This is a genomic window from Pectobacterium sp. PL64, assembly GCF_022477975.1.
Lineage (GTDB): Bacteria > Pseudomonadota > Gammaproteobacteria > Enterobacterales > Enterobacteriaceae > Pectobacterium > Pectobacterium jejuense.
This window is the reverse complement of the sequence record NZ_CP092070.1, coordinates 4,262,575-4,723,947: the sequence shown is the minus strand read 5'-3', so window position 1 is coordinate 4,723,947 and position 461,373 is coordinate 4,262,575. Positions and strand designations below refer to the sequence as shown.

Sequence of the window (461,373 nt, the reverse complement as noted above, 5' to 3'; positions counted from 1 at the left end):
TGCTGACAGTCAGCGCCAGTTAACGCTGACGCAAGGAGAAAAGCGTTGAAGCAGAATAAAGGCGTCACCACGGCGACGATGAAAGACGTGGCGGATGAAGCGGGCGTTTCCACCGCGACCGTATCCCGAACGTTAATGAACCCAGAGAAAGTCTCTGCGACCACCCGCAGGAAGGTCGAGCAGGCTGTCATCGCCGTTGGCTATTCGCCTCACGCACTCAACAGGAATCTCAAGCGTAACGAATCGCGCACGATCCTGACGATCGTCCCGGATATCTGCGATCCCTATTTCTCCGAAATATTTCGCGGGATCGAGGAAACGGCAGCCGAACACGGCTATCTGGTGTTGATTGGCGATTGCGCTCACCAGCATCAGAAAGAAAAAACCTTCGTCGACCTGATTATTACCAAGCAGATCGATGGCATGCTGTTACTTGGCTCTAATCTGCCGTTTGACGCAGGCCAGGAAGAGCAGCGTAATCTGCCACCGATGGTGATGGCGAATGAGTTCTCGCCGGATCTGGCGCTGCCCACCGTGCATATCGATAACCTGACCGCCGCCTTTGAAGCCGTACACTATCTGCATCAGGCGGGTCACCAGCGCATCGCCTGCATTGCCGGCCCAGAGCACATGCACCTGAGCCAATATCGCCTCCAGGGATATATTCAGGCCCTGCGCCGCAACGGGATTCTCATCGATAACCAGTATATCTTTCGGGGCGATTTCACCTACGAAACTGGGATTAACGGCCTGATTGCACTGATGCAACATCCTCAGCCCCCCAGCGCGGTCTTCTGTCATAGCGACCTCATGGCGCTGGGCGTGCTGGCGCAGGCCAGAAAGATGGGGTTAGATATCCCGCGCGATCTCTCCGTTATCGGTTTCGATGATATCGAACAGGCGCGGTACAGCTGGCCGCCTCTGACTTCTGTCGCCCAGCCTCGTTATCAGATCGGACGCGAAGCAATGCTGCTACTCTTAGAGCAGTTGCAAGGTAACACGGTACAAAGCGGTTCCCGTCTGTTGTCCAGTGAGCTGGTCATACGCGACAGCGTCGCCGCACCGAATTACGCCCGTAACAGGCTTTAAGACTTCAGGTGCTGGTCAAATATTTGAGGGTTCAGTAACATGACCCCCTAATTATATTATTTACCTATCAATTCACAGCGAAACGACAGTGGCACAAAGAGACTACGTGAGCCGGGGACGTTCATCAGGGACGCGTCGGAAAACGACAAATAGCCGGAAAAAAGGCAAGGCTTCAGGTGCGTCCAAGACGATGATCGCACTCGCTGTTGCCGTTTTGGTCACCTTCGCGGGCGGTCTGTACTTTATCGCCCATAATAAACCGGACGATTCACCCGTCCTGCCGCATCAGAATGCGGGCAAAGGTAACGGGCTGCCACCCAAACCGGAAGAACGCTGGCGTTACATCAAAGAACTGGAAAACCGTCAGTTGGGCGTCACGACGCCAACGGAGCCTTCTGCGGGTGGCGAGATTCAGTCTCCGGTACAGTTGACGGATGAACAGCGCCAGCTGTTGGAACAGATGCAGTCAGATATGCGTCGTCAGCCAACGCAGCTTTCCGAGGTGCCGTATAACGACCAGACGCAGGTTCCGCGTTCTCAGGTGACGATCAAGCCGCCGACCCAATCGATGCAGCAGCCGCCTGTCGTGACAACGCAGCCCACCACGCGGGCGCCTGCGATCACGCAAACGACGCCTGTTGTTCCAAGACAAGAAGCACCAAAACAGGAAGCGCCGAAGCAGCAGCCGGTCAAACAGCCTGAAGCACCAAAAGCCGAGAAAACCCAGCGCTGGGCGATCCAATGTGGTTCCTTCAAAACCATGGATCCTGCCGAATCGGTCAGAGCACAGCTGGCGTTTGCCGGTATCGAAAGCCGCATCACCTCTAACGGCGGCTGGAACCGTATTATGCTTGGGCCTTATAACAACCGTGCTGCCGCAGATAGCATGATTCAACGTCTTAAGGGCGCGGGCGCATCAAACTGTATTCCTCTTGCCAGCGGGGGTTGAAAAACCCCACGCCTTCCCCCATCTATAACATCAATGTGCCCCGAATCATGCGGGGATCTTTTTCTTCAAACGGGGACTGACTCGTGACAACAATTGTAAGCGTACGCCGCAACGGCCAGGTGGTCATTGGCGGTGATGGACAAGCCACTCTGGGCAACACCGTGATGAAAGGCAATGTGCGTAAAGTACGTCGCCTCTACCATGACCGCGTCATCGCCGGTTTCGCAGGCGGCACGGCGGATGCCTTCACCCTTTTTGAGCTTTTTGAGCGCAAGCTGGAATTACACCAGGGTCATCTGGTGAAAGCTGCCGTCGAGCTGGCGAAAGACTGGCGTACCGACCGTATGCTACGCAAGCTGGAAGCCCTGTTAGCCGTTGCGGACGAAAATGCCTCGCTGATCATTACCGGTAATGGTGATGTCGTGCAGCCCGAAAACGATCTGATCGCGATTGGTTCTGGCGGTCCTTATGCACAGGCTGCCGCACGTGCTTTACTGGAAAACACCGAGCTGGGTGCGCGTGATATCGTCGAGAAATCTCTGGGGATTGCTGGCGACATCTGTATCTACACCAACCAGTTCCACACGATAGAAGAATTAGCCTCCAAGGCGTAAGGATCAACTATGTCTGAAATGACCCCGCGCGAGATAGTCAGCGAACTCGACAGCTATATCATCGGCCAGCATAAAGCGAAACGCGCCGTTTCCATCGCGCTGCGTAACCGCTGGCGTCGCATGCAGTTGGACGAAGCACTTCGTCATGAAGTGACGCCTAAAAATATTCTCATGATCGGCCCGACCGGCGTCGGTAAAACCGAAATCGCTCGTCGTCTGGCGAAGCTCGCCAATGCGCCGTTCATCAAAGTGGAAGCAACCAAATTCACCGAAGTGGGCTACGTAGGTAAAGAAGTTGACTCCATCATCCGCGATCTGACGGATTCCGCGATCAAAATGGTGCGCCTTCAGTCCATCGAAAAAAATCGCTTCCGTGCGGAAGAGATGGCGGAAGACCGCATTCTGGATGTACTGATTCCTCCAGCGAAAAACAACTGGGGACAGGCAGAAAGCACGCAGGAGCCTTCCGCTGCACGCCAGGCATTCCGTAAGAAACTGCGTGAAGGCCAGTTGGACGACAAAGAGATCGAGATCGATCTGGCTGCCGCTCCCGTTGGCGTAGAGATCATGGCGCCTCCGGGCATGGAAGAAATGACCAACCAGCTCCAGTCTATGTTCCAGAACCTGGCAGGACAGAAGCAGAAAGCCCGTAAGGTCAAAATCAAAGACGCCTTCAAGCTGCTGATAGAAGAAGAAGCCGCCAAGCTGGTGAACCCGGAAGAGCTGAAACAGCAGGCAATTGAAGCTGTTGAGCAGCACGGTATCGTGTTCATCGATGAGATCGACAAAATCTGTAAGCGTGGCGAAAGCTCTGGCCCAGATGTTTCCCGTGAAGGCGTTCAGCGCGACCTGCTGCCGCTGGTCGAAGGCTGCACCGTGTCCACCAAGCACGGTATGGTCAAAACCGACCACATCCTGTTTATCGCCTCCGGTGCGTTCCAGGTTGCCAGCCCGTCCGATCTGATTCCAGAATTGCAGGGGCGTCTGCCGATTCGCGTAGAGTTGCAGGCGCTGACCACGGAAGATTTCGAGCGTATCCTGACTGAACCGAGCGCCTCGCTGACCGAGCAGTACAAAGCGCTGATGGCGACGGAAGGCGTGAATATTTCGTTCACCGCCGATGGTATCCGCCGTATTGCCGAAGCCGCCTGGCAGGTCAACGAAAGCACCGAGAATATCGGCGCACGCCGTTTGCATACCGTGATGGAGCGTCTGATCGAGGACGTGTCATACGATGCCAGCGAAATGAACGGTCAAAGCGTTACCATTGACGCAGATTACGTACGTAATCATCTGGATGAATTAGTAGCAGATGAAGATCTGAGTCGATTTATCTTATAATCCGTTTTCGCGGATCGCACGATTAACGATAAAGTGGGAGGCGTTGGCCTCCCACTTTTGTTTCTGACGCCGCCATCACTGACTTTTCTTGTTTATAAACGGATGATTCACGCAATTGAATCGTCAATAAAAATTGAAGCACACCATGACCTTATCGACCCATAGCAGCAAAACCAAAGCCTGGCTGGATAGCCTGCGTCCAAAGACATTGCCATTAGCTTTTGCGTCCATCGTCACCGGCTCGGCGATCGCGAGCTGGCATAGCAGCTTTAAACCGGGCGTAGCATTACTGGCGTTGTTAACCGCCGGACTGCTGCAAATCCTTTCCAATCTGGCGAACGACTATGGGGATGCGATAAAAGGCAGCGATACCGAGGAACGCATCGGGCCGTTGCGCGGCATCCAGACCGGGGCAATTACGCTGTCGCAGTTGCGCAATGCGCTAATCGTGACCGTGGCGCTCACCATCATTTCCGGCGTAAGCCTGGTGATTCTGGCGTGTGAAAAGCCAGCGGATATCTTTGGTTTCCTGATTCTGGGGCTGCTGGCGATTTTCGCCGCCATTACCTATACCGTCGGTAACAAGCCCTACGGTTATATCGGACTCGGCGATATCTCAGTACTGATCTTTTTCGGCTGGCTCAGCGTCGCGGGATCGTATTACCTGCAAACCGGCCATTTCGACAGCATCGTGATGCTGCCAGCGACGGCCTGCGGTCTGTTGGCGACGGCGGTTCTGAACATCAACAACCTGCGCGATATCGACAACGATCGCATTAGCGGAAAGAACACGCTGGCAGTACGTCTTGGTGCGGAAAAAGCGCGCTTCTACCACACGATGCTGCTGTTGCTGGCACCGGTTTGTCTCGGTCTGTTTGCCACGTTTTATCTGCACAGTCTGGCGGGCTGGCTGTTTATTCTGGCGCTCCCGTTGCTGATTCAGCAGGCGCGCTATGTGCTGCGTGAAACCAGCGCATTCAGTATGCGGCCGATGCTGGAAAAAACGGTGAAAGGCGCACTGCTGACCAACATTCTGTTCGCCGTTGGCGTGATATTGAGTTAGTGCGGGTAAAGTGAGCGCGGGCGAAAAGTGGTGCGTATTTACTGATACGCATCAAGTTAACATTTGATGATTTTGCCAACAGCCGCCAGAAAGGGATATACTCATGATTCCGGCGGCAAACAGACGTTAATCCTATGAAATACGATACTTCCGAACTGTGCGATATCTACCACGAAGAGGTGAATGTTGTTGAGCCTCTGTTCTCTAATTTTGGCGGGCGTACTTCATTTGGTGGCAAAATCACCACGGTGAAATGTTTTGAGGATAATGGCCTGCTGTTCGATCTCCTTGAAGAGAACGGCCTTGGGCGCGTGCTTCTGGTTGATGGCGGCGGCTCCGTGCGTCGCGCGTTGATCAACGCGGAAATCGCCCGGCTGGCGACGCAAAACGAGTGGGAAGGCATTGTCGTTTATGGCGCGGTGCGTCAGGTTGACGATTTGGCTGAGCTGGATATTGGTATTCAGGCGATGGCAGCGATCCCGGTTGGTGCGGGTAGCGAAGGCATCGGCGAGAGCGATATCCGCGTCAACTTCGGTGGCGTCACGTTCTTCTCCGGTGACCATCTGTATGCCGATAACACCGGTATTATTTTGGCGGAAGACCCGCTGGATATTGAATAATATCGTTGAATTCCCGCGTTTTTATTGTGGTGACATCAGCACAAAAAAGGGCGATAGACGCCCTTTTTTATTTGGCTCAATCGATAAGCCGTTCCTTCGTCTGAGCCAGCAAGTCCTATTAGACTTCTTCCATTTTGCCTAACAGCGCGCGCAGGCGCTCTTGCCATACCACTTGCTCTTCTTTCAACTGCTCGTTCTCGCGCACCAGCGCTTCACGTGAACCAGCTGCCGCCTGCACATCCTGCGACAGCGCGTTGTTCTGCTCTTTCAGCTCTTCAATTTCCATTTGCAACAGCGTGATGGTATCAATCGCCTGCTGAACTTTCGCTTCCAGCTTTTCAAACACTTCAAATGACATTCTTCAAACCCCTTTTAATCGCAACAAGGCAAAGATCGGTTAACGCTGGCTTTCGGACTCTGTAACCAACACCCAACGGTGTCGCCATCCGCCCGTAAACATAATCCTGACCGCGGGACGGCTGGCAAGACAGACCATAGCGAAATTGTATGTAGCCAACCGCCACCTGTCTAGCGCACATCCCCCACTACGCGAGTGTGGCAGCTTTTCTTACGTAACACTATCAGTACAAACTGAAAAACAGGCAGTACAAACTGAAAAATGGGCAGCCGAAATGGAAAAATGAGCGGCGTAAACGGAAAACTACTCCTGTTCGCTTCCCCATTACTCCTATTGTGTTAATAAATTTAACCTGAGCGTTACTATCAACCGTGGACGAAAAACCACGGCGAGTCATTTTATAAGCGAATACGCTCATTTTCTTGACGCGCAACACACATTTCAATTTCGATATTTCTCGTTTTCGCGCATTAACGATAAATTCACATCATAAATACATTTAAAACAGAGGATGCCCCAACGGTATCCTTAGACCTACCACTCTGTACGTTACCCAGCAGGTAAAAAAATATGAGCCAAGCAGAACGTTCAACGCTAAAAGGCCAGTGTATCGCCGAATTCCTCGGCACTGGCCTGCTGATTTTCTTCGGTGTCGGCTGTGTCGCCGCCTTGAAACTGGCGGGAGCCAGCTTCGGACAGTGGGAAATCAGTATCATTTGGGGTCTGGGGGTTGCGATGGCAATCTACCTCACCGCCGCGATTTCCGGCGCTCACCTCAACCCGGCCGTTACTATCGCCCTGTGGCTGTTTGCCTGTTTCGATGGACGCAAGGTAGTGCCTTACATTCTGGCGCAGATTGCTGGGGCATTTTGTGCCGCCGCACTGGTCTACGGTCTGTATCACAGTCTGTTCGTGGATTTTGAACAAGCCAACAATATGGTGCGCGGCAGCACGGAAAGCCTGAGTTTAGCGGGCATTTTCTCAACCTATCCGAACCCACACATTTCCGTTATGCAGGCGCTGCTGGTTGAAACCGTCATCACCGCCATCCTGATGTGTCTGATTCTGGCGCTGACCGATGATGGCAACGGTATCCCACGCGGACCACTCGCTCCCCTGTTGATCGGTATTTTGATTGCCGTTATCGGTGCATCCATGGGGCCGCTGACTGGCTTCGCCCTTAACCCAGCGCGTGACTTTGGTCCTAAGTTGTTCGCTTTCCTAGCGGGCTGGGGCAACGTGGCCTTCACCGGCGCACGCGAAATTCCTTACTTCCTGGTTCCCATCTTCGGCCCGATTATCGGTGCCTGTCTGGGTGCCTTCGGCTATCGCGCACTGATTGGCCGCAATCTGCCATGTGATGTATGCGAACCCGAGGCAGAAACTACCACGCGTCGTGAAAGCCGTTAAACTTAACGCCACGACCATCCTATTTCACGGTTAATCATTACAGGATTGGATTTATGAACCCGGAAAAAAAATATATTGTCGCGCTCGACCAGGGCACAACCAGCTCCCGCGCCATCGTGCTGGATCACGATGCCAACATCGTTAGCGTTTCACAGCGTGAATTCACCCAGATCTATCCAAAAGCAGGCTGGGTAGAGCATGACCCGATGGAGATTTGGGCATCACAAAGCTCAACGCTGAACGAAGTGTTGGCGAAAGCCGACATCAGCGCGGATGAAGTCGCGGGCATTGGTATCACCAACCAGCGTGAAACCACCGTCGTATGGGAAAAAGAGAGCGGCAAGCCGATTTATAACGCCATCGTCTGGCAGTGTCGTCGTACCGCTGAAATTTGCGAAAAGCTGAAGAAAGACGGTCTGGAAGAGTACGTTCGCAACACCACCGGTCTGGTGGTCGATCCCTATTTCTCTGGCACCAAGGTGAAATGGATTCTGGATCACGTTGAAGGCTCTCGTGAACGCGCCAAACGCGGCGAACTGCTGTTTGGTACCATCGATACCTGGCTGATTTGGAAAATGACGCAAGGGCGTGTTCACGTCACGGATTACACTAACGCCTCCCGTACCATGCTGTTTAACATTCATACGTTGGAATGGGATGCCCGTATGCTGGAAGCGCTGGATATCCCACGCGAGATGCTGCCGGAAGTACGCGCGTCTTCAGAAGTCTACGGCCAGACCAACATTGGTGGTAAAGGTGGTACGCGTATTCCTATCGCTGGTATCGCAGGTGACCAGCAGGCAGCGCTGTACGGCCAGCTCTGCGTCCACCCTGGACAGGCGAAAAACACCTACGGCACGGGCTGCTTCCTGCTGATGAACACCGGTAAAGAAGCGGTGGCTGTCCAAACACGGCCTGCTGACCACCATCGCCTGCGGCCCACGCGGCGAAGTTAACTACGCGCTGGAAGGCTCGGTGTTCGTTGGCGGTGCCTCCATCCAATGGCTGCGTGACGAGCTGAAGCTGATCGGCGACTCAATGGACTCCGAGTACTTCGCGACGAAAGTAAAGGATTCTAACGGCGTTTATGTCGTCCCCGCCTTCACCGGTTTGGGCGCGCCTTACTGGGACCCATATGCCCGCGGCGCGATCTTCGGTCTGACCCGTGGCGTGAACGCTAACCACATCATTCGTGCAACGCTGGAATCCATTGCCTTCCAGACCCGCGATGTACTGGATGCCATGCAGGCAGACGCCGACACGCGCCTGAAAGCACTGCGTGTCGACGGCGGTGCGGTCGCCAACAACTTCCTGATGCAGTTTCAGTCCGATATTCTCGGTACGCGCGTGGAACGTCCGGAAGTGCGTGAATCCACCGCACTGGGTGCGGCTTTCCTGGCGGGCTTAGCGACGGGCTTCTGGAACGATCTGGATGAAGTGAAGAGTAAAGCCACGATAGAGCGTGAATTCCGCCCTAGCATCGAAACCGTAGAGCGTAACGTGCGCTACAGCGGCTGGCAGAAAGCCGTAGCTCGTGCTCGTAACTGGGAAGATCACGACGCGTAATCCGCCAACACATCTATCCACATCGGGCGCGCCTGTCGCGCCCGTTTTTTCCCTATCGCTCAACCGCCACTCTCCCCCGTTGTGATAAAATCCTCACCCACATCCTAATGTTGCTCGTTTAAGAACCGAGATACCGGGGCGACCACAGTGCGAGGTGTCCCTGCGGGAACCTCATCACCGTGTTTCCCCTAAATCCATGCTTAAGTGGCTAACATGAGGCCGCCCCTTTTCCCGATCGACAATAGACAGGTATTTATGAAACGTGAATTAGCCATTGAGTTCTCACGCGTCACCGAAGCAGCCGCGCTGGCAGGCTATAAGTGGTTAGGTCGTGGCGACAAGAATGCCGCCGACAATGCTGCCGTACAGGCGATGCGCATCATGCTGAATCAGGTCAATATCAACGGTCAAATTGTCATCGGCGAAGGGGAAATCGATGAAGCACCTATGTTGTTCATCGGCGAGCAGGTCGGTACAGGTCAGGGCGATGCCGTAGACATCGCTGTCGATCCGATTGAAGGCACGCGGATGACGGCAATGGGTCAGGCGAACGCGCTGGCCGTGCTGGCCGTTGGCGAAAAAGGCACGTTTTTGCACGCGCCAGACATGTACATGGAAAAGCTGATTGTTGGCCCCGAAGCAAAAGGCGCGATTGACCTCAACCTGCCGCTAGCGGACAACCTGCGTAATGTCGCACTGAAGCTGGGTAAACCGCTGAGCCAGTTAACGGTGACTATACTCGCTAAACCGCGCCACGATGCCTGTATCGCGGACATGCAGCAGTTGGGTGTGAAAGTGTTCGCGATTCCAGACGGTGACGTAGCAGCATCCATCCTCACCTGCATGCCAGACAGTGAAGTTGACGTGCTGTACGGCATCGGCGGCGCGCCAGAAGGCGTGATCTCAGCAGCCGTTATCCGCGCGCTTGATGGAGACATGCAAGGGCGTTTACTGGCACGTCATCAGGTCAAAGGTGATAGCGCTGAAAACCGCCGCATCGGTGAAGACGAGCTGGCACGCTGCCAACAAATGGGCATCGAAGCCGGTGGCGTCCTCAAGCTTGATGACATGGCGCGCAACGATAACGTGATTTTCTCTGCAACTGGCATCACCAAAGGTGATTTGCTGGACGGGATCGCGCGTAAAGGCAATATGGCAACGACCGAAACGCTGCTGATCCGCGGCAAATCCCGCACGATCCGCCGGATTAAATCGACGCACTATCTGGATCGTAAGGATCGTACGCTGCACGAGTTCCTGCTGTAGCTGACCACTGCACGACTGACTGATTGTTTCACAGTTGTTAATAAATGGCGTATCGTAGATGCCCGACTTACATGCAAAAATAGCAGCGTCTAATGCAAGCAACAGGAGCAGAAAAATATGGCTGAATGGGTGACAGGCAAGGTAGTTCAGGTAGAAAACTGGACAGAAAGTCTGTTTAGCATTCGAGTTCACGCGCCCACCGATGCATTCACTGCCGGGCAGTATGGCAAACTGGCGCTGGAGATTGATGGTGAGAAAGTGCAGCGCGCTTATTCCTACGTGAATGCGCCCAGCGATCCCACGCTTGAGTTCTATCTGGTGACGGTACCAGAAGGTAAGCTCAGCCCGCATCTGCATGCGTTGCAGCCCGGTTCAGACGTCCTGATCGTCAAAGAGGCTGCCGGCTTTTTCGTGCTGGAAGAAGTGCCTGATTGTGAAACGCTGTGGATGCTGGCAACAGGGACGGGCATCGGCCCTTATCTGTCGATTCTTCAGGAAGGTAAAGGGCTGGAGCGTTTTAAGAATATCGTGCTGGTTCACGCCGCCCGCTTCTCACGCGATCTGAGCTATCTGCCGCTGATGCAACAATTACAACAGCGCTATCACGGTCAACTACGTATTCAAACGGTTGTCAGTCGGGAAGAAGAAACAGGCTCGCTGACGGGCCGCATTCCCCAGCTGATCAGCAGCGGTACGCTGGAAGCCGCCGTAGGCCTGCCGATGGATGCAGCGACAAGCCACGTCATGCTGTGCGGCAACCCGCAGATGGTACGCGACACCCAGCTGTTGCTGAAAGAAGAGCGCCAAATGACCAAGCACCTGCGTCGCAGGCCCGGTCATATGACTGCCGAAAACTATTGGTAAACGGCAGTTCGTTGTTAATCAGCGGCGGAAACGAAACGGCTCCGCCGCTGCGCCAAAGCGGTTTTCCCCTTTTGTCCCCAGAAAAACGCCGCAGTCGAGCAGCGTCATCACGACAATCAGAATCGGCAAGAAGCGGCCAATGCCCCACTGCCAGATGGACGAGAACATTGTCCAATTACCCGAAGCCAACATCCACGCCACCACGAGCAGCAGCGCCCACCAGCCGCTCTTATTACGGTCGTGCAGCCGCTTCACCATGATCGCCGCCGTCGGCCACAGCAATACCACCAAACCAAATGCCGTCGATTGCGTATCCAGCCAGTTTTGGCCGGATAGCGTAAATAGCACCGCCATCAGCGCGACCCAAATAGCTATCCAAAGCCAGAAATCACGACGACCGACTCGGCCTTTAAACGAGAAGCACCATTGCTGTAATGTCATTAACGATAACGCCCTGAATTGTCGGCCTGCCTGGCCGAATTAATCTGTATTTTACGCTGGCTGATTTTACCTCAACCGAGACAGTTGCCCGCAATCTTTACGCGATTTTTGTCAGCCACGTGCGATTTCTCACAACGACGTACTATTTTTGACAACGACGTACAAATGCCGCTTTAATCAAACGTATTCTGCCGTTATCGGCCTGGACATCTTCTGAAGTGGCTGACCCGAATCCCTATGACACGAAAACGCATCGCTTCACTATTTGGTTTTATCATCGCTGGTGCTGTACCAGACTCACGCGGGTGCCGATCCGACGTTCCCGCCTAAACCCTCAGCCAATGCGCCGTATCTGTTGGCTGGTGCCCCTACTTTCGATCAAACCATCACGCAGTTCCGTTCTCGCTATAACCTGAGCAATCCGGCGCTGCCGATTGGTGAATTTCGGGTTGTCGACACCGGTAATATCACCAGCATATTGACCCGCGCCGCCAGCCGGATCAACGACCATCTCTATGCCTCAACCGCGCTGGAGAAAGGCACCGGGAAAATCAAAACGCTGCAAATTACCTGGCTGCCGCAACCGCAGAGCGAACAAGAAACCGCGGCGCGCCGTAAGCAGGCTATCGACTATATGGCTGCACTGGCACGCACGTTCGCACCGTCACTGACGGAAGAGCAGAGCGTGAAAAAAGTCACCGGACTGCTGGAAAAAGGCAAAGGACAGCGCTTTTATCAGCAAACGGAAGGGGCCTTACGTTATGTTGTTGCAGATGATGGTGAAAAAGGGCTAACTTTTGCTGTTGAACCGATTAAGCTAACGCTATCTGAACCGTGATCAACCCGGTAATTAATGACGAAAAACAGAGCCACGGTCACATTTCGTCTCTATACTGTGGGCAGGTCATATTGCCTGACGGCAGTAAAATTTATGCATTGGTTCATTAACACCTTGATTTATTAACATATTGATTCATTCGCGATTCCGGCTGGAGGAAAAAAGATGCGACATCCATTAGTTATGGGTAACTGGAAGCTGAACGGCAGCACTCACATGGTCAACGAACTGATCGCGGGCCTGCGTAAAGAGCTCAGCACCGTTGACGGCTGTGGCGTAGCGATTGCACCACCTGCTATCTACCTCGATCAAGCTAATCACCAACTGGCCGGCAGCCGCATTGCTCTGGGCGCACAGAATGTTGACGTGAATCTTTCTGGCGCTTTCACCGGTGAAACCTCTGCCGAAATGCTGAAAGATATCGGTGCGAAATACATCATCATCGGCCACTCTGAGCGCCGCACCTACCACAAAGAAAGCGATGAATTCATTGCGAAGAAATTTGGCGTGCTGAAAGACGCGGGCCTGATTCCGGTACTGTGCATTGGCGAAACTGAAGCAGAAAACGAAGCAGGCCAGACGGAAGCCGTCTGTGCGCGCCAACTGGACGCCGTGCTGAACACGCTGGGCGCGAAAGCGTTTGAGAACACCGTTATCGCTTACGAACCTGTATGGGCTATCGGTACCGGCAAATCTGCAACCCCAGCACAGGCTCAGGCTGTTCACAAATTCATCCGTGACCACATCGCCAAGCAAGATGCCGCTGTTGCTGAACAAGTGATCATCCAATACGGCGGTTCTGTGAATGCGGCGAATGCTGCAGAGCTGTTCACCCAGCCGGACATCGATGGCGCGCTGGTTGGCGGTGCATCACTGAAAGCTGATGCCTTTGCTGTCATCGTGAAAGCCGCAGCCGACGCTAAACGCGGCTAAGCTTTATCGAAAATGGGCGGACAACGGTCTGTCTAATCAAAAAGCCGGTTCACGCTATCGCGCCAACCGGCTTTTTTTATGACGGATATCCCTATCCGTCACCCTTCTTTTAAACCGTCAGTTAACGGCTCAACCGTTACTTCGCCGTAGGGATTTGCTGCGTAATGCAGTGAATATTTCCCCCGCCCAGCAGGATTTCCCGCGCAGGCACGCCGCTAATCAAGTAGCCAGGGAACATCTGTTGTAGCAGATCGCGTGCAACGTCATCCGTCTTCTCATCCAGCAGCGGGAAAATGATCTGCTGGTTGCTGATCAGGAAATTCACGTAAGACCCCGCCAGACGCGAGCCGGCAAGGCGTTCAACCGCATCGCCGCTGTCCACGCCCTGTGCTTCCTCTTTGGTTGCATACAGCGGGCCGGGGGCCGGCAGCTTCCAGATTTTCAGCTCACGCCCTTGCGCATCGCGCGCCGCCGACAGCACCTCATAGGCCGCGACGGAGCGTGCATACTGCGGATCGTTTTCATCATCCGTCCAGTGCAGTGCCACTTCACCGGGACGCACGAAACAGCACATGTTATCGATATGCCCGTCGGTTTCGTCGTTGTACACGCCCTCTTCCAGCCAGATAATCGTCGAGATGCTGAGGTAATCACGCATCAGCTGTTCGATTTCTGCCTTACTCAGGTACGGGTTACGGTTCGGATTGAGCAAGCATTCCGCCGTGGTCAGCAATGTGCCTTCACCATCGACATGGATCGAGCCACCTTCCAGAATCAGCGGCGCGGCATAACGTGCAGCCTGATGATAGTCCAGCACCTGTGCCGCGACTTTCTCATCCTGACGCCAGTCTTCATACAGACCGCCCAGCTCGCCGCCCCAGGCGTTGAACTGCCAGTCGATACCCCGACGCTCACCGGCCTGATTCAGCACGATGGTTGGACCGGTGTCGCGCATCCAGGCGTCATCGCTTTCCATTTCCACCAGCGTGACGTTCACCGGCATCACTTGTTGCGCATCCGCCATGTAGCGTGCAGGCACACCCATGATCACCGGCGTGTTCTGCGCGATAGCTTCCGCCACGCGCGCGAAGGTTTTCTGCGCCGGAACGCCCTGTTCGCGCCAGTTGTCGGTACGATACGGCCAAATCATCCACACGGCATCATGCGGTGCCCATTCGGCGGGCATCGCAAAACCATCCTGATGCGGCGTGGTGAGATGAGGAGTAGCTAGCTGTGACATCACTTATCTCCGAGTCTTGCCGTCAGAGGTAGCAATCGTGCCGTACATTTCCGGGCGACGGTCGCGGAACAAGCCCCATGACGCACGCTGTGCAGCAATGGCTTCTAAATCGAATTCATGCACCAGAATCGCTTCATCTGTCTTGTTGGCCTGTGCCAGCAACGCACCCGTCTGGTCAGCAATGAAGGATGAACCGTAGAACGTCATTTCCAGACCGTCGATGTATTTGCTGGCTTCCTTACCAATACGGTTAGAAGCGATTACTGGCACCAGATTCGCGGCAGCGTGACCTTGCTGAACGCGAGTCCAGTGCGGCTGGCTGTCGATGTCTGGGTAAGCCGGCTCGGAACCAATCGCGGTCGGATAGAAAATCAGCTCAGCACCCTGCAACGCCAGGCTGCGGGCGGTTTCCGGGAACCACTGATCCCAGCAAATGCCCACGCCGATTTTTGCGTAGCGCGTCTGCCAGACTTTAAAGCCGGTATCGCCCGGAATGAAGAATTGCTTCTCCTGATACGCCGGACCATTCGGAATATGCGTTTTGCGATAAACGTCCAGCACAGCGCCGTCCGCGTCAATCATCACCAGCGAGTTGTAATAGGCGTTATTGGCACGCTCAAAGAAGCTCAACGGCAACACCACGTTCAGCTCCGCCGCCAGTGCGGAAAAATGCTTAATCAGCGGGCTGGTTTCCAGCTCCTGCGCCAGCGCATAGTGCTCCGGGCTTTGATCGATACAGAAATACGGTGCGGCAAACAGTTCCTGAATCAGGATAACCTGTGCGCCTTTTGCATGCGCTTGTCGCACCAGTTTTTCGGCGTTTTCAATGTTCTTAGGCAGATCCCAGGAACACGCCATTTGTGTTGCGGCAACGGTAACTTTTTTCATGCGAAAACCTCAATAATAACGATATATACCCGCCCTTTCTCACCGGCAAGTATCGGCAATAAGTGTTTCTCTCGGTCACGATTATGCATCGGCGCTAACCAGCGCGGCCTTAACGAGTGTAGGCCAACACACCTGCGCATGCCCAATAGGAATATCCTGTTAAGGTATTGACCGAAAATGACATGCGCATTATGCCAGTTAATCACAGCACTTCACTATGCTGAAAATGCATGGATCTCGCGTGACGGGCAGAAAAGAAAAACCGCCGTTCCACGGCGGTTTCTATCGATGATTAAGATTGAGAGAAAGCGGTAGGCAGCAGCATCAGGCCGCAACGGTATCCGCCTGATGTAGCGCCTGACTGACCGCTTGCCGCTGTTCCAATAGCGTTGGGCTGGTGCGGTCGCGAGGATAGGGCAACGTCACAGGCAAAATTGCGCTAATCCGGCCGGGTCGGGGCGACATCACCACCACGCTATCCGCCAGAAAAACCGCCTCTTCCACATCGTGCGTCACCAGCAGAATCGTCAAATCCGTTTGCTGGCGTATCTCCGCCAGACGCACCTGCAACTGCTGCTTGGTCAACGCATCCAGCGCCCCAAAGGGTTCATCCAGCAAGAGAATACGCGGCGTCGACACCAGCCCACGGGCAATCGCCACGCGCTGTGCCATTCCGCCAGACAGCTGGTGCGGCCATGCGTCGGCAAAGCCTTCCAACCCCATCATTTGGAGATAGTGTGCAATACGGCGCGTCACTTCCGCAGGAGAAAGATCGAGGTTGAGCATACCGAGGCGAATGTTGTCCGTCACGGTGAGCCAAGGAAACAGGCGCGGCTCCTGAAACACCAAACTGACATCATCGGGAATACCGCGCACAGGCCGTTCACCAATCAGAATGCGCCCACGTTCCGTGGTATCAATCCCGGCCGCCAAACGCAACAGCGTCGATTTACCACAGCCGCTGGCACCAATGACCGCCACCAGTTCGCCAGCCTGCAACGACAGATCGATATCCTGTAACACCGTCAGCGACGCACCGTTGACGATAAAATGTTTAGTAATGTGCTGAAAATGCAGGGACATAGATTCTCCGTTAACGGTCACGCAAAGCGCCAGCGGGTCAGCCGCCGTTCAGATAAGGTAATCAATCGGGAAAACAGCGCGGCCACCGCGGCAATCAGCACCACGCCCGCCATGATGCGATCGGATTCAAGCAGCTGCTGTGCGCGAATCATCATGCCGCCCAATCCCTCTCCCGACGGCATGAAATACTCTGCGCCAATCGCGCCCGTCCACGCATGCATCAGCGCCAGCCGCAGGCCGGAAAACAGCGGCGGCAACACGCTGGGCAGTATCAGCGTGCGAAGCGTCTGCACCGGCGTCAGACGCAGAACCTGCGCCACTTCCAATAGCGCAGGCGGAAGCTGGGCGATCCCCTGACGGGTTGCCAGCATCACAGGAAAGAACGCAGCTACGGCGATAAACACAATTTTGGCGCTCTCCCCTAAACCAAACCAGGCGGTGATCAGCGGCAGCCAGGCAAATAGCGCCACGCAGCGCAGCGCGGACAACGCCGGATTAAACAGCCTGTCGGCGATGCGCCAGCCGCCGAGTAACGCACCGACCAGCACGCCGATCGCACTGCCCAGCACAAAGCCCTGTAGCGCACGCAGCAGGCTGGCATGGAGATCGGCCGACAGCCCGCCCTGAACCAGCCCCGTCCACAGCGCGTCGATCACGCTGCTCGGTGCGGGAAGAAAGGCCACGTTCACCCACTCGTGCACGCTACTCACCTGCCACAGCGCAACCAGTACCAATGGCGCTAACCAAGGCGTCAGCGACAGGGTTGGCAACGCAGTGCTCAGGCTATCGCGCCCCAGCACGGGCGCGGGCCAGTGAATCCAACGACGCTCCAGCTTCAGCAGCACGCGCTCCCCGGCAAACCCCAGTACTCCAATAATCAGAATGCAGACGAACACCAAATCCAGCATGAACAGTTGGCGACTCTGTACCAGCAGATAGCCCAGCCCTTCGCTGGATGCCAACAGCTCGACCGCGATCAAGGCAACCCATCCGGTAGAAAACGCCAGCCGAATGCCCGTCATCACATACGGCAGCATCGCAGGCAGAATCAGGTAACGCAGGAAGGCGGCAGGCGGTAAACGCAGGCTGCGCGCCATTTCATGCAGCTTTTGTGGCGTCTGTTGGATACCTGCGCAGGTATAAAGCGTCACTGGCACCGTTACCGATTTCACCAGCACCACCAGTTTCAGCGCCTCACCGATACCCAATGACAGCATCAAAAGCGGAATCCAGGCCAGCGTCGGGATCTGCGCGATAACAGTGAAGAGCGGCATAAACAGCGCATTCAGTCGGCGATTCAGGCCAAACAGACTGCCCAACACCAGACCCAGCACGATCCCGCCGCTAAAGCCAATCACCAGCCGTATCAGGCTGATGGGCAATTGATGAATCAGCTCTTCGGGGATAAAAGCCCGAGCGCTATCGATGACCGCCAGCGGCGAAGGCAGGATCTGTTCAGACATCCATCCGTGACGACTGGCAAGCCACCAGCCAGCGAGGACCAGCAGCGGCACGACTAATGAGATAACCAACGCGGAATATCCCGCCGACAGCGTGGCGATCAGCGAAACGTCAGGGGCGGAGCGTATCCGCAACGGGTATTTAGGCATCATGATCGTCGGTATCCGGCTACGTTATTTCTGCGTTAGCAGGGATAGACGCGTAACCCCCGCCTGCTCGACATCGGCCAGCAGCGCGGCGACAGCCCCGTAATTCACCTCTTTGTCCGCCTGCACCTGCACCACCAAGTCCGCATTACCCGCTTTAGCCTGTTGCAGGCGCGGCACCAGCTGTTCACGTGCCAGACTTTCTTTATTGATAAAGACGCGCTGCTCACCATCAATGCTAATCACCACCGGATCGGCGCGATCGGCCGGTGCCACCGCCGACGTTTTCGGCAGTTGAATCGGAATGGCATTGGTCAGCATCGGCGCGGTAACAATAAACACCACCAGCAGTACCAGCATGACATCCACGAGCGGCGTGATATTCATTTCACTCATGACGTCTTCATCATTACGCGAGGTAAACGCCATATCAGACCACCTCTCTCAGGTTCTTCACGGAGAAAGCAGCGGCCGATGGCTCCGCACTGGTAGGAAACGTGCTGACATGAAAATCGTGTGCCTGCATCACGCTGTAAACGTCATGGGCGAAGTCATCCATGTCCGCGACAGCCAGCTTGAGGCGACGTAAAAAGTAGTTGTAGATCAGCACCGCAGGAACTGCGACGGCAATCCCGATTCCGGTCGCAATCAGCGCGTTGCCAATCGGCCCTGCAACGGTGTCGAGACTGGCAGAACCAGAAAGCCCGATCTCCTGCAACGCCGCCATAATGCCCCAAACGGTGCCAAACAGGCCGATAAACGGCGACGTGCTGCCGATACTGGCCAGAACCGCCAGCCAGCTTTCCAGCGAACGGCGTTCACGCTGAATCTGCTGTTGCAGCGCACGCTCAACCCGATCGGGCAAATGAATATTCAGAGCAAGTTGCCCGCTGATCCGCTCTGGCGCTTTAACGGCGGCCAGCGCCAGATTGGCGAGGGAACCGGGCTGTTTTGCACTGGTTTCTGGCGTCTGGCTGACGTCATCCTGCTGCCAGAAGGCGGCACGAAAGCGTCGATCGCGCCGCTGCGCCCGCCCGTATTGGACGAATTTCAGTAGCCCCAGCCCCCAGGTAACGAGAGAAAACAGCAGCAGCAACAGAATCACTGCGCCTTCCGCAGAAAAGAGTTCAATGTGTCCGAGCGTCATAACCAATACCTCATGAATTTAGCGAAAAATCGACGGGAACAACCACCCAGCCGCTAACCGGCTGACTGCCGCGGCGCGCCGGAACGAAAGACCAGCGCCGCACCGTGTCTCTGGCGGCGTCGTCCAGCGACGGATAGCCGCTTGATTGATGGATACGAATGGTTTGCACCTTGCCATCAGCGCGCACCTGCACGTTCAACAGCACAGTGCCTTCATAACCACGGCTAATCGCCACGTCGGGATAAGACGGTGCGGGATTGTGCAGGTAGTCAGCATTCGCGAGCGGCGGCGTCAGCGGTGCATCAACGGGCTGCGCGACGGCCTTTTGCGCCACCGGAGCAGGCGTTATCGGGGCTGTTGCCGATGCGGCTTCCGCCTGAGGTTTCGGCATCGGCGCAGGCGGACTCTTTTTCACCGCTACCTTTTTCGGCACGGGTTCAGGCTTTTTCTCAGGCACTTTTTTCTCGGGCTCTTTTTTCTCAGGAGCTGGCGGCAACAGCGCGTTGTCATCCACCGGCTTGTCCACAGGAGGCGGAGCGAGCTCCGGCGGTGGTGTTATGACGTCAGGCTCAATAGGTTCAGGTTCGACAGGCTGGGCTTGCAGCACCGGTTCAGCAACCGCCGCAACCAGCTCGACGCTGACAGGCTGTGGCCGGGCAGGCACCGTAATGGGCGGTGTCGATGTACTGTTGAATAACGCCAGCACCGCCGCGTGCAATAGCAACGTCGCGATCACCGCCAGCCAGCGTTCCGGTCGGGACGACACCGTCGTATTCAGCGTCGGCAAGCGCGGCTGCACGACGCCGCTCACCCGGCTGGCGTGCGGAGTCGGCTCCGGTGAATAAGACCGGGATCCTGACGCCGCCCCCGCATAGAGTAATTCCGTCATGGTATGTGCTCCTGACCGTGTTTATTTATACCCGTCATACTTCACATTGCAGGCGTCATGGATAGATGACCTGAAATAGCATTGGAATAATTGATTCTTCTCGCGTGCTTAATAAAGTCAACGTATGTATCTGTATATCGATATTTATTTAATTGGAAAGATAATGGCATTCATCGTCTAACGACAAACTAAAGGGAATAAGTCCCGCTAGGCTAATGCATAGTTGGAATAGTTTTTTTTCGTTCGCTGCATAGTGATGAAATAAGCGATGAATGCTGATTTAGCTATTTACTAAAAATAATAATGCTTTTTTTGTATTAGTCAGTTTATTGCCAAGCCTTTAAATGTGGTTCTGCAACAAGATGACGCCGTGCTAAACCGGCGCAATAACAACATTGATATTCGCACACTCACATTCAAACACCTCATCACTGGCGGGCAAGAAATGACAACATCAGGACGAAAATGGTTAGTGACCGGCTTATTGGCAATGGGTATGGCCTGGTCAGGCATCGCATCGGCTATCACCGAAATTCGTATTGCCGCACCAGACATTGGCGCAGGCACAAAACCTAGCGGCGGCGGTCTGCTTGACGTCATCCATAGCCAGAAGCGGCTGGAGCGCGAGTTCAGCAAAGACGGGATCAGCGTCCGCTGGACATTCATCAAAGGCGCCGGCCCCGTCATCAACGAAGCGTTTGGCAACCATCAGGTTGACGTGGCCTATCTGGGCGATTTAGCCAGCATTATCGGCCGCTCTCGCGGTCTGGATACCCGCGTGATCGCCGTGGCATCACGCGGCATCAATCACTATCTGGCGGTAGCGAAAGGCTCCGGTATAGAGAAAATCCCCGACTTGAAAGGCAAACGTATTGGGATCTTTCGCGGAACAGCAGGCGAGCTGTCCTTCGTTAGCGCGCTCGATTCACAGGGCCTGAAGCCTTCTGACGTTAAGCTGATCAATCTCGATTTCGCGGCAGCCAGTGCGGCGTTAGCCGCTGGACAGATTGACGCTACCTGGGGCGGCAGCAATACGCTTTCGCTACGGGACAAAGGGCTGGCAGACATTCCGCTGTCGAGCCGTGATCTGGACGGCGCAGGCCAGCTCAGCGGCTTCCTGCTGGTGGATGAGAAATTTGCCAAAGGCAACGAGGATATTCTGCGGCGCTTAGTTAAAGTGCAGCGCGAAGCAGCAAACTGGGCCAGCGATGCTAAAAATAAAGATGAATTTATTCAACTCTTAGCCACCCAGTCAGGCTATCCGGAAAATATATTACGCGTTGAATGGGATACATTACCGCCATTATCTGAGCGTCTTTCACCCGAATTAGATACCGCCTACGTGGACAAATTAAAACGCGCGGTAAAACTGGCCTATGAATCACGCCTTATTCGACAGCCTTTTGATGTCGACAAATGGCTGGATGATTCTTATCTGAAAGCAACCCAGTAATTTATTTCCCCCAACAGATTATAGCCCACGTATTGCCGTGAATTTCACGGCAATCGGCAGCCTATTGACGATATTCGGAAGAAACTATGTATTTTAAAAGACACCAGCAGTATTTAAAAAAACATCAACCGTATTTTAAAAAACACCAGCGCAACATAACGTCCGGCATTTTAATGAGCTGCGTCTTAACGCTGCCCGCGATAGCGCGGGCAGCCGATCCGCAAATCACAACGAATAGCCCATCACAACAAGTAATACCCGGCACCGAGGCGGCAACCGCCGCTCCCGTCCAGTTGAAACGCGTGAAAGTTAACGCTCAGCGTGTGCCCGTTCAGCCGCCGACCACGCTGGCATCGGTGATCGATGGCAAAACGCTTGAAGAAGAACGGATATACCGCTTTGAAGAACTGTCGCAGCTGGTGACAGGGCTGGATGTCGATACCGTCGATGTGATGGATACCACCGTGACCATTCGCGGGATTGGCGACGGCGGCGAGAGCGGCACCAACATCGGTATGCCGGGCAGCGTGGGTCTGTTTGTCGATGGCGTTTACTTGTCCCGCCCCGGCGTCATCTCTAATGACTTGCTGGATATCGACAGCACCCGCGTGTTGAAAGGCCCGCAGGGCGCGGCCTACGGCTTCAATACCACCGGCGGCGCGATTGATATTCGCACCCGCAAGCCGACCTTCACGCCTGAATATTCACTGGAGCAATCGTTCGGACAGCGCGGCTATCTGCAATCCAAACTGATGGCGTCTGGGCCACTCAGCGACCACTGGGCGGGACGCATCAACCTGTCGCGCACAGAGCGCGGCGGCAACGTCACGAATATCGAAAACGGCCATAAGCTGGGAGGCAGTACCAATAATGGCGTGCGCGGTCAGCTGCTGTATCAACCGAATGACAGCTTTAGCCTCAGAATCACCGGTGACTACAGCGATTCTACCCAGCGCCCGGTCTCGGTGCTGGTAAGTGCAACTGACGATTTCCGCACCCGCGCGCAGCAAACTGGCCTCAAGGTCGTCGGTGGCCGTCAGGTCGCAATGGATGACGAGAATATTATTCGTGTTGCGCAAGGCGGTGGCTCGGTCGAGGCCAACTGGAAGCTGAAGAGCGGCTATAGCCTCAACTCCCTGTCATCACTGCGCTATTTCCGCGTGCTGCCCAGCACGGCGGATAACTGGAATATCCCGCTCTATCGCGACAGCGGCGCTGACGTACGCGATCGCGTCTGGTCGCAAAGTTTTTGGCTCGACTCGCCCAAAGGCAATACCTTCGATTATTCAGTGGGCGTCGATTATTGGGGAGAGAACCTCGATACCGAGGCGAACAGTCGCTACTACAACGACAACCGCGTGCGGACGTGGGTAGGAAATGGCTATCAGGGCATTAACGTGCAGCGTTTTGGCACGCTGGATGACACCGTCTATTCCGTCTATGGCCGCGGGACCTGGCATGCCGCCGATAAACTGGATGTCATTGTCGGTCTGCGTCAAACCTATGAGAAAAAAGAGGGGACATTCCAGCGTAAAAATCGCGCCACCTTTGACTCCGGCCCGCTCTCGCAAACCAACCATCTGCCCTCTGGATCCATCAGCCTGAACTGGTTCGCGGCACCGAATGTCACGCCTTACGTCACGCTAGGATACGGGGAAAAATCCGGCGGCCTGAACGTGTCCTCAGGTGCTGCAAGGCAGTTGGGGATTGATTCGCTGTACGTCGATCCCGAAAAAACCCGTTCGGCAGAGCTGGGGGTCAAAACCCACTGGCTACAGCGCAAAGTGGAATGGAATACCGCGCTGTTCTGGAGCGTCGTCGAAGATTTCCAGAACAACGCCTATGACGAAGAAACGGATACCAGCTATCTGATTAACGCCGGGAAATTCCGCTCACGCGGCGGCGAAACGCAGTTAACGCTGCGCCCCGTTGATGGCCTGAGCATCAGTCTGGCCGGTACCGTTCTGGATGCCCGCTACCTGAATTTCCCTAACGCCCGCTGCCCGGCAGAGATCTCCGCCACCTCGTGCGATATGTCTGGGAAGCGCGTCTTTAAATCCCCGACGCTGAGCTACAACACCCGCGTGCGTTATCAATGGGATACGCCAAATAACTTGCAAGCCTCGGTTTCCGGTCAATGGTCATGGCGGAGCTGGGCCTACGGCACGCTCGACGACTCCGAATCCAACCGCATTCCCTCTTACGGTGTCCTCAACCTGTCTAGCGGGCTGAGTGGCAAGCAAGGTGACAACCGCTGGAACGTGTCGCTGTGGGTGAAAAATGCACTGGATAAAAACTACTACCGCTCCGTCAGAGGCTCCAGCGCCACAACAGGCGTGATTGGCGAGCCGCGTATGGTCGGGATCTCAGTCGGCTACGATTTCAAGGGCTAACGTCATGGACAAGATGACTTACTCACGCCGACGCTTCCTGCGTGACAGCACTCTGCTGGCGCTATCGGCACCGTTCTGGAGATCTGCGCACGCCGCGCCGTCTGCCTCAGCCTCTGCCTACGCTGGCGAAGCGGCACCGCAGGTCAGCCTGCGCTGGTTGGACGGACAGCGCCCCCTCGCCTTCACCGGCGTGACCTGGGGCGTTCCCTGGCCGCAGGGGGCAGTGCGCAACGACAGTGGTTTCCAACTGCATGACACGCAGCAGCGCGCTTATGACCTGCAAAGCTGGCCGCTGGCTCGCTGGCCGGACGGCTCGATTAAATGGTCAGCACATGCGCTCGGCGGCGACACACCGCCGGAAGACGGGCTAACGCTGCGGCCGACAGCCAAAGCAGAGGAGCCATCGGGTGCCGGGATGGTCAGCGAACATGACCACGGCTGGACGGTGGATACCGGTCACATTCGCTGCGTGATTCCACGTTCTGGCCCCCGTCTGATCGAGGAAATCTGGCGGGATAATCGGCTGGCGTTAACCAACGGCAGGCTGGTGTTGCGCATGCAGCGAGGGGCGGAAACGGATAGCACGCTGACGCAGGATGCGTACCAGGGGGTGATCGAGACGGTTACGGTAGAGCAAAACGGGCCGCAGCGGACGGTGATTGCGCTACGCGGTACGCACCATGCGCAGCAGCAGGGGGTGACGCACATCCCCTTTATTATCCGGCTGTATAGCTACGCGAACACCGACTCACTGCGCGTCATACATACCCTGATCTATGACAACGATGACGATCTCCTCAGCCTGAAAGGACTTGGGCTGGCGTTCGACGTTCCGCTACAGGGAGAACTGCACGATCGCCACGTACGCTTCGTTTCGGATCAGGGCGGGCTCTTTCGTGAGGCGGTACGCGGCCTGAGTGGACTACGTCGCGATCCCGGCGCGGCCGTTATCGCGGCACAGTTAGCCGGGCAAGCCACGCCGCCGATAGCAGATTTTTCACCGGAGGTCGGGAAACGGCTGGATTATATTCCCACGTTTGGCAGCTACCGCCTGACGCAGCACCATCCCGACGGTTTCCAGATACACAAACGCACCGCTGCCGGACAGGGCTGGCTCCTTTCCGCCACCGGTGAACGGGCGGCGGGCGTCGGCTATCTGGGCACGCCGAAAGGTGGCGTGGCGTTCGGCCTGCGTAATTTCTGGCAGAGCTATCCGGCCTGTCTGGAAATTGACAATGCCCACACTGACACGGCGACCGTCACGCTCTGGCTGTGGTCGCCGTGGGCAGAACCGATGGATATGCGCTTTTACCATGACGGGCTGGGTCAGGATACCCATGACAAACAGCGCGAAGGGCTGGCGATCACCTACGAAGATTATGAGCCGGGCTTCGGCTCGGCGGTCGGCGTGGCACGCACCAGCGAACTGTTTATCGATGTGCTGCCCGCAACGCCAGATGCGGAAAATCTGGTGAATCGGGCGCGTCGTATGCAGCAACCGCCGCTGCTGGTGGCGGGCGCACAAAATCTGCACCACGCGCAGGCGTTTGGCCCACTGTGGGCACCAACTTCCGCCTCTTCTCCCTCTGCCACCACGCCCGGCCGCATCAGGCTGGAGAAACAGCTGGATGCGTATTTCGACGTCTATCAACAGGAAGTCGAACAGCGCAAATGGTACGGTTTTTGGGATTTCGGCGACGTGATGCACACCTATGACAGCGACCGTCATGTCTGGCGCTACGATGTGGGCGGCTACGCGTGGGATAACTCGGAACTCAGCACCGATCTGTGGCTCTGGTATTACTTCCTGCACAGCGGACGCGCCGAGGCGTTTCGCATGGCGGAAGCCATGACGCGCCACACGGGCGAGGTTGACGTACACCATCTGGGACGCTTTAGTCCGCTGGGGTCGCGGCACAATGTCCGTCACTGGGGCGACAGCGCTAAGCAGTTGCGTATTTCTACCGTCGCCAACCGCCGCTTTCTCTACTATCTCACCGCCGATGAGCGCATCGGTGAACTGATGGACGAACAGGTCGAGGCGCTGCGTACGCTCGGCACCGTGCTGCCCGGCCGCAAAATCGGACAGACATCGCCCGACGATCCGCATCACGTCAGCCTGAGTTTCGGGACGGACTGGGGCGCGGTAGCCGCCGCCTGGCTAACCGCCTGGGAGCGGCACGGCGATCCGACAATGCGCGCACGCCTGCTCACCAGTATGCAGACCATTGCCGCCCAACCGCACGGCTTTTTCACCGGTGGATCGGCCATTGACCCCGATACTGGCCGCGTCGTGCTGGCTCCACCGGATCAGGTGGAAATCTCACATCTGAGTGCGGTTTTTGGTCTGACGGAAATCTGTAGCGAACTGGTTGAGGCATTACCCGACCCCGCTTTTACGCGCGCGTGGCTCGACTACTGCCGGCTGTATAACGACCCCGTTGCACTAAGCGCAGCCGTGGGCAAGACGGTGAAAAAGCTCAATCTGGCTCAGGGACATGCCCGACTGACCGCCTTTGCCGCCCGACAGTTAAACGATCACACGCTGGCACAGCGCGCCTGGGCAGAGTTTACCGCTGGCAGCGGCGGCATCGCCCATCCGACTCTCGAACAGCGGCTCTTAACGCCTCCTATTGTGCTCTACCCCATCAATGAGCCGGTGATCGATTCCACAATTGATAAACATTCCGGCAGCACCGCAGCCGCCAACCTGGCGACCAACGCCGTCGCCCAGTGGGGATTAACGGCCATCGCCCTGCTGGCCTTGCTGGATGACATTCCCTCTTCTTAATGCCGCCACCCGGCGGCACGCTACAGGACATCACCATGACTGACCCAGGCTGTACTGAAAACACGCTCCTCCTGTCGCCGCAGGCAGACGGCACGCGTGACACTATCGATTCACCACACCGTTCCACTTTTCTCTGGTCCACGGATTCCGCTGGACAGCCGCTACGCTGGCAGGTGGAGCAGGAAGATCCTGAACGCACGGCGATCCAGACAACGCCAGAGCGTCTGACGCTAGAAAGCGCCGCAGGGCTGACAATCTGGCTGGATGCCCCGCTCTCGGGCACCTATCGCATCGCCTTCACGCGGGAAGTTCTGGTCGCAGATCGCCCTTACGACCGCGTATCCGACCTAAACCAGTTCTGGGCCGCACGCGACCTGCACCACCCGAACCTGTTTACCCGGTACGGCAAGCTCAACGAATATGACAGCCTGAATCTGTACTATGTCGGGATGGGCGGCAACTGGAACAGCACGACGCGCTTTCGCTATTACGACGGTCACGGCGAGCGCCTGCTGCTCGGTGAGTACACCGATGCCGCGCATCTGCTGCGCCCTAACCATCGCTATCGCATCGTGATTGAAGTGGATCGGCGGGAAACACGTTTTTGGGTCGATGATGTGCTCTATTTCCACGCCAGCTATTCGAATATGCCCGCTCCGGGGTATTTCGGCTTTCGGACGGTCTTTTCACGTCAGGAAATCAGCGAGTTCAGCATCACTCCGCTGTAAGCGCCACAGGTGCACCGTGCAGGTCGCTGTCGACCTGCACGAAGGTTTCAATCAGCTTGCGCGCCAGCAGCGACAGGCGGGCGTCAGCCAGATAGATAATGCCGTAGTGGGTATAAAATTCATCGGTGTTGTCGTCCAAACCGGCAATCTTCAACATGTGAATACCGTGCCGATCGGGCTCGTTGAAATGGTTAGTTGTCCCGATGGCATCCGAATGGCGCACCACGTCCAGCAGACTGTAACCATTCTCACATTCAATGCTGGTACGAATATCCAGCTTACCGCTCAGCTGTACCAGCGCGCGGTGCAGGTTGGGTGGGCGGATCGTTGCTGCCAGCGGATAGGAAAAGAACTGCTCGACGGAGATCTCTTCCTGCGCTGCCAATAGGTGCCCGCTGCGGCAGCAAAATCCCCAGCGGTGTTGGCTCAGCGGCTGTACCCGATAGCGGGTATCGAATTCAAAGTTGCGCATATCCGCCACGATGAAATCCAGCTCTTCAGCCATCAGCCGATGGCCCAGCGCCTGCCAGTTATCGACGCGAAAAACCATCCGAACCTTTGGGTAATGTCGCGAGAAAGCCCCGATCACCTGCGGCATAAGCCAGGCGGCGGGAGCCGGGCCGCAGCCAAAATTCACTTCGCCCGCCTCTTTCTCATTGAACTGCTGAATGTCGTTAAACAGATCGTGCGTCTGATTAATCAGGCGACGCGCGTGTTCCAGCACCACCAAGCCTTTCGGCGTCGGCTCCAACTGGTTCATGCGATCAATCAGACGCGTGCCGATGGTCTGCTCCAGCGACTGGATACTGCGGCTGAAGGCGGATTGGGAAAGCTTCATCGCCTGTGCTGCCGACGTAAAATTGCGATGCTCAATCAGGGCAATAAAGTGGCGCAGTTGGCGAAGATCGATATTCATAGCGGCAATCGGCGTGTCATCAAGACGGAAGGAATGGGCAGGCTAGCAGGTCTAGACGTGCAGAAAAAATAATAAAACCGATGTTTATATTCTCACCAGTTATATGCGTAGGCGCTGGCGTGATGGGAAGGTAAAGCTTGGGGGAAATACAGAGGATAGCGCCCCCACCATCTGGCGAGGGCATCAACGTTTGTCAGATCGATCAGAACAGTTTTTTCGCTGTCTCCAGCCAGTCGCCTTTGAAAGGACGCTTCATGTTCTCAATGGCATCAACGATGTCGTGGTGCACCATTTTTTCATTCTGGATACCGACACAGCGGCCGCCGTAGCCCTGCTGTAGCAGCTCAATAGAGTAGGCACCCATACGCGAGGCCAGAATACGGTCATAGGCAACCGGCGAGCCACCGCGCTGAATGTGGCCAAGCACGGTCGCACGGGTTTCGCGTCCCGTTTCTTTCTCAATGTATTTCGCCAGTTCGTCGACGTCGCACACCAGTTCGGTGATCGCCACAATCGCGTGTTTCTTGCCTTTTTCGATGCCCGCTTTGATTTCGCAGACCAGATCTTCCGGACTGAACGGCACTTCTGGCAGAACGATGAACTCACAGCCGCCGGCAATCGCCGCCGCCAGCGTCAGGTCGCCGCAGTGGCGTCCCATCACTTCAACAATGGAAATACGCTGGTGTGAAGAGGAGGTGTCGCGCAGGCGGTCAATCGCTTCCAGCACGGTTTCCAGCGCGGTAAAGTAACCGATGGTGTAGTCCGTACCCGCAACGTCATTATCGATCGTGCCGGGCAAGCCGATACAAGGGAAACCCATTTCGGTCAGGCGCTTGGCACCCATATAGGAACCGTCACCGCCGATGACGACCAGCGCATCCAGACCGCGTTTTTTCATGTTTTCTACGCAGACCTGACGCACCGCTTCATCACGGAACTGCGGGAAACGCGCGGAGCCCAGAAACGTGCCGCCACGGTTAATCACATCCGATACGCTGTAGCGATCCAACTGCTCCATGCGATCTTCGTACAAGCCCTGATAGCCATCATAAATACCGAAAATTTCCAGCCCTTCCGATAGCGCAGCGCGAACCACACCACGAATTGCGGCATTCATACCTGGTGCATCGCCACCGCTCGTCAACACTCCGATTCTTCTAATCATGACAACCTCTGGACTTGTAGATGTAATTTTGCAGGATTCTTCTATCGTAAATTCACCGCCGCCGTGAAACAGGCAGCAACGCCTTATGCTTTTATTAGCATATTATAACAAACACCCGAAGCTGAATTGATTCAGGTCAGGCTAAATTGTGCATAAATTTTCATGGCGTATCACGTTTTTAACATAAAATGCTGAAACCTGGCCGACTACGCCGTCAATCTGCCACGCTGATTTTCCGGCACAGCAGAAACCGGATCCTGATGGATAATAATATCGGCTCCCGGAAACTGTTCACGCAATGCCTGCTCCAGATCGTCTGCGATTTGATGCGCCTGAACCAGCGGCAGCGTGTCATCCATTTCCAAATGCAGTTGAATAAAGCGCGTTGGGCCGGAACGTCGGGTACGCAACGCATGTGCGCCGCGAATGCCCGGCCAGTTCACAATCACCTCGGCAATAGCGCGGTGCTCGTCTTCCGGCAGTGCGCGATCCAACAGCGACTGCACGGCGTCATACCCCATGCGTAACGCGCTATATAAAATATAGCCGCCAATACCCAATGCAAACAGGGAATCAGCGCGCGTAATGCCTTTCCAACTGAGCGCCAACGCCACCAGAATCGCGCCGTTCATCAACAGGTCGGACTGATAATGCAGCATATCCGCACGCACCGCCTGACTGTGCGTGCGCTTCACCACCCAGCGCTGGAACGACACCAGCAGCAGCGTAGCCACCAGCGCAATGAACGTCACCCACATGCCCACTTCCGGCGCGTGCAACGTCTGTGGCTCCAGCGAGTGTTGCAGCCCCGTCAGGATCAGGAATAGCGCCGAGCCGGAGATAAACATGCTCTGCGCCAGCGCAGCCAGCGATTCCGCCTTACCGTGGCCGAAGGCGTGTTCCGTATCTGCCGGCTGCAACGAGTAGCGCACCACCAGCAGGTTCACCAGCGACGCGGCGATATCCACCAGCGAATCAACCAACGATGCCAACAGGCTCACTGAGCCAGTGTGCCACCAGGCAAACACCTTCATTATGAACAGCACCAGCGCCACGGCCGTTGCGCTCACGGCTGCCAGCGTTACCAGACGCGCATAGTGTGGATTCATCATGCCCTCACGTAAAACGGATGCCCTTACAGAAAACGGAGACCTTGACGGAAAAAAGAGTCGCTTGTATTCAGTTCGCCAATGACGTTTTTAACACACGGGAATAGCGGACAAACGTAAAAATACAGCACACGGTTGCCAGTATCGCCATCGCCGCGCCAATGAAACCGATGTCGGGCAGACCAAGATGGACAATCACCTGATTGCCCAGCAGCGCACCGCCGCCGATCCCAATGTTATAAATTCCTGAGTAGAGCGCCATCGCCACGTCGGTGGCATCCGACGCCAGCGTCAGCACCTTAACCTGCATCCCCAGACTCAGCGCCATAATGGCGATCCCCCAGACGACACACAGCGTCGACAGGCTCCAGCCGCTGAATGACAAAGGCAGCAATAGCAGTAAACACAGCGCCAGAAACGCGAATGAGACAATCAGAAAGCCCGCCGGGTACTTGCTGCTGTAGCGGCTGAACAGCATGCTGCCAATGATGCCGGCACCGCCAAAAATCAGCAGCAAGATGGTGGTGAAGTTTTCACTCAACAACGCCACTTTCTGGATAAACGGTTCGATATAACTGTAGGCGGTAAAGTGCGCGGTTACGATCATCACGGTCAGGCCGTACACGCACAGCAATGCCGGACGTTTAAGCAGAAGAGGCAAACTCTTCAACGAACCGGAATTACTGCTCGGCAGCACAGGCAGCAGTTTCATCAGACCCAGCATAATCCCCGCGGCGAGCAGACCAATGAGGACGAACGTCACACGCCAGCCCAGATACTGCCCGACTACACGCCCCAGCGGTAACCCCAGCACCAGCGCCAACGCCGTACCGGTCGCCAACAAGCTTAATGCCTGCGCCTTTTTATCCGCCGGTGCCAGACGCACCACCAGCGATGCCGTAATCGACCAGAATACCGCGTGAGCCAGCGCCACGCCGATACGGGCGATCACCAACACCCAATAGTTCCAGGCCAGACCGGACAACACATTGCTGACGGCGAACAGGATAAAGATTTTGATCAGCAGGCTGCGTCGCTCCATATCGCTGGACATCAGCATGCAGGGCAGCGACATCAGCCCGACCACCCAAGCATAGATCGTAATGATCAGCCCGACCTGCGCGGCGCTCATGGAAAAGCTGGCGGCGATGTCTGACAGGAGCGCAACGGGGGCAAATTCAGCGGTGTTAAAAATGAAGGCCGCCAGAGAAAGACTGACGACGCGTAACCAGGCGGTCGAACGGGAAGAACGGGTCATGGTATTGATATCAAAAGTTAAAATAAAAGAATGCGCCCCCTGTCGTGGCAGAGGCTAACGCGATGAAGCAATGGTACAGGGAAAGTATGACATCGCCGTGTAATCGGCGAGTGGCCAAGGGTATTTCAGCGTGCTTTTATGAGGATGTCAGCCAAAAGCCTGAAGACAGGTAAGGGAACATTCATGAGCATCATTTTTGGTGCTCATATTCTACGCTTTACCACTCCCTTACGCTGTCTTTTTTCGTGCTCTTCTTAACTCAGCCTTTATCCTGTTCTCTGTCAGGAAAAGGCGCTACGCAGATGGCACTTGGCGTAGCACAACCGGTAACCCGTTTTGAAAACGCTGCAGCCTGTCGCAAAGAAAGACGATCCGCAGCAGGCTATCCACTTCCGGCTGGGGCTGCGCTAAATAGTGCGACAACGCGTTTTCAACGAGCGTTAAACCCAGTTCATTGGCCGTTTTCATGCTGTGTTGCAGCTGCTCTCTTTGCGTTGAGGTTAAGTGCCGACGTCCGGTGCAGGCCTGCGCGTCCAGCACATCAAGAATCGGGCGACAAACCCGCTGTGCCAGCGTGGGCAAGGGACGCTGCACCGTTTGACGCTGCTTTCTCTCCGCAAACATCGCTTGAATATGGCTAATAAAACTGGGCACGGTTTTCTTGGTCTTGATGGTCTGAAAATCCAAACAAAACGCGGTCACCGCGCTGCCATCGCTTACCAGAAGAGAATAGGGATGGAGGTCAATGTCATTCCCACGGCGACGGGGCTGAACCAGCACCGCCACAATCGCCCACTTTTGCTGAGTCGCCTGTTTGAGCCTGTCTATGCGCTGATGCTGCGTTTTTTCCCAGTTTAGGCTCAGATACAGCGCATTATCCGCGTCATCAAAGACCGGCCAGACCACGCGCTGCTCCACCTCATTCCAGACAACGGATTCATAACGGTTCACATGCAGCAGCAGAGGCTGTGGGTAATCCTGATTCTCTTGCTCAAAATAGTGAAACAGCTGCGACCAGTCGGCAATGCCGCACGTCGATTTACACTGCACATAGGCGGCGGTAGGCCACGGCGTGCCCTCAAGGTTCGCGTAGCTGTCACCCCCTGCGGCCAATTTCCCGTCGTCAGAAAAACGCGGGTGGTGCAGCGTAAAGGGAGCGCGCATGATGTGTTCGCCCAGCTGTTTCCACATGGCCTGACCCTGCCACACGCCCTGCTGGCTAAACGTCACATCATGGTAATCGGCGCGCGCTTGCGTGCAGTGCAGTAATTGCTGATTCTCACTATCCCAAAACGAAAAGGTGGCACCACGCGCACCGCCTTCGGTGACCCACCACTGCGCGCCCAATGGTACAAGCGATAAGGCTTCAGGCTGTTGTTGATACTGCCGCCGCACCTGCCCGCGCAGGTGTAGCAAGCGCTCAGGCGTCGCCTGCTCAAGCTGGTATAAATAGGCCGACAGACGGGCAATGAACAGCAGCACGTCACGCTCTTCCAGACTGTAATGCCTGTCTGCTAATAGGCTGACCTGCCCGCTCACGTTGCGCAGATAACCCGCCAGCCGGGGCAATCCTTCCGCACGCGCGGACATATTCAGCAAATGAAGCTGTCGCGCACTGCTTTTACTGATATGCGACAGCCCCTGGTTCAGGATGTCCTGAATAAACGTGTGAAGCGTAGCAATCAGCGCGCGCTCATCGGCATGTAGCGCCCGCACCTGCGTTTCCTGAGCCAGACAATCCTCGGACCACGGCCAGACGCGCTGATTGGCTTCAAAGAGGCAGGCAATGGCAGCAAGATGCAAGGCTGGCTGCTTATCCCGTAAGAAATCCGACAACATGCCAGCAAACCCCGCCCCAGCCAGATAGATAACGGGACTTTCCAGCGTCGGCAGGTGAATTTTAAGCTGGTTGGGCAGTGATTCCGTCCTCACCGATTCTTCCGCCCACATCTGAACAAATCGCGCGGCATGCCGCGTTTGCCCTTTGCCGACCTGCTTCATTAACGCCTCAGGATCAAGCTGTAAGATCTCGGCAAGCACGTCTATCGATGGTGCGGTGGTTTCCTCAGAGAGAGGCGAGGCCTGCTCCGCACCGCCTTCAGCATGGGCTTGTAACCACAGCACCGCCGCCAAAATGTGCTTACAGCAGCCCGACGCTGGGCAATCGCACCGCGCGGTTTGTATCCCCTGCGCATTCAGCACCACCTGCTGACCATCGCTGACAAAATGCCCTTCTTGCCCGGCGTCGGTCACCAACGCTACCTTATCGCCAGCCAGATCTTTTTTGGCTCGGCGCAATAAACCGACATTCGCAAAAACGCCCAGCGCATCGTCATCATAATTCAGGTAGAGGGATTGCCAGCTCATCGCATCACCTCCGCCAGCCACTGCGCAAAATGCTCCGGCGTCAGCGCCGCAACGTGCATGCCGCGATCGGCCAGCTTTTGCCCGATTGCGGTGTCGTATACCGGCTGTGCGGCATCATCAAGCGCCGCAAGCCCTAACAGCGTGATCTGCTGACTGTGCATGCGCTGTACGCAGCTGAGCAGGCGATTCAGCGCGCCGCCTTCTTCAAAATCGCTGATTAGCGTCACAATGGTGCGCTTCGGATTTTGTACTCGCTGTTCGCAGTACTGCATGGCCTTCGCAATGTTCGTCCCGCCCCCCAGTTGCACTGTCATCAGCACTTCAACCGGATCGTGGGCAAGATGCGATAAATCAACCACCTGTGTATCAAATACAATCAATGAAACCCGTACCGCCGGCAACGCCGCCAGAATGCTGGCGCAGACCGCCGCGTACATCACCGAACTGGACATCGAAGCACTTTGGTCGACGCACAAAATGACATCCCACGGCATATGCCGCTGCATGCGTGAATTAAAATGCGGTGTTTCAATGACCAGCCGGTTCTTATCACGATCAAAATGCTTAAGGTTGGCCGCAATCGTGGCACGCCAGTCGAAATTTTGACTGCTGGCGACAGGTGAACGCCGGAATCGATTCCGGCGACCAGTCAGCGCATTCGTAAACGTCGGTCTCAGCGTGCGTAATATCTCATCGACCACCTTGCGAATAATGTCGCGCACCGCTTCACGCGTTTGTTCATTCATCCGTCCACGCAAGCTCAATAGCGCCTTAGCCAGCGCGGGCGTAGGTTCCATCGCTTGCAGAGCCTGCGGATCGTTGAATAAATGCGAGATTTCATAGCGTTCAATCGCTTGCGATTGCATTCGCTCAAACGTGCTGCTGGGGAACAATTTACGCGCCTGATTGAGCCAGTTAACCGCCGTCAGCTGAGACTGATCCAAAGAGCCGTGCCGCCCTCCTTCCTGCTTAAGCCCACGACGCTGATATTCACGGCGATAGAGATAATCCAGAGTACGCTCAACTTTCAGGTCGTGTGCGTCAAACGCCGCGTTACCTAATGCCTCGTCGGCGTAGTGGCCCAGAATCAATCGCCAGCGTTTGCCGTTTTTTTCTTTATCATCAGACTGCGGATCTTGCGCACTCATCGGGCTGCACCCTTCTCTTTTTCATACCATGACAGTAAATCGTTTTCCGCCAGCTGCTGTTTCAGCTTTTGGTTTAACTGCATCGTCTGTAGCAGTTCCTGCTCCGTGAAATCCGTTTGCCAAAGGTGCATTTCCGGCTCGGAGAAACCGCATTGCTCGGCGATATAGCTCGCTAAGGTCGCATTCTGCTTTGGTGTGAGTTGGCTGAAGGCAAAGCGCAGGTCGGGCAACACATGCAGAAAACGGTCATCATCCCACTGCGACATCAGCGCGTTTAACTTATCGACCAAACGCGGCGTTTTGATAATCAGTTCAGGGGCGGCACGCATTAATCCCACAAAATAGCGAACCGCCTGCTCGGGATCGCTCCCCTGACTAAAGACGTTCGAGAGATTGTCATCAAGCGTGCTCTCATCAATGTCATCACCGAGATAACGCAGCGCATCAACCGCCCCTTTTAACAACGGCACGTCCTTTAATTCGGGGGCGATCTGCTGCAACTGGTGGTAAAAATCGCGGCTGGCGGTACTAGAGGGATCGAGCGTAGGAATAAATTCAATCAGCTCACGCAAGGCAAGCAATGCGGTAAAATGTTCTTCCTGCTGTGATTCATCGCCCGCAGCGATGGTCGGTAAACAAAACAGTGCCTGTGGAACCAGCTTAAACAGCAGTTGAGTTAATTCAGGCTGATTGCGTAAGCCAAGAAAATCACGCCCGCGCCAGAGATGAATCAGACTATGCCCGCATTCCACGAGCGAACTTAGCCGAAAATCGTTGTGTATATCGTCATGTAATAAGCGGAATAGCCCGGCTAAACGCGACTGTAGCCCCAACAGCGCCGCCTGAATCAGCACCTGCACCGCATTCTTGCTCGACCGATTCTGCCCCTGTTCCTCTAACTGCTTCTCCAGATAGAGTAATTTATCGATGGCAATCGCTTCGAGCTGGCTTCCCTTCTCCGAGAGCGTAATCAGTCGCCCTTCTACTGACGGAGTCCACGCATAGTGCCACTCTTCAAATAGCAGATCGAGATTGTGACCGCTCAAAAAATCAGGACCATTACTGCGCGTTGCAAAGCCCACCTCAAGGAAGCTCAGCAGATGAAGAAAGCGGCTGCGGGCACGATGCTGCGGGTTGCGATAGATATCCAAACGGCTCAGTTTGACGAGCGTGTCATCAAGTTTAAAGCGATGGTATTTCGCTAATCGATAGGTTTCAGCCACCAGAGGAGGCGTCGCGCTGCCAGCCGGAATCTGCCCTAACGCATGGCCGGAGAACGCCTTTTTAATCTCAAGCCACAGATCGCGTTGCGCATCATCGATGCTGCCTTTGATAAAACTACTTTGTAGCCCATCCAGCAGATCGTAACGACCAGGGCCTTCATGTCCGCGCAATGCCGCTAACCGTACACTCTGCTCGACGGCATTTTTTACCGTGATATAGCTAGGCGGGTCGTCAAAGGATTTAGTGCGGAGCAGGCTGGCAACCTCAGACAGAAAACGCATTCCCATGTTATTGCGGTATTCCTGAGTCGTGAGCGCCCGCCCTGTTTCCGCCAGCCGCTCGTCCCGCTGTGCCATGAGCATCTGCCAGCTTCGCTGATAGTACGCGGGCGCAGGCATGCCAGACGCATACCCATTGAGCGCATCTAATCTGTCAAAGCTGTAGCGGATGAGCCACGCACTGTCGTTTTCCGCCTGCTTAAGCTGTTTTTGGTACTGCTTCTTCGCGGCATCCGTGAAGGCATTAAACGATTTCCCGTCGTGAGACAGCCCTTCGAGCAGCGCCAGCGAATGAAAGCCGCCGGTGACGACCAGAATTTTCCCCGTTGGGTTTTCGGCACGAACCTGCATGATAGCGGCAAGCATATGCGCCTCACGCTGTGCGGAACCCTCTGCTTCCAAAACCTGAGGCTCATAATCCAGTCGCGCCAACGCACACCAGACCAGCGTATCGCGGAAAAGCTGTTGCCAGTCGGTCAGCGACTCAATCGAACGTAATTCAAATAAATGCTCCCACAAATCATCGTGATCGCGGCAATAGCATTTTTTTGCGAGTGCCGAAATGAACTGGCTGTGGGCGAGATAGCGTTCCGCTTGCAGGCTCTGACTGGCGTCATTCTGACGTTCCTCAATCGCGATTTGCTCAACCCACGGCAAATCAATAAAGCGCAGTGTCGCGTTGTGACGATGCCCCGCATGCAGGGCAACCCATTCGGGCGAATAGTCACAAAAAGGGAAGAAAGCGCTGCGCGTGGTCGCTTGCGGCGTTTCGCCCTCTTGCGGCTCGCGGGATTGAAAGTCAGCCTGTCCCATCACCGCGATAGGGGGCTTTGCGTCAGGGTGAAGCAAATCGGGCAATAGGTGATTAAAACTGACTGGTGCCTCAATAAGAATGTGATCGGGCTGGATATCGTCAATCAATGACAACAGGCCATAGGCACAAGCTGGGCTATGGTGGCGAACCGGTGCAAAATAGATTTGCTGCGACTGCAAAAAATCCCATGTTGCCAGCGCCTGTTCCATCCGTGCGGGCAATACGATGTTCGAAAGACTCACCAGCGCGTTTCCTCATGAAAAAGTATCCGTGAAATCATCAACAACAATTGGCCACGGCCTTACTTCCAAAACTGTCGTGAGGCATCATAAAACGCTTTCCAATCATCGCTGCTTTTTGCCCTTTCTCGCGCCACGTTATCAACGTAGTAGCGCATACGTTTTGCATCGTCAGGATTATCCTTTAATACCACGCCGATAATCTGGCGTGCGATGGCACCCGCATTCAGCGTGCTATCGCCCAGATAATGCGCCTCAAGCGCGGAGGCATAGGCAATGTTGACCGCCTCCGCACTCGACATCACCGCATCTGGCGTTTTGATGCTGCCGCCGTCGCGCGTATTGCCCGAGCGCAGTTCCTGGAATGTGGTCACCAGCAGTTCAATGACGCTCGGCGGCACGGTGACCAGCGCGGCCAGATCGCCCAGTTCACGCGTCAGCTGCGTTTGAATAAGCGCAATCTCGAATTCAGGGTCTTGAATCGGCCTCACGGTTTCAAAGTTAAAGCGCCGTTTTAATGCAGCTGACATTTCATGTACGCCGCGATCGCGCAGGTTCGCCGTGCCAATCAGGTTAAAACCGGGCTTAGCGCTTATCCGCCCTTGCTCACCCATTTCAGGAATCATCAGCTGTTTTTCAGACATCAAAGAGACCAGAACATCTTGTATTTCCGGCGGGCAGCGGGTGATCTCCTCAAAATGGACAATCCTGCCCTGCATCATCCCCTGATAGAGCGGCGAACCGATCAGCGCGCGTTCGGTGGGGCCTTCGGCCAGCAGCAGCGCATAGTTCCATGAGTACTTGATGTGGTCTTCCGTCGTTCCCGCCGTGCCTTGAATGGTCAGGCCGGAATCTCCTGAGATCGCCGCTGCAAACAGCTCAGACAGCATCGATTTCGCGGTACCCGGCTCGCCAACCAGCATCAACCCCTGCTTCCCCAGCAGCGTCACAATCGCTCGGTCGACCAGCGCGTTATCGCCAAAAAATTTCGCGGAAATATCTAAGGCCTCGTCACCCAGAATAAACTGGCGCACCGCACGGGGTGAACGCAGCCAGCCCTGCGGCTTCGGGTTATTTTCGTCCGCTTTGGTCAGGCGGGCTAATTCATCAGCAAAGCGGATTTCGGCATGTTGACGAAGCACATCGTTGGTTGTCGGTGAGTGTTTTTCCATGTTCGTGTCTCTGTTCGCCACAAAATAATGAACGAAGCCAGCACAAGGCGTACTGGCTCCATAAGCGGATTACCAAGGCGTTTTGCTTTCCCAGTCGGCATCGTATCCCGAACAGGCTTCTGCGGCTTTCAGGTAATCGGCATAGCTTTCTGCCAGTAAAATGGGCGGGACATCCTGTAATGCCAGATTGTTACGATCCCAATAATTTTGCTGATTTTTCTCAAAGCTCAAATCAAACAAGACCGCCGGAATATTTTCTTCTGGCACGTAGCTACCGCTAAACCCAATATTGACGTACACATTCAAGCTACTGAAATGCTTGTAATAGTGGCTAAACGACCCACCATCTTCCGCTGGCGCACGCTGATATCCCATCTTGGTTAAGACGCCGCGCAGCGTGAACGTATCAGTCAACCATCCTTTTTTGTCTTCAATTTCAACCAATTTACGATCGAGTTCAGGCAGCATGTTCACCATCTGCGAGAACAAGAACGTCACTTTATAATCCTTAAAGTGCGCGAGCCAGGCTTCACGCGTGTCGTTATCGACAATGGCGGCATGTGCAAGCTGAATCACCGAACCGTTCGATAATTCCACTTCATCGTCTTCAAGATTAATTAAGCAGCCGTCATCCGTTGGCCTGAAGGTATTGAGCACCTTCTCATCCTTCACTTCTTGCCACACCAAGCGCTCAATCAGCGGGCGCATCACGGGATGTGCCACGATGTAAGTCTGCCAGTCCTCACTCGACCATTGGCGCTGAGCACACATCGATTCATACAAACGCGCGGTTTGCAGGTCGATCACCTGTTTCAGCTCTTTTTTGCTCGATGAGAACAGCTTTTTCGCTTCTTTTATCTGCTCTTCATCATCCGTTTTGCGCGCTGCAGGCAGAGCTTTGATCTCTTTGCCTTCCGGGTTCAGGAGCACCAACTTCTGTTTGTTGTCCATGCGTGCGGTAAAGGTCCGCTCGCCGTATTCCAGCACCAGCGTGCCCGTTTCATCCAACCCCGCCGTCGGGATCGTGCGGTCAGCCAGCTCATCCGCGCTCCAGCCATTGCGATCGGCAATCTCTTTAACTAGCTCACGCGCCTTTTCCTGAATCGCCGCAGTACGGTAGCGGCGTGAGAGTGAGAGTAATAATTGGATAATGAGCGGGTCGTCGCTAATCGCCATCGCGCTGATCATCGCTTCGATTTGTGAACGACGCTGATAATGGTCGCGCGTGTAATTGCGTAATGCGGAGACAGCAACATGGCCCTCGATACGACCAATCAACGCCAACATACCTTTATCCGCAATGGCAGAACCTAAATAGCGCCGTAGGACTTCATTCTTTATTTCCTCAGCCGCCTGTTCCAGCGTGTAATGCTCATATTTTTGGTAATACTCAGGGTAACGCTCAAGATAATACTGATACGTTTTTAAACGTGCGGGCGCATCTTTATGCGCTTCCGACATCGCGTCTTCCAGCGACGGGTTTTTTACATCCTGCGTGATAAACGCATGTAAAATAAAGTGGCCCAGCTTATGCTGACTCTCTTTGGCTAATAACCCGACATAGCGTTGCAATAACGTGTTACCAGCGGGCATTTTTAATTTCACCGCCAGAATTATCCACCATTTGATAATGTCGGCATCGACGGCCTTGCCGTTTTCCCATTTCAATGGCGGTATCGCGTTATAGTCAAACCAGCTCATGCTCGCAGGTGGGCTTGCTTTCAGTCCTTTCAACGCTTCGTCACGCAAGACCTTTTCGGATAAATACGGTGAAATATCCTCACCAAACTGCTCTAACGCCGCTAGTAATGCGGCACGGACGGTTTCTCTCTTCTCTTTTTTTAACAATGCATAAAGCGGCGCGATGCTGTCTTTATGTTTTATCCGCGCCAGCCATTCAATCGTAGTAATACGGATTTCTTGTTTCGCGGAATGTAGGCTTTCCTGGGCATTCACATGCACGTTCGGCAATTTTTCAAGCAACTTCTGCGCACTCACGCGGAACGTTTTGTTCTCGCCTAATGCCAGTTCCATAATGCGCGGAATAAACTGCGCGGGGATAACAGGGAATTTATCAAGCAGCTCAAAGGCCTGACCCAATTCAAATTGGCGATATCTATTGTCGCTCTTATTCGGCAATAGCCCCAACGCTTCGGCGATATAGTCTGGGTGTTGAGAGAAAAAAGGCCAGAGCTGTTCCGGTTTAGGAAATAGTCTCAACCCATGGTTATAAGACTCTAAACATAACGAGGCGGTGATCCGTGCAGGTTCTGGGCATGCCAGCGCCTGCAAAACCCCTTCGATTTGTCGTAGTTCCAATCCAGCGATAATATGAGTGGGCGTTTCATGTTCTATTCGAGCAGTGACTAGATTGAAGTGCGTATGCATGTTGCCAAAAATAACTCTCATGGCATGATAAAACGTAAATTCAGGAAGATTGCTAATACGCTTTTTATGTTTAATGATGCTAATATCTTCACTAGATAATTTATTATTACCATGATTAAGTTTATCAACCAAAGCACGGCAATGTTCGGCACTCAACTTTTTTAATTTAGCATAATGTTCTTGCGCCCATTTGTATTTGTACGCATTCGTTTTATTTTGTTCTATTTCTTTTTCCGCATTTATTCTTGCCGTTTCCACCATCTCAATCAGGTTTTCGACAAGAATCTCTTTTGCACTTTCAGGCAACGGCGTATCAGCCAGCAACGTGAGTTCGGGTAATTCAGGGAGTGCCATATCCTGTGCCGTATCAACAACGTCAAAACGTGTAATGGCACTTTCGATACTTTTTATCACTGCCTTACTTTTTTCTAACTGTAACGCCTGTTCTAAAATATCTTTATTTTCGCCCTGACGAGCAAAGAGATCGGCAGCCTGAGATCTCTGTTTTGGCGTGCCGTTAAATAGGATATCACTCAGATGAGCTTTGACATCATTCGCGGGAAGCGTATTCAGCAGCGGTTCAGCTTCACTGCGCACCGTTTTTTTCTGATCCATTGCTAATTTAACAATGGCATCTGAGAAAAAAACACGCAACGCTTCACGGTCGGATAAATATTTCAGGAACTGAACCTGGCCGGGTGCAGAAAGTTTGTCCACTAGCGTCGTGCGGATAAACTGTGCATGATTTTCGATATATGATTGTAAATCAGGGAGTTCAAAGAAAATCTCTAACTCCGAGCTATAGTATTCACCTATTTCCTTCCGATCAAAAATAGCAAATAAAATATTTTCGCCTTTCTCATCGTGCTGCTCACTGGCAACCATTTCAGCGAGAAATTGAACGTTCCAGCCAGCACGGTGCTTTAATTTCAGCTTTTCATTCGATGTGCTTTTCAACGTAGTGGCCAGCGCATCACAGAGCAAATAAACCATCCAGTTTGGTACTTCGTCAGTTATTATTTTTATATTTTTATTCTGACATGCCGCAGCTAATACTTTCGCAAAACGTACCGTTTGTTCGTTTGTTAACCCTTGCCCTACCATGGAATAGAGTTTATAACGCGCATTCCTTGCCTGCCGGATTATTTTATTATATTCACTGGAATTAAAACTATTATTTTGAACATAGTACCAGTCAACCGACCCCGGCTTGTCCAGCAGGACGATTGTTTTATCAGAATCTAACTGATTTAAGGTATAAAGAACCTCAGATTCAGTGCCCGTCATGACATAATGAAATATTTTCTTCGGCAACGTTTTATCAAGTTCGGCAAGCGGCAAGAGAGATTCTTGCAGCAACGTTTCCGTCGGCGTTACTTTCTTATCACCAAAAATCGGTAACAGATCGAATAATTTTTTTATCATGTCAGCACCTGGTTATGTATAGATAAACAGTAATTTTTTAACATGATTTGTGATTATTCTCAATTTCAAAATCCATCTTTTTTTACAAATTTTAATTCCGATTATTGTGATTTATATAGTGAATAAATCCAATTTATTTGAATCTTATCCAAAATTTCAGGTGAAAATAGAATTGATTGAAAATATCGCAATATTAATGAAAACATCAAGAATTACGTGGCTATTTTCAGATAAAAAAACCCGCCGAAGCGGGATATTGTCAAGCCTGTTTCAGGTGTTCGCTAAGCGTTTCAACAATAAACGTATTCACTGAAATTTGACGTTCAGCGGCCGCAATGGTCAGTCGTTCCCCGAATGATTCAGGGTAACGAAGGGTGAATGTTTTCACCTTCTCTTCACGCTCGTAAGGTTCAATACCATTTTCCTGACAGTCTTCCAGATATTCGCGTAGCGAAATTTCACCTTCGCTTCTCAAGCCATTAATACTGTCGGCGACAAAATCACAGTAGCCAGATAAACCAATAAACTTACCACGAAACATACCCATTTCTGGTACGTAACTGATAATGGCCGGTTGTCCAGAAACAACCATCGTATTTGGTGTGTTGAGTGCTTTCGTCATGGTTTTACTCCTATACTTTCCAGCCATTCACGCAGGCTAACCAGTGCACCTTTATCAGTATCCGGTGACGGATGACTCAATACTCGACCATTTAACACCTGAAAGTACTGGTGTTTTGAAAATTTGGTTCAGCGTTTCTCGCTGCTTCTTTCGTAGGCTGGCTATTTTTCCCTGCATGACCGATTCCATGATGTCATTTACTGAAGTCAGTATAGACACCGCCAATATGAAGTCAAATGATGAAGTCAAAACACGCTATCTGCCTTAAAAAATCCCAAAAAAAAGCCCTCCATCATGGAGGGCAAAAAGACAGGGATGGTGTCTATGGCAAGGAAAAACAGGGTGTGTACCTACTACACATTACTACTCGGACTGCACTACGCTTACTACAGACTACTTACTACACTAGCGCTACTACTCGGGATTACTTGTTGTACCTGGTGCCGGCGCGGCCATCTGGTTAAACATGGATATCTGTTGCTGCATCTCTTTCATGCGTTGCTTATGCTTCAGCTCTAATATCTCTTTCTGCGCTGGCGTCAGCAGGTTATACATTTGGTTGCGCACTCGGGTCATCTGAATCTGACGCTCAAGCTGCACACTCATCATTCGGGTTATCTGCGCCCGCACCGCCGCTTCATCAAACGTTTCTGCCGTCACCAGCTTATGCATGGCTTTAACATCTTCGGCATTAAACGCCGGTTTGTCTTGACGACTCTGGTGCATCAAATCACGCATTTGCTGACGCTGTTGCTCAGTCAGCCTCACGCCATCGAACATACCTTGCTGGCCGGGTGCGCCTTTTGTGGCGGAATCATCGATATGCCAGCCGCTCGCCGGGGCGTCTCCACTTTCTGCTGCAAAGGCGGTAAAAGTGCCTAACATAAGCAGTGAAGCAAGAGATAAGGTTGCGAACTGTTGCATCAATAACTCTCCAGAGCGGTACGTCATTTTGTGAATCAATGAACAGGAGTCTACGCATCTTGCTGCAAACATGCGTCAGAGGATGTAAAACTACGTAAAGTCATGGAATAGCGCTAATCTATGTCGTATTTTGCCCTTGGAGGTAGAGAAAACATGAATAAAATTCTGCTGGTTGATGACGATAGAGAGCTAACCGCTTTACTGAAAGAATTGCTCGAAATGGAAGGTTTTAACGTCGTTGTCGCCTACGACGGCGAGCAGGCGTTACAGGTATTAGATAACACCATTGACCTGTTATTACTGGATGTGATGATGCCGAAGAAAAACGGTATCGATACATTAAAAGAACTACGACAGCAGCATCAAACACCAGTCATTATGCTGACCGCCCGCGGCAGTGAATTAGACCGCGTTCTTGGTCTGGAACTGGGTGCCGATGATTATCTGCCGAAGCCCTTTAACGACCGGGAACTGGTGGCGCGAATCCGCGCGATTCTCCGCCGTTCCAACTGGACCGATCAACAGCAGGCGGGTGATAACAGCGCCCCGACGCTGGAAGTCGATGGCTTGCGTCTGAACCCCGGGCGGCAAGAAGCCAGCTTTGACGATATCGTGCTGGATCTGACGGGCACCGAATTCACGCTGCTCTATTTGCTGGCACAGCGGCTGGGACAGGTGGTTTCACGCGAACATTTAAGTCAGGAAGTGCTGGGGAAACGGCTGACACCGTTTGACCGCGCGATCGATATGCATATCTCGAACCTGCGCCGTAAATTGCCAGAACGCAAGGACGGTCTGCCTTGGTTTAAAACGCTGCGTGGACGAGGCTATTTGATGGTATCGGCTGCATGATCAATAGTTTGACCGCTCGTATTTTTGCCATTTTTTGGTTAACGCTGGCGCTGGTACTCATGCTGGTTCTGATGGTGCCCAAGCTGGACTCGCGCCAGCTTACCGCCTTGCTGGAAAACGAGCAGCGGCAGGGCATCATGCTGGAACAGCACATTGAGGCAGACCTCGCCAACACGCCAGCTAACGATCTGCGCTGGTGGCTACGGCTGTTCTGGGTGTTGGAGAAGTGGGCTCCGCCGGGACAGCGCCTTTTTCTGGTCACCAGTGAAGGCCGGATCTTCGGCGTAGAGAAGCATGAAACCCCGATTGTGCGTAATTTTATCGGGCTGTCGGATAACGCCGATCATCCACAAAAGAAAAATTACGGTCGCATTGAGCTTCTCGGTCCTTTTGCGATCCGCGATGGTGATGACAACTACCAGCTTTACCTGATTCGTCCTGCCAGCAGTCCGCAGTCCGATTTCATTAGTCTGCTGTTTGACCGTCCTTTGCTGCTGCTGATCTTCACCATGTTGATTAGTTCACCGCTGCTGCTCTGGCTTGCCTGGAGTCTGGCAAAACCCGCACGTAAGCTCAAACACGCGGCCGACGAAGTTGCCAAAGGCAATTTACGCCAGCACCCTGAGCTGGAGTCTGGCCCGCAAGAGTTTCAGGCGACGGGCGTCAGCTTTAACCAGATGGTCAGCGCATTGGAGCGGATGGTTACCGCACAGCAACGTCTGCTGTCGGATATCTCTCACGAGCTGCGTACGCCGCTGACACGCTTGCAACTGGCGACAGCGCTGCTGCGTCGGCGTCAGGGTGAAGGCAATGAGCTGAACCGCATCGCGACGGAAACACAGCGGCTCGACAGCATGATTAACGATCTGCTGCGTGCTCTCACGTAATCAGCACAAGAACGAACTGACCCGTGAGTTCCTGCGTGCCGATGAACTGTGGGGCAATGTGCTAGACGATGCCGCCTTTGAAGCCGAGCAGATGGGGAAAACGCTGGAAGTGCCCTATCCTCCGGGGCCGTGGACGCTCTTTGGCAACCCTGCCTCACTCGACAGTGCACTGGAAAATATCGTGCGCAACGCGCTGCGTTATTCTCACAACCACATCGAAGTGGCCTTCTCGGTGGATAATCAGGGCATTACCATCAAAGTGGATGACGATGGCCCCGGTGTAAGCCCTGAAGATCGCGAACAGATTTTCCGTCCTTTCTACCGTACGGATGAAGCGCGTGACCGCGAATCTGGCGGCAGCGGTTTAGGGCTCGCCATCGTGGAAACCGCCATTACGCAGCACAAAGGCTGGGTAAAAGCGGAAGACAGTCCACTGGGCGGATTGCGTCTGATCATCTGGCTACCGCTGCATCAACGCTAAATCAGGCGAGACATTTTCCCACCACCGAGTTTCCTTCTATAACACGCTCTCAGGTGCCCGACATGGGCACCTGTCACTTTCTGTTTATCTTCTCAAGGTTATACTGGATTGAGTTTTTTAGGCGATTGCGTAGAGTGATCGCCACTCATGCCGAAAACAGGCAAGACCCGTGTTGAATGAAGGATACAAACCATGAAAGGAGTAACGCTGCTGGCTGGCGTACTGACCGCGTTAATGAGCAGTCAGGCATTCAGTTCCAGCGATGGAGTGTGCGGCTTTTCCGACTCGGAATGTGGCATGTCCGCCCTGCCCTATTTGCAGCCAGGCAACGACACACGTGCTAACCTGATGTTGCTGCAAAGCCGTCTCCACAGCATGTCGCTTCCGTTACCCCATCCTTTACCCGACCAAACACGTTCACGCATCGACCCTTTTACGGCCTACCGGGTCATGGGAATTGCCGCCACGGAAGGAGTTCGGACTGCTGACTCAGGAGAGGATGTCACGGCTGATGCGCCTTACCTCTCGACGCTGAATAAAGCGAAGCGGCTGAATCTTCCTTTGTCCGTTCAGGGCACGATCTCCACGTTTTCGCCTGACGATAACGAAGGACGCCATATTTCCAACGAGCTTTCCACGCTGGAAGCGTTTTTCGACGTCCTGCTGGCTGACACACAGCTCACCGAGGAACAACGCACGGTGCTGGCACATCAGCGGGTGAATCTCCTCAACCCGCTGTATACCAAAGACGCGCTGAACGAGGGTCTTGCAAACCTGCCAGACGAAGGACATGCCGGTGCGCTAACTCATTATCTGTTCGCGGCACTGGCGTTTTATCAGGGCCACTTCGATGAGGCGGAAAGCGGCTTTCAGGCCTTAACGTCTTCACCACAGCCGTGGGTCGCGGAAACGTCGCGCTATATGTTGATTCGCGTAGCGATCAATAAAGCGATGGAAAACGCGCTCGATGAATACAACATGTTTGATGCCAGCAAAGCCGATAAAGCGGCTGCACAGCTGGCCATTCAGCATATTGGCGACTATCTGAAACAGTATCCAGACGGGCAATACATCGAGTCCGCTAACGGGTTGTACCGCCGCGCTTACTGGATTATGGACGATGTGAATGCCTTAGCGACAACGTATCAACACGAGCTGGATAACACCGCCGACGTCGAAGCGCTCCTTGAATTGAGCGACGAGATCGACAACAAGCTGCTGGAAAATCGGCAGTTTACCAGCGCACCGGGCAGCCCGCCGTTGACGATGGTGCAAGATCTCAAGCGCTTGCGTTCAGATGAAGGCTGGCTGGCATTACCCGCCTTATCCGCTGACGAGCTGACCGCGCAGAAGCCGCTGTTCGAGAAAGACAACATGCAGGACGCGTTCAGCTACCTTCAGGCCGCACAGCTGTTTTATGGTCAAAAAGATTACGCCGCCGTGGTTAACAGCGTTCCCGCAACACAGGCGAACGATCTGACCGATACTGTACGTTTCAGTCTGCAAGTCTTACGCGGTCGGGCGCTGGTGCGTCTGGAGCGCTGGGATGAGGCAGAAGCGCACTGGCGTCAGCTGCTAACGCGCAATATGGGGTACACGCAAAATCAGTTCCTGCAACTGGCGCTGGCAGAAACGCTGGTCAAGGCAGGCCATCCAGAGCGGATCTTTGCCGCCGACAGCCCGGTGAAAAACCTGCGTTTCCGTTCCGCCGTGCTGAAAGTTAGCGCCAACGCCGACCTGCTGCGTCAACAAACGGGCCCGCAGCAAACCCATGAAGAACGGGCTATCGCGCTGCATACGCTGTTAACCAAATCGCTGACCCACGGCGATTACGCCAGCTATCTCAAAGATGTTCAGTTGAGGAAAGACATTGCGCCGCTGGTCAGCAGCGAAAATCAAAGCTGGAATCAGGAAGATTTGACGGCATTTGACTGGGACGGCAGCGACACCGAAGAAGACTATCAGTGTCCAGCGCTGAATGACGTGGTCACGACGCTAAATCAACGCCCTAATGACGCTCGTTCGATTAACTGCCTCGGCGAATTTTTCCTGCGCACCAATAACAGCGTGGGCTTCGACTGGGGTGAAGGCAGTATGTTGAGCGGACTCACCAACGCGCCAACGCAGTTCGTCGGCACCGAATATAATCGTCTGGATGGTTATATGCGGGTAATTGCCGATCCAAAAGCACCACCGGAAGACAAAACCTATGCCTTGTATCGCGCGGTCTACTGCTATGCGCCGAGTGGCTATAACGACTGCGGCCCACAGGACATCAGCAAGGCGACCCGCAAAGCCTGGTTTACTCAACTGAAAACCAAGTACAAAGGCAGCGTGTGGGCAGACAAGCTCGATTATTACTGGTAACGCCGTTAGTCGTGTTGGCCGGCCTGTTTTCATTCTGTACGCAGGCCGCTTCCGTTAACGTTGCACCTTCAACCGCCAACGCGGTGCCTGCCATCGTTGATGCTACGCGCTATCAGGATTTCTGGCTGTGGGCGGCGGTAAGACCGCAACCGATCCTGCATCAGGCACAGACGCTGTACCTGCATCAGGGTGAAGTGGCGCGCCGTCAGGGTAAAGTCGTGTTCCTACGTCAGGGGATTCCGCCCAGCCAATTGCGCGTTAACCGCGTCTGGCTGGCTTTTCGCATGACCACGCTGGAGCTTTCCGATCGCCACCTGAACCGGATATTAAAATTACGGGAAAAGTGGCAGCGTCAGGGGAATCAAGTTGCGGGAATTCAGATAGATTTTGACGCGAAAAGCTATCAGTTGGCAGGCTATGTCGCCTTTCTGACGCAATTACGCGAGCGTTTACCCGAAGATTGTCAGCTCAGTATTACGGGGCTGCTCGATTGGTCGAAAACCGGTGATGTGTCGGCGTTGAACCGATTACAGGGCAAGCTGGATGAAGTGGTGGTGCAGACCTATCAGGGGCGCAGCACCATTACCAACTACGCAGAGTACCTGCCCGCGCTGATGAAGCTAACCCTGCCTTTCCGGGTCGGTCTGGTACAACACGGCAAGTGGGAACCGCAGTGGCAGCAGCGCCTTGCCACTTCACCGTATTATCGCGGGGAAGTGGTGTTTCTGGTGAATCCGCCACTGAAAAAATCCGCCAACAGTAGGCTGTAGCAAACCATAGCTACAGGCAACCGCCGAAACCATTTTGCCGCCAGGCTTCATAGCTGATGATCGCCACGGCATTCGACAGATTCAGGCTACGGTTATTAGACTGCATAGGGATACGGATACGGAAATCCGACTCAAAGCCGTTGCGAATCTCATCTGGCAGACCGGACGTTTCCGATCCAAACAGCAGTACATCATCCGGCTGGTAGGTCGGCTGATCGTAGGGACGGCTGCCTTTAGTGGTACAGGCGAAGATGCGTTTGCCGGGAACCGCAGCCAGAAAGTCTTGATAGTTTTTATGACGGCTGACGTTCGCCAGATCGTGATAATCCAGCCCCGCGCGGCGCAGCTTTTTTTCTTCAAAATCAAACCCCAGCGGTTCAATCAAATGAAGCGTACAGCCGTTGTTGGCCGCCAGTCGGATAATATTGCCGGTGTTCGGTGCAATTTGAGGCTCATAGAGCGCGATATGGAACATGAGATAGCGTCAACCACGAAGAAAAATTCCGCAACAGTATAACGCATTCCCACAGGGCAACCCAAAACCTGTGCGCAGGATTGCGGATTACTCTGCACGACGTTTTCATCCACAGCGATTACACTTAAGTAAATACATCAGGATAATGTGCTGATGAAAACACGATACGGGTATACAGCCTGTGTGGAGGTTTAATGAAACACCCTAAGACATTATTGGCCTGTGCTGTGCTGCTCGGCCTGCCGCTTCTGGCAAGCGCCAACACGCCGCAAGCGCCCACGCAACAGCAGCAGTTTGAGAGCGGCATCAGCAGCCAGAAACAGTTGCAGCAGAATATGCAGCAGAGCCAAAAATTGCAGCAACAGCAGTTGAATCAGCAGCTCCAGCAGCGCAATCAGCAGTTGCAGCAACAGCGCCAACAGCAGCTACAGAAAGATTTAGAGCGATCGCAGAGAACCACACCACCGCCACCGATTAAACAGACCCCCTAATCAACGGGTCTACTCTTTTGGTTTTTTTACGCGCGTAAAGAATTACGCTGAGGTGGGCATGACCCGCCGGATGAGCGGTATGGACACCGCGAAAGCCTGTGCCGCGCCGGGAGCGCGTCACAGGCGGTCCGGGTAGCGGGCATGAACACCGAAGGTACCGCAAAGCGGCGTGATTCCCCGCGAAAAGCCGGGGGTCACGGGGCGGCGGCGATTGAGCCGCACCGTGTCGGGCGCATGCGACAACGGTTGCAGAAAACCACGAGAACTACCGCGCACGAAACATTACATAACACTAACAGAGTGCCTAACCGCAGACTTCCTCAGCCAAGCATGGCTGACTATAACCGCACGCCCATCAGCGTCAGAATCAACGGCGTGGTTAATGCCGCCATCGCCGTTGATAGCAGCAGGCTTGATGCCACCGGGCCGCCCAATACATCGAACTGGCGCGACATCAGATAGACGTTGACGCCTACCGCCATCGACCCCAGCAGCACGACCGCTCGCGTTTCCATTTCCGGCAGGCCGAGCGCAATAGCGATCCCCCAGATCACCAGCGGCTGTACCAGCAGCTTGATCACGCAAATCGCCGTGCTGATCTGCCAGCCGTCACGCACGCGGTATTCCGCCAACCCCATTCCCAGCGCCACCAGCGACAGCGGCGCGGCAATCTGCCCCAGCATGGCAAGCGGCTGATCGACATACGACGGCAGCGGCAGGCCCGTCAGGCTGAATAAGGTCCCGGACAGAATGCCGATAATCAGCGGATTCTTCAGCACGCCCAGCGCGGTTTTGGTAAAGCCCTGTAGCGACAGCGCCCCGTTGCGTGCCCATTCCACCGACACCGTCACCAGCGTCCACAAAATAAGCCCGTTGAACACCACCACCAGCGCGACCGACGGGATCGCCTCTTCGCCCAGCATCAGTGTGGCAATCGGCAGCCCCAGCATCACGTTATTGGAGAAGATGCCGCTCAGCGCAAACAGCGAACCGGAGACGCCATCGAGATGAAAGACTTTGCGCGCCACGATGCGGCCCAGAACAAACACCAGCAGGCAGCCGCCGAAAAAGGCAATCAGAAGTCGGGCATCCACCACCGGACGTTTAGAAAAATCCGACATCAGGCGGAACAGCATGGCGGGCATGGCGACGGAGAAGACAAAACGCGTCATGCCGTCGGTCACGGTAGTCGGCCATTTACCGTAGCGAATCAGGCTATAGCCGAGTGCGATAAGAACAAAGAGGGGTAACGACAGAAAAATCTGGTGCCAAAGCGAAACAATAAATGCGGGCATGACGCCACTTCCTTATTACCGGCACCAAGTCAGAAAGGGGATCGCCGCATTATCTTTATTGCGACGATATCAATATCGCCGCAGCACGCTATTACGGGAAGGAGGGCAAACCTCAGCCGGTCGCGAAATTTGCCCCGATTAAATCTATCCGGTCAGTACAGATACAGTCAACGCCCCAATCCAGCAAAGTTTGCGCGCGATCAGGTTGGTTGACGGTATAAACCAGAATGCGCAAACCCGCAGCTTTCAGCGCCGCGACGCGTTCTGCCGTCAGCAGTTTGTGATTCAGATGGATGGACACACAACCCAGACGCTGCGTTAACGCCGGCCAGTCCTCTTCCCACTCATCCAGCAGCAGCCCGCGCGGCAGTTCCGGCACCGCTTGCTGCGCCGCTTCCAAAGCTTCAATAGAGAACGATGACAGCAGCGGTGCAACCGGATGATCGGCCCACAGCTGGCGCGCCGCCAGCGCAATCACTCGCCCGGTTTCTGTTTCATATCCGGCGGTGGGTTTAATTTCGATGTTGGCCGCCATGCCGTACTGCACGCAGCGTTTTGCCACTTCCGATAGCAACGGCAGGCGTTCACCGACAAATTTATGACCGTACCAGCCGCCGACATCCAGCCCGACCAGCTTGTCCCACGGCAGTTCTCCTGCAATGCCCCAGCCGTTGCTGGTGCGCTCAAGTGTATCGTCGTGTAAGAGGAAAATCTGGCCGTCCTGCGACAGCTTGGCGTCAAATTCGATCATCTTGTGACCGAGGCTGGCACCGACATCAATCGCCGCCAGCGTGTTTTCCGGTGCCAGTGAACCGCCGCCGCGATGGGCGACAATGCTCGGGTAAGGCCAGATTGTTTCCATTATTCCATCCGTAATCCGCTTTGCGAATCAAACAGGTGCCATGATGACGTCGGTAAGTGTAGCCAGAGCGTCGAGCCGATCGCGGGGCAGTGCTCATAAGAGAGCCGCGCAATTACGTTCTGCCCGCCCCACTTGCCGTGCGCTAAATTGTCCGCGCCCAGCAGTTCGAGTGTTGAAATCTGCAACGGGATACCGCCGGTTTCGCTCGTCGCCAGCTGAATATGCTCTGGTCGAACCCCTAGCGTCAATGCTTTACCGCGCCATTGCGGCTTCGGTTCAGGCAGTGCCAGCGCAATGTCGCCATCGATTTCAAAGCGGCAGCCGTCATCGCTAATGCGACCTGACCACAGGTTCATGGCCGGTGAACCAATAAAGCTGGCCACAAACAGCGATGCCGGGCGGCGATAAATCTCAGCCGGTGCACCGATTTGCTCAGCGATCCCTTTGTTCATGACGATGACGCGCTGCGCCAGCGTCATGGCTTCAACCTGATCGTGCGTGACGTACAGGCTGGTGGTTTTCAGGCGCTGGTGCAGCTGTTGTAATTCGAGTCGCATCTGTACGCGCAGTTTGGCATCCAGATTCGATAACGGTTCGTCAAACAGAAACACCGCTGGTTCACGCACAATCGCCCGTCCCATCGCCACGCGCTGACGCTGACCGCCCGATAGCTCACGCGGTTTGCGTTGCAGCAGCGGCATCAGTTCCAGAATTCGCGCCGCATCTTCCACGCGCTCGCGGATCTGCGCCTTGCCGAAGCCACGGATTTTCAGACCGTAAGCCATATTGTCGAACACGTTCATATGGGGATAAAGCGCATAGTTCTGGAACACCATCGCAATACCGCGATCTTTCGGTTCCAGATTAGTGACTCGCTGGTTATCAATGTAGATATCACCGCTGGTGGTGCGTTCGAGGCCAGCCACCATACGCAGCAGCGTCGATTTACCACAACCTGACGGCCCGACCATCACCACGAACTCGCCGTCCGCGACGTCCAGATCGATGGGTTGGATAACCTGTGTTTTGCCATCGTAAGACTTGGTGACGGCCTGAAGTTTTAAACATGCCATAAGCGTTTCCGAAATTCGTCTCGATTTATTTTTCGCTGTCGACCAGACCGCGAACGAACCAGCGCTGCATCAGTAGCACGACCAGCAGCGGGGGCAACATGGTCAGCAGCATGGCCGCCATTACCTGATTCCACTGGGTGGCCCCATCGCCAGAGGCAATCATGCTTTTAATTCCGGCGACGGCGGTGCCCAGATCGGCATCGCTGATAATCAGCAGCGGCCACAGGTATTGGTTCCAGCCGTAGATGAACGTGATCACGAACAGCGCCGCCAGATTGGTCTTCGACAGCGGTAACACCATGTCGAAGAAGAAACGCATCGGGCTGGCGCCGTCGATACGCGCCGCTTCCATCAGCTCATCCGGCAGCGTCATAAAGAACTGGCGGAACAGGAAGGTCGCGGTCGCCGAGGCCATCAGCGGCAGCGTTAAACCGGTGTAGCTGTCCATCATGTCCAGCCGCGCGATCACTTCTACCGTCGGGAAAATACGCACTTCCACTGGCAGCATCAGCGTCAGGAAAATCATCCAGAAGAACAGGTTGCGCAGCGGAAAACGGAAATAGACGATGGCGTAAGCGGACAGGATCGATACAGTGATTTTGCCGATCGTAATTGCCAGCGCCATCACGAAGCTGTTAAGCAGCATCAGTCCAAACGGCGTGGTGTTGTTGCCCGCGCCGTGCAGCCAGATATAACGCAGGTTTTCCCACAGGTGTGAACCGGGGATGAGCGTCATCGGAGCCTGAAAGACTTCCTGATTATCCAGCGTGGCGGCCACAAACCCCACATACAGCGGAAACAGTACGGCGAGAATGCCGACGATCAGCATGACGTGACTGAAAATATCTAATCCGCGACGATTCTCAATCATTGGCATTGACCTTGTAGATTTATCTTCATTGGTAATTCACCTTCCGCTCAACAAAACGGAACTGAATCACGGTCAGCCCGATAACCAGTATCATCAGTACCACCGACTGCGCTGCCGAACTGGACAGATCCAGCCCTGCGAAGCCCTCACGATAAATTTTGTAGATCAGCGTGGTTGTCGACTGCACTGGCCCACCGGCCGTCGCAGCATCGATAATCGGGAAGGTATCGAAAAAGGCGTACACCAAATTGACTACCAGCAGGAAGAAGCTCACCGGTGAGATCATCGGCAGCACCAGATTGAAGAAGCGCCGCACGGGGCCTGCACCATCAATCGCGCCCGCTTCCACCAGAGAACGGGGGATCGATTGCAGAGCGGCAAGGAAGAACAGGAAGTTATAGCTAATCTGTTTCCAGACCGACGCCAGTACGACTAAAAACATTGCCTGACCGCTGTGCTGTGCGTGGTTCCACGTATAGCCCAGCAGTCCGAGAAAGTGGGTGATCAGCCCCAGACCGGGGTTAAACAGGAACATCCACAGAACGGCCGCGACAGCGGGGGCCACGGCATACGGCAGGATGATCAACGTCTGATACAGGCGGCTGGCACGGATCACGTAGTCCACCAGCGCGGCCAGAAAGAGTGAAATCAGCATGCCAAACCCTGCCACCAGAAAGCTGAATATCAGCGTGGTGTAAAACGAATCAAGGTAGTAAGGGTTATTGAACAGCTGTCTGAAGTTTTCCATGCCGACAAATTCGCTGGATAACCCAAACGGATCGAGATTCTGCACCGAATACCACAGCGCCTGACCGGCAGGCCAGATAAAGAAAATTACGGTAATCAGCAGTTGGGGCAACACCAGCACGTAGGGCAACCAGCTGCTGCGAAAAACGGGGCGGGATGATGTCATGCGGTAACTCATTGCAAACAGAAAAGAAACAGGCCGATTCCCTTCGGCCCGATATTGCTCAACAGAAGCGTATTACTTCGTCGATTGCTCAAAGCGACGCAGCAGCGCGTTACCGCGTTCTACTGCGCTATCCAACGCCTGTTGTGGCGTCTTCTTATTTGTCCATACGCTTTCTAATTCTTCATCCACAACGGTACGAATTTGCGGCATGTTGCCCAAACGCAGACCTTTGGTGAACGGCAACGGTGGCTTGTTCAGCATCTGACGCGTGGCGATATCCGCACCAGGATTTTTCTCGTAGAAGCCCTGCTTCTGCGTCAGTTCATACGCCGCAGTAGTGATTGGCAGGTAACCGGTTTTCTGGTGCCATTCAGCGGCATTTTCCGGCGTCAGCCAGGAACTTCATAAACTCAGCGACGCCTTTGTAGGTCGCGGCATCTTTACCGCCCATCACCCACAGGCTGGCTCCGCCGATAATGGCGTTCTGCGGTGCGCCTTTCGCATCGGCGTCATACGGCATCATGCCAACACCGTAGTTGAACTTGGCGTGTTCCCGAATGTTCGCCAGCGAACCGGAAGAGGCCGTCGTGATAGCACAGTCGCCGTTGTAGAATTTCTCAGTCGGCTCATCCTTGCGCCCGAAATAGGTGAAGTCACCCTTCTTGTTCATGTCCTGCAACAGCTGGATGTGCTTAACCTGCGTTGGTTTGTTGAATTCCAACACGGCATCGGTGCCGTCAAAGCCGTTATTTTTGCTTGCAACTGGCAAGCCGTGCCAGGCGCTGAAGTTTTCAATCTGAATCCAGCCCTGCCAGCCGCTGGCGTAGCCGCACTTCATCCCGGCAGCACGCAGTTTCGCGGTGTACTCGGCCATTTGCTGCCAGGTTTTCGGTGGCTGTTCTGGATCTAAACCCGCCTTCTTGAAGGCATCTTTGTTGTAGTACAGCACCGGCGTGGAGCTGTTAAACGGCTGCGACAGCAGGTGGCCGCTCTTCGCATCGGTGTAATAACCGGAGACAGTCGGCACAAACACCGACTCATCGAAATTAATGCCAGCATCCTTGAAGACTTCATAGACAGGCTTGATGGCTTTACTTGCCATCATGGTCGCCGTACCGACTTCATAGACCTGCAAAATGGCGGGCGCATTCCCAGCGCGGTAGGCCGCAATCCCGGCAGCCAGATTCTGCTCGTAGTTGCCTTTATAGACCGGAACAATTTTTACATCGCTGTGCGCTTTGTTAAAACGGTCAGCCAGAGAATTCACTTCTTTCCCTAATTCGCCTTCCATGGAGTGCCAGAAAGGAATTTCTGTCGCGGCCTGCGCACTGGCGCTCATCAGCGCTAATGCCACGCACGCCGCGGCGGTGCGAATAGCATGTGTTTTACGAATTGTGTTGTTGAACATGCCTGTCTCCTGCAATCAATTAAATGCGCCATCATCACGGCGTTTTTTATGCGAAGGTAAACATGACATGAGCGCATGACAGAAAAATAACTAGAAGATGACGGGAAAGTTACAGGGGAAGGAGAGGCATAAGTAAAGAAGTCACTTATCCTACAGTAAATAGATTTTACAGGTTTTCACTAAACATGGACGACAATCGGCGTAAGAAGTGGAGTAACGGTCTAAAAACCAATATTCAAGATAGTGCTGGTCGCAACTCCTTATACCACGCTATCTTGGCAGGAGATGAAAGCGGCGAAAGCCCATTGACGCTGCATGAAATTGCCGCGAATAAAAAGCGTAATCAGAATAGTTCTTCTAGTCCGCCTCCATCGCAACAAAAGCTAGAGTAACGGCATGAATACCCTACTCAAGGCTATTTTCGTATGACATCAACGATAACGGTTTTAGGATCGTTGATGATTCCTATATGTATCGTTTTATCTGAATCCGTAGACTTCCAATACTCACCCGTCGTGTCTGTGTAGCTCAGCGTAAAACCAAGCGACGCTAGATAACCACGTATGCTTGTCGCATCATTGGTGTTTTGAAACGTAATATTGCTGACTTCCAACGCAGGGCCATCAACCGTTGCATAGCCAAAATCATAGACAGGAGAAATGCGCGGGCAATTTTTAATGATATCGTCCGTAAGCATTTCATATCGCCGGGCGTCCTGTTCCGTGTAGCGAGAACTCCCTTCCGTCAGGATGACCATTGCAGGCCAGTAATAGATAAGCGGCAAGGCAATTAGGAGCGATATACTTAGCAGTATGCTTATTCTTCTTTTCATATTATAAAACATTCGCATAACTCACCCCGCCACCAGCACCTCGACCCCCATTTTACCTAGCGCATCTTTGGCGGCGGCGGGTAGGCCGTCGTCGGTGATGATGCTGTCGAATACGTTGAGGGGCGTGGCGAGGTGGGTGGCGATGCGGCCGTATTTTGAGGTGTCACATAGCAGGACGCATTTGCTGCTGGCGTCGACAGCCGCACGTTTCACCACAACTTTGTCTTCGTTCGGCGTGGACAGCCCGCGCAGACTCCATGAGGAAGCGGAGATAAAGGCAATATCGATAAACAGGTTGCGCAGCGCCTGCGCGACGGCTTCCCCAATGCAGGAGCGGTTTTCCCGGCACAGCGTGCCGCCCGTGTGGATCATGCGGCACTGGCTGGACTCGATCAGAAAAGCAGCAATCACAAAGTCGTTGGTGACAATCAGCAGATCGTCACGCTCGGCCAGTTCGCGCGCCAGCGATAACGTGGTAGTGCCCGCATCCAGATAAATGCAGCTGTTGAACGGGATATGCTGCGCCGCCAGTTTGCCAATCGCCTCTTTCTGCTGGCTGAACATCACCGATTTATCTTGGTGCGACGGCTCAATCGCCAGCCGTTCGGGCGAGCGCACGCCGCCGGAGACACTCAGCAGCAGGCCATCCTGCTCCAGTTTTTGCACATCGCGCCGCACCGTCATGTGCGACACGCCCAGCCGTTCGGTCAGCTCGTTAATGCTTACTGCGCCGCGCTCGGCGACCAGCGCCAGAATCTGTTGATGACGTTCTACTGGAATCACGCTGTCCGTTCCCTGTTTGATTGTGCCGGTCTGATAAATAGGGGACTGATAAATATTGTGAGAAATACCCCGTTTGATGACGATAATTATCATAAATTCACGTCATAAACCACGCCAGACATAACAACCTTTCTCACCACTCGCTGCCAAAATAGAAATAATTGACTGATATATAAAGATAATAATGGAAATTATCTTCCCAGCGGGGTTCAGCTACACTGAATCATCACGATCTCAATGTTAATTTATGTGATAAAAATCACCACAATTTGTTCTGATAGTCCTTATATTTAACACTAGAGAACAAAAAATCACTAATTTTAACAAGGCAACCACGATGAAAAAGACTTCTGATTATGCTGTCGCCGTTATCGGTCTGGGTTCCATGGGCTTTGGCGCTGCGGCGTCCTGCATCAACGCTGGCCTGACGACATACGGTGTCGATATCAACCCGCAGGCACTGGAAAGATTACGCCAGGCGGGTGCGGCGCAGGCCGACACGCGTATTGATGCCTTCGCTGACAAGCTGGATGCAGTCGTGCTGCTGGTCGTCAATGCAGCACAGGTGAATGGGATTCTGTTCGGTGAGCCGCAGGTCGCAGCGAAACTCAAGCCCGGCACCGTGGTCATGGTGTCTTCCACGATCTCTGCGCAGGATGCCAAAAATATTGAGCAGCGTCTGGCTGAGCATCAGCTCATCATGCTGGATGCACCGGTATCCGGCGGTGCAGTGAAAGCCGCCGCAGGCGACATGACGGTAATGGCATCCGGCTCCGATTTGGCTTTTGAGAAACTGAAACCCGTGCTCGACGCCGTCGCAGGCAAGGTCTACCGCATAGGTGAAGAGATCGGGTTAGGTGCGACCGTTAAAATTATCCACCAGTTGTTGGCAGGCGTACACATCGCCGCCGGCGCAGAAGCGATGGCGCTGGCCGCGCGTGCCGATATCCCGCTGGATATCATGTACGACGTGGTGACCAACGCCGCCGGGAATTCCTGGATGTTTGAGAACCGCATGCGCCATGTGGTAGACGGTGACTACACGCCAAAATCCGCCGTTGATATCTTCGTGAAAGATCTGGGGCTGGTTACCGACACCGCCAAATCGCTCCATTTCCCGCTGCCGCTGGCCTCCACCGCATTCAACATGTTTACCGCCGCCAGCAACGCCGGATTCGGTAAAGAAGACGACAGCGCGGTCATCAAGATTTTTAACGGCATTACGCTGCCGGAAAAGAAGGAGGCACCATGATCAAGCTAGGTGTCATCGCCGATGATTTTACCGGTGCCACGGATATCGCCAGCTTTCTGGTCAACAACGGGCTGCCGACCGTGCAGCTCAATGGCGTACCGCCGTCCGATTTTAAGGTCGACACGCAAGCCGTGGTGATTAGCTTGAAGTCACGTTCTTGCCCGGCGGAACAGGCCGTAGCGGATTCACTCAAGGCGCTGGCGTGGCTGCAACAGCAGGGCTGCCAGCAGTTCTATTTTAAATATTGCTCCACCTTCGACAGCACCGCGAAAGGTAATATTGGTCCGGTGACCGATGCACTGTTAGCGCAGCTTGGCGAAACGCAAACCATCATCTCTCCGGCGCTGCCAGTGAACGGCAGAACGGTCTATCAGGGACATTTATTCGTGATGGATCAGCTGCTGTCTGAATCCGGGATGCGTCACCATCCGGTCACGCCGATGACGGACAGCAACCTGATGCGCGTTATGGAACAGCAGGCAGCCGGACGCTGCGGGCTAGTGCCGTATGCCGTGATGGATCAGGGCGCAGAGGCCGTTAAGCAGCGACTGGCGCAGTTGAAAGAACAAGGCATACGCTATGTGGTGCTGGATACGCTGAACGAACAGCACCTGCTGACACAGGGCGAAGCGCTGCGCGATATGAAGCTGGTCACCGGCGGTTCCGGCTTGGCGATTGGTCTGGCACGCCAGTGGGCAGAGCCCGCGACACAAACGGGTTCCGCAACCAAGGCGGGCAAGCCGCAGCCCGGCGCAGGCGTTATCCTGTCCGGCTCCTGTTCGGTGATGACCAACAAGCAGGTTGCCCACTACCTGAAACAGGCAGCAGGTCGCGCGATTGACGTCGCTCGCTGCTTAGAAAGCGACGACGCTCAACAAGCCTACGTGCAGGAACTCGCCGACTGGGTAAAAGCACACCGTGGCGACGCACTTGCTCCGCTGCTATACGCCACGTCGTCACCCGACGAACTGGCGCAGATTCAGCAGCGCTGGGGGGCGGAAGCCAGCAGTCAGGCGGTGGAGAAGCTGTTTGCCGCCGTCGCCCACCAGCTTCAGCAGGACGGCTTCCAGCGCTTCATTATCGCGGGCGGTGAAACCTCCAGCATCGTGGTGCAAACGCTGGGCATCCACGCGTTCCATATCGGACCGTCCATTTCTCCCGGCGTGCCGTGGGTGCGTTCCACCAATCATCCGCTCTCGCTGGCGTTGAAATCCGGCAATTTCGGCGATGAAGACTTTTTTGCCCGCGCCCAAAAGGAGTTTGCCGCATGAGTGAACAACACCACAGCACCGAGGCTGCTCTAAACAGCGAACAGCGCGCACGCGCGGAAATGGTCAAGCTGGGCGCGTCCTTTTTCCAGCGCGGCTACGCCACCGGTTCCGCGGGCAACCTCTCGCTGCTACTGGATGACGGCACGCTGCTGGCAACGCCGACCGGCTCTTGCCTCGGCGAACTGGATGCCGAGCGGCTGTCCAAAGTCAGCCTGAGCGGCGAGTGGATCTCCGGGGATAAGCCGTCGAAAGAAGTCAGTTTTCACCTGTCGATTTACCGTAACGACCCAGACTGTAAGGCGATCGTGCACCTGCACAGCACCTACCTGACGGCGCTCTCGTGTCTGGAAGGGCTGGATACACAAGATGCCATCAAGCCGTTCACACCTTATGTGGTGATGCGCGTCGGTAAAGTGCCCGTCGTTCCTTATTACCGCCCCGGCGATGCCCGACTCGGTGAAGATCTGGCGAAGCTGGCTTCGCGTTACAAGGCATTTTTATTGGCTAACCACGGCCCCGTCGTCACCGGCAAGGATCTGCGTGCGGCGGCGGACAATATGGAAGAGCTGGAAGAAACTGCCAAGCTGATTTTTATTCTCGGTGACCGAAAAATTCGCTACCTCACCGCTGACGATATTGCAGAGCTCTCTTGATGAGACATTTTTACCGAGGAGTTAACCATGCCTAAGTTTGCTGCCAATCTTTCCATGCTGTTTACCGACGTGCCGTTTCTCGATCGTTTTAAAGCCGCTGCCGATGCGGGTTTCACCTCGGTCGAGTATCTGTTTCCTTATGAATATCCCGCACCGCTGCTGGCGGAAAAGCTGCGGGAAAATGGCCTGAAGCAGGTGTTGTTCAATACCGCGCCCGGCAACATTGCGGCGGGTGAATGGGGCGTTTCTGCCCTGCCCGACCGTGTTGAAGATGCCCGCCGGGATATCGATAACGCCTTGGAATATGCACTGGCGCTCAACTGTCCTTCGGTGCTGGTGATGGGGGGCGTCGTGCCGCCCGGTGAAGACCGTGCCGCCTATCAGCAAACTTTCATCGATAACCTACGCTACGCCGCCGATAAATTTGCACCACACGGCATCAACATCATGATTGAGGCGCTGAGTGCGAAGGTGAAACCGAATTATCTGTTCGCCAGTCAGTATCAGGCGCTGGAATTAGTCAATCTGATCGATCGCCCAAACGTTTATATCCAGCTGGATTTCTTCCACGCACAAATTGTCGATGGCAACCTGACGCAAATTATTCACGATTTGGCTGGCCGCATCGGACATATTCAAATTGCTTCGGTTCCTGCTCGACATGAACCCGATGAAGGAGAAATTAATTATCCGTTCATCTTTGCTGAATTGGATCGCGTAAATTATTCCGGCTGGGTTGGCTGTGAATATAACCCACGCGGTAAAACGGAAGACGGGTTGGGATGGGCTAAAACTTGGCTGGAGAAAAAACACTAATTCACTTATCCAGGAAATAATGTCAACACCAGAGACATAGTCGTTAGACGCGAATAAATAAAAAAGAATAGGTCAGACTCCTGTATATATGGCAGGAGTCGAGGCATCCCTTTATTCAAATAAAACAATAACCCAATACCTTTTCAGCCTCTGAATTGAAAAATGGGTCAATGAGGATAAGAACATGGCCACCTCGCTTTTACTCTGCATCGCTATCGCCGGGGTATTACTCCTGCTGCTGATGGTCATTAAATTTAAAATTCAGCCCTTTGTCGCCCTGCTGGTTGTCAGTTTACTCGTCGCTCTGGCAACAGGTATTCCGACTGGCGAGGTGATGAAGGTAATTACCTCCGGTATGGGAGGTATCCTCGGATCGGTGGCGATTATTATCGGCCTCGGCGCCATGCTGGGTAGAATGATCGAAGTGTCCGGCGGCGCGGAATCCTTAGCGCACCGCTTTGCCCAATTAATGGGACCGGGATTAATGGTAGCGGCGTTAACCATCGCCGCGTTTATTCTGGGTATTCCGGTCTTTTTCGATGTCGGCTTTATTATCCTTGCCCCAATTATTTACGGCTTTGCGAAAGTCGCTAAAGTCTCCCCGATTAAATTCGGCTTGCCCGTCGCGGGCGTGATGCTGACCGTACACGTCGCGCTGCCGCCCCACCCCGGCCCGGTTGCCGCCGCTGGCCTGTTGAATGCAGATATCGGCTGGCTGACCATCATTGGCCTGCTGGTGTCGATTCCTGTCGGCATCATCAGCTACTGGGCGGCCAAAGCCATGAACCGCCGCAAGTACGCGCTTTCCGTCGAAGTGTTAGAGCAATTACAGATGGCAAAGCCGGAAGATTCGACGCCGAACACGGCTCCCGTGTCTGCCCCTTCGGCTGGACTGATCGCCGCGCTGATCGCAATTCCTATCGCCATCATTATGCTCGGTACCGTGTCTGCAACCATTCTGCCTGCCGGACACCCGGTGCGTAACGTGATGTCGCTGGTCGGTTCTCCCGCCGTGGCGCTGCTGATTGCACTGGGATTAGCGTTCTGGCTGATTGCCCTGCGTCGCGGTTGGTCGCTGGAGAAAGCCAGCGGAGTGATGGGCGATGCCATGCCTGCCGCCGCAATGGTTATTATGGTGACCGGTGCCGGTGGCGTGTTTGGTAAAGTGCTGGTCGAATCGGGGATTGGTAAAGCGCTGGCGGATACGCTGACCAGCATTCACCTGCCGCTGGTGCCTGCCGCATTTATTCTGTCGCTGGCGCTGCGTGCCTCGCAAGGTTCGGCTACCGTCGCCATTCTCACCACCTGCGGCCTTCTGAGTGAAGCCGTCAGCGGTCTGAACCAGATGCAGTTGGTGCTGGTGACGCTCTCTGCCTGCTTTGGCGGACTGGGCCTGTCGCACGTCAATGACTCCGGTTTCTGGATTGTCACCAAATATCTGGGGCTGTCTGTCGCCGACGGCCTGCGCACCTGGACGGTGCTGACGACGATCCTCGGGCTGGCTGGATTCCTCTTCACCTGGGCGCTGTGGCTGGTGCTGTAATCGCGTGAAATTTCACCATGGGGAGGCTGCGACTTCCCCATTGGTATCAACTGAATACAGCATGTACCTACCTCCTTTATGCTGAAAAATGCGCCCTTTTTACTCCCATATTCCACATCTACCCGTTTTTATTCTGCCTTTATAATATCGCTTGGGTAAGAAACAACGCGTTTTCCTGCCTACTCTCGCAAATTGGCATACCGCACACATTATGTAATCAGAAGTGCACCCAATTCCTGACCTATCGTAAAGGATGCCCAATCTATAAGGCAAAGCCTGCATCAATCAATGAAAAATAATAAAGGAACATTATGAATTTTCTATCAAAAATGAAACTTGGCGCCATGCTGGGCGCAGGTTTCGCCTCTGTCATCATTATCGGTCTGATGGTTGCCATTCTGGGACGCGTCCATCTCGCCAATCTGGGTAAAGATATTGAATCACTCTCTGAAAAAAATCTGGCCAACCTGCTTCTGATTCAAGACACCAAGAGCGGTTTTGAGGTTGTCGCCCGTGTTGTCCGTAATATCGGGCTCTCACAAGACAGCGCGCGTATCCAGGAAGAAAAACGCCTGTTCGATCAGCAAATTATCCGCAATAACGAAGCCCTGGCGAAAGTCTATAAACAGCTTGCCGAACCAGAGGCTAGAGCCTTGCTGGAACAACTCGCGCAGGCACGCCCGGTTTACCTAAGCGCGGTAAATAAAGCCATTCAATTAAGCCTCTCTGGGGTGCCCGAAGAAAAAGTACAGGCCGCGTTAGTCATGGTCAATGAGATGCCACCTGCACAGGCAGCGGTTTTCGCGGCGTTGGACGGGCTGACTGCGTTACAGAAAGAACAGACGATGGAAACGACGACTAACGCCATGCATAAAGCCAGGGACGATGGCAATACGCTGCTGCTGTTCGCGGCGTTCGCGGTCTTCATCGGGATTTTTATCTCCATCCTAATCACCCGCACGATAAAAAATCTGCTGGGTGGCGAAGTCGCTTACGCGGCACACATCGCGCAAGAGGTTGCACAGGGCAATCTGGCCGTCAGCGTCGATCTGCGCCCCGGTGACAACCACAGCGTGCTGGCAGCCATGAACGGTATGCGCCAAAGCCTGAGTAGGATTGTTGAACAGGTGCGTGAGAGCAGCGAGTCGATCGCAACCGGTGCCAGCCAGATTGCCGCTGGCAGCACCGACCTCAGCCAGCGCACCGAAGAACAAGCAGCTAACCTGCAACAAACCGCCGCCTCAATGGAAGAAATAAGCCAGACCGTGCGCCAAAACACCGAGACGGTGCGTAATGCCACGCAGTTGGCGCAGGCCACCAGCGATACCGCCGCTAAAGGGGGCGAAGCCGTCAACAATATCGTTGTCACCATGAAAGAAATCACCGACAGCTCGCACAAAATTGGCGACATCATTAGCGTCATCGACGGCATTGCCTTCCAGACCAACATTCTGGCACTGAACGCCGCTGTAGAAGCCGCCCGCGCTGGCGAGCAAGGCCGTGGTTTTGCGGTAGTGGCAGGGGAAGTGCGTTCCCTGGCGCAACGCTCCGCAACCGCCGCCAAAGAAATCAAAGAGCTGATTGGCCACAGCGTCGAGAAAGTCGAAGCCGGTTCCGTCATGGTGAACAGCGCCGGTGCGACGATTGAAGAACTGGTACGCCAGGCACACAATGTTGCCGGCCTGCTTAACGAAATTGGCGTCACCACGCAGGAACAAGAGTCCGGTGTCTCGCAGATTCATGATGCCGTTAACCAGCTTGATCAGGTCACGCAGCAGAACGCCGCTCTCGTTGAGCAATCCGCTTCCGCCGCCGATAGCCTGAGCGATCAGGCTGCCCGTCTGGTCGAGCTAATGAAAGTGTTCATCGTTGAAGGCGGATCGTCACAGCGTATTGCACCGCCATTAAAACGGCCTGACAGCACCAAGCTCTCTCTCGCCAATCCTAAAAGCAGCACGGGAAGCGATAGCCAAAACTGGGAGCAGTTCTAATTCTACGCGGGGGATGGATCGCGCATCCCCCACCCTACTTTCACATCCCTTCACCATCAGCAGCATCCATTCCCTGCGTTTCCTGTTTTTTCCTCATCCGCATGCGGCAATATCGACAATTAAAATCAATGTTTTCGCTAGTCATGCCGATATCCTAGAGTGGATTGCTCGGTTATTCATCAGAAGGATTTAGAAACCGCAGTCGTACATTGCTCTCGTCGTGCAGAAGAAAATCCGCTTAATAACAATAAACAGTGTCAATAAGTCATGAGGATAACATGCAGAATAAAAGAAAAATGAAACTGGGTACTCAGGTCGGTTCGGGTTTTGCCATTGTTATTGTTATCGGCCTATTAGTGGCCATTTTCGGCAGAATGCATCTGGTTGGCCTCGGTAATACCACTGACAGGCTGGCCAAACACCACCTTGCCAACCTCATCGTGTTACAAGAACTGAAAGATAATCTTAACGTCACGATCAAAGCCACGTTGCGTATGCTTATCGCAACCGAACAAAAGGTTCTGGAAGACAATCAAAAACTGATTGAAGCCACGAGCGCCAAAAATACGAAACTCGTCACGCAGTTGGAAGAAAACTTACGGGCAACCGAGGTCCGCAATATTCTGGGTGAGCTTCAGCAAAATCGTACTGAATTTGCCACCGTGGGCCGCCAGGCCGTCGCGCTGTCACTCAGCAACAGGCAGGCTGAATCTATCGAATTGGTTAAAACCCAGCTTGAACCCATACAAACCAAGCTTTTTAACAATCTGAATTCCATGATTCAGTTGCAGAAAGACTACACCACGCAAACGGCAACCAACGCGATTGAAGAGTCCTACTATGATGGCAATTCACTGCTGGTTCTGGCCGTCATCGCTTCATTGTTCGGTGCAGGCATCGCCTGGCTGATTACCCGCCACATCAAAAAGCAACTTGGGGGCGAACCCGCCTATGCCACGCAGGTCACACAGGACATCGCACACGGTAATCTCGCGATGCCGGTCGATCTGGCGTCAGGCGACAATACCAGCTTGCTGTTCGCAATGAATAACATGCGCAAAAGCTTAAGCAGCATTGTTGAACAAGTGCGTGAGAGCAGCGAATCTATCGCAACCGGAGCCAGCCAGATTGCCGCCGGCAGCACTGACCTCAGCCAGCGTACGGAAGAGCAGGCGGCGAATCTGCAACAAACCGCCGCCTCCACGGAAGAAATGAGCCAGACCGTGCGTCAAAACACCGAGACGGTGCGCAACGCCGCTCAACTGGCGCAGGCCGCCAGCAATACCGCGGCTAAAGGCGGTGAAGCCGTCAGCAATATCGTGATCACCATGAAAGAAATTACCGACAGCTCGCACAAAATTGGCGACATCATTAGCGTCATCGACGGTATTGCCTTCCAGACCAACATTCTGGCGCTTAACGCCGCGGTAGAAGCCGCACGCGCAGGTGAGCAAGGTCGTGGCTTTGCGGTGGTAGCAGGCGAAGTTCGCTCGCTGGCACAGCGTTCTGCAACGGCAGCCAAAGAGATTAAAGAGCTGATTGGCCACAGCGTCGAGAAAGTAGAGGTAGGCTCCAGACTGGTCAGCGATGCGGGAACGACAATCGAAGAACTGGTGCGTCAGGCGCGCCACGTTGCCGATCTGATTAACGAAATTGGCGTCACCACGCAGGAACAAGAATCTGGCGTGTCGCAGATTCATGATGCAATTAACCAGCTTGATAAGGTGACGCAGCAGAATGCCGCGCTCGTTGAGCAATCCGCGTCCGCTGCCGATAGCCTGAGCGATCAAGCGGCTCATCTGGTCGAGCTGATGAAAACCTTCACCGTAGAGGGCGGGTCGTCACCGCGCATTGCACCACAGCTGAAAAGACCTACCAGCGCCAAGCTCTCTCTCGCCAATCCTAAAAGCAGCGCGGGAAGCGATAAGCAAAACTGGGAAACCTTTTAACAGCCAGCCAAGAGAACCCCAAAACCGCTGAGCAATCGGCGGTTTTTTTCAATAGGAAAAACAATAAATAAAGAGGAAAATTAGCAATGCGTTTTATATTAAGCACGATGGAATAAAATCAATAAAACGAGAAATGGCTATTTTCGATGATAAAAACATCAAATATATGAGTGTAAAAACATCATGTCGTTCGAAAAAAAATAATGAATAAAAAACGAGCACATTTTAGCGTTGAATAAATAAGCAAAAAATCATAACCACAGCGTTTATTAACATTGTTGTCAATTTAGCATTACAGCATGATCTCAGTTTATTTTTTCTCTAACCCATGGAGATATTGCGGCTTTTACCGCCACCTTTTATACTCCTGCGCCATCATTTACCCTTATTTGTATATGTTCCACCGCACCAGACACGACGACCGTTTACCGGAAAGCGTGACAGGAAAAAGTAAACTTAGGATACGTTTATTAGCCAAGGAAAACAGGCAACGATTACGGGAAAGGATATACCTGTCATTCTTCAAGCCGCATGTTTATTCATCTTTCTGCGACACGAGTCTTTAGGGTATCAACGTGATGGCACTTGCAAAATAAATACATTTGCGCAACGCCTATTTCACATTTAAAGCACGCCGACACCAACCATATTCGTTCTTAACATATAATAAGGGACACAATGAATCTCATCAAAAATAGTAGCCTGGGTAAAATGCTAGGGACCAGCTTTACCCTGGTCATCGCTATCGGATTTCTGGTGGCGATATTTGGCCGTATCCAGCTCGACAAACTCGGGGAAAACATCCAACTGCTATCGCAGGTCCGCATTACCAATCTCCTGATAATGCAGGAGTTTAAAGACAACATAAACACGAATGCCCTCGCCATCAGAAACCTGACGATGCTGGAAGACAGTCGGCAGATGCAGGAAGAGAAAGCGCGTATTGAGGCGATGATCTCCCGCAATAACGCGTTACTCTCGCAAATACACGACAGCGCCGTCGATAAACATGCTCAGGAACTGGTCGCGGTACTGGAGCGCGTGCGCCCGGCCTATAGCCGTAGCTATACAGACGCCATCGCATTGGCAATGGCGAACAAGAACAGCGAGGCTCAACATCTGTTATTAACCGACGTGCGTGTCAAGCAAGATGCCGTCTTCCAGGCTCTGAATGACATGGTTAACTGGCAAGAGAAGCTTACGGTGGAAATCGCCGACCAGTCTTTAAAGAATGCCACCAGCGCCGGTACGCTGATGGTGATTATCGCCCTGCTTTCTGTCGTACTGGGGGCAATGATCTCATGGTGGATTACTCGAACTATTAAGCGTCAGCTCGGGGGAGAGCCTGCCTACACGTTGGAAGTCACGCGTCAGGTTGCACAAGGGAATCTGGCCGTTGCGATTGAACTGCGCGACGGCGATACCACCAGCGTGCTGGCCGCGATGGAAGATATGCGTCAAAACCTGAGCAACCTGGTCGGTCAGGTGCACCAGAGCAGCGAATCTATCGCCACGGGCGCGACGCAGATCGCGATGGGCAACACCGATCTGAGCCAGCGCACGGAAGAACAGGCCGCGAATCTTCAGGAAACCGCCGCCTCAATGGAACAAATGAATACCACGGTGAAGCAGAATGCTGCGACCGTGCGTACTGCAACGGAGCTGGCCCATTCCGCCAGCACAACGGCGCAAAAAGGCGGCGATGCGGTCAATAACGTGGTGCGCACCATGGAAGATATCACCACCAGTTCGCGTAAGATCGGCGATATTATCGGCGTCATCGATAGCATTGCTTTCCAGACCAACATTCTGGCGCTCAATGCTGCCGTTGAAGCCGCCAGAGCCGGTGAACAAGGCCGTGGCTTCGCCGTAGTCGCCGGTGAAGTGCGCTCTCTGGCGCAGCGTTCCGCTTCCGCCGCACGTGAAATCAAAGATCTGATTAGCGTCAGCGTGGCTAACGTGGAAATGGGTGAGAAGCTGGTTAACGACGCGGGCATCACCATCAAAGACATTGTCGAAAAATCTCAGCAGGTTGCCAACCTGCTCAATGAGATCGGCCTGACCACGCACGAACAGGAACAGGGCGTTTCTCAGGTGAATGATGCGGTGAATCAGCTCGATCAGGTGACCCAACAGAACGCCGCGCTGGTTGAAGAATCCGCCTCCGCCGCCGACAGCCTGAGTGAGCAGGCCAGAACGCTGCTGGAATTAATGGGCGTGTTCAAAATCAGCGGCGTTCAAACGCCAGCGCCACGTCTGACGTCAAAGGTGAAGCAGCCGACGACACTGAGGCTAGCTCTGGCTGGCAAGTCAGGCAGCACAGGCCGCGATAACTGGGAAACCTTTTAACGAAGCGACTATCAATCGCTCTCAGGCCTCTTCACGAAGAAAATAAAGCCGCTGAACACCAGCGGCTTTTTTATTGCATCCAGAGAATAAGAGTAAATAATAAGGTTAAAAAAACCGCATCAATGAATAAATATCACAATTTTAAATATAAAGTTACAAATTAATAGGCGATAAGAAAAAGATCTTATCCTTATTAGTTAGAGCACCATTCATTAATATTTATTATCTATTCTGACCGCGATACAAAAATAATATTAATTTCCTGACTAACTAATAAATCAGGGGTTTTTGTTACGTTTATTCTGCCATCAATCTGTCACATTCTTGTCTACACTTTATTTGTCATTCTTTTGGCCTGTAAATATTCCCAACAGGCATTCCCTACGTGCATGAAAGTGACGACCTTATTCCTCCGCCAACGCAGCGGCAGGAGTATCAGCGTCGCCAACACACCCGCATGAGAAAGTGCACTATGGGATAAATGGAATGATGAAAGCCATAAACTCGCGGGGTGAATCGCATCTGTACCATCACCCCTAAAAATAACGACACCTGCAGTGTCAAGTTTCAATAATTAAAAAAGGCACATCATGAAGAATATAAGCTTGGGAAAAATGTTAGGAACGGGTTTTACGCTAATTATCGTCATTGGGTTTTTAGTCGCCATACTGGGTCGCACTCAGTTAGAAAAACTCGGGGGAAACATTCAAATCCTGTCACAAGTGCGTATTACCAATCTTCTGCTAATGCAGGAATTTAAAGACAACATTAACGACACCGCACGCGCCATCAGAAATATTGCACTCCTAAACGATCAACAGCAGATGAAGACGGAAAAGGAGCGAATTGAGAAATCCATCGCACGTAATAACGAGTTGCTAGCGCAAATACGTAACAACGCGGTGAGCAACGAGACTAAAGCGCTGGTTGCCGCACTGGAACAGGCCCTCCCCGCCTATGTCAGCAACATGAGAAAAGCCATTGAACTGGCGATGGCCAACCAGCACGACGCGTTTCGCAACTTTCTGCTGACTGAGGTACGCGCTACACAGGCAAACGTCTTCACCGCACTGGATAAAATGGCTGAGAGGCAGAAATCCCTCACGATAGATATCGCCAACCAGTCCGAGAAAAGCGCGTTCAATGCCGGTACCTTAATGCTGATTCTCACGCTGTGCGCCTCGCTACTGGGAGCGGTTGTTGCCTGGTGGATCACCCGGAAAATTAAGCGTCAGCTTGGCGGAGAACCAGCCTATACGCTGGAAATTACACGTCAGGTCGCTCAGGGGAATCTTGCCATCGCCATTGAACGACGTGCAGGAGACACCACCAGCATTCTGGCGGCGATGGAAGAGATGCGCCAAAGCCTGAGCAATATCGTCGGGCAAGTTCATCAAAGCAGCGAGTCTATCGCCACGGGTGCCAGCCAGATTGCCATCGGCAATACCGATCTGAGCCAACGCACGGAAGAACAGGCCGCGAATCTTCAGGAAACCGCCGCCTCAATGGAAGAGATGAATACCACGGTGAAACAGAACGCCGACACCGTGCGTAGCGCGGCTCAGCTTGCCAACTCGGCCAGCGCGGCGGCCCGCAAAGGCGGGGACGTCGTTAATAACGTCGTGCGGACAATGGAAGAAATCACCGCCAGTTCGCGTAAAATCGGCGATATTATCGGCGTGATTGACGGCATTGCTTTCCAGACCAACATTCTGGCGCTCAACGCTGCTGTCGAAGCCGCCCGCGCTGGAGAACAGGGACGCGGGTTCGCGGTAGTGGCCGGGGAAGTTCGCTCACTGGCGCAACGTTCCGCCTCCGCAGCACGTGAAATTAAGGATCTGATTGGCATTAGCGTAGGCAAAGTGGAAGCAGGCGAACGGTTAGTTAATGAAGCCGGCGTAACCATAGAAGAAGTCGTGGAGCAGTCACAGCGTGTCGCCAATCTTATCAACGAAATCGGCCTGACCACCCACGAGCAGGAACAGGGCGTTTCTCAGGTCAACGATGCAGTCAATCAGCTCGATCAGGTCACCCAACAGAACGCCGCGCTGGTTGAAGAGTCCGCTTCCGCCGCGGACAGCCTGAGCCAACAGGCCAAACATCTGGTTGAGTTGATGAGCGTGTTCAAAATCGACGGTATCCAGCCACAGCGTGCCGCACCACCAGTGGCGAAGCTGTACAGACCCAAACTGGCGCTGACCGGTAGTTCGAGTAACACAAACTGGGAAACCTTTTAAACACACAACTGATTAACGTGACGTTAAAAAAGAAAAACCGCTGAGATATCAGCGGTTTTTTCACATTAACGGGCAATCCGTTATCGGCGATTACAGCGCCCGACGCAGACGTGCCACCGCTTCATGCATTTGCTCATCCGTTGCCGTCGCAAAGGACAGACGCAGCGTTGAATAATCGATGTTGTCTGGGAAGAAGAACTCGCCCGGCACGAAGACCACGCCCTGCTCCAGCGTCTTCTTCAGCCATTCCGTCGTGTTGAAATCGTCCTGACGGAACTTCGCCCACAGGAACATCCCGCCCTTCGGCTGGTTGAAGGTGATTACATCACCCAGTTCCTTCTCGACTAGCTGTGCCAGCAGTTCGCCTTTGTGCTTATACGCGTGGCGAATTTTCTCGATCTGCGTATCCAGACGTCCCAGCCCCAGATAGCATTCCGCGACGGTCTGCGACAGCGCGCTGGCATGCAGGTCAGCGGCCTGTTTGATAATCGCGACTTTGTGCAACAACCAATCCGGCAGAATCGCCCAACCGAGACGTAATCCCGGTGCCAGCACCTTCGAGAACGTAGAGGTATACAGCACGTATTCCGTGCTACCCAGTTGCTCCTGCGCCAGTTGGAACAGCGTCGGATTGCGCTCTTCGGTGAAGCGCAGCTCGCCATAGGGATCGTCTTCGATAATGACAAAACCGTAGCGCTCTGCCAGCTGAATCAATTTCAGGCGACGTTCATAGCTCAGCGTCACGCCGCTCGGGTTACCGAAGTTCGGAACGATATAAACGCCTTTGATGCGCTGTTTCTTCAGCAGCTCTTCCAGCTCGTCGACGACCATGCCGTCAGCATCGGACGACACAGACATCACCTGCGCCTGCGCCAGCTCCAGCGTTTGCAGCGCTGCCAGATAGGTCGGGCGTTCAACGACGAACATGTCGCCCGGATCGACCATTGAGCGCATGATCAGATCCAGCGCCTGCTGCGAACCAGCCGTCACGACAATATCGTCACCGCGCGTTTTTACGCCGCGTACCGCGCACAGCTCGGCAATACGATCGCGGAGCACGCCGCTGCCTTCAGTTAAGCCATACTGGAAGGCCGTTTTCGGCTGTTCAGTAATCGCTAACTGCGTGGCCTGACTTAAACCTTCGAAATCAAATAATGCATCTGACGGAATCCCGCCAGCCAGCGAGATAATATTTTCCATCTTGCTGTGTTTCAGCAGTTCACGGATGGCGGAACTTTTTAACTGAGCGATGCGGTGCGCTAACAACCCTTCAATGGCCATCTCTTCTTAACCCTTCTACGAAACAGGCCGGTAAACCGGCCCGATAACGATTCCCCCTGTCACCCTTCAAGCGGCATACGCGTTGGCGTTCCGCCGCTCGAATGATTTAGGGTAGATCTGCTCTAAAATTATCCGCCCAGATAGGCCGAACGTACCGCTTCATTAGCTAACAATGCCGCTCCGGTATCTTCCAACACGACATGGCCGTTTTCAAGCACATAACCCCGATCAGCCAGTTTCAGCGCCTGATTGGCGTTTTGCTCCACCAGGAAGATGGTCATGCCCTCTTCACGCAGTTGCTGGATCGTGTCGAAAATTTGCAGGATGATGATCGGTGCCAGACCCAGCGACGGCTCGTCCAGCAGCAGTAAACGCGGCTGGCTCATCAGCGCACGACCAATCGCCAGCATCTGCTGCTCACCGCCGGACATCGTGCCGGAACGCTGGGCGCGTCGCTCGTACAAGCGCGGGAACAGATCGTAGACGCGCGCAATGCGCTCCTGATACTGCTCGCGCTCGGCAAAGAACCCGCCCATCGCCAGATTTTCTTCTACCGTCATACGGGAAAAGACGCGACGCCCTTCCGGCACAATCGCGATAGCTTCACGCATAATCTGCGCGGTCTGCCAGTTTGTGATGTCTTTGCCATCAAACGTGATGGTACCTTCCGTCGCGCGCGGGTCACCGCACAGCGTACCCAACAGCGTGGTTTTACCGGCACCGTTCGCGCCGATCAGCGTAACAATCTCGCCCTGATTAATATGCAGGCTTACCTGATGCAGCGCCTGAATTTTTCCGTAGTGGGCCGAAACCTGATGTAATGACAGCATAAACGTTATCCTTCACCCAGATATGCACGGATGACATCCGGGTTGTTACGAATTTCAGCTGGGGTGCCTTGTGCCAGCGGCGTTCCCTGATTGACAACATAAATCCGGTCAGAAATGCCCATGACCAGCTTCATATCATGTTCAATCAACAAAACGGACACCTGATGGCTATCGCGCAGTTCCGCAATCAGCTCGATTTAACTCGTCAGTTTCTTTCGGGTTCAGACCAGCCGCAGGCTCATCCAGCATCAGCAGCTCAGGGCGCGTCACCATGCAGCGGGCGATTTCCAGACGGCGCTGCTGGCCGTAAGCCAGATTCCCCGCCTGACGGTTCGCTAACTCTAACAAACCAATACGCTCCAGCCACACCGCGGCGCGCTCCTGCGCATCGGCTTCCGCACGACGAAAGCCTGGCGTTTTCAACAGCCCGGCAAACACACCGCTTTTCAGGTGCTGATGCTGTGCCACCAGCAGGTTCTCGATCACCGTCATTTCACGGAACAGGCGAACGTGCTGGAATGTGCGCACCACGCCCATGCGGGCAATGGCCTGTCCGGGTAATCCTTCCAGATGACGATCGCGCAGCATGATGGTGCCGCCGCTTGGGCGATAAAAACCGGTCAGGCAGTTAAAGACCGTGGTTTTCCCCGCCCCGTTCGGGCCGATCAGCGAGACGATTTCGCCCGCATGAATATCCATTTCAACGTTGTTGACCGCCAGCAGGCCGCCAAAACGCATCATCAGACCTCTGACTGATAATAGTGGCTGCGTGCTCATGCTTGCTCTTCCTTCTTCGCGACTTTCAACTTCATCTCAGGACGCTTCATCGGTAGCAGGCCTTGCGGACGCCAAATCATCATCAGAACCATCAACGCACCCAGCAGCAGCATGCTGTATTCATTCAGATCGCGCATCAGCTCGCGGGACACGACCAGCAAGATTGCAGCGAGAATGACCGCAAACTGCGAGCCCATTCCGCCCAGCACGACGATGGCCAGCACAAAGGCAGATTCAGCGAACGTGAACGATTCTGGGCTAACGAAGCCCTGACGCGCGGCAAACAGCGTACCGGCAAAACCCGCGAACGCGGCGCTGATGGTAAACGCGGTCAGCTTGATGCGTGTTGGGCTCAGCCCCAGAGAACGGCAGGCGATTTCATCATCGCGCAGCGCTTCCCAGGCACGTCCTAACGGCATCCGCAGCAGACGGTTAATCACAAACAGGGTCAACACCACCAGCAGCAGCGCGACCAGATACAGGAAGATAATACGGTCGCTCGGGTCATATTGCAGACCGAAGAAGTTGTGGAACGTATCCCAACCGCCGTCGCGCGCGCTGCGGCCAAATTCCAGACCAAAGAAGGTCGGTTTAGGGATCTGACTGATACCGTTCGGGCCACCGGTAATTTCAGTGTTGTTCAGCAGCAGGATACGGACTATTTCACCAAACCCGAGCGTCACAATCGCCAGATAGTCGCCGCGCAAACGCAGCACCGGGAATCCCAGCAGGAAGCCGGACAGCGCCGCCACCATGCCTGCCAGCGGCAGACTTTCCCAGAAACCCAATCCGTAGTAGTGGTTCAGCAACGCATAGGTATACGCGCCAATGGCGTAAAACCCGCCGTAGCCCAATACCAGCAGGCCAGACAGACCAACCACAACGTTCAAGCCCAGACCCAGCATCACGTAAATCAGCGTGAGCGTGGCGATATCCACCGTACCGCGTGACACCAGAAACGGCCAGGCGATAGCGGCGATAATCAATGCCGCTGCTAATATCTTCTGCCGTGGCGTACTGCCATCAAAGCTCGGCAGCACCAGCGACGGTGCAGAGAATTTCTTGATGCTTTGTTGGAAGAACGGGCGAATCAACTGGAAGAAGAACACCACGATGCAGCCCGCGCCAATCCAATACCAGCGCACTTCATCGGCACCGCGCACCACCAATTTGGTGCCATCCAGTGCCAGTTGCAGGCCCATTAAGAACGAGGCCAGCACCAGCAGCATGAACGCGGAAACCAGCGCATTAAACAGGTTGAGCTGCTTCATACTTTCTCAACCTCCGGGCGGCCCAGAATACCGGTTGGCATCACCAGCAGCACCACAATCAGCAGCGCAAACGACACCGCATCTTTGTATTCCGTGCTCAGGTAAGCGGACGTCAGCGCTTCGGCTACGCCCAGAATCAGTCCACCGATCATCGCGCCAGGAATACTGCCGATGCCGCCCAGAACCGCCGCCGTAAAGGCTTTCATCCCAGCCATAAAGCCGATATAGGGGTTGATGACGCCGTAGAATTGCCCCAGCAGCACGCCAGCAACCGCAGCCATGAGCGCACCAATGACGAAGGTCAGGGAGATCACGCGATCGGTGCTGATACCCAGCAGGCTAGCCATTTTCAGGTCTTCCGCACAGGCACGACAGGCGCGCCCCATACGGGAGTAGCGAATAAATAGCGTCAGCGCCAGCATGGCGAGGAACGTTACGATCCAGATGGTCAGCTGCATGGTGCTAATTGTCGCGGCAAAGCCATTGCTTTCGCCCAGCACCCACTGGCCGGTCACAAGACTCGGCAGTGCAACATCACGCGAGCCCTGATTCAGACTGACGTAGTTTTGCAGGAAAATTGACATCCCGATGGCAGAAATCAGTGCAATCAGACGCTTTGACGTTCGAACCGGTCGGTAGGCCACCCGTTCGATACTCCAGCCGTAGGCGCTGGAAATGACTACGGCGGCAATGAAGGCGACACCAATCAGGAGCCAGCCAGCATCGATGCCCATCATCATCAGGGCCGCAATCACAATAAAGGAGACGTAGCTACCGATCATATACACTTCGCCGTGTGCGAAGTTAATCATGCCGATAATGCCGTAAACCATGGTGTAGCCAATGGCGATCAGCGCATAGGTGCTGCCCAACGTCAGGCCGTTGAACATCTGCTGAAAAAAGTAAAGGAACTGCTCGGACATACCTTAAACCTTAAATGCTGCCCCCGCGCCTTGCGGCAACGGGGGCTTCGGTATTGAGGGATTATTATTGGTACACACTCAGCGGGCGGAGAATGCTCTCCACGCCGAAGAGGCAGACAACGGCGTCTTCAACCGTTCCCCGCCTCTGGGCATGATGATTATTTCACTGCGCTGGAAGTACCGTCTTTGTGCCACTCAAATACGCCAAATTCAAACCCTTTCAGGTCGCCTTTTGCATCCCAGCTTAATGGTCCCATTACGGTATCCACGGAGTTCGCTTTCAGATCCGCGACCAGTTTTTCTGGTTCATTGCTACCGGTACGTGCCATCGCGGTGGTCAGCGATTGCAGCGCAGCGTAGGTCGTCCAGACGAACGGACCGGTTGGATCCAGTTTCTTGGCTTTCAGCGCATCGACAATCGGTTGGTTAGCAGGAACCTGATCGTAACGCTTCGGCAGCGTCACCAGCATGCCTTCAGATGCATCGCCTGCGATGTTGGACAGCGATGAGTTACCCACGCCTTCTGGGCCCATGAATTTGGTGGTCATGCCAGCCTGACGCGCCTGACGCAGAATCTGCCCCATTTCTGGGTAGTAGCCGCCGAAATAGACGAAATCGACGTTCTCTTTCTTCAGACGCGCAACCAGCGTGGAGAAATCTTTATCACCCGCCGTCACACCTTCAAACAGCACAACATTCGCACCGGCTTTTTTCAGGCTATCCTGAACAGAGCGGGCCAGGCCTTCACCATATTGCTGTTTGTCATGAACCACGGCGATACGCTGCGGTTTGATGGTTTCGACAATGTATTTTGCTGAGGTTGGTCCCTGATCGGAATCCAGCCCCGTCGTGCGCAGCACCATTTTGTAGCCGCGCGTGGTCAAGTCGGCGTTGGTTGCCGCAGGCGTAATCATGATCACGCCTTCTTCTTCATAGATATCAGACGCAGGCTGCGTTGAGGAGGAACACAGATGGCCAATCACATAACGGATACCGTCATTGATGACTTTGTTCGCGACGGCAACCGCCTGCTTAGGGTCACACGCGTCATCATATTCAACGCCAACCAGTTTGTTACCGTTTACGCCGCCTTTTGCGTTAATGTCTTCAATAGCCTGACGCGCGCCAATGAACTCCATATCGCCATACTGTGCAACTGGGCCAGACATTGCACCTACAACCGCAACCTTAATATCGGCAGCGCTGACTGCGTGACTCAACGCCGCAGCCATACAACCCATCAGCAATACTTTACCTTTACTGAATTTCATTCTTTTTACCCCATCTGTCATTATGGATATTGCCGAAAACCTGACCGCCTTCTGCCATAACCTACTATTTTCTTATAAGTAAGAAAGGCTTAGGTTATTATTAGTAATATTTTCTAATAAGGCTTTATTTTTCATATTATTAAACAGGAATTTTATGCTGCAAATCAACTCACACTGTCAGAAACAAGCGGGGCAAACAGCACAAAACGCCAGATGCAAAAACCAGCATTCAATTTATATATAGTCAGATATTCTACTTTGTGCATTAATTGTTGATGGATTACTCGAAAAACAAAGAATGAGAAAAACATTTGCCCTATTAACCATAACGCTCAAATTACACAACTGATCCACTACAAAACAACTACATTATTCTTCACTCATATGATGGAGTGCCGATAAAAATGAAACTAGCCGTTGAATGCCTCACCCAATTCAGCCCTCAGGATAAAATTGATCTGGCAAAAATCTGGCCACATCAGAACATTGATTTACTCGAAGAAGAACTCACCCCCGATCGGCGATTATTTGCCGCCCGTTTTAACGATCGGTTATTAGGCGGCATGCTGGTCGAGCTTGAAGGAGAATATGCGGAACTGAGCGATCTGATGGTGCGGGAAGTCACGCGGCGGCGGGGCGTAGGGAAACTCTTGATTGATGAAGCGCGTCGTCAGCTTCCTGAGGTGAAAGAGTGGTGGCTGGCCACGGCCGATCATGCTGCGATCAAAGAGGAAGTGCTGGCGCGGTTTATGGTGTCCTGCGGCTTCTCACCCGTGTCCGGCGGCTGGCGCTATATTCGTAGAAAAGAAACGCCGTTGATTCTTGACCAACTCAACCCAGAGAAGCCATAGCTCACGCTCTGCGGCCTGACATCAGACAAAAACAAAACGACCGGGCATTACCCGGTCGCTACAGAAAGAGACGATGAGAGCGATTAGGCTTCTATCGCCGCTCGCAGTTTTTTCATCGCATTCTTTTCTAACTGACGCACACGCTCTGCAGAAACGCCGTATTGATCGGCTAGCTCCTGCAAGGTGGATTTGTTGTCATCATCCAACCAGCGGGCACGAATAATGTGCTGGCTGCGTTCGTCCAGCCCTTCCAGCGCGTAGGTGAGCTTATCGGCCGCATGCGTTTCCCAGTTATCTTCTTCAATGCCATCGGCAAAGTCAGACGATTTATCCTGTAGGTAAAGCATCGGCGACATCGCCTTGCCGTCGTGCGAATCTTCTTCCGGCGTCGGATCGAACGTCATGTCCTGCGCCGCCATGCGGGATTCCATCTCACGCACGTCTTTGCTCGTCACGCCAAGCTCACGCGCAACCAGTTCGACTTCATCCTGATTAAACCAGCCGAGGCGCGTTTTCGACTTACGCAGGTTAAAAAACAGCTTACGCTGTGCTTTAGTGGTCGCGACTTTCACGATACGCCAGTTACGCAGCACGTATTCATGAATTTCGGCTTTGATCCAATGCACGGCGAAAGAAACCAGACGCACGCCAACTTCAGGGTTAAAGCGGCGTACCGCTTTCATCAGGCCGATGTTCCCTTCCTGAATCAGGTCCGCCTGCGGCAGGCCGTAGCCGGAATAGTTACGGGCAACATGAATAACAAAACGCAGGTGTGACAGAATCAGGTGCTTAGCCGCATCCAGATCGCCCTGATAATGCAGCCGTTCAGCCAGCGCCCGCTCTTCCTCCGCCGTCAGCATCGGATAGGCATTGGCGGCACGAATATACCCTTCCAGACTGCCCTGGGGAACTAAGGTGAAAGTTTGCATATCTTTGGTCATTCAACCCTCTCAGTTGCTCTATTCGTCATATTGCAGTTGGTTATCTTAGCACTGCTTCACCGCATCGTTTTGCGCGAAGATGGCAAAACACGGCACCTTAAAGCTTATTTTAAGAAAAACCTTAAAACCAGATTAATCAAATCCTAAAATCTGTCTATTCAGACTGTGATTCCGCTCGCAAGTTCCTCTCATTTTATTCACCTCATGCCAGAGATCAAGCAGGGGAAAAGCGCGTTACTAGCACACGAGAAACCAAGGGGGAAAACACAGCGGGAAGCGCAAAGAAGAGATGTCGCTGAGGAGATTTCCCCTGCAATACGGTCTGAATTACAGGGGATAATTATACCAGAAAATGCTTACTGTGGTGTAAAACGGCGTAAATGTTGCACGGTTGCCAGCCAGGCGGCCAACCAGCCAATCATACCGGCGATTAACAGCAGCAGCAGGGATTCATCCCAGCTCAATCCTTTAACGGCAAAGGTCGTACCGAAGACGGAAGCCACCTGCGCCACCACGGCACCCAGCTTCCAGACCAGCGCCTGCGATAAAATCAGCGACAGCACCGCGCCGCCTACGCCCATTGCCGCCCCGCCATTCAGGAACGGACGCAGAATAAAGCCGTCTGTCGCCCCAATCAGCTTCATCACGTTGATGGTTTCGCGGCGGCTGAAAATACTCAGGCGCACGCTGTTGCCGATCACCAAAAAGACGGCAACCACCATCAGGACACCAATCGTCACGGAAATTTGCCCAACCAGATTGGTCAATGCCACCAGCCGCGCAAACCAGCTGTCATCCATCCGTACTTCATCCACGCCCTGCGTCGCCGCCACTCGGTCGCGCAGCGTCGTCAGCGTGGTGGAATCCTGAAAACTCATTTTCGGCGTGATAATCGCTACGGCTGGCAGCGGGTTCTCTTCCAGCATATCGAGCGCGCCGCCAAAACCGGACCAGTTACGGAATTCGCCCATTGCTTCATTGCGCGACAGGTAATTGACTTTATCGACGCCCTCTTCCGATTGAAGCTGCGTGATAACCGCCTGCGCCGCGTTGTCATCCAGCGATTTATCCAGATACACCGTCAGCTGCGGCGAGGGATACCACTGTGTCGCTGCCTGACTGACGTTTTTCCATACCAGATAGCAGATGCTGGGCAACGCCAACGAAATAGCAATGACCATGATGGTCAGAAAGGTAGCCAGCGGCTGGCGCAGCATATCAGCCAGCGTATTCATCCAGGCATAGCGCCACTGTTCCTGCCAGCCGCCGCGCAGCGCTTTGGCTTTTGCGACAGGCTTTTTCGCGTTACGGACGTTATTCGCCATTGTGGTTTCCCCCCACCATGCGGCCATCCGACAGCGTCAGCACACGGTAATTACGGCGGGCGATCAGCCCAGTGTCATGCGTCGCCATCAGGACGGTAACGCCAACGCGATTGAATTCTTCAAACAGGCGCAAAATGCCTTCTGACAGCGCTTCGTCGAGGTTGCCAGTCGGCTCATCCGCCAGCAATACGGCGGGTTTGTTCACCACCGCGCGCGCAATGCCAACGCGCTGCTGCTCACCGCCGGACAGCTGGATAGGGTAGTTTTTCGCTTTATCCAGCAGGCCAACCTTGTCCAGCGCGGCGGATACCCGACGACGGATATCCTCACTGCTGGCACCCGCAATGATGAGCGGCATCGCAACGTTGTCATAGACCGTACGTTCCATCAGCAGATGGTGATCCTGAAAGATCATGCCGATCTGGCGGCGCAGGAACGGAACTTCGCGTTTTTTCAGACGGCTGATATTGTGGCCGCCGAAGAAAATCTGACCCGCGCTGGGACGTTCAATGCCACAAATCAGTTTCAGCAGGGTACTTTTCCCTGCGCCGGAATGGCCGGTCAGGAACGCCATTTCCGCGGGGCGCAGATGGAAATCCACCCCTTGTAATGCCTGACGCCCACCGAGGTAAGCTTTACTGACCTGTTCAAAACGAATCATCCGTTTTAATCCTCTCGGGCAAAAAGTGCCTCAATAAAATCGTCGGCCTTGAATGGCCGTAAATCTTCAATACCTTCACCTACCCCAATATAGCGGATAGGAATAGCGAACTGGTCGGCAATGGCGAAAATCACCCCGCCTTTCGCGGTACCATCCAGCTTAGTTAAGGTAATACCCGTCAGCCCAACCGCTTCATTAAACAGTTTGGCCTGACTCACCGCGTTCTGCCCGGTGCTCGCATCCAGCGTCAGCATCACTTCATGCGGCGCGTCTTCGTCCAGCTTCTTCATCACGCGCACAATCTTTTTCAGCTCTTCCATCAGGTGCGCTTTGTTCTGCAAGCGACCGGCGGTATCCGCGATCAGGACATCAACGCCGCGCGCTTTCGCAGCCTGAATCGCATCGAAAATCACCGATGCCGAATCCGCACCCGTATGTTGCGCCACCACTGCCACATTATTGCGCTGTCCCCAGACCTGAAGCTGCTCGACCGCCGCCGCACGGAAGGTATCCCCCGCCGCCAGCATCACGGATTTGCCCTGCGCCTGGAACTGACGTGCCATTTTCCCGATGGTGGTGGTTTTACCCACGCCATTAACGCCAACCATCAGAATGACATACGGCGTTTTGCCTTCGATATTCAGCGGGGCGTCCACCTTAGCAAGAATCTCCGCCATTTCTTCTTTCAGCTTCACAAAAAGCGTATCAGCATCTTTCAACTGGCGGCGGCTGGCGTGCTCTGTCAGGCTGGTGATGATTTTGCGGGTCGTCTCGACCCCAACATCCGCAACCAGCAGTTGTTCTTCCAGTTCATCAAACAGATCGTCGTCGATTTTCTTACCGCGAAACAATCCGATAAATCCTGAACCGAGGTTCTGGCGCGTTTTTACCAGACTGCGTTTCAAGCGAGCAAAGAAACCTTCTTTCGTCGGACGTTCCTGCTCTTGCGCCACGACAGGCGCATCATCTGGCTGCGCGGGTTCTGGTTCTTCGTATTCTTGCTCTTCCTGCTGCGCAACGTCCGGCTCAGCATGAGCCACCGTCGCGCTTTCGGCGATCTCAGTCTGTACGATCGGATCGACGACATCCCGATCGAGAACGTCATGATCGATCGCGTCACGATCGTCTGCTTCAGAAATAATAGGGGCTGATACGGCTGGTTCAGGCACAGCGACGGTCGGTTCGTCAGCCGCTGCGGTAACGTCACGCTCGGCGGCAGGTTGGATCAGCGCTTCCGCTTCAACCTTGGTCTCTTCTTCAACGACAGGCGCTTCCGGCAGCGGTTTCTCTACCTGCTCCGGGGCGTGCTCAACGCTCTGTTGAGCCGATGCAGCAGCATCCGACTCCGCCGCTGACGGCTGTTCTTCAACAACAATCTTCTCTTGAACAGTCGGCTTCTCTTGAAAAACAGGCTGCTCTTGCGGCTGTTCCTGTTGTTTCTCTTCCTGTTTCCCTAATCCCAGCCAGGAAAAAAAACCGCGCTTCTTTTCTTTTGACATGTGCGATCGCGCTCCACGCTGCTCACCGCAGCGAATCAATCAATGAAAATCATATTTAAACAATAAGTTTAACACTTTCCTGCCGACAGCAACACGCAGCCAACGGGGGCAATGACGGACAATTCTCGGCGCTGCCGACAATCTTCGTAACGAAAGGCAATGTCCGTAACGAAGTGTGTCAAACGCTGCGCGTTATCGAAAGCCTGTAGATAGCACAAAATTTTGGGTTAAGCGCTTTAACCCCCATCTTAACATTCCCTCTACACGTAACCGCCGCTAGAATAGCGCCAGAAATTTCCTGCCCGTATCCACACCACGATGATGCGGCACAACAATAACCCTGTGAGCTATGGCTAAAAAAAATGCATCGTCAGCCGCCGGACAAATCCGAATCATCGGTGGTCAATGGCGCGGCAGAAAACTTCCGGTTCCTGATAGCCCCGGTTTACGTCCCACCACCGATCGCGTGCGGGAAACGCTGTTTAACTGGCTGGCTCCCGTCATTCAGCAGGCACGCTGTCTAGACTGCTTTGCCGGCAGCGGCGCGCTCGGGCTGGAAGCCTTATCCCGTTATGCCGCACACGCCACATTATTGGAGATGGAGCGTGCAGTCGCGCAGCAGTTAACGCAAAATCTGGCACTACTTCGGGCGGACAACGCCGAGGTGGTCAATACTGATGCCCTGAGCTGGCTGGCGAAGCCGGGCACGCCGTTTGACGTCGTGTTTCTCGATCCACCGTTTCGCAAAGAGCTGCTGAACAACACGCTTGCCCTGCTGGAACAGCAGGGTTGGCTGGCACCCGACGCGTGGATTTACGTGGAAACCGAGTCGGAAAATGCGCAGCTGACTATCCCGGAAAATTGGCAACTGCACCGTGAGAAAATTGCGGGTCAGGTCGCCTACCGTTTATACATTCGTCAATGATCTTCGCAGCAACGTAAGGGTAAGAGATGATTTTGATTAACCTTGGCAGGCTATTGATGCTGGGCGTGTGGGGATTTTTGTTGCTTAACCTGATTCAGCCGTTCCCCAAGCCGTTGAATATCTTCATGACCGTGGCGATGGTGTTTATGATCCTGATGCATGGTTTTCAACTGCTGCTGTTAAAATCCAGCCAGCCGAAAGACAGCCCCGCGCTGAGCCGCGCGCTTCAGGCACGCATTTTCCTTTTTGGCGTGTTTGAGCTGTTGGCGTGGCAGAAAAAGCAGCCTAAGCCACCGAAGTCGTAATCGCTACTTCTGCTGGGGCACAAAGCGGATAAAGCGTGTGCCCTTTAGCTGCAACGACCCCTGCATGCCAGTATCAAGCAGGTGATAATCCGCGTTCTCAAGGCGCAGCGTGATAGTCGCGCCGCCGGTAATCGGCCTGAACGTGACCTCATAAAGCATATCCTCTACAACCATCACCTGATGTTCGCGCGCCCGTCGACGGCTACGGGGAAATTCGCGTTTGTGTTTCACCTCGGCGGCCACGATCCGCAGCGGAGCCGCGTCATTCTGCGCTTCCCGCTGGCGTTGACGTCGATATTGCCGCGCCGCCAGCACCAAAATCGCACCGACGGCCAAGGCCAACAGCCAGGGAAAGTCATTCATCAGGGTTTCTTGCCGGGAAGATAAGGAAATGCGGTAACGTTATCGCCTAAATCAGAAATGCGGGCACTGCCTTTTTCCGTCACGGCATCAATGCGAATGATCGCCTGTAGAGGAATGAAACTGCGGCTAACGCCGGAGAATTCCGTTTTCAGTTTCTCGGTTGACGGGTCAACCAACACCGTAGACTGGCTATCAAACACGAAGTCGGCAATTTCAATAAAACCGAACAGGCTACTCTGCACCAACTCACGCACGTAAAGCTGGTAATTCTTACCGTTATTTATAAATTGAATACGATAAAGCGCGGATTCATTACTCATTCAACACAATGCTCCCTTCGAGACTTCACGGCGCCCATCTACAATAAAAACAGGCGATAACATAACATGAAGCTCACAGAAGTCGCATCCGTTTCACGACGTGTTGTTTAACTTCCCCACAATCCCCTACACTCAATAAAGAACGGTTTATTTTTATCCTGACACAAACAAAAACACAAAAAGGACACGCTATGCTTTGGTCATTTATTGCTGTGCTTTTTTCTGGTTGGTTGTATGTGGACGCCAGCTACCGTGGTCCAACGTGGCAACGTTGGTTATTCAAACCGGTCACGATGCTACTGCTGCTGGCTCTGGCCTGGCAGACGCCGCTGCTTGGTGTGCCGGGCTATCTGATTGTACTGGGGTTGTTGGCAACGCTGGTCGCAGACACCCTGCTGTTGCTGCCGACTCAGCGCCTGCTTTACGCGTTTGGCGCTTATTTCCTCTCCCATCTGCTGTACACCATTAGCTTTTTTACCGGGCAGATTTCACTCACGTTCTTTTGGCCGCTGGCATTAACGCTCGTCATTCTGGCCACGATCCTGATCGCGATTATCTGGGGACGACTGAAAGAGCAGCGTTGGCCCGCCTGCGCATTCATCATCATGACCACATTGATGGTCTGGATTGCCGGCGAGCGGTATTTTGCGCTAGGGACAAACGCGAATTTCTCCCTGCTTACGGGCACCGTGCTGTTGTTTATCGCCCATGCAGCCTGGCTGATTCACCATTACCGTTTTCCGTTCCGCGCCCATCAGGCGATTGTGGCCGCGGGCTATTTTGGCGGCCATTTCCTGATCGTTCGCTCCCTCTATTTCTAACGTTGACGCCGCTCACGAAAATCTGGCTAAGCATTGAGCGGCGGTGTAAAGTTCCTGATGAGAATCGTAATCACTAAGAAACTATTCCAGTAGGCGTTATTGGTGCAGCCAGTTTGGACTCGGACAGCGCGCAGAAACCGGAGCGTACATGGAGTACGTGAGGATTATTCGCTACGCTCACCCTACGGGCCGCCCCAAGGGGCGTTCAAACGCAATTGCGTTTGTTTGAGCACTGCCCAGGTTCAAAATGGCAAATGAAATAGCCCTAATGGGATTGGTTCAACAATGGAGGAAGATATGCACTCTCATCAACACCACCACAGCACTGAGAAATCAGCCTGCTGCAATAACAGCGTTCACCACGCGCCACGCAGCGCCAAAAGCTGCTGCAACGAGCACACGCAGCATTCAAACCACGCCGACCACAGCTGCTGTTCAACCAAACACACGTCTGACGCCGTAGTGCAAAGCGCGTGTGGCACAGATCAGTCGTCGTCAGACAGCGGCGGTAGCGCGGATTCAGACGACCCCGACGGCGGAGACAGCGACAGGCCCCGATCCCACCAGCGTTTCAGTTGGAAAATCAGCGGGATGGATTGTCCCAGCTGCGCACGTAAAATCGAAAATGCAGTAAAAAATCTCACCGGAATTGAACAAGCCAAAGTGCTGTTCGCCACCGAAAAACTGGTTGTTGATGCCAACACCGATATTCGTCCTCAGGTTCAATATGCCGTTCAGCAAGCGGGTTTCACCTTGCAGGACACCGCACTCCCCCTCGCTCCACCCGACACGTCGACCGTACGTCGTTTCGTACATGAATATGGTTTCTTAATACTTTTCACTCTGCTGGCTGCTGCAAGCTGGGGACTTTCCCTGCTAAGCGAGCGTGGCGGGCAGATCGCGTTTATCGCGACCACAATTGTCGGGCTGATTCCGATACTGAAAAAAACGGTGCAGCTCATTCGCACGGGCACGCCCTTCGCGATTGAAACGTTGATGAGCGTGGCTTCCATCGGGGCGCTCTTGATTGGCGCCACCACCGAAGCCACCGTCATCCTGCTGCTGTTTATGCTGGGCGAACATCTGGAATCTTACGCGGCAAACCGCGCACGACGGGGCGTAACGGCGCTGATGGCGCTGCTTCCCGAAGATGCCACGGTCGTCGGCAACGGGCAGCGACGCCTCGTTCCCGTCGCCAGTCTGGTTCCCGGTGACGTGATTGAAGTCGCCCCCGGTGGGCGTCTCCCTGCCGATGCGGAGCTCTTGAACAGCGACGCCAGCTTTGATGAAAGCGCCCTGACCGGTGAATCGGTTCCCGTTGAACGTACGCCGGGTGAAAAAATTGCCGCAGGCAGCCTGTGCGTCGATCGGGTTGTGCAGTTGCGCGTGGTGTCACAGCCGGGCAACAGCGCTATCGACCGCATTCTGCAACTGATAGAAGAGGCGGAAGAGCGCCGTGCGCCGATAGAGCGCTTCCTCGATAAGTTCAGCCGTTACTACACGCCAGCCATCATGCTGCTGTCGCTGCTGGTGATTCTGGTGCCGCCGTTGCTATTGGCGCAGCCGTGGCAAGAGTGGATTTATCGCGGCCTGACGCTGCTGTTAATCGGCTGTCCGTGTGCGCTGGTGATCTCAACGCCTGCGGCGATTACGTCCGGGTTAGCCGCCGCAACGCGCCGTGGGGCACTGATTAAAGGCGGCGCAGCGCTGGAATCGCTCGGTAGCATCAAGACTATCGCGTTCGATAAAACGGGCACGCTGACGGAAGGCAAGCCGCAGGTGACGGACGTATTGCCCGCCGCAGGCGTTAGCGCAACGGCGCTGTTAACCCGCACCGCTGCGGTGGAGTCCGGTTCGCACCATCCGCTTGCCAAAGCGATCGTCCAACATGCGCGCTCCAGCAGCACGTTCCTGCCAATGGCGGAAAATCGCAAAGCGCTGGCGGGTGTCGGCGTGGAAGGCACGATAGGCGGCAAGCGGATTCAGGTCAGCGCGCCGACTCGCGTCGCGCCCGATCTACTTGATGCCGACTGGTTGCAGCGGATTGATGCGCTGGAAAACGAAGGGAAAACCGTCGTAGTGGTGCAAGAGGACGATAAGTTGCTCGGCGTGCTGGCATTGAGCGACACGCTACGCCACGATGCGCGTGAAGCGCTGGATGCTTTGCAGCAATTGGGGATTCGTGGCGTGATGCTCACGGGCGATAATCCCCGCGCGGCGGCGGCGATTGCAGCGACATTAGGGATCGATTACCGCGCCAGCCTGCTCCCCGCCGATAAAGTCACGGCGGTCAGCGAATTGAGTCAGCAGCATCCCGTGGCGATGGTCGGCGACGGCATCAACGACGCCCCAGCGATGAAGGCTGCAACCATCGGGATTGCGATGGGAAGCGGTACGGATGTGGCACTGGAGACGGCTGATGCAGCGTTAACGCACAGCCGCCTGACCGGGCTGGCGGCGATGATTAGCCTGTCGCGGGCGACGCAGCATAATATTCGTCAGAACATTGCCATCGCACTGGGGCTGAAAGCCGTCTTTCTGGTCACCAGCATTCTGGGCATTACCGGACTGTGGCTGGCCGTGCTGGCGGATTCCGGCGCCACCGCGCTGGTCACCGCCAACGCGCTGCGGCTATTGAGAAAACAGGGCTAATCGTGGTCTACGGTGCGCGGTGCAACGCCGCGCACCTGCGGCTTAAAGAGTATGACGAGTATTAACCTTTGCGCAGCAGATACCGATAGGGAAGCTGTTCGGTCTCCTGCGCCAGAAGCTCATGCTCCATGAACACGCAAAAACCGGGAATATCGCGGGTGGTGGCCGGATCGTCGGCAATAATCAGCAGCGTTTGCCCGGTTTCCATCTGGCGTACCGTCTTACGCACCATCATTACAGGCTCAGGGCAGCGCAGCCCCTGTGCATCAAGGGTTTTATCCGGGTTGGTAAAGGGATCGGTCATCAACGTTCTCAGTACAGGAATCAAAAAACCGCCTTAGTTTACGCTGAGGATTTCTCGACGCAAGCGACGACAACGTTTGCGCAGAAAACAACCATCTTTTCCTGGCAAAACACATTGCATTAGCGATGCAATTGCGTATTATGCCGCCGCGTTGCAGCATAAATCTGCACGTTATCTCTTGGGTTCCCTAACCCCAATAACCAAAAAGGTCACATTATGTATCGTTTTACTCCCCAGCAGCGGCTTACGGCGCTGATCTGGCTATCGTTGTTCCATGTCCTGATCATTACGTCGAGTAATTATCTGGTTCAGCTCCCGGTATTGATTTTCGGTTTTCATACCACCTGGGGCGCGTTTACCTTCCCGTTTATTTTCCTGGCAACTGACCTGACGGTACGGGTTTTCGGTGCGCCGCTGGCACGTCGTATTATTCTGACCGTGATGGTACCTGCGCTGGTAATTTCCTATTTGGTGTCGAGTCTGTTCTATCAGGGATCGTGGCAGTCGTTCGAGGCGTTAAGTCAGGTGAATATCGTCGTGGCGCGTATCGCCTGCGCCAGCTTCATGGCTTATGTTCTCGGCCAGATTCTGGATGTTCACGTCTTCAACCGCCTGCGCCAGAAACGCGCGTGGTGGGTCGCTCCGGCCGTGTCGACCGTGTTTGGTAATTTCAGCGATACGCTGGCCTTTTTCTTCATCGCGTTTTACCGCAGTACTGATGCCTTCATGGCGGCAAACTGGGTTGAAATCGCGATGGTGGATTATGCCTTCAAATTACTGATCAGCCTGGCGTTCTTCCTGCCGATGTACGGCGTCATGCTGAACATGGTGCTCAAACGTCTGAGCGAGCAGAAAGGCACCCCCGACTATCACTCCGTCAGCAGCCACCATTAATGCCAATCAGGCGGCCATTTGCGCCGCCTTTTCTCATCAAGTCATTCATCGTTTTGTAAAAATAACGCAGGGACTAACAACGGTTTGCAACAACAAAATGCTTGTTTTTGCTATCTGAATAGGGTGCCATACTGTTATTACCTGTTTAAAACGATTATCTGTTTCAAAAACGAGAGAAAGGGATCCCATGTCGAATGTAATCAAATACCTCGGTGTCGGCTTGCTTGTCGGCTTGCTTGTCGGCCTGCTTGCTGCCTGTGATGGCAAAACGGATGACGCTGCAAAAGCGGGCGCGCAAGATAAACCTGCCGCAGAAGCCAGCGCAGGTCAGAATATTGAATTAATGGATGGCAAGGTGGCGTTTACCCTGCCGGCCGATATGCGTGATCAAAGCGGCAAAGTGGGAACGCAGGCGAACAACATGCACGTTTACGCCAATGACAATGGGCAGAAAGCGGTCATCGTGATTCTGGGCGACAACACCACAGAAGAGTTGACCGTGCTGGCACAGCGTCTGGAAGATCAACAGCGCACGCGTGACGCCAACCTCCAGGTCGTCACCAACAAGACCATCGACGTTGACGGCAAGAAGCTGCAACAGCTCGACAGCATTATCACCAGCAGCGGACAGCAGGCTTATTCCTCTGTCGTGCTGGGCAAAGTAGAAAACCAACTGCTGACCTTGCAGATCACGCTGCCAGCCAGCAATCAGCAACAGGCACAGAGCGAAGCAGAAGGCATCATCCACACCCTGAAGCTGAAATAATCGGTGTTATCGTCGGACAGTAGCCACCGAGGTGGTTACTGTCATTCTACGCTAGCGACCCGCTGGGTCAGTCGCCATGTCAGTGCCAGACCGCACAGTCCCAGCAACGCCGCCACCAGATAAATAGAGGCGATGCCGGTGTAAGCCATCAGCACGCCCGCTACCGGTCCGACGATGCCCAGCGATAAATCGAGAAATATCGTATAGGTTGCCAGTGCGCTGCCCTGATTCTGCGGCGATACGGCCTTAACGGCGACAACGCCTAATGCCGGGAACACCAGAGAGAAACCTGCCCCCGCAAGGAATGCACCGATTTCCGCCATCAGCGGCTGCGTCGCCCCCCAGACCAGCAACAACCCGACGATTTCAACCACGAAGCACGCCATCGCCACGCGCAATCCGCCAAACCGCTGAATACTGTTAGGAAATACCAATCGTGCGCCGACAAAGGCACAGCTGAAAATGGTTAGCGTCAGCGCCGCGCCTTCCCAGTTCCGGTCAGCATAAAACAGCGTGATGAAGGTCGCGATCACACCAAAACCCGCAGAGGCGATCGCCAGAATAATGCCGTAAACCCAGACTTTCCCCAGCACTTCGCGGAAGGGAATCTTTTTCCCCGGCGCAACCTGCACCGCGGGGCGCGGCAGCGCGAGGACAATCGCCACGGCTGCAATCAGGATAATGCACACGGAGAGCAGTTTTAGCCCACCGATATGATTAAGCCAGACGCCGAGCGGTGCGCCAATCGCCATCGCGCCGTAGGTCGCAATGCCATTCCATGAAATCACGCGTCCAATGTGCCGGGAACCGACCACGCCGACGCCCCAGAGCGTTGCACCGGTACCGGCAAAGCTCTGTCCGGCTCCCAGCACGATACGCCCGAGGCACAACAACAGCAGCGTGATGGCAGGCGAGGCGTCGCTAAAGGCAGCCATCAGGTAAAACACCCCACTGAGCATGACGCCAGCCAGCCCCCAGACGACGATTTTTTTCGGTCCTTTTTCGTCGGCGCTGCGGCCCGCATGCGGGCGGCTCACTAGCGTGGAGAAGTATTGCAGGCTGATCACCAGTCCGGCCCAGAATGCACTGTAGCCAAGGTGATCGTGCACGTACCCCGGCAGCACCGCCAACGGCAGGCCGATATTCAGATAGCTGGCGAAGTTGAACGCCACAATCGAAACGATGCGCAGATTAAGGCGCAGACCGCTCAGCGCCGGTTCGGATGGGGAAGGTGTTGGCATGGAAAATTCACTCGCTTAACGTCCGTGTATGACGTACGTTCAGAAAAACATCGAAAAATCATATTGTATATACTCTAAATAATTCGAGTTTCAGGCAGGCGGCAAGAGAAGGAGTCCCGATGAGCTTACTCAAGTAAGTGATTCGGGTGACTGAACGCAGCCAACGCACATGCAACTTGAAGGATGACGAGTATATTGTTGGTTATAATCAAGCTTATGCTACTAAACTAATCCCGAACACAGGAGAAACGCAATGCCTGTACCGGCAGACCCGGATCGCCAGTCAACATCGTCAACCCCAGAAGGGGATAAATCACCACAGAAACCTCTCTCATTTCTGGGAAAGAGCAAGCGTCTGGCCGCACGTATTCAGGCGATCCCCAGCGTGGCGCACCTGATTCGCGCGGGCGAACGCTTCAACGATCGGATGGGCAACCAGTTTGGCGCGGCCATTACCTATTTTTCCTTTCTGTCGCTGATCCCGATTCTCATGGTGTCTTTTGCTGCAGTGGGTTTTGTGCTGGCTTCTAACCCCGATCTGCTGACGGGGCTGATTAACCGTATCGTCAACAGTATCAGCGATCCTAATCTGGCCAATACGTTGAAAAGTACCGTTAACACCGCCGTGCAGCAGCGTACTACCGTGGGGATTACCGGTTTGCTGATCGCACTCTATTCCGGCATCAGTTGGATGGGAAACCTGCGTGAGGCGATTCGCGCCCAGTCGCGCGACGTGTGGGAACGGAACCCGAAAGATGAAGAGAAGATTTATTTTCAGTACACGCGGGATTTCCTGTCGCTGACCGGTCTGGTCATTGCGCTGATCATTACGCTTTTCCTGACCTCCGTTGCTGGCACCGCGCAGAACATGATTGTGACCGCGTTGGGGCTGGATGGCATCGAGTGGTTGCGCCCCGCGTTGACGCTGATTGCCCTGTCAATCTCCATCTTCGCCAACTATCTGTTATTCCTGTGGATATTTTTCGTTTTACCGCGCCATAAACCCAAACGCAAAGCGCTCTTTCGCGGCACGCTGATCGCCGCCGTGGGCTTTGAAGTTATCAAGTTCGCGATGACCGTCGCGCTGCCTAAACTGGCCAGCTCACCTTCCGGTGCCGCGTTCGGTTCGGTCATTGGCCTGATGGCGTTCTTCTATTTCTTCGCTCGTCTGACGCTCTTCTGCGCCGCCTGGATCGCAACGGCGAACTACAAAGGCGACACCTCGACGGATAAGAATGAGCAGGGGAAAGCCCCCCCCTCCGATCGCTAAAAGCAGCGTGAAAGCACTGGTTTTCCGATCTGCGTCATGAAAAAATAAAACATCGTTTCAAGGCTATTGACTCAGTCTCGCGTAATGTTGAGACTGATGTTAATTTCCGCATTTTTTATACCCAATAACATCAGGTGCAGGGTACCTTTTCAAACAGGCCAAAAGTGATGACAACTACTAACATTGCCGTAATCGGCGAATGCATGATCGAACTGTCGCAGAAGGGCACGGATCTCAACCGTGGATTTGGCGGCGATACGCTGAACACTGCCGTTTACATTGCCCGTCAGGTAAACGCCGATAAGCTGGGCGTGCATTACGTGACCGCGCTCGGCACCGATAGCTTCAGTACCGAGATGGTGGCTGCCTGGCAGAAAGAAGGGGTGAAAACCGACCTGATTCAGCGACTGGACAACAAGCTGCCCGGTTTATACTTCATTGAAACCGACGATAGCGGCGAGCGTACATTCTACTATTGGCGTAATGATGCCGCGGCCCGCTACTGGCTGGACAGCCCGGAAGCGGAAAAAATCGGTCAGTCGCTGGCACAATTTGACTATCTCTACCTGAGCGGCATCAGTCTGGCGATCCTGAACGCCGAAAGCCGTCAGCGTCTTCTCGCCCTGCTGCGCGCGTGCCGCGCCAACGGCGGCAAAGTGATTTTTGATAACAACTACCGTCCACGTCTGTGGCAAAGCAAAGAAGAAACGCAGCAGGCCTACACCGACATTCTGTCCTGTACCGATATCGCTTTCCTGACGCTGGATGACGAAGACATGCTGTGGGGCACTAAGCCGCTGGAAGCGGTGCTGGATCGGACGCACGGTTTGGGCGTTAACGAAGTGGTCATCAAACGCGGTGCCGATTCCTGCATCGTGTCTGAACGCGGACAAGAGCTGGTTGATGTCCCGGCTATCAAATTGCCAAAAGAGAGCGTGGTCGATACCACCGCCGCGGGCGACTCTTTCAGCGCAGGTTATCTGGCAGTACGTCTGAATGGCGGCAGCACGCAGGAAGCCGCACAGCGCGGTCACCTGACGGCCAGCACGGTCATTCAATACCGTGGCGCGATTATCCCGCTTGAGGCAATGCCTGCATAAACAGGGTGTCGCGTGATAATACGTTAAAGGCCGCAATCGCGGCCTTTTCTATTTACTGCTTAATGACTTACTGATTAATAAATTACTGTGCCGCGGGCGCCGTTTCCTGCGGTTTCGCTCCTTCAGGAATGGCTCCTTCCGGCGCAGCCGCCGCGGTGCTGGCAACCGGCTCGGTCACTGGCGTCATAATCCGGTCGTAGGCTTCCTGCAACGCTTTCATATTCGCTTCCGGTTCACCGGGCTGTTGGATCAGCATCAGCGTCGTATCCTGTACCAGCTGCTGATGCAGTTCCTGGTTCAGCATATCGAGCGTCAACGCGGACAGATAGGTCTGGCGCAGTTTCTGATACTGCTCGGGAGAAATATCTACGACGCCATTCTGCTGGGAGCGCAAGCGCTGATCCATCAGGATGTCCGTGCTGGTCCGCGCATAGGTCGCAAACAGCTTACTCAGCTCGTCCGTCTTGCGCGCAATCAGCGCATCAAACTCTTGCTGTGTCAGCCCTTTTTCACGCAGCGTCGCCAGCTCACGCGCCATAAACGTCACGCCCGGCTCAACGCCCTCACTATTCGGTACATCCATATGAATCGCGCACTGAGAACGGGTATAAAACACATTGCAGTCGAAGCGGAGATTGTTGCTCTTCAGTGGGCTCTTCTCCAGCGCCTGCTGTAGGTGCCAGAACATCGCTTCCCGCGTCATATCGCCCAGCCAGTAACGAACCAGCGCCTGCGATTCACGAATCGGGTGCCACGGGGCATCCCACATCAGCGACAGCGTATCCTGCTGGACGTTGTTATTCATCAGGCTGATCGCCTGCGGCGGTAGCGGGCTCAATGTCGGCAACGGCGCTGGTGCTTCACGTTTCCCTTCCAGCGGGGAGAAGACTTTCCCGATCTGCTCGATCACGCTGCGATTATCCACATGACCGACGATGTAGAGCGTCATCGCATCTGGCGTGTACCAGGTTTTATAAAACTGCTGGAGCTGTTCGCCATTTAACGGCGGTTTGACGTCCTGAGCAGGATCGTGTGCCAGCAGGGGTGAGCCTTTCAGACGATAGCGCCAGCTCGGATCCTGTGGATTAATCGGAAAGGTTGCCACCTGATCGGGCACCTTCAGCGCAGCCTGTAGGCTTTTTTCGTCGAACGTCATCTGCCCTGCGCTTTCCGAAAGCCACGTCAGCGCTTCTTTCAGCAGTTCGGGGCGATTATTCGGCAAACTCAGGTTATACGACGTGAAGTCATACGAGACAATGACCGGAGGCAGGACGCGTGAGCTGTTAGCATCCCGCATCCACATAGAAGGCCGCTGGGCGGCGGACAGCTTATCGCCGGGCGCTAAGGCCAGACGGGGAAGAAAATGGGCAAAACCTACCTGCTGGGCGTTTTCCAGCAGCGACCCGGCATTAACAACCAGACGCAGCTCAACCCGATCGCCGGGGCGCTGTGGCGTGGTTAATAACTGCCAGGTAAAACCATTATCAAGCTTACCCTGCTGCCAGGCAGGATCGGGCTGTAGTGCTTCAGCCTGCACGCCGCTGCTGACCACGGCCAGCAACAAACCACCAACGAAAAGCGCCTTTTTGGTGCCCTGCATGTGAACCCCTACTAATAGCTATCCAACATAATAATGTGGTTATTGTTGATCATTATGGTGGCCTTGCGTCTGCCACCGCACACTCTCGTGGATATATCACGGAAAAAATTAAAGACGCGAAGTGTACCATTCCCTTTGACCGCGCGCTTTTGTCTATGTCACTCCAGAAGACGAAATAATCTGCAAAAAAGGTAAAAATAGTCATATTTAACAATATTTTTACGTTTCATGGCGGGTAAGGAAGGAGGGAGAAACGGATTGGTTCGACGTGTTGGCAGACAAAAAAATTCCCCACGGGGCGTTAGCGCCGTGGGGAACTGATTTAGAAAACTATACCGGCATGATAACTGCAACCGAAACTATCGCTGCATGTTGGAATTACGACTGCGCAGTCGGCGTGGCCGCGTTGTCATTTTTATTAGTGCCAGACAGCTCAGCATCCAGTTTCTTCTCGTCCAGCTCGCGGCAGTATTTTGCTACCACAATGGTCGCCACACCGTTACCAATCAGGTTGGTCAGCGCACGGGCTTCTGACATAAAGCGGTCAATACCCAGAATCAACGCCAGACCGGCAACTGGCAGGTGGCCCACGGCAGACAGCGTTGCCGCCAGCACGATGAATCCACTTCCCGTCACGCCCGCTGCACCTTTAGAGGACAGCAGCAGCACCACCAGCAAGGTAATCTGATGCCAGATATCCATGTGGCTGTTGGTCGCCTGAGCGATAAATACCGCGGCCATTGTCAGATAGATGGAGGTGCCATCCAGGTTGAATGAGTAGCCGGTAGGAATCACCAGACCAACGACCGATTTCTTACAACCGACCTTCTCCATCTTCTCCAGCATACGTGGCAGCACGGATTCAGAAGAGGATGTGCCCAGTACGATCAGCAGTTCTTCACGAATGTAGCGAATGAATTTGAAGATACTGAAGCCCGTCGCCCTGGCAATACTGCCCAACACCAGGAACACGAACAGAACACAGGTGATGTAGAAGCACGCGATCAGCTGTCCCAACTGTATCAGCGTACCGACTCCATATTTACCGATGGTGAAGGCCATTGCACCGAACGCACCCAGCGGAGCCAGTTTCATGATCATGTTAATGACGCCGAAAATGACCTTGGAGAAGCTGTCAATCACGTCAAAAATCACTTTGCCTTTTGGCCCTAAGCGATGCAGCGCAAAGCCAAACATCACAGCAAACAGCAGAACCTGCAAGATATTACCGCTGGCAAACGCACCGACCACACTCGCCGGAATCACGTCCATCAGGAACGGAATCAGACCCTGTTGCGAAGCCTGTTGGGTATAAACCGCCACCGCAGACGCATCCAGCGTACTTGGGTCGATGTTCATGCCCACGCCAGGTTGCACCACGTTGACCACGACCAGGCCGATAATCAGCGCAATCGTACTCACGATTTCAAAATACAGCAGAGCGACCGCACCAGTACGACCGACCGACTTCATACTTTCCATGCCTGCGATACCGGTGACTACCGTACAGAAGATAACCGGCGCAATAATCATTTTAATTAATTTAACAAACCCATCGCCCAGCGGCTTCATTTGCTCGCCAAGCTGGGGATAGAAATGCCCCAACAGTATCCCTATTGTAATGGCGGCAAGAACTTGAAAATAAAGACTTTTAAAAATTGATGTTTTCATACATACGTCCTATGGTGGGGAAAACACAGGAGGGGAATAGGGTACGAAAATGCCGCCTGTGATTGCGCCGGAAAGTAACATTGCAATAACAAGCTGAGAATGTTTTATAAGTTTAGTTTGTGAACGGCAGGTTAAAAACAAGAGCTGAATCACGTCAGCAGGAATTATAAAGAAACATCAGTGCAATTTACTTGTAACAGATGCACATTTTTTCGGCAGAGATGTTGCCTTGAAAAGCTCTCAAACCCCCGCCATACGGGGAATGTGCCGTTCGAGAAACCTCGTGATAAAAAGTAACATTTGCGTTACCTGTAAATACTCAGGAAGGCACCGTGAGATGATGAATTCCGGATTTTTTATCACGCCGCGCCAGCTGCATAGCAAAACGCGCCTGTGATAAAAGCAGTGCGGCGTCCTCGGGTCGAGGATCGGTAATAGTGAGGATGCCGACGCTGACAGCCCGCGCTGGCTGGGAGCCCGCAGGTAAAAAGGGTGAATTAATCGCCAGCATCACATTCTGCGCCCAATCTTGCGCCTGTCCGGCAGATTGCAGCTGCTTCCCGATGATAGCGAACTCATCACGGTCGAGACGCGCCAGATAGATGAGCCCAGCCTCGTTCTGTTCTTCAATCGCCGCGCTGAGCTGCTTCGTCAGCGTGTCTACCTTGCCCTGCTTGCTGGCGGACGCATCAAGCCCAAAAACCAGCAGACTGAACGGTGTCGCATCGGCCAGGCGCTGTTCAAAGCGTCGCATAAAGTGCGCGTTATCCGGCAGCCCCGCGCCTTCCGTTCCAGCAGAAAGCGACTGCGCCAGCAGCTGTTGATTGCGGTTATAGCTGCGCACCAGCGCGCCCAGCTCATCGTCCTGATGCCAGGGCGGTAGCGTAAGTTGACGGTGGAGCATGTCATCCGGCGGTAGATTCTGTAACTCGACAATAATCCCCCGCAGCGGGTGTATCAGCAGGCGGTTAATGCACCAGGTAATGGCGATCGACATAATCAGCGCCAACAGCAGATACGTCGCCAGCATGGTTGAAAAGGTGCTGACGATAAATTGATACATCCGGTAGGAATCCGCCTGCAACACCAGATGCGCCAGCGGAGCCGAATACTGCGTCTGCGGCGGCGAATAGAGCGGAATAGAGATGCGGATAGGCAGCTTAAAGACCCGTGCGATCCAGTCTGGCACCGGACGTTCTTTCGGGAAATTCGCGTGCAGCGTCTGGAAATCATCCGGCAGCAGCACATCAGCCCGGCTAAGAAAGGCAACGGGTAATAGGCTGTCCAGAATATTGCCCGCCCGCTGCACTTCCCCTTGTAACACCGCATCCGTCAGCGGTTGACGCACGGAATACGCGATGCTCTCCAACTGCTTGGCATAATCTTCACGGCGCTGATGAACGAAGTGAAAGAGTTGTATGACGATAAACAAGCTGATCGTCACCAGTGCCACGGCAGACACGGCTGTCATCTGTTTAATCGTTAATGAACGTCTGAGCCGCAAGCGCTTTCTCCGTCAACCTTTTATGCAGACCTGAATACCTGGCTCACCAAACAACAAACAGGTGAGCAATATACAACGCGAAAAATGCGCACGCGTTACACACAGCAACACGATTTACACGCGGCAAATAGTATAAGGCAGCTTATCGCCGCCTTAACGCTGTTTTCTGCTGATGTTCGGGGGATTTCATCTTAATCCTAGGCTACCTTTGGCAACAGCGGTAACGCGGCCTCAGAATAGGGGATATCCCCTGCATAAGCCAGTGTCGCTATTCGGGGAGCAGACTGAAGGATCGGGCAGGATGCTCGCCTGCCCGATAAAGTGATTGGAGTGAGATTATTGCGGGTAAGGCACCCAGTCTCCGCCGTTCAGACGAATGTAAGGTTTTCCCTGATATTGCATCACGATAGCGTTCTCATTTTCCGAGATCGCTTCCGTTTGCGGCAGTGCACTCGTCAGCGTTTGCCAGTCAACAGAAGGCGCGGTGAACACTTTGCCGTCGACCATTCGCGCCACCAGCTCAGAAATTGCCAGATAGCTACTCGGCGACGTAATCTCCAGCGCGTTGCCCTGATACGGAGCCTGTAAACCAAACAGTTTCACGCCGACAGGAATATGCGTGATGCTCGGGCTGGGAATATCGCGCAGCCCGGACATTTGCATCTTATCCCCAGCCAGCGCCGCGCCGTGCTCCGGCACCACAATCACCATCACTTTGCGACCGGATTTTTGCAACACGTCAAAAAACGCGTCCAGTTGGTCAAACAGAATCTTCGCGCGTGGCGCATAGTCCGCCGACTGCTTGCTTCCCACAAAGCGATTACCATCGTGCAGCGGAAGCAGGTTAAAGAAGGTCGCGTTACGGGCTGTCGTCGCTTTTTCCCGCTCGCCCAACCAGCGATTCAGCAATTCCAGATCGTTATAAATCGGCTCGCCGTCGAACGAGGTAATCTGGTGACTGATGCCCTCCTGCGACAGCATTGGGATCTGAATATCGCCCTCTTCACGCACCTCACGCAGGTAATTACCAAAGACGCCGGAATGATCGAGCATCAGTTGCTCTTCAAAACCCAGCTTCACCAAATTACTGAACAAGTAACACTGCTGGTTCACCGGCTGATACAAATCAATATGAGACTGTTGACCACAGCTTGCCCGTAGCAGGCGAATTGACGCAGGCCCACTGTAAGCGGCGGCAGAGTTAAACTGGCTGAACAGGATATCGAACTTCTTCCACAGCGGATGATTCTCTAGCTGCGCCACTTCCAGATCCGACCACGACAGCGAACAGATATTGATAATCAGGAGATCAAAAGGCTGCGCATCCTGCGGCAGCGCAGCGGGGAACGCCGTGGCTCGCGCTTTTTCTCGCGTATAAAACTGGTTCAGATAAGCCGTTAGATTGGCGTTTGTTGGCGGTAATGTGGCCTCAGGCAGCGCAGCGTCTCCGCCAGATGGAGACGCCGCCGAAGGAGCAGACGCTGTCGATACCGCTGGCATCAACGACACAGCCGGGCCTGCCAGATTGACGATGTTTAACCACGTCAGCGCCGCCACGGTAAACACCGTAATACGAATCCACTGCGCGAAGAACAGGTAGGCCACGGTAATGACCGCCGCTGCACCAACCATTTGCCAGTTAATGAAGCGGTTTAACAGCTCCAATAAATAGGCTGAGCTAAAGCCAGCAACCTGCGTCCCCTGACTGATAATACTGTTAATACCCGGCAGCCAGGTATCATGGTAAAACAGCCCGATACCGAGCGGGATGGCAATAATATGCCGCCAACGGTGCAGCGTGACGTTGGGGATTGGGAACAGCAGAAATGCCAGAAAGACCAGATTAAGCAGCGGATGAAAATTCAGGTAGCCAAACCATAACAGGGCAAATTTCAGCAAAAAATACAAATTCCAGGCACCGAGCCCACGCCAGTAGCGCCATATATTTTGCTGTTTTTGCGTATCCTGTTTCTGCGTAGGTTTTTTTTCGTCCATTTTATTTTTTAGTCTCTGCTGAAGTCGGCTTGGTTGAGACCGTCTTTGTTGAAGAAGCGCTACGCATCCAGACACTCGCAGGCTTCAGGTAGCGCGGTGACAACAGCCTGTTTTTCCAATACTGAAGCCAGTGGGGGATCACGCGACGTGCCAGATAGCCAAGCGTAAAGAAAACGACCGCGCTCAATAACACCAGTTGAACGATATCAATCAGGTTCATGACGGCTCTCCCGGTGCGCGGGCCCGTAAATTGGAACCCAATAGATCGGGTGCCAATAGATCGATAACAATAGGTTCACGCCGCGTCACCTGGCGACTCGGTGCAGATTCGGTCTGCTGCAATTGGACATAATCGTTAATCTGCCGCTCTTGCTCCAGCGTATCGCCCTGCACCAGCGATTTAACTTCTGCCAGAATCTGTAAGTCTTGTGACCAGACAATCCGATTGCTGAACGCTTCATCCACGGGCAGGCGGAAAATGGATTTCAGCGCGATATCCAGCTCATTCAGGCGGCAATTGGACAGGAACAAAAACAGGCGACCCTGCGCGATCGTAACGACATCACCAAAGCGTCGCAGCGTGCACAGCGTCAACGCCTGCGCAGCCCGTACACCTGGCACAGGGCGCAATGCGACCAGCACGCCTTTGCTGCCTTCTGGCATGAGTGTGCTATCAATCAACATCTGCACAGACTGCCGAAAGGCCTCAGGAGGCTGATAGCCCTTAATCTGCAGCGGCCGCATGGTGGTCAGCAAGACTTCAACATCAACAGGAACGTGTTTGGTAAAACGCTGTCCCTGCACGCTTTCAATCCGCGCCAGAAAACGAGATAGCGGTTCGGAATGAGAGACAATAATATTCGTGCCACATGCCAATAGCAGACGCTCGTCGCTGGCGCGCAGACAAGGCTTCATTTCCCGCACCACAATCTTCAGCAATTCACCACGCTGCCGCCGCAGGCTATGAACCTGTTTGACGAGCGTATCCACCTGACTGGTTTGATTGAGCGCAAAAACGAGGGTAGCCGCATTGGTCAGCATGCCGGTTTGTACCAAGATGGCGTTGTCGTCCAGCAGTTGCCAATGTTCCGACAGCGCGGGCGCGCCTTCCATCACGCTCTTTTCCATCAGAAAGAGCCCGTCATCATCCAGAGACGGCGTGAGGATAGGTTCCTCTTCCTTCAGCATGTGCCACCCGCCGCTGTCGGATTGCAGCATCTGCACCTTATTCGCCCGCACGCCTCTTTCCGTCGCCCACCATGACACCAGATACTGGGCGCGATCCTGTTGCCATTGCAGGCTGGCTAAGCCATAGAGCCCGCGATGTTGGGAAATCAGCATATTCCTCAAGCGGGTTACGCCGCTGCTGTGACCGATAACCACCAGCGTACACTGGCGTTGATGCAGCCATGCCGCGGTGTCATCCACCCATCGCTGGAGTCTTTCTGGCGAAATGTCCCGCCACAAGCTAGCTGGGGCATAAAGCACCAACAGACGATTTTTGGGGCGCAATGCGCGCATTAAATCATCGGTTAAGTTCAGCAACGCAGCTTTATTTTCCGGCAGTGCATAGCAGGGTAATTGTTTCTTTCCGGTGTTATTATTTTCTGTCGTAAACAATGACGTCAAAAGAGAATCAGATCGTTCCCCACAGCCTACTAACGCCACTCTCGCATCGTTATTTTGGCCGTGTATGATTTGCTGGCAAAATAATGCGGCGTCAACCTGACGGTCAATATTCACCCAATAAAAGCCCGCCTGCTGGAGCGTCGCCAGCTCATCCCAAAGGTCACGAATACCTAATGAAAAGTTCTGCTTCATAGACTGATTTCTTTTCCGTTAATGGCAGTATTCCACCTTAAATATACAGTCAAAATAAACTCTAGCAGCCCCCTGTGGGATCACAACCGTACGCTATGAATTATTCCTATCCCTTGATAAATCACCCATTACTATTTTTCCCTATTCACATTGCAACCATGAATTCATTGCTATAGTTAACGGGCACACCTGACTCCTTATTAAAGACAGCAAAGGCGTAACCCTTCATCTGCCAGACTGTCTGTTATGGGTGCAGTAAAAGACGCACCATATCTGTTATTTGGATGTTTTCCCTTTATCGATCTCAATGATAATGGATAGCCTATTTCAGAGGCATGGGATGAATAACGAACCGACTCGTATAGATACCAGCGCACGCGCCGATTTAACCGAAAATGCAAGAACCGACGACGATCTCCGGGTTCTCAGTCAGGCTTTTTCTTTACCTGAAATAAACTATATCGATATCGCCCGTCAGGCGCGTCTCAGCCAAATGATGGCTCGCTGGCCGCTGCTGGATGAATTAAAAGAACCGGCCGGGAGCGACTGACGATGCCCGTGATTGCTTTGCAGGGAATCCGTGGAGGTGTAGGCACCACCTCAATCGCCGCCGCGCTGGGCTGGGCCTTCCAACGGCTGGGCGAATCCGCACTGGTGATTGATTTTTCGCCGGACAACTTGCTGCGCATTAATTTTAATATGCCGTTTGAGCAAAGCCGCGGCTGGGCACGGGCAGAAGCCGATGGCGCACCGTGGCAAACCGGTGCCATGCAGTATCTCCCCGGTCTGGATTTTCTGCCGTTTGGTCGCCTGAATACACAGGAGATCGCGACGCTCCAACAGCATTACCACCAGCACCCCGCACGCTGGCAAAACAATCTGGCACAGCTCAGCACGGCGGGTCGCCATCGCTGGATACTGATTGATGTACCAGCGGACAATAGCCCACTCACGCGGCAGGCGTTAGCCACCGCGAATACCGTTTTTCAGGTGATGGTGGCCGATGCCAACTGCCATTCGCGCTTACATCAGCAAGCGTTGCCGCGTCAGTGCCATTTTCTGGTGAATCAATTTTCTACTCTCAGTACGCTCCAGCAGGATTTGCACCAGCTCTGGCTGCACACGCTGTCACACCTGCTGCCGCTGGTGATACACCGCGACGAAGCCCTGGCAGAATCGCTGATGCTGAAGCAGCCGCTGGGCGAATGTCGCCCGGACAGCGTGTCAGCGGAAGAGATCATGACACTGGCAAACTGGTGCCTGATTCACGTTAAGGAAAACGGCGTATGAGCGGGATCCTGCGCCTCTTTCTCGTCCCGCCCGCCAGACAGGCAATACAGCAACGCTACCGCGGCTATCGTCAGCAGGGTGCCTCCGCCTTTGCCGCCTTTTTCGCCACGCTATTTGCGATACTCGGCTGGATCTTCCTGCGGCTGGAGTCTGAGGGCTGGCAACAGATTCGCGCGCAGCGAACCTACTGGTTCCCACACATTTCGCCTCAACGCCCGCGTCCGGCCGATATTCTTCGCTATCTGACGCAGGGTATTTGGCTGCTGACCATCAAAAACGGCCAGTTGCCGACATCACGCCGCAATTACTTCTCCGCGTTACCACGCTGGCGGCAACGCTACATGAACGCGCAGCAAGCGCTGTTCGCCCGCTTTAGCCACGAGAATGCTGACGATCGCGAAGACCATGAGTCAGGCTCCGCCAAGATGAGCCGCTTCCAGAGGCTGGTGACGGTCGCGCTGAGCCTGCTATGTGCGGCGCTGGCGCTGCTGTGCATCACGCAGCCGTTTGATTTGCTGTCGCAGTTTATTTTCATGACGCTGCTGTGGTGCATCGCCATGCTCGTTCGCAACATGCCGGGACGCATGCCGACGCTCATGATGATCGCCCTTTCTTTCACGGTTTCCTGCCGTTACCTGTGGTGGCGCTACACCGAAACGCTAAATTGGGACGATCCGCTGAGTCTGATCTGCGGCCTGCTGCTGCTGGCAGCGGAAACCTATGCCTGGGTGGTGTTGGTTCTGGGCTATTTCCAGACGATCTGGCCACTGAACCGCTATCCGGTTTCGCTGCCGGAAGACAGCAAAACGTGGCCGACCGTCGACCTTATGATCCCAACCTACAATGAACCGCTGAGTGTCGTGAAACCGACGGTGTATGCCGCGCTAGGTATCGACTGGCCTAAAGATAAGCTGAATATTTATATTCTGGATGACGGCGGGCGCGCCGAATTTAAAGCCTTCGCAGAAGAAGTCGGCGTCCATTACATCGCCCGCGTCACGCACGAACACGCCAAAGCCGGGAACATCAACAACGCTCTGAAACAGGCGGAAGGCGAGTTCGTCGCCATTTTCGACTGCGACCACGTCCCTACCCGCTCCTTCCTGCAATTAACCATGGGCTGGTTCTTCAAAGACAAAAAGCTGGCGATGCTGCAAACGCCGCACCATTTCTTCTCGCCCGATCCGTTCGAACGCAATCTGGGCCGCTTCCGCCGCACGCCCAATGAAGGCACGCTGTTCTACGGTCTGGTTCAGGACGGTAACGACATGTGGGATGCCACGTTCTTCTGCGGCTCCTGTGCCATCCTGCGGCGTAAACCGCTGGATGAGATTGGCGGAATTGCGGTCGAAACGGTAACGGAAGATGCCCACACCTCACTGCGCCTGCATCGCCTTGGCTACAGCTCGGCGTATATCCGTATTCCACAGGCCGCCGGACTGGCGACCGAGAGCCTTTCGGCGCACATCGGGCAGCGTATTCGCTGGGCGCGCGGCATGGTGCAAATCTTCCGGCTGGATAACCCGCTGTTCGGCAAGGGGCTGAAACTGGGGCAGCGGTTGTGTTATGCCAACGCCATGATGCACTTTCTGTCCGGTATTCCGCGGCTGATCTTCCTGACTGCGCCGCTGGCGTTTCTCCTGCTGCATGCTTACATCATTTTCGCTCCGGCGCTGGCCATCGCGCTCTACGTGCTGCCGCACATGGTGCACGCCAGCCTGACCAACTCACGCATTCAGGGGCGCTACCGTCACTCGTTCTGGAGCGAGATCTATGAAACCGTGCTGGCGTGGTATATCGCTCGCCCGACTACCGTCGCACTGTTTAACCCGCACAAAGGGAAATTCAACGTGACGGCCAAAGGTGGGCTGGTTGAAGAACAGCATGTCGACTGGGTGATTACGCGGCCTTATCTGGTGCTGGTGCTGCTGAACATCGCCGGGGTGGCGTATGGCATCTGGCGTCTGGTTTACGGGCCGCCGGAAGAGATCACGACGGTACTCATCAGCCTGCTCTGGGTTGTGTACAACATGACCATTTTAGGCGGAGCCGTCGCGGTTGCCGTAGAAGCCAAACAGGTGCGTCAGGCCCACCGGGTGGAAATGTCGATGTCCGCCGCGATCCTCCGTGCCGATGGGCATCTTTTCCCCTGCGTCCTGCGCGACTATTCCGATGGCGGCGTGGGCATTGAAGCGCGTGAATCGGGCATTCTTCAGGTCGGGGACAACGTCTCGCTGTTGCTAAAACGCGGTCAGCAGGAGTACGCCTTCCCGTTCAGCGTCACCCGCGCGTTCGATAATAAGATTGGCCTGCGCATGGCCAACCTGACCATCCGCCAGCATATTGATTTCATTCAATGTACGTTTGCCCGCGCCGACACCTGGGCGCTCTGTCAAGACAGTTTCCCGCAGGATAAACCGGTCGAAAGTCTGGTTGATGTACTGGCACTCGGCTTTCGAGGCTATCTGCGTCTGGCCGATTACGCGCCGCCCGTCATACGCAACATTATCCTGGCCTTCCTCAATATCGTGGTGTGGGTGGTGTCATTCATCCCGCGCTATGTAGGGAAACGCACCGTAACAGACCAGACGGGCGCTGCGCTGCCGGAAAAAACCGTACATCAGGGCAAGACGCCGTCTGCCCATGAAACGCGATTTGCACAAGAGAACCTGTTTACAGAAAAGACAGTGGCTTGATTGCCATTCACAGGCCGTGATCAACGGCCTTTCTCCTGACAACGAGAAAGGCCCTTAACATTGATGATGACACGATGACGAAAAAAATAATCTGGTTCACCGCATTGGCTTTAGGCGTCAGCTCATTATCTCAGGCTGTCACCGCGCCGCACGCACCAACGCCGGCAACGGGGGATGCAACCCAGCCGCCTGCCACTACAACGCCAGCAATGACAATGCCAGCGATTCCTCCGGCGCAACCGGCGACCAACGCCGCCGTGCGCAACGTGGTGATGCCGTTTGCGCAAATCGCGCCTGCGCCGGGCGCCTTTGCGCTACGCGGTATCAATCCCGACGGGCAGATTGAGTTTGGCGTTCGCAGCGACGAAGTGGTGACACAGGCTTCGCTCGATCTTGAGTTTACCCCGTCACCAGCGCTGATCCCCACCGAGTCGCATATCAAGGTTTACCTGAACAATGAGCTAATGGGTGTCACCACGATTAGCAAAGAACAGATGGGGAAATCCAACCGCGTTCGCATTCCTATCGATCCGCGCTACATCACGGATTTTAACCGCATGCAGTTGGTGTTCGTCGGCCATTATCAGAACATTTGTGAAAACCCAGCCAGCACCAGTCTGTGGCTGGATGTCAGCAAAGCCAGCGCGCTCAACCTACAATTCCAGAAGCTGACGCTAAAGGACGATCTGTCGCCGTTCCCTGCACCGTTTTTTGACAGCCGCGATACCCGCCCGCTGACGCTGCCCATCGTCTTTGCCGACCAACCGGATCTGGTGCAACAGCGTGCCGCCGCGGTACTCGCCTCGTGGTTTGGCAGCAAAGCACAATGGCGCGGGCAGTCTTTCCCTGCCCTCTTCAACCAGTTGCCGAATAGTCACGGTGTTGTGTTCGCCACGAACGATAAGCGACCGGATTTCCTGCGCGATACTCCCGCCGTGAACGGACCAACGGTGTCTATCATCAGCCATCCTAACGATCCTCACGTGAAGCTGCTGCTGGTTCAGGGACGTGATGACAATGAACTGCTTACCGCCGTGCAGGGCATTGCACAGGGGAACGCGTTATTCCGTGGGCAAAGCGTCACCATCGATAAGGTCGAACAGCTCGCCCCACGCCAGCCGTACGATGCGCCAAACTGGGTTCGCACCGACCGCCCGATGACCTTCGCCGAACTGCAGCAATATAACGAACAGTTGCAAACCGACGGTATCGTGCCCCGGCCGATTTCTCTGACCATGAACCTGCCGCCTGACCTGTTCCTGATCCGCAGTCAGGGTATCGATATACGCCTGAAATACCGCTACACCGCACCGCAGATTTTGGATGGCTCGCGCCTGACCATCAATCTGAACAACCAGTTTGTGCAGGCCTTCTCATTAGCACCGGAGCAAGACCAGAATTCCCTGTTGATGCGCCTGCCGCTCACGCAGGGGCTATGGGATTCCGACAAGAGCCTGTCCATTCCGGCGTTGAAACTGGGCACCACCAACCAGTTACGTTTTGATTTCAACTACACCACGCTGCTTTCCAGCGGCACCGCCGACCGCTGCGAAACCTATACGCCGGTCGTCAATCACGCCGTTATCGATAGCTCTTCGACGATTAACTTCTCTGGCTATCGCCACTTTATGGCGATGCCGGATCTGCGTGCCTTTGCCAATGCAGGCTACCCGTTCAGCCGACTGGCTGACCTGTCACAAACGCTGGTGCTGGTGAACAAGCAACCACAGCCGGCTCAGGTCAGCGCCATGCTGAACGCCATCGGTAATATTGGCGCACAAACCGGTTACCCGGCGTTAGCGGTACAGCTCAGCGATGACTGGACGCAGGTAGACAAACAGGACCTCGATATTTTGATGATCGGCGCTATCCCGCCGGACCTACACGACAACAGCAAAATCAACCTGCTGGTCGAGCAAACGCAAAGCTGGATCAAGCAACCGACACGTCAGGCCGCTATCCCAGACATGGGCTCACCTGAATCTGACGCGAAACCAGACAGCAAAACCACCGTCAGTAGTGACGGCGCGATGTCGGCAATTATCGGCTTCCAGTCTCCGTACCACGATCAGCGCAGCGTTGTTGCCCTGCTGGCCGATAGCCCGCAGGGATATACGCTACTCAACAACACGCTGATCGACAGCGAAAAAAGAGCCTCGCTGTTCGGTTCCGTTTCCGTCATCCGCGAGTCGGGCATCAATAATCTGCGCGTCGGCGATATTTACTATGTCGGCCACCTGCCGTGGTGGGAACGTGTCTGGCACGTCATGGCGCAGCATCCCGTCTGGCTGGCGATCATATTGACCCTTACCGTCGTTATTGTTGCCTGGCTGATGTGGCGTGGCCTGAAACTCTTCAGTCGCCGTCGCCTGTCGCCGGATGAAAGGGACTAACGCACCATGCCACGCGTGCTGCGTTACCTGACTCCCATGCTGCTGTGGCTATGGGCTTCTCTGGCCACCGCCGCCGTCTGTGACTGGCCTGCCTGGGAGCAGTACAAGCAGTATTACATCAGCGCGGAAGGACGGGTGATTGATACCTCCACCCCCAATAAAATCACCACGTCCGAAGGGCAAAGTTACGCCATGTTCTTTGCGCTGGCTGCCAACGATCGCGAGATGTTTGATCGGCTGCTGACATGGACAGAAAACAACCTGTCCGCGGGTGATTTGCGCGCGAACCTACCAGCCTGGCTGTGGGGAGAGAGCAAGGATAAGCAGTGGACGGTGTTGGATCCGAACTCGGCTTCCGATGCCGACCTGTGGATTGCCTATAGCCTGCTTGAAGCTGGTCGACTGTGGGAAGAAGCGCGCTATCAGGCGCTGGGCACCGCGCTGCTCGCGCGTATCGCCAAAGAAGAGGTGGTGACGATTCCGGGGCTGGGCGTGATGCTATTACCCGGAAAAGTGGGTTTCGCCGAGAAAGAGAGCTGGCGCTTGAACCCTAGCTACCTCCCGCCGCAGCTGCTGGCCCGATTTGCTGCGCTGGATGAGAAGTGGAAAGCGATGCAGCGCACCACGCAGCGCCTCCTGCTAGAAACCGCGCCAAAAGGGTTTTCGCCTGACTGGGTCATCTGGCAAAAAGACAAAGGCTGGCAGCCCGATACCACCAAACCCAATGTCGGCAGCTATGACGCTATCCGCGTCTATCTGTGGGCGGGGATGATGGCCGACAGCAGCAGAGGGAAAACCGACTTACTCAAACAGTTTCAGCCGATGATGCAGCAGACCATCCAGCAAGGGCTACCGCCCGAAAAAGCGGACACCGCGACAGGCACCGTCACCGGACAGGGATCGGTAGGCTTTTCCGCCTCACTGCTGCCGATGCTCTCTCGTCAACCGGACGCCCTGGCTGCCCAGCGACAGCGGATCGCCGGCAATCCACCGGGTGACGATGCGTATTTCTCCGCCTCTCTGACGCTCTTTGGTCAGGGATGGGATCAGAAGCGCTATCGCTTCACTTCGCAAGGCCAACTTTTACCGTCTCGGAGCAGCCAATGCACAACCACACCGTAAACTGGCTGCGCATCCTCCCGTTATTGCTGATTGCGGCACCGCAGGCATACAGCGCAGAAACCGCGCCGCCCGAGCAATTTTTGATGCAACAGGTACGTCTGGGAGAAGCCAGCAACAAAGACGAACTCGTGCGTCAGTCGCTCTATCGATTGGACCTTATCGCACCCAATAACCCCGAGGTGATCGCCGCTAAATTACGGCTGGCGATGCGTCAAGGCGATCAAACACAGGCTCGTCAGTTGCTAGAGAAACTGAAAACGTTGGCACCCGATTCCACCGTCTATCGTCATGCAAACATGATACTGGCACTGACGCAGGAAGATATGCGCCAACAGTTACAGAAGGCTCGTTCGCTATCTACCGCCGGACACTACGAAGAAGCCAAAGCGCAGTACGACACGCTCTTTCACGGCGAGCCCCCCACGCTCGATCTTGCCGTGGAATATTGGCGTGTGGTTTCTCACTTACCGAATCAGGCATCGAACGCGATTAAGCAACTGAGCGCACTGGATCAGGTTTACCCTGACAATGTTCCGCTGCGCATGGCGTTATCATACTTACTCTTCAGTCAGGATAGTAATGAACAGACCTATCCTCTGCTGAAACAGTTGGCTAACGCTCCCGTCGGACGCAGTCAGGCGGGGTCGCTATGGCTGGCAATCATTCGGCGGCTGCCCGTCACGCCGCAGAGCGTGGCCGAGTTAAATCGCTTTCTGACCCTGTTTAATGAAGGAAAACAGGCAGAAACCGCGCGCAAAGAGCTCAATCGCCAGCAGAAAATGTTAGCCGATCCAACCTATCAGGCACGCCTCCGTAATCTGACACAGGGTGAAAGCAGCGGTGGCAATAGCGCCACGCTCAATGAACTGAATAAAGCGCTGGCTGCCACGCCAAATACCCCTGAACTTATAGGCGCGATAGCTCTGGTTTACCTGCGCGAAGGCGATCGGAAAAAAGCGCTGGCACAGTTCCAGAAGGCATTACAGGTGGATATGAGCCGTCTTCACAGCGGTAGATGGGAAGGACTCATCCAAAATACGCAAGATTGGACCACGATCGCGAAAGGTGACAACGCATTGAAAGCCAACAATCTGGCGCTGAACTGGCTGCGCCTGCTCCCGTTATTGCTGGTTACTGCGCCGCAGGCAACCAGTGCGGAAACTACGTCGCCAGAGCAGTTCCTTATGGAGCAGGTGCGTTTGGGAGAAGCCAGCAACAAAGACGATATTGTGCGTCAGTCGCTCCATCGACTGGAGCTTATCAACCCGGATAACCCAGAGGTTATCGCCGCCAGATTGCGGCTGGCACTGCGTCAAGGCGATCAGGTTCAGGCGCGCCAGCAGTTGGACAAGCTGAAAACCGTGGCTCCCGATTCCGCCCTCTACCGGCAGGCAGAAATCACGCTGGCGCTGACGCAGGAAACCGCTCGTCAACAATTACAGCAGGCGCGGTTGTTATCTACCGCCGGGCGCTATGCGGAAGCCAAAGCGCAGTATGACTCGCTCTTTCACGGCGAGCCCCCAACGCTCGATCTTGCCGTAGAGTATTGGCGGCTGGTCTCACGCTTACCCAACCAACAACCTCTGGCGATTAAACAACTGGAGACGTTAGATCAGGCCTATCCGAATAATGTACCGCTGCGTATGGTGCTGGCGCGGCTGTTGTTCAGCCAGAATCGCAATGAGCAAGCCTATCCCCTCCTCAAACAGCTTTCTAACGATCCCGTCGGACGCAGTCAGGCGGCCTCGCTGTGGCTGGAAATTATTGGTCGGATGCTGGTCACGCCACAAAGTGTGGCGGAACTCAACCGCTTTCTGACCGTGTTTGATGAAGGCGAACAGGCGGATACGGCACGTAAAGAACTCAGCCGTCAGCAGGGAATATTAGCCGATCCCGTTTATCAAGGCCGGCTGCGCGCACTGGCACAGATTGAAGATGGTGGCGGCAATAGTGCCACGCTTGGCGAATTGAATAAGGCGCTGGCCACCACACCAAACGACCCCGAACTGATCGGCGCTATTGGTCTGGTTTATCTGCGCGCTGGCGATCGGGTAAAAGCGCTGGCGCAGTTCCAGCAAGCACTACAGGCAGATGTGAATCGCCTGAACAGCGGCAAGTGGGAAGGACTTATCCAAAGCACGCAATATTGGAACACCATTGCGGAAGGCGACAATGCGCTGAAAGCCAATAACCTCCCGCTGGCGCGCCAGAAATATCAGCAGGCTCGTCAGATGGATAACACCAATCCTTATGCACTAATTGGTTTGGGCGATGTCGCCGTTGCCAGCCAAAACGATACTGCCGCCCTGCCGCTCTATCAGCAGGCTTTACACCTTGAACCCGGCAACGATAACGCCCTGCGCGGTCTGGTCGGTATTTATCAGCGGCAGTCGCCGGAGAAAGCACTCACTTACCTCAACGGCCTGTCGCGCAGCCAGCAGAACACGATGCGGGAGACGCTTGCCGCACTACAACTCGATATCCTGAAACAGCAGGCGGACCAACTTGCAGAGCAGCAGCAGTGGACGCAGGCGGAAGAGAAGTATCGTCAGGCGAACCAGCAGGATCCGAACGATATTTGGTTTGCCTATCGCTATGCCCAGACGCTGCGCCAACTGGGGCAAATGCAGCAGGCCGACAACGTGGTACAACGCGCAACTGCCGTGCCACCGGTCGACGCTCAGAAGCACTACGTTTACTCACTTTACCTGTCATCGACCAATCGCGATGAGCAAGCACTCGCTCACCTGAATACGCTTCCCGCAGCACAGTGGAGCGACGACATGCGCGATTTATCCCAACGTCTGACGATGCAGACCACGCTGGCGAAAGCAGAAGCCATGCGCGATGCGGGTGACGAACCCGCCGCTATCGCTTTCCTGCGTCAGCAGCCAGCCGATACCCGTATCGATCTGCTGCTGGCAGACTGGGCGCTGGCACGAGGTGAATACGCGACGGCGCTGGCGGATTATCAACGCATCCGCACGCGGGAACCGCAGAATCCCGACGCACAATTAGGCGAGATCGACGCGTTTATCGCGCAGGGTCGGCAAGATGAGGCACGCCAGCGTCTGAACCAGCTCCCGACGCAGGCGGCAGATACCCTCAACGCGCAGCGGCGCGTCGCCAACGCTTGGCAAGCGGTCGGAAATCCGCAAAAATCGACGGCACTTTTCCGCCAGCTAAGAATCGATGCGCAGAAAGAACCTGTCGGTCAGACCAAGGCATTGGTCTATCGCGATGCGGCGCGTGTTGAACAGCAGCAGTCTCAACCAGAGCAAGCGCAGCAGGACTATAAACAGGCGATGGTCGCCAGCGGCATCACGCCCGCTCTGCCGCAAAGCGACGATGACTACACCCAGCTGACGCGCAATCAGGCAGGGGACGACTGGCTACAGCGCAGCATCCGCGCCGATGCGGCAGATCTGTATCGTAAGCAGGATGTGACCGTCACGCTTGATCACGATTACGGGAGTTCGAGCGGTACCGGCGGGATTTCCGATCTGAGCGCCCACAACACCCTGTTGCAGATAGACATGCCGCTGTACGACGGCCGCGCCTTCTTCCGCACCGATACCGTACAGATGAACGCCGGCTCCTTCTCAACGGACAGCAACGGTGCCTACCGGGAAACTTTCGGCACCTGTGCCACACAGGACTGCTTCGACGGCAAATCGCAGAAAGCCACCGGCACCAGCGTCGCCGCAGGCTGGAAGAACGATCGCTGGTCGGCGGATATCGGCACCACACCGCTCGGCTTCGACGTGGTCGATATCGTCGGTGGCGCAAGCTACAGCGGTGACTGGCGGCAAATCGGCTGGACCGCGACGGCATCGCGCCGCCCCATATCCAGCTCATTGTTGGCGTTCGGCGGCACCAAAGACCCTGGCACCGGCGTTACCTGGGGCGGCGTGCGCGCCACGGGCATCAGTCTCGGGCTGAGCTACGATCGGGGCGAAGCACACGGCATCTGGAGTGATTTCAGCGTCCACCAGATTACGGGTAAAAACGTGGCCGATAATGACCGCGCCCGCGCGATGGCAGGTTATTACTACAAGCTGATTAACGAGGATAATCGACACGTCACAGTCGGCCTGAACAGCATGTGGTGGCGTCACCAGAAGGATTTAAGCGGTTACTCGCTCGGTCAGGGTGGCTACTACAGCCCGCAGCAGTACTTCTCGCTGGGCGTGCTGGTGAACTACCGGCAGCGAACGGAAAACTGGTCGTGGGAACTCGGCGGATCGCTGTCGTGGTCACGTTCTTCTACCAAAGATCAGCGCCGCTATCCGTTGACCGGCCTACTGGGCAACGCTGCACTCACCGACCGAGACGCCATCGAACAGGGCAGCAGCAGTTCCGGCTTCGGCTACACGGCGCGTGCCATCGTCGAACGCCGCCTCAGCTCACACTGGACGCTGGGCGTCGGTATCGACATTCAGCAAGCGAAGGACTACACCCCAAGCCACGGCCTCATCTACCTACGCTACTCCGCTTCCGGCTGGCAGGGCGATCTCGACAGCCCACCACAGCCGCTCACGCCGTACGCGGACTTTAAGTAGCCGCATCAGGGGAAGCTATTCGCTTCCCCTGACATGCTTTCCGATCAATACCCTATCGGTGCCCCGGCTGGGCGGCGGATATCATTTGCGCCGTACAGGTAACCTTCACGCACTTTGCCGGATACCGCCGAGTCATTACCCGAATCCGCAGGCGTCACGCCCGCCGCACCCGGTAGGCCGACCAGAATCAGCTCCGCGGCGCCCCAAGGGGTCTGTTCCACCATCTTGTAGCCGCGCTGCTTCAGCAGGTTCAGCGTATCGGCAGACAGCCCGCGCTGTTCGTAATACACCTCGTCCGGCAGCCACTGATGATGGATGCGCGGTGCGTCCACCGCTTCCTGCGGTGCCATGCCGTGATCGATGATATTCAGCGCCGTTTGCAGCGTGATGGTGATAATGCGTGAACCACCGGGAGAGCCGAGCACCATGAAGACTTTACCGTCTTTCGTCACCAGTGACGGGCTCATGGACGAAAGTGGGCGCTTACCGGGGGCGATCGAATTACGTTCCCCTTGCACCAATCCGTACAGGTTTTTCTCGCCAACCTTCACGGTAAAGTCATCCATTTCGTTATTGAGGAAGAAGCCCGTCCCCGGTGCAATCACCACTGAACCAAAACGCCCGTTCACGGTGTACGTGGTGGACACCGCATTGCCCTGATTATCCACGATGGAGTAGTGCGTCGTTTCCGGTCGCTCGTGCGGGCCAATCCCCGGCTGCACGTTTTGGGATGGCGTCGCGTTCTCCGGTTCGATTTTTTTGCGAATTTCAGCAGCGTAGTCCTTACTCAACAGGCGCTCGACGGGATTACTCACAAATTCCGGATCGCCGAGGTAGGTGTTACGGTCCATGTAGGCATGACGCATCGCTTCCGTCAGCACATGCACGGTGGCTGCCGAATTGAAGCCCGTCGATTTAATGTCGTAACCTTCGACAATATTGAGAATTTCACACATTGTGACGCCACCGGAGCTGGGTGGCGGCGAAGAGACAAATTGATAACCGCGATAGTTACAGGTTACCGGCGCCGTTTCGGTAATACGGTAATTGGCAAAATCAGCCGCCGTCAGAATCCCACCGCCCTGCTTTGCCGCCTTCTCCACCGTCTGCGGGATCGTGCCCTTGTAGAAAGCATCCGGCCCTTTAGCGGCAATCGCTGCCAGCGTATTCGCCAGATCGGTTTGCACCAGCTTATCGCCGGGCTGCAATGCACTGCCATCAGGGCGCAGGAAAATACGCGCCGCTTCAGGATCGGCTTTGAAGCGCTTGACCGTGGTGTCCAGAATATCGGTGTCTGCTCGCGTAAGTTCAAAGCCTTCACGCGCCAGCTTAATCGCCGGTGCCATCACCTGTTCGCGCGTCAATTTGCCGTATTTTTGCAGCGCGGTATCCAGCCCCAGCACCGTTCCAGGCACGCCAGCGGCCAGATAGCCGTATAGGCTCGCGTCTTTTTTCACGCTTCCATCCGCGTTCAGGTACATGTTGGCGCTGGCCGCCGCCGGTGCCGTTTCACGGAAGTTGATAAAGGTGTCTTTCCCATCGGCCAGATGCAGCGTCATAAACCCACCGCCGCCGATATTGCCACAACAGGGGTTCACCACCGCCTGCGCGTAACCCACGGCCACAGCGGCATCAATCGCATTGCCGCCCATTTTCATGATATCGACGCCAATCTGTGAAGCCAGATACTGCGAGCTGACCACCATACCGTTTTTCGCTTCCACCGCAGGGGCCGATGCTGCCTGCACGGCTCCACTCACCAGCAGCGCCGTCACGCTCAATGACAACAGCCATTTTCCCGCTACCGTTCTTCCCGATACTGTGTTTCTTATTCTCATGAAAACTCCTTTATTCCATTGATTTCACTGAGTGCGTTTTATCGCACGTCCATGATCCTTAGCGGTTCGACCTTGTGCTACAGCGGCTGGGAGCGCAGCCGTAAACGCAGCCGCGCACCAAACACATTCACCAACAGGCCGACCATAATCAGCATTGCGCCCACGATTTGCAGTAGCGAGAGCGATTCGCCAAGAAAAACGGCCGCGCTGACCAACCCAACCACCGGCACCAGCAGCGACAGGGGTGCCACACGCCAGGTTTCATAGCGAGCCAGCAGGCTTCCCCAAATCCCGTAGCCGATGATGGTTGCCGCAAATGCCAGATAAACCAGAGATAAAATCGTCGGCAGTTGGATGGTAGTTAAACTATGGACAATCGCGTCCCGACCTTCAAACAGCCAGGAGCTGATGAAAAACGGCACGACAGGCACCAGCGCTCCCCACACCACCAGCGACATAATGCGCACGTCGCTGTTTTGGCTCATGATCACTTTATTGATGATGTTGCCCACCGCCCACGACAGCGCCGCCGCCAGCGTCAGTAGCAGCGTGGTGGCGGTCATTCCGGATGACATTTGCAGCGCGGTACGGCCTTCTGCCAGCACCACCATCCCTAGCGCCGCCACCAGAATCCCGACAACGTGATTCCAGCGCAGCTTTTCCGACAGCAAGACCGCGCCAACCAGCAGCGTAAAAAAGGCCTGAGCCTGTAACACCAGCGAGGCAATTCCCGCAGGCATACCCAGTTTGATAGCGAGGAACAGGAAGCCAAACTGGCCGAAGCTGATCGTCATGCCATAGGCGAGCAGCCATTTCAGGGGAATACGTGGGAAAGGAACAAAGAAAATGGCCGGGAGCGCCACCAGCGAAAAACGTAGTCCTGCAAGTAAGAAAGGCGGCATGTCGTTCAGCCCAACCTTGATCACCACGAAGTTCACGCCCCATAGCACGACAACACAAAGCGCAAGCAGCGCATCTTTCAACGACATCCTCATCCCCTGATCAAATACGTAACAAATACCTTCCTCAAGGTACGCGTAAAATGAAAAAACGGATAAGAAAAGATAATTATGACGTTACGTGACAATGACTAAGCGTAACCATGACGTGAGATAGCCGACCACCAGATTCTGTGGTCGGCATAGATAACGTTACTCGATGGCGATAGGTTTTTCCGTCAGCGTGGTTTTATTGTCACCCTGAATGGCTTTCACTTTCTGCTCCGTTTTCTGTACCGCATCAGCGCTACTCAACAAGCTATATGTCAGCTCAAATGTCGTGCTCTGACCGGGCTGTAGCTTTTTGACCCGCCCTTGTTCACGTTCAATCGTAACCGGATAGGCGTAGTTCGTGCCGGGTTCGATCCCCGTGACGTAGCCCTGTTTTTCCGTGTCCGTGTTTTTCCACAGCGTCAGCAGCGGCAGTTGATGAGTATCAAAGGCAATCGACACGCCCTTATCTCCCGCCTTGTTCACCAGCGCCGCCAGCGTTTTACCCTGTGCATCCGTATACGGCGTAATGTTGAACACCATTTCATCAAAGTCTTTTGTCGGGCCTTTGTAGGTTTGCCAGGTTGCCAGACCCGCTTTGGCATGGTCATTAAACGGAGAAATGTCTTTTACCGGTGCGATGAAACGCGCGCCTTCTTCCAGAATTGGCGTACCGAAATTGCTGTGGTAGATAATCTGATAGTCGCGCGCGTAGTCGGCTTTGTTGGTCAGCACATCGTGCACGGTAAACGACTCGCTGCCGGGGACGTAACGCAGCTCGGTCCAGGTTTCCAGATTCGACTTCTTAAAGCTGTTTTCCTTCAGCAGGCCGCGCACCGTAATGGTATGCGGCGCTGTATCGCTGACTTCCACGACCACTTTTGAAGCTGGCGTGTTGCCCGCTCGGCCATGCAGGGTATAGATCATGCCATCGCTGACGACCGGGTGCCCTGTCCATTCGAAGCCGCAGCGCACCATCATCTCATTGAAACCTTCCAGCCAGCCCAGTCCGTTACGGCTTTCCAGATTAATGGTATTCGGGTTGACGACCTCATCAACCGGCGAATCCCACCCTAAACGGATGTTTTTTCCCGTCACATGCAGCAAGTTCATCCCTCGCGTCGGGCTGAGGGCAATTTTCAGGCCGTCCTGACTGGTAATCGTGATCACTTTACTGCCTTCCTGACGTCCGCCGTGCAGGACTTTTTGCTCGATGCTGAAGTGCTGATTTTTTATCTTCAGGGCATCACTGCCAATTTGCCAATTTCCCTTTTCCACACTGCTTTCAGCATCTGTCAGCACAAACGTCTGCGCCGATAATTGCCATGATGTCAGCGCCAGTGTAATGCCTATAGCCAGTAATTTTTTCATGTTAACCATCCCTCTCTGCTGAATTGTTTTAGCTAATGCGAGCTAAAGACTACAAATCAGCTGACGGTCAGAATGTGATAGCTATCACCAGATGGAAAAATTCGGCATTGTCGCGTTATTTATCCGATTAGCATCACTAATTCACTATGAATGGCATCTATAATTGCAGAATTATTGAGAGATCGATCGGCAAAAGCTGACATCGTTTCAGCAACATAAATCCGACTGTCTGAAATCATTTCCGCACTCATGTTAAAATCAGCAAGTTATTCTAAATAGTAAACGCTATGCGGGATAAAAAATTACCAGTCTGTTTTTTGACCACATTGCACCCTATTGGCGCAAGCGCTATGGTTGCCGGTAACCTGTGTACGACCACTGATAAATAAACTATGAACTTTTCTCTTTTCGGCAAGAAATTCACGCGCCACGCTGGCATCACCCAATTAATGGACGACCTGAACGAAGGGCTGCGTACGCCAGGCGCAATCATGCTGGGCGGCGGCAATCCGGCGCATATTCCCGAGATGGACAGCTACTTCAAACAGCTGTGTCAGGATATGCTGGAACAAGGGAAATTAACGGAAGCGCTATGCAACTATGACGGGCCGCAAGGTAAGGATACGCTGCTTAAGGCGCTGGCCGAGCTGCTGAGTAATGAATTAGGCTGGCAGATTGGACCACAGAACATTGCACTGACAAATGGCAGCCAGAGTGCGTTTTTCTACTTATTTAACCTGTTTGCTGGTCGCCACAGCGATGGCAGCCTGAAAAAGGTGCTGTTCCCGCTGGCACCGGAATATATCGGCTATTCGGATTCCGGGCTGGACGACAATATGTTCGTCTCCGTTCGTCCACAGATCGAGCTGCTGCCCGAAGGGCAATTTAAATATCACGTCGATTTCGATCACCTGTCGATTACCGATGAGATCGGACTGATCTGTGTGTCCCGTCCGACCAACCCGACCGGTAACGTACTGACCGACGACGAGCTGATGCGTCTGGATATTCTGGCACAGCAGCACAAAATTCCCCTGCTGATTGATAACGCCTATGGCGTACCGTTCCCCGGCATCATCTTCAGCGATGCCACGCCGCTGTGGAACCCCAATATCATCCTATGCATGAGCCTGTCCAAGCTGGGCCTGCCCGGCTCACGCTGCGGTATCGTGATTGCGGATGAAAAAGTGATCTCGGCAATGGGTAACATGAACGGCATCATTAGCCTGTCTCCCGGCGCAGTCGGCCCAGCGCTGGCGCACGAGATGATTCAGCGTGGCGATCTGCTGCGCTTATCTAGCGACGTCATACGCCCGTTCTACCAGCAGCGCGTAACGGAAACTATCGCGATTATTCGCCGCTATCTGTCGCCCGAGCAGTGCCTGATTCATAAGCCGGAAGGCGCGATCTTCCTGTGGCTGTGGTTTAAGGATCTGCCTATCACGACGGAAATCCTGTACCAGCGCCTGAAAAAACGCGGCGTCCTCATGGTGCCGGGTCACTATTTCTTCCCCGGCTTAGATCAGGACTGGCCACACGCTCACCAGTGCATGCGCATGAACTATGTGCCGGAGCCGGAAAAAATCGAACGTGGTATTGCGATTCTGGCGGAAGAAGTGGAAAAAGCGATGCAGGAAGGCTAATTCGCCGCAAAAATAGACGCGTCATTAAACGACATACGGTTGGGGCAAAGCACCGCCCCACTGTTTTTACTGCCCACTTGCAGTATGCCAAGATCAGATATTCCCCTCTTTTTATTCACTCTCCCAGTTTTTGCCATCCTATTCTTATTGTTCATAAAATCAGTCAGCTAACGATTAAATATTAGAATTATTTTTTGCATTTTTAATCGGTAATAACAGCATAACCGCGCATTCTGCGCAATTTCTTGCTCACTTTCTGGTGTAAATCACTTTTTGCGCAATGTCTGCAAACGATTCACGAGGTCTGCGCAACTTCTTGCTCAAATTTTGCTTAGTAAAAATTTGAATTAGGTGAATTTACTTATAAAACAAATAGATAAATTTTGGCACATGGATTGCTATGTGAACGGCGAACTAACCCCGTTCAACAACTCATTCCGTTTAACAACAAGGAGCAAGACTATGCCAACTCCATGCTATATCAGCATCGAAGGTAAAACTCAGGGCAACATCACCGCGGGTGCTTTCACTTCTGATTCTGTCGGCAATATCTATGTGGAAGGCCACGAAGACGAAATGCTGGTACAGGAATTCAAACACATCGTCACCGTACCAACTGACCCGCAGTCTGGTCAGCCGTCCGGCCAGCGTGTGCACAAACCGTTCAAATTCACCGTCGCGCTGAACAAAGCCGTTCCGCTGATGTACAACGCCCTGGCGTCTGGCGAAATGCTGCCGACCGTCACCCTGAAGTGGTACCGCACGTCGGTTGAAGGTAAGCAAGAGCACTTCTTCTCTACCGTGCTGACCGATGCCACCATCGTTGACATCGATTGCAAAATGCCACACTGCCAGGATCCGTCCAAACTGGACTACACCCAGTTAATCGAAGTGTCGCTGGCCTACCGCAAAATCGACTGGGAGCACACCGTTGCCGGTACTTCCGGCTCCGATGACTGGCGTGCACCGGTCGAAGCGTAATTCTGTTGTATTCAACCCGGGCTTGTCCCGGGTTTTATGCATTGAGCCATGGCCCACGCCATGCCTGAGTGTGGATGACAGCATCAGGAGGACGGATGGCAAACAGTACAGGATTACAGTTCACCGTTAAGGTCGGCGCATTGCCTGCATCGACCTTTTCCGTGGTGGATTTTCAGCTCAGCGAGGCGCTTAACCAGCCGTTTGCCCTGTCGCTGAATCTGGCCAGCTCCTTACCGGGGATCGATTTTGGTGCTGTTCTCGACCAGCCCTGTGAACTGCTGGTGTGGTACGAAGGCGAACTCCAAAGACGCGTGAGCGGCATTGTCAGTGCGTTCGCGCAGGGCGACACCGGCTTTCGCCGCACGCGCTATCAGGCAGAAGTCCGTCCGGCGCTGTGGCGTTTGGGGCTACGCACTAACGCCCGCATCTTTCAGGCACAGAAACCGGAAGCGATTATCGGCGCACTACTGGAAGAATCTGGCATCACCGACTACGCCTTTGCGTTGCGTAACGAGCACGCGGTGCGGGAATACTGCGTGCAGTATCGGGAAAGCGATTTAGCCTTTATTACCCGACTGGCCGCCGAGGAAGGCTTGTACTTCTTCCATGAGTTTGAGGAAGGCAAACATCGGCTGGTTTTTGCCGACGATGCCGGCGCACTGGTGAAAGGCCCTGAGCTGTTTTTCAACCTTGCCACACAGGGGCTGAGCGAAGGAGCGTACGTACGCCGTTTCCGCTATGCCGAGGCGGTGCGAACTGCCGAGGTGGCGCTGAAAGATTACAGCTTCAAAACCCCAGCTTACGGATTGCTGCACAACAAGATGAGTGGTGAGCTGGAGCACCAGCGCGAAAGCTATCAGCACTTCGACTACCCCGGTCGTTTTAAGCAAGACCCGAGCGGCAAAGCCTTCACTGGCTATCGGCTGGACGCACTGCGAGCGGGCGCGATGACCGGTTCAGGTGAATCCAATGCCGCTGAACTGATGCCGGGCAGCAGTTTTACCTTAACCGAACACCCCAACCCGATGCTGAATAGTGGCTGGCAACTGGTTGCCATCACCCACAGCGGGCAGCAGCCGCAGGCGCTGGAAGAGGAAAGCGGCGGTGAACCCACCACCTACAGCAACAGCTTCGAGGTTATCAGTGCCAAAAGCACCTGGCGTGCCGACCTGCCGTACAAACCGATGGTGGATGGTCCGCAGATTGCCACCGTGGTTGGCCCCGCCGGTGAGGAAATCTACTGCGACGAATATGGCCGTATCAAACTGCAATTCCCGTGGGACCGCTACGGCGCTAGCGATGACCAAAGCTCCTGCTGGGTTCGCGTCAGCCAAGGCTGGGCCGGAGGTCAATACGGCCTGATCGCCATCCCGCGCATCGGCCATGAAGTCATTGTGAGTTTCCTCGAAGGCGACCCAGATCAGCCCATCGTGACAGGCAGAACCTTCCATGCCACCAATCCATCACCCTACCCGCTGCCCGCCAACAAGACGCGCACGACACTGCGCACCACGACCCACAAAGGCGCAGGGTTCAACGAACTGCGCTTTGAGGATCAGGCCGGTCAGGAAGAAGTGTTTATCCACGCTCAGAAAGACATGAACACCGTAGTGCTGAATAACCGCAGTACATCGGTGAATGTGGATCACAACGAAAACATTGGCCGCGATCAGACAGTCGTCGTGCAGCAAAACCAGACGGTCTCCGTCATTGCCGATCAGATTACTGAGATCCAAGGGGAGCAAACGGTAGTGGTGAAGAAAAACCGGAGCACCGTCGTGGAAGACAACGAAACGCTGAGGGTGACGAACGATATCTTTATCCACGCCGAAGATGGCAGCATTCAGATTGGTACGGGTGCGGGCTATATCTCAATCAAACACAGCGGTGATATTGAGATCGTCGGGAATAACCTGACGCTGAACGGCACCCGTATCGATTTGAATTAAGGATGAATATGTATCAGATGAATGAAGGGACGCTGGCTATCCCCGCCGATTGGCGCGATGAATCACTCCATGTTTTTGTCCTGCCGGGGGATGCCATCAATCTGGTTGTTAACCGTACCCCGATTGACTTCGGTCTGACGGCAGAGACGGTTTATCAGCAGACGTTGGCCCAGTTTGCAGCACACCTGAAAGGGTATGAAGAGCGCGGCGTTTGGACATTGACGCTGGATGGGCAACCTGCACACGGTCTGGAATATACCTGGCGGTCACCGGAAGGGCCGATGCATCAGGTTGTCGTGATGCAGGTGCGCGGTGAGTTATTGATGACGTTTACCGTAACCGTAGCAGGCGAGCTCAGTGCGGAGCAGAAAACAGCAATGCTGGCGGTAGTCGAGACATTTAAAGCTGCCACCTGAAAGGAGTCATCATGCTGAGTGACATTCTGAACCGTGTTGCCCGCGTCGGTGCCATGCACGCAGGCAAAGGCCCGACGCCGCCTGCTGGTCGTCCTCAACCGGGCCAGGGAAAAGCCCCGACATCACCAGGCAAAACCATCAAGCACAAAAGCTTTCTCGGCGCGCTGGCTGGAGCGATCGCAGGGGCGGTTGTGGCGGCGGTGGCATTTGCCGCCGCTGCGGCAGTCGCTGGAGCCATTGCCGTCGCCGTTGTCGGGACGGGTGGCATGGGGGCGGCGCTGGTTGTCGGGGCAGTCAAACTGGCAGTGGGATTTGGAGCAGTCAGCCTGCTCGGGGGGCTAATCAGCAGCGTCTCCAGCAAGGTTTCCGCGATGGTAGACAGCGGCGCGCCGCCGTTTGGGCCCGTTTCTTCGGGTTCAGGTACGGTGTTTGCGGAGAAGCAGGCGATTTCCCGTGCCGAAGTCGACACGGTAGCCTGCACCAAGCACAACTCGCCCCAGCTCATTGCGCAAGGAAGCGAGACCGTCTACGTCAATGGCTCACCCGCCGCGCGTATCGACGATAAAACCGTCTGTGGTGCCACCATCAAGGAAGGGGCATCAACCGTCTTTTTTGGTTCCGGCCAGCAAACCTGTTTGGAGATTAGTGACGAATTCAGCTGGTGGGAAAAAGCGCTACTGATTGCAGTTGAGTTTCTGGTTCCGCCCAGTCGGGGCATGTTCAAAGGGCTGGGCAAGCTGTTTACGCGTGGCCCCACTGCGGTGCTCAAAGGCATGCGCATGGGCGCGTTAAGAATGGCGGTGGGGTTACGGAGAGCCGTTCGCTGTGCCAGCAAAGGCTTTAAAAATAGCAAAGGCTTGGCACGGATTAGGGAAGCGACTCGCGGCTTCCTGAAAGATCCGGTCTACATTCCCAGCGGGGATGTGATCGAGATGCGTCAGGATATTGAACTGGGGCAAACACTTCCTCTACTTTTTGAGCGCACTTACCGTTCCGCTGCCACCCATACCGGGCTGCTAGGACGCGGCTGGTACGATACCTGGAGCGAAACAGCACAGGTCAGTCGCGACGGCCTGAATACTCACGTCGTCATCACACTGGCACAGGGATATGACATCGATTTCACCTTCCATCAGGATGTGCAGTCGGTATTTTGTCCGCTCTATCCAGCGTTTACTCTGTATCGGCGGGCAAGCGGCTTTAGCCTATGGGATCGAGAAAGCCTCACCTGGCGTGAATTCGATGTGCCTCAGGGCGATCGGCTACTCCTGTCTTCGATACATGACCCGCACGACAACCGCATTACCCTGATCCGCGATCCAAAAGGCTATCTGCGCAAGATACGTCACAGTGATGGTATCGAGCTGCTGCTGGTGTGGCGAGGCGAGTATCTGCATCAGATACAGCGTATTGATACCGGGCAGAAAACCCTGCTGGCTGAATACCGGCAGGATGAACAGGGCCGGCTGGTCGAGGCCGATGCCGCCCATGCCTATCATCTGTTTTACGACTACGACAAAGAAAACCGACTCACGCGCTGGCATGACAACGACCAAACTTGGGCGCGCTACGACTATGATCATCAGGGTCGCTGTGTCTACACCACCTGTGCCGACGGCTACCTGACGGCGCATTTTGAGTATCTCGACGATCGCGTAGTCATGATCGACGGATTAGGTCAGCGTAGCGAATTTGGCTTCAACCATCTGCACCTGATGAGCTGGGAAAAATCCCCGTTAGGGCACGTCACCCGCTACGACTACGACGATTACGGCAACCTGCTGCGTGAGATTTCCCCCGCTGGTCGGGTGGTTGAGTTCACCTATCTGGACGACAGCGGACTGGTGAGCACCTTCACCGACGGCAGCGGTCATGCCTGGGCCTATGACTACGACGACGCACAGCGGTTATGCGGCATCACCGACCCGCTGGGGCGCATCTGGCAATGGGCGTTCGATGAGGCAGGCAACCCAGAGAAGCTCACGGGGCCGGATACCCGCGAAGTACGATTTACCTGGAACCGCCACGGCTTGCTGACGCAGGTGAGCGATCAGGCGGGCGAGGTTCAGGCGCGGCTGCGTTACGATCATCGCCAACGGTTGCTGAGTGCCAGCGATGCGCTGGGGCGTACCCAGCAGCTACGCTATGACCAGCAGGACAGAGTCGTGCAGTGGCAGCGGCCGGACGGCGCGCAATATCGGCTGGGCTATCGTCGTGCGAGCTGGAAACTGCCGGAGCAGTTGATACGCCCCGACGAGAAAGAAGAAAAACGCCAGTACGACAAGCATAACAACCTGCTGAGCTATGTGGACGGCAACGGCGCGCTGTGGCGCCAGAGCTACGGTCCCTTTGACCTACTCACCTCGCGAACGGATGCACAAGATCGCACCTGGCGTTACGAGTACGACAAAGAGAGTCAGCAACTGGTGTGTGTCACGCACCGGACGGTAACCAGTGGCAGTGGTGGCTGGATGCCGATGCGCGGGTTATCCGCGAACGGGACATGGCGGGTACGGAAACCCACTACGGCTATGACGAAGACGGCCACTGCATCGCCGTTCGCAATGGCGAAGGAGAAATCCGCCACTTCCTGTGCGACGGGCGCGGATTACTGATAAAAGAAACGGCACCAGACGATATGCTGCACTACCGCTACGATGCGGCAGGCAGGCTGACCGAGGTCATCTCCGCTACCAGTCATGTCCAACTGGAGTATGACCTCCGTGACCGGGTGGTGCAGGAATGGTTGAACGGCACCCTGCTCACCCGACAGTTTGACGATACCGCACGCACCGTGACACGAACCCTGGCCGGGGAAGATGAGCGCGATGGCGCACTGACCAGCACGTTCCGCTATAGTGCGGCAGGTGAACTGCAACAGGTGCAGCTACCGGACGGCGCAGAGCTCACCCTTGTCCATGATGCCGCTGGGCGAGAATCCTCCCGTTCAGGCGGGGCGTTCGTCCAGCACCGTGAATATGACGTGATGGGCTGGCTAACGCGCGAGATGAGCGGTCAGCAGCAGGATGGTCGTCTGCATGCTTCGCAGACAAGGGAGTATCTGTACGACGGCGCAGGCAACCTGGCTGGCGTTCGCCATAACCGTGAAACCCGGGGCTATCGTCTGGACGCCACCGGACGCGTGCTGTCCGTCCTGAGCGGTGGCTCAGGGCGTGCGGTCGAAACCGACGAAGCCTACCGCTATACCCGCAACGGCCTGCCGCAGGATACCGCACGACTCACCGAATGGCAGGCGGGCAGGCTGACTCAGCACGACGACACCCATTACCAGTACGACAAAGCCGGACGGCTCATCCGTAAACAGGTGGTTCAGCCGGGTTACCGTCCACAGGTCTGGCACTACCGCTGGGACAGCCGTAACCAGCTCCGGGTTGTCGACACCCCGACGGGTGAGCGCTGGTTCTACCGTTATGACCCGTTCGGGCGGCGCACCGGCAAACGCTGCGAGCAGACACAAGACGATATCCGTTACCTGTGGGACGGCGACCAAATCGCCGAGGTGCGGCATTATCGCAACGGTGAACGCGTTGCCCGCCGCCACTGGGTACACAACGGCTGGGAGCTGCTGGTTCAGCAGCGGCAGAATACTGACGGACGCTGGGAAACCGATTTTGTCACCAGCAGCCAGAACGGTGAACCACAGGCCCTGTACCGACCCGACGGCACCCTGCGCTGGCAGGCGCCCAAAAGCACCCTCTGGGGCCAGCGGCAGCGCTCCGCGGAAGACCCTGCCGACCCTGGACTTGCCTTTGCCGGACAGTACCGTGACACCGAAAGCGGGCTATGTTATAACCGTTTTCGGTACTACGACCCGACGGGTGGATGCTACGTCTCACCTGATCCGATAGGGGTGTTGGGTGGGGAGAGTAACTATGGGTATGTGCCTAATCCCAATACGTGGATCGACTCGCTGGGGTTGGCTGGTTGTAATAAAGTTTATAGGCAAATTACAGCTGATGATCTTGCAAGATTAGAGCAAGGACTCCCGTTACAACCTAAAGGTGCGGGTGGTTCAATTTTAGAACATGTAGCAGGTCGTGATACCGGGCATATATCTGCTGCAATGACAAAAGAAGCCACCAAGAGATTCAGTAGTGGTAATGGTTTGATAGAAATTGATGTGAAAAAAGCGATCCAAGGCGGAGCTAAATTTATTGACCATAATAACGTATTGCAAGCAGTAGAACGAGGTGGGAACTTAATTGATAGACGGAATGCTAAACGAGCATTGGAAGTTTTATTTAAAGGTGAAATACCTTTTGATGCAATAAATATAATTAACTAATCTTTTATTAATACAAATATGGAGTATATATGCCTACTTTGTCAGAATATAGTAATGTATATAACACAGCGTTAAACATTCTTGATAAAAAAGGTTTTTCTATATGGTATGACGAAGATCTCGATATGTTTTGCGCTGAGAGAAATGGCTGGGATTTTATGGCTGAAACTCCATGCGGGTTGCTTGGTGTTGTTACAATTTATGAATATAAAAATCCTTCATCATATAATGAATATTGGTGGAAGGTGGAAGATAAAGATTTATATGTAAATATAAAAAAAGAAAAACCCAGTTATAATTCCGTTAGCGGTGATTAATAAAAAATCCGGAAGCGATAGCAATAATCCTTCCGGCTTTATTTTTTCGTCATTTATTACGTATAGTGTGAGAGGTTAATCTCCGTCCCAATCATCAATCTCCCCCACTCAACCGTCACCATGATCGGCATCTCGGTCATAAACCCGACTCCTCCAGCAAGCAGCCTTCAAGGTTGGTGACTGATGGCGGATTGGGCCTGCTGTTTTGTGGTGCGTATCCCGCCGTATGGCTTGATACCACAACCACTAATGTAATCAATTCAACCCACTGATATTATAAGAAACTACAAATTGGCTATGTCATAGCAGGCGGTAGCGTGCCTGCCAAAACACAACCCGCAGCAATACCCAAGCCGGGCGGTTGGTGCGCAGACAGGCGGCCGGTTATGGTATAACCGTTTTCAGTACTACGATGCTACGTCTCGCCTGACCCGATAGGGGTGATGGGTGGGGAGAGTAACTATGGATATGTTCATAACCCTGTTTGTTGGGTTGATCCCTTTGGGTTGGCTGGTTGTGAGTGGAAAAGTCGACGAACCTTCAAAGAAGGAGACTCAGGTCTAAAGGATCATGCTCGACGCCACTCTGATTTATCTCCAAAGAAATATTTAGAAAGAGGGAAAAAGAACGTTTCTCACGGAAGTTTATTAAAAGGTGGAGGTAAACATCCAGATGCTAAATATTATGTTAGGAAATTAGGTGATAATGATTACAGTGTGACAATTACTGATAAAAATAATAAGATTCTTTCTATTGATACATGGAAGAAAGGTGGTGCTCCTATGACTCAAGATGACATTATGAAAAGCTTAAAGGACAATGGGATTTCACCACCTACAGGATTTTGGGAGGTACTTTGAAAATTAAAGAAAAAATGTTTGAAATAAAGGATATGCTAGAGCGCTCAGGGTGGACTATATTGAATAGCAATGACATATTCACTGTTTTTGACGATGAAATAGAATGGGATATGTTAAACGAAAGAACCTTGAATAGAGAGACTCTGGTTTTTTGTTTATTTGATGAATTAGGACGACGAACTTACAAAATATCAGATATTCTTTATGTAAGAAGAAAGAAAGATAATGTCCGGCTATATCTTGATGAGAAAAATGAAAACTGGACGTCTGACTTAAAAAGTTTTGTATATAGTACTAAATAGCTTAATAATCCGGAAGCGATACTCCACGATCCTTCCGGCTTTATTTTATCTGCTATTTATTCCGTCATGCGCGACGTCAGAAATTAATCTCCGTCTCACTCACGTTCCTTCCGCGCTCGACCATCACCATTATCACCATCCCGGTCATAAACCCCGACTCTTCCAGCCAGCGGCCTTTAAGGCTAATAGCTGAAGTCAGGTTAAATTTAGCGGAACACTTAAGCGATCGCGGGCAGATACAGCCAAAAAACCTACGCCCCACACCGCGGCAAAGCGGTGTGGGGCGTTGAAGGCAAACTAGGCGACTGCTGTGCCCTGCTCATCCTGATCGACGGCGAAGCAGGCAACCTGCTGTTCGCCGTAGGTTTTCAGCTGTGGCTGGAACTGTGTGCAGGTGCTGAAGCAGCGCTGGCAGCGGGCATTAAACGCGCAACCCGGCGGCGGATTCAGCGGGCTGGGCAGTTCACCCGTCAGCTTGATGCGTTCGCGGCGTAAATCCGGATTCAGGCGCGGCGTCGCGGAAAGTAACGCCTGCGTATACGGGTGGCGCGGGTTGTTGAAAATGGCATCTTTACTGCCCTTCTCCACACAGCGGCCCAGATACATCACCATCACTTCATCAGCGATATGTTCGACAACGGACAGATCGTGCGAGATGAAAACGTAAGACAGCCCCAGATCCTGCTGCAAATCCATCATCAGGTTCAGCACCTGTGCACGAACCGACACGTCCAGCGCCGAAACCGGTTCATCGGCAATCACCACGTCTGGGTCCAACATCAGCCCACGGGCGATAGCGATACGCTGACGCTGACCGCCAGAAAACATATGCGGATAGCGGTCATAGTGCTCCGTTTTCAGCCCCACTTTCGCCATCATCGCCAACGCTTTTTCACGGCGTTCGGCTTTTGACAGTTCCGTGTTGATCAGCAGCGGTTCTTCCAGGATCTGGCCGACTTTCTTACGCGGATTGAGCGATCCGTACGGATTCTGGAAAACGATCTGGATCTTCTGCCGACGCAGCTTCTGCGCTTCAGGATCGTGCTTCAGCAGATCCTGCCCCTGATAGTGCAGCTCGCCATCAGAGGGGGTTTCGATCATCGTCAGCAGGCGGCCCAGCGTGGATTTTCCACAGCCGGACTCTCCGACCACCGCCAGCGTTTTACCGCGTTCCAGCGTAAAGGAAACACCGTCCAGCGCTTTCACCATCCGCTCTGGCGCGAAAAAGCCCTTTTTCACCGGATAGTGTTTTTTCAAATCAATCGCATGCAGCAAATACGGCTGCGATGGTGCGTTCAGTTCACTCATAGGGTTGGCCTCCCCGCATCATCCAGCGGTGTATGACATTTCACCTGACGACCAGGAATATCGCGCAGTGCAGGTTCTTCCTGACGGCAGCGGTCTTGCGCATAGGGGCAACGCGGGTTTAACAGACAGCCGTTCGGGCGGTCATATTTACCCGGCACCACACCCGGCAACGATGCCAGTCGGGATTTATCCGCCGCAAACTCCGGCAGCGCACGTAGCAACGCCTGGGTATACGGATGACGAGGCGCGCTGAAAATATCCGCCGCTTTGCCTGATTCCACAACCTGACCGGCATACATCACGATGATGTGGTGTGCCGCTTCGGCCACCAGTGCCAAATCGTGGGTAATCAGGATCAGCGCCATGTTCTCGCGCTGCTGCAATTCGAGCAGCAGTTCGATGATCTGCGCCTGAATAGTCACGTCCAGCGCTGTGGTCGGCTCATCGGCAATCAGCAGCTTCGGCCGACAGGCAATCGCCATCGCGATCATCACGCGCTGGCTCATCCCGCCGGAAAGCTGGTGCGGATACACATCAAGACGCGAACCCGGATCGGGAATCCCGACCAGCGTCAGCAGGTCAATCGCACGCTGACGACGGGTTTTGCGGTTACCGCCCTGATGCACCTTGATGGCTTCCATGATCTGGTAGCCCACGGTGTAGCACGGATTCAGGCTGGTCATCGGGTCCTGGAAAATCATCGCGACTTCAGAACCCACCAGATTACGCCGTTCTTTTTCAGAAATTTTTGTTAAATCACGCTGGTTAAATTCCAGCTTGTCGGCCATCACTTTGCCGGGGTAATCAATCAGCCCCATAATCGCCAGCGAGCTGACGGACTTACCGGAGCCGGATTCACCGACGATACCGACGACCTGACCTTGTTCAACCTGGTAGCTGATACGATCGACCGCACGAAACGGCAGATCGTCATCACCAAAGTGAACCGACAGTTTATCTACATTGAGCAACGCCATCTCTCTACCTCTACTACTGCTTGAGTTTGGGGTCGAGAGCGTCACGCAAGCCGTCCCCCATCAGGTTAAACGCCAATACCGTCAGTAAGATTGCCAGACCGGGGAACGTCACTACCCACCAGGCGCTCTGTGCAAACTGCAAAACGTCCGACAGCATGGTGCCCCACTCTGGCGTTGGCGGCTGTGCGCCCATACCGAGGAAACCCAAAGCAGCCATATCAAGAATGGCGTTAGAAAAGCCGAGAGAAGCCTGCACAATCAACGGTGCCAGACAGTTCGGAAGAATGTTGACGAACATCTGGCGCGCCGAACTGGCTCCCGCCACGCGTGAAGCCGTGACGTAGTCGCGATTGACTTCCACCAGCACCGCTGCACGGGTCAAACGGACATAGTGCGGCAATGCCACGAAGGTCAGCGCGAGCGAGGCGTTCACAATCGAAGGTCCGAAGACGGCCACCAGCACCAGCGCCAGCAGCAGGCTCGGCAGCGCCAGCATGATATCGACGATACGCATGATGAGCGCATCGACCACACCGCCGAAATACCCGGCCAGCAGGCCGAAGATCACGCCTAACACCAGCGACAGCGCGACGACCAGACAGCCAACCAGCAGCGAGAGACGTGCGCCGTACATCAGACGGGACAGGACATCACGCCCGACGTCGTCCGTTCCCAGAATAAACTGCCAGCTTCCGCCCTCTTGCCAGACCGGTGGACGAAGCAGCGCATCGCGGAACTGCTCAGCGGGCGCATGCGGTGCCAACACGTTGGCGCCAATGGCGATAATCAGCATCAGCACGACATACACCATGCCAACGACCGCCCCTTTGTTACGTTTAAAATAGTGCCAGAATTCCTGTAGCGGGGTCATCGGCTTCGGTGCGCTATTTACAACAGGTTCAGTGACGTGTGTCATCTTAGCCTTCCCCTTATTTCTTGTGACGGATGCGTGGGTTAACCACGCCGTAGAGCACATCTACCAGCAGGTTCACCAGAATGATCATGGTTGCCACCAGCAGTACGCCGCCCTGAACCACCGGATAGTCACGACGCTGCAACGCATCGATTAACCACCGTCCCAGCCCCGGCCAAGAGAAAATGGTTTCCGTCAGGATCGCCCCGGCCAGCATGGTACCGACCTGTAAACCAATTACCGTTACCACCGGCAGCATCGCATTACGCAATGCGTGCACGACAATCACACGCAGACGGCTCAGCCCTTTGGCGCGCGCGGTACGAATGTAATCCTCACCCAGCACTTCCAGCATCGCAGAGCGCGTCATACGCACAATCACCGCCAGTGGAATGGTGCCCAGCACGATGGCAGGCAAGATCATGTGCTCAACCGCGTCGACAAAGTCGCCTTCCTCGCCCCAGAACAGGGTATCGATCAGCATAAAGCCGGTTAGCGGCATGCTGTCATCAAGGAAAATCGTGTCGCTGATGCGTCCCGACACGGGAGTAAGGTCAAGTTGAACGGAGACCAGCATAATCAGCATCATGCCCCACCAGAAGATAGGCATGGAGTAGCCCGTCAGCGCCAGGCCAACAGAGGTATGATCGAAAATGGAACCGCGTTTGACCGCAGCCAGCACACCAACCGGAATACCCACTGCGATAGCAAACATCATCGCGCAGATACCCAGTTCCAGCGTCGCTTTGAAGCGAGGCACAAATTCTTCCCACACGGGGATACGACTCTTGAGGGAGATCCCCAGGTCGCCCTGCATCACACCGCCAATATAGTGGAGGTATTGCTGCCAAAGCGGCTTATCCAGCCTCCATTTCAGCCAGCAATTGCGCATGGCGCTCGGCGGAGATACCCCGTTCCCCCGCCATGATCATCACCGGATCGCCCGGAATCATGTGTACGAATGCGAAGGTTAATAGGGTGATACCAATAAACGTTGGGATAACTAACCCCAAACGCCGGAGTATGAACTGCAACATATCCCGAACTCTCTATTCATGCCCGTTGGCTCATTGGCCATCAGGCTTATCATTGCTCACAGCATAAAAAATCGTCAGGAACGATTTTAAACGTCGTGGACGACGGCCCACAGGGTGGTGGGCAGGAAGCCCACCATAAAATTTAACGGGCAAGAAACCCCGCCTCCACGGCTCCTCTAACGAGAAACCGCAAGGTCGGGGTTTTGAATGTCCGTGAAAAACGAGTGGCTGACTTAATCCAACGTCACGTTGTTGAAGCTATGCACGCCACGTGGCTGAACCACATAACCTTTCACGTTTTTACGCACTGGCTCGTACACGGTGGAGTGCGCAACAATCAGCGCCGGAGCCTGATCGTGCATCACAACCTGCGCTTGTTTGTACAGCTCAATACGTTTTTCGTGATCGGAAATGGCACGCGCCGGCTGGATCAAATCTTCAAACGGCTTGTAGCACCACTTGGAGTAGTTGGAGCCATTTTTGGCGGCGTCACAGCTGAACAGGGTCGCGAAGAAGTTATCTGGATCCCCATTGTCGCCAGTCCAGCCCATCAGTACGGTCTGGTGTTCGCCGTCTTTCGCGCGCTTCAGATACTCGCCCCACTCGTAGGTGACGATCTTGGCTTTGACGCCAACTTTCGCCCAGTCGGACTGAATCATCTCCGCCATACGACGGGCGTTCGGGTTGTACGGACGCTGTACCGGCATTGCCCACAGGTCGATAGAGAAACCGTCAGCCATACCCGCTTCTTTCAGCAGTGCTTTCGCTTTCTCAGGATCGTAGCTGTAGTCTTTAACGTCGTTGTTGTAGCCCCACATGGTCGGCGGGATCAGGTTGGTTGCGGCCTGGCCGGCACCCTGATAGACCGCATCGATGATGGCAGACTTGTTCACCGCATAGTTCAGCGCCTGGCGAATCTTGACGTTATCCAGCGGTTTTTTCTCAACGTTGTAAGACAGGTAGCCGACATTCAGGCCAGGCTGCTCCATCAACGTGATGTTTTTGTCTTCTTTCATGCGAGCAAGATCGGCCGGGTTTGGATACGGCATGATCTGGCATTCGTCTTTTTGCAGCTTGGCGTAACGCACAGACGCATCTGGCGTGATGGAGAAGACCAGACGGTCAACGCCCGGCTTGGTGCCCCAGAAGCCTTCAAAGGCTTTGTACAGGATACGGGAGTCTTTCTGGTACTGCTGTAACTGGAACGGGCCTGTACCGATTGGGTTCAGGTCAATCTTCTCTGGCGTACCGGCTTTCAGCATGTTATCAGCGTATTCCGCTGACATGATGGAAGCGAAGTCCATCGCCAGGTTTGCCAGGAATGGCGCTTCAGGGCGGTTCAGCACAAAGCGGACAGTGTAGTCGTCTACTTTTTCGATTTTGCTGACCAGCTCCGGCATCCCCATACCCTGATAGTATTCATAGCTGCCGCCAGATACTTTGTGGTACGGATGGTTAGCATCCTGCTGACGCATGAAGGAGAAAATCACGTCATCGGCATTGAATTCACGAGAAGGTTTGAAATCCTTGCTGTCTTGCCATTTCACGCCTTTGCGCAGATGGAAAGTATAGGTTTTGCCGTCTTCGCTAATATCCCATTTTTCAGCCAGACCCGGACCGGTGTCCGTGGTGCCGTCTTTAAATTCCACCAAGCGGTTATAAATAGGAATAGAGCTGGCATCAAACGTGGTACCGGAGGTAAACAGCTGCGGGTTAAAACCTTCCGGGGAGCCTTCTGAGCAGTACACCAGCGTCTTTGCTTGAACGCCTGCAGCGACGGACATGGCGAGCAAGCCAAGGCCGAACTTCAACACCCTTGATTTAACCAGGGATTTTTCCATTACTTGTGCTCCATTGTGGATGATGTTGTGTGCTATACCCGCCATACTCCAAGCTGCATACGCGTTAATACTGTCGTTAAACGCACAGTGGTTAACAGCGCTGATAGTCCGTCCTGCATCTCGAAATCAATTGGGTATGGTTGGCCAGACCTGTATTTTTACGAACTGTGGTCTGTACCCTGTCGCCCGAAGGCAAAACTAAAATAATGAGGAAGAGGAAAGGGGGGTTACTAAAACCGATGGCCGCCACGCTGTTGGATATAGTCATAATAACTACAACGTATATCTTGACGCGCCACAACCCGCTCACGGATGCTGGATGAAGACGTAGAATCATTCAGACAAGCCGCTGCTTTCCTCCTTATATCCCTATGACGCCCTCAATTTCTCAACAGATGGCGGTGACGTCAATATAAGCAGTAAGGATTTACAAAATTTCCTTACATTTTCTTAAAAGAGAAAATACAAGTTCATCACCTTACAAAAGGTGGATGTTTTGCCTTTTTCGGAAAAAACAGCGATAAAAACCGATAGCTTGCGGACATAAAGAAATTATCACCATTAAAAAAACTATAGTCATCTGGTCTTACATGTCCAAGATTTGAGCACTATTTTTTGTTAAAAACGTTAACAGCAGGTGAAAACTCTGACAGATAATAAGAAATTCTGATATTTGCCACGGCACCATAAGTAGGCAAATGACTATCTACGCTACATAAAAAAACTCTGCGCGACATAAAACGTGGTTTCCCCCTCTTTCGACGGGCCGCAAAATCGCTCTTCATTGTTCTTTATCTGTGGGATAACCGTGACCAGAGAGCCATTGCGGGATATCTCCGTTAGATAAAGCATAGATAAAAAGGCGGCTGATGCAGGGTCGAGAACGCATTTTGTCCTGCACGACATCGTCAGGGCTCTTACCGAGGATAAAATGATATTGCTCAATAATTAATTGGCTATTTTAGTTAAATAAATATTTTCACTAAAATGTAAAACACGCTATTTACTTATTCTCATAAAGTGGTATTTTTCACTCTGTGAGTTACCTCTCCTTCTGTTTTACCCCTCCATATTCCCTCAATAAATTATTTTAATTACAAAAAAACAATATAAGTTATTTAAAATAGAGTTGCTGATAAGTTCACAAATACGTAATTAACGTATTATTTTTAACATTCCCTCATGCTAGATTACCCTCCAACAGGATTCATTGTTAAATAATATCAACCATTCCTTATATTTTTGTTACTAACTGATAAAAAACAAAAAAAAGTATTTTTCTGCTTTTTGATAATAAACATCCCGCCGCCATCGGCATTAGCAGGCTCGATATCCACACCGATATCAGCAAGCAAAAAGCCAATAAGATGCGTCGATAACGATGCGTTACCAATATCTCAACGAGATTACACGGCAGGTATGTCATTTCTTTCTGTACCAACTGTCCTAGCAGGGTGAATATAATGAAAAAAATTGAAACTGATATTTTATGTGAGAACGATCTCGCTCTGGAAACACAAGAATCGTTTATCGGCGGATTTTTTAAAAAGAAAATCGGCTCCGTTCCCGTTGCGCTTTTCATGGCGATAGCCGCCATTGTCGCTATCGCAGCCTACGAAGGATATTTACCTAAAAATATGATTGGCGGTTTCGCCGTCATCATGACGATGGGTTTTTTACTGGCACACATTGGCAGCAACATTCCCGTGTTCAAAGATATCGGCGGCCCGGCTATTCTGTGCCTGATGGTACCGTCCGTTATGGTGTATTTTGAGCTGTTCAACGACAACACCATGAAAACCGTCCACCTGCTGATGAAAGAGGCGAACTTCCTGTATTTCGTCATCGCCTGTCTGGTGGTCGGCAGTATTCTGGGTATGAATCGCAAGATCCTGATTCAGGGGATGGTACGTATGTTCGTCCCGCTGGTCATCGGTACCGCAACCGCGCTGGCAACCGGTTTGCTGGTTGGTAAACTGTGCGGCTACAGCTTCTATCACACTTTCTTCTTCATCATCGTGCCCATCATCGGCGGCGGTATCGGTGAAGGCATCCTGCCGTTGTCTCTCGCCTATTCGGCCATTCTGGGACAAACCCCGGATGTCTATGTTGCCCAGTTAGCGCCTGCTGCCGTTGTCGGTAACATCTTCGCGATTCTGTGTGCTGGCGTGCTGTCCCGTCTGGGTATGCGCCGCAAGGATCTGAACGGCGAAGGCCGTCTGGTTCGCAGCGATGAAGACAACGCGATGTTTGCCGTAAACGAAGCACCAAAGCCAGTCGATTTTCACCTGATGGGCGGCGGATTGTTGATGATTTGCGCCTTCTTCATCGTCGGTGGCCTGTTTGAGAAACTGGTACACATCCCAGGCCCGGTGCTGATGATTCTGATCGCCGTCTTCTGCAAATACGGACGCGTGATTCCAGCGATTATGGAAACTGGCGCACACAGCGTTTACAAGTTTGTATCCAGTTCTCTGGTGTGGCCGCTGATGATCGGGCTAGGTATGCTGTATATCCCGCTGGAGAGCGTCGTCGCGGTATTCTCTGTGGGTTATGTCATCGTCTGTGGTTCTGTGGTGCTGTCCATGGCACTGGTGAGCTTCCTGATTGCGCCTTACCTGAACATGTACCCCATTGAAGCGTCCATCGTAACCACGTGCCACAGCGGGCTGGGCGGTACGGGTGACGTGGCTATTCTGTCTGCTTCTAACCGTATGTCTCTGATGCCGTTCGCACAGATCGCTACCCGTATCGGCGGCGCATCTACCGTCATCGCGGCAACGCTGCTGCTGGGCTGGGTTGCCTGATTTCACTATCAGTATCAAGGTTTCCTCCAATCAAGGGGGAAACCTTATTGATCATACTGCGACTGCGCCGATAGCACGTCTTCGATATTTTCTTCAGCCCATCTGGCTAACGGTTCAACGGCTTCTGACAGCGTTTTACCCAACGGGGTCAACGCATATTCTACCGTAACTGGCACCGTCGGAAACGCCTTCCGCGAAAGTATCCCGTCTCGTTCAAGTTTCTTCAGCGTTTGACTCAACGCCTTCTGTGATACCCCTTCGATTTCACGCCGTAGTTGATTAAACCGTAGCGGCCCTGTTCTCAGCAGGCCGATAATGAGTAATGCCCATTTGTCAGCCAAACGCTCAAGCACCATTCTCGCCGGACAGCCCTGTAAATAAACGCTATAACGCAGTTCACCTGCGTCAGTTTCCCTTTGCTCAATCGCTGAATTTTTAACCATAGTATACTCGAGTTAACTTAGTGGACTTTAGGTAACTTCTTGTTATGTTGGTTTATAATATATACCTTGTTCCCGTTAAATCCTAACATGAATAAGGAAACACCATGACGAACGTTGCTGTTGTTTACTTCTCGGGATACGGGCATACCAAACGTATCGCAGAAGTGGTCGCTGAAGGCGCTGATGCAATACTCGTTGCTATTGATGCTGATGGCCATGTCGATGAGCAAGGGTGGGAAACGCTAAATAACGCAGATGCCATCATTTTCGGTGCGCCGACCTACATGGGTTCCGTTCCCTGGCAATTCAAGAAATTCGCCGATGCGACCTCCAAAGCTTGGTTTACACGCGCATGGCAGGACAAGATTTTTGGCGGTTTCACCAATAGCGCCAGTCTGAATGGCGATAAGCAAGTCACACTGATTTATCTGCAAACCCTTGCCTCTCAGCATGGGGGGATTTGGGTCAGCCTGGGGCTTGCACCATCGAATACCCTTGCCGCAACGCGAAACGATATCAACAACCTCGGCGGCTCCGTCGGCCTTCTTGCACAATCACCATCAGACGCAGGCGCAGAGGCGATCCCCTCCGGCGATCTGGATACCGCTAAGCACTACGGCAAGCGTGTTGCAGACATTACACGCCGTTTCAAAGACTGATTACGAAAAATCCCCCTAACCTTCCCAAAGGCGTCACTAAAAATGAAAAAAGCACTTTCTGTTTTATTGCTGAGCGGTCTGCTAATCACTAGCGCAACAATTTCGGCGCAACAGACCGATCCTCATGCCGTTCCGCTGGCAACCGCGTCGGAATTCATCGCTACTGGCAAATCCTATAACGTTGATTTCGGCGATCAGAAATTCCGTCTGGATTTCAAATCACCAACTGAAATGACATTCACTTCCCCAGATGGAAAAAACAAGGCAGATGTTGCAATTACGACCACGAAAGTCGGTGATGGTGTCTATATGATCTACTGGTCGCGTCGTGCAGGGCAACATGTGGTTCACGTGGACGACTTCAAAAACGGCGTGTCTTATACCAACATCGTATTACCGGATGGCTCCATTTCTCGCCGTCAGGGAACGCTAATCGAGATTAAGTAAGCGTTTACCGTTTTAGTTTCGGTACAAATAGCACGAGGCGGGATCGCTCCCGCCTCGTTTATCTCATTCCACACATGACGCTCAGTTCCGTTTGCTTACCGCAACTATCTAACCTTTTTGAAAATGATCAGAATCAGGAGCATACAGATGGGGAAACCAATTAATACAGCCGAATACATGGAATCCATAGACTCTCGCATATCAGCTAATATCGCAAAATGGTATTCAACTGACACTGTTTTATCAGATAAAAAAACCATTCTTTCCTTATCTTGCACATGTCCAAAAGAAAAAAGAGCAATGCTTATCAAATAAAAAAAAGAGACAAGGAAAATACTGAACCATCGAATAAAAGTCTTGCATTTATTTGTTAACATCGTGCATCCCTTCTAATAACCCACCGACAGTACCACCAGAATAAGGGGAAACCTTATTGCACACACAACCCTGTTCGGTCCGACCGCAGCTCCTATTCCGATCACTGCCGACTTGAATCCAACCCGCAAAAACGCCACAGGCAGCAGCCATTGGTAATTGATTTTCTTAACGAAACTACCTAACCTTTTTGAAAATGATCAGAATCAGAGCCACGCAGATGGGAAAAGCGATGAACGCAGCTAAATACACCGAATTAGTATGTCCCTGCATAATTTCCAGGCTAGCTCTATGATATTCAACAGATATCGTTTTTTCTGAAAAATACATAATATCTTTATCAAAGGAAATCGCACCAACCCCCGCTACCAGTAGATAATAAAATAGAGAGACAAGGGCAATACTGACCCATCGAATAAATGACTTGCACTTACTTGTTAACATCATGCATCCCTTCTAATAAGCCACCGATAGTACCACCAGAATAAGGTGACATCCTGCCAACACCAGAAACAATTTCAGAAGCGCCTCTATTTACAACCATCTCAAGGTTTTTTTCACTTATAGGCGTGTAGTTATCGGTATTCGGGTACTGCTGCCTAAACTCACTTGTCATATCAACAACAAGCATCGATGATTCAGCGCTTTTTCGTTCTAAATACCGCTGTAGCGATACCGGCACGGCAAAATCTTCTTCGTAATCAATCCGTATCTGAGTGTGAGTGGTATATCCTCCCTCAAATACTTGTGATCCCGCTATCTTCACGCCTTTTGTTGCATGGGTTGTACAGTTCACGCCTGTAACATCATATTGATCAATTGTGTGACCATTCCTTTTGGTACGATCCCTCATAGATGGAGTTTCTTTTGCCTTTCCTCCTGAACGCCACAACTTTTCAAAATACATTCTTGCAATTGCAGGGTCCGCATCTGTAATGAGAAAAACCTTAGCTTCTGTTTGGTACAGCTCTTCTCGGTAATATGTTCTGGCATCTTCAAACTGCAAAAAATTTAAGATGCCATCACCGACAGCCCCGACAACACCAGACCGTCTACCAAAGCGGCCGTAGGTAAAAACAGAAGCATTATTACCCTCATGCACAGAGACAAAGGCGTGACCTGTACCCTTAATTTCTGTCCAGATAAATACACCGTTCTCTAATGGGTTATTCTCTTTTTTGCACTCTTGAATCTGATTAACCCATTCCCCTTTTGAGGGCGTGAGGTAAATCGGGTCATCCCTGAAGTAATTTTCTGGTTCAGGCTTAATATTTTCCCGTGGGTTCCGCCACAGCCCTAACCCGCGGCCGTACTGCATAAATTGATCGTGTTCCACTAAACCAACTCCATTTGGTTTCATCGTCACTGAATTGAGATAGCACAAGGCGGGATCGCTCCCGCCTCGTCTCTGTTTCTGCTTGCCTTATTCAGCGCTATTTATTTACCGCTTTCTATTCGCAGCCTTTTATTCACAATACTGGCGCAGCGAGTCCTGCTTTTCTGGCAGCAGACGGTACAGATAAACCGGTCGGCCAGTTGAGCCGTACAGGATATTGGTAGTCAGGATGCCAGTGTCAGACAGATAGATCAGGTACTTACGGCAGGAGACGCGGGAGATGCCAATCGCGTTCGCCAGCATTTCGGTAGAGAATTCGATGCCCTGATTGCCTTCAATCCACTCGCAAACAGTACGCAGCGTCAGGCTGGTCAGCCCTTTCGGCAATTTCTTACGTTCGCTAACTGTACTACTGCTGGTACGACGAATCAGGTTATCAATATCCGACTGCCCAACAAAATCGCGATGCTTGAACAAGTTCGCCTCTTCGCGATAGGCGGTCAGCGCCTGTTCGAAACGCGAGAATTGGAAAGGCTTAATCAGATAGTCCACCACGCCGTAGTGCAGTGCTTTCTTGATGGTGTACACATCGCTGGCAGACGAGATGATGATGACATCCGTCTTTTCACTGAATTCACGAATAGTCGGCAGCAGGTCCAGTCCATTATCCTGCTGCATATAAATATCCAGCAGTACCAAATCGATTTCCGAGTCAGGTTGCATCAGCAGGTTTCGCGCCTGCTGCAATGTGGGGACGGTCGCATAGCAGCTAAATCCAGAAACCTGGTTCAGATAAGATTTGTTAAGCTCTGCAACCATGGCATCGTCATCAACAATCAGTACATTAATCATGGTCAAACAGCCTTGCTTGATAAGGAATAGTAACGAAAAACTGGGTGTACACCTCAGGTTCTGATTCAAACTCGATAGTGCCGCCAATCTTCTCCAGACTCTGCTTGGTCAGGTACAGGCCGATACCGCGCCCGCTGCCTTTGGTAGAGAATCCCTGTTCATAAATGCGCGCCTGACTCTCCGGCGAAATACCGGGGCCGTCATCCCCCACGGTACAGTGAAGGCGACCATTCTGATGATGGAAGCTCACGCTGATTTCGCAGTTTTCCTGCCGATCAATCGCGTCCATCGCATTCTCAATCAGATTACCCAATACGGTAATCAATTCATTCGTGGCATCGACATCATCGGTATCCGGCAGCAGACTCTCCTCACTGATAGAGAGCGTAATGCCGAGATCGCGCGCGCGGTTGATTTTACCCAACAGGAAGCCGGCAATCACTGGCGATTTCACTTTACGAATAATCGAACCAATTTCCGCCTGATAATTATTGGCGGTCTTCAGGATATAATCTTCCAGCTGCGAGTAATATTTTAAGTGCAGCATCCCCAGGATAACGTGCAGCTTGTTCATAAACTCGTGCGACTGCGCACGCAGCGCATCCGCATAGTAGGACATCCCGCTCAACCGTTGCAGCAACTGGCTGATCTCCGTTTTATCACGGAATGTCGCAATCGCGCCGATAATATCGCCCTTCACAAAAACCGGAACGGTGTTAGTCAGCAGCAGGTGACCGTTAAAGTTAATCTCTTCATCACGCCGCGGCGTACCGCTCTCCAGTACCTGTTTCAGGTGCAAATGTTCAAGCCACTGGTCGCTGACGCGTTCAGTTGACTTCGGGGCCGGCGTTTCACTGCCCTGCGGCTTATTCTGCCGGAAAAGCCGTCGCGCCTCATCATTGATGACCGTAATTCGGCCATGCTGATCGACCGCGATAACGCCTTCTTTGATGTGTTTGAGCATCGCGTTACGCTGTTCAAACAGGTTCGAGATCTCAAACGGCTCGAATCCCAGCATAATGCGCTTGAGCACCTTCACCAGAATCAGCGTGCCCAGCCAGCCGACCAGCGCCCCCGCCAATAGCGTCCAGGGAATCATCCAGCGGTTATCGCTGATCACCTTCTGCACGCTGGTTAAGGCAATCCCCAGCGCGACGACGCCAACCTGCTTATGGTTGCTGTCGAAAACCGGCGTAAAGACCCGCAGCGCGGGATCGAGCGTCCCCCGGTTGATGGCGGTATTTTCCATGCCCAACAGCGCCGGGTAGATATCCCGACCGGCAAAATGCTCACCAATTCTTTCCGGTTCAGGGTGGCTATGGCGCACCGTATCCATGTCCGTGACGGTAACGAAGAGCAGCTGATTACGCTGACGAATCGTCTCCGCAGCCGCCTGCACTTCCTCAGGCCGACCAATCCCTTTAAGTTCATCAATAACCACGGGAGAGGCTGCAAATGTGCGGGCAATGGCGAAAGCTTTTTCTCGCAGATGATCTTCTGAAAGCTGATTAATGCGAAAAAACAGCAAGGAATAGACCACCAGCAACACCGCGCCAAGCACAACCGACACCATCAGAAACACCGATGTTCCCAGCTTTAGCGGTGCCTTTTTCTTGCCCATGTCACTCTCCGAAACCACCATCATCACACCGTTATCTTATACTGTTTCGTCGCGTTTCGCGTGCCGTGATGCATACGCCCCGTCACAAGGACAGGGCGTAGGCTTGAAGAAAGGAAATTTGGCTTAACGTTGCGGTACATTTTTTGTGTCAGGAATGTTTCGCATCAGGAAAGCCAGCAGTACTGCGTTTACCAGAAACCGAGCAGTTTCCACCACATTCCGCCAACACCCAGCCAGATAGGGATGATGACCAGACTGACCAGGAAACCGATCTTCCACCAGGTTCCCAGCGGCACGTAGCCAGTGCCGAACAAAATTGGTGCCGGGCCACTGGAGTAGTGAGTCGTGGACATAAACAGGTTACTGAAGATACCGAATACCAGTACGGTCAGCATCGGCGGCGCACCGGCTGCCAGCGCGATAGAGACAAAAATTGCATACATGGCGCTGATGTGGGCAATCGCACTCGCCATCAGGTAGTGGCTGTAGTAGTACACCAGCAGCAGCAGACCCAGCATTGGCAGCCAGTGCATCCCACTCACCGCATTACCGGCCAATCCGCCCAGCCAGGCAATCAGGCCCATCTTGTTGAGCTGGCCAGCCAGCGTCATCAATACGGCAAACCACACCACGGTGTGCCAGGCTTCTTTCTCGCTGACGACATCGTCCCAGGTCAGCGCACGGCTGAGCAACAGCACGCTCAGGCCCGCCAGTGCAGTCAGGGTTGCATCAATATTCAGCGTAGAACCCAGCACCCAGAAGGTCACCAGACCCAGGAACACACCCAGCACCACCCACTCGTCGCGGGTCATTTTGCCCATGTCACGCAGTCTTTCGACGGCGATCGCACGCATTTCTGAGGTTTTCTTCAGTTCAGGCGGATAGAAACGGTAGATCAGGTAAGGAATCAGCGCCAAAGACAGGAAGCCCGGTAGCAGTGTCGCCAACGCCCAATCCGTCCAACTGATCTGAATACCAAACTGGGAAGCCAGCTTCGCCACCATCGGGTTACCCGCCATGGAGGTCATAAACATCGCGGAAGTCACGGCGTTACACTGGAAAATGGACTGCACCAGAAACGCACCAATGCGACGCTGCGTGCCTTTTTCCGGCGTGGAGTCATAGGCTTCGGCAATTGACCGGAACAGCGGAGTGATGATCCCGCCGCAGCGTGCAGACGTGGAAGGCATGGCCGGAGCGAACATCAGGTCGGTAAACACCAGACCATACGCCAGACCGAGTGAGCTATTCCCCAGCTTGCTGATGAACAGCAGACCAATGCGGCGGCCAAAGCCGGTTTTGATAAAGCCGCGAGAGATAAAGAAGGCACAGGCGATCATCCAAATGGTGGGATCGCTAAAGCCCGTCAGCACATCTTTAATGGGTAATAAGCCTAATATGGCGACCGAGGTCAGGCTGAACATCGCCATCGCGCCAAGCGGGTAAGGAGAGAGAATCAGACCGACAACGGTGGCAATGAAAATCGCCATCAGATGCCAGGCATCGGGTTTAACCCCATCAGGAACCGGCAATAACCATAAGCCACCGGCGATACAAAGGATAACTAGAAGCTTTATCAACCTGCTGTTATTCGCAGACATAAGAACACCACTCTTCATTAAAACGGATTCTGTATTCCCCGTCATACTTCGAGTCACGCTCAAATTATTCAGGAGATATTCACGACGGATGTCCCGTGCGGAGGAGTGGGTATTTCGTTATTCTTCCTTCGTCACCCTGCTGAAAACAACGCAACAGGAATCATCTGCGGAAAAAAAGACGAGAAAACAAGGGTTCTGGGTGCTTCTCTCGTCTTGTCAAATCAAGTGATAATGAAGAGATAGTATTATAATGCGCCTATAAAATAGCGTAACTTTAGTTACTAAAATGGTTCATTAATTTATTTAAGAAACTATCATTGTTTTAATTTCCTGATAAAAAACCCTTAAAATTCAATAATAATTGACATTTAAAGAACATAAAATTAACGAAGTTAACGACAATGCAATGATAAAAAAACCTTATACCTAACAGTGGTAATATAATTCTTTTCCAGACAGTCAGTTATCTATTCCTTATTTATTCACTCAGGTATTCCCCTATTAAAAAATAAAGAAATAAATCGCCATTATTCGACGAGAAAATATTATTTTTTATCCAGCTGATAACATTTAGAGGGTAAGAAAAAGTACGGCTAACAGCTGCGGCGACATAATGCGCAGAAACATCGCCAACGGATAAACCGTCGCATAAGACAGCGCCGCCGCACCGCTGGTCGGGTGTAGCCCATTGGCAAACGCAAGCGCAGGTGGATCGGTCATGGAGCCCGCCAACATGCCGCAGAGCGTCAGGTAGTTCATCTTACCCAGCGTCCGTGCCAGTACGCCGACCAGCAGCAGCGGCACAATGGTAATCAGCGCACCGTAGCCAATCCACCACACGCCGTCGCCGTTCAATAACGTATCGACGAAGTCGCCGCCGGATTTCAGTCCCACCACCGATAAGAACAGCACAATACCGAGTTCACGCAGCGCCAGATTCGCACTGGGCGGCATAAACCAGTGAAGTTTACCGATCCCGCCGATGCGCCCCAGCACCAGCGCTACCACCAGCGGCCCACCCGCCAGCCCGAGCCGCAGCGCGACGGGAAAGCCGGGAATCATCAGCGGTACCGAGCCCAGCAGTACGCCTAGCCCAATGCCGATGAAGACGGGCAGCATCTGCACCTGCTGGAGCTTTTGCTGCGCGTTTCCCACGATATCCGCGACGGCATCGATCGCCGCTTTTCGCCCGACCAGATTCAGAATGTCACCAAATTGCAGGCTTGCTTGGTTGCTGGCAACCAGCTCGACGCCCGCACGGTTCAGGCGCGAAATCACAACGTCATAGTTTTGCTTCAGATTAAGCTCGCGAATCTTGCGTCCCAGCACCTTCTCATTCGTCACCACCACGCGTTCAACGTGCAGATCCGTGCCGCGCGTTGAGAGCGATGCCTCCACTTCATTGCCGATGACCAGCCGCGCCTGCTCCAGATCGTTTTTCGCACCAACCAGATGCAGATAATCGCCCAGTTGGATCAGTGTCTGCGGCGACGGCACCATTAGCTCATCACCGCGTTTCAAGCGGGAGCAGACGATGGTGTCGCGGTTCAGAATCGGCACAGCCTGAATCGCCAACCCTTGCAGATTGCTATTCATCACCGACACATTCATCGTGTGCAGTTGCTCGTGATGCAGACCGTTGCTGACTTCAAACTGCTTTGCCTCGTTCTCCACCGCCACGTGGAACAGAACGCGCATCAGCCACATCACCAGCAAAATGCCGCAGATCCCCAGCGGATACGCCATGGCGTAGCCCGTCCCCATCTGATTGACCAGTGCGGTACTCGACCCAAGATCGGTCAGAATCTGTTGACCCGCGCCCAGCGACGGCGTGTTAGTCACCGCACCGGAGAAAATGCCGAGGATAATGGGTAAAGGGATATTGAGCAGTTTGTGCAGCAGGACGGTCACCACGCAGCCGAGGAACACCGTCAGCAGCGCAAACGCATTGAGGCGCAGGCCAGATACCCGCAGAGAGGAAAAGAAACCCGGCCCGACCTGAATGCCAATGGTATAGACAAACAGGATCAGCCCGAACTCCTGGATGACGTGCAACATGTCATCGTTCAGTTGAATCTGGTATTGATGGGCAACATGCCCGACGATGATCCCACCGAACAGGACCCCGCCAATCCCTAAACCGACGCCATAAATCCGCCAATTGCCGATCCACAACCCCAGAACCGCAACCAGCGCCAGCATACTCACGGTAAGTGCGATATCACTCATACCCGTATCCTTTGCGGACGTTTTTATTGGGAAATGTCACTGCCGCTCTACTCTGTAATGAGTATATTTTGATTCTGGCAGAATGCCGGGGCGGGAAACGTGGCGGGCAACACAAAACCGCGCCCGTAATGATACGAGCGCGGGAAATTATCAAACAAATAATGCGGATATCGCGTTATGAGGCATCTTCAGCAGGCTGCTGGTTCAATGCCGGACGGTCACTATTGATGGCGATACGCTGAGGCTGCAAGGCTTCCGGCACGTCACGCACCAGATCGATATGCAGCAGGCCATTTTCAAAGTGTGCCTCGGACACATGCAGATGCTCGGCCAGCGTGAAGCTCAGCGAGAAAGGCTTAAACACCAGCCCCTGATGCAGATATTCCACGGCTTTCTTGGACGGTGCCGGACTGCCTTTCACGGTCAGGCGCGGGCCTTCTACTTCGATATCCAGATCGCTCTGCCGGAACCCTGCCAGCGCGAGCGTGATGCGATAGTGGTTGTCGTCTTTCTTCTCGATGTTATACGGAGGAAAATCAATCGGTTCCTGGCTGCCCTGCATTGAGCTGGCTAATTTGTCAAAACCGATCCACTGACGCAGTAAAGGTGATAAATCGTAGTTACGCATAATATGACTCCTTCTAAGAAGCGAGATTAATGGTGCCCATACGGGCATACCCTATGCCAGCCACAGTTCTATAGCTGGCGTCGTCCCCATTCGGCAGACGAAACGTTCATTCACCGCACTGCCGTTTCAGGCAATACGCGATTCGTGCAAATAACGTGATGTGGGTTTACTTGATTTCAATCCGACGCGGCTTCATCGCTTCCGGCACGATACGTTCGAGATCGACGTACAGCAGCCCGTTTTCCAGATTGGCACCTTTTACCTGAATATGTTCGGCCAGCTGGAATTTACGCTCGAAGTTGCGCTCGGCAATCCCCTGATACAGGTAGTTGCGGGCAACCTGCTCACCGGCGTGGGCACCTTTTACAATCAATAAGTTGTCGTGCGCGGTGATGTCCAGTTCCTGCTCAGCGAAGCCCGCTACGGCAATCGCAATGCGGTATTGGTTCTCGTCAACCAGTTCGACGTTGTAGGGAGGGTAGCCGCCGTTACTCTGGGTCTGCCCAGTTTCTAAGAGATTAAACAGGCGATCAAAACCAATAGCGGAACGGTACAGTGGGGAAAAATCGGGGTTACGCATAAAACAGCCTCCTAAACATGCAGCGAGGATTTATTTTTTACCTTCCCTAGGGACAGGCTCACAGCCGGGACAGATACCCTGACGGCGTATCGTTTTCTTCCGGCTTATTATCAATATGGTGACCCCCCTCAGACTTTCAAGAGGCAAAAAGGAAAAATCGCAGGGTTTCATGCAATATTCACTCACACTGCGGGCATTATCACATACACTCAAGATAGGCAGGCTCTGGAACCCGCTCTGGCAGCAGGTTCTTAATGGACAGGTAATATGACCTTACTGAAAAGTGCGTTGTTCTCTTTCATCATTACCAGCAGTGGCGCAGTGGCAACCAGCGGTTGCTCCAGCGTGATGACACATACCGGAGGCGATCAGGGATACTATTCCGGCACGCGCGCCGGTGTGGATATGCTGCGCGACGACGACACCAGTTGGGCGATGATACCGCTGGTCGCTATCGACCTGCCGTTCTCGGCGGTGGCCGACACTCTGCTGCTGCCCTACGACTACTATCGCTCAGGCAGCGATAAGCACAAACTGTCGACGCGCGAACGCATTTTACACAGCGAAGAGCAAAACCAGACCGCCAGCTCACAGCTTGCCACCGCACCACATAATCAGCTGTGATAGCCCTGCATTCACCTTGAATCAACGCGTGCAGGTTATGCCGTCGCCACAACAAAAAGCTGATTAAAGCCGTCAATCTCCCGCATATACGCAATGTGTTTCCCATCAGGGGAAAAGACCACGGCATCCGCACTCGGTGCGCTGTCCGTCCGCGCCGTTAGCCGCACAAGCTCACCGCTTTTCGCGTCACACCGCATGATGCTGTTATCAGACACAAATGCAAGAGAACGTCCATCCGGGTGCCAGTTAAAAGCCGACTGTACGCCGTGTTCCGTGCGCGTTACCTGCCTTGGTTCACCGCCGTTCGGGGAAAGCGTCCACAGCTGCACCACGCCTGCCTCATCCCGCATCAGGAAAGCAATCTCACTGCCGTCAGGCGAGGCTCTCAGCCAGTGGCGCGGCTGATTCACCAGCCCAGGATAACGACACGAGTGCGTAAACGTTAAACGCCGCTGCTGCACGCCAGCTGGCGGCGCAGGCATTGACGTTGCCGTCCCTGCCAGTGGCGCATCACCCGCTTTGGCGTACTCTTCCAGCGCATCCGGCAAGTCGACGATAAAAATCTCAGGCACCGTTGTCCCGTCCGCCGCACGCGTATCGCCGATAAACGCCAGCGCCCAGCGCTGCCGAGAACCATCCTGTCGAATATAGCCCGCCGTTCCTACCCAGCCTTCTTCATAGGCGCGATTGATCTCATCGCTGCCGAACTGCGGCTGCGGCGTCGTTCTGCTGACCAACACACAATAATGGCTGCCGTCATATTCACGCGGATGGTGTTTCTCAACGGTGACGGCCTGTAGCTGCACGGCCACGCCCACGTTGCGCAAGTTCAATGCCGGATCGCGCTCATGCAACACATGGTCGTTATAGGTAAAGCTCAGGCGGCTGGCATCCGGGCTGAAGACATGGACATGCGTACCACCGCGCAGCGCACCGGCCTGATAAGGCGGCGTAATGGAGAAAGCATCGAGCGTGATGGCCTCATCGCGCTGGCGATCCGCCACTATCGTTCCACGCCGATGGTGAAAATCATACTGCCACTCGCCGTCTGGGTTTTCCGGCCCGTGGATAAAGACATAGCGTAGCGGTTCCTGCGGGCTACAGGTCACCACGCCCACGTGCGCCTCCGCCGTCGCCCGATAAATTACCTCGGTTTCCCGGCTTATCAGGTGTACTCGCTCAATTGTCAGCCCTTTGAATGAAGATCCATAAGGCCTGACGTCGTAAACCAGCCACTCTCCATCACATGACCAGCAATTAATGTTGGTAAGTTGATGTCCTGAAGCATTAAACGTTAGTTGATTCTCTACAGGCAAAACATAGCTCCACCCATTCAATATCAGTCAATAGTTTGTAAATAAATTTCAGTTTTTTGTATAACATATTGTTTTTTATTTAAAAAAAACAAACAACAACCGATATTGTCATTCAAAAAAATAGAAAGACTCTCTCAATAACATCCGTTTTTTAATTCATTAGCATCGGCGTAACATTCTTCATATCGAAAGGGCAGCCCCCTTTCACCTATCAATCAGAAAAGGATAAGACACCATGAAAAACGTAAAAACCATCGCCGCTGCTGTTGTTCTCGCTACCATGACTTTCGGTGCTTCTGCTGCTGAATATGTTGCCCCTTCACAGACACAGAACCTGGAAAAAGTCGGCGTCGTTACTGCTACCGCTCAAGACCTCAGCTCACTACAGGCTCAGCTCGCCGCGAAAGCAGAAAAAGCAGGCGCTAAAGCTTATACCATCACGTCTGCGACCGGTAACGATCAGCTGCGTGGCTCTGCGGTAATCTTTAACTAATCATTGTTTACCCTGAGTTTTTATCCCAGTTAGCTATTCTGTAAGACATCACGTATTACCCTCTTTCCGGCTTGTCTCCTCATCAGGGCAAGCCGGTTTTTTTATTTATGCGAAAGAGGTTCGTGGGAAAGCAGGAAAGGTGATGAATTCGATGTGGCAGAGTGCCACACCGACGTGGATAGACTTACGACATTGACCCTTGAAAGCCATTCTCGGCCGCTGTCGCCGCGAACCATTGTCCGCTTTTCTTCACCGTGCGTTTTTGCGTCGCCAAATCCAGCTGCACAAAGCCATAGCGATTCTTGTAGGCATTCGACCACGACCAGTTATCGATAAACGTCCACATATGGTAGCCGAGGCAACGGCTGCCTTCCGCGATCCCTTTGTGTACATACTTCAGGTGTTCGCGGACAAAATCGATGCGGTAATCATCCTGAATCTGACCGTTTACGTCGAAACGCTGTTCGTTCTCCACCCCCATGCCGTTTTCCGAAATAAAGCAGCGCGGATTGCCGTAATTCACCCGTAGGTTGGTCAGAATGTCATAGATGCCCGGTTCGTAAATTTCCCAACCGCGATAGGGATTCATTTTTCGCCCTGGCATCTCATAGCTGGAGAAGAACCACTCGGGCATAAACGGACTATCAGGGTTAACCAGACTGTCGCGGCACTGGATTCGACGCGGCTGGTAGTAATTAATCCCCAGCAGATCGACAATCCCATCGGCCAGCAGCGCACGATCGTCAGGCTGGCAGCTCGGCAGTTGGCCATAGCGATTCAGCAGATCGACCAGTTCCTGCGGATACTCACCCCTCAATGCGGGATCGAGGAAGCTGCGGTTAAACATCAGATCGGCGATGTTGGCGGCTTTAACATCGGCCGGATGTTGGGAACGCGGGTAGGAAGGCGTCAGGTTGAGGATAATGCCAATTTCCCCGCCCTGAGACTGTTCGCGGTACGCCCTCACCGCCAGCGAATGCGCCAGCATCGTGTGGTACGCCACCGTCGCCGCTCGCTTGAAATCCACCACGTTCGGGTAGTGGAAATCATACAGATACCCGCCTTCCACCGGCACCACCGGTTCATTGAACGTAAACCAGTGTTTCACCCTGTCGCCAAACAGGCGGAAGCAGGTCGCCGCATAGCCCGCATAGGCCACGACCACCGCCCGATTTTCCCAGCCACCCAGCCGCTGCATCACCATCGGCATATCAAAATGGAACAGATTGATAAACGGCGTGATGCCCTGCGCCAGCATTTCATCAATGACCTGATTATAAAACGCGACTGCCTGCGGATTCGGTTCACCGACGCCATCGGGAATCAGTCGCGCCCACGAGATCGACGTTCGGAACGTGTTGTGATTCAGCGTCTTCAGCAGCGCGATATCTTCACGCCAGTGCTGATAAAACGTGGAAGTATCCGCCGGCCCAACCTGCTGGTGAAAACGACCGGGCTGCGTGGCAAACCATTCGTCCCACACGGTGGCGCTTTTACCATAGCTGAGGCTTTCGCCTTCCGTTTGCGGTGCCGAACTGGCGCTACCCCACCAAAAATTCGCGGGAAAGCGAAAATCGTTCTGAAGATGATCGTGCATACGTTCCTCTCTGCTTCACTCGTGTTTATGCGCTGGCGCTGGCTTCGCCTGCGGCCTGCTGTTGTTTCTCCTGCTCCTGTTTAAGCAGCGTGCGCTCATAGACTTTCAGGAACGGGTAATACATCGCGGCCGACATCACCATGCAGAGCAGACACATGATCACCGGGCTGAACGCCCAGTTCGCCGCCCATGATGCCCCAATCGGCGCTGGCGTCGTCCACGGCGTCAGGGAAACCACCTGTGCAATCCAGCCGAGCTTCGTCGCCGTATAGGCAATGACCGCATTGACCATCGGCACGAAAATAAACGGCAGGAACAGCAGCGGGTTCATGATGATCGGTGCACCAAACAGAATCGGTTCGTTGATGTTGAAAAAGCTCGGTACCACGCCCATCCGGCCAATGGTGCGCAGGTGAATCGCGCGGCTACGCATTAACAAAAAGGCCAGCGGCAGCGTGGAACCGACCCCACCGATCAGCAGATAGTGATCCCAGAATCCCTGCAAATAAATATGCGGCAGCGGCGCACCGGCCGAAAGCGCAGCCTGATTCAGCGCCAGATTGGTCATCCAGAACGGGTTCATAATCCCGGTAACGATCAGCGCGCCGTGAATCCCGGCAAACCACAGAATCTGGCAAATAAATACCGATATCAGAATAGCAGGCAGCGAGTCCGACGCCGAAATCAGCGGTGCCAGCAGGTGCATGATGGCTTCAGGGATAATCATGCCGGTCGCAGACTGGATGAACAGGTTAAATGGATGCAGCGTCGCGACGATGACCAGCACGGGAATAAGAATTTCAAACGAACGCGCCACGCCGGTCGGCACTTCTTTCGGCAGGCGAATCGTGATGTTGCGTTTCTTCAGCCAGGCATACACTTCACCCGCATAAATCGCGGTCAGAATCGCAGTGAAAATCCCTTCCCCAGAGAAGTACTGGGTCGAAATTTGCTTATCCTGATAAGGCGCGGCCACCAGCAAGAATGCCATCAGCGCCAGCAGACCGGTCATGATCGGATCCAGCTTGTAGTGCTTACCCAAGCTGGCCCCAATCCCCACCGAGATAAAGAAGGTCATGACCCCCATACTAAGGTAGTACGGCAGCATCAGTTGTTCACGGTAGGCAACGGAAAAATCGAGCCACGCACGGGCAAATCCCAGTGTGGTATCCGGTGCAAACGGCGGGAAGATGAACACCAGCATAAATGAACCGATGATCATGAAAGGCAGCGCAGCGATAAACCCATCACGAATCGCGATGATGTGGCGCTGTTGTCCCACCACACCCGCCAGCGGGGTAATTTTTTGCTCGATGATATTCACCATCGACTGATAGAGGCCACTCATAGCGGTTGTCCTGATTTTTCGATCAGTGAAAAGGCAAAATCCAGCACGTTGTCACCGCGCTGCATACCGTAATCCATCATGTCTATCGCTGCTACGGGCACGCCTTTTCCCTCGGCTTTCTCCTGAAAGGACGCCAGCATATATTTCACCTGCGGCCCAAGCAGCACAACGTCATATTTCCCGACCTGCTCATCAAATTCATGGGCGGCGTAGGCGGCAATCTCGACGTCCAGACTACGTGCGCTGGCTGCCTCCTTCATCTTTCTCATTAAAAGGCTGGTAGACATCCCAGCGGAACAACAAAGCATGATCCTTTTCATTTTCAATACCCCGTCGTATTACGTTATGAATAAAAAGCGTTACGAATAAAAAGCGTTATGACTAAAAAAACGTCATCAATAAAAGCAGCGTGAATAAACACGTCCATTGGACATACATGCACTGGAAACACGCCTATGGAAACATAACGGAAACCGTTTTCCATGAAAAAAAAACAATATATGAGAATGGGTTCACGAAATGATAGACATTGCGGGAAACAATGTGAGGCAGGTCATGGAAAACGTATTTCAGACGTGAAGGACAGGTAAAACCCACTATTGCAGCGCTTATTACGCTAAGTGCGCTGATTTCAGGCATTTTCTACTTTTGGCTATAAAAACGACAAATTGAGATTTAAAAAGCCCGCCCTCCCCCTGCTATGTTTATCACCCGATGTTGCATTTTCTCGCTGTATTTTAATTTTTCGTTATAAGGGAGAGGTCACAAGCATGTCATTGATGATGAAAAAATCGGTCACGGAAGGACGTGATGGAACAACGCGGCAAAGCGCGCCATTGTGGAGCAACGTGACGGCGCGGCTGCGCCAACTCCCCGCTATGCTGGCCGCCTGCTCCCTGCTGCTCGTCTCCGCCGCCTATGCGCAGGACAGCGTGCCGACGCAGCTACGCGTCGGCTATCAGAAAGGTTCGGTCAGTCTGGTGCTGGCAAAATCACACCAGTTGCTGGAAAAGCAGTTCCCCAACACCAAAATCAGCTGGGTTGAATTCCCCGCTGGCCCGCAGATGCTGGAAGCACTCAATGTGGGCAGCATCGATCTGGGCGGCACCGGTGATATCCCCCCTATTTTTGCGCAGGCCGCTGGCGCTGACCTGCTGTATGTCGGTGTAGAACCGCCTAAGCCTCAGGCCGAAGTGATTTTGGTGCGGGAAGACAGCCCGGTGAAAACCGTCGCCGATTTAAAAGGCCGCAAAGTCGCCTTCCAGAAAGGCTCCAGTGCGCACAACACGCTGCTGCGCGCGCTGCAACGCGACGGACTGAAATTCACCGATATCAAACCGACCTACCTGACCCCCGCTGATGCCCGCGCGGCCTTCCAACAAGGCAACGTCGATGCATGGGCAATCTGGGATCCCTACTATTCCGCCGCACTGCTGGAAGGCGGCGTTCGCGTGCTGATCGACAGCAGCGGGCTGGAGAAAACCGGCTCCTTCTATCTGGCTGGCCGCCCTTACGCCGAGGCGCACGGCACCTTTATTCGTCAGGTACTGGACGTGCTGACCAAAGCGGATGCCTTAACGATCAGCGATCGGGCGCAAAGCGTCACGCTGCTGGCAAACGCGGTAGGGCTGCCGGAAAAAGTGATTGAAACGGCGCTCGACCATCGCCCACTGACTACCGTCGAACCGCTGGATGCCGCCACGATCAAGGCACAGCAATCCACGGCCGACCTGTTTTATGAAAATCGTCTGGTGCCGGTGAAGGTCAATATCGCAGAGCGCGTCTGGCGTCCCAAGGCGAACTAATTCGCCTGTCACGCACCCTTTTGTTTACCCCAAACAAGACAGTTCAAGGAGTTCACACCATGAGTCTTAACGTATTCTGGTTTCTGCCCACCCACGGAGACGGTCGCTATCTTGGTAGCACCGAGGGCGCACGTCATGTTGACCACAGCTATCTGCAACAGGTGGCGCAAGCAGCCGAGCGGCAAGGATTTGGCGGCGTGCTGCTGCCGACAGGCCGCTCCTGCGAGGATTCCTGGCTGGTTGCGGCATCGCTCATTCCGGTGACGCAGAGGCTGAAATTTCTCGTTGCCCTGCGCCCCGGCGTGATTTCCCCCACCATCGCCGCGCGTCAGGCCGCCACGCTGGACAGGCTGTCCAACGGCCGCGCGCTGTTCAATCTGGTGACTGGCGGCGACCCGGAAGAACTGGCCGCCGAAGGGCTGTTCCTCAGCCATGAAGAACGCTATGAAGCCTCGGCGGAATTCACCCATATCTGGCGCAGGCTGTTGGAAGGCGAAACCGTCGATTTCGCAGGGAAACACATTCAGGTCAAAGACGCCAAACTGCTTTACCCGCCCGTGCAGCAGCCGCGTCCGCCGCTCTACTTTGGCGGCTCTTCCGAAGCAGCGCAGAATCTGGCGGCAGAACAGGTCGATCTCTACCTGACATGGGGCGAACCGCCTGAGCAGGTTAAAGAAAAGCTGGCGGAAGTCCGCGACAAAGCGGCGGCGCAGGGGCGTGAGGTTCGCTTCGGTATTCGCCTGCATGTCATCGTAAGGGAAACCACCGAGGAAGCCTGGCAGGCTGCCGATCGGCTGATTTCCCATCTGGATGAAAAAACTATCGCCGATGCACAGGCGGCGCTGGCGCGTTTCGATTCCGTCGGCCAGCAGCGCATGGCCGCCCTACACGGCGGCAAGAAGGACAAGCTGGAAATCAGCCCAAATCTGTGGGCAGGCATCGGTCTGGTACGCGGCGGCGCAGGCACGGCGCTGGTTGGCGATGGCCCGACGGTCGCCGAACGCATTCAGGAATACGCGGATCTCGGCATTGATACTTTTATTCTGTCCGGCTATCCGCATCTGGAAGAAGCGTATCGCGTGGGTGAACTGCTATTCCCACACCTCGATCTGGCGCAGCAGCCCACGCCGCTGCATACGGTGAACACCGCGGGAGAGCTGATTGCGAACCGCTATGTGCCGCGTAAAGTCTCGCAAAGCTGAGGAACCGATCATGGCAAGAACGTTTTCTTCACTGGCACAGCGGTTTGCGCCTTTCCTGCTCCCCGTGACGCTGCTGGTTGCGTGGCAGGTATCCGTCGAGTTCGGTTGGCTATCTAACCGAATCCTGCCTGCGCCCAGTTCGGTGATTACCGCAGGCTGGTCGCTCACCGCTAGCGGCGAACTGTGGCAGCATCTGGCTATCAGCGGCTGGCGCGCCCTGATCGGGTTTGCTATCGGCGGCAGCATCGGATTGGTGCTCGGCTTTATCACCGGGCTGTCACGCTGGGGCGAGCGTCTGCTGGACAGTTCGGTGCAGATGATCCGCAACGTGCCTCATCTGGCGCTGATCCCACTGGTGATTCTGTGGTTCGGCATTGATGAGGCGGCCAAGATCTTTCTGGTGGCGCTGGGCACGCTGTTCCCAGTTTATCTCAACACCTATCATGGCATTAAAAACATCGATCGCGGCATGCTGGAAATGGCACGCAGCTACGGGCTGTCCGGCCTGAGCCTGTTTTCTCAGGTGGTGCTGCCCGGTGCGCTGCCGTCCATCATGGTCGGCATCCGTTTTGCGCTGGGCTTTATGTGGCTGACGCTCATCGTCGCAGAAACTATCTCTGCCAACTCCGGCATCGGTTACCTCGCCATGAACGCCCGCGAGTTCCTGCAAACGGACGTGGTGGTGGTCGCCATCATTCTTTACGCCCTGCTCGGCAAACTGGCCGATGTCAGCGCTCAGGGGCTGGAGCGCATATGGCTGCGCTGGAATCCGGCTTATCAAACCTCATCGGGGGACGCATCATGACCGCTTTTACCGATTCTGTAACGCACACGTATTCACCGTCGCCGCTCACCAAGGGGACACCGCTGGCGCTGGATGCCATCACCAAGCACTACGGCCACCGCACCGTACTGAATGATGTGCAGCTGCGCATTCCGTCCGGGCAGTTTGTTGCCATCGTCGGTCGCAGCGGCTGCGGCAAAAGTACCCTGCTGCGCCTGCTCGCTGGTCTGGAAGCGGCCAGCAGCGGCGAACTGCTGACAGGCACCGCGCCGCTCAGCAGCGCAAAAGACGACACGCGGCTGATGTTTCAGGAAGCACGCCTGCTGCCGTGGAAAAAGGTGATCGATAATGTCGGGCTGGGGCTGCGCGGCAACTGGCGTGAGAAAGCGCAGGAGGCTCTGGTCTCCGTCGGGCTGGCGGATCGTGCGAACGACTGGCCGGCGGCGCTGTCCGGCGGTCAGAAACAGCGCGTCGCGCTGGCACGCGCGCTCATTCACCATCCGCGTTTGCTGCTGTTAGATGAACCGCTGGGGGCGTTGGATGCCTTGACCCGCATCGAGATGCAAAGCCTGATCGAAAATCTGTGGCTCCAACACGGGTTCACCGTATTGCTGGTGACGCACGATGTCTCCGAAGCCATTGCGCTGGCCGACCGGGTTATTCTGATTGAAGAAGGCCGCGTAGGGCTGGATATCATGGTCGATTTACCCCGACCACGACGTCGCGGATCGGCGAAGTTGGCGGAACTGGAAGCCCGCGTGCTGGAACGCGTGCTGGCACCCACCTCACCGCCGTTGCCTCAGCAGGCGGCAATATAGCCTTCATTCTGGCGATCGAGACGGGATAGCTTATCGCCAGATTTAACATCAAAAATATTGACAAATATTCTCAAAACACTCCGTTTTTCCTTCTCCCCGCATCGGCGTAATATCCTCTTCATCGAAAGGAAATGACCTTTCACTCCAAACAACATTGAATAGGATACATCACATGAAAAACGTAAAACTCTTCGCCGCTGCTGCCGTACTGTCTGCCCTGTCTTTTGGTACTTTCGCTGCCGATCAGGTGTCTTCACAACAGGCACAGAGCCTGGAAAAAATCGGTGTCGTTAGCGCTACCGCGCACAGCCTGGATTCACTGCAAGCACAGCTGGCTCAGAAAGCAGAAAAAGCGGGTGCCAACGCGTTCACCATTACCTCTGCCACTGGTGATAACCAACTGCGCGGCACTGCCATTATCTACAAATAATGCGCACAAAAAGACAATCAAAAAATCAAACTGACTTTCCTCACCTAAGAGGAAAGTCCGTTTTTTATGGTTTTTCCAGAACCCTACTGCACACGGGTGACGAGCGTTAGCCTACACGCTTCACTTCGCCCACCAGTAAGATGTAAGACAGTGCGCCAACCAGCGCTACGCCAGCAATGTAGGTCAGTGCCGGAGCAAACCCGTAATCCTGAGCCAGATAGCCAATGATCAATGGCACCGTGATACCGCCCAGACCGCCGATAAAGTTAAACACCCCGCCCGTCAGACCAATCAGACGAATCGGCGCCAGCGACGACACCAGCGACCACGTGATGGAGGCAAAGCCATTGCCAAAGAACGCCAGCGCCATCAACACCATAATCCATACCGGATCGTTGGTGTAGTTCGCCCCCATGATGCAGGTTGAAATCAACAGGCCACAGATAATCGGCGTTTTACGCGCCAAACCGATCGATTTTCCACTACGCACCAGACGGTCCGCCACAAACCCAGACAACAGCACGCCAACGAACGCCGCCAGGAAAGGCACCGTTGTCATAAAGCCTGCCGTCAGTGCGCTAATCTGTTTTTCCTGCGTCAGGTAGTTCGGGAACCACGTCAGGAAGAACCACAGCGTAGAGGTCACGGCAAACTGCCCGATATACACGCCGACCAGCTTGCGGTTAAACACCAGTTTCCAGTCGGCTGCCGTTAACGGCGTACGCGCCTTTTTCTCAGTCGGCGCATCACCATCGATGATACCGCCGCCTTCGGCAATGTAATCCAGCTCAGCCTGATTGATCCCTTTGCTTTTCTTCGGTGACTGATAAACAAAGTGCCAGATAATTGCCCAGACAATACCGACGCCGCCGGTGACGATGAACACCCAGTGCCAGCTCAGGATTTCCTGCAACCAGATGAGCAATGGCGTAAGGAATGCCAGACCAACGAACTGTCCTGACGTATAGAATCCAACAGCAGAAGCACGTTCCTGCTCAGGGAACCAGCTGGTCACCATACGGTTGTTCGTCGGAAACGCAGGCGCTTCAAACAGCCCGGTCACCGCACGCAAACCAATCAACGATGCCAGACCGGTGGCAAAACCTTGCAGCAACGTGGCAATCGACCATCCCATGATGGCGATAAAATAGGTGACCTTTGAACCGACGCGGTCAAGGAACCAGCCGCCGGGTATTTGGCATAACGTATAGGTCCAGGCAAACGCGGAAAAGATATAGCCCATTTGTGTTTTTGTAATGCCGAACTCTTCCTGAATATGCGCCGACGCCACAGCCAGGTTGGCGCGATCCACATAGCAGATGACGACCGTAATAAAAATCATCAGCAAGGTGAAATAACGCCGTTTTGTAGGACGGGTAGTTAATGTCATATCCATCTTATTTTCCTGTTATTTATTAAACGGACGTTAATACTTATTGCCCGCTATTTTTGAACGATCAACAACACCAGCAGTTGGTATGCTTTATTTTTTCTAATGAAATAAATAACCGCACACAGTCAATACATTCCTTTATTGAACATGGCGTTTTATTTTTAAAATCCCGGTGGTGGCTTACTCATGATAAATGGAAGATTACTTTCCCCGACGCTAATAAAATAAAACAGTAATCCCTCACGAAATAATGTATTTCGTGATAATCCATGCGTGTTATATTCCGTCGCGCCGGGGAAATGCGTTATGTATTACTTGTTATTCAACACCTAACCTATTGTATTTGTTATACCCTAAATAATTCGAGTTGCAGGAAAGCCAACGCGAATGACGGGTATTACCACTCGGCGACGGCACCGTCAGGATAACGCCACACCGGGTTACGCCAGTCTGGCGCATTTTTACTACGTTCAATAACCAGTTCTTCATTAATTTCCACACCGAGGCCAGGCTTATTCAGCGGATAGAAATGGCCGTCGGTCATGGCAAAGTCTTCTTTATTGATAACATAATCCAACAGCTCGGCACCTTTATTATAATGGATGCCCATACTTTGCTCTTGGAATACGGCATTACGTGCCACAAAGTCGAGATGCAAACAGGAAGCCAGTGCAATTGGGCCTAATGGGCAGTGTGGTGCCAGCGCGACATCATAGGCTTCCGCCATGGCGGCAATTTTAAAGCACTCGGTAATACCGCCTGCGTGAGACAGGTCAGGCTGAATAATAGCCAGTCCGCCATCTGCCAGCACGCGTTTGAAATCAAAGCGTGAGAACATACGCTCGCCCGCAGCAATCGGCAGGTGGGTTTGCGCCGCCAGACGAGGATAGTATTCCGCCTGTTCAGCCAGCACGGGTTCTTCAATAAACAGCGGACGGTACGGCTCCAGCTCTTTGATCAGGATTTTCGCCATCGGTGCATCCACACGACCGTGGAAATCCAGACCGAATTCGATGCTGTTGCCAAAGGCTTCGCGGATTTCCGCGACCACGGCCACCGCCGCATCCACTTTGCGCGAGTTATCAATGATGCCCATCTCTTCACAGCCGTTCAGCTTGAAGGTATCGAAGCCAATGTCGGTCAGCTTCTTGATGCCTGCGATCACTTCGGAAGGACGATCGCCTCCCACCCAGCTGTACGCTTTGATCTTATCGCGCACCAGTCCGCCCAGTAGCTGATAAACCGGTACACCCAGCGCCTTGCCTTTGATGTCCCACAATGCCTGGTCGATACCGGCGATGGCGCTCATCAGAATCGGGCCGCCGCGGTAGAAGCCCGCGCGGTAAAGCACCTGCCAGATGTCGTTGATGCGTGCCGGGTCTTGCCCGATCAGATAGTCAGACAGTTCGTGAACGGCAGCTTCAACCGTACGTGCACGGCCTTCAATAACTGGCTCGCCCCAGCCGACAATGCCTTCATCGGTTTCAATCTTCAGGAACATCCAGCGTGGCGGCAGCCGGTACGTGGTGATTTTGGTAATTTTCATTGAACAGCGTCCTTATAGGCGTTAACAAATGCATGTGCTTTTTGCGCGGTGACGTCAACCGACTGACCGGCTCGATACAGATCGCTGCCTAATCCGGCACCGACGCAGCCCGCGCTGAGGTAATCCTTCAGGTTTTCTGGCGTAACGCCACCGACGGCAAAGACGGGAACGTCTTTTGGCAATACCGCTTTCAGCGCCTTGATGTAGTCCGGCCCAAACGCGGATGACGGGAAAATTTTCAGCGATTGTGCGCCCGCATCCAGTGCCGTGAAGGCTTCCGTCGCGGTGGCACAACCTGGGCACACCGTCATGCCGTAACCCACCGCCCGGCGAATCACCTCGGGGGAAATGTTAGGCGTAACGACTAACTTGCTGCCAATGTCCTGCAACTTGTCGACATAGTCGGCTTTTAGTACCGTACCTGCGCCAATCAGGGCGCGATCGCCAAAATGCTCTACCGCCAGTTGAATACTTTCATACGGGTTTGGCGAATTCAGCGGGATCTCTACCGCATCGAATCCGGCATCCAGCAGCGCCGCGACATGCTCCAACACCTCATCCGGCGTAATACCGCGCAGAATCGCAATCAAGGGAAGATTAGTATTCCAGCTCATTAACAATGCTCCTTATTCCTGCCTGAAAAGCCCGATCGCCATCCAGCTGCTGCCAGCGCAATCCAGCTTGTTGTAATGCTTTTTCGTAGCGCGCGGTCAGCGCAGGGGAGCCGATGAGTGTGATGCTGTCTCCCGCCGCCACCTGATAGTGGCGCTGCATTTGTGAGACTTCGTTGCCAATCAGCAGCCCGGACAGCCAGTCGCTCACGGCACTTTTCTCCAGACGCCCCAGCACATGCGCCGCGCGGGTTTCAAACAGGCAACGGATGATGTTGTCGTCGGCAAAGCCCAGCGCCAGCCCTTGCTGGAAAGCATCGGGGGACGGCTGCTGTTCGGTCAGCCCCACGCAAATTAACGACTGCGTCATCAGCAGGTGGTGCAGTTCACCAGTCATCACCGTGCGGAAATCCAGCACGTTGCTGTCATCGGCCCGCACCCATTTCGAGTGGGTTCCCGGCATCAAATAAAGAGAGGAAGGACATTCGCTATACGCGCCAATCAGCTGGGTTTCTTCACCGCGAATCACATTGCAGTTATCGTCCTGCGCAATACTCAACCCCGGCACAATCCAGGCGGCCAGCGGCTGGGCTTCTTCCACACGCGTCAGGCGGTGGGCGACATCGGTCAGGCGAGTCGGGCATGGCAGATACGGCACGGAAAGCCAGCCCGCATTGCTGCCAATCATGCCCGCCATCACGACAGGCACGTTGTGCTGCTGCCACGGCGCAACGATCTGCTGAAAAACCTGCTGCGGCGTCTGACCGTTCAAACGCGTGACGCCCGCTTCAGATTTCACGCTGTCGATACAGACGCCGTCCAGATACAGCCACGCCCGCAGATTGGTCGAACCCCAGTCAATGGCGATATAGCTTTCACTCATGTAATGTCCTTTAACCGTTTGGTCGAGCTGGCGATCATGGTCAACGCCGCCCGCTCTGCTGCTTCAATATCCTGATGCCGAATGGCATCGTAGAGATCCTGATGCTCACGCAATGTCCGTGGCATGTTGTCTTCGTCCGGCATATAGGTGCGTTCAAACACCGCACGCTGCAACGAACTGATCGCGACGCTCAACTGCTGTAGCACTGGGTTATGCACCGCCGCCAATACCGCCTCATGGAAGCGAATATCCGCTTCATTAAATGCGTCACGATTCTGATGGTTAGAAATCATGTCGTTCAGCGCCGCTTCAATCACTGCCAGCTCGCTTGAAGTCGCCCGTTCGGCAGCCCAGCGGGCAATCGTCGGCTCCACCAGATTACGCACCTCGCTCATCGCGCTGATCAGACGCGGGTCGTAGTCGCTTGCCAGAACCCATTGCAGAACATCGGTATCCAGGTAATTCCACTGGTTACGCGCGGCCACAAACGCGCCGCGATACCGTTTCACTTCCACCAGCCTTTTCGCCATCAGCGCTCTGAACACTTCGCGAATGATGTTGCGCGAGGTCTGAAATTCTTCACACAGCTCGGCTTCTGCGGGTAACGGCGTGCCCGGCGCGTATTTCCCGCCAACGATCTGTTGGCCAATATCCAGAATGATGCGGTCGGTTTTGCTTAATTCCTGCTTATTCATCATCACCTCAACGAGACAAAACGGATTGATATCACTGCACTTACTTTACCCGCCATGCCGCCTGACGTCGTCGAACTGTTGCACAATAACCGCATCCTTCTCTCTTTTCTTGGCTTGATTGTAGTACCATTTATATATGTTGTACTACAATCTGGATCACAAAACGGACAATCAATACAATTTGGCAACATCCGGCGCTACCAGATTTCAACATCCAGAAGGATTGGGTCGAGCGAAGCTGGAAGGCGACGACAGCACGCCAGCAGCGGTGATAGGGAAAGAAAGAGAAAGAAGAGATAAGAAGAAAAAGAATGGCGGTTCAGGCCATACGCAATGCGCATGCAAAAGAACCGCCATTAATGGCAAATTCAGGTAAGGGTGGAGCTACGCCTGTTCCAGAACGAAATGCCCCTCTCCGACTTGCTTATAGCGGCGTGCGGGAGGGTGGAAATCAGGGGCGCGTACCGGGCTGCGCAATTCATCATTGGTGATATTACGCACCGGACGGGTGTCTGGATCCGGCACAGGCACCGCAGAAATCAAACGTCGGGTGTAGTCATGCTGCGGATTGTCGAAGATCGCCGAACGTGGCCCGATCTCCACAATTTCGCCGAGATACATCACCGCCACACGGTGGCTGATTCGTTCGACCACTGCCATATCGTGCGAGATAAACAGGAATGACAGCCCCAGCTTCTGCTGGAGATCCAGCATCAGGTTGATCACCTGCGCCTTGACGGACACATCCAGCGCCGACACCGATTCATCGGCAATAATCACTTTCGGCTCCAACGCCAGCGCGCGCGCAATACAAACGCGCTGGCGCTGCCCGCCGGAGAACTGATGCGGGAAACGCGATGCCATATCGCCGGATAATCCCACCTGTTCCAGCAGTTCGCTCACTCGCGCATTCACATTCTGTCGGGTCGCCAGACCGTGCAGCAGCATCGGCTCAGCAATAGCTTCCCCTATCCGCATGCGCGGATTCAGGCTTTCATACGGATCCTGAAATACCATCTGAATCTGCCGCCGCGAATCCGTCAGCTCACGCTTATCCGCCGTCAGGATATTTTTTCCCAGCAGTTGAATGTCACCGCTGACGGCGTCGTTGAGACGAATAATCGACCGACCGGTAGTGGATTTACCGCAGCCCGATTCCCCGACCAGCGCGAGCGTTTCTCCCGGCCAGAGATCGAACGAGACATTCTCCACCGCGTGAACCCGCCCGGACAGCCGACGGAAAAAACCTGATCGGATATCAAATCGAGTAACCAGATTTTTTACCGTCAGCACCGGTTCCTCGCCGGACACGGTATTCACCGCCTCCGGCACCGGCTGGCGCTCGCCCGTTTTGAGATCCACCAGCGGAAAGCGTTGCGGCCACTCGCTGCCGGACATCGAACCTAATTTAGGCACCGCAGACAGCAGCATGCGGGTATAGGGCTGCTGCGGGTGATGGAAGATCTCCCGCGTGACGGCGTTTTCCACCATCTCGCCCTGATACATCACCAGCGTGCGGTCGGACACTTCCGCCACCACGCCCATGTCGTGGGTGATAAACAGCACCGACATCCCTTCTTCTTCCTGAAGGGTTTTTATCAGCGTCAGAATTTGCGCCTGAATCGTGACGTCCAGCGCCGTCGTCGGTTCGTCGGCAATCAGCAGCTTCGGATGGCAGGCTAGCGCAATCGCAATCACCACGCGCTGACGCATCCCACCAGAGAAGCTCTGCGGATATTCGTTCAGCCGTGATTTAGCCGCCGGAATGCGGACTTTTTCCAGCAGGCGCACCGCTTCGGCACGCGCTTCGGCTTTACCCATGCCGCGATGGCGACGCAGTACTTCCGTAATTTGGTAGCCAATCGGCAAGACCGGATTCAGGCTGGTCATCGGCTCCTGGAAAATCATGCCGATGCGGTTCCCGCGCACGTCCTGCATCGCTTTATTGGGGAGCGATAACAGCTCGGTGTCGCCGAAATGAATCTGACCCTCAACCCGGCTTTGGCCGGGTGGCAGCAGGCGCATGATGGATTTCGCCATCACACTTTTCCCTGAACCGGATTCCCCCACCACGGCGACCGTCTCTTTCTCACCAATCGTGAAAGATAAATCCCGCACCACGTTCATCCACTCGCCGTTCACCTGAAAGGCAGTGGTCAGATGCGAAACGGACATAATCGGCGCTGTCATGTGCTCGTTACCCCTTATTCCTATGGGCGTTCCCACAGATTAATTCCGCGGGTTGAGGATGTCGCGCAGCGCATCCCCGACCAGATTGATCGCCACAATCAGCAGCAGCAGCGTCAGCCCCGGAAAGAAGCTGATCCAGTAGTCGCCCGACATCAGGTATTCAAAACCGTTTGAGATCAGCAGCCCCAGTGACGGTTCCGTCACAGGCAGCCCGATCCCCAAAAACGAAAGCGTGGCTTCCAGCATGATGGCGTAGGCAATGCGCATCGTCGCCACCACGATCAGCGGTGCCAGACAGTTCGGTAAAATATGACGAAACAGAATGCGGCGGTTGGACAGCGCCATGCTGCGCGCCGCGTCCACGTAGCTGCGGCGACGTTCCACCAGCGCCGAACCGCGAATCGTGCGCGCGTAGTAAGCCCACTGCGTTACCACCAGCGCCATGATGATCTTGTCGACCCCTTGTCCCAGCACCGCCAGCAGGATCAACGCAATCAGGATAGGCGGGAAGCTGAGCTGGATATCGACGATGCGCATGATCGTGGCATCCGTTTTTCCGCCGACGTAGGCACTAATCAGCCCCAGCGAGGCTCCAATCAGCAGCGCAAACGCCGCACTGGAGAAGCCCACCATCAGGCTGATACGGGTGCCGTACAGAATGGCGCTGAACAGGTCGCGCCCTTGATCGTCCGTCCCCAGCCAGTACGTCATGCCCGCCATGCTCTGCGAACCTGGCGCAAGTCGGCCATCCATGATGTCGAGCTGCATCAGATCGTAGGGATTTTGCGGCGACAGAAGCGGGGCAAGCAGCGCCAGCAGCACGAAAATCGCCAGCATGATCAGCCCGCACAGCGCCAGCCTATCGTTGATCAGCGCCATCATGACGCGCATCACCGGATGAGCCGTTTTTTGCACGGCCGCGGGCTGGTGTATCGTATTTCCCGTCATCCCTTGTCTCCTCCCAGCCGCACGCGCGGATCGACCAACACATACAGCAAATCGACCAGCAGGTTAATCACGCTGAACATCACGACGGTAATCATCAGATAAGCCAGGATGACCGGACGGTCGAGCACGGCGATCGAGTCGATAATCAGCTTGCCCATGCCCGGCCAGGCATAAATGGTTTCCGTGACGACGGCGAATGCGATCAGCGATCCCAGTTCCAGCCCCAGCACGGTAATCAGTGGAATCAGCGTGTTGCGCAGCACATGAACCAGCACGATGCGGGTTTCTGACAGCCCTTTCGCACGGGCAAACTGCACATAATCCTGTTGCAGACACTCCATCACGCCCGCACGCATCAGGCGGATAACCAGCGAGATTTTAAACAGCGCGAGGTTAAACGCAGGCAAAAGCAGGTGTTCGAGACCATCGCGGGTCAGAAAACTGAAGGGAATACCGAAGAGATCGTGAGTATCGCCCCGGCCAGAGGACGGCAGCCAACCGAGCTTCACGCTGAACAGCATAATCATCACCAGCCCGATCCAGAACGTGGGCAGGCTAAAGCCGAGGATGGAAAAGGTCATGATGGATTTGGACACCGAGCTGTCCGGCTTCAGGCCAGCGTAAATCCCCAGCGGAATACCGACAACCAGCGCCATCACGAACGCCACCATCGCCAGCTCGAGCGTGGCGGGCATGCGCTGAAAAATCAGCGTCAGCGCGGGTTGGTTAAAGATAAACGAGTTGCCCATGTCGCCCTGCAAGGCGTTCCAGACAAACAGCCCGTACTGTTCCCAGACGGGCTTATCCAGACCAAAGGACTGAATCACCGCCAGCCGTTCCGCTGGCGTAGCCGTCGCACTCAATAGCATATCGACCGGATTACCGACCAGATAAACACCCACAAACACCAGCACCGACATCACAGCCAGCGTCAGCAGCGTTTGTCCGATTCGGCTCAGCAGGTAGGCGATCATCAGCGCTCCTCAGATCCATTGATTGCGTCAACATCATAGCGACGCAGGCGATCGGCAATCAGCCCGAGGAACCCTTGTTCGTCGATTTCCCGCATGACCAGCGCATTCGCTGGCTCACCCAGCTTGTTATAAAAATCGGCAAACACGTAACCCGCCGTCTTGCCCGCAACTTCTACCCCGACGCGAATGTGTTTTGACTTGAATAGCTCTGGTTTCAACAGCCACGCAATGACGGTCGCATCATGAATCGGCCCACCTTCACGACCAAAACGCTCGACTTCGCTACGGTCAAACATACGCAGCAGCGCGGCCATCGCCTTACCCGGCGCACCGCCGCTGCGTGCGATGGCATCCACCTGTTCCGTCTGAATCAGCGCCTGAAAGGTTACATCCAGCGGCATGATGACAATCGGAACACCGGAAGAAAAAACGATTTCCGCCGCATGTGGATCGGCATAAACGTTAAAATCCGCCCACGGCACGCGATTCCCCATCGCGGTAAAGGCGCAGCTCATGGACACAATCTGTTTGATGCCGCGAGCGACATCAGGATGGAAGCACAGCGCCAACGCCAGATTCGTCAGCGGGCCGAGTGAACAAATGGTGATTGGATTATTGTCGGCCGCCGCCTGACGCGTCATCCGAACCAGAAAATCGACGGCGTGTTCCTCTTCCGGCGACAGCGTACTTTCTGGCACCCAGTCGGAGGAAAACTTGCCGATATGAGCGTATTTACCGAAAACCTGATCGCGGATTGAGCGGACGCGAGGCACCCGCAAAAATCGGCACATCGGTTCTGCCCGTTACACCCACCACGTTGCAGGCGTTCGGCAGCGTCGCAGCCAGCGGCACATTACCGGCTACCACGGTAATCCCGAGTACGTCCAGCTCGGGCGAAGCCAATGCCAGCCAGATGGCTATCGCATCGTCAACACCGGGATCGGTATCAATAATAATGCGTTCTCGAACCATGTCAGACACCCTCTCTGTAGCGGCTCAATAGGTCAGCAAACAGCTCAACAACCTGTTTGGCATCAACCCCCGTCACCACATCAACATTCGGCTGACGATCGGTTTTTCCGTACCAGTCGGCAACGGTCTGCCCCATGCACAGCTCGCTTTCCTGCTCAATGTAAACGCTGGCTTTTTCGGTTGTGAAGCAGTGCGGTGCCAGGACCCAGGCGATGACCAGTGGATCGTGTAGCGGGCCACCGCGTGAACCATAGCGGCGGATGTCATTGCGATCCCAAAACGCCATCATTTCACCCAGCGGCGCGGAGATGCGTCCGGATAGCGCAATGAAACGCGCCACTAATTCCGGCGTTAAAATCACCTGATGCGTAACATCCAGCGGTAGCGCGACGATGGCAATCGACGAGTCAAACACCACCTTGGCGGCCTGCGGGTCGGCGATCATATTAAATTCAGACGTCAGGCTACGGTTGCCCGCTTCGCGGTACGCGCCGCCCATCATCACAATGCGTGCAATACCGTCGGCGATCTCGGGTGCCATACGCAGCGCCATCGCCACGTTGGTTAACGGCCCTAACGTACAGAGCGTGATCGGCGTGCCGTCAGCGATCGCCTGCTTACACTGCGCAATAATAAAACTCACGGCATGCTGTGCGTCGGCCTGTTTTTGCGGCGCAGGCAGCACCGTCTGGCCCAGTCCGCTTTCGCCGTGAAACTGGCCATGAATAGGGGCGCGCAACAGCGGCCGATGGCAGCCGGCGAAAACGGGAATATCCGTACGCTGACCCAGTTCAACAATTTGCAGCGCATTATGCACCGTCTTGTCCAGCGACTGGTTACCGCACACCGTGCAGATACCGCGAATATCCAACTCTGGTGCCACAAATGCACTTAATAACGCAATCGCGTCATCTATCCCCGGATCACAATCAATAATAATAGGTAACGCGCTCATCCTTCGATGATTCCTTTTCTCTTTTTAATAGGTACTGCCGAACATCAAGGTGCAGAAAACCCCACACCTCTACAGCGTGAAAAATAACAAAATGTATTTTGCGCTAGAGGGAATCGACGGATGCTAAAACATCCGCGATCTCCTTACGCGCCTTTTCATCCAGCGGTTGCTGAGGCGGCAACGGATCGCCTACCGCAAATCCCTGCAATTGCAGCGCCGCTTTAATACAGCCGGCAATGGAATAACGGGCAAAGATTTCATTGATGCGCCACAGCGGACGCTGAAGCTCCATTGCTCTGTTCCAGTCACCCGTGCGGGCGGCTTCATACAAAGCAATACTCTGTTTGGGAACGATACACGCCGGGCCAGCCATCCAGCCCACGCCGCCAATCAACATGACGCAGGCGGGAATATGGGCAGACGCGGAGAAGACGTCCATTCGGCCACGGGTACGTTCGATAATGGAAAGCAAGCGCCCGGTATTGGTCGAGGCGTCTTTGATATAGCGGATGTTATTCACATGACTCAGGCGTTCAATGACGGGCAAACTCAAATCGGAACGCTGGAACTGAGGATTGGTGTAGAGCACCACCGGTTTGCCCTGTGCGGCTTCGGCAATGGCGCGGAAATACTGTTCGACGCCTTCGTCTTTCAGGGGGAAATAGGCTTCCAGTACCGCAAGAATGCCATCCGCGCCCAGTTCGACGTAGCGTTTCGTTTGCTCAACGGCATCCTGAATCGTTGTCGACGCAACACCGGCGATAACCGGCACACGGCCCGCCGTTGTTTCGATCACCGTTTTAACGACATCCAGACGCTGAGCCGCAGAGAGATAGGCAAATTCACCGGTGCTGCCTAACGGCACGACGCCATGTACACCGCATTGAATCAGATGTTCAGTGAGCTGCGCCAGAACGGGCTTATCAACCTGACCATCGGGCCTGACGGGTGACACCAGATAGGGAAAAACACCACTAAATGTATTCACTCCGCTCTCCTTGTTACGGATAGATAAGGGGTGAATACTCACCCCTTATTTGAATCATAAATGACAGGTGACTATTTGGCAGAACGGACGAAGTAAGGCAGCGTGTAGGCATCGGAACGGCCCACGTAGGTATACTGCTTTTTCATCGCCCAGGTGTTGGACAGGAACATCACTGGAATGACACCCAGATCGTTCATGCCAATGTTCATCGCCTCAGCCAGCAGCGCATCACGTTTGGTTTCATCCAGCGTGACACGTGCTTCGTTCAGCGTTTTATCAAAGACAGGATTGGAATAGCGACCACGATTACCCTGTCCTGCATTGGGGCCAAAGGTTTCTAACAATGGCCCCAACACTCCAGAAGCTTCCCCGGTTTCAATCGCGGCCCCGCCCATAATCAAACTGAATTCGAGACGGGACGCACGTGAGAAGTACACACTGCCGGGCATCGTAACAACCTCGGTTTTGATACCGGCACGTGTGAACATTTGGCCAATGGCCTGAGCAATTTTAGAATCATTAGGATAACGATCGTTCGACGCGTGGAAGGTCAGCGTGAAGCCGTCGGGGTAACCCGCCGCCGCCAGTTCCTGTTTGGCTTTCTCCGGATTATAAACCGGCGCAGGAATGGACGCGGAATAGCCTGGGTACCCCTTCGGTACAAGCTGAGAGGCGACAACAGCCTGCCCCTCCATCACACGGTCAACGATTGCCTGACGATTAATAGCTAAAGACATCGCCTGGCGTACTTCTTTTTTTAGTAATGGGTTTTTACCATCAGGACCTTTGGCGAACGGTGATTCCTCTCGCTGCTGGTCCATGTGAAGGTAAATAACACGATTCCCTGGTGTTGAAATCGTTTTTAACTGCTGATTTTTTTCAATATTACTGCTGTCGGCTGTTGGAACGTTTTCAATCATGTCCACATCACCGGATAATACGGCTGCTACACGTGCACTACTGTTTTTAAATACACGGACAGTAACGTTGTCCCACTCTGCTTTTCCTCCCCAGTAATCGTCATTTCTAACAAGGACTACCCGGTCGTCCGGCACCCAGGAAACAAATTTGAATGGCCCTGTACCAATCACATCTTTTCCTGAATTCAACGTTTCCGTCGGGACGTTCTCAAGTCGGGCCGGTAAAATCGAAATCCGACTTAAATTATTCAGCAGCAGCGGCGAAGCCTCTTTTGTCTTAATCCGCACCGTTAATGGATTCACTTCTATTACTTCAGCAATGTCGCTGACGTAAGGTGCGTAAGAGCTAGGGCTATTTTTCGATGCCAGCGCAATACGTTTAATGCTGGCAATCACATCTTTAGCCGTAAAATCACTGCCGTCGTGAAACTTAACGCCAGGACGCAATACAAACTCCCACGTCTTGTCGTCAATCACTTTCCAACTGGTTGCCAGGGCAGGTGCAATCTGCTGTTTTTCATCCTGTACAACCAAACCGTCAAAAATATTGCGCGCCATTGCGCTATTCGCCCCACTCACATAAAACTGCGGATCCATTGATGTGGTGGAGGAAGCCAAACCGATATTCAGGTCCGCGCTATAAACCAAAGGTGAAGATGAAAATAAAACAGTAAACAATAACGCCAGAGTCGATTTCTTCATTCACTAATCCTCTATTCCATGATTGAGTACTGATGAAGTGTATTAAATCTTATGATTGTGAGTCTATGCGCTAGATTGGATAATGAAAAATTGCATTTTGTGTTAAATTGATAACCAAATGTTATGTTTTAAGGTGACGAGCATGCGTATCAATCCCCGCCAGGTTGAAGCCTTTCATAAAGTCATCCTCACCGGAGGCATCACCGCTGCCGCCAACATGATGTACATCACCCAGCCTGCGGTCAGCAGACTGATTAAGGACTTTGAAGACGCACTGAATCTTAAGCTGTTCGATAGGGACGGGCGCGGCCTGATCCCACGCGCAGAGGCGATGAAGCTGTATCGCGAGGTCGAGCGTCTTTATCTGGGGTTGGATCACATAGGGATGATTGCGGATGAAATTCGCCACGCCAAGGGCAGCGTGCTGCGCATCGCCGCCGTTCAGGCGCTCTCGTTTCTGTGTTCAGATCAGGTTCTCCCCACTTTACTCAAGAAATACCCCGATCTTTCCCTGTTTTTAGACATCGAAAGCAGCAGCCATATTACGAGCTCAATTTCTGAAAATCACTACGACGTCGGCTTTATTTTTGGCCAGCCAGGCATCAAAGGGCTGGAAGCTGAACCACTAGCTGACGCCAGTGCTGTCGCGGTGTTAGCGGTGGATCACCCGCTTGCCACGGCGGATGAAGTTACTCTTGCCGACCTGGCCGGTACGCGCGCTATTCTGCCGGGAAGAACTACACCACTGCGGGCGCAGCTCGACATCTCCTCCAGAAAAGAACAGATCTATCTGCATAACCCCATCGAAACCTCAATGGCTAACTGCTGCGTGCTGGCTTCAAGAAACGTCGGCATCGGCGTGGTAGATTTTATCACCGCCCTGAACAGCCCTTCGCCAGTTATCGTTAAGCCTTTCAATCCTGATATAAAAATGGCGTATTGCGCGGTTTATCCCCCGCAAATTCCCCGCAGCCAGGTGGTGAATCACATCACTCAGGTTATGAAAGAAAAAATAGCGGAAAGTTTGGCGTTGAAATAATATTTGGACATGCCAAACCAAGGATTTTAACGTTTAACATGCCAATTATGGAAATGAAGGCTCATCTTCCAGCGTTTCGATTCTTCGGTAGTTTTCGGTTGCATTACAGAGATTTAAGTGGAATTGATACGCTGCGCTATCTTTTTCCGTGCCTGATGTTACGTATGCACATCGGTCTTTTTTATACTTTTCCCATGAACGTTGATGCTTCTTGAATGCCTTGATGATGTCGTTGTCATTTATTTTAACTAATTCTAAAGTTCTTTCTGACAACCTTTTATTGAGTTTTTTATCAGACTCTTTCACCATTAAATAAGCACACTCATACACGCTAATTTCGCCCTCATCCTCTATCATTTTTTTGCATATTCCTATTTTACTCTCGTTCAGATAATCGTCAGTCGTTTTTGCATTTAAAAAAAATGGAAATAGAAGAAAAAAAATGAAAAGTACTTTTTTTATAATCATCATCTAGCCCTGCTTTCGTTTAGATATTTCACCCTATTCCTGCTATTTTCATCCCTTCTAAGCTCAGATGAGTTCATTATTAAAGAAATGATATCATCTATGTTATTCGTTGTTGCTGCCAACATTATTGTATCCCCCCTATAGCCTTGGTATACGACATCAATCAAGATATCCCTTATCGCAGGCTGAAGCTCTTCCCAGTCAGGCTTTTCCCGCATATCTTTTGTCTTTTGATTGTATACCGATCTCGCTCTTATTACATAATTTCTATACGTGTATTTAAATAAAGAAATCTGCTGTTGTTCTGTTATTTCTCCAATTTTATCCTTATTCACCCTAACAAATTCTTTAGCTTGAGATCCTATCAGACCAGCTGAATGAGATATTATAGTGGCTTTTTCCTGAGAAATTCCAGCCATCGTTAAATCCGAATAAATTTCTTGTCGTGTTCTTTTCCCCATATCGTATCCTCGGCCAATGGTCACACCCGACAACCCACCTCTTTCTGGATAGTGAATAACCCTACTATAATATTTTGATCCTTTTATATTATTTCCTTCAGAGTTAAATGTTACTTTACCATCCGTTATTAGTGATGTTCCATCAGTTATATCGTTCATAATCAGTTCTCTAATTCCAAATACTATAGCCCGATGTGCCTGCTATTTTATGCGACCAAGATATACTGGCATATTTTAGCATGACCTCTTCATAAGGAATAGAATCATTATTATTTATTGAGTTAGGATATGATGAGGAAACAGATACAATTCGTGCGTCAGTCAATATTAACTCGTAGAATATTTCTAATTGCCCTGCCATATTGGTTCGATAGAAGAAAAACTTTGCCGTTAATTTTTCATTTGATGTCACTGACACGCCGAGTAATGGAGACGACTTATCTATAGGTTTAATGAGTTGTATAGGATGATGCGATATATTCTCTTCTCTCGTTATTGTATGATTTAACCCTAAGACTTGAATTTGATCTTCATGCCCAGACTGATAACGATTACCAATAGAATTAACTGTCGAACACCCAGAAGAAATTAACCCCTGCTGATCACCTTCTAAGGTGAGGTAAATAAGATTTGACATATACATTTCCCTTGTTAGTTTAGATTATTTTTCTCAGGGAGAGCATACTCCACATGATTAGCAAGAGGAAGTTATAAAACCACTCAACCTTGAATTGAAATTAATGTCAGGTTTGCTTTTCTTAAAGAAAATTTAATTTTAATATTTTTTGACTGAATACCATTAAAAACTATAATATTAAATAGCATGAAAATAATTAGACATGGAATAGCCATCATTGATGGCTATTCCAATTTATATCACTCTAATCAGGCATTCAGCACAAATTTCTCGATTGCATAAGCGACGCCGTCTTCCATGTTGGTTTTGGTGACAAACTGGCTGGCTTCTTTCACTTCATCGATGGCATTGCCCATCGCGACGCCGATACCCGCATAGCGAATCATCGCCAAATCGTTCTGCTGGTCGCCCAGCGTCATGACGCTTTCACGTGGAATGCCGAGGTGCTCTGCCAGCATCTTCACGCCTTCACCTTTGTTGACGCGCTTATCCAGAATCTCCAGATAGTATTCGGCGCTCTTCATGATGGTGTAGCGTTCAAAGGCTTCCGGTGGCAGTTGGCTGATAGCGCGATCCAAGATCTCTGGCTCATCAATCATCATCACTTTCGGGAACGTCAGGCTGCGATCCATTTCTTCAACCGCACGATACTTCAACGGCATCCCGGTCAGGTGAGATTCGTGAATGGTGTAAGGGCTGATATCTTTATTGGCGGTATAGACGAAATTGAAGTCCAGCGCATGGAAATGGACGCCCAGTTTGCAGGCCAGCGCTTCGAAGTAGAGATAATCGTCAAAGCTCAGCGCCGTTTGCGCCACACAGTCACCGTTGACCGTACGCTGCACCAGCGCACCGTTATTGGTGATGCAGTAACAGCCTTCCTGCTGCAAATCCAGTTCCATCAGGTAGCGTTCGACGCCGATGTAGGGGCGACCGGTAGCCAGCACGACCTGCACGCCTTTCTCTCTGGCAGCGGCAATCGCGGCTTTTACCGCAGGTGAAATTTGATTTTGGGGCGTCAGCAACGTCCCGTCCATATCAATAGCGATCAGTTTTACAGACATAGTTTTTCCAGCATCAAGTTATCTGTTTTCATGCTAACGCGATTCAGCGATGAAGTCGTTAGTGAAATACAGCAGGGTGACAGGCGTATGACGCGCAACGTAAAAAGCCGTGCGGTTAAGCACGGCTCTATGACCAACGTTTCCTGCAATCGCAGTTATAGTTCGGCGCCGTTGCTGGCGATCACCTTCTTATACCAGTCAAAGCTCTTTTTCTTCGAGCGTTTGAACGTGCCGGTGCCGTCATCGTGTTTATCCACGTGGATGAAACCGTAGCGTTTGTTGTACTGACCCGTAGTGAAGGACACACAATCGATGCAGCCCCACGGGGTATAACCCATCAGCTCCACGCCGTCTTCGACGACGGCCTTCTTCATCTGATCGATATGCGCTTTGAGGTATTCAATGCGGTAATCATCGTTAATGCTGCCGTCGGCTTCCACTTTGTCTACCGCGCCAAAGCCGTTTTCGACGATGAACATCGGTTTCTGATAACGCTCGTAGAAACTGTTCAGCGTATAGCGCAGGCCAACCGGGTCAATCTGCCAGCCCCATTCCGATGCCTTCACGTGCGGGTTTTTCACGCCGCCGTCAAAGCCCGTGATCGCATCTTCTTTTTTCTGGCCTTTCGCCGACAGTTGCACCGCGCTGCTCATGTAGTAGCTGAAGCCCAGATAGTCCGTGCAGCCTTCGCGCAGCGTCTGTTCATCTTCCGGCTGCATATCAATCTGATAGCCTTTGCGCGCCCACTCTTTCAGGATGTAAGACGGGTAGTAACCGCGCAGCTGCACGTCACCGAACAGGTGACGTTCACGCATCGCTTCCTGTGCAAACATCACGTCATCCGGATGACACGACCACGGATAGATTGGCACCAGCGCCAGCATGCAGCCAATTTTGAAATTCGGGTTAATTTCATGACCCAGTTTCACCACTTTCGCACTGGCAACAAACTGGTGGTGCAGCGTTTGGTACATCGCCTGCTCTGGCTTGTCGTGATCGGTAAAAATCACGCCGGAACAGCAGTAGCCAAACAGCGGATACTGCCAGTTGCGCTGGTTGTTGATCTCATTGAAGGTCATCCAGTATTTCACTTTGGACTGGTAACGCTTCATGACTACTTCGCTGTAGCGAACAAAGAAATCCACCACTTTACGGTTCAGCCAGCCGCCGTATTGCTTAACCAGATGATGCGGCATTTCAAAGTGAGACAGCGTAATCACTGGCTCGATATTGTATTTCAGCAGCTCATCAAACAGGTCGTCATAGAATTGCAGGCCTGCTTCATTCGGCTCCAGCTCATCGCCATTGGGGAAAATACGCGTCCAGGCAATCGAGGTGCGGAAACATTTGAAGCCCATTTCGGCGAACAGGGCAATATCCTGCTTATAGTGGGAGTAGAACTCCACCGCCTGATGGTTTGGATAACTGACACCAGGCTGTACGCCATCGGTAATCACACGGTCAACGCCGTGGGCACCGCCGGACAGGACATCACAAATGCTGACGCCTTTGCCGCCTTGATCCCAACCACCTTCAACTTGATGCGCCGCTACCGCGCCGCCCCACAGAAAGTCTTTCGGTAATTGTTGAACAGACATGTTATTTCCTTCTCATTTCAGGTTTGCATACTATTAATTGATAAGCTGTTTAAGAGTGGAGATTTCCCGATGCAGTTGAATCAGCTCCTCCACCAGTTCACGGCATAGCATCGCGTTCATCAGGTGATCCTGCGCGTGAACCAGAATCAGGTTGACCGGGATTTTCCCGCTGCCCTCATCGGCACCAATCAAGGCCGTCTGAATTTGGTGGGCTTTGCGCGCCGCAACGGAAGCGGTGTTCAGCAGTTCCTCAGCCTTGTCCCAGTCATATTTTCTGGCGGCGCTCAGTGCCTCCATTGAGCTGGAACGCGCCTCTCCCGCATAGATAATCAGTTCCATTACTGTCGTTTCATCGAGCATCACTTACTGCCTCCTCTGCTGTCCCCACTTCTTGTGCGACCAGCTGACGTTCATACATTTTGAAGAAGGGGTAATAGATTAAGGACGAGACGACAATCAGTACCCCCACCAGCACCACCGCACGCCAATCCCACCCCGTAGACCAGGCGGCGCCAATCGGGCCCGGCGTTGTCCAGGGCGCAAGGGAAATGACGCGGTGCACCAAATCGGTTTTTAACGCGATATAGGCGAGGGTGGCGTTCACCAGCGGCGCGGTAATAAACGGGATGAACAGCAGCGGGTTCATCACGACAGGCGAACCAAAAATCACCGGTTCGTTGATGTTGAACATGCTCGGCACCACGGCCAGCTTGCCGATGGAGCGCAGGTGAGCAGAACGGCTGCGCAGATAGAGGAAGACAAGCCCCATGGTCGCGCCCGAGCCGCCCACCGTAATGAAGAACTGCCAGAAGGGTTCAATAAAGATTTTGGTGATCGGTGCGCCCACGTTAAACGCTTCCTGATTGATCCCTAAGTTGGTCAGCCAGAACGCCTGCAAAATGCCGCCGACGATAACCGCGCCGTGAATCCCGGCAAACCACAGCAGGTGGCAGAGCAGCACCGCGATCAGGATGGCGGGGAGCGAGTCGGATGCCGAGATAATCGGCGCGAAGACGGCCATGATCGCCTGCGGCAACAGCATGCCGAACTGGCTTTGCATAAACAGGCTAAGTGGGAAAAGCGTCAGGAAGATGGCAAGGATTGGGATCAACAGATCGAAAGACTGGCGAATTTTCGGCGGCACCTGTTCAGGCAGACGGATACCAATATTGCGCTTCTGCAAAAAATGCATCAGCTCCGTCGAATAGATCGCCACGATAATCGCGGTGAAAATCCCTTCGCCGCCCAGCGACCCAACCGGCAGGCTTTTGTCGATTTGCGGAGCCGCCACCACCATGAACGACATCAGCGACAGACTCGCCGCCATAAAACCGTTCATTTTATAGCTCTGCGCCAGGTTATAAGCGATGGCGCTGGTGATATACACTGCCATAATGCCCATCGTCATGTTATAGGGCATCATGATTTGTTCGCCGTGGCGTTCCACCATCCCCAGCCACCACTGCGCAAAAGCCCATTCACTATTCGGGCTAAAAGGTGGATGAGCGAATAACATCATAAAAGAGCCGACAATTAAAAACGGCATAGAGGCAATGAAGCCATCTTTAATTGCTACAACATGACGCTGGCTAGAGAGTTTTGCCGCAATTGGGCTAATACGGTTTTCGATAACGCTGAATAATGACTCGCTTAATTTACTCATTATTCCTCCCGTTATACTAATTGATCATCGCCAGGGCATCATTGAGGACTTTTTCCCCATTCATCATGCCGTAATCAACCATATTAATGACCGCAATCGGCTTCGCTTTTTCGTCAGCTATCACCTTGAATTCAGGTAGTTTATACTTAATCTGCGGCCCTAAAAGGCAGCAATCATATTCATCAATCAGCTCATTAAACTCTTCAAAACCCACGGCTTTTATCTCAACAGCGATCGCATTTTTCTCGGCGACCTTTTCCATCCGCTGTACCAGCATGCTGGTAGACATTCCTGCTGCGCAACAGAGTAAAATCTTATTCATACTGCACCTCACCGTCCGTTTTTTTATTATTCAAGCAAGACACAAAATAATATGCAACCGGTTTCATATTGTTTTTACTATTTTTTGAAGGCGATCATAAATAGCGCAATCGGGGAATATTTTTATCCCTACACTTGTTATTGGTGATAAAAAAGGAGGATTTTTCCCTATAATGACGACATCAGGCAGTACAGGAGAACGGGAAAGTACGATGGTAACCATGCTCGATGTAGCGAAAAAAGCCGGTGTGTCCAAAGCCACCGTATCACGCGTGCTGACAGGGAATAACTACGTCAGTAAAACCACGCGGGATCGGGTATTCCAGGCGATTGAAGAGATCGGCTACCGGCCCAACCTGCTGGCGCGCCAGCTCGCCACGAGCAAATCGCAAATTATTGGTTTGGTTGTGACCAACACGCTGTACAGCGGCCCCTATTTCAGCGAATTGCTGTTCCAAACGGCAACCATGACGGAGAAATACGGGCGACAGCTCATCATGGCGGATGGCAAGCACAGCGCAGAAGAAGAGCGCGAAGCGATCCAGTTCCTGCTCGATTTACGCTGCGATGCCGTCATTATCTATCCGCGTTTTCTCTCTACGAATGAACTGGAAGAGATTATCGAACAGCACGATCAGCCGATCATGGTCGTGAACCGCACACTGCATCAACACGGCGATAATGGCATCTGCGCCAATCACCGACAGCACTGCCATGATGCCGTCAATTACCTGATTGCACAGGGCCACCGTGATATCGCTTTTGTCTGCGGAGCGGCGAACTCTCCTACTGGTACAAGCCGACTGACGGGCTATCGGCAAGCGCTGGAGGAAAACGGGATTCCCTATAATGACGGGCTGGTTGCGCCAGGTGACTGGACCCATGACAGCGGCTATACGGCAGCACAAATCCTGCTTCAGCGGTCTGCCACCTTTAGTGCCCTCGTCGCCAGCAATGATGATATGGCGATTGGCGCAGCCAAAGCGCTACGCGAACACGGCCTCGCAATTCCGCAGGATGTCTCGCTGTTGGGGTTCGATGATTTACCCATGGCATCATGGTTCTACCCACCCCTGACTACCGTGCATGTGCCCGTCGCCGAGATGATCAGCTATACCCTTGAGAAACTGCTGTGTCGACTGGAGGGTGAAACTGTCGCATCTGCGCCAGTCTTCAAGGGCGAATTGATTATCCGCGATTCCGTCAGCAAAGGCCCTGCCGCCTAATCCTCACTCACACGGTGAGGCACACTGCCTCACTGTTCTGTCCGTTCACAGCGATACCAATTTATACCCCTCGCTGATTTGTGACATTTTCGTGAACAGCCTAAAGAGATATTGTTTCTCGCCGATAATTTATTTGTGACTTACATCACAAATAATGACGAGTCGCGCAAGGGAATGACCCAAAAACAGAAAGGAAGACAATCGATTGATTCTTTTTATAAAAAAAGTACCTATAGACCCTAAATAATTCGAGTTGCAGGCAGGCGGCAAGCGAGGGAATCCCGATGAGCTTACTTGAGTAAGTGATTCGGGTGAGCAAGCGCAGCCAACGCACATGCAGCTTGAAGTATGACGGGTATAGGCGCTTATATCCCAGGGGATATTACGCATATGTCTACAACACTGTTACCGGTTAACCACAGCAATCCATCCATTCACACCTCGCCAACAGCGTCAAAAAGAAAGCTCAGCACACGGATGCTGATGCTCCTGGCGGGCGTCACCACTATCGCACTCGGTTTTATTCTCACTATTGGCCTGCTGATTTGGCAATCTGGCCAGCAGCAAAAAACCATCGCACAGCAGTATCTTGAGCAAACGGCGTATACCAACAGCTATCTTATTCAGCAAAAGCTGGATGTCGCGTTACATGCGGCGCGCAATCTGGTGCAGAGCGTTGTCAGCCTGCAAGAAGCAGGCAACGCCGATCGAAAAACCGCTGAGACGCTGCTGAAGAATGCGCTGAAGAGCCATCCTGATTTCCTTTCGATGTCGCTGGCGTGGGAACCTGATGCGTTTGACGGCAAAGATCGGGAGTACGCTGGCCAACCCGATCAGGATCCTCAAGGTCGCTTCGTCCGCTACGTTGACCGCAATACCATAGGCAACGTTGCTCTGCATACTCTGTTGGATTATGAAACACCCGGCAGCGGCGACTACTATCTGCTGCCGAAGAAACTCCAGAAAGAGGTGATTCTGGAGCCGTATAGCTACCCTTACAACGGCGTCGATGTCCTGCTGACGTCCATTGCCGTGCCCATCATTATCAACAACAAATTTTACGGCTCCGTCACCGCGGACTTTTCGCTGGATACGCTGCAACAGCTCACCAACAACATCAAGCCCTATGAAGGCACGGGCTACGCTCAGTTGCTGTCCCACACCGGTGCCTACATTTCTCATCCTGACAAAGCCCGGATAACCAAGAAAATTGAAAACGACCCAACGCTGCTTGAGCATGTCACCACAGGTCAGTCTTATCAGATCGAACGTGACAATGCCGTGCTGAACACGCCGGCGTTTAACGTGTATGTGCCAGTCACCATCGGCAATACCGGTACGCCCTGGATGCTCGGCCTGTCCGCCTCCGTCAATGTGGTGATGGCGGAAACGGTGCAGCAGCGCAACGTGGGCCTGCTGCTTATGATACTGAGCATCGTGGTGGTTTCCGGTGTGCTGGGCATCATCTTTAACCGCAAGGTCGTGCGCCCTATCGGTGGTGAACCCACTCAGGCCGCGCAGATCGCTCTGTCCGTGGCACAAGGGGATTTAACACAGACCATCCCTGTGCTACCGAAGGACGACAGCAGTATTTTTTACGCCATGAACGCCATGCAGACGCAGTTGAGAGATATCGCCGAACAGCTAATTAGCACCAGCGAATCTGTCAGCCACGGTGCGACGGAAATTGCAGCAGGCAACACCGATCTGGCTTCCCGCACCGAGCAGCAGGCGGCAGCTCTGGAAGAAACCGCTGCCAGCATGGAACAGATTACGGCAACGGTGAAACAGAATGCGGATAATGCCCATAACGCCACAACGCTGGCGCAGAATGCCGCGCAGATCGCTCAGAAAGGTGACAAGATAGTCGGTCAGGTTGTCCACATTATGAGTGAGATCGACGACAGTTCGAAGAAGATTGCCGACATTACCAGCATCATCAACGGTATCGCGTTCCAGACCAATATTCTGGCACTCAACGCGGCGGTGGAAGCCGCCAGAGCGGGCGAACAAGGGCGCGGTTTTGCCGTTGTTGCCAACGAGGTGCGTAACCTCGCGCAGCGTAGCGCCAGTGCCGTAAAAGACATCACCGCGCTGATTACGGAGTCCGCCAGCCGTGTCGATAGCGGCGTCACGCTGGTTCAGAACGCCGGTGAGACCATGCAGGAAATGCTGAGTGCCGTCACGTCGGTAAAAGACATCATGGACGAGATTGTCTCAGCATCGGATGAACAATCGCGCGGAATCAGCCAGGTGACGCAGGCAGTTCACGAGATGGACGGCGTCACCCAGCAGAATGCTGCACTGGTACAGGAAGCCACGGCAGCCGCCGCGTCGCTGGAAGAGCAAGCCAGACAGCTCGCGCAAACGGTGCTGGTATTTAAGCTCTCGTAATCACCATTCTTCATCAACTCCCCCGCACGGGCCGGAAACGGCCCGTGCGTTATTCCCAGCGTGGACAGCAATCCTCAAACGAATGCGACGTTGGCTTCAGTTCTGGGCTGTTTTTCTCATCGAAATTCCCAATCGTCAGCGCAATGGTCGGCTCATCATCAATCGCCCCCAGCGTGCTGCCGCAGTGCGGACAAAAAGCCCGGCTGGAATAGTCGGACGAACGATAGTGCGCAGGCTCTCCGCCTTCGCCAATCCATTCCACCGCAGCTCGGGGAAACTCAACCCACAGTAGCGTTGGCGCACCGGAATGCTGCTGACAGTAGGTACAAGAACAGGCATGCGGATTGCCCGGTTCACCCGTCGCCCTGAATCGAATCTGACCACACAAACACCCACCCAAATACGATTTGATCGTCATGTCGCCCTCTCCCCATTCTGCCGCAAAGGCGGGTATCAATATTCGCCATAGATGATATAAATAATATGCTAACCTTATGATCCATTTGCCAGGGAGTGACGCCCTGTTCCTGCGCCAGCTCTCACGATAATAAAATCTACAGACCTGTAAGCTGCAAAAACAACATGAAATTCATAAAACTACCGCTATTGGCGCAAATCTCATCAGCGCATCTGGTGAGTCATTTCCATATGATGGTGCTGCCCGCGCTCATTCCGCTGCTGTCAGCCCAGCGTGATATCAGCTTCGTCGAGCTCGGGTTTGCGCTCAGCGTATTCAATATTGTCTCCGCCTGCGTACAGACGCCGATTGGTTTTATGGTGGACCGCATCGGCGCACGCCGCACGTTAACCGCCGGGATCACGCTCGGGAGCCTCTGTTTTCTCTCGCTCGGTTTTTCAGGCAGCTACGTTTGGCTGGTCGCCGCGATGGGGCTCGCAGGGGTAGCGAACGCGGTTTATCATCCGGCGGATTACGCCTTGTTGTCGCGTGGGATTGATGAGAAACGCATGGGCCGCGCGTTCTCGGTGCATACGTTTTCCGGCTTTCTGGGCACCGCGATTGCGCCCGGTATTTTGCTGTCCGTTGCCGCCTTTTCCGGCATCAGTAGCGCATTCATCGTTTCCGGCGTCCTCGGCTTGCTGACGATACCGCTGCTTCTGACGGATCGCGATGAGCCCATCCGAGTGAAACCTGCGGCAGCAACAGATACCCAGCCGAGCAAATCGCGCGCGCCCGTTTTCACACTGCCGATTCTGGCGCTGCTGATTTTGTTCCTGTTGCTGAATTTAAGTACGGGCTCGATTCAGAACTTCTCGGTGACAGCGTTAGTCACGGGCTACGATTTGTCGCTGTCACAGGCTAACGTAGCGCTGACCGCGTTCCTGTTCGCCAGCGCCTTTGGCGTATTGGCTGGCGGCTCACTGGCGGATAAAACCAAGCGCCACGGGCTGGTGGCGACGGCGGCACTGGCTGTCACCGCTGTGCTGGTCAGTATCGTTGCCATGTATTCCTTACCCACCGTTGTGCTCGTGCCGTTGCTGGCCGCCGCGGGCTTCCTCTCCGGCATGATTGCCCCTTCCCGGGATATGTTGGTGCGCGCTGCCTCACCACCGGGCGCGGAAGGACGAGTGTTTGGGATTGTCTCCACTGGCTTCAACATTGGCGGTGCCGCAGGACCGGTGCTGTTCGGCTGGCTGCTGGATCACGGCCATCCTCACGCCATTTTCTGGTCTGCCGTTATCTTTATGCTCATCACGTCTTTCATCACGCTGCTACAAGAAATGCGCAGCGCCAAACGACGTGCGCTGGCCTGATGAAAAGATATAAAAAAACGTAGGGAACGTTTTTCAACGTCGCTTGCGACGGCCCAAAGGGTGGCGGGCAGGAAGCTCGCCATAAAAAAAGCCAGCTCCGCAGGGAGCTGGCTTAGATAACGATAACAACGTAGACCGAATCAGATATCGATATTCATCGCTTTCAGGGCGTTCTCTTCGATAAACGCACGACGTGGCTCAACGGCATCACCCATCAGCGTTGTGAACAACTCATCAGCAGCAATCGCGTCTTTAACTGTCACGCGCAGCATGCGGCGGCTGGTCGGATCCATCGTGGTTTCCCACAGCTGATCCGGGTTCATTTCACCCAGACCTTTATAACGCTGTACGGTCAGGCCACGGCGGGATTCTTTCACCAGCCACTCCAGCGCCTGTTCAAAACTGGCAACGGGCTGGCGACGCTCACCACGTTCGATGTACGCATCTTCTTCAATCAGGCCACGCAGTTTGTCGCCCAGCTGATTCAATTTGCGGTATTCGCTGCCCGCAACGAAGCCTGCACCCAGCGGATAATCGGTGTCCACACCGTGCGTACGCACGCGCAGCGCCGGTTCAAATACGCCGCGTTCTTCATCATGGTGAATGACAAAGCTGTATGTGCTGCCGTGCAATTCGTTTTCGTTCAGGCTGCTAACCAGCGATTCCGCCCACGCCTGTACTTTTTCACGCTCGCCCAAATCGGCTTCAGCCAACGTTGGTTGATAAATCAAGCGGTTCAAGAACGCACGTGGGAAGCGACGCTCCATACGGCCAATCATCTTCTGTACGGCGTAATGTTCAGAAACCAGTTTCTCCAGCGGTTCACCCGCCAGCGCAGGAGCCTGTGCATTGGTGTGCAGCGTCGCGCCGTCCAGTGCCAGCATGATCTGGTACTGATCCATCGCTTCGTCATCTTTAATGTACTGTTCCTGCTTGCCTTTTTTCACCTTGTACAGCGGCGGCTGAGCAATATACACATGACCACGCTCAACAATTTCAGGCAGTTGACGATAGAAGAAGGTCAACAGCAGAGTACGAATGTGCGAACCATCCACGTCAGCATCGGTCATGATGATGATGTTGTGGTAGCGCAGTTTATCCGGGTTGTATTCATCACGGCCAATGCCGCAGCCCAGCGCGGTGATCAGCGTCGCGACTTCCTGTGAGGAAAGCATCTTGTCAAAGCGGGCTTTCTCAACGTTCAGGATTTTACCCTTCAGCGGCAGAATCGCCTGGTTCTTACGGTTACGCCCCTGCTTGGCAGAGCCGCCCGCTGAGTCCCCTTCCACCAGGTATAGTTCAGACAGCGCGGGGTCACGTTCCTGACAGTCCGCCAGTTTGCCCGGCAGGCCAGCCAGATCGAGCGCACCTTTACGACGCGTCATATCCCGCGCTTTACGCGCCGCTTCACGGGCACGGGCAGCATCAATAATTTTACCGACCACGATTTTGGCGTCTGACGGGTTTTCCATCAGATAATCCACCAGCTTCTCGTTCATCAGCGATTCAACCGCAGTTTTCACTTCGGAAGAAACCAGCTTGTCTTTGGTCTGCGAGGAGAATTTCGGATCCGGCACTTTCACGGAAACGACGGCAATCAGCCCTTCACGCGCATCGTCACCGGTGGCGCTAACTTTGGCTTTCTTGCTGTAGCCTTCTTTATCCATGTAGGTATTCAGCGTACGGGTCATCGCGGCACGGAAACCGGCCAGGTGCGTACCACCGTCGCGCTGTGGAATGTTGTTGGTAAAGCAGTAAATGTTTTCCTGGAAACCATCGTTCCACTGCAATGCCACTTCCACGCCGATGTCATCTTTCACCGTCGAGAAATAAAACACGTTCGGGTGAATTGGCGTCTTGTTACGGTTCAGGTAATCAACAAACGCCTTGATGCCGCCGTCATAATGGTAATGATCGGCTTTATCTTTCTCACGCTCGTCGATCAAGCGGATGGAGACACCGGAGTTCAGGAACGACAGCTCACGCAGGCGCTTAGCCAGGATTTCATACTCGAACTCCACCACATTGGTGAACGTCTCATGGCTCGGCCAGAAACGCACCGTCGTACCGGTTCTGTTGGTTTCACCCGTAACAGCCAGCGGTGCCTGTGCCACGCCGTGTTTATAGGTTTGTTCGTGAAGTTTCCCGTCGCGGTGAATAACCAGTTTCAGTTTTTCTGACAGGGCGTTAACCACTGAAACCCCTACGCCGTGCAGGCCGCCGGAGACTTTATACGAGTTATCATCGAACTTACCGCCCGCGTGCAGCACGGTCATGATGACTTCAGCCGCGGAGATACCTTCTTCTTCGTGAATACCGGTCGGAATACCACGGCCATCATCCTGCACCGATACTGAGTTATCAGCATGGATGGTGATGATAATGTCTTTACAATAGCCAGCGAGTGCTTCGTCGATAGCGTTGTCCACAACCTCGAATACCATGTGATGCAGGCCGGTACCGTCGTCCGTATCGCCGATATACATACCTGGGCGTTTACGTACCGCATCCAGCCCTTTCAATACCTTGATACTTGAGGAGTCATAAGAATTCGACATCAACGTTTCTCGCTCATTTTAGTCCTGTGATTGAACCGTTATTTTACCCTGTTCTACGCGGAACATCTTGCCCTTTTCACCAACCATGTCCTCTATCTGTTCAGCGCTGACTGCGCTGACAAAAACCTGTGCATGGGTGGCTTTTAACCGTTCGGCTAGCAAACGGCGGCGGGTACTATCCAGTTCGGAAGCAAAATCATCGATCAGATACAGACAGCGCAGTCCGTTCTGACGGGTGAGAAATTCACCCTGAGCCAGCCTCAGCGCACACATCAGCAGCTTTAGCTGACCCCGGGACAGCATATCCTCAACCGCCACGCCGCTGGCGCGGATGCGGAAGTCGGCTTTATGCGGCCCCAGCGCCGTATAACCTAACATACGGTCGCGTTCGAACTGCCGTTCCAGCAGTTCTGCATACTCACTTTCTTTATCCCAGCCGCGCTGGAAAGAGAAACTGAGAGAAAATTCAGGCAAAAATTGCGTACAGGTCGTGGCGATATCATTGGCAATCGCCGCGCTGTATTGCGCACGCCATTCGCTGATACGTTCCGCCAGCGGCACCAGTTCCTGATCCCAGGCTCTAAGCTGCCCATAGTGACTCACCTGACGCAGCGCCGCATTACGCTGGCGCAACAAACGCTTCATGTTGCTCCAGGCCGCGAAAAAGCCGGGTTCATTATGGAAACAGCCCCAGTCGAGAAAGGCGCGACGAAATTTCGGGCCGCCGTTGAGCAGGGTAAATCCTTCCGGGGTGATCAGCTGTATCGGTAGCAGTTGCGCCAGTTCAGCGACTTTATGGCCGTCGCTGCCGTCAATCCGTACCTTGCTGTCGCCCTGACGGTTTTTGCTTAACCCAACGGATCGCTCCGTTTCCGTACCATCAATACGACCATGCAGTACAAATTCTGGCTGATCGTGACGAATCACGCGCCCCGCCTGGATGCTACGAAACGCCCGCCCGTGCCCTAGCGTATAAATCGCTTCCAGCACGCTGGTTTTACCGCTGCCGTTGGCACCCACTAAAAAATTAAAGCCGGGAACCAGCGCCAGATCGGCCGCCTCGATGTTACGGAAATCTTTGATGAGAAGACGAGTAAGAGCCATGTTGCAGTTATCTTAATGATGAAAGGGCAAGTAAACTTGCCCGATAATTCTACAACCGCATTGGCATGACGACATAGGCCGCCGCCCGGCTGGCGCTATCTTCGATCTGCACGCTGGAAACGGAATCGGTCAGCAGTAAACGCACCCCTTCGCACTTCAGCGCGTTCAGCACATCCAGCACGTAGCTAACGTTAAAGCCAATTTCCATCTCGGTGCCGTCGTACTGCACATCCAGAATTTCTTCCGCTTCTTCCTGCTCTGGGTTGTTAGCAGTAATTTTGAGCTGATTCTGAATCAGATGCAGACGCACACCGCGGAATTTTTCATTCGATAAAATCGCCGCACGGGAAAAGGCCTGCTTGAGCAGATCGCAGCTGGCTTCCAGCGTTTTATCCGGGTTCTTCGGCAATACGACGGCGATAATCCGGGAAGCGACCATCAACCAGCTTTGAGGTGAAAATGAAATCGCCGACATGCGCGCGAATGTTGTTGCTGCCGATTTGCAGCTGCAGCGGCGTATCACCGCCATCTAACAAACGCACCAGTTCCATCACGCCTTTACGCGGCACGATCACCGAATGTGACGGTAAAGATTGTCCAACCGGCATAGAGCAAACCGCCAAACGGTGACCATCGGTCGCGACCGTGCGCAGCTCTTCGCCTTCGGTTTCAAACAGCATACCGTTGAGGTAGTAGCGGACATCCTGATGCGCCATCGAAAACTGCGTCGCTTCGATCAAACGCTTCATCGTCGCCTGCGGCAGAGAGAATTCAACCTCGCTCTGCCAGTCGTCCAGATTAGGGAAATCCGCTGCGGGCAGCGTGGACAGCGAGAAACGGCTGCGGCCAGAGCGCACCAGCATGCGATCGCCATCCAGCATAATCGTGATTTCCGCGCCTTCCGGCAGACCCCGGCAAATATCAAACAGTTTGCGGGCAGGGACGGTCGTGGCACCCGGCTCATGCGGCTGCGTCAGCGCAACCTTCGCTACCATTTCCATTTCCAGATCGGTACCAGTCAGCGACAGAGCGCCTTCCGTCACCTGAATCAGCAGGTTGCCCAGAATCGGTAAAGTCGGTCGGCCGCCCAGCGGGCTGCTGACCTGTTGTAATGGCTTTAACAGACGTTCGCGTTCAACAATAAATTTCATAGTGTTATGACGATAGTGTTCTGATTAAATTGGAAAAATCTTCTTTGATGTCGTGGCTTTCTTCACGCAACTGCTCAATCTTGCGGCAGGCATGCAACACCGTCGTATGGTCACGCCCGCCAAAGGCATCGCCGATTTCCGGCAGGCTGTGATTCGTCAGTTCTTTCGCCAACGCCATCGCCATCTGGCGCGGACGCGCCACCGAGCGGGAACGACGTTTAGACAGCAGGTCGGCTACCTTGATTTTATAGTATTCCGCCACGGTCTTTTGAATATTGTCGATAGTAACCAGTTTTTCCTGCAACGCCAGCAGATCGCGCAGCGCCTCACGCACAAAATCAATGGTGATCGATCGGCCGGTAAAATTGGCATTCGCGATAACGCGGTTCAGTGCGCCTTCCAGCTCACGCACGTTAGAACGCAGGCGTTTGGCAATAAAGAACGCCACTTCACCAGGCAGACGGATGTCGTTTTCATCCGCTTTCTTCATCAGAATCGCCACGCGGGTTTCCAGCTCTGGCGGTTCAATCGCGACCGTTAATCCCCAACCAAAGCGGGATTTCAGGCGATCTTCCACGCCGTTGATCTCTTTCGGGTAGCGGTCAGACGTCAGGATGATTTGCTGGTTGCCTTCCAGCAATGCATTAAAGGTATGAAAGAACTCTTCCTGCGAACGCTCTTTATTAGCAAAGAATTGGATATCATCGATCAGCAGCGCATCAACAGAGCGGTAGTAGCGTTTGAATTCCTCAATCGCATTGTTCTGCAACGCTTTAACCATATCCTGCACGAAACGCTCGGAGTGCATGTAAACCACTTTCGCATTGGGTTTGCGGGCAATGATGCCATTCCCCACCGCGTGCAATAAGTGTGTTTTACCCAAGCCAGTGCCGCCATACAGAAACAGCGGGTTATACGCGCCGCCGGGGTTATCAGCCACCTGACGCGCCGCTGCACGGGCTAACTGGTTCGATTTACCTTCAACGAAGTTATCAAACGTATGCTTGGGGTTCACATTCGAACGGTAAGTATGCTCTGCCTGTACAGGCGAGTTATCCCAGCTTGGCCGTACCGGTGCCGAACGCACCGGCTGTTGCCGCGCAACGCTGACAGGATTGTGGTGCGACTGCGCAGGCTGGCTGACGGCCTGAACCAACGGTTTGCTCCCCACCTCGAAACGCAGTAAAGGGGCATCCATCCCGCAGAAATCATTCAGCAGGACATTGATATTATTTAAGTATTTATCACGAACCCAATCCAGCACAAAGCGATTGGGGGCGTAGAGCGCCAGAGTGTTATCACTCAGCTCCGCCTGCAACGGGCGTATCCACATACTGAATTCTGTGGCAGGTAACTCATCCTGCAAACGGGCAAGACACTGCTGCCAAAGCGAAAGTGACACGGCGGACTCCACTCGAACAAGAACGATCAAAAAGAAAAGAATAAGACGTTAATTATGTGACTCATGATTTTTTGGCGCCTGCGTCATCCACGATTGTTTGATTGATTGCTTCATTCACAATACAGACAGCAGACACACCACGTAGCGCGGCGGTTTACTCCGACGATCCCGTCAAAAGGATCGCTAACGGAACCGCGGATCATAACCTAATCCGCCGAAGAGATCTTCCCCTTCTGCACAGTTTCGATCCTTTTTATCCACAGGCTATTCTTATCACAACACCCCGCAACACGGCAGAGGGGCGGCTAGCACACATTTTATCCGCCCGCGATGAAGCGCCCCCAAGCATACTCTCGGAGGCACGATCGTTACGGTGACATCGATCATGATCTTGTCGGACAGATCGTTGGAGGATCCTTGCGCTTTGCAGCAGAGTCCGTATAATTCCCTGCCCGCGCGTCTACGCCTTTTCTGTGCTCTGGCAGGCAGAAATTCCAAAAATAATCGGAATGGCTGGCGTGTTAAGTGTGATGTTAATTGACTCAGGACTGTACAATTATTACAATCCTGCCTCTTTCCGTTATATAGCTGTGATATGCGATTGAGGCGTCGGTCATTTTTTCACGCCGAACAGCCAAACGCGTTTACTGTGAAGTTATAATTTTCCAAGTTTAGGTAGAAATCGCCATGAAACGCACTTTCCAACCGTCCGTACTGAAGCGTAACCGTAGCCATGGTTTCCGTGCTCGTATGGCCACCAAAAATGGTCGTCAAGTTCTGGCCCGCCGTCGTGCGAAAGGCCGTACTCGTCTGTCTGTTTCTAAGTAATAAAAGCTAACCCACCGAGTGGTTAAGCTAGCATTTCCCAGGGAGTTACGTTTGTTAACTCCCAGTCATTTCACTTTCGTCTTCCAGCAACCGCAACGGGCTGGCACGCCGCACATCACCATTCTCGGCCGCCTGAACTCGCTGGGGCATCCCCGCATCGGTCTTACCGTCGCCAAAAAGCATGTAAAACGTGCTCATGAACGCAATCGGATTAAACGCCTGACGCGCGAAAGCTTTCGCCTGCACCAACATTCATTGCCCTCAATGGACTTTGTGGTGCTAGTGAAAAAAGGGGTGTCTGAACTGGATAACCGTACCCTGACGGAAGCATTGGAAAAACTATGGCGTCGGCATTGTCGTTTGGCTCCCGACTCCTGATCGGGTTGATACGCGGTTATCAACTCGTGATCAGCCCGTTGCTCGGACCGCATTGTCGGTTCCGGCCAACGTGCTCGCAATACGGTATTGAAGCAATACGCAGGTTCGGCATGATAAAAGGCTGTTGGTTGACGCTTAAACGCGTATTAAAATGCCATCCTTTGAACCCTGGTGGTGATGATCCCGTACCGCCAAAAACCGACAATAACAGAGAACATTAACGATGGATTCGCAACGCAATCTTCTTCTCATCGCTCTGCTATTCGTAACCTTTATGCTTTGGCAGGCTTGGGAGACGGATAAAAATCCGCCAGCAACCACGCAGGCCATACAGCAGGCGACGAACGCAGTGACCGGTGACGCTACCAACCAGGGCGTACCAGCCAGCGGTCAAGGCAAACTGATCACGGTGAAAACCGATGTGCTGTCGCTGACAATCAACACGCGTGGCGGTGACATCGAGCAAGCGCATCTGCTGGCTTACCCGGACACATTGGGTTCAGATAAACCTTTCCATCTGCTGGAAACCACATCCGAGTTTGTCTATCAGGCTCAGAGCGGTTTGACTGGCAAAAACGGCCCGGACAACCCGACTAACGGCCCGCGTCCGCTGTTTACCACCACGCAAGATAGCTTCGAACTGGCAGAAGGTCAGAACGAACTGCGCATCCCGATGACGTACACCGGGGCTGACGGCGTAACCTACACCAAAACGTTCGTTCTGAAACGTGGCGACTATGCACTGAACGTTGACTATAGCGTCAACAACACCAGCGCTCAGCCTCTGGAACTCACGTTGTTCGGCCAGTTAAAGCAATCTATCGAATTACCTAAGCACCGCGATACCGGCAGCAGCAACTTTGCACTGCATACTTATCGTGGCGCAGCGTTCTCTTCCAGTGAAGACAAGTACAAAAAGTACAGCTTCAGCGACATGGACGAAAACCTGAATGTCACCACCAACGGTGGCTGGGTGGCGATGCTGCAACAGTACTTCGCAACCGCGTGGATCCCAACGACGGCAGGCGCTAACACCTTCTATACCAGCAAGCTGGGGAACGGTCAGGCCGCTATTGGCTTCAAATCCGCTCCGGTTGTGGTTGCCGCAGGTAGCCAGCAGGATCTGAAGACTACCCTGTGGGTTGGCCCAGAAATTCAGGACAAGATGGCTGCTGTCGCACCGCATCTGGATCTGACTGTAGATTACGGCTGGCTGTGGTTTATTTCTCAGCCGCTGTTTAAGCTGCTGAAATTCCTGCACAGCTTTATCGGCAACTGGGGCTTCTCCATCATTGCCATTACCTTTATCGTGCGCGGTATCATGTACCCGCTGACGAAAGCGCAATACACCTCTATGGCGAAAATGCGCTTGCTGCAGCCTAAACTGCAGGCGATGCGTGAACGTATTGGTGATGACAAACAGCGCATGAGTCAGGAAATGATGGCGCTGTACAAGTCAGAGAAAGTGAACCCGCTGGGCGGCTGCTTCCCGCTGCTGATTCAGATGCCAATCTTCCTGGCACTGTATTACATGCTGATGGGCTCCGTTGAACTGCGTCACGCACCGTTCGCTCTGTGGATTCATGACCTGTCTGCACAAGACCCGTACTACATTCTGCCGATCCTGATGGGCGTGACGATGTTCTTCATCCAGAAGATGTCACCAACCACCGTGACCGACCCAATGCAGCAGAAGATCATGACCTACATGCCGGTCATCTTTACGGTCTTCTTCCTGTGGTTCCCGTCAGGTCTGGTTATGTACTACATCGTCAGCAACCTGGTTACCATTCTCCAGCAGCAGTTGATCTACCGCGGTCTGGAAAAACGTGGCTTGCATAGCCGCGAGAAAAAATAATCCGGTTGATGGCTAACCGATAGAAAGCGTAAGGCGGTCATTGACCGCCTTATTTTTTTAATGGCTGTTTTATCAGTCAACGATACGTAAAATAGCCTGCCAGACAGGCATCAATGCAGAGAGAACATCATGAGTAATACCGACACCATCGTCGCCCAAGCCACGCCACCGGGACGCGGAGGCGTGGGTATTTTACGCATTTCAGGACAGGCGGCCGCAGACGTGGCGCATGCCGTTCTGGGTAAGCTGCCCAAGCCACGCCACGCCGATTATCTGCCGTTCCGTGATGCCAACGGCACCACGCTCGATCAGGGCATCGCCCTCTGGTTTCCTGGCCCGAACTCCTTTACCGGCGAAGACGTGCTGGAACTTCAGGGTCACGGCGGTCCGGTTATTCTTGATTTGCTCCTGCAACGTATCCTGACGCTGTCTAATGTGCGGATTGCGCGTCCTGGCGAGTTCTCTGAACGCGCCTTTCTGAACGACAAACTCGATCTCGCGCAGGCGGAAGCCATCGCCGACCTGATTGACGCTAGCTCGGAACAGGCCGCTCGCTCAGCACTAAACTCTCTGCAAGGCGTATTTTCAACCCGTATAAACCAGTTAGTGGAAGCACTCACTCACCTGCGAATCTACGTCGAAGCTGCCATCGACTTCCCAGATGAAGAGATCGACTTTCTCTCCGATGGCAAAATTGAAGCACAGCTCAATGGCGTGATGGCCGATCTGGATGCTGTCAGAGCCGAAGCGCATCAGGGTAGCCTGCTGCGGGAAGGGATGAAGGTCGTGATTGCGGGTCGTCCTAATGCCGGTAAATCCAGCTTACTCAATGCGTTAGCCGGTCGTGAAGCCGCCATTGTGACGGATATCGCGGGAACCACGCGCGACGTATTACGCGAGCACATCCATATCGACGGTATGCCGCTGCATATCATCGACACCGCCGGGCTGCGCGATGCCAGCGACGAAGTCGAACGCATTGGTATTGAGCGCGCCTGGCAGGAAATCGAACAGGCCGATCGCGTGCTGTTCATGGTAGACGGCACCACCACGCAGGCGACTGAGCCTGAGCAAATCTGGCCAGAATTTATGGCGCGCCTGCCAAAAACGCTACCGATTACCGTAGTACGCAATAAAGCTGACGTGACTGGCGAAACGCTTGGCATCGAAGATGTGAATACTCACTCACTTATCCGACTGTCCGCTCGTACAGGTGAAGGCATCGATACGTTGCGCGACCATCTCAAGCAAAGCATGGGATTCACCAGTAATACAGAAGGCGGCTTCCTGGCACGACGTCGTCATCTGCAAGCACTGGAACTGGCTGCACAGCACTTGATTCAGGGGAAAGAACAGCTGGTGAGCGCCTACGCGGGCGAACTGCTGGCAGAAGAACTGCGGCTGGCGCAGCAGTCCCTGAGTGAAATAACCGGCGAATTCACCTCTGACGACCTGCTAGGCCGTATTTTCTCGAGTTTTTGTATTGGGAAGTGATTCGCCATCCCCGATATTACCCGTCGGGGAAATTACTCCCATCCGCTCATGAGCCGTCTCGATCTGGCCTGCAACCCGGCCAGAATTGCCTCACTGATATGAGTAGGAAAATCCACAGGCAGTTGGCTTCCAACAGTCGTCATGACGGTCTCAACGGTGTGGGCAAACTCCACCAGAATGTTTTCCATCGATTCTCTGGCAAACCCAACGACCTTCGCCGTCTGGAAAAAATGTCGGGGAAAGATCTGCTCAATCGCATATTTCTTGCCTCTTGAGCCAGTTAATCCCATCGCCAGTTTGGCCTCTCTGCGGTCAATTCCCCGTCCGCCCATCGCCGGATACATAGAGAGAATGTCATAGAAAGGCGTGAGTCGATATCGCCCCTCAGATTCAATAAACAGGGAAAAGTTTTTCGCATGACCATCCGTTGCAGCCAATAGCCAAAACAGTACCTGAGCCTGCATAAAGCGATAACGATCTCTTTCTGGATCAACCGAACCCAATAGAAACGACATAATGGCGGAAATACCCGGTCCACCATGATTTTCATATTTCAGTGCGGAAGGAACGTTTAATACCTGACAAAAATCCTCTTGTGGTAGCCGCATAATCCAACTGACATCCGAAGCGTATTTACGATCAAAACGCTCCACCGCCAACGCCTTTATCTTGCCAGCGTTGATCATAAAACAGTGCGGCACTGGCAGCCCAAATGCCTTGGCAATGAGCAAACACAGGTACTCATTTTCAACGCTGTCAGACATATCAATTGAGTAAGAGTGACTCTCGATTTTACCAATCGGTAGCTTGATGATGTGGGTAGTTGGTGTGGCATTGCTAGGCAGGCACCAGTGATCATCCAGATAAAGCAGCGCCGTCTTTTCCTGTGCACCTGCGATAGAAATACGAAAATCGTCTTCTGCGTCAATCATCCCCAGCGGGGCATCGGACAGATATCCGGTCAATATGTTTTCAAGCTGCTGCTCGGATAAGGTTTTGTATTCGATCTTTTTTATATCGTGCACAGGTGTACCCTGCGGCACTAATTGCAACGCCCCGACACTGTCTTGCCCCACTTTAGCCAGCAGATCAAACGGTTGGGTGGAATCCGCGTGATGCCTGGCGACAATCCGTCTTCTGATATCCGGGTTATCCGGCAACAAATTGTCGAAGAAGTTATAAACTTCATCGCCTTGATAGGGCTGATGACGTAGCGGCATAGAAAGCGAAATGGGGCGACTCCCCGGCAATCCGAGCCAGTTCGCATCATAGGTAAAATGATGTGCCCCACTGCCCGTTTTGGTCAGAACTCCCACCCGATAGCCGTTCATGTAAACATCGAGCACAGCCATTACCATTCTTCCTTCCAGGCTGATGCAACAGAGGCTTCGTTATTGGTGTTGTCCGCATTCCTGGGCGTAACAGTAAGTTCTAAATTCAATGCCGACAGGATTTTAAAGAAGGTTTCCAGCTTAGTGGAATCAGGATGTTGCTCGAAACTGGATACCGTATCCTGGCGAATACCCACTTTACTGGCCACTTTCCCTTGTGAAAGCTTCTGCGTGATACGGACATCTTTCAGATAGCTGCTAAGCTGCTTGCTGTTGGTGATCTTCATCATCTTATCCTACCGGTTATAGGCGGTAGAATAAATATTACACGCTTTAGCAGGTAAAACAAGAATGACACGCTATAGCCGTTAATTATGTATTTACCGGCTAAAGCGTGTAAGCAGAACAGTGGGAAACACACCTTGTGACGGGTATATAAGCAAACCACGAGCCTAGGTTAAAACGATCCCATGGACCGCTCGCCCTGTTTGTTTATGTTCGTGTAGCCCCGGAAATACCAAGGGCTACACGGTGTATAGCGGGGTGAGATTGTTGGCACTAACGCTTTCTCACCCTCGATGGTATTTACCGCAAGCTTGTTTTGAAAAATTGCTCAAACTTATCAAACGGTATTTTTCCTGCCTGATTGTCGTACAGGTCCACATGATTGGCGCCCGGTATCACTACCAGTTCTTTACGCTTGCTGCCGATTAATTTGTAGGCATCTTCAGCAAAATAGCGCGAGTGAGCTTGTTCACCGGTGACGACCAATGTCGGGATAGTAATTTCGCTCGCATAGCTCAGGAGCGGCATATTCATAAACGACAGCGGCATCGTCGCATTCCAGGCGCCTGTCGAGTTGACAGAACGTTCATGGAAGCCACGAGGTAATCGGTAGTAGTCAAAAAACTCTTTCAGTACTGGATGTGGGTTTTCTGGCAACGCTTCGGGCAATATACGGTTACCAGCAGTGACTTTCCCGTCTTTATCCACAGAGATATCGTGACCGCCCGGAGCAAAAGTACCACTTTCAGCATCTTTCCAGCGCTGGTTGTTGAGGTATTGCAATACCGCTCGGCGATCGGCGGTCGTATAGCGATCCTTGCCGTCACCCACACCATGACCCATCGCACGGCTCATGTCGTACATCACGCTGGTGGCAACGGCTTTCACCCGCGTATCGGCTGCCGCCGCATTTAACGCCATGCCGCCCCAGCCGCAGATGCCCAGTAAGCCAATCCGGTTGCGATCGACCTCTTTTTGCAGGCCAAGGAAATCAACGGCTGCACTGAAATCTTCGGTGTTGATGTCAGGCGAGGCAACGTTACGTGGTTGGCCGCCGCTTTCACCGGTATAGGAGGGATCAAACGCCAACGTGATAAAACCTTGCTCGGCCAGCGTTTGCGCATATAAGCCGCTTGATTGCTCTTTCACTGCGCCAAAAGGCCCACTCACAGCGATGGCGGCCAGTTTACGATCGCCCCGATTTTTCGGGATATAAAGATCGCCCACCAGGGTAATACCGTAACGGTTCTGAAAGGTAACTTTACGGTGGTCGACGTTATTGCTTTGAGCAAACGTCTTATCCCATTGCGTCACCATGGAAACGGGCTGATTAGGATTGGCGTCTTGTGCATACGTCATAGTGGAAACTCCAGTTAACGCGACACTCAGTAACAAAGCAGACGCGATGGCTGTCAGCTTCTTAGGAAGGACATTCATGATAAATTTCCTTTAAAAACAGAGTATTGATTCGTGGTTGTTTGGTATGGGTTTGGTGGTTTTGTGACCCATGAGATTTATTTTAGTTAGAACAACCGGTGATGATTAGACGCTTAAATTAGATAACATTAATGTTCATATGTTATAAATATTTGTAGTGAATCGCTCAAAAGCGAGACAATTCCAGTCTGAACGTATGGGTGTGGATGAACATGACAGGCCGAGAAAACTACAACGATCTCTACGTGTTTATGCTGGTTGCGCGTGAAGGCAGCTTTACCAAAGCAGCAAGCCTGCTTGGTTTGGCTCAGTCTGGTGTCAGCCGCACAATACGCAATCTGGAAAATCGTCTGGGCGTGCAGCTCCTGACGCGGACCACCCGCAAGCTATCGCTGACGCAAGCGGGTGAGCAACTTTACCGAACCACGGTGACCAGTTTCCAATCACTGGATATCGGCCTGACTACGCTTGCTCATTTCCGTGATACTCCTTCAGGCACCGTACGGATTAACGCCAGCCAGCACGCGATTGATAAGGTGCTGCTGCCCAAGCTGGCGATATTCAGACAGCTTTATCCCGATATTCGGCTGGAACTCATTAGTGAAAGTCGCTTTGTCGACATCATCAATGAACGGTTCGATGCGGGCGTACGGTTGGGTGGCGAAGTCGATGAAGGCATGATTGCCGTGCGCATTGCGCCTGGTATGGAGATGGTTGTCGTCGCAACACCAGACCACTTTTTCCATTACGGCTTTCCACAAACGCCAGCCGATTTAGCGGTGCACCCTTGCATTGCCTATCAGTTTGCTGATGGCAGCCTTTATCAGTGGGAATTATGGCAGGAAGGCAATCAGATAAAACATCGGCCACAAGGGCAGTGGGTGTTTTCCGATAGCTACATGGAGGCCGCAGCGGCAAGGCAGGGACTAGGACTGGCCTATGTTCCAGAGGAGCTGGTAAGAGAAGATCTGGAGCGTGGCACGCTTATACGTGTACTGACACGCTATAGCCACCGTATGGCCGAATTACACCTGTATTATCCCCATCGTAATATGTCGCCAGCGCTGAGAATGGTGGTAGATACATTGCGGATATAAGCGAATGACGTCACGCAATAAACTCTCATTGATTTAAAAGCAATCGGCCCAGAATGATCTCCGGGCCGATTTTTAAGCATTACTTTTTAAGTGTTATTTCAGCGTCGCTTTCACGACGGCTGACAGCGGCGTGGTTGGGCGACCGATCAGGCGGCTCAGCTGCTTACCGCCATCAAACAGACCGCCTTTGGATGCACCAGTGTCTGAATCCGCAATGATCTGCGCGAAACCCTCAGGCAGCCCGGCTGAAACCAGCGCGGCGGCAAACTCCGCTTCGGACAGGTTTTGATAACCGATATTTTTGCCAGATTGTTTGCTGACTTCCGCCGCCAGTTCTGCCAGCGTGTAAGGCTCGTCACCAGCCAGTTCGTAAACCTTGCCGGCCTGCCCTTCCTGCGTCAGCACCGCGACCGCAGCGGCGGCGAAGTCTTCGCGCGTTGCTGAGGCAATTTTCCCCTCGCCTGCGCTACCGATAAACACACCGTGTTCCAGCGCTGCAGGGATGCTGGCCGCGTAGTTTTCGGTATACCAGCCGTTGCGCAGCAGGACATGCGGTAAGCCAGATTCTTTCAAAAGTGCTTCGGTCTGCTGGTGTTCTGCCGCCAGCGCCAGAGGCGATTTATCCGCGTGCAGCAGACTGGTGTACGCCACCAGTTTCACACCGGCTTTCACCGCCGCATCGATGACATTGCGGTGCTGTACCGCACGCTGACCCACTTCGCTAGAAGAGATCAGCAGCACCTTATCCACACCTTGCAGCGCGGAAGCCAGCGCTTCTGGCTGATTGTAATCCGCGGCTTTCACCTGCACGCCTTTTGCAGACAGATCGGCAACTTTATTGACATCACGCACCAGCGCCACGATGTCGCTCGCCGGAACCTTCTCTAACAGTTGTGCGATAACCAAGCGGCCCAGTTGGCCGGATGCACCAGTAATAGCAATCATCTCGAGCTCCTTTTATTGACTGTCTTTATTAACCGTCTTTTGTTAACCGTATTTTATTAACAGAGACTGGCTGGCATAATATCGGCAAAGCTAACTTTAAGTAAGTACATACATAAAGGTAAGTATAGTGAGTCAACCCAAAACGCCCATCGATTTATTGCCCCCCATTCTGCCAACCGGCAATGTCTTCGCTGAGAAATGTCCGTCTCGCCAGATACTTAACCACGTCACCAGCCGTTGGGGCGTACTGATTCTGATCGCATTACTTGATGATACGCATCGCTTCAGTCAACTGCGTCGACGGATTGGCGGCGTGAGCGAGCGCATGCTGGCGCAGACCCTGCAATGGTTGGAAAGTGATGGTTTTGTCCTGCGAACGGCCTATCCGGTTGTCCCGCCACATGTTGAGTATAGCCTCACCCCATTAGGCAAAGAGGTGGGTGTGCGGGTAAAAGAGCTGGCGATATGGGTCGAAGGGAATCTGGACGACATTATGGCGGCACAGCAGTCAGGCGAACAATAATCCATCAAACCATAATCAATGCACCTCATGGACAGAGGTGCTGACTCAGGAAGCAGTGCGCTCGGGTAACAGGCGGGAAATATCGGAGAAAATGGCTTTCCAGGTCTCGTCATCGACCGCCATAAAGCCAAAATAGCGCAGCAGGAATGCCCCTTCGGAGGCCAGAAACGCTAGCCGAGCATCTCGCCCTTCCTGCGAATTCAGGTCAAGCCCGGACAACTGGCTGTCATACCACGCCTGCGATCTAGCAAGGTGCTCAGGTGTATTCAACAACGAGGCCATCATGCCCGCCGCTCGATCGCCTTCTGCGGCATCCGTCCGATAAGTGATGTCAACGTGCGCACGTACTCTGGCTTCCCGACTACCATCCGTACCAATGCACACAGCGGCCATCTCATCAAACTCATCTTCCCAGCGCTGATACATCGCGTGAATCAGCTCGTCTTTCGTCCCGAAACTCGACTGAATACCGCCTTTTGTCACGCCAGCAGCTTTAGCGACCGCATCGATTGTCAGCGCAGCCGTTCCCTGCGTGCGGACAATCTGCTCCGCCGCATCCAACACGCACGCACGATTAATGCTCTTATGACGCCCCATGTCTTCCCCATTTTAAAATACGTTTGTATTTAAAAAGCAATTCTATATCATCAGAACGCTATCCAACAGATGAAAAATAGAAGTTCAAGGTAGAGATCTTGCTATGCAATCACCAAAGAAGTGGCTGACCCTGGCCATTGTTTCCAGCGCACTGTTCCTGATTGTTATCGACATGACGGTGCTGTACACCGCACTCCCAACACTGACTCACGACCTGCACGCTACTGCATCGGAAAAGCTGTGGATCGTTAATATCTATGCGCTGGTTGCCTCCGGTTTACTGCTGGGGATGGGCACGTTGGGCGATAAGCTGGGCCATAAACCTCTATTTATTTCTGGACTGGTGGTCTTTGGTGCGGCGTCACTGTTTGCCGCTTATTCGCCCACACCCAGTATGCTTATCGCTGCCCGCGCGCTGCTCGCGGTCGGTGCCGCAATGATGATGCCTGCCACACTGTCGATTATTCGTCTGACCTTTACTGATGAACGGGAACGCGCACTGGCGATCGGTATCTGGGCTGCGGTGGCATCCGGCGGTGCGGCGTTTGGCCCCGTGATGGGCGGGATACTGCTTGAGTACTTCTGGTGGGGATCGGTTTTCCTCATTAACGTACCGGTCGTTTTGCTTGCGCTTATCATGGGAATCACCGTGATTCCACATCGGCCGGGCAACGCCTCCCACCGCTGGGATTTCATCGGTTCCCTATTAATCATGGTGGGTTTGATTGGTATCACCTATGCCATAAAAGAGCTGGGCAAGCGGGTTCCATCTTATGAGGATGCGCTAATCGCTCTGCTTATCGGCGTGGCTTTCATTACCCTGTTCGTTCGACGTCAGCGTAACAGCAAGCATCCTCTGGTCGATTTCTCTCTCTTCCGCCTGCCCCCTTTCAGCGCGGCTGTAGCCGCAGCTATCGTGGCCGCTGCCGCCTTGATCGGAATGGAGCTGGCTTTCACCCAGCGGTTACAATTAGTGCTCGGGCTGTCTCCGCTAGAAGCGGGGTTGTTTATTTTACCGCTGTCGCTGGCCTCCTTTATCTCTGGCCCGTTAACCGGAAAGATACTGCCGCGCGTGAATAGCGGGACAATGCTAGCCGCTGGCCTGTTGATTTCGGGGCTCGGAATGGGAAGCTATCTGCTGCTGCACAATGCGCCCACCATTATCCAAATCATCAGCCTGACCGTTATTGGCGCAGGCGTGGGCTCCACCATGACGGCCGCATCGAGCACTATTATGCAGGTTGCGCCAGCGTCAAAAGCGGGTATGGCAGCGTCAATCGAAGAAGTGTCGTATGAATTAGGCGGCGCAACGGGCGTGACGCTGATGGGCAGTTTGCTGTCTTTCGCTTATTCCGCAACGTTTATGCTGCCCGTTGGGTTTGCCGCGCCGGACACCGCGTATGACAGTCTGGACGAAGCGTTAATTTTTGCCGAATCCTTACCGGAAAATATGCGGCAGATGCTTACCACACAGGCCCATTCTGCCTTTGATTCGGGTTTTTCCATTGTGCTGGCCGCAGCCACGCTGATCCTGCTGCTGACCGCGGCCTTCGTCTGGACAACCCGCAATAGTAAACAGCATCGTCATTCAGGCCGCTGATGTATAGCACCACCAGCTCATTGGTTAAGACAATAAAAAACGCCGTTCAATCACGAACGGCGTTGATGATTTAGCGACGTATTACACTATAACAACGTACTGCAAGGTAACGGTGTACGACCTGGAAACCTAGTAGGTTTCTTTACCGTATTGCAGTGAACGAGGCCCGTACAGCATACCGCGTGAATGACCCGCTGCCAGCAGGCGCGCGCTGGTCACGCCAGCAACATCGTGGCCTTTGTCGGAGATGGTGTCCGCAATCTGGTTCACCGCAGCCTGCACCAGAATACCGATGATGCCGCCGTTAGCGTTTGATTGCTGCTCGTTGCTGGATGCCGTTGCGCTTCCGCTCCACAGCAGTTTTCCGGTACGCAGATCAACCAGACGCGCATCCGCAGACACGCGGGTTTCGCTATTAATCACGATGTATGACGTGCCGTACTCTTTTACGTCCAAATACAGCGCAGCATCAGCACCAAAGATTTGCTGCAGCTTCGCGGTACTCAACGCATGAATATCCGACGCCGTCACCAGACCATTCTGCTTGAATGTCTCTTCCACAACCGCGACAGGGAATACATAGTATCCCGACTCTGCCAGCGGATAGGTGACCTGAGAAAGCAGGCTATAGCTCGCTTTCACATCCGGAGAATGGTTAACCGGTGGCAATACCAGAATGGACTTAGGCTTGCTCTGCTTAAATGCCGTGTAGTCATAAGGCACGGGTTTAGCACAGCCGGTCAGCACCAGCGCAAAAACCAGACCACATAATCCTAAGAAACGATTCATTTAATGCTCCCTTTATTTTTACTCAACAGGAAGTCCATAAAAGGTGCTGATTCAGGGAATTTCGCTTTTTCAGTTTCAAACTGTTGGCGAGCTTCACTATCACGGCCAGTATTGGCGTACAGCAACCCAAGTTGAGCATAGAGTCCCGGCGGGACAGGTTTATTGGCGGCTTTGGCTTTTTCGATCGATTCATTCAAAGCAAGAATCTGCTGCTCAGGGCCGACTTTATCCTGTTGATAATAATCATAAAGTGCAGGCTGATATTTGTCCCAGCTGTAAATCGTTTTTGGCGCGGATGCACAGCCTGCTAATACTGCCGCTGCCAGTAGCAGGACAATTTTCTTATGAGATAACATGGTTATATTCCTATTCCATTAGTTCGCTGGGCGCCAGGCACCACTTTCAATTCCTGCAACCAGATTATTGACGGCCTCACGAATCGCCAGATCCAGCACTTTACCGTTCAGCGTAGAGTCATAGCTGGCCGTACCGCCGAAACCGATAATTTCACGGTTGGACAAGGTGTACTCGCCCGCGCCTTGTACGGAATACACGACTTCAGAGGTTTGTACGTTCACCACGTTCAGCGTGGTTTTTGCGTAAGCAACCTGTGTTTTACCGCGACCCAGAATGCCCCACAGCTGATGGTCACCCACTTCTTTGCGGCCAAACTCGGTCACATCGCCGGTAATCACATAGCTAGCGCCTTTCAGCGTCTGCGTTTGTCCTTTAATACCCGCTTCCGCCTTCAGCTCTTCCATGTTGGTACGATCCAACACATTAAAGCGGCCACTCTGCTGGAGATGGCTAACAAGAATGGTTTTGGATTGATTACCTAAACGGTCAACGCCATCAGAAAAAATACCGTTCATGTAGTTAGAGCGGTTTTCAAATTTTCCGATGGAAATCGGGCTGCGAACACCCTGATAAGGCGTACTGTAAGAAGTAACTTTCTGTGCTTCTACGGTACGGGAAGACTCTGTGGCACATCCGCTCAATAATGCAGCTGACATGAATACAGAACAAAGAACGATTTTTTTATTCATAACACTATCCCTTAGTGACAATCCATTAACCTGAGCAACGCTCTGTTATTGATTCATAATGAAAATGCCGCAAACACGCTATTTAGCCGCAACATTGTTTTGATGCATGTAAATAGCGCCCAACATTATGAGGGGAGTAAGTAAAAGTAACGAGTTATTTCATGGGGAAATTAACAAAAATAATGAAAACCAGAATGTTTACCCGAGATAAACCACTGTAAACCAGACAAAAAACAAGGTTATATACAACCAGACCATTACTTTCACATAACATTACAACTCACTGAAACGATTCAATAATTTTATTAGTAACACGTGTGAGATTTAACATTAACCGACTTTTTACCTGCTCTATATCAAGGTCAGGGTGTTATCCAACTATTAGGATAAAGGCCACGATCGAGGGATCCAGAGTGGGAAAAGGTAATGAACCGATTTGTTATTGCCAGTACTCAAGACTGTATGGGGTGCCATGCATGCGAAATCGCCTGTGTCATTTCACACAATGACGAGCGCTATCCCGATAGCGCCGCGGTGTTTCAGCCCAGAATCAAAGCATTCAACACGCCAACGCTGCGGGCTGCCGTGACTTGCCGTCACTGTGAAGATGCTCCCTGCGCCAGCGTGTGCCCAACACAGGCCTTGATCAGAAAAGACAATAGCATTCAGCTCGTTCAGGAAAAGTGCATCGGCTGCAAAAGCTGTGTACTGGCTTGCCCGTTCGGCGCGATGTCCATGGTGACAAGCCCTGTAGACAACAGCACCATCGCCCACAAATGCGATCTCTGTGCCGATCGTCCAGAAGGGCAAGCGTGCGTAGAAGCCTGTCCAACTCAAGCCTTACAGCTCGTCAGCGAGCAAACGCTAGCGGCCCGCCGTCAGGAGAAACAGCAAGTGATGGCGCTGCGTTCCTCGGCTCACTGGCAGCGTGAAACACCCGTGCTGAAAACGCTGACAACCCATCCGCTCAGTAAGCGAAAAAACTGGCCGCGCCGGGATGCCGAGAAAAAGCCGCTCACCCAGAGAACATCCACATTTGATGAAATCTATCATGGCTTCTCCATGCAGCAGACGGAGGATCAGGCAGACCGCTGCCTTTCCTGTGGCAAACGCGCGATCTGCGAGTGGACCTGCCCGCTACATAACAATATTCCTGAATTGCTGAGTCTGGCAAAACAGGGGCGGATTCTTGAAGCCGTAGAGCTATCGCACCAAACCAGCAGCCTGCCGGAAATCTGTGGCCGAGTGTGCCCGCAGGATCGGTTATGTGAGGGAGCCTGTACGCTGGGCAAGGAGTACGGGGCGATTACCATCGGTAACGTTGAACGCTACATTACCGACACTGCAATAGAAATGGGCTGGTCGCCCGATATGACGCAGGTTGTTTCCAGCGGTAAACGCGCGGCGATCGTCGGTGCTGGCCCAGCAGGGCTAGCCTGTGCCGATGTGCTAGCCCGCAACGGTGTACAGGCTGTGGTGTTCGACCGCCACCCGGAAATTGGTGGGCTGCTCACGTTCGGGATTCCGTCGTTCAAGCTGGATAAAGACGTCATGATTCATCGTCGTGAAGTGTTCAGCGCCATGGGAATCGACTTCCAGCTGAATACCGAAGTGGGGAAAGATATTTCTCTGGCTCAGCTGCTGGACGAGTATGACACCGTGTTCCTCGGCGTAGGCACCTACCGATCCATGAAGGCCAACATTGATAATGAAGAGGCTCCCGGCGTCTTCGACGCGCTGCCGTTCCTGATCGCCAATACCAAACACGTCATGGGGCTACCTGAATTAGAGGATGAACCTTATATCTCAATGGCGGGCAAACGCGTCGTGGTGCTCGGCGGTGGCGATACCGCGATGGACTGCCTGCGCACGTCCGTTCGGCAGGGCGCAGCATCCGTCACCTGCGCGTATCGCCGCGATGAAGCCAACATGCCCGGCTCGAAAAAAGAGGTGAAAAACTCCCGCGAAGAAGGCGTGGAGTTCCTGTTTAACGTTCAGCCACAAAAAATCTGCCTCAATGAACAGGGCGAAGTATGCGGCATTAGTCTGGTTCGCACTGAACTGGGCGAGCCTGACGCCAGCGGCCGTCGCCGTCCGCGCCCTATTCCTGGTTCAGAATTCGTGCAGCCTGCGGAAGCCGTGATAACCGCATTTCGGCTTTCAGTCGCACAGCATGCCGTGGCTGGAAGACGCCGACGTCGGTCTGGATAACTGGGGATACATCACCGCCCCACTTGATAGCCAGATACCTTGCCAGACCAACCATCCGCGTATTTTTGCTGGTGGCGATGCCGTACGCGGTGCCGATCTGGTCGTGACCGCCATTGCCGACGGGCGCAAAGCCGCATTGGGAATGATTGCGACGATGGGGCTGACCGCCGTCACGGGAGCCATTCCCGCACACCCGCAGCGCCCCGAAAGGCACGCAACCCGCGAGGAGCTCCGCTCATGAATCAATTTGTTATCGCCGAAGCAGAAAAATGTATCGGCTGCCGGACCTGTGAAATCGCCTGCGCGGTGGCTCATAGCGGTGGTCAAAGCGCACAGCTGCGGCCTTCTCACTTCTTTCCCCGCCTTAAGGTCGTTAAAAGCGCCAGCGTCAGCGTCCCCGTTCTCTGCCGTCAGTGTGAGAACGCCCCCTGTGCCAGCGTATGCCCGAATGACGCGCTGGTGCGCGATCGAAATAGCGTCCAGGTTATTCAGTCCCGTTGTATCGGCTGCAAAAGCTGCGTGGTCGCCTGTCCTTTCGGGGCCATCAATGTGGTGACAAAAGCGTCGAATGACGAGGGGGAAGCCCCCCTCACGCAAAGCGAGGTTCACAAATGTGATTTGTGCGTGGATGTTGCCCAGAGCCCTTCCTGCGTCAGCGTGTGTCCGACGTCGGCGCTGCGATTAGTAACAGCGGATGAGTTGCGCAAGCAGACGCTGGAAAAACAGCGGCGTTCCGCACTGGGGTGGCAGAGTCATTAAAACAGACTGGAAGGTGGCGGACAGGGAAGGATCGCCACAAAACATACGATGCAGAAAATTCGGTGTGCCTAATTAATAATTATCGCCGATTTATCCATCGATTTTTCTTTAGATCACATATTAGTCTGATAATATGCATTGGTAATGCCTGATAGGTTCCCATCTTTTATCACGATCACGGAGTGAACAATGACCTGCCATTTTGTCAGGTGGACAAGCACGGAAGCGCTTCCTGACTTACAAAGACTGCCCGATAGGCTCATCTCATCAACACAAGGTTTTTCAGCCAAACGCCGCGAGCGTTATCTGAAGAGTCGAGTGCTGCTGGCTGAGATGATGTTCTATTTTTTCGGCTATCCGCTGTTGCCCACGCTACTCGTGTCCCCTGAAGGACGCCCTTATTTTGCCGATCCCAATATGCCCAATTTCAGCATCGGCTATGCAGGCAATACTATCGCCATCCTCCTGAGCGAAGAAGGCAGCGTCGGTATGGATATCGAAATCGTTCATGTCAGGCCAACAAATCAGGTCGTCCCACAGATGCAGGCGCAGACACAGGCCGAACAGGCGTGGATCGACGCGCAGCGCGATCCGTTGGAGGCAGCAACGCAGCTATGCACCATCCGCCAGTCATTGATGAAGATCCCTGGCGTGAACAGCCACCCTCCCAATAACCTGAAACTCCACCCCGCCTCTGGCAGGTTGCGTTCAACCTGCACCCCCGCCGTAGAAGTAATGAGCGATGTTGATGATTACCTTGCCTGGGCCTGCGCCCATATCCCCACACTTAACCGATTAATCATGTGGAAATACACGTCGGCAACGGGCATGAGAAAGTCGGGGGAAATCCTACAGCAGCAGCGCCAGTCTTTACGCTATATGAAATTAACCAGCCATACGATAGAAAAAGCCATCTCTACCGCCTCACAGTAGCCAGCCGCCTTGTCGCAGGCTGAGGCTCCGGGAAAGCCCCGGAGCCACGAACATATTAATGCCCGTCGATAAACACGATTTTCAGCAGGAACAGCAGCGCAACCACGACCACGCAAGGGCTGATTTCACGCCAGCGGCCCGTCGCCAGCTTCATCACGCAGTAAGAAATGAAGCCCAGCGCGATCCCTTCAGTAATAGAGAAGCTGAATGGCATCATCACCGCGGTAATAAAGGCCGGAACGGCTTCCGTCAAGTCATCCCACTTCACGCGCGCCAGGCTGGACGTCATCAATACGCCCACGTAAATCAGTGCTCCAGCGGCCGCATAGGCAGGCACCATCCCCGCCAACGGCGACAGGAAGATCACCAGCAGGAACAGCAGACCCACAACCACAGCCGTCAGGCCGGTACGTCCGCCCACGGATACGCCAGAAGAGCTTTCAATATAGGCGGTAACGGATGACGTCCCGATAAATGAACCGGCCACAGAGCTAACGCTATCAACATACAGCGCCTGCTTCATGCGCGGGAATTTACCGCGAGCATCAACCAGACCGGCTTTATCCGTCACGCCAATCAGCGTACCGGAGGAGTCAAACAGGTTAACCAGCATGAAGGAGAAGATAATGCCGGACATCCCGAGGTTCAGCGCCCCGGCCAGATCAACCTGACCCACCACCGACATTACGCTCGGCGGCATGGAGAACACGCCAGAATACGTCACATCGCCCAGCAGCAGGCCAATCGAGGTAGTTACCACGATAGAGATCAGTACCGCGGCGTGAATATTACGTGAAGCCAGCGCCACAATAATGAAAAAGCCCAGCGCACCCAGCAGCACGCTGTGTGACGTCAAATTACCAATCGTCACCAGTGTTTCAGGGTTAGGAACGATAATACCGGCGTTTTTCAGGCCCATCATGGCAATGAACAACCCGATACCGCTGGCGATACCCAAACGCAGGCTAAGCGGGATATTGGCGATCATCCAATAGCGAATCTGGAAGATAGTCAACAACAGGAAACCGATTGCGCCCCAGAAAATAGCACCCATCGCAACCTGCCATGGCAGACCCATCGCACCGACGACGACAAAAGCGAAAAACGCATTCAGCCCCATTGCAGGTGCCAGCGCCACAGGCAGGTTAGCCAACAGCCCCATCAAAATGCTGCCGAATGCCGCAATCAGACAGGTGGTCACAAAGACCGCTTTGGTATCCATCCCCGCCACACCCAGAATCTGCGGGTTAACAAAAACGATGTAGACCATCGTCAAAAACGTCGTGAAACCGGCAATCGTTTCCGTACGTGCTGTCGTGCCGTGTTGTTTAAGTTTAAACACGCGCTCCAGCAGGCCTTGCTCGGTAGCAAGACCGGGTTGTGATTTATTCATTAGTAACAATCCAAAGAAGGGAATAACTGTCGTCGGGTATCCTATAACAAAACGCTGTGTTTTTACGTTGATCCCACGTTTTTTTTCATCGAATAAGAACAACCTATTAACGTCATCGTTTTCTCTCGGTTAAATCCCCCCAATTTTACGCAAGATAGCGCTAAAAATGGCTTTGCAGGTCGCAATATCGGGTCAATTGGTTAAAGTAGGAGCTTCATCTTTTATTTCATCGATAAGGATTGGTCATGCCCCGTATTGAATGCGTCTTCTTCGACTGTGATGGCACGCTGGTTGATAGCGAAGTGCTGTGTTGCCAGGCTTATGTGAATATCTTCGTCCCGTATGGGGTGAACTTATCGCTGGAGGAGGTGATAAAAACCTACAAGGGCGTGAAGCTGTACGAGATTATTGCCCGCATCAGCCAGCAGCATGGCTTAACCGTATCGGTAGACGATGCGGAGCGTCATTTCCGGCAAGAGGTGAAGCGTCTGTTCGATGAATTCCTGCAACCTATCGAAGGTGCGCGTGAGTTAGTGCAGTCCATCACCGTTCCGATGGCCGTGGTGTCCAATGGTCCGGTCAGCAAGATGCAGCATTCGCTCGGCCTGACGCATATGCTCGATCTGTTTGGCGACCATCTCTACAGCGGCTACGATCTGAAAAAATGGAAGCCCGATCCAGCGGTGCTGTATCACGCCGCCGAGCAGTTACAGCTTCCCATCGAGCACTGCATTCTGGTTGAAGATTCCGCCGCTGGCGTACAGGCTGGCATCGCTGCGGGTATTCCGGTGTTCTATTACTGCGCCGATCCCCATAACCAGCCAATCCATCATCCGCTGGTCACGATGTTCGACGACATGCGCGAACTCCCGCAAATCTGGCGCGAAAAAGGCTGGAATATCACCGAGCAGGAATAAACCACAAAAAGGCTGGTTTGAGGCTACTGACAAAGGTCGCCGAGCGGGAGTAACGGATAGATCGTAAAGACGCTGCAAGTACATCCTTGTACGCTCGGCTTGCGCCATCCATGGCGCAAACGCTTTACTCTTCTATTCCGTTAATCCCGTTTTCGTTCTGCAAATAAGTTTGTCGACAATCTGCAGCGTCAGGCTGGCTTATTCCGCCACCACAGCAGACGCCGTTTCGGCTGCTTTTCCTGCTGGTTAAAACGGGCATTAACCCCGTTAGCCAGCAGTTCCAGCGACAGACAAAACACAAAGTAGACCAGCGCGACAAACAGGAAAACCTCCATCGGGTAGACCATGCTGCGGTTATTGACCTGCGTAGCAAGAAACGTCAGCTCGCCGACGCCGACAATGTAGGCCAGTGAGGTGTCTTTAATCAGGGAAATCCACTGGTTGATGAAGGAAGGCACCATCATCCGCAACGCCTGCGGCAGGACAATCTGCCACAACACCTGCCAGCGGCTTAAGCCCAATGAGAGTCCAGCCTGCCACTGACCGCGTCCAATAGCGACAATACCGGCCTTCACGCCATGCGCCAGGTACGCCGAGGCGATCAACGCCAGCGCACACACCACGGTCGTAATTTCAGGGATATCGACGCCAAAAACGATCGGCAGCAGGAAGTAGGTCCAGAAAATCAGCATGATGACGGGAATCGCACGGAAGAACCCCAGCACCATCGCCAACAGCGCACTCCACCATCCCCGGGACATTGCCAGCGCCACGCCCAAAATCGTACCCAATATGGCAGAGGCTACGCCCGCCAGCAGGCTCATCACCAGCGTCAGCGCCGCGCCACCCAGCGGGCCATCCGGGAACGTGCCCCACATCAAATAGTCGATGTTATCGGTGATAACGGTAAAATCCATCTTAGTGTCTCTCCGCCAGACTACGCTGCTGACGCCACATGCCCCAGCCTTCCATCACCGCAATAATCACGATGTACAATACCGTCGCTACGCCAAACGCCTGAAACGTGCGCAAGGTTTCCGTCTCCACCTGACGCGACGCGTAGGACAATTCAGCGACGCCAATCGCCATCGTCAACGACGAGTTCTTAACGATATTCATGTACTGCCCAAGCAGCGGCGGCAGGGCAATTTTTAGCGCCTGCGGCAGCACCACATAGCGCATGGATTGCCAGCCGGTTAATCCCAGAGCATGCGCCGCGTACTTCTGCCCGTGTGCTACACCGCGGACACCGGAGCGGATTTCCTCCGCAATAAACGCGCTGGAATAGAGCGTCAGCCCGGCCAATCCCGCCAAAAACTCAAAAGAAGGCCACGCTAACGTCGTGCCCAGCAGCGAAAGAGCATGTGGGGTGTTCAGCCATTGCATCATCTCTGAGGGAAAAAGCTGCCCGGCACCGAAATACCAGAAAAACAGCTGCACCAGCAGCGGCGTATTACGAAATAGCGAGCTATAGGCCACCACAACGCCGCGCAGCACACGAATCTGGCTGTCTCTGGCCGCTGCCAACAGAAAGCCCAGCACCGTAGACAGAATGATCGTACTCAGGGAAATGCCCAGCGTGATCAGGAAACCGTGCCACAGCCAGATGAGGTATTGAGGAGCCAACAGCCACGATTCAAGCGATTGCAGCGCCGTATCCATGCGTTTTATCTCTCTTTGTCATTATTACGAGGTATAAATAGAAACGCCCCCTGCAATGCAGAGGGCTGAAGTTGCTGACAAAGTCTGTCGAGCGGAAGTAACGGATAGATCGTAAAGACGCTGCAAGTACGTCCATGTAAGCTCGGATTGCGCCATCCCTGGCGCAAACGCTTTACTCTTCTATTCCGTTACTCCCGTTTTCGTTCTGCAAATAGGTTTGTCAACGGTCTCTGCCCTCTGGGTGCAGAGGGCTGAGATCATAGCACTAGGCGTCAGCTATCAGGATTTAGGTTGTTGATCCAACGGGGCAAAGGTGAAATCGCCGCGCGGCTGGGATGATTTCGTGCTCGGCCCGAACCAGCGGTCGTAAATCGTCTTCGCTTCACCCTGTTTTTCCAGATTAATCAGCGTGTCGTTAATTTTCGCCGTCAGACGCTCTTCGCCTTTCGGGATCCCAACGCCCTGATACTCTTTGGTAATGCTGAACGGAGAGATTTCAAACTCCGCCCTCTGGGCATCAGGCACGTTAGCCAGCAAGCCGACCAGTTTGGCATCATCCTGCGTGATGGCCTGAACGTTGCCGTTACGCAGCGCGGCGAAGGCCAGCGGCGTATCGTCGTAGGAAATCACTTTGGCCGTCGGGTAATGTTCGCGCAGGGTAATTTCCTGCACGGTGCCTTTATCCGCGCCAATACGCAGCGTTTTGATGTCTTCCGGCGTTTTCAGCACACCTTTACGGGCGATGAATTTCTGCCCGGTAGCGAAGTAAGGAATACTAAAGTTAACCTGCTTGGCACGCTCATCGGTAATGGTGAAGTTTGCGGCGATCAGATCGACTTTCTGCGAGCTTAACAGCGGAATGCGGTTAGCCGGATTAGTTGCGCGCAGCTCAACTTTTACGCCCAGCGCCTTACCAATCGCCTCGGCGATATCCACGTCATAACCCACCAGCTTTTTGCTCTGCGGATCGACATAGCCAAACGGCGGATTACTGTCGAAGACGGCAATTTTCACCACGCCCGCCTTCTGAATATCATCTAATTTATCTGCCTGTGCAGCACCAGAAACGGAAGCCAACCCGGCCAATAAAGTCACTGTCAAAATCTGCTTTTTCATTCCCTGCCCCTTAATTATTGCTGTATTAACCGCAGGCTATCAGCAGGGCGAAAACGCGGGAAATAACATAAATAGCTATAATATAACCTTATGTTACTTCGGTATTCTGGCAGATTATCCTGATGATTCAACGCGCCTCGTCAGCGTATGCTGAAAGAATAAACCAGGTCATCATCCCCCCGATCAGTCCCCAAAACGCTGCGCCGATTCCCCACAGCGTCAGCCCGGAAGCGGTAATCAGGAAAGTAACCACCGCGGCATCGCGCTGTTTTTCATCCAGCAACGCGCGATACAAACTGCCTGAAATGGTGCTGAGTAGCGCCAAACCGGCGATAGCGTGAATCAGCGGCTGTGGTAGCGCCGTGAAAAGCTGCCCGATAGACCCACCAAAAACGCCCGCCAGCAGGTAAAACCCACCAGCAGCGACAGCGGCAAGATAGCGTTTCTTGGGATCGGGATGCACGTCCGGCCCCATACAGATCGCGGCAGTAATCGCGGCGATACACACGGAAAAACCACCGAACGGCGTCAAAATCAGTGCGATTAATGCGGTAATGGTAATCAGCGGTGATATGGGAACCTGATAGCCCGCCGCTTTCAGCGTGGCAACGCCCGGTGCGTTCTGCGATGCCATCGTGACAATGAAAAATGGAATACCGACGCCCAGCAGAGACGCCAACGAAAATTGCGGCGTAATGAATTCCGGCACAGCGAACACCAGCGGCGAATCAGAAACCGCAATTTGCCCACGAAATAAGGCCAGCAGCAGGCCAGCAAGCAGCGTCAGCACAATGGCAAAACGCGGCAGCAGCCGACGGCTGAGCAAATAGGTCACGCACATCGCAAAAGCCAGCCAGAAATCCTGTTGCAGGGAAAGAAAGGCATCCGCACCAAAGCGCAGCAAAATCCCAGCCAGCATCGCGGCAGAAATGGCCTGCGGAATCACATTCATCAGGCGGGCAAAAAGACCGGTAATCCCGCAGATAAAGATAAGCGCGGAGGCAAACAGGAACACGCCAATCGCCTCATTGATCGACGTACCCGGCAGGCTGGTAACCAGCAGCGCAGCTCCCGGCGTTGACCAGGCTGCCAGTATCGGCGCACGGTAGTATAGCGACAGGCTAATCGACGCCAGCCCTTGGGCAATCCCCAGCATGCTTAACCAGCCGCCGATCTGCACCGCACTGGCACCCGCCGCTTCCGCTGCCTGAAAAATGATGGCGGCCGAGCTGGTGTAGCCCACCAGCACCGCAACAAAACCAGCGATGAGGGTCGAAAAGGTGACATCTTTTAGCGCAAATGACGCAGGCATGGTATATCTTCACTCTTGTCGTACGTTATAACGCACAGAAAGCGTTAACATAGCAGCGTGCGCTATAACGCACAAGCAGGAGCCAATATTGATGTCTGATAAGCTAACCCGCCGTATTGGCAATACCTTGAAAACGTTAAGACAAGAGAAAGGCTGGAGCCTCACGCGGGCGGCAGAAGAGACGGGGGTGAGCAAAGCGATGCTCGGCCAGATCGAGCGCGGTGAATCCAGCCCGACGGTCGCCACGCTGTGGAAAATAGCGACCGGCATGAATGTCGCGTTCTCTACCTTTATCGAACCGACGCTCGCGGATGAAGACGTGACCTATCGCTCAGGAGCAGGTTCGGCATTCAGGGAAAACGAAGCGGGAATGCACGTGGTTCCCCTCTTCCCATTCGACGAAAAACTGCGTTTTGATATGTTGGCTATTGAGCTGGCGGCGGGTGCCAGCAGCACCTCATCGGCGCATGAAAACGGGGTGATCGAGCATATTATTGTGCTGGAGGGACAACCGGAGATTACCGTTGATGGGCAGACGCATGTGCTGTCCGCCGGAGATGCTCTACGCTTTGCCGCCGACAGAGAACACCGCTACCACAACCCTGCCGATACCGCGGCACGCTTCCACGATTTGATTCACTATCCTGACAAAAAATAACGCCCTGCAAGCAGAGCGTTATCACGATAAGCGTAAGAACGGGCTTACTCTTCCGCTTTTTTATCTTTCTGCGCCAGCAGTTTTTCCAGCGCATCGCCGCCGAGGTGGCGGAAATCCTGGCCTTTGACGAAATAGAAGATAAATTCACAGATGTTCTGGCAACGGTCACCGATACGCTCGATAGAACGGGCGCAGAACAACGCCGTCAGTACGCTTGGGATGGTGCGAGGATCTTCCATCATGTGGGTCATCAGCTGACGCACAATCCCTTCGTACTCTTTATCCACTTTTTTGTCTTCGCGATAAATACGAATCGCTTCGTCCAGATCCATGCGGGCAAACGCATCCAGCACGTCATGCAGCATCTGCACGGTGTGGCGCCCTAATGACTCCAGACTCACCAGCAGCGGTTGATGCTGATGGGAGAACTTCTCCAGCGCGGTGCGACAGATTTTATCCGCCACGTCACCGATACGTTCCAGCTCGGAAATGGTTTTGATGATCGCCATCACCAGACGCAGATCGCTGGCGGTAGGCTGGCGCTTCGCAATAATGCGCACGCAGGCTTCATCAATCGCCACTTCCATCAGGTTAACTTTGGCATCGCCTTCAATAACCTGCTGAGCCAGCTCCGCATCCTGATTATGCATCGCGGTAATCGCGTCACTCAGTTGTTGCTCCACCAGCCCGCCCATGGTCAGGACCTGCGTGCGGATATGTTCCAGTTCGGCGTTAAACTGACCGGAAATGTGTTTGTTCAGATTCAGATTATCCATGATGCTTCCTAATCAACCGTAACGGCCGGTGATGTAATCTTCAGTCTGTTTCTGCCGTGGGGCAGTAAACAGGGTATCAGTATCGCTGAACTCGATCAGCTCACCCAAATACATAAACGCCGTATGATCTGAACAACGCGCTGCCTGCTGCATGTTGTGCGTCACGATGACCACGGTGTAGTCTTTTTTCAGCTCGGAGATCAGCTCTTCAATACGGCCGGTAGAAATCGGGTCGAGGGCTGAGCAAGGTTCATCCAGCAGCAAGACATCCGGGCGAATCGCGATACCGCGCGCAATACACAAACGCTGCTGTTGACCACCGGACAGGCTATAGCCGCTCTGATGCAGTTTATCTTTCGTCTCTTGCCACAGCGCCGCTTTAGTCAACGCCCACTGGACACGCTCATCCATATCGGCACGAGACAGCTTTTCAAACAGACGCACACCAAACGCGATGTTGTCGTAAATGGACATCGGGAACGGCGTAGGTTTCTGGAACACCATGCCGACTTTGGCGCGCAGCAGCGCGATATCTTGCTTATCTGTCAGGATGTTATTGCCATCCAGCAGGATGTCGCCCTCGGCGCGCTGCTCCGGGTAAAGCTGATACATTTTGTTCAGCGTACGCAGCAGCGTGGATTTACCACAGCCGGACGGGCCGATAAACGCGGTAACCTGATTCGCGGCAATATCCAGCGTAATGTTTTTCAACGCGTGGAATTTTCCGTAATAGAAATTCAGATCGCGTACCTGGATTTTGTTGGATGTCTCAGTAGCCATACTCATCAAGACTTCTCTCTTTTTCCTGGCGCTGACTAGCAGCACCTTGAATTTATTTAATGTTTCTCAGAAAACGACGCTTTCTTAGCGAATTAGTGCTTCTTGGCAGAGAAAATAACGCGCGCCAGAATATTCAGCAGCAGCACACACAGCGTAATCAGCAGTACACCCGCCCAGGCCAGCTGTTGCCACTCCACAAACGGACTCATGGCAAACTTAAATATGGTGACCGGCAGGTTAGCAATCGGATGCATCATATCCGTGCTCCAGAACTGATTCGACAGCGACGTAAACAGCAGCGGCGCGGTTTCCCCAGCGATACGCGCAATGGCCAGCAATACCCCGGTGATGATGCCCGATACCGAGGCCTTCAGCGTAATTGCAGAAATCATTTTCCATTTCGGCGTACCCAGCGCATAAGCCGCTTCACGCAGGCTATCCGGTACCAGTTTAAGCATGTTCTCGGTAGTACGAATCACAATCGGCACCTGCAGCAGCGCCAGCGCAATCACGCCCGCCCAGCCGGAGAAGTGCTGCATTTTTGCCACCACCAGCGTGTAAACAAACAGACCCACCACAATCGACGGTGCTGACAGCAAAATGTCGTTGATGAAACGAATCACTTCGGCGATCCAGGATTTACGACCGTATTCCGCCAGATAGATGCCCGCCATAATCCCCAGCGGCGTACCCAGCAGCGTTGCCCACAGAATCAGTAATCCGCTCCCGACGATGGCATTCGCCAACCCGCCACCCGCCGTATTAGGCGGCGGCGTCATTTCGGTAAACAGCGCCAGAGACATGCCATCCACGCCTCGGGTCACGGTCGAAAACAGAATCCAGACCAGCCAGAACAGGCCGAACACCATCGTGGACATCGATAAGAACAGCGCAATGCGGTTTTTCTGGCGACGCCAGGCCTGCATTTTACGCCGCGAACGCTCCAGAGCAGCGTCTTGCTCTATGCCTAATGCAGCCATTAGCGCGCCCCCTCATTTTTAGCCAGACGCATAACCATCAGCTTTGAACATGCCAGAACAATAAAGGTAATCACAAACAGAATCAGCCCCAGCTCCATCAGTGCCGCCGTGTGCAGGCCGGATTCCGCTTCAGCGAATTCGTTCGCCAGCGCAGAGGTAATACTGTTGCCTGGCATATACAGCGACGCGCTGTCGAGCTGGTAGGTGTTACCGATGATAAAGGTCACCGCCATGGTTTCCCCTAACGCACGTCCCAGTCCCAACATCACCCCGCCGATTACACCGTTTTTGGTGTAAGGCAGCACAATGCGCCAGATGACTTCCCACGTCGTACAGCCAATGCCGTAAGCGGACTCTTTCATCATCACCGGCGTTTGCTCAAACACGTCACGCATCACCGCCGCAATGTACGGGATAATCATGATGGCCAGAATGACGCCAGCCGCCAGAATACCGATCCCGAATGCCGGGCCGGAGAACAGCGAGCCAACAATAGGAATGCCGGACAGGACATTGCCTACCGGCTGTTGGAAGTATTTGGCAAACAGCGGAGCGAAAATGAACAGCCCCCACATGCCGTAAACAATACTCGGTATGGCCGCCAGCAATTCAATCGCCACGCCAAGCGGACGCTTCAACCAGGCTGGTGCCAGTTCTGTCAGAAATAGCGCAATCCCGAAGCTAATCGGAATCGCAATAATCAGTGCAATCAGTGAGGTAACGATGGTGCCGTAAATCGGAACCAGTGCACCAAACTGCTCTGCGGGCGCATCCCACTCTTTCGTCCACAAGAAGGCAAAACCGAACTTCTCGATGCTAGGCCAGGACGCCACAATCAGGGAAACAATGATGCCACCCAATAGCAGTAGCGTGACCAGCGCCGCCAGTTTTACCAGCGTGCTGAAGAGGATATCGCCATATTTTCCCGGGGCTTTGATAGTTGGCTTGTACTCCGCCATACGTCTCTCTTCTCGTTTTAACTACATTTGATAAGCTATTGAAGGCAGAGAGGTTGCTATCACCTCTCCGCCTCGATACGACTTGTTATTCCACTACGTATTTCCCAGAACCTGACAGCCTCATCACGCTCTGGTTATCAACACGACGTGTCGATACGATAATTAGTACAGTGCTTTACCGCTGCTGTCTTTTACCTGAGTTTTCCAGGCAGCACGGATTTGCTCAACCACTTCTTTTGGCAGTGTGGCGTAATCCAGCGCTTCAGCTTGCTCGCCGCCTTTTTTGAACGCCCAGTCGAAGAATTTCAACACTTCAGTGCCCTGCTCAGGTTTATCCTGCTTGGTGTGAACCAGAATGAACGTGGTTGAAGTGATCGGCCATGCATCAGCGCCTTTCTGGTTAGTCAGATCCTGAGCGAAAGACTTGCTCCAGTCGATCTCTTTAGCCGCGTTGCTGAAGCTTGCGCCAGTCGGGCTAACCGCTTTGCCATCGGCAGAAATCAGTTTGGTGTAAGCCAGGTTGTTCTGCTTGGCATACGCGTATTCTACGTAGCCGATAGAACCAGGCAGACGCTGTACGAACGCCGCGATACCATCGTTACCTTTACCGCCCAGACCGGTTGGCCAGTTCACAGTAGAACCTGCACCAATCTTCTCTTTCCACTCTGGGTTCACTTTTGCCAGGTAGCTGGTGAACACGAAAGAGGTACCAGAACCGTCAGCACGACGAACCACAGCGATGTCCTGATCCGGCAGTTTGGCATTCGGGTTCAGTTTAGTGATTGCTGGGTCGTTCCATTTTTTGATGTTGCCCAGGTAGATATCACCCAGCGTTTTACCATCCAGCGTCAATTCGCCAGATTTGATACCAGGAACGTTCACTGCCAGCACCACACCACCGATAACGGTTGGGAACTGGAATAAACCATCCTGTGCTAATTTGTCGTCAGCCAGAGGCGCGTCAGAAGCACCGAAATCGACTGTTTTAGCGATAATCTGTTTTACACCACCAGAAGAACCGATGCCTTGATAGTTAACTTTATTACCGGTTTCTTTTTGATAGGAGTCAGCCCATTTGGCATAAACAGGCGCAGGGAATGTCGCACCGGCACCGGTGAGGTTAGCAGCAGCTAAAGCAGAAAATGCCGTCAGAGAAAAGGTTGCCGCAACAACACTGGCAAGAGTGGTACGCATCAGTTTCATAATCCCTCCTGTGGGATACTCAAACGTGTCGACGTAACGTCGTTATCTATCAGAGTTATCAAATCAGAGTGTAGTTCGCAGGAGGAAAAATAGGACAGTTTGGTGACAGTAAAATGTACGCAATATGACAGTTTTATGACAATGGCGCAGAATGCAGGGAAATTCAGGTGCCACCAGCCAGAACAGGCGTTCTGACTGGGGAAGGAAAGAGGTCAGTGAGTCTGGCTATGGCTAAGCAGTTTGTAAATTGTATCAGGCTTATAGCTATCGCCCTGATAATAAATCGCCCAATCGGTTACCCACGATATATCAATAGAATACACACCGCCTTCCTGCATATCCTCAACGTAGAACGGATGATTGATTAATGTCCCGGTGACGACCGCGTCGTCGATTTTTTCGGGCACAAACCACATGTGTTCACGCTCTTCTCCCTCTTCGCCATGAGGAATGCCAAACTTCACCATAAAGCGCCATTCACTTTCGACAGGTTTAGGTGCTTTTTTTAGTAGCTTAGCTAAAAAACCCGGCTTAGCCGGCTCGTCGCTCACATGGTAGTTTTTAAACATGTTGACGAAATAACGCCAGCGCAGCAGTGCCTTACGTGACATTTCTGCCGTTTCCGCATTCGTGCGCCAGAACATGATGGCATTCTGCTCATCAAACCCTTTGAAGAACGTTTGCAGTACAGGGTTTTCTTCGTTGGTACGAAACAGCATACAGGAAGGCTCCTGATGCACGTCATCCCGATCGGCGCGATCGCCCAGAAACACGCCTTCCGGCGTCCCTTCCAGATCGTAGCGCATGCCTTCCAGAGGCCGCAGTTGGTCAATCGGCGTGGATTGATTCACATGCCGCAGCCCTTCTTCAAACGGCAACGCCACCAGATATTCATAGCCGCTGTCCGTTTGCCCGCACAGAATCGGCTCATTAAAAGTAATCTGCTGATTTTGAATGGCATTATTGACAAAACTTCTGAATAAATCCGGGATGCCGTAATATGAACTGAGCGTCTCGGGAATGACTAATTCGGCCTCTGTCAGGCCGCATCGCGCCAGACCATGTGAGTGAAACCAGAATGTCGTGGGCGGATCGTTCTCGGTATCGTACACGGCATGAATGGTATACAGCGATTCAATTTCCGGCAGGACATCATCTTCCAGCTGAAAATTCAGCCATTCACGGGTAAACACGTTACCAGCAGCGGAAATATCGATCCCCAGGAGAAAATCCGGTACCACAGCGCTTAATAAACGAAGCTGATGAACGTAGTCTTCCAGAGGATTTGGCCCAAAAATACACTCAACCATCACTTCCTGCGTCGCCGCATTCGCCTGCGCCAGCAGCTCGGGCGAAATCGGGTCGGTTGAATGTATCGGCGTGATGCTATTCTCGGGATCGCGCTCCGATACCTCAAGATAAAAGGTCAGCTCGCGATCGTGATGACGACAGGTATAAAAGAATCCGCCCTGTCCCTGCTCGGTATAGCTTACTTCGCCATCGGTGAAAAATGGCTGCGCCTCTAGCAAGCTTTCCAGCAGCGGGTAGCTCATCTCTCGTGAGGAAAAGGCCACCATCGTTGAAGGCGCTTTTTCACCCTTCCCTTCAGCGATATCCAGGTATTGTTGTTTGTTATTCATCATGAACCCGTTAACGTTCTCAATCCATTATTGCCAACGACGGAAAATCAGCGACGTATTGATGCCGCCAAAGGCGAAGTTATTAGACTGGATATAATCCGTCTCAATATGGCGTGGCTCACCCATGATGTAATCCAACTCGCCACAGTCTTCTGCAGGTTGCCGTAAATTAAGCGTCGGTGCAAACCAACCTTCACGCATCATTTCAATACTCATCCATGCTTCAAGCGCACCACAGGCACCCAGCGTATGGCCGAAATAGCTTTTCAGCGACGAAATCGGCGTGGATTTACCGAACACGGCAGCGGTAGCCTGACTCTCCGCGACATCGCCCCGATCGGTTGCGGTACCGTGTGCGCTGATATACCCCACATCGCTAGGTTGTAAACCCGCGCAGCGCAGCGATCCTTCAATGCAAATCTGCATGGTTTCACGCTGAGGTTGCGTAATATGTGCCGCATCACAGTTGGTGTAAAACCCAACCAGTTCGGCATAAATCGTCGCACCACGCGCGACGGCATGTTCAAGCTCTTCAAGCACTAACGTCCCCGCCCCTTCGCCGATAACCAAGCCGTCACGGCTGGTGTCAAAAGGCGACGGCGTCGTTTCCGGCACATCGTTGCGTTGGCTGGTGGCAAACAGCGTATCAAACACGGCTGCTTCTGACGGGCACAGTTCTTCCGCACCGCCCGCCACCATGACCGTCTGATAGCCATGACGAATCGCTTCCCAGGCGTAGCCAATCGCCTGACTTCCCGACGTACAGGCGCTGGACGTCGGAATCACACGGCCGCGCAGGCCAAAAAACAGGCCAGCATTCACCGCCGTGGTATGCGGCATCATCTGCACATAGGTCGTACCGGTAATATTATTGGTGTGCTTTTCGGTCAGCATAGTGGCGAATTCGCTCACCGGCCCTGTGCTGCCCGTTGAGGAGCCGTAAGCAATGCCGGTTTCTCCGTTAGTCAGCACTGGATGACCAATCAATCCAGCCTGTTCCAACGCCAGCTCGGTTGCTCGGGTTGCCATCAGAGACACGCGCCCCATCGAGCGGATGCGTTTACGCGTGTAGTGTTCTGGCAGACTGAAGTGATCAATCGGCGAGCCCAACTGCGTATTCAGGCCATCATAAACCTGCCATTCGGGCATCTTACGTATCGCATTACGACCCGCACGCAACCCGTCAGACACGCTTTCCCAGGACTCACCGAACGCGGTGACGCCGCCCATCCCCGTTACCACAACACGACGCATCACAGCATCCCTCCATTAATAGAAATGACCTGACGCGTGACATAACTCGCGATATCGGACATAAGATAACTCGCCAGCCCTGCGACCTCTTCCGCCTGCCCCATGCGCTTCATGGGAATCATCTTCATGGCTTCTTCAACGGCTACCGGCTCCATTTGAATCATGCCGGTATCAATCAAACCGGGAGCAATGCAGTTAACGGTAATTGTTCGCTTCGCCAGTTCGATCGCCAACGCTTTCGTTGCGCCGATAATGCCCGCTTTCGCGGCGCTGTAGTTAACCTGCCCCCGATTTCCCATGATCCCGGAAACCGAAGACAGCGTGATAATGCGTCCGCCTTTACGCAGACCGATCATCGGCATCACACAGGGATGAATCACGTTATAGAAGCTATCGAGATTGGTGTGAATGACGCTATCCCACGCCTGCTCGTCGAGGGCGGGAAAAGCGCCGTCACAGGTGATACCCGCATTACTGACCACGCCATAGTAGGCACCGTTCGCCTCAATATCCTGTTCGATCACGGTGCGACACGTTTCCCGATCGGCGATATCGAAACTGACGATACGGCCGGAACCGTTTTGCGCCGTAATCTGGCGTAACGTTTCCTGCGCCCCGTTTTCATCACGGTGATAATGCACCACCACGGTAAAACCATCCGCCGCCAGACGCAGCGCAATGGCTCGACCAATCCCTTTGCTGGCACCGGTCACTAACACAGAGCGCGTCATGTTTGTTTCCCCGGTTGTCATCGTCGTTCTTCCGGTTGTCATAATAGCTTTCCCTGTTCTAAAAGTGCTTTTAACTCATGTTCGTCAGGCTGATAGGTGTTCAACCGGCCAGAGGCATACGTCTCCCCAGCTATCGCGATCTCACCCTCAAAGCTACCAATTTTATCGTCACGCATCAGCAGCGTGACGGTCACATCAAGTAGGGAGCCGGCAGGAAAATTATCCAGCTTGCAGCGATAACCCCGTCCGCCCAGCAACATGCCGGGGCGCGGCTTCTCTTGCAGCCCAGTGATTTGACGCCCGTGCCAGCCAGACCAAACCCCGATCGTTTGAGCAATAATTTCGATACCAAACCAGGCAGGCAGATGTCCCTGATCATTGAGAAACGGTGCCAAAATACTGTCGCGACTGACCGCCACACGGCAGTGCGCATGCTCATCATCAACGTGGATCACCTCGTCAACGAGCACCATTGGGGCGGAATGGGGCAGATAAGCTGCCGCAGCCAGATACTCACTCATGATTCGTCCCCAGGATCAGACACGTATTATTGCCGCCAAACGCAAAAGAGTTAGACAGAATGACCGAGCGTGCAAGCGGAGCAGACTCACTGAGCAAGCCGCATGATGGCAGTGAGGCATCGGGGTGACTGCATGAGAAATCCTGCGCGGGCAAAGGGAGATCCCGCGTCAGAAGCAGCCAGCAGATCGCGGCTTCACTGATCCCCGCCGCTCCCAGCGTATGGCCGGTAAGGTGTTTGGTTGAGCTACAAGGCACGCGATCGCCAAACACGGCGTGAACCACGCTGGCTTCAATCTGGTCATTCAGGCGCGTGGCAGTACCGTGTAAATTGATATAACCCACGTCATCAGGCTGCAATCCCGCTTGTGACAACGCCATCGTTATCGCGCGAATCGCCCCTTCACCTTCCGGGTGCGGTGCCGACATATGGTGAGCATCGGACGACTCCCCGACGCCCAATACCGCCACACGATCGGGTTGCCGCCCAATCAGCATAAGCGCCACGCCTTCACCGATGGTGATCCCGTTACGTTCTTCGCTGAACGGCTGGCAGCGCGTTGATGCAAGCGACTCAAGGCTATCGAAGCCATTTAGTGGCATACGGCTCAGCGTATCCGCGCCGCCGACGATGGCGACATCCACCAGCCCGGCATCAATCAATCGCTTACCGCTGATCAGCGCTCTGGCGCTGGAAGAGCAGGCGGTTGATATCGTATAAGCCGGCCCATTTAACGCCAGATAGGCGGCCAGAAACCGGGAAGGATCGCCAAGTTCCTGCTGCGCATAGTGATAAGTGGGAAGATTTTCGCTGACATACCGATCGGCTTCATCCAATCCTGAGGTACTGGTGCCCAGAATCACAGCTACCCGCTCGGGGCCAAACTGCGCGATAGCCGCGTCAACCTGAGGTCGAATTTGCTCCAGGGCGGCCAGCAAGAGCTGGTTATTACGGCTGTCATGCGCCGCCAACGCCACCGGAATAACCGGTAATTCCGCATCCACATTTCCTGTCCAACAGGGCTTATCGTGCAGCAGCCATCCGGTATCAGGGCGCATGCCCGGCGCATGACCGCTGGCAAGGTTGCCGGCAATCTCATCCAGATTATTGCCCAGCGCATTCAGCGCCCCGACGGCGTTAATGTAAATCATGCTAGCTATCCAGATGTTGAATCACGATGTGATAACCAAAGACGAATTGCTGAACGCTCATCGGCACGCGCTGATTATTCCGCATCATATAGCGAATTTCCGTAATCAGCGTGCCGCGATCGTCACGCAGCTGTCTCTTGTCATCGCTATCTTTCAGCGTCCAACCGGCTGGCAGTTGCGTCTGCCACACGGCAATCGGCGCAGTGGCTCAGCATGATATCCGCCAGAACCTGACTGGCTGGCGGCAACTGCGGCAGGACGATGGACTGTTCCGTATGAACACCCTGCGCATCATAGGTGACCTTAAACAGACGAATACCGATAGAGGAAAGCCCGACCAGTGAAAGCTGCTTATCATCGGCACTCAACATCACCAGCAGCGATTGCTGCTTACCGCCAAAGGTTCCCGTCAGCAGTTGCTGTTCGTTGACCGGCGGAATAATCGCGGGGGCGGGTAGCGTGACTTTCACACCTGGTTTGAGCCACGCCTGTGGACGATTATCATCATGCTGTTTGCTGGCACAGCTGCTGAGTAGCAGCACGCCAATAAGCAGAAGCCCACGTCGCAATAATGTCATTTTCGTTTCCCTTTTGAATCAGGCAACGCCAGAGGCGCCAGCAAGAAGGCGATAAAAATACCGCTACAAAGCACAATCCCGAAGCTGCTAATGGCCTGAGTGCTGCTGAAAACCAGCATACCCAGCGTCAGCAGGGCGACGCACATCGCCAGCGTCACCGCCAGCAGCGAAGTCATCGGCGTCCCGCGTGGATTGCTGAAAAACAGCGTGTAATTGATGCCAATACCCAGCACCAAAACCAGCGCCAGCAATGAGAACAGGTTCAGCGAATGACCGCTCAACGCCAGCACCGCCAGTCCGCCGCCCAGCGACAGCACCGACGGCACCACATTGATGACGCCACGACGCAGACCAAGACGGATCACGTAGCTCAGCGCAATCACGACCAGCGCAGCCGCCAGCAACCATCCCAGCATGGCGCGATAGAAACCGAACAGAGCATCGAATGTCCCTTTTCTGTCGATCCACTCCACGCCCGGTAGCGTTTTAGCCATCTGTCCCAGCGCAGCGCTATCGCTCACGCCGCTGACCGGAACCAGAACACCGCTTTTCCCATTGGGTAACGTCAGCCACAGCAGTCGCCACCCTTCACTTATCGGGCTATCCAACCAGCGTTCCGGCGTGACCGGCATCGGTTGTACATTCGGCATAGCCACCTCAACGCCCGTGTCTTTAAGACGCTCGATAACCGCAGGCGCGGCCGATGCAATAAGCTGACTATCGCGCTGTTGCTGAGCCTGAGAAGAAAGCGGCAGCAGCCGATACTGCTTTAGCCACGCCTGTTGCTGCGCGTCACGCAGTTTAGGCGCGAGCTGTTCCAGACGCAGCAATGTCTCTTCTGCGCTGTCGCCGTAGACCACGAACCAGGTTTGATCGGCGCTCTGCCCCGTTAATGCCGTCAACTGCCGCTCTTGCTGCATCAAACCCTGCGGCAGCGCCTGTAGCTGGGAAATATCATCATTGACCTCCAGCCGCAGCAGCCCCACGACAGAAAGCACCAGCAGCGTCAGTGGAATCCCCAAACGTACGACACGCTGACGCCGCCACGCAGCCAGCCAGCGCCCCATCAGCACCATAGCGGGAACAGGCCTGACCGGCAGCCCCTTAACCAGAAAAGGATACCAGCACACCACGGTCAGACAGGAGGCTGTCAGCCCGGTTGCGGCGAACACCGCCAGCTGCTGTAGGCCGGGGAACGGAGCCAGCGCCATGATCAGGTAGGCGACAACCGCCGTACCCAGCGCAAGCAGAAGCGCGGGCAGCACCTTTTTCAGGCTTTCCATCGCCGAGACATGGCCGCCGTGCACCATCCGTTCGGTCAAATAATAGAGCGTATAATCCGCTGAAATCCCGACGATGCTGATACTCATCACCAGCGTCATCAAATGCAGCTCACCGAACAGCAGCAGGGTAAAGACCGTACCTGCCAGCGCACCGATGCCCACCGACAATCCACATAGCAACAGCGGGCGCGGAGAACGAAACACAAAGAAGATCAGCAGCAGAACACCCGCCACGGTGGCGACGCCGAGAGTAGAAACATCCTGTCTGGCCTGTTGGCTGGCATAGTTGCTAAACAGTACCGTCCCGCGAGTGAGCACCTCGGCATCAGGGAATGCAGCCTTGAGATCGCGTTCAAGGACACCGAGTTTATCAACCAGTTGCTGATTACGCGCCATATCAAACGAGCCAGCGCTAAGCTCACCGTGCAGGAAATACCAGGTGCGGCCTTGCGCGTCTTTTGCCGTTAACCAGCCTTGTGACAGCCCCAACTGGCTGGCATTTTGCTGCAACGCCAATTGAGATCCGCGCACCAGCATTAAAGGGTCGTGACTTAACTCCTTGCCGCTCACGCCAGCAAACGCGGAATAAAGCTGTGCCAGCACCCAATCGGCCTGCGCCGCACCGCCATTCTCTAATCGCGCGCGCGTGACGGGATCGACCAGACCATTGCGATGTTCAAAAACGAATCTCCCCCATCGCTGCTGCTGTTCGGCATCAATAGGGCCATTAACCTGCTGTAGATCGGGAAGCGCACGCAGGTGTTTCAGCCACCAGTCCGCGACCGCAGGATCCGCCTGCTTGCCCGGCGTCACCAGCCACACCATTTGCCGATCTAGGCGCTGCATAAAGCCTTGCTGTAACTCAGGGGGAAGTTCGCCCATCGACTGCTTGGGCAGCAGCGCCAATACGCTACTGTTGATCTGCGCCTTCGGCAGCAGCAGCGCCAGCGCGGCGATCAGCACGATACAGCAGCCAATCCAAACCCGCGCCGCGCGACGAATGCCGTCAGAAAACGAAACGCTGTTGCTCATCATCACTCAACATCCGGGGTTCGATCCGCTGATTGTTCAGCGTAATTCGGGTCATGTCGCCTTGGCGGTCATCCAGCGCAATGCCGTCAAGAAACTCACCACCGTTCAGCGTAATCGAGTTAAACAGTTTATCTAACGGCGAGGTTTTGGGCGTCAGCACCAGTTTCCACTGCTGCTTGCCGAGATCGGTAAAATCGATGGAAAAATTCTGTTCTAATACATGGCGATCGGCCTGAAACAGGGCGCGTAACAGGTGGTTAAACTGAAACATCTGCGGATTGCTTTCCGCCGTGACGATCTGCGGCGCTTGCCCGTTCATCACCTGAACCATACGCGTTTCATCCAACACCATCGTCAGTGGAAACGGCGTGGCCTGATGCCACCACAGCCCTTTGTCCTGCGCGATCAACAGTTGTCCGCTGGATTTCAACGGCTTTGCCATGCCTTTTATTTCACGCAGTTGGGTGAAATCAGCCCGCACAACAGGCTGGCTACTGAACCGCTGTTGTAAATCATCCAGCGTAACGGCCTGCGCCACACCGCTCAACAGCAAAAAAAACCCGACAATCAGTCGTATCATGGCGTCACTCCAAGGCGCTCAAACAAAATGGGGGGAGAAACAAAACTCAGCTCACGGCATCCTTCCTGTACCGCGACCTGAATCGTATAGCCCGTCGTGGCACGTTGGCCGCTTTCGGCATCGAAAATCTGGTAGGCGATGCGCAAGCGATTCTCGACTTCCTCGATAGTGGCGCGAATGCGTATACGCTGTTCGTAAGTCAGCGCCGCACGATATTTCACCCGCGTATCGACCACAGGCCACACATAGCCAGAGGCCTGCATTTCGCGATAGCCATAGTTAAATTTGCTCAGCAGCGCCTCGCGCGCCACTTCGAAAAAACGAAAATAGTTACCATGCCACACCACGCCCATCGGATCGCAGTCATGGAAAGACACCGTTAGTTCAACTTCATGGCTTAAGCGAGAATCGTTTAGCACCCTTACTCCTTTTTCCCAGCAGCTTGGCCGTCATCATCAGGCAGGCTCCAGAAATCAAAAAAATTAAACCAGTCGAGCGGGGATTTCAGCGCATAGTGCGCCAACCGTTCGGCATAGCGATCGACGACCTGCTGTAAGGCCTGCTGTCGGGTTGGACGCGGCAAAGCAATGCTATCGGCAAAGGGTTCGCAGTAGACGCGCAGCTTTTTCTGCTCGCGAATGACAAACATCAGCAGCACAGGGCAACGCAGCGCCGCTGCCAGAATAAAAGGCCCTTGAGGAAAAGGCGCTTCTTTTCCCAAAAACGGGCTCCACACCACGCGCCGCACTCCGCCGCGCTGACGATTGACCGCCGTGCGATCGCCGACAATCGCCACCCATTCACCGGCATCCAGCTTTTCTTGCAGCATGATGGCGGTATCCGGCCCGATGTCGCTGACAGGAATCAGGTTCACACCGGCCTGCGGAGCGATCTCTTCCAGCACCTGCTTAAAACGCTGGGAGTTTTCAGTAAACACCAGCGCATTAATCACCAGCCCGCTAACCTGCTGCGCCAGCGCCCGGCACACCTCGATATCGCCGAGGTGTGAAGCCAGAATCAGTTGCCCTTTTTGTCTGCTTTGTTCAATGGTTTGCAGAGCACCGGGGGCAAAATCAATATCGCGGCCCCAGTGTAGATCGCCGCGCCAGCTGGCGATTTTATCCAGCATCGCCTGACCAAAACGGAGGAAATGCTGATAGCTGTTGAGCGGTTTAGGCAGCGGGATATCGTGCTGACGCGCATACTCCCCAATTTGCCGCAGCCATGACTGAGACGCCTGACGCGCGGTACGGCCAGTCAGCCAGTAAAACGCAATCACAGGCCAGAGAAACAGCGTAAATACCCCGCGACCTAACCGTTGATACACCGCCAGCATGAACCGCATACCGAGCAGGCCCTTGCGCTCCGACACGCCAGCCCAATGCTGCTGCCGTTGCCGCATCAGCAGCACGGGAATGCGCGGAAGCATGCCGAAAAACAGGCGGGTATGCATCCAGGAAATCCGCAGGTTATCGTGCAGCGCATCGAAATGAGACAGGCCGTTTTCTGGATACGTCACCGCCGTTTCAATAAAGCGGCTGGGCGTTCCCGCCCAATACAGACGCACCATAATTTCCGTATCGAAATCCATACGGTGACCGAGAGACTTTCGTGAAAGAAGAGAGACCGTGGCGGCAACTGGATAGACACGGAAACCGCACATGCTGTCTTTGATGGAGAGGGATAGCGTTTCAATCCAGACCCAAACATGGGTGACATAGCGCCCGTAAAGCCGTGATTTCGGTACAGAGGCATCGTAACGCGGTCGACCGGAAATCAGACAATGCGGGTGCGTTTTTGCCTCATCCAGCAGAAGCGGTGCATCTTCAATCTGATGCTGCCCGTCAGCATCAACCTGTAAGGCATGACTAAAGCCAGCCTGCGCTGCGGCTTCAATGCCACGGATCACCGCCGCACCTTTGCCGCTGTTGTGCGCCAGCCGAATCAACGTCACACCGTCATTTTCCGCGGCCAACTGAGCGAGAACGTGTTGCGTAGCCGCATCACTTCCATCATCAACAATGAAAACGGGCAGCGCTAGCGGTGCCAAACGCGCCAACACCGATGCCATCATGGCACCGTGGTTATAACAAGGGATTACCACGCAGGGCGAGAAGGCGCCATTTACTGACATGGGCGATCTTCCATCATCGGCGTGAGCTTTATTTTCCCGCTGCTGGCCGTGCGCTCAGTCTCGCCATCCAGAATGGTGTAGCTAAAGGTCAACTGTTGCTTTCCGGTATGCCATGTCAGCACCAGACGCAGCGTTTTGCCGGGCAAAATCGGCTGCTGGAATTTAATGTTCTCAATGGACAAAAACGTCCACCCTTGCGCCAGCACCGTCGTTGCGTAATGCATGACCCAATCCAGCTGTGCCACACCAGGCAACAGCGGCTGACCCGTAAAGTGACCCTTGAACCAGAACAGTTCAGGATCAGCCTGTAGCATCAATTCGATCTGAGACGTTTCATCCGTCTTTTTTACATCGTACCGGACAAGCTCAACGGGCAACATGAAACAATTCCTGTATCTGCGGCCAGGCACGTTTACTCTGGCTATTGTGGGGAATAACGTCGACGATGCGCCAGAAACGCGGCATCGCTAACGGCTCCAGCCATTTTTGCAATTCATGCCGCCATTGGCGTTTCAAATTCGGTAGGTCATCGGCCTTATCGGGAGTATTCAACACCAGCACCACGCCAATACCGCTCCGCTCTGGGCGCGTCACTTGAAGCGCAACCGCATCAGCAATGTCGGGCAGATCGAGTAAACGCCGTTCTATCTCACTTAGCGAGATGCGTTTATCTTCGATCTTCACCACGCGGTCGTGTCGACCACACAGCTGAAAATGCCCCGCGTCATCAAACGCCAATCGATCATCCAGCTTGTGCCCCAGAGCATGTGGAATCAGCGCCGACTGCGCCCACCAGTTATCTTGTTCATCGCGCCGCAGTGACACACCGGGGAATAGCTGCCACGGTACGGTATCCGTCTCACGCGAGCGCCATGCTAAAACACCCGTTTCTGTACTGCCGTATATCTCATTGACGGGCTGCCTAAACCACGCCGCTGCCGCTTCAGCATGCAGCCAGGGGAAGGTTCCCCCCGCAGAGACGATTAACGAACACAAGGGAGCAGGAAGCGCACGATCGATGCGACGTAAGAATGCCGGGCTGCTGATAAACACGTAACGCCGCTGATGCTGTTGTGAAGTAAGTTGTTCGGTATAAAGCAGTTGGCGGCTATCAAAGCGCAGCCCCAGCGCCATCGGCAGCCAGATGCGAAACGTCAGCCCATATAAATGCTGGTGGGTAACGGAAGCGATCACATCACAGCCTTGCAAGCGTGTGCCCCAGCGTTCCGCCAGCCAACGCGACTCTTCATCCAAACAGCGTACCGGTTTAACAATCTGACGAGGCTTGCCGGTGGAGCCTGACGTGAACAACACAACGCAGGCATCATCTGGTATAGGGGGCAACACGGCATCCGCGACGCTCTCCGTCTCTGCCGTCAGAGCAAACACCGGACAATCCAGATGCAGGGACACATCGGTCAGCACCCCGTCAAATTCATCCGCCTGTTCTTCTAATACGGATTGGCGACAGTGGCCGGGGATGACCGGGGTTTTTCCCGCATGAAGAGCAGCCAGAAGCCCGATAGTGAAGCGGTAGCTGTCTTCAAAACACAGCGCCCAACGCGTCTCCTGTCGCAGGCTTAGCTGCTGACAAAGTGCGATCACCTGCGCTTTCAACGACCCCAGCGTAAACGTACTGGCACCATTACTGGCAACAATGCGCTGAAGGGAATCATTTCCCGCCAGCCAGTCATTGACGGCGCGGACAGTCGACCCGTTCATACGCGCTTCCTCAGACGCTGGCGTATCAACCACTCTCCCCCCATCAACAACCCCATAAGCACATAGCTGATCACGCCGTTCCATAACGTCCACCAATGAAGATTGCCGACAAGACAGGTCAGCACGGCAATACCGCCGTTAAAAATAAAAAACCAACACCAGACTTTCGTCACACGCCGCGTATAGGCAATAGCCTGAACGGGGAGTTCCGGTTCCCGAAGGCGGGCAAGGCGCTCTACAATCGGCATGCCGCTATAGAGCGAGCCACCAAACAGCATCAACATGACGCTATTTACCGCAACGGGATACCACAGCAGCCAACCGCCATCGCGCAGTAATAAACTGGCAACGGAAAGCACCACCCCAGCTGCGGCCAGCCACAGGGCCGTCCCTTTGAATGCCTTGTTTTCAAATAAATTGTTTGCATCACGCAACGTAGCGAAACGAAGAACAAACATCAGTGCCAATACCGCGAGTAGCCAACGATGCTCAGGGTGTGTGATGCTAAACCAGGCCAGAAAAGGCCAGGCGAGCGTCATTAAGATGTTCAGACTACTTATCAGCACACGCATCACTTGGCGAACTCATCAACCTTCACGGAGCAGGCTTTCTACCGCATCAACCACATCCTGCACGGTACGCACAGATTTAAAAATTTCCGGCGATATTTTGCGCCCGATGCGTTTTTGCAGGTGAACCACCATATCCACCGCATCGATGCTATCTAGCTCAAGATCTTCATAAAGGCGGGATTCAGGTTTGATATCATCAGCATCCAGTTCAAACAGCTTGACCAGTAAGCCTGTAATTTCCTGATAAATTTCGTTTTTATCCATCATCAACTCATTTTATTTTACTATCAGGCACTCACGGCGCGCTGAGTGTTGATAAAAGCTGCAAGGGTTGCAACGGAAAAGAAGTGTTGGCGTACCTCTTCACTTTCCGCAGAAAGCACGACGCCATAACGGTTTTTTACCGCTAATCCCAGCTCAAGCGCATCGATAGAATCCAGACCAAGGCCATCGCCAAAAAGCGGGGCGTCCGTTTCTATTTCATCAACGCTGATATCTTCAAGATTAAGAGAGTCGATAATCATCTCTTTGATTTCAACAAACATACTTTCCATATGTATTTCCAAATGGTGATCAGCTTTCTGGTGTTAAAGATTGCTGCAAAAGGCGGTTCAAACGGCGAGCCGCCAAGGATCGCGCCTCTTCAGGCGCCATAAAAGTGTCGTTATTGATGCGTTCGCGTACGCTCACCGTGAAACACGGTTTTTCAGGCGGAATGTGATACCAGCGACTTTGTTTTCCCAATGTTTTTTGGCTACAGCGAATATGCACGACCCGCAAATCACAGCCGCAACGCACCGCAATATTTGCGGCACCGCGTTGCAGAACAAGGGGTTCGCCATAACGCGTACGTGTGCCTTCAGGAAAAACAATGATCGCATCGCCGTTATCAAGTCGTCGCTGACAGTCCGACAATAGCGCATCAGACTGGCTGTTAAGCAGGTAATCCGCCGCACGAATGACGCCGCGGAAAAACAGGTTTTTCTGTAAATCGGCCTTAACCAGACAGTCGGCATCTGGCATGACGGATGCCAGCAAAACATAGTCAATTAACGTCGGGTGATTGGCGACAATCAAACAGCTGCGATCGCGCTGTAAGGTTTCGATGCCGTCAATGCGGTAATCCAGCACCCCTAATTTGCGGGCACTGCATAAAAAAAAGCGAAAGCTGGCGGAAATGCTGCGTCGAGCCAGCTGGCGGCGGCGAGTGGTATCACGCTGAATCAGCAACACATTGAACCACACCAGAGAAAGCAGTAAACCACCAACGCCAAACATGGAAAAACACGCGCCGGTCATCATTAATCGCCACAAACGATTCAGATAAGTCGAAGAACGAAGCACCAGCGATGACTCAGACATCCCTTCTCTCCCACACCCAGTCAACGCGTTCGCCTGGTAGGGAAAAACTCGGCTTCTCGGCAAGAAAAGCCTGCAAGAACAACAGGCTTTGTGGTGAATCACCGCTGTGAGATTCCGCCTGAGGTCGCGATTCACACACCATGTCATCACCATCCCCTAACAATAGGGCGACGGCGTAGGGGTAACGAGGCATATCTGCCGAAACATGTGGGTGGTAGAAATCAGGGATCGCACCATCAAAATCAACCAATAGAATATTGCGGTATCCCGCGGCCTGTAATGCCTTTGCTTCGATAAGGCCTTGCTGGAAAGAGTCCATTCCTGCGGCAATCGACGTAGAAACCAGCGGGGCCTTCGCCGTAATCGTCAGGCTTCCCACTGCCGCGTTGTGTACCGACATTGCAAAATCAGTAGGAGAAATATTCTCATTTTCTGACAGCGCCTTCAGGATATTCAGGTTGCGTTCCAACTCACCGTGGCGCGAGGTGAAGACAATCGCATCCACCGACTGACGACGCAGTAACGCTAACCCGCTATCGACCGCCAAACGGCTCCCTTGATTGAGGCGACGAGCCATCATCATGGGTAAATGTCGACATTTATCCAAAGTTTGCTCGGCATTGATCGCAGCAGATACCCGCGACCAATTCAGCCAATCGTCCGCGCTGCTGAGGCCCGGCGCGCTGGCCTGCCAATCAATGATTGAAAATGCTAATCTCATACTGCCTTCTTCCAGTCCGACCTATTTCGGCGTTATCGCTGCTATTTCCCGTTTACGTCCGCTATTTTATTATCGCTTTTTACAGATCAGCAGCGTGTGACCCACGCCAATATTATCGATTTGATTTTCAACGATAAATCCAGCCTGCTCTACTAAAGGTAAAAATCGTCTGGCGGCATAGAAACGGCTGGTCCCATTGGCAAGACAGGTAAAGTAGAGCGAAGAAGCATTCAGGCTAAAAGCACCAGCTTCCCACCGCTGACGATCCCAAAAAATTTCCAAAATACAGACTCTGGCATCTGGCTTCATCACGCCGGCGATTTTACGCAAGATAGCCACGATTTGTTCTTCACTAAAACAGTCGAGGAATTGGCTCATCCACCATATATCCGCTTCACCCGGCAACGGGCAATCGGAGAGCATATCGACAGCACAGCCCTTAATACGATCAGATTTCCCTGCTTCTGCAATATTTTCTGTCGCCAGCGCAATTTGCTCCGGCAAATCCAAAATCGTCATGTTCACATCACGATCGTAGTCATAGCAGCGCATGGCCCATTTACCGGTATTCCCGCCGACATCGTAGAGATGTTTTGGCTTTAGCTGGAAGACATGCGGCAAGGCAGCATCAAATGCGGTATCTGAATAGAAATGATCGAACGCAAACCAACTCGACTTCGCCTGCGGCGGCAGTTGGCTTAACGCTGGATATATTGTCGGCCACTCACCAAAGACTTTTAATCCAGAGGGCTCATTTTTTGCCAACGCCTCATCAAGGTAAAACATCCCCTGATAACAAACATCCTGAGTAAAATCCATGTTGACGCGCGTCATGCGGTCATGGAGCAGATAATGACCAATTTTAGCCAGCGCGTAGGTTTCCTCTTTCTGGATAATAATGCGGCCACTCAGCCCAACATCCAGCAGCAGTTCAACGGCGTAACGATTTAATGAGGTAATGGCAACAATGTCATCGAGATTTGCGCCCTGATGACCGCGCTTATCCAGAAAATCTAAAATACCGTGGTTACGCAGATTGATAGCCGCCTGAAACAGCATGGGAGCAAACGCAATTCGCTGCGCTTCAGTAATAGCATCCAGCGCGCTGACATTATCTTTGTCATATCCGTAATACACTGACTTTTCCCTTGATGTCGGACAAAAACGAGCAGAAAAGAACAACAAAAAATAGAGTCGGATAACAATGGAGATATCCGACTATTAAAATTATTTAATCTGTTGACCGGCAAGTGTTAATTGAATTTCATGATCCAGACTTTTTATCCAATTATTATAATTTCGGTGAATCTTCCCACCTCCCGCCAACAAATTCTCACTTCCAACATAGCTGATGGAATAACTGGTTTGCGAATAGGTAATGCGAACATTTGCCACATGGCTACGCTGAACCAGACGACCATCAATCGCACCGGCGTAAGCCTGAGTCATCGCCCACTTACGCTTTTGCCCTGCTTCAATAATGGCATTCTTTACCTGTTCAGTGGTGTGCTGCCCAGTGATGGACTGTGTCACATTCGCTACCGGAACCGTACGCTCAGCACAACCCGTCAATATAAGAACAGAGACTAAAGCGGCGAAAATAATCTGTTTTTTCATAAAATCCCTATCAAACAAAAACATCACTGCCAAAAAAGAATTCGTGTCTGATGCAAGATGTAAAATTAATGCATCATTAAAACTATTTTACACAAAATAGAGATAACCTGACAAAAGAAACATGGTTCTCTGCCTCAGGTTTTCATCACACAGATATCTGTAGTGTGAGGCAGAACAATAATCACAATTAAAAAATGGATATAAAAAAATCCGCCTTATGCTTTGCGACATAAGGCGGACGATCGTAAAGAAAAAATACCGGAAAGTTACTCTACCGTAACGGATTTCGCCAGGTTACGTGGCTGATCGACATCGGTGCCTTTAATCAGCGCGACGTGATAAGACAGCAGCTGCAACGGCACCGTATAGAAGATTGGCGCAATCACTTCTTCGATATGCGGCAGTGGAATAATCTTCATATTTTCGCTGCTGGTGAAACCCGCATCTTCATCAGCGAAGACATACAGCTCACCGCCGCGCGCCCGCACTTCTTCGATGTTGGATTTCAATTTTTCCAACAGTTCGTTGTTCGGTGCCACGACGACAACCGGCATATCCGCATCAATCAGCGCCAGCGGGCCGTGTTTCAGCTCGCCTGCCGCGTAGGCTTCCGCATGGATGTAAGAGATCTCTTTCAGCTTCAGCGCACCCTCCATCGCGATCGGGTACTGATCGCCACGGCCGAGGAACAGCGCATGGTGCTTGTCAGAGAAACCTTCTGCCAGAGATTCGATGAGCTTGTCCTGAGACAGCATCTGCTCAATACGCGCAGGCAGCGCCTGCAAACCATGAACGATGTCATGCTCAATCTGCGCATCCATACCGCGCAGGCGGCCAACGCGCGCCACCAGCATCAGCAGAACGGTAAGCTGAGTGGTGAAGGCTTTGGTCGAGGCCACGCCAATCTCTACGCCTGCTTTGGTCATCAGCGCCAGATCGGATTCACGCACCAGCGAGGAGCCCGCAACGTTACAGATAGCCAGCGATCCCAGATAGCCCAGTTCTTTGGACAAACGCAGTGCTGCCAGCGTATCCGCCGTTTCACCGGACTGGGACAGGGTAATCATCAGGCTGTTCTTACGCACAGCAGGCTTGCGATAGCGGAATTCGGAAGCAATCTCCACGTCGCACGGAATACCAGCCAGTGATTCAAACCAGTAACGGGAAACCATACCGGAATTGTAGGATGTGCCGCAGGCAATGATCTGAACGTGTTCAACCTTCGCCAGCAGCTCATCCGCTTTCGGGCCTAACTCAGACAAATTGATCTCGCCGTGGCTGAAACGCCCTTCAAGGGTGTTCTTGATTGCCATCGGCTGTTCGTAGATTTCTTTCTGCATGTAGTGACGATACGCGCCTTTGTCACCAGCATCGTAATTCACTTTTGATTCAATTTCTTCGCGTGCGGCAAGCTGACCTGATTTATCAAACACGCGCACATCACGACGGGTGATTTCTGCGATGTCGCCTTCTTCCAGGAACATAAAGCGACGCGTCACAGGCAGCAACGCCAACTGATCGGAGGCAATAAAGTTTTCTCCGACACCACGGCCAATCACCAGCGGGCTACCAGAACGAGCGGCAACCAACACGCTTGGGTCACGGTTATCCAACACCACCATGCCATACGCACCGCGCAGCTGTGAGATCACGCGCTTAACGATTTCAACCAGCGTTCCGCCATTCTGCTGCTGTTCGAAATGAACCAGATGGGCAACCACTTCCGTATCGGTTTCGGAGACAAAGCGATAGCCGCGACCGATCAGCAATTCGCGCAGCGGCTCGTGGTTTTCGATAATGCCGTTATGAACGATAGTGATATGTTCAGAAACATGCGGGTGTGCGTTCTCTTCAGAAGGTTCGCCGTGCGTTGCCCAACGGGTATGGGCGATGCCGGTACCGCCGTGCAGTTCATGCTCTTCGGCTGCCTGAGACAGCACCTGCACTTTCCCCAGACGGCGCAAACGGGCGACATGTCCTTCGCTATCAACAACCGCCAGGCCCGCAGAGTCATAGCCGCGGTACTCAAGACGGCGTAAACCTTCCAACAAAATTTCAGCAACATCACGTTGCGCAACTGCGCCTACAATTCCACACATCGATGGTATTCCTATAAAAGTGACATATTGTGTCACCAGGGATGTCTTAGACCTGATTGTTCCGGTTTTTCCGGGTTCCCCGAGCCTTGTAGAGAGTTGGGGATTATTATGTTTTGTTCTGTACTCTGGGATCGCCCCCGCAGAGGGATCGGCCAAAGCACAGGACAAAACCGCCTCCGCCCTATGCGGAGGCATTAAATATTATTTCTTTTTCACCGGACGCTGCCAGCCGGAAATATGCCGTTGCTTCACGCGACCGACCACCAGCTCATTCTCTGCCACATCACGCGTAACCGTCGTTCCCGCGCCGATAGTCGCACCGCTGGCAACGCTAACGGGTGCCACCAGTTGGCTATCCGAACCGACAAATACATCGTCACCAATAACCGTTTTGTGTTTATTCGCGCCGTCATAATTACAGGTGATCGTTCCCGCGCCAATATTAACACCGGAACCGATATCCGCATCACCCAAATAGCTAAGGTGACCCGCTTTTGATCCTTTACCTAAACGCGCTTTTTTCAGTTCGACAAAGTTGCCAACATGCGCGCCCTCGGCCAGTTCTGAGCCTGGACGCAAGCGGGCAAATGGGCCAACGGTACATTCTGCTTCTAACACCGCGTCTTCCAACACAGAGTAAGGGCTGATCTCACTGTCATCGCCAATGATGCAGTTTTTGATCACACAGCCAGCACCGATTTTCACCCGGTTGCCTAGCTTAACATTGCCTTCCACGACCACATTGATATCAATCACGACATCGCGACCATGAGCCAGCTCGCCACGCAGATCAAATCGTGCCGGATCGAGCAGCATCACACCGGCCAGCAGCAGCTTGTCTGCCTGTTCACGCTGATAAACCCGCTCCAGCGCCGACAGTTGCAGGCGATTATTGACGCCCTCCACTTCGCTCAGTCGCTCAGGGTGGACCGCTTCGACACGCTGACCTTCTTCCGCTGCCATCGCAATAATATCGGTGATGTAAAACTCACCCTGTGCGTTGTTGTTATTCAACTGGCTTAACCACCGCTTCAGATCCTTGCCGTTCGCGATCAGAATGCCGGTATTGATCTCGTTAATCTGGCGCTGTTCTTCGCTGGCATCTTTGTGCTCGACGATCCCGACAACAGCACCGTTTTCACGCACAATTCGTCCATAGCCCGTCGGATCGTCCAGCTTCACCGTCAACAGGCCGATACCACCCAGCGGCTTAGCCTCACGTAAACGCCCCAGCGTTTGCGATGAAATCAGCGGCACATCGCCATACAACATCAAGATATCTTCATCGTCAGCAAAATGAGGCGCGGCTTGCTGCATCGCATGCCCGGTTCCCAGCTGTTCCGCCTGCAATACCCAGTTCAATGCCGGATCGGCCAATTCACGTTTTAGCAAATCGCCGCCGTGGCCATAGACCAGATGAACGTGCTGCGCGCCTGTCGTCATGGCAGCATCAATAACGTGCTGAACCATCGGTTTACCCGCCAGTTTATGCAGCACCTTGGGAAGGTCGGAATACATACGGGTTCCTTTACCCGCAGCAAGGATCACCACACTCATCGCACTATTTGACATAAGTATCCTGACAGTACGGAGCCACCGCTCCGCAAGAATAAAATGACCAGCCTGTTACGGCATGAATAACCTGAGTTTACCGAAACTCATGCTTAACGCGGATACTTTTTGGTGAGTTTTTTCTGAAAATCTCGCTCAAAACGACGAATGTTCACGAGAAGAAGATACAAGCACCATACTCTCAACCTAAACAGAAATGACACAGAGTTTCATAAAAAACAGACTTTGTTTTTAAGTATTTCCATTTGTGACACACACAAAAGAAACAGCGTTTCATTTATAGCAATATACGCGGGCAAATAATTCAATAACGAAGGAGATACAATGAAACGTTGTTCTTCACAAAAATGTGATTCATTACGGAAACACCGTTCTTCACGCCTCGCAGCCGTCGCGTTGACGAATGCATTACTCTTTAGCTTTAGTACACACGCTGCGACAGAATCAACCCCTGTCTGGCACGGCATCGCCTTTGGTCAATCAACAGACGTAAACTTCTCATCCAATGTCCTGCCAGAAAAGATTGGTGTTAACGACGTCACCATTAACGGCAAGAAATTAGCACCGGGGGATAACGCTGATTTGTCCGCACCTATCACGGTCGAAAGTCGTGGCGGAAAGATTGCCAACACCCATGACGGGCTGACGTTCTTCTATACGCAGCTGCCTGCGAATGTGAATTTCACGCTTCAGTCTGATATTACCGTGGAACAGTTTGGGCCAGAAAACGGCGCCAAGCCGGCGGCTCAGGAAGGGGCTGGGATTCTGGTGCGCGATATTATTGGCGTGCCGCGTCAGGAACCGCTGAAAGAAGGGTATGAGGAATTCCCTGCGGCATCCAACATGGTGATGAACGCCATCATGACGCAGGATAAGAAGTCTCATACCGAAATCAAGCTTCAGGCTATTTTGCGTAATGGCGTTACACAGCCGTGGGGAAATGCCGGTGCGAAAATTACCAAAACCAGCTACCAGGAAAATGTGAATCTGGAGCAAACGCCGACGTTCCGTCTGAAACTGGAACGTACCAACGACGGCTTTATTACCTCTTATGCGCCGAAAGGCACGGATAACTGGGTATCAAAAGAAGTTAAAGGCGCGGATGTTGTCACCAAGCTGGATAAAGACCACTACTACGTCGGTTTCTTTGCTTCCCGTAACGCCAAAATCACCGTCAGCAATGCACAGTTGACCACCACGCCAGCGCAAACCAAAGCGTCACCGGAGTTCAAGGCTAAGGCCTATGATCCTTTACTCCAGGTGATGTCATCGCCTAAAACCACCAGCGAACACTATGTGGTTCAGGCCAGAGCCAACTACGCTGGTACGATCGCGGTGTCGCAAAACGGTCAGCCTCTGGGTGAAGCGAAGCAGGTAAAAGCGGGAGAAACCTTATCTCTGCCAGCGAAAATTGCCGGTAATAGCGCTGAGTTCAAGATTGCCTACCAGCCTGCTGAAGGCGATGATAAAGCCGTAAAAGAGAGCACGTTCAAGGTTGAAAGGGTGGCCTACGCAGACGCTAAAAATCTGTATGTTTCGCCACAAGGTTCAGCCAGCAATGACGGCAGTAAAAATGCACCGATCGATTTAGCCAGCGCCGTCGCCGCTCTGCCAGCTGGTGGCACAATCTGGCTCAACGATGGTGATTACAGCGCAACTGAAATCCCTGTCAGCGCCAGCGGCCAGCAAAAAACCGTCAAGAACCTGTTTGCTGTCGGCAATAAAGCCGTGATTCATGGCCTACAGCTGAAAGCGAGCCATTGGCATGTTAAAGGGATTGAAATCACAGAGAAACCGTTCCGTATCGAGGGGAGCTACAACACCATCGAACGCGTTCTGGCGCACCACGCTGACGATACCGGTATTCAGGTGACCTCAACGGCCGATGTGGGTAGACCACTGTGGGCCAGCCATAACCTGATTCTGAATTCAGAATCTCACAGCAATCAGGACCCAGGCAAAATTAACGCCGACGGTTTCGCGGTGAAAATGCGTGTGGGTGAAGGCAACGTGATTCGCGGCGCGTTCTCGCACAACAACATCGATGATGGCTTCGACCTGTTTAACAAAATTGAAGACGGCGCAAACGGCGTTGTGGTGATCGAGAATTCAATTGCCATGAACAACACCAGCAACGGCTTCAAAATGGGTGGCGAAGGCCAGCCAGTGGCTCATCAGGTTAAAAACAGCATTGCTGTAGGCAACAAGCTTGATGGTTTCACTGACAACTTCAACCCAGGTGCATTGATCGTTGAAGACAACATCGCGTTAGATAACGAACGCTTTAACTTCATTTTCCGCCCAAGCCCATACTCTGGCCCGGAAAAACAAGGCGTCTTCAAGAACAACATTTCGCTGAAAACCAAAGCGGGTAAATATGATGATGCGGTTGTCGGCAATATCGATAACACCAACTATTTCATCAAAGGCGACCGTTCGGTTAACGCGCAAGGTAAGGAAATCACCGTAAATAATTTCGTGTCGGTAGCCGTCCCTGAGACGTTTACACGTGATGCCAAAGGCAATCTGGTACTTGGCGACTTCCTGAAGAAAAAATAAGTCACTTCAAATAAACCCCGCCTAATAAGGTGGGGTTGCTAATGAAACGCGTCGAGCGCGGTAGTAACGGATAGATCGTAAAGACGCTGTAAACACATCCGTGTGCGCTCGGCTTGCGCCATCCATGGCGCAAACGCTTTACTCTTCTATTCCGTTACTCCCGTTTTCGTTCGGTAAATAGGTTTGTCTACGATCTGAATGCCTGCTCTCGCAGCATTTTTTATCTCGGCGTATAACATCACCTTAAATGAAAAAGGCCAGTCAGTGTGAACTGACTGGCCTTTAATTATTGCAAGCTTATCTGTTACATCGCTTTTCTGGTCAGCTCGATAACACGCAGCTTCGCAATCGCTTTAGTCAGCTCTGCGGAAGCCTGAGCATAATCCACATCGCCATGCGAATTGCGGATATGATCTTCAGCTTTGCGTTTCGCTTCCAGCGCACGTGCTTCATCCAGATCCTGCCCACGGATAGCGGTATCAGACAGTACGGTGACAATATTCGGCTGCACCTCAAGGACGCCGCCAGAAAGATAGATATACTCTTCCTCACCGTGCTGCTTAACGATACGAATCATACCCGGCTTAATGGCAGTGAGCAGAGGGGCATGTCCCGGATAAATACCCAGTTCGCCTTCGCTCCCCGTTACCTGGATCTTCTGCACCAGACCGGAGAACATTTGCTGTTCTGCACTCACGACATCCAGATGGTAAGTCATAGCCATGTCACCCTCCTACAAGGCGTTACAGTTTCTTGGCTTTTTCCACGACTTCTTCAATGGAACCAACCATGTAGAACGCCTGCTCTGGCAGGTGGTCGTATTCGCCTTCCATAATCCCTTTAAAGCCACGGATAGTGTCTTTCAGGGAAACGTATTTGCCCGGAGAACCGGTAAATACTTCCGCTACGAAGAACGGCTGAGACAGGAAGCGCTGAATCTTACGCGCACGGGATACCACCAGCTTGTCTTCTTCAGACAGCTCGTCCATACCCAGAATCGCGATGATGTCTTTCAGTTCCTGGTAACGTTGCAGAATAGACTGCACGCCACGAGCAACATCATAGTGTTCCTGACCAACAACCAGTGGATCCAGCTGACGGCTGGTGGAATCCAGCGGGTCAACGGCCGGGTAGATACCCAGAGAAGCGATCTGACGGCTCAGTACCACGGTTGCATCCAAGTGAGCAAAGGTGGTGGCTGGTGACGGGTCAGTCAAGTCATCCGCAGGAACGTAAACGGCCTGAACGGAGGTGATAGAACCGGTTTTGGTTGAGGTGATACGTTCTTGCAGAACGCCCATCTCTTCCGCCAGCGTCGGCTGATAACCTACCGCAGAAGGCATACGACCCAGCAGTGCGGATACTTCCGTACCGGCCAGGGTATAACGGTAGATATTATCGACGAACAGCAATACGTCACGGCCTTCATCACGGAATTTTTCCGCCATGGTCAGACCGGTCAATGCTACGCGCAGACGGTTACCCGGCGGCTCGTTCATCTGGCCATACACCAGTGATACTTTATCGATTACGTTGGAGTCGGTCATTTCGTGGTAGAAGTCGTTACCTTCACGGGTACGCTCACCTACGCCCGCAAACACGGAGTAACCGGAGTGCTCGATCGCGATGTTACGGATCAGCTCCATCATGTTTACGGTTTTACCTACGCCCGCACCACCGAACAGACCCACTTTACCGCCCTTGGCAAACGGACACATCAGGTCGATAACCTTGATGCCGGTTTCCAGCAGTTCCTGTGAGTTTGACAGCTCTTCATAGCTCGGAGCTGAACGGTGGATAGCCCAACGCTCTTCTTCACCGATGTCGCCTTTCATGTCGATTGGGTCACCCAATACGTTCATGATACGACCCAGCGTTGCTTTACCTACCGGTACTTCGATCGGGTGGTCCAGGTTATTCACGTTCAACCCGCGACGCAGGCCGTCAGAAGAACCCATTGCGATACAACGAACAATGCCGCCGCCCAACTGCTGCTGCACTTCCAGCACCAGTTTTTCAGCGCCGTTCTCTACCTCAAGCGCATCGTACACCTTCGGTACGGCATCTTGCGGGAACTCGACGTCCACCACGGCGCCGATTACCTGGATAATCTTTCCAGTAGCCATCTTGAATCCTCTACGTAATTCGACAATACGTAATTCGTAAACCTGCTTTAAACCGCGGAGGCTCCCCCGACGATTTCGGTGAGTTCCTGGGTGATGCTGGCCTGACGAGCTTTGTTGTATACCAACTGCAGCTCTTTGATCAGGCTACCGCCGTTATCGGTCGCGGCTTTCATCGCAACCATTCGCGCGGCCTGCTCACTAGCCAGATTTTCTACGACGCCCTGATAAACCTGAGATTCTACATAACGGCGCAGCAGGGTATCCAGCAGCGACTTAGGATCGGGTTCATACAGGTAATCCCAGGCTTTCTTCTTCAACTCACCGTCATCCGAAGGCGGTAACGGTAACACTTGAACAACAAGCGGTTCCTGAGACATGGTATTAATAAACTTGTTGCTTACGATATACAGCTTGTCCAGACGACCTTCGTCATAGGCTTGCAGCATAACTTTAACCGGGCCGATCAATTCTGATACGGAAGGGTTATCCCCCATACCGGTAACCTGAGCAACAATGTTTCCGCCTACCGAACCGAAGAAAGAAACCGCTTTGGAACCAATCAGCGCTAAATCAGTTTCAACGCCTTTGTCGCTCCAGGATTTCATATCAGCCAGCAGTTTCTTGAACAGGTTAATGTTCAAACCACCGCACAGGCCACGGTCAGTAGACACCACCAGATACCCAACGCGCTTAACGTCGCGTTCTTCCAGGTACGGGTGTTTATATTCCAGATTTCCTAACGCAAGGTGACCAATCACATTGCGTATGGTTTCCGCATAAGGACGGCTGGCCGCCATACGATCCTGCGATTTACGCATTTTGGAAGCGGCGACCATTTCCATTGCTTTGGTGATCTTCTGCGTATTTTGGACGCTTGCGATCTTACTACGTATCTCTTTTGCGCCGGCCATCTTTGCTTCTCCTCAAAGCCTTGCGGCCTGCTTTACAGCAGGCCACTGGGCATTACCAGGACTGGGTTGCCTTAAAAGTATCGAGGATGCCTTTAAACTTGCCCTCGATCTCATCGTTATAAGCGCCAGTCTGGTCGATTTGTTGCAGAAGTTCGCCATGCTCACGGTCAGCATAAGCCAACAGTGCCGCTTCAAAGCTACCGACTTTCGACAGCTCAACATCTTCCAGATAACCACGTTCTGCCGCAAACAGAACCAGAGACTGCTGTGCGACAGACATCGGCGCATACTGTTTCTGTTTCAGCAGCTCGGTCACTTTCTGACCGTGGCTCAACTGCTTACGGGTTGCATCATCAAGATCGGAAGCGAACTGAGAGAATGCTGCCAGTTCACGGTACTGTGCCAGAGCGGTACGAATACCACCGGACAGTTTCTTCATGATCTTGGTCTGTGCTGCACCACCCACACGGGATACGGAGATCCCTGGGTTAACCGCAGGACGAATACCGGCGTTAAACAGGTTGGATTCCAGGAAGATCTGACCATCGGTAATAGAAATTACGTTGGTCGGAACGAACGCAGAAACGTCACCCGCTTGCGTTTCGATGATCGGCAGTGCGGTCAACGAACCGGTTTTCCCTTTCACTTCACCCTTGGTGAATGCTTCAACGTAATCGGCGTTAACGCGCGATGCACGCTCCAGCAAACGGGAGTGGAGATAGAAAACGTCACCAGGATAAGCTTCACGACCTGGCGGACGACGGAGCAGCAGAGAAATCTGACGATAAGCAACGGCCTGTTTAGACAGGTCATCATAAATAATCAGCGCATCTTCACCGCGGTCACGGAAGTATTCGCCCATCGCACAGCCGGCATACGGTGCCAGATATTGCAGAGCAGCAGACTCAGACGCGGTAGCAACAACAACAATGGTGTTTTCCAGTGCGCCGTGCTCTTCCAGTTTACGTACCACGTTAGAAATCGTGGAAGCTTTCTGGCCGATAGCGACGTACACACATTTGATGCCGGAATCACGCTGGTTGATGATGGCGTCGATGGCCAGAGCAGTTTTACCCGTCTGACGGTCACCGATAATCAGCTCACGCTGACCACGACCGATTGGAATCATGGCGTCAACGGACTTATAGCCCGTTTGTACCGGCTCATCAACGGACTGACGTTCGATAACGCCAGGCGCAATCGCTTCAACCGCAGAGAAACCGTCGTGATCCAGTGCGCCTTTACCGTCAATCGGTGCGCCCAGCGTGTTGACCACACGACCCAGCAGGCCGCGGCCAACTGGAACTTCAAGAATACGGCCGGTGCATTTTACTTTCATGCCTTCAGCCAGATCCGCATACGGACCCATGACTACCGCACCAACGGAGTCGCGCTCCAGGTTCAGTGCGATCGCATAACGGTTACCCGGCAGAGAGATCATCTCTCCCTGCATCACGTCTGCCAGACCGTGGACGCGGATGATTCCGTCACTGACGGAAACAATAGTACCTTCATTGTGAGCTTCGCTCACCACATTGAACTGAGCAATGCGCTGCTTGATCAGTTCGCTGATTTCGGTGGAATTCAGTTGCATGCTCCAGTCCCCTTAAGACTGCAAGACGTCTGCCAGACGTTCCAGACGACCGCGAATGCTGCCATCTATCACCATATCGCCCGCGCGGATAACCACGCCGGCCATGACAGACTTATCAATTTTGCAATTCAGCTTCACTTTGCGTGACAGACGTTTTTCCATAGCGGCAGCGATCTTTGATTGCTGCTGCTCACTCAACGTGCTGGCAGAAATCACATCGACGTCAACCGTCGATTCCAGAGTTGCCCGCAGTTGAATAAATTGTTCCAGTACTTCAGGAAGCACTGGTAAACGTCCGTTTTCGGCCATAACCTTAATCAGGTTCTGACCGGCTTCATCAAGTTGATCACCACAAACGGCAATAAATGTTTTCGCCAGCTCAATCGGTGCAACCGCACCAGAAAGCAACTCGGCAATTTGCTCATTGCGCGCCACTTCGGCCGAAAACGCCAGCATGTTCTGCCAGCGATCCAAGGCCTGATTCTCAACCGCAAAGTCAAAAGCTGCTTTGGCGTAGGGGCGAGCTACCGTGACAAATTCAGACATCAGCCCCTCCCTCCTTACAGTTCAGCGACCAGTTTATCAACGATGTCGCTGTTAGCAGCTTCATCCACGGAACGTTCAATAATTTTCTCGGCACCGGCAATCGCCAATACGGCAACTTGCTTACGCAGCTCTTCACGAGCACGTTTACGTTCGGCTTCGATTTCAGCCTGCGCCTGCGCCACAATCTTGTTACGTTCAGCTTCCGCTTCAGCTTTCGCCTCATCCAGGATCTGAGCACGGCGTTTGTTCGCCTGCTCGATGATAACCTGAGCATCCGCTTTGGCTTTCTTCAGTTGATCTGTCGCATTGGCCTGAGCCAAGTTCAAATCTTTTTTGGCACGTTCAGCAGAAGCCAGACCGTCAGCAATTTCTTTCTGACGTTTCTCGATGGCTGCCATCATCGGCGGCCATACATACTTCATGCAGAACCAGACAAACAGGACGAACGCAATGGCCTGGCCGAGGATTGTTGCATTAATATTCACAGCACAATGCCTCTTTCAAAGTTAAATAAGTTGATGTTTTAACCTCAGCAGAAAACATTCTGCTTAGGCCACCGCAAACATCACATACAGCCCCAGACCAACAGCGATCATCGGGATGGCGTCAACCAGACCCATGACGATAAAGAACTGTGTACGCAGTAAAGGAATCAGGTCAGGCTGACGAGCAGCACCTTCCAAGAATTTACCACCCAGAATGCCGATACCGATCGCAGCACCGATTGCCGCCAAACCCATCATTAACGCGGCAGCCATGTACAGCAGATCCACACTCAGGTTTTCCATGACAGTCTCCAGTTTGTTTCAGTTAAAAACGTTATTTGTTGAAAGAAAATCAATGCTCTTCAGATGCCATCGAGAGATAAACAACCGTCAGAACCATGAAAATAAAAGCCTGAAGCGTAATAATCAAAATGTGGAAAATAGCCCAAGGCACATTTAACAGCCATTGTGACCACCACGGCAACAGACCGGCAATCAGGATGAAGATCAACTCACCCGCATACATATTGCCAAACAGTCGCAAGCCTAAAGAAATAGGTTTGGACAGCAGGCTGACACCTTCAAGAATCAGGTTGATAGGAATAAATACTGGATGGTTGAACGGCTGCATGGTCAGTTCTTTAACAAAACCACCGAGACCCTTCATTTTGATGCTGTAGAACAGAACCAGAACAAACACCCCAAGCGCCATCGACAGCGTGATGTTCACGTCGGCTGTCGGCACAGCACGCAGATAAGCATGCGCCGGATCGTATCCCAACAGGCTATAGATGCCCGCCCAGGCTTGCGGCAACAGATCGATAGGCAGCAGGTCCATCAGGTTCATCAGGAAAACCCAGACGAAAATGGTCAGCGCCAGAGGAGCAATCAGTTTGCTTTTGCCATGGAACATATCGCGCACGGTGCCATCAACGAAACCGATAATCAGTTCGACAGCCGTTTGCAGCTTACCTGGCACACCGCTGGTCGCACGTTTCGCTACGCGGTGAAAGATAACCAGAAAGAGGACCCCAAGAGCGATGGAGAAAAACATCGAATCGACGTTGATCGACCAAAAACCCGTCCCGACCTGCAAATGCTGCAAGTGGTGACCGATATACTCTTGCGGAGTAGAGATTTCTCCAGCAGCCATGATGTCTCTTACCCTTTTGTTGTTAATTACGGCAACGATTAATTACGGCCGGTGGCCACGATCTGCATAACCAGCACCGATAAATAAGTCAGGCCAAGCGGAAAGAATGCCGCTTTAAACACGCCTAACGCCACCACTAACAGTGCAATGGTGATAAATACCTTAAGCGCCTCGCCAATCGCGAATGACCAGGCCACACGCCCATCAGCAGGCTTGTGTGACTGATGACGCAAGGCAAACAGCACAAACAACACATTCGGTAACCAGGCTGCCAATCCTCCACCTAATGCAGAAGCAGCAGCGTTGACGCTATTGAGGCTGAAAGCAGCACTCAACAAAGCAAAAGTCACTAACTGTAACAACAGCAGCCTTAAGGCTACTTTTCCGCTGTAAAGGGATACAGGCATGACGTTTGCTCTCTCCGTACCTTTTCAGAGGTATACCGAATGACGTATAAAACTGCCTTTACACCACTGAGTCAAGCAGCAAAAAACGAGCAAATTATACGGGTCACACCTGCGAATTCAATCGATAAGTAGCGAAAAGGTGAACAATTATTTAAATTTCTTTCTGAAGCCTCGTTTTTACTAACAATCCTCACGACTCATGCCTGGTGTCATTAATTTCTAAAGGCCTCTAATCTGTGATATGACTCACATAAAAGGGCTTACGAATATTTACAACAGGATGTATCTTTTTTTGTCCTTAGCAATAAAACGTATTTATTTTAATTAATTTCAATAAGTTAATAAAAAACTTATCCAAAAATCGCAATAAACAACGTTTCAACCACCTATTGACATTATTGATATCGTTTTTTTACTCAATTAACACAAAAATAACTAAATTTTGATGCCGATGATTTATTTTCGCTCGTTATTATTCAGTGCGAAAGCAAAAGGACAACGCTGAAAAAACGAAGATGTAAAATTTCAGTGATCGCGATGCGTTCTGGAACAATGCCACCGATAGACGAACTGGCATCCTGGCATGCAATATTTAGTTATAATTTTTTTGATAAAAAACAAAATTAGTTTGGTTTAAGCACAACCAAATGGCGCTCACCTTCCAGATCGGGAACGGATAAGCGAACAACCTGATCTAATAGGACATCTTGTGGCAAGGATGACAATTCATCCTCTGGAAGTACGCCTTTTAGAGCATAAAACCGCCCTGTCGGTCTGGCCGGAAGATGGCTGCACCAGCTAATCATGTCCTGCAAAGAGGCAAATGCCCGACTGATCACCCCATCAAAAGGTGGCTCTGCTGGAAACGCCTCAACGCGACTCTGCACTGGCGTGATGTTTTCAAGCTGTAGTTCATGCTGAACCTGACGCAGGAAGCGCACACGCTTACCCAGGCTATCCAGCAAAGTGAAATGCGAATCAGGGCGAACAATTGCCAATGGAATTCCCGGCAATCCAGGGCCGGTACCCACATCGATAAAACGCTGTCCGTGTAAATGTGGCTCAACCACGATGCTATCCATAATATGACGGACAAGCATTTGCTGCGGATCGCGTACCGACGTCAGGTTGTAAGCTTTGTTCCACTTATTCAGCATATCAACATACTGTATCAGAAGATTTTTTTGCTTATCTGAAATCACAATACCGGCCGCGTTTAGCAGATTATCGAGTGTGTTGCGCACAATAAGATCCCGATGAAAAATATGAGGTTAGTAATAAAAATAGCCGGAGGACCGGCTATTTAGGGGATAAGTTTACCTTAAATCAGGCGCTACGACGCAGCAGACCCTGTTTTTTAAGCCAGATCAGCAGAATGGAGATCGCCGCAGGCGTAATGCCAGAAATCCGTGAAGCCTGGCCGATCGACGAAGGTTTATGATCGTTCAGCTTGGCAATCACCTCATTGGACAATCCACTCACCTGTTTGTAATCCAGATCTGCAGGCAGCAGTGCATTTTCATTACGCTGCTGTTTCTCGATTTCATCCTGCTGGCGAGCAATATATCCTTCGTATTTGACCTGAATTTCAACCTGTTCGGCAGCCTGCTCGTCGGTTAATCCCGGGGCAAACAGCGGTAGCGTAGTAAGCTGAACGTAATCCACTTCCGGACGACGCAGCAGCTCTTCACCGTTCGCTTCACGGGACAGCGGTGTCTTTAGCAGTGAGTTGATCTGGTCTAGCTGCTCAGATTGTGGATGAACATGAATGTCGCGCAGGCGCTGACGCTCTTTTTCAATACTCTCGAGCTTCTCGTTGAAACGTGCCCAGCGATGATCGTCGACCATTCCCAGCTCACGACCCATTTCAGTCAAACGCAGATCGGCGTTATCTTCGCGCAGCATCAGACGATATTCAGCGCGTGAGGTAAACATACGGTAGGGTTCTTTCGTCCCCAGCGTACAGAGATCGTCAACCAACACGCCGAGATAAGCTTGATCGCGACGTGGTGACCAGCCTTCTTTATCGGCAGCCAGTCGAGCCGCATTCAGCCCAGCCAGCATGCCCTGTGCGGCCGCTTCTTCATAACCTGTTGTTCCGTTGATCTGTCCGGCGAAGAACAGACCATGAACAAATTTGTTTTCCAGCGTAGGTTTCAGATCGCGAGGATCGAAGAAATCGTACTCAATCGCATAGCCAGGACGAACAATGCGCGCATTCTCCATCCCAGCCATTGAGCGAACAATCTGCCACTGGACGTCAAACGGCAAACTGGTTGAGATCCCGTTAGGATAAATTTCGTTGCTGGTCAGCCCTTCCGGTTCAAGAAAGATCTGATGCGTATTTCGATCGGCAAAGCGCATGACTTTATCTTCGATCGACGGGCAATAGCGTGGGCCGATCCCTTCGATGATCCCGGCATACATCGGGCTGCGATCCAGATTATTACGGATCACATCGTGGGTCTTCTCATTGGTATGCGTGATGTAGCACGGCATTTGCGCCGGATGCTGGCTCGCATTACCCAGGAATGAGAAAACCGGCATCGGGTTGTCACCGTGCTGTTGAGCCAGCACGCTAAAATCGATCGTTCTGGCATCAATACGTGGCGGAGTACCGGTTTTCAGGCGGTTGACGCGCAGAGGCAGTTCACGCAGGCGACGTGCTAACGGAATGGAAGGCGGGTCGCCTGCACGGCCACCGCTGTAGTTATCCAGCCCGATATGAATTTTGCCATCAAGGAAAGTGCCTACCGTCAACACCACGGCTTTTGCACGGAATTTTAGTCCCATCTGGGTAACAGCCCCGACGACGCGATCGTTTTCCACGATCAGATCGTCAACAGCCTGCTGGAAGATCGTCAGGTTTGGCTGATTCTCCAGTGCGGTGCGAACCGCCTGACGATAGAGCACGCGATCCGCTTGTGCGCGCGTCGCTCTGACTGCCGGGCCTTTGCTGCTGTTTAGTATCCTAAACTGTATACCTGCCTGATCGACGGCACGCGCCATCAAGCCTCCCATGGCATCGATCTCTTTAACCAGATGACCTTTTCCAATACCGCCAATCGCCGGGTTACAAGACATTTGTCCCAGCGTATCAATATTGTGTGTGAGCAAAAGCGTCTGTTGGCCCATTCGGGCAGAGGCCATAGCGGCTTCTGTTCCGGCATGACCGCCACCGATCACGATGACGTCAAATGGATCTGGATAAAACATGGTACTGCTCCTCGCATTATCGCGAATGATGAGTGGCGAACGATCGTTATTTGCCCTGGGATGGGGATTCTACTCAACTTTGAGCCAACGACCAAGTCCGTTGGATCCTCGTTAATTAAAGAAAGATCTTTTTATTTAAAGATCTCTTTATTAGATCTCTTATTAGGATCGTCATGTTGTGTGGATAAGTGATTATTCATATTAAAGATCAAGAGAATGGCGTTGATCCTTACCTGTGAATGATCGGTGATCCTGGACAGTATAAGCTGGGATCTTAATGCGGGTTTATGCACAGGACAAAAAACATACTTGGGTTGTTATTGGGATAACTACGGCTTTTACACCTGAATTAAGCATAGTTATCCACATTCAACTGCCGAATATTTCATCTTATTTGAGTAAATTAACCCACGATCCTAGCCATTCTTCTGCTGGATCTTCTGGAATCTGATGCTGAGTGATGTCGATCTCGAGGATTTCACCGATCCGTTTGGCCCCTAATTGAGCGAGCACACGATCCGCTGTTTGGATCGCGCCACAGAACGTGTCGTACTCTTTACTACCGATCCCCACCGCACCGAAACTAACCTGAGAAAGATCGGGCTTTTGCTGTTCCAGCTGTTCAAACAGCGCTTTCAGGTTGTCAGGGAATTCCCCTGCGCCGTGCGTAGACGTCACCACCAGCCATATACCGCTTTCAGGCAGTGCATCAAGCGTAGGGCCATGCAGAATTTCAGTGGAAAAATCATCCTTCTCCAGCAGTTCAGCCAAATGCTCTGCAACATATTCGGCACTGCCAAGGGTACTGCCACTGATTAAGGTAATGTCTGCCATAGCGATCCCATCCGATAAAAGACGGGACATTGTACGCTGTGATCTGGCTGGGATCTACCTGTGGATAATATGGGTATAGGAAAAAAGCATTACGGCGCGATCGTCCGCATGATGGGGTTTTGCAGGGAGATTAGCGTTTCAGTGGACTGAATTTCATCAATTGTTTGGATCTTGTTGATAAGCACATGTTGCAGCGCCTCGATCGAGCGGCACATGACCTTAATAAAGATGCTGTAATGCCCGGTGGTGTAGTAGGCCTCGACCACTTCTTCCAGATTGTTCAGCTTCTCCAGCGCAGAGGGGTAATCTTTGGCACTTTTCAGAATGATGCCGATAAAACAGCATACGTCATAGCCCAGCTGTTTGGGATTCACATCCAGACGCGTGCCGACAATGATGCCCGCCTGCTTCATTTTTTCTACCCGAACGTGGATCGTCCCTGGACTGACAGAAAACTGTTTTGCCAGTTCGGCATAAGGCGTGCGCGCATTTTCCATTAAGGCGGAAAGAATGCCGCGATCGAGATTATCGATCTGATAAATTTCTGCCACTTTGAGCCCCCTATTTTAGCGAATAATGATTTTATACCGCTCTAAAATGACGGATTAAAAGCACAAGTGCAATTTATCCATAAGATTATTGAATGACTGGCAGTTTTTATTGCTTAATGAATAACTAAATACGATGAATAAGAGACGCGGCAATGAAAAAGCAGTACATCGAAAAACAACAGCAAATCAGCTTCGTTAAGTCTTTCTTCTCCAGCCAGCTGGAGCAGCTTTTGGGATTGATTGAAGTCCAGGCACCAATTCTCAGCCGTATCGGCGACGGTACGCAGGATAACTTGTCCGGTACCGAAAAAGCGGTGCAGGTTAAGGTTAAAGCCCTGCCAGATGCCACATTTGAAGTGGTGCACTCCCTGGCGAAATGGAAACGTAAAACGCTGGGTGCGTATGATTTTAGCTTCGGCGAAGGCATCTATACCCACATGAAGGCACTGCGCCCGGACGAAGATCGTCTGAGCCCGATCCACTCGGTCTATGTCGATCAGTGGGACTGGGAGCGCGTGATGGGGGATGGCGAGCGTCATGTGGAATATCTGAAATCGACAGTGACGCGTATTTATCAGGGCATTAAAGCGACGGAAGCCGCAGTACATCAGGCGTTTGGCATTCAGCCTTTCCTGCCAGAGCAGATTCATTTTGTGCATACTGAAACGTTGCTGCAGCGCTATCCCGATCTGGATGCCAAAGGGCGTGAACGTGCTATCGCTAAAGAACTGGGTGCCGTCTTCCTGATTGGGATTGGCGGTAAGCTGTCCAGCGGACACTCTCATGATGTGCGTGCGCCGGATTATGATGACTGGACGACGCCGGGCGAGCAGGAACTGGCGGGTCTGAACGGCGATATCGTCGTGTGGAACCCGGTTCTGAACGATGCATTTGAGATTTCATCCATGGGCATCCGTGTCGATGCGGAAGCCTTAACACGCCAGTTGGCGCTGACGCAGGATGAAGAACGTCTGAAACTGGAATGGCATCAGGCGCTGCTGCGCGGTGAAATGCCGCAAACGATCGGTGGGGGAATTGGTCAGTCTCGCCTGGTCATGCTGTTGCTGCAATTACCGCACATTGGTCAGGTTCAGTGCGGTGTGTGGCCACAGTCGCTGCGTGAGTCAGTTTCCGGCCTGCTTTAATAAGCCTTGCCGTGCTGCCAACGGCGCATTAAGCGGCTTTTTAACCCGGTATCAAAGCGCCAGATATGGTCAAAGATATGCATGATGCCGGGTTTGCCATGATCGGACATCGCTACAGCATGGAAACGATGCTGTAGCTGCTTCTGACGGCTTTTCACCTTATTTACCACCTCATCCGGCAACCGCTGGGCGATAAAATCCGAAATCACCACCGCATCGGCATCATGCCAGAGTGCGTCATCCATCTTATCTAACAATGCTGACAGACAGGCGCTCATATCTGTGCCGCCGCGGAAGGACTGGCTGAGAAAACGTATCGACTGCTCTAAGCCGTCCGCAGACGTGAGTTCATATTTCACCACGCCGGTAGAAAATAGCATGATGTAGCAACGGCGGTTGTCGGCGAGCGCGATGCGCATCAGCGCCAGACAGAAGGCTTTGGCGCAGCGTTCATTAAAGCCGCCCATCGAACCTGACGTATCGACGCAGACGATAAAGGGGCCACGCGGCTGCTGTTCGTTTTGCTGATGGACCACGGGGCGCTCGGTGATTTTCTCGCGCCAGCTCTCCCCCTGTAAGCGATAGGTCAGCAGCCGATGTTCAAGCAGGCGACGATAGAATTCATATTCCAGTTCGCTAATACCCAGCGTGACCAACTCCGTCGGCATCAAACGCAAAATGTCATCGCTCTGATGCACGCCGCTCACCTGCTCAGGCACGGTGGCGGGTTCCCGTACTCTGACCCGGAAGGCTTCTTTCGGTGCTTCCTGCGTGAGGATGGATTTGGTTTCGCGGCTGCGACCCAGGCGTTCCGCCAGTTTTTGTAATGCAGGCTGGCGTTGCAGGAAAGCGCCGAAATCCAGTAACGGACGGGGATCGGTGTGAATACGCTGCGCGGCGCTGAGATCCCAGAGCCGACCGGCCGCATTTTCGTTTTCAGCCAGAATAGGTTCGAGTTTGCCGCTGAGGGTCAGGCGTTGTTGCAGTTCATCCAGCAGAATTTCCCGCTCCTGATCCATCAACTGCTGATGCAGTGAAACGGTTTGCAGAGTGAGACTTAGCCGCCAGCGCTGAAGAAAGAGCGCGTGAAGCCCGCTTGTGATCTTCTGCCCTAAGGTTCGCTCTGGAGAGGCCATGAGCTGTGAGGCCTGCGTCAGAAAGGGGGATTCCACGTTGTTCAGCGTATCCATAATCGCAGGCAGGCGTGTCTGAAAAGTCTGATTGTCGATCGATTGTGAACGCTGGTAGCAGCTAAATTCTTTTTCCAGCTCCGGCGGTACCTGTGTGGCACGCAGGCGCTGTTTTAAGGTTTCTTTCCAGTGAGGCAGGTCGTTAAGTAACGCGGACTTCAGGCTGGGATACTTTTCAAAGAAGAAAGCGAGCTGAGGCGTCGCCAGCAGTGTGACGACAAGATCGTCTAACAGCTCGTTTTCATCGATAGACAGCAGCATTTCCAGTGATTCCAGCGTGATCATCGGGCGTTAGTCCTGTTGCTCTGATTGCTGGATCTGCTCGGCGACCTGTTGCAGGCTGGCTTCTATTTTGGCCAACCACTCACTGGGGACGAACAGGCAAGGCTGATGCTGGCTGAATAAGCGGCGCTGTTCGTGCAACTGCATGTTCAGCTTTTCATACTCATCGATAATGTCGGCAGGAAGCGCACAGTCGCGCTTTTCCGGCAGAGAGAGAATAGAGGATTGTAGGCTGATATCACGAACCGTCAGATGTTGGCGTTCGTCCACCAGCAGATCGAGACGTTGCGTGAAGCCGATGCCGTTGAGCTTGCCCCGGATTTCTCCCCCTTTTTGCAGCCAGCCTTGCAAAGCATGCTTCTCAATGATCAGGTGGTTGACTTCAATATCGTGCAGGATCAGCGGGCGTTGCAGCACCAGATCCAGCGTTTCAGCGGCGATCGTGTCAGGCAAGGTGTAGTGGAATTTGCGGCCGAGGAAGTGCCCCTGTTTTTCCACCGAAAATGCCTGTAATTCGCTTTGTTCACGCTGGTATTGCTGACGTCGGGTGTTCACCTGTTGCAAGCGGAACAGTAGGCTTTTCTGCTGGTAGGCGTGCTCGGTAATCAGTAATTCAAGCTGGTGCTCGATGAGCGTTAACGTGCTTTGGTCATGCCAGAGACAGTCTTTCAGCAGAATGATATCAATTGGTGTAATGGCATCCCGTCCACAGAAAAACGCGCTGGCCTGAAGCAGGCGCAGGGCTTTTTTCCAGCGTCGATCGGAAATGTAAGGCGCATTTTCCAGCGCATCGAGCTGTTGACGCAGCGTGTAAATCAGTTCGAAACCGACTTCTGGCAACGTGACGTGCTCAATATCCTTCTGCCACTGTTGATATTCTTCATCGCTGACGCTGAGAGCGGGCGGAACGGGGTTGTCGCGTTCGCTGCTGTTATTCACGAGCAGCGCACGGAAATTCTGTTTTTCCTGCACGCGATCGAGCCACAGACGGATGAGCATTCGGTCGTAGAGCGCTTCCAGACCGCCATCCGCTTCCGGCAATTCATTCGACGCGGCGACCAACAGGCGCATTGGGATGGTGTCTTCGCTGTTTCCATTACGGAAACGCCGCTCGTTAATGGCCGTCAGCAGGGTATTCAAAATGGCGGGGCCCGCTTTCCAGATCTCATCCAGAAACACGATTTCAGCTTCCGGCAGATAGCCGGCTGTCAGACGCTGATAGCGCCCTTCGTCTTTTAACGCCTGAATGGAAAGGGGACCGAATACCTCTTCCGGGGTGGAAAAGCGAGTCATCAGGTACTCGAACGCGTTCGCATGACGAAAAGCGAATTTAAGACGCCGGGCGATCATACTTTTGGCTATACCTGGCGGCCCCAGCAGAAAAACACTTTCCCCGCTTAGCGCTGCCAGCAGACAGAGACGAATAGTGTGCTGTCTTTCGTAGAGCCCGTGTTCTAGCGCATGACTGAGACGAGAAATTCTTTCAGCCAATGCCTCAGTTTGACGCATAATTAATCCGTTAGTCCCATGATGTGATGCACCGAAATCGTTTATTTTTGAATCTGGTTGCTCGACTGAAAGAGGTGTCTCAGAAAAACCCTACTTTCAGAAAGACAATAGTAATAATAAACGGCAGATCACAGTTTTTTATTAGAATACTTTTACGGATTATTCACCCTAACGGGGTAAGTAAGCAATAAACCACCTTTTACAGGATGTTTCGTATACACCCGTCATACTTCAAGCTGCAGGTGTGTTGGCTGCGTTCACTCACCCGAATCACTTACTTGAGTAAGCTCATCGGGATGAAATGAGAGACATCCTGTCTCTCACCGAAGGCCAGCCGCTGGCTGGTCAAATTCGTTCCCGACGAATTTGTCCCTCGCTTGCCGCCTTCCTGCAACCCGAATTATTTAGGGGGAGAAGGTGGGCCGCACAATAAAAATGGGTTTTTACCCTGATTTGTGCATACTGTGCGCTCTTGGACGAGTTGCTGTGGATGACGCGCTTCGCGGACTGATTAACAACAGAAGATAGATATGAGCTCAGAACATAAACGTTCGCTTCCGGCTGTCACGCTGGCGGCCATCGGGGTGGTTTATGGAGATATAGGAACCAGCCCTCTTTATACGTTAAGGGAATGTTTATCAGGGCAGTTTGGTTTTGGGGTCGAGCCTGACTCGGTCTTTGGCTTTCTTTCACTGATCTTTTGGCTGTTGGTCCTCGTTGTTTCGCTGAAATATCTGACCTATGTGATGCGTGCCGATAACGCAGGCGAAGGTGGGATTCTCACATTAATGTCACTAGCCGGGCGCAATACCTCCGATCGCATGACGTCCGTGCTGGTCATCATGGGGTTGATTGGCGGCAGCTTCTTCTATGGGGAAGTGGTCATCACGCCAGCCATCTCGGTGATGTCGGCGATGGAAGGGCTGGAAATCGCTGCGCCGTCGATGGACAGCTATATCGTTCCGCTCTCGATTGTCGTTCTGACATTACTGTTTATCATTCAAAAACACGGTACGGGTAGCGTCGGCAAGCTGTTTGCGCCCGTGATGCTGATCTGGTTTTTGACGCTTGGCGTACTGGGCGCGCGCAGCATCATTGCTAACCCCGAAGTCTTGCAGGCGTTGAACCCGATGTATGCCGTGCGCTTCTTTATCGAATATAAAGCGGTGTCGTTCTTCGCACTGGGGGCGGTGGTGCTGGCGATTACCGGGGTCGAGGCGCTGTATGCCGATATGGGCCACTTCGGTAAATTCCCGATTCGTCTGGCTTGGTTTACGGTGGTGCTGCCGTCACTGGTATTAAATTACTTCGGCCAGGGTGCGCTGCTGTTGAAGAACCCGGAGGCGATCAAGAACCCCTTCTTCCTGCTGGCGCCAGATTGGGCGCTGATTCCACTGATGATATTGGCTACGCTGGCGACAATCATTGCCTCACAGGCAGTGATTTCCGGCGTTTTCTCCCTGACGCGTCAGGCGGTACGACTGGGCTACTTGCCGCCGATGCGTATCGTACACACGTCAGATATGGAATCCGGCCAGATTTATATCCCCGCCATTAACTGGATGCTCTATATCGCCGTTGTCATCGTGATTGTCAGCTTTGAGCATTCAAGCAATCTGGCGGCGGCTTACGGGATTGCGGTAACAGGCACGATGGTGATTACCAGCATTCTGTTCTGTACGGTGGCGGTGAAGAATTGGCTCTGGAATCGCTATCTGGCGTGGGTTTTACTGGCCGGCCTGCTGATTATTGACGTGCCGATGTTTTTGGCAAACGTGGTCAAGATCCTCTCCGGCGGCTGGCTGCCGCTGGCGCTGGGTATGGTGATGTTTATCATTATGACGACGTGGAAAAGCGAGCGCTTCAGGCTGCTGCGCCGGTTGCATGAGCATGGTAACTCGCTGGATGCCATGATTGCCTCGCTGGAGAAAACGCCGCCGACGCGCGTGCCTGGGACCGCCGTGTATTTCTCTCGTGCGACTCGCGTGATTCCGTTCGCGCTGCTGCATAACCTTAAGCACAATAAGATCCTGCATGAGCGCGTGGTGCTGTTGACCATGCGAACGGAGGATGCGCCCTATGTACTGAATGCTCGACGCGTGACGGTAGAACAGCTTTCGCCGACGTTCTGGCGCGTGATTGCCAACTATGGCTGGCGTGAGACGCCGGATGTGGAAGAGGTCTTTCAGCGCTGCTGGCAGGATGGGTTAACCTGCCAAATGATGGAAACGTCTTTCTTTATGTCCAATGAATCGCTGATTATCGGTGAGCGCCCGTGGTATCTACGCTTGCGCGGTAAGCTATTCATGATGCTCAGCCGCAATGCGCTGCGAGCGGCGGATCAGTTTGAAATACCACCGAACAGGCTGATTGAGCTAGGGATACAGGTCGAGATTTAAGTGAACCCACTATTAGGGCGTTATGTTGGGATAAGATCGAGATACACGGTCGACCACGGGGCGAGGCGTCCCTGCGGGAACCTCATCCCCCGTGTTTCCCTAATAACCAACAACGAGTCGCTGTTGGTTGGGGGCATGTTACTGTCAGCGTGTTAACGGTAGATAGAATGACCTTTACCAATTTATGGCGACAATCAGCCCGCCTTGGGGCTGGTTGGTAAACGTGACCCGCATGTGGTGCAGTTTGGCGATGTTATTGACGATGGAAATCCCCAGACCGCTGCCGGATTTCTCCTGCCCCGGCGGGCGATAAAAGCGTTCACCAATTCTTGCCAGCGCCTCCTCGCTAATGCCCGGTCCGTTATCGGCAACCTGAAAACCGCGCGCTGTCAGCGTCAGGCTTACCGTCCCCCCTTCATGGCTGTAACGAATAGCATTATCCAGCAGGTTGCGTACCAGCAGAGTCAGCAGCAGCGGGTGGCCCTGCCGGATGACCTGAGTATCTGGTAGATCCAGCGTCAGTTCGATACCTGCGGTTTGCGCTGTGTGGTAATGCGCGATCACCGCCTGTTGCAGTAGTTCATTGAACTGGACGGGCTGCATCCCTTCGGGGGACGATTCGGCATCCAACCGCGATAACGTCAGGAGCTGATCCACCAGCCGTGTAGCCCGTTCGATACCTTTGTCCAGATTGATCAGCGCATGGTGTCGCATGGCTTCATCGTCATGCGCCAGCTGTGCGACTTCGGTTTGGACTTTCAACGCTGCCAGGGGGCTACGTAATTCGTGAGCCGCATCGGAGGTAAAACGGCGTTCACGCACCAGCATCTCGCTGATGCGGAAAAACAGGTGGTTTAACGCGTCGACCAACGGGCGAACTTCTTGCGGGATGTGCTGTGTCGCCAGCGGTGTACTTTCATCGGGTGAACGCCGCTGAAGCTCGGCGGTGATGCGTTTTAGCGGCGAGAGCTCACGCGTGACCAGCCAGAACAGCAGCGCCAACATGATCGGCAGGGCGAACAGCCAGGGCATCAGGTTGGTTTTGACAATATCCAGCGTCATGTCCTGACGATATTCCCACTCCTGCCCGACAGCAATCACATAGCGATTATCTGCCGTTGTTAGCCAGACGATGCGCCAGGCGTCGTTGTCATCGCGTAGTTTGCCGTCGGTGAAGCCGTTGCGCGTGTAGTCAAAAATGAAATCCTTGCCGTTCTCGCCATCATTCAGCACCATTTTCCCGTCGCGGGTAAAAATGGCGAAGGCCAGCGCATCCTCTTCCTGCTTGCCTCGGTCCTTATGTACCAGACTTTTGGTTTTGGGCAGAGAAACTGACTGGATTCGCAACTCATCAGGGTTCATGGTGGCCAGGTGTTTGGCAAACAGCATTTGCTGGGTATCAAATAACTCATTGATATTATGGCGTGTTTGATACCACGAAAGCAGACTGGCTACGCCCCAGCAGATCAATGTCAGCAGAGTAAAACCCGCAATCAGGCGTAAGCGCAGGCTGAGTCGGTTCATGGCGCCTCTCCCAGAATATAGCCAACGCCATGCACGGTTCGGATAAACCCGCTGCCCAGCTTTTTACGCAGGTGGTGGATATGCACTTCTACCGCATTGCTGGAGACATCATCGTCCCATCCGTAGAGCTTTTCTTCCAACTGAGTACGCGTGAGTACACGGTTCTGATTGAGCAAGAACAGTTCCAGTAACGCCAGTTCGCGAGATTTTAGTATCAGCGGTTCGTTGTTAAGCGTCACGCTCCGCGATCCCGGTTCAAGGGAAACCGCGCCGTGCGTTAATGTCGGTTGAAGTTGACCATGACGACGGCGAATCAGCGCCTGCAGGCGAGCAGCCACTTCTGTCAGCGCAAAGGGCTTACATAAATAATCATCGGCACCTCGCTGTAACCCTTCCACACGTTGTTCCAGCGCATCGCGGGCGGTCAGAATCAGTACAGGTTCGTCATGCCCAGCCTGACGCCACTGGCGCAGAATATCCATCCCGTCCATGCCTGGCAGGCTGAGGTCGAGCACCACCGCATCATAGGGTGCCGCCTTCAATGCAGCGGCCCCTGCTTTACCTTCCGTAAACCAGTCGATATTAAAGCCCAGTTTGTTCAACCCAGCTTTCAGGCCGTCGCCAATCAGGCGATCGTCTTCGATTAACAATATTCTCATGGCTGTCTCGCAGGGAATGCTACTGTTGTACTTATGCCTTTTCCGGTTTTATACGAAATAGAGAGGCGGTGTGTACAGGTCAAATCACTGAAACTGGGCAATATCCGGCAATATAAAAAAACAACAATGCGAAAGTTGGTTCCTTAAGATTCTGTTAAGAACGGTTTGCTTTAATCCTTATCGAAGACCGATTACTCCCGCAGGTTGACTGCGAAACGACAGGCAAATAAGGAAGGTAAATATGAAAAAAGCAGCTGCGTTACTCGCCATTACCGCTCTGGTTTCTGCACCAGCATTTGCTGCACAAAGTGGCGGTGGTTTTGTCAATCCAGAAACACCAGCCGTTGGTACCCATCAAGGGGGATTCGTCGATTCGCAGAGTTCCCTCACCACGGTAGATAAAGCTAAAGATTTGCGTGATGACAGTTGGGTGACGCTGAGAGGGAACATTGAAAAACGACTCGGCGATGAAAACTACCTGTTCCGCGATTCAACGGGCACGATGGAAGTCGAGATCGATCACAAGCGTTGGAATGGCCAGATGATTTCACCCACCGATAAAGTGGAAATCTCAGGCGAGTTGGATAAAGAATTCAACGCTGTCGGGGTGGATGTGAAGCAGATTCGTAAACTCTAACGCATTATCCTCTGTTCCCTATTGGCGGGCTGTTGCCCGCCATTTCTCTATTTATCAATCTCCTATACCCGTCATTCTTCACGTTGCATGTGCGTTGGCTTCATTCAAATACTCGGCCCGTCGTGGGCCTCGCCCTGAAGGGCCGCTGCAAGCAGCGTTCAAATCTGCTCCCGGCAGATTTGTCACCCGAATCACTTACTTGAGCAAGCTCATCGGGATGAAATGAGAGACATCCTGTCTCTCACCGAACGCCAGCCGCTGGCTGGTCAAATTCGTTCCCGACGAATTTGTCCCTCACTCGCCGCCTGCCTGAAACTCGAATTATTTAGGGTCTATAATGACCTATCGTTTCCTTTCTTTTTTTGTTAGCGAAACGTTTCGATGGTGATCACATTTTTTTTATCTCTTCATTGCCTTTCTTGCTTCTTTTTCTAGAATGTTATTAGCGAAACGTTTCGCTGGTGGGGTGATAAGATGAAAAAAGCAGCATTATTGAATTCAGATATTTCTTCCGTGATTTCTCGACTGGGACATACCGATAGCCTTGTGATTGGTGATGCCGGTTTACCGATTCCTGAAACGACGACTCGTATCGATCTGGCGTTGACGCATAATGTGCCGACGTTCTTGCAGGTGGTTAGCGTTGTCACCAGCGAAATGCAGGTCGAGGCCGCTATTCTGGCGGAAGAGATTATTGAAAAGAACCCCGCCGTCCATGACGCATTACTCGATCAATTGAAGCAACTTGAACAACACCAGGGAAACTCAATTGCATTGCACTATGTCAGCCATGAAGAATTTAAAACCCAAAGCGGCAAAAGCCGGGCCATCATTCGCAGCGGAGAGTGCTCTCCGTATGCCAATGTCATCCTTTGTGCTGGCGTAACGTTCTGAGGCATCAATGCAACCTTTACTGCAACTGCAAGGCATCACGAAATCTTTTCCCGGCGTTAAAGCGCTTTCCGGTGCGGCACTCAATGTCTATCCGGGAAAAGTGATGGCGCTGGTGGGCGAGAACGGTGCGGGCAAGTCCACCATGATGAAAGTCCTGACCGGAATCTATCGTAAAGATGCCGGCAGCATCCATTTTCTGGGACAAGAGGTGGATTTCAGCGGGCCGAAAGCATCCCAGGAAGCAGGTATCGGTATTATCCATCAGGAACTTAACCTGATACCCCAACTCACGATTGCCGAGAATATCTTTCTTGGTCGTGAATTTACCAACCGCTTCGGTCGTATCGACTGGAACAAGATGTATGCGGAAGCCGATAAGCTGCTGAAGCGCCTTAATCTGCGCTATGACAGCCGCCGTATGGTCGGGGATTTATCGATTGGCGATCAGCAAATGGTAGAAATTGCCAAGGTGCTGAGCTTTGAATCGAAAGTCATCATCATGGATGAACCGACCGATGCCCTGACAGATACTGAAACCGCTTCGTTATTCAGCGTGATCAAAGAGCTGCAATCTCAGGGATGCGGCATTGTCTATATTTCCCACCGTCTGAAAGAAATCTTTGAAATCTGCGATGACATTACCGTGTTCCGCGATGGTCAGTTTATCGGCGAGCGTCCGGTCAGTGACTTAGAAGAAGATACGCTGATTGAAATGATGGTCGGTCGTAAGTTGGAAGATCAGTACCCGCGTTCGAATAAAGTGCCGGGAGAGGTTCGCCTTAAGGTGCAGAATCTGTCTGGGCCGGGTGTCGACAGCGTCAGCTTTACGGTGCGGAAAGGCGAAATTCTGGGCGTCGCAGGGCTGATGGGCGCGGGCCGTACCGAACTGATGAAGATTCTCTACGGCGCACTGCCGCGAACTGGCGGTAATGTGACGCTGGATGGCCGTGACGTAGTGACCCGTAAACCGCAGGATGGCCTGGCGAACGGCATCGTTTACATATCAGAAGATCGCAAACGCGATGGTCTGGTGCTGGGCATGTCGGTAAAAGAAAACATGTCCTTAACCGCGCTGCGCTATTTCAGCCATGCGGGCGGTCGTCTGAAACACGCCGAAGAGCAACTGACGGTTGCCGACTTTATCCGCCTGTTCAACGTGAAAACGCCTTCTATGGAGCAGCCTATCGGCCTGCTTTCCGGCGGTAATCAGCAGAAAGTGGCGATTGCCCGTGGCCTGATGACGCGCCCAAATGTCCTGATCCTCGATGAACCGACGCGTGGCGTCGATGTCGGGGCGAAGAAAGAGATTTATCAGTTAATCAATCAATTCAAAGAAGAAGGGCTGAGCATCATATTGGTGTCATCCGAAATGCCCGAAGTCTTGGGAATGAGCGATCGCATCATTGTGATGCATGAAGGGCGCTTGAGCGGTGATTTCCCTATTGAGCAAGCAACCCAGGAAGCACTGATGGCCGCGGCCGTTGGTAAGCAATACGGCGCAAAGCAGGAGTAAGTCAGACATGAGTTCTCAATCTATCGCGGCAAAACGCTGGTTCAGCAAAGAGTGGTTACTGGAGCAGAAATCGCTGATCGCGCTCCTGATCCTGATTGCGGTTGTTTCCGCTATGAGCCCTAACTTTTTTACCCTGAACAACCTGTTCAATATTCTTCAGCAGACGTCGGTGAATGCCATCATGGCCGTCGGCATGACGCTGGTGATTCTGACCTCGGGTATCGATTTGTCAGTGGGTTCACTGCTGGCATTGACCGGTGCCGTAGCGGCTTCCATCGTCGGGCTTGAAGTCAATGCGCTGGTGGCGGTGTTTGGCGCACTGGCACTGGGGGCGCTGATTGGTGCAGGTACGGGGGTCATTGTATCCAAAGGCAAAGTGCAGGCGTTTATTGCCACGTTGGTCATGATGCTGTTACTTCGTGGTGTGACGATGGTCTATACCAACGGCAGCCCGGTTAATACTGGCTTTTCCGACGTGGCAGATGCGTTTGGCTGGTTTGGTATCGGTCGTCCGCTGGGGATTCCGACGCCAATCTGGATCATGGCTATCGTGTTCGCGGCAGCCTGGTACATGTTGCACCATACGCGTCTGGGGCGCTATATCTATGCGCTGGGCGGCAACGAGTCTGCCACCCGTTTGTCCGGTATCAGCGTTGATAGAGTCAAGATTATTGTCTATTCCCTGTGTGGGCTGTTGTCTGCCCTGGCGGGAATTATTGAAGTCGCACGTTTGTCCTCTGCACAGCCGACGGCGGGTACAGGGTATGAGCTGGATGCTATCGCGGCTGTAGTATTGGGCGGCACCAGTCTGGCTGGAGGAAAAGGGCGTATCGTTGGTACGTTGATCGGCGCTCTTATCCTTGGTTTCCTCAACAACGGACTGAATTTATTAGGTGTTTCTTCTTACTACCAAATGATCGTTAAAGCAGTCGTCATTTTGCTGGCGGTTCTGGTAGATAACAAAAGCAGTAAATAACCTTCATTCACACAGGAATTGAGTTATGAATATGAAAAAGCTGGCTACTCTGGTTTCCGCTGTTGCGCTGAGCGCGACTGTCAGTGCTAATGCCTTGGCCAAAGATACGGTTGCTCTGGTGGTTTCTACGCTGAATAACCCGTTCTTTGTTTCAATGAAAGAGGGTGCGCAGAAAGAAGCTGACAAACTGGGTTACGAGCTGATTGTGCTGGATTCCCAGAATAACCCAGCAAAAGAACTGGCTAACGTTCAGGATTTGACGGTGCGTGGAACCAAAGTTCTGCTGATCAACCCGACTGATTCTGATGCGGTAGGTAATGCGATCAAAATGGCTAACCAGGCCAAAATCCCTGTTATTACGCTGGACCGCGTTGCGAGCAGTGGTGAAGTGGTGAGCCATGTGGCTTCTGATAACGCCTTCGGCGGTAAAGTTGCCGGTGACTTCATTGCCAAGAAATTGGGTGAAGGTGCCAAAGTGATTCAGTTGGAAGGCATCGCTGGAACGTCTGCCGCGCGCGAGCGTGGGGCGGGCTTCATGAAATCTGCTGAGAAAAATAAATTCGTTATGCTGGCCAGCCAGCCAGCTGACTTCGACCGTACTAAAGGGCTGAACGTGATGCAGAACCTGCTGACCGCGCACCCTGACGTTCAGGCCGTATTTGCTCAGAACGATGAAATGGCGTTGGGTGCACTGCGTGCGCTGCAAACCGCAGGCAAAACAGATGTGCTGGTTGTCGGCTTTGACGGCACTCAGGATGGCGTGAAGGCCGTTGAGTCAGGCAAGCTGGCTGCGACTGTTGCTCAGCGTCCTGATCAGATCGGTGTGATCGGTATCGAAACGGCTGCGAAAGTGCTGAAAGGCGAAAAAACGCAGGCCATCATTCCGGTTGACCTGAAGCTGGTCGCAAAATAATTAAAGAATAAAGCAGGGCTCGCGCCACCCGTTTGTGGTGGCGCATTATTAACGTAGCGGGATTCGACATAATGAAAACGGGTAAGCTGGTGGTGCTGGGCAGTATTAATGCTGACCATATTCTCAATCTTGAGCAATTTCCCCGTCCAGGCGAAACGGTGATCGGTGAGCAATATAGCGTTGCTTTCGGTGGGAAAGGTGCCAATCAGGCCGTTGCCGCGGGTCGAAGCGGTGCAGACATCGCCTTTATTGCCTGCGTTGGGGAAGATGATATCGGTACCCGTATTTGCCAGCAGCTATCCAAGGACAATATTGATGTTTCCGCCGTTGAGGCTATCTCCGGGGAAACAACTGGCGTTGCGCTGATTTTTGTTAACGCCGACGCTGAGAACATGATCGCGATTAACGCCGGCGCGAATGCTGCTGTGACGCCTGATTACCTTCATCGTCATCAGCAACACATTATTGATGCATCAGCATTGCTTATGCAGCTTGAGTCGCCGTTGGAAACGGTCATTGCGGCCGCTAAACTGGCGCATGAACACCAAACGAAAGTGATTCTTAACCCCGCCCCTGCCCGTGAACTGCCCGATGAACTGTTATCGCTGGTCAATATGATCACGCCGAATGAAACCGAAGCACAGTTCCTGACAGGAATTACTGTCGAGACGGAAGACGATGCGGCTCGCGCAGCACAGGTTCTGCATGATAAAGGCATCGAAACGGTTCTCATCACATTGGGTAGCCGTGGCGTATGGTTAAGTGAAAACGGTCAGGGGCAGCGAATTCCGGGCTATCGTGTAAAAGCCGTGGATACTATCGCCGCCGGAGACACGTTTAATGGCGCGTTAGTGACTGCATTGCTGGAAAATAAACCCATGTCCTCCGCAGTAAAATTTGCCCATGCGGCAGCTGCGATAGCCGTTACTCGCCGAGGCGCTCAGCCCTCTGTCCCGTGGCGTGAAGAGATCGACGCATTTTTGCAAACCCAGGGGTGATCTTTGGCCACCATGAAAGATGTCGCCCGTCTTGCGGGCGTTTCTACTTCTACCGTATCTCACGTCATTAATAACAATCGCTTTGTCAGCGATACCATTCGCGAAAAAGTGATGAAGGCCGTTGAGGATCTCAACTATGCGCCGTCTGCGCTGGCCAGAAGTTTGAAAATAAACCAGACCCGCACCATCGGCATGTTGCTCACTGCCAGTAATAACCCGTTTTATGCCGAAGTGGTTCGTGGCGTAGAGCGCTGTTGTTATGAGCGAGGCTATAGCCTGATTCTGTGCAACACCGAAGGCGATCGCGACAGAATGAGCCATAGTCTCGAAACGCTGCTGCAAAAGCGGGTCGACGGCGTACTGCTGATGTGCACCGAAAGCCATCGCCCTTTGCCTGAAATGATGAGCCGCTATCCTTCTATACCTATGGTCATGATGGATTGGGCACCTTTTGAAGGCGTCATGGACGTTATTAAAGATAACTCTCTGCTCGGTGGGGAGCTCGCGACCAATTACCTCATTTCTCGTGGCTATAAAAAGATAGCCTGCATTGCGGGTCCGAAAGATAAGACGACCGCCTATAACCGATTAGAAGGTTATCGACAGGCGATGCAGCTCGCTGGGTTATTCATTCCCGCTGATTATGAAATTTTCGGTGATTTTGAATTTGAAGCGGGTTATCGCGCTATGCAGCAGTTGTTAGCGCTGGAAGATAAACCTGAAGCGGTATTCACCAGTAACGATGCGATGGCCGTTGGCGTGTACCATGCGCTTTATCAGGCTGGACTTTCTATTCCGCAAGACATGGCAGTTATTGGTTACGATGATATTGAGCTGGCCCGCTATATGTCTCCACCTCTAACTACCGTTCACCAACCGAAGGATGAACTCGGCGAATTAGCGGTGGATACACTTTTGTATCGTCTGGAACATCCTAATACCGCGCCAAATGCGTTGGTGCTGACGCCGGAATTTGGTAGCACTTGTCAGTGGCCGAGAAGTCCCTATAATGCGCATCCACTGACACGGCAACAGCGACACGCGGTTGGGGTGACAGGAAAAAAGATTCAACGAAGGCGGTCAGTAATGACTTGACTTCACAGCGGAAAAGCATAGTATATGCAGCCCGCGCCACCGATGAAGTGGCACTGCTCTTTAACAATTTAATCAGACAATCTGTGTGGGCACTCACAAGACCGTATCTTAACGATATAAAAAGTCTTGAAGAGTGAACAACAGTAAATTCATTACGAATAAACAGTTACTAATTCTTTGAGCATCGCTGACGAGTTCAGCAAATCAAACAAATCTTAAATTGAAGAGTTTGATCATGGCTCAGATTGAACGCTGGCGGCAGGCCTAACACATGCAAGTCGAGCGGTAGCACAGGAGAGCTTGCTCTCTGGGTGACGAGCGGCGGACGGGTGAGTAATGTCTGGGAAACTGCCTGATGGAGGGGGATAACTACTGGAAACGGTAGCTAATACCGCATAACCTCGCAAGAGCAAAGAGGGGGACCTTCGGGCCTCTCGCCATCAGATGTGCCCAGATGGGATTAGCTAGTAGGTGAGGTAATGGCTCACCTAGGCGACGATCCCTAGCTGGTCTGAGAGGATGACCAGCCACACTGGAACTGAGACACGGTCCAGACTCCTACGGGAGGCAGCAGTGGGGAATATTGCACAATGGGCGCAAGCCTGATGCAGCCATGCCGCGTGTGTGAAGAAGGCCTTCGGGTTGTAAAGCACTTTCAGCGGGGAGGAAGGCGGTAAGGTTAATAACCTTGTCGATTGACGTTACCCGCAGAAGAAGCACCGGCTAACTCCGTGCCAGCAGCCGCGGTAATACGGAGGGTGCAAGCGTTAATCGGAATGACTGGGCGTAAAGCGCACGCAGGCGGTCTGTTAAGTTGGATGTGAAATCCCCGGGCTTAACCTGGGAACTGCATTCAAAACTGACAGGCTAGAGTCTTGTAGAGGGGGGTAGAATTCCAGGTGTAGCGGTGAAATGCGTAGAGATCTGGAGGAATACCGGTGGCGAAGGCGGCCCCCTGGACAAAGACTGACGCTCAGGTGCGAAAGCGTGGGGAGCAAACAGGATTAGATACCCTGGTAGTCCACGCTGTAAACGATGTCGATTTGGAGGTTGTGCCCTTGAGGCGTGGCTTCCGGAGCTAACGCGTTAAATCGACCGCCTGGGGAGTACGGCCGCAAGGTTAAAACTCAAATGAATTGACGGGGGCCCGCACAAGCGGTGGAGCATGTGGTTTAATTCGATGCAACGCGAAGAACCTTACCTACTCTTGACATCCAGAGAATTTGCTAGAGATAGCTTAGTGCCTTCGGGAACTCTGAGACAGGTGCTGCATGGCTGTCGTCAGCTCGTGTTGTGAAATGTTGGGTTAAAGTCCCGCAACGAGCGCAACCCTTATCCTTTGTTGCCAGCGATTCGGTCGGGAACTCAAAGGAGACTGCCGGTGATAAACCGGAGGAAGGTGGGGATGACGTCAAGTCATCATGGCCCTTACGAGTAGGGCTACACACGTGCTACAATGGCGTATACAAAGAGAAGCGACCTCGCGAGAGCAAGCGGACCTCATAAAGTACGTCGTAGTCCGGATTGGAGTCTGCAACTCGACTCCATGAAGTCGGAATCGCTAGTAATCGTAGATCAGAATGCTACGGTGAATACGTTCCCGGGCCTTGTACACACCGCCCGTCACACCATGGGAGTGGGTTGCAAAAGAAGTAGGTAGCTTAACCTTCGGGAGGGCGCTTACCACTTTGTGATTCATGACTGGGGTGAAGTCGTAACAAGGTAACCGTAGGGGAACCTGCGGTTGGATCACCTCCTTACCAAAAAGATGTGTGTTGCGTGAAGTGCTCACACAGATTGTCTGATGAAAATACTGAGCAAGCGCACCTGTTGATGTCATGAGTGTAGACTCATGCTGACGCGAGCGTGCCGGGTTTATGACCTGGTGCGGATTTTTCGTGTCCCCATCGTCTAGAGGCCTAGGACACTGCCCTTTCACGGCTGTAACAGGGGTTCGAATCCCCTTGGGGACGCCAATCCGATAATGAGTGAAAGACATTATCACGAATATCTTAAAGATGATTCTTCGGAGTCATGTTTACGATATTGCTCTTTAACAATCTGGAACAAGCTGAAAATTGAAACATGACAGCTGAACATGCATTGATGCCTGCGGGTATGAATGGCGTGTCAGTATGTTAATGAGTCTCTCAAATAATCGCAGCGCGAACAGTGACTTTGAGTTATCAAAGACACCTTCGGGTTGTGAGGTTAAGCGACTAAGCGTACACGGTGGATGCCTAGGCAGTCAGAGGCGATGAAGGGCGTGCTAATCTGCGATAAGCGTCGGTAAGCTGATATGAAGCGTTATACCCGACGATACCCGAATGGGGAAACCCAGTGTGTTTCGACACACTATCATGACATGAATACATAGTGTCATGAGGCGAACCGGGGGAACTGAAACATCTCAGTACCCCGAGGAAAAGAAATCAACCGAGATTCCCTAGTAGCGGCGAGCGAACGGGGAGGAGCCCAGAACCTGAATCAGTTTGTGTGTTAGTGGAAGCGTCTGGAAAGTCGCACAGTAAAGGGTGATAGTCCCGTACACAAAAATGCACAAGCTGTGAGTTCGATGAGTAGGGCGGGACACGTGACATCCTGTCTGAATATGGGGGGACCATCCTCCAAGGCTAAATACTCCTGACTGACCGATAGTGAACCAGTACCGTGAGGGAAAGGCGAAAAGAACCCCGGCGAGGGGAGTGAAATAGAACCTGAAACCGTGTACGTACAAGCAGTGGGAGCCTACTTGTTAGGTGACTGCGTACCTTTTGTATAATGGGTCAGCGACTTATATTCTGTAGCAAGGTTAACCGTATAGGGGAGCCGCAGGGAAACCGAGTCTTAACTGGGCGTTAAGTTGCAGGGTATAGACCCGAAACCCGGTGATCTAGCCATGGGCAGGTTGAAGGTTGGGTAACACTAACTGGAGGACCGAACCGACTAATGTTGAAAAATTAGCGGATGAGCTGTGGCTGGGGGTGAAAGGCCAATCAAACCGGGAGATAGCTGGTTCTCCCCGAAAGCTATTTAGGTAGCGCCTCGTGAACTCATCTTCGGGGGTAGAGCACTGTTTCGGCTAGGGGGTCATCCCGACTTACCAACCCGATGCAAACTACGAATACCGAAGAATGTTATCACGGGAGACACACGGCGGGTGCTAACGTTCGTCGTGAAGAGGGAAACAACCCAGACCGCCAGCTAAGGTCCCAAAGTCATGGTTAAGTGGGAAACGATGTGGGAAGGCATAGACAGCCAGGATGTTGGCTTAGAAGCAGCCATCATTTAAAGAAAGCGTAATAGCTCACTGGTCGAGTCGGCCTGCGCGGAAGATGTAACGGGGCTAAACCATGCACCGAAGCTGCGGCAGCGACACTTAGGTGTTGTTGGGTAGGGGAGCGTTCTGTAAGCCGTCGAAGGTGGCCTGTGAGGGCTGCTGGAGGTATCAGAAGTGCGAATGCTGACATAAGTAACGATAATGCGGGTGAAAAACCCGCACGCCGGAAGACCAAGGGTTCCTGTCCAACGTTAATCGGGGCAGGGTGAGTCGACCCCTAAGGCGAGGCTGAAAAGCGTAGTCGATGGGAAACAGGTTAATATTCCTGTACTCGGTGTTACTGCGAAGGGGGGACGGAGAAAGCTAGGTTATCCGGGCGACGGTTGTCCCGGTTTAAGCGTGAAGGTGGATGACTTTGGTAAATCCGGGTCATTGTTAACACTGAGGCGTGATGACGAGTCACTACGGTGATGAAGTAACCGATGCTACGCTTCCAGGAAAAGCCTCTAAGCTCCAGGTAACATCAAATCGTACCCCAAACCGACACAGGTGGTCAGGTAGAGAATACTCAGGCGCTTGAGAGAACTCGGGTGAAGGAACTAGGCAAAATGGTGCCGTAACTTCGGGAGAAGGCACGCTGATGGTAGGTGAAGTGACTTGCTCATGGAGCTGAAATCAGTCGAAGATACCAGCTGGCTGCAACTGTTTAATAAAAACACAGCACTGTGCAAACACGAAAGTGGACGTATACGGTGTGACGCCTGCCCGGTGCCGGAAGGTTAATTGATGGGGTCAGCCGCAAGGCGAAGCTCTTGATCGAAGCCCCGGTAAACGGCGGCCGTAACTATAACGGTCCTAAGGTAGCGAAATTCCTTGTCGGGTAAGTTCCGACCTGCACGAATGGCGTAATGATGGCCAGGCTGTCTCCACCCGAGACTCAGTGAAATTGAACTCGCTGTGAAGATGCAGTGTACCCGCGGCAAGACGGAAAGACCCCGTGAACCTTTACTATAGCTTGACACTGAACCTTGAGCCTTGATGTGTAGGATAGGTGGGAGGCTTTGAAGCGTGGACGCCAGTCTGCGTGGAGCCAACCTTGAAATACCACCCTTTAATGTTTGATGTTCTAACGTGGACCCGTGATCCGGGTTGCGGACAGTGTCTGGTGGGTAGTTTGACTGGGGCGGTCTCCTCCCAAAGCGTAACGGAGGAGCACGAAGGTTAGCTAATCCTGGTCGGACATCAGGAGGTTAGTGCAAAGGCATAAGCTAGCTTGACTGCGAGAGTGACAGCTCGAGCAGGTGCGAAAGCAGGTCTTAGTGATCCGGTGGTTCTGAATGGAAGGGCCATCGCTCAACGGATAAAAGGTACTCCGGGGATAACAGGCTGATACCGCCCAAGAGTTCATATCGACGGCGGTGTTTGGCACCTCGATGTCGGCTCATCACATCCTGGGGCTGAAGTAGGTCCCAAGGGTATGGCTGTTCGCCATTTAAAGTGGTACGCGAGCTGGGTTTAGAACGTCGTGAGACAGTTCGGTCCCTATCTGCCGTGGGCGTTGGAAGATTGAGAGGGGTTGCTCCTAGTACGAGAGGACCGGAGTGAACGCACCACTGGTGTACGGGTTGTGATGCCAATTGCATTGCCCGGTAGCTAAGTGCGGAAGAGATAACCGCTGAAAGCATCTAAGCGGGAAACTTGCCTCGAGATGAGTCTTCCCTGGGCACTAGATGCCCCTGAAGGGCCGTTGAAGACGACGACGTAGATAGGCTGGGTGTGTAAGCGTAGCGATACGTTGAGCTAACCAGTACTAATGACCCGAGAGGCTTAACCTTACAACACCGAAGGTGTTTTGTGGGCGACTCATAAAAACGTGTTTTGATGTTCAGCTTGTTCAGAGATTGGTTCTGGTGGTTGTGTGATGACAAGAGAGAGAAGGTCAGCACAGTAACGGCTGGAATGAAACAGAATTTGCCTGGCGGCGATAGCGCGGTGGTCCCACCTGACCCCATGCCGAACTCAGAAGTGAAACGCCGTAGCGCCGATGGTAGTGTGGGGCTTCCCCATGTGAGAGTAGGGAACTGCCAGGCATCAAACAAGTGGAAAGCCCTCGTCGAAAGACGAGGGCTTTTTGTACTATATATTGCTATTTTTGAGCCATTGTCGGATAAAAGCAGCAACCTGTTCTGGTTGATTGATATCGAGCACAGGAAGCCGGGTGTCTATCTCTGTATCCGCTGCAATCGCAATGACGTATTCATCGATCAAATCATTTAATTTTCTACCCAACGATTGGCGAAACAAGGCTATTTTAGCGATCTTCTCGTGTTTGAATCCCTCAACCAGCACTAGATCGAGAGCTGATGCATCCATTTTCCCAGCTAGATCGTAAATATTGGGTTCTTCCTGATCAGGAGTCTGTCATCAGCGCCCACCTTTGGCTGCTGGCAACAATCGTTTGTGCTGCGCCTGCCTTACGGAGCTCGTAGCTATCTTTACCTGGTGTATCAATATCCATCTGATGATGTGTATGTTTAATGAGTCCGACTCGAACACCATGATTAGTCAGTAGCGGGATGACGTGTTTAAGTAATGTCGTTTTACCTGTACCGCTATAAGCAACAATAGCGAGTAAGGGGACACGATTAGGATTCACGGTGTTGATCCTCCCAATTGGATAAATCTTCAGGCGAATTCATATTGCGAAAGGCTTTAGGGTGCTCGCTAAATGAAACGGCGTTTGCTCCAACCTGTTCCATAAATAGCATCAGCTTACGGTTTCCAAGATGCAGATAAGCTTCCAGCGGCCCAATAAGGTTTCTATTAATTAAGAGTAATGTGGGATGTGGACGCTCTCCGTCTGTGGCATAAGCCGCATTTGCTTCCCCACGTGCTTGCCACAAGCGGTGCACCAGATCGAAGGGGAGAGCAGGGACATCGCAAGGGACAAATACGACCCATTCGGATGGGGAGGCATGCAATCCACTCAGAATACCCGCCAGCGGACCTGGAAAGCTTGCATCAAAGTCACCAATAATGCGGCAGCCACTTTGTGCATACACAGCCTGATTGCGGTTAGCGCTGATCATAACCTCATCGACCTGTGCTTTGAGCCGAGACAGAACGTGCTGGTATAGCGGCACACCGTTCAGTGCTATCAGACCTTTATCGTGCCCGCCCATGCGTGTTGCCCGTCCGCCTGCGAGAATAACGCCAGTAATCATTTTACTTTCCAAGTATCTATGCTCACTTTCTTCTGTTCTGAATGTTTTGAGGGAATAACTATGCGTTATTCTCTAAAAACTTTCGCTGAAGACCAAGTTCTTTCCTCATGTGCGCAAGGCTGTTATTTTTATCACTATATGCTCAATATCGTTCAAGCGACTTTCGGCATCTTGAAATTTATTGAGCACAAATCGTTTTTAAGGAGAAAAAAATGAAATGTCATCGCGTTAATGAACTTATTGAACTGTTGCACCCAGCCTGGCAAAAAGAACCCGATTTAAATCTGGTGCAATTTTTACAAAACCTTGCACAGGAGGCGGGGTTCGAGGGGCAGTTAAATGAACTGACTGATGATATCCTTATTTACCATCTAAAAATGCGTGATGCAGATAAAGAACAAGTCATCCCCGGTTTGAAGAAAGACTACGAAGAAGATTTTAAGACAGCGTTGCTTCGTGCCCGGGGAGTTATTAAAGACTAGTGGAAAGGAATAACACGTTCATGATGCTAACTATTGCACGCATATCGCTTACGTCGCCTCTAACCATTTGTGACCGTGATGAATAGTTCGATATTTAATTTCCAGACTCTATTCCCCGATCTGATCATGGATGCCTTGCTGGATGTTGGGCTGCGCGTTGATTCTGGTTTGACAGCATTAAACAGTTATGAGAATCGGGTGTACCAGTTTGCGGATGAAGATCGTAAACGATTCGTGGTGAAATTTTACCGCCCGGAACGGTGGAGCACTGCGCAGATTCAGGAAGAGCATATTTTTGCCCAGCAATTGGCAGAAGATGAAGTCCCTATTGTCGCCCCCATCTCGCTTAATGGGCAGACGCTGAATGTCTATGAAGGATTTCATTTTGCCGTATTCCCCAGCGTGGGCGGGCGGCAGTATGAAATGGATAATGAAGACCAGCTAGAGTGGGTCGGGCGTTTTCTTGGCCGGATTCACCAGACGGGGCAGAAATCGTTATTCACCGAGCGTCCTACGATCGGGGTAAATGAATACCTGCATGAATCTTATCGGTTGTTGGAGACATGTCCGCTAATACCGAAAATACATCGACATGATTTTTTACAAGCGACCCGTCAACTGATTGATACAGTTGAAACTTATTGGCATAACGACTGGCGACCATTGCGTCTGCATGGGGATTGTCATCCAGGCAATATTTTGTGGCGTGATGGCCCGCTATTTGTGGATTTGGATGATGCCCGTAATGGTCCGGCAATACAGGATTTATGGATGCTGTTGCACGGTGACCGTCGTGAACAACGTATTCAACTGGATATCTTGTTAGAAGCCTATAGCGAATTTGCGGAATTTCAGGAGAAAGAGCTCTCGCTGATTGAGCCTCTTCGCGCGATGCGGCAGGTTTATTATTTAGCTTGGGTTGCCCGTCGCTGGGAAGACCCCGCTTTTCCGAAAAATTTCCCCTGGATGACGGATTCTGATTTCTGGTTGAAGCAAACGGCAATATTTATTGGGCAAACTCAGCTGTTGCAGGAACCTCCTCTACAGCTAATGCCAATGTACTGAAATTAAATGGAGAGAGTTAAATTTATGAAAAAGTTATGGCTTGCGCTGATTGGCGTTGTTCTGGCATTTAGTGCTTCTGCTGCAGAGTTTTCTGACGGAAAGCAATATGTAGAATTAGATAAACCTGCAACCCAAGAGCCTCAAGTTCTTGAGTTCTTCTCATTCTATTGCCCGCACTGCTATCAATTTGAACAGGTTTACCACGTTCCAGATGCAGTAAAAAAAGCGTTGCCAGAGGGTACGAAGATGACACGTTATCACGTGGACTTCCTGGGCCCATTGGGTAAAAACCTGACGCAGGCATGGGCTGTTGCTATGGCGCTGGGCGTTGAAGATAAAATTACCCCGCTGATGTTTGATGCGGTTCAGAAAACACAGACTGTACAAAAACCGGAAGATATTCGCGAAGTCTTTGTGAAAGCCGGCGTGAGTGCGGAAGAGTTTGATGGTGCTCTGAATAGCTTTGTTGTGAAATCTCTGGTTGCCCAGCAGGAAAAAGCGGCCGCCGATTTACAATTACGCGGCGTTCCAGCCATGTTCGTTAACGGTAAATATATGATCAAGAATGATGGTCTTGATACCAGTTCAATGGATGGGTATGTAAAACAGTACGCTGACGTGGTGAAGTTCCTCATTACCAAGAAGTAATTATTTAATAAGTCATGCGGGTAAAACCGCATGACTTTATACCTTCCCGCGGTTCATCTTCTTATCTTTTATATCTCATCAGTTCGCAATATCTATTTATCTGTTTGTTTATATCCACAAATTGGATGACGGTTTATCACGCCTTAAAAATAAACAGGTTATATTATAACTTCATGAAATTAATGGATATAAAAAAATAACTTAAGATAATAGGGGAAATTAACAATTAAGCGGATAAAACTATTCACAAAGTTATCCACAGGAAGATCTTGCGAGGATCCATGCAAAATCAGCCAATATCTCACGTTAAGGATCGTCTCTTTCCCTGACCTATGGCATGCTTAGCGCTATGACAGACCACAACGATCATGGCAGGCTATGGCTCAGATTGCAGAAAATCCTTTAATACTGGTAGACGGTTCATCCTATTTGTATCGTGCTTATCACGCTTTCCCACCGTTAACAAACAGCGCGGGAGAAGCCACCGGTGCAATGTATGGCGTACTGAATATGCTACGCAGTTTGCTGTTGCAATATCAGCCCAGCCACGTTGCCGTCGTTTTTGATGCGAAAGGAAAAACGTTTCGCGATGAACTGTTCGAAAATTATAAGGCTCACCGCCCACCGATGCCGGAGGATCTACGCGAGCAAATAGAGCCTCTGCATAAGATGGTGAAAGCCATGGGGCTACCGCTTCTGGCGGTTTCCGGCGTAGAAGCGGACGATGTGATTGGTACGCTCGCCGTTCAGGCTGAAAAAGCGGGTAAGTCGGTACTGATTAGTACCGGCGATAAAGATATGGCGCAACTGGTGACGCCGAGTGTGACGCTCATTAATACCATGAATAACTCGATTCTTGGCCCACAGGAAGTGTGTGATAAGTACGGTATTCCTCCTGAGCTGATTATCGATTTCCTTGCGCTGATGGGAGATGCATCAGATAACATTCCTGGTGTACCTGGCGTGGGTGAAAAAACGGCTCAAGCGCTATTGCAAGGGCTCGGCGGGCTGGATTCGCTCTATGCCAATCTTGATAAGATTGCCGGGCTTTCCTTCCGTGGTGCGAAAACCATGGCGCCGAAGCTGGAACAGCACAAAGACGTGGCCTATCTCTCTTATCAGCTAGCCACCATTAAAACGGATGTCGAGCTGGAGCTTAGCTGCGATCAGCTCACCGTTAACGAGCTGGATGTGGATGAACTGCATCGTCTCTTTTCCCGTTATGAATTTAAACGCTGGTTATCAGATGTTGAATCAGGCATCTGGATGCAGGGTAAAAAGAGCAGCCAGCCTGTTCAGGCTGCGAGTAACGCGGTGGTTGAGCAAGTTGCTGAAGAAGATAATGCGCCTACACTTTCTGCCGACGGTTATGTCACGATTCTTGATGAAAAAACGCTGCTCGATTGGGTTGAGCGTTTAAAACAGGCTGAAGTTTTCGCTTTTGATACGGAAACCGACGGGCTGGATACACTCACCGCCAATCTGATTGGGCTGTCATTCGCAATTAAGCCGGGTGAAGCCGCTTATTTGCCGCTGGCGCATGACTATCTGGATGCGCCGGAACAGTTGGATCGCACCAAGGTGTTGGCCTTGTTCAAACCGCTGCTGGAAGATGAGAAGCTGCTTAAGATTGGTCAGAATCTCAAATTTGATAAAGGCGTGATGCAGCGGTATGACATCGATTTACGCGGCATCGCGTTTGATACCATGCTGGAATCTTATGTGCTCGACAGCGTGGCGGGCCGCCACGATATGGATAGCCTGGCCGAACGCTATCTGAGCCACAAAACCATTACCTTTGAAGAGATCGCGGGTAAGGGAAAAAATCAGCTGACGTTTAATCAGATTGCGCTGGAACAGGCTGGGCCTTATGCAGCCGAAGATGCGGACGTTACGCTGCATCTGCACCAGAAGCTCTGGGGGAAACTCCAGCCGCATGCCGATCTGTGCCAGGTTTTCCAGACTATTGATATGCCGCTGGTGCCGGTTTTATCCCGCATCGAGCGTACAGGCGTACTGATCGATCCTGCTATTCTCGCGGAGCACTCAAAAGAGCTCACAATCCGTCTGGCAGAGCTGGAAACACAAGCCTATGAGCTGGCGGGCGAAGAGTTCAATCTCTCATCGACCAAGCAGCTACAGGGTATTTTGTATGAAAAACAAAAGCTGCCGATTCTGAAGAAAACGCCAAAAGGCGCACCGTCAACCAATGAGGAAGTGCTGGCTGAACTGGCGCTGGATTACCCTCTGCCGAAGTTGATCCTGGAATATCGTGGGTTGGCCAAGCTGAAATCTACTTACACCGATAAGCTGCCGCTGATGATCAATCCGGCGACGAAGCGTGTTCATACGTCTTATCATCAGGCTGTTACCGCGACCGGGCGTTTGTCCTCCAGCGATCCGAACCTGCAAAATATCCCGGTGCGTAATGACGAAGGGCGCCGTATTCGTCAGGCATTCATTGCACCGAAGGGCTACAGCATTGTTGCGGCGGACTACTCGCAAATCGAACTGCGTATCATGGCGCACTTATCCGGTGATAAAGGGCTGTTGAACGCGTTTGCTAACGGGTTGGATATCCACCGGGCAACGGCGTCAGAAGTATTTGGCATCGCATTGGATAAGGTGACATCGGAACAGCGTCGCAGTGCGAAAGCGATCAACTTTGGTCTGATCTACGGCATGAGCGCATTTGGTCTGTCGCGCCAGTTGAATATTCCCCGTAGCGAATCGCAGAAATACATGAACCTGTATTTTGAGCGTTACCCGGGTGTGCAGGATTACATGGAGCGGACGCGCCAACAGGCCGCAGAGCATGGCTATGTGTCCACGCTTGACGGTCGCCGTCTCTATCTGCCTGATATCCATTCTCGTAATGCGATGGCGCGTAAAGGCGCAGAACGTGCGGCGATTAACGCCCCAATGCAGGGCACCGCTGCTGATCTTATTAAGAAAGCAATGATCGCGATTGACGATTGGCTACAGAAAGACACGCCGAAGGTGAAGATGATCATGCAGGTTCACGATGAATTGGTTTTCGAGATTCATGATTCGGTTATTGAAGAATCCATTAGTAAAATCAAAGCATTAATGGAAGGTTGTATGCAATTGAATGTTCCGTTACAGGTAGACATCGGTACGGGCATGAACTGGGATGAAGCACATTAATGGCCGATTCTTGCGCTATTTCTGTAATTAAATAACAGTATTGTGTGACCTGGTTTAACTTTGTGTAATCGATAACCATTTTCTATGAAAGTAAACAACAAAAAAGCCTTTGTTCCCGTGAAAAAATAGGGTAGAGTTAAAGACGTAGGGTACAGAGGTAAGATGTTCTATCTTTCAGACCTTTTACTTCACGTAATCGGATTTGGCTGAATATTAGCCGCCCCGCTCAGTTTTGAGCGGGGCGTTTTTTATGGGCTTTATCCAGAGTTTTTACCCTCAAAACGCCGGTAGCCGTGTAGCAGACAGCAACATGTAAGCACGGTTTCGTGTGTGAAAAGAACGTTTCTGGTGGGCGATCATTGCGGGAAAGCGGGGGCGTGATGCGAGTGATGATACTCTGCACCACGCGAAAGGATTACTCTGCTTCTTGTTCTTCCTCAGCGTGTTCCAACGTGCTGAACCAGTTATCCAATTTCTGCCGTAGTTTATCGACGCCGAGCTTTTTCAGTGACGAAAATGCTTCGACCTGAATATCACCCATAAATGGCAAGACAGCCTCGCGAACCATGTTCAACTGTGTCTTACGCGCGCCTGAAGCCAGCTTATCGGCTTTGGTCAGCAGCACTAAGACTGGAAGCTGGACATCAACAGCCCACTGAATCATTTGCTGATCGAGATCTTTCAGCGGATGGCGAATATCCATCAGCACAACCAGACCCTTAAGGCTGTTACGCTTTTGCAGGTATTCACCGAGCGCACGTTGCCATTTGATCTTCATTTGCTCCGGCACTTCGGCATAGCCATAGCCGGGAAGGTCAACCAAACGCACGCCGTCTACCACCTGAAACAGGTTAATCAACTGAGTACGGCCCGGCGTTTTACTCGTTCGTGCCAGGTTTTTCTGGTTGGTCAGCGTGTTCAGTGCGCTGGATTTTCCGGCATTAGAGCGCCCAGCAAAGGCCACTTCAATACCGCTATCTGTTGCCAGATGGCGAATATCCGGGGCGCTGATGATAAAACGCGTCATGTGGTAGTTATATTGCTGGGTCACGATGGTTATCTCTATCTGGATCTCTGTCTGGTTGGGGATTATACCTGTAACTGACAATAAAGGCGGCTTTATCTGTCGTGAAATGCAGCAGACTGATGCGAAAAGAAAAGCTCAGCTGTCTGATGTGGACGCTTTTTTATTCGCGGGCTTTCTGCTAGATTCCGCCGCACTTCCCTTATATCTGTGTACCTGAGAACAATATTATGAACCGACCTGTCAAAGGGGCTGCCGATAAGGCAGGGAAACCCAAAGTAAAAAGAAAGACCCGCGAAGAGCTGGAGCGTGAAGCGCGCGAGCGGAAAAAAGATAAAAAGCATCGTGGCAACGCGTCGGGCAGCCGAACTCAGGAAAAAGCGTCCAACGATCAGCGTTCTGGTCAGCGTAAAGCTGTCGATCCGCGTATCGGCAGCAAAAAGCCGGTACAGCTTGGTGTGTTAGACAGCGCTGTGGCTAAGCCGAAGCCTAAATCGAAGCCTTCTGAACCTGTGGAAAAAGTCGTTGCTGCGAAGCCGACAATGTCGCTGGAAGAAGAGCTGGAAATGTTAGAAAACGATGCGCGCCTGGATGCCTTGTTGGATCGTCTGGATAGCGGCGAGACGCTAAGCGCCAAAGATCAGTCATGGGTTGATGAAACGCTGGATCGTATCGACATCCTGATGGAAGAGCTTGGAATTGAGCTGGGTGATGATGACGAAGAAGAGCCGCAGGAAGATATGTTGCAGCTTTTGAAACGTAATAACCCGAAAGACACGTTCTAATCAATGAAATGGCTGTTTCTGTTCCTGATATTGCTGGTTGCGTTTTATCTGCTCTGTCTGTTCAGTAAACTATGGCTATTGTCGAAGCGTAAGCATCGGTTGCACCGCGCCCTGTTTAACGGGCGCATGAATCAGGTGCGACGCCTACGCCCAAGACAAAAACGCCGGGAGCGTTTTTGAACGTCACAACGTGACGGCCCTTAGGGCGAGTCTCAAGGATGAGACGAGTAACAAAACGTAGGAAACGTTTTTGAACGCCATTTTTGGTGATCTGAAGGAGGGGAAGGATAACCCACCGAGTAAAAACTGGAAGGAGTGAGCGAATATGTCGATACCGTCCGTTGACTGGGATCTGGCCCTGATTCAAAAATATAACTATTCTGGGCCGCGTTATACGTCTTATCCCACAGCGTTAGAATTCAGTGAAGCTTACGATGAGCCGGCGTTTCAGCAGGCCATTGCCCGTTATCCGCAGCGACCGCTGTCGCTGTATATCCACATCCCTTTTTGCCATCGGCTGTGCTATTTCTGCGGCTGTAATAAGCTGGTTACGCGCCAGCAGCATAAAGCGGATGAATACCTTGATGTGCTGGAGCTGGAAATCCGCCAGCGTGCGCCGCTATTCGCCGGACGAACGGTGACGCAATTGCATTGGGGTGGCGGTACACCAACCTATCTGAATAAAGTACAAATCAGCCGACTAATGTCGCTGCTGCGCGAGCTGTTCTCTTTTTCCGATCAGGCTGAGCTGTCGCTTGAAGTCGATCCGCGAGAAATTGAGCTGGACGTCCTCGATCATCTGCGTGCTGAAGGGTTTAACCGCCTGAGTATGGGCGTGCAGGATTTTAATAAAGACGTTCAGAAGCTGGTCAATCGCGAGCAGGATGAAGACTTTATTTTTGCCCTTATTGAACGGGCAAAAGCGCTGGGCTTCACCTCAACCAATATTGATTTGATTTACGGCCTGCCGAAACAAACGCCGGAAAGCTTCGCCTTTACGCTACAGCGCGTTGCGGAATTAAGCCCGCATCGGCTTAGCGTCTTTAACTATGCGCATTTACCCAGCCTGTTCGCCGCACAGCGCAAGATTAAAGAAGCGGATTTACCGAGCGCCGAGCAAAAGCTGGACATTCTGCAACAGACGATTGGGTCGCTGACGCAATCGGGCTATCAGTTTATCGGTATGGATCACTTTGCTCGCCCGGACGATGAACTGGCGGTGGCGCAGCGAGAAGGGAAACTGCATCGCAATTTCCAGGGCTATACGACGCAGGGCGATAGCGATCTGCTTGGGATGGGCGTTTCGGCGATTAGTATGATCGGTGATAGCTATGCTCAGAACCAGAAAGAGCTGAAGCAGTATTATGCGCAGGTCAAAGACCAAGGGAATGGCTTGTGGCGTGGGTTACAGCTGACGCGTGATGACTGCCTCCGCCGCGATGTGATTAAGACGCTCATTTGTAATTTCCAGCTCAGCTATGCGCCCATTGAGGCGGAATATGCTATCGATTTTAAAACCTACTTTGAGCAGGATTTAGCACTGCTTGCTCCGCTGGTGGCCGATGGGCTGGTCGAGAGTCAGGAGGACGGGCTGGTGGTGACGCCGAAAGGACGGTTACTGATCCGCAATATCTGTATGTGCTTTGACGTTTATCTACGTAGCAAGCTCAGAACACAGCAATTTTCCCGCGTGATTTAGTCAAAAAAACAGCCAGTCGATGTTTGCACCGACTGGCTGTTCTCGAACGCTTATTGGATTAACTAAAGAAGTTAATCAGTGCAGCACACAAAACGGCGGCAATAGCAGCCTGCGGCGAATGGCTTGCCGCAGAACCAATTTCAGCGCCATGTGTTGCAACGGAAATCAATGAATCCAGCATGGTGTTCCTCCCGAATCAGCGACACGATCATACTGCTGACTCGAGGCAAGTAAAGTACAAATTAATGACAATTTCGTGCGCCAGATTGTATTTTTTATCACCCGTTTGTTTGTTAACAATTGAGCAATAAAAAAGCAATCTTGCTACTCCATTCCCAGCTCTTTTAATTTACGCGTCAGGGTATTTCTGCCCCATCCCAGCAATCTTGCCGCTTCCTGTTTATGCCCCTGCGTATGTCGCAGTGCCGTTGTCAGCAACGTCCTTTCCATTTCCGGCTGTGCTTCTGCCAACAGATTTTGATGACCGGAACGCAGCGCGCGGTCGGCCCATTGTGCTAACAGCGTGGCCCAGCTGTCCGGCAGAATATGCACGGTTGAATCCGGTGCAGTGGTCTCGAACAGTTCAGGCGGCAGGTCCTGAATAAGCACTTCCTGACCGGCGGCCATGACTGTCAACCAGCGGCAGGTATTTTCCAATTGGCGCACGTTGCCGGGCCACGGTAAACGGGTTAGCGCCGTTTCCGCTTCTGGATGCAGATTCTTCGGCTCGACGCCCAGTTCTTTGGCGGTGGCCTGCAAGAAATAACGCGCCAGACGGGGGATATCTTCTCGGCGTTCGCGCAGCGGCGGCAGATGGACGCGGATCACATTCAGGCGGTGGAACAGATCCTCACGGAACTTGCCTTCTTGCACGCGCTGTTCAAGATTTTGGTGCGTTGCCGCGATAATACGAACATCCACTTTTACCGCGGCATAGCCACCGACGCGATAAAACTGTCCGTCTGCCAATACGCGCAACAGACGTGTTTGTACGTCTAGCGGCATATCGCCGATTTCATCCAGAAATAGCGTACCGCCATCGGCTTGCTCAAAGCGGCCCTGACGAATCTGGTTTGCGCCCGTAAACGCGCCTTTTTCATGGCCGAACAGTTCTGATTCGATCAGATCCTTAGGAATGGCCGCCATATTCAGCGCGATAAAAGGGGCTTTGGTACGCGGGCTGTGGCGATGCAGGGCATGTGCCACCAGCTCTTTACCGGTTCCCGATTCGCCGTTAATCAGTACGCTGATCGACGAGCGAGACAGGCGACCGATGATGCGAAAGACATCCTGCATCGCGGGGGCTTCGCCGATAATGTCCGTTGTCGGGCCGTTGATCGGCTGGTTGCGTACTGGCTGCTGCTGTTCCAGATAATGGCTGATCGCGCGCTCAACCAGCGCAACGGCTTCATCAATATCGAATGGCTTCGGCAAATAGTCGAACGCACCCTGCTGATAAGCGCTGACGGCGGCATCCAGATCGGAATGTGCCGTCATAATGATGACCGGGAGCATCGGGTGGCGCTGTTTGATTTGCTGTAAAAGCGCTAATCCATCCATCCCTGGCATACGGATGTCGGACAGCAGAACGTCAGGCGTTTGTGTCGCCAGCGCATGCAGTACCTGATTTCCGTTCTCAAACGTTGCGCAGGTTAGACCCGCACCAGCAAGCGCGCGCTCAAGCACCCAACGGATGGAGCTATCGTCATCGACAATCCAGACTATCCCTCGTTGCATTGTGAACCTCACTGGCGAATGGGCAGGTAAACCGAGAATTCGGTGTGTCCTGGCCAACTGTTAAATTCAATTTTACCGGAGTGTTGATCGATAAGACTGCGGGCGATGGAAAGCCCCAAACCCGTGCCCCCTTCGCGTCCGCTCACCATCGGGTAAAACAGGGTGTCCTGTAGTTGAGCAGGTACGCCGGGGCCGTCATCTTCCACATCAATACGAGCGGCAAGACGATAACGCACACCGTGTAGTGTGAGCTGAAAAGCCGTGCGGGTACGTATCGTAATCGTCCCGCCTTCCTCGCCCAGCGCCTGTAGCGCGTTGCGGGTAATATTCAGCAGTACCTGTTCAATTTGATCGGGGTCGTGCGTCAGCTCTGGCAGGCTGGGGTCATAGTCTTTCACCAGCGTCACGTTATCTGGCTTTTCCAGTGAGACAAGCTGGCAAACGCGTTCGGCGACCTGATGAATGCTTTGGGTGACGTGCAGGCCAGGCTGCTGTGGCCCCAGCAGGCGATCAACCAGATTACGCAGGCGATCCGCCTGTTCAATGATGACTTTGGTATATTCCGTCAATGCCGGGTCGGGCAGTGCTTTAGCAAGCAGCTGTGCGGCACCACGCAATCCGCCAAGCGGATTTTTTATCTCATGCGCCAGACCCCGGACCAAATCACGGGCGGCCTGCTGTTGTGCATGTTGAAGCTGTTCCTGACTGAGGCGGCGCTGGTTATCCATCGGCGCCATTTCCAGTAGGATAAAATCGTTTTGTACCCGCTGAGCGGTGAGCGACATGATGTGCGCTTTGCCATCTACGACGATGGTGACTTCGTTATCCGTAAAACCTTGTCCTGAATCCAGACTTTCACGCAGTAAATCGATATTCAGAGAAAAATATCCCAGCAAATCGGGCAGCGGCGTGCCGGATAATTTACGCGAACTTTGTGCCAGTAATTGCTGTGCTGCCGGGTTTGAATAGTGAATCGCCAGATCGTTATCCAGCAATAAGATGCTGTTTATCAGGGAATTTAGGATCTGCCCAGCATCGGGCAGCGTGCCTGTTGCCATAACGCAGACTCCCGCACCGTCGTGGTGCATTGTAGTGTGAATGATGGATGTTACGTCGCAACGGCCAATGCCGGTGGTGAAAAAAGCCCATCCGAAGATGGGCTGAAGCGTTTCCACGGCAACAAAAACAAACTTCTTAGTATTCTGTTGTTTATCGGTCATGGTCGGGTATCAGCACACCCAACCACGCCGAGGTAGAGATTAGACGCTGTCGTTATTAGACGCTGTAGTACAGTTCGAACTCAACTGGGTGCGGCGTCATGCGAACGCGGTCAATCTCAGATTTACGCAGTTCGATATACGCTTCGATAGCGTCGTCGGTGAACACGCCACCACGGGTCAGGAACTCGCGGTCTTCGTTCAGTGCAGCCAGGGCCTCGTCCAGAGAACCTGCAACTTTTGGAATCTCTGCTTCTTCTTCCGGCGGCAGGTCGTACAGGTTTTTGTCCATTGCATCGCCAGGGTGGATTTTGTTGATGATGCCGTCGAGGCCAGCCATCAGCAGTGCAGCGAAGCACAGGTACGGGTTAGCAGCTGGATCCGGGAAGCGCGCTTCGATACGACGTGCTTTCGGGCTAGCAACCACTGGGATACGGATTGAAGCAGAACGGTTACGGGCAGAGTAAGCCAGCATAACTGGGGCTTCGTAGCCTGGGACCAGACGCTTGTAGGAGTTGGTAGTCGGGTTCGCCAGGGCGTTGATAGCTTTAGCGTGCTTGATAACACCGCCGATGTAGAACAGCGCCATTTCAGACAGGCCGCCGTATTTGTCGCCAGCGAACAGGTTAGTGCCGTCTTTAGACAGAGACATGTGGCAGTGCATACCAGAACCGTTATCACCAAACATTGGTTTTGGCATGAAGGTCGCGGTTTTACCGTAGGCGTGAGCCACGTTGTGCACGACATATTTGTAGATCTGAATTTCGTCAGCTTTTTTGGTCATGGTGTTGAAGCGGGTAGCCACTTCGTTCTGACCAGCGGTAGCCACTTCGTGGTGGTGAGCTTCAACAACCAGACCCATTTGCTCCATGGTCAGACACATAGCAGAACGGATGTCCTGTGATGAATCGACTGGTGGAACTGGGAAGTAGCCGCCTTTCAGACCTGGACGGTGACCTTTGTTACCGCCTTCGTATGCTTTACCGGAGTTCCAGTACGCTTCGACATCGTCGATAGCAACGTGGGAACCGGAAGTGCTGCTGCCGAAACGGATGTCATCGAACAGGAAGAATTCTGGCTCAGGCCCGAACAGGACGGTATCGGCAATGCCGGAAGAACGCAGGAAATCTTCCGCACGTTTCGCGATAGAACGCGGGTCGCGGTCATAGCCTTGCATCGTGCCTGGTTCGAGGATGTCACAACGAATGATCAGTGTAGAATCTTCGAAGAACGGATCGATCATTGCGGTGCTGGCATCGGGCATCAGAACCATGTCTGACTCGTTAATACCTTTCCAGCCGCCAATCGAGGAACCATCAAACATTTTACCTTCTTCGAAGAAGTCGGCATTGACTTGATGAGCCGGAATGGTGACGTGCTGCTCTTTACCTTTAGTATCAGTGAAGCGTAAATCAACAAACTTCACTTCGTGCTCATTCAGCATCGTCAAAACATGTTCTGCGGACATACTTGGTTCTCCCGATTGGTCATTTATCGTCGTGGAACGAATATCGTTGTGGATTGATGTTGTTGCCGTGAGTAGACTAAAGCTAAAAGTGTGCCAACTTTTTAAATGTGTGCAATGTGTTGCCCCTTGGGGCTTTCTCACGTAAACCCACTGCACCATTATAGTCTAAAGCACCAAAATGGTGCTTCATATGTGAATTATTGCACTTATTTGGTGCATTCATGTTCGCTTGTAGCGCTTTTGCACCGTGAAAGGGATCACAAAGCAGGCAGCTCTAGGTTGTTTATCATAGATGCTTGTGATCTTGTTTAGTCCCTCGATTAATACGTGTACAATAGCGCGCTATTTCTAAATGCCTGAGGCAAAGCTGTGATCGAAAATTTGCGTAACATCGCCATTATTGCGCACGTTGACCATGGGAAAACCACCCTGGTTGACAAGCTGTTGCAACAATCCGGAACGTTCGGTGAACGTGTCGAAGCAACCGAGCGTGTAATGGACTCCAACGATTTGGAGAAAGAGCGTGGAATTACCATCCTCGCAAAAAATACCGCCATTAATTGGAAAGACTACCGTATTAACATCGTAGATACCCCGGGACACGCCGACTTCGGCGGCGAGGTTGAGCGTGTAATGTCGATGGTTGACTCGGTACTGCTGGTTGTTGATGCGATGGATGGCCCGATGCCGCAAACGCGTTTCGTGACCAAAAAAGCATTTGCCAACGGTCTGAAACCAATTGTTGTTATCAACAAAGTTGACCGTCCTGGTGCGCGTCCTGACTGGGTTGTCGATCAGGTATTCGACCTGTTCGTGAACCTGGATGCGACTGACGAGCAGCTGGATTTCCCGATCATTTATGCTTCTGCGCTGAATGGTATCGCGGGTCTCGACCATACCGACATGGCGGAAGATATGACTCCGCTGTATCAGGCGATTGTCGATCACGTTTCTCCGCCTCAGGTTGAGATGGATGCGCCGTTCCAGATGCAGATCTCTCAGCTGGACTACAACAACTATGTTGGCGTTATCGGTATCGGCCGTATCAAGCGCGGTAAAGTTAAGCCTAACCAGCAAGTCACTATTGTTGATAGCGAAGGCAAAACCCGTAACGGTAAAGTCGGTAAAGTTCTGACTCACCTGGGTCTGGAGCGTATCGACGCGACTGAAGCGGAAGCGGGCGATATCATCGCGATCACCGGTCTGGGCGAGCTGAACATTTCCGACACCATCTGCGATCCGCAGAATGTCGAAGCGCTGCCAGCACTGAGCGTCGATGAACCTACCGTTACCATGTTCTTCAACGTCAATACTTCACCATTCTGCGGTAAAGAAGGTAAGTATGTTACGTCGCGCCAGATTCTGGAGCGTCTGAACAAAGAGCTGGTACACAACGTTGCCCTGCGCGTTGACGAAACCGAAGACGCTGATGCGTTCCGCGTTTCTGGCCGTGGTGAATTGCACCTGTCAGTTCTGATTGAAAACATGCGTCGTGAAGGCTTTGAACTGGCCGTATCACGTCCGAAAGTTATCAACCGCGTTATCGACGGTCGTAACCAAGAGCCGTTTGAAAACGTAACGCTGGACATCGAAGAACAGCACCAGGGTTCAGTCATGCAAGCCATGGGTGAGCGTAAAGGTGATGTGAAAGACATGATTCCAGATGGCAAGGGTCGTATCCGTCTGGATTACCTGATCCCTGCTCGTGGTCTGATCGGTTTCCGTACCGAATTCATGACCATGACGTCTGGTACCGGTCTGCTGTACTCCACGTTCAGCCACTACGATGACGTGCGTCCAGGTGAAATCGGCCAGCGTCAGAACGGCGTACTGATCTCTAACGGTCAGGGTAAAGCTGTCGCGTTTGCGCTGTTCAGCCTGCAGGATCGCGGTAAGCTGTTCCTCGGACACGGTGCAGAAGTGTATGAAGGCCAGATCATCGGTATTCACTCACGCTCTAACGATCTGACAGTAAACTGTCTGACCGGTAAGAAACTGACCAACATGCGTGCATCGGGTACCGATGAAGCAACCACACTGGTTCCGGCGATCAAAATGTCTCTGGAACAAGCGCTGGAGTTCATCGATGACGACGAACTGGTTGAAGTTACACCGCAGTCGATCCGTATTCGTAAGCGTCACCTGACCGAAAACGATCGTAAACGCGCTAGCCGCGGCAGCAAAGACGTCTAATTTCAGACGGATTTGTCTTGTTACGCAACAGGGCACCTTCGGGTGCCCTGAATTTTATGCGCTTTCTTCCACTTTAACCTTTCCTTTAGATTTCCTCCCTGTTCAGTTTCTTCATTTCCCGCTACAGTGAAAATCCTACGATTACGTCAGGAGGTCACTGCCATGCTGTATATCTTTGATTTAGGCAATGTCGTCATAGATATTGATTTCAATAGAGTATTGGGTGTCTGGAGTAATCTGAGCAGCGCGCCGCTCGCGACGTTGCAAGAGCGTTTTGTCATGGGCGAAGCGTTTGAACAGCATGAGCGGGGTGAGATCAGCGACGAGGAATTTGCTGCCAGACTGTGTCAGGAAATGGGCATCGCCCTGAGCTTCGAACAATTCACCGCTGGCTGGCAGGCTATTTTTGTCGCGTTGCGTCCTGAGGTTATCGACATCATGCAGCGCCTGCGTCAGGAAGGGCACCGCGTGGTGATTCTGTCGAATACCAATCGTCTCCACTGTTCACACTGGCCTGCGCTATTCCCAGAAGTGGCAACGGCGGCTGACAGACTCTACCTGTCACAAGATATTGGATTACGTAAGCCGGAGCTGGCGATTTACCAATACGTTCTGACAGAGGAAGGTGTTTCGCCTGCGCAAGCCGTCTTTTTTGACGATAATGCCGCGAACGTCGATGCGGCCCAAAGCCTGGGTATTCACAGCATTCTGGTGACCGATCGTCAGGTAGTACCGGATTTTTTCGCCATGCAGGCGACGACGGCTAAAGCATGATTTATATCGCAGGGGCGGACATCGCCTCTATTGGGAATGATGACATCAGGAGTAGTCGGGTTTTATGATTGCGCTAATTCAGCGAGTATCCAGCGCCAGTGTTACGGTAGAAGGCAGTGTGGTTGGGGAAATCGATAAAGGTTTACTGATCCTGCTGGGCGTTGAGCAGGGCGATGACGAACAAAAAGCCACGCGACTCTGCGAGCGCGTGTTGGGTTACCGCATATTCGGTGACGATGACGGGAAAATGAATCTCAATGTTCGTCAGGCTGGTGGCAATGTGCTGGTGGTTTCGCAGTTTACGCTGGTGGCTGATACGCAGCGTGGCATGCGGCCTGGGTTTTCTCGCGGTGCGCATCCTTCAGAGGCCGATCGCCTCTACCAGTATTTTGTCGGACAGTGTCGTGAGCAAGGCGTTCACACGGAAACAGGGCAGTTTGCTGCGGATATGAAAGTGGCATTAGTGAATGACGGCCCGGTGACGTTCTGGCTACAGACATAGGGTTGTAACGTCATGGTGTTGTAACGCTATCGTTGTGAAGTGCTATTACCACTGTCGTTTCGTGACATAAATTTGTCAGTGGTCCGATCTTATGAACCCCGATGCAATGAGGCATCTCGGTATAGAGGAAGGGTTATGTATCATTTGAGAGTACCTGAAAGCGCGGAAGAACTGGATGCGTACTATCAATTTCGCTGGGAAATGCTGCGTAAACCTCTACGCCAGCCGCTGGGTTCTGAGCGTGATGCTTACGATGCTCTGGCACATCACCAAACGGTGGTGGATGAGCAGGGAAGGCTGGTCGCGATTGGGCGTCTTTCTATCAATGCAGATAATGAAGCGGCAATCCGCTTTTTAGCCGTTCATCCTGACGTCCGAGGGAAAGGGCTAGGCACGCTGCTTGCGATTACCCTGGAGTCTGTTGCGCGTCAGGAAGGCGTCAAGCGCGTGGTCTGTAGCGCCCGTGAAGACGCAATGGATTTCTTCTCCAAGCTGGGCTTTGTTAATCAGGGGGAGATCACCGCGCCACAAACCACACCCGTGCGGCACTTCCTGATGATTAAACCAGTGGCGACGCTGGATGATATTTTGCATCGTCCTGACTGGTGCGGACAGCTGCAGCAGGCGTGGTACGAGCACATTCCACTGAGTGAAAAAATGGGGGTGCGGATAAGCCAGTACACCGGAAAGCAATTTATTACCACCATGCCCGAAACGGGCAACCAGAATCCCCATCACACGCTTTTTGCCGGCAGCATGTTTTCTCTCGCTACGCTCACCGGGTGGGGATTAATCTGGCTGTTGCTGCGTGAACGGCACCTCGGTGGCACGATAATTCTGGCGGATGCGCACATTCGTTACAGTACGCCGGTGAGTGGCCGACCAAACGCTATCGCTGATTTAGGGTCGCTGAGTGGCGATCTGGATCGTCTCGCGCGTGGGCGTAAGGCGCGCGTGCAGCTCAATGTTGAGCTCTTTGGTGATGACAATAAAGGGGCGTTGTTCGAAGGGGTTTATATCGTGCTGCCTGCCCAACCGGATGCACCGCTAGAAGAGGGTGGATCAGAGGTAGATTAACTCACGGCTAAGCATTATGAGAGCCAAATATTATGACGCTATTCCCATCGGTACATCACGCTGCATGTTAGCCAGCAGCATTTCGCCATAATAATACCCGTGATTCTCACTGGGTGATGTTGCTGACAAAGTCTGTAGAGCGGGAGTAACGGATAGATCGTAAAGACGCTGCAAGTACGTCCATGTAAGCTCGGATTGCGCCATCCCTGGCGCAAACGCTTTACTCTTCTATTCCGTTACTCCCGTTTCCATTTGGTAAATAGATTTGCCAACGGTCTGGCCCGGTGTTTTGAAAACGTAATAATTACGGCGTTTCTGTCACAGTACCCTGATGCATCTGCTGCCTTATCGGGTGGTCGTTGCTATCTACACCTTGCAGAGTGCCAGTTAGCGTCGGCTTCAGCGGCGTATCAGCGGCAAGCCGTCCATTCAGTTGCAATTGCAGATTCGTATTGCCCGTCGGTGCGGTTGCGGGCTCTGGCCACCCCCAGCGTGTCAGAACATCCAGCGGTACGGCGCGTCCTGTCAGTGACAGGGAGAAATTGCGTGCCGGTTGCTGATTGATCGTTGCCTTGGCATCCAGCATGCCATTTTGCGTAAACGCGCTGAGTTCGTTAATGGCAATCTGATTATCGTCGGCTACCAGTGCCATCGAAGGACGGCGGACATCGACTTTATTAAACGTCGCGTCGCTGGCATTAAGATTCAACGATCCTGTCCACATTCCCCACTGATGGTTGCGAGCTAGTAGCAAATTGCTGCCGTAGCCATCCAATGCGGTTAGCTGGAAGGGGAAGTCTGGGTTGATATCGATTATCAGGTTGCGGTTCGCCGTGAATTTTCGCACATTCACTTCTGCCAGCCATGATGGCAATGTCGCTTGCCACCGCTGACGCCAGTCGCCAGGGAGCGTGTACTCCATCCCTGCGACAACAAACTCATTCAGCTGTAAACGGTGGTTACTACGCTGCCAACTGCCGTTGGTTCGCAGTAAACCGCCTTCCCAACGTGTAGAAAACTGTTTGATGTTAACGCCCGCCGGTGACAAATCCAGATTCACGATAGGGTCGATAAGATGCATGTTGCCGTTCACAATGTCGGTCGCATTGAATGACAGCGTTCCGCCTTCGCTCTGCCAGTCATTCTGCTTAAACGTGACATTTTGCAGGGCAACATCAAGGTCGATAAACGCCCATCCCGGCCCTTCAATGCGGGCATCAATCAAATCAAAGCGGTCAACCGTAACAGAAGGCAGTTCGGTAACGGGCTGCCAGAAGGCCTCCGGCGTCCTCTGCGTTTGCAAACGGACATTGCTGAGTCGCAGGCTACCGATCTGCCAACTGCCGTCTTCTGCGCGGCTGGCATTTCCCGTTAGCTGCCCCTGAGCGACATCTGCGCCGAAATTGCTCAGAATCAGCTGGTTGTGGTTGATTTCGCCCTGAACCAATACCTGACTGGCGGGAATATCGTTGAGTTCGAGTGAGCGGGCGCTGAGTTGGAACTGTCCCTGTTTACCCAGCAGATAGCCAGCCTCGGGCTGCCACGGCATCATTCCGCCGTTAATCTGTTGACCATTCAGACGCCAATCGCCGTCCTTTGCCTGCAGCGCCATTGTACGCAGCTGTAGCACATCGGCTTCGATAGGGAGTGTGGCAGCCTGTGAGGAAAGATTTAGCGTACCGCCTTCCAGTTCGAGACTGGCGAAGTGGCGTGGATCGGTAATTTGACGGGCACTAAACCCGGCTGAAATCTGCTTTGCAGTGAGTGTTGGCGGCTGATTTTTCTGGCCAAAACTGACATCGGTGAGCTGGATATGATCGGCTGTTGACCAGTCATGATTAATTTTGCCCAGTGACAACTGGTAGTCAGTATTCTGGTTTACCCAATTACTCACCCAGCCAGCTGCCCAACTGGTTTGCAGTAATACATATACGACCACCAGCGCTAAAAAGGCCAGCAGCAGTAGGGTCAGCAATAATTTCCCGATAAATTTCATCGTGTCAGTCCATGCCAATCGTCAGGGAGAACTGTTCTTATGCCGCAATTTCCCTGAAGGCTCAATAGGTAATGCTGTTACAGACAGTAAAAAGCGAGCGGTGTTGCATCACCGCTCGCTTTTACATGAACTGAACTGAAATTATTGCGGGCTGGCGCTATTTTTCTTCGTGTGGGAAGACGATATTCAGCACGATTGCCGTAATCCCGCCAGCGGCGATACCGGAAGACAGCAATGTTTTAATCCAATCCGGTGCGAACTGCAGAATCAGCGGCTGCTGCGATACGCCAAGGCCAACAGCCAGCGACAGCGCAATAATCATGATCGCACGACGATTCAGCGGCTCACGGGACACAATACGCACACCAGAAGCGGCGATCGTACCAAACATTACGATAGTGGCACCGCCCAGAACTGGCTCTGGAATATGCTGCACAAATCCGCTAACGGCAGGGAACAGACCCAGTGCGATCAGCATCAGTGAAACCACGAAGCCCACATAGCGGCTGGCAACACCGGTAAGCTGGATGACGCCGTTATTCTGGCCGAAGCAAGAGTTAGGGAAGGTATTGAACACGGCAGAAAGGCAAGAATTCAAGCCGTTTGCCAACACACCGCCTTTTAAGCGTTTCATGTACAGCGGGCCTCTGACCGGCTGCTCTGAAACGTCGGAGGTCGCGGTGATGTCACCGATGGTTTCTAACGAGGTCACCATGAAGACTAGCATCAGCGGAATCAACAGGTTCCAGTCAAAGCCTAGACCGTAATGCAGCGGCGCGGGCACCATAATGACCGTGTCGTTTTGAGCAGGCGCATTTTCCGGCAGCATTCCCATCAACCAGGCACCCAGATAACCCACCGCCATGGCAATCACCAGCGACGCGACGCGCAGGTAAGGGTTACGCTGGCGGTTAAGTAGAATAATAACCAGCAACACCACACCCGCTAATAGTAAGTTCTTGGGGGCGCCGAAGGTGTTATTACCCATTGCGGCATAGCCGCCGCCAATGGAGGTCAGGCCGACTTGAATCAGCGACAGCCCAATGATCATCACCACAATGCCGGAAACCAGCGGGGTAATGATGCGGCGGGTTAAATGCAGGAAGCGTGAAAGAATGATTTCGGTGAAGGAAGCGACCATCAGCGTACCGAACAGTGCTGCCATCATCGTGGGAACATCTGCTCCGCCGTTTTTCAGCGCCAGTCCACCCATAATCAGCGGCGTCACGAAATTAAAGCTGGTGCCCTGAATAGACAGCAGACCAGAACCGACAGGACCCCAGGTTTTAATTTGTAGAATAGAGGCCAGACCGGAAGCGAAAAGCGACATGCTGATGATGCGCTGCGTATCTTCCGCGGGTAAACCTAATGCCTGACAGATCAGTAGCGCGGGGGTAATCACCGCAACAAACATGGCAAGCAGGTGCTGACTGGCGGCGAACAGCGTTTGCGGCAGCGGCGGCCGGTCTTCAAGATGATAGATGAGTTCACTGCGCTGAGGTGCGGCAGCGGCTTCTGTTTGGGACGTTTCCGTGGTGGTTGTCATGATGTAAGTTGGCGTTCCTGAAACGACAAAGAGCGCATTTTAATGATCTCTTTGCTGAAAGCAAACGTTTGCTAACTCATCTTTTCGATATGAATTTTGTCTGACAGGCAAGGCCTTATTATTTAACGGGATACTTTTAGGAGAAATGCAGAATACATAGCCGTGATCAGGCGTTGGTGTACCGTGCACGTTCTGGTAGCCAGCGTTCGATTAGCGCGATGGCATGCTCGGGATAGTGTTCGTGCAAGTGGCGAGCAACGCGCTGCACCTGTGGAATCAGATCCTGATCGCGCAGGAGGTCTGCGACTTTAAACTCGGCATTGCCCGTTTGGCGCGTACCGAGTAATTCGCCCGGTCCGCGAATTTCCAGATCGCGTTGCGCGATAACAAAGCCATCGTTGCTATCGCGTAGAACCTGGAGCCGTTTTTGTGCCGTCTTGCTCATTGGCGTTTTGTAGAGCAGCACGCAGTGAGATGCCACCGCGCCGCGTCCGACGCGACCACGCAACTGGTGCAGCTGTGCCAGACCCAGACGCTCCGGGTTTTCAATGATCATTAGGCTGGCATTCGGTACATCCACACCTACCTCGATGACGGTCGTCGCCACCAGCAGTTGCAGCTCGCCCTGTTTGAAGGCCTGCATCACCGCCTGCTTTTCCTGCGCTTTCATGCGGCCGTGAACCAATCCAACCTTGAGATTTGGCAGGGCCGCCTTCAGCTCTTCGCTGGTGGCTTCTGCTGCCTGCGCTTCCAGCAGGTCGGATTCTTCGATCAGCGTACACACCCAATAGGCCTGCCGCCCTTCCTGCTGACAGGCATTATTCACGCGCTCGATAATGTCGCTGCGGCGTGAATCCGGTATGGCGACGGTAGTGACGGGGGTTCTGCCCGGCGGTAGTTCATCAATGACGGACGTATCCAGATCGGCATAGGCCGTCATCGCCAGCGTGCGGGGGATCGGTGTCGCGGTCATGATTAATTGATGGGCATGAAAGCCCTGTTCTTCGCCTTTTTCCCACAGCGCAAGGCGTTGATGCACGCCAAAGCGGTGCTGTTCGTCAATGATGACCAATGCCAGCCCGTTGAATTTTACCTGCTGCTGGAAAATAGCGTGCGTCCCGACAACCATGGAAACCTGACCGCTGGCGATGGCATCCTGCTGCGCCTGACGTGCTTTCCCTTTTTGTTTACCAGCCAGCCAGCCCACTTCAAGCCCTAGCGGTTCAAACCACTGACGGAAATTATGGGCGTGCTGTTCGGCCAATAGCTCTGTTGGCGCCATCAGCGCGACCTGCTTGCCGTTGGCAATGGCGCGTAATGCTGCCAGTGCGGCGACCAGCGTTTTTCCTGAACCGACATCGCCCTGCACCAGACGCATCATCGGGAAATCTTTCGCCATATCCGCTTCAATTTCGGCTACGACACGTTCTTGCGCCTGCGTGGGGTTGAACGGCAGGGCCGCGAGCAACTGTTGCTTCAAACCATCTTGCGCCTGTAGCGGCGAGGCTTTATGCCGTTGTTCCCCCGCCCGCACGGCGAGCATACTCAGGTTATGCGCCAGCAGTTCTTCCATAATCAGCCGCTGCTGTGCCGGGTGTTTCCCGTGCTCAAGCTCGCTGAGCTGCATATCCGGCGGGGGACGATGTAAGGTGCGTAGTGCGTCCGGCAGGCTAATGAGCGATCGGCTTAGAGATTCAGGCAGCAACTCATCGATGTGGTTGGCATCGAGCAACGCCAGCGCCTGATCGGTCAGTTTACGGAGCGTGGCCTGACGAACGCCCTCTGTGGAAGGGTAAACTGGCGTGAGCGATTCTTGTAACTCGACCTGCGTACTATCCCCCTGAACTCGATATTCAGGATGGATGATCTCCGCGCCGATTTTGCCACGCTTGATTTCGCCATAAGCGGTAACGCGCTGTCCCGGTGCGAGGCTGTTTTTCATCGCGGCGCTGAAATTGAAGAAGCGCATGGTCAGCATGCCGCTGCCGTCGCTGATTTGGCAGGTCAACATGCGACGGCTGCCAAAGGTGATGTCATTGCGTAGGATTTCACCTTCCACGGTGGCATACATACCGGGGAGAAGGTCGCCAATCGGGTAAAGATGCGTCCGGTCTTCGTAGCGCAGAGGTAAATGCAGCAGGAGGTCCTGCACGGTTTCCAGCCCAAGTCGCGCGAGTTTCGCGGCCTGACTTGCACCCACGCCGGTAAGTGTACTCAGCGGTTGGGTGTTCAGCAGGCGGCCTTTCATCAGCACTCCGACGATTGCATCGCGGCCCACCACGGGGTATCCGCTACAATCTGACCCTGATGGTCAATATAAGGACGAGGCAGCCCTTTACGTTTTGCGACGCGCGCCAGTACCGGGTATCCCCCTTCGAAAAGCAGGCGCTGCTGCTCTTCTTCATCCAGCGGGCTGTCTTCACGCTGATACATACCAGCGATCTGGCGTTGGCGCTGCGCTTCGTACAGGATCAACGCCGAGGCTACGGAGACATTCAGCGACTGTACCATGCCAGTCATCGGAATGATGATATCCCGATCGGCCAGTTTGAGCGCTTCGGCTGTAATACCGGTTTTTTCTTGTCCGAGCAGAATACAGGTGGGCCGGGTGTAATCAATTTCCCGAAAATCGACCGCATGTTCAGACAAATTGGTCGCCAAAACCTGCATGCCTTCAGCCTTCAGGTGACCAACCGCATCACCTATGTTGCGATGGGTTTTCACCTGCACCCAGCTATTGCTGCCAGCAGCGGAGGAGACCAGCGTTTTCATCCGGCTGGTGGGCCAAATCGCATGGACCTCATGCACACCGACAGCATCCGCAGTACGGATAACCGCAGAAACGTTATGAGGTTTATGCACCTGCTCCATGCAAATCGTCAGGTCGGGCTGACGACAGTTGAGCATTTCTTTTATACGTGCATAACGTTGAGGGGTCATGACGATTAATTTCGGTTACGGTTAACTTTAATGACATCCGGCATCACGCGGATTTTACGCATAATATTGGCCAGATGAACGCGATCGAGAGTCGTGAGACGGATAAAGGCACTGTATACGCGGCCGTCCTTCTCTTCCGTATTGATGCTCTGAATATTGGAGTTCGCGGCGTTGATCGCTGCCGTCAGGTTTGCCAGCGCGCCCTGATGGTTGAACATATCGACTTTGATTTCGGCGATGAACTCTTGTTCCGTCACCTTATCCCACTCTACCGCCATGAATTTTTCAGGTTCTTTCTGATAGCCGCGAATATTGCGACAGGATTCATGGTGAATAACCAGCCCTTTACCGGGGCTGACGTGGGCAATAATCGGGTCGCCGGGGATGGGGCGGCAGCACTTGGCAAATGAGATCATGACGCCATCTGCGCCTTTGATCGGCAACTTGCGCAGCCCGGTGGTTCCCAGTTCAGATTGTTCGTTCAGCAGATTTTTCGCCACAACGACGCTCATGGCATTACCCATACCAATTTCCGCCATCAGATCGTCCAGCGTAGCGAGCTTCATGCGCTCAAGCTCAAGCTGAATCGACTTTTCAGGGATGTCGGAGAGTTTGCGGCCGTTGCCCAATGCGTGGTTCAGCAAACGGCGACCGAGGCTCACGGAATCATCACGCTTGAGGTTTTTCAGCATCTGGCGAATTTTGGAGCGTGCTCTGGAGCTAACCACGAAGTTAAGCCATGCGGCATTCGGTCTGGCACCCGGCGCGGTAATGATTTCAACGGTTTGGCCGCTGGTGAGCGACTGTGACAGCGGGTAAGGCTGGCGGTCGACGCGGGCGCCTACGCAGGCATGCCCAATATCGGTGTGTACCGCGTAGGCGAAATCGACGGGCGTCGCGCCTGCGGGGAGTTCCACAATACGGCCTTCCGGCGTAAAGACGTACATCTCGTCAGGGAAGAGATCGGACTTCACGCTTTCGATAAATTCGAATGAGCTACCGGCACTTTGCTGGAGTTCCAGCAGGCTTTGCATCCAGCGTTGAGCGCGGACCTGTGCCGTCGTGCTGCTCTCGCCTTCTTTATAGGCCCAGTGTGCGGCAACACCCATTTCCGCCATTTGATCCATGTCGTCGGTACGAATTTGTACTTCGACCGGCACGCCGTGCGGGCCAATCAGAGACGTGTGCAGCGACTGATAGCCGTTAGCTTTGGGAATGGCAATGTAGTCTTTTACCCGACCTGGGCGCGGCTTATACAGGCTGTGAACCTGGCCGAGCACGCGATAGCAGGTGTCCAACTCTTTCACGATGACCCGGAACGCGTAAATATCCATGATGGAATGAAAACGCTGCTCTTTCAGGTGCATTTTGCAGTAGATGGAATACAGGTGTTTTTCGCGACCGCTGACGCGGCAGGCAATCCCGGCTTCAGTCAAACGCCCTTCGATTTCCGACAGGATTTTCTGAATCATTTCCTTGCGGTTACCACGTGCGGCCTTGACGACCTCTTTAATGACGCGATAACGGTTCGGATACAGCGCCTCAAAACCCAGCTCTTCCAGCTCGGTTTTGAGGTGATGGATACCCAGCCTATGTGCCAGCGGGCTGTATATTTCCAGCGTTTCACGGGCAATACGGCGGCGCTTGTCCGGGCGCAATGAGCCCAGCGTGCGCATGTTATGGGTACGGTCTGCGAGTTTGATCAGGATGACGCGAATATCTTGCACCATCGCCATGATCATTTTGCGAAAGTTTTCAGCCTGCGCTTCTTTTTTATCTTGGAACTTCAGCTTGTCCAGCTTGGACACGCCCTCTACCAGTTCAGCAACACTTTTACCAAAAAGCTGTTCCATGTCCTGATAGGTGGCGGGGGTGTCTTCTATGACATCATGCAGCAGTGCTGCCATCAGCGTTTCGTAATCGAGACGCATCTCCGCCAGAATACAGGCGACGGCAACAGGGTGTGTGATATAGGGTTCACCGCTGGAACGAGTCTGCCCCTCGTGAGCATCACGTGCAACTAAGTAAGCCTGTTGTAAACGTTTGATCTGATCTTCTGGCAGATAACGTTGAATCAGCAGATTAAGGCTTTCAAAAATGTACAAGGGCGACTCGTGGTGTGATTAACGACGGCCTTCAGCAATCGCGGTAACCGCCTGAATCTCTGCGGCTTCCTGCTCTTGCTGTTCCTGACGGTCACGAACATCCAGAATCTGGTTGTTGATCAGACCTTCTTCGATTTCACGCAGTGCGATCACGGTGTACTTATCGTTTTCTTCAGGAACCAGCGGATCTTTGCCGCCAGTCTGGATTTGACGGGCGCGACGAGCAGCGACCAACACCAGGTCAAAACGGTTACCAATTTTCTCTACAGCGTCTTGAACAGTTACGCGTGCCATAATGTGCTACTCCACAGGAAATAAAATGACTGCGCATCATACTTAAAGAGGCGTCAGTCTGCCAATAGTTTGGTGATTAATGCATCATGCCGAACCTGTTGTCTGCTCAAACGCAGACGTTCGGCGCGAATAATGGTTTTTAGATCGAGCAGCGCCAGATCGAAATCATCATTCACAATCAGGTAATCATACTCGCCGTAATGCGTCATTTCAGCCACTGCCTGAGACATACGACGGGCAATGACTTCATCGCTGTCTTGTCCACGGCCGCGCAGGCGGCGAGCCAACTCTTCTTTTGACGGCGGCAGAATAAAAATACTGCGCGCGAGTGGCATCTGGTCGCGGATTTGCTTGGCTCCCTGCCAATCGATATCCAGAAAAACATCAACGCCAGTCGCTAATACCTGCTCAATTGTCGGCCGGGATGTACCGTAATAATTGCCAAAGACTTCAGCGTGTTCCAGAAACTCGTTATCCTGAATCATACGCTTAAATTCATCGACTTCGACGAAGAAATAATGTTCGCCGTGGTTTTCTCCCGGTCGTTTAGCTCGCGTGGTATGCGAAATCGATACCTGAGTGTCGTAGAGCGGCTGAGTTTTTAATAACGCCTGAATCAGGCTGGATTTCCCAGCTCCACTGGGAGCAGAAACGATATATAACGTGCCTTGAGCCATAATGAAGTTTTATTAACGGTTACGATGGTGAATGGTGATATGCAGCAGAAAAATGCGCATTTCCCCGTATTATACACGCCTATATGTCATCAGTCGCGCTGCGATAAATTCTCCTCTGACTGTTTTTTCGTTATGCCATCGGGAAAACTTTTTGCCAACGTTTCTTTTTTAGATTGCGAAGCGCGTTCCCGTCTTTTTTATCGCTGCTGCAAACGATGAATCATCTTGCGGCGCGTTTGGCATTTCTCCTTTTTTTGCCTCGTATTTTCCTCTCCGTTGCTATGTACTGCGGCCCTTCGCTAATGGATGGCAGGAGGGTTTATGTGGCTCAGGATCCGCACATTTTTAATCATCATCGTCATGGGAGGCATCAGCAATTTCCCCGCCATGGCTGCCGTGTGCCCCGATTGGGATAGCACGCGTTCCAGCAAAGAAATTGATGCATTGCGTCACCAGTTAGAACAGTGGGATGACGTGTATTACACCGAAGGGAAAAGCCCGATAGAAGATGACGTTTACGATCAACTGCGGGATCAGTTAAACCAGTGGTTAGGCTGTTTTCAGCCTCAAAACGTTATTTCTGCTCGGTTACCCGATAATGGCAAGCAGCCTCACCCTGTTGCCCATACGGGACTGAAAAAATTGTCTACTCGCGGGCAACTGGTGCAATGGATCGCACCGCGGGAGGATTTATGGATTCAGCCAAAAGTTGATGGTGTGGCCGTCACGCTGGTCTATCAGCACGGTAAGCTCGTGTCTGCGGTTAGCCGGGGTAACGGCCTGCAAGGTGAAGACTGGACGGAAAAGGTGCGCCTGATTCCGGGAATTCCTCATCTATTAACCGATGCACCTTCCTCATTGGTACTACAAGGGGAGCTTTTCCTGAAGATGACCGATCATCGGCAGCGTACCCTGGGAGGTGTTAATGCCCGCTCGGTTGTGGCTGGTGAAATGCGTCGTCATCAGCCATCTCCCGTGTTGTCGCAGATGGGTCTGTTTGTCTGGGAATGGCCGGATGGCCCAAAGACGATGCCCGAACGTCTGGATAAATTGAAGGAAATGGGGTTTGCGATGACGGCGGACTATACCCATGCTATTGGGTCATTCGCCGACGCGGAGAAATGGCGTAATCACTGGTATCACAGTCCGCTGCCCTTCGTGACGGATGGTGTGGTTATCCGCCAGACTAAAGAGCCGCATGGGCGCTATTGGCGTAATACATTAGCTGACTGGGCGATCGCATGGAAATACCCACCTGTTCATCAGGTTGCGGAAGTGGCTGATGTGGTATTTTCTGTCGGGCGGACGGGTAAGATTGCTGTGGTGTTAAAACTCAATCCTCTTAAATTGGATGACAAATCAGTCAGTCGGGTGAATGTGGGCTCTCTGTCGCGTTGGAAACAGTGGGACGTGTTGCCCGGTGACCGGGTGAGCATCAGTCTGGCGGGGCAGGGGATTCCACGTTTGGATGATGTGGTATGGAGGGGTGTTGAACGGCCGGTCATCGTTTCTCCCAATGAACATGATTTCCATGCTTTTAGCTGTTTTCGGTATAGCGCGGTTTGCCAGCAGCAATTTCTGGCGCGCTTAGTTTGGTTGAGTGGTGAACAGGGATTGAATCTTGCTGGAGTGCGCGAAGGAATGTGGCTGCGCCTGATACAACATGGTTTACTAGAAGATGTGCTGTCATGGCTATCTCTGACGGAGGCACAGCTTAATGCGATCAATGGTATGGGCGATAAGCGGGCGCGAGATATTTATACGAGCTTGCAGTCGGCACGGCAGATGCCACTATCCCGCTGGTTGCTTGCGCTGGGTATTCCTGTGCCTCGATCCGCCATTAGCGCATTGGATAGTGTGGATTGGTTGGCGTTACAGCAATGAACAGCGCAACAGTGGCGGCAGTTCTCTGGTATCGGAGAACGGCGTGCGGAAGAGATTATGGCGTTCCTGAAGCACCCTATCGTGGTGGAATTAATTGCCCGATTAGATCGCGAAGGTATACATAGATAAGCGGTGGTGATTTTTCATAACAGATTGGGATCGCTCCTTTTATTTTTTCGTGGATTCATTCACATAAAAGGACAATTTTTTTCTGTTTTCTCTGCTTAATCATAAATAAAATTTACGAATTAAAATTCTAAGCCTATTTGCTGTTTTACGATATAGAAATGCCTGTGAGTCTGATTATTTCCGTTGAACTCAGGCATACGAATGTTGTCGTATAGCTTCAGATAATAAGAAAGGTTTGTTGGAGCACTTGTCATAATGAAGTTTGTAGCATCTTTTTCGCAACCCAAATTATCGTTTGTCCTGGCAGTCTATATTGGTCTTTTTCTCAATATCTCAGTATATTATCGCCGGATTGATTATTTTTCACTCTCTGCTGGTAGTCATGTTTCAACGTTTATTCCCGCTATTGTCGAATTGACCGCGAGCATCTTATTTACCTTTTTCCTGATGAGAATTATCTCACTTGGGGGACGTCGTTTTTATCGGGTTATCGCTTCTCTCCTGGTGCTGATTTCCGTTGCCGCCAGTTATTACATGACGTTTTTTAATGTTGTGATTGGCTATGGCATTATTGCGGCGGTCATGACCACGGATATTGATCTTTCTAAAGAAGTTATTGGTTTTCGTTTTTTCCTGTGGATGCTGGCGGTGAGTGCGTTGCCGCTGTTTTTGATCTGGAAGAACTCGCTGCGTCATACGCTGATCGAACAGCTTAAATCACCGGGAAAGCGTCTGGTTCCTCTTCTGGTTCTTGTCGCTGTCGTTGCGCTGGTTTGGATGCCGCTTCGCTATATGGACAATGTTCAGTCGGTGTCCGAGCGAGAATCCAATGTGGATTTGCCCAGCTATGGCGGCGTAGTGGCGCATTCGTACCTGCCTTCTAACTGGTTGTCTGCACTAGGATTATTTGCGTACACCAAGTATGACGAGAGCCAGGATTCTTCTAATCTTTTCGACCCGGCTCAGCATTTTACCTATGTCCCGCCGAAAGGCATTGACGATACCTACGTCGTTTTCATTATCGGTGAAACAACCCGTTGGGATCATATGGGGCTGCTAGGCTACGAGAGAGATACGACGCCGAAGCTATCAAAAGAAAAAAACCTGGTCGCGTTTCGTGGTCAGTCGTGTGATACCTCAACCAAGCTTTCTATGCGCTGTATGTTTGTGCGAGAAGGTGGTACGGAAGACAACCCACAGCGAACCCTGAAAGAGCAGAATATCTTTGCCGTACTGAAAGAGCTGGGCTTTACCTCCGAGCTGTTTGCGATGCAAAGTGAGGTGTGGTTTTACAATAGCATCGAGGCGAACAACTACTCTTTCCGCGAAATGATTGCGTCAGAGAAACACAATGACGGCAAGTCGGTGCAGGATATGTTGCTGGTCGACGAGGTCAAGGAATCGCTGGCACGCTACCCCAAAGGTAAGCACCTGATTGTGCTGCATACCAAAGGCTCTCACTATCTGTATTCCATGCGATATCCCCGCAGCTATGCGCGCTATCAGCCAGAATGTATGGGCGTTGATGCCTCCTGTACGCGTGAGCAGTTGATTAATGCTTTCGATAATAGCGTGCTCTATACCGATAGCTTTATTGATAGCGTGATCGATCAGGTGCGGGATAAGAAAGCAATCGTGTTTTATGCCTCCGATCACGGTGAATCGATTGATGATAACTATCATTTGCACGGCACGCCGCGTCACATGGCACCGCCTGAACAGTTCCGTTCACCGATGATGGTTTGGACATCGGATAAGTTTCTGGCTGACACCAATAATCAGCATGCGTTCGAGCAGTTGAAGACTCAGCAGCGCATTGGCAAAACACATCGCCATGAAGAGCTGTTTGACACGATTCTTGGATGTGTGGGATACACGTCGCCTGACGGCGGTATAAATCCTAAAAATAACTGGTGTCAGAAACCAGCGAATTGATATGAATCACGGACAAGGACGTCGGTTTCAGGCTGTAAATACAAGAATGGATACTTTAGCGGCAGCTGAAATCCTTTTGCTAAAAAGGTATTGACGCTCTAATAAGGTAGCAGTAATATGCGCCCGCATTCGGCGAGTAGCGCAGCTTGGTAGCGCAACTGGTTTGGGACCAGTGGGTCGGAGGTTCGAATCCTCTCTCGCCGACCAACACCCTTCCTCAGTAAATCCTTTTCAGTTTTTGTTCTGTTTCGATCATCGCCTATTCATACTATCGGGTTAAAAATAATCTCGTGTTAAGCACGATTTCGTTTAAAAAATAGTCGTCTGTAAAAATTCCCTTTATGGCTATAGAGTTTTATCTCAGTACTCTTTGGTGCCGAAAATTTCCATAACTCCTCGGTGTTCAGTTCAGAATGTTCCCAAAAAGTAGTGTTAAAACCGCACATAAATCACCATGGATAATATATATCCTATTTGTTTTTTAATGATTTAAATAAGAATTTCACCAGTTTTTTAAAAATAAGACTGACTTTACCTCGCCGTATTTAAATGTAAGTTTATGTGCGGCCAACATTTGCGAAATTTATATATTCGCTTTGTTGAAACCGTCTTTTTATTCAAACATGGAAGATGTTTCGATCATGAAAAAAACAACACTGCTGCTTTCCACTCTGATTGCTTGTGCCATGGGAATGTCTGTTGCTCAGGCAACACAAACGGTATCTTTGGGTTATGCTCAGGCGAAAGTCGATGACTTTAAAGATCCAAAAGGGATTACGGCCAAATACCATTATCAGGGCGACTCCGCACTTGGCATTATTGGTTCTTTCACTTACGTGAGTGCGGAACAAACTGAGTATTATCAGAATTCAAGCAGTGATGTTTATCAGCTGAAATACTATTCACTAATGGCTGGTCCATCTTACCGCTTTAACGAATATGTCAGCGTTTACGGCTTAGCGGGTATTGGATATGGAAAAACCAGTTGGGAAGAAGGGGATGCCTTCCGCCAATCTGGTAGTGAAAGCAAATCCAGCTTCGCCTATGGTGCCGGTATTCAAATTACACCAGTAGCAAACTGGGCGATTGATATTGGCTACGAAGGCACGAAGATTTATGAAACACGTGTAGACGGCTTTAATATTGGCGTCGGTTACCGTTTCTGATTTACCGATTATTGAATACCGGTGGACAGGTTTCTGCCGGTTATTACTGCTTTTCCCCTTCTTTGTTTTTATTCATAAAGCTCTCAATCGATTTATTGCCATTATAGTGAAGCCAGACTAGCAACGATTCATTGTCCATCGGCTTGGCATAAAGGAATCCCTGTATATATTTGACGCCGCGCCGTTGTAAATACATGAGCTGTTGTTCTGTTTCCACACCTTCCGCTACGGATTGAAGCTTGATGCGATGGCTCAAAGTAATAATGGCGTCAAGAATAGGGGCTTCTTCATCCGGCGATGAAACCGCACCGACGAATCCCTGATCTATTTTCAGGCAATCCAGCGGAAAATTTTGCAGGTAAGAAAGTGAACAGTGGCCGGTGCCGAAGTCATCAATGGCAATCATAAAGCCATCTTCACGCAACTGATGTAGGCGCTGTATGATTTCAGGGCCGTTGCTGATGAGGTTACGTTCTGTCAGTTCCAGCGTAATGCTTAATGAATGAGCGGCGACTTTCTCTGCGAAGCGGTGTACGTCTGATACGAAACTTGGGTGATGCAAATGCTCTGCTGCAACGTTGAGCCCCAGATGGAACCCCGGTTTTACCTGCCAACTGGCGATATCTGACGCCACCAGATCAAATAAATGCCGAGTGATGGGAATGATCATACTTTCTGCTTCGGCGGCAGAGATAAATACATCGGGTCTAATCCACTGGCCATCGCTGCGTCGCCAGCGCAGTAGCGTTTCTACTCCAGTACAGGCTTGTGATTCCGTGTCATAGATAGGCTGGTAATAGACGGAAAATTCGCCGTTAGCGATGCCCTTACGGATTTCTTCGCGGAAGAATAATTTACGTTTTTGCCAGTACCACATCGCCGTAGTGAAAAGCAGAGAGAGGATAATGGCCAGTGGCAGAAACGTGAAAAATGCCTGCTTCCAGTTGGTAATTTCTTGGGTGGCGGGGGCGGTAACATTGAGGGTAATCGGAAAGCGGCTCGACTTGATTTCAAGCGCAGAGGTAGAAAATAGGCTTCTGTGCGGCGTAATGGTTGGGCCCGTTTGAATCGGATGGCCGTTATCCATTTGCAGGATAAGTTGATAGCCCCGAATCTTGCTAATTGCAGTCATTAGGTCGATCAGATATTGCGCATCGACCATGGCATAAGCGCCGTAACCCGTAGGAGGCATCTGGACGAAGATCAGTGCCGGGCGTTCTTTCACGTTATCTGAACCGGCAATCGACAGGCTCCAGCGTTCAGAATAGGTCTCCGGTAGCGGCTGTTGAATGACGCGGCTGAGTGGTGTCGACGTGCTGCCAAACGTCGAAGAGCAATAGACGTCAGTATTATGGATAACGCCGATAGCGCGGAAGTAAGAAAAGACCGAGCCAAGGCGTTGCAGTTCATCGCCGATGACATCGCAGGGCTGACCATGAAAGCGCTGGAGGCGATCCACCATCTGCCATGCCTGTGTCGAAATATTCTCGGCATGATTCATTGCGATTTGCGCAGTGGATTCCAAATCGCGCTTTACCATTAATCTGGACTCAACAAAGGTGAACAATAAACCCAGCAGCAGTGGCAGCATACCTGCAACAAGTAACAGCAATATGTTGATTTTATGTTCACTACGTCTGGGGCTCATTCACATCTCCTTTCTGGCAGCAGAGGCCTATGTAGAGACGTCCTTTTCTCCGTGAATCAAAGGAGAGTGCTGAATAGAGATTATTATAGTGGTTATTTGCTGAAAGAGATTCGGCGACAATAAAGTTTGTAACCTGAATAAGCGGGGATTGGGGGGCTGTTCACTCGAGCTGAATGGTGCCCTGTGCATTACACAGGGCATCTTTCGGTCATCAGCTTCCGTTACGGGACGTGACGACTTCTTTAAATACTGGCAGCGCGGCAAACACTTTTGGCCAACCAGCAATAAAGGCCAACTGAGTAAGCGTTTCGGAAGCCTGCTCTTTGGTGAGCCCGCTATCCATTGCCCGGTTCAGGTGGTAAGGCAGTTGGGCTGACTGGCCCTCAGTGATGAGTGAGCTGACCGTAATCAGGCTACGATCTCGTGGAGCCAGCCCCGGCCGCAGCCACAGATCGCGGAAAAGGGCCTCAGTGGTGTACTTCTCCACGCCAGGTGCCAGATTGCCCAGGCTTTCTGATGCGAGCTTGACGCGTCGGGTTTCGGCAGCCTCATCAATGTGAAGCAGTGTGACGTCAGCCCCTGGAAGCTGCTCCGAGCGGATCCCCCGGCTGGCAAACACGCTGCTTGTGACCACCGCCGCTGAGGAGGCGTTAGGCCCAGCCAGCATAAAACGCCAGATGCGTAAGCAGCTCTGAAATTTCGGACGGCTTCACGCCATTATCCAGCGCCACATTCAGGTAATGAGGCAGAAGGGTGGTATTATCGCGGGTAACAAGTGCAGCGAGAGTGACCAGACTACGGTCGCGGGCTGAGAGCTGCTGTCGCTGCCAAAGTTCGCCGTCGGTCAGCTTTTGCGTATAGGCGGTCATGGCTGGCGCCGCGGTGCGAATAGCAGAATTAACGTCTGGTTGAGCAGGGAAAGTATGCTGCCCTTGTGTCGCGCAACCAGACAGGAAAAACGCGGCGGCGATCAGTGAAAGGGAGGCTTTTTTCATCACGTTATCCTTAATGTCCGTACTGCTCGTCGGAAACCTTCTCCATCCACTGAACGTTTTTCCCTTCAGCGTCGCTTTCCTGAATCGCAAGGTGCACCATTCCGGTTGTTGCGGTCGCGCCGTGCCAGTGCTTAACGCCCGGTGGGCAGAAAACCACGTCACCTGCGTTGATTACTTTTTTCTCCCCGCCCCACTGTTGAACCCAGCCGGTTCCAGAAGTGACCACCAGCGTCTGGCCTAGAGGATGGGTATGCCAGGCTGCGCGTGCGCCGGGCTCAAAGGATACGTAAGCGCCTGTCGTGCGCTGAGGTGATTGCGCTTTGATAAACAGAGGGTCAATCCAGGCTCTGCCGGTGAAATTTGCTTCTGGGGCGCGGATAAACTCCCGGCTTCCACTTTCAGAAATCGTCATCTGGGCGTCTGCCGCCAGCGCCGTTGGTACAGCAAAGGCTGAGAACAGAAATGCACCGGCTATCGAAGAGGTTTTAACATTCATCACTAACTCCGTTAGAGGGAAAAGAAATAATGGGGCGGATGTTTATGAAATTAAGTTTTGTACTACCCCAGTGATATTTAGCAGAGTTGGTATGAAAGATAATTAATGAAAATCGATAGCCTTTATGAGATTATCTCATCAATCAGGCTGATCTGTGCGAACGTTTTGGTGAGGATTGGCTTAAGTTATGACTGCATACCCTATGGGGAAGTCTGCTCGCGCAGGGCGGTAATATCTTTCTTGGCTGGAGCGCCGAACAAACGGCGGTATTCGCGGCTGAATTGAGAAGGGCTTTCATAACCCACTTTGGAAGAATGATCATCGCTGAGGCTCGCAAGGTACATTGAACCGTTTTACCCTGCTCGCCTTACATCAATTCTATATCTATCAGCCTTCTACAAAAGGTAGCGCCTGCGCACATGCCCATGCTGAACTCCACGCCCATTGGAAGTTATAGCCGCCGAGCCAGCCGGTCACATCGACCACTTCGCCGATGAAATACAACCCCGGCACCGCGCTGGCTTCCATGGTTTTTGAGGACAGCGCGCGGGTGTCAACGCCGCCGATGGTCACTTCGGCCGTGCGATAACCTTCCGTACCGTTTGGCTGCACGCGCCACTGTTGCAGACTCTGTTCAATCTGCGTTTGCTGTGCGCTGTTGAGCTGTTTCAACGTGACGTCCGGCAGTTGCCCTAACTCCTGTAGGCATTCAACCAGGCGTTTAGGTAGCCACTGTGCCAGCGTGTTTTTTAGGCTTTGGTTCGGGTGAGCGGCGCGCTCGTCATTAATAAGCTGGGTGAGATCGCGATCGGGCAGTAGATTGATGGTGACGAATTCACCCGCCTGCCAGTAGCTGGAGATCTGCAAAATAGCGGGGCCAGAGAGCCCACGGTGCGTAAACAGGATGTTTTCACGGAACGTCACGCCGTTTTCTGCGGTGACGACGGTCGGCACGGAGACGCCGGAGAGCGTTTGCAACTGTTCGAGCAGCGGCTTGTGCAGCGTAAAGGGCACCAGTGCTGCGCGAGTTGGGAGCACGTTGATACCGAACTGGGCGGCGAGCTGGTAACCGAACGGCGTCGCGCCCAGACCGGGCATCGACAGGCCGCCGCAGGCAACGACCAACGATGCGCTCTGGAATGATGTGCCGTTGTTTAGCTGGATGGTGAACCGATCGTCTGATTTCTCCACCGAGGTCACTTCACTGCGCAGGCGGAGGGTGACATTCGCTCGCTCACATTCTGTTACCAGCATGTCCACGATTTGCTGTGCGGAATCATCGCAGAATAGCTGACCGAGTGTTTTCTCGTGGTAAGCGATGCGGTGGCTGTTGACCAGGCTGATGAAATCCCATTGGGTATAACGCGCCAGTGCTGATTTACAAAAGTGAGGATTGTGAGACAGATAGGCCGCCGGCTCCGCATACATATTGGTAAAGTTGCAGCGCCCGCCCCCGGACATCAATATTTTCCGGCCAGCCTTCTTGCCGTTATCGAGCAGTAGAACACGCAGTCCGCGTTGTCCTGCCTGTGCCGCACAAAACATGCCTGCTGCACCGGCACCGATGATGACAGCGTCAAACTGTTCCACAATGCATTTCTCCGATGAGTGATTTTATCTTCTTGGATTGCCATAGGCTGATAAGCCGTAGGGCGGCAAATTGTAGTGTTGGTTTTTGTTCGATACCAGCGTAACAATTTGCATATTTTAGTAAAAATATATAATTATTTGATTTTTATTGATTAAGTGGTTTTTCCATCGATCGCCGTCACATATTAAGTCAAAAAAATGTCATATTTCGCTTTTCCCGACCCCTGCTTGTCGCCGATAATGCGCCGCGTTCATGACCACTAAATGGCCTAACGTTTATGCTACATTTATTTGCCGGTTTGGATTACTACACTGGCCTGATGTTGATATTGGCTTTGTTGTTTGTACTGATGTATGAAGCCATCAACGGTTTTCACGATACTGCGAATGCCGTTGCCACTGTTATTTATACCCGTGCCATGCGTGCCGAGTTTGCTGTTGTTATGGCGGGTGTCTTTAATTTCTTCGGTGTACTGCTGGGCGGCCTGAGCGTGGCCTATGCAATTGTTCACCTTCTCCCCACGGATTTATTGCTGAACGTGAGTTCGGCGCACGGCCTGGCCATGGTCTTTTCCATGCTGCTGGCTGCCATTATCTGGAACCTCGGTACCTGGTACTTCGGTATTCCTGCCTCCAGTTCTCACACGCTGATCGGCTCCATTATCGGTATTGGTTTAACCAACGCACTGTTGACGGATACCTCTGTCGTGGATGCGTTGAACGTGCCGAAAATGATCAGCATTTTCCTGTCGTTGCTGCTCTCGCCGATTGTGGGGATGGTAGTTGCAGGTCTGCTGGTGCTGGTGCTGCGTCGGTTCTGGAACAACAGCAAAAAACGCAAGCGCGTGCATCTGACGCCTGTCGATCGCGAAAAGCAGGACGGTAAACGTAAGCCGCCGTTTTGGACGCGTACCGCGCTGATTTTATCGGCGATTGGTGTGAGCTTCTCTCATGGTGCAAACGACGGTCAGAAAGGTATCGGCTTGATTATGCTGGTGCTGATTGGCGTCGCGCCAGCCGGGTTTATTGTCAACATGAACGCGTCTGGCTATGACATCAGCCGTACCCGTGATGCCGTTGTCAATTTGCAGGAATACTACAAGCAGCACGGCGACGCGCTGACGCATGTGATCGACCTGTCTCCGCCAGTCATTCCTACGCCAGAAAGCACGATTCCTGGCAACGGTCAGAAAGAGTTTCACTGTGACAGTTCACGCGTGATGATTGCGATTGACCGTACACAGGGCCTGCTGAATAACCTGAAAAGTTACGACCAGCTGAATCCTGACGATCGTAGCAGAGTACGTCGTTTGCTGATGTGTATCTCTGACACGATGGATCGGGTGATCAAGCTGCCAGAAACGTCGGGCGAAGATAAGCGCTACCTGAGCAACCTGCGTAAAGACATGCTACAGACGGTTGAGTACGCGCCTCTTTGGATTATCGTCGCTGTCGCATTGGCGCTGTCTCTGGGCACCATGGTGGGCTGGAAACGCGTTGCAGTGACCATCGGTGAGAAGATTGGTAAGAAAGGCATGACCTACGCACAGGGCGTTTCGGCGCAGGTGACGGCGGCCTTGTCGATTGGCGTTGCCAGCTATACCGGTATGCCAGTTTCCACCACGCACGTATTGTCTTCGGCGGTTGCCGGGACGATGATTGCGGACGGTGGTGGTGTACAGGGCAAAACGATAAGAAGTATTCTGCTTGCCTGGGTGCTGACGCTGCCTGTCTCAATGCTGATGTCCGGTACGCTGTACTGGCTGGCGTTGAAGCTGATCTAACGGCGTTAATTCATCACGCATAAAAAAACGTAGGGAACGTTTTTCAACGTCGCTTGCGACGGCCCGAAGGGTAACGGACAAGGATGTCCGTCATAAAAAAAGGCGATTCTGTGGGGAATCGCCTTTTTACTTTTTATCGACGTTCATGGTTGTCATACCAATGATGGTGTTAATAGCAATAGTTATGCTAATGCCAAAGAATTGTGTCAGTACCCGCGTTTAATACCATATTGTCATCGCAAACAGACTGATGACGATAAGGCCACACAGGGCGGTCGTAAGCAGAAACTGTCCCCGCACTCGCTCGCAACGGCGAATAAACTCAGGGTCGTGATGATCAAGATAGCGTTGCGCGTAGATATAGCGTACCAGCCGGATTTGTTTACTTGGCTGGCCGTGCGATGTAAAGAAGCCACCCCCGTCAACGTATTGGTAAAGCAGCGGGTCACAGTCACGCAAAATCAGCAGTAACACGCGTAATGAAGAGTAGTACCTCGCCATATTGATGATGCAGACGATACATAAAGCCCAGAAAAGCGCAAATGTACTAATCATGCTTCCCTCCCGGTCGTTCTATTCGTCAGATTCGATGGCCATACCTTCCCGTTGTCCACCTGTCACCGATGACAAGCGTTACTATTTATCCGCGACGCTTATCTACGACGTTTGTCTGTGACATTTTTCTACGAATAGTTATGCCACGCGCTTGCGCACGATTTTATTGTCATTTTGGATAGCCAACGGCATCACGGCTAGCCCCATTCTCGTTTTCCATCCCAGGGTGCAGCGGACAGGCTCACCGCCCCCTACTTGTAGTGTAGAAGAAGAATGTTCGTTTGTGCCAGAGAGGCAGGCGCAATCGGCATGAAGGACGATTTTCGACGAGATAATGCCCTTTCTGAAAGGAGAAGCTGCGCGATTTAACTGTGAAAAGGAGCGGTTTCTACTACACTTATCAATAGAATTAACAGGTTTGAAAACGGGTTGTGATCGACTGAACAGTCCGATAGCGCGGACGAGTGCTATCGTATAACTCTCTGTTAAGTATTAGAGCGGCAGGAGAAATATCTGCTAACCCTTAATTAGTCTTTACGGAAGGAGTCTTATTATGGCTTACAAACACATCCTTATTGCTGTTGACCTTTCTCCAGAAAGCAAAGTGTTAGTGGAAAAAGCGGTTTCAATGGCAAGGCCGTACAATGCGAAAGTGTCGTTAATCCACGTCGATGTGAACTACTCCGATCTCTACACCGGGCTGATTGACGTCAATCTGGGTGACATGCAACAGCGTATCTCCGAAGAAACCCAGAACGCGTTGGCTGAGCTGTCCCAGAACGCGGGCTACCCTATCAGCGAGACGCTGAGCGGCAGCGGCGATTTAGGGCAGGTGCTGGTTGATGCGATTAAGAAATATGATGTCGATCTCGTGCTGTGCGGTCACCATCAGGACTTCTGGAGCAAACTGATGTCTTCTGCTCGTCAGCTGATTAATACCGTACATGTCGACATGCTCATCGTGCCGCTGCGTGATGATGAAGACGAATAAAAATTAGCTTTTTTTGCATTTTTTTTCAGTGATGAAAGGCACGGCTTCTTAGCTGTGCCTTTTGTTATATAACAAAAACTTATAGCAAATTTCTCTTCTCAAATCGCCAAAAAACCCTTCCTATCCCATTGGATTATAACGTTTATCTGAAAAGAAAACGCTTGCTTAAATATCCATCGCCAGTGTTATAGTCCAGAGGACACAACATCATTTTCACCGATCCCACAAGCTTCTGCGTGTCTAAAAATAAAGAAGCAGACGGGAACTTATTCGTTCAATCAGGAGCTGTTCATGGCACAAATCGTATCTCTGGCAAGTTTTCTTGATTCTGTTCAACAACGCGATCCGCATCAGCCTGAGTTTCTACAGGCCGTTAATGAAGTCCTTTCCACTCTGTGGCCTTTTCTGGAACAGAACCCTCACTATGCGGATTACAGCCTGCTGGAACGATTGGTAGAACCAGAACGCGTGATTCAGTTCCGCGTCGCATGGACGGACGACAAAGGTCAGGTACAGGTAAACCGCGCCTGGCGTGTCCAGTTCAGCTCTGCGATCGGCCCATACAAAGGCGGCATGCGTTTCCACCCGTCCGTTAACCTGTCGATTCTGAAATTCCTCGGCTTCGAGCAGACCTTCAAAAATGCGCTGACGACGCTGCCAATGGGCGGCGGCAAAGGCGGCTCGGACTTTAACCCGAAAGGGAAAAGCCAGGGCGAAGTCATGCGCTTCTGTCAGGCACTGATGACGGAGCTGTATCGTCATCTGGGTGCGGACACAGACGTTCCGGCGGGCGACATCGGCGTGGGCGGCCGTGAAGTCGGTTTCATGACCGGCATGATGAAGAAACTGACCAACAACACCGCGTGCGTCTTCACCGGTAAAGGATTGTCGTTCGGCGGCAGTCTGATCCGTCCTGAAGCGACGGGCTATGGTCTGATCTACTTCACGGAAGCGATGCTGAAACGCCACGGTCTGGGCTTTGAAGGCATGCGTGTCGCGGTATCCGGCTCCGGTAATGTGGCGCAGTACGCGATTGAAAAAGCGATGGAACTGGGTGCACGCGTGGTTACGGCATCGGATTCTAACGGCACGGTGGTGGATGAGAACGGGTTTACCACAGAGAAACTGGCGCTGCTGGAAGAGATTAAAAACAAACGCTATGGCCGCGTGGAAGATTACGCGCGCGAAGCGAAACTGACCTACCTCGCAGGCAAAACGCCGTGGGAAGTACCGGTAGACATCGCGCTGCCGTGTGCGACGCAGAATGAGCTGGATCTGCCAGCGGCGCAGACGCTGATTGCTAACGGTGTGAAAGCCGTGGCAGAAGGTGCCAACATGCCAACCACGATCCCAGCGACCGACGCGTTCCTGGATGCAGGCGTGCTGTTTGCGCCGGGCAAAGCGGCCAACGCCGGCGGCGTGGCGACATCCGGTCTGGAAATGGCGCAGAACGCAGCACGTTTGGGCTGGAAAGCCGAGAAGGTAGATGCGCGCCTGCACCACATCATGCTGGATATTCACAATGCCTGTGTGCAGTACGGCGGTGAAAACAGCCAGACTAACTACGTGCGCGGTGCCAACGTGGCGGGCTTTGTAAAAGTGGCCGACGCGATGCTGGCGCAGGGCGTCGTGTAACACCTGCTTTACTTAAAGCGCCTGTATTCGCAGGCGCTTTGATTTCTCACTTATTTATCTAAATTTTAGCGACATTTCTTGCTGGACACCGCTTCCTGCCTTTCTTTATCTTAATCAGCATTGCGTATCGTCAGTCTTCTGGTACAACCCGTTCTCTTCAAGGCTTACACCATTGTGAAAATCAAACATCTTCCTTTCGATCAGAATCGTAATGGCTGGTCGGCAGATCTTATCGATAAACCTAATTACCCGCAGCAGCGTGGAAAAACAACGGCGGACTGGCTGGTGATCGGCGCGGGCTATGCGGGGATTGCCTTTGCACAGCGTCTGGCTGAACAGCGCCCGGATAAACACATTATCCTGCTGGATGCGGGCGAGATTGGCGACAATGCCTCCGGTCGTAATTCCGGTTTCGTTATCGATTTGCCGCACAACATCGGTAGCTCGACGGCCGAGCTGGAAAAAGCAGCGGCTTATCGTCGTCTGTTGCAGTCCGGTGTGGCGCATCTGAAAGAGAAGGTGGATCGCCATGCGATTGCGTGCGACTGGAGTGTGGCGGGGAAATATCACTGCGCCGTCAGTTCAACGTTTAACGGCCTGATCGATACCTATGTCCGTGAATTGAACGATCTGGGTGAACCCTATCAGGTGGTGGAAAAAGACGAGCTTGCTCGCCGCCTCGGCACGTCTTTCTACCATCGTGCTGTGTATACTCCCAATTGCATTCTGCTAAACCCGGCGGCGCTGGTGGTCGGGCTGGTGGCGAATTTACCGAAGAACGTGACGGTTTACGCCCATTCACCCGCGCTGAATATCGAAACCGGATCGCGCATTCGCGTGGAAACACCGTACGGCGAGATTCAGGCGGATAAGCTGATGATGGCGATTAACGGCGCGGCGCGCGGCCTGCCGCTGTTTAATGGCCGGGTGTTTGCCGTGGCGACCTTCGCGACCCTGACAGAACCGCTGAACGCGGAACAGATAGCACGCATGGGTGACATGCCGGACTGGGGGTTGACGCCGGTCAATGCGCTGGCCAGTGCGACGCTGCGCTATACGCGCGACCATCGTTTCCTAATTCGGGAGCATGTGAAATTTGCCCCGGAGCTGGTCAATAGCGCGGTAGAAACCGGACGCCACGCGCGTCGCCACGCCGCTATTTTTGCCCGGATGTTCCCGCAGTTGAGCGACGTGAAGATGGCGCATACTTGGTCAGGTTTGATTAGCGTAACCCGTAACGGTGCGCCAATTTGGGGGCAGCTAAGCGACAATGTGTACGCGTCCGCAGGCTGTAACGGGGCGGGGCTGTCGAAGCAAACTGCTGCTGGACATATTCTGGCGGATTTGGCGCTGGGTGAAGACAACCCGCTGATTGGCGATATGCAATCGCTCGGACAGGCGAACTACCTGCCGCCGCGTCCTTTCCTGGATGTAGGCGTGAACGGCTACCTGACGAGCGAACGTTGGAAAGCCCGCAGCGAGAGATAATACAGCCTGCCAATGGCAGGCTGTGCAGCGTCTTTACGATCTATCCATTATCACCGCTCGACGCACGTTGTCAGCGGTCTTGGATTCCCGCTGAGGCGTCGGTTAGTTAATGGCTGCGATAATCGTCAGCTGATCGTTCAGCCGCTGTTTGGTCAACGCGTTGGTGGCGCTGTCGCGCTGTTGCGTCAATTCCGCCACGCGTTTCTCCCTCTGCGCAGCATCCGGCAGCAATAATGCTTTCACGTTGATGGATTGCACGTTGCTGTAGCGGCCATCATCTGAGGTCGGTACGCTGATTTTTCCGCTGTTGAGCAGCGATTCGACGATGTGGCGTTCGCGCTCATTGCCCTGCAATCCCGCCAGCTTCCAGCGCTGCGGTACTGTACCTTCGTATTGGCCTTTTTTCACTTCGGTCAGATAACGGATGGTCAGGTTACGAATCGTGCCCGCCTCTTCGCCATATTCCGCTTTGGTGTCCGACAGCACCGGGAACTGCATGCCTTCTAGCACGCCGCCTTTCTGCGTCAGGTGGCCCATGCGGTAGCTGTTCATGCCCAGACGAATCGGCGTGTCGTCGGTAACCGGCGTGCCGTTATTCATTTTCAGGTCGGTGATGCGCTGCCCAGCGGGTTTCGTCAGGTCGATGGTGTACGTGACGCCGTCGAAGAAATCATTGGTGGAATACTTGGACGCGCGGCGCTGCGGATTAAAGCTGTAAGTCACATCGCCGTCCTGTAGCTGGTTGAAGTAACCCGCTGACCATTCCATGTATTTCTTCAGTTCTTTACCGGTGAGCTGATAAACCGTGATCTCACCGCCAGCATATTGATAGTTAAAGGCAATGTCCTTCGCGGCGATGGTGCCGACGTTCAGCTTTGGCCGGTCGTTATCAATTTGCAGCGCGATAACCTGCGCTTTAGGGGCGTAATAGCGGCTGGCTTCCTGGAACAGGGCGCTGATGCCTGTGTCCTGCACGTGTACCTGAGGAATGCCTTTCACGATATCTTGCGGCACCAGATCGTGCCCAAGAAGCTGGGCAATCGGACGGTTAGCGTTGGCGCGCAGAGTATTATGATAAGGCTCGTAGATGTCTTCCATCTTGCGGTCAGAATCCACGTCCTTGATCGAATAGGTATAGCTGTCTTTGTTGATCAGCACGTACTTGCCGTTCTGCTGCTCAAACTGCAAATCGATGCGCGACAGTGCGCGGCCATATCTGTCCGGTTCGGTGACGATCACGCCATTAATCACCTCTTTATCCACTTTTACGTGCATATGACCCGCGACGATGGCGGCTAATTCAGGATTCGCGCGAGCGATATCACCGACGCCAGTGCCCGGTCGCTGGTTTTCGTTATCGATTCCCATATGGGCGACCAGCACGATGGCATCCACTTTGCCGTGGAGTTGCTGGATAACGGTTTTTACCGCCCCGACGGGATCGGTAAAGTTCAGCCCTTTCACGCGGTCAGTGCCTTTGGCGAATTCTGCGGTCATCGGCGTATCCATACCGATGATGCCAATCTTCACGCCCTGCCGTTCGACAATTTTATAGGCGGGTAAGTAAGGTTTACCGCTTTCCCAAAAAATGTTGCCTGCCAGCGCGGTGCCTTTGAACTGGTCAAGCGAGGTGGAAAGCACGTTCAGGCCGAAATCGAACTCGTGGTTGCCCAGCACCCAGACATCATAATCCAGGGCGTTAAAACCGAGGATCATCGGGCTGGTTTTGTCATTTTTGAAGGTTTCGACAAAGTTGCCCTGAATGGTGTCGCCCGCATCAACCAGAATCACATTCGGCTGCTGTGCGCGAATCTTATGCACCTGTGTAGCGATCTGGCTCAGGCTGCCCGCCATGTTGGCGGTGTCAGTGGCGTAATCCCAGGGAACAAAGGTGCCATGCAGATCGGATGTCCCCAGAATCGTAATATTGACGGGTTCTTGAGCGGCCATAGCAGAAGTACTCAAACAAAGCAGAAGTGACAGAAGCGTTTTTTTCATTATGTCATCTTAGTGTCATAAACGGTGATAGTGCGGAATTATGCGATTTGCTTCTCATTAGTGCCACAGACTTTGCAAAAGCAGCGTAGGAAATGCGAAGCAGGGTAAGTTTTTAGTCGCCGATACGCTTAGCGTCGCGGCGATGAGATTTTTCAGGCGGGAAGATAGAAATCAAAACGGTGGCTTTTGGTTTCCAGCATGGATTGTGCTGGTACGCCCGCCAGCGGCGGCGCATAGTCTGGTCGTTTCACCACGACGCGTTTTTTCGCCAGCGCGCGGGCGGGTTCCAGCAGCGCATCGGCATCGTCATCCGCCCCCACCAGCGACTGAAACACGCGCATTTCTTTTTTCACCAGCGCGCTCTTTTGTTTGTGCGGAAACATCGGATCGAGATAAACCACATCCGGCGGCGGTGTGATATCACGCAGCGCGGTCATACTCGACGCGTGCAGCAGCGTCAGCCGCTCCCGTAGCCACGGGCCAATTTCTGCGTCCTGATAGCCACGTTGTAACCCGTCGTCCAGCAGCGCCGCAACCACCGGATTGCGCTCCACCATGCGTACGTGGCAGCCTAATGCGGCCAGCACAAAAGCATCGCGGCCTAGCCCAGCGGTCGCATCCACGACATCCGGCAGGTAATCTTTTTTGATCCCAACAGCTTTGGCAACGGCCTCGCCGCGTCCACCGCCAAAGCGGCGACGGTGCGCCATCGCCCCACCAACGAAATCCACGAAAATAGCGCCAAGCTTGGGTTCGTCCTGCTTACGCAGTTCCAGACGTTCCGCAGTCAGCACCAGTGCCATTATCGCGTTGGTATCGGAAACCAGCCCCCAGCGTGCAGCCAGAGAAGATAAGGCGCCACTATCGGCGCCTTCTTCTGCGATTAAGCAGATGCTCATCCTTTGATGCCGTAATGCGCGAGCATGGCATCCAACTGCGGTTCACGGCCACGGAAGCGTTTGAACAGCTCCATTGGCTCTTCGGAACCGCCGCGGGTCAGGATGTTATCCAGGAATGACTGACCGGTTTCACGGTTGAAGATACCTTCTTCCTCGAAGCGAGAGTAAGCATCCGCCGCCAGGACGTCGGCCCACAGATAGCTGTAGTAGCCTGCGGCATAACCGCCAGCGAAGATGTGGCTGAACGCGTGCGGGAAGCGGCCCCAGCTTGGGCTTGGCACCACGGCCACCTGCGCTTTGATTTCGGCCAGCGTCGGCAGAATCTGCGCGCCTTTAGCAGGATCAAACTCGGCATGCAGACGGAAATCGAACAGTCCGAATTCCAGCTGACGCAGAATGAATAGCGCAGCCTGATAGTTCTTCGCCGCCAGCATTTTATCCAGCAATTCCTGCGGTAGCGGTTCACCAGTTTCGTGGTGGCCGGAGATAAAGGCCAGCGCTTCCGGTTCCCAGCACCAGTTTTCCATGAACTGGCTCGGCAGTTCGACCGCATCCCACGGTACGCCGTTGATGCCCGCGACACCGGCGGTATCGATCTGGGTCAACATGTGGTGCAGGCCGTGACCGAATTCGTGGAACAGCGTAGTGACTTCGTCGTGAGTAAACAGCGCTGGTTTGCCGTTGACCGGACGGTTGAAGTTACAGACCAGATAGGCGACCGGTTTTTGCAGTTCGCCATTGCCTTTACGCAGTTTACCCGCGCAGTCGTCCATCCAGGCTCCGCCGCGCTTGTGTTCACGGGCGTACAAATCGAGGTAGAAGCTGCCGCGCAGTTCACCGCTTTCATCGAACAGATCGAAGAAGCGAACGTCCGGGTGCCAGACATCAACGTCTTTGCGCTCTTTGGCGGTGATGCCGTAGATGCGTTTGACCACTTCGAACAGGCCGTTCACCGCGCGTTCTTCCGGGAAGTACGGGCGAAGCTGCTCGTCGCTGATGGAATACAGATGTTGCTTCTGCTGTTCGCTGTAGTAGGTGATATCCCAGGCCTGCAATTCATCCACGCCGTAGTGTTCTTTGGCGAAGGCACGCAGCTGCGCGAGTTCTTCTTCAGCCTGTGGACGGGCGCGTTTAGCCAGATCGGTCAGGAAATCGAGCACCTGCTGCGGGTTTTCCGCCATTTTGGTCGCCAGCGACTTGTGCGCATAGCTGTCGAAGCCCAGCAGCTGTGCCAGCTCGTGACGCAGTGCCAGCTCTTCTGCCATCACCTCACTGTTGTCCCACTTGCCCGCGTTCGGCCCCTGATCGGACGCGCGGGTGCCGTAGGCGCGGTACATCTCTTCACGCAGCGCCTGATTGGTGCAGTAGGTCATCACTGGCAGGTAGCTTGGGATATCCAGCGTCAGCAGCCAGCCGTCTTGTTCTTTGGCTTCAGCCTGCGCTTTGGCCGCTGCCAGCGCGCTTTCCGGCATGCCATCCAGCTCGGCGACATCGGTAATCAGCTTGCTCCAGCCCATAGTGGCATCCAGCACGTTGTTGCTGTATTGCGAACCGAGTTCGGACAGACGAGCGGAGATTTCGCCGTAGCGTTTCTGTTTTTCCGGCGACAGACCGATACCGGACAGCTCAAAATCACGCAGCGCGTTATCAACGGATTTCTTCTGCGCCACGCTCAGTGCGGCGTAGTGCTCGCCGTCGCGCAGGCTGCGATAAGCTTGATAGAGGCCGGCATGTTGGCCGACCCAGGTGCTGTGTTCGGACAGCAGCGGCAGACATTCTTCATAAACCGCCCGCAGTTCTGGGCTGTTCTTCACCGCGTTCAGGTGGCTGATGGGTGAGAAGATGCGGCCAAGACGATCGTCACTGTCTGCCAGCGGTTGGCACAGATTGTCCCATGTAAACGGCCCCGCTTGCGCCACCACGCGTTCTACCGTCTCGCGGCATTCATCCAGTGCGGACTTCACCGCAGGGACAATATCTTCCGTTTTGATGCTGGAGAATGGGGGCAGGGTAAATGAGGTCAGTAATGGATTCGTCATGGTGCCGTCCTGATAATTGTGGGTGATCTCGTTGCCGGTAAGTGAAATCCGTTGCAGAGAGAAACCGGCAAGGCGGATATCTATTGCGGATTAATCACTAAGATGAGGTCAAGCGCCGTGAAAATCAATGGCGGAGGGGATGCCGTTCGTGACCGAAGGTGCGTTTTTCGGTGATGGAGAAGCCCCGTTGATCGCCAGAACACGTCTGCTTACATCGCATTGAAGAGGTTTTCCTGAAAATTTTTGCACTTTTTCTGCCCGATTTGATTTTTCGCGTGACCTACCTGATGTGTCTTTTTTTTCAATACTTCAGGGGAATGACAATGGCGATAAATAATCATAATGGCGGGCGCATCGCGCACAAACCCGCCTTGACGGTGGCTCGGGCAGTGCATCTGGCACTGTCTGGCGTGTTGATCTTGAGTACCGGAACGGTCGGCTCGGCGCTGGCGGCGGAAACGGCTGCTACTGCCGCAGCACCGACAGTGACGTTTTCCATTCCGGCAGGGCCGCTCGGATCCACGCTGCAGGCCGTCGCCAGCCGCGCCAATGTCATTCTCACGTTTTCTCCCGATCAAACACAGAATAAAACCAGCGGGAGCATACAGGGAACCTACACCGTTCAGGCCGCGTTTGCGGCTGCACTGGCAGGAACAGGGCTGAGTGCAGTCCAGACGGCCACGGGCTATCGGCTGGAATCCGCGCTTGCCACCGAAGGAAGCGACGGCAGCCTGATGATCCCGACGCTCTCGGTCGTTGGCGGCACATCGGACAGCGCCGCCGCCGGACGTTCCGTGCTACGTCAGGCCGATGTTGACCGCGTACAGGCCGATAATATTGCCAGCCTGCTCGATAAACTCCCCGGCGTGTCGATGGCGGGTTCTCCCCGCCCTGGTGGGCAGAGCCTGAATATCTGGGGCATGGGCGATATGGAAGACGTCAAAGTCGTGCTGGACGGTGCGCCAAAAGGCTTTGAGAAATACCGGCAGGGCTCGGTATTTATTGAGCCTGAGCTGATTAAACGTATTGATGTCGATAAAGGGCCGCATGATATTCGCAGCGGCAACGGCGGCTTCGGCGGCACCATTCACGTTGATACCAAAGACGCCAGCGATCTGCTGATGCCGGGAGAAAATTTCGGTGGGATGGTCAAATACAGCTATCACACCAACGATCGACAAAATATCTACAGCGGCGCGCTGTATGGCCGCACGGAAGAGGGAATGGCTGATGGCCTGCTCTATATGAGCAAACGTGATGGCGACAACATCGAACGCCCTGACGGTACGCGCTTTGCCTACTCGACCAGCGATATGGCGTCCTACTTACTGAAGACCAACATCTATCTGACGGATGCTCAGACGCTGACGCTTTCCGCCATGCGCTCCGAATCTGACGGCTGGCAGCCGTTTGCTGCTAAGCGTGATGACATGACCGCCCCCTCACAAAGGGATATTGATCGCTATGGCTGGGAAGAAGCCTGGCTGCGCAAACTGGTTTATCGTGATCAGATCGATAAGAACTACTCGCTGAAATGGAATATCGCACCGGAGGATAAACCATGGCTGAATCTGACGGCGTCATTTGCCACGTCAAAAACTGAACAGCACGACAGACGTTCCGATACGGCAGCGCAAGACAGTTTCCTGGGAACACTAGGGAATGAAAGCTGGATTAACTATAAAGATCAGCTCGCGGAAGTCAGTAATGAAAGCCGTTTCAGCACTGGTCCGTTCGACCATACTGTGCTGGTCGGGATGCGCTGGCACCAGCATAAGCGTAATACGCTGATGTATTACCCGTCAGGTAAGAATAGCGCCGAGTATAACTACGGCTATTTCCAGCCTCACTACATGCCGTCAGGCGAGCAGGAAACCCGCAGTCTGTATGTGCAAGACGCCGTGACGCTGGGTAGCGTGACGATTACGCCGGGTGTCCGCTATGACCACGTGACGAACACTGCCCAACCCAACATTGCCCCTCGTTATAACAGCAGCAACCCGGCTGCTGGGCATGACTACAGCAGCGTGACCTACACGGGTTGGTCGCCGCGTATTGGCGCACTCTGGAAGGCGACGGACAATCTTTCGCTGTTTGCCGATGCTAGCCGTACCTGGCGCGCGCCCGTCATCGATGAACAGTATGAAGTGCAGTCTGCCGCGTCCAGCGTGCCGGGAACCAGCCGTAATCTGGACGTGGAAAGCATTAAAGCGTTTCGTCTGGGCGCGATTCTGGACTTCAACAACCTGATGCTGGAAGAGGACAGTCTGCAAATCCGTACCACGCTATTCCGTAACCGCGGTAAAAACGAAATTTTCAAACGTACCGGTGTGTATTGCGAGGCGTCTTCCCAGACGGGCAGCAATTCCTCCTGTGCTGGGCCGCTGTCGGTTTATCGCAACCTGCCGGGATATACCATCGAAGGGGTTGAGATTGAATCCTTCTACGACAGCCGCTGGCTGTTTGGCAGCCTGTCCTTCTCCTCGATTCGTGGCGAACGTGATGCGTCACCGCGCAACCCGTGGGGCAATAGAACCTGGGTTGCCGAAATCCCACCAACGACAGCACACGCCACGCTGGGCACCAAAATTCCGAGTCTGGATATGGCGGTAGGCTGGACGGGCGATTTTGTGCGTAAGCAGGATCGTTCACCTACTGACGGCGATCCGCTGGCTTCTGGCTGGGCGTTACCGAAGACGAAGGGATACGTACTGCATGGTCTGTTTGCCAGCTGGCAGCCGCAGGCGATAAAAGGATTTGAAGCACGTGTGACGGTTGATAACCTGCTGAATACTGACTACTACCCGTATCTGGGCGAATCCGTATCCGGCGTAGGACGTAACGTAAAAATCAGCGTGTTACAGCGTTTCTAATCGCGGTACTCGGGGCGGTTAAGATCGCCGCCCCGTTAGCGGGTGATGTTGCATGGGCGTAATGCAAATTCAGCAAATTTGAATAATTTTCGCTTCGGAACTTGACAGTCAGAGGGAAAAAACATAAATAAGAACGATTATCATTCTTATGTTTAAATAGTGCTCTGGGGTAAAGTTCGATGGTGAGGAAAGCGACGGCCAGCGTTAATGACTTTGCCCAGCAGCTCTATTTCGATCACCACCGCTGGCTGTGTAACTGGCTGCGCCATAAACTGGACTGCGCCCAGCATGCGGAAGATCTGGCACAGGACACGTTCCTTAGCGTGTTGATGAACCCGGAACTGCTCACAATTCGCCAGCCGCGCCCGTTTCTGGCTACCGTGGCTCGCCGTTTGGTCGCCAATCATTATCGTCGTAAAAAGATTGAAGATGCCTATCTGGACGTGCTGAGCACGCAGCCGGATACCTGCATGCCCTCCCCGGAAACGCGTCTGCTTACCCTCGAAATTCTTGAACAGCTTGATGCCGCATTGGACGGCCTGCCAGCGCCGGTCAGGGAAGCGTTTCTGCTTGCCCACCTCCACGGTATGCGCTACAGCGATATCGCCGAACGCTTGCGGGTTTCCAGCAGTTCGGTGAAACAGTATCTGCAACGCGCCAACCTCCAGTGTTTCTTTGCGCTGCCGCTATGAACGATCGCACTTTTTATCGTGACCGACAGGGTCAGCCGATTCAGCCAGACAGCGCGCGTGAAGCGGTGGCGTGGCTGACGCAGCTGATGTCCGACAGCGTCACCGAACAAGATCGCCGCGAGTGGCAGCGTTGGCGGGACGCCTCGCCGGATAACGAACAGGCGTGGCAGCATATCGAATCCGTGTGTGCCAATCTGGGTCAGCTTAACGCACGGGCAGCACACCAGAGCCTGTCGACGCTTAACGGTATGCAGCGTCGCAGCATACTCAAAGCGTTGGCGATTCTCTGTCTGACCGGAGGCGCTGGCGTGGCCGGATCGCGCACCGACCTTTGGCAGTCGTTGACGGCGGATTACCAGACGCAGATCGGTGAACAGCGCCATGCGGTATTGGACGATGGCACGACGCTGCTGCTGAATACGCAGACGGCGCTGAATGTGGCCTACGGTGACGACCTACGCCAGCTCACGCTGATTCGCGGTGAAGTCATGATCGAAACCGGTCAGGCGGAGAAGGCCGCGTTGTATCCGCGCCCTTTCATCGTGACGACGGCACAGGGAAAGGTGCAGGCGCTGGGTACGCGCTTCAGTCTGCGAGTGCAGGATGAACATACTCAGGTGGCGGTGTATGACGGCGCGGTGAGACTTCATCCGCAGCAGAACGGTCAGGATGTACAGGTGGTGAAAAGCGGACAGACCGCGACGTTCACTACGCAGCGTTGCGGCCAGATCGAGACGACGAAGGCTGAACCTGCCTGGGTGAAAGGACAGCTGCTGGCGGATAATCAGCGTCTGGTGGATTTTGTTGACGAACTGAGCCGCTATCGCAGCGGTGTTATTCGCTGCCAGCCCGAGGTGGAGAGCCTGCGGTTTTCCGGCGTCTTCCCGCTGTCGGATACCGATAATATTTTAGCGGCGCTGGTGGAGGCGCTTCCTGTACAGGTGCGTTATTTCTCTCGCTACTGGGTTCAGATTGCTGCGCGATAAAATATCCTACTAAAACGTAATAACATTACTTTTTATGCTGTTTTCATTTTTTTTCTGCCCGATCCCCGTAGCTGAACGACCTACTATTATCTGCTATCCGTTTTATACCTAACGATGTGATGAAGAACGCATGATGACCTCCTCGGAACCCCATTCATTGAGAGTACAGCCCTGTCTCCACGGCGAGGGGCAGTAGGCTAATGGCTGCACAGACGCTGAAATACAATACGGTTCGGCCCGCCACGACGGTTCGTTGGGGGAGTGGCTGGCTGCTGGCGTTGGCGCTACACGCTGGAGTGATTGTCTGGATTAGCTACCACGCGCTTGATTCCTCCATTGAAGCGCCACCGCCCGCCATGATGTTAATGGTGGCGGATAGCGTGCAATCGACTCCCAGCCCTCAGGATGCGCCAGTCGGCCCGCAGCAGACGCTGTCCACGCCGCAGGAAGCGTCGACTCAACCGGAAAAAATGACGCAGGATGTGCCGCCGCTCGCGCTTGCACCGAAACCAGTTATTACGACGGCGCAAAAGGAAAAGCCGCAGCCGCAGAAAAAAGTGCAGAAAAAAATGGAAAAGCCGGTGCAGGAGACGACACCACAGGAAGAGATTGCGCCATCGGAAAAACCGCCCGCACCAGTCACCAGCGCGCCGCTACCGGGCAGCAGCCAGCAAGTCGCAGCGCCGTATAACAGTGATGCCGCGCAGATGCGTAAAGGGGTTGCGGATTGGAGCAGCCAGCTGCTGGCGCACCTGAGCCGCTATAAGCGTTACCCGGCGCAGGCGGTAAGGCAGCGATTGCAGGGCGTCGCCCAGATTCGCGTGACGTTGGATCGGGCGGGGAACGTGCTGGCCGTCTCGTTAGCCAGCAGCAGCGGCGTGATGCCGCTGGATAAGGAATCTGTCGCCTTGCCGCAGCGCGCTCAGCCGCTTCCGGCTCCACCAGCAGAGGTGATAGGGGATAATGCGCAGCTCACCATCACAATCCCCATTAGCTTCGATTTACGCGACGTGCGCCGCTAGCGGGTATCTACTAGCGCGGCGTGTGCGCATCATAGCCCGCATAAAAAAACCGAATCGCGTACGGGTTACCTTGTTCGGTAAAGAACTCTGCGACTCTTTCTCTCTCCAGCCCATAGCGGCGTGACAACAACCCTGCCTCGAAGGCGGCCTGCTGACGGTCGCCTTTAGTTTCCGCCAGATTGTGAGCATAGCCACAGATATAGCCGCGCCGATAGTCGTAGCAGTAGGGATTAATGTCGTTGGTGGATTTTGGATTGGCCGATCTCAGCCCCGCGAGGACGCCCCGCTCAAAATGGTTTCCCATGATAATGCTCCGTAAATGATCGTTATATATTAAATAATATAACGCTTATTTATCACTCACCAGATCTGTTGAAAAATATTCCTGAATCCGTCGTGCGAGGTCTTTCCCGATCAAGATGTATATACTGTTGCCCTGCTCGCCGAACAGGCTACCGATCTGCGCCTGATGGGCACTCTGGGAATAGTTAGTGTACGGAATGGTTAAATAAGGAATAACAGCATGACGCACCCGCAAGACGCTTCTCTGGCGATTGGTATCGATCTGGGCACGACGAACAGCCTGATTAGCGTTTGGCAAAATGGCGAGGCCCGCCTGATACCGAATGCGCTGAATGATAACTTCACTCCCTCGGCCGTCAGCATTGATGAAGACGGCAGCATTCTGGTCGGCAAACCCGCGATTTCCCGTTTGACTACGCACCCGCAGGTGTCGGCGTCGCTGTTTAAGCGCTACATGGGGAGCAAGAAAGCCTTCCGGCTCGGGGATAAAACGTTCTCTCCCGCCGAACTGTCGGCCATGGTGTTGAAATCGCTCAAAGCCGATGCGGAAAGTTACCTCGGGCACCCCATCAAGGATGTGGTGATCTCCGTGCCAGCCTATTTCAGCGATGAACAGCGTAAGCAGACGCGTTTTGCGGCAGAACTGGCAGAGCTGAATGCGGTTCGCTTAATCAATGAACCCACCGCTGCCTCTATGGCTTACGGCTTACACACGCAGGAGCTGGGGCGTACGCTGGTCTTCGATTTAGGCGGCGGCACTTTTGACGTCAGCGTGCTGGAATACGCGTTTCCGCTGATCGAAGTACACAGTTCGGCGGGCGACAACTATCTGGGCGGAGAAGATTTCACGCAGGCGATGGTGAAAACCTGTCTGAATGCGTGGAAGCTTGAGGGGGCGGCGATTCCTGCGACGGATCTGGCGCGTCTTTACAGCCATGCAGAAGCGCTGAAATGTCAGCCCGGTTTTCCTTCTCAATCGAATGAGCTGGTATGGCACTGGCGAGAGGAAGAATGGCGCATCGTACTGGATAATGAAGAAATCGAAGCGGCCTGGCTGCCGTTGATGAACCGCATTCGCGCGCCGATAGAGCAGGCGTTGCATGATGCCCGCCTGAAACCGGAGCAGCTAGACCATGTGGTGCTGGTCGGTGGGGCATCAAAGATGTCGATTATCCAGAAGCTGGTGGTCAGGCTGTTTGGCAAATTACCTTATCAGCATCTGGATGCGGATACCGTTGTCGCTAAAGGCGCAGCGGTACAGGCCGCTTGTCGGCTACGTGAGCAGGATATCGAAGAGGTGATCCTGACGGATGTTTGCCCGTATACCCTCGGGATTAAGACCGCCAACGATAAGCAAAACGGCCTGTTTTCCCCGATACTGGAGCGCAATACTGTGGTGCCGACCTCGCGGGTCGAGACGTTTTCCACGGGCTCCGCCGGGCAGGACAACATCTGCATTGCGATCTATCAGGGGGAAAGCCCTTACGTCGATAACAACGTGTTTATCGATGAATTCACCATGCCGATAAAAGCGAAAACGTATAAGCAATCCATCGAGGTACGTTTCAGCTATGACATTAATGGGCTGCTGGAAGTGGATGTTAACCTGCCGGACAGCGGCGATAACTTCACGAAAGTGATCGATCGCAGCCCGACCGGCCTGAGTGCCGAGCAGCAGCAGAAAAGTCACCAGAAACTGCAAGCGCTGAAGATTCACCCCAGAGACAATCTAATGAACCGCAACCTGTTGGCGCGGCTGGAAAAAGCTTGGGCGCAGACGCGTCTGGAAGAGCGGGAGCAGATCGGTTTCTGGCTGCGGGATTTTGAACAGGTGCTGGCGGGGCAATACGCTCCGGCGATTGACGAAACGCGGCAGCGTATTGAGCAGTATCTTGATGAAGTATCTCGTTGATGTTGGGGCGGCGTGTCATTGCTACGCCGCCCGAGTTATTGTCGTCAGCTAGGCATGGTGTTCGTTTCGGCTTTCTTGCCAGCCGGCGGCGGCCCGAATTGGTTCCAGCGATTCAGGCTCGGCGTCAGCAAGGGGAGCAGCAGAAACAGCGGTATGAGTAGAGTGAAGAAACTCATCACCCACGGCATATTGGAACCGATATCGTTATAGCGTCGACGCGTTGCACTCAACAGATTGAGCACGATGAGCACAATCAGTAGCCCTTCAATAAACGCCGGTGGTGACCCGATCCAGTCACTCGCGCGATAGAGAAAATAGCTTCCCAACCCGGCCTGCATCAGAAAACCGATACGGCCGATGCGAGCGTTTGTGCGCCAGAGCTGCCACCAGTAGCTTTTTTTAGCCTGTGATGCCTGAAACTGACGTTCGCGCCGATCGGCACATTGCAGCAGCATTTTCGACACCAATCTCAGCGTAACGTCTTCGTGCGGATAGGACAGATGCTCGGTTAGAAATTCTTGATCGCTGTTATCGAATAAGGACGTGTCATCCTTTGCACAGCTCTGAATAAGCTTGCCGATGAGCGTGACCCGTTTGTCGTCGGAGAGCTGTTTTAGCTGTTTCTCCAGTTCATCCGACCCTTCGGTAAAGGCAGTGCGGATCGCATCTTCCTGCTCCGTTTCTACGGGGATAGCGGCCAGCCGCTCAAGGTGTTGCTCAGCCTGTCCTTCCTCTCCCATAAGGGCATAAAACACGTGGAAAAAGATCTGGTAGATGATGGGCGATTTCGCCAGTTCCGTCTGCCAATGCTCATCGGTGAGATAAAAATGGCTTGCAGCGGATTCGCTGTAAGTCTCCCTGCTGCCGAGATATTCCTCAATAGACGCGGGGAAGTTCATCCAGCAGTGATAGTGCAGCGGATCGGTGAGTTCCAGCTGTTTTTTCAACGGCGTCACCGCATCACCATCGTGGCATTCCGCCTTGCGGAAGCGTCGAGAGAGCGAATGTGCAGGGTGGGTTAAGGCCAGTTCGGGCAGCACCGATTGACGCGGTAAACCCAGACAAGACGCTGGATCGGTCATCATTAATGCGATCAGCATAGCCTGTCTCAGTTCCTCTTTGGCGCTGAGATCCTGCGGCTTCTCCACTCCTTGCGGCACCAGAGACACATCGCGCCGGTAGCGTGCGGACAGCTCGACCAGACAATCGTTGATCGGGTCGATTTCCTCCGTATGTATGCCGCTGCTATATAGCTTGTTAAGCTGATTCAGCGACAGCGGACGCCATTGCCGCAGCCAGGTTTGCGCCTGCAGCCAGGCGGACGATTTCTGGTTAGTGAATACGTTGGGCAACGCGTCTTCTGACGGCGAATACAGCCATTCCGTGAAGGCGTGAATCGCGCCGGAGGTGTCCAGCCAGGATAGGCGCTGTGTCGCCTGAAACTGTAACCCCTGTAAGATCAACGCATACAGCGGTTCCTCGGGCAACGGCTGCGCCAGAATGTCCTGCAACAGACGCTCATTACCCACGGTTAACATGCTGGCGTGCCAATACAGGCGATCCTGAATCGCGTCCCCGCTGTGTAGCAGCAGATGTCGGTAGATATCCCGCAGCTCCTGCTTGCCCAGCTTCCAGCGGGCATAGCTTTCTGCCATGGGCGACAACGGCAGTTTCAGCGCTTCTCCCCAGCGTATCAGCATCTGGGTGTTGTGCTGAGAAATGAAGAAACGCTGGCGCAGATCGTCCAGCGCTAACCCTGTCAGATCCGGCGCTGGCGTATCGTTGAACGACTGAATCAGTAAGGGAAGCGCATCCGGCTGATGCTGTTTGCACCAGTTAATCAGCCAGTGTTCCGCTTGTGCATGGCGGGTTTGCTGATAAAGCGTCAGCCACAGTGTGAAGGCCTGCTCGTTCTTTCCAGTCAGTGAGCAGAGGCTGGCGCTGAGTTCGAGCCATTCCGCGTCGTTCGGAGCCGCATCCAACTGTTGTAGACAGTAATCGCGCAGGGTGGCGTTGGGCACACCGGCGTGGCTGTGCCAGCGCGCGAGCTTTTGCATCAGCGCCGGGCTGTCGGGCCAATAAATCGCGGTCGGGGTGCGCAGCAGCGTGCCCAGCATAAATGCGGGCCGATTCCAGTACATTCCGTGGGCCTGCTGGAAATGGAAGATGGTTTCCAACTGTGCGGGCAGGTTCAGGTGCGATAGCAGTGAAAAATCGAACAGATCCTCATAGCCGAGCGAGTCGAGGAAGTGGCGGACATCTTCCACCCCGTCGCCGGACAGCTCCCCTTGCCGCTGCTGCCAGCGCAGGCGTTCGGCCAGTACGCGGACACAGAGAGTTGAGATGCAAGACTCGCGCATCAGGCGCTTAAGCAGCGGCCAGCGAATGCGATCGATCACCTCGAAAGCCTGCTGATTCAACAACTGAATGTAGCGTTCCCAGCACAGCGGAACGAAACGTTCGGCCGGGTTGCTTAACAGCTGCTCAAACGCGTTAACCAGCGCTTCTGACTGGGGATCGGCCTGCTCGGCGGAGGCATTCTCGGTTGCCGAAGTGGCGTTTTGTGATTCGGCGGGGGTCTGCTCTTCTTCATCCGACGGCACGGGATTTTTCGCCAACTTACAGGCGGTATCGTACGCGTCGCGCAGCTGTTTAAAGCCCTCGGGGTCGGTTTCCGGATGAAACTGCGGTACTTTCTGACGATAAGCCTGACGGATAACATCCAGATCCTGAGTCGGCTCAATGCCTAGTCGCTGCCAGCATTGTGTGTCCATTATATTTCCGCTTCTGGTAAGGACTCGGGCTTATCCATTTCTATCGGATCAACATCCCAGTCGAGGTCATGAATCGGGCAGTCCGGGTGGGTATAGAGCGTGCCGATCTGGTCAATGTAGTCAGGAATCTGGCTACAGTTGCTGAAAATGTAGCGCTGGCATTCTGGATCTTCCTCATCCGAGCCGAGCCAGTAGGTGCGGCCGATCAGGAATGCGGCGTAATAATTTTCCCAACTGCGGTAATAGTAACGCGCTCTGTCGGCCAGCCGGGTGTGAATCCACAGGTTCTCTTTTTCGCTAATCCAGCCGTTGAGTAATCCGATGCGGCTCAGGAAACTCATGCGCCCCAGATCCCAGGCGCGGATCCCGCCTTCACCGCATAGCGCGGCCGTTTCGGTCACCAGCGCGAGTGCACCCTGTACGTCTTCAGATTGATTGGCGCAGTGCTGCTGCCATTCGGATGCCGTCAGGTGGTGCCAAAGGTGATAGTAATACGCCAGACGCTCGGCGTGGCCGCCGTCTGTCATATCGTTAATCATTGCGATCAGGCCTTCGCGGGAGGTGATGCCCCAGCTGTTGCTCAGACTGATGGGTTCACCGGGCTCATAAAAGGTCGGCTCGCAGAAGCGGGCGCCGTACTTGATATTGAGTGCGACCATCGGGGCGGAAAGCGCCATCAGCCAGCGCTGATATTCAGGTTCCATCAGAATAACGTCCAATTCCATCATGGTTAGCGTGCGATCGTACTGTATGTGATCCGTCTGGAAAACGAAAAATATCCCACACTAAAGCGGTTTTTTATCCAGATTGGATTTTTATACAAGTTGAAATCAGCCGCGCAATGGGCCCGTTTTCCAAATCCCAGAGTAAGTGATGACGCCTGTCAGGTGAAGGCTCGAAACGGAACGCTCCCTTTCACTACATTCCTCTCACTTATGAGAAGTGGACTGTCATTTATCACTATACCCTTTTGGCTCTGCTGCTTTTATGCTGCGGGGATTACGGAATCCTGCCAATTCGCTAGGTTTTGCGCGGGCTTTGTTCCTGTCCCTCCCGTTTTTGGTACATGAATCAGAAATGGGACTCAGCGTCGTGAATTGACGGAGAAAAGATGACACAGTATTTCGACGGAAAACTGAGGAAAGCGACATTGTTGCTCACAACAGTTATGGCACTGACGGCGGCAGGCTACGCAGGTGCGTATGAAGAAACGGCGGGTGCAAAAACGCTGCTCGCACATAATGCCGATTTTCAGAAGCAGATCGTGGAAGTCGCAAAAGGCGTTTATGTGGCCGTTGGGTATTCGGCTGCAAACGTGACCCTGATTCAGGGAAAAGATGGCGCGATTATCGTGGATACGTCGGCGAATCCTGTGGATGCAAAAGCGATCATTGAAGCATTTGGCAGCCGTATGGTTCGGCCTGTGCAAGCCATCATTTACACACATAACCACCCCGATCACTCCGGCGGCGCGACGGTTTTTGCCGATAATGACAAGCCGGAAATTATCAGCCACCGCCTTTTGGTTACAGCAAAACCGGATACCGGTCGTGGAAAGCGTGAGGGCGGTGATGCCTTCGGGACTTCCTTGCCTGATGACCAATTTATCAATGCGGGCACGCAGCTTGAATACGGTCGTAAAACGCCACACACCCGTGAAGGTTTTCTGCCACCGACCCAAACATTTGACGGTGACAGCAAGAACCTGACCCTTTCAGGCGTAAAAATGGAACTGCTCCATACGCCGGGTGAGTCTGACGAAAACACTGCGGTCTGGCTGCCTGAGCAGAAGGTCTTGCTGGCGGGTGATAATTTTCTGAAGACCTTTCCGAACATCGCCCCGCTGCGTGGTCTGCCAACGCGTAAGATTGATGAATGGATTGCCAGTCTGGATAAAATAATTGCACTGAACGCAGAGCACCTCATTCCTGGGCACATGCAGCCAGTCAGCGGTGCTGCCGACGTCAAGGCTGCGCTGACCGCTTACCGCGACGGCATCAAAAGCGTCTGGGATCAGACGATGGCCGGTATCGCCAAAGGAATGACGCCGGATGAACTGGTACAGACGGTGAAACTGCCTCCAGAGTTGGCAAAAAATCCTTATTTACAGGAGTATTACGGCAGCGTGGCGTTTACCGTACGCGGTATTTACGCGCAGCAGGCGGGCTGGTTTGACGGCAATGCCACACACATCTATCCGCTGACTGAGAAAGATCGAGCCACACGGTTACTGGCTATGACCGGAGGTCAGGCGAACATGCTTAAAAGCGCGGAGAAAGCGCTGTCGTCCGGCGATTTCCAGTGGGCTGCTGAACAGGCGGATTACGTGCTGGCGGTTGAACCCCATCATTCAGAAGCCAGAAAGATTAAAGCGGATGCGCTGACTGAACTGGGCGAACGTCAGGATAACGCGACTGCACGTAATTATTACCTGACTGCGGCGCAGTATCTGAAGAAAAATCCCTAACCTGCTACCCTTGCTTTAATGCTCTTCTCGAATGCCGGATTTATCCGGCATTCTGCTTTCATCAACGCCTGTTTAGGCACCTGTAAAACCTGTCCAGCGTACCGCGTAAAAGGAGACTGATATGAATATTTCCGGAGAGTTGACCGAGTTCATCATGGATCAGCTCTCACCACTCGGTCGTTTTGTTCCGCGTAAGATGTTTGGCTGTCTGGCGATTTTTCACGATGGCTTAATGGTTTTACTTATCAACAATCAGGGTGAGATTTTCGTTAAAACAGACGACCGGAATCGCAGTCTTTTTGATCAGGCAGGGTGCCCGCCGTTCACCTACACCCGCCGTGGAGAGGATGGCAAACTCAAAACCATTTGCCTGTCTTTCTCACAACTGCCGGACGATGCGATGGAGGAACAGGAAACGTTTGTCCGTTGGGTGGCATCTGGTATTGAGGCCGCACGACGCACTGCGCTCCCGAAAGGTAAATCTACCCACGCGCCGACTCCGTGAATGTTTTTAGCTGTCCGTAAGAGATTACCGAGCAAAACGCAGCCCTGGCGTGGTTGATTTTCCGAGTGCTACATTGCCCCCCTTTATCTGCCTGAATATCGGAAGTTTTCAATCGAATAAAAAACGACCCTGTTTCTCAATTTACTGATTTAAGACGATAAAAATGGCCGGTTTGCGGGGCGACTCGCAGGGTGAGGTGTTGTTTCGGTATTGAGGGGATATTTTCCGTCGCAGACGGTTATACTGTCAGCTAATCGACGTTATTTATAAAAACTTCACCGGAAAGCAAGCATGCTAAGTTACCGCCACAGTTTCCATGCCGGCAATCACGCCGACGTGCTGAAACACACCGTTCAGAGCCTGATCATCACTGCCCTGAAAGAGAAAGAGAAACCTTTCCTGTATCTGGATACCCACGCGGGTGCGGGTCGCTATCAGCTCAGCGGCGAACACGCCGAGCGCACAGGCGAGTATCTGGATGGCATCGCGAAAATCTGGCAGCGTGACGACATTCCGGCTGAACTCGAACCTTACATGCAGGCCGTACGCACCTATAACCACAACGGCCAACTGCGCTATTACCCGGGCTCCCCGCTGATTGCGCGACAGCTGCTACGCGAACAGGACAAGCTCCACCTGACCGAACTGCACCCTAGCGATTTCCCATTGCTGCGCAATGAATTCCAGAAAGATTCGCGTACCAAAGTGCTGCGTGACGATGGCTACCAGCAGTTGAAATCACAGCTGCCGCCGCTTTCCCGTCGCGGTTTTATGTTGATCGACCCGCCGTATGAGTTGAAAACGGACTATCAGGCCGTGGTGAAAGGCATTCAGGAAGGGCATAAACGCTTTGGCACCGGCGTATTTGCGCTGTGGTATCCGGTGGTGCTGCGTCAGCACATCAAACGCATGCTGAAAGAGCTGGAAGCCACGGGCATTCGCAACATTCTGCAAATTGAGCTGGCAGTGCTGCCGGACAGCGATCGCTACGGCATGACGGCGTCTGGCATGATTGTGATTAACCCGCCGTGGAAGCTGGCATCTCAGATGAAGAGCGTGCTGCCGTGGTTGCATAGCGTACTGGTACCAGAAGGCACCGGACATACGCTGGTGGAGCAAATCGTACCGGAGTAATGCGCACGGTTGCGGTGGGCGACGCGGTTGGTTTTTCCTATCGCAACCATAGGCATAACCTTTATTCGGCGTATGGCTCTGGCGTTACACTCTAGGCAAATTTTATTCACTTAAGCATGGATACACTGATGACCAAACACTATGACTACCTTGCTATTGGCGGCGGCAGCGGCGGTATCGCGTCTATCAACCGCGCGGCGATGTATGGACAAAAATGTGCGTTGATCGAAGCAAAATATCTGGGCGGCACCTGCGTCAACGTCGGCTGTGTGCCGAAGAAAGTGATGTGGCATGCAGCGCAGATTGCCGAAGCGATCCATCAGTACGGGCCGGATTATGGGTTCGATACCACGGTAAACCAGTTTAACTGGGGCACGCTGGTTAAGAACCGTAGCGCCTATATCGATCGTATCCACCAGTCGTACGATAACGTGCTGGGCAAGAATAAGGTCGATGTCATCCACGGTTTTGCCCGCTTTGTCGATGCGCACACGGTGGAAGTGAACGGCGAGAAAATTACGGCTGACCATATCCTGATCGCGACGGGCGGTCGTCCGGTTCACCCTGCTATTCCCGGTGCGGAATACGGTATCGATTCCGACGGCTTCTTTGAGCTGGATGCGCTGCCGAAGCGCACCGCTATCGTCGGTGCAGGTTATATCGCAGTGGAGATTGCCGGGGTGCTGAACGGGCTGGGCTCTGAAACCCACCTGTTTGTGCGTAAACACGCACCGCTGCGCAGCTTTGATCCGCTGATTGTCGATACGCTGGTGGAAGTGATGAACACCGAAGGGCCGACGCTGCATACCGAGTCGATCCCGAAAGCGATTGTGAAGAATGCCGATGGTAGCCTGACGCTGGAGCTGGAAAACGGCCAGTCACAAACCGTCGACTGTCTGATTTGGGCGATTGGTCGTGAACCTGCGACGGATAACCTGAACCTGAGCGTCACTGGCGTAGAGCTGAACGACAAGGGCTACATCAACGTCGATAAATTCCAGAACACCAACGTTCCTGGCATTTACGCTGTAGGCGATAACACCGGTGCAGTCGAACTAACGCCGGTTGCTGTCGCAGCGGGGCGTCGTTTGTCCGAACGTTTGTTTAATAACAAGCCGGACGAGCATCTGGACTACAGCAACATCCCGACCGTCGTCTTCAGCCACCCGCCGATTGGCACCGTCGGGTTGACCGAACCACAGGCGCGTGAGCAGTATGGCGACGATCAGGTGAAAGTGTATAAATCTGCCTTCACCGCGATGTACACCGCTGTCACCCAGCACCGCCAGCCGTGCCGCATGAAGCTGGTCTGCGTGGGTAAAGAAGAAAAAATCGTCGGCATCCACGGCATCGGTTTTGGTATGGACGAAATGCTGCAAGGCTTCGCGGTCGCCGTCAAAATGGGCGCAACCAAGAAAGACTTCGACAACACTGTCGCTATCCACCCAACTGCGTCAGAAGAGTTTGTGACGATGCGGTAATGGAGTAGGGAAGCGGGTTTGCTGCTTTTCTGGAAAACGAAATATGCTGGTCGAATAGTGAGCTATTTGGCCAGCATTTTTTTATGCTCAGCCTAACGTGGTTACCTCATCCGCTCACTCGCCAGATGATAAACACCGCTGCGCTCACGTTTGCCTACCGCCACCACGGCGATAATCAATACGTCGTCAATAACCTCATAAACCAAACGAAAGCCTGACGCTCGGAGCTTTATTTTGTAGCAATCCTTCATCCCCCGTAACTTTGCCGAAGGAATATGGGGATTTTCGCAGCATTTTTTTAGTTTTTTAGCGAATTGCTGCTGAATGGTTTTATCGAGCTTGAGCCATTCTTTTAGCGCATCTTCCCTGAATTTGACGCGATAACTCATAGGAAACTATCCAAATCCACGTCAACCAGCGGCTGGTTTTTACGTTCGCCGATCAGCTTAACTAATTCCTGATCGTCCAGCGCATCCAGCATTTTTTCGTAGAGATCCGCAGGAATGCAATAAAACGCAGGCTGGTTGCGGTTCAAGATAGCCACAGGCAGGCCATCACCAGCATTGACGGTCGCCATTGGATTCTTTTTCAGCTCACTGACGCTGGCACTGGTATCACTCAATATAATATTCGGCATGACAGACCTCTAATGACCGGTTAATAGGTCTTTAAAATAAGCAATCGAAGACCTGTTAACAAGTCTTTTGATGGTTTTTTATGCCCGCTCCGAGTGGCCTACTGCCCACGTTGTGAAGAAAATGCTGCTTTTATCACGACATTCATCCGAATGGTGATAATGATTATCGTTAGTGTTTTGTTTATGGTAAGTTGCGGTGAATGGGTTTTATCCCGTGGACTGATTTTCCTTACAAAACATGCGGTTTTCTCACTATGTCTTTAGCTACCCGTACAACGTCTTCCGCCTATCGGCTGTTCAACTTACGCTTAGAGAGTAAGACGCTGCTCTCGCCTTCATTGGTTCGTTGTGTGTTCACTGGCCCGGAAGTGCGCCAGATGAAACTGGACGCGCCGGATCAGCGCATCAAGCTGCTGCTCGCCAGTGAAAGCGGGGAGCTGACCCCAATGGCCGTGAGCGATACCTGGTATCAGGACTATCTGGCGTTGCCGCGTGAGCGTCGTCCAACTTTGCGCACTTATACGCTGCGTTCTGTCTCACGCGAGTCACAGCAGGCAACAATCGATTTTGTGCTGCACGGTGATACCGGACCGGCTTCAAGCTGGGCGGGCCACGCTAAGCCGGGTGATGCGCTACAGATTGTCGCGCCCAATGCAGAGGCCGATGGCGACAGCGGCGGCTATGAATGGGCACCGCATGAGGGCGTTGAGCAGGTTTTGCTGATTGCGGATGAAACGGCGCTGCCAGCGGCAATGGGAATTCTTGAACAGCTGGCTGCCCAGCCTTCTTCGCCGTCGGTGCAGGCTTTTTTTGAAGTACCAAAAGTGGCTGACTGCGTGACATCAGGCGACTTCCCTTTTGCGCAGATTCACTGGCTGCCGCGTGAGGAAACGGGCAGCACAGTATGGGGCGAACGCCTGCTGGCTGCGGTGCAACAGGACGTGAAGATTCCCGCCAGTGCTTGTACTAACCATGATGAGATCGCACAGGAAACGCCAGAAGACGAACTACTGTGGGAACGGGCAACGGCACATCGCCCGTTTTACGCGTGGGCGGCGGGAGAGTCTTCCGCCATCAAACGACTGCGCCGCTATCTGCTCGACGAGCGGCACCTCGATAAAGAGACGATCAACTTTATGGCGTACTGGTCGCATCGCTAAGATAAACGTCAGGAGGGAAATTCCCTCCTGTGTCTATTTCCCCATCATCTCCGCCAACTGCTGTGCATCCGGCAGCCCGACCACTTGCTGTAGCTCATTCTTATCATTCAGGTAATAGATGGCGGGCGTGACGTTTGCACCCAATTCATCCATTAGCCGCTGGTTATGCTGAATGTTATTCCAGATATCGCGTGATGAGTCCTTGGGGAATGGGGGCACCGTTTTACCGTTCGACAGTTCATATTCATGCCAGGCTTTGGCCGGATCGCTGGCCGCAAGAATCGCGGCGGCATAACGCCCGCTTTCTGGTTTGATGACGCCGACCAGTAGCGTTTGCAGTTGGACTTTTCCTGCTTTCACCCACGGCTGTGCCTGCTGCCAGAACTGTTTGCAGTACGGGCAGAACGGATCGGCAAAGACGATGATTTTACGCGGTGCATCCTTCGCCCCTTCGGTGATAAACGGTGCCTGCTGTAATTTCTGCCACATCTCCCGACCGGCAGGCACATACACTTCCTGCTGAATTAGCGCTTCACTCAGGTTGTTGCCGTGTTCGTCATACATATAGCCTGAAATGGCGTGCTTACCGTCCGGCGTTAAGTAAATGGTCACCCCTACGCCCTGATAGCTGCCCAGCCAGCCTTGCACGCCGCCGGGGGCAGTAAAGGGCTTGATGATCGTAATACCTTGTTTTTCGATGCTCTTCACCGCATCTGGCAGGGCATCTTGCGCCAGCGAAGACGCGGAAAGTGTCAGTAAAGCGAGTGTGAGTAAGAAGCGTTTTATCATGGTGTTGCGCCTGTATCGTGAGTCATTGCCTGCCGGATAGCGTAGCGGAAGGTAACCGATCGGGGGAGTTTATTTACGCTTTCTGAATTTGGGTCTGATGTGAGCTGTTGCTATGCGATCTGGCTGAAGAGAGGTGTTGGGTAGGGTCAGGCTCTGTCGTATATTACGTGGGGCTTAATTAGGATTGCCTGTCGGTTGTCTTGCACCATTCTTCTCACAGAGAAGGATGCTTTTTGTGGTTTTCCCTGCTGGAGTGATGAATTACCGTGACGTTGACCGAATCGCTGATTGCTTTTACGTTTGCCGCAACGCTGCTGACCCTGACACCGGGTTTGGACACGGCGTTGATTTTACGCACCGCTACCGTTGAAGGCAGTAAGAAAGCCTTCCATGCCGCGTTTGGTATTCAAGTGGGCTGCCTGATTTGGGGCGCGATGGTGGCGTTTGGTCTGGGAACGCTGATTGCGGCGTCGGAACTGGCCTATAACATCCTGAAATGGTGTGGTGCGGCGTATCTCTGCTGGCTGGGTTTGCAAATGATCCTGAAACCCAGAACCGAGCTGGTGATGGCGGTATCACAAAACGCACCGAAGCAGCAGAACTGGTTTCTCCGTGGAATGCTGGGTAACGTATTAAATCCAAAAATCGGCGTGTTCTACGTTTCATTCCTGCCACAGTTTATCCCTGCCGGCCATTCGGTCGTGCTGTGGACTTATCTGCTTGTTCTTATCCATGTCTTTATCGGCACGCTGTGGTCGTCCACGCTGATTGCCGCCACGCGCCCGCTGTCACGCTTTCTGCGTCGCGGTTCCGTAGTGAAGTGGATGGACCGAACGACAGGCGTTATCTTTCTGGCATTCGCCGCACGTCTGGTGTTGTCCCGGCGGTAAGGTGGCATTGGCATCGATATTATCGATAAATGCCTCTCATATCTCAGAGCCTGCCGAACAGTAGCGCAATGAGCGTCAGAATCTCTTTGCTGAGCGGCTGCCCTTTCTCTTCGGCTAACAGATAGAGCGGGGTGGTGCGCCTTTCCCCTTGCTGTAACGGCAGTATTTGTAATTCACCCCGCGTAATGTGTTCTACAATTCGTGCTTCCGGTAGCCAGCCGTAGCCTACCTGATGCAAAACGGCCTGCGTGGCTGCTTCAAATGTGGTGAATATCCAGCTTTCGGCGGAGGAAGGCTGTGTATGTGGCGTCGTGCGCGTCACAATCTCTGCGAGACAGCGCCTTGCTCGTTTTCAACTGCTTCGGCGTTTCATTACGCAGAATTTTAGTCAGATGGATACATTAAGATTTCATGGATAGAACTGACGGAAACAGACGTCAGCCTGATTCGTTATCGTAGAATTTTAGGGAGAGGAATGAATCAGACGATGGCGAAGCAGTGATAGAATAAGTGCATCGTGTTACTTTTAGATAATTTATTCATTATCAAGTCATGCTTATGAGCAGATTATAAAAACCAAAAACCATCTTATTTGAATAAGATGGTTTTTAAACTGATGTAGCGTGCTATATATGTCAGTTGATTTTATTCGCTAGCTAATGCAGAGATTCTATCAATAGGGACGAATTTCCATTGTTGAGCGATTGAACCATTAAATTCATATAGCTGAACACGTGTTCCTGCACCACCACGCGTATCGTCATCGATAACATAAGATTTATTCGCCTGGCTCAAAATAAATCCAGGTTTGCTTGCAAAATCCCATTTTTGAGTTGGTTCATTCTGATTGGTTACCTGTAAAACGATATCTGTACCGCTAGTAATAGCTTTGTTTTTAATTGCCAGCGCTAGATTTCCGTCACTCGCTGCCAGTGAAATTACCCCTGTGCTACTATTCAAATCCCATAGGATTTTATCGAGAGAAGAGTCTGCGCGGAGAAGAACGGCTTTGGCATCTTTCATCTGATCGGAGACACCTAATGCCAGTGTTTTATCTGCTGCATATTTCAAAATACCAATCATAGTAATTCCCTTGCTATTAATATTAGTCGATGGTTTCTGACTTGCTACATTTAGTCAGTGCTTAAACTGTAGTTGTCTTTATTTTTTCTTCCACTGGTTAAATTGAAAAAAATGAGTTAAGTAAAAGTTAATTGTTTTTATTTAATTTGTGGGCGGTGAATGTTTTTATTTTTTAAGGGTTTTTACGAAAAGTGATTAGACGGTAATGCTTGTTATATCTATCAATGATATATTTAATTATGCGAATACTAATTATAATTGCGTTAAATAAAATCGTGACGATACATTTTAATTAAAAGTAATTTAGTCTATTCCGTTATTGATGCTGCATGAATATCATCAGGATCAGAATTGACCCCGAATGGCACGGTCTGTTTCACTATCGTAGTAAACAGACCGCGTGAGTATTAATGCTCCGGCCAGAACGGTTCGCCTAGCGTGAGCATCAGTCGGTTGGCCCATGAGAAGAAGGCGGCGGACTGCACCACATCGACAATCTCTAGCGTATCCAATCCCTGTTCTTGCAGCTGTTTCAGGTCGTTTGCGTTGACCTGCGCGGGCGTAGCGGAAAGGCGTGCCGAGAAATCGATAATCGCCTGCCAGCGCGGGCTTTGGCCGATGCTCAAATCCCCGCCGGGGACGACGTCCAGCAGCCGTTGTACGTCGCTGTCCTGCTTGGAGAGCTGGCTGGCTTTACGCGCGTGCACTGAGGCGCAATAGATGCAGCCGTTGACCTTACTGGTGACGGCGGCAATCAGTTCGCGCTCTTTGCGCGGCAGGCCGCCAGCGGTATAGAAAATCCCTTTATCCGTCAGCGTGCGCTGTTCCAGCACCGGAAGGTTGCGGCCTAGCAAACGGAAATAGTCGGAATCGGTGTGGCCGAAGCGCGCCAGAATCTCCTGCTCATCCGCATTGAAAGCGGCCAGCGGTTTGGGCGCGATCCACGGTTCCCAGCCCAGTTCTGCCTGAGTAAACGCCTGCGGTGCAGACTTGCCGCTGTGCGTCTGCGGTTGGGTATGCCACTGGCCTGCAACAGCGGCTTGCGAATGCGGTTGGCCGACGCGATGACCAGCAATCAGGCGATAGCCGCGCAGCAATCGGCTTTGAAAATTCACAAATGCAATGAGCTGCGACAGCGTCACGATGTCGTCTACCGACCAGCCCGCCTGCTCCAGCGCGTTGACGTGTGACGCCGAAGCTTGCACAGGCGTTTTCGTCAGACGTTCGGCATGGTCCAACGCCAGCTGTAGCGTGGGTGTCAGTGCGGGCTCCGGGAAGTCCGTCAGTCGCTCGGCATAAAAATGCTGTAGCTGCTCGTCCTGCTGCCAGCCGCTGATTTTGGTCGCAAACCAGAAGCGCAGCGATAGCGGCAATGTCGCATCGTCTGCGGCGTTGGCGTTAAACAGCGCGTCGTAGCTGCCTTGGGTGTGGCGGGTTGCCGCATCACGGGTTTTTCTGGCGGCGGCGAGGGCGGAATCCGGGCTGATTTCGGCCAGCGCATCCAGTACGTCATGGGTGTGTAACGTGTTAGCGTGCGTCATGCAATCTCCTGCCCGATCGGGCTTTTCTGTTTGACGGCGGGCTTCCAGCCCAAAGCGGGGGCGACCTGAGTGGCTATCAGTTCGAGCGAACGCAGAATCAACTCATGCGGTGGATCGATGGAATGCACCTGGAATGTCACATCGGTTGCACGCTCCAGCGAACTGTCTGCTCGCAATGACGCGATGACATCCTGCGCGGTGCCAACGTGGCTATCGAAGGAGGCGATCAGCGCCTCTACCGAGTCGTGAGGGATCGGGCGGAATGTGCCGGAACGGGCGGCGGAACGATTAAGCCCTTTCTCTGCCAGACTCAGCGCAACTTGACGATCGTCAGCCACAAAAACGCTGCGCGAGCTGAGGATACGCGGTGCGACGCCAGCGGGCAGCGCGGCCAGATAGGCGTCAATCATCGGATTTTGCAGATCGGCGAGCGTGGCATCGGGGAAGTGTTCCGGGCGTGGCTGGGTGCGAGAGAGCATCAGGCCATCGCCTGCTTTACCGGCTCGCTCCGCGCCTTCGATAGAAAACGTGGCCTGCCAGACGCGCTTATCCAAATGCGGTGCGGCAGGGTAGAGCTGATTACCGTCTTCGCTTAATGCCTCTCCCCGCCACGCGGCGCGCAGTTTTTCCAGATAGCGCCCGAGGATCTGCCCGCGCTGCGCGCTGTCGTGACCGAACGCGGCAAATGAGGACGGCGTGCCGCCGGAGCCTACGCCGACTTCCAGCCTGCCGTTGCTGAGTAAATCGAGCACGGCGGTGTCTTCCGCCACGCGCAGCGGCTCTTCCATCGGCAGCGTAATCACGCCGGTGCCGAGTTGGATACGCTGAGTGCGGGCGGCGACCAGTGCCAGAAACACCAGTGGTGAAGGCAGCCCGCCTTCATCGGCGTGAAAGTGGTGCTGCGCGACCCAGGCGCTGTCGAATCCGAGTTGTTCAGCTTTGACGATCTGTTCCGTCGCCAGCCGATAGCGCTGCTGGGCGGATACGTCATCCAGCAATCGCGTGAAAAATCCCAGCCGTTTCGTTGTCATTCTACAGTCCTTGGTTTAGTGCGACTTTTTTCAAAGTGAATGTGTTTCAGAGTGAATGTGAGCGTGGAACGAGCGGGCAAAAGCCGGGTGTTGCTGCCCGGGGATGGCCTCGATGAGTTCACGGGTATAGCGATGTTCGGGTTGGGCGAAGATCTGCTCCACTGGGCCGGATTCAAGCTGCTTGCCGTGGTACAACACGGAGACGGTGTCGGCGATTTGGCGTACCACCGCTAAATCGTGCGAAATGAACAGGTATGTCAGCCCGAGTGATTCCTGTAGCTCGGCCAGCAAACGCAGAATCTGCGCCTGCACGGTGACGTCCAGTGCCGAAACGGCTTCGTCCAGCACCAGCACCTGCGGTTCCAGCACCAGCGCGCGGGCAATGGCGACACGCTGGCGCTGGCCACCGGACAGTTCACGCGGCTTTCGTGACAGCAGCGCGACCGGCAGGGCAACTCGCTCGAACATCTCATGAATTTTTTGCTCCCGCTGCGCGGCAGTATGGCGATTAAAATTGCGCAGCGGTTCCTCGACGATGTCGTATAAGCGCTGTGACGGATCGAGCGAGCTAAAAGGGTTTTGATAGACCAACTGGATTTTTTGCCGGAACTGACGCAGCGCTTCACCTTTCAGATGCGTGATATCGGTGCCGTCGATCAGAATGCGCCCCGCGCTAAGATGATGGAATCCGAGCAGGCTACGCGCCGTGGTGGTTTTACCGGAACCGGACTCGCCAACAATGGCGTGCGTTGTGCCGCGTGCCACGCTGAAAGAGACGTCATCCACGGCCCGAAAATGTTCCCCTTTACGGCCCGACAGAGGGAAGGTCTGCACTAGATTTTCAACCGAGACGATAATGTCAGGATCAGATGCATTGGCACGCTGTGGTCGCGGGGTGGCGTTAAGCGACGGAACATTCGCCAGCAGCGTGCGGGCATAATGGCTTGAGGGCGCGCTGAGCACCTCAAGCGTTGGGCCCTGTTCCTGAATGTAGCCGTTCTGGAACACCAGCAGTCGATCGGCGCGTTCGGCTGCCACCCCCAGATCGTGCGTGACGAACAGCACCGCCGTTCCATTTTCGCGCCGCAGTTCATCGAGCAGATCGAGAATACGTTTCTGCACCGTGACGTCCAGCGCGCTGGTGGGTTCATCGGCAATAATCAGCGCGGGTTTTAGCGCAATCGCAATCGCGATCAGGACGCGCTGTTTCATGCCGCCGGACAGCTCGTGCGGATACTGCTTCGCCCGTAGTTCCGGCTGGTTTAGCCCCACGCGTTCCAGCAGCGCTAGCGTTTTCTGGCGGGTCGTCTGGCGATCTTCCCGCTGATGGATACGCAAAATTTCGTCCACCTGCTCGCCGATGGTTTGCACTGGATTCAGGGAACTGGTGGGATCCTGTGGGATCAGACTGATCTGTGCACCGCGCACGCTATCCAATCGCTTCTGCGACCAGCCGCTGATATCCACGCCGTTTAGCCGAATAGCACCGCGCGTGAGCCTACCGTTCTCGGCGAGTAAACCGATGACGGCCTGCGCAGTGGTCGTCTTCCCTGAACCAGACTCCCCCACCAGCGCCACCACTTCGCCGGGCTGAATATGGAAAGAGACGCCTTCGACCACGGTCTGCTCGCGGTCATCGCTGCGGTAGGCAATCGTGACATTCTCCAGAGCTAGTACGGGCACGGCCGCGCTGGTTTGTAAGCTGGCTGACAGGCTCATCGTTCCGTTCTCCTGATCGACTGGCTGATACGATTAGCGGACAGCACAACGAGTACAACAATCAGGCCGGGGAAGGTGGTTAGCCACCAGGCCGTTGCGATGTAGTTGCGGCCTTCGGCGATCAGCAGCCCCCATTCTGGCGTGGGCGGCGGTGCGCCGTAGCCGAGGAAACTGAGTGTGGAAATAGCCAGAATTGCGCTGCCGAATTGCAGCGCGGCAAAGGCGAAAACGGTGGTCAGTGAGTTCGGCAGGATGTGTCGCCACAGCACGCTGAAAAAGGTGCCGCCGCTGCCATAGGCGGCTTCGACGTAGTCGCTGTGGCGCACGCGCAGCACTTCTGAACGCACCAGTCGGGTGAAGCTGGCGACGGAGGTGACGCCCACGGCAATCGCGGCGTTAACCGTGCCGAAACCCAACAGGATGATGACGCTCAGCGCCAGCAGCAGGCCGGGAATGGCCAGCAACACATCGATGCTGCGCATCACGACGCTATCCAGCCAGCCGCCAACTGCGCCCGCCAATAGGCCGAACAGGCTGCCGAGCACCAGACCCAGCCCGACGGCGATAACCGCGCCCGAAAGCGAGTGCACCGCGCCATAAACGATGCGCGCATAGAGATCGCGCCCCAGTTGGTCGGTGCCGAGCCAGTAGTCGGCGTCAGGTGCCAGCCGCTGTGCGCCTGCGATGCCTTCCGTCGGGCTATAGCCAGTAAACCAGCCGGGGAACAGCGCCCAAAGTGCGACGGTCAGCATGACCAGCCAGGCCAGTACCAGCCCCGGTTGAAAGGCGTAGCGCCGCAGAAGCGGTCGCTTGCGCAGAAGAGGAAACGTGATTTTTTCCAGCTGTACGGTAGTCATAGCGTGGCTCCTGGCGTGCTTTTCAGGCGCGGATCGAGAAGGGGATAGAGCAGGTCGACGGCCAAATTGACGACGACAAAGGCGGCGGCGGAAATCAGCACGATGGCCTGCAATACGCTGCTGTCTTGATAGTTCACGGCTTCCTGCGTCAACTGGCCTAGCCCGTTACGGCCAAATACGGTTTCGGTAATCAGCGCCCCCGCAATTAGTTCACCCAGCAGTAAACCAGCGATAGTCAGCGTGGGCAGCATCGCGTTACGGGCGATATGTCGCCAGAGCACGCCGCTGCGGCTGGCCCCTTTAGCGCGGGCGACGGCAACAAACGGCTGGGTTTGTACCTGATCGATGCTGCGCATCAGCACCTGAGCAAGCGGGGCGGAAATCGGCAGCGCCAGCGTGAGAACCGGCAGAATCAGCCCTTCCCATTCGCCGGGGTTAATCACCGGAATTAGCCCCAGACGGAAAGAGAAAATCTGAATCAGCACGATGCCCAGCCAGAAGGTCGGCACGGAAATAAACAGTGACGGCAGCGATTGCAGCGCGGTTCGCAGCCACTGGAACGGTGTCAGCGTTGATAAGAATGCGAGGGTAAACGCCAGCAGACCGGCAGCAATAAAACCCAGCACCGCGAGCAGCAGCGTAGGTGGCAGATTTGCAGCAATCAGCTCGGTGACTGGCACGCCCGCCTGAAGAGAGAGGCCGAGATCGCCACGCAGGATCTGGGCTATCGCATGAAAATATTGCGTGATTACCGGCGTATCGGCACCGTAGGACAACCGCAGCTGCGCGATCTGCTCGGCGCTCAGGCCGAGCTCTGGATTTTGGAACTTGATCAGTACCGCATCACCCGGCATCGCCTGAAGCAGGATAAAAGACAGAGTAAATGCCGCCCACAGGACGAGCAGTGCCTGACCGATGCGCAATGCCAGATATCGGTTCATGATGACCTCCTCCTTCTTTCTTCTGTGTTACTTATCCAGCCAGGTGTTGTAGAAGCTGGGACGACCAACGGCTTCAAACGCGATGCCTTTTGTGGTGGGGGCACCCGCAAACACCTGCGGTTCTTCAAAAATAGGAATGACGTAGGCCTGATCGATCAGGTAACTCTGCACCTCTCCAACCAGCGCCAGCCGCTTGCTGCGGTCAGTTTCCGCCGCGATGCCATCCAGTAGCGTATTCAGATGTGAATCTACAAAGGTGTTCACCTTGTCGCTGGAACCGCCTTTTTGCAGCAGGACGTTACGTACCGTCGGGTAATACTGGCTTTTCAGCACATCCGGGTCGGCACGGCCTACCATCGCGGGAGCCACGCCGGTTTTCAGCGGATCGAGGCTATCGACAGTCTTGCTGCCCGCATCGCCTGCCAGCACATTCAGCTTCACGCCGACTTTTGCCCACTGTTGAGAAACCAGCTGTAAGGTTTCTTTGTTCTGCGGCTGCGGCAGGGATTCATAAGCGGTCAGCTCCAGCGTTTTGCCGTCCTTTTGCCGTAATCCCTGTGAGCCGGTTTTCCAGCCTGCGTCATCTAACAGCTTGTTGGCCTGCGCGGGATCGAACGTGAGCTTGCTGGAGAGATCGACATAGCCTGCGGCGGTTTTAGCCAGCGGTGACGTGGCCTGCGGGTAGTTGTCAGAGAACAGCGTATCGATGATCTCTTTGGTGTTGGTGGCGTGCAGCAGCGCTTGGCGCACGCGGATATCGGCGACCAGCGGATTATCCGGGCGGAAAACCACGCTGTTATTGACGCCGCGCGTCGGCGGGGCATAAAGATTGAAGCCCTGACTTTGCACCCGCTTTTCATCGTAGGCCTGGATCTGACGAATGAAATCCGCCTGACCGGATACCAGCGCGCCAATACGCACGCTGTCTTCCGGGGTGACCAGATAGGTAATGCCGTCCAGATAGGCACGCCCCTGATGCTTCGATTTAACCGGTGCCCAGTTGTAATCCTTACGGGCGGTCAGTTTCAGCTCACGTCCCAGTTTCTCGCTGCTCACCACGAACGGGCCGGAGCCAATAATGTTTTTAGCATTGCCTAACTGATTGAAATTGCGCTCCAGCGTACTGAGAGAAACCAGACCGGAACCGATGGTTGCAGTACCTTGCAGGAAGCCTGGAGACGGCTTCTTAAAGTAAAACTTCACCGTGAGCGGATCGATGACTTCACTGCGCAGGTAGTTATTGATGACCTCAGAAACCGGCTGGTTGAGCGCCGTGTTCCCCAAGCCATAGGTATCGAAGTTTTTTGCTACCGCGTTGGCATCCAGCGGGGTGCCATCAGAGAAGCTGACGCCCGGACGAATCTTAAACGTGTATTCGGTGTTATCCGCGTTAATGGTCCAGGATTCTGCAATCCACGGCTCGACCTCCAGCGTTTCGGGGTTCTGATACGTCAGTTTATCGGTAATCTGGTTGAGAATGCCGCCGTTCGGGTAAAACCCGCCCGCGGGCGTATAGAGATTGGTGTGCGCCTGCTGCTCCAGATAAATCAGCGTGCCACCGATTTTCGGTGCATCGTTCGCCGCCTGTGCGCTTAACGCCCCACCCAGAAGGAGCAATGAGGCAAAAAGAGTGAGTTTCTGATGAGGATGCAAAAAAGTCGCCACGATGGTTTTCCCTACAGGTAATGGTTTTTATTAAATTTGTTTTTTATCAGGTGAATACGCGTATCGATTACGTCCTGAAACGGGGAATACAGCAGAAGACGTTAACCGCTCGTTACAGCCGATACTTCCATAGGAGGTAGGAAACAGCAAAGAACAATACCGGTATTGGTTATCCAGTTTTAGGTAGAAAGAAAGGGAATAACGCGAATAAATTGGGACAGAGTGAAGTGGGGGAAATATATTAATAGTGCTTTTTGAATGAACCTTTTAAGATCGAAAAAATTCAACGCCCGTATAGTCAATTTAAGATATTTTTATTATGCGTTTACGCTTTCGATTTACGCTGTGCATGGCAGCATTATTGATGCTTTCAGGGTGTGGTGCATTATCAAATATGTCTATTGATGAATCGGATGCCGATGTTCTGCGGCTTGCCTGCTATCAGGATTTAACTGCTGAGGTCGATCGTCTGGCCGTTCCTTTCCTTAAACAAAAAGCGATCCCGGGCTTGGTTGTTGGGGTATTAACTGCGGATGGAACGATGCGTAGTTGGGGATATGGCTTTACGGATAGCGATCACCGTTATCCCATTACGGGTGATACCCTGTTTGCCGTGGGATCGGTGAGTAAAGGGTTTATGGCGGAAACCACGGGCATTCTGGTAAAGCGAGGAATATTACGCTGGGAGGATACGCTTGAAGAACTCCTGCCTGCCCAGATTCTCTTAAGCGATAGCGCAAAAAAGATCACGTTACTACAGTTGGTTACCCACACTTCGGGCTTACCTCGCCAGATGATGGATATGCAGATGCTGGGGCTTTTTGCCGAGTATCTATTTACCGGGAATAACTTCTATACGCTATTGGATGACGATCGGGTATTGGATTATTTGGCTGACTTTACGGTACCGGCGAATCCAGAGCCGACTTATTCGAATCTTGGCTATGCCATTCTGGGGTATGTCCTACAGCTAAAAACTGGGGAGTCCATTGATCGGTTGGTTAATGAAACTATCATCGAACCTCTCAGACTGGAAAACACCAGTTTTACCCCACAAAAATTAACGCGTTTTCCCTACCGAGCGATTGGTCACGCTGGCGATCAGCCCAAATTTATTATGCGCGGTAAGCCGATACCTGACTGGCACTTTTCTTCCAATATGGTAGGCGCTGCCAGTTTGTACACCAGTGCCAATGACCTGTTGAAATTTGCCCGTGCACATATTTATCCGACGGGTTATTACGCGCTGGACGAAGCTATAAACGATTCAATGAAGACCTATTACAACCGCACCAAACAGGCTGCCAATATTGCCTGGATTACCGATGAGGTCGGCACGCAGCATATTACCTATCAGGTGGGATATATTGGCGGTTATTCAAGTTATATCGGGTTAGATCGCCAGAATCGTATTGCCGTGGTTGTTCTGCAAAACAGCTTCAATTGGGATAATAACCTCGGCCATACGCTTATCTCGCGTATTAGTCAGGCAATGCATTATCAGGGCGTGTGTAAGATTTAAAACATCGGTTTTCTACATAAGTTCCGACCCGCACGTCTCCAGAAACGCAGCAAACATCGTGACTGGAGCGTGAAGGGCGTTTTGCAAGCAAACGCTTATGTCATATACGACTTAAGGTTATTTCAAAACCTGCGGATTCACGCAGTTTTCTTTTACCTGACCGCTCAGGGCGGCAATCAGGTTGTCAACGGCGCAGGCGGCCATCCCGTAACGGGTTTCGTGCGTGGCAGAACCGATATGCGGCAGAGCCACCACGTTAGGTAAATCCAGCAGCGGAGAATCGACGGGCAGCGGCTCTTTGACAAAAACATCCAGACCTGCGGCCTGAATTGTCCCTTTCACCAAGGCTTCCGTCAGTGCTTCTTCATCCACAACGGCACCACGACCGATATTAATCAAAATGGCGCTGGGTTTCATTTTTGCCAGCTGTTCGCGGCCAATGAGATGGTGAGTTTCTGCCGTGAGCGGCAGCGTGATACAGAGGAAATCAGATTCGGCCAATAGCGTATCGAGATCGCAGTGGCGGGCATTAAAACGCTGTTCCGCTTCGGCGTGATGGCGGCGTGCGTTGTACAGAACCGGCATGCTGAAGCCAAAGTGGGCACGTTGTGCGACGGCCAGACCAATGCGGCCCATCCCCAGAATACCGATGGTTTTATGGTGAACGTCGGTGCCAAACCAGTCGCTGCCGACTCCTTCTTTCCATTCGCCTGCTTTGACACGCTCGGCCACTTCCACGACCCGGCGCGCGCTGGCGAGCATCAGTGCCAGCACCGTATCCGCCACCGTTTCCGTCAGCACGGTTGGGGTGTGCATGAGAATCACCCCTTTTTCATTCAACGCGTCGACGTTAAAGGTGTCATAACCGACTGAAATGGTGGAAGCCGCGCGTAAACGCGGTGCGTGTTGCAGGAAGTCTTTATCGACTTTTCCACCGGAACCAATGATGCCTTCGGCCGTTGCCAGAGCGGGGTGGTCGAGGGAGGGAAAGGCGTCAAGTTCAGTGACGGTGAAGTGTTGGTCTAAACGAGCGCGCAGGTCGTCAGCAATTTTTTTATACAGGATAACGCTAGGTTTCATCACAAACTCCAGCAGATTAAGGAAGTTAACGTAGAAATAGCTCATCGAATAATCGCGTAGCTGGCGAGAGACTGCAAGCGATACCGCCCCCGCATCTGCCCAAGGTTAACCGTGATTAATGGGGGATTTGCACGATTGGGATGATGAGCGATCGCAGACAGACGCGCCACCGCCGCATGTGGGGTGCTCTGCGAGCGGCGCGAGGTCTCTTTATTGCTATTTGATTAATATATTTCCTTTGTGATTGTTATCACTCATTTTCGAGTAAAGCATTACCGTGAAAAACCGATAACCCTATCTACGGGGATGTTTTAGACATGGTTTTTTAATGGGGGCGGAAATGCATTTTTTTACCAGGATTATGAGTAACCTCAAGGTTTCTCATAAGCTGTATGGCGGTTTCGGGATTGTCCTGTTGTTGGTCATGATCGCGTCTGGCGTTGGCGCTGTACGATTTTTTATCATCCACGATTTGTATGTTAAAACGACAATTTTGAATGAAATGAATCACTATCTCGATCAGTCAAAAATGGCGAGGGTAAAATATTCATTCACTTTTGCGGATGACAATATCAAGAATCTCAATACCTACATTAGCCAGGCAAGCCAGCAAAAAGAAAAAGCGAAAGCACTCACGTGGGAAGCAGAATATCTCTCTGATTTTAATAAACTTGATCAAGATTTCGCAGATTATGATACCGATCTGAATACCATGAAAACGGCCGCAAATGCGGTGGTCGAGACGGCAAAGAAAATCAGCCAGATGAATGCCTCCGATGCGTTAACCGCATTTATGACCCATCTCTCGGTTGGCGCGGATGAAACTGCGTTGTCTATGCAGAAGGAAGCCCTCTCACTGCTGTTCCTAAAACTGGTCAACAGCACCTACACCTTACAAAGAGAGAATAGTGAAGCGGCATTTAACGCGCAGAAGCAGGTCTATGCCGAGTCTAAGGCATCCTACGATGCGCTGGCATCGTCGGTTAGCGGCGATCGCCGCCGCGTAGTGGATTCATTTTGGCAAGCATTTGAAAATTATCATCAAACGGCAGAGCAGTATTACGCGCAGTTGGGGCAGTTAAAAACCACAGATGTTAAATTCCGGGCAACCGGAGACAGAATGACGAGCGATATCGGCAGTATTCTGCAAAAGCTCGGCGCGAAGAATGATGACATTATCAATAGCTCCGTGCTGCAAACGCTGATTTTAGGGGCGATTGCCATCGTATTCGGTTTATTGATCGCATGGTCTGTCACTCGACAAATTACCCGACCCATTATCACCAACCTGAAACTGGCGGAACGGATTGCGGGTGGCGATCTTTCAGCGAATGTCACGGTGGAACGGCATGATGAGCTGGGGCAATTAACGACGGCCATGATGGTGATGACGGAGAAATTACGTCATTTAATGACTGATATTCGTCAGAGCGTGTACAGCGTTGAGAGCGCTTCTTCTGACATCGCATCGGGCAATAATGATTTGTCATCGCGTACCGAGCAGCAATCAGCGGCGATTGTAGAAACGGCAGCCAGCATGGAAGAGTTAACGGCTACCGTGAAGAACAACGCCGATAATGCCCGACATGCTAGCCAGATTGCCGGAGAAGCCTCAACCAATGCCAACCGCGGCGGGGATATTATTAACCGCGTGATTAATACCATGAGTGATATTTCAGGGAGCTCGAAGAAGATCTCTGATATCACGACGGTGATTAATAGCATTGCTTTCCAAACCAATATTCTGGCGTTGAACGCCGCGGTGGAAGCGGCCCGAGCCGGTGAACAAGGGCGAGGCTTCGCGGTAGTCGCCAGTGAAGTTCGTAGCCTTGCTCAGCGCAGTTCACAGGCGGCAAAAGAGATCGAAAGCCTTATTTCAGAATCGGTTTCGCGCGTGGATACGGGAACTGAGCTGGTTTCTCAGGCGGGAACGACGATGGATGACATTGTGGCTTCCGTGAGCCGCGTGAATGACATCATGGGAGAAATTTCCTCCGCATCGGATGAGCAGAGCCGTGGTATTGCACAAATCGGCAGCGCGGTGGCCGAAATGGATACCACTATTCAGCAGAATGCCTCTATGGTGAGCGAATCCTCTGCCGCGGCGAATTCATTGCAGGAACAGGCCTCGAAGCTGGCAAAACTGATGTCGGTTTTCCGCATCTCTGATTCAGATGTTGCCGGTCTGCCAAGACTGCAAGGATCGAACACCGGCAACCGGAATTCGGGCAACAAGGCAGCGCCTCGCCTGCCGACGCTCGCGTCGCGGGATAACGGGAACGATAACTGGACAACGTTCTGATATCCCGTTGAGTTGATGACTCAGAGATGATCGATTGAACCGGAGGGAGTGGCATTGGCTGCTCCCTCGTTCGCCCACTGCATGATCAGTGCGGTGGCCTGTGTATCCTGATTGACGTTTTCCTCCACGATGACAAATCCCTGCTTATGGTAGAACCGACAGGCGCGCGTATTCTGCTGATACACTTCCAGACTGAGTAAGGGAAACTGCGCCTGAACATGCTGGATCAGCGCGGTACCAATCTGCTTTCCATAATAGGCTTGTTCCACAAACAGCGCGCCGATGAACCGTGCCTCCAGCACGCTGATAAAGCCGATGAGGCTCCCTTGCTCCTCATAAACCCAGGTTTGCGACTGGGGAATATAGATTTCACGTACCGCGCTGGCACTTTCTCGCCCGTTATCTTCATGAATAAACCTTCACGAATAAACGGATGCGCCAGCGTGGTGCTCTTTAGCCAAAGCTGCATCAGCGGGGCAAGATCGGGGTCGCGGTAAGGTCGAATCATGAAGTGCTTTCCTGATGACAAAAGCACTCAGTCACATGGTCATTAACCAATCCACCTGCCTGCATGAAGGCATAACAGATGGTTGAGCCGATAAATTTGAAGCCGCGTTTCTTCAGGGCCTTGGACATGGCATCTGAAACGTCGGTTTTAGCGGGTACTTCTGCGAGCGAAGCGGGTTGATTGAGACGCGGTTGGTGTTCGACGAAAGACCAAATGAAGTGCGAGAAGCTCTCTCCCTGACTTTCCATCGCCACCCACGCTTTTGCATTGGTGATAATCGCCTCGATTTTTCCGCGATGGCGGATAATGCTGCTGTCCTGCACCAGCCGATCCACGTCATCCTGCGTCATCTGTGCCACTTGCTCAGGGTTGAACTGGTGGAAGCAACGGCGATAGTGTTCGCGTTTTTTCAGGACGGTAATCCAGGAAAGACCCGCTTGCTGACCCTCCAGACACAGTAACTCAAACAGCTTCTGGCTATCGGTGCAGGGTTTCCCCCACTCGTTATCGTGGTAATCCTGATATAAGGTGTCTTGTGTAACCCAGCCGCAGCGTTGCATACCTTTCTCCTGATTAGGGTGAGCCGTTCATTGTAAGGCGGTCTGTCGCAAGTAGGATTCGATCATGGCACTTATGTTGCTGTATATGCAACCAGTGTTTTGCGGGCGTGCTCGCAGATATGAAAGGTCGTTTGCGGATGGGGCAGAAAGTCGTCGTGGAATCATGAATAATGTTTTGCCAACAGCTCAGGGTTATCTATTTATTCGCTCACGGCTGTTTAATCGATCATAAGAAAAGCATAGACAGAGACAGGGGTACAGGGAATGGCAGTAGAGTGGGTAGCGGCCTATCTGGCATTAGGCGCGGTCGTCGGTTTTATGGCGGGGTTATTGGGCATTGGCGGTGGCGGCATTATGGTGCCAGTGCTAACGGCGCTGTTTGCTGCACAGGGCGTGGAGAATACGCATCTGGTGCATCTGGCGTTGGGAACGTCAATGGCGGCCATCGTCGTCACGGCAATTTCCAGCCTGCGTACCCATCATCAACATCAGGCGGTGCTGTGGCCTGTGGTGATGCGGATTACGCCTGCCATCCTGATCGGGACATTCGCGGCCACCTGGCTGGCGACGCTGTTACCGACGCGGGCGCTGGCGATCTTTTTCTCCTGCTTTATGGCCTACGTTGCGCTGCAAATGGTGCTGAATATCAAGCCAAAGCCGCAGCGCCAGTTGCCCGGTACGGCAGGCATTTCGCTGGCGGGATTGGTGATTGGCAGCATTTCGGCGCTCGTGGCTATCGGCGGCGGGTCGCTCACTGTGCCGTTCCTGACGTGGTGTAACGTCCGTATTCAGCAGGCGATTGGCACATCGGCGGCTGTGGGGTTACCCATTGCCCTTGCCGGCGCGCTGGGATACATGATCAACGGCTGGTCGACGACGGGATTACCTGACTACAGCGTCGGCTATGTGTCTCTGCCCGCTGTTATCCTGATTTCTGCCGTCAGCTTCTTCACAGCGCCCGTTGGTGCTCGTCTGGCGCACCGTCTGCCTGTGGCGACGCTGAAAAAGGCCTTTGCCGCGCTGTTGTTGCTGCTGAGCCTGAAGATGTTGCAGACCGTTTTTTCAGGCTGATCCTGAAATTTGAAAGATGATGACGGGGGATTTGCACTTGTTGCCGCATTCTGGCTGTATATCTTGCGGTCAGAGGGTATACTGGCGCATTCCTTATAAATCCACTTGTATCGCGCGCGAATCCAACATGCAAAAGTTTGATACCAAGACCTTCCAGGGCCTGATCCTGACGTTACAGGATTATTGGGCTCGCCAGGGCTGCACCATTGTTCAACCATTGGACATGGAAGTCGGCGCAGGCACTTCACACCCTATGACCTGCCTGCGGGCACTGGGACCGGAGCCGATGGCTGCCGCCTATGTGCAGCCTTCTCGTCGTCCGACCGATGGACGCTACGGTGAAAACCCGAACCGCTTACAGCACTATTACCAGTTTCAGGTCGTCATTAAGCCATCACCGGAAAACATTCAGGAGCTGTATCTCGGTTCTCTGAAAGAGCTGGGCATGGATCCGACCATTCACGATATCCGCTTCGTGGAAGACAACTGGGAAAACCCAACGCTGGGCGCATGGGGCCTGGGCTGGGAAGTCTGGCTGAACGGTATGGAAGTCACGCAGTTTACCTACTTCCAGCAGGTTGGCGGTTTGGAATGTAAACCGGTGACGGGCGAGATCACCTACGGTCTGGAACGTCTGGCGATGTACATTCAGGGCGTTGATAGCGTTTACGATCTGGTCTGGAGCGATGGCCCGTTAGGGAAAACCACCTACGGCGACGTGTTCCATCAAAACGAAGTCGAGCAATCGACCTACAACTTTGAACACGCTGATGTCGATTTCCTGTTCAGCTGCTTCGAGCAATATGAGAAAGAAGCGCAGCACCTGCTGGCGCTGGAAAAACCGCTGCCTTTACCGGCTTACGAACGCATTCTGAAAGCGGCGCACAGCTTTAACCTGTTGGATGCGCGTAAAGCGATCTCGGTTACCGAACGCCAGCGCTACATTCTGCGTATTCGTACCCTGACCAAAGCGGTTGCGGAAGCCTATTATGCCTCGCGTGAGGCGCTGGGTTTCCCGATGTGTAATAAGAAAGAGAGCTAAGAGGCAGCGATGACTGACAAGACTTTTCTGGTGGAAATTGGCACGGAAGAGCTGCCGCCGAAGGCTCTCCGTAATCTGGCAGAATCCTTTGCCGCGAATTTCACGGCGGAGCTGGATGCCGCCAATCTGGCACACGGTGACGTAAGCTGGTTTGCCGCGCCGCGCCGTCTGGCGCTGAAAGTGGCACGCTTAAGCGCTTCTCAGCCCGATCGTGAAGTAGAAAAACGCGGTCCGGCGATTTCACAAGCGTTTGATGCTGAAGGCAAACCGACCAAAGCTGCAGAAGGCTGGGCGCGTGGCTGTGGTATCACCGTTGAGCAAGCTGAACGTTTGACGACCGACAAAGGCGAGTGGCTGCTGTATCGCGCTCACGCGAAAGGCGAACAGGCACAGGCGCTGCTGGCTGGCATGGTAAGCACCGCATTATCGAAGCTGCCGATTCCAAAATTGATGCGCTGGAGCGACAAAGAAACGCAGTTTGTGCGTCCGGTGCACACGGTAACCATGCTGCTGGGTGAAGAACTGATCCCCGGTCAGGTATTGGGTATCGATTCCGCTCGTACTATTCGCGGCCACCGCTTTATGGGTGAAGCTGAATTTACGATCGATAACGCCGAACAGTATCCGCAGATTCTGCTGGAGCGCGGTAAAGTCGTCGCCGACTACGATGCGCGTAAAGCGAAAATCAAAGCTGATGCAGAAGAGGCCGCACGCAAGATTGGCGGCAACGCCGATCTGAGCGACAGCCTGCTGGAAGAAGTCACCTCGCTGGTGGAATGGCCAGTGGTGCTGACCGCGAAATTTGAAGAAAAATTCCTCGCTGTGCCGTCCGAAGCGCTGGTTTACACCATGAAAGGTGACCAGAAATATTTCCCGGTTTACGACAACAGCGGCAATCTGCTACCAAACTTCATCTTTGTTGCCAATATCGAATCCAAAGATCCGCAGCAGATTATTTCCGGTAACGAAAAAGTGGTGCGCCCGCGTCTGGCTGACGCCGAATTCTTCTTCAATACCGACCGTAAGAAGCGTTTGGAAGATCACCTGCCGCGTCTGGAAACCGTCTTGTTCCAGCAGCAGTTAGGTTCATTGCGCGACAAAACTGACCGTATTCAGGCGCTGGCTGGCTGGGTTGCTGGTCAGATTGGTGCTGATGTGAATCACGCGACGCGTGCGGGTCTGCTGTCCAAGTGTGACCTGATGACCAACATGGTGTTCGAATTTACCGACACGCAGGGCGTGATGGGGATGCACTATGCGCGTCATGATGGCGAAGCGGAAGATGTTGCTGTTGCGTTGAATGAGCAGTATCAGCCGCGCTTTGCGGGTGACGAGTTGCCGTCTTCTGCGGTGGCCTGTGCGCTGGCGATTGCCGACAAAATGGATTCGCTGGCAGGGATTTTTGGCATCGGCCAACACCCGAAAGGCGACAAAGACCCGTTTGCGTTGCGTCGTGCCGCCCTCGGTGTGCTGCGCATCATCGTCGAAAAACGTCTGCCGCTGGATTTGCAGACGCTGACCGAAGAAGCGGTGCGTTTGTATGGCGATAAGCTGTCTAATGCCAAGGTTGTGGATGACGTGATTGAGTTCATGCTCGGTCGCTTCCGTGCCTGGTATCAGGAAGAAGGTCACAGCGTGGATACCATTCAGGCGGTATTGGCGCGTCGTCCAACTCGTCCGGCAGATTTCGATGCTCGCGTGAAAGCCGTCAGCCACTTCCGTTCGCTGGATGCCGCCGCGGCGCTGGCAGCGGCTAACAAGCGCGTTTCCAACATTTTGGCGAAGTCTACCGATACGCTGAACGAGAGCGTCAACGCTGCCGTATTGAAAGACGCGGCGGAAATTACGCTGGCCACGCACCTTGTCGTGCTGCGCGACAAACTGACGCCGCTGTTCGCTGAAGGTCGCTATCAGGAAGCGCTGGTTGAGCTGGCCTCACTGCGTGAGCCTGTTGATGCGTTCTTCGATCAGGTGATGGTCATGGCGGAAGATGAGCAGGTTCGAGTGAACCGCCTGACGCTGCTGAGCCAACTGCGCGAACTGTTCTTGCAGGTTGCAGATATTTCCGTCCTGCAATAACGGTGATAGCGTAATCTTTCCCCGGTCTGAAAAGCGAGTCCGGGGAAAGATCGTTTAACTTGCAGCGAAGGCCATATCATTTTTTATTTGAATAAATGATATTAGCTGTGGGGTGTTTTTCATATGCCCGTGATTGTTCTGATTTGAATGGCATTCAATACAAAGTGCCTGTAGATTGTTTTTATTATTATTATTCTTTTGTCCATCACGGTGGTGGACGTGTAGAAATTTATTTAAATCTCTACGTTCAAGGTTTATATCGCACATTTCACATCGCCACTTAACTGACTCTCGGTATTGTTTTGATATTATATTAAAATCCTTAGAGTAATCATTAATTGGAGCGGTAATGTCATTATGCTCGGCATGATACGTTGTTGCTGAGTTTGGATAAACGCTAAAAAACTCCTTCAGGTCAAAGGTGGAGTAAATATTCTCTCTATCCCGGTATTTTTTGGAGTAGTTTTTCCAATTTAATTCATCAAGACAGCATTTGCAGACGTTTAGTTTTTCTTCTCTGGTAACCCATTCTGTTTTATCAATGTTACGTGATTTTATGATAAAAAGCCCATCGCTGCGAGTGGCAACAACGTATCGTCCGCTTTTATTATTTCCCCACATTTCCTTGAGTTTTCTACAGTTTGCCAGATGATATTTTGGTAATGTCGTTGTCGTTTTTCCACTATAGGATGAAATGTCTCTTATATGAAGAATAACACGATTACCTGCATAAGTAATCGTGTTGTTATTTTCAATTTTAATATCTCGTATATCAACATCTTTTCCTGTTGTTGACAGTATTTCATTCAAATTAAGGGCGTCCATTTTTATATCGGTAATTGGTGGTATAATTTCTGCTTTCATCTCCCTACGTAGGTTATTAAATAGCGCCCACTCCAAGAAATTAGGTAACTGAGATACAGAAAAAGAGTCCATTATGATTTTTTCCCTTTTTCGACAATATTAGCTACCTGGCGTTCAACATTAGTGCGGACGCGGAATTCCACACGTTGAGAACGTGCACTGTCTTCCACTTGAGTGGAAGATGTAATTATTTTACCCTCTACATCAATAGGCTTTGCTGAAGAAAATCCAATAGCTCGAACATGGTTTTTAAACCAAATTAAGGTACTTTTAGAGTCTGAAACTGCAGGCATATTCATAATATATGATAGAGTTGTTCGAGTTCTTGACTGAGACAGTTCCATGTTATGGAAATAAGCGTCGTTTTCACTTACGCCTGTTCTCCACATCGTTGATGTATGTCCCTCAATACGTATCTCCTCGATGTTATCGATATATTTTTTATCAGTCATAATGCCAAGATAGCGAGGAATAAAATCATCTAAGATACTTTTAAATTCCGGCTTTAGCTCAGAGGAGCTGGTCGTGAATAAAATATTTGGTTCCTGGAACCGTACTGTTAGATCTTCGTCGATTGTTGCGTGCCAACGTTTTAGATCGTCCTTGAATTCGTGTTGTAAAGCTTGACCAAGCCCCTGTAGGGTATCCTTATATACTGATGGAATTTTAATCATCTCTTGTACTTTTATCATATAGACAACGGAGATAAGTAAAAATATCATCATCAGGGAGGTCATTAAATCACTTAGGCTGATCCAAAAATCCTCTTTATCTGCTTTTGGGCGAGCTAATAATGGGTTATTCATTTGTTATCTCCTAAGACTCTCTGATAGACGCACCACATCTCTTAGCCTTTCTGTCAGAGGCTCATAATCATTTACAAATTTTGAGGATAGCGATCCTAATTGTTGTCCGAGGCCATCGAGAGATTTCTTCAACGCAGCAGCTAAAGCTGCATCCAATGTTTGAACCTGTTGTTCTGTTTTTTTATTTAGTTCAACAATATTATTTGTGACATCTTCATTATGTCGCTGCATATATTTAGTGAGATCTTGAGAAAGGCGTGTTATCTGTTCTTGTAGCTCTGTTCCTGTTTGCTGAACAGATTTTTGCATTTCCTGATTTTGATTTTTTATCGCATCGGACATAGCTTTCGAGCTGCCTATCATCTGGTTGCTAAAGTCTGACGCTGAGGATTCCAATGTTTTCGTTACCGAATGGAGGCTATGTTCTGTTTTTCTATTCAGTTCGACAATGTTATTTGTGACATCTTCATTGTGTTGTTGCATATATTTAGTGAGATCTTGAGAAAGGCGTGTTGTCTGTTCTTGTAGCTCTTTGCCTGTTTGCTGAACAGATTTTTGCATTTCCTGATTTTGATTCTTTATCGCATCGGACATAGCTTTCGAGCTGCCTATCATCTGGTTGCTAAAGTCTGCTGCTGAGGATTCCAATTTTTGCGTTACAGTATAAATACTATTTCCAATGACTGTGGCAGAGGCTGTAGCCCCATTTCTCACATCCTCTATAATAGACATGATTCCTTTTTCTATTTCAGGGATACCTGTTTTTGATGATTCAATTAATTCTGCCAATTGCTTTAGATTCTCTTCTATACCTTTTTCTAAACTGGAGGCTGTACCAATTGTTTGATGAATATCTTTTGCAACTTGAGTAAACGATTCGGATTGTGTCATTATTTCGGTAAAGGATTGGACCGCTTGCTGCATATTCTTAGTTGTTTGAGTTTGTTGCTCAATCATCTCTCGCATTTGCAGACTGTATTGTTGTTGCCATTCATTTATTTTACCGACAGCTTCATTTAACTGTTTGAAGTTGTCACCAAATTGCTCACCAATTTTTTCATTAAAGTCATGAATAACTTCTTTTAATGCTTCAATTAATGCTTTTGAGTTATTTTCAGTTTGGTTTTTTGCAAATTCAGTAAATGCAGTATGGATATTGGTTAGTTTATCGTTTTGATCGCCGCGCATTAATTTTAATTGTGTGAGTAAAGAAGCGTCTTCGTTTCCTGCTATAGCATAATGCAATCGTCCAATTGACTCTGTAGAAAACTGTAGGTGTTGAACAATATCGTCAATTGTGGAATCAGTTGGTGTTGGTTGGTTGTTTTTTGTTCTTACACCACGGAACGCATAGCGCCATTTTATAATTAATGCGCAAGCGACACCCGCAACAGAGGCCGAAAATGCAGTTTTGATGCCATTAATAAGTGTGGGTAAACTGCTTTCTACATCATTCATATCAAATGACGCCAGACCCTGTGCAATTCCAAAAAAAGTTGCCAGTATCCCTATAGTAATGAGGATCCCTGGTGATTCATGGGCTTTCTTCTCGGTAAAATTCCAGTTGCCATAAATGAAATAGAAAAGGATCATAGCAATAAAAAACCATGTATCAAGGGGTAATATACTAAGCATAGAGTAGTCAAATTGTCCGTTTGTTAAAAATAAGATAAAAATAAAGCTATCGTGCTAAAAGAGTCGCTTTTTATTTAAGGTAGTAAATTGACATTCATTACCTTGTTAATAATTTCGTGTTGAAATCTATTTTTTCATATTATCGAGTAACCTCATCTTTTGGTCGACATTATTATTCGGATGGAAAATGCGAGATGAAACGCAATTTTAATAATATGTGTCTGATTAAACAATAACCATACTAAATTTTATTTCTCTTGAACGTCGAAATTGGCCTTTTTCTGCACAGCCAGCCTGATTCGACTATGCTTATGTCGTAGAAAATCTTGTCATGGAAAATCCGTCGTCAGCGTGTTTTTGTCTGAATAAAGCACGGCTGGCGGGGCAGTAAGCATAACAGGAGTAGGGAATGAGAAGGCTGATGACGTACCGTTCACGCTGGCTATTGCCAGTTCTGGTTATTCTGGCGGCATTGCAGTTGGCTGCCTGTGGTGACAGCGAAGCCGATCAGCGGAAGGCATTCGTTGCATTCCTGCAAAGCGTACAGTCGCAGCAGGATGGGAAATTGCCGACACTGACGGAAGAGCAGAAGAAGAATTTTGGCAATTTCACCAACGACTACGCGATTTTAACCACCTTTTCTCAGCAGTTTAATCAGGCCGTGTCCGGCAGTTTGACGCCGATGCTGGGACAAATTTCCCGTATTCGAGTCCCTAAAGACTATCTGACGCAGCGTGATGATCTTCGCCAATCTATCGGAGCAATGAACCTGTTGAGCCAGCATGTGCAGGCGGCGAAAGTGCAGGCGGACAACGCCCATCGGCTGCTAAAACAGCCCGAAGAAGTGCAAATACCCTATGAGCGGTTGTATGCACGCACGGTAATACAGCCTACCAATGCGCTGTTACCCGCCACTCCGAATGCGATTGCCTTCGCACAGAGCCTGATCCAGATCGGCGATTTCCTTCAGGCTCAGGGCGATCAGGCTGTGTTTAATGGCTCGTCTGTGCAATTCCGTACGCCGCAACAGGTGGCGCAATATAACAGCATGGTGGCAGCGCTACCTCTACAGCAGCAGAATTTAATGAATGCGCTCAGAGGAATAATCGGCGTGAATTATCCCTAACCGCGTCGTGCCCCGACGCTTTAGCGATACGATAGGGCAGAGAGGTATTCTGGATAAGATGCGCGTGGCTGGTGAGAGGGTGAAAATAAATTGTGATTAACATCACATAAATAAAACAAATACAGGTCTATAAAATGTGATGTGAATCACATATAAGATGCAGTATTTGTCTAAAAATCTGTTTAGTTTTTCATTTTTAACGGTTTTTTGTGAAGTAAATCACCTATTTGTATCGTTGATGTAGGGTGGTTGTGTGATTTTTGTCACGTTACCGCCATGGAGTTGCGGTATGAAAACAGCGTGTTAGAGTCCGCGCTGCATACAGTAATAATGACGGAAGTCTTCTTGTGGTAATCGGTGTTTTTATTGCCACGCCGTCTCACGATAATTACCACGCGCTCTTATTGTCAGCGCGTTTCAATAGGGGTGTGTTTTTATGCTTTCACCAGATATTAAGATCAAGGTGCAAAACTTTGGTCGCTTCCTCAGTAATATGGTGATGCCCAACATTGGCGCATTTATCGCCTGGGGTATTATTACCGCGCTGTTTATCCCTACTGGCTGGTTCCCCAATGAAACATTGGCGAAACTCGTCGGTCCGATGATTACCTATTTGCTGCCATTGCTGATTGGTTATACCGGCGGACGTCTGGTATTCGGTGAGCGTGGCGGTGTGGTCGGTGCTATTACGACGATGGGTGTGATCGTCGGGACCGATATCCCGATGTTCCTCGGCGCCATGATTGTGGGCCCGTTGGGCGGCTGGGCGATCAAACGTTTTGACCGCATGGTCGACGGTAAAATCAAGAGCGGCTTTGAAATGCTGGTCAACAACTTCTCTGCCGGTATTATCGGTATGTTGTTGGCAATCCTGTCGTTTTTGGCAATTGGTCCGCTGGTTGAAGTCTTCTCTCAGGTGCTGGCTTCCGGCGTTAACCTGATGGTACAGAACAACCTGCTGCCGTTTACGTCTATCTTCGTTGAACCGGCGAAAATTCTGTTCCTGAACAACGCCATTAACCACGGTATCTTCTCACCGCTGGGCATTCAGCAGGCGACGGAAACCGGCAAATCTATTTTCTTCCTGATCGAAGCGAACCCAGGCCCGGGTATGGGCGTGCTGATGGCGTACATGTTCTTCGGTCGTGGTAACGCGAAAGAGTCAGCACCAGGTGCGGCGATTATCCACTTCCTGGGCGGGATTCACGAAATCTACTTCCCTTATGTGCTGATGAATCCGCGTCTGATTATTGCGGTGATTCTGGGCGGGATGACCGGCGTGTTTACGCTGAGCGTGCTGGGCGGCGGCTTGGTTTCTCCTGCGTCTCCGGGCTCCATTCTGGCGGTGCTGGCAATGACGCCAAAAGGCGCTTACTTCGCTAACCTCGCAGCCATTGCAGCAGCTTTCGCGGTGTCCTTCATCGTGTCGGCAATTCTGTTGAAAAGCACCAAGCAAAAAGAAGAAGACCTGAGCGACGCAACGCGCCGCATGCAGGAAATGAAAGCGTCTTCTAAAGGCACGGCGACTAACGCTGGTGTCAGCGGTGATATGAGCACCGTTCGTAAAATCATCGTAGCGTGTGACGCCGGTATGGGCTCTAGCGCGATGGGTGCTGGTGTGCTGCGCAAGAAAGTTCAGGATGCCGGGCTGACCAACATTTCGGTGACTAACAGCGCGATCAATAGTCTGCCGGACGATGTCGATCTGGTGATTACGCACCGCGACCTGACCGAGCGTGCGATGCGTCATGCGCCGCAGGCACAGCACATTTCGCTGACCAACTTCCTTGATAGCGGTCTGTATAGCGATCTGGTAGCGCGTCTTAACGCAGCACAGGGTGCCGTGAAGTCTGAACCCGTCGCGACGCCAGCGCCTGCTGTAGCCGACGCACAGACTAACCTGTTCCAACTGGGTGCAGGCAATGTGTTCCTGAATCAGCATGCGACAGACAAAGAGCAGGCAATCCGTTTCGCTGGTGAGCAACTGGTGAAAGGCGGCTATGTCGAGCCTGCGTATGTTGAAGCGATGCTGGAACGTGAAAAGCTGACCTCTACCTATCTGGGCGAGTCGATTGCTGTGCCGCACGGCACGATTGAAGCGAAAGACCGCGTGCTGAAAACGGGTGTTGTTTTCTGCCAATATCCTGAAGGCGTTCGCTTTGGCGATGAAGAAGATGAAGTTGCGCGTCTGGTTATCGGTATTGCCGCTCGCAACAACGAACATATTCAGGTCATCACCAGTCTGACCAACGCGCTGGATGATGATGCCGTCATTGAACGTCTGGCACAGACCCAGGATGTTCAGGAAGTACTCGACTTACTCTCCGGTAAAAAGAGTGCCTAATTGATGTGGCTAGGGCCGCCTGCGGGCGGCCTCTTTTTATGTTTTTTTAAGGTTATTTCTCATGAAAGCATTACATTTTGGCGCGGGTAATATTGGCCGTGGGTTTATTGGGAAATTGTTGGCCGATGCCAACGTCGAACTGACATTCGCTGACGTCAATCAGCCGCTGTTGGATGCCCTGAACAGCCGTACAAGCTATACGGTGCGGATTGTCGGCGATAACACGCAGGTTGATACCGTTAGCAACGTTAGTGCTGTTCACAGCGGCAGCCAGGATGCCGTCGCGCTGATTGCCGTGGCCGATTTGGTGACGACCGCTGTGGGGCCGCAGATTCTGGAAAAAATCGCCGGAACTATCGCTCAGGGGCTGGTTAAGCGTCATAACGACGGTAATACCCGGCCGTTGAACATTATTGCCTGTGAAAATATGGTGCGTGGCACCAGCCAGTTAAAACAGCATGTGTTGAAACTGCTGCCGGAAGGCCATCAGGAATGGGTGGTTGAGCATGTGGGATTCGTGGATTCCGCCGTGGATCGCATCGTTCCTCCTTCCGAAGCCGGTAGCGACGATGTGCTGGCGGTGACGGTAGAAACCTTCAGCGAATGGATTGTCGATAAAACCCAGTTCTGCGGTGAGCCGCCAGCGATTCCCGGTATGGAACTGACCGACAACCTAATGGCATTTGTCGAGCGTAAGCTCTTCACGCTGAACACGGGCCATGCGATTACGGCCTACCTCGGCCAGCAGGCGCGTCATCAGACGATTCGCGATGCGATTCTCGACCCGAAAGTCAGAGCCGTGGTCAAAGGCGCAATGGAAGAGAGCGGCGCGGTACTCATCAAACGCTACGGTTTTGATGCGGAGAAGCACGCTGCCTATATCAACAAGATTCTCAGCCGCTTTGAAAACCCGCATCTACACGATGATGTCGAACGCGTTGGCCGTCAGCCGCTGCGCAAGCTGAGTGCAGGCGACCGTTTGATTAAGCCGCTGCTCGGCACGCTGGAATACCATTTGCCGCATGACAACCTGATTACCGGCATTGCTGCCGCGATGCACTATCGCAGTGAACAGGATCCGCAGGCACTGGAACTGGCAGAGTTAATCCGTACTCAGGGGCCGCAGGCGGCGCTGGTGCAGATTTCTGGTCTGGATGCTGACAGCGAGGTTGTCGCGCAAGCAGTGAATGTGTATAACGCCATGCAGTAATCGGCGTGTCTCGTCATCAGGCAGGTGTGGTCTTTTCGACACGGTGTAAGGTATACGGGCGACGTCGGGGATAGGATGTCGCCACACCTGCCGGTAAGCATGCTGCCGAGATAGGGGATGCTGTGGGCGGGGTTAAAGGGTCGAGAAGTGACGATGGAAGAAACACAGGCGTTTGAAAACCGGGTTCTGGAAGCGCTGAACTCAGGGAAGACCGTGCGCGACTTTATGCTCTGCGCCGTCGAATTGCTGGCTGAAGCGGTCAGTATCCTGATGTTGCAGGTGTTCCGTAAAGATGATTATGCGGTGAAATATGCCGTTGAACCCCTGATGACGGGAACGGGTCCACTGGGCGACCTTTCCGTGCGCCTGAAACTGATTTATGGGCTGGGAATGATCAGCCGTAAAGAGTACGAAGATGCGGAACTGTTAATGGCGCTGGGCGAAGAGCTGGCACATGACGATCGGCATTACCGTTTTACCGATGATGAAATTCTGGGGCCTATCGGAGAACTGCACTGCGTTGCGGCGTTGCCTACAGAACCCGCTTTGCCGCCGGGGGCAGACGCCGCCGATCCGCTTCTGGTGAGTATGCAGCGACAGCGTTATCAGCAGATGGTGCGTTCCACGCTGGTGCTCTCCCTGACCACATTGATTGCGCAAATCAGTCTGAAAAAGGCATTTTAATCCCATTCCGCTATATTGCGTCACTGCGTCATGTCAGGCGCTTATACTTGCCATTCTTCAAGCGGCATATGGGTGGCGGCTGGTCTTACTCAACTCAGCCACTTACCCGAGTAAGTTCCGGGGGGGAGTGCAGTTCCCGCCTTCACGCAACTCGAATTATTTAGCGTATAGTGTATGCTGTGCCCCGCATTATTCTCCCGTTATATAGGTTATCTTTTATGAAAGAGCAGGAAAAAGCAGAGATCAAGCGCCTTAGCGACCAACTGGATAAGCTGACGCGTAAGCAGACCACGCTGCTGGAACAAGGTGATGCTGAAGCAATCGCCCTCAATCTGGAGGCCTGCGAGAAGCTAACGGCTGAAATCGAGCGCCTGCGTAACGTGAGAGAACAGAAGCTCAGCAAAGAAGCACAGAAACTGGCGAACCTGCCTTTCAAACGTGCGATCACTAAAAAAGAGCAAGCCGATATGGGGACGTTGAAGAAAAGCGTTCGCGGTTTGGTGGTGGTGCACCCGATGACGGCACTGGGGCGCGAGATGGGTTTAAAAGAGATGACAGGCTTCGCGCCGAAACCGTTCTAAGGTTTCTTCTCTGCGCAGACCGATGCTGGTGATAGATTCGTTGATGAAGCCCCTGTTTAACAGGGGCTTTGTCGTTTTTGGTACGTTGCTGTTGATATTAGCGCGGTGCGTGTAGACGATGCGTTTGGTCGGCAAACGCGATACCCGCTGGGGTGTCATCATGCTGTGCGTTTGCCAGACGGAAGACGGAAACCGCCTGCTTCAGCAGTCTTGCCTGCTCTTCCAGCGAGTCGGCAGCGGCAGAGGATTGCTCAACCAGCGCGGCGTTCTGCTGCGTGGTGCTGTCCATCTCAACAATCGCCTGGCTAACCTGGCTAATTCCCCGGCTTTGCTCATCCGATGCGGTAGCAATTTCACCCATGATGTCATGCACCTGCGTGATCGAGGTGACGATATCATTCATTGTTTTACCGGCATTGCCAACCAGCGTCGCTCCGCGTGATACCTGAGTAACCGATTCAGAGATCAGGCCTTCGATCTCCTTCGCGGCCTGAGAACTGCGTTGGGCAAGGCTACGAACTTCGCTGGCGACCACGGCAAATCCACGGCCTTGCTCACCGGCGCGGGCGGCTTCCACCGCGGCATTCAATGCCAGAATGTTGGTCTGGAAGGCGATGCTGTTAATGACGGACGTGATTTCCGCGATACGCTTAGAACTGCTCTCAATCGCCGTCATGGTTTGCACCACGTTATTCACCTGCTCGCCGCCTTGTTTTGCGGTTTGAGATGCGCTGATTGCCAGCTTGTTCGCGTGGTGTGCATTATCCGCGTTTTGCTTAACTGTCGCAGTGAGTTGCTCCATGCTGGCGGCGGTTTGCTCAACGGCAGCGGCCTGCTGCTCGGTACGTGATGACAGGTCGGTGTTGCCCGCGACAATCTCGCTGGATGCGTTAGAAATCTGGCTGACGCCGACGCGAATGTCATCGATCATATTGTGCAGGTTGTCATTCATTTTCGACATCGCACTCATCAACTGACCCAGCTCATCTTTACGTGTCGTGTTGATAGACATGGTGAGATCGCCTGTTGCGATTTTCTCAGCCATATTCAATGTGTTGCCAAGCGGTGTGGTGATCTGACGTGAAATGAACCAGGAAATCAGCAGACCAAGCAGTAGCGTGATCAGCGCGGCGATGCTCATTTGCAGCGTGGCATTGCGAATGTCTTCCTGCGATGCCGCCAGCTGATCGCTGAGCAGGGATTTAACTACGTCGTTTAACTGTCCGGCGACAACCTGCATTTGCCCCGCCTGCGCCATCTCCTCCTCATAGGCCGGCATATAGGCCAGAACCTGCTCTTCATAGGTATTCATGATTGTCATAACCGGTGCCAGCGTTTCACGCTGTTCGGCAGACAGGCTCTGATACAGGAAGGTCAATGACGTTTGTGCTGCGTTGATGGCATCCGTCAGCTTTTCTTCGGATTCTTTATTGGTAGACAGTAATAACCCACGAACGTGGTAGCGGACGGCAATCAGTTTTTGGTTCAGATCAGAAAGCAATAATTGAAGGTTAGCGCTGTTATTGTCCGTCTTTAATTGATCGTTGAGCTGTTCTAGGGGTTTTTCTGTTGTTGAGATATTCCAGCTTTTTCTGACGGCATCCTTTTTTCCCACTGCATTAATATAATTACTTTGTTTTTCCTGATAGCTGGTAATTAATGTGGGGATATTGACTATTTTCTTGGCGTCGCTTTCCGGCCAGTGAAATTCTTTTGCTTTTTCAGCGAGTTTACTAACATTGGCAATGTGTTCAACGTTCTTTTTTATATCATCAGGATTATAGGTGGTGCCATATAATGCGCGGTAATATTTAGCCTGATTAATTTCATCATTGATATCGTTGCTTAAATTAACTTTATCAATACTGTCTTTCAGCGAGCCAATATGCATAATGCCCGCACCAGCAATCACCATGGTCATCAGCAGAATCAGGAAAAAGCCCAATCCTAATTTTTTACCGACTTTTAGATTATCAAAATTCATAGCCATCACATCCCACCACTATATCGTATTGAGCCGAATTCACTATCCTGATGCACACTTGATTAGCGGTGTTAGCATCTCGGATTACCGCTTACCAAGCTTATCCCTGCAAAAAACATGATAAAAACCCGCAGTAGATATCGGCACTTTAGTCTGAAACTTTATGCGTCAGTGAGTGAGGGCGACCAGCGTACATGCGGCTACGCAGTAGGGTGGGGATAATAAAAAACTGGAATAACAGGCTGTTATTCCAGTTTATATTCAAACGCAGAAGAGGCCTGATGGTATCAGGCACTCAGCGGTTTTATTTTTTTGCGCTAGCGAAACGTGCAGCGGCTTCGTCCCAGTTCAACACGTTCCAGAATGCTTTAGCATAAGCTGGACGAAGGTTCTGATATTTCAGGTAGTAAGCGTGCTCCCATACATCCAGACCGACGATTGGGTAGCCAGACGCGCCAGAAACAGCTTCACCCATCAGCGGGCTGTCTTGGTTTGCAGTAGACACTACGGCCAGTTTACCGTCGTCTTTCAGTACCAGCCACGCCCAGCCAGAACCGAAGCGAGTTGCTGCTGCTTGCTCAAATTTCTCTTTAAACGCATCAACGCTGCCGAAATCACGTTCGATGGCGGCTTTCAGATCGCCAGTCAGCGTCGTGCCTACTTTCAGGCCTTTCCAGAACAGGCTGTGGTTAACGTGACCACCTGCGTTGTTACGCAGTGCTGTTCTTTTCTCCGCAGGAACTTTATCCAGTTGAGCGATCAGCTCTTCAGCAGACAATGCAGCCAGTTCAGGCAGAGATTCCAGCGCGGCGTTAGCATTATTGACGTAAGCCTGATGGTGTTTGGAATGGTGAATTTCCATCGTTTCTTTGTCGAAATGCGGTTCCAGTGCGTCATAAGCATAAGGCAGCGATGGCAGTGAATAACTCATGTTTAGCATCTCCATGGTAAAAAAAATGTTACGGCACTGTGTTGTTAGTACCGCGTAAGCAATACCTTCATTATAGTTAATTAAATGATATTGAAAATGATTATTCTCGAATGGATGGCATGAATCAGATTGCTTTACTTCATGATAACAAACGCTTATGTCGTTATTGCACTATGTAAAAACAAATTAATCTATGCCCGTCGCCTGCAAAACTCCGTGACTCTGGTGGTGTCTCTTACGCGCTCAGACGCTGCGGATGCGTGTAGATAGTCGCATGTCCCGGCCGACAAAAACCGACCAGCGTCAGGTTGCAGCGCTGTGCGACCTCTACGGCCAGTGAGGTTGCCGCAGAGACCGCAAACAGGATTTCCACGCCGCACATGGCGGATTTTTGGACCATCTCATAGCTGGCCCGGCTGGAAACCAGCGCCGCACCTTGCTGCCACCCCTGTTTCGCTCGGGTACCCAGCAGTTTATCCAGCGCGACATGGCGGCCGACGTCTTCACTTCCCCCGGACAGCGTGCCGTCTGGCGCGACCCAGCTTGCGGCGTGAGTACAGCCCGTCACCTGACCGATCTTCTGCACTTCTCGTAGTCGTACCAGCGCACTTTCGAGCCTGTTGAGGGAAAAGGTCTGCGTGAAGGGAAGGGGAGAGATTGGCTTGCCGATTTCCGCAAGCTGCTCGACGCCACATACGCCGCAGCCTGTGCGACCATCCATCGCCCGGCGGCGTTCTTTTAGCCCAGCGAAGCGTCGGCTCGACAGCTCAATCTGCACTTCGATGCCGTTACAGGCGGTCTGTACATCAATGCCGTAGATATCAGCTGGTGATTGAATAATGCCTTCAGACAAGGAAAACCCGAGAGCGAACACCTCCAGTTCTTTCGGTGAGGCCATCATAACGACATGCGATATGCCGTTATAAACCAACGCAACGGGCACCTCTTCCGCCAGCCAGTCAGACTGTGGCTGCTGCAGTGAATCGGGATGATAGACTGAATGTTGCGTTGCGCCTTCAAGGGCGGCATCCGCTGGTAAATGAACCCCTTCCACCTGAAATACCTGCATGTTAGTAACCTTGGAAATTAAAAGTATTATTTCACCGCGCCTGAAGGGATGCGACTTTTTCTCGCAAGAAACTGTGCGTCAACTCGAAGAGTTGCCTTCTTCTCTGGCCGAATCCTGTCGCTAACCCCATACCCCGTATAGGCTTAATTTAACTGCTTACTGTTTGCCTCTTTTTTCACTGCGGCATGGCCGCTCACCCGGAAATGAAAAGGAGACTGAAATGGCGCACGATAATCTCGAAGGCCGATCCGCGTCTGGCGAATACGGCTCTCTCAATCTGAAAAAACGCTATGACAATTTTATCGGCGGAGCCTGGGTACCACCTGCATGCTGGTCAGTATTTTGTCAATTTGACGCCAGTAACTGGCCAACCGCTGTGTAAAGTGGCCAGTTCGTCAACGCGAGATATTGACCACGCGCTGGATGCCGCTCACAAGGCAAAAGCGGAATGGGGTGGCCTGTCGGTGCAGGAACGCGCGTTGGTGCTTAACCGAATCGCGGACCGGATGGAGCAAAATCTTGAGCTGCTGGCGCAGGTGGAAACCTGGGATAACGGTAAACCGATACGCGAAACCAGCGGGGCAGATGTGCCGCTGGCGATTGACCACTTCCGCTATTTCGCAGCCTGTATCCGCGCGCAAGAAGGGGGGATTAGCGAAATTGATGGCGATACCGTGGCTTATCATTTTCATGAGCCTCTCGGCGTTGTCGGGCAAATTATTCCCTGGAATTTCCCGCTGCTAATGGCCTGTTGGAAGATGGCACCAGCGCTGGCTGCCGGTAACTGTATTGTACTGAAACCCGCCAAACTGACGCCGATGTCGGTGTTGATTTTGATGGAACTGATTCAGGATCTGCTGCCGCCAGGCGTCATCAATGTTGTTAATGGGTCGGGCAGCGAAATTGGTGAATATCTGGCGACGTCGAAACGCGTTGCGAAAGTGGCATTCACCGGGTCGACCGAGGTGGGCCAGCAGATCATGAGCTATGCGGCGCAGAACGTGACGCCAGTAACGCTGGAGCTGGGTGGCAAATCGCCGAACATCTTCTTTGCCGATGTGATGGATAAGGAAGATAGCTTCTTTGACAAAGTGCTCGAAGGCTTCACGCTGTTTGCCTTCAATCAGGGCGAGGTCTGCACCTGTCCAAGCCGCGCGCTGGTGCAGGAATCTATCTACGATCGCTTTATGGAACGGGCAATCAAGCGCGTTGAGGCTATCCGCATCGGTAACCCGCTGGATAGCAAAACCATGATGGGCGCGCAGGTGTCCGCAGGCCAGCTTGATACCATCCTTAACTACATTGATATCGGTAAGAAAGAGGGTGCACGCGTGCTCACGGGCGGACAGCGCAAGGCGATGCCGGGCGGGCTGGCGGAAGGATACTATCTGGAGCCGACGATATTGTTCGGTAAAAATAGTATGCGCGTCTTCCAGGAGGAAATTTTCGGACCGGTGCTGGCGGTCACGACCTTCAAAACGATGGATGACGCACTGGAGATTGCCAACGATACGGAATACGGTCTGGGGGCTGGCGTGTGGAGCCGCAACGGTAACATCGCTTACCGGATGGGGCGCGGTATTCAGGCTGGGCGCGTCTGGACCAACTGTTATCACGCCTATCCGGCGCATGCGGCGTTTGGCGGCTACAAGCAGTCCGGTATCGGGCGTGAAAACCATAAAATGATGCTGGAACACTATCAGCAAACCAAGTGCTTGTTGGTGAGCTACTCTGATAAACCGATGGGGCTGTTCTAGCACCTTACTCTGTAAGATCCTGCGCGCGCTTGCCAGCGGGGTGAGCGCGCATCGTTTAAATTGCCCATATGAATCCGTCCTGCTCACTCAGACTTGCCCGATTGTTGAGCGCTGGTAGTTGATAGTAGCAGGTCGTTGATAATAGATTGTGTCAACGCTCAACAACGGCTACGCTGTTTTGAATAGCGCTTTTCTTTCAAGAGGTTGTGCATGACGGATAAGATCGGCTGGATTGATAACCTGCGGGCGCTGGCCTGCATGATGGTCGTTCTGATTCATAGCACAACGTACTATATTACCGCGGGTGGCACACCGGGCGACGGACACTGGGATGTGGCGAATATCCTGAACTCTGCCTCGCGCGTTTGTGTTCCGCTGTTTTTCATGATTTCGGGCTATTTATTCTTTGGTGAGCGCAGTGCGGGAAAGAAACATTTCCTGCGTATCGGCTTATGTCTGCTTTTCTACAGTACGGTTGCGTTGATCTATATTGCGACGCTCACGCCAATTAATGGCCTGAATTCATTGCATCATGCGCTGCAAAAACCGATCTTTTATCACTTGTGGTTTTTCTACGCCATTATCGTGATTTATCTACTCTCTCCACTTATTACCATCAAGCCGGTATCGGGTAAATATTTAGCCGTCTTGATTATCTTGCTGGCGGTTGTCGCCAACCCCAATACGGGGCGAGTGGAGTTTGAAGGGTTTAAATTACTGCCCGTGAATCTCTATATTTACGGCGATACGTTTTACTACGTGCTGTACGCCGCGCTGGGGCGTGCGCTGGGCATGCTGGAAGTACCAAAGAAAGTCGTGCTAGCCGCTATCCCCTTCTTCGTTGCGTGTGTCGCGTTGATTGCGATGGGAACGAAGCACCACACATTACTGAACGATACGTTCACCCAGACGTTTTACATCTACTGCGGCCCGCTGGTGTTTCTGGCTGCGGTCAGCCTTCTGGTGGTGTTTAAACATTACGCTAGCCAGCAGATTTTACCGGGCTTTGCTACCATTTCGCGCCATTCGCTGGCGATTTACGGCTTCCACGCGTTGATCATTCACTATCTGCGTACGCATGATGTGGTACTGCCATCCCACCCGGTTCTCGACATCTTGTATGTTTTCGCCATCGCGTTGGGGACCAGTCTGCTGCTTTCGATGGCGCTACAGAGAATCGATGTGCGACGCTGGGTGAGTTGACGATTCGTCCGGCGCATCGGAAAACTGTGCTACATCAGCGGACTAAGCTGCTGGTAGAGTGCTTTAAATGTACGTCTCCGCTCGGCATAGTCGGCGTGACGCTGGAGATCCGGTTGATGAACTTGCTCCAGCGGTAGTGGCGGCAGAAGGTCTGCCAGTGACGTATGCGGATGCATGGCGATTTGCGCCAGACGTGCGGCACCCAGCGCAGGGCCGACATCCCCTCCTGTGCGGTACTCCAACGTTTGACCGCTGATATCCGCCAGCATTTGCCGCCAGTAGGCGCTGCGTGCACCGCCGCCAATCAGCGTAATGCTATCGGGTTTTAGCCCCGTCATATGCAGCGCATCCATGCCGTCAGCAAGCGCAAAACCCACACCTTCCAATACCGCTTTTGCCAGTTCCGGGCGTCCGTGCTGATGGGTGAGCCCCCAGAATGCGCCTTTAGCATCGGGATTATTGTGCGGCGTGCGTTCGCCGGAAAGATAAGGCAAGAACCACACTGGCGTTATCGTGTCATCGGCTGGTGTCGAGGCGATTTCCTGCAACAGCGCGGGAACGCTCTCCGCGTGCGTCAGGTGGGCGACCCAGTCGAGGCAGGATGCGGCGCTTAACATCACGGACATCAAGTGCCAGGTATTCGGCAACGCGTGGCAGAAACTGTGGACGGCATGCTGCGGGTTGCTGAGAAAGCCATCGCTGACGGCGAAGTAAACGCCGGATGTGCCGAGAGACAGCATCGCCTGACCGGTTTGATACAGCCCGACGCCAATCGCGCCTGCTGCGTTATCCCCACCACCAGCAATGACGGGGACGGGTTCCATACTCCAACGGCTGGCGATGTCAGCTCGCAGATAGCCGGTAATCTGGCTGCCTTCATACAGCGTGGGCATATGCTTGCGGCTCAGCGCGCAGGCTTCCAGCAGGGTATCGCTCCAGTCTCGTTTGGCAACGTCTAGCCAAAGTGTTCCAGCCGCATCGGACATATCGCTGGCGAATTCTCCCGTCAGACGCCAGCGGAGATAGTCTTTCGGCAGCAGAACTTTATCGATTTGGCGGAAGATCTCGCTTTCGTTTTCTTGCACCCATTTCAGCTTGGGCGCGGTAAAGCCCGGCATCATCAGGTTGCCGGTAATCTGACGCGATGTTGGTACCTGTTGCTCCAGCGTTCGGCATTGAGCCGCGCTGCGTCCGTCATTCCAGAGAATCGCGGGTCGCAGTACGTTCTGGCGAGTATCCAGCAAGGTCGCCCCGTGCATTTGCCCGGTCAACCCCAGCGCTTTCACGGCACGAAGGCTATGTGCTGCCGCCAACCCGTGTAATGCCTGGTCGGTTGCCTGCCACCAGTCTTCAGGTGTTTGCTCCGACCAGAGCGGATGCGGGCGGGAAATGCTCAGCGCGGCGCTATGGCTGGCAACCACCTCGCCTGTTTCATCCAGCAGGATGGCTTTCACACCGGAAGTACCCAGATCAATACCGATATACATAGTGGCTCCTGATAAGCCCCTGCGACAGGGTTTAGTCTGTCGCAGTAGGTGTGGCGTAGTGAGCGTACCGTTTTAGCCAAATAGGTGGCGGTTAACCAGATTTTCCAGCAATTCCTGCTGGCCACTCTGGTGCTGCGGTGCCAGTTGATGACTTTCCGCATACCGGGCAAGCGATTCCAGCGAGGCCTTACCTTGCAGGATTTGCTGACCCAGCTCCCCGTTCCAGCCCGCATAGCGTTTAGCGACCAACTGATTGAGTTTATCATCTTCAATCATTCTGGCGGCAGCCTTGAGCGCCAGTGCCATCGTATCCATCGCACCGATATGCGCATGGAAAAGGTCATAGCGATCGGTGCTCTGGCGGCGAACTTTGGCATCAAAGTTCAGGCCACCCGTTGTGAAGCCACCTGCTTTGAGAATTTCGTACATGATCAGCGCGTTCTCTTCCACGCTGTTAGGGAACTGATCGGTGTCCCAGCCGAGTTGCGGATCGCCGCGGTTCGCATCGACAGATCCGAAAATGCCCAGCGCGACAGCGGTAGCGATTTCATGGTGGAAGGAATGGCCTGCCAGCGTAGCGTGGTTGGCTTCCACGTTGACTTTAATTTCTTTTTCCAGCCCAAACTGTTTCAGGAAGCCATAAACGGTGGCGACATCATAATCGTATTGGTGTTTGGTCGGTTCCTGCGGTTTCGGTTCGATGAGCAACGTGCCCTGAAAACCGATTTTGTGTTTATGCTCGACGACCATCTGCATGAAGCGGCCGATCTGTTCACGTTCCTGACGCAGGTCGGTATTGAGCAGGGTTTCATATCCCTCACGCCCGCCCCACAGCACATAGTTTTCTCCCCCCAGCTTTTTGGTCGCGTTCATGGCCGTGGAACACCTGCGTGGCGGCCCAGGCAAAGACGTCTGGGTCATGATTGGTGGCCGCGCCTGCGCCGTAGCGGGGATGGGTGAAGCAGTTGGCGGTGCCCCACAGCAGCTTCACACCGCTATCCTGTTGTTTTTCCGCCAGTACATCAGTAATGACCGCAAAGTTATGCAGATACTCTTTCAGTGAGTTCCCTTCCGGCGCAACATCGACGTCATGAAAGCAGTAGTAAGGCACGCTGAGCTTTTGAAAAAATTCGAATGCGATATCTGCCTTGCGCTTCGCCAGCTCCAGCGCGTCGCCTGACTGCTGCCACGGCCGGGCAAAAGAGCCGACGCCGAACATATCCGCGCCGTTCCAGCAGAACGTGTGCCAATACGCGACGGCAAAACGCAAGTGGTCCGCCATACGTTTACCGAGTATTTCCTGATCGGGGTTGTAGTGACGAAAGGCGAAGGAATTGTTGCTTTGGCTACCTTCATAACGGACTTTTTCGATCTGTTCAAAATAGGCTTGCATCGTTAACTCCTTAGAAACCACCCAGACGGAAGAGACGGGAATGTGATTAATTTTCGGAGTGGATGAATGTTTCCTCAATTACGTTATTTCACACTGAAATTCAGAGAATTATTAAATGTGCGCTGTGTCGCAAAAATAACGGCGTTTTACTCTGAATGCGCTTCGCAATAGGTAACAAAATAAAAATGTGGCTCGACAATAAAATATGACCCGTATCAAAAAACGGAAATTAAACCAAAAAACATAATTGGAGGATAAAAATCTGTAATTGATGGAGGGATGTTTAGCGACAATACTTTGCTGGCGATTGGAGTCTTAGGCCCTGCATCTTAAATAAAAAAGGTACTCTATGATGAAAGTTAACCATTTTTTACTCTCAGCTTGTGCCGTATTCATTCTTGCTTGTCAGCCCGGATTCGCGAAGGACGTTAAAATAGGTATGGCGATTGATGACTTGCGTCTCGAACGCTGGCAGAAAGATCGCGATCTTTTTGTTGAGCAAGCCAAAAAGCAGGGCGCTGATGTTTTTGTTCAATCAGCAAACGGCAATGAAGCGACGCAAATTTCTCAAATAGAAAACATGATCAATCGCGGTGTCGATGTATTAGTGATTATTCCTTATAACGGTCAGGTACTTGGTAATGTTATTGCGGAAGCAAAACGTGAGGGAATAAAGGTGCTGGCTTACGATCGCATGATTAATAATGCGGACGTGGATTTTTATATTTCATTTGATAATGAGAAGGTTGGAGAACTGCAGGCGAAATATCTCGTCGATAAAGTGCCTGGCGGGAACTATTTCTTAATGGGCGGCTCTCCGGTCGATAATAATGCGAAGCTGTTTCGTCAGGGGCAAATGAAAGTGCTCACGCCGTTGATCGAGAGTGGGAAAATAAAAGTGGTCGGCGATCAGTGGGTTGATGCCTGGCTACCAGAGAACGCGCTGAAAATTATGGAAAATGCGCTAACGGCGAACAGCAATAAGATTGATGCTGTTGTGGCATCGAACGATGCCACGGCGGGCGGGGCGATTCAGGCGCTTGCCGCACAGGGATTGGCAGGGAAAGTGGCGATTTCCGGTCAGGATGCCGATCTGGCTGCAATCAAACGGATTGTGGCAGGCACGCAAACCATGACGGTCTATAAACCGATCAGCAAGCTGGCGAAAGACGCCGCAGATATCGCCGTGGCGCTCGGTTCCGATAAAGCTCCGGAATCCAACGCTAAATTAAACAATGGGTTGAAAGACATACCTTCCTTCTTACTGACCCCGATTCCCGTCGATAAATCCAATATCGATTCCACCGTCATTGCCGATGGCTTCCACAAAAAAGCGGACGTGTATTAACGCACTCCACTGCCAATACTCCAAGTAATTCGAGTTTCAGGATGTAGGAAAGAAGGTTACCGAGCCACGACATAACGTTGTGGCTCGCCACTGTCGCAGGCGAGGCCTGAGACACCTGAATCACGGAGGCCATGATGCCGCATCTGTTGGAAATGAAAAACATCACCAAGGCGTTTGGCGCGGTGAAAGCCGTGGACAACGTTAGCCTGATGCTGGACGCGGGTCAGGTGTTGTCGCTGTGTGGCGAGAATGGCTCAGGGAAATCCACCTTAATGAAGGTGCTGTGTGGCATTTACCCGTATGGCAGCTATGACGGGCAGATCGTGTTCTCTGGTGACGAGCTACGCGCTAACCATATTCGCGATACGGAGCAAAAGGGTATCGCGATCATTCATCAGGAGCTGGCGCTGGTGAAAGAGATGACGGTGCTGGAGAACCTCTTTTTGGGCAACGAGTGGACGCGTTTTGGTGTGATGGATTACGACAATATGTACCTCCGCTGCCAGCGCATGCTGGAGCAGGTCAAGCTGGCCGTCGACCCGAATACCAAAGTGGGTGAGCTTGGATTAGGTCAGCAGCAACTGGTTGAAATCGCCAAGGCGCTGAACAAACAGGTGCGTCTGCTGGTGCTGGATGAGCCAACGGCCTCATTGACCGAGCGGGAAACCGCGATCCTGCTGGAGATCATTCAGGATCTGCGCGATCACGGTATCGCCTGCATCTATATCTCGCACAAGCTCAACGAAGTTAAAGCCATTTCCGATGTGATTTGTGTGATTCGCGATGGGAGGCCGATTGGTACGCGTGCGGCTGCCGAGCTGAGCGAGGACCAGATCATCGCCATGATGGTAGGGCGTGAACTGACGGAACTTTATCCCAATGAACCGCATGTCATTGGAGAAGAAGTGCTGCGCGTAGAACACCTGATCGCCTGGCACCCTGTGAATCGCCACATTCGCCGAGTGGATGATGTTTCATTTGCTCTGCACCGAGGCGAAATTCTCGGCATTGCCGGGTTGGTTGGATCAGGGCGTACGGAGACGGTGCAGTGCCTGTTTGGTGCCTATCACGGTCATTGGCAGGGCGACATCTTTATTGACGGTAAGCCAGTGACCATCAGTAATTGCCAACAGGCAATGGCACAAGGCATTGCGATGGTGCCGGAGGATCGTAAGAAGGACGGCATCGTCCCGGTGATGAGCGTAGCGCAGAACATGACGCTGGCGGCACTCGACCAATTCACAGGATCGTTTTCCATGCTGGATGATGCCCGTGAGCAGGACATCATCCGGCAGTCGCTAGCGAACCTGAAAGTGAAAACCTCCAGCCCGGAGCTGGCGATTGCCCGGTTAAGCGGTGGCAACCAGCAAAAAGCGGTGCTGGCGAAATGTCTGCTGTTGAATCCCCGCATTCTGATTCTCGATGAACCCACGCGCGGTATCGACATCGGTGCTAAATACGAAATTTATAAGCTCATTAATGCGCTGGTAAAACAGCACATTGCCGTCATTGTCATTTCTTCTGAATTGCCCGAAGTGCTGGGGTTGAGCGATCGGGTATTGGTGATGCATCAGGGGCGGATCAAAGCGGATTTGATCAATCGTGATTTAACCCAGGAACAGGTTATGGAAGCTGCATTGAGGAGTGAACATCGTGCTGAAAACATCGCAGTCTGAACAACAACATGTCGCTGGCTCTGCCTCGATGCTGCAACGGTTGAAAAGCATCAATCTTCAGGTCTACGTGATGATTGCGGCCATCATCGCCATCATGCTCTTTTTCACCTACATGACTGACGGGGCGTATCTCAGCGCGCGTAACCTTTCTAACCTGCTGAGGCAAACGGCGATCACTGGCATTCTGGCGGTCGGTATGGTGTTTGTCATTATCTCCGCTGAAATCGATCTGTCGGTCGGTTCGATGATGGGGTTATTGGGCGGTGCGGCGGCGATTTTTGATGTCTGGTTTGGCTGGCCCTTGCCGTTGACTATCGTTGTGACGCTCGCGCTGGGATTATTGCTTGGCGCGTGGAATGGCTGGTGGGTCGCCTACCGGAAAGTCCCTTCGTTTATCGTGACGCTGGCGGGGATGCTGGCTTTTCGCGGCATTCTGATCGGCATCACCAACGGGACAACGGTTTCCCCAACCAGCGAGGCAATGTCGCAGATTGGGCAAAGCTATCTGCCTTCCGGCATCGGTTTTATGTTCGGTGCCATCGGTCTGATGGTGTTTATTGCCTGGCAGTGGCGTCGGCGCAGCAGTCGCGCCCGATTAGGGTTACCGGTAAATCCACCCGCAGGCGATATTGGCCGTCAGACATTTACGGCCCTGGTGGTGCTGGGCGCGATTTATCTGCTGAATGACTATCGCGGTGTGCCAACGCCGGTTCTGGTGCTGACGCTGTTGATGCTGGGCGGTATTTTTCTGGCGACGCGAACCGCATTTGGCCGCCGTATCTATGCCGTGGGCGGGAATATTGATGCTGCCCGCCTATCGGGCGTGAATGTCGAGCGCACCAAAATGGCGGTGTTCGCGATTAACGGCCTGATGGTCGCGGTTGCCGGGCTGATTCTCAGTTCACGGCTGGGGGCAGGCTCACCATCCGCTGGGAACATTGCCGAACTGGATGCGATTGCCGCCTGCGTGATTGGCGGCACCAGTCTGGCGGGCGGCATTGGTAGCGTCGCGGGCGCGGTGATGGGGGCATTTATCATGGCGTCGCTGGATAATGGGATGAGCATGCTGGATGTGCCGACGTTCTGGCAATACGTCGTTAAAGGCGGAATCCTGCTGTTGGCGGTGTGGATGGATACCGCAACAAAGCGGCGTGTGTGACGCGACGTCGAGTCTGCGAAGGAAATACGTGGCGGCTCGCAATAATCAGTAAATTATTTTGGCCTCTTGGGGTGCTGTGCTATTCAAGGAAGAAGACTTTATTCAAGGAACTTGCGATTAATGAGCGCCGACTGCCATGTTTGAAAAACGCTATCGCATCACGCTGCTGTTCAACGCTAACAAAGTGTATGACCGTCAGGTGGTTGAAGGGGTTGGCGAGTATTTACAGGCTTCTCAGTGTGACTGGGACATCTTCATTGAAGAGGATTTCCGGTGCCGCATTGATAACATCAAAGAATGGCTGGGCGACGGCGTGATTGCCGATTTTGACGATGGCGAGATCAAGCGGCTACTACAGGATGTGAATGTTCCGCTGGTGGGTGTGGGCGGTTCTTACCATCAGCCCGAGGATTATCCGCCCGTGCATTATATCGCGACAGATAATTATGCACTGGTGGAAAGCGCGTTTATGCACCTCAAAGAGAAAGGGCTAAATCGCTTTGCTTTTTATGGCCTGCCTGCATCGGGTGGGAAAGGCTGGGCGCAGGAACGGGAGCATGCTTTCCGGCAGCTGGTTGCGGCAGAAAAGTATCAGGGTGTGGTGTATCAGGGAATGGAAACCTCGCCGGATAACTGGCAATACGCGCAAAATCGGCTGGCGGACTGGGTGCAGGGGTTACCGCCGCAGACGGGGATTATTGCGGTGACGGATTCCCGCGCGCGCCATCTGTTGCAGGTCTGCGAACACCTGAATATTGCCGTACCGGAAAAGCTGTGCGTCATCGGGATCGATAACGAAGATCTGATCCGCTACCTTTCTCGCGTTGCGCTCTCGTCGGTAGCGCAGGGCACGCGCCAAATGGGGTATCGCGCGGCGAAACTGCTGCATCAACTGCTGTTGAATCAGGCTGATGTGCCGCTACAGCGTATTTTGGTGCCGCCGGTTCGAGTGGTTGAACGTCGCTCAACGGATTATCGCTCTGTGCACGATCCTGCTGTGATTCAGGCGATGCACTTTATCCGCTATCACGCCTGTAAAGGGATTAAGGTTGAGCAGGTGTTGGATGCGGTAGGAATTTCCCGCTCGAATCTGGAAAAACGCTTCAAAGACGAAGTCGGCCAGACTATTCACGGCATGATTCATGAGGAGAAGCTGGATCGGGCGCGTAACCTGTTGATATCGACCTCGCTCTCGATTGGTGAGATCTCGTTGATGTGCGGCTACCCTTCGCTGCCCTATTTCTATGCCGTCTTTAAGAAAGGGTATGACATCACGCCGAAAGAGTATCGCGAGCGTTATGGGGAAGGTTATTAAGGTTATCTATAAAAGAAGGTCATGCTGGAAGGTCACACAGGAAGGCGCGAGGGTGCGCGCCTTATCATTAGGCTGGTGAACGGTTACGCTGGCACGCGCCAGTAATCGTAATCGATGTGCTCAACCTGGAAGTTGGCGTTTTCTTTGTCACCGGTCAGACGGCTGGCGAGGGTAAAGGCAAAATCGAATGTGACTCCCAGCCCTTTGCCGCTGATCAGATTGCCGTCTTCCACGACTTTCTCGTCAACATAAACGCCATCGGTCACGTCCTGCCATAAATTCCCGGAGCAAACGTAACGGCGGCCTTTCAGCAGTTTGTTACCCCCCAGCACGCGGGCGGCTGCGGAGCACAGTGGGCAAATCAGTTTTCCCGCGTCGTCGTGGCGACGAATAAACTCGACGACCATCGGGTTTGCGGCCAGATTTACCGTTCCCTGTGGGCCGCCAGGAATGACTACGGCATCAAACAGCGTGTCCTGATTTCTTTCCAGCAGAGCATCGGCAAACATGCGAATATTGTGATAACTGTGCAGCTCCAGTCTGTCATAGCATGACAGCATGGTGACTTCTATCTTCATACGGTGCAGTACATCAATCACCATAATCGCTTCTGCTTCTTCAAACCCAGGAGCCAGCAGAACGGCGACTTTCTTAGACATAGCATCTCCAGCAATATGCAAGGGAAGGTGTTAACCGCAAGAGAATAGCAAAGAAATATCGCCAAAATGAAACGATGTTTTATTAATGTCGGGTGGGTCGCGTAAACGATTTTTGCTGCTTAGCCTGAAGAGAAGATAGCGCTATACTTGCTAACTTGGTCGTGAATTGGCCACGAATTTTTTTGCATGAAAGTATGACTCTTCTCTTCCTGTCCCGCCAAAAAGATGTTTAAATTATCACTCACTTATTTTGCATAAATATGCATTTGTGAGTGTGTCGATGTTGGTCATCGACCGGCCCGTTTGATGCAGGATGTGCACAGGGTCCGAGCGCTCATGAATGTATGGCGTAACATAATGGTGTGGGCGACTCAGCTTATATCCAGAGATCTTTCGAGCAGGGATTATATATATGACAACGATTCTCAAGCATCTTCCGGTTGGTCAGCGTATTGGTATTGCGTTCTCGGGTGGTCTGGATACCAGCGCTGCACTGCTTTGGATGCGTCAAAAAGGCGCGGTTCCTTATGCGTATACCGCGAACCTGGGGCAGCCAGACGAGGATGACTACGAGGAAATCCCACGTCGGGCTATGGAATACGGCGCAGAAAATGCTCGCCTGATCGATTGCCGTAAGCAACTGGTTGCTGAAGGTATCGCTGCGATTCAGTGTGGCGCATTCCACAACACGACGGCGGGCGTGACCTATTTCAACACCACGCCGCTGGGCCGTGCGGTTACCGGTACGATGCTGGTTGCTGCAATGAAAGAAGACGGCGTAAACATCTGGGGTGACGGCAGCACCTATAAAGGCAACGATATTGAGCGTTTCTATCGTTACGGCCTGCTGACCAATGCTGAACTGAAGATTTACAAGCCGTGGCTGGATACCGATTTCATTGATGAGCTGGGTGGCCGTCAGGAGATGTCCGAGTTTATGTCACAGGCAGGGTTCGGCTATAAAATGTCGGCCGAGAAAGCCTATTCCACCGATTCCAACATTCTGGGTGCGACGCATGAAGCGAAGGATCTGGAATTCCTGAATTCCAGCGTCAAAATTGTTAACCCGATTATGGGCGTGAAGTTCTGGGATGAGAACGTCAAAGTGCCAGCAGAAGAAGTGACCATCCGTTTTGAACGCGGTCACCCAGTTGCGCTGAACGGCAAGACCTTTGCCGATGACGTGGAACTGATGCTGGAAGCAAACCGCATCGGCGGTCGTCACGGTCTGGGCATGAGCGATCAGATCGAAAACCGTATCATCGAAGCGAAAAGCCGCGGCATCTATGAAGCGCCGGGAATGGCACTGCTGCACATTGCCTATGAGCGTCTGGTTACCGGTATCCACAACGAAGACACCATCGAGCAATACCACGCCAATGGCCGTCAGCTGGGTCGTTTCCTGTATCAGGGACGCTGGTTCGATTCTCAGGCACTGATGCTGCGTGATTCTTCTCAGCGTTGGATCGCCAGCGCCATCACCGGTGAAGTGACGCTGGAGCTGCGTCGTGGCAATGATTACTCCATCATGAATACCGTGTCTGATAATCTGACCTATAAGCCAGAACGTCTGACCATGGAGAAAGGCGACTCGGTCTTCTCGCCAGATGACCGTATCGGCCAGCTGACCATGCGCAATCTGGATATCACCGACACGCGTGAAAAACTGTTTAATTATGTTGAAACGGGCTTGCTCTCTTCCTCCGCCAGCACGGGTCTGCCGCAGGTAGGGCAACTGCAGGATAAAACAGAGAAATAACGCCCAGATTGAATAATATAAAAATCCGGAATCGTCTCGCGCTTCCGGATTTTTTTTATCCGTTTATCATATGTTTATATTGGTTCTTCTCGCGTTGTCTTTTTGTGTATGAACTCTTGCTGACAATGCAGGTTGCATCTGTACAACCGCCGTGGAAAGGGACAGAATACCTATAAATAATCAGCCAAGATAATAATCTGAAGGCGAAGGATCTGTGGGATGGCGTATCGTTTTTTGAGGTTATGTATTAACTTTTCAATGGAGGAAAAATGTTAGAGATATTTGATGTAAATCACACCTTGTTGTCAGAAACGAAATCAGAAGAGCTATTTACCCTCAGAAAAGAGACGTTTAAAGATCGACTGAATTGGGCCGTGCAATGTACTGATGGAATGGAATTTGATCAGTATGATAATAATAACACGACTTATCTTTTTGGCATCAAAGATAACACCGTTATCTGTAGTTTGAGATTTATTGAAACAAAATACCCTAACATGATTACCGGGACGTTTTTTCCTTACTTCAAGGAGATAAACATCCCTGAAGGGAATTACCTGGAATCTAGTCGGTTCTTTGTCGATAAATCACGAGCGAAAGATATTCTCGGCAATGAATACCCAATTAGTTCGATGTTATTTCTTTCGATGATTAATTACTCAAGGGACAAAGGCTATGATGGAATATATACGATAGTGAGTCACCCTATGCTGACGATATTAAAACGATCTGGCTGGGGAATTCGCGTGGTCGAACAAGGTTTGTCAGAAAAGGAAGAAAGAGTTTATTTGGTTTTTCTTCCGGTTGATGATGAGAATCAGGAAGCGTTGGCTCGTCGTATTAACCGCAGCGGGACATTTATGAGCAATGAATTGAAGCAGTGGCCTCTACGGGTACCTGCCGCTATTGCACAGGCTTGATGAGCTGTAACTCAACGCCGAGCCTGATGGCATGCTTGGCATTTAGGACGCCCAGTTTTTTCACAACGTTGCCGATATGAAATTTTACCGTACTGGTTTTGATACCGAGAATAATAGCGACTTCCAGATAGGTTTTACCCATACTGGCCCAGTAAAGGATTTCATTTTCTCGTTGAGAGAATATTTCTTTATTATTTAATTGTTTTTTATTTTCAATCATCTCTCTGCAAAGGGAGATGATTTTTTCATATGCATCAATTAATAGCATCTGAAAGGTGTCTTTCTTCTCTTCAATGAATGTTTCAACATCATCGGGATATGAGCTGTCCACGATAATAGATAGCATCGCTAAATTATCGCCATGATCGTGAAGGACAAAAGTATATCCATTGATAATATTATATTTTTTAGAGAGGTCAAATATCTTGGCAAGCTGTAGTCGAGTATTAATAACCAGACTTTTCTCCCAAGAGAAAGGCGATATTTTATTAAATGAAGCAAGAACAACAGGATCAATGTGCTGGTATTTATTTTCTTTGTAGAGATTAACCCATTCATCGGGATAACTGGAAATAATGATCATTTCAGAGGGGTTTTTCTTATTCAGAACCATAAATGAGAATTTGATGCCATCGTAGTGATCCAGGTTTTCATTAAAATGGCATTTGATTACTCTGCTTATTATTTCGCTACTGGAGAATAATGGCGACATCTCATGACCTCAGTCTGAAGAATCAACATCCGTGTAACGGAAAAGTATATACCTACACCTGTACCTAAGTCTAATTGTTATGGGGGAGTGAAAAAACATACAATCGAACGACAATGCTAAGGGCGTGAAGTAAAAAAAATAAATAACGCTCTGGATAAGCGTGATGACTGGCTAACATCAGGGAATGCGAATTAAGCGAGATTTATCAGTAATATAATAAAATTCTTTTACTTTTCTATGGCCTGTATTGTTTACAGGCCGCCAGCAGTTCAGGTTAATTAATTCCATCAGTGCGACTCTTTCGCGAATAACACTCACCTTTTATATTGTTATCCCTTTCGCTGTACCTCACGTCTCGTCGATATTGTGGTATTCCCACAGCCGATTGAAATGCACATCGTCGAGATTGCGGGCTGAATCCGCGTTACCCGCAAAGGGCCGTGCGGTGGTTGCCGCCGCGCCCCACGGCTGTTCTCTGTCATAGCTGGCGTCAATCGTGCTGTCGCGAATCACTAACTGGCCGTTTGCCGTCTGGCCCGGCTGGTATCCCGTCTGCCTTGCTCCCTGATCCCAGGCGCGCCCCAGTTTGGCCTTTTTTCCTCCGCTGAAGCCTTCGTCTCCTGTGAAACGACACGCCACTGCCAGAAAACCGTATTGCACCCCCGGCATGCTGTCAGGCGCGAAGACGTGAATATCTTTCGCCCCACGGCTGGAAACTGTATGAAAGTGGACGCGCTCGAATACCGCAGTTGCGCGCCCAAAAACGTAATCGACATCGCCCTCAATGTAGCTGTCTTTAATGTAGGCTCGGCTGTAACGGTCCGTGACGTACTCATTCTGAAGGTTGCTGGTATTGACGAAAAACGTATCCTGACGACCGATGAGGCGGACCTTTTCAAGCTGAACTTTATCGCCGTCGGTGCGCAGCGCAACGGCCTGATGTGCACGACTATCCACTGAATCCAGCAAGGTATTCACCACTGTCAGGTTCTTCATCTGGAAATTGTCGCTCTGCGACCAGACCACGGCGGAACAAATGGTATCAATCGTCGCGTTCTGCTTTGACGCACAGAGATCGTACAGATACCAGGCAGGATCGCCGGGCTGATATTCACCGTGCGAATTTACCGTTTCCCGGTAGATCGCGGGTGAAAACATCGAATCCAGCGCGAGTTGAATCACTACGTCATCCGGTTGTTCTCCCGCCCCAAACAGCGTGAGCGGTGGGGCATCGGCAGGGATATAGACCGTGCCGGTATAGGTGCCTGGCAGCAGTTTAATCTCAATCCGCGCCCGATCCTGTTGCGCCCGCAGCGCGGCGTTCACCGCCTGTTGAACATGGGCGTGTGTTGCGCCATCCACCCCCACCTGTGGCCCGACAACCCAGGGCGTCGCTGGATCGACCTCAATCGGTGCGGGCTGCCAGATGTCAGCCTCTGTCTGATCATCGTGTCCACGTAGCGTGAAATAGTGCGGGAGCGTGAAGCGTTCGGCTTCCTGCGCGGAGAGAATGGGGCGATGAATCGTGCCGGGGTACGTTGTTTTTGTCATGAACTTATCCTCTCTTAGCGGCAAGATTCTCAGGGATATCATCGGCTCTCTGCCCGAAGCGCAACCGATAGGTTGAAGGCGTGAGATCGAGCTGCTGGCGAAAATGGTGGCGTAACGAGGCTGCGGTACCGAATCCTACCGTTTCGGCGATTTTCTCGATCGATAAGCGCGTATTTTCCAGTAAATCGCGTGCGGTATTCAGCCGTTCGGCCAGTAGCCAGCGCGCTGGCGTCGTACCTGTAGCGGCAGAAAAACGGCGAAGGAATGTGCGCGGGCTCATACAGGAAATTGCTGCCAGTTTCGTAACGGAATACTCTTCCGCGAGGTTGGCTCGAACATGATCGATAAGCGGTCCGAGTCGCGAGCGTTCGTAGTCTACAGGTACCGCTTTTTCAATATACTGTGCTTGCCCGCCATCACGATGCGGTGCGACTACCAATCGGCGAGCCACTTGATTGGCCGCTTTGCTGCCGTAATCCCGACGGATGAGATGCAGCCCCAGATCGATACCCGCCGCACTCCCGGCGGACGTAAGAATCGTTCCCTCATCGATATAAAGCACGTCTGGCTCGATGTTGATATCAGGATATTGCATTTTTAACGTGTCGCTGTAGCGCCAATGCGTCGTGGCGCGTCGCCCGGAAAGCAGGCCTGTCGCCGCGAGGACAAAAACGCCAGAACAGATAGAGAGCAGCCTGGCACCCTGCTGATGTGCCTGGCGTAATGTATCGACCAGATGTGTGGGGACGGGCACATCACTGCCTTTCCAGCCGGGAATGATAATCGTCCCTGCCTGTGTTAACAGCTCAAGGCCACCATCGGCAACCACATGGATGCCACCCGTTGCCCGCATCGCGCCACTGTCTAAACCCGCAACGGCAAACTGATACCAATGTTCCCCCATTTCGGGGCGAGGAAGGCCGAAGACTTCAACAGCGATACCAAATTCGAATGTACACAAGCCATCATAAGCGAGTACGACAACAAGCGGATTGAACATCGATTTCCTCACCTCAATAACTTGTCATGATATTGACGATATATGGCAATAATGCCATCTGCCAGCCTTTATGTATCCGTTTTATAGTCGAGCCTCATTCCAATCAGTGAGAAAAATCGATGAGTTACGTGACTGAATATCCCTTTGCTGCTTCTGATATCGCCCTATCCCATTTTTCACGTCGCCTGTCCGTTGAAACAGACTGTGCGGATGTGGCGGGATCGCTCTCTGACACTCAGCAGGACTTTGTGTTATTGCATGTGGTGGGATCGACGAAGCACTTTAGCGCGCGCCATATACCGGGAGCGATTCACCTTCCGCACCGTGAAATCACACCTGAGCGTATGGCCGAGTGGCCTGATGACACGCGGTTTGTCGTCTATTGCGCGGGACCACACTGCAATGGCGCAGATCAGGCGGCATTAAAGCTGGCACAACTCGGTCGCCCGGTAAAAATTATGATAGGGGGAATCACGGGATGGGAAGATGAAGGCTTCGCCTTCGCCTAATCTCACCTGCCTATGGCAGAGGGGCCATCCCTTCTGCCAACACCTAATTCCCCTGATACCACGTCCAGATTTTGACCAGCAGAGCCGCTGATACACTCCAACACACGACCGCTGCAAACAGCGCCTGTGGCAATTTCATCCACGCGGTAAAGTAATAAAGTGAGATGAGATAAACCAGATAAGGAATAACGGACCAGATGCCAAACAGGATGGTGGCGCGCAGCGCTTCCAGCCCACGTTCGGTGCCAACGATATAATGTGCGATCAGCGCGAACGTGGGAAATAGCGGCACCAGCCCGGCAATATAATAGTTTCGGCTTTTCGCCAGTACGCTGATGAGCAATACGATCAGCGCGCCAATAACCGATTTGATAAACAATGACATAAGTATAACTTCTGGCTTAATTAAGCATCGCGAATGCACAGAGAATAGCGAAAAAGTGTCGGGATGGAATAGGGCGACCACACAGCTTAACATTTCAATTCGCGGTGATTTCGTTATTCTTAGCGACAGAATGAATAAATACCGTACGTGATAGCCTGCTCAGTACGGGTAAAACGATAATAAATCTAGAAAGGATTGAAGTTGAAGACGCAAAGTCATGCATTTACTCAGGGATTGATTCCACTCAAGATTATTTCTACCGGCAGCGCACTTCCTGCGCAGCGGGTGACGTCGGCTGAATTAGATGCGCGGCTCAATAAGCCCGCTGGATATGTCGAAAGCCGTTCAGGCATTATTTATCGCCACCATGCGGATAATCATGCTAGCCAGGCGGAACTCGGTGTGGCGGCGTTAAATGACGCGCTGGCGCGGGGCGTTATTCCGCCAGCGTCCATCGATCTGCTGCTGTTTGCTTCCGCGATTCCGATTCAGGCGCTGCCTTATAGCGCCAGCCACTTATTAAAAGCCTCGTCTCTGCCAAAAGGGACGGCCTGTTTCGATATTAACAGCAGCTGCGTCAGCTTTATTTCCGCGCTTCAGGTGGCGGCTGGGCTGTTAAATACTGGCGCTTATCGACGTATTGCCATCGTCTCGACCGAACTGGCTTCGCGCGGTATCGATTGGGATGACGAAGAGTCGTCGCTGATTTTTGGCGATGGTGCCGCGTGTGCCATTGTCGAACGTGGTGATGGGCGCAGCGGTATTGCGGCGTGTCTGCTGGAAACCTATCCGAAGGGTAACGAACTGTGCCAGATCCGCGCTGGCGGCACCTTGCGTAACCCGCGTGCGGGGATGGAACTGCATGATTTTCTGTTCCATATGCAGGGAAAACGGCTATTCAGGCAGGCTTCTGCCCTGATTGAAGGCTATCTGCAACGGCTGCTGGAGGCCAGCGGCTATTCGCTGGATCAGATGGCGGCGGTGGTTCCTCATCAGGCCAGCCACCTGTCGCTGGAACATATGCGTAAGCGGCTGGCGATCCCGACCGAAAGGCTGATCGATATTTATCGCTATCACGGTAATCAGGTGGCTGCCTCGATTCCGACGGCGCTGCATCATGCCATCGTGACGCAGCGTCTGCCTGAGGGAGAACCCGCGATGCTGGTCGGTACGGCCGCCGGGTTGACGCTGGGCGGCATGGTATTGATCCCATGAGAGTCTTCGTCACGGGCGCGACCAGCGGACTGGGGCGTAACGCGGTGGAGTGGCTGCTTCAGGCCGGGCATCAGGTGCTGGCCTGCGGGCGCGATCGCTCGGTGGGGCAACAGCTTGCAACGCTGGGCGCGCAGTTTATTGGTATCGATTTGGTGGAAACCTCGGTAGACCAGTTTCGAACGCTGATGGCGGGCTGTGATGTAGTCTGGCACTGCGCCGCGAAATCATCACCGTGGGGCCAATATAATGATTTTTATCAGAATAATACTGAGGTGACGGCACGGCTAGCCGACGCTGCTGGTCAGTTGGGTATCCCGCGCTTTGTGCATATTTCCACGCCCGCGATTTACTTCGACTATCAGCACCACCTGAATATCGATGAAAGCTACCGCGCGGCGCGTTTTGCCAGTCACTATGCGCAGACCAAATTTCTGGCGGAAGAACGCCTTCAGGCGCTGACGTCGCGCTACCCGCAAACTACCTACGTGATTCTGCGCCCGCGTGGCCTGTTTGGCCCGCATGACCGCGTGATTCTGCCGCGAGTTCTGGAACAGATTGCAGTGGGCGGCGGCGTGCTGCGGCTCCCGCGCGGTGGCGAAGCGCTGCTGGATCTGACGTTTGTCGGCAACGTGGTGGAAGCGATGGCGCTTGCCAGTCAGCGCACGGGGTTAGTGTCTGGCTCGGCGTATAACATCACCAATCATGAACCCGCACGCCTTGTAGACATGCTTCAACAACTGCTGAGCGGGCAGTTGGGGATGAACTATCGCGTCAGGGCAGTGCCGTATCCGCTGCTGTACGCGGTGGCGGGTGGCATGGAGCTGTTCTCGTGGTTTAGCCGGAAAGAGCCGCTGCTGACGCGCTACAGTGCGGGAGCGGTGAATTTCGATATGACGCTCAGTGCGGAGAAAGCCAAGCAGGAGCTGGGGTATCAGCCGCGTTTCTCCCTTCAGCAGGGCATCGAGCTAACGGGTAACTGGTTCAACGCGCACCTTGCACAGCGGAGGACTGACGGACATGGCTAATATTTCAACGTTTGAGGTCGGGTACTGCCTGCATCCCGGCTGCATGGCGCTGCGTGGTGCGGGATGGAAAGTGTGCCGTTTTCCGGCACGCGTCTGGATGTTGGAAAGTCAGGGTAAGCGCTGGCTGTGGGACACCGGCTATGCCCAGCATTTTACCGATGCCACGCAATCCGGCCTGTTCCAGCTGTACCGCAGAATGACGCCAGTGCATTTCGAGACGAAAGATGCGCTGATTCACCAACTACATGGGCAGGGGATTCAACCGGCGGACATCGACGGCCTGATTATTTCCCATTTTCACGGCGACCATATCGCGGGGCTGCGGGATTTCCCTGACGTGCCGTTTATCTGTTCGGCGCTGGGATGGCAGCAGACGCGGAGCCTGCGCGGTTTCGCGGCCTTGAAGCGGGCGTTTGTGCCCGCGCTGATCCCTGAGCATTTTGAGCAGACGCTCCAGTTTGTTGAGAACTTCCCGCTTACCGATCTGCCAGCCGAGCTGGCGCCGTTTACGCAAGGCTATGCGTTGCCGGGTAGCGATAAAGAGATCGTGCTGGTGCCACTGCCCGGCCATGCTGCCGGACACCTCGGCGCGTTTGTGCTGACGGAAAACGGCTGGGTGCTGCTGGCAAGCGATGCCGCCTGGTCGCCGCACAGCTATCGCGAAGGGCGTGGGCCGTCGCGGCTGGCGAATCTGGTGATGGACGATCCAAAAGCCTATTACCACACGCTGGATCAGCTGCACCAGTTGCACCTGAACGGGCAAGTCGAGATTCGGCTGTGTCACGAGGGTGACTTATGATTCCGCTGATGACGATCTGGCACTATTTCCGCGCCAGACGCTTGACCTTTTCCACCCGTCAGGCGCTTGAACGCCATCAGCAGTGCCAGCTTTCTCGTTTTGCACGGCGCGTACTGGCGCGCAGCCCTTATTTCCGGCCTTACTGCCAGCTACCCATGACATCCTGGCCGATGATGGATAAAGCCGTGATGATGGCCGAATTCGATCGGATGAACACCGCCGGGCTCAAGCGGGATGAACTGCTCGCCTGTGCGCGCCGCAGTGAGGAAGATCGCGACTTCACGCCAAATGTGGGCAGATTCAGCGTCGGGCTATCGTCCGGCACCTCTGGGCAGCGTGGCCTGTTTGTCGTCAGCCCGCGTGAACAACAGGTGTGGGCGGGAGGCATGCTGGCGAAAATGCTGCCGGACGGCTTACGTGCTGGTGAGCGGGTGGCGTTGTTCCTGCGGGCGGATAACAACCTGTATCACAGCGTGGATAACCGCTGGCTCAGCCTGTCGTTTTACGATCTCTTCGCGCCATTTTCTGCGCATTTTTCGCGGCTGGAAGCGTGGTCGCCGTCGATTATTGTCGCTCCCGCACAGGTGCTGCGCGAACTGGCGCTGGCGGTACAGCGCGGTGAGCTACGGCTGTCGGTCAAAAAGGTGATTTCCGTGGCCGAGGTGCTGGAACCGCAGGACAAGCAATTGCTCCAGCAGGTCTTCGGACAGGTTGGGGAAGTGTATCAGGCGACGGAAGGCTTTCTGGCATCGACCTGCGAGCACGGCACGCTGCATCTCAACGAAGAATTTATTCACATCGAGCCGCAGTGGCTGGATGACGAACGCTTTACGCCCATCATCACCGATTTCACCCGCAGCACCCAGCCGATTGTGCGCTATCGGCTGGACGATGTGTTGGTGAAGCAAAAAACGCCCTGCGCGTGTGGTCGAGTGACGATGGCGATTGCCCGCATTGAAGGACGCAGCGATGACAGCCTGCGACTGCTGGATATCAACGGCGAACCTCAAACCGTGTTTGCCGATCTCTGTAGTCGAGTGATCGCCAATGCGCTGCCGCTGCATGCCGACTATCGACTGGTGCAGCAGGGCGATGTGACGCTGCATTTATCCGCCGCGTGCAGTCTGCCGGAATTGGAAGCCTGTCGGGATAGTCTGTCGCAGCAGTTTGCGTTACAGGGCATTGATGCGTCGCGGCTACGGTGGCGGTTAACCGCCGGTGAGATTGCGCCGGAGTTTACGCAAAAGCGCAGAAGGATTACCCGCCTGAAGGAGAGTGCATGAGGCTATTTCCGCAAAAAACGCGGCTATTGCGACTGAAAGCGTTGCTCTTCGGCTGGGGAACGGTCGGGCTGGTGTATCAACTGAGCGCACAGTTTCAGGGGCTGGGAACGGTACTGCCGACGTCGTTTGTTGATGAGTGGATTCCTTTTAGCGCGTCGGCGATCTGGCTGTATCTCTCGTTTTTTATCATCGTGCCGCTGTCTTACTTATCTTGCCCGATTACGCGTCTGGCGGGGTTACGTCGAGCAACGCAGCTGACTGCCTTGATTGCGGGTGCGGTGTACCTGATTTTTCCGACCACAATGGTGTATCCGCAGGTCGTCGGGGACGATCTCTCCACGCGTGTGCTACAGCTTTTGCTGCATATCGACTCGCCGCAGAATTGCCTGCCGTCACTGCATATTGCGCTAACGGTGCTGGCGGTGTGGGCAATGAGCGATAGCCAGCAGAAGGTGAAAACCGGTTTGTACCTTCTGTGGGGGGCGGCGATTGCCCTGTCTATCCTGCAACTGCGCCGACATCTGTTCATCGACCTGGTGACGGGAGCAATGCTGGCGGGAATTGCCGGGTGGATTTTTCTGCGTAGCCGGGAGGCGGTGAAGGCTATTTCTCCACGAGCTCCGCTGCCTAACGATAAGCGCCATCAGGAATGACATCATGATCGATTTGGCATTACCCATTGTCTTCATGCTGGTTGTGGTAATTGGCGAAGCGCTGGTTCTACAGTGGATGCAGCGTGAGAAGGTGAACTGGCATGACGTGGTTTTCAACCTGAACTCAGGGCATATCATGCTGTGGCTTTTTCGCAGCGTGGAGATTTTTTGCTATGGCTATGTCGCGGCGCATTTCAGTTTGGGCTGGGTGGACACCTGGCCGCCGGTGCTGATGTGGCTGTTCGCGATACTCGCCTGGGATTTCGGTTTCTATTGGCTACATCGCCTGCACCATACCTTTGGTGTGCTCTGGGCGGTGCATGTGGTGCATCATCAGGGCGAACATTTCAATCTGTCGCTGGGCGTGCGTAATTCCTGGTATTCCTCGCTGACCTCGATTCCGTTCTTCCTGATTCTGGCGCTGCTCGGCGTACCACTGTACGTGTTCGTTACCGTGTCCATCCTGCATTACAGCGTTCAGCTCTTTAACCATAATGCCATGACGCCCAAACTGGGCTGGCTGGAAAAGGTTCTGGTGACGCCCGCACACCATCGTGTGCACCACGTGAACGACCGTGCGTACGCTGATAAGAACTTCGGCGGCACCTTCATTTTTTGGGACAAGCTGTTCGGCAGCTTTTGCCCGCAGTTGCCTGACACGCCTTTCCGCTACGGTGCAGGCAAAGCAACACCATCAAAAAATCCGTTTTGGGCCAGTAACCTGCCTTTTATGCAGTACCTGAAGCTGTCGGTGCGCCGTACACGTCAGGCAACGTTTCACTGTACGCCAGTGGCCTTGATTGCCGGAGCGATGCTGCTGTTTGCGCTGGTGGTGGGTTATGTCTACCTGTATGGCTACGGCTATGATTCCGCCAATCTGTCGCAGGCGGCGCTCTTCCTGCTGCTGGTGGCGGGTGCGGTTGCGCTGGGCGGGATTTCCGAAGGACGGCGCTGGGGCATTTACGTTTGGCTCGTGGTGGTGCTGCTATTCCCAGCCGTGTTTCTTGTCTATCTGGGCTGGGAAGCGCTTTACTGGAAGATTGCGATGCTGATGCTGGCGCTGCACGGGCTGGCGATGGCAGTTGGCTGGGGCCAGCGGCCTATGACCGAGGAACCTGAAAATGGTTAATGTGCTTCCCGCCAAACCGTATCCTGCGAAGGACGAGCAGGCTTTTCATCGGGCATTACAGCGGGAAACGTCGGCCTATCTCCGCGCGAATCACGATCATCGTTTTGCCGATAGCGGCCAGTTCGTTAAGGCCGGATTACTCTTTTTATGCTGCATCGCCTGTTATGCCGCTTGCTTAGTGCAGCAGACGGCGTGGACGTTCTTCCTGAGCTATTTCTCTTTCATCATGCTGTCGATGTTATTGAATATCATCGTTAATCATGACGCCTCCCATAATACTTTTTTCCGCAACCGAACACTGAATCGCGTGGTCGGGCGCATCGTCACGTTGCCGTTAGGTATCGATCCCGATTACTGGCGTTTGCGTCATGTGGACTTCCACCACATCTATCCGAATGTGGAACATTACGATCTGGATACGGAAGAGAATGGGGTTTTCCGCCAAACGCCTTTTCAGCGCCACCGTTCCTACATGCGTTATCAGCATCTTTACTGGCCGCTGGTGGCCGCGTTCTCGCTCCCTTATATCGCCTGGATTTTTGATTGGGCCGATCGCTTGGGGAAAACTCCCGTCAACGCTCGTTCAGCACAGTTAGGCTACCGCGGATGGATGATTTTTGTCGGCAGTAAAATCGGCCATGTCCTGCTGTTACTGGTGATTCCCATCATGGTAGGAGCGGCACACGGCATTAGCCCAGGCATCGTGCTGTTAAGCTATTTGTTGGGTCAGATGCTGGCCTCGTTGCTGGTGGTATTTTTGCTGCTGGGCACGCACTGGGCGGAGGCTGAGTTCTATACCGTTACTGATACAGAGGCCATGCCTCAGGGTTGGTATCAGCACAATTTTGCGACAGCCTGTGACTGGCTGCCGACGCCGCGCTGGCTTGAGACGCTGGACGGGAGGGTTGCACTTACATCTGACGCATCATCTTTTCCCGGGATGGCATCATCGCCATTATCCTGCGTTAGCCGACATCTTACGGCGCGTGGCTGCCGAGCATGGCATGAACTACCGCTGTATTACCTATCGTGAGCTACTGGCCAGTCAGCGCCGGTTTTTAAAATTGATGGGTGAAGGTAACGATCGGCGTACTTCGCGATGCGTCGTGAAAGCGGGAGCGGAGGAAGAATGACGCTCGCACCGCTGAAGCCGCTCCGCTATGAACAAGGTCGCGATCTGGCGTTACATCGGGCGTTGATGAAGGCCGCGAATGATTATCTGGCGGAAACGGGCGACCACCGTTTTGCCAACGCTGGGTTTATCGGCAAGATGCTGTTTCTGGTGGCGCTGTGTCTGACGTTTTATGGTTTCAGCCTCCGGCAGACGACGCTGTGGGGTTTTGCAGGCTGCTATTTTGGCTTTATTTTTACCGCCATGTTTCTGGCGGTGAACGTGGTGCATGACGCCTCGCATAACGTCTTTTTCCGGCGGCCGTGGGCGAATCGCCTGCTCAATATCGTGGTGAGTATTCCGCTTGGTATGGATTCCGACTGCTGGCGAGTGCGGCATGTGATTTTCCATCATGCGCATGTCAACGTGCAGCACTACGATTTGGATATCGAAGAGAATGGCGTTTTGCGGCAATCACCCTATCAGCGGTTTCGCTTTTTTATGCGCGCCCAGCGCTACTACTGGCCGATGGTGGCATCGCTGACATTCCCCTGCATCATCTGGTTTTTTGACTGGCTCGATCGTGCGGGGAAAACGCAGGTGACGCGCAATATGACGCTTCAGGGCGGTAAGGGCTGGGGTATTTTTCTGTTATCAAAAGCGCTGCATGCCCTGCTGGCGCTGGCGATCCCCTATTGGCTGTTGTCGCCGACACCTGTCAGCCTCGGTGCGCTATTGCTGGTCTATCTGCTGAGCCAAATGCTGTCGTCGCTGATTTTTGTTGTCCTGATTCTGGGGTCGCACTGGGCAAAAGGCACGTTCTATCAGGCACCGGACGATGGCCTATTCAGGCATGGTCGCTATCAGCACGTCTTTTCCACCACGGTGGACTGGACGACTCGTCCCGCCTGGCTTGGCTACTGGCTGGGACAGCTCAATATGCACCTGACTCACCATATTTTTCCCAACTGGAATCATCGGCACTACCCTGCGTTATCGAAAATTATTGCAGACGTCGCCCCGCGTTACGGCATTGATTATCAATGTATTACGTTGAAAGCGATTTTGGTTGAGCAGCAGCGTTTTCTTAAAAAGATGGGAAATGGCAGCAAGAAATAGCCCGTTATCCATTTTATCAATCAGTTAGATTTCATCTGTTTTTCAAGGAGCGATACTTCATGCGTTATTTATCTCTGGCTGTTTCATCCCTGCTGTTCTGTTTCACCTCTTCCGCCTGGGCGATGGATTGCAGCAAGGCCAGCACAGACACTGAGAAAATGATTTGTGCCAGCAGCCAGTTACAGCAGCTTGATACGGTATTGAACAAGGCCTATCAGGGTTACATGAAAAAGGCAGATAAAGCGCAGGCGCGTCAGGAGCAGCGTGATTGGTTGGTCGAGCGCGATCGCTGTAAGGATGACGTTTGTCTGGGGAATGAGATGGTTTCCCGTATTCAGGCGCTTTCCGGGAGTGAAAATATCTCTCTGATTACTCAGGCATCAGACCAGTGGGACTTCGTTCTCAGCGTGGCGGCGTGCGATCTCGACTCTTCTTACTCAACCTGCGAAGGCCCCGGCACGCTGGATATCTTTAAGAAAGGGCGTGGTGATCTGTTCCAGCGTATCACGATGGAAAATATGTTCATCGAGCTGAACACTAAGGGCGAAGTGACAGCGAATCTGGTTGAAGTCTATGGCGAGAACAACAGCGGACTGGTGATTGATGACGCTAACTTCGATCACCACGCGGATATCATAGTGCGTAATGGCAATAGCGGCGCTTACGGCGGGCCGTCTTACGATGTGTACCTGTTTGATGTGGAAAAGCAGCAGTTCACCCTGAATGCGTCTCTGACCGAGTTAGCCAGCACCAACCTCGGCTTGTTCGATATCGATGAGAAAAGTAAGGTCATTACGACGTTTACCAAAAGCGGCTGCTGCTGGCATCAATGGTCTGCCTATCAGATCGCCAATAATCAGCCTGTCCTGATTGCCGAAACCACGGAAGCCTACTCCGAAGAGAAACAGGCGATGGTCGCCACCACCCGCGAGCTGGTAGGCGGCAAGTGGAAGGTGAAGGAAGAGATCGTGAAAATCGACGAGCCGTAAGCGTCTTCTGCTTAGCTAGCAGGCTGTTAAAAGGGACGTCGCCGAGTGTGTTCTGAACTGACAAACGTTAGATCCATGCTCGGTGAGTCCGATGGTACGGAAAACCGTTACCAATTGTTACATGTGGTACTATTGCCTGGCCTTCAGCCGCGAGCATAGGAGCTCAAGGTTGGGGATTTCTTTATTATTAACAGGAGAGTTTTAGTGAAGAAGGTAGTCAGTGCTTTAGTCACAGTGGCTGTGATTGGCGGGGCGGTCATCTATAAAACGGATGTGTTGAACGAACTAATGGGAGGTAAGGCGGAAGGGAGTGCTGAAACACTATTATCGAAAGAAAACGAGGCAACGGTAGCTAAACTTGCCCCGTTCGTCGGGTGTATTAACGGCGTAGATGGTATTTGGCGCGGTGCTTATGCTCGTTATCATACTGCTTACGAAAGCCAGCTCGCTAATGGCCGCGCTTTTTGGAATTTACAGACTCGCTTTACACTTACTCAGCATGGCGATCAGTACGCTATTGCCAAAAACTGTGTCGAGGGTCTGGAAGCAGGGGCGAAGAGTGGGCAAGCCGACCCAGAGCTTGACCCGATTGGTGCAGATTATGCTCAAGTCCTCCAACAATTGATTCCTCTGGTTCAGGAAGTTGATACCTACTATTCTCAGGGCGATTACAAAGACGATGGAATGGCTAAAGGCAAGGCCCTTCAGTCGCAAATCGAGCCGTTGTTCAAGAGGTTCTTTGAAAAATCCGATCGCATCCATAGCATTGTCGCCTCACGCAACCTGGCAATAGAAAAACAAGCGCTGGTTGCTATGGAGCAGCGTAATGGTAAGGATATCTGGTGGCACACAGAAAATGTGATGTTGGAAGCCCGCACCGTCATTGACGCCATCGACGCGCTAAATGTGCAGGACCGTTTGACGGTGGAAAATCTACAGCCACTTGAAACGACATACCAGCAGGCGTTAGATGCAGCGAAAACCTATGGTGAAGCGAATCGAGCCTCGATGGCAAATAAGACGGCAGCCGATCCATTCTGGTTCAATCTGGAGCCGAACGCATCAGCGCTGTTGGCGAACGTAAAGGCGCTACGTCGCGATCTGGATAAATCGAAAAACGCAGGTCTTGAAAAAAATTATAACAACATGATCAATAGCTTCAATAGGTTGGTTACTGAGTATAACAATCGAAATCAATCTCGGAATCGCTATATTGAAAGTATGAAAAAGGGATAAAGATGCATGCGGCAGGTATCCTGCCGCACAAGTTATTTCCCCTAATCACCTTATTTTAAGCCCCTCAATATTTCCGCTCCCTAACCCTGCCCATGTATCAGCCGGCGAACTCGCTATCTGAATTCCGATACTTTGCAAAAGTGTTACGTCAGACGTTCTCAGCATGACTTTTTTGCCACTTGCCAGACTGAGGTGGCAGCGATGAAAAGGTAAATGCCGCGCAGAACGCGCAGCATGGCAAAACTTCACAAAAAAAACGTGTTTTATTAACAACTCGTTTATGCGTGGTATTCCCTTACCCTACTTTGGAGACGCCTGACATGAGCACCACCCAAAAACGTATGTACATCAACGGTGAGTTTGTTGAAAACAGAAGCGGGAAGTGGATTGATGTGGTGAACCCAGCCACAGAGCAGGTTATTTCACAGATCCCAGCAAGGCTCCACTGACGATGCGAAGAGAGCGATAGAAGCGGCAGAAGCCGCACAGCCGGGCTGGGAAGCGCTGCCTGCGGTTGAACGTGGCGTCTGGCTGCACAAGATTGCCGATGGTATCCGCGAGCGCGAAGCCGAACTGACCGACACGATCATCGCGGAAGGTGGTAAGACGCACGGTCTGGCGCAGACGGAAGTGCTGTTTACCGCTGACTATCTCGACTACATGGCAGAGTGGGCGCGTCGTTACGAAGGTGAGATTATTCAGAGCGACCGCCCGAATGAAAACATCTTCGTCTTCCGCAAAGCGATTGGCGTCACGACCGGTATTCTGCCGTGGAACTTCCCCTTCTTCCTGATTGCGCGTAAAGCGGCACCGGCGCTGATTACGGGCAACACCATCGTTATCAAACCGAGCGAGATCACACCGAACAATGCGGTGATTTTCGCCGAAATCATTCACAAGATCGGTCTGCCGAAAGGCGTCATCAATTTTGTTACCGGCTACGGCCCGACGGTCGGGCAAGAGCTGGCTGCTAACCCGAAAGTTGGCATGGTCAGCCTGACCGGCAGCGTGGCAGCGGGCATTGCGACCATGACGGCAGCGGCGCAGAACGTGACGAAGGTGTCGCTGGAACTGGGCGGCAAAGCCCCAGCCATCGTAATGGACGACGCCGATCTCGATCTGGCGGTGAAAGCGATCGTCAGTTCCCGCGTCATCAACAGCGGGCAGGTGTGTAACTGCGCCGAGCGCGTTTACGTGCAGAAAGGCATTTACGACGAGTTTATCGCGCGTATTAAAGCCGCGATGGAGCAGGTGACTTTCGGCAATACGGCGGAGAAAAAAGCACTGGATATGGGGCCACTGATCAGTGCGGCGGCGCGACAGCGTGTCGAAGACAAAGTGGCGAAAGCGGTATCGCAGGGCGCGAAAGTGCTGCTCGGTGGCCAGCGCGCAAGTGGTACGGGCTATTTCTATCCGCCTACGCTGCTGGTGGACGTCAAACAGGACATGCCGATCATGCACGAAGAGGTGTTTGGTCCGGTGCTGCCCGTCGCGGCTTTCGACACGCTGGAAGAGGCGATTGCGATGGCGAACGACAGTGAATATGGTCTGACGTCGTCGATCTATACTCAAAACATCAACACCGCGATGAAGGCGCTGAAAGGGCTGAAATTCGGCGAAACCTACATCAACCGCGAGAACTTTGAGGCGATGCAGGGCTTCCATGCGGGCTGGCGTAAATCCGGTGTGGGTGGGGCGGACGGCAAGCACGGCTTGCAGGAATATCTGCAAACGCATGTCGCGTACCTTCAATTTCACTAAAAGCAGTTCCACTAAAGGCAATCTCACTAAAGGTCATGATGTTTGCTTAAGTGTGGGTTGAGGGGGAAACACGGTGATGAGGTTCCCGTAGGGATACCTCGCACCGTGGTAGCCCCCGGTATCTCGCGCTTTCAACGAGGGGTATTGGTTTTACCCACGGTCATTCCACTTACCGTAACAGTGGCACAAACAAGAAGAAGGATGGGAAAGGACGATGATCATCTCTGCTTCAACGGACTACCGAGCGGCGGCGCAGCGTAAGCTGCCGCCGTTTCTTTTCCACTACGCCGATGGCGGTGCGTATGGCGAGCACACGCTCCGGCGTAATACCGCCGATCTGGCGGATATCGCGCTGCGTCAGCGTATCCTGAAAAATGTCTCCGACCTGAGCCTGGAAACGCAGCTGTTTGGCGAAAAACTGGCGATGCCGGTGGTGCTGGCACCCGTTGGCCTGACCGGTATGTACGCCCGACGCGGCGAGGTGCAGGCTGCCCGTGCGGCGGCGCAGAAGGGTATTCCCTTTACGCTGTCTACCGTCTCCGTCTGCCCGATTGAGGAGGTCGCACCCACTATCGATCGGCCGCTGTGGTTCCAGCTCTACGTGTTAAAAGACCGCGGCTTTATGCGCAATGTGTTGGAACGCGCGCAGGCGGCAGGGATCAAGACGCTGGTGTTTACCGTAGATATGCCAACGCCGGGCGCACGCTATCGCGATGCCCATTCCGGCATGAGCGGCCCGAATGCGGCGATACGTCGTGTGTTGCAGGCGATGGTGCATCCACAGTGGGCATGGGACGTTGGCCTGAACGGTAAGCCGCACGATTTGGGGAATGTTTCCGCCTATCGCGGCACGCCGACGACGCTGGAAAACTATATCGGCTGGCTGGCCGAGAATTTCGATTCCTCTATTTCGTGGCAGGATTTGGCGTGGATCCGCGAGATGTGGAAAGGGCCGATGATCATCAAAGGCATCCTCGACCCGGAAGATGCCAAAGAGGCCGTGAAATTCGGCGCAGACGGTATCGTGGTTTCCAACCACGGTGGTCGTCAACTGGACGGCGTGCTATCGACGGCACATGCGCTGCCTGCTATCGCCGATGCGGTGAAAGGCGATATCACTATTCTGGCGGATTCTGGGATTCGTACCGGGCTGGACGTGGTGCGGATGATCGCGCTGGGTGCGGACGGCGTGATGCTCGGGCGTGCATTTGTCTACGCGCTAGCGGCGGCGGGCGAAGCGGGCGTGGTTAACCTGCTGAACCTGATCGAAAAAGAGATGCGTGTGGCGATGACGCTCACGGGTGCCAAGTCCATTGCTGATATCACCACGGACTCACTCGTGCAGGCGACCCTGCGGCGATTGGATGGCCTGTAAGCACGGATGATGCGGCGAGAGGCATTACATTACCGCCTTTTCGCCGCGCTTTCTGATGGCTTTTCACCGGACGACGGCTTTTCCTATATTGCAAACGCCCCACTTCGTTCTATATTTCGAGAGCAGATTGAACGAAGGGGAAATCGTTGTGAATATTAAAGGGCTTACGAAGGGATTCTTCATCCTTATCTTATTTATCGTCACGCTGGCGTTTTTTGACATCCTGGCACCGTATTATTCTGCCATCTTATGGGCGGCGGTGCTGGCCATTATCTTCCATCCGCTGAAAAGCAAAATTCGGCAAAAATTGAACGATCGTAACGGCGTTGCTTCATTGCTGACCGTCCTGATCATCTTCCTGCTCGTCTTCATTCCGTTGGGGATCATTGTTTCCTCGCTGGTGGTTGAAATTAACGGGGTTTACACCCGATTGCAGGACAGTAATACGCAATTCCCGGTGGTGCTGGCGGAGTTGATTCAGCATCTGCCGAGGTGGGCGCGACATTTCCTCGCGGAACACAATCTGGATAACGCCGCCAAAATACAGCAAGAGCTTTCTCAGGTTGTGCTGAAAGGTGGGCAATATCTGGCGGGAAGCGTGCTGCTGATCGGCAAAGGGACATTCACCTTCTTCATTGGTTTCGGGGTGATGCTCTACCTGCTTTTCTTCCTCCTGAAAGACGGTGCCTATCTGGTCAACCTGATTCTGGAATCGTTGCCGCTTTCCACGCATGTTAAGCATCACCTGCTGGTGAAGTTTGCCGCCGTATCTCGGGCGACCGTAAAAGGCACCGTGGTTGTGGCGATTGTGCAGGGGACACTGGGCGGTATTGCGTTCTCCATCGCAGGAATAGAAGGTAGCCTGCTGTGGGGCTCGCTGATGGCGTTCCTGTCGCTTATTCCCGCTGTGGGATCGGCAATTATCTGGGTGCCTGCCGCTATCTTCCTGTTCGCGACGGATATGCTGTGGCAAGCCATCTTCATTGTCGCGTTCTTCGTGCTGGTGATTGGGCTGGTGGACAACATTTTGCGCCCGCTGCTGGTGGGGAAAGACACCAAAATGCCGGATTACCTGATTCTGATCGCCACGCTGGGCGGCATGGAAATCTACGGTATCAACGGTTTTGTGATCGGTCCGTTGATTGCTGCGTTGTTCATCGCCTGCTGGAACATCCTCTCTGGTCGCGATAATCAGGAGAATATTGAAGGCATCGACGAAGATTTTATCGAGGAAGGTCGCCAGCATCCGAGTGTGGCGAAGTCGGAACAGGATGAGGAGCTAGAGGGTCAGGTAGTGAAATGGCCAGGCAGCGGAAGGTCAGGAGGCTGAACGTAAGACCACGGAGTAAGTCCGCTGCGAGTAATGATATCCGGTCGTGAGTAAGAGGAATTGGCACAGGTTTGGCTGATTCCTCTTACGTCCAACTCTCTTGCCCTTCGGGCGTGATCCACACGACGCCTGCGGGCGCTTTGGCTAAGAACCACAGGCCATATTCGTCGACATCATCAAATTCATCATCGGACATTTCAGGCGGAAAGGCATGGCGGAGCCGATCGACCTGATGTTTTGGGTCGCCTTGCAGATAGTCTCCCTGACTGGCAAGCCTGATTCTGCCCTCTGCGATGAGCCGCTCCAGCAGCGTAAAAAACAGCGCCCGACGCTGGGCGTAGGTTCTGGAGTTGCCCCGACACTCCACCGCAATATGTTGCCATATCGCGCCCATCGACAGCCCGTATGCGCTGGTGGCGACAGCATCGTAAATGTCGTTGTCGTCCATATTCGTTTCTCTCTTCAGCATTCTCGCTGGCTCAGCGCGTTGGGTCATACGCCTTTGCTTCGTCGTCCCACGGTATGCTGTGGTCGTCAACCGCGACGTGCCATTCACAGTGTGTCAGGGCGGTGCGGATTTCGGATAAACACTGGCACCAGTGCTGTACGCCAATCCAGGTAGCTTCTTCATCGCTATCGGGGAGTTTAGTCGAGCCGGAGAACACGATTCCTTTTCTGAAAACGTTACCGATTTTCGCGTTGAGGGTGAAATTAAATGACTCCCAGTTTATGCCGTCGCCGGTCGTCAGGTATTTCTCAATGTGTTCATTAACGGAATGGCGTTGGACAATCTCCTTCACGGCAGATATCTCTTGTGGGCTCAGGGATTTTTTACGTCGTGCGGTGTAATAGAGAGAAATTGCCACGTTGCCTCGTTTATCATTAGTGTTTAAGGTGAGGTAATGCTTTAAGGTAATACAACATAAATTTTCGAATAAAAAGCGGCGTAAAATAATCAGGATGTTCTGATTTTATAAAGGTAAGGGATGGTTATGTTTGGGAAAATGCTTCTGATAGGAATCAGTTCGGTATTAGTCAGCGGATGTTCGGTTGCGACCTATAGTCATAAACTGGAGGATTATCAGGGTGCTGACCGAGTGGGTATGACGTTCGATAACCGCAATCTCGACTATGTTCGCGTTTATCCGACGACCGACAGATGTATTAATATTGATGCACCAGAAAATGGCTATACCAATAATGCGTTTGGGTTCCAAACTAAACTTAATAATAAAGAACTCGGCTTCCCTGAAATTCCAGAAACACCAACGATGATTCGTGAGTTTTGGGTCAGTGCGCAACACAATATTGCGGTCAGAATGATTGCTGGCAATGGCGGATTTAGTACCGTGACGTTTAAACCTGTGGTCGGGAATTACTATTATGTCACTGGCGAGTATGTCGGGCCGTATTCACCACGACGTATCGAAGTCTACGAAGTGTTCAAAACCGAAAAAGGCTACTATGACCGCCGACCCGTCAAAGATTTGATGCTGAAAAACTGCGGCCAATTTTCTTCCAGAATGCAGAAATTCTAATGCCGCTCTCGGCCAGACGTGATCTGTCTGGCCGCCTCACCGAACTTACGTTAGCTGCTTGCCAGAAAACGTGCCGGCATACCAGGCATCCATGACCGATAGCAGGTTTTTCACTTCATCCACGGTCATGCCGTACGAGTCGGCGTTTTCATGGGGCTTAACGACGAGTAGCTGAACATCGGCACGCGTATGCAGATAATCGAACTGATATTGCACTTCCTTGTTGTCGTACAGACTCCCGCCAACGTTTCCGGCTTTGCGTAACTGAGCGATCTGTTTATCCTTCGCGGCCGGATCTTGCGCCCAAGTCAGGAAATCACGCAGCGGCTGCGTCTGCCGGGCAAAATCATCACGCGTGAAGCCAAAATAGGCGTAACGCTTTCTGACCACTAACGCGATTTTGCTCTTATCATCGGATATCTTGACGTCAAAAGATCGCTTACCCACAGTACAGTCGCGGAATTTAGGCTTGTAGTCGCAGGCGGAAAGATTCTCGGCTTCATAAACTTCGTAAAGACGCAGCGTGGCATATTTATCGAAGGTGGTTACCGCCTGACAGCCGGTTAAGGCAAGAAGGATAAAGGGGAGGACGAGATAACGCATGTCGGTTGTTTTTCCCTGTTTTGTTGCGGGTGAAGATGTTCCTGAGATGGTTTTCAGTGGTGGCTTTTGGCGCCAGCTTGTGCTGCGATAATGGGACTATATTCCCATTCTTGATGGGATTGTAGGAATACAGTCCTATTTTGTTGCACTTATCATCGGTCATGCAGTGCTTCGATGGTATGACCGTGGCGCTGCATGATGAGAGCAAATTCGGCGTCTAGCTTGGCATTTTGGTGATCTTTGGATACCGTTTTGCCGCTCGCCACTATTACGTTTCTGTCCTGACGAGTAATTCCTATCGATTCGCTGCGAATCTTCCGTTTATTCAATTATTTTTCCACTCAATAAACATTTTTTCTGTAATGCCAAGTCCAACGATTGATCCAACATGAAGTTGAGATAAATCACTGAGTGTCATGGCAATAAATTTATCGGCAGAAGGAATATCATTTTCTGCACAATATTTCTTAAGATATTGTTCTGCAAGCTGTTCATTAAGATTTTCCCGGATAATACTCCCCATCGCCACTTTTCGTGCCACACGATGTTGTATGCGATAAATATCAATTTCGCCAATTGACTCTTTTACTACATCATATTGTTCGCAAGATCTCGTATAGGCCCATTTGAACAGCTCCAAAGCGGGCAGGAGCTCATTGGTTTCATAGAAATACAGCAATGCTTTAAAGTAATCCTCTTGCGGTACATCAATAAAACTTAACGGGCAAAAATTGTGCTTAATAAAAGGGATATTGCAGGATAATCGAGCGGTTCGCTTGTTTACGTCTTCAAAGGCTTGTAGATACGATAAATGAATGAATAAGAAAAAGCTTTGTTCAAATGGGTCGCGGATTTGTTCTGCTTTGCGTAGCAATAGAGAGAAGCATTCTTCGAGTTGATGGGGGTTGTTTAGCGGCAAATAGGCCGATTTTCCAATAGAGACTTCTATCTGTCTGATGTTACCGTATGCGTTGGGATTGGCAAGTAAATCTTGCGAAAGCAGGGCGTGAATATTTCTGATTGTGAAGGGATTAATTATTATCTCTTCGGCATTTTCAATTAAAAATTCAATCGCTTCTTTGTGGTTCATGATCATGATGGTTTCTTCATGAACTTTACCATCGGCTGTCAGCCCCTGCTCTATGAGTTTTTGTGTATCAAGCTTGGAGTAGGTATTACCTTCTAGTCGACTAGAGTTATAAGAAAAATCAATGAGTAGACGTTGACTAATATTCCTCGCATAAGTCCCTGCTGCCAGTGTGTCATCAAATCGTTTCCCCATCTTCGCCAGCGTCGTTTGTATCTGATTCGGCAGGTACTGAGTGATGTTGGGTAAATAATTATCCAAAATATCAAATTGATAGCTGGATTTTTTACGTGCATACGAAGGCGTATCTAAATAGGCGAGCTGTGAGATAGCCTCTTTGGAAAAGATGGGGTGATTGTCCTCATCTGCACGTATTGTCCTTATGTTGTTATCGATAGTGTCCTTATCGAATGACTTAAGGACACGCAATGAAGATGAGTTGTCCTTATTTGCATAATATTTAGTATTGCGTTTTTCCCCTACCGTCACGATCTGCCCGTCGTCGTAGAGCTCTTTAAGTCGGCGCTGTAGTGTTTTCTTGTTTATTGAAAATAATAAAAATTCTTCAATTTCGCCTAGACTTTTTGCTTCATCGAACTGAAGCACTGCTTGCAAAATTGATATTTTCTCTTGCTGTATACGATTGTCTTGGCTCATTTTTATAAGGACAGAATAGTAGTCGGTGTCTCTAAACGTAGTAGAGATAAGGACAAAGCTCAAGCTAATAAGGACAATTTATAGGAATTTTGTCCTTATTAGGATCGGATAGAGACAGTTTAGGTGAGGTTTGCGGTGCGAACTGATGCCGTCTGTTAGCTGAGTGCCATAAGCGCAGGGATCAGGTGCGCATAAGTACTGAGGTAGGCGCTGAGTTGTTGAAGGTGTTCTGTGGTGGTTTCTTCAGTCAGCGCTTCGCTAACATATTGTAAACCGTGGCACAGTCCTTCAACCGATTCAACGGCGATTGCACTAAGATCGTCATATTGAGCACGACTAAGGTGCTCAACGGGTAACGAAGCGATCAGGTCACGGAAAATGGTAATGGAACTCTCGGTAGCGGCAGCATTTATGGTAGTCATTGGCGATTCTCCTTGAAAGTCAGTATCACCAATTGTCGATGCTTTTTACGGGGTCAGATACTACGAGTTTCGTAGCGTGTTGCTGTAACGAAAAGAAAAGCGAGTCGTGACATTATCAGTTTGATTATTAATAACGGTGGAAGAAAAGAGCGAGTTTATGTTCATACGAAAACAAGCATGCTTTGGTATGTCGCCTACTAATAATTAAGGCCGATTTATTTTTCTCCTAATTTTTTGAAAAGAATTTCACGTCAACATAAATAATAATGACAATGGTAAGAATAGTCAGTTTTCCCCAATGCTCAGGAATGAATTCGTAGAATAAAAAACCTAAACCAATCGTTAATGCCATCGTGATATATGTGTTAATAAATTCCTTAACAGCATAAGACAGTGTTTTCTTTAAGCCCATTCTTTATAATTCCGTTTATTGTTTCTATGATTTAAATATGATGATGCGCTATCCAGCTACTATGTACACGTCTATGTACACACGAAACACGCGCTGTAGTGATACGATATGAGACTATATAAAACAAAAAAGGCCATGATTTACAATGGCCTTTTTATCCTGACGAGACTTAATGAGACAACGCGAGATCGCGTGAAACCTTACTCAATGTTCTGAATCTGTTCCCGCATTTGCTCGATCAGCACTTTCAACTCAATGGCTGACGTGGTGACGTCGGCGTTGATGGATTTCGAGGCCAGCGTGTTCGATTCGCGGTTGAATTCCTGCATCATGAAGTCGAGGCGGCGGCCGACGGCTTCTTCTTTTTTCAGGATTTTGTAGGTTTCTTTGACGTGAGCGTCGAGGCGGTCGAGTTCTTCGGCGACGTCGACGCGCTGTGCCATCAGAACCAGTTCCTGTTCCAGACGGTTATTTTCCAGCTGTACCTGCGCATCTTCCTGCTTGCTTTGCAGACGCTCGCGCTGACCAGCAGAATATGCCAGTATGCTGACAACTTATTACGTAACAATCTGTAGACCTTTTCTTGCGCAGGTCTAGCATCAGGTCTACACTACATTACTTATTTGGTAATGTAGTGTAGACCTATGGCTAAATCTGATGAGCTATTAAACGCGTTGGCTAAAGCAGTTAACGCTGGCGGTGGCATTCACAGTGTAACAGAGCTGGCTTTTATGCAGGGTGTGCCTTGTGACTCGGCCTTTAGAAAGTTCCTGGCAGATTGCGTAAAGAAGGGGTTGCTAAGACGAGTGGTGAAAGGCTTCTATGAAAGTGTTATTACACCACCTGAGCCCGAGACTGCCATTTATAAAATCATCAAAAAGTTGCGCAGTGGCACATTGAACTACATCAGCTTAGAAAGTCAGCTCAGTCATACCGGTGATATTTCACAAGTTGTGATGGGTAGAGTCACTGTGGTAACTAAAGGTCGAAGTGGTTGTTTTGATACGCCTTATGGCGTGATCGAGTTTACCCATACTAAAAAGCCAGTCGAGCAAATTGCACCTAATTTGTATTATGACCCCGACATCAAAATGTATCGCGCATACAAGGAACAAGCGATTGCAGATCTAAAACACTGCCAGCGCAATCTACATATGTTGGAGAGCTAAGCATGGGGGAGTGTGTGGGAGATAACGTATGCTGAAGCAACAAATTCGCCAAATTGTCCAGTCAAACCCTGACTATGCCGCAGTGACACCCGTCATAGAAAAAGAGATCTTGCATCATGACATTATGGATGTGCTGATCAAACAGGGCGTCATGCAGCGGTTAACGTTCATTGGCGGCACCTCATTACGAATGTGTTACAACAGCAGCAGGCTATCAGAAGATCTTGATTTCAATGGTGGTCATGATTTCAAGCCCTCAGCGTTTGAGGGGCTGGAGTCCGAAATCCAAACCTATATTCAGAACAAGTATGAAACAGAAGTTTGGGTAAACAAACCTTCTGGCGAGCAGCAAGGGGATACCGTTTCTTGGAAAATTAGTATCGTAAAAGAAGCTAATCGTCCTGATTTGCCACGGCAAAAAATGCATATTGACGTCTGTGCTATTCCGTCATTTGATATTGAAAAGCGCCCACTAATCAATCATTACGACATCGTTGTACCGACTGAAGGGATCTTGGTTCCGGTACAGTCGTTACAAGAAACATTGGCCGATAAGTTGATCGCGTTAGCGTATCGGGCAAGGCGTATTAAACCTCGTGATATCTGGGATATCGTTTGGATTAAGCAGCGCGGTATTGATTTATCCAAGACACTGGTTGAAAAGAAGCTCACCGCCAGACAGAAGCAAACAGAAGACTTTCGACAGGCGCTGTCTATTCAGTTAGCCAAGCTGATGTCGGAAGATGAAGTCCGTGACGACTTCAATATGGAAATGAGCCGCTTTATCCCTAAGCCAATTAAAGAGAGAACTCTCGATAATCCTGAATATTGGGCTTATGTTCAGGGCGAGGTGCATGCCATCGCGTCTGAGTTACTGAATGACGGAGCACCAAAAAATCCATTTGATATGGGTTAGCCCCATGTTTTCTTCCTCCATCATAAAACAAAAAAGGCCATGATTTACAATGGCCTTTTGTCCTGATACGACTTAGTGAGACAACGCGAGATCGCGTGAAACGTTACTCGATATTCTGGATCTGTTCCCGCATTTGCTCGATCAGCACTTTCAGTTCAATAGCTGAAGCGGTGACGTCGGCGTTGATAGATTTCGAGGCCAGCGTGTTCGATTCGCGGTTGAATTCCTGCATCATGAAGTCGAGGCGGCGGCCGACGGCTTCTTCTTTTTTCAGGATTTTGTAGGTTTCTTTGACGTGAGCGTCGAGGCGGTCGAGTTCTTCGGCGACGTCAACGCGCTGTGCCATCAGCACCAGTTCCTGTTCCAGACGGTTATTTTCCAGCTGCACCTGCGCATCTTCCAGCCTGCTTTGCAGGCGCTCACGCTGCCATAGCAGGATGTTCGGCATCTGGGCGCGGACTTTGACGACTTCAGCGCTGACGCCAGCCAGACGCTGTTCTATCATCCCTTTCAGCGCGTTGCCTTCGCTTTCACGGGCGGCGATGAAATCATCCAACGCGCCTTCCAGCGCGGTCAGCAGTTCGGCGCTGATGGCGTCCAAATCCTGCTCTTCTGCCGACATCACGCCGGGCCAGCGCAGGATATCAACCGGGTTGATTTCCCCTTCGTCGCTCTGCATTTTGACCCAGTTGGCGGCATTAACCAGCTGTTTCGCCAGCTTTTCATTCAGGATCAGCGCACTTTGCGCACTTGGGTCGAGTTCAAAACGCAGGTTGCATTCGATTTTGCCACGGGTCAAACGGGCGCGGATGCGCTCACGCGCGACAGGTTCGAGGCTGCGGAATTGTTCCGGTAAACGAAGATAGGTTTCCAGATAGCGCTGGTTAACGGAACGCAGTTCCCAGGCTGCGCTTCCCCAGTTGCCCTTGATCTCTCGGCGGGCGTAAGCGGTCATGCTGCGAATCATTGGTGCATACCTGTAAAGCAAATGATGAGAAGGATTATAGCGTTGAGTCCCGTGCAGGGGATAGGAAAAACCGCCAGCCCGGTTCCGCCCGTCGGGAATCAGGCGGCGTAAAGCAGCGTCTCGTTTTGTCTGGCGATGTCGCGACAGCGGTTTTTCATCATCTGCTTCAGCTGTAGCGTCGCCTGTGACTGTGGGTTATCACGGCGGCTGATCAGCGTGACTTCAAAAGGCAGCGGCTGGTCGATAGGGACGATCTTGAGCTGGTCGGCATAGCGACAGGCAGTAAAGAGATCGACGATGCCCGTACCGCCACCCGCCAGCACCATGTCAGCAATCACCGAGTAGGTTTTGATGTAGAGCGAAGCCGCTGGCTGTAGCGCTCTGTCGCGCAGCGCACGGTGTAGCACCTGACCGAGTGGATCCTTATGCTGCATCATCAGCAGATTGTTGTTGCACAGCCATTCCAGCGAGACAGGGCCGTTTATCGGGCTGTCTTTCGGCAATAAGGCGACCATCGTGGACTGGAACAGCGGCTCTGCCAGCAGCTCGGACGGCACCTGCTGACCAAAGATCAGCGCGAAATCGAGCTGGTTTTGCAGGATGTTCTGGCACAGCGTGCTGAAGTGCTCGGTGACGAGTTCAACGTTAACCAAGGCCGCCTGCTTATGAAATTCCACCAGCGTTGGGGCCACGATCATCTGCCCGAATGCGTGTGCTGCACCCAGCCGTACGGAGTGGGCCTTGCTGGTTTTGATTTGTTCGGTAAGTGAACTGATGCTTTGCAGATGGCTGAAAAGCTCCTGCACTTTCGGTATCAGGCGCAGCCCTTCTTCGGTGGCGATCATGCCCTGTGTGCGACGTTCAAACAGGGAAAAACCGAGCTGCTGCTCTGCGTGATTCAATACCCGGCTGACGTTCGGCTGCGACACATTGAGCAAGCGGGCAGCGCCGCTGATGGTGCCTGCCTGAACAATGGCCTGGAAGATTTCAATATGGCGTAGTCGCATGAGTGCAGGCTCCGGCTGACGCTTTCTGGTGAGCGTCGTATGAGTAATAATCAAAATGCCTGCAATTATTACGCCAGTTTCTAATTTCGTTCCTGCCCGGCCAGCGGCGTTTCTTAATAATAGCCTTGCACAATTATGGTGCGTAATGCTCCATAATTGTGCGTTATGGTCGAAAATGGTGCAATTCGACCTGTCTATGTAGGGCGACAGATTTAGCGATAAATATCGGCGACGGGGGCTTCTCCCACATAGCCATAGCCGCGGTACATCCCTTCGCTGTTAAACGGCAGGGCAATGTTGCCCGCTTTATCGACGGCAATCAGTCCGCCGCTGCCGTCCATCTGCACCAGTTTCTCCATCACCACGCGATCGCTGGCCTGCTGTAGCGTGAGTCCGGCATATTCCGTCAGCGCCGAGACATCATAGGCGGCGACGGCGCGCATAAAGACTTCACCGGTGCCAGTGCAGGAAACCGCCACCGTCTGGTTATTGGCGTAGCAGCCTGCGCCGATGATGGGGCTGTCGCCCACGCGTCCGGCCTGTTTATTGGTCATGCCGCCCGTTGAGGTTGCTGCTGCAAGATTCCCCGCGCTGTCGAGTGCTACCGCGCCGACGGTGCCGAATTTACGGTCGGGATCGATAGGGTCGTTCTGGCCGTCATGGTCGAGGATGACGCGGCCTGAGCCTGCCTGCGCGTTATGCAACTGCTGGCGACGTTCATCGGTGGAGAAAAACGCCGGATCGACCATTTCCAGACCGTGCTGCTGTGCAAATGCCTCCGCGCCGTCGGCGGTAAACATCACATGCTGACTGGCTTCGAGTACGGTACGCGCGGCTAGAATCGGGTTACGGATATGGCTGACGCAACTGACCGCGCCGGCATCCAACGAGCGTCCGTCCATGATGCTGGCGTCCAGTTCGTGGGTTTCCGCGTGGGTAAAGACCGAGCCGTGTCCGGCATTGAATAACGGACATTCTTCCAACAGGCGAACGGCTTCCGTTACGGCATCCAATGCGCTGCCGTTTTCAGCCAGAATGCGTTGTCCGCTGGCGACAATCTCGGACAATGCGGCCAGATAGCGTTGCTCTTTTTCAGCACTCATGGCCGAGCGGGTCAGCGCACCTGCGCCACCGTGGATCACAATCACGGGCTTTGTCATGCGATAAATTCTCTTTTCAATCGGTTTACGCCCCGGAATAAGGGGCGGATAAACTGGAATCAGTTTTGCGTTGTCGCCAGATAGGAGAAGGCACCCAGCAGGCTGGTGATTTCCCGCATGCTCTGCGCCGTATAACCTACGGTTATGGCATCCAAACGTTCAACATTCGGCAGCAGACAGAATAGATCGGCCAGTACCGGTTTTGCCACCATCAGTTCAAGACGGTAGGGTGCCTGAATCCGCGAGTTCAGCGTACGGTGTGCTTTTTCCACCGCCGCTTTTGCAGCGTCACGAATCACCTGACGCGCCTGTTCAGTGCTGAGAGATTCGGCCGCGTGCTGCGAGATGGCGCGTTTGACGCAGGCGTAGTCGGTGGCGGGGTAGTAGCGGGCGATCCAGCTCTGGAGCGTGTCGTCACCGCTGACCAGCCAGAGCGGCGTCTTCTGTTCCACACCAGCGGCAGCGTAGATATCGCTCTCGCCCATGATTTCACCGTTGATGCGTACGCGGTAGAACGCACGGCCGTTGATGGTATGCGACAGCACGCCGAACTCGCCTGCGGCGCTGTGGTAGCCGATGAACATCAGGCCGTCGAACTGCTGTTGCTCCAGTCCTTCGACCATCGAATAGCCGCGCGGTTTGCCCTGTACCAGTCGGGCGCGGGCGTCGATGTTTTCCGCACGCAGATTGACCATTGCCGCATGGCTGTCGGCGACCACCACCTCTGTTGCGCCACCCGCGAACGCGCCGTCAATGGCGGCGTTCACTTCCTGCTCCATCAGGCCACGTGCCAGTTGATATTCCGCGGTGCCGGGGCTGCACTGTTCTGGGCGCATCACGCCAGCGATCCCTTCGATATCAGCAGAGATAAACACTTTCATCATCAGTTTCCTACGGGAGAATTTGCTTATGGATAAAGAGTCGCAGCCAGCCGATCCAACGCCTGTGGCAGCGTCGGGCGGTGATGGCCGCGAAAACCGGTCACGGCGTCTGCCTGAAGCATGGCGTCGAGCACTGCGTGTTCAGTCGCGTCGGCGGCGGTGCTTAACAGCGATTCAAGCTGCGCATCCTCCGGCGGTTGCGGCTGCGGGCAGGTGGAGAACGCGACGGCGATATCACCGGAACCGTGTCCCCAATAGCTGCCGAGCCGACCTAATCCTGCACCAGCACGTTTGGCGATGCGCTTGAGCTGGCGCGCATCGAGCGGGGCATCCGTCGCCATGATAATGATGATCGATCCCGCATCCTGCTGCGGCGCGAGCTCGGGCAGGATCGGTGCGATAGCGTCGCCCATCTGCACGCCGTCCAGCGTCAGTGCGGAAAGCGTGCCGAAGTTTGCCAGCACCAGCACGCCGAGCGTGGCGTTCAATTCGGGAATCAGGCGCGATGCGGTGCCGATGCCGCCTTTCAGGCTAAAGCAGCTCATCCCGCGTCCGGCACCCACACTGCCGCGTGCGAAGCTCTCTGCCGCATTGTCCAGCGCCTGTCGTGCCATGTGTTCCGTCACCGCCAGCGCCTGAATGTCGTTCAGCCAGCCGTCGTTGCACTCTAGCGCCAGCGGGTTCACCGTCGGCAGCGTGCGACCCAGTTCAGGATTGCGGGCAATGGCATCGCGCACCAGCGTGGTAAACAGTGTGCCAGTTGCCAGCGTGTTGCTGAGCAGGATGGGCGTTTGCAGTAATCCCAATTCTTCGATCTGTACTAGTCCTACAGGTTTGGCGAAGCCGTTCAGTACCGCCGCGCCGCAGGGCAGCGGCTGGGTGAACAGGTTCTCGCCGGGCGGCACAATTGCCGTGACGCCAGTTTGCACTTCGCCTGCCGCCAGCGTGCAGTGGCCGACGCGCACGCCTGCCACATCACTGATACTGTTATGCGGCCCGCTGGCCGAGCGCGGCGTACCCAATTGCCGCGTCGTTTTCCAGCGTTGTAGCAACAGCGCCTGCTGCTGCTGGTGATAGTCGTTCATCTGGAGATCGCCGTGCATCGCCTTCCTCAGCTTTTCAGTTTGGGATCGAGCGTATCACGCAGCGCATCCCCAAGCAGGTTAAACGCCAGCACGGTGAAGAAGATCGCCAGACCTGGGAACACGCTGACGTGCCAGGCTCCCGCCATCATCAGGCTGCGGCTCATCGCCAGAATATTGCCCCATTCCGGTACGTCCGGCTCTGGGCCAAGGCCGATGAAGCTCAGGCCTGCCGCGGTCAGGATGCTGGTACCGATACGCATGGTGAAATAGACGATCACGTTAGGTAGCGTGCCGGGCAGGATGTGGCGCATCAGCACGATGCGATCCGGCGCACCGGCGCAGCGTACCGCTTCTACATAAGCTGCCTGTTTCAGCGACAGCGTAGAGGCACGCACGATGCGGGCGAAGACCGGTACGCTGAAGACCGCCACGGCGATAATCACGTTATTCAGGCCGGGGCCGAGGATCGCGACGACCGCAATCGCCAGCAACATGCCGGGGAAGGCGAACAGCACGTCGGAACCGCGCATGATCAGCGTATCGACCCAGCGGCCGTAGTAGCCTGCCAGCAGGCCGAGCACGATGCCGACCAGCATGCCCAGCGTGACGGAAAAGATGCCGATATATAACGAGATGCGAGCGCCGTAGATGATACGGCTCATCACATCGCGCCCGAGATCGTCGGTACCCATCCAGTGCGCTGCTGAAGGCGGTGAAGCCAGCGATGCCCAGTCGGGCTCCATTGGGTTCCACGGTGCCAGCCAGGGGGCGAAAATGGCGACCACTACCAGCAGCAGAACGAAGCCGCTGGAAATTAGCGCCATCGGGTTACGGATAAAGACCTGAACGAAGTCGCGCCACGGCGAACGTATCGTCTCTTCATCAAGCGTGGCAACGGCCACGACGGGTTCGGGAGGAAGGTTCATCGTGTCTCCTAACGTAGGCGAATCGCCGGATTGACCACCGCGTACAGCAGGTCGACCAACAGGTTAATGACAATAAATTCAAACACGAACAGCATCACCAGCGCCTGAATGACCGGCTGATCCTGCGTCTTGATTGATTCAATCAGCAGCCAGCCCAGTCCCGGCCAGCTAAACACGCTTTCGACCACGATGGAGCCACCGAGCAGGAAGCCGAATTGCAGCCCCAGCATGGTGATGACCGGAATCAGCGCGTTACGCATCACGTGCTTCCAGGTGACCAGCCGATTGCGCAGGCCCTTGGAGCGAGCGGTACGGACGTAGTCTTCCTGTGCGACCTCCAGAAACGCGGAGCGGGTAAAGCGTGCCATAACGGCAGCTACCGATGCCCCGAGCGTCAGCGCGGGCAGAATGATGTCGCTGGGCTGATTGAAGCCGCTGACGGAAAAGACGCCGAACGGCATGGCGACAAACTGAATCAACAGCAAGCCTAGCCAGAACGGCGGCATGGAAATCCCGCCGACCGCGAAGCTCATCAGCGTCCAGTCCTGCCATTTGCCCCGCTTGAGTGCGGAAACAACGCCTATCAGCAGGCCGAGCAGCACCGACCAGACAAAGCCAGCAAGTGCCAGCCACATGGTGGGCATAAAGCTCTTGCTGATGACGTCGATAACCGGCTGTTGGGTGCGGTACGTCACACCCAGATCGCCGCTGAACAGGCCGCCGAGCCAGTGGACATACTGCTGTGGCAGCGGGTCGTTCAATCCTAACTGCTGACGGGCGGCTTCCACCGCCTCAATGGTCGCATCAGCACCGGCGTAAATACGTGCCGGGTCACCCGGCAACAGTTTTATAAAACCGAACACTAACAGGGAGACCACCAGCAGAACCGGGATCATTTCCAGCAAACGTCGGACGATATAAGCAAACATGGCGTTCTCCCTGACCGATTACTTAAATTCAGCCTGATCGAAGATCAGTGAGCCATCAGCCAGCATGTAGACGCCGTCGAGGTTCTTGGTTTTGCCGACAACGTTGTCCGGCGAGCCCAGGAAGACCACAGGCGCATCCTGCCAAATCTGACGCTGTGCATCAGCATAAGCCGCGGCACGTTTGTCGGCATCGGCCGTCGCCAATCCAGCGGTTAATCGCTTTATCCGTTACCGAATTGCTGTAGTAGGAGACGTTATAGGCAACCGGAACCCAAGACTCTGTCGCGAACAGCGGACGCAGCGCCCAGTCAGCATCACCGGTAGACGGAGACCAGCCGTTGTAGAACAGGTCAAATTCGGCGTCTTTCGGATCTTTTACGCCAAACAGCTTGGCGTTACGCATCCCGGAATCCATCGGGGTGACGGTGACCTTGATGCCGACCTGCTCTAACTGCTGTTTGAAGAACTGCGCGCTACGGATGTAGTCGGTACGGTTCGTTGTCCACAGCTTCAGGCTCAGGCCGTTGGCGTAGCCCGCTTCTTTCAGCAGCGCCTTGGCTTTTTCTGGGTTATAGGTGTAGTTCGGCGAGGTTTGGCGTGCGAAGAACTGCACGTCCGGTGCCATTGCAGAAGAGGCAGGAACGCCCATGCCGGCAAAGCCGACTTTCAGCCAGATGTCGCGGTTGATGGCGTAGTTGAGCGCCTGACGCACGCGGATATCGTTCAGCGGTGGACGCAGGTTGTTCATCGCCAGCCAGAATTGATAAATACTCGGGTCGCGCTGAATCGCCAGCTTGCTGTCGTTTTGTACGGTGCCGATCAGATCGGAAGGCAGCGGATAAACGGCATCCACCTGACCGGATTTCAGTGACGCCACGCGGGTGGAATCTTCCGGCGTCGGGTAGAAGGTCACGCTGTCGACTTTCGGCCAGCCTTTCTGCCAGTAGTTGTCGAATTTCACCAGCTTCACGTCTTTACCCTGCTGCCATTCGGTGAATTTGAACGGACCAGTACCGACTGGGTTCACGCGCAGTTGTGCTTCGTCTGGGTATTTCTTCAGTGCTTCCGGGCTGTGCATAACGGCAGACGGGTGCGCCAGCGTGTTCACAAAGGCACCGAAAGATTTGTTCAGCTCGATTTTGACCTGCGTCGGCGACAGCACGGTGACGGTTTGCACCATGTTAAACAGGCTGTTGCGCTTTAAGCCCTTGCTCTGATCGGCCAGACGGTCGAGGTTAGCTTTAACGGCGTCGGCGTTGAACGGCGCGCCGTCCTGGAAAGTGATGCCTTCGCGCAGCGTCACGACGAACTCGGTGGCGGTGTCATTACTGGTGTAGCCCGTCGCCAGACGCGGCACCAGCTTCATTTTATTATCGAACTGGAACAGACGCTCGAAGATGCCGCTCTGAATGGAGTAGCTCAGCGTGTCCGAGGTATCGTGCGGGTCGAGCCCGGTGATATCGGCATAGATGGAAATGCGAAGGTCTTGCGCCTGGGCTACAGCCGCCAGACACAGTGAGAGCCCGAGGGCAACGGCAGAGCGGCGAACGAATGGCTTCATGGTTTCTCTCCTGGTCAGCATTGAACGTGTGTTGTGTTTATGGCTATTTTTTGTGGCTATTTTCTTATCATGACGTCGTGTTTCAGGCTGCCGATTCGTTGTCGGCGACCCAGTGCTGCGGCGCAACCTCTCGGTAGCGCGTTTTGGCGACGGTCTCGCCTGCTTTACGCAAGGGCGAAGGGATTTCGCTGTCGTCAAATTGGCGTGCGCCGCGACGCGTTGGATCGGCAATCGGAACCGAGGCCAACAGGCGGCGGGTATATGGATGCTGCGGGTTGTTAAACACCGACTGGCGCGGGCCGATCTCCACAATCTGGCCGAGGTACATCACCGCGACGCGGTTGGCGATGCGCTCGACGACGGCCATATCGTGCGAGATGAAAATCCACGACACGCCAGTTTTCTTCTGGAGATCCATCATCAGGTTGACGACCTGTGCCTGAATCGACACATCGAGCGCCGAAACGGCTTCGTCAGCAATGATGACCTGTGGCTGTAGCGCCATCGCGCGGGCAATCGCGATACGCTGACGTTGTCCGCCGGAAAATTCGTGCGGATAACGACGCGCGTGCTCTGGCAGTAGACCGACGCTTTTTAACAGTGCCTGCACCTGCGGTGTCGCCTCTTCCAGCGATTTCACCAGCCCGTGCAGCAGCAGCGGTTCGGCGATGGTGAAGCCGACCGTCAGGCGCGGGTTGAGCGAGGCGTACGGGTCTTGAAACACCATCTGCATTTCCCGGCGCAGCGGTTGGAAATCCCGCTCTTTCATCTGGGAGATTTCGTTACCCTGAAAATGAATGCTTTCAGCTTGGCTCTGTACCAGACGCAGCAGTGCGCGTCCGGTGGTGGACTTGCCACAGCCGCTTTCCCCGACGATAGCCAGCGTTTCGCCCGGCCAGACGTTGAAATCAATCTGCTCTACCGCATGAACGTGGTGAGTAACCGTGGATAGAATCCCGCTGCGCATCGGGTAATACACCCGCAGCCCGCGAATATCCAACAGCGGTTCGGCGTCATAGCGGGCGGTAACCTGCTCACTATTTTCCGGATCGGCAGCCTGTCCCAGTAAAGGAAAGCGCTTTGGCCAGAGGCTGTCGCGCATGTCGCCCAGCTTCGGTACAGCGGCCAGCAGCGATTGGGTATAAGGGTGCTGCGGTGCGGCAAAAATCTGTTCGACGGTGCCTTGCTCCACGATCTCGCCGCGGTACATCACCACCACGCGATCGGCGATTTCCGCCACCACGCCCATGTCGTGGGTGATAAACAGCACCGACATGTCGCTCTGCTGTTGCAGGTCGCGCAGGATTTGCAGAATGCGTGCCTGCACGGTGACGTCCAGCGCGGTGGTCGGTTCATCGGCAATCAACAACTGCGGATCGCAGGCCAGCGCCTGTGCAATCATCACACGCTGGCGCATTCCGCCAGACAGCGAGTGCGGGTAGCTTTTCATCACGCGATCAACATCTGCGATGCGCACCTTGTGCAGTAGCTCACGGGCTTTTTTGTCCGCGCTGGCGGCATCGCAAATTTTGTGGTCAAGCAGTGCTTCGGTGAGCTGATCGCCGACTTTCAGTACCGGATTAAGCGACGTCATCGGTTCCTGAAAAATCATGGCGAGATCGCGACCGCGCAGCTTACGACGCGCTTCCGCTTTCATGCTCAGCAGGTCATGCTGCTTGCCGTCGCGTGCGGTGAAACGGAGCGCACCGCGTTCGATGTTGGCAGAGTCCGCCAGCAGCCCCATCACGGCGAGTGATGTCACGGACTTGCCTGAACCACTTTCGCCGACCACGGCGACCACTTCCCCTTTATTCACGGTAAAGGAAATGCCTTTTAGCGCCTGATGCGTGCCGGAACGGCCGCTAAAGCTGACGCTTAGATCGTCGATTTCCAGTACAGGTCTGGGGGCGTTACCGGGCGCTGTGGCGGCACCCGCGTGCATGATATCCGTCATGGTCACTCCGGTTGAGGGTTTGATGGTTACGGCGGTTGATGGCGTCATAGCCAAATTCGGCCAAGGTTATAGGTCAGATAAGGCGAACTGTCGGCGGCCAACCAAATAGGGCCGTCGAGATCGACGTGTTCGGCATCGGCGGCGACGGGCAGGGCGGCTTCCATCGCCATTGACGAGCCGAGCGTGCAGCCGACCATAATGCGCAGGCCGTGAAAGTGGGCTTCGCGTACCATCGCCAGCGCTTCGGTTAGCCCGCCACATTTGTCCAGCTTGATGTTGATCATGTCGTAACGACGGCGCAGCCCGACGATGTCTCCGCTGTGGCGGCAGCTTTCGTCCGCGCAGATCGGAATCGGGTGAGAAAACCGCTGTAAATCCTCGTCCTTACCGACAGGAAGCGGTTGTTCAATCATGGCGACCTGATAAGGCAGCAGAGCGGTGGACAGGCTATGTAAATCCAGCCCGCTCCAGCTTGCTCTCGCATCGATAATCAGTCTGGCGTTGGGCGCGGCAGCACGAATGGCGGCGACTTTCTCCAGAATCAGTTCGCGATCCAGTTTGATTTTCAGCAGCAGGGCGCCGTGGGAAACGGCATTGGAGGCGGCGGCGGCCATTCTCTCCACGCTGTCGAGCGCCAACGTTTGCGCACAGACCACGGACGTAGGGGGATGAATGCCGATGCGCTGCCACAGCGTCTGTTTTTCCAATGCGGTGTTGAGCCGCCACAGGGCGCAGTCCAGCGCATTTCTGGCCGCACCCGGCGATAAATCTTTCTGGAGTTGTTCGATGGTCAGGCCGTGTTCTATTGCCTCACGGACCGCAGAGAGCTGGCGACATACGCTGTCGGCGGACTCGCCATAATGGGCTACTGGCGTACATTCGCCTTGTCCAATAAATCCTTTTTCTTCCAACGCGACGCGGATAACGGTGACCGCACGACGCGTCCCGTTTTCAGCCGCCATAGGACGGGCTAGTGGCAGATTGACCGTTTCAATTTGCATATGCCGCATCATGATTTTTTCTCATCAACGCTCAGGGGATGAACGGACTATTTCATGATGCATCATCACTGACGAATACTTGTTCATCAGTAGGGTATAACCTCAGGTTATACCATAAGTTCAAGGTATGGCTTTCTGATGCCGCTTTGCCGCAACGTGAGTGATTTCGTGTATAATACGCGGCAGTTTTCATTGACCCACCGGAGATGAGCCATGCGCCCAACAGGCCGAAGTGCACAGCAAGTACGCCCCCTTACATTCACCCGTCATTACACGAAACACGCTGAAGGTTCCGTTTTAGTCGAATTTGGCGATACCAAAGTGTTATGCAATGCCACGGTAGAAGAGGGTGTTCCGCGCTTTCTGAAAGGCCAGGGACAAGGGTGGGTCACCGCCGAATACGGCATGCTGCCGCGTTCGACGCACAGCCGTAACTCGCGTGAAGCCGCCAAAGGTAAGCAGGGTGGCCGGACGCTGGAGATTCAGCGCCTGATTGCACGTTCCCTGCGTGCGGCAATCGACCTGAAAGTGCTCGGCGAATACACCATTACGCTCGACTGCGATGTCTTGCAGGCGGACGGCGGCACGCGTACGGCGTCCATCACCGGTGCCTGCGTGGCGCTGGCCGATGCGCTGAACCAGATGGTTGCCAAGGGTAAGCTGAAAAAGAACCCGATGAAGGGCATGATCGCCGCCGTTTCCGTCGGCATCGTGAACGGCGAAGCGCTGTGCGATCTGGAATACGTGGAAGATTCCGCTGCGGAAACCGACATGAATGTGGTCATGACCGAAGACGGTCGCATGATTGAAGTACAAGGGACGGCCGAAGGCGAGCCGTTCAGCCACGAAGAATTGCTCACCCTGCTGGCGCTAGCCCGAGGGGGAATTGATACCATCGTTCAGGCGCAGAAAGCGGCCTTAATCGATTGATTTTTAAAGCGACCAATTGGTCGCTTTTTTTATGTCTGACCAACAAGTAATACGAGGAGATGCAGTAATGAAAGCCTACCAGCGCCAGTTTATTGAGTTTGCACTCAGCAAGCAGGTATTGAAGTTCGGCGAGTTCACCCTGAAATCCGGGCGCATTAGCCCCTATTTCTTCAACGCCGGGCTGTTTAATACCGGGCGTGACCTGGCCTTACTGGGGCGTTTTTATGCGGCAGCGCTGGTGGATTCTGGCGTGGAGTTTGATTTGCTGTTCGGACCGGCTTACAAAGGTATTCCGATTGCGACTACCGCTGCTGTCGCGCTGGCAGAACATCACGATCGTGACCTGCCGTACTGCTTCAACCGCAAAGAAGCTAAAGACCACGGTGAGGGCGGCAGCTTGGTTGGCAGTCCGTTACAGGGCCGTGTGATGCTGGTGGATGACGTGATTACGGCAGGTACAGCGATTCGCGAATCGATGGAAATTATCGGTGCGCACGGGGCGACGCTTGCGGGTGTGATGATTGCGCTGGATCGTCAGGAACGCGGTCGTGCTGATTTATCCGCGATTCAGGAAGTGGAACGCGACTATCAGTGCAAGGTGATTTCGATTATTACGCTGAAGGAGCTGATTGCCTATCTGGCGGAAAAACCAGAAATGGCAGCGCATCTGGATGCGGTGAAAGCCTATCGTGAGCAGTACGGGATTTAAGGTTGTGAGTCATGAACCCGCCAAAAACATCTGGCGGGTTTTAAGATCTAAGAGCGGTAGTTTAATTCAGCTGTGCGGCCAGCAGCGGCCAGCGGGTGTCGAATTCCTGTGTCGGGCGATAGCGGAATTCAGATCGTATGAAGCGTGACAGCATCCCTTCGCAAAACGCTAACAGCTGGCTAGCCAACAGCGTTTCATCATGCTGGAAACCTTTACCATCGCGTAGCTTATGCTCGCGCAACACCTGACGCAGCTGCGATTCAATACGCTCAAACAGCTGGTTGATACGACCCTGCAAGCGATCCTGTTCAAACATCAGCGCGTGGCCGGTCATGATGCGAGTCAGCCCCGGATTCCGTTCCGCAAACCCTAAAATAAGCAGCAAAATCAGACGAAGACGATTAAACGTTTCTTTTTCGTCTTGCAGAATCAGGTTAATGCGGGTGGTCAGGCTATCCTCAATAAATTCAATCAGGCTATCAAACATCCGCGTTTTACTGGGGAAATGCCGGTAGAGCGCTGCTTCGGACACGCCGACATTCGCAGCCAGTTTTGCCGTGGTGATGCGTTGGCTACCGTCGCTGGATTCCAGCATCTGCGCCAGCGCCTGCAAAATCTCCTCGCGGCGATTCCTTTTCGTATTTTCTTTTTCTGCCATGTCTGAAAAGACCCTTGCTAAATATTTGACTGACAAGCACCCGTTAGCGCCACAGTCGTGATAACACGCTGTGGCTTATAGGAATTTTTACACTATGGGTGGCTGGATCGCGTTAGCTACGGCCGGAGTGGCCGAAGCCGCCTTCTCCACGTTCGCTGCCGACAAAATCTTCGACCAGATTAAATTCGGCCTGAACCACGGGCACAAAGACCATCTGTGCGATGCGCTCGCCCGGTTCAACCGTGAACGTTTGTTGACCACGGTTCCAGACGGAAACCATCAGCTGTCCCTGGTAGTCCGAATCAATCAGTCCCACCAGATTCCCCAGCACCACGCCGTGCTTATGGCCCAGCCCGGAGCGGGGCAGGATAACCGCTGCCAGCCCGGTATCGGCAATGTGAATCGCCAGCCCGGTTGGAATCAGCGTGGTTTCCCCTGCTTTGAGTTCAATCGCCTGATCCAGACAGGCACGCAGATCGAGCCCAGCAGAACCCGGTGTGGCATAGGTTGGTAACGGAAATTGTTGCCCAACACGCGGGTCAACAATCTTAACGTCGATTTTTTTCATCATAACGGCTGATAATCTCGTCGATTAATTTTTGGCCAAGAAGACGCTTGTCGCACTGCGGCAACGGCGTGTCTCCACCTTGCCAAAAAAGGTGTAACGCATTGGTTTCACTGTTAAAACCATGCCCGGAAAGAGAGACGTTGTTCGCGCAAATCAGATCCAGCTTTTTACGCGCCAGTTTTTGCCGGGCGTATTCTTCCACATTCTGGGTTTCGGCAGCAAACCCGACAACATAAGGACGATTTTTCGTCATGGCTGCGACACCGGCGATAATATCTGGATTTTTGACCAGAGTGAGAGTCATTTCATCGCCCTGCTGGTTCTGTTTTTTAATCTTCTCATCGGCGATGTGTTTGGCGCGGTAGTCGGCAACCGCCGCACAGCCAATAACAATGTGCTGCTGGGCCGCGTGTTCCATCACCGCATGCTCCATCTCCAACGCGCTGCCGACATCAATGCGTGTGACGCCCTGCGGTGTGGCGAGCGAAACGGGGCCGCTTACCAGTGTGACATTCGCACCACGGGCGGCAGCGGCCTGTGCGATAGCAAAGCCCATTTTGCCGGAGCTGTGATTGGTGACAAAGCGAACCGGATCCAGCGCTTCCCTTGTCGGCCCGGCGGTGACCAGAATGTTCAGATGTTGCAGATCGTTGATGGCAGAAAAATGACGCTGCGCCAGCCCGACAATCTCCATTGGGTCGATCATGCGGCCCGGTCCAACATCGCCACATGCCTGACTGCCGCTATCCGGTCCCCAGATCGGTAAACCGCGTGCGGCCAGCGTGCGCAGGTTGTCCTGTGTGGGCGCTGCGCGATACATCTGCTGATTCATCGCAGGGACAACGGCGATAGGGGCGGATGTCGCCAGACAGATCGTGGTTAGCAGGTCATTCGCCATGCCGGCGGCGACTCGTGCGATCAGATCGGCAGTCGCCGGGGCGAGAATGACTAAATCAGCCCATTTTCCCAACTCGATGTGGCCCATTGAGGCTTCTGCCGCAGGGTCGAGCAGGTCGTCTGAGACCGGGTAGCCGGAGACGGCCTGTAGCGTCAGTGGCGTGATGAAGGCTTTCGCGGCAGAGGTCATGACAACTCGTACGTCGGCTCCGCTATCGCGCAGGCGCCGCACCAGTTCCGGGCACTTATACGCGGCGATGCCGCCGCTGATACCCAGCACGATTCGTTTGCCGGAGAGTGCATTCAGGCTGGAAAATTCCGTCATCATCATGGTCCGATTGAAAGTCAGAAGATGCGCCATTTTACCATAACCTTGCGGTCAGATAGGAATCTTAAGGTGGTTACCGTGGTTTCCCTAAGAAGATTGCGAAGCGCTTCGCAGCCTTTTATCACCGGTGTCGTCCTGTTTTTACGGGCGTGACATGATGCCGTCGAGCGGTATAGGGAGAAGGTGATGGGCTGGGAAAAGGGATTGGCACCGCGTGAAAAACTGGTGCGTTTAGGGGCTGAATCACTGACGGATGTTGAATTGCTGGCGATTTTTTTGCGCACAGGGCTACCGGGCGTGCATGTGATGCAGCTGGCCGAGGATTTACTGGCGCATTTTGGCTCGCTCTATCAACTGATGGCGGCCGACCAGTCGGCGTTTCATCATGCCAGAGGCGTGGGGATATCAAAATATACGCAGCTCAAGGCGATCGCAGAGCTGTCGCGGCGGCTATTTTTCTCTCGCCTGGCGAAAGAGGACGCCATGCTGAACCCGGAAGCGACCGGCCAATATTTGCAGCTGCTGTTGTCTCGGCGTGAGCGTGAAGTTTTTTTAGTTCTATTTTTGGACAATCAACACCACGTTATTCGCCATCAGGAGATGTTTGTTGGTACGATTAACAGCGTGGAAGTCCACCCGCGTGAAATTGTGCGTGAAGCGCTAAAAGCAAATGCTGCCGCGCTAATACTGGCGCATAATCATCCGTCGGGAAAAGCGGAGCCGAGTCAGGCTGACCGTGCAATAACCGAACAAATTGTTAAAGCCTGTCTGTTAATGGAGATCCGCGTGCTCGATCATTTGGTTATTGGGCATGGCGAATACGTTTCTTTTGCCGAGCGTGGCTGGATTTAACAGATATTTCCGCGATCCAATGGGATCTTTAGCTGTTCGGGACTTGAGCACTTACGCTTCAGAGCGTATACTACGCCACCTTTGAGAATCTTGGGTGTGGCGTTAAGAGCCTATCTCAGCAGGTTTATCCTGATGACAGAGTCTTTTCAGTGAAGTTGCTGAGATGGGCTCTAAAGCCTGACGAGGCGGCCAAACCCTATACGAAGCTCGAGCTGATTTGATTTTTGGAGAATAGACATGTCCCGAGTCTGCCAAGTTACTGGCAAGCGTCCGGTGGCCGGGAACAACCGTTCCCACGCACTGAATGCGACCAAACGCCGTTTTCTGCCGAACCTGCATTCACACCGTTTTTGGGTTGAAGGCGAGAAGCGCTTTGTAACACTGCGTGTATCTGCTAAAGGTATGCGTGTTATTGATAAGAAGGGTATTGAGACGGTTCTGGCCGATCTGCGTGCCCGTGGTGAAAAGTATTAAGGAACTGAATCATGGCTAAGGGTGTTCGCGAGAAGATCAAGCTGGTTTCTTCTGCTGGTACTGGTCACTTCTATACCACTACGAAGAACAAGCGTACTAAGCCGGAAAAATTGGAACTGAAGAAATTCGATCCAGTTGTCCGTCAGCACGTTCTCTACAAAGAAGCTAAAATTAAGTAATTTCTGCTTCTTGATAAAAACCCGGCCTTGGTCGGGTTTTTTTTCGCCACATGCCAGCCCGCATGTCGATTTGATTTAACGGTTTTGTGTTAAACACTGTGGGTAAAATACGCCAGCAGTAACCCTATTTCTCATCGTATCCCCTGTCTTTCGTGCTGTCACAGAGGGTATCCTGTTGTTTATGAAAACGTTGTTTATGCTAACGTAGCCACCTTTATCAGGAGACGCACATGCCTGAATTACCTGAGGTTGAAACCAGTCGTCGGGGAATTTCACCGTATCTTGTCGATCACACCATCCTTTATGCTGAAGTGAGGAACTCACGCCTGCGCTGGCCGGTATCGGCTGAGATTCTCTCGCTGAGCGATGAGCCGGTGCTCAGCGTGCGTCGGCGGGCAAAATATCTACTGATTGAGCTGACTCGCGGCTGGATTATTGTGCATCTCGGCATGTCTGGCAGCCTGCGGGTGTTGCCGGAATATAGCGAGCCGGAGAAACACGATCATGTCGATTTGGTGATGGATAGCGGTAAGGTGCTGCGTTATACCGATCCCCGACGTTTTGGTGCCTGGCTGTGGACGGATAATCTGGAAACCTGCTCGGTATTGGCGCATCTAGGGCCAGAACCCTTAGAGGCTGAATTCTCTGCCGATTATCTTTATCAGGCCTCATGCGGTAAAAAGATGGCAATCAAACAGTGGATTATGGATAACAAAGTCGTCGTCGGCGTAGGCAATATTTACGCGAGCGAATCACTGTTTGCGGCGGGCATCCATCCTGACAGAACGGCTGGATCGCTAAATGAAAGCGACGCAGCCATATTGGTGGGCGTGATTAAACAGGTGCTACAGCTTTCGATTGAGCAGGGTGGCACGACGCTGCGTGACTTTTTGCAATCAGATGGCAAACCTGGTTACTTCGCGCAGGAGCTGCGAGTCTATGGCCGCAACGGTGAACCTTGTCGGACATGCGGAACGCCGATAGAAATCGCGAAGCATGGGCAGCGCAGCACATTTTTCTGTCGCCGCTGCCAGAAGTAATCGGTATTGTGGATAAAAATTCAGATAAGTAACAATGACGATAATGCTTATTAAGGGAAAAGAAGTATGCAGCGCATTTTGTTGATAAGAATCGATTTCCTCGGTGATATGGTATGCACTACAGCATTGATTCACTCTCTGAAAAGAAAATGGCCGGCTGCTGAAATCCATGTATTAGCGAACAAATATAATTCATACGCGCTTGAAGATAACCCAGATATAAAAGAAGTGCATCATTATGTTTACAGTAAAAGCCGGGAGAGAAATAACCGCAGTGGTTTAATCAGTTCATTAATCGATAAGTTTTTACTGATTACTCGCTTAAAGCGTTTAAATTTCGATTTGCTGATTATCCCTAATGGTGGGATGAATAAGAATGCGATCCAGTTCGCTAGATGGATGAATATTTCTGATAAGCGGTGGCACACGGCTGAGACCGAGTTTGACGATCGCAATATCAAACATATTACTAATCGGCCAATAAAGCATGAAGTATTAGCGGGGTATGATTTAGTGCCTGAGCTTGGTGTAACGAGCACTGATGATTTACGGCTGTATGTTTATCCTAAACCAGAATTAAAAAAACAATGGTCAGAAAAATTAAAAAATAACGGTAAAGCGAATATCGGATTTTTTATATCAAATACAGCACATGAACGTCGCTGGCCGTGGGAAAACTGGTCCTCACTTGCTAAGTTACTTGGCAATGATTTCAATATCATTATTTTCTCTAGTCCTGGTGAGAAGCCGGAGCAAGATGCGCTTAATGGCATTACGGTTCAGTGTGCCAATACAGAAACAGTGCCTGATCTTATCGCAGCGATGAGCCAATTAGATCTGGTTGTTTCGGCTGATAGTGCACCTGTTCATCTTGGTGCGGCGTTGCAGATACCGGTTGTCGGTCTATTCGAAGCAAGACCAGAGAAATATTTGCGTTGGTATCCGATTGGTGTCAATCACGTCTTGTTGCATTCAGGCAAATGCATCGACAGCATTAGTGTGGCTGATGTCAAAGAGGCCGTCATTTCTCTTATCCCGTAAACGAACTATCAGCGGAGCTTTTCCATTAAGGCACTAACGATGGCATCGGGTAAGAAGTGCGATACGTCACCGCCATGGCGAGCAACTTCCTTAACCAAAGAAGATGAAATAAATGACCACTCTTCAGATGGCATCAGGAAAACGCTTTCGAGAGTAGGCATCAGATGGTGATTCATTTTTGCGAGCTGGAGTTCATATTCGAAATCGGCAACGGCTCGCAAACCACGTACGAGAATGTTGGCGTTTTGCTGCTGTGCAAAGTGCACCATAAGATCGCTGAAACCGACCACTTCGACGTTCGATAAATGTTGCGTCGCACCCTTTGCCAGCGCCACGCGTTCATCCAGAGTGAAAAGCGTATGCTTGCTCGGGCTGGCAGCGATGGCCAGCACCACATGGTCGAACAGTCGTGATGCACGCGTCAGCAGATCCAAATGACCATTGGTTAATGGATCGAACGTTCCAGGATAAATCGCTTTGGTTGTCATCACGTTAGCCCTTCATTCACGGTCTTGGTAGCGCTGTTTTACTGTGTCCGCTGGGGTAAATAAGGTTCCAGTAGCGTAAGCAGCATCTGTAGTGCACCCTGGTTTTGGTGTAACACTTCCACGGCATGTCGACCATAGTAAAGACGATAATCTTCGTCAGCGAGCAGTTTCCCGACTTCTTTTCCAAGTGAGTCTGCATCGGTCACGGTAATCAGCCCGTCGGCCTGATCGAGTTTGTTGCAGATATCTTTGAAATTGAACGTGTGTGGCCCCATCAATACCGGGATAGCATGAGCTGCCGCTTCTAGCGGGTTATGCCCGCCTCGTTCAACCAAGCTTCCACCGACAAAAGCCAGATCGGCGATGCCGTATAACAGCATCAGCTCGCCCATGGTGTCCCCAATGACGACCTGCGTGTTTGCAGGAGGCTGTTCACCACTGCTGCGCAGCGTGTAGGTGAATCCCAGATTCTCTGTCAGCGCCTGCGTGGTGGCGAAACGTTCCGGGTGGCGAGGCACAAGAATGAGTAGTAAGTCAGGGTAGGTGGCAAGCAGCTGTCGGTGAGCAGCCAGAACGATTGCTTCTTCACCTTCGTGCGTACTGGTGGCTATCCATACCGGACGGTGTGGCGCCCATTGTCGACGTAATGTAATGGCTCGTGCCGCCAGTTCTGGCGTCACGGAAATATCAAATTTGAGGCTGCCAGTCACTTTCAGGCTGGAGCGCTTCAGGCCAAGATCGATAAATCGGTTCCCGTCTTCCTGATTCTGGGCGGCGACGAGGGTAATGCGCCGCAAGATATGGCGCATGAGTTTCCCGATCTTTTTATAACCTGCAGCAGAACGTTCTGACAGCCGGGCATTCGCAATGACCAGCGGAATGTCGCGTTTGTGCAGCTCTGCGATCATGTTTGGCCACAGCTCGGTTTCCATAATGATGACGATTTTCGGACGAACCTGGTCAAAAAAGCGCTTCAGGGCACAGGGTAAATCATAAGGTAGGTAAACGTGATAGACCGTATCGCCAAACGCTGAACGCACGCGCTCGGAACCTGTTGGCGTCATGGTTGTTACTGTGATCGGCAGATTGGGGTAACGATGGCGCAGCGCTCTCACTAAAGGAATGGCGGCCAGCGTTTCACCCACCGACACCGAATGCAGCATGATACCGTCTGGCTTGACCTTCTCTGCACAAAAACCGTAGCGTTCACCCCAGCGCCGGCGATAGGCAGGCGCTTTGCGACCACGAAGCCACAGGCGAAGCCAAATCAACGGTTGGATGAGGTACAGGATAATAGTGTAGAGAGTTTGTAGCATAAGGTTTACTGTTATCGGTTATCGCTAGGGTGATTTTATCGGGTTCGTGAGGATAAGGCTATTTGTAAAACGGATGTCGTTTATTCCTCAGCCGATTTTCCTAAAAATCGCAGGCGGATGTGCACATGGCCGCAATCGTTGAATTTGGTACGGGATAAACAGACAGCTGAAAGAACTAGAAGATCCAACTATATCCACATGTACTTTATTTGTGAGACGTTTGTATCTGTTTTGAGTTTTTAAGGAAGACACGTTTAATTTTTCTTATAACACCTTTGCTTTCATTAATAATATTTTTCTTTAGTCGTTGCAGAGGATAAATCAAAAAAAACCATAATTGATAATATAATCTATCTTTTCCTTCCAGAATAACAATAGAGTCTTTGAGCTTACTGTAGTGATGTCTGTTAAGTTCTCTTAGCGTCTCTTCGGTAACATTACGGTATGTTAACCCTATGTTACGATGATTTTCTTCATGATAGAAAAACTCAGTTTTATTGATTTTTTCAATACCAACAGAAAATGGTACTGGGCCTGTAGTATTTAATACACCTTTCATCCCTACACCATAAATCCAAGGTTTGTAGCGTTTTAATCTATGCACAACTTCGTCTATAGCGGATTTAATGTAAGGAGATTTTGGTACTGCAATTATGTTCCATTGTTGGTACTCCCCACATTTTAATAACTCTAACTCTTTATGTAATCCCATATTTCTATCGCAGCCACATTTCTTATTATCCCAACTGCATAGCAATAGTTCACAATCCTCTTTAATGACTTTGTCGAGTGGGATTGAACATGAACTTTTAATATCCAAATAAACGCCACCCTCGATGTAAATCAATAGATAACGAAATAAATCAGCCCTAGCTGCACCATACTTTGGATCTATACTTAAATAGATACTCAGCATCTCTTTTCCGTAATGCTTGTCTATATATTCAATTATGCGTCTTTCATCGTAGAAAAAATACTCCCAACCCAAGTTGCTCTCTTTCAATTTATCCACAGACACTAAAATTTCTTTAGGCAGCTTATGTATGCCTTTAGTATATATCTGATGAATTTTCTTAGGTATTTTCATCACTGTGTCATCCCTGTATTTAAAATGAAAATTGATTCAATGTTTTATTATTTTATATCTATTGAATTATATGTGATTGATTGCAATGCCAACTATAGTGCTATAGCCGATGCGACCATTAATCGCTAACGGCTGTTTTATCTGATGAATCAAGAGGCCTTATTTTTGAGAAATATAATTTATTTTTTATTAATGGTTCAATGATCTTACTTTTTTTCTCCATTTTTTTATTGGTATGAATAAACAGATGAATTTTATTCCTAGTGTTTTAAACCCTTTTTTAACCCGAAATGAAAATGGTGTAATTAATTTATATGCTGAGAATATTTTATTACAATGATCCTCGTCCCCCATGGTCGTAATATTCCCTGAGGAATCCAATGTTATTGTGTATAAGTTTACTCGAAGTATATTTGTTGCTATTTTTCTCTTCTCTATGTGGTCTTTAGATAGATTTTCATTATGCTCTATTATCAAGAAGTCGATGTTTTTACCCATTTTTTTGCAAAGTTCATTACAATTATCAATTACTACGTTGTCATCTGTTGTATGATAATGTGAGAACCAAACTAATAATATTCTTTCTTTGTTTTTTACATTAAAATAAAACCTCGATATTCTCCTGGAGTATTTTTCCTTTACTTTATTGAATGAGTCAGAAAAATTTACATTTATAGGGAAATCGTGATAAAAATAAAAATTAGTATTTTTATTCTTATAATAGTCACAGTTGTTATCGTTAAGTACTGATGGATCTTTTTCTAAAGGAATAAAATCTTCTGGGTTGAGAAAGTCTTTAAAATCATTTAGTAATAGCGTGAATCTCTCTTCAAAACTAGCATTTGTTAGCCAATCAAAAGGCCCTGAAGATATGCGTAGACCATGTTTTTTTAAGTACTCACTGCACGCACAATCTCGGCCAATAGAGTAAATCATATCATATTCTTTCATAACAATTTATCTCAATCAGGATCGAAGAAATTAAATGCATCATCTATATTTTTTATTTCTTTTTCTTTTTTATACCAATCATAAGATTTAGCTATGTGACCTAAATCTAACGCTTGATATCCCAAGTGACTTAAGTCATATGCTAATATTTTTGCAGTGGGGCCAAGAATGATGATTATAACTTTTGACGTGTCTGTTCCTTTTGCTCTTTCCAATATGTTATTATAACTTTCAAACGCGTTTAATGATGGTGCATATTGATATTCTATGGATTTAGCACAGTCAAAAATATTTTTCTCAATTTTGTCAAATATAGTTTCCCCGCAAATTATTTTTACGTCTTTATTTTTCCAAATACTTCTTATCTTTTCGAAATAATCATTATAATCATATTCTTTGTAATATGAGTAAGCTAAAGTTATTTCGGCGCTATAATATCTTTTCCTGAAGTCGATATATTCTTCAATTGTTCTACGAAAGCGAGCTTCGGAAGAACGCCAAAAATTTTTGTTTATATCTGTAAGATTTTTTTTACTATAATAGCAAGCCCGAGGAATGGCTATAAGTGTTTGAGCATGATCTGAGGATAATACTTCTATTAGTCGCCTAGATAGTTCAGGTGATGACGTTTGAAAAGGAATGCTTTTATGGCATATAAGATTTAATTCCCCATCGCCAAACCTACAGATAGATGCTCTTTTTTCCAACAATGTATTGAGGGTTTCGTCGACAGTCTCAATTTTTGGTATATTTAGTTCTTTTAAGTCATCAGCTAATTCATATTTCAATGACTCAATTAGTGATATAGTGAAGTCGTGATCTAACTTCTCTTTTAGATTCACTTTTTTAAGATAAATTAAATTTCTAACTAATTTTCTAATTCCCATTATTTAAAACCCACGTTAATGAATTTTTTTATTTCACAAACTGCTAGTTTTGCATCAATTTCATTAATAACTAGACCTTTATCATATTTTTTAACTCTTTCTGCAGGGGCTCCAAGATCAAAACAAGCTACGGGAATGTTCATGATAATTGCTTCAGCTGTTGTATAGGAAAATGTTTCGGGCCAAACAGATGGTATAAATATAATATCAATTTCATTATTTTCTAGAATTTCTGGCAATTCTTCGCGATTATATTTACCAACCACTCTGGTTTTTTTAGATAATTTCTTATAGTCACCTATAACTACAAGAGATATGTTAGGATCACTATCTATATATAATTCCATTTCATTTAATATATCAGATCCTTTTGATTGTCTTGTTATACTTCCTAAAACACCTATTTTTATTTTATTGTTTCTATTCCCATGTGAGCTTACTTCCCTTAACTTTGGAACGTTATGTAAGGTGATTTTTGTTTTTCTTTCTAGGCATGGATAAGCCTTTATAAAAAGATTGTATCCGGATTGTGAGAAAACTATTAGCTCATCAACATATTTATCAAAGAAGTGTTCCCAATTTTTTCTCCAACTATTTATTTCTATTTCAGGAGCAACAGGTATATCATCATGTGTATTTAAAGGAAAGCACGTCTCACAGCCCTCACCTAAAGGAAGCCCACAAAATCGTCCATTTCTTGTTAAATTAAAAAAAGGACATATAGGAAAGTAATCGTGTCCACGTACGGATAAGAATACATTTTTATTTTTTAATCGACTAATTAAATTTAATACAGCATAAGTATTCGGCCACGACACTAAGTTATTCACTACTATTTCAGATAGTTCTGTTTTTAAAATTTTCTTTTCAAATGAAAACAGATCTTTTACTATAAGGATATATTCATTGTCTCTTTCAAAATAGGTTACTTTATATATATTGAGATCATTCATGTACTGGAATCGAATAATATTATTATTTATTCTTACGTTTTTCAGAATGTTATAAAAGTAGCTTTCAGTCCCACCACCTAAAGATAGATCAAAGAACAAAACTATATTTTTTTTTGAAAATAACTCTAATGATTTTTCTTTTCTCAGTTTTTTATTAGATGGAATTAGAACTCTCTTTATAATAATCCCTAGTATTTTGTATTCAACAAAAATATCTATCTTCCTTACTCTAGCTACAGTGATTCCTAAAAATTTATATTTAACGACAACTCCGTCTGTTTTCTTTTTGAATATCATTTTGGCTGTGTTAACCCTTTTTAATTTATCGCTATTGATAATCAACTCTCAAATGGATACTCATTTATAAATTGCGAGATAAAGATGGTTATCCGTTAGGTTAAATGCTTACTTCATTTTTTATATTTGTTTATTATTTTAAAGGATAATATTTTTTCATCAAATGTAATGCGTTGGTTTTTTATTTTTTGATATAAAGTATTTAGAGCGAGGGTGTTTCTTGGTTACTAAGAATAGAATAATGCTTATCATATTTTTAATTGTTATCTTACCGCGAAGAACATCGCGGATCGTAATAAATATCGTGCTAGCAATGCTTTTTTTATGATATTCGCAGCGTATAAAATATTTAAAATAGAGCGTTTCTGTTACTCTAAAATTGCTTTGTGCCTCTTCAAGGTCCAATGCAGATAACGAATGATGTATCTCATTCAAACAGAATAAAGACAGTTGGTCATCTTTCATTACTTTTATTGTTCTAAAAAAATCGTTGTCAATGCCGTAAAATGCTAATTTCTCCTCAAAAACATAGCCTCTAAATGTTATGATTTTATCTATTGCATTTTTAGATATTGTAATGCCAGACATTGCTGATTCAATAGGTGATTGAATATGCCCTTCAGAAATGACAATATCAGGATTATCATATAAATGCGGGTAGTACTGTGTATACACATCATTTTTCTTTGCTATTATTTTGGGGGCGATAACGTCTGCATCTTTTACCGTGCTTAATCTTATAAAAAAGTCTTTAGGCAAGATTGAATCTTGATCAAGAATAGTAATAAAGTTAAATTCATTTACTTCAATAAAAAAATTATAAATTTTAGATAAAGATAAGTTTCTTATATCTTGAAATATTTTTGCCCTAATCCCTTTTTCCTGACAGGAAGCAAGGAAGTGTTGTACATCCTCTTCATTCAGCAGACTTGGGCCATTGTTCCAGATTAAAACATCTAAGACTATATTCTTAGTTTGAGACGCCAACACTGCTCTTAGAGTATCCGAATTTTCTAGCGTCGAATTATAAATGATCACAACGGATGTGATTTTCATTCCATGTATTCCCAATTTTATCTATATGTAATTATGGTATAGTAAAAATATGATGTCATTATAAATCATATTTCCAATAAGCGATTTACATGGTATTTTATGAGTGACAGATCCTACTTTTCTATGATTTTCTAAGGATTTTTTATCTTGAGGCTCCATAACTCAGCATACTTATTAAAGGTATACTGAGCGTTGACTATAGCGAGTAATAATCCTTGTTTTCCATCTAAAAATCCGGCTTTTAGTATTAATGTTTTAATAAAGGAGAACATTGTGTGAGAAAATATAGAAATATAGCTACAATGCTTACCCTTGGCGTGACGCTCTCTCGCCCAGTCAGACGCATAACGTAATTGTTTTTTTTGAAATTCTGAAAAATCACGACAGGTTAAATGTAATAGATCACCCGTTAATGATTTAACAGCAGCGTTGCCATAGATTAATGATTCATGAACTTGATTATCATTATAATTATAATGATGGTTAGCATAGAAGCGGAGGACTTTATCTGGATACCAACCGCTATACTTCATAAAACGACCGAGGAAAAGGTTTCGTCTTGCACATGCATATACAGTATCGGTAATTATATCTGGCGTTTTTAGTATTGTTTCAACGGAAGAGCGTAATTCCTTTGTCATCCTTTCATCGGCATCAATGAAGAAAATATAATCACCGCTGGCATGGGTCTGAGCTCTTTGTCTTTGTTTGCCATACCCTAGCCAGTTATCGTAGTGATAAATTTTTGCTCCATATTTTTGTGCAATTTCAATTGTATTATCACTACTGCCAGAGTCGACTATTATTATTTCATCTGCCCATGAAATAGATTCTAAGCATTCTTGAATGAGCTCTTCTTCATTTTTTGTTATAATGAGAACCGATAACGTTTTTCGCATACCTATTTTTCCGCTCAGTTTCTACTGAATTATATGTGTCAGGTTGAATTCGAAAGTAATGCACTATATTTATTTTAGGGAATAGGATGTGAAAATTTTTTCAGAATTAATTTTTTTTTGGTGAGGAAGTTAAATATTTTTTTATACTGTATTTTAAGGCGCAGGCTAATCCAGAGATATACTTCCCTGTTTTCAACAAATGCTTATATTTTTTCTTCATTTCTACGAATGTATCAGCATCTTTCAGTTCCCTGACTGACCAGGGAGATTCTTGCTGGGCGTGTTGAAAGTATGATGTTGATGGATAGTTTGCCCATTTGTGCCAAGGCTTAGTTACACCTGTATAGTGTATGAGAATAGTGTCATTTTTTATGATTTCTTTATATTTTTGATGGCTTGAATCTTTCAACTCGTTCTTTATAGAATAAATAGTATTATATTCTCTGGGAAGGAAGGTTACATTACCGTGTAATAATATATTCATGACATCCTGATCTGGATATTGGATTGACTCTTCACCACTTATTAACTTATCAAATATCTTTTGTGTTAAATCCAATTCATTCCAGATAGTTAAATTTACGAATAAAACGCCAGAGTTAAAATATTTCCCTTCTAAGGCAGCAATCTTTAATCGATTTGCTGATTTTTTTTGTGTTTCAGGTAAATCACGAATTACGGCCGCAACATGTGGTGCTGTATCCAACTTGTGAAGCCGCGCTAAAGAACCTTTGCACATTACATCAGCATCAAGATAAAGGAGATTTGATATTTTGTCTGAAAGGTGGGAAAAAGCTAATAACCTGAAATACATCGCATGCGACCAAATATCAGTACAAGGCAATGTTTTTAACATTTCAGAATTTATTTTATATAAGACGATTTTAGTTTTGAATTTTTCAGAAAGAATATTTAATTTTTTAATAAAGTCATCATCAAAATCATCAGAAAAAACATGGAATGTAAAATCGATGTCATTATTGATGAGAATTGATGCTATTGATATTCCACAACCAATAGCATAATTTTTATCTATACCATAAGCAACGTTTAGAGTGTCATTATCGGCGATTGGCTGATGTCTATTATTTTCGAAAACTGAAAGAACATCAATATGCGATGAAAAGACCATTACATCACCTTAAAAGAAGAAAAATTTAGCGTTTGGACTTTAGCGTTCGTTTTTAAAATGCTTTTTTATAAAAATATTTTAAGTAGCTAATTGTGCCAGAAATAAATTGGCTGTTATGAAACTGATGCTTAGCACAATATCGCGTGTTACTTGCTGTCACAGCGTCTAAGAGAGGTTCGTTTTTCCATGGCGAATTGTCTTTGGCTTTTAAAAAATATTTTGTGCAAGTGTAATTGGCTGCCCATTTATGCCATGGCTTAGTTGGGCCAATATAATGAATAAATACAGTTTCTGTGGAGATAGGCGTTGGTGCTGACTCGCCATTGCTATATTTTAATTCATAATTAATACTAAACTGGGTGTTGTATTTATAGCCCAGTTGATAAGATTTCCCTGCCAAAAGTATATTTAAAACATCCTGATCAGGATGAGTAATGACTTTCTTCATCTCTGGATCGATCAAAAAACGCATGCTATTTTCTGTTACAGATGCTTGATGCCAGTTATTTATTTCAATTAACAAAACGCCGGAATTAAAGTAGCCATTGCTGAGTTCAGGATGTTGAAGCTTTTGTGCACGGTTTTCCCACCAACTTCTATCACCATCTAAAACAGCGGCGGCAATATGGCTACTAATATCTAATTTTATTAATTCTTGCAACGAGCCATTACATATAATGTCCGCATCAAGGTAGAGAACTCTATCGAGTATCTGATAGAAATAGTCGGCAATAATAAAACGAAAATAAATGGCATAGCTCCAGAGTTTTGTTTCTGGTAACGTTTTTAACCAAGAACAATCAACGATATAAATGTTAATGGTTGTATTGTATTGCTCTGCCATCTCTTGAAATCTGGCTTTATCACCATCACTGAGTTTGTCGGTAAACACGTGAAAGGATAAACAGTAATCCGGATTCTTTAATAAAATAGATGCGATAGCGATGGCGCAGCCATAAATGAATTTTTCATCAGTGCCAAAGGCTATGTCTAACTCGGCATCTTTTTTAGAATAGGAGAATGAGTGTACACTTTTTATGACTTTTTCTTTGTCAAAGTACATGCGCTTACCGTGTTGGATGAATAGCGAAGAGAATAACGTGTTGTAAGAAACAGGTCAGAATATGTTTTTATTTATCATTATGATTCGATAATCAACTGTGCCGCTTTTTCTGGCAGACTATAAATATCTTCTGTATCGGCAAAATGGCGGGCATTTTCTGCCCACTGTTTAAGCGTTTCTGGCTGACTGAGCGCGTGTAATAACGTGTGATTCAGTGCTGTCTGGCTAAAAGGCTCTGGGATGACCTGCCCGGCCTGTGAGCGCTCAATGTAAAAAGCATAACCGCACGCATCGGTAACGAGTATGGGCAGCCCAGCCGCGATAGCCTCAAGTAAAACGATGCCTGCGGCTTCCTGATGAGCCGGATGAAGCAACAAATCTGCGGCTGCCATGAAGTCAGGAATGTCATCTCGGCCAGAGAAGAAGTGTATTTGTTTACCGATGCCGAGCTGCTCTGCCTGTTGTTGAAACGGTTTTGGATCGTCCTGACCGACAACCAGCAGCGTTACACGTTGACGCAGTTCCTGTGGCAGGCTGGCGATAGCGGTCAGACTGCGGCCAACGCCTTTGCGTTTGAAGTCGGAACCGACTTGTAATAGAACAAATCCGTTTTCATCCAGATGGTGCTGTTGACGAAACCGAGAGCGCGTATCTGGAGATCGCGTGCTGTATTTTCTGTCCCGCGAAATACCCGGCGGCAGCATAAAAAAGCGTTCATTTTGTGTGCCGTAATGCTTCTGAAAATGGGCGATTTGCCGTGGCGTCAGCATCAGCATACGCGTATGGCTGTTTTTATCGAACACGTCTCGTTCAAGTGCTGCGTAGCCGCGGTAGCGGGGTGTTAGTCGATAAAAGAAGCCTTTTTCCTGAACCGCCTTTTCTGCCGTACATCCTTCTGCGGCATAGTAGAAGTCCAGTCCTGGCATTTTGCTAAATCCGACAACGCGATCGACAGGATGCTGTTGTAAATTGCGTTGTATCCAGTCTGAAAAACGGCGATGGCGCGTATGGTTACCCAGCCCTGAGATAGGTACGAGAACGATGTTGAACCCTTCAGGTTTGTCGCCTTGCCATTCACTCGTGTAAACACGAATGTCGTGGCCTTGTTTTTGGCACGTTAGTGCAATGCTCAGAAAATCCCGCTGTAGCCCGCCGAAAGGAAAGAATTTATAGACGCAGAATGCGATTTTCATTTGGTGTTCTCTTCCTGCGCCTCTTGTAGCATGTGTTCTGATGCCTGAATAACCGCTTGCGCAGGAATGCAGGACAAGTATTTAACTGTCTGATCGTAATTCTGCTGGGCTGGCATCTGCTGATATTCACCTGCCCAAATCTGCTTATAGCGATCGCACCACGGGCGCCATAATTTGTAGTCTGTTGGGCCAAACAGGCACACTAGCGGCGTATTCAATGCGGCAGCCATATGCATGGGGGCGGAATCCACACCGATATACAACACCGCGTTGTCAATTAACGCCGCCAGCTCAAGAAAACTCGTTTTACCCGCAAAGGTCATATCGGGTTTATGCGTGCACTGTGAGTGAATGTCGCGCACCACGTTTAAATCGTCTTCTGAAGGACCACAGGTTAAAACGACTTCCAGATTTTTTGTTTTAAGGTAGTCAATGACCTGAGCGAATTTGTCGTTGTCCCAGTATTTGTAATATTGGCGAGTCGTGGGTTGGATGACGACGTAGCGTTGCGTTAAAAGTGTAGGGTGTTGATCGGCGATACTTTGGGCGTCTTCCTGACGATAATACAGTGATAATGTAGAATGTGTATTTGACGCTGGCAGGTTGAGCGGGGTGAGGAGATGAAGATTTTGCTCAACAATGTGCGCTCCCATTGGCGGAACGCAGGTGCTGAAAAATGAACGCCAAATCTTTCCTTTCAGACTATTGCCCCGATCGAGAGCAATACTGTGACATCCCAATGATTTCACCAATAGGGCTATCGGCCACTGGTCAGCTAAATTGACGATCAGATCGTAATTATTTTTCTTAAGCTGTTGCCTGATTTCTTTGAAATTACGGACTTTTTCCAAAAGAGTTCGAGTCTTTCTTTTGAGTCCATAAAGCTTGTGTATCTCTGGATTGGCGGAGAGAATTGGCATCGTATCCTGATACAGCAATACGTCAATTTTGGCGTCAGGGTAATTGGCTTTCAGCGTGCTGATGAGCGGAGTGGTCAGCAGCATATCGCCATGATATCTGAGCTTCACCACGAGAATCCGGCGATAAGAGATGATGCGTTGACTCACTCGTTTTCCTTCATGTAATCAAAAGTTATGATTTTTACAGATACGCTACCGCCTTGGCTCAACAGCTACCAAAAGACTGATCCTATCCATGTGGCGCGACAGCATGAATAGCTAATTTTGCGTTATGGTACTAAAACCCATCCCCCTCTCACAGAGGTAAATGCGACTGCTACATGCTAATTATAACAGGGCTAATTCTTTAGCCATTTTCCGGTCAGCGTTGTGCCGAGGCAAAACGCCATAAGCCACGCAATAAGCATGTCTCGTGAATAGAGAATGACATCGCTAAGTCCATACATCAGCAGGGCAAAAAGCAATGCAGCTGAGAGGTGGCTGCGTAGAACAAAAAATGAAAAATAAAATAAAGCGGCATAGAGCAACACTAGCAATATTGCGCCCGGCAATCCCTTAAGGGAAAAGGCATCAACCACTTCGTTATGCAGATGGACATCCAGATATTCCACCGCACCCGCTAAGTTCGGCTTTTGCTCTGCTTGTGCAACGATTCGCTCTGCGCGCTGTTCGGCAGACTGCCCCAATAATGCTTCTTCCCCAGCTTCGATACCTGATTGATACATCGCGATTCGTGCACCAACCGAGGTTCTGCTGTTATTCATGCTATAGCTGTGGACGTCATTAATCAGATCGTTAACACGCTGATGAATCGTTTCCTGGAAAAGGAATAAACACAGGAGAAGCGTGGCCGATGAGCCGACTAATGCTTTTATAAATAGCGGCTTACTGTGCCTGACTTCTGACAATAAAATGGTTGCGCCAACAATAGGATAGACGAAGATGGCCGCCCGGGTTTCCGTCAGCAGAATAGCGACAGTCACTAACAGGAAATGCCCCAGATAGAGATAATACTTATAGGTTGAATCGAGCTTAAGCAGCGCCTGTGCGCTTAAGGCACCGATGAAGGTAAGAAAATAGGCCGCACTCGTTGCGGTACCAAATACTAATCCAATACGGTGCATGCCGCTGAATAATGACTGATAGAACGCGTAGCCTAGCGTGAGAACACAGATTGCGATGATGTAGAAGCGTGGCTGTTGCCGATTTTTTTGCGAGATATGCAGGACTGTCAGCAGGATGAATGCCCCCAGAATACCGGCATGCGCGGATGTCCTGTAGGCGTTATACACATAAGGTAACAGGCTATCGGGTTGATAATAGTGGTGATACCAAATGAGATTGGTTAAGCCGATAGCCAGCAGGCAAAGTGGAATCAGTAACAGCCGCTTAGCCGCTATTACTGTTCTTAAGTGTGTCGCCACATAAAAAACAGATAGCGAGCCCGTGAGATAAAAAAGCCACCCGGCAATAATGCTACTAAATGGCATGATGGCTAATGTGAGTAAACAGCCGGGGAAAATCGCTTTAAGCGCGACAGCCGAACTTATGCTGGGCGTTTTTCCCAGTTCGTACCTTAATTCATTGAGCATGTATTTGTTCACAGTCGGGAGCGATGTCACTCGCCTGATTCAGGTAATTCTATCAGCTTCTCTAATTTCTGATGGATGAGGCTAGCGGGAATAGTCTCCATTTTCTGGCTTTCAGACATTTCCACCACCTGATTCATCCCGTAGCCGCCAATCAGCCCCGGGTCGGTTGGTCCGTATAGGGTGATATTTGGACGATCCAGTGCTGCCGTCAGGTGACTAAGTCCGGTATCGACGGAAACGACGGCTTTGGCGCCCGCTAGCACCTCGGCAACCTGTTGCAGCGTGAGGCGTGGTAAGACTTCAACGTGTGGAAAGCCTTCGGCCAGCCGTAATGCACGCTGGTGCTCATGCTCCGCTCCCCAGGGGAGTTTGATGCGTAATCCACTCGGGGCTAATAGAGCAATCAGTTCACGCCAGTGTGCTTCCGGCCAGTGTTTTTCATCACGCGTCGTGGCGTGGAGAAACACCAGATAGCGATTGGCGTCTGCGGGCGACTGGGAGAGAAAACGCGAGGCAATCGCATAGTCGCCGCGCTCGGCGGGTTTCCGATAGTTCAGGCTGGCGGCAAACAGCTCACGTATGCGCTCGACGGCATGCTGCCGACGGCTTATTGGGTGGCGGTAGTTATAAAACCAGCTTGCCAGCGGTTCACGCGCACTTTTGCAATCCAATCCGTGTTTCTTTCCGTTGGCGAGTCGCGTAACCAGCAGCGAGCTTTTAATCAGTCCTTGCGCATCAATAACCGCATCGTAGCGATACTGGCGTAGCTGGCGTGTGAACTCTGCACGCTCCTGACGTATCGGGGCGCTGAACCAGCTTTTGCGCCAGCGGCGTATTGCGACTGGAATTACGCGAGAAACCGCCGGGTGCCAGCTGGGAACTTGCGCGAAACCTTCTTCAACCACCCAGTCAAACTGGATTCCGGGAATAGCCTGCATTGCGTCGGTCAAGGCTGGCAAGGTGTGCAGCACATCGCCCATTGACGACGTTTTCACGATCAGCACTCTCATGCATCCGCTCCCGGCACCCGGCTTTCTCCTGGAACGAGATTTTCTCTTGGCGTGAGATTTTCTTTGGGAATGAGATAGCTATCCAATGCGCTGAGCACGCGTTCGGGCTGAATGTCGATCAAACTCTGGTGATAACCCTGCTCGGCATCCCCTTTGCGCACCCGGTGATAGCCGGTAATCAGGCGAATCACCTCGGCCTGATGGGACAGCGGCGGAGTAAAATCAGGGCTGCTCGGACCGTAAAGCGCGACCAGCGGACGGTGAAGTGCCGCCGCAACGTGCATCAGCCCAGAATCGTTGCTGACGACGGCGTGGCAGGCGGCAATGAGCACGACTGCCTGTTCCAGCGAGGTTTTCCCCGCCAGATTGGTGCAATGCTGCCGCGCGTCTTCCGTTAATCCCTGAAGGATATCGTCACAGGCCGAACGGTCATTGGCCGAACCGAACAGCGCGATCTGGTAGCCACGTTCAATCAGTGACTGTGCCAGCGCAGCATAGTGATAATGCGGCCAGCGCTTGGCGGGGCCGAACTCGGCACCGGGGCAAAAGCCGATGATGGGGCGTGCATCACTGAGGTCAAACGCCTGCGTCATGTCCGCAATTTCGGCCTGATTGACCTGTAACTGTGGCCACAGTAACGGCTGCGGTAAATCTTCGGCACGACGGATACGGCTACGATCATAGGCTAACGCGGTATAGCGCTGAACCATCAGCGGAAATGCGGCTTTATCCAGCACGCGTACGTCGTTCAGCAGCCCGTAACGCATTTCGCCACGCCAGCCTGTACGCTGCGGAATGTTAGCAAAGAAGGGGACCAGCGCAGATTTAAAGGAGTTAGGCAGCACGTAAGCGCGATCGTAGCCCGCATCGCGCAGCGATACGCCAAGACGGCGACGCTCGCCCAGCTCCAGTGCGCCGTGACCTAGCGGCATGGCTAACGCCTGATTGACTTCCGGCATCCGTGCCAGCAGCGGACGGCACCAGGCCGGCGCCATCACGTCAATAACCGCTTCCGGGTGTTCAGCCTTCAACGTGCGATAAAGGCTGTGCGACATCATCATATCGCCGACCCAGGAAGGGCCGATGACCAAAATTTTCATACCGCTTATGAATCCTTATCCGATTAAACGGTACGGTTCAGCCAGGCCATATATTCCGCCACGCCTTCGGCGACGGTTTTGAACGGCTTGTCATAGCCTGCGGCACGCAAATTGGTGAGGTCGGCTTGTGTATAAGCCTGATAGCGGCCTTTCAGCTTCTCGGGGAACGCGATGTATTCCACGCTGCCTTTTTGATGGAAGGCGAGGGTGGCGTCGGCGACGGCCTGGAAGGATTCGGCGCGACCGGTACCACAGTTAAAGATGCCGGAAACACCGTTTTGCCAGAACCACAGGTTGACGGCGGCGACATCACCGACGTAGATAAAGTCACGTTGGAAGTTCTCGCTACCGGAGAACAGCTTCGGATTTTCACCTTGATTAATCTGGTTATTCAGGTGGAATGCGACGCTCGCCATGCTGCCTTTATGGCCTTCGCGCGGTCCGTAGACGTTGAAATAGCGGAAGCCGCAGATCTGTGATTCAGCTTCCGGGAGAATTTCACGCACGTACTGGTCGAACAGGAATTTAGAGTAGCCATAGACGTTCAGCGGCTGCTCGTATTGACGCTCTTCGATAAAGTTATCGTTGCGGCCGCCGTAGGTTGCGGCAGAAGAGGCGTACAGGAACGGAATGTTGCGATCGAGGCAGTAGTGCAGCACGTCTTTAGAATACTGATAGTTGTTATCCATCATGTATTTGCCATCCCACTCGGTGGTGGAAGAGCAAGCGCCTTCATGGAATACGGCGTCGATATCGCCCAGATCGTCACCTGCAACGATGCTGGCGATGAAATCTTCTTTATCCACGTAATCTGCGATGTCCAGATCGACCAGATTGGCGAACTTGGTGCCGTCTTTCAGGTTATCGACAACCAGAATGTCCCGATAGCCGATGTCATTCAGAGATTTTACGATATTGCTGCCGATAAAACCGGCACCGCCAGTAACGATAATCATGGGCGCGACCTTTATTAATCTTGCCGGTGAGGCACCGCGCCCCACACTGTTTATGACCGCTATAATAGCATTTCATTTTACCGCAAGCAGCCAGAGCTTAATTTATCCCGTGTTGCTCCCACATTTTTAAGATGATTCAGGCCGTGACGAAGCCAGCATTTTCAGACTGTTTACCCCGCATTTCTGCCGACATCCGCTAGCTTAAAAACCATAACGCAATCTTTTTATGGGAGAGTGACGCTATGCCTGCCGCGTTTTATCAACAACTTACTACACAAATTATGGCTGCACGCACCGAAGGGGTGTTCAAGGAGGAGCGCATCATTACCTCTGCGCAGCAGGCTGAAATAGAGGTGATGGACAGCGACCGCCTGCTCAATTTCTGTGCCAATAATTATCTTGGTCTGGCGGACAGCCCCGAGCTGATTGCCGCTGCAAAAGCCGGATTGGACAGCCACGGTTTTGGTATGGCGTCGGTGCGCTTCATCTGTGGAACGCAGGATATCCATAAAGAGCTGGAGCGTAAGCTGGCGGATTTTCTGGGAATGGACGACGCGATTCTCTATTCCTCCTGTTTTGATGCTAACGGTGGGCTGTTTGAAACGCTGATGGGGCCGGAGGATGCGATTATTTCCGATGCGCTCAATCATGCCTCAATCATCGACGGTATTCGGCTATCGAAGGCGCGGCGCTACCGCTACGCCAATAACGATATGAGCCAGCTGGAAGCACAGCTGCAACTGGCCAGAGCGGAAGGGGCAAGGCATGTGATGATCGCCACCGACGGCGTTTTCTCGATGGATGGTGTGATTGCCGATTTGCAGGGGATTTGCGATCTGGCAGATCATTATGATGCGCTAGTGATGGTGGATGATTCCCACGCGGTAGGATTTGTCGGTGAACAAGGGCGCGGAACGCATGAACGCTGCGGCGTGATGGAGCGCGTCGACATCATCACTGGGACGTTAGGCAAGGCGCTGGGGGGCGCATCGGGCGGTTATACGGCGGGCAAGCATGAGGTGATCGACTGGCTGCGTCAGCGCTCTCGACCCTATCTTTTTTCCAACTCGCTCGCCCCTGCCATTGCTACCGCGTCGCTCAGGGTTCTGGACCTGCTGGAACAGGGCGGAGAGCGACGTGAGCGTCTGTGGGCAAATGCCCGTCTTTTCCGTGAAAAGATGACAGCCGCAGGGTTCACGCTGGCGGGAGCCGATCACGCCATTATTCCCGTCATGTTGGGGGAAGCGCAGCTGGCACAGGATTTTGCGCAGGCGCTACAGCGGGAAGGTGTTTATGTCGCAGGCTTTTTCTATCCCGTTGTCCCCCTCGGTCAGGCGCGTATTCGTACCCAAATGTCGGCCGCCCATACGCCGCAGCAAATCGAATTCGCCGTCGAGGCTTTTATCCGCGTGGGCAAACGTCTGGGTGTGATCATCTGAGGAAACCATCATGAAAGCATTGGCAAAACTGCGGCCGGAAGAAGGCATCTGGATGGTGGACTCGCCCACGCCGGAGCTCGGGCATAACGACATCATGATTAAAATCCGCAAAAGCGCGATTTGCGGAACGGATGTGCATATTTATAACTGGGACGAATGGTCGCAGAAGACCATTCCTGTTCCGATGGTCGTTGGGCATGAATACGTGGGTGAGATTGTCGCTATCGGTCAGGAAGTTAACGGTTTTCATATTGGCGATCGGGTCTCTGGCGAAGGGCATATTACCTGTGGCTACTGTCGCAACTGCCGTGCCGGGCGACGTCATTTATGCCGCAATGCCATCGGCGTCGGGGTCAATCGTCCCGGTTCGTTCGCGGAATATCTGGTGATTCCTGCCTACAACGCGTTTCGTATTCCTGACAATATTTCTGACGAGCTGGCCGCCATTTTCGATCCCTTCGGTAACGCGGTGCATACCGCACTGTCCTTCGATCTCGTGGGGGAAGACGTGTTGATCGCCGGCGCGGGGCCGATAGGCATGATGGCGGCGGCGGTATGTCGTCATGTGGGTGCAAGGAATGTCGTGATTACTGATGTGAATGCGTACCGTCTGGATCTCGCCAGTAAAATGGGGGCAACGCGTGCCGTCAATGTGGCGCAGGAAAATCTGGCGGACGTGATGATCGGGAACTGGGCATGACCGAGGGGTTTGATATCGGTCTGGAGATGTCGGGTGCGCCATCGGCCTTTCGCGCCATGCTGAAAGCGATGAATCACGGTGGGCGTATCGCCATGCTGGGTATTCCGCACGAACCGATGTCGATTGACTGGGGAGAGGTGATTTTTAAAGGGTTGTTTATCAAAGGTATCTACGGACGGGAAATGTTCGAAACCTGGTACAAGATGTCGGCGCTGATTCAGTCTGGGCTGGATTTGTCACCGATTATCACCCACCGCTTTCACATTGATGAGTTTCAAAAAGGCTTTGATGCCATGCGCTCGGGTCAGTCGGGCAAGGTTATTCTCAATTGGGATGAAAGATAACCCTGCCGTGACGAGTTCGTGCGATAGCAAAAGGGAAACGCGCGCTTGGTGTTACGGCTGTTTGTGTGTTTCGGTCTCGGCTGGCGCAACCCAGGTCTGCCAACGGTGCTTGATAAACATCACCGGAGCGCTTTCCCGAATGCTGCTGCTCACCAGTTTGAAGAACACGTCGTTCTTCACCGGTTCCGGCGGCTGCTTAACCTGACACTGTTGTATGCCGCGGAACGGATTACGCGGTTTGGTTGGCTGCTGCGGCTGAGGTTCATACTGCCGCGTCGGCTCATTCAGCAACTGGCTAGGGCGGACTAAGACAATATCGGCGTCCAGCGTGGGCAGCATCTGCTGCAAGACGCGGATAGTTGAAGGATGCGGATGCCCGATAGCGATGGCTGAACCGCTGCGGCGGGCGATTTGCACCGCGCGGGTAAACTGTTTACGAATCTCGGCTTCGTTTTGTGAATCATCCAGAAAGACTTTGCGTTTGATGACTTTGACGTTTGTTCCTGCCGCGGCCTGGCTCGATTGGCTGCTGCCAATGGTCATGCTATCGAGGAAATAAAGCTGGTAAGCGCTCAGCGCCTGCATGACTTTTTGCATACCGGTCAGGCTGGCGGTCATCGCGCTGCCCATATGGTTATTCAACCCAACAGCGTAAGGCACGTTATTAACCGA

At 52.6% G+C, this 461,373-nt stretch carries 383 protein-coding genes, 2 tRNA genes, 3 rRNA genes and 24 pseudogenes (1 of these 412 only partly in view); 169 read left to right on the top strand and 243 right to left on the bottom strand.

Annotated features, from left to right (window positions below; translation table 11 throughout):
- Window positions 1-78: 78 nt before the first annotated feature.
- From cytR to rraA, 6 genes are all read left to right on the top strand, one after another.
- Window positions 79-1,089 (top strand): DNA-binding transcriptional regulator CytR, encoded by a 1,011-nt coding sequence (gene cytR, locus HP572_RS21220; protein WP_371745342.1) that lies wholly within the window; start codon window positions 79-81, stop codon window positions 1,087-1,089.
- An 88-nt stretch (window positions 1,090-1,177) separates the two neighbouring features.
- Window positions 1,178-2,038 (top strand): cell division protein FtsN, encoded by an 861-nt coding sequence (gene ftsN / locus HP572_RS21215; protein ID WP_240584265.1) that lies wholly within the window; start codon window positions 1,178-1,180, stop codon window positions 2,036-2,038.
- An 83-nt stretch (window positions 2,039-2,121) separates the two neighbouring features.
- Window positions 2,122-2,652, top strand: coding sequence for an ATP-dependent protease subunit HslV (gene hslV, locus HP572_RS21210; RefSeq protein ID WP_005973334.1), 531 nt, complete (start codon window positions 2,122-2,124; stop codon window positions 2,650-2,652).
- A 9-nt stretch (window positions 2,653-2,661) separates the two neighbouring features.
- Window positions 2,662-3,993: an HslU--HslV peptidase ATPase subunit gene (gene hslU, locus HP572_RS21205; RefSeq protein ID WP_014916999.1), complete on the top strand. Its 1,332-nt coding sequence runs from the start codon at window positions 2,662-2,664 to the stop codon at window positions 3,991-3,993.
- Window positions 3,994-4,138: 145 nt separating this feature from the next.
- Window positions 4,139-5,056, top strand: coding sequence for a 1,4-dihydroxy-2-naphthoate polyprenyltransferase (locus tag HP572_RS21200; protein ID WP_174866886.1), 918 nt, complete (start codon window positions 4,139-4,141; stop codon window positions 5,054-5,056).
- 134 nt (window positions 5,057-5,190) lie between these two features.
- The gene (gene rraA / locus HP572_RS21195) at window positions 5,191-5,676 is read left to right on the top strand and encodes a ribonuclease E activity regulator RraA (RefSeq protein WP_010281528.1); all 486 of its coding nucleotides are present in this window, start codon (window positions 5,191-5,193) and stop codon (window positions 5,674-5,676) included.
- A gap of 118 nt (window positions 5,677-5,794) precedes the next feature.
- On the opposite strand, the gene zapB is transcribed toward rraA, so the two are convergent.
- Entirely contained in the window at window positions 5,795-6,034 is a 240-nt protein-coding gene (gene zapB / locus HP572_RS21190) for a septal ring assembly protein ZapB (protein ID WP_010281529.1), read from the bottom strand.
- 570 nt (window positions 6,035-6,604) lie between these two features.
- Here zapB and HP572_RS21185 point away from each other — a divergent pair.
- From HP572_RS21185 to fpr, 4 genes and pseudogenes are all read left to right on the top strand, one after another.
- Window positions 6,605-7,444, top strand: a complete 840-nt coding sequence (locus tag HP572_RS21185) for an MIP/aquaporin family protein (protein WP_174877137.1) — start codon at window positions 6,605-6,607, stop codon at window positions 7,442-7,444.
- A gap of 53 nt (window positions 7,445-7,497) precedes the next feature.
- Window positions 7,498-9,010: pseudogene (glpK, locus tag HP572_RS21180) on the top strand (glycerol kinase GlpK).
- A 255-nt stretch (window positions 9,011-9,265) separates the two neighbouring features.
- Window positions 9,266-10,276: a class II fructose-bisphosphatase gene (gene glpX, locus HP572_RS21175; RefSeq protein ID WP_205549691.1), complete on the top strand. Its 1,011-nt coding sequence runs from the start codon at window positions 9,266-9,268 to the stop codon at window positions 10,274-10,276.
- Window positions 10,277-10,393: 117 nt separating this feature from the next.
- A complete protein-coding gene (gene fpr / locus HP572_RS21170) occupies window positions 10,394-11,140 on the top strand; it encodes a ferredoxin--NADP(+) reductase (protein WP_010281538.1) in 747 nt (248 codons plus the stop codon).
- Window positions 11,141-11,158: 18 nt separating this feature from the next.
- Here fpr and HP572_RS21165 read toward each other — a convergent pair whose 3' ends face one another.
- Window positions 11,159-11,581: a DUF805 domain-containing protein gene (locus HP572_RS21165; protein ID WP_240584264.1), complete on the bottom strand. Its 423-nt coding sequence runs from the start codon at window positions 11,579-11,581 to the stop codon at window positions 11,159-11,161.
- Between the two features lie 265 nt (window positions 11,582-11,846).
- Between HP572_RS21165 and HP572_RS21160 the strand changes: the two genes are divergently transcribed.
- Together HP572_RS21160 and tpiA are read left to right on the top strand one after the other, a co-directional pair.
- On the top strand, window positions 11,847-12,419 hold the full coding sequence (locus tag HP572_RS21160) for a YiiQ family protein (protein ID WP_371745291.1): 573 nt from the start codon (window positions 11,847-11,849) through the stop codon (window positions 12,417-12,419).
- Between the two features lie 165 nt (window positions 12,420-12,584).
- Complete coding sequence (gene tpiA / locus HP572_RS21155) at window positions 12,585-13,352, top strand: triose-phosphate isomerase (RefSeq protein WP_010281546.1); 768 nt, start codon at window positions 12,585-12,587, stop codon at window positions 13,350-13,352.
- Window positions 13,353-13,488: 136 nt separating this feature from the next.
- On the opposite strand, the gene aguA is transcribed toward tpiA, so the two are convergent.
- The 7 genes from aguA to HP572_RS21120 form a co-directional block, all read right to left on the bottom strand.
- Window positions 13,489-14,592, bottom strand: coding sequence for an agmatine deiminase (gene aguA, locus HP572_RS21150; RefSeq protein WP_240584263.1), 1,104 nt, complete (start codon window positions 14,590-14,592; stop codon window positions 13,489-13,491).
- 3 nt (window positions 14,593-14,595) lie between these two features.
- Complete coding sequence (gene aguB, locus HP572_RS21145) at window positions 14,596-15,480, bottom strand: N-carbamoylputrescine amidase (RefSeq protein WP_240584262.1); 885 nt, start codon at window positions 15,478-15,480, stop codon at window positions 14,596-14,598.
- A gap of 324 nt (window positions 15,481-15,804) precedes the next feature.
- A complete protein-coding gene (locus HP572_RS21140; RefSeq protein WP_240584261.1) occupies window positions 15,805-16,563 on the bottom strand; it encodes an ABC transporter ATP-binding protein in 759 nt (252 codons plus the stop codon).
- 17 nt (window positions 16,564-16,580) lie between these two features.
- A complete protein-coding gene (locus tag HP572_RS21135) occupies window positions 16,581-18,176 on the bottom strand; it encodes an ABC transporter permease (protein WP_240584260.1) in 1,596 nt (531 codons plus the stop codon).
- Between the two features lie 21 nt (window positions 18,177-18,197).
- On the bottom strand, window positions 18,198-18,599 hold the full coding sequence (locus HP572_RS21130; RefSeq protein ID WP_233967739.1) for a biopolymer transporter ExbD: 402 nt from the start codon (window positions 18,597-18,599) through the stop codon (window positions 18,198-18,200).
- 1 nt (window position 18,600) lies between these two features.
- On the bottom strand, window positions 18,601-19,317 hold the full coding sequence (locus tag HP572_RS21125; protein ID WP_240584259.1) for a MotA/TolQ/ExbB proton channel family protein: 717 nt from the start codon (window positions 19,315-19,317) through the stop codon (window positions 18,601-18,603).
- Window positions 19,318-19,327: 10 nt separating this feature from the next.
- A complete protein-coding gene (locus HP572_RS21120) occupies window positions 19,328-20,206 on the bottom strand; it encodes an energy transducer TonB (protein WP_240584258.1) in 879 nt (292 codons plus the stop codon).
- A gap of 445 nt (window positions 20,207-20,651) precedes the next feature.
- Here HP572_RS21120 and HP572_RS21115 point away from each other — a divergent pair, with 445 nt between their 5' ends.
- The 4 genes from HP572_RS21115 (at window position 20,652) to HP572_RS21100 (ending at window position 27,571) form a co-directional block, all read left to right on the top strand.
- Entirely contained in the window at window positions 20,652-21,659 is a 1,008-nt protein-coding gene (locus tag HP572_RS21115) for an ABC transporter substrate-binding protein (RefSeq protein ID WP_240584257.1), read from the top strand.
- 173 nt (window positions 21,660-21,832) lie between these two features.
- Window positions 21,833-24,052 (top strand): TonB-dependent receptor, encoded by a 2,220-nt coding sequence (locus HP572_RS21110; protein WP_240584256.1) that lies wholly within the window; start codon window positions 21,833-21,835, stop codon window positions 24,050-24,052.
- A gap of 4 nt (window positions 24,053-24,056) precedes the next feature.
- Entirely contained in the window at window positions 24,057-26,843 is a 2,787-nt protein-coding gene (locus HP572_RS21105; RefSeq protein WP_240584255.1) for a Tat pathway signal sequence domain protein, read from the top strand.
- A complete protein-coding gene (locus tag HP572_RS21100) occupies window positions 26,843-27,571 on the top strand; it encodes a DUF6250 domain-containing protein (protein ID WP_240584254.1) in 729 nt (242 codons plus the stop codon). The genes HP572_RS21105 and HP572_RS21100 overlap by 1 nt, the downstream gene beginning before the upstream one ends.
- Here HP572_RS21100 and HP572_RS21095 read toward each other — a convergent pair.
- From HP572_RS21095 to cpxP, 12 genes and pseudogenes are all read right to left on the bottom strand, one after another.
- Complete coding sequence (locus HP572_RS21095; RefSeq protein WP_240584253.1) at window positions 27,558-28,487, bottom strand: LysR family transcriptional regulator; 930 nt, start codon at window positions 28,485-28,487, stop codon at window positions 27,558-27,560. The two genes, HP572_RS21100 and HP572_RS21095, sit on opposite strands and share 14 nt — an antisense overlap.
- A gap of 202 nt (window positions 28,488-28,689) precedes the next feature.
- Window positions 28,690-29,652 carry a 6-phosphofructokinase gene (gene pfkA, locus HP572_RS21090; protein ID WP_205549661.1) on the bottom strand — a complete coding sequence of 321 codons (963 nt, stop codon included), beginning with the start codon at window positions 29,650-29,652 and terminating at the stop codon, window positions 28,690-28,692.
- A 206-nt stretch (window positions 29,653-29,858) separates the two neighbouring features.
- On the bottom strand, window positions 29,859-30,761 hold the full coding sequence (fieF, locus tag HP572_RS21085; RefSeq protein ID WP_205549741.1) for a CDF family cation-efflux transporter FieF: 903 nt from the start codon (window positions 30,759-30,761) through the stop codon (window positions 29,859-29,861).
- A gap of 70 nt (window positions 30,762-30,831) precedes the next feature.
- The gene (locus HP572_RS21080) at window positions 30,832-32,019 is read right to left on the bottom strand and encodes a sugar transporter (protein WP_240584252.1); all 1,188 of its coding nucleotides are present in this window, start codon (window positions 32,017-32,019) and stop codon (window positions 30,832-30,834) included.
- Window positions 32,020-32,313: 294 nt separating this feature from the next.
- The gene (locus tag HP572_RS21075) at window positions 32,314-34,386 is read right to left on the bottom strand and encodes an SWIM zinc finger family protein (protein WP_240584251.1); all 2,073 of its coding nucleotides are present in this window, start codon (window positions 34,384-34,386) and stop codon (window positions 32,314-32,316) included.
- Window positions 34,383-35,534 (bottom strand): VWA domain-containing protein, encoded by a 1,152-nt coding sequence (locus tag HP572_RS21070; protein WP_205549656.1) that lies wholly within the window; start codon window positions 35,532-35,534, stop codon window positions 34,383-34,385. Before HP572_RS21070 ends, HP572_RS21075 begins: the two co-directional genes overlap by 4 nt.
- Complete coding sequence (locus HP572_RS21065; RefSeq protein ID WP_240584250.1) at window positions 35,531-38,092, bottom strand: DUF5682 family protein; 2,562 nt, start codon at window positions 38,090-38,092, stop codon at window positions 35,531-35,533. Before HP572_RS21065 ends, HP572_RS21070 begins: the two co-directional genes overlap by 4 nt.
- Before the next feature lie 59 nt (window positions 38,093-38,151).
- On the bottom strand, window positions 38,152-39,261 hold the full coding sequence (locus HP572_RS21060; protein WP_240584249.1) for an AAA family ATPase: 1,110 nt from the start codon (window positions 39,259-39,261) through the stop codon (window positions 38,152-38,154).
- Window positions 39,262-39,330: 69 nt separating this feature from the next.
- Window positions 39,331-43,074, bottom strand: a complete 3,744-nt coding sequence (locus HP572_RS21055) for a DUF4132 domain-containing protein (protein ID WP_240584248.1) — start codon at window positions 43,072-43,074, stop codon at window positions 39,331-39,333.
- A 259-nt stretch (window positions 43,075-43,333) separates the two neighbouring features.
- Window positions 43,334-43,696, bottom strand: a complete 363-nt coding sequence (locus HP572_RS21050) for a type II toxin-antitoxin system HicB family antitoxin (RefSeq protein ID WP_014917022.1) — start codon at window positions 43,694-43,696, stop codon at window positions 43,334-43,336.
- Window positions 43,693-43,873 (bottom strand): annotated as a pseudogene (locus HP572_RS21045) (hypothetical protein). The gene HP572_RS21050 and the pseudogene HP572_RS21045 overlap by 4 nt, the downstream one beginning before the upstream one ends.
- Window positions 43,874-44,110: 237 nt before the next feature.
- A complete protein-coding gene (cpxP, locus tag HP572_RS21040) occupies window positions 44,111-44,620 on the bottom strand; it encodes a cell-envelope stress modulator CpxP (protein WP_205549648.1) in 510 nt (169 codons plus the stop codon).
- 153 nt (window positions 44,621-44,773) lie between these two features.
- Between cpxP and cpxR the strand changes: the two genes are divergently transcribed.
- The 4 genes and pseudogenes from cpxR to HP572_RS21020 all read left to right on the top strand — a co-directional run bounded on the left by cpxR (window position 44,774) and on the right by HP572_RS21020 (window position 49,977).
- Window positions 44,774-45,472 (top strand): envelope stress response regulator transcription factor CpxR, encoded by a 699-nt coding sequence (gene cpxR, locus HP572_RS21035; RefSeq protein WP_010281574.1) that lies wholly within the window; start codon window positions 44,774-44,776, stop codon window positions 45,470-45,472.
- Window positions 45,469-46,840 (top strand): annotated as a pseudogene (gene cpxA, locus HP572_RS21030) (envelope stress sensor histidine kinase CpxA). Before cpxR ends, cpxA begins: the two are co-directional and overlap by 4 nt.
- A 192-nt stretch (window positions 46,841-47,032) precedes the next feature.
- Window positions 47,033-49,207 (top strand): hypothetical protein, encoded by a 2,175-nt coding sequence (locus tag HP572_RS21025; RefSeq protein WP_240584247.1) that lies wholly within the window; start codon window positions 47,033-47,035, stop codon window positions 49,205-49,207.
- Window positions 49,177-49,977, top strand: a complete 801-nt coding sequence (locus HP572_RS21020) for a DUF3142 domain-containing protein (RefSeq protein ID WP_240584246.1) — start codon at window positions 49,177-49,179, stop codon at window positions 49,975-49,977. Before HP572_RS21025 ends, HP572_RS21020 begins: the two co-directional genes overlap by 31 nt.
- Before the next feature lie 10 nt (window positions 49,978-49,987).
- Here HP572_RS21020 and HP572_RS21015 read toward each other — a convergent pair whose 3' ends face one another.
- Entirely contained in the window at window positions 49,988-50,452 is a 465-nt protein-coding gene (locus HP572_RS21015) for a tRNA (cytidine(34)-2'-O)-methyltransferase (RefSeq protein ID WP_010308737.1), read from the bottom strand.
- 194 nt (window positions 50,453-50,646) lie between these two features.
- Between HP572_RS21015 and HP572_RS21010 the strand changes: the two genes are divergently transcribed.
- On the top strand, window positions 50,647-50,943 hold the full coding sequence (locus tag HP572_RS21010) for a hypothetical protein (protein ID WP_240584245.1): 297 nt from the start codon (window positions 50,647-50,649) through the stop codon (window positions 50,941-50,943).
- 338 nt (window positions 50,944-51,281) lie between these two features.
- Here HP572_RS21010 and HP572_RS21005 read toward each other — a convergent pair whose 3' ends face one another.
- The 8 genes and pseudogenes from HP572_RS21005 to ygbI form a co-directional block, all read right to left on the bottom strand.
- Window positions 51,282-52,238 carry an AEC family transporter gene (locus HP572_RS21005; protein ID WP_010281591.1) on the bottom strand — a complete coding sequence of 319 codons (957 nt, stop codon included), beginning with the start codon at window positions 52,236-52,238 and terminating at the stop codon, window positions 51,282-51,284.
- 112 nt (window positions 52,239-52,350) lie between these two features.
- Entirely contained in the window at window positions 52,351-53,100 is a 750-nt protein-coding gene (gene ugpQ / locus HP572_RS21000) for a glycerophosphodiester phosphodiesterase (RefSeq protein ID WP_240584244.1), read from the bottom strand.
- Entirely contained in the window at window positions 53,100-54,173 is a 1,074-nt protein-coding gene (locus HP572_RS20995) for a sn-glycerol-3-phosphate import ATP-binding protein UgpC (protein WP_240584243.1), read from the bottom strand. The genes ugpQ and HP572_RS20995 overlap by 1 nt, the downstream gene beginning before the upstream one ends.
- Window positions 54,174-54,198: 25 nt before the next feature.
- A complete protein-coding gene (gene ugpE / locus HP572_RS20990) occupies window positions 54,199-55,044 on the bottom strand; it encodes a sn-glycerol-3-phosphate ABC transporter permease UgpE (RefSeq protein ID WP_240584242.1) in 846 nt (281 codons plus the stop codon).
- Between the two features lie 25 nt (window positions 55,045-55,069).
- Entirely contained in the window at window positions 55,070-55,957 is an 888-nt protein-coding gene (gene ugpA, locus HP572_RS20985) for a sn-glycerol-3-phosphate ABC transporter permease UgpA (RefSeq protein ID WP_010303217.1), read from the bottom strand.
- Between the two features lie 72 nt (window positions 55,958-56,029).
- Window positions 56,030-57,296 (bottom strand): annotated as a pseudogene (gene ugpB, locus HP572_RS20980) (sn-glycerol-3-phosphate ABC transporter substrate-binding protein UgpB).
- Window positions 57,297-57,780: 484 nt separating this feature from the next.
- On the bottom strand, window positions 57,781-58,197 hold the full coding sequence (locus HP572_RS20975; RefSeq protein WP_371745341.1) for a hypothetical protein: 417 nt from the start codon (window positions 58,195-58,197) through the stop codon (window positions 57,781-57,783).
- 21 nt (window positions 58,198-58,218) lie between these two features.
- On the bottom strand, window positions 58,219-58,980 hold the full coding sequence (gene ygbI, locus HP572_RS20970) for a DNA-binding transcriptional repressor YgbI (RefSeq protein WP_240585797.1): 762 nt from the start codon (window positions 58,978-58,980) through the stop codon (window positions 58,219-58,221).
- A 337-nt stretch (window positions 58,981-59,317) separates the two neighbouring features.
- Between ygbI and ltnD the strand changes: the two genes are divergently transcribed.
- From ltnD to HP572_RS20925, 9 genes are all read left to right on the top strand, one after another.
- Window positions 59,318-60,232 (top strand): L-threonate dehydrogenase, encoded by a 915-nt coding sequence (gene ltnD / locus HP572_RS20965; RefSeq protein ID WP_014917036.1) that lies wholly within the window; start codon window positions 59,318-59,320, stop codon window positions 60,230-60,232.
- Window positions 60,229-61,503: a 3-oxo-tetronate kinase gene (gene otnK, locus HP572_RS20960; protein ID WP_240584240.1), complete on the top strand. Its 1,275-nt coding sequence runs from the start codon at window positions 60,229-60,231 to the stop codon at window positions 61,501-61,503. The genes ltnD and otnK overlap by 4 nt, the downstream gene beginning before the upstream one ends.
- Window positions 61,500-62,156 carry a 3-oxo-tetronate 4-phosphate decarboxylase gene (otnC, locus tag HP572_RS20955; protein WP_240584239.1) on the top strand — a complete coding sequence of 219 codons (657 nt, stop codon included), beginning with the start codon at window positions 61,500-61,502 and terminating at the stop codon, window positions 62,154-62,156. Before otnK ends, otnC begins: the two co-directional genes overlap by 4 nt.
- A gap of 27 nt (window positions 62,157-62,183) precedes the next feature.
- Entirely contained in the window at window positions 62,184-62,972 is a 789-nt protein-coding gene (otnI, locus tag HP572_RS20950; protein WP_240584238.1) for a 2-oxo-tetronate isomerase, read from the top strand.
- Between the two features lie 184 nt (window positions 62,973-63,156).
- On the top strand, window positions 63,157-64,515 hold the full coding sequence (locus HP572_RS20945) for a GntP family transporter (protein ID WP_039275920.1): 1,359 nt from the start codon (window positions 63,157-63,159) through the stop codon (window positions 64,513-64,515).
- A gap of 311 nt (window positions 64,516-64,826) precedes the next feature.
- Entirely contained in the window at window positions 64,827-66,506 is a 1,680-nt protein-coding gene (locus HP572_RS20940) for a methyl-accepting chemotaxis protein (RefSeq protein WP_240584237.1), read from the top strand.
- Between the two features lie 278 nt (window positions 66,507-66,784).
- Window positions 66,785-68,455 (top strand): methyl-accepting chemotaxis protein, encoded by a 1,671-nt coding sequence (locus tag HP572_RS20935; RefSeq protein ID WP_240584236.1) that lies wholly within the window; start codon window positions 66,785-66,787, stop codon window positions 68,453-68,455.
- A 678-nt stretch (window positions 68,456-69,133) separates the two neighbouring features.
- Entirely contained in the window at window positions 69,134-70,804 is a 1,671-nt protein-coding gene (locus HP572_RS20930; protein ID WP_240584235.1) for a methyl-accepting chemotaxis protein, read from the top strand.
- A 590-nt stretch (window positions 70,805-71,394) separates the two neighbouring features.
- Entirely contained in the window at window positions 71,395-73,041 is a 1,647-nt protein-coding gene (locus tag HP572_RS20925) for a methyl-accepting chemotaxis protein (protein ID WP_240584234.1), read from the top strand.
- Between the two features lie 90 nt (window positions 73,042-73,131).
- Here HP572_RS20925 and HP572_RS20920 read toward each other — a convergent pair whose 3' ends face one another.
- The 6 genes and pseudogenes from HP572_RS20920 to HP572_RS20895 form a co-directional block, all read right to left on the bottom strand.
- Window positions 73,132-74,322, bottom strand: coding sequence for a PLP-dependent aminotransferase family protein (locus HP572_RS20920; protein ID WP_240584233.1), 1,191 nt, complete (start codon window positions 74,320-74,322; stop codon window positions 73,132-73,134).
- A 128-nt stretch (window positions 74,323-74,450) separates the two neighbouring features.
- Window positions 74,451-75,152 (bottom strand): high-affinity branched-chain amino acid ABC transporter ATP-binding protein LivF, encoded by a 702-nt coding sequence (gene livF, locus HP572_RS20915; protein ID WP_240584232.1) that lies wholly within the window; start codon window positions 75,150-75,152, stop codon window positions 74,451-74,453.
- A gap of 5 nt (window positions 75,153-75,157) precedes the next feature.
- Window positions 75,158-75,929 (bottom strand): annotated as a pseudogene (gene livG / locus HP572_RS20910) (high-affinity branched-chain amino acid ABC transporter ATP-binding protein LivG).
- Window positions 75,926-77,200 (bottom strand): high-affinity branched-chain amino acid ABC transporter permease LivM, encoded by a 1,275-nt coding sequence (locus HP572_RS20905; protein ID WP_240584231.1) that lies wholly within the window; start codon window positions 77,198-77,200, stop codon window positions 75,926-75,928. Before HP572_RS20905 ends, livG begins: the two are co-directional and overlap by 4 nt.
- The gene (gene livH, locus HP572_RS20900; RefSeq protein WP_010306541.1) at window positions 77,197-78,123 is read right to left on the bottom strand and encodes a high-affinity branched-chain amino acid ABC transporter permease LivH; all 927 of its coding nucleotides are present in this window, start codon (window positions 78,121-78,123) and stop codon (window positions 77,197-77,199) included. The genes HP572_RS20905 and livH overlap by 4 nt, the downstream gene beginning before the upstream one ends.
- Window positions 78,124-78,281: 158 nt before the next feature.
- Window positions 78,282-79,394 carry a branched-chain amino acid ABC transporter substrate-binding protein gene (locus tag HP572_RS20895; RefSeq protein WP_240584230.1) on the bottom strand — a complete coding sequence of 371 codons (1,113 nt, stop codon included), beginning with the start codon at window positions 79,392-79,394 and terminating at the stop codon, window positions 78,282-78,284.
- A gap of 404 nt (window positions 79,395-79,798) precedes the next feature.
- Here HP572_RS20895 and panM point away from each other — a divergent pair, with 404 nt between their 5' ends.
- Window positions 79,799-80,245 carry an aspartate 1-decarboxylase autocleavage activator PanM gene (panM, locus tag HP572_RS20890; protein WP_039498235.1) on the top strand — a complete coding sequence of 149 codons (447 nt, stop codon included), beginning with the start codon at window positions 79,799-79,801 and terminating at the stop codon, window positions 80,243-80,245.
- 83 nt (window positions 80,246-80,328) lie between these two features.
- Here panM and rpoH read toward each other — a convergent pair whose 3' ends face one another.
- The 4 genes from rpoH to ftsY all read right to left on the bottom strand — a co-directional run bounded on the left by rpoH (window position 80,329) and on the right by ftsY (window position 84,671).
- On the bottom strand, window positions 80,329-81,186 hold the full coding sequence (gene rpoH / locus HP572_RS20885; RefSeq protein WP_039275909.1) for an RNA polymerase sigma factor RpoH: 858 nt from the start codon (window positions 81,184-81,186) through the stop codon (window positions 80,329-80,331).
- 356 nt (window positions 81,187-81,542) lie between these two features.
- Window positions 81,543-82,511, bottom strand: coding sequence for a permease-like cell division protein FtsX (gene ftsX, locus HP572_RS20880; RefSeq protein ID WP_039281575.1), 969 nt, complete (start codon window positions 82,509-82,511; stop codon window positions 81,543-81,545).
- Window positions 82,501-83,172: a cell division ATP-binding protein FtsE gene (ftsE, locus tag HP572_RS20875; RefSeq protein ID WP_039281573.1), complete on the bottom strand. Its 672-nt coding sequence runs from the start codon at window positions 83,170-83,172 to the stop codon at window positions 82,501-82,503. The genes ftsX and ftsE overlap by 11 nt, the downstream gene beginning before the upstream one ends.
- Before the next feature lie 5 nt (window positions 83,173-83,177).
- Window positions 83,178-84,671, bottom strand: a complete 1,494-nt coding sequence (ftsY, locus tag HP572_RS20870; protein WP_240584229.1) for a signal recognition particle-docking protein FtsY — start codon at window positions 84,669-84,671, stop codon at window positions 83,178-83,180.
- A gap of 349 nt (window positions 84,672-85,020) precedes the next feature.
- On the opposite strand from ftsY, the gene rsmD reads away from it, so the two are divergent.
- The gene (rsmD, locus tag HP572_RS20865) at window positions 85,021-85,596 is read left to right on the top strand and encodes a 16S rRNA (guanine(966)-N(2))-methyltransferase (RefSeq protein WP_240584228.1); all 576 of its coding nucleotides are present in this window, start codon (window positions 85,021-85,023) and stop codon (window positions 85,594-85,596) included.
- A 29-nt stretch (window positions 85,597-85,625) separates the two neighbouring features.
- On the top strand, window positions 85,626-85,901 hold the full coding sequence (locus HP572_RS20860) for a DUF1145 family protein (protein WP_162274786.1): 276 nt from the start codon (window positions 85,626-85,628) through the stop codon (window positions 85,899-85,901).
- 3 nt (window positions 85,902-85,904) lie between these two features.
- Here the strand turns inward: HP572_RS20860 and HP572_RS20855 are convergent, their stop codons facing one another.
- Window positions 85,905-86,264 (bottom strand): DUF2500 domain-containing protein, encoded by a 360-nt coding sequence (locus tag HP572_RS20855; protein WP_240584227.1) that lies wholly within the window; start codon window positions 86,262-86,264, stop codon window positions 85,905-85,907.
- Window positions 86,264-86,584 (bottom strand): DUF1820 family protein, encoded by a 321-nt coding sequence (locus HP572_RS20850; RefSeq protein WP_010681394.1) that lies wholly within the window; start codon window positions 86,582-86,584, stop codon window positions 86,264-86,266. Before HP572_RS20850 ends, HP572_RS20855 begins: the two co-directional genes overlap by 1 nt.
- Before the next feature lie 191 nt (window positions 86,585-86,775).
- On the opposite strand from HP572_RS20850, the gene HP572_RS20845 reads away from it, so the two are divergent.
- Both HP572_RS20845 and HP572_RS20840 read left to right on the top strand, forming a co-directional pair.
- Window positions 86,776-87,405, top strand: a complete 630-nt coding sequence (locus HP572_RS20845) for a lysoplasmalogenase (protein ID WP_240584226.1) — start codon at window positions 86,776-86,778, stop codon at window positions 87,403-87,405.
- Between the two features lie 297 nt (window positions 87,406-87,702).
- On the top strand, window positions 87,703-90,057 hold the full coding sequence (locus HP572_RS20840) for a zinc/cadmium/mercury/lead-transporting ATPase (RefSeq protein WP_240584225.1): 2,355 nt from the start codon (window positions 87,703-87,705) through the stop codon (window positions 90,055-90,057).
- A 61-nt stretch (window positions 90,058-90,118) separates the two neighbouring features.
- On the opposite strand, the gene tusA is transcribed toward HP572_RS20840, so the two are convergent.
- Window positions 90,119-90,361: a sulfurtransferase TusA gene (gene tusA, locus HP572_RS20835; RefSeq protein WP_012772835.1), complete on the bottom strand. Its 243-nt coding sequence runs from the start codon at window positions 90,359-90,361 to the stop codon at window positions 90,119-90,121.
- Between the two features lie 216 nt (window positions 90,362-90,577).
- Between tusA and HP572_RS20830 the strand changes: the two genes are divergently transcribed.
- Window positions 90,578-91,255: a 7-cyano-7-deazaguanine/7-aminomethyl-7-deazaguanine transporter gene (locus HP572_RS20830; RefSeq protein WP_039281561.1), complete on the top strand. Its 678-nt coding sequence runs from the start codon at window positions 90,578-90,580 to the stop codon at window positions 91,253-91,255.
- A gap of 187 nt (window positions 91,256-91,442) precedes the next feature.
- Window positions 91,443-92,021 carry a DcrB family lipoprotein gene (locus HP572_RS20825; protein ID WP_240584224.1) on the top strand — a complete coding sequence of 193 codons (579 nt, stop codon included), beginning with the start codon at window positions 91,443-91,445 and terminating at the stop codon, window positions 92,019-92,021.
- Between the two features lie 41 nt (window positions 92,022-92,062).
- Here HP572_RS20825 and HP572_RS20820 read toward each other — a convergent pair whose 3' ends face one another.
- A complete protein-coding gene (locus HP572_RS20820) occupies window positions 92,063-93,262 on the bottom strand; it encodes an MFS transporter (protein WP_240584223.1) in 1,200 nt (399 codons plus the stop codon).
- A 253-nt stretch (window positions 93,263-93,515) separates the two neighbouring features.
- On the opposite strand from HP572_RS20820, the gene yhjD reads away from it, so the two are divergent.
- A complete protein-coding gene (yhjD, locus tag HP572_RS20815) occupies window positions 93,516-94,532 on the top strand; it encodes an inner membrane protein YhjD (protein ID WP_240584222.1) in 1,017 nt (338 codons plus the stop codon).
- A gap of 167 nt (window positions 94,533-94,699) precedes the next feature.
- Entirely contained in the window at window positions 94,700-95,632 is a 933-nt protein-coding gene (locus HP572_RS20810) for a sugar kinase (RefSeq protein ID WP_240584221.1), read from the top strand.
- 82 nt (window positions 95,633-95,714) lie between these two features.
- On the opposite strand, the gene HP572_RS20805 is transcribed toward HP572_RS20810, so the two are convergent.
- The 6 genes from HP572_RS20805 to bcsE all read right to left on the bottom strand — a co-directional run bounded on the left by HP572_RS20805 (window position 95,715) and on the right by bcsE (window position 104,223).
- On the bottom strand, window positions 95,715-97,232 hold the full coding sequence (locus HP572_RS20805) for a pitrilysin family protein (protein ID WP_240584220.1): 1,518 nt from the start codon (window positions 97,230-97,232) through the stop codon (window positions 95,715-95,717).
- A 378-nt stretch (window positions 97,233-97,610) separates the two neighbouring features.
- Window positions 97,611-98,903 carry a dicarboxylate/amino acid:cation symporter gene (locus tag HP572_RS20800; protein ID WP_010301199.1) on the bottom strand — a complete coding sequence of 431 codons (1,293 nt, stop codon included), beginning with the start codon at window positions 98,901-98,903 and terminating at the stop codon, window positions 97,611-97,613.
- A 319-nt stretch (window positions 98,904-99,222) separates the two neighbouring features.
- A complete protein-coding gene (locus tag HP572_RS20795) occupies window positions 99,223-100,374 on the bottom strand; it encodes a diguanylate cyclase domain-containing protein (RefSeq protein WP_240584219.1) in 1,152 nt (383 codons plus the stop codon).
- A gap of 369 nt (window positions 100,375-100,743) precedes the next feature.
- Window positions 100,744-102,402 (bottom strand): cellulose biosynthesis protein BcsG, encoded by a 1,659-nt coding sequence (bcsG, locus tag HP572_RS20790; protein ID WP_240584218.1) that lies wholly within the window; start codon window positions 102,400-102,402, stop codon window positions 100,744-100,746.
- Window position 102,403: 1 nt separating this feature from the next.
- Window positions 102,404-102,622 carry a cellulose biosynthesis protein BcsF gene (gene bcsF / locus HP572_RS20785; RefSeq protein WP_240584217.1) on the bottom strand — a complete coding sequence of 73 codons (219 nt, stop codon included), beginning with the start codon at window positions 102,620-102,622 and terminating at the stop codon, window positions 102,404-102,406.
- Entirely contained in the window at window positions 102,619-104,223 is a 1,605-nt protein-coding gene (bcsE, locus tag HP572_RS20780) for a cellulose biosynthesis protein BcsE (RefSeq protein ID WP_240584216.1), read from the bottom strand. Before bcsE ends, bcsF begins: the two co-directional genes overlap by 4 nt.
- A 340-nt stretch (window positions 104,224-104,563) precedes the next feature.
- Between bcsE and bcsR the strand changes: the two genes are divergently transcribed.
- The 6 genes from bcsR to bcsC all read left to right on the top strand — a co-directional run bounded on the left by bcsR (window position 104,564) and on the right by bcsC (window position 116,286).
- Window positions 104,564-104,773, top strand: a complete 210-nt coding sequence (bcsR, locus tag HP572_RS20775; RefSeq protein ID WP_014917065.1) for a cellulose biosynthesis protein BcsR — start codon at window positions 104,564-104,566, stop codon at window positions 104,771-104,773.
- A gap of 2 nt (window positions 104,774-104,775) precedes the next feature.
- The gene (gene bcsQ, locus HP572_RS20770) at window positions 104,776-105,513 is read left to right on the top strand and encodes a cellulose biosynthesis protein BcsQ (protein WP_240584215.1); all 738 of its coding nucleotides are present in this window, start codon (window positions 104,776-104,778) and stop codon (window positions 105,511-105,513) included.
- Window positions 105,510-108,209, top strand: a complete 2,700-nt coding sequence (gene bcsA / locus HP572_RS20765) for a UDP-forming cellulose synthase catalytic subunit (protein ID WP_240584214.1) — start codon at window positions 105,510-105,512, stop codon at window positions 108,207-108,209. The genes bcsQ and bcsA overlap by 4 nt, the downstream gene beginning before the upstream one ends.
- Before the next feature lie 74 nt (window positions 108,210-108,283).
- Window positions 108,284-110,602: a cellulose biosynthesis cyclic di-GMP-binding regulatory protein BcsB gene (gene bcsB / locus HP572_RS20760; protein ID WP_240584213.1), complete on the top strand. Its 2,319-nt coding sequence runs from the start codon at window positions 108,284-108,286 to the stop codon at window positions 110,600-110,602.
- A 6-nt stretch (window positions 110,603-110,608) separates the two neighbouring features.
- On the top strand, window positions 110,609-111,724 hold the full coding sequence (gene bcsZ, locus HP572_RS20755; RefSeq protein WP_240584212.1) for a cellulose synthase complex periplasmic endoglucanase BcsZ: 1,116 nt from the start codon (window positions 110,609-110,611) through the stop codon (window positions 111,722-111,724).
- Window positions 111,725-112,716: 992 nt separating this feature from the next.
- The gene (gene bcsC, locus HP572_RS20750) at window positions 112,717-116,286 is read left to right on the top strand and encodes a cellulose synthase complex outer membrane protein BcsC (protein ID WP_240585796.1); all 3,570 of its coding nucleotides are present in this window, start codon (window positions 112,717-112,719) and stop codon (window positions 116,284-116,286) included.
- A 44-nt stretch (window positions 116,287-116,330) separates the two neighbouring features.
- On the opposite strand, the gene ggt is transcribed toward bcsC, so the two are convergent.
- The 3 genes from ggt to HP572_RS20735 form a co-directional block, all read right to left on the bottom strand.
- Window positions 116,331-118,124, bottom strand: a complete 1,794-nt coding sequence (gene ggt / locus HP572_RS20745) for a gamma-glutamyltransferase (protein ID WP_240584211.1) — start codon at window positions 118,122-118,124, stop codon at window positions 116,331-116,333.
- A gap of 77 nt (window positions 118,125-118,201) precedes the next feature.
- Window positions 118,202-119,113 (bottom strand): EamA family transporter, encoded by a 912-nt coding sequence (locus HP572_RS20740; RefSeq protein WP_240584210.1) that lies wholly within the window; start codon window positions 119,111-119,113, stop codon window positions 118,202-118,204.
- A gap of 162 nt (window positions 119,114-119,275) precedes the next feature.
- A complete protein-coding gene (locus HP572_RS20735; RefSeq protein WP_039281510.1) occupies window positions 119,276-120,484 on the bottom strand; it encodes an aldose 1-epimerase family protein in 1,209 nt (402 codons plus the stop codon).
- A gap of 392 nt (window positions 120,485-120,876) precedes the next feature.
- On the opposite strand from HP572_RS20735, the gene HP572_RS20730 reads away from it, so the two are divergent.
- The 8 genes and pseudogenes from HP572_RS20730 to HP572_RS20695 all read left to right on the top strand — a co-directional run bounded on the left by HP572_RS20730 (window position 120,877) and on the right by HP572_RS20695 (window position 131,258).
- Entirely contained in the window at window positions 120,877-122,127 is a 1,251-nt protein-coding gene (locus HP572_RS20730; RefSeq protein ID WP_240584209.1) for a valine--pyruvate transaminase, read from the top strand.
- Between the two features lie 462 nt (window positions 122,128-122,589).
- The gene (locus HP572_RS20725) at window positions 122,590-123,108 is read left to right on the top strand and encodes an Hcp family type VI secretion system effector (protein ID WP_040033016.1); all 519 of its coding nucleotides are present in this window, start codon (window positions 122,590-122,592) and stop codon (window positions 123,106-123,108) included.
- Between the two features lie 95 nt (window positions 123,109-123,203).
- Complete coding sequence (gene tssI / locus HP572_RS20720; protein WP_240584208.1) at window positions 123,204-125,057, top strand: type VI secretion system tip protein VgrG; 1,854 nt, start codon at window positions 123,204-123,206, stop codon at window positions 125,055-125,057.
- A gap of 8 nt (window positions 125,058-125,065) precedes the next feature.
- Entirely contained in the window at window positions 125,066-125,473 is a 408-nt protein-coding gene (locus HP572_RS20715; protein ID WP_010287508.1) for a DUF1795 domain-containing protein, read from the top strand.
- 11 nt (window positions 125,474-125,484) lie between these two features.
- Window positions 125,485-129,425 (top strand): annotated as a pseudogene (locus tag HP572_RS20710) (RHS repeat-associated core domain-containing protein); the annotation flags it as partial.
- Between the two features lie 383 nt (window positions 129,426-129,808).
- Window positions 129,809-130,096 (top strand): hypothetical protein, encoded by a 288-nt coding sequence (locus tag HP572_RS20705; RefSeq protein ID WP_240584207.1) that lies wholly within the window; start codon window positions 129,809-129,811, stop codon window positions 130,094-130,096.
- A 443-nt stretch (window positions 130,097-130,539) separates the two neighbouring features.
- Window positions 130,540-130,956: a hypothetical protein gene (locus HP572_RS20700; protein WP_240584206.1), complete on the top strand. Its 417-nt coding sequence runs from the start codon at window positions 130,540-130,542 to the stop codon at window positions 130,954-130,956.
- Window positions 130,953-131,258: a hypothetical protein gene (locus HP572_RS20695; protein ID WP_240584205.1), complete on the top strand. Its 306-nt coding sequence runs from the start codon at window positions 130,953-130,955 to the stop codon at window positions 131,256-131,258. The genes HP572_RS20700 and HP572_RS20695 overlap by 4 nt, the downstream gene beginning before the upstream one ends.
- Window positions 131,259-131,334: 76 nt before the next feature.
- Here HP572_RS20695 and HP572_RS20690 read toward each other — a convergent pair whose 3' ends face one another.
- The 6 genes and pseudogenes from HP572_RS20690 to dppA form a co-directional block, all read right to left on the bottom strand.
- Window positions 131,335-131,520 (bottom strand): SymE family type I addiction module toxin, encoded by a 186-nt coding sequence (locus HP572_RS20690; RefSeq protein ID WP_240584204.1) that lies wholly within the window; start codon window positions 131,518-131,520, stop codon window positions 131,335-131,337.
- A 35-nt stretch (window positions 131,521-131,555) separates the two neighbouring features.
- The gene (dppF, locus tag HP572_RS20685) at window positions 131,556-132,566 is read right to left on the bottom strand and encodes a dipeptide ABC transporter ATP-binding subunit DppF (RefSeq protein WP_240584203.1); all 1,011 of its coding nucleotides are present in this window, start codon (window positions 132,564-132,566) and stop codon (window positions 131,556-131,558) included.
- Complete coding sequence (gene dppD, locus HP572_RS20680) at window positions 132,563-133,543, bottom strand: dipeptide ABC transporter ATP-binding protein (RefSeq protein ID WP_240584202.1); 981 nt, start codon at window positions 133,541-133,543, stop codon at window positions 132,563-132,565. Before dppD ends, dppF begins: the two co-directional genes overlap by 4 nt.
- Before the next feature lie 13 nt (window positions 133,544-133,556).
- Window positions 133,557-134,459 carry a dipeptide ABC transporter permease DppC gene (gene dppC, locus HP572_RS20675; protein WP_039363567.1) on the bottom strand — a complete coding sequence of 301 codons (903 nt, stop codon included), beginning with the start codon at window positions 134,457-134,459 and terminating at the stop codon, window positions 133,557-133,559.
- 13 nt (window positions 134,460-134,472) lie between these two features.
- A pseudogene (gene dppB, locus HP572_RS20670) lies at window positions 134,473-135,493 on the bottom strand (dipeptide ABC transporter permease DppB).
- 233 nt (window positions 135,494-135,726) lie between these two features.
- The gene (dppA, locus tag HP572_RS20665; RefSeq protein WP_205549562.1) at window positions 135,727-137,334 is read right to left on the bottom strand and encodes a dipeptide ABC transporter periplasmic-binding protein DppA; all 1,608 of its coding nucleotides are present in this window, start codon (window positions 137,332-137,334) and stop codon (window positions 135,727-135,729) included.
- A 1,463-nt stretch (window positions 137,335-138,797) separates the two neighbouring features.
- Here dppA and HP572_RS20660 point away from each other — a divergent pair.
- On the top strand, window positions 138,798-140,141 hold the full coding sequence (locus HP572_RS20660; RefSeq protein WP_039465531.1) for a 2-hydroxycarboxylate transporter family protein: 1,344 nt from the start codon (window positions 138,798-138,800) through the stop codon (window positions 140,139-140,141).
- Window positions 140,142-140,185: 44 nt separating this feature from the next.
- Here HP572_RS20660 and HP572_RS20655 read toward each other — a convergent pair whose 3' ends face one another.
- Window positions 140,186-140,584 carry a helix-turn-helix domain-containing protein gene (locus HP572_RS20655; protein ID WP_240584201.1) on the bottom strand — a complete coding sequence of 133 codons (399 nt, stop codon included), beginning with the start codon at window positions 140,582-140,584 and terminating at the stop codon, window positions 140,186-140,188.
- Between the two features lie 104 nt (window positions 140,585-140,688).
- On the opposite strand from HP572_RS20655, the gene HP572_RS20650 reads away from it, so the two are divergent.
- From HP572_RS20650 to HP572_RS20640, 3 genes are all read left to right on the top strand, one after another.
- Window positions 140,689-141,243 carry a flavodoxin family protein gene (locus tag HP572_RS20650; protein WP_240584200.1) on the top strand — a complete coding sequence of 185 codons (555 nt, stop codon included), beginning with the start codon at window positions 140,689-140,691 and terminating at the stop codon, window positions 141,241-141,243.
- Window positions 141,244-141,285: 42 nt separating this feature from the next.
- A complete protein-coding gene (locus HP572_RS20645) occupies window positions 141,286-141,690 on the top strand; it encodes a hypothetical protein (protein WP_240584199.1) in 405 nt (134 codons plus the stop codon).
- Between the two features lie 147 nt (window positions 141,691-141,837).
- Complete coding sequence (locus HP572_RS20640; protein ID WP_240584198.1) at window positions 141,838-142,005, top strand: hypothetical protein; 168 nt, start codon at window positions 141,838-141,840, stop codon at window positions 142,003-142,005.
- Between the two features lie 490 nt (window positions 142,006-142,495).
- On the opposite strand, the gene HP572_RS20635 is transcribed toward HP572_RS20640, so the two are convergent.
- The 7 genes from HP572_RS20635 to ibpA all read right to left on the bottom strand — a co-directional run bounded on the left by HP572_RS20635 (window position 142,496) and on the right by ibpA (window position 150,912).
- Window positions 142,496-143,401 carry a hypothetical protein gene (locus HP572_RS20635; RefSeq protein WP_240584197.1) on the bottom strand — a complete coding sequence of 302 codons (906 nt, stop codon included), beginning with the start codon at window positions 143,399-143,401 and terminating at the stop codon, window positions 142,496-142,498.
- A gap of 129 nt (window positions 143,402-143,530) precedes the next feature.
- Complete coding sequence (gene dcuR, locus HP572_RS20630) at window positions 143,531-144,253, bottom strand: two-component system response regulator DcuR (RefSeq protein WP_010281107.1); 723 nt, start codon at window positions 144,251-144,253, stop codon at window positions 143,531-143,533.
- Window positions 144,246-145,874, bottom strand: a complete 1,629-nt coding sequence (locus HP572_RS20625) for a sensor histidine kinase (RefSeq protein WP_240584196.1) — start codon at window positions 145,872-145,874, stop codon at window positions 144,246-144,248. The genes dcuR and HP572_RS20625 overlap by 8 nt, the downstream gene beginning before the upstream one ends.
- Window positions 145,875-146,062: 188 nt before the next feature.
- Window positions 146,063-147,475 carry an anion permease gene (locus tag HP572_RS20620; RefSeq protein ID WP_205549552.1) on the bottom strand — a complete coding sequence of 471 codons (1,413 nt, stop codon included), beginning with the start codon at window positions 147,473-147,475 and terminating at the stop codon, window positions 146,063-146,065.
- 570 nt (window positions 147,476-148,045) lie between these two features.
- Window positions 148,046-149,704 carry a putative transporter gene (locus HP572_RS20615; RefSeq protein WP_240584195.1) on the bottom strand — a complete coding sequence of 553 codons (1,659 nt, stop codon included), beginning with the start codon at window positions 149,702-149,704 and terminating at the stop codon, window positions 148,046-148,048.
- A 175-nt stretch (window positions 149,705-149,879) separates the two neighbouring features.
- Window positions 149,880-150,332, bottom strand: coding sequence for a small heat shock chaperone IbpB (ibpB, locus tag HP572_RS20610; protein ID WP_205549548.1), 453 nt, complete (start codon window positions 150,330-150,332; stop codon window positions 149,880-149,882).
- A gap of 166 nt (window positions 150,333-150,498) precedes the next feature.
- The gene (ibpA, locus tag HP572_RS20605; RefSeq protein WP_095701006.1) at window positions 150,499-150,912 is read right to left on the bottom strand and encodes a small heat shock chaperone IbpA; all 414 of its coding nucleotides are present in this window, start codon (window positions 150,910-150,912) and stop codon (window positions 150,499-150,501) included.
- Window positions 150,913-151,179: 267 nt separating this feature from the next.
- Between ibpA and HP572_RS20600 the strand changes: the two genes are divergently transcribed.
- The gene (locus HP572_RS20600) at window positions 151,180-151,536 is read left to right on the top strand and encodes a YceK/YidQ family lipoprotein (RefSeq protein WP_240584194.1); all 357 of its coding nucleotides are present in this window, start codon (window positions 151,180-151,182) and stop codon (window positions 151,534-151,536) included.
- Between the two features lie 35 nt (window positions 151,537-151,571).
- Here the strand turns inward: HP572_RS20600 and HP572_RS20595 are convergent, their stop codons facing one another.
- Window positions 151,572-152,852, bottom strand: a complete 1,281-nt coding sequence (locus HP572_RS20595) for a DUF3748 domain-containing protein (RefSeq protein ID WP_240584193.1) — start codon at window positions 152,850-152,852, stop codon at window positions 151,572-151,574.
- Between the two features lie 235 nt (window positions 152,853-153,087).
- Between HP572_RS20595 and HP572_RS20590 the strand changes: the two genes are divergently transcribed.
- Window positions 153,088-153,345 carry a YdgH/BhsA/McbA-like domain containing protein gene (locus HP572_RS20590; protein ID WP_012772777.1) on the top strand — a complete coding sequence of 86 codons (258 nt, stop codon included), beginning with the start codon at window positions 153,088-153,090 and terminating at the stop codon, window positions 153,343-153,345.
- Window positions 153,346-153,529: 184 nt separating this feature from the next.
- Here the strand turns inward: HP572_RS20590 and HP572_RS20585 are convergent, their stop codons facing one another.
- The 3 genes from HP572_RS20585 to HP572_RS20575 are packed head-to-tail and all read right to left on the bottom strand — an operon-like array spanning window position 153,530 to window position 156,610.
- Window positions 153,530-154,942: a glycoside hydrolase family 1 protein gene (locus HP572_RS20585; protein ID WP_240584192.1), complete on the bottom strand. Its 1,413-nt coding sequence runs from the start codon at window positions 154,940-154,942 to the stop codon at window positions 153,530-153,532.
- A 25-nt stretch (window positions 154,943-154,967) separates the two neighbouring features.
- The gene (locus tag HP572_RS20580; RefSeq protein WP_240584191.1) at window positions 154,968-156,290 is read right to left on the bottom strand and encodes a PTS sugar transporter subunit IIC; all 1,323 of its coding nucleotides are present in this window, start codon (window positions 156,288-156,290) and stop codon (window positions 154,968-154,970) included.
- Complete coding sequence (locus HP572_RS20575; protein ID WP_039320155.1) at window positions 156,287-156,610, bottom strand: PTS sugar transporter subunit IIB; 324 nt, start codon at window positions 156,608-156,610, stop codon at window positions 156,287-156,289. The genes HP572_RS20580 and HP572_RS20575 overlap by 4 nt, the downstream gene beginning before the upstream one ends.
- 558 nt (window positions 156,611-157,168) lie before the next feature.
- Between HP572_RS20575 and HP572_RS20570 the strand changes: the two genes are divergently transcribed.
- The 5 genes from HP572_RS20570 (at window position 157,169) to HP572_RS20550 (ending at window position 161,329) form a co-directional block, all read left to right on the top strand.
- A complete protein-coding gene (locus HP572_RS20570) occupies window positions 157,169-158,095 on the top strand; it encodes a sulfonate ABC transporter substrate-binding protein (protein ID WP_240585795.1) in 927 nt (308 codons plus the stop codon).
- Between the two features lie 59 nt (window positions 158,096-158,154).
- A complete protein-coding gene (ssuD, locus tag HP572_RS20565) occupies window positions 158,155-159,297 on the top strand; it encodes an FMNH2-dependent alkanesulfonate monooxygenase (protein WP_240584190.1) in 1,143 nt (380 codons plus the stop codon).
- Window positions 159,298-159,307: 10 nt separating this feature from the next.
- Entirely contained in the window at window positions 159,308-160,102 is a 795-nt protein-coding gene (gene ssuC, locus HP572_RS20560) for an aliphatic sulfonate ABC transporter permease SsuC (RefSeq protein ID WP_240584189.1), read from the top strand.
- Entirely contained in the window at window positions 160,099-160,899 is an 801-nt protein-coding gene (ssuB, locus tag HP572_RS20555) for an aliphatic sulfonates ABC transporter ATP-binding protein (RefSeq protein ID WP_240585794.1), read from the top strand. The genes ssuC and ssuB overlap by 4 nt, the downstream gene beginning before the upstream one ends.
- 172 nt (window positions 160,900-161,071) lie before the next feature.
- Window positions 161,072-161,329, top strand: a complete 258-nt coding sequence (locus tag HP572_RS20550) for a YdgH/BhsA/McbA-like domain containing protein (protein WP_119889371.1) — start codon at window positions 161,072-161,074, stop codon at window positions 161,327-161,329.
- A 106-nt stretch (window positions 161,330-161,435) separates the two neighbouring features.
- Here HP572_RS20550 and HP572_RS20545 read toward each other — a convergent pair whose 3' ends face one another.
- The 12 genes and pseudogenes from HP572_RS20545 to HP572_RS20490 all read right to left on the bottom strand — a co-directional run bounded on the left by HP572_RS20545 (window position 161,436) and on the right by HP572_RS20490 (window position 175,106).
- Window positions 161,436-162,725, bottom strand: a complete 1,290-nt coding sequence (locus HP572_RS20545; protein ID WP_240584188.1) for an MFS transporter — start codon at window positions 162,723-162,725, stop codon at window positions 161,436-161,438.
- A gap of 394 nt (window positions 162,726-163,119) precedes the next feature.
- Window positions 163,120-164,268, bottom strand: a complete 1,149-nt coding sequence (gene dgoD / locus HP572_RS20540; RefSeq protein ID WP_180787230.1) for a galactonate dehydratase — start codon at window positions 164,266-164,268, stop codon at window positions 163,120-163,122.
- A complete protein-coding gene (locus HP572_RS20535) occupies window positions 164,265-164,882 on the bottom strand; it encodes a 2-dehydro-3-deoxy-6-phosphogalactonate aldolase (RefSeq protein ID WP_240584187.1) in 618 nt (205 codons plus the stop codon). The genes dgoD and HP572_RS20535 overlap by 4 nt, the downstream gene beginning before the upstream one ends.
- Window positions 164,866-165,762, bottom strand: coding sequence for a 2-dehydro-3-deoxygalactonokinase (locus tag HP572_RS20530; RefSeq protein WP_240584186.1), 897 nt, complete (start codon window positions 165,760-165,762; stop codon window positions 164,866-164,868). Before HP572_RS20530 ends, HP572_RS20535 begins: the two co-directional genes overlap by 17 nt.
- Complete coding sequence (gene dgoR, locus HP572_RS20525) at window positions 165,759-166,457, bottom strand: D-galactonate utilization transcriptional regulator DgoR (protein WP_005976717.1); 699 nt, start codon at window positions 166,455-166,457, stop codon at window positions 165,759-165,761. The genes HP572_RS20530 and dgoR overlap by 4 nt, the downstream gene beginning before the upstream one ends.
- Before the next feature lie 384 nt (window positions 166,458-166,841).
- Window positions 166,842-168,647, bottom strand: coding sequence for an ABC transporter ATP-binding protein (locus tag HP572_RS20520; protein WP_240584185.1), 1,806 nt, complete (start codon window positions 168,645-168,647; stop codon window positions 166,842-166,844).
- A gap of 39 nt (window positions 168,648-168,686) precedes the next feature.
- Window positions 168,687-169,595, bottom strand: coding sequence for an ABC transporter permease (locus tag HP572_RS20515; protein ID WP_240584184.1), 909 nt, complete (start codon window positions 169,593-169,595; stop codon window positions 168,687-168,689).
- The gene (locus tag HP572_RS20510; protein WP_240584183.1) at window positions 169,592-170,569 is read right to left on the bottom strand and encodes an ABC transporter permease; all 978 of its coding nucleotides are present in this window, start codon (window positions 170,567-170,569) and stop codon (window positions 169,592-169,594) included. Before HP572_RS20510 ends, HP572_RS20515 begins: the two co-directional genes overlap by 4 nt.
- Window positions 170,569-171,541 (bottom strand): annotated as a pseudogene (locus HP572_RS20505) (nucleoside hydrolase). Before HP572_RS20505 ends, HP572_RS20510 begins: the two are co-directional and overlap by 1 nt.
- Before the next feature lies 1 nt (window position 171,542).
- A complete protein-coding gene (locus HP572_RS20500) occupies window positions 171,543-172,496 on the bottom strand; it encodes a nucleoside hydrolase (protein ID WP_240584182.1) in 954 nt (317 codons plus the stop codon).
- Between the two features lie 103 nt (window positions 172,497-172,599).
- Window positions 172,600-173,484 (bottom strand): dihydrodipicolinate synthase family protein, encoded by an 885-nt coding sequence (locus HP572_RS20495; RefSeq protein ID WP_240584181.1) that lies wholly within the window; start codon window positions 173,482-173,484, stop codon window positions 172,600-172,602.
- A 71-nt stretch (window positions 173,485-173,555) separates the two neighbouring features.
- Window positions 173,556-175,106 (bottom strand): ABC transporter substrate-binding protein, encoded by a 1,551-nt coding sequence (locus tag HP572_RS20490; RefSeq protein WP_240584180.1) that lies wholly within the window; start codon window positions 175,104-175,106, stop codon window positions 173,556-173,558.
- A gap of 142 nt (window positions 175,107-175,248) precedes the next feature.
- On the opposite strand from HP572_RS20490, the gene HP572_RS20485 reads away from it, so the two are divergent.
- Window positions 175,249-176,145, top strand: a complete 897-nt coding sequence (locus tag HP572_RS20485) for a LysR substrate-binding domain-containing protein (RefSeq protein WP_240584179.1) — start codon at window positions 175,249-175,251, stop codon at window positions 176,143-176,145.
- 45 nt (window positions 176,146-176,190) lie between these two features.
- On the opposite strand, the gene HP572_RS20480 is transcribed toward HP572_RS20485, so the two are convergent.
- The 8 genes from HP572_RS20480 to HP572_RS20445 all read right to left on the bottom strand — a co-directional run bounded on the left by HP572_RS20480 (window position 176,191) and on the right by HP572_RS20445 (window position 182,358).
- Window positions 176,191-176,616 (bottom strand): lysozyme inhibitor LprI family protein, encoded by a 426-nt coding sequence (locus HP572_RS20480; protein WP_240584178.1) that lies wholly within the window; start codon window positions 176,614-176,616, stop codon window positions 176,191-176,193.
- Window positions 176,613-177,233 (bottom strand): pesticin C-terminus-like muramidase, encoded by a 621-nt coding sequence (locus HP572_RS20475; protein WP_240584177.1) that lies wholly within the window; start codon window positions 177,231-177,233, stop codon window positions 176,613-176,615. Before HP572_RS20475 ends, HP572_RS20480 begins: the two co-directional genes overlap by 4 nt.
- A gap of 10 nt (window positions 177,234-177,243) precedes the next feature.
- Window positions 177,244-177,711: an Hcp family type VI secretion system effector gene (locus tag HP572_RS20470; protein WP_240584176.1), complete on the bottom strand. Its 468-nt coding sequence runs from the start codon at window positions 177,709-177,711 to the stop codon at window positions 177,244-177,246.
- Between the two features lie 248 nt (window positions 177,712-177,959).
- Window positions 177,960-178,775, bottom strand: coding sequence for a sugar-phosphatase (yidA, locus tag HP572_RS20465; RefSeq protein WP_010281188.1), 816 nt, complete (start codon window positions 178,773-178,775; stop codon window positions 177,960-177,962).
- 155 nt (window positions 178,776-178,930) lie between these two features.
- A complete protein-coding gene (locus HP572_RS20460; protein ID WP_240584175.1) occupies window positions 178,931-180,373 on the bottom strand; it encodes a 6-phospho-beta-glucosidase in 1,443 nt (480 codons plus the stop codon).
- 33 nt (window positions 180,374-180,406) lie between these two features.
- Window positions 180,407-180,733: a PTS lactose/cellobiose transporter subunit IIA gene (locus HP572_RS20455; RefSeq protein ID WP_205549728.1), complete on the bottom strand. Its 327-nt coding sequence runs from the start codon at window positions 180,731-180,733 to the stop codon at window positions 180,407-180,409.
- Window positions 180,723-182,036: a PTS sugar transporter subunit IIC gene (locus HP572_RS20450; RefSeq protein WP_240584174.1), complete on the bottom strand. Its 1,314-nt coding sequence runs from the start codon at window positions 182,034-182,036 to the stop codon at window positions 180,723-180,725. Before HP572_RS20450 ends, HP572_RS20455 begins: the two co-directional genes overlap by 11 nt.
- 16 nt (window positions 182,037-182,052) lie before the next feature.
- Complete coding sequence (locus HP572_RS20445; protein ID WP_039317538.1) at window positions 182,053-182,358, bottom strand: PTS sugar transporter subunit IIB; 306 nt, start codon at window positions 182,356-182,358, stop codon at window positions 182,053-182,055.
- A gap of 211 nt (window positions 182,359-182,569) precedes the next feature.
- On the opposite strand from HP572_RS20445, the gene HP572_RS20440 reads away from it, so the two are divergent.
- Window positions 182,570-183,583, top strand: a complete 1,014-nt coding sequence (locus HP572_RS20440; RefSeq protein WP_240585793.1) for a LacI family DNA-binding transcriptional regulator — start codon at window positions 182,570-182,572, stop codon at window positions 183,581-183,583.
- A 390-nt stretch (window positions 183,584-183,973) separates the two neighbouring features.
- Window positions 183,974-185,977: a methyl-accepting chemotaxis protein gene (locus HP572_RS20435; protein ID WP_371745290.1), complete on the top strand. Its 2,004-nt coding sequence runs from the start codon at window positions 183,974-183,976 to the stop codon at window positions 185,975-185,977.
- Window positions 185,978-186,026: 49 nt separating this feature from the next.
- On the opposite strand, the gene HP572_RS20430 is transcribed toward HP572_RS20435, so the two are convergent.
- Window positions 186,027-186,395, bottom strand: a complete 369-nt coding sequence (locus tag HP572_RS20430) for a GFA family protein (protein ID WP_240584173.1) — start codon at window positions 186,393-186,395, stop codon at window positions 186,027-186,029.
- 164 nt (window positions 186,396-186,559) lie between these two features.
- Here HP572_RS20430 and HP572_RS20425 point away from each other — a divergent pair, with 164 nt between their 5' ends.
- The gene (locus tag HP572_RS20425) at window positions 186,560-187,750 is read left to right on the top strand and encodes an MFS transporter (protein ID WP_205549519.1); all 1,191 of its coding nucleotides are present in this window, start codon (window positions 186,560-186,562) and stop codon (window positions 187,748-187,750) included.
- A gap of 140 nt (window positions 187,751-187,890) precedes the next feature.
- Here HP572_RS20425 and gyrB read toward each other — a convergent pair whose 3' ends face one another.
- From gyrB to dnaA, 4 genes and pseudogenes are all read right to left on the bottom strand, one after another.
- Entirely contained in the window at window positions 187,891-190,308 is a 2,418-nt protein-coding gene (gene gyrB, locus HP572_RS20420) for a DNA topoisomerase (ATP-hydrolyzing) subunit B (RefSeq protein WP_240584172.1), read from the bottom strand.
- Between the two features lie 18 nt (window positions 190,309-190,326).
- Window positions 190,327-191,412 (bottom strand): DNA replication/repair protein RecF, encoded by a 1,086-nt coding sequence (gene recF, locus HP572_RS20415; protein ID WP_010281217.1) that lies wholly within the window; start codon window positions 191,410-191,412, stop codon window positions 190,327-190,329.
- A gap of 49 nt (window positions 191,413-191,461) precedes the next feature.
- Window positions 191,462-192,563 (bottom strand): annotated as a pseudogene (gene dnaN / locus HP572_RS20410) (DNA polymerase III subunit beta).
- Window positions 192,564-192,567: 4 nt separating this feature from the next.
- Entirely contained in the window at window positions 192,568-193,965 is a 1,398-nt protein-coding gene (dnaA, locus tag HP572_RS20405; protein ID WP_010281224.1) for a chromosomal replication initiator protein DnaA, read from the bottom strand.
- 687 nt (window positions 193,966-194,652) lie between these two features.
- Here dnaA and rpmH point away from each other — a divergent pair.
- The 5 genes from rpmH (at window position 194,653) to mnmE (ending at window position 198,523) form a co-directional block, all read left to right on the top strand.
- Window positions 194,653-194,793: a 50S ribosomal protein L34 gene (gene rpmH, locus HP572_RS20400; RefSeq protein WP_005976668.1), complete on the top strand. Its 141-nt coding sequence runs from the start codon at window positions 194,653-194,655 to the stop codon at window positions 194,791-194,793.
- Between the two features lie 18 nt (window positions 194,794-194,811).
- Complete coding sequence (gene rnpA / locus HP572_RS20395; protein WP_010281235.1) at window positions 194,812-195,171, top strand: ribonuclease P protein component; 360 nt, start codon at window positions 194,812-194,814, stop codon at window positions 195,169-195,171.
- The gene (yidD, locus tag HP572_RS20390) at window positions 195,135-195,392 is read left to right on the top strand and encodes a membrane protein insertion efficiency factor YidD (RefSeq protein WP_010281237.1); all 258 of its coding nucleotides are present in this window, start codon (window positions 195,135-195,137) and stop codon (window positions 195,390-195,392) included. The genes rnpA and yidD overlap by 37 nt, the downstream gene beginning before the upstream one ends.
- Before the next feature lie 2 nt (window positions 195,393-195,394).
- On the top strand, window positions 195,395-197,029 hold the full coding sequence (gene yidC, locus HP572_RS20385; RefSeq protein WP_240584171.1) for a membrane protein insertase YidC: 1,635 nt from the start codon (window positions 195,395-195,397) through the stop codon (window positions 197,027-197,029).
- A 129-nt stretch (window positions 197,030-197,158) separates the two neighbouring features.
- Window positions 197,159-198,523, top strand: coding sequence for a tRNA uridine-5-carboxymethylaminomethyl(34) synthesis GTPase MnmE (gene mnmE / locus HP572_RS20380; protein WP_205549514.1), 1,365 nt, complete (start codon window positions 197,159-197,161; stop codon window positions 198,521-198,523).
- Window positions 198,524-198,555: 32 nt separating this feature from the next.
- On the opposite strand, the gene HP572_RS20375 is transcribed toward mnmE, so the two are convergent.
- The 3 genes from HP572_RS20375 to HP572_RS20365 form a co-directional block, all read right to left on the bottom strand.
- Window positions 198,556-199,875, bottom strand: a complete 1,320-nt coding sequence (locus HP572_RS20375) for a type II toxin-antitoxin system HipA family toxin (RefSeq protein WP_240584170.1) — start codon at window positions 199,873-199,875, stop codon at window positions 198,556-198,558.
- Entirely contained in the window at window positions 199,875-200,141 is a 267-nt protein-coding gene (locus HP572_RS20370) for a helix-turn-helix domain-containing protein (RefSeq protein ID WP_240585791.1), read from the bottom strand. Before HP572_RS20370 ends, HP572_RS20375 begins: the two co-directional genes overlap by 1 nt.
- 298 nt (window positions 200,142-200,439) lie before the next feature.
- Complete coding sequence (locus HP572_RS20365) at window positions 200,440-201,576, bottom strand: alpha/beta hydrolase (protein WP_240584169.1); 1,137 nt, start codon at window positions 201,574-201,576, stop codon at window positions 200,440-200,442.
- Between the two features lie 212 nt (window positions 201,577-201,788).
- Here HP572_RS20365 and HP572_RS20360 point away from each other — a divergent pair, with 212 nt between their 5' ends.
- Window positions 201,789-202,673: a LysR substrate-binding domain-containing protein gene (locus tag HP572_RS20360; protein ID WP_240584168.1), complete on the top strand. Its 885-nt coding sequence runs from the start codon at window positions 201,789-201,791 to the stop codon at window positions 202,671-202,673.
- Between the two features lie 93 nt (window positions 202,674-202,766).
- On the opposite strand, the gene HP572_RS20355 is transcribed toward HP572_RS20360, so the two are convergent.
- Entirely contained in the window at window positions 202,767-203,618 is an 852-nt protein-coding gene (locus HP572_RS20355) for an SDR family oxidoreductase (RefSeq protein ID WP_240584167.1), read from the bottom strand.
- A gap of 127 nt (window positions 203,619-203,745) precedes the next feature.
- Between HP572_RS20355 and HP572_RS20350 the strand changes: the two genes are divergently transcribed.
- Complete coding sequence (locus HP572_RS20350) at window positions 203,746-204,141, top strand: helix-turn-helix domain-containing protein (RefSeq protein WP_095993289.1); 396 nt, start codon at window positions 203,746-203,748, stop codon at window positions 204,139-204,141.
- A 45-nt stretch (window positions 204,142-204,186) separates the two neighbouring features.
- Here HP572_RS20350 and HP572_RS20345 read toward each other — a convergent pair whose 3' ends face one another.
- Window positions 204,187-204,738: a TetR/AcrR family transcriptional regulator gene (locus HP572_RS20345; RefSeq protein ID WP_240584166.1), complete on the bottom strand. Its 552-nt coding sequence runs from the start codon at window positions 204,736-204,738 to the stop codon at window positions 204,187-204,189.
- Between the two features lie 103 nt (window positions 204,739-204,841).
- Here HP572_RS20345 and HP572_RS20340 point away from each other — a divergent pair, with 103 nt between their 5' ends.
- Entirely contained in the window at window positions 204,842-206,338 is a 1,497-nt protein-coding gene (locus HP572_RS20340) for an MFS transporter (protein ID WP_240584165.1), read from the top strand.
- A gap of 129 nt (window positions 206,339-206,467) precedes the next feature.
- On the opposite strand, the gene HP572_RS20335 is transcribed toward HP572_RS20340, so the two are convergent.
- The 3 genes from HP572_RS20335 to HP572_RS20325 are packed head-to-tail and all read right to left on the bottom strand — an operon-like array spanning window position 206,468 to window position 208,173.
- Window positions 206,468-207,127, bottom strand: a complete 660-nt coding sequence (locus HP572_RS20335) for a DUF799 domain-containing protein (RefSeq protein WP_240584164.1) — start codon at window positions 207,125-207,127, stop codon at window positions 206,468-206,470.
- Window positions 207,124-207,483 carry a DUF4810 domain-containing protein gene (locus HP572_RS20330; protein ID WP_010302423.1) on the bottom strand — a complete coding sequence of 120 codons (360 nt, stop codon included), beginning with the start codon at window positions 207,481-207,483 and terminating at the stop codon, window positions 207,124-207,126. The genes HP572_RS20335 and HP572_RS20330 overlap by 4 nt, the downstream gene beginning before the upstream one ends.
- 18 nt (window positions 207,484-207,501) lie before the next feature.
- Complete coding sequence (locus tag HP572_RS20325; protein WP_180776266.1) at window positions 207,502-208,173, bottom strand: CsgG/HfaB family protein; 672 nt, start codon at window positions 208,171-208,173, stop codon at window positions 207,502-207,504.
- A 426-nt stretch (window positions 208,174-208,599) separates the two neighbouring features.
- On the opposite strand from HP572_RS20325, the pseudogene aegA reads away from it, so the two are divergent.
- The 3 genes and pseudogenes from aegA (at window position 208,600) to HP572_RS20305 (ending at window position 212,076) form a co-directional block, all read left to right on the top strand.
- Window positions 208,600-210,625: pseudogene (aegA, locus tag HP572_RS20320) on the top strand (formate-dependent uric acid utilization protein AegA).
- A complete protein-coding gene (locus tag HP572_RS20310; protein WP_240584162.1) occupies window positions 210,622-211,143 on the top strand; it encodes a 4Fe-4S dicluster domain-containing protein in 522 nt (173 codons plus the stop codon). Before aegA ends, HP572_RS20310 begins: the two are co-directional and overlap by 4 nt.
- A 189-nt stretch (window positions 211,144-211,332) precedes the next feature.
- Window positions 211,333-212,076, top strand: coding sequence for a 4'-phosphopantetheinyl transferase superfamily protein (locus tag HP572_RS20305; RefSeq protein WP_094370743.1), 744 nt, complete (start codon window positions 211,333-211,335; stop codon window positions 212,074-212,076).
- A gap of 55 nt (window positions 212,077-212,131) precedes the next feature.
- Here the strand turns inward: HP572_RS20305 and HP572_RS20300 are convergent, their stop codons facing one another.
- Window positions 212,132-213,469: an NCS2 family permease gene (locus HP572_RS20300; RefSeq protein ID WP_010302438.1), complete on the bottom strand. Its 1,338-nt coding sequence runs from the start codon at window positions 213,467-213,469 to the stop codon at window positions 212,132-212,134.
- A gap of 245 nt (window positions 213,470-213,714) precedes the next feature.
- On the opposite strand from HP572_RS20300, the gene yieH reads away from it, so the two are divergent.
- Entirely contained in the window at window positions 213,715-214,386 is a 672-nt protein-coding gene (gene yieH / locus HP572_RS20295) for a 6-phosphogluconate phosphatase (RefSeq protein WP_240584161.1), read from the top strand.
- Window positions 214,387-214,574: 188 nt separating this feature from the next.
- Here the strand turns inward: yieH and HP572_RS20290 are convergent, their stop codons facing one another.
- From HP572_RS20290 to HP572_RS20275, 4 genes are all read right to left on the bottom strand, one after another.
- A complete protein-coding gene (locus HP572_RS20290) occupies window positions 214,575-215,303 on the bottom strand; it encodes an amino acid ABC transporter permease (protein WP_226307800.1) in 729 nt (242 codons plus the stop codon).
- Between the two features lies 1 nt (window position 215,304).
- On the bottom strand, window positions 215,305-216,048 hold the full coding sequence (locus tag HP572_RS20285) for an amino acid ABC transporter permease (protein WP_240584160.1): 744 nt from the start codon (window positions 216,046-216,048) through the stop codon (window positions 215,305-215,307).
- Window positions 216,049-216,327: 279 nt separating this feature from the next.
- Complete coding sequence (locus tag HP572_RS20280) at window positions 216,328-217,164, bottom strand: ABC transporter substrate-binding protein (protein WP_240584159.1); 837 nt, start codon at window positions 217,162-217,164, stop codon at window positions 216,328-216,330.
- 127 nt (window positions 217,165-217,291) lie between these two features.
- Window positions 217,292-218,476 carry a benzoate/H(+) symporter BenE family transporter gene (locus HP572_RS20275; protein ID WP_240584158.1) on the bottom strand — a complete coding sequence of 395 codons (1,185 nt, stop codon included), beginning with the start codon at window positions 218,474-218,476 and terminating at the stop codon, window positions 217,292-217,294.
- Window positions 218,477-218,567: 91 nt separating this feature from the next.
- Here HP572_RS20275 and HP572_RS20270 point away from each other — a divergent pair, with 91 nt between their 5' ends.
- On the top strand, window positions 218,568-219,134 hold the full coding sequence (locus HP572_RS20270; protein WP_240584157.1) for a helix-turn-helix domain-containing protein: 567 nt from the start codon (window positions 218,568-218,570) through the stop codon (window positions 219,132-219,134).
- Window positions 219,135-219,178: 44 nt separating this feature from the next.
- Here HP572_RS20270 and phoU read toward each other — a convergent pair whose 3' ends face one another.
- The 26 genes and pseudogenes from phoU to glmU all read right to left on the bottom strand — a co-directional run bounded on the left by phoU (window position 219,179) and on the right by glmU (window position 244,400).
- Window positions 219,179-219,910 (bottom strand): phosphate signaling complex protein PhoU, encoded by a 732-nt coding sequence (phoU, locus tag HP572_RS20265; protein ID WP_039275953.1) that lies wholly within the window; start codon window positions 219,908-219,910, stop codon window positions 219,179-219,181.
- Window positions 219,911-219,922: 12 nt separating this feature from the next.
- Window positions 219,923-220,696 (bottom strand): phosphate ABC transporter ATP-binding protein PstB, encoded by a 774-nt coding sequence (gene pstB / locus HP572_RS20260; RefSeq protein WP_010681437.1) that lies wholly within the window; start codon window positions 220,694-220,696, stop codon window positions 219,923-219,925.
- Window positions 220,697-220,782: 86 nt separating this feature from the next.
- Entirely contained in the window at window positions 220,783-221,670 is an 888-nt protein-coding gene (pstA, locus tag HP572_RS20255; RefSeq protein WP_039475203.1) for a phosphate ABC transporter permease PstA, read from the bottom strand.
- On the bottom strand, window positions 221,670-222,629 hold the full coding sequence (gene pstC / locus HP572_RS20250) for a phosphate ABC transporter permease PstC (protein ID WP_010300064.1): 960 nt from the start codon (window positions 222,627-222,629) through the stop codon (window positions 221,670-221,672). Before pstC ends, pstA begins: the two co-directional genes overlap by 1 nt.
- 162 nt (window positions 222,630-222,791) lie before the next feature.
- Window positions 222,792-223,832: a phosphate ABC transporter substrate-binding protein PstS gene (gene pstS, locus HP572_RS20245; protein ID WP_240584156.1), complete on the bottom strand. Its 1,041-nt coding sequence runs from the start codon at window positions 223,830-223,832 to the stop codon at window positions 222,792-222,794.
- Window positions 223,833-224,044: 212 nt separating this feature from the next.
- Window positions 224,045-225,472 (bottom strand): DUF4026 domain-containing protein, encoded by a 1,428-nt coding sequence (locus HP572_RS20240; RefSeq protein ID WP_240585789.1) that lies wholly within the window; start codon window positions 225,470-225,472, stop codon window positions 224,045-224,047.
- A 27-nt stretch (window positions 225,473-225,499) separates the two neighbouring features.
- Window positions 225,500-226,726 (bottom strand): beta-ketoacyl-ACP synthase, encoded by a 1,227-nt coding sequence (locus tag HP572_RS20235; RefSeq protein ID WP_240585788.1) that lies wholly within the window; start codon window positions 226,724-226,726, stop codon window positions 225,500-225,502.
- On the bottom strand, window positions 226,726-227,457 hold the full coding sequence (locus tag HP572_RS20230) for a 3-ketoacyl-ACP reductase FabG2 (protein ID WP_240584155.1): 732 nt from the start codon (window positions 227,455-227,457) through the stop codon (window positions 226,726-226,728). The genes HP572_RS20235 and HP572_RS20230 overlap by 1 nt, the downstream gene beginning before the upstream one ends.
- Before the next feature lie 38 nt (window positions 227,458-227,495).
- Window positions 227,496-227,978 carry a hotdog family protein gene (locus HP572_RS20225; protein ID WP_205549471.1) on the bottom strand — a complete coding sequence of 161 codons (483 nt, stop codon included), beginning with the start codon at window positions 227,976-227,978 and terminating at the stop codon, window positions 227,496-227,498.
- Window positions 227,971-229,128, bottom strand: coding sequence for a beta-ketoacyl-[acyl-carrier-protein] synthase family protein (locus HP572_RS20220; protein WP_240584154.1), 1,158 nt, complete (start codon window positions 229,126-229,128; stop codon window positions 227,971-227,973). The genes HP572_RS20225 and HP572_RS20220 overlap by 8 nt, the downstream gene beginning before the upstream one ends.
- Before the next feature lies 1 nt (window position 229,129).
- Window positions 229,130-229,706, bottom strand: a pseudogene (locus HP572_RS20215) (DUF3261 domain-containing protein).
- Window positions 229,703-232,024 (bottom strand): MMPL family transporter, encoded by a 2,322-nt coding sequence (locus HP572_RS20210; RefSeq protein ID WP_240584153.1) that lies wholly within the window; start codon window positions 232,022-232,024, stop codon window positions 229,703-229,705. The pseudogene HP572_RS20215 and the gene HP572_RS20210 overlap by 4 nt, the downstream one beginning before the upstream one ends.
- Window positions 231,996-232,601 (bottom strand): outer membrane lipoprotein carrier protein LolA, encoded by a 606-nt coding sequence (locus tag HP572_RS20205; protein WP_240584152.1) that lies wholly within the window; start codon window positions 232,599-232,601, stop codon window positions 231,996-231,998. The genes HP572_RS20210 and HP572_RS20205 overlap by 29 nt, the downstream gene beginning before the upstream one ends.
- Complete coding sequence (locus tag HP572_RS20200; RefSeq protein WP_010681449.1) at window positions 232,598-233,020, bottom strand: thioesterase family protein; 423 nt, start codon at window positions 233,018-233,020, stop codon at window positions 232,598-232,600. Before HP572_RS20200 ends, HP572_RS20205 begins: the two co-directional genes overlap by 4 nt.
- A 2-nt stretch (window positions 233,021-233,022) precedes the next feature.
- Entirely contained in the window at window positions 233,023-234,735 is a 1,713-nt protein-coding gene (locus HP572_RS20195; protein WP_240584151.1) for a glycosyltransferase, read from the bottom strand.
- Window positions 234,726-235,115 carry a hydroxymyristoyl-ACP dehydratase gene (locus HP572_RS20190; RefSeq protein ID WP_240584150.1) on the bottom strand — a complete coding sequence of 130 codons (390 nt, stop codon included), beginning with the start codon at window positions 235,113-235,115 and terminating at the stop codon, window positions 234,726-234,728. Before HP572_RS20190 ends, HP572_RS20195 begins: the two co-directional genes overlap by 10 nt.
- Window positions 235,102-236,457, bottom strand: coding sequence for an AMP-binding protein (locus HP572_RS20185; protein ID WP_240584149.1), 1,356 nt, complete (start codon window positions 236,455-236,457; stop codon window positions 235,102-235,104). The genes HP572_RS20190 and HP572_RS20185 overlap by 14 nt, the downstream gene beginning before the upstream one ends.
- A complete protein-coding gene (locus HP572_RS20180; protein ID WP_240584148.1) occupies window positions 236,454-237,029 on the bottom strand; it encodes a hypothetical protein in 576 nt (191 codons plus the stop codon). The genes HP572_RS20185 and HP572_RS20180 overlap by 4 nt, the downstream gene beginning before the upstream one ends.
- A gap of 15 nt (window positions 237,030-237,044) precedes the next feature.
- On the bottom strand, window positions 237,045-237,293 hold the full coding sequence (locus HP572_RS20175; protein WP_010681454.1) for an acyl carrier protein: 249 nt from the start codon (window positions 237,291-237,293) through the stop codon (window positions 237,045-237,047).
- Between the two features lie 23 nt (window positions 237,294-237,316).
- On the bottom strand, window positions 237,317-237,583 hold the full coding sequence (locus HP572_RS20170; protein ID WP_205549453.1) for a phosphopantetheine-binding protein: 267 nt from the start codon (window positions 237,581-237,583) through the stop codon (window positions 237,317-237,319).
- 19 nt (window positions 237,584-237,602) lie between these two features.
- Complete coding sequence (locus HP572_RS20165) at window positions 237,603-238,391, bottom strand: 1-acyl-sn-glycerol-3-phosphate acyltransferase (RefSeq protein ID WP_240584147.1); 789 nt, start codon at window positions 238,389-238,391, stop codon at window positions 237,603-237,605.
- Window positions 238,384-239,112 (bottom strand): beta-ketoacyl synthase chain length factor, encoded by a 729-nt coding sequence (locus HP572_RS20160; RefSeq protein WP_240584146.1) that lies wholly within the window; start codon window positions 239,110-239,112, stop codon window positions 238,384-238,386. Before HP572_RS20160 ends, HP572_RS20165 begins: the two co-directional genes overlap by 8 nt.
- A 69-nt stretch (window positions 239,113-239,181) precedes the next feature.
- Window positions 239,182-240,249 (bottom strand): cyclopropane-fatty-acyl-phospholipid synthase family protein, encoded by a 1,068-nt coding sequence (locus tag HP572_RS20155; RefSeq protein WP_240584145.1) that lies wholly within the window; start codon window positions 240,247-240,249, stop codon window positions 239,182-239,184.
- Between the two features lie 90 nt (window positions 240,250-240,339).
- Entirely contained in the window at window positions 240,340-240,729 is a 390-nt protein-coding gene (locus tag HP572_RS20150) for a hypothetical protein (protein WP_240584144.1), read from the bottom strand.
- 266 nt (window positions 240,730-240,995) lie between these two features.
- Window positions 240,996-242,828: a glutamine--fructose-6-phosphate transaminase (isomerizing) gene (gene glmS, locus HP572_RS20145; RefSeq protein ID WP_240584143.1), complete on the bottom strand. Its 1,833-nt coding sequence runs from the start codon at window positions 242,826-242,828 to the stop codon at window positions 240,996-240,998.
- A gap of 201 nt (window positions 242,829-243,029) precedes the next feature.
- On the bottom strand, window positions 243,030-244,400 hold the full coding sequence (gene glmU / locus HP572_RS20140; RefSeq protein WP_240584142.1) for a bifunctional UDP-N-acetylglucosamine diphosphorylase/glucosamine-1-phosphate N-acetyltransferase GlmU: 1,371 nt from the start codon (window positions 244,398-244,400) through the stop codon (window positions 243,030-243,032).
- Window positions 244,401-244,724: 324 nt separating this feature from the next.
- On the opposite strand from glmU, the gene pelX reads away from it, so the two are divergent.
- Window positions 244,725-246,959 (top strand): pectate disaccharide-lyase PelX, encoded by a 2,235-nt coding sequence (pelX, locus tag HP572_RS20135; RefSeq protein ID WP_240584141.1) that lies wholly within the window; start codon window positions 244,725-244,727, stop codon window positions 246,957-246,959.
- A 304-nt stretch (window positions 246,960-247,263) separates the two neighbouring features.
- On the opposite strand, the gene HP572_RS20130 is transcribed toward pelX, so the two are convergent.
- From HP572_RS20130 to asnC, 13 genes and pseudogenes are all read right to left on the bottom strand, one after another.
- Window positions 247,264-247,683, bottom strand: coding sequence for a F0F1 ATP synthase subunit epsilon (locus HP572_RS20130; RefSeq protein ID WP_010300077.1), 420 nt, complete (start codon window positions 247,681-247,683; stop codon window positions 247,264-247,266).
- A 19-nt stretch (window positions 247,684-247,702) separates the two neighbouring features.
- Window positions 247,703-249,085 carry a F0F1 ATP synthase subunit beta gene (gene atpD / locus HP572_RS20125; RefSeq protein ID WP_039317443.1) on the bottom strand — a complete coding sequence of 461 codons (1,383 nt, stop codon included), beginning with the start codon at window positions 249,083-249,085 and terminating at the stop codon, window positions 247,703-247,705.
- Between the two features lie 47 nt (window positions 249,086-249,132).
- On the bottom strand, window positions 249,133-249,996 hold the full coding sequence (atpG, locus tag HP572_RS20120; RefSeq protein WP_005976554.1) for a F0F1 ATP synthase subunit gamma: 864 nt from the start codon (window positions 249,994-249,996) through the stop codon (window positions 249,133-249,135).
- Window positions 249,997-250,048: 52 nt separating this feature from the next.
- Window positions 250,049-251,590 carry a F0F1 ATP synthase subunit alpha gene (atpA, locus tag HP572_RS20115; protein ID WP_005976551.1) on the bottom strand — a complete coding sequence of 514 codons (1,542 nt, stop codon included), beginning with the start codon at window positions 251,588-251,590 and terminating at the stop codon, window positions 250,049-250,051.
- A gap of 12 nt (window positions 251,591-251,602) precedes the next feature.
- Window positions 251,603-252,136 (bottom strand): F0F1 ATP synthase subunit delta, encoded by a 534-nt coding sequence (gene atpH / locus HP572_RS20110; RefSeq protein ID WP_039498322.1) that lies wholly within the window; start codon window positions 252,134-252,136, stop codon window positions 251,603-251,605.
- A gap of 14 nt (window positions 252,137-252,150) precedes the next feature.
- Window positions 252,151-252,621, bottom strand: a complete 471-nt coding sequence (atpF, locus tag HP572_RS20105) for a F0F1 ATP synthase subunit B (RefSeq protein WP_010681466.1) — start codon at window positions 252,619-252,621, stop codon at window positions 252,151-252,153.
- Between the two features lie 63 nt (window positions 252,622-252,684).
- Window positions 252,685-252,924: a F0F1 ATP synthase subunit C gene (gene atpE / locus HP572_RS20100; protein ID WP_005976545.1), complete on the bottom strand. Its 240-nt coding sequence runs from the start codon at window positions 252,922-252,924 to the stop codon at window positions 252,685-252,687.
- A 49-nt stretch (window positions 252,925-252,973) separates the two neighbouring features.
- The gene (gene atpB, locus HP572_RS20095) at window positions 252,974-253,774 is read right to left on the bottom strand and encodes a F0F1 ATP synthase subunit A (RefSeq protein WP_039487786.1); all 801 of its coding nucleotides are present in this window, start codon (window positions 253,772-253,774) and stop codon (window positions 252,974-252,976) included.
- Window positions 253,775-253,796: 22 nt separating this feature from the next.
- Window positions 253,797-254,181: pseudogene (gene atpI / locus HP572_RS20090) on the bottom strand (F0F1 ATP synthase subunit I).
- Between the two features lie 623 nt (window positions 254,182-254,804).
- Complete coding sequence (gene rsmG, locus HP572_RS20085) at window positions 254,805-255,425, bottom strand: 16S rRNA (guanine(527)-N(7))-methyltransferase RsmG (protein ID WP_010681468.1); 621 nt, start codon at window positions 255,423-255,425, stop codon at window positions 254,805-254,807.
- An 82-nt stretch (window positions 255,426-255,507) separates the two neighbouring features.
- Window positions 255,508-257,397, bottom strand: coding sequence for a tRNA uridine-5-carboxymethylaminomethyl(34) synthesis enzyme MnmG (mnmG, locus tag HP572_RS20080; protein ID WP_240584140.1), 1,890 nt, complete (start codon window positions 257,395-257,397; stop codon window positions 255,508-255,510).
- 390 nt (window positions 257,398-257,787) lie between these two features.
- A complete protein-coding gene (mioC, locus tag HP572_RS20075) occupies window positions 257,788-258,231 on the bottom strand; it encodes an FMN-binding protein MioC (RefSeq protein WP_010300101.1) in 444 nt (147 codons plus the stop codon).
- A gap of 89 nt (window positions 258,232-258,320) precedes the next feature.
- Window positions 258,321-258,782 carry a transcriptional regulator AsnC gene (gene asnC / locus HP572_RS20070; protein WP_010300103.1) on the bottom strand — a complete coding sequence of 154 codons (462 nt, stop codon included), beginning with the start codon at window positions 258,780-258,782 and terminating at the stop codon, window positions 258,321-258,323.
- 152 nt (window positions 258,783-258,934) lie between these two features.
- Here asnC and asnA point away from each other — a divergent pair, with 152 nt between their 5' ends.
- Window positions 258,935-259,927 (top strand): aspartate--ammonia ligase, encoded by a 993-nt coding sequence (gene asnA, locus HP572_RS20065; RefSeq protein WP_240584139.1) that lies wholly within the window; start codon window positions 258,935-258,937, stop codon window positions 259,925-259,927.
- On the opposite strand, the gene viaA is transcribed toward asnA, so the two are convergent.
- On the bottom strand, window positions 259,924-261,402 hold the full coding sequence (viaA, locus tag HP572_RS20060; protein ID WP_240584138.1) for an ATPase RavA stimulator ViaA: 1,479 nt from the start codon (window positions 261,400-261,402) through the stop codon (window positions 259,924-259,926). The genes asnA and viaA overlap by 4 nt on opposite strands.
- 6 nt (window positions 261,403-261,408) lie before the next feature.
- Window positions 261,409-262,908, bottom strand: coding sequence for an ATPase RavA (gene ravA / locus HP572_RS20055; protein WP_240584137.1), 1,500 nt, complete (start codon window positions 262,906-262,908; stop codon window positions 261,409-261,411).
- 530 nt (window positions 262,909-263,438) lie between these two features.
- On the opposite strand from ravA, the gene kup reads away from it, so the two are divergent.
- Window positions 263,439-265,307 (top strand): low affinity potassium transporter Kup, encoded by a 1,869-nt coding sequence (gene kup / locus HP572_RS20050; RefSeq protein ID WP_075278532.1) that lies wholly within the window; start codon window positions 263,439-263,441, stop codon window positions 265,305-265,307.
- Between the two features lie 174 nt (window positions 265,308-265,481).
- On the opposite strand, the gene qseC is transcribed toward kup, so the two are convergent.
- Entirely contained in the window at window positions 265,482-266,831 is a 1,350-nt protein-coding gene (gene qseC, locus HP572_RS20045; RefSeq protein ID WP_240584136.1) for a quorum sensing histidine kinase QseC, read from the bottom strand.
- On the bottom strand, window positions 266,828-267,490 hold the full coding sequence (gene qseB, locus HP572_RS20040; protein ID WP_240584135.1) for a quorum sensing response regulator transcription factor QseB: 663 nt from the start codon (window positions 267,488-267,490) through the stop codon (window positions 266,828-266,830). The genes qseC and qseB overlap by 4 nt, the downstream gene beginning before the upstream one ends.
- A 241-nt stretch (window positions 267,491-267,731) precedes the next feature.
- Between qseB and HP572_RS20035 the strand changes: the two genes are divergently transcribed.
- The 11 genes and pseudogenes from HP572_RS20035 to rrf all read left to right on the top strand — a co-directional run bounded on the left by HP572_RS20035 (window position 267,732) and on the right by rrf (window position 279,886).
- A complete protein-coding gene (locus HP572_RS20035) occupies window positions 267,732-268,127 on the top strand; it encodes a YgiW/YdeI family stress tolerance OB fold protein (protein WP_240584134.1) in 396 nt (131 codons plus the stop codon).
- Window positions 268,128-268,601: 474 nt separating this feature from the next.
- A complete protein-coding gene (gene rbsD, locus HP572_RS20030; protein ID WP_010300118.1) occupies window positions 268,602-269,021 on the top strand; it encodes a D-ribose pyranase in 420 nt (139 codons plus the stop codon).
- Window positions 269,022-269,028: 7 nt separating this feature from the next.
- Window positions 269,029-270,534: a ribose ABC transporter ATP-binding protein RbsA gene (gene rbsA / locus HP572_RS20025; RefSeq protein ID WP_182813846.1), complete on the top strand. Its 1,506-nt coding sequence runs from the start codon at window positions 269,029-269,031 to the stop codon at window positions 270,532-270,534.
- Window positions 270,535-270,541: 7 nt separating this feature from the next.
- Window positions 270,542-271,510: a ribose ABC transporter permease gene (gene rbsC / locus HP572_RS20020; RefSeq protein WP_010300121.1), complete on the top strand. Its 969-nt coding sequence runs from the start codon at window positions 270,542-270,544 to the stop codon at window positions 271,508-271,510.
- Between the two features lie 25 nt (window positions 271,511-271,535).
- Complete coding sequence (rbsB, locus tag HP572_RS20015) at window positions 271,536-272,423, top strand: ribose ABC transporter substrate-binding protein RbsB (RefSeq protein ID WP_015842314.1); 888 nt, start codon at window positions 271,536-271,538, stop codon at window positions 272,421-272,423.
- 71 nt (window positions 272,424-272,494) lie between these two features.
- Entirely contained in the window at window positions 272,495-273,421 is a 927-nt protein-coding gene (gene rbsK / locus HP572_RS20010; protein WP_039317415.1) for a ribokinase, read from the top strand.
- 3 nt (window positions 273,422-273,424) lie between these two features.
- Window positions 273,425-274,393, top strand: a pseudogene (gene rbsR / locus HP572_RS20005) (ribose operon transcriptional repressor RbsR); the annotation flags it as partial.
- Window positions 274,394-274,733: 340 nt separating this feature from the next.
- Window positions 274,734-276,276, top strand: a 16S ribosomal RNA gene (locus HP572_RS20000).
- A 140-nt stretch (window positions 276,277-276,416) separates the two neighbouring features.
- Window positions 276,417-276,492, top strand: a tRNA-Glu gene (locus HP572_RS19995).
- Window positions 276,493-276,725: 233 nt separating this feature from the next.
- A 23S ribosomal RNA gene (locus HP572_RS19990) occupies window positions 276,726-279,631 on the top strand.
- 139 nt (window positions 279,632-279,770) lie between these two features.
- Window positions 279,771-279,886, top strand: a 5S ribosomal RNA gene (gene rrf, locus HP572_RS19985).
- The 16S, 23S and 5S rRNA genes sit together here with 1 tRNA gene alongside, the layout of an rRNA operon.
- A 46-nt stretch (window positions 279,887-279,932) precedes the next feature.
- On the opposite strand, the pseudogene mobB reads toward rrf, so the two are convergent.
- Both mobB and mobA read right to left on the bottom strand, forming a co-directional pair.
- Window positions 279,933-280,452, bottom strand: a pseudogene (gene mobB / locus HP572_RS19980) (molybdopterin-guanine dinucleotide biosynthesis protein MobB).
- Window positions 280,442-281,020, bottom strand: coding sequence for a molybdenum cofactor guanylyltransferase MobA (gene mobA / locus HP572_RS19975; protein WP_212768791.1), 579 nt, complete (start codon window positions 281,018-281,020; stop codon window positions 280,442-280,444). Before mobA ends, mobB begins: the two are co-directional and overlap by 11 nt.
- 212 nt (window positions 281,021-281,232) lie before the next feature.
- Between mobA and HP572_RS19970 the strand changes: the two genes are divergently transcribed.
- The 4 genes from HP572_RS19970 to polA all read left to right on the top strand — a co-directional run bounded on the left by HP572_RS19970 (window position 281,233) and on the right by polA (window position 286,383).
- A complete protein-coding gene (locus tag HP572_RS19970; protein WP_005968263.1) occupies window positions 281,233-281,502 on the top strand; it encodes a YihD family protein in 270 nt (89 codons plus the stop codon).
- A 78-nt stretch (window positions 281,503-281,580) separates the two neighbouring features.
- Complete coding sequence (locus HP572_RS19965) at window positions 281,581-282,567, top strand: serine/threonine protein kinase (protein ID WP_240584132.1); 987 nt, start codon at window positions 281,581-281,583, stop codon at window positions 282,565-282,567.
- A gap of 24 nt (window positions 282,568-282,591) precedes the next feature.
- Window positions 282,592-283,215, top strand: a complete 624-nt coding sequence (dsbA, locus tag HP572_RS19960) for a thiol:disulfide interchange protein DsbA (protein ID WP_010281626.1) — start codon at window positions 282,592-282,594, stop codon at window positions 283,213-283,215.
- Window positions 283,216-283,593: 378 nt separating this feature from the next.
- Window positions 283,594-286,383 carry a DNA polymerase I gene (gene polA / locus HP572_RS19955; RefSeq protein ID WP_240584131.1) on the top strand — a complete coding sequence of 930 codons (2,790 nt, stop codon included), beginning with the start codon at window positions 283,594-283,596 and terminating at the stop codon, window positions 286,381-286,383.
- A 415-nt stretch (window positions 286,384-286,798) separates the two neighbouring features.
- Here the strand turns inward: polA and yihA are convergent, their stop codons facing one another.
- Window positions 286,799-287,434, bottom strand: coding sequence for a ribosome biogenesis GTP-binding protein YihA/YsxC (gene yihA / locus HP572_RS19950; RefSeq protein ID WP_029367904.1), 636 nt, complete (start codon window positions 287,432-287,434; stop codon window positions 286,799-286,801).
- 203 nt (window positions 287,435-287,637) lie between these two features.
- On the opposite strand from yihA, the gene yihI reads away from it, so the two are divergent.
- The 3 genes from yihI to hemN all read left to right on the top strand — a co-directional run bounded on the left by yihI (window position 287,638) and on the right by hemN (window position 289,891).
- Window positions 287,638-288,192 (top strand): Der GTPase-activating protein YihI, encoded by a 555-nt coding sequence (gene yihI, locus HP572_RS19945; protein WP_240584130.1) that lies wholly within the window; start codon window positions 287,638-287,640, stop codon window positions 288,190-288,192.
- A 3-nt stretch (window positions 288,193-288,195) separates the two neighbouring features.
- Window positions 288,196-288,372: a hypothetical protein gene (locus tag HP572_RS19940; protein ID WP_164669126.1), complete on the top strand. Its 177-nt coding sequence runs from the start codon at window positions 288,196-288,198 to the stop codon at window positions 288,370-288,372.
- Window positions 288,373-288,517: 145 nt separating this feature from the next.
- Entirely contained in the window at window positions 288,518-289,891 is a 1,374-nt protein-coding gene (hemN, locus tag HP572_RS19935) for an oxygen-independent coproporphyrinogen III oxidase (protein WP_240584129.1), read from the top strand.
- 58 nt (window positions 289,892-289,949) lie between these two features.
- Here the strand turns inward: hemN and HP572_RS19930 are convergent, their stop codons facing one another.
- The 4 genes from HP572_RS19930 to glnA all read right to left on the bottom strand — a co-directional run bounded on the left by HP572_RS19930 (window position 289,950) and on the right by glnA (window position 294,313).
- On the bottom strand, window positions 289,950-290,072 hold the full coding sequence (locus HP572_RS19930) for a YshB family small membrane protein (protein WP_015842303.1): 123 nt from the start codon (window positions 290,070-290,072) through the stop codon (window positions 289,950-289,952).
- A 143-nt stretch (window positions 290,073-290,215) separates the two neighbouring features.
- Window positions 290,216-291,628 carry a nitrogen regulation protein NR(I) gene (gene glnG, locus HP572_RS19925; RefSeq protein WP_010298133.1) on the bottom strand — a complete coding sequence of 471 codons (1,413 nt, stop codon included), beginning with the start codon at window positions 291,626-291,628 and terminating at the stop codon, window positions 290,216-290,218.
- 8 nt (window positions 291,629-291,636) lie between these two features.
- Window positions 291,637-292,686 (bottom strand): nitrogen regulation protein NR(II), encoded by a 1,050-nt coding sequence (glnL, locus tag HP572_RS19920; protein ID WP_010298136.1) that lies wholly within the window; start codon window positions 292,684-292,686, stop codon window positions 291,637-291,639.
- A 217-nt stretch (window positions 292,687-292,903) separates the two neighbouring features.
- The gene (gene glnA / locus HP572_RS19915) at window positions 292,904-294,313 is read right to left on the bottom strand and encodes a glutamate--ammonia ligase (RefSeq protein ID WP_014913638.1); all 1,410 of its coding nucleotides are present in this window, start codon (window positions 294,311-294,313) and stop codon (window positions 292,904-292,906) included.
- Window positions 294,314-294,682: 369 nt separating this feature from the next.
- On the opposite strand from glnA, the gene typA reads away from it, so the two are divergent.
- The 4 genes from typA to fabY all read left to right on the top strand — a co-directional run bounded on the left by typA (window position 294,683) and on the right by fabY (window position 298,859).
- Window positions 294,683-296,506: a ribosome-dependent GTPase TypA gene (gene typA / locus HP572_RS19910; RefSeq protein WP_010298147.1), complete on the top strand. Its 1,824-nt coding sequence runs from the start codon at window positions 294,683-294,685 to the stop codon at window positions 296,504-296,506.
- 162 nt (window positions 296,507-296,668) lie between these two features.
- Window positions 296,669-297,280, top strand: a complete 612-nt coding sequence (gene yihX / locus HP572_RS19905; RefSeq protein ID WP_205551862.1) for a glucose-1-phosphatase — start codon at window positions 296,669-296,671, stop codon at window positions 297,278-297,280.
- Between the two features lie 64 nt (window positions 297,281-297,344).
- Window positions 297,345-297,782: a D-aminoacyl-tRNA deacylase gene (dtd, locus tag HP572_RS19900; protein WP_010281657.1), complete on the top strand. Its 438-nt coding sequence runs from the start codon at window positions 297,345-297,347 to the stop codon at window positions 297,780-297,782.
- A 135-nt stretch (window positions 297,783-297,917) separates the two neighbouring features.
- Window positions 297,918-298,859, top strand: coding sequence for a fatty acid biosynthesis protein FabY (fabY, locus tag HP572_RS19895; RefSeq protein WP_240584128.1), 942 nt, complete (start codon window positions 297,918-297,920; stop codon window positions 298,857-298,859).
- A gap of 304 nt (window positions 298,860-299,163) precedes the next feature.
- Here the strand turns inward: fabY and HP572_RS19890 are convergent, their stop codons facing one another.
- The 7 genes from HP572_RS19890 to gmk form a co-directional block, all read right to left on the bottom strand.
- Window positions 299,164-300,855: an AsmA family protein gene (locus HP572_RS19890; RefSeq protein ID WP_240584127.1), complete on the bottom strand. Its 1,692-nt coding sequence runs from the start codon at window positions 300,853-300,855 to the stop codon at window positions 299,164-299,166.
- A 157-nt stretch (window positions 300,856-301,012) separates the two neighbouring features.
- The gene (locus HP572_RS19885) at window positions 301,013-302,401 is read right to left on the bottom strand and encodes an NCS2 family protein (RefSeq protein WP_240584126.1); all 1,389 of its coding nucleotides are present in this window, start codon (window positions 302,399-302,401) and stop codon (window positions 301,013-301,015) included.
- Window positions 302,402-302,567: 166 nt separating this feature from the next.
- Window positions 302,568-304,649, bottom strand: a complete 2,082-nt coding sequence (gene recG, locus HP572_RS19880; RefSeq protein WP_240584125.1) for an ATP-dependent DNA helicase RecG — start codon at window positions 304,647-304,649, stop codon at window positions 302,568-302,570.
- Complete coding sequence (gene trmH / locus HP572_RS19875) at window positions 304,649-305,341, bottom strand: tRNA (guanosine(18)-2'-O)-methyltransferase TrmH (RefSeq protein WP_095993239.1); 693 nt, start codon at window positions 305,339-305,341, stop codon at window positions 304,649-304,651. The genes recG and trmH overlap by 1 nt, the downstream gene beginning before the upstream one ends.
- 5 nt (window positions 305,342-305,346) lie before the next feature.
- Window positions 305,347-307,446, bottom strand: coding sequence for a bifunctional GTP diphosphokinase/guanosine-3',5'-bis pyrophosphate 3'-pyrophosphohydrolase (gene spoT, locus HP572_RS19870; RefSeq protein WP_240584124.1), 2,100 nt, complete (start codon window positions 307,444-307,446; stop codon window positions 305,347-305,349).
- An 18-nt stretch (window positions 307,447-307,464) separates the two neighbouring features.
- Entirely contained in the window at window positions 307,465-307,740 is a 276-nt protein-coding gene (rpoZ, locus tag HP572_RS19865; RefSeq protein ID WP_005968230.1) for a DNA-directed RNA polymerase subunit omega, read from the bottom strand.
- A gap of 53 nt (window positions 307,741-307,793) precedes the next feature.
- The gene (gmk, locus tag HP572_RS19860) at window positions 307,794-308,417 is read right to left on the bottom strand and encodes a guanylate kinase (RefSeq protein WP_240584123.1); all 624 of its coding nucleotides are present in this window, start codon (window positions 308,415-308,417) and stop codon (window positions 307,794-307,796) included.
- Window positions 308,418-308,738: 321 nt separating this feature from the next.
- On the opposite strand from gmk, the pseudogene ligB reads away from it, so the two are divergent.
- The 4 genes and pseudogenes from ligB to HP572_RS19840 all read left to right on the top strand — a co-directional run bounded on the left by ligB (window position 308,739) and on the right by HP572_RS19840 (window position 313,531).
- Window positions 308,739-310,430, top strand: a pseudogene (gene ligB, locus HP572_RS19855) (NAD-dependent DNA ligase LigB).
- A 255-nt stretch (window positions 310,431-310,685) separates the two neighbouring features.
- On the top strand, window positions 310,686-312,365 hold the full coding sequence (gene eptB / locus HP572_RS19850; RefSeq protein ID WP_240584122.1) for a kdo(2)-lipid A phosphoethanolamine 7''-transferase: 1,680 nt from the start codon (window positions 310,686-310,688) through the stop codon (window positions 312,363-312,365).
- A 130-nt stretch (window positions 312,366-312,495) separates the two neighbouring features.
- Window positions 312,496-312,572, top strand: a tRNA-Pro gene (locus HP572_RS19845).
- 434 nt (window positions 312,573-313,006) lie between these two features.
- Complete coding sequence (locus HP572_RS19840; RefSeq protein ID WP_240584121.1) at window positions 313,007-313,531, top strand: Ail/Lom family outer membrane beta-barrel protein; 525 nt, start codon at window positions 313,007-313,009, stop codon at window positions 313,529-313,531.
- A gap of 43 nt (window positions 313,532-313,574) precedes the next feature.
- On the opposite strand, the gene HP572_RS19835 is transcribed toward HP572_RS19840, so the two are convergent.
- From HP572_RS19835 to HP572_RS19810, 6 genes and pseudogenes are all read right to left on the bottom strand, one after another.
- Entirely contained in the window at window positions 313,575-315,179 is a 1,605-nt protein-coding gene (locus HP572_RS19835; protein WP_205551885.1) for an EAL domain-containing protein, read from the bottom strand.
- A gap of 211 nt (window positions 315,180-315,390) precedes the next feature.
- Window positions 315,391-315,846, bottom strand: coding sequence for a carboxymuconolactone decarboxylase family protein (locus tag HP572_RS19830; RefSeq protein WP_240584120.1), 456 nt, complete (start codon window positions 315,844-315,846; stop codon window positions 315,391-315,393).
- The gene (locus HP572_RS19825) at window positions 315,830-316,174 is read right to left on the bottom strand and encodes a carboxymuconolactone decarboxylase family protein (RefSeq protein WP_240584119.1); all 345 of its coding nucleotides are present in this window, start codon (window positions 316,172-316,174) and stop codon (window positions 315,830-315,832) included. The genes HP572_RS19830 and HP572_RS19825 overlap by 17 nt, the downstream gene beginning before the upstream one ends.
- 10 nt (window positions 316,175-316,184) lie before the next feature.
- On the bottom strand, window positions 316,185-316,670 hold the full coding sequence (locus tag HP572_RS19820; RefSeq protein ID WP_240584118.1) for a cupin domain-containing protein: 486 nt from the start codon (window positions 316,668-316,670) through the stop codon (window positions 316,185-316,187).
- A 200-nt stretch (window positions 316,671-316,870) separates the two neighbouring features.
- Window positions 316,871-316,978: pseudogene (locus HP572_RS19815) on the bottom strand (AraC family transcriptional regulator); the annotation flags it as partial.
- A 79-nt stretch (window positions 316,979-317,057) separates the two neighbouring features.
- Window positions 317,058-318,260 (bottom strand): NAD(P)/FAD-dependent oxidoreductase, encoded by a 1,203-nt coding sequence (locus HP572_RS19810; RefSeq protein ID WP_240584117.1) that lies wholly within the window; start codon window positions 318,258-318,260, stop codon window positions 317,058-317,060.
- Between the two features lie 278 nt (window positions 318,261-318,538).
- Here HP572_RS19810 and pitA point away from each other — a divergent pair, with 278 nt between their 5' ends.
- Window positions 318,539-320,044 (top strand): inorganic phosphate transporter PitA, encoded by a 1,506-nt coding sequence (gene pitA / locus HP572_RS19805; RefSeq protein WP_039550184.1) that lies wholly within the window; start codon window positions 318,539-318,541, stop codon window positions 320,042-320,044.
- A gap of 219 nt (window positions 320,045-320,263) precedes the next feature.
- Here the strand turns inward: pitA and uspB are convergent, their stop codons facing one another.
- Window positions 320,264-320,599: a universal stress protein UspB gene (uspB, locus tag HP572_RS19800; RefSeq protein WP_010281678.1), complete on the bottom strand. Its 336-nt coding sequence runs from the start codon at window positions 320,597-320,599 to the stop codon at window positions 320,264-320,266.
- 553 nt (window positions 320,600-321,152) lie between these two features.
- Here uspB and uspA point away from each other — a divergent pair.
- The 3 genes from uspA (at window position 321,153) to HP572_RS19785 (ending at window position 324,713) form a co-directional block, all read left to right on the top strand.
- Window positions 321,153-321,590: a universal stress protein UspA gene (gene uspA, locus HP572_RS19795; protein ID WP_014913652.1), complete on the top strand. Its 438-nt coding sequence runs from the start codon at window positions 321,153-321,155 to the stop codon at window positions 321,588-321,590.
- Window positions 321,591-321,881: 291 nt separating this feature from the next.
- Window positions 321,882-323,225, top strand: a complete 1,344-nt coding sequence (gene gdhA, locus HP572_RS19790; protein WP_240584116.1) for an NADP-specific glutamate dehydrogenase — start codon at window positions 321,882-321,884, stop codon at window positions 323,223-323,225.
- Window positions 323,226-323,399: 174 nt separating this feature from the next.
- On the top strand, window positions 323,400-324,713 hold the full coding sequence (locus tag HP572_RS19785; protein WP_240584115.1) for an FAD-binding oxidoreductase: 1,314 nt from the start codon (window positions 323,400-323,402) through the stop codon (window positions 324,711-324,713).
- 102 nt (window positions 324,714-324,815) lie between these two features.
- Here the strand turns inward: HP572_RS19785 and HP572_RS19780 are convergent, their stop codons facing one another.
- The 3 genes from HP572_RS19780 to prlC all read right to left on the bottom strand — a co-directional run bounded on the left by HP572_RS19780 (window position 324,816) and on the right by prlC (window position 329,649).
- On the bottom strand, window positions 324,816-326,711 hold the full coding sequence (locus HP572_RS19780; RefSeq protein ID WP_240584114.1) for a bifunctional UDP-sugar hydrolase/5'-nucleotidase: 1,896 nt from the start codon (window positions 326,709-326,711) through the stop codon (window positions 324,816-324,818).
- Between the two features lie 152 nt (window positions 326,712-326,863).
- The gene (rsmJ, locus tag HP572_RS19775; protein WP_240584113.1) at window positions 326,864-327,610 is read right to left on the bottom strand and encodes a 16S rRNA (guanine(1516)-N(2))-methyltransferase RsmJ; all 747 of its coding nucleotides are present in this window, start codon (window positions 327,608-327,610) and stop codon (window positions 326,864-326,866) included.
- Window positions 327,607-329,649, bottom strand: coding sequence for an oligopeptidase A (gene prlC, locus HP572_RS19770; RefSeq protein ID WP_240584112.1), 2,043 nt, complete (start codon window positions 329,647-329,649; stop codon window positions 327,607-327,609). The genes rsmJ and prlC overlap by 4 nt, the downstream gene beginning before the upstream one ends.
- Before the next feature lie 323 nt (window positions 329,650-329,972).
- Here prlC and HP572_RS19765 point away from each other — a divergent pair, with 323 nt between their 5' ends.
- The 4 genes from HP572_RS19765 (at window position 329,973) to HP572_RS19750 (ending at window position 335,222) form a co-directional block, all read left to right on the top strand.
- Entirely contained in the window at window positions 329,973-332,522 is a 2,550-nt protein-coding gene (locus tag HP572_RS19765) for a TonB-dependent hemoglobin/transferrin/lactoferrin family receptor (protein WP_240584111.1), read from the top strand.
- Window positions 332,523-332,701: 179 nt separating this feature from the next.
- Window positions 332,702-333,214, top strand: a complete 513-nt coding sequence (locus HP572_RS19760; RefSeq protein WP_174870175.1) for a sigma-70 family RNA polymerase sigma factor — start codon at window positions 332,702-332,704, stop codon at window positions 333,212-333,214.
- Window positions 333,211-334,200, top strand: a complete 990-nt coding sequence (locus HP572_RS19755) for a FecR domain-containing protein (protein WP_240584110.1) — start codon at window positions 333,211-333,213, stop codon at window positions 334,198-334,200. The genes HP572_RS19760 and HP572_RS19755 overlap by 4 nt, the downstream gene beginning before the upstream one ends.
- Before the next feature lie 200 nt (window positions 334,201-334,400).
- Window positions 334,401-335,222 (top strand): energy transducer TonB, encoded by an 822-nt coding sequence (locus HP572_RS19750; protein WP_240584109.1) that lies wholly within the window; start codon window positions 334,401-334,403, stop codon window positions 335,220-335,222.
- A gap of 10 nt (window positions 335,223-335,232) precedes the next feature.
- Here the strand turns inward: HP572_RS19750 and HP572_RS19745 are convergent, their stop codons facing one another.
- A complete protein-coding gene (locus tag HP572_RS19745; RefSeq protein WP_005968196.1) occupies window positions 335,233-335,526 on the bottom strand; it encodes a DUF2623 domain-containing protein in 294 nt (97 codons plus the stop codon).
- A gap of 219 nt (window positions 335,527-335,745) precedes the next feature.
- On the opposite strand from HP572_RS19745, the gene HP572_RS19740 reads away from it, so the two are divergent.
- Window positions 335,746-337,437 carry a molecular chaperone HscC gene (locus HP572_RS19740; RefSeq protein ID WP_240584108.1) on the top strand — a complete coding sequence of 564 codons (1,692 nt, stop codon included), beginning with the start codon at window positions 335,746-335,748 and terminating at the stop codon, window positions 337,435-337,437.
- A gap of 44 nt (window positions 337,438-337,481) precedes the next feature.
- On the opposite strand, the gene HP572_RS19735 is transcribed toward HP572_RS19740, so the two are convergent.
- Complete coding sequence (locus tag HP572_RS19735) at window positions 337,482-340,211, bottom strand: J domain-containing protein (RefSeq protein ID WP_240584107.1); 2,730 nt, start codon at window positions 340,209-340,211, stop codon at window positions 337,482-337,484.
- Window positions 340,211-340,915, bottom strand: a complete 705-nt coding sequence (locus HP572_RS19730) for a DUF1266 domain-containing protein (protein WP_237027872.1) — start codon at window positions 340,913-340,915, stop codon at window positions 340,211-340,213. The genes HP572_RS19735 and HP572_RS19730 overlap by 1 nt, the downstream gene beginning before the upstream one ends.
- Window positions 340,916-341,322: 407 nt before the next feature.
- Here HP572_RS19730 and HP572_RS19725 point away from each other — a divergent pair, with 407 nt between their 5' ends.
- The 4 genes from HP572_RS19725 (at window position 341,323) to gorA (ending at window position 345,798) form a co-directional block, all read left to right on the top strand.
- Window positions 341,323-342,678 (top strand): alkyl/aryl-sulfatase, encoded by a 1,356-nt coding sequence (locus HP572_RS19725; protein WP_240584106.1) that lies wholly within the window; start codon window positions 341,323-341,325, stop codon window positions 342,676-342,678.
- 121 nt (window positions 342,679-342,799) lie between these two features.
- Window positions 342,800-343,183 carry a TfoX/Sxy family protein gene (locus HP572_RS19720; protein ID WP_240584105.1) on the top strand — a complete coding sequence of 128 codons (384 nt, stop codon included), beginning with the start codon at window positions 342,800-342,802 and terminating at the stop codon, window positions 343,181-343,183.
- Between the two features lie 291 nt (window positions 343,184-343,474).
- A complete protein-coding gene (locus HP572_RS19715) occupies window positions 343,475-344,317 on the top strand; it encodes a 23S rRNA (adenine(2030)-N(6))-methyltransferase RlmJ (RefSeq protein ID WP_039316638.1) in 843 nt (280 codons plus the stop codon).
- A 128-nt stretch (window positions 344,318-344,445) separates the two neighbouring features.
- Window positions 344,446-345,798 carry a glutathione-disulfide reductase gene (gene gorA / locus HP572_RS19710; protein WP_010296544.1) on the top strand — a complete coding sequence of 451 codons (1,353 nt, stop codon included), beginning with the start codon at window positions 344,446-344,448 and terminating at the stop codon, window positions 345,796-345,798.
- A gap of 101 nt (window positions 345,799-345,899) precedes the next feature.
- On the opposite strand, the gene HP572_RS19705 is transcribed toward gorA, so the two are convergent.
- Together HP572_RS19705 and HP572_RS19700 are read right to left on the bottom strand one after the other, a co-directional pair.
- On the bottom strand, window positions 345,900-346,187 hold the full coding sequence (locus HP572_RS19705) for a type II toxin-antitoxin system RelE/ParE family toxin (RefSeq protein WP_174866994.1): 288 nt from the start codon (window positions 346,185-346,187) through the stop codon (window positions 345,900-345,902).
- Window positions 346,184-346,435: a type II toxin-antitoxin system Phd/YefM family antitoxin gene (locus tag HP572_RS19700; protein ID WP_010281712.1), complete on the bottom strand. Its 252-nt coding sequence runs from the start codon at window positions 346,433-346,435 to the stop codon at window positions 346,184-346,186. Before HP572_RS19700 ends, HP572_RS19705 begins: the two co-directional genes overlap by 4 nt.
- Before the next feature lie 254 nt (window positions 346,436-346,689).
- Here HP572_RS19700 and HP572_RS19695 point away from each other — a divergent pair, with 254 nt between their 5' ends.
- On the top strand, window positions 346,690-347,595 hold the full coding sequence (locus HP572_RS19695; protein WP_240584104.1) for a siderophore-interacting protein: 906 nt from the start codon (window positions 346,690-346,692) through the stop codon (window positions 347,593-347,595).
- A gap of 33 nt (window positions 347,596-347,628) precedes the next feature.
- On the opposite strand, the gene dsbG is transcribed toward HP572_RS19695, so the two are convergent.
- Window positions 347,629-348,384 carry a thiol:disulfide interchange protein DsbG gene (gene dsbG / locus HP572_RS19690; RefSeq protein ID WP_240584103.1) on the bottom strand — a complete coding sequence of 252 codons (756 nt, stop codon included), beginning with the start codon at window positions 348,382-348,384 and terminating at the stop codon, window positions 347,629-347,631.
- 266 nt (window positions 348,385-348,650) lie between these two features.
- On the opposite strand from dsbG, the gene HP572_RS19685 reads away from it, so the two are divergent.
- The gene (locus HP572_RS19685; RefSeq protein ID WP_240584102.1) at window positions 348,651-349,274 is read left to right on the top strand and encodes a LysE family translocator; all 624 of its coding nucleotides are present in this window, start codon (window positions 348,651-348,653) and stop codon (window positions 349,272-349,274) included.
- A gap of 43 nt (window positions 349,275-349,317) precedes the next feature.
- Here HP572_RS19685 and HP572_RS19680 read toward each other — a convergent pair whose 3' ends face one another.
- The 8 genes from HP572_RS19680 to HP572_RS19645 form a co-directional block, all read right to left on the bottom strand.
- Window positions 349,318-349,596: a substrate-binding domain-containing protein gene (locus tag HP572_RS19680; RefSeq protein ID WP_240584101.1), complete on the bottom strand. Its 279-nt coding sequence runs from the start codon at window positions 349,594-349,596 to the stop codon at window positions 349,318-349,320.
- Window positions 349,597-349,919: 323 nt separating this feature from the next.
- Window positions 349,920-350,357: an RICIN domain-containing protein gene (locus tag HP572_RS19675; protein WP_205543697.1), complete on the bottom strand. Its 438-nt coding sequence runs from the start codon at window positions 350,355-350,357 to the stop codon at window positions 349,920-349,922.
- A gap of 407 nt (window positions 350,358-350,764) precedes the next feature.
- Window positions 350,765-351,898 (bottom strand): alkylhydroperoxidase domain protein, encoded by a 1,134-nt coding sequence (locus tag HP572_RS19670; RefSeq protein WP_240584100.1) that lies wholly within the window; start codon window positions 351,896-351,898, stop codon window positions 350,765-350,767.
- Complete coding sequence (locus tag HP572_RS19665) at window positions 351,895-352,929, bottom strand: putative FMN-dependent luciferase-like monooxygenase (RefSeq protein ID WP_174870159.1); 1,035 nt, start codon at window positions 352,927-352,929, stop codon at window positions 351,895-351,897. The genes HP572_RS19670 and HP572_RS19665 overlap by 4 nt, the downstream gene beginning before the upstream one ends.
- Window positions 352,930-352,959: 30 nt before the next feature.
- Window positions 352,960-354,648: an ABC transporter ATP-binding protein gene (locus HP572_RS19660; RefSeq protein ID WP_240584099.1), complete on the bottom strand. Its 1,689-nt coding sequence runs from the start codon at window positions 354,646-354,648 to the stop codon at window positions 352,960-352,962.
- Window positions 354,645-355,505 carry an ABC transporter permease gene (locus HP572_RS19655; protein WP_014913680.1) on the bottom strand — a complete coding sequence of 287 codons (861 nt, stop codon included), beginning with the start codon at window positions 355,503-355,505 and terminating at the stop codon, window positions 354,645-354,647. Before HP572_RS19655 ends, HP572_RS19660 begins: the two co-directional genes overlap by 4 nt.
- A complete protein-coding gene (locus tag HP572_RS19650) occupies window positions 355,502-356,446 on the bottom strand; it encodes an ABC transporter permease (RefSeq protein ID WP_240584098.1) in 945 nt (314 codons plus the stop codon). Before HP572_RS19650 ends, HP572_RS19655 begins: the two co-directional genes overlap by 4 nt.
- 27 nt (window positions 356,447-356,473) lie before the next feature.
- Window positions 356,474-358,111 (bottom strand): TIGR04028 family ABC transporter substrate-binding protein, encoded by a 1,638-nt coding sequence (locus tag HP572_RS19645; protein WP_205551938.1) that lies wholly within the window; start codon window positions 358,109-358,111, stop codon window positions 356,474-356,476.
- Window positions 358,112-358,430: 319 nt separating this feature from the next.
- Between HP572_RS19645 and HP572_RS19640 the strand changes: the two genes are divergently transcribed.
- Window positions 358,431-359,633: a serine hydrolase domain-containing protein gene (locus HP572_RS19640; protein ID WP_205551940.1), complete on the top strand. Its 1,203-nt coding sequence runs from the start codon at window positions 358,431-358,433 to the stop codon at window positions 359,631-359,633.
- Between the two features lie 117 nt (window positions 359,634-359,750).
- On the opposite strand, the gene ghrB is transcribed toward HP572_RS19640, so the two are convergent.
- The gene (gene ghrB, locus HP572_RS19635; protein WP_039483362.1) at window positions 359,751-360,713 is read right to left on the bottom strand and encodes a glyoxylate/hydroxypyruvate reductase GhrB; all 963 of its coding nucleotides are present in this window, start codon (window positions 360,711-360,713) and stop codon (window positions 359,751-359,753) included.
- Between the two features lie 340 nt (window positions 360,714-361,053).
- On the opposite strand from ghrB, the gene HP572_RS19630 reads away from it, so the two are divergent.
- Window positions 361,054-363,015 carry a methyl-accepting chemotaxis protein gene (locus tag HP572_RS19630; RefSeq protein ID WP_240584097.1) on the top strand — a complete coding sequence of 654 codons (1,962 nt, stop codon included), beginning with the start codon at window positions 361,054-361,056 and terminating at the stop codon, window positions 363,013-363,015.
- A 20-nt stretch (window positions 363,016-363,035) separates the two neighbouring features.
- Here HP572_RS19630 and HP572_RS19625 read toward each other — a convergent pair.
- Both HP572_RS19625 and HP572_RS19620 read right to left on the bottom strand, forming a co-directional pair.
- Window positions 363,036-363,523: pseudogene (locus HP572_RS19625) on the bottom strand (N-acetyltransferase).
- Window positions 363,520-364,083 (bottom strand): DNA-3-methyladenine glycosylase I, encoded by a 564-nt coding sequence (locus HP572_RS19620; protein WP_075278515.1) that lies wholly within the window; start codon window positions 364,081-364,083, stop codon window positions 363,520-363,522. Before HP572_RS19620 ends, HP572_RS19625 begins: the two are co-directional and overlap by 4 nt.
- A gap of 264 nt (window positions 364,084-364,347) precedes the next feature.
- On the opposite strand from HP572_RS19620, the gene HP572_RS19615 reads away from it, so the two are divergent.
- The 3 genes from HP572_RS19615 (at window position 364,348) to glyS (ending at window position 368,275) form a co-directional block, all read left to right on the top strand.
- Window positions 364,348-365,154, top strand: coding sequence for a sulfite exporter TauE/SafE family protein (locus HP572_RS19615; protein ID WP_240584096.1), 807 nt, complete (start codon window positions 364,348-364,350; stop codon window positions 365,152-365,154).
- 127 nt (window positions 365,155-365,281) lie between these two features.
- Window positions 365,282-366,196: a glycine--tRNA ligase subunit alpha gene (glyQ, locus tag HP572_RS19610; protein WP_010296573.1), complete on the top strand. Its 915-nt coding sequence runs from the start codon at window positions 365,282-365,284 to the stop codon at window positions 366,194-366,196.
- A 9-nt stretch (window positions 366,197-366,205) separates the two neighbouring features.
- Window positions 366,206-368,275, top strand: coding sequence for a glycine--tRNA ligase subunit beta (gene glyS / locus HP572_RS19605; RefSeq protein ID WP_075278513.1), 2,070 nt, complete (start codon window positions 366,206-366,208; stop codon window positions 368,273-368,275).
- A 54-nt stretch (window positions 368,276-368,329) separates the two neighbouring features.
- Here glyS and HP572_RS19600 read toward each other — a convergent pair whose 3' ends face one another.
- From HP572_RS19600 to HP572_RS19590, 3 genes are read right to left on the bottom strand one after another with little or no spacing between them, the layout of a single operon-like run.
- Window positions 368,330-369,211: a hypothetical protein gene (locus HP572_RS19600; RefSeq protein ID WP_240584095.1), complete on the bottom strand. Its 882-nt coding sequence runs from the start codon at window positions 369,209-369,211 to the stop codon at window positions 368,330-368,332.
- A complete protein-coding gene (locus HP572_RS19595) occupies window positions 369,211-369,945 on the bottom strand; it encodes an OmpA family protein (RefSeq protein ID WP_240584094.1) in 735 nt (244 codons plus the stop codon). Before HP572_RS19595 ends, HP572_RS19600 begins: the two co-directional genes overlap by 1 nt.
- Before the next feature lie 3 nt (window positions 369,946-369,948).
- On the bottom strand, window positions 369,949-371,580 hold the full coding sequence (locus HP572_RS19590; protein WP_240584093.1) for a hypothetical protein: 1,632 nt from the start codon (window positions 371,578-371,580) through the stop codon (window positions 369,949-369,951).
- Between the two features lie 421 nt (window positions 371,581-372,001).
- Between HP572_RS19590 and HP572_RS19585 the strand changes: the two genes are divergently transcribed.
- From HP572_RS19585 to HP572_RS19565, 5 genes are all read left to right on the top strand, one after another.
- The gene (locus HP572_RS19585) at window positions 372,002-372,706 is read left to right on the top strand and encodes a DUF3053 domain-containing protein (protein WP_240584092.1); all 705 of its coding nucleotides are present in this window, start codon (window positions 372,002-372,004) and stop codon (window positions 372,704-372,706) included.
- Between the two features lie 436 nt (window positions 372,707-373,142).
- The gene (locus HP572_RS19580) at window positions 373,143-375,050 is read left to right on the top strand and encodes a PTS mannitol transporter subunit IICBA (RefSeq protein ID WP_240584091.1); all 1,908 of its coding nucleotides are present in this window, start codon (window positions 373,143-373,145) and stop codon (window positions 375,048-375,050) included.
- 61 nt (window positions 375,051-375,111) lie between these two features.
- The gene (locus HP572_RS19575; protein WP_039501779.1) at window positions 375,112-376,260 is read left to right on the top strand and encodes a mannitol-1-phosphate 5-dehydrogenase; all 1,149 of its coding nucleotides are present in this window, start codon (window positions 375,112-375,114) and stop codon (window positions 376,258-376,260) included.
- A gap of 117 nt (window positions 376,261-376,377) precedes the next feature.
- Window positions 376,378-376,944, top strand: a complete 567-nt coding sequence (locus HP572_RS19570) for an MltR family transcriptional regulator (RefSeq protein WP_141210017.1) — start codon at window positions 376,378-376,380, stop codon at window positions 376,942-376,944.
- A 218-nt stretch (window positions 376,945-377,162) separates the two neighbouring features.
- On the top strand, window positions 377,163-377,525 hold the full coding sequence (locus HP572_RS19565) for a YibL family ribosome-associated protein (protein ID WP_039279892.1): 363 nt from the start codon (window positions 377,163-377,165) through the stop codon (window positions 377,523-377,525).
- Window positions 377,526-377,622: 97 nt separating this feature from the next.
- Here the strand turns inward: HP572_RS19565 and HP572_RS19560 are convergent, their stop codons facing one another.
- The 3 genes from HP572_RS19560 to fdhD all read right to left on the bottom strand — a co-directional run bounded on the left by HP572_RS19560 (window position 377,623) and on the right by fdhD (window position 381,509).
- Window positions 377,623-379,515, bottom strand: a complete 1,893-nt coding sequence (locus HP572_RS19560) for a methyl-accepting chemotaxis protein (RefSeq protein WP_240584090.1) — start codon at window positions 379,513-379,515, stop codon at window positions 377,623-377,625.
- A gap of 298 nt (window positions 379,516-379,813) precedes the next feature.
- Window positions 379,814-380,440 carry a superoxide dismutase [Mn] gene (gene sodA, locus HP572_RS19555; RefSeq protein ID WP_095993198.1) on the bottom strand — a complete coding sequence of 209 codons (627 nt, stop codon included), beginning with the start codon at window positions 380,438-380,440 and terminating at the stop codon, window positions 379,814-379,816.
- Between the two features lie 235 nt (window positions 380,441-380,675).
- Window positions 380,676-381,509: a formate dehydrogenase accessory sulfurtransferase FdhD gene (fdhD, locus tag HP572_RS19550; RefSeq protein WP_205551961.1), complete on the bottom strand. Its 834-nt coding sequence runs from the start codon at window positions 381,507-381,509 to the stop codon at window positions 380,676-380,678.
- Window positions 381,510-381,729: 220 nt separating this feature from the next.
- Between fdhD and HP572_RS19545 the strand changes: the two are divergent.
- Both HP572_RS19545 and HP572_RS19540 read left to right on the top strand, forming a co-directional pair.
- A pseudogene (locus HP572_RS19545) lies at window positions 381,730-383,266 on the top strand (aldehyde dehydrogenase family protein).
- A gap of 210 nt (window positions 383,267-383,476) precedes the next feature.
- Complete coding sequence (locus HP572_RS19540) at window positions 383,477-384,469, top strand: acyltransferase (RefSeq protein ID WP_240584089.1); 993 nt, start codon at window positions 383,477-383,479, stop codon at window positions 384,467-384,469.
- A gap of 29 nt (window positions 384,470-384,498) precedes the next feature.
- Here the strand turns inward: HP572_RS19540 and xylB are convergent, their stop codons facing one another.
- Both xylB and xylA read right to left on the bottom strand, forming a co-directional pair.
- Complete coding sequence (gene xylB / locus HP572_RS19535) at window positions 384,499-385,956, bottom strand: xylulokinase (protein WP_240584088.1); 1,458 nt, start codon at window positions 385,954-385,956, stop codon at window positions 384,499-384,501.
- A gap of 72 nt (window positions 385,957-386,028) precedes the next feature.
- Window positions 386,029-387,349 (bottom strand): annotated as a pseudogene (xylA, locus tag HP572_RS19530) (xylose isomerase).
- 352 nt (window positions 387,350-387,701) lie between these two features.
- Here xylA and xylF point away from each other — a divergent pair.
- The 4 genes from xylF (at window position 387,702) to xylR (ending at window position 392,847) form a co-directional block, all read left to right on the top strand.
- Entirely contained in the window at window positions 387,702-388,697 is a 996-nt protein-coding gene (gene xylF / locus HP572_RS19525; protein ID WP_039483224.1) for a D-xylose ABC transporter substrate-binding protein, read from the top strand.
- Between the two features lie 134 nt (window positions 388,698-388,831).
- Complete coding sequence (locus tag HP572_RS19520; protein ID WP_240585787.1) at window positions 388,832-390,373, top strand: xylose ABC transporter ATP-binding protein; 1,542 nt, start codon at window positions 388,832-388,834, stop codon at window positions 390,371-390,373.
- A gap of 28 nt (window positions 390,374-390,401) precedes the next feature.
- Entirely contained in the window at window positions 390,402-391,532 is a 1,131-nt protein-coding gene (gene xylH, locus HP572_RS19515) for a xylose ABC transporter permease XylH (RefSeq protein ID WP_207783065.1), read from the top strand.
- A gap of 136 nt (window positions 391,533-391,668) precedes the next feature.
- Window positions 391,669-392,847 (top strand): D-xylose utilization transcriptional activator XylR, encoded by a 1,179-nt coding sequence (gene xylR, locus HP572_RS19510; protein WP_039533072.1) that lies wholly within the window; start codon window positions 391,669-391,671, stop codon window positions 392,845-392,847.
- A gap of 83 nt (window positions 392,848-392,930) precedes the next feature.
- On the opposite strand, the gene HP572_RS19505 is transcribed toward xylR, so the two are convergent.
- Window positions 392,931-393,506 carry a DJ-1/PfpI family protein gene (locus HP572_RS19505; RefSeq protein WP_010284196.1) on the bottom strand — a complete coding sequence of 192 codons (576 nt, stop codon included), beginning with the start codon at window positions 393,504-393,506 and terminating at the stop codon, window positions 392,931-392,933.
- A 412-nt stretch (window positions 393,507-393,918) separates the two neighbouring features.
- Between HP572_RS19505 and argG the strand changes: the two genes are divergently transcribed.
- Both argG and carI read left to right on the top strand, forming a co-directional pair.
- Window positions 393,919-395,265 (top strand): argininosuccinate synthase, encoded by a 1,347-nt coding sequence (argG, locus tag HP572_RS19500; RefSeq protein ID WP_205551973.1) that lies wholly within the window; start codon window positions 393,919-393,921, stop codon window positions 395,263-395,265.
- Between the two features lie 269 nt (window positions 395,266-395,534).
- Complete coding sequence (gene carI / locus HP572_RS19495) at window positions 395,535-396,185, top strand: acyl-homoserine-lactone synthase CarI (protein ID WP_010300609.1); 651 nt, start codon at window positions 395,535-395,537, stop codon at window positions 396,183-396,185.
- Here the strand turns inward: carI and HP572_RS19490 are convergent.
- The 3 genes from HP572_RS19490 to ftrA all read right to left on the bottom strand — a co-directional run bounded on the left by HP572_RS19490 (window position 396,169) and on the right by ftrA (window position 399,448).
- Window positions 396,169-396,897, bottom strand: a complete 729-nt coding sequence (locus HP572_RS19490) for a LuxR family transcriptional regulator (RefSeq protein WP_205551975.1) — start codon at window positions 396,895-396,897, stop codon at window positions 396,169-396,171. The genes carI and HP572_RS19490 overlap by 17 nt on opposite strands.
- Window positions 396,898-397,245: 348 nt before the next feature.
- Window positions 397,246-398,448 carry a pectinesterase PemB gene (gene pemB / locus HP572_RS19485; protein WP_240584087.1) on the bottom strand — a complete coding sequence of 401 codons (1,203 nt, stop codon included), beginning with the start codon at window positions 398,446-398,448 and terminating at the stop codon, window positions 397,246-397,248.
- Window positions 398,449-398,452: 4 nt separating this feature from the next.
- Window positions 398,453-399,448, bottom strand: a complete 996-nt coding sequence (gene ftrA / locus HP572_RS19480) for a transcriptional regulator FtrA (protein ID WP_240584086.1) — start codon at window positions 399,446-399,448, stop codon at window positions 398,453-398,455.
- 119 nt (window positions 399,449-399,567) lie between these two features.
- Between ftrA and HP572_RS19475 the strand changes: the two genes are divergently transcribed.
- Window positions 399,568-399,957, top strand: a complete 390-nt coding sequence (locus HP572_RS19475; RefSeq protein ID WP_039483193.1) for a rhodanese-like domain-containing protein — start codon at window positions 399,568-399,570, stop codon at window positions 399,955-399,957.
- 43 nt (window positions 399,958-400,000) lie between these two features.
- Here the strand turns inward: HP572_RS19475 and HP572_RS19470 are convergent, their stop codons facing one another.
- Window positions 400,001-400,342, bottom strand: a complete 342-nt coding sequence (locus HP572_RS19470) for a GlpM family protein (RefSeq protein WP_095701160.1) — start codon at window positions 400,340-400,342, stop codon at window positions 400,001-400,003.
- A gap of 201 nt (window positions 400,343-400,543) precedes the next feature.
- Between HP572_RS19470 and HP572_RS19465 the strand changes: the two genes are divergently transcribed.
- The 13 genes and pseudogenes from HP572_RS19465 to HP572_RS19405 all read left to right on the top strand — a co-directional run bounded on the left by HP572_RS19465 (window position 400,544) and on the right by HP572_RS19405 (window position 415,367).
- The gene (locus HP572_RS19465; RefSeq protein WP_240584085.1) at window positions 400,544-401,557 is read left to right on the top strand and encodes a 3-oxoacyl-[acyl-carrier-protein] synthase III C-terminal domain-containing protein; all 1,014 of its coding nucleotides are present in this window, start codon (window positions 400,544-400,546) and stop codon (window positions 401,555-401,557) included.
- Entirely contained in the window at window positions 401,554-402,582 is a 1,029-nt protein-coding gene (locus tag HP572_RS19460; protein ID WP_240584084.1) for an NAD(P)-dependent oxidoreductase, read from the top strand. The genes HP572_RS19465 and HP572_RS19460 overlap by 4 nt, the downstream gene beginning before the upstream one ends.
- Entirely contained in the window at window positions 402,575-403,381 is an 807-nt protein-coding gene (locus HP572_RS19455; RefSeq protein ID WP_240584083.1) for an MBL fold metallo-hydrolase, read from the top strand. Before HP572_RS19460 ends, HP572_RS19455 begins: the two co-directional genes overlap by 8 nt.
- Window positions 403,378-404,664 (top strand): F390 synthetase-related protein, encoded by a 1,287-nt coding sequence (locus tag HP572_RS19450; RefSeq protein ID WP_240584082.1) that lies wholly within the window; start codon window positions 403,378-403,380, stop codon window positions 404,662-404,664. The genes HP572_RS19455 and HP572_RS19450 overlap by 4 nt, the downstream gene beginning before the upstream one ends.
- A complete protein-coding gene (locus tag HP572_RS19445; RefSeq protein WP_240584081.1) occupies window positions 404,661-405,317 on the top strand; it encodes a phosphatase PAP2 family protein in 657 nt (218 codons plus the stop codon). The genes HP572_RS19450 and HP572_RS19445 overlap by 4 nt, the downstream gene beginning before the upstream one ends.
- Window positions 405,318-405,321: 4 nt before the next feature.
- Window positions 405,322-406,446: a sterol desaturase family protein gene (locus tag HP572_RS19440; RefSeq protein WP_240584080.1), complete on the top strand. Its 1,125-nt coding sequence runs from the start codon at window positions 405,322-405,324 to the stop codon at window positions 406,444-406,446.
- Window positions 406,439-407,579, top strand: a pseudogene (locus tag HP572_RS19435) (fatty acid desaturase). Before HP572_RS19440 ends, HP572_RS19435 begins: the two are co-directional and overlap by 8 nt.
- Entirely contained in the window at window positions 407,576-408,676 is a 1,101-nt protein-coding gene (locus HP572_RS19430) for an acyl-CoA desaturase (protein WP_240584079.1), read from the top strand. The pseudogene HP572_RS19435 and the gene HP572_RS19430 overlap by 4 nt, the downstream one beginning before the upstream one ends.
- Window positions 408,677-408,735: 59 nt before the next feature.
- Window positions 408,736-409,665 (top strand): lysozyme inhibitor LprI family protein, encoded by a 930-nt coding sequence (locus tag HP572_RS19425; protein ID WP_240584078.1) that lies wholly within the window; start codon window positions 408,736-408,738, stop codon window positions 409,663-409,665.
- Between the two features lie 204 nt (window positions 409,666-409,869).
- Window positions 409,870-410,901, top strand: coding sequence for a DUF3829 domain-containing protein (locus tag HP572_RS19420; protein WP_240584077.1), 1,032 nt, complete (start codon window positions 409,870-409,872; stop codon window positions 410,899-410,901).
- A 320-nt stretch (window positions 410,902-411,221) separates the two neighbouring features.
- Window positions 411,222-412,662, top strand: a pseudogene (gene aldA, locus HP572_RS19415) (aldehyde dehydrogenase).
- Between the two features lie 214 nt (window positions 412,663-412,876).
- Window positions 412,877-414,037: an FMN-dependent L-lactate dehydrogenase LldD gene (gene lldD / locus HP572_RS19410; protein WP_240584076.1), complete on the top strand. Its 1,161-nt coding sequence runs from the start codon at window positions 412,877-412,879 to the stop codon at window positions 414,035-414,037.
- A 148-nt stretch (window positions 414,038-414,185) separates the two neighbouring features.
- The gene (locus tag HP572_RS19405; RefSeq protein ID WP_240584075.1) at window positions 414,186-415,367 is read left to right on the top strand and encodes an AI-2E family transporter; all 1,182 of its coding nucleotides are present in this window, start codon (window positions 414,186-414,188) and stop codon (window positions 415,365-415,367) included.
- An 85-nt stretch (window positions 415,368-415,452) separates the two neighbouring features.
- On the opposite strand, the gene HP572_RS19400 is transcribed toward HP572_RS19405, so the two are convergent.
- Entirely contained in the window at window positions 415,453-415,815 is a 363-nt protein-coding gene (locus tag HP572_RS19400; RefSeq protein ID WP_371745340.1) for a DUF596 domain-containing protein, read from the bottom strand.
- A 31-nt stretch (window positions 415,816-415,846) separates the two neighbouring features.
- Window positions 415,847-416,233: a hypothetical protein gene (locus tag HP572_RS19395; RefSeq protein WP_240584073.1), complete on the bottom strand. Its 387-nt coding sequence runs from the start codon at window positions 416,231-416,233 to the stop codon at window positions 415,847-415,849.
- 126 nt (window positions 416,234-416,359) lie between these two features.
- On the opposite strand from HP572_RS19395, the gene HP572_RS19390 reads away from it, so the two are divergent.
- The gene (locus tag HP572_RS19390) at window positions 416,360-416,905 is read left to right on the top strand and encodes a hypothetical protein (RefSeq protein ID WP_240584072.1); all 546 of its coding nucleotides are present in this window, start codon (window positions 416,360-416,362) and stop codon (window positions 416,903-416,905) included.
- 45 nt (window positions 416,906-416,950) lie between these two features.
- Here HP572_RS19390 and HP572_RS19385 read toward each other — a convergent pair whose 3' ends face one another.
- The 5 genes and pseudogenes from HP572_RS19385 to HP572_RS19365 all read right to left on the bottom strand — a co-directional run.
- On the bottom strand, window positions 416,951-417,508 hold the full coding sequence (locus tag HP572_RS19385) for a hypothetical protein (protein ID WP_240584071.1): 558 nt from the start codon (window positions 417,506-417,508) through the stop codon (window positions 416,951-416,953).
- A gap of 152 nt (window positions 417,509-417,660) precedes the next feature.
- Complete coding sequence (locus HP572_RS19380) at window positions 417,661-417,837, bottom strand: type II toxin-antitoxin system prevent-host-death family antitoxin (protein ID WP_371745289.1); 177 nt, start codon at window positions 417,835-417,837, stop codon at window positions 417,661-417,663.
- Entirely contained in the window at window positions 417,834-419,252 is a 1,419-nt protein-coding gene (locus HP572_RS19375) for a Fic family protein (RefSeq protein WP_240584070.1), read from the bottom strand. Before HP572_RS19375 ends, HP572_RS19380 begins: the two co-directional genes overlap by 4 nt.
- Window positions 419,253-419,407: 155 nt before the next feature.
- Complete coding sequence (locus tag HP572_RS19370) at window positions 419,408-419,674, bottom strand: hypothetical protein (RefSeq protein WP_240584069.1); 267 nt, start codon at window positions 419,672-419,674, stop codon at window positions 419,408-419,410.
- Window positions 419,675-420,286: 612 nt separating this feature from the next.
- A pseudogene (locus HP572_RS19365) lies at window positions 420,287-420,610 on the bottom strand (YicC/YloC family endoribonuclease); the annotation flags it as partial.
- Window positions 420,611-420,730: 120 nt separating this feature from the next.
- Here HP572_RS19365 and abiEi point away from each other — a divergent pair.
- Entirely contained in the window at window positions 420,731-421,255 is a 525-nt protein-coding gene (gene abiEi, locus HP572_RS19360) for a type IV toxin-antitoxin system AbiEi family antitoxin (protein WP_240584068.1), read from the top strand.
- Between the two features lie 28 nt (window positions 421,256-421,283).
- Window positions 421,284-422,171: a nucleotidyl transferase AbiEii/AbiGii toxin family protein gene (locus tag HP572_RS19355; protein WP_240584067.1), complete on the top strand. Its 888-nt coding sequence runs from the start codon at window positions 421,284-421,286 to the stop codon at window positions 422,169-422,171.
- Window positions 422,172-422,274: 103 nt separating this feature from the next.
- Here the strand turns inward: HP572_RS19355 and HP572_RS19350 are convergent, their stop codons facing one another.
- The 10 genes and pseudogenes from HP572_RS19350 to ycjG form a co-directional block, all read right to left on the bottom strand.
- Window positions 422,275-423,138, bottom strand: a complete 864-nt coding sequence (locus tag HP572_RS19350) for a YicC/YloC family endoribonuclease (RefSeq protein ID WP_240584066.1) — start codon at window positions 423,136-423,138, stop codon at window positions 422,275-422,277.
- A 98-nt stretch (window positions 423,139-423,236) separates the two neighbouring features.
- Window positions 423,237-424,145, bottom strand: a complete 909-nt coding sequence (locus HP572_RS19345; RefSeq protein WP_039474568.1) for a LysR family transcriptional regulator — start codon at window positions 424,143-424,145, stop codon at window positions 423,237-423,239.
- A gap of 212 nt (window positions 424,146-424,357) precedes the next feature.
- Window positions 424,358-425,305: an isoaspartyl peptidase/L-asparaginase family protein gene (locus tag HP572_RS19340; protein ID WP_240584065.1), complete on the bottom strand. Its 948-nt coding sequence runs from the start codon at window positions 425,303-425,305 to the stop codon at window positions 424,358-424,360.
- 59 nt (window positions 425,306-425,364) lie between these two features.
- A complete protein-coding gene (locus HP572_RS19335) occupies window positions 425,365-426,186 on the bottom strand; it encodes a M55 family metallopeptidase (protein WP_014913737.1) in 822 nt (273 codons plus the stop codon).
- Between the two features lie 26 nt (window positions 426,187-426,212).
- Complete coding sequence (locus tag HP572_RS19330) at window positions 426,213-427,289, bottom strand: P1 family peptidase (protein ID WP_371745288.1); 1,077 nt, start codon at window positions 427,287-427,289, stop codon at window positions 426,213-426,215.
- Window positions 427,290-427,297: 8 nt separating this feature from the next.
- On the bottom strand, window positions 427,298-428,197 hold the full coding sequence (locus HP572_RS19325; RefSeq protein WP_240584064.1) for an ABC transporter permease subunit: 900 nt from the start codon (window positions 428,195-428,197) through the stop codon (window positions 427,298-427,300).
- An 8-nt stretch (window positions 428,198-428,205) separates the two neighbouring features.
- Window positions 428,206-429,126: an ABC transporter permease gene (locus tag HP572_RS19320; RefSeq protein WP_014913740.1), complete on the bottom strand. Its 921-nt coding sequence runs from the start codon at window positions 429,124-429,126 to the stop codon at window positions 428,206-428,208.
- An 18-nt stretch (window positions 429,127-429,144) separates the two neighbouring features.
- Window positions 429,145-430,687, bottom strand: a pseudogene (locus tag HP572_RS19315) (glutathione ABC transporter substrate-binding protein).
- 82 nt (window positions 430,688-430,769) lie between these two features.
- Window positions 430,770-432,641, bottom strand: coding sequence for an ABC transporter ATP-binding protein (locus HP572_RS19310; protein ID WP_240585785.1), 1,872 nt, complete (start codon window positions 432,639-432,641; stop codon window positions 430,770-430,772).
- 44 nt (window positions 432,642-432,685) lie between these two features.
- Window positions 432,686-433,651: an L-Ala-D/L-Glu epimerase gene (ycjG, locus tag HP572_RS19305; RefSeq protein ID WP_174867029.1), complete on the bottom strand. Its 966-nt coding sequence runs from the start codon at window positions 433,649-433,651 to the stop codon at window positions 432,686-432,688.
- Between the two features lie 204 nt (window positions 433,652-433,855).
- On the opposite strand from ycjG, the gene rph reads away from it, so the two are divergent.
- Both rph and pyrE read left to right on the top strand, forming a co-directional pair.
- Window positions 433,856-434,572: a ribonuclease PH gene (rph, locus tag HP572_RS19300; RefSeq protein WP_240584063.1), complete on the top strand. Its 717-nt coding sequence runs from the start codon at window positions 433,856-433,858 to the stop codon at window positions 434,570-434,572.
- A 67-nt stretch (window positions 434,573-434,639) separates the two neighbouring features.
- Window positions 434,640-435,281: an orotate phosphoribosyltransferase gene (gene pyrE, locus HP572_RS19295; RefSeq protein WP_129709149.1), complete on the top strand. Its 642-nt coding sequence runs from the start codon at window positions 434,640-434,642 to the stop codon at window positions 435,279-435,281.
- A gap of 61 nt (window positions 435,282-435,342) precedes the next feature.
- Here pyrE and slmA read toward each other — a convergent pair whose 3' ends face one another.
- From slmA to coaBC, 3 genes are all read right to left on the bottom strand, one after another.
- Window positions 435,343-435,939 carry a nucleoid occlusion factor SlmA gene (gene slmA / locus HP572_RS19290; protein ID WP_005967978.1) on the bottom strand — a complete coding sequence of 199 codons (597 nt, stop codon included), beginning with the start codon at window positions 435,937-435,939 and terminating at the stop codon, window positions 435,343-435,345.
- Window positions 435,940-436,051: 112 nt separating this feature from the next.
- Window positions 436,052-436,510, bottom strand: coding sequence for a dUTP diphosphatase (gene dut, locus HP572_RS19285; protein ID WP_010285710.1), 459 nt, complete (start codon window positions 436,508-436,510; stop codon window positions 436,052-436,054).
- A complete protein-coding gene (gene coaBC, locus HP572_RS19280) occupies window positions 436,488-437,765 on the bottom strand; it encodes a bifunctional phosphopantothenoylcysteine decarboxylase/phosphopantothenate--cysteine ligase CoaBC (protein WP_371745287.1) in 1,278 nt (425 codons plus the stop codon). The genes dut and coaBC overlap by 23 nt, the downstream gene beginning before the upstream one ends.
- Before the next feature lie 153 nt (window positions 437,766-437,918).
- Here coaBC and radC point away from each other — a divergent pair, with 153 nt between their 5' ends.
- From radC to HP572_RS19255, 5 genes are all read left to right on the top strand, one after another.
- Complete coding sequence (gene radC, locus HP572_RS19275) at window positions 437,919-438,584, top strand: DNA repair protein RadC (RefSeq protein ID WP_039474579.1); 666 nt, start codon at window positions 437,919-437,921, stop codon at window positions 438,582-438,584.
- A gap of 237 nt (window positions 438,585-438,821) precedes the next feature.
- Window positions 438,822-439,058: a 50S ribosomal protein L28 gene (rpmB, locus tag HP572_RS19270; protein ID WP_005967968.1), complete on the top strand. Its 237-nt coding sequence runs from the start codon at window positions 438,822-438,824 to the stop codon at window positions 439,056-439,058.
- 11 nt (window positions 439,059-439,069) lie between these two features.
- Window positions 439,070-439,237 carry a 50S ribosomal protein L33 gene (gene rpmG / locus HP572_RS19265; protein ID WP_002208990.1) on the top strand — a complete coding sequence of 56 codons (168 nt, stop codon included), beginning with the start codon at window positions 439,070-439,072 and terminating at the stop codon, window positions 439,235-439,237.
- Window positions 439,238-439,467: 230 nt separating this feature from the next.
- Window positions 439,468-440,277, top strand: a complete 810-nt coding sequence (mutM, locus tag HP572_RS19260) for a bifunctional DNA-formamidopyrimidine glycosylase/DNA-(apurinic or apyrimidinic site) lyase (protein WP_240584062.1) — start codon at window positions 439,468-439,470, stop codon at window positions 440,275-440,277.
- 66 nt (window positions 440,278-440,343) lie between these two features.
- Window positions 440,344-441,318 (top strand): glycosyltransferase family 9 protein, encoded by a 975-nt coding sequence (locus tag HP572_RS19255; protein ID WP_240584061.1) that lies wholly within the window; start codon window positions 440,344-440,346, stop codon window positions 441,316-441,318.
- An 8-nt stretch (window positions 441,319-441,326) separates the two neighbouring features.
- Here HP572_RS19255 and coaD read toward each other — a convergent pair whose 3' ends face one another.
- The 16 genes from coaD to rfaD all read right to left on the bottom strand — a co-directional run bounded on the left by coaD (window position 441,327) and on the right by rfaD (window position 458,218).
- Entirely contained in the window at window positions 441,327-441,806 is a 480-nt protein-coding gene (coaD, locus tag HP572_RS19250; protein ID WP_240584060.1) for a pantetheine-phosphate adenylyltransferase, read from the bottom strand.
- 38 nt (window positions 441,807-441,844) lie between these two features.
- Window positions 441,845-443,122, bottom strand: a complete 1,278-nt coding sequence (waaA, locus tag HP572_RS19245) for a lipid IV(A) 3-deoxy-D-manno-octulosonic acid transferase (protein WP_119880669.1) — start codon at window positions 443,120-443,122, stop codon at window positions 441,845-441,847.
- A gap of 205 nt (window positions 443,123-443,327) precedes the next feature.
- Window positions 443,328-444,209, bottom strand: a complete 882-nt coding sequence (locus HP572_RS19240) for a glycosyltransferase family 32 protein (protein WP_240584059.1) — start codon at window positions 444,207-444,209, stop codon at window positions 443,328-443,330.
- Window positions 444,210-444,398: 189 nt separating this feature from the next.
- Window positions 444,399-445,160, bottom strand: a complete 762-nt coding sequence (locus HP572_RS19235; protein WP_240584058.1) for a DUF1796 family putative cysteine peptidase — start codon at window positions 445,158-445,160, stop codon at window positions 444,399-444,401.
- Window positions 445,161-445,171: 11 nt separating this feature from the next.
- On the bottom strand, window positions 445,172-446,047 hold the full coding sequence (locus tag HP572_RS19230) for a GT-D fold domain-containing glycosyltransferase (RefSeq protein WP_240584057.1): 876 nt from the start codon (window positions 446,045-446,047) through the stop codon (window positions 445,172-445,174).
- Window positions 446,047-447,297, bottom strand: a complete 1,251-nt coding sequence (locus HP572_RS19225) for a glycosyltransferase (protein WP_240584056.1) — start codon at window positions 447,295-447,297, stop codon at window positions 446,047-446,049. The genes HP572_RS19230 and HP572_RS19225 overlap by 1 nt, the downstream gene beginning before the upstream one ends.
- Before the next feature lie 159 nt (window positions 447,298-447,456).
- Window positions 447,457-448,353, bottom strand: a complete 897-nt coding sequence (locus HP572_RS19220) for a glycosyltransferase family 2 protein (protein ID WP_240584055.1) — start codon at window positions 448,351-448,353, stop codon at window positions 447,457-447,459.
- 131 nt (window positions 448,354-448,484) lie between these two features.
- On the bottom strand, window positions 448,485-449,258 hold the full coding sequence (locus HP572_RS19215; protein WP_240585783.1) for a glycosyltransferase family 2 protein: 774 nt from the start codon (window positions 449,256-449,258) through the stop codon (window positions 448,485-448,487).
- Between the two features lie 100 nt (window positions 449,259-449,358).
- Entirely contained in the window at window positions 449,359-450,384 is a 1,026-nt protein-coding gene (locus HP572_RS19210) for a glycosyltransferase (RefSeq protein WP_240584054.1), read from the bottom strand.
- A gap of 52 nt (window positions 450,385-450,436) precedes the next feature.
- Window positions 450,437-451,447, bottom strand: a complete 1,011-nt coding sequence (gene waaO, locus HP572_RS19205) for a lipopolysaccharide 3-alpha-galactosyltransferase (RefSeq protein WP_240584053.1) — start codon at window positions 451,445-451,447, stop codon at window positions 450,437-450,439.
- A gap of 77 nt (window positions 451,448-451,524) precedes the next feature.
- Window positions 451,525-452,640: a glycosyltransferase family 4 protein gene (locus HP572_RS19200; protein ID WP_240584052.1), complete on the bottom strand. Its 1,116-nt coding sequence runs from the start codon at window positions 452,638-452,640 to the stop codon at window positions 451,525-451,527.
- Complete coding sequence (gene rfaQ, locus HP572_RS19195; RefSeq protein ID WP_240584051.1) at window positions 452,637-453,707, bottom strand: lipopolysaccharide core heptosyltransferase RfaQ; 1,071 nt, start codon at window positions 453,705-453,707, stop codon at window positions 452,637-452,639. The genes HP572_RS19200 and rfaQ overlap by 4 nt, the downstream gene beginning before the upstream one ends.
- A gap of 191 nt (window positions 453,708-453,898) precedes the next feature.
- Entirely contained in the window at window positions 453,899-454,984 is a 1,086-nt protein-coding gene (locus HP572_RS19190) for an O-antigen ligase (RefSeq protein ID WP_240584050.1), read from the bottom strand.
- Between the two features lie 194 nt (window positions 454,985-455,178).
- Window positions 455,179-456,162: a lipopolysaccharide heptosyltransferase RfaC gene (gene rfaC / locus HP572_RS19185; protein WP_240584049.1), complete on the bottom strand. Its 984-nt coding sequence runs from the start codon at window positions 456,160-456,162 to the stop codon at window positions 455,179-455,181.
- Complete coding sequence (gene rfaF, locus HP572_RS19180; protein WP_240584048.1) at window positions 456,159-457,262, bottom strand: ADP-heptose--LPS heptosyltransferase RfaF; 1,104 nt, start codon at window positions 457,260-457,262, stop codon at window positions 456,159-456,161. The genes rfaC and rfaF overlap by 4 nt, the downstream gene beginning before the upstream one ends.
- A 23-nt stretch (window positions 457,263-457,285) precedes the next feature.
- The gene (gene rfaD, locus HP572_RS19175; RefSeq protein ID WP_240584047.1) at window positions 457,286-458,218 is read right to left on the bottom strand and encodes an ADP-glyceromanno-heptose 6-epimerase; all 933 of its coding nucleotides are present in this window, start codon (window positions 458,216-458,218) and stop codon (window positions 457,286-457,288) included.
- Between the two features lie 242 nt (window positions 458,219-458,460).
- On the opposite strand from rfaD, the gene HP572_RS19170 reads away from it, so the two are divergent.
- Window positions 458,461-459,657 carry a glycine C-acetyltransferase gene (locus HP572_RS19170; RefSeq protein WP_240584046.1) on the top strand — a complete coding sequence of 399 codons (1,197 nt, stop codon included), beginning with the start codon at window positions 458,461-458,463 and terminating at the stop codon, window positions 459,655-459,657.
- A gap of 10 nt (window positions 459,658-459,667) precedes the next feature.
- Window positions 459,668-460,701 (top strand): annotated as a pseudogene (gene tdh / locus HP572_RS19165) (L-threonine 3-dehydrogenase).
- Window positions 460,702-460,752: 51 nt separating this feature from the next.
- Here tdh and HP572_RS19160 read toward each other — a convergent pair.
- Window positions 460,753-461,373 carry the 3' portion of a divergent polysaccharide deacetylase family protein gene (locus HP572_RS19160; RefSeq protein WP_240584045.1) on the bottom strand. 327 nt of this gene lie beyond the right edge of the window, so only the last 621 of its 948 coding nucleotides appear in the window; its start codon lies off the right edge, out of view; its stop codon occupies window positions 460,753-460,755.

Coding starts and splice junctions, on each gene's coding strand:
- cpxP (WP_205549648.1), bottom strand. CDS start 44,620: ATGCAACAGTTCGCAACCTTATCTCTTGCTTCACTGCTTATGTTAGGC.
- dppD (WP_240584202.1), bottom strand. CDS start 133,543: ATGGCGTTGCTCAATGTAGATAAACTGTCGGTTCACTTTGGTGATGAC.
- pyrE (WP_129709149.1), top strand. CDS start 434,640: ATGAAAGCCTACCAGCGCCAGTTTATTGAGTTTGCACTCAGCAAGCAG.
- dtd (WP_010281657.1), top strand. CDS start 297,345: ATGATTGCGCTAATTCAGCGAGTATCCAGCGCCAGTGTTACGGTAGAA.
- HP572_RS20280 (WP_240584159.1), bottom strand. CDS start 217,164: ATGAAAAAGCAGATTTTGACAGTGACTTTATTGGCCGGGTTGGCTTCC.
- HP572_RS19505 (WP_010284196.1), bottom strand. CDS start 393,506: ATGTCTAAGAAAGTCGCCGTTCTGCTGGCTCCTGGGTTTGAAGAAGCA.
- rraA (WP_010281528.1), top strand. CDS start 5,191: ATGAAATACGATACTTCCGAACTGTGCGATATCTACCACGAAGAGGTG.
- HP572_RS19630 (WP_240584097.1), top strand. CDS start 361,054: ATGCATTTTTTTACCAGGATTATGAGTAACCTCAAGGTTTCTCATAAG.
- rfaD (WP_240584047.1), bottom strand. CDS start 458,218: ATGATTATCGTTACTGGCGGTGCCGGTTTTATCGGCAGCAATATCGTA.
- HP572_RS19660 (WP_240584099.1), bottom strand. CDS start 354,648: ATGAGCCTGTCAGCCAGCTTACAAACCAGCGCGGCCGTGCCCGTACTA.
- aguA (WP_240584263.1), bottom strand. CDS start 14,592: ATGTCACAGCTAGCTACTCCTCATCTCACCACGCCGCATCAGGATGGT.
- HP572_RS21025 (WP_240584247.1), top strand. CDS start 47,033: ATGAAAGGAGTAACGCTGCTGGCTGGCGTACTGACCGCGTTAATGAGC.
- HP572_RS21005 (WP_010281591.1), bottom strand. CDS start 52,238: ATGCCCGCATTTATTGTTTCGCTTTGGCACCAGATTTTTCTGTCGTTA.
- dppF (WP_240584203.1), bottom strand. CDS start 132,566: ATGAGTGAACTGAACGCACCATCGCAGCCGTATTTGCTGCATGCGATT.
- HP572_RS20925 (WP_240584234.1), top strand. CDS start 71,395: ATGAAGAATATAAGCTTGGGAAAAATGTTAGGAACGGGTTTTACGCTA.
- HP572_RS19725 (WP_240584106.1), top strand. CDS start 341,323: ATGACACAGTATTTCGACGGAAAACTGAGGAAAGCGACATTGTTGCTC.
- HP572_RS20620 (WP_205549552.1), bottom strand. CDS start 147,475: ATGTCTGCGAATAACAGCAGGTTGATAAAGCTTCTAGTTATCCTTTGT.
- HP572_RS20190 (WP_240584150.1), bottom strand. CDS start 235,115: ATGTTGCCCGTTGAGCTTGTCCGGTACGATGTAAAAAAGACGGATGAA.
- hslU (WP_014916999.1), top strand. CDS start 2,662: ATGTCTGAAATGACCCCGCGCGAGATAGTCAGCGAACTCGACAGCTAT.
- otnK (WP_240584240.1), top strand. CDS start 60,229: ATGATCAAGCTAGGTGTCATCGCCGATGATTTTACCGGTGCCACGGAT.
- HP572_RS20130 (WP_010300077.1), bottom strand. CDS start 247,683: ATGGCTATGACTTACCATCTGGATGTCGTGAGTGCAGAACAGCAAATG.
- HP572_RS20795 (WP_240584219.1), bottom strand. CDS start 100,374: ATGACAGCCGTGTCTGCCGTGGCACTGGTGACGATCAGCTTGTTTATC.
- HP572_RS21130 (WP_233967739.1), bottom strand. CDS start 18,599: ATGGCGTTTACCTCGCGTAATGATGAAGACGTCATGAGTGAAATGAAT.
- carI (WP_010300609.1), top strand. CDS start 395,535: ATGTTAGAGATATTTGATGTAAATCACACCTTGTTGTCAGAAACGAAA.
- gmk (WP_240584123.1), bottom strand. CDS start 308,417: ATGGCTCAAGGCACGTTATATATCGTTTCTGCTCCCAGTGGAGCTGGG.
- phoU (WP_039275953.1), bottom strand. CDS start 219,910: ATGGATAATCTGAATCTGAACAAACACATTTCCGGTCAGTTTAACGCC.
- HP572_RS21055 (WP_240584248.1), bottom strand. CDS start 43,074: ATGATAAAAAAATTATTCGATCTGTTACCGATTTTTGGTGATAAGAAA.
- HP572_RS20480 (WP_240584178.1), bottom strand. CDS start 176,616: ATGATGATTATAAAAAAAGTACTTTTCATTTTTTTTCTTCTATTTCCA.
- HP572_RS19570 (WP_141210017.1), top strand. CDS start 376,378: ATGCTGTGGGCGGGGTTAAAGGGTCGAGAAGTGACGATGGAAGAAACA.
- HP572_RS19350 (WP_240584066.1), bottom strand. CDS start 423,138: ATGATTCGCAGCATGACCGCTTACGCCCGCCGAGAGATCAAGGGCAAC.
- rph (WP_240584063.1), top strand. CDS start 433,856: ATGCGCCCAACAGGCCGAAGTGCACAGCAAGTACGCCCCCTTACATTC.
- glmS (WP_240584143.1), bottom strand. CDS start 242,828: ATGTGTGGAATTGTAGGCGCAGTTGCGCAACGTGATGTTGCTGAAATT.
- HP572_RS20845 (WP_240584226.1), top strand. CDS start 86,776: ATGCTTTGGTCATTTATTGCTGTGCTTTTTTCTGGTTGGTTGTATGTG.
- HP572_RS21060 (WP_240584249.1), bottom strand. CDS start 39,261: ATGGAAAAACACTCACCGACAACCAACGATGTGCTTCGTCAACATGCC.
- HP572_RS21080 (WP_240584252.1), bottom strand. CDS start 32,019: ATGACCCGTTCTTCCCGTTCGACCGCCTGGTTACGCGTCGTCAGTCTT.
- pelX (WP_240584141.1), top strand. CDS start 244,725: ATGAAACGTTGTTCTTCACAAAAATGTGATTCATTACGGAAACACCGT.
- HP572_RS19760 (WP_174870175.1), top strand. CDS start 332,702: ATGGTGAGGAAAGCGACGGCCAGCGTTAATGACTTTGCCCAGCAGCTC.
- hemN (WP_240584129.1), top strand. CDS start 288,518: ATGTCGATACCGTCCGTTGACTGGGATCTGGCCCTGATTCAAAAATAT.
- HP572_RS20300 (WP_010302438.1), bottom strand. CDS start 213,469: ATGAATAAATCACAACCCGGTCTTGCTACCGAGCAAGGCCTGCTGGAG.
- HP572_RS20735 (WP_039281510.1), bottom strand. CDS start 120,484: ATGAAAAAATTACTGGCTATAGGCATTACACTGGCGCTGACATCATGG.
- HP572_RS19590 (WP_240584093.1), bottom strand. CDS start 371,580: ATGCTTAGTATATTACCCCTTGATACATGGTTTTTTATTGCTATGATC.
- otnC (WP_240584239.1), top strand. CDS start 61,500: ATGAGTGAACAACACCACAGCACCGAGGCTGCTCTAAACAGCGAACAG.
- HP572_RS20820 (WP_240584223.1), bottom strand. CDS start 93,262: ATGCCAACACCTTCCCCATCCGAACCGGCGCTGAGCGGTCTGCGCCTT.
- trmH (WP_095993239.1), bottom strand. CDS start 305,341: ATGACCCCTCAACGTTATGCACGTATAAAAGAAATGCTCAACTGTCGT.
- HP572_RS19890 (WP_240584127.1), bottom strand. CDS start 300,855: ATGAAATTTATCGGGAAATTATTGCTGACCCTACTGCTGCTGGCCTTT.
- dppA (WP_205549562.1), bottom strand. CDS start 137,334: ATGGAAAAATCCCTGGTTAAATCAAGGGTGTTGAAGTTCGGCCTTGGC.
- asnA (WP_240584139.1), top strand. CDS start 258,935: ATGAAAAAGCAGTACATCGAAAAACAACAGCAAATCAGCTTCGTTAAG.
- HP572_RS19715 (WP_039316638.1), top strand. CDS start 343,475: ATGCTAAGTTACCGCCACAGTTTCCATGCCGGCAATCACGCCGACGTG.
- rpmB (WP_005967968.1), top strand. CDS start 438,822: ATGTCCCGAGTCTGCCAAGTTACTGGCAAGCGTCCGGTGGCCGGGAAC.
- rsmD (WP_240584228.1), top strand. CDS start 85,021: ATGGCTAAAAAAAATGCATCGTCAGCCGCCGGACAAATCCGAATCATC.
- HP572_RS20800 (WP_010301199.1), bottom strand. CDS start 98,903: ATGAAAACATCAATTTTTAAAAGTCTTTATTTTCAAGTTCTTGCCGCC.
- HP572_RS19375 (WP_240584070.1), bottom strand. CDS start 419,252: ATGAGCCAAGACAATCGTATACAGCAAGAGAAAATATCAATTTTGCAA.
- HP572_RS19965 (WP_240584132.1), top strand. CDS start 281,581: ATGAATAGTTCGATATTTAATTTCCAGACTCTATTCCCCGATCTGATC.
- HP572_RS19745 (WP_005968196.1), bottom strand. CDS start 335,526: ATGGGAAACCATTTTGAGCGGGGCGTCCTCGCGGGGCTGAGATCGGCC.
- qseC (WP_240584136.1), bottom strand. CDS start 266,831: ATGAACCGACTCAGCCTGCGCTTACGCCTGATTGCGGGTTTTACTCTG.
- HP572_RS19450 (WP_240584082.1), top strand. CDS start 403,378: ATGATTCCGCTGATGACGATCTGGCACTATTTCCGCGCCAGACGCTTG.
- HP572_RS20535 (WP_240584187.1), bottom strand. CDS start 164,882: ATGAGCTGGAATACTAATCTTCCCTTGATTGCGATTCTGCGCGGTATT.
- yidD (WP_010281237.1), top strand. CDS start 195,135: ATGGCGTCGGCATTGTCGTTTGGCTCCCGACTCCTGATCGGGTTGATA.
- uspA (WP_014913652.1), top strand. CDS start 321,153: ATGGCTTACAAACACATCCTTATTGCTGTTGACCTTTCTCCAGAAAGC.
- HP572_RS19400 (WP_371745340.1), bottom strand. CDS start 415,815: ATGGACGACAACGACATTTACGATGCTGTCGCCACCAGCGCATACGGG.
- HP572_RS19575 (WP_039501779.1), top strand. CDS start 375,112: ATGAAAGCATTACATTTTGGCGCGGGTAATATTGGCCGTGGGTTTATT.
- glnG (WP_010298133.1), bottom strand. CDS start 291,628: ATGCAACGAGGGATAGTCTGGATTGTCGATGACGATAGCTCCATCCGT.
- atpG (WP_005976554.1), bottom strand. CDS start 249,996: ATGGCCGGCGCAAAAGAGATACGTAGTAAGATCGCAAGCGTCCAAAAT.
- HP572_RS20220 (WP_240584154.1), bottom strand. CDS start 229,128: ATGATTTACATTAACGCCGTCGGGGCGCTGAATGCGCTGGGCAATAAT.
- xylF (WP_039483224.1), top strand. CDS start 387,702: ATGAAAGTTAACCATTTTTTACTCTCAGCTTGTGCCGTATTCATTCTT.
- HP572_RS19730 (WP_237027872.1), bottom strand. CDS start 340,915: ATGGAACCTGAATATCAGCGCTGGCTGATGGCGCTTTCCGCCCCGATG.
- HP572_RS20940 (WP_240584237.1), top strand. CDS start 64,827: ATGAATTTTCTATCAAAAATGAAACTTGGCGCCATGCTGGGCGCAGGT.
- HP572_RS19460 (WP_240584084.1), top strand. CDS start 401,554: ATGAGAGTCTTCGTCACGGGCGCGACCAGCGGACTGGGGCGTAACGCG.
- HP572_RS20655 (WP_240584201.1), bottom strand. CDS start 140,584: ATGGTTAAAAATTCAGCGATTGAGCAAAGGGAAACTGACGCAGGTGAA.
- atpA (WP_005976551.1), bottom strand. CDS start 251,590: ATGCAACTGAATTCCACCGAAATCAGCGAACTGATCAAGCAGCGCATT.
- glyS (WP_075278513.1), top strand. CDS start 366,206: ATGACTGACAAGACTTTTCTGGTGGAAATTGGCACGGAAGAGCTGCCG.
- HP572_RS20165 (WP_240584147.1), bottom strand. CDS start 238,391: ATGTCTGAGTCATCGCTGGTGCTTCGTTCTTCGACTTATCTGAATCGT.
- rpoZ (WP_005968230.1), bottom strand. CDS start 307,740: ATGGCACGCGTAACTGTTCAAGACGCTGTAGAGAAAATTGGTAACCGT.
- HP572_RS20340 (WP_240584165.1), top strand. CDS start 204,842: ATGCAATCACCAAAGAAGTGGCTGACCCTGGCCATTGTTTCCAGCGCA.
- HP572_RS20920 (WP_240584233.1), bottom strand. CDS start 74,322: ATGGCCATTGAAGGGTTGTTAGCGCACCGCATCGCTCAGTTAAAAAGT.
- recG (WP_240584125.1), bottom strand. CDS start 304,649: ATGAAAGGCCGCCTGCTGAACACCCAACCGCTGAGTACACTTACCGGC.
- HP572_RS19655 (WP_014913680.1), bottom strand. CDS start 355,505: ATGACTACCGTACAGCTGGAAAAAATCACGTTTCCTCTTCTGCGCAAG.
- HP572_RS19440 (WP_240584080.1), top strand. CDS start 405,322: ATGATCGATTTGGCATTACCCATTGTCTTCATGCTGGTTGTGGTAATT.
- HP572_RS19930 (WP_015842303.1), bottom strand. CDS start 290,072: ATGCTGGATTCATTGATTTCCGTTGCAACACATGGCGCTGAAATTGGT.
- HP572_RS19230 (WP_240584057.1), bottom strand. CDS start 446,047: ATGGGAATTAGAAAATTAGTTAGAAATTTAATTTATCTTAAAAAAGTG.
- HP572_RS20905 (WP_240584231.1), bottom strand. CDS start 77,200: ATGAAGCAGCTCAACCTGTTTAATGCGCTGGTTTCCGCGTTCATGCTG.
- ibpA (WP_095701006.1), bottom strand. CDS start 150,912: ATGCGTAACCCCGATTTTTCCCCACTGTACCGTTCCGCTATTGGTTTT.
- HP572_RS19540 (WP_240584089.1), top strand. CDS start 383,477: ATGACGGATAAGATCGGCTGGATTGATAACCTGCGGGCGCTGGCCTGC.
- HP572_RS19355 (WP_240584067.1), top strand. CDS start 421,284: ATGCTGAAGCAACAAATTCGCCAAATTGTCCAGTCAAACCCTGACTAT.
- HP572_RS20195 (WP_240584151.1), bottom strand. CDS start 234,735: ATGTCAGTAAATGGCGCCTTCTCGCCCTGCGTGGTAATCCCTTGTTAT.
- HP572_RS20240 (WP_240585789.1), bottom strand. CDS start 225,472: ATGAATAACAAACAACAATACCTGGATATCGCTGAAGGGAAGGGTGAA.
- glnA (WP_014913638.1), bottom strand. CDS start 294,313: ATGTCCGCAGAACATGTTTTGACGATGCTGAATGAGCACGAAGTGAAG.
- HP572_RS19370 (WP_240584069.1), bottom strand. CDS start 419,674: ATGACTACCATAAATGCTGCCGCTACCGAGAGTTCCATTACCATTTTC.
- HP572_RS20740 (WP_240584210.1), bottom strand. CDS start 119,113: ATGTCGTTGAAAGATGCGCTGCTTGCGCTTTGTGTTGTCGTGCTATGG.
- HP572_RS21120 (WP_240584258.1), bottom strand. CDS start 20,206: ATGACGGAATTACTCTATGCGGGGGCGGCGTCAGGATCCCGGTCTTAT.
- bcsE (WP_240584216.1), bottom strand. CDS start 104,223: ATGAAGCAGAACTTTTCATTAGGTATTCGTGACCTTTGGGATGAGCTG.
- HP572_RS20345 (WP_240584166.1), bottom strand. CDS start 204,738: ATGGGGCGTCATAAGAGCATTAATCGTGCGTGCGTGTTGGATGCGGCG.
- HP572_RS20515 (WP_240584184.1), bottom strand. CDS start 169,595: ATGACGGGAAATACGATACACCAGCCCGCGGCCGTGCAAAAAACGGCT.
- yihI (WP_240584130.1), top strand. CDS start 287,638: ATGAACCGACCTGTCAAAGGGGCTGCCGATAAGGCAGGGAAACCCAAA.
- HP572_RS20035 (WP_240584134.1), top strand. CDS start 267,732: ATGAAAAAAGCAGCTGCGTTACTCGCCATTACCGCTCTGGTTTCTGCA.
- argG (WP_205551973.1), top strand. CDS start 393,919: ATGACAACGATTCTCAAGCATCTTCCGGTTGGTCAGCGTATTGGTATT.
- ltnD (WP_014917036.1), top strand. CDS start 59,318: ATGAAAAAGACTTCTGATTATGCTGTCGCCGTTATCGGTCTGGGTTCC.
- HP572_RS20580 (WP_240584191.1), bottom strand. CDS start 156,290: ATGAGTGGCCTCTATCAGTCGATGGTGAATATCATCGAGCAAAAAATT.
- HP572_RS20660 (WP_039465531.1), top strand. CDS start 138,798: ATGAAAAAAATTGAAACTGATATTTTATGTGAGAACGATCTCGCTCTG.
- HP572_RS19585 (WP_240584092.1), top strand. CDS start 372,002: ATGACGTACCGTTCACGCTGGCTATTGCCAGTTCTGGTTATTCTGGCG.
- HP572_RS21075 (WP_240584251.1), bottom strand. CDS start 34,386: ATGAGCTGGCAATCCCTCTACCTGAATTATGATGACGATGCGCTGGGC.
- HP572_RS19595 (WP_240584094.1), bottom strand. CDS start 369,945: ATGAATAACCCATTATTAGCTCGCCCAAAAGCAGATAAAGAGGATTTT.
- HP572_RS19490 (WP_205551975.1), bottom strand. CDS start 396,897: ATGTCGCCATTATTCTCCAGTAGCGAAATAATAAGCAGAGTAATCAAA.
- HP572_RS20650 (WP_240584200.1), top strand. CDS start 140,689: ATGACGAACGTTGCTGTTGTTTACTTCTCGGGATACGGGCATACCAAA.
- ssuD (WP_240584190.1), top strand. CDS start 158,155: ATGAGTCTTAACGTATTCTGGTTTCTGCCCACCCACGGAGACGGTCGC.
- HP572_RS21070 (WP_205549656.1), bottom strand. CDS start 35,534: ATGAGTGCGCAAGATCCGCAGTCTGATGATAAAGAAAAAAACGGCAAA.
- HP572_RS20640 (WP_240584198.1), top strand. CDS start 141,838: ATGGGGAAACCAATTAATACAGCCGAATACATGGAATCCATAGACTCT.
- dppC (WP_039363567.1), bottom strand. CDS start 134,459: ATGACACACGTCACTGAACCTGTTGTAAATAGCGCACCGAAGCCGATG.
- HP572_RS19390 (WP_240584072.1), top strand. CDS start 416,360: ATGTTTGGGAAAATGCTTCTGATAGGAATCAGTTCGGTATTAGTCAGC.
- HP572_RS19320 (WP_014913740.1), bottom strand. CDS start 429,126: ATGTTTGCTTATATCGTCCGACGTTTGCTGGAAATGATCCCGGTTCTG.
- kup (WP_075278532.1), top strand. CDS start 263,439: ATGAGCTCAGAACATAAACGTTCGCTTCCGGCTGTCACGCTGGCGGCC.
- HP572_RS20530 (WP_240584186.1), bottom strand. CDS start 165,762: ATGAGTGAAAGCTATATCGCCATTGACTGGGGTTCGACCAATCTGCGG.
- HP572_RS20290 (WP_226307800.1), bottom strand. CDS start 215,303: ATGGATTTTACCGTTATCACCGATAACATCGACTATTTGATGTGGGGC.
- atpD (WP_039317443.1), bottom strand. CDS start 249,085: ATGGCTACTGGAAAGATTATCCAGGTAATCGGCGCCGTGGTGGACGTC.
- HP572_RS20935 (WP_240584236.1), top strand. CDS start 66,785: ATGCAGAATAAAAGAAAAATGAAACTGGGTACTCAGGTCGGTTCGGGT.
- ghrB (WP_039483362.1), bottom strand. CDS start 360,713: ATGAAACCTAGCGTTATCCTGTATAAAAAAATTGCTGACGACCTGCGC.
- bcsQ (WP_240584215.1), top strand. CDS start 104,776: ATGCCCGTGATTGCTTTGCAGGGAATCCGTGGAGGTGTAGGCACCACC.
- HP572_RS19705 (WP_174866994.1), bottom strand. CDS start 346,187: ATGAGTTATCGCGTCAAATTCAGGGAAGATGCGCTAAAAGAATGGCTC.
- HP572_RS19335 (WP_014913737.1), bottom strand. CDS start 426,186: ATGAAAGTGTTTATCTCTGCTGATATCGAAGGGATCGCTGGCGTGATG.
- coaBC (WP_371745287.1), bottom strand. CDS start 437,765: ATGGCGCATCTTCTGACTTTCAATCGGACCATGATGATGACGGAATTT.
- HP572_RS20470 (WP_240584176.1), bottom strand. CDS start 177,711: ATGTCAAATCTTATTTACCTCACCTTAGAAGGTGATCAGCAGGGGTTA.
- HP572_RS19560 (WP_240584090.1), bottom strand. CDS start 379,515: ATGGCTATGAATTTTGATAATCTAAAAGTCGGTAAAAAATTAGGATTG.
- HP572_RS20615 (WP_240584195.1), bottom strand. CDS start 149,704: ATGAGTGATATCGCACTTACCGTGAGTATGCTGGCGCTGGTTGCGGTT.
- glnL (WP_010298136.1), bottom strand. CDS start 292,686: ATGGCAACAGGCACGCTGCCCGATGCTGGGCAGATCCTAAATTCCCTG.
- HP572_RS21095 (WP_240584253.1), bottom strand. CDS start 28,487: ATGAATATCGATCTTCGCCAACTGCGCCACTTTATTGCCCTGATTGAG.
- gyrB (WP_240584172.1), bottom strand. CDS start 190,308: ATGTCGAATTCTTATGACTCCTCAAGTATCAAGGTATTGAAAGGGCTG.
- gdhA (WP_240584116.1), top strand. CDS start 321,882: ATGGCACAAATCGTATCTCTGGCAAGTTTTCTTGATTCTGTTCAACAA.
- rfaC (WP_240584049.1), bottom strand. CDS start 456,162: ATGAGAGTGCTGATCGTGAAAACGTCGTCAATGGGCGATGTGCTGCAC.
- pstB (WP_010681437.1), bottom strand. CDS start 220,696: ATGAGTATGGCTACTGAGACATCCAACAAAATCCAGGTACGCGATCTG.
- HP572_RS19755 (WP_240584110.1), top strand. CDS start 333,211: ATGAACGATCGCACTTTTTATCGTGACCGACAGGGTCAGCCGATTCAG.
- waaA (WP_119880669.1), bottom strand. CDS start 443,122: ATGCTACAAACTCTCTACACTATTATCCTGTACCTCATCCAACCGTTG.
- HP572_RS19565 (WP_039279892.1), top strand. CDS start 377,163: ATGAAAGAGCAGGAAAAAGCAGAGATCAAGCGCCTTAGCGACCAACTG.
- ftrA (WP_240584086.1), bottom strand. CDS start 399,448: ATGTTCAATCCGCTTGTTGTCGTACTCGCTTATGATGGCTTGTGTACA.
- HP572_RS20330 (WP_010302423.1), bottom strand. CDS start 207,483: ATGTTATCTCATAAGAAAATTGTCCTGCTACTGGCAGCGGCAGTATTA.
- HP572_RS20370 (WP_240585791.1), bottom strand. CDS start 200,141: ATGAAGATCACCAACAGCAAGCAGCTTAGCAGCTATCTGAAAGATGTC.
- polA (WP_240584131.1), top strand. CDS start 283,594: ATGGCTCAGATTGCAGAAAATCCTTTAATACTGGTAGACGGTTCATCC.
- fpr (WP_010281538.1), top strand. CDS start 10,394: ATGGCTGAATGGGTGACAGGCAAGGTAGTTCAGGTAGAAAACTGGACA.
- HP572_RS19345 (WP_039474568.1), bottom strand. CDS start 424,145: ATGCGACTACGCCATATTGAAATCTTCCAGGCCATTGTTCAGGCAGGC.
- HP572_RS20360 (WP_240584168.1), top strand. CDS start 201,789: ATGACAGGCCGAGAAAACTACAACGATCTCTACGTGTTTATGCTGGTT.
- HP572_RS20440 (WP_240585793.1), top strand. CDS start 182,570: ATGGTAACCATGCTCGATGTAGCGAAAAAAGCCGGTGTGTCCAAAGCC.
- HP572_RS20625 (WP_240584196.1), bottom strand. CDS start 145,874: ATGGGCAAGAAAAAGGCACCGCTAAAGCTGGGAACATCGGTGTTTCTG.
- bcsZ (WP_240584212.1), top strand. CDS start 110,609: ATGCCACGCGTGCTGCGTTACCTGACTCCCATGCTGCTGTGGCTATGG.
- HP572_RS20570 (WP_240585795.1), top strand. CDS start 157,169: ATGCTGGCCGCCTGCTCCCTGCTGCTCGTCTCCGCCGCCTATGCGCAG.
- coaD (WP_240584060.1), bottom strand. CDS start 441,806: ATGACAACCAAAGCGATTTATCCTGGAACGTTCGATCCATTAACCAAT.
- HP572_RS20310 (WP_240584162.1), top strand. CDS start 210,622: ATGAATCAATTTGTTATCGCCGAAGCAGAAAAATGTATCGGCTGCCGG.
- HP572_RS19255 (WP_240584061.1), top strand. CDS start 440,344: ATGCAGCGCATTTTGTTGATAAGAATCGATTTCCTCGGTGATATGGTA.
- HP572_RS20585 (WP_240584192.1), bottom strand. CDS start 154,942: ATGCACGATCATCTTCAGAACGATTTTCGCTTTCCCGCGAATTTTTGG.
- yhjD (WP_240584222.1), top strand. CDS start 93,516: ATGCCTGTACCGGCAGACCCGGATCGCCAGTCAACATCGTCAACCCCA.
- HP572_RS20895 (WP_240584230.1), bottom strand. CDS start 79,394: ATGAAATTCAGTAAAGGTAAAGTATTGCTGATGGGTTGTATGGCTGCG.
- pstS (WP_240584156.1), bottom strand. CDS start 223,832: ATGAAACTGATGCGTACCACTCTTGCCAGTGTTGTTGCGGCAACCTTT.
- HP572_RS20355 (WP_240584167.1), bottom strand. CDS start 203,618: ATGATTGCTATTACTGGTGCATCCGGCCAACTGGGCCGCTTGGTTATC.
- bcsF (WP_240584217.1), bottom strand. CDS start 102,622: ATGAACCTGATTGATATCGTTCAACTGGTGTTATTGAGCGCGGTCGTT.
- HP572_RS20590 (WP_012772777.1), top strand. CDS start 153,088: ATGAAAAACGTAAAAACCATCGCCGCTGCTGTTGTTCTCGCTACCATG.
- HP572_RS20180 (WP_240584148.1), bottom strand. CDS start 237,029: ATGCGTGTGCTGATAAGTAGTCTGAACATCTTAATGACGCTCGCCTGG.
- HP572_RS19330 (WP_371745288.1), bottom strand. CDS start 427,289: ATGCACGGCGATCTCCAGATGAACGACTATCACCAGCAGCAGCAGGCG.
- bcsB (WP_240584213.1), top strand. CDS start 108,284: ATGACGAAAAAAATAATCTGGTTCACCGCATTGGCTTTAGGCGTCAGC.
- HP572_RS20830 (WP_039281561.1), top strand. CDS start 90,578: ATGTATCGTTTTACTCCCCAGCAGCGGCTTACGGCGCTGATCTGGCTA.
- HP572_RS20805 (WP_240584220.1), bottom strand. CDS start 97,232: ATGCAGGGCACCAAAAAGGCGCTTTTCGTTGGTGGTTTGTTGCTGGCC.
- HP572_RS19670 (WP_240584100.1), bottom strand. CDS start 351,898: ATGACGCACGCTAACACGTTACACACCCATGACGTACTGGATGCGCTG.
- ftsE (WP_039281573.1), bottom strand. CDS start 83,172: ATGATTCGTTTTGAACAGGTCAGTAAAGCTTACCTCGGTGGGCGTCAG.
- HP572_RS20325 (WP_180776266.1), bottom strand. CDS start 208,173: ATGAATAAAAAAATCGTTCTTTGTTCTGTATTCATGTCAGCTGCATTA.
- HP572_RS21125 (WP_240584259.1), bottom strand. CDS start 19,317: ATGACGCTCGGACACATTGAACTCTTTTCTGCGGAAGGCGCAGTGATT.
- HP572_RS19970 (WP_005968263.1), top strand. CDS start 281,233: ATGAAATGTCATCGCGTTAATGAACTTATTGAACTGTTGCACCCAGCC.
- HP572_RS21110 (WP_240584256.1), top strand. CDS start 21,833: ATGAGCTGCGTCTTAACGCTGCCCGCGATAGCGCGGGCAGCCGATCCG.
- rpmG (WP_002208990.1), top strand. CDS start 439,070: ATGGCTAAGGGTGTTCGCGAGAAGATCAAGCTGGTTTCTTCTGCTGGT.
- bcsR (WP_014917065.1), top strand. CDS start 104,564: ATGAATAACGAACCGACTCGTATAGATACCAGCGCACGCGCCGATTTA.
- lldD (WP_240584076.1), top strand. CDS start 412,877: ATGATCATCTCTGCTTCAACGGACTACCGAGCGGCGGCGCAGCGTAAG.
- otnI (WP_240584238.1), top strand. CDS start 62,184: ATGCCTAAGTTTGCTGCCAATCTTTCCATGCTGTTTACCGACGTGCCG.
- dgoR (WP_005976717.1), bottom strand. CDS start 166,457: ATGAATAAGCAGGAATTAAGCAAAACCGACCGCATCATTCTGGATATT.
- HP572_RS19700 (WP_010281712.1), bottom strand. CDS start 346,435: ATGCCGAATATTATATTGAGTGATACCAGTGCCAGCGTCAGTGAGCTG.
- HP572_RS19170 (WP_240584046.1), top strand. CDS start 458,461: ATGCCTGCCGCGTTTTATCAACAACTTACTACACAAATTATGGCTGCA.
- HP572_RS20185 (WP_240584149.1), bottom strand. CDS start 236,457: ATGAACGGGTCGACTGTCCGCGCCGTCAATGACTGGCTGGCGGGAAAT.
- HP572_RS19780 (WP_240584114.1), bottom strand. CDS start 326,711: ATGAAAAAAACGCTTCTGTCACTTCTGCTTTGTTTGAGTACTTCTGCT.
- rbsA (WP_182813846.1), top strand. CDS start 269,029: ATGCAACCTTTACTGCAACTGCAAGGCATCACGAAATCTTTTCCCGGC.
- mnmE (WP_205549514.1), top strand. CDS start 197,159: ATGAGTAATACCGACACCATCGTCGCCCAAGCCACGCCACCGGGACGC.
- HP572_RS20510 (WP_240584183.1), bottom strand. CDS start 170,569: ATGATCGCCTACCTGCTGAGCCGAATCGGACAAACGCTGCTGACGCTG.
- HP572_RS20170 (WP_205549453.1), bottom strand. CDS start 237,583: ATGGAAAGTATGTTTGTTGAAATCAAAGAGATGATTATCGACTCTCTT.
- gorA (WP_010296544.1), top strand. CDS start 344,446: ATGACCAAACACTATGACTACCTTGCTATTGGCGGCGGCAGCGGCGGT.
- HP572_RS19240 (WP_240584059.1), bottom strand. CDS start 444,209: ATGAAAATACCTAAGAAAATTCATCAGATATATACTAAAGGCATACAT.
- HP572_RS20995 (WP_240584243.1), bottom strand. CDS start 54,173: ATGGCATGTTTAAAACTTCAGGCCGTCACCAAGTCTTACGATGGCAAA.
- HP572_RS20705 (WP_240584207.1), top strand. CDS start 129,809: ATGCCTACTTTGTCAGAATATAGTAATGTATATAACACAGCGTTAAAC.
- ravA (WP_240584137.1), bottom strand. CDS start 262,908: ATGCGTCAAACTGAGGCATTGGCTGAAAGAATTTCTCGTCTCAGTCAT.
- glyQ (WP_010296573.1), top strand. CDS start 365,282: ATGCAAAAGTTTGATACCAAGACCTTCCAGGGCCTGATCCTGACGTTA.
- HP572_RS20150 (WP_240584144.1), bottom strand. CDS start 240,729: ATGAAAAAACAGATTATTTTCGCCGCTTTAGTCTCTGTTCTTATATTG.
- xylB (WP_240584088.1), bottom strand. CDS start 385,956: ATGTATATCGGTATTGATCTGGGTACTTCCGGTGTGAAAGCCATCCTG.
- HP572_RS19675 (WP_205543697.1), bottom strand. CDS start 350,357: ATGATTGGTATTTTGAAATATGCAGCAGATAAAACACTGGCATTAGGT.
- rfaF (WP_240584048.1), bottom strand. CDS start 457,262: ATGAAAATTTTGGTCATCGGCCCTTCCTGGGTCGGCGATATGATGATG.
- HP572_RS20375 (WP_240584170.1), bottom strand. CDS start 199,875: ATGGCTGTGCTCGATGTTTACATGAACGGCTATCGGGTGGGAGTTCTG.
- HP572_RS20945 (WP_039275920.1), top strand. CDS start 63,157: ATGGCCACCTCGCTTTTACTCTGCATCGCTATCGCCGGGGTATTACTC.
- HP572_RS20850 (WP_010681394.1), bottom strand. CDS start 86,584: ATGAGTAATGAATCCGCGCTTTATCGTATTCAATTTATAAATAACGGT.
- yidA (WP_010281188.1), bottom strand. CDS start 178,775: ATGTCTGTAAAACTGATCGCTATTGATATGGACGGGACGTTGCTGACG.
- HP572_RS19940 (WP_164669126.1), top strand. CDS start 288,196: ATGAAATGGCTGTTTCTGTTCCTGATATTGCTGGTTGCGTTTTATCTG.
- bcsG (WP_240584218.1), bottom strand. CDS start 102,402: ATGGACGAAAAAAAACCTACGCAGAAACAGGATACGCAAAAACAGCAA.
- HP572_RS19580 (WP_240584091.1), top strand. CDS start 373,143: ATGCTTTCACCAGATATTAAGATCAAGGTGCAAAACTTTGGTCGCTTC.
- glmU (WP_240584142.1), bottom strand. CDS start 244,400: ATGTCAAATAGTGCGATGAGTGTGGTGATCCTTGCTGCGGGTAAAGGA.
- radC (WP_039474579.1), top strand. CDS start 437,919: ATGGGCTGGGAAAAGGGATTGGCACCGCGTGAAAAACTGGTGCGTTTA.
- HP572_RS19615 (WP_240584096.1), top strand. CDS start 364,348: ATGGCAGTAGAGTGGGTAGCGGCCTATCTGGCATTAGGCGCGGTCGTC.
- HP572_RS20550 (WP_119889371.1), top strand. CDS start 161,072: ATGAAAAACGTAAAACTCTTCGCCGCTGCTGCCGTACTGTCTGCCCTG.
- atpB (WP_039487786.1), bottom strand. CDS start 253,774: ATGGCTGCTGGAGAAATCTCTACTCCGCAAGAGTATATCGGTCACCAC.
- fdhD (WP_205551961.1), bottom strand. CDS start 381,509: ATGCAGGTATTTCAGGTGGAAGGGGTTCATTTACCAGCGGATGCCGCC.
- HP572_RS19735 (WP_240584107.1), bottom strand. CDS start 340,211: ATGGACACACAATGCTGGCAGCGACTAGGCATTGAGCCGACTCAGGAT.
- HP572_RS20600 (WP_240584194.1), top strand. CDS start 151,180: ATGACCTTACTGAAAAGTGCGTTGTTCTCTTTCATCATTACCAGCAGT.
- viaA (WP_240584138.1), bottom strand. CDS start 261,402: ATGATCACGCTGGAATCACTGGAAATGCTGCTGTCTATCGATGAAAAC.
- HP572_RS19885 (WP_240584126.1), bottom strand. CDS start 302,401: ATGACAACCACCACGGAAACGTCCCAAACAGAAGCCGCTGCCGCACCT.
- HP572_RS21100 (WP_240584254.1), top strand. CDS start 26,843: ATGCCGCCACCCGGCGGCACGCTACAGGACATCACCATGACTGACCCA.
- HP572_RS20975 (WP_371745341.1), bottom strand. CDS start 58,197: ATGAAAAGAAGAATAAGCATACTGCTAAGTATATCGCTCCTAATTGCC.
- ibpB (WP_205549548.1), bottom strand. CDS start 150,332: ATGCGTAACTACGATTTATCACCTTTACTGCGTCAGTGGATCGGTTTT.
- rbsD (WP_010300118.1), top strand. CDS start 268,602: ATGAAAAAAGCAGCATTATTGAATTCAGATATTTCTTCCGTGATTTCT.
- ugpQ (WP_240584244.1), bottom strand. CDS start 53,100: ATGGAAACAATCTGGCCTTACCCGAGCATTGTCGCCCATCGCGGCGGC.
- HP572_RS21105 (WP_240584255.1), top strand. CDS start 24,057: ATGGACAAGATGACTTACTCACGCCGACGCTTCCTGCGTGACAGCACT.
- HP572_RS21200 (WP_174866886.1), top strand. CDS start 4,139: ATGACCTTATCGACCCATAGCAGCAAAACCAAAGCCTGGCTGGATAGC.
- rbsB (WP_015842314.1), top strand. CDS start 271,536: ATGAATATGAAAAAGCTGGCTACTCTGGTTTCCGCTGTTGCGCTGAGC.
- aguB (WP_240584262.1), bottom strand. CDS start 15,480: ATGAAAAAAGTTACCGTTGCCGCAACACAAATGGCGTGTTCCTGGGAT.
- HP572_RS20930 (WP_240584235.1), top strand. CDS start 69,134: ATGAATCTCATCAAAAATAGTAGCCTGGGTAAAATGCTAGGGACCAGC.
- HP572_RS20365 (WP_240584169.1), bottom strand. CDS start 201,576: ATGAATGTCCTTCCTAAGAAGCTGACAGCCATCGCGTCTGCTTTGTTA.
- dgoD (WP_180787230.1), bottom strand. CDS start 164,268: ATGAAAATTACCAAAATCACCACGTACCGGCTGCCGCCACGCTGGATG.
- HP572_RS19445 (WP_240584081.1), top strand. CDS start 404,661: ATGAGGCTATTTCCGCAAAAAACGCGGCTATTGCGACTGAAAGCGTTG.
- HP572_RS19210 (WP_240584054.1), bottom strand. CDS start 450,384: ATGGTCTTTTCATCGCATATTGATGTTCTTTCAGTTTTCGAAAATAAT.
- HP572_RS20520 (WP_240584185.1), bottom strand. CDS start 168,647: ATGACAGCGCCGATTATGTCCGTTTCGCATCTGACCACTGCCTTTCAG.
- HP572_RS19740 (WP_240584108.1), top strand. CDS start 335,746: ATGACGCACCCGCAAGACGCTTCTCTGGCGATTGGTATCGATCTGGGC.
- HP572_RS21185 (WP_174877137.1), top strand. CDS start 6,605: ATGAGCCAAGCAGAACGTTCAACGCTAAAAGGCCAGTGTATCGCCGAA.
- ggt (WP_240584211.1), bottom strand. CDS start 118,124: ATGAGAATAAGAAACACAGTATCGGGAAGAACGGTAGCGGGAAAATGG.
- HP572_RS20485 (WP_240584179.1), top strand. CDS start 175,249: ATGCGTATCAATCCCCGCCAGGTTGAAGCCTTTCATAAAGTCATCCTC.
- ssuB (WP_240585794.1), top strand. CDS start 160,099: ATGACCGCTTTTACCGATTCTGTAACGCACACGTATTCACCGTCGCCG.
- HP572_RS19200 (WP_240584052.1), bottom strand. CDS start 452,640: ATGAAAATCGCATTCTGCGTCTATAAATTCTTTCCTTTCGGCGGGCTA.
- HP572_RS19310 (WP_240585785.1), bottom strand. CDS start 432,641: ATGACGGATATCATGCACGCGGGTGCCGCCACAGCGCCCGGTAACGCC.
- HP572_RS20450 (WP_240584174.1), bottom strand. CDS start 182,036: ATGAGTAAATTAAGCGAGTCATTATTCAGCGTTATCGAAAACCGTATT.
- yihX (WP_205551862.1), top strand. CDS start 296,669: ATGCTGTATATCTTTGATTTAGGCAATGTCGTCATAGATATTGATTTC.
- HP572_RS19430 (WP_240584079.1), top strand. CDS start 407,576: ATGACGCTCGCACCGCTGAAGCCGCTCCGCTATGAACAAGGTCGCGAT.
- bcsA (WP_240584214.1), top strand. CDS start 105,510: ATGAGCGGGATCCTGCGCCTCTTTCTCGTCCCGCCCGCCAGACAGGCA.
- ftsX (WP_039281575.1), bottom strand. CDS start 82,511: ATGGCGAATAACGTCCGTAACGCGAAAAAGCCTGTCGCAAAAGCCAAA.
- HP572_RS21165 (WP_240584264.1), bottom strand. CDS start 11,581: ATGACATTACAGCAATGGTGCTTCTCGTTTAAAGGCCGAGTCGGTCGT.
- HP572_RS19665 (WP_174870159.1), bottom strand. CDS start 352,929: ATGACAACGAAACGGCTGGGATTTTTCACGCGATTGCTGGATGACGTA.
- HP572_RS20455 (WP_205549728.1), bottom strand. CDS start 180,733: ATGCTCGATGAAACGACAGTAATGGAACTGATTATCTATGCGGGAGAG.
- pfkA (WP_205549661.1), bottom strand. CDS start 29,652: ATGATTAGAAGAATCGGAGTGTTGACGAGCGGTGGCGATGCACCAGGT.
- HP572_RS20160 (WP_240584146.1), bottom strand. CDS start 239,112: ATGAGATTAGCATTTTCAATCATTGATTGGCAGGCCAGCGCGCCGGGC.
- dsbA (WP_010281626.1), top strand. CDS start 282,592: ATGAAAAAGTTATGGCTTGCGCTGATTGGCGTTGTTCTGGCATTTAGT.
- HP572_RS21015 (WP_010308737.1), bottom strand. CDS start 50,452: ATGTTCCATATCGCGCTCTATGAGCCTCAAATTGCACCGAACACCGGC.
- panM (WP_039498235.1), top strand. CDS start 79,799: ATGAAACTAGCCGTTGAATGCCTCACCCAATTCAGCCCTCAGGATAAA.
- HP572_RS20500 (WP_240584182.1), bottom strand. CDS start 172,496: ATGAGCGCGTTACCTATTATTATTGATTGTGATCCGGGGATAGATGAC.
- HP572_RS19425 (WP_240584078.1), top strand. CDS start 408,736: ATGCGTTATTTATCTCTGGCTGTTTCATCCCTGCTGTTCTGTTTCACC.
- pstA (WP_039475203.1), bottom strand. CDS start 221,670: ATGGCTGCATTAGGCATAGAGCAAGACGCTGCTCTGGAGCGTTCGCGG.
- eptB (WP_240584122.1), top strand. CDS start 310,686: ATGAAGTTTGTAGCATCTTTTTCGCAACCCAAATTATCGTTTGTCCTG.
- uspB (WP_010281678.1), bottom strand. CDS start 320,599: ATGATTAGTACATTTGCGCTTTTCTGGGCTTTATGTATCGTCTGCATC.
- HP572_RS20725 (WP_040033016.1), top strand. CDS start 122,590: ATGCCAACTCCATGCTATATCAGCATCGAAGGTAAAACTCAGGGCAAC.
- zapB (WP_010281529.1), bottom strand. CDS start 6,034: ATGTCATTTGAAGTGTTTGAAAAGCTGGAAGCGAAAGTTCAGCAGGCG.
- abiEi (WP_240584068.1), top strand. CDS start 420,731: ATGGCTAAATCTGATGAGCTATTAAACGCGTTGGCTAAAGCAGTTAAC.
- slmA (WP_005967978.1), bottom strand. CDS start 435,939: ATGGCAGAAAAAGAAAATACGAAAAGGAATCGCCGCGAGGAGATTTTG.
- HP572_RS19475 (WP_039483193.1), top strand. CDS start 399,568: ATGAGTTACGTGACTGAATATCCCTTTGCTGCTTCTGATATCGCCCTA.
- fieF (WP_205549741.1), bottom strand. CDS start 30,761: ATGAATCCACACTATGCGCGTCTGGTAACGCTGGCAGCCGTGAGCGCA.
- cytR (WP_371745342.1), top strand. CDS start 79: ATGAAAGACGTGGCGGATGAAGCGGGCGTTTCCACCGCGACCGTATCC.
- HP572_RS20425 (WP_205549519.1), top strand. CDS start 186,560: ATGAAATTCATAAAACTACCGCTATTGGCGCAAATCTCATCAGCGCAT.
- prlC (WP_240584112.1), bottom strand. CDS start 329,649: ATGACGAATCCATTACTGACCTCATTTACCCTGCCCCCATTCTCCAGC.
- HP572_RS19620 (WP_075278515.1), bottom strand. CDS start 364,083: ATGCAACGCTGCGGCTGGGTTACACAAGACACCTTATATCAGGATTAC.
- HP572_RS19520 (WP_240585787.1), top strand. CDS start 388,832: ATGCCGCATCTGTTGGAAATGAAAAACATCACCAAGGCGTTTGGCGCG.
- HP572_RS20270 (WP_240584157.1), top strand. CDS start 218,568: ATGTCTGATAAGCTAACCCGCCGTATTGGCAATACCTTGAAAACGTTA.
- waaO (WP_240584053.1), bottom strand. CDS start 451,447: ATGTACTTTGACAAAGAAAAAGTCATAAAAAGTGTACACTCATTCTCC.
- xylR (WP_039533072.1), top strand. CDS start 391,669: ATGTTTGAAAAACGCTATCGCATCACGCTGCTGTTCAACGCTAACAAA.
- HP572_RS20855 (WP_240584227.1), bottom strand. CDS start 86,264: ATGAATGACTTTCCCTGGCTGTTGGCCTTGGCCGTCGGTGCGATTTTG.
- HP572_RS20810 (WP_240584221.1), top strand. CDS start 94,700: ATGACAACTACTAACATTGCCGTAATCGGCGAATGCATGATCGAACTG.
- rbsC (WP_010300121.1), top strand. CDS start 270,542: ATGAGTTCTCAATCTATCGCGGCAAAACGCTGGTTCAGCAAAGAGTGG.
- HP572_RS19600 (WP_240584095.1), bottom strand. CDS start 369,211: ATGGACTCTTTTTCTGTATCTCAGTTACCTAATTTCTTGGAGTGGGCG.
- xylH (WP_207783065.1), top strand. CDS start 390,402: ATGCTGCAACGGTTGAAAAGCATCAATCTTCAGGTCTACGTGATGATT.
- atpH (WP_039498322.1), bottom strand. CDS start 252,136: ATGTCTGAATTTGTCACGGTAGCTCGCCCCTACGCCAAAGCAGCTTTT.
- livH (WP_010306541.1), bottom strand. CDS start 78,123: ATGTCCGAGCAGTTCCTTTACTTTTTTCAGCAGATGTTCAACGGCCTG.
- HP572_RS21135 (WP_240584260.1), bottom strand. CDS start 18,176: ATGATGCCTAAATACCCGTTGCGGATACGCTCCGCCCCTGACGTTTCG.
- HP572_RS19385 (WP_240584071.1), bottom strand. CDS start 417,508: ATGCGTTATCTCGTCCTCCCCTTTATCCTTCTTGCCTTAACCGGCTGT.
- pitA (WP_039550184.1), top strand. CDS start 318,539: ATGCTACATTTATTTGCCGGTTTGGATTACTACACTGGCCTGATGTTG.
- HP572_RS20475 (WP_240584177.1), bottom strand. CDS start 177,233: ATGAACGATATAACTGATGGAACATCACTAATAACGGATGGTAAAGTA.
- rbsK (WP_039317415.1), top strand. CDS start 272,495: ATGAAAACGGGTAAGCTGGTGGTGCTGGGCAGTATTAATGCTGACCAT.
- ugpA (WP_010303217.1), bottom strand. CDS start 55,957: ATGACATCATCCCGCCCCGTTTTTCGCAGCAGCTGGTTGCCCTACGTG.
- HP572_RS21050 (WP_014917022.1), bottom strand. CDS start 43,696: ATGACGAAAGCACTCAACACACCAAATACGATGGTTGTTTCTGGACAA.
- HP572_RS20445 (WP_039317538.1), bottom strand. CDS start 182,358: ATGAATAAGATTTTACTCTGTTGCGCAGCAGGAATGTCTACCAGCATG.
- HP572_RS19720 (WP_240584105.1), top strand. CDS start 342,800: ATGAATATTTCCGGAGAGTTGACCGAGTTCATCATGGATCAGCTCTCA.
- HP572_RS20490 (WP_240584180.1), bottom strand. CDS start 175,106: ATGAAGAAATCGACTCTGGCGTTATTGTTTACTGTTTTATTTTCATCT.
- dsbG (WP_240584103.1), bottom strand. CDS start 348,384: ATGATAAAACGCTTCTTACTCACACTCGCTTTACTGACACTTTCCGCG.
- HP572_RS20275 (WP_240584158.1), bottom strand. CDS start 218,476: ATGCCTGCGTCATTTGCGCTAAAAGATGTCACCTTTTCGACCCTCATC.
- bcsC (WP_240585796.1), top strand. CDS start 112,717: ATGAGCCGTCTTCACAGCGGTAGATGGGAAGGACTCATCCAAAATACG.
- HP572_RS20700 (WP_240584206.1), top strand. CDS start 130,540: ATGGGTGGGGAGAGTAACTATGGATATGTTCATAACCCTGTTTGTTGG.
- rpmH (WP_005976668.1), top strand. CDS start 194,653: ATGAAACGCACTTTCCAACCGTCCGTACTGAAGCGTAACCGTAGCCAT.
- dcuR (WP_010281107.1), bottom strand. CDS start 144,253: ATGATTAATGTACTGATTGTTGATGACGATGCCATGGTTGCAGAGCTT.
- HP572_RS20645 (WP_240584199.1), top strand. CDS start 141,286: ATGAAAAAAGCACTTTCTGTTTTATTGCTGAGCGGTCTGCTAATCACT.
- HP572_RS19325 (WP_240584064.1), bottom strand. CDS start 428,197: ATGAACCTTCCTCCCGAACCCGTCGTGGCCGTTGCCACGCTTGATGAA.
- HP572_RS20460 (WP_240584175.1), bottom strand. CDS start 180,373: ATGTCTGTTCAACAATTACCGAAAGACTTTCTGTGGGGCGGCGCGGTA.
- HP572_RS21115 (WP_240584257.1), top strand. CDS start 20,652: ATGACAACATCAGGACGAAAATGGTTAGTGACCGGCTTATTGGCAATG.
- HP572_RS19455 (WP_240584083.1), top strand. CDS start 402,575: ATGGCTAATATTTCAACGTTTGAGGTCGGGTACTGCCTGCATCCCGGC.
- yieH (WP_240584161.1), top strand. CDS start 213,715: ATGCCCCGTATTGAATGCGTCTTCTTCGACTGTGATGGCACGCTGGTT.
- HP572_RS19220 (WP_240584055.1), bottom strand. CDS start 448,353: ATGAAAATCACATCCGTTGTGATCATTTATAATTCGACGCTAGAAAAT.
- ssuC (WP_240584189.1), top strand. CDS start 159,308: ATGGCAAGAACGTTTTCTTCACTGGCACAGCGGTTTGCGCCTTTCCTG.
- HP572_RS20210 (WP_240584153.1), bottom strand. CDS start 232,024: ATGATGAGCAACAGCGTTTCGTTTTCTGACGGCATTCGTCGCGCGGCG.
- yidC (WP_240584171.1), top strand. CDS start 195,395: ATGGATTCGCAACGCAATCTTCTTCTCATCGCTCTGCTATTCGTAACC.
- HP572_RS20335 (WP_240584164.1), bottom strand. CDS start 207,127: ATGAATCGTTTCTTAGGATTATGTGGTCTGGTTTTTGCGCTGGTGCTG.
- HP572_RS19750 (WP_240584109.1), top strand. CDS start 334,401: ATGGCTGCACAGACGCTGAAATACAATACGGTTCGGCCCGCCACGACG.
- qseB (WP_240584135.1), bottom strand. CDS start 267,490: ATGAGAATATTGTTAATCGAAGACGATCGCCTGATTGGCGACGGCCTG.
- HP572_RS20235 (WP_240585788.1), bottom strand. CDS start 226,726: ATGCGTCGTGTTGTGGTAACGGGGATGGGCGGCGTCACCGCGTTCGGT.
- HP572_RS19650 (WP_240584098.1), bottom strand. CDS start 356,446: ATGAACCGATATCTGGCATTGCGCATCGGTCAGGCACTGCTCGTCCTG.
- HP572_RS20730 (WP_240584209.1), top strand. CDS start 120,877: ATGAACTTTTCTCTTTTCGGCAAGAAATTCACGCGCCACGCTGGCATC.
- tusA (WP_012772835.1), bottom strand. CDS start 90,361: ATGACCGATCCCTTTACCAACCCGGATAAAACCCTTGATGCACAGGGG.
- mioC (WP_010300101.1), bottom strand. CDS start 258,231: ATGGCAGACATTACCTTAATCAGTGGCAGTACCCTTGGCAGTGCCGAA.
- HP572_RS20175 (WP_010681454.1), bottom strand. CDS start 237,293: ATGGATAAAAACGAAATTTATCAGGAAATTACAGGCTTACTGGTCAAG.
- HP572_RS20825 (WP_240584224.1), top strand. CDS start 91,443: ATGTCGAATGTAATCAAATACCTCGGTGTCGGCTTGCTTGTCGGCTTG.
- HP572_RS20205 (WP_240584152.1), bottom strand. CDS start 232,601: ATGATACGACTGATTGTCGGGTTTTTTTTGCTGTTGAGCGGTGTGGCG.
- HP572_RS19235 (WP_240584058.1), bottom strand. CDS start 445,160: ATGAAAGAATATGATATGATTTACTCTATTGGCCGAGATTGTGCGTGC.
- HP572_RS20435 (WP_371745290.1), top strand. CDS start 183,974: ATGTCTACAACACTGTTACCGGTTAACCACAGCAATCCATCCATTCAC.
- HP572_RS19470 (WP_095701160.1), bottom strand. CDS start 400,342: ATGTCATTGTTTATCAAATCGGTTATTGGCGCGCTGATCGTATTGCTC.
- mutM (WP_240584062.1), top strand. CDS start 439,468: ATGCCTGAATTACCTGAGGTTGAAACCAGTCGTCGGGGAATTTCACCG.
- HP572_RS19765 (WP_240584111.1), top strand. CDS start 329,973: ATGGCGATAAATAATCATAATGGCGGGCGCATCGCGCACAAACCCGCC.
- recF (WP_010281217.1), bottom strand. CDS start 191,412: ATGGCTCTTACTCGTCTTCTCATCAAAGATTTCCGTAACATCGAGGCG.
- HP572_RS21140 (WP_240584261.1), bottom strand. CDS start 16,563: ATGTCCCTGCATTTTCAGCACATTACTAAACATTTTATCGTCAACGGT.
- HP572_RS20430 (WP_240584173.1), bottom strand. CDS start 186,395: ATGACGATCAAATCGTATTTGGGTGGGTGTTTGTGTGGTCAGATTCGA.
- cpxR (WP_010281574.1), top strand. CDS start 44,774: ATGAATAAAATTCTGCTGGTTGATGACGATAGAGAGCTAACCGCTTTA.
- HP572_RS20305 (WP_094370743.1), top strand. CDS start 211,333: ATGACCTGCCATTTTGTCAGGTGGACAAGCACGGAAGCGCTTCCTGAC.
- HP572_RS19825 (WP_240584119.1), bottom strand. CDS start 316,174: ATGAAAAAAGCCTCCCTTTCACTGATCGCCGCCGCGTTTTTCCTGTCT.
- pemB (WP_240584087.1), bottom strand. CDS start 398,448: ATGACAAAAACAACGTACCCCGGCACGATTCATCGCCCCATTCTCTCC.
- dut (WP_010285710.1), bottom strand. CDS start 436,510: ATGATGAAAAAAATCGACGTTAAGATTGTTGACCCGCGTGTTGGGCAA.
- HP572_RS19820 (WP_240584118.1), bottom strand. CDS start 316,670: ATGAATGTTAAAACCTCTTCGATAGCCGGTGCATTTCTGTTCTCAGCC.
- HP572_RS20840 (WP_240584225.1), top strand. CDS start 87,703: ATGCACTCTCATCAACACCACCACAGCACTGAGAAATCAGCCTGCTGC.
- HP572_RS20225 (WP_205549471.1), bottom strand. CDS start 227,978: ATGAGTGAGTATCTGGCTGCGGCAGCTTATCTGCCCCATTCCGCCCCA.
- HP572_RS21010 (WP_240584245.1), top strand. CDS start 50,647: ATGAAACACCCTAAGACATTATTGGCCTGTGCTGTGCTGCTCGGCCTG.
- mobA (WP_212768791.1), bottom strand. CDS start 281,020: ATGATTACTGGCGTTATTCTCGCAGGCGGACGGGCAACACGCATGGGC.
- pstC (WP_010300064.1), bottom strand. CDS start 222,629: ATGGCGGAGTACAAGCCAACTATCAAAGCCCCGGGAAAATATGGCGAT.
- HP572_RS19835 (WP_205551885.1), bottom strand. CDS start 315,179: ATGAGCCCCAGACGTAGTGAACATAAAATCAACATATTGCTGTTACTT.
- atpE (WP_005976545.1), bottom strand. CDS start 252,924: ATGGAAAACCTGAGTGTGGATCTGCTGTACATGGCTGCCGCGTTAATG.
- rsmJ (WP_240584113.1), bottom strand. CDS start 327,610: ATGAGCATCTGCTTAATCGCAGAAGAAGGCGCCGATAGTGGCGCCTTA.
- glpX (WP_205549691.1), top strand. CDS start 9,266: ATGAAACGTGAATTAGCCATTGAGTTCTCACGCGTCACCGAAGCAGCC.
- sodA (WP_095993198.1), bottom strand. CDS start 380,440: ATGAGTTATTCACTGCCATCGCTGCCTTATGCTTATGACGCACTGGAA.
- rpoH (WP_039275909.1), bottom strand. CDS start 81,186: ATGACCAAAGATATGCAAACTTTCACCTTAGTTCCCCAGGGCAGTCTG.
- HP572_RS19340 (WP_240584065.1), bottom strand. CDS start 425,305: ATGACAAAGCCCGTGATTGTGATCCACGGTGGCGCAGGTGCGCTGACC.
- HP572_RS20715 (WP_010287508.1), top strand. CDS start 125,066: ATGTATCAGATGAATGAAGGGACGCTGGCTATCCCCGCCGATTGGCGC.
- HP572_RS19830 (WP_240584120.1), bottom strand. CDS start 315,846: ATGCTGGCTGGGCCTAACGCCTCCTCAGCGGCGGTGGTCACAAGCAGC.
- mnmG (WP_240584140.1), bottom strand. CDS start 257,397: ATGTTTTATCCAGATCCATTTGACGTCATCGTGATCGGTGGCGGTCAT.
- ftsY (WP_240584229.1), bottom strand. CDS start 84,671: ATGTCAAAAGAAAAGAAGCGCGGTTTTTTTTCCTGGCTGGGATTAGGG.
- HP572_RS20285 (WP_240584160.1), bottom strand. CDS start 216,048: ATGGATACGGCGCTGCAATCGCTTGAATCGTGGCTGTTGGCTCCTCAA.
- HP572_RS19695 (WP_240584104.1), top strand. CDS start 346,690: ATGTCTTTAGCTACCCGTACAACGTCTTCCGCCTATCGGCTGTTCAAC.
- HP572_RS20230 (WP_240584155.1), bottom strand. CDS start 227,457: ATGACGCGCTCTGTGTTAGTGACCGGTGCCAGCAAAGGGATTGGTCGA.
- HP572_RS20575 (WP_039320155.1), bottom strand. CDS start 156,610: ATGAAAAGGATCATGCTTTGTTGTTCCGCTGGGATGTCTACCAGCCTT.
- livF (WP_240584232.1), bottom strand. CDS start 75,152: ATGCTGTCATTACATCAGGTTTCGGCCCACTACGGAAAAATTCAGGCG.
- tssI (WP_240584208.1), top strand. CDS start 123,204: ATGGCAAACAGTACAGGATTACAGTTCACCGTTAAGGTCGGCGCATTG.
- HP572_RS19225 (WP_240584056.1), bottom strand. CDS start 447,297: ATGATATTCAAAAAGAAAACAGACGGAGTTGTCGTTAAATATAAATTT.
- HP572_RS20545 (WP_240584188.1), bottom strand. CDS start 162,725: ATGGATATGACATTAACTACCCGTCCTACAAAACGGCGTTATTTCACC.
- ugpE (WP_240584242.1), bottom strand. CDS start 55,044: ATGATTGAGAATCGTCGCGGATTAGATATTTTCAGTCACGTCATGCTG.
- HP572_RS19840 (WP_240584121.1), top strand. CDS start 313,007: ATGAAAAAAACAACACTGCTGCTTTCCACTCTGATTGCTTGTGCCATG.
- tpiA (WP_010281546.1), top strand. CDS start 12,585: ATGCGACATCCATTAGTTATGGGTAACTGGAAGCTGAACGGCAGCACT.
- HP572_RS19640 (WP_205551940.1), top strand. CDS start 358,431: ATGCGTTTACGCTTTCGATTTACGCTGTGCATGGCAGCATTATTGATG.
- ycjG (WP_174867029.1), bottom strand. CDS start 433,651: ATGCGGCATATGCAAATTGAAACGGTCAATCTGCCACTAGCCCGTCCT.
- fabY (WP_240584128.1), top strand. CDS start 297,918: ATGTATCATTTGAGAGTACCTGAAAGCGCGGAAGAACTGGATGCGTAC.